Source organism: Bacillus sp. FSL K6-2431, from assembly GCF_038005165.1.
Taxonomy (GTDB): Bacteria; Bacillota; Bacilli; order Bacillales; family Bacillaceae; genus Bacillus; species Bacillus pumilus.
In genome coordinates this window covers 1206555-1667927 of record NZ_JBBOSQ010000001.1, presented here as the reverse complement: position 1 = coordinate 1667927, position 461373 = coordinate 1206555, and the positions used below count along the sequence as shown (strand labels likewise).

Here is a 461373-nt window from a genome sequence, read left to right as displayed (position 1 = left end):
ATTGCATCGGCGAACTATAAATACTTTGAAACCTATTTAGCCGTAGGGATTGTGTATTGGGTGATGACCATCATTTATAGCTTCCTTCAAGACCTATTTGAACGAAAAATTAGCAAACCTTACCGGAATTAAGGAGGTGTGGACATGATCAAGCTCACCAATTTGAAGAAATCATTCGGCGACCTTGTCGTCTTAGACGGAATCAATCTCGACGTGCAAAAAGGGCAGGTTGTGGCCATTATCGGACCTTCTGGCTCCGGTAAATCCACCTTGCTGCGCTGCTTAAATTTATTAGAAATACCAGATGAAGGCACGATTGAAATTGGCGATGCGAAGCTCGATGCGTCTAAATATACACGAAAAGAAGCCCATCACCTGCGTCAACAAACGGCCATGGTGTTTCAAAACTATAATCTATTTAAAAACAAGACAGCACTGCAAAACATCACAGAATCACTGCTTGTGACGAAAAAAATGACGAAGCAGCAGGCAAATGAGATTGGAATGAAGCTGCTGAAGCAGGTAGGGTTAGAGCAAAAGGCTGACAGCTATCCAGTCACGTTATCTGGCGGACAGCAGCAGCGAATTGGGATTGCCCGCGCATTAGCGGTTGATCCACATGCGATTCTGCTCGATGAACCAACGTCAGCACTTGATCCAGAGCTTGTCTCAGGTGTGCTTCAAGTCATTAAATCCATTGCGATTCAAGAAACAACGATGATCATCGTCACACATGAAATGGCGTTTGCAAGAGAAGTGGCAGACCATGTGATTTTCATGGCGGATGGTCATATTATTGAACAGGGCACACCAACTGAGCTATTTGATGAAACGAAGAATGAACGGACAAAACGATTTATCCAAAAAGAAGCAGCGGCTGAAGAAGCATAAGCTGCTTTTTACTCTTTAGAGGGGTGAGTATCAGTGAAATCAATAGGAAATGAAGCATTAAACAAACGTTTAATTAACATTCGCCGAGCGCTTCATGAGCATCCAGAGCTGGCATTTGAAGAACATGAAACGACTAAAAAACTGCGCAGCTGGTTAAAAGAAGAAGGGATCACCGTACTCGATTTTCCAGCTCTTCAAACAGGTGTTGTCTGTGAAATCAAAGGAGAACAAGAGGGACCAACAATTGCCCTGAGAGCCGATATTGATGCACTTCCGATTGAAGAAGCATCTGGCGAACCATTTTCTTCAAAGGTACCGGGCAAAATGCATGCATGCGGACATGATTTCCATACAGCTTCTATCTTTGGAGCGGCTCTTTTATTAAAAGAACGGAAACACGAGATAAAAGGAACGGTCCGCATTTTGTTCCAGCCGGCTGAGGAAGTCGCGCAAGGAGCGAAACATGTCATAGAGGCAGGCGTTTTAGATGGAGTGGATGCGATTTTTGGTATGCACAACAAACCTGACCTGCCAGTTGGCACTATAGGCATTAGAGAAAAAGCGTTGATGGCAAGTGTAGACCGGTTTGAAATAAATATTAAAGGAACGGGTGGTCATGCAGGTATTCCGAATCATACGGTGGACCCGATTGCCATCAGCGGGCAGATCACAAGTGCTCTTCAGCAAATCGTTAGCCGCCGCATCAGCTCATTGCATCATGCAGTTGTCAGTATCACACGCATTCAAGGTGGTACTTCATGGAATGTGATTCCTGATCGTGTTGAGATGGAAGGAACCGTTCGGACGTTTGAGCCTGAAGTAAGAGCGATGATTCCAGAGCTTATGAAACAAATCGTGAGTGGGATTGCCGAGGGATTTGGGGCGAAAGGTGAAGTGAAATGGCATCCGTATTTGCCTTCTGTGTTGAATGACGATCGTTTGACAAAGGTGGTCGAAGAAACGGCAAGTGCACTGGATCTCACAGTAGTTCAGGCAGAGCAGTCACCGGGCGGAGAAGATTTTGCCCTTTATCAAGAACACATTCCAGGCTTTTTCGTATGGATGGGGACAAGCGGTACCGAGGAATGGCATCACCCTGCCTTTACATTAAATGAAGGCGCACTTCCTGTTGCCGCTGCCTTCTTTGCTGAGCTTGCTGTTCGGGCATTGGAGTCACGATCATGGAACTAACAAAACAACTGGCAGAGGTTGTACTGTCTGCTCATCCACTTCAAGACCAGAGGGCGGTAGAAATGGCTCGAAATGGTCTGTTAGATGCTGCGGCAGCAGCGCTTGCTGCGAAAGAGGATGAAGGAATTCAAAAGCTCATGGCACTGGTGGAACAAGAAGGCGGAGCAGCTCAAATTCCTGTCATTGGACAAGGGAAGAAGGTCAGCCGTCAATCCGCAGCCATGCTGAACGGCTACCTGATCCACGCCCTTGATTATGATGATGTGCATTCAGATGTGAGAGGGCATCCCAGTGCGGTGATCATCCCAGCATTGCTATCACAGCTATCAGACGGCAAAGGGTTTGGCGATCGATTTTTAGCAGCCTACATCACCGGTGTTGAAGTGATGGCGAGGCTTGGCGAATCCATCGGCAAGGCGCATTATGAACGGGGCTGGCATAATACCGGAACCCTTGGAGCCATTGCGGCAGTATGTGCCATTGGGTATTTAAAACAAGTCTCGCAGGAAGAGCTGATGAAGGCAATCGGCTTTGCTGGAGCGCAATCGGCCGGAATGCGAAAGCAGTTCGGCTCTGATATGAAGCCATTACAAGCCGGCTTAGCGGCTAAAACAGCTGTCTGGTCTATGGATTTAGCTTGTTCAGGTTTCGGCGGGAATGAAACGGTTCTTGATGGCACGCTTGGTTTCTTTTCTCTCTATGGAGATCAGGAGCGTGCGGAAAGTCGTTTACTAGAGGGGTATGGTATAGCGTGGCGTATTGTCTCGCCGGGGCTGTGGTTCAAAGTATACCCGTTCTGTTCAGCTGCGCATCATGCAGCCGATGCGATCCAATCCTTAATGAAAGAGCATCCTTTCTTACCGGAGCAGGTGAAACAAGTAGAGGTCCTATTCCCGCCTGGCGGAGATGCAGCGCTTATTGAGCGGGCACCTTCGACTGGAGAAGAAGGACGATTCAGTGCCGAATACGTGATCGCACTTGCCGTGTTTGGACAGACGCTCACGCTGGATCACTTTACGAAAAAATCCATTCCATCACACATGCGCACATGGATGAAGCGGGTGAGCAGAGGATATGATCAAACGATAGAACCCCATCCAGACGCAGTCCCAAAAGGTCGCTTTACGATTGTGAAGCTTACCTTATCTGATGGCACCATCATTAGCGAACGAGTCGATATTCCGCGGGGCGCACCAGGCCATGCATTATCGAAAGAAGACATCATGCAAAAATTAAACAGTGTCACTGACGATTCACATGCACAGAAGATTGTACAAGTTATTGAAGACGGAAACGATTCTTCTTATTTGCAGCTGTTGGCATGATTGAAAAAGAAGAAAAAGGGCTAAAATAAACATCATTTTAGCCCTTTTTGTATATATCATTTCTTAATCCATTTTGGTAAACGTCAAGCCAATATGAGCAAGTGCCTGCGGCAAGTCTTTCCGAATGGTGATGTCTTTAAATGAAATATTCGATTGAATCGCACTTAAAGCAAGGTCTTGTTTAATCCCTGTTAAAACAGCCGAAATCCCTAAAAGTCTCAGCGTTTGTGCATAGCTGACCAGATATTGAATGCTCTGTTCATTCAGGCGTTTTGTTCCCGATACATCAATGACCAAATGAGAGAGCGACAGCCTATAGCTTTCCTGTAAAATGGTTTCTAATATATGCTGAGCACGTGTCTCCTCGATATCACCAAGTAGAGGAAGCACGGCGACACCGTCAACAACTGGGACGATCGGTACAGATAATTGCTGAATCTGCCGGTTGGCACGGTCTAGTTCGAGGACGTAGCTTAATAGAGAAGCCATCGTTTCAAACATATGCACATGCTCTTCTGTGAATTGCTGCGGTCTTAAATCAAGCCCGCAAATCGTTCCGTAGTTCGTACCATCTGTAAAATCAATCGGCACGCCGATGAATGATCCGCCTTGAAGACGTTTCGTAACTTCTAAGTATTTAGAACGATCATCCAATGATATATCAGGGATCACAAGCGTATCCTGATGATCAACCGCCAGCTTGCAAAATGTCTTCTCGTAAGGAATTTCTTCTCCTTCTTCAAGAAGCTGCTCGTCATGATTTAGCACCTTGACAATCTGATTGGTGGTTTGATCGTTTTTAGCAATAAACAGTGTATTCACATCAGTGAATTGACTCATCATATTTAGAATACTCGTAGAAGCATCATGAAAATTGCGAAACTGTTTTAATAGTTGTTGACGAGGCATTGTTTTAGGACTCCTTGTAGCTCCGATCATAGGCCGGAACAATAGTTGGTTTGTCTCTATCATACAAAATCAAACGAGAAATAGATACATTTTAATGCGCAAATCCATGTGAATCAGGTGAGAACAAAAAAGACTGCCGACCCTGAGATCTGACAGCCTGCTGATTAAAGAGAGACCGGGACGGTAGACATAGAGAAAAATTCCTCATACAACGCTTGAACGGCTTCTTTTTCTTGAGCCGCTTTGACGCCAAACATCATGCTGACCTCTGAAGATCCTTGATTGATCATTTCAATATTGACCTTCGCTTTTGACAGCGCCTTTGCTGCTCTTGCTGTGGTGCCAACATTGTGACGCATCGCTTCTCCTACAATCATAATGAGGGAGAGATTCGGCTCTAACACGACCTCATCTGCATCAAGCACGAGCTTTAAGCGATCGAGTAGCTCTTGTTCAATATGCTGCTCCTCCAGCTGATCCTGCCTTAAAATAATGTTCATATCATCAATGCCAGAAGGGACGTGCTCATACGTAAGCCCATATTCCTCTAATGTTTGCAGCACCTTACGCCCAAATCCGATTTCTCGGTTCATCAAATATTTGCTAATATAAATGCTGCAAAATCCGCTGTCTGAAGCGATTCCGACAACGGGTCCATTTGTATGATCCCGCTGGTTCACAATTTTTGTGCCTTTTGCCGAGGGATTATTGGTGTTTTTAATCTGCACAGGAATGCCTGCACGGAAGGCCGGAATGAGTGCTTCATCATGGAACACAGAAAAACCAGCATAGGACAGCTCGCGCATTTCCCGGTACGTTAGCTCTGTAATCTCCTTCGGCTCATGAACGATCGTTGGATTGACAGCGTAGACAGCATCCACATCTGTAAAGTTTTCATACACATCTGCCTTCAAACCGTTTGCCAAAATGGAACCGGTAATATCGGAGCCGCTGCGAGAAAAGGTGACAATGTCTCCCGATAGACTAAAGCCAAAAAAGCCAGGGAATATGATGATGCCAGAGCGCTCTCTTAATTTATACAAATGATCATATGACTCCGGTAAAACTTGCGCTTGACCAGGCTCATCGCTCACAAATAAACCAGCTTCCTTTGGGTTCACATAGTGAGCTTCGACACCTTGATAGCGGAAATAGGCGGCAATGAGTTTTGCGTTATTGTCTTCACCGCTTGCTTTGATGGCATCAAGATATCGCTCAGGATGAGACGTATCTGCCTGTAAGAGGGTATCTAGATCTTGCCGGATGGTGTCAATCACGTTATGACTTAACCCGAGTTCATCCGCAATCGAGGCATACCGCTTGATGACGGCTTCCTGTAAATCGTGTGCTTCGCCTAAACGTAAATATTGCTCACCACAGCTAATTAATAGATCGGTGACCTTCGTATCCGTTGAATGCCGTTTTCCTGGTGCGGAAACAACGACTGCTTTTCGAGCTGGATCTGCTGTTACAATGTCAAATACCTTTTGCAGCTGCTTGCCAGAGGCAAGTGAACTGCCACCAAATTTAACGACCTTCAATGCATACATCTCCTATAGTAAAAATTTTCTCACAAATTGAATAGTTCCTATTATCAACTCTTTTCTTCAAATTATCAAGGTTTTTCTTCACTAGAAATACAAATGTGTTTTCAGAGAGGACGGTATAGCGTGAGTATATGAAAAAAGAGCCGGCAATATGCCGAGCTCTTTTTCTTATGAAGAAGATGATGAGGAAGATAGCTCCTGCTTCATCACTTTATTATTGCGTTTTTCCTTTAAGAAAAAGGAGAGGACAAGCCCAATGACAGCAATCAGACCAGAAATGAAGAATGACGTATTCATTCCATGAACGGCTGATTTTAATGGGCTGGCTAATTCTGCATTTGCAGCAGAGCTGCTCATGATGGAGACAAGCACAGCCGTCCCAATGGAACCGCCCATTTGTCTCATCGTATTATTCATCGCTGTCCCATGCGGGATCAAATGAGGCGGTAAAGAGTTGATACCTGCTGTTGTCAGCGGCATCATGATCATCCCAACCCCGATTAAGCGAAGCGTGTAAGCGACCGTAATGAGGGCGATCGATGAATCAAGGGTGAGCAGCATAAATGGCAAGGTCGTCACGGTAAGTATCGTAAACCCGCCTAATGCCAGCCCTTTTCCGCCGACTTTATCAAAAATCCGTCCAATAATTGGTGAGAGGAGCCCCATAAAGAGAGCACCTGGCAATAAGATCAGTCCTGTATCAAGAGCAGACAACCCTCTGACATTCTGCGTATAGAGCGGCAGAATCGTCTCTGTCCCAATCAATAAAGCAAAGACAAGCATCCCAAGAAAGGTCGTCAAGCTAAAGATTGCAAACTTAAAGACACCAAATTCAAGCATCGGTCTTGTCAAATTCGACTGGCGCAGAATAAAGAAGAACAAGCTCACAGCGCCGACAATCAACGAAATGAGGACAGTGGCACTTGTCCAGCCGTATGTGCCAACACTAGAAAATCCGTAAAGCAGTCCGCCGAAACCGAAGGACGACAAGATGACAGATAAAACATCAATACGTGTCTCTCTTTGCTGCGTTACATTTTTCATTAAGAAGAAAGCAAGAATGAGATCAATGATACCGATTGGCAGAACAATATAGAACAAGAACTTCCAGCTGAAGGAATCAACAATCCAGCCGCCAAGTGTCGGTCCAAGAGCTGGTGCGAAAGATATGACAAGTCCGACCATGCCCATTGCCTGCCCGCGCTTTTCTTTCGGGAAAATGGTTAAAAAGATCGTTTGCATCAGCGGCATTAAAATCCCTGCGCCAGCTGCCTGCACAATACGCGCTGCAAGTAATACAGGGAAATTCGTAGCGAATGAAGCAAGAATGGTACCGGCTGTAAAGATGCTAAGCGCTGTTAAAACTAAAGAACGGCTTGAAAATTTCTCGATTAAGAAAGCCGTGATCGGGATGAGAATCCCGTTTGTCAGCATAAAGGCTGTGGTGAGCCACTGTCCTTTGCTGACATCAATATTGAATTCCTCCATGATATGTGGGATCGCTGGTATGAGCAGCGTTTGGTTTAAAATCGCCACGAATGCCCCAACGAGGAAAATCCCCACAATCACAGATCGATTATACGATGTTGTAGATTGGTTCATGTTATCCCTTCTTTATCTATAAGATGATGCTTTTCAGCTGTGACACGTTTTGTGATAAAATGCTATTTTTGCCTAAATAATCGAGTAGTGAGCTGATTAAAAAGGTTCTCGGTTGGTCCTTTGATAATTCTTCACTTAGCAGTTCAAACGCAGAGAGGAAATCGTCCTTTTCTTCCCCGTTTACCAGTGTGTGAAGCTCTTGTTTAATCTTCGTTAAGTACGAGATGACAAGCTTTTCTTCATCGTATTCGTCCTGTGTGGAAAGCAAATAAGAGTCCATCAGCTGATCTGTTAGCACAGGCTCAATAGAGCAAGGCTTTTTCGACACACGGTCCATCACGCCGATAATCATTTCGGCGGCATTTTCTAATTGGATGTTCTTGCGCTCAATAGCCAGCATTAAAATGAATTCTCTCATTAATCCGTTGAGGACAATGACAAGATCCCAGACGTAAGGCGCAACAGATTCCCCATATGTGCTTAAAATAATGTCTCTGTGCCGCTGCATGATAATGGAGCGTGTCTCACGTAAATGCTTAATCACAATGGGCGAATGCTGTGAAAAAGCTTCAAAGGACAGCATATTCAAAAATTTATGATTCTCTTTAAACTCTTCAAGCTCAAGCTTGATCTTCTTTGTGAATTTTTCCTTTTTGGACAGCGTCGTTTCTGAATGAATGATCTGAGAAATCTCTCTCATTTTGCACTGATTGTATTTAATCAGTTCTAATAGAAGAGCTTCCTTTGAATCAAACAGCTTATAAATAGACGCTTTTGATATTTTACAGGCATCGGCAATTGACTGCATGGAGACACTCATATAGCCTTTTTGAGAAAATAATTTCTTCGAAACCCGCAAAATCTCTTCTTGCTTTTCATTCATCTTCATAAGTCCTTTCCGAATCGGCAAAACCATATGGTCACAATGGAAACCGAGTGGTCACTTTTGCAATGATAACAAAACCAATGACCTATGACAAGAAAAGAAACTTAAAAAACACCTATCTTATGACAGGTATTTTATCCTTCTGCATGTGCGGCATATATGATGATCTGTCCGTTAAGTTCAGCGATCAAAAGGTCTTTTCGCTCCTTTACAGAGTAAATCGCTGTCCCTTTTTTCAGCTAGGAAGCTGTGCCGTGATTAAAATGTTCGGCAGCTGTTTTCTGAATCACACCTAATTGCTGATCTTTAGTGACGGTTAGTTGATGGGTCCAATCTACATTTGCTTCATAGACAGTTTTTTCCCATTGAAATAAATCTGCCTGTTCATCGAGAGCTAATAACTCTTCTGCACTAGGTGGTTTAGATTCGGAATGCTGGACGGATTGGCATCCATATAAGCACATGGCGAGTAACATTATACATAAGTCAGTCCATCTCTTTCGTGTCAAATGAGATCCTTCCCTTCACAAGAAAGCTTGTATATGGTCATAGTCGTTTGCGAAGGATGTATCGTTACTTTATGAGGCGAGTAAGAAAATTGTATGTTGGCACAAAATACGATACATTTATCGTATGAATAATCCAATCTATCCAACCCAAGAAGACATGAGACTGATTTCTGTGCTGCACGCTTTGGCTGATCCTGTCCGTTTAGAAATTGTCCGCTGTTTAGCGGAAACGGGGGAGAGGACATGCGGCACATATGAAATGAACATTGCCAAATCTACGCTTTCCCATCACTTCAAAGTGCTGAGGGAGGCAGGTATCGTGAAAGTGAGAATTGACGGAAAACACCGCTACTATTCTTTAAGAAAACAAGACATCGAGACCGCTTTTCCTGGGCTCATGTCATCCATTCTAGCCGTAGATAAAGAGCGGTGGTAAGCCAGCTGTCTAGTAAAGCAGCTGGCTGTTTTATTTCCCATAAATCGACTCATACAGTCGTTTTACCGCCGGCTCAATATCCTCTGGTCGCATATGAGAGAAGCCAAGAACGAGTGGAACAAAGCCTTCCTGATGCCCCGGTAATTGCTCATCAAGGGTAAAACGGTCCATCCCATACATTTTCAGCTTTCTTTCTTTCGCACGCTGTAAAATCTCATGCTGCGTGCGGTTTGAACGGAACTCTGCGATAAAATGAAGTCCAGCATTTTCCCCAATAATCCGCACGTTGTCAGCAAACACCGTGTCGAGCTCTTCAATGAGTTGCTTCCGCTTTTCCTCATATAAACCATTCATTTTTTTGATATGTCGCTGATACGCCCCATCCTTTATAAAATGAAGAAGGGTGTATTGTGTAAAAAGGTTGGCTGTTTGAATGAAGAAGTGCTGTTCTTCTTTATAACGTCTCAATAAATGCTGCGGGAGCACCATGTAACTTAGCCTTAAGCCTGGCAGCAATGATTTTGAAAAGGTCCCCATATAAATGACTTTGTCATATCGATCCAAACTTTGCAGCGCTGGAATGCTGTCAGTCCCATACTTGAATTCACTGTCATAATCATCCTCAATGATATAACGGTCATGCTCATCGGCTGCCCAGTTTAAGAGCTGAATCCGCCGGGAAATTGGCATAATCACCCCTGTTGGGAATTGATGTGAAGGGGTAATGATCAACACATTCGGCTCTTTCTTCTGAATGTCACTCATCCGCACTCCTTTTTGATCAATGCCAATCGTTTCAATTCGGTGATGATTGTTTTTTAGCATTTGATAGAGCCGGCGATAGCCAGGGTTTTCTAACCCGTATACTTGATCGGCTGGAAGAATGCTTGATAACGAATGGATAAGTGACTGCGTGCCTGCACTTAAAATGAGCTGTTCTGGATAGCATTTGACTCCTCTTGCCAGCCCGATTAACCGGGCAATCGTTTCCCGAAGCTCGTACACACCTTGTGGATGTGGAAGCTCGCCAAACGCTTCTTGGTGGAGGCTGATCGCCTTTTGTTCACTTTTCAACCAGCTTTTAAAGGGAAAATGAGTGGTATCGACTGAGATATGTGAAAAGGAATACCAATCGTCCCGTGCAATCGGCTCTTCCTTTAAATCTGCTGGGAGTGTAGAGGATTTCAGCTGACCTGATTCATGAAACGTTTCTAGTGATTCCACGAAAAAACCTTTGCGTTCAACCGAATATAAATATCCCTCGGCAAGCAGCTGCTGATATGCGCCATTCACTGAATTGACGCTGACATTTAAAGTATCGGCTAACTCTCGTTTGGAAGGTAATTGATCATGCGGCTGAAGATTTCGATTTAAAATTTCACCTTTAATTTTCGTGTAAATTTGATGATAAATAAATCCGTTTGCCCCTGTTTGGTCTAGTTGAATTGTCAGCATCTTGTCATTCCTTCCTCTCTGGTACCATGAAAAAAATGATATTGGTACTTTCTATCATACCAAAAAATATTCAGAATAATAAAAAAGACATAAAGGGGATGGATGACAATGAGTCAAACGACAACAAACCGTTTTTCAACAGAGGAATGGCAGGGGAAAAGAGATCAATATGTCGCAAGAGGCGTGAGTAATGGCAACCGTCATCTTGCAGCAAAAGGGAAGGGAGCCGAGCTGTTCGATATCGATGGGAAACGTTTTATCGATTTTGCCGGTGCTATCGGTACGTTAAATGTAGGGCATTCACATCCAAAGGTTGTGGAAGCCGTCAAAGCACAGGCAGACAGTCTGATTCACCCAGGATTCAACGTGATGATGTACGAATCGTATATTGAATTAGCTGAAAAGCTATGCCGCCTCACACCAGGAGATCATGACAAGAAAGCCATTTTTCTCAATTCAGGCGCAGAAGCCGTTGAAAATGCGGTGAAAATTGCACGTAAATATACGAAAAGACAGGCAGTAGTCTCGTTTACAAGAGGCTTCCATGGCAGAACGAATATGACGATGAGCATGACGAGTAAGGTCAAGCCATATAAATTTGGGTTCGGACCATTTGCGTCAGAGGTGTATCAAGCGCCATACCCGTATTACTATCAGAAGCCAGAAGGGTTAAGCGATGCAGCCTACGATGAGTACATCATTGATCAATTCAATCAATTCTTCGTCGCTGCCGTTGCACCAGAAACCGTTGCGTGTGTGGTCATGGAGCCAGTCCAAGGGGAGGGCGGATTCATTGTACCATCGAAGCGTTTTGTACAGCACGTTGCTTCATTCTGTCAGCAGCACGGGATTGTGTTTGTTGCAGATGAGATCCAAACAGGCTTTGCGAGAACAGGGAAATATTTTGCCATTGAGCACTTTGATGTGGTGCCTGACTTAATCACGGTGTCAAAATCTCTTGCAGCTGGCCTGCCGCTGAGCGGTGTCGTCGGCAGAAAGGAACTGCTTGATGCGGCAGATCCAGGGGAGCTAGGGGGAACATATGCAGGAAGTCCATTAGGCTGCGTGGCAGCACTAGCGGTTCTTGATATTATTGAAACAGAACAACTGAATCAACGATCTGAGCACATCGGACAAGTCATTGAGGAGAAAGCAAATGATTGGAGAACAACGTATCCATTCATTGGGGAAGTCCGCCGGTTAGGGGCAATGGCGGCCATTGAAATTGTGGAAGATCAAACAACGCGTACACCAGATAAGAAAACAGCCGCAGCGATTGCAGCCTATGCAAACAAGCACGGACTACTCTTATTAACGGCAGGGATTAATGGGAATATTATTCGCTTTTTAACACCACTTGTCATCACAGATGAGCTGCTTCATGAAGGACTAGGGATCATCGAGGACGCCTTCAAAGCACGCTAAACAACAAAGGGGGATGGTTGTATGCAAAAACAACAAATGGCAAAAACCATGTCGCAGTCTGACGTACTGTTTTTATCCATAGGTGCAATGCTTGGATGGGGCTGGGTTGTACTTTCGGGAGATTGGATTTTAACAGCTGGATTTTTAGGCAGTGTGATTGCCTTCGTTATAGGCGGTATTCTCGTCATCTTTATTGGACTGACGTATGCTGAGCTTTCGTCTGCGATTCCAGAGACAGGCGGAGGGCTCGTCTTTGTCCAGCGGGCATTTGGGATGAAATCAGCGTTCGTCTCAGCATGGGGCGTATTGTTTGGTTATGTGTCCGTCATTACGTTTGAGGCTGTTGCCTTGCCGACAGTTATTGATTATGTGATTCCAACACAGCATGTTGGCTTCCTATGGAATATAGGGGGATGGGACGTTTATTTCACATGGGTATTGATTGGTTCTGGCGGTGCACTGTTTTTAACAGCACTGAATTACATTGGGGCAAAGCCCGCAGCCATTTTTCAGTCTGTGTTCACAGTAGCGATTATTTTGACAGGCTTTCTCCTTTTAGGCGGCGCGACTTTTAATGGAGATTTTGCAAACCTTGAGCCAATGTTTCAAGGCGGGGTTGGCGGGCTTATGGCCGTGTTAGTCATGATTCCTTTTTTATTCGTTGGGTTTGATGTGATTCCGCAAGTAGCAGCAGAGATTAATGCGCCGAAGAAAATCATTGGGAGAATTTTAATTATCTCCATCGTGAGTGCGGTCGTATTTTACCTACTTATTGTCATTGGGGTAGCTGCGGGGCTATCAAAAGGACAGCTTGAAGCCTCTTCATTGGCGACAGCAGATGCCATGGTGCAGCTTCTCGGTCATCAAGCATTTGGGACAGTGCTTGTCATTGGCGGTGTAGCAGGGATTGTGACGAGCTGGAATGCTTTTATCATCGGTGCAAGTCGTATTCTATACGCGATGGCGGAAAGAGGCATGATTTCCAAGTGGTTTGCGTATATTCATCCAAAGTATAAAACGCCAACAAATGCTATTCTATTTCTTGGTGCTTTGGCTTTTTTCGCTCCATTATTAGGGCGCCCTGCTCTCGTATGGATTGTCAATGCAGGCGGTGTCGGGATCATCGTCGGGTACTTAATTGTGTCCATTGCCTTTATGAGACTTCGCAAAGTAGAACCAGAGCTTGAGCGTCCGTACCGCATTAAGTATTGGCGAACGACAGGCGTTTTAGCCATCGGGCTGAGTCTCCTGTTTCTTTCATTTTATTTTCCAGGGATGCCGGCCTCCTTATCATGGCCAACTGAATGGATATTGCTTTTAGGTTGGGCACTCATTGGGTATATACTATATGTAATGAATCCAAGAACGAAGGAGACGGTAGAGCATGACAAACGAACTCAAAGTGTATAATCCTGCAACAGGAGAAGAAATTGCTTCAGTTGCTCAGCATACAAAAGAACAGATCGAAGACGCCATTTCTCGCTCACATCAAGCATTCAAAGTATGGGCAAAAACGTCAGCACATGAACGTGCCAATATCATTCGCAAGTGGTTTGATCTCATGATTGAACATAAAGAAAGGCTCGCAAAAATCATCACGGAAGAAAACGGGAAGCCGTATCAAGAAGCATTAGGCGAAATCGTTTATGCTGCTGGATATATTGAATGGTACGCAGAGGAAGCCAAACGAATCTACGGCAGAACCATTCCGTCACATACGACGAACAAACGCCTTTTTGTCACAAAGCAGCCAGTTGGACCTGTTGCGGCCATTACACCGTGGAATTTCCCAGCAGCCATGATCACGAGAAAGGCAGCACCAGCACTTGCAGCGGGCTGTACCTTTATTGTGAAGCCTGCCGAAGATACGCCGCTGACGGCTATTGAACTTGTAAAATTAGGCCACGAAGCCGGAATTCCAGAGGATGCCCTGCAATGGGTGGTTGGAGATGGAAAAGAAGTCGGTGAAATATTCACAGATAGTCCATTGATTCGCAAAATCACGTTCACAGGCTCAACGCCAGTCGGAAAGCATTTGATCAAAAACAGTGCAAGTACAGTCAAGCACGTATCAATGGAGCTTGGCGGTCATGCCCCGCTCATCGTAGACAAAGATGCCAATCTCGAACTAGCTGTCAAACAAGCAGTGGCATCTAAATTCCGTAATGCAGGACAAACCTGTGTTTGTGCCAACCGCTTAATTGTGCATGAAGACATTCATGAAGCATTTGCTCAAGTCTTTAGCAAAGAGGTCGAAAAGCTGAAAGTGGGAAATGGCTTTGAAGAGGGCACATCCATCGGCCCAATTATCAACAAGCGTGGCTTTGATAAAATTGTCAGCCAAATTCAAGATGCAGTCGATAAAGGGGCGAAAATCCTTGTCGGCGGAGATACGCATTTCGATGATGACAAGTCGTATTATTTTGTCCAGCCAACGGTTCTCACACATGTGGACCCTTCCATGAACATCATGCATGAAGAAACCTTTGGACCAGTGGCACCGATTACGACGTTCAAAACGCTAGATGAAGCGATTGAATTAGCGAACGATACACCGTTTGGTCTTGCAGCTTATTTCTTTACAGAAAATTATCGAAACGGCCTCTACATCTCAGAGAATCTTGATTACGGGATTATTGGCTGGAATGATGGCGGCCCATCGGCTGTTCAAGCACCATTCGGAGGAATGAAAGAAAGCGGAATTGGCCGTGAAGGCGGCATCGAAGGGATCGAACCTTATTTAGAAACCAAATATGTATCCATTGGTTTAGACGAATAGACGTGAAAAAGACTGTCCGAATAAGGAATCTCGGCAGTCTTTTTTATGTTAAACAGCCGGCGGAAAAAGCTGCTCCACCGTTTCTTTTGTTTCTTTCAGAATGTCGTGGATGTAATCTGCTGGTGCCTGCTCCATGCTGCTGAACAAAAGTCGTTCAACAGGCTCAACACCAATAAAATTGAAGACTTCTGTATCTGATGTCATTCGGTGAGAAGCGGAAACGATCCGGTTAGAGTCAAGAAAGGTCCTTGGAGCATCGTGCGTGTTGATAATGACCCCTTTTTTGTGCCGAAGCAGGTTTTCAATAGCCCCATGCTCATTGATTTGATAAGCGAAGCCCTCAGAAAAAACGCGTTCTACATAGCCCTTTAGCATAGCGGGTAAGCCTGTCCACCAAATGGGGAAAATAAACGTTAGGACATCTGCTTGCTGAATTAGCTTCTGCTCTGTTTGAATGGCAATTGGGACATCTCCCCGTTTGATCGCAGCCTTTTCCAAGATGCTTAGTTCTGGTGAAAAACCAAGAGCATAAACATCACGAACAGTCACTTTATGACCATTGTTCAAAAGAGTGCTGACAACAAGATCTAATAAGGTTTGATTTAAGCTTTGCTGGGGATGAGCAAATATAATTAGATGGTTCATCTTATAGCCTCCTAGGTGGTCATGTGTCTCATTATGGCATGCGTCATCATCCTATTCAATCCTATATTGGTAATAATAGGTTGGGAAAATGGAGGTTGATCGTCCAAGCTTGCAGGCAAAGCCTTGCATCTCGTGTTCAGGCAAGGTGGAAAGAAACAAAGCGATCGTCTCCGTGAAAACGATCGCTTACGAATCAATTATTTCTTTCTAAAAGCAAGCACAAGCGCAATCAGTGCTACGACTAGAGCAGCAATGGACAACCCTAGCACAAGTGGTGAAGAAGAATTGGAGGCTGTTTCAGATGCCTTTTCTTCTTTTGGTTTTTCTTGACCATGTGAATCCGTTACCGTATTAGATGCGACAATGTTTGTGATCGAATGCGGCTTATCAGCATCTTGATCGCCAGTCCATTCAACGACCGTTCCATCCTTATAATATTGATACGCATCCCATGCAGCTTCCCCTGCTTTTTCAGGGTTTTTCGCTACAAAAACGAATTGCTGGAACTGTCCGGCAAGCACGCCTTTACCGGTTGCTTCCCAAGTCACTCTTGTCACCTTGCCATCTTTTTCTTCAGTTGACGTTTTCCATCCAGAGACTGGCTCATATTGTTGGAATTCGACGCCTTTAGGTATTGTCAAGACAACCTTAGTCGTTGGGCTGTCACTCTCAGAAGGAACTTTTAACGTATAGGTTTCCCACGCATTTGTCGCAGACGTATCAGGTTTGACTGTGACGTGAGCACTTACAGGAATCGCCAATAAAAATGAAGCGAGAAGCATTGGTAATAAAGCTTTAACGTATTTTTTCATATGGTATGAACTCCTTTTAGTTTCTTCTAATAAATGTGGTATCAATATTTTCAAAAGAACCAGTTAACGCATGGATGTCAATTTTCCAAGTACCTTTTTCATTTAACAAGAGGTTTTCAGCAGAGTAATGACCATTTTTTAATCGTTTCAGCTGAAATTCACTCGGTTTCTCTTCACCGAATAAGGTGACTTTATGGATCTTGGCTGACACAGATTGAATATCAGTAATCGTTTGTCCATCCTTCTTCGTAAATGCGACCTCGAATGTGTTTTTGCCCGGGGCATTAGGGGTAATGCTCATGGACACAATGTCACGATGCTCCACTTGGTTTGCGCCGAAGAACGGCTCAGGTGCAGGCGGAGGAGGGCTCGGGATATTGGTGAATACAGCTGTTAATAACAAGATAGCGATTCCGATGATCCACTCAGCTCGTAACGAAACGTTTTGTTTCTGTTTCTTTTCCCATCTTAGCATCAAGTAATGGACAAGCCCAAGAAGGCCCATCAAGATAAATAAGCCAAGCTTGATTAAAAAGGTTCGTCCGTATGCTGATTCGAAAAGAGCATCAAACGATTGCAAAATAAAGATCGCATTTACAAATCCTGAAAACACAATGAGTCCAACAGAGAGCAGTGCCCAAGGGTGAAACGCTGTTAACGTATTCCGTAAGAGCGGCTGATCTTCATTTGGCAGCTTCTTCAACAATAAAAGCACAATAGCTGTTAAACCACCGACCCAGATTGATGCAGAAACGAGATGGATGAAATCAAGTGACGTTGTCAGTATTTTATTATCCGTTGCTGCTGGATGTCCAATTTGTGCCTTCAGCCAGAGAAGTACTGCGAATAGGAGCAGTGGAAACAACCATACCCGAAAAGAAGTGAAATCCCCTTTTTTCATCGCAACTAGGCTCCAAATGGTTAGAAGCACAAATGACACCATGAGCATCATCCACAAACTACCGCCAGAAGTCGATGCAATGGTTTCTTGTAAAAGCGCTGGCTGAAATGCTCCCCAAAAAGACACGTCTGCTGCTGATTTTGTTTGAATCGGCAGCTGGAACACGAGTGCTCCGCCCATCATGACCAGTGACAATGTCAAAAGCCATTTCATTCTTTTCGCTAATACAGGTGAAATGGCTGCTTTAAACCAAAACAGTCCAAACAAAATGGTCCCGAGAAATAAGCTAAACGACGTATAAAGAAAGGCTTTGTCAATGGTTGAGGCAACATCGATGGATTCATTCGTTTGACCTTGATCTAATTGGTCAAAACCGCCATCCGCTTTGCCAATACTAAACGGGATCATGCCAGAGACAGAGTGCCCGTCTGCTGATACCGCATTCCATTGAATGGTGTAAATTCCCTTTGGTAAACCCTTTTTTAAAGCAGCTTCCATGATTTTTTGATCTTTGATGACCGTATCACCTTGATCCACACGATCCCCTTTTGCATTTAGCACCTTAATGGCATGAAATCCACTTTCAATTCCTTCACTAAATGTGATAGAGACCGAAGGAGGCTGCTTCTCCAGCTCTTCATTTGCTGCTGGATTCGAGCTGACGACGTATGCATGGGCAAATGCTTCCTTTGGAATGAAAAAAGCAAACGTAACGATAAGGAGCAGAAGCCACTTACTATGTTTCAACAAGTGTATAACCGCCTTTCTACCTATGAAAATGTCTCATGTATCAGAAAGAAAGCGGCAGTAAACTGTGAGTCACAGAAAAAACCGCTCCTCCTATTGTGCCGCTCACTCTAAAAGGTAAACGAAACAAACAGCAAGATGGTTCACTTTTTCTGTGTCATGTCTGCGCAGACATTTCTTGATTGAATAGGTTTGATCATGTATAAGCCTATTCGATTTAAGAAGAGGAAACAAGAAGTGACGATTTGAAAGTTGTGAAATTCCAATGAATTTTGCGTCAAAACCACGGCACATCAACTTTTTTACTCTATTTGTCCTATGCTCTGACAGAGAATTCACATCATATTTCAATTTTGTCACACACTAAGTGACAAAGTGACATTTAGTTTCAATTGAAGAGAAAGTGAAAGCGTTTTACGATAAGGTTAAGGGCTTCACTGACACTTGTTCTTATATCTTTTGACCTATAAAGCCCTAAATAAAGGGAAAGAAGAAAGGAGTTTTCATAGATGCAGGAAAAAAGCGGATTCCGCGTAAAAGTACAGCGCTTTGGAAGCTATTTAAGCGGCATGATTATGCCGAATATTGGAGCATTTATCGCTTGGGGACTCATTACGGCATTATTCATTCCGAGTGGCTATTGGCCAAATGAACAATTAGCTTCACTTGTTGGCCCAATGATCAACTACTTACTGCCGCTCTTAATTGGTTACACAGGCGGTAAACTCGTATACGACCATCGAGGCGGGGTACTCGGTGCAACTGCGACGATTGGGGTCATTGTCGGTTCGGACATTCCAATGTTTTTAGGTGCCATGATCATGGGACCACTTGGCGGTTACTTGATTAAGAAAATTGATCAGCTCTTCAAAGATCGAATCAAATCGGGCTTTGAAATGCTTGTGAATAACTTTACGGCAGGGATTTTAGGTGCCATTCTTGTCGCGATTGCCTTCTACGCCATCGGACCAGTGGTACTTGGTCTAAATAAAGCCCTTGCGGCAGGTGTAGATATCATTGTGAATGCACATTTGCTTCCGCTAGCAAGTATTTTCATTGAACCAGCGAAAGTCTTGTTCTTAAACAATGCGATTAATCAAGGGATCTTAGGTCCTTTAGGAGTAGAGCAAGCGGCGAAGACAGGGCAGTCCGTTCTGTTCTTGCTTGAAACAAACCCAGGGCCAGGTTTAGGTGTTCTACTTGCATACATGTTCTTCGGAAGAGGGAATGCAAAGCAGTCTGCACCGGGTGCGATTGTCATTCAATTTTTAGGAGGAATTCATGAGATTTACTTCCCGTACATCTTAATGAAACCAAAGCTCATTTTGGCGGTGATTGCAGGGGGAGCGAGCGGCGTTCTGACCTTTACCCTGTTAAATGCAGGCTTAAAGGCTGTGCCGTCACCAGGAAGTATTATCGCTCTCATGCTGATGTCACCAAAAGGCGGACATCTTGCTGTTCTAGCAGGTGTTGTCGTGGCTACCGTCGTCTCATTCCTTGTCGCTTCTGTGATTTTAAAAGCTTCAAAAGCAGTTGACGAAGACTTAACAGCAGCAACAGAAAAAATGCAGGACATGAAAGGGAAGAAAAGCGCAGCCGCCTCTGCTCTTACAGCACAAAAAGAAGACGCTGAAGCAAATGAGCAAGCAGCATCTCCAAGTGATGTCAATCCAGATGATGTGAACAAAATCATCTTTGCCTGTGATGCAGGAATGGGCTCAAGTGCGATGGGCGCATCCATCTTAAAGAATAAAGTCAAAAAGGCAGAGCTTGATATTGATGTGACAAACACATCCATCAGCAACATTCCAAATGATGCTGATGTGGTCTTCACTCATAAAGATTTAACAGACAGAGCCAAGGCAAAATTGCCAGGCGCTGTGCATATCTCAGTTGATAATTTCTTAAACAGCCCGAAATACGATGAGCTAATTGAGAAATTGAAAAAATAACATGGCGAAACGGGTTGAGTTCAATTTTTCTTCATTGAACTCCCCGTTTTGGTTGTTTTCCTGATTTTCCATTCTAAAAAAAGGTGTGATCATTCATGAAACAAGTACTATCAAAAGACAATATATTTCTTAACGAACAAGCAGGCTCGAAAGAAGAAGCCATTAAAAAAGCAGGCGAAGTCCTAGTGGCAAATGGCTATGTCACAAGTGATTATGTTGACAAAATGTTTGAAAGAGAAAATATCTCGTCTACATTTATGGGCAACGGGATTGCGATTCCTCATGGAACAGAGGATGCGAAAGCAGCTGTCCTTCATTCTGGGATTTCCATCATTCAAATTCCAGATGGCGTTGAATACGGCGAAGGAAATATCGCCAAAGTCGTCTTTGGCATCGCAGGTAAAAACAACGAACATCTCGATATTCTTTCTCAAATTGCGATTGTCTGTTCAGAAGAGGAAAATGTAGAACGCATCATCCATGCAAAGGATCAGGATGAATTGATCGCCATCTTTAACGAGGTGAACTAACATGAAGGCACTTCATTTTGGAGCAGGGAATATTGGCAGAGGGTTTATCGGTTCTTTGTTAAAAACATCAGGCTTTGAGCTTGTCTTCACTGATGTAAATGAAGCGGTCATCAACGAGCTGAATGCAAGAGGAGAATACACGGTTGAACTCGCAGCACCAGGTCAGAAGCAAGAAGTAGTCGGTCCAGTGACAGCGATCAATTCTGCACAAGACCCAGCGGCATTAACAGAGGCGGTGGCATCAGCCGATTTGATTACAACAGCTGTTGGACCAACCGTTTTGAAGATCATTGCTTCATCGATTGCTGAAGGATTGAAACAGAAAAAGCCTGACCATATCATCAACATCGTGGCATGTGAAAATATGATTGGAGGCAGCTCTCATTTAAAAGAAGCCGTTTTCTCTCATCTAACAGAAGAGGAACAAGAAGCGTTATCAAAAACAGTTGGTTTTCCAAACGCTGCTGTGGACCGCATTGTGCCGATTCAGCACCATGAGGACATTTTAAAAGTATCAGTCGAGCCATTTTTCGAATGGGTCATTGATGAGACTGGCTTTATTGGGGACGTTCCTCAAATTGACGGAGCGACCTTTGTACAAGATTTGACGCCGTATATTGAGCGCAAGCTCTTTACTGTCAATACAGGACATGCACTAGCGGCTTATGTCGGGTATCAGCAAGGCGTTCAAACGATTAAAGAAGCCGTCGATACACCAGAGATTCGCCAGGTGGTTGAAGGTGCACTGCACGAAACGGGCAGTTATTTAATCGACACATATGGCTTTGAAAAAGAAGAACATGATGTGTATATTCAAAAAATCATCAAACGATTCGAAAATGTTTTTATCTCCGACGAAGTCACTCGCGTCGCACGCTCTCCTCTTAGAAAGCTAGGAGCAGATGACCGTTTAATCGGTCCGGCGAAAAAGATCAAGCAGCCAGAGTACTTAATCAAAGGCATTGCTGCAGCTCTCGCTTATGACTTCGCCGAAGACGAAGAAGCGGTTCGTTTGCAGGTATTAAGAAAAGAAAAAGGCATTGAAGGTGTGCTGGAAGAAGTATGTGGCCTCACGCCAGCAGATGATCTCTATCAAGCCATTCTTAAAGAAACAGATCGATAATTAGAAAATCCCTTTCCAACGAGTGAAAGGGATTTTTTGATGACTTTTTAATACTTTACCCCGTTTGTCGATATATGAAGTAAGGGGGAATTTGTATATGAAAAGGAAAATGTTTGCGTCAAGGAGTGTCTTTTTTCAATTAATGTCTGCCATTATCGTCATCACGATCTTAACCGGCGGACTTGTTGGGACAACGGGGTATTTATTAGCGAAACATGTCTTAATTGATGCGGGGAAAGCAGATTTAAAGCACATCGTCAGCGGAGCAATGGCTACACTTGAACAGTTGAATGATCGTGTAGAGAAAAAAGAACTGACGCTCGATCAGGCACAGGAACAAGCCCGCATTTACTTGAGCGGGCCAAAAAATGACAACGGGAAAGGGTACCAATTTCAAAAGTCAGATTTTATCTATAAAAATAAAGGCTATCTTGTCGCATATGGAGCAGATTATTCCTCTCAAGTCCATCCTGTCAATGACATTGGCGTCATTCCAGATAACACGACCAATCGTGAAAAAATGGTCGCTGGAGCCAAATCAGAAGGCGAGGATGCACACTATGTGACCTATTTAGATAAGGACGATGCCACTGGGGAAGAAAAGCAAAAGCTTGCCTATATGAGCCAGTTCACGCCCTGGAATTGGAGTATCGGCATTGCCGTCTTTCAGGATGAATTTTATAAAGAATTAGAGCAGATGAAGCTCTATATCATGCTCATTACAGCAGGTGTCGCTCTTCTCAGTCTTGGCGTCTTTTATTTAGCTGCTCGAAGAAAGGTCAGACTGCTCAAACAAGTCACTGCTGCTTCAAAAGAAATTGCGGCGGGGAATCTTGAACGCACAAGTTTAAAAGAAACAACAGATGAAATTGGACAGCTGGCAAAAGGCTTTAATCATATGTCAGGAGAACTCCGGACACTTGTAAGCGGTCTACAGGAGACGAGCAGTCAACTCGTCGAATCAGCGACAGATTTATCAGCAATATCTGAAGAAACCTCAGCTAGCAGTGAAGAGATTGGCCGAGCGATTGGTGACATATCGACTGGAACACTTCATCAGGCATCGGACCTTGATGTAGCGAATCAACAAATGACCCAGTTCAATCAATCCATTGAGAACGTCAAAGAACAAAGTGACCAAATTAAACGAATCTCTGACCAATCGAATCAATCTTCGCAGCAGGGCCAGCAAATTGTTCAGCAATTAAAACAATCAAATGAACAATCCATTCAAGCGTCTCAAGGCATTAGAGCAGGCATTGAGCAATTAAGTACAAAAGTACAGGATATCTCTAAAATTACAGATACGATTGAAAGTATTTCAAATGAGACGAATTTACTTGCGCTGAATGCCAGCATAGAAGCAGCACGCGCAGGAGAGCACGGTAAGGGCTTCTCGGTTGTGGCGAGTGAAGTGCGGAATTTAGCAGAGCAGACAAAACAATCAGCAGTGCAAATTCAGCAAATGGTACAAGGCATTAAAGAAGAAACGACGGCAACAGCCGACATGATGTCAAACACAATGGATCGTTTCGCTGAGTTAGATGACGCGGTACATGCAACAGAACATGAATTCAATGCCATCTCTACGTCGATTTCACAAACCATCGTTGAAACAGACGCAATGGCAAAAGAGCTGAATGCATTACTAGAGCAAAACGACCTCATCACAAAAGCCATGCAAGGCGCAGCCCATATTTCTCAGGAAAATGCCGCTGCGATCGAAGAGATCACCGCATCCACAGACGAACAAGTGACAGCCATATCCAATGTGGCAAAAGCAGCAGAAAGGCTCAATGAACTAAGCATACGATTGAATCACGATATTGCGCGCTATCGTCTATAAACCATTTTGACTGAACGTCTCGTTTCAGGTACTATATAGATAATCAAAACCTTGCTCACGCAATCAAAAGGGAGTGTTCCGGTCATGAAAAAGAAAATATTGATGTTCTTACCTTGTGGCTATGGATACTCCACTGCTGTTTTCTTTTAGGATAGATAGAAATTGGTGAAGTCTGTCTACATGAAGAGAAATCTAGCAGAAAAATCAAAGTGAGTGAGGGAAATCATATGGAAAAAATCACAAGAAAAAACCCAGAAAGTATGCCGAAGCCCGTTGGCAGCTATAGTCATATCACAAGAGTACCAAAGGGCGCGGGATTATTTGTTACATCGGGTCAAGTCGGAACAGATATCGATGGACAGGTACCATCAAGTTTAAACGACCAGGTAACCAATACGTTTGAAAATATCAAAAAAATCCTTGAATCAGAAGGATTGAATGAAGAGCATGTCATCAAGGTCAATATATGGGCAACAGAAGAAATCGACTGGGATCATCTATATCCTCAGTGGGATACGATCTTCAAAACAGCTTACCCATCAATGACGGTTGCTTATGTATCAGCTTTAGGATGGCCGGAGCTGAAAATTGAAATTGAGCTATGGTGCGCCGATATATGATCAAAAAAAGAACAGTGCAAACTGTTCTTTTTTACTTGAACCGAAACCGCTTTGTCATCCATGCAGCGATCAACGTAAAGACGGTGTAGATGATGACCCAAATGAGAAAGGATTCATCCCCGCCAATGTATGTGTACATGAGAATGACGCTGGCTAACAGGACAATCAAAGTCGGCATCCAAACATTCTTCAAAAGCATTGTGCCAAAAATGCCAATCAGCACAGAAAGAATAGGGAAGCCAAATACAACGAATAAAATAAAAACAGCCATATGACGAACTCCTTTTAACAAGTGTTTACATTAAAAAATAAAAGATCGACACTGCCATGTGCGGAAGTGCAAAGATCATCATGAGAAAGGCCGTATCCAGACGCCACATGCGGTGTTCTTTCGTTTCAGAATGATAGGCGGCTCTTGTTTCATCTCCGCTTGTCCAAGCCCCCATTAGAAGCCCAGACATCATGATCCCGATAATAGAGATTCCACCACTGACCCATCCTATCCACTCATGGTGCTGCAAAATAATAGCGGCACTGCAAATCACAATCATTGAGCAAACACCGGCGATAAAGGCATGTTTTTTTCTCATACTGGTTCACTCCTTTAAACAGGATTAGGAGACGGCATCACATATTTCAATGAAATGACCATCAGGATCAGCGACATAAGCGACGGTTTGACCCCATGGTTTTTTTGCAGGTTCTTTGATGATCGAAACCCCTTTTTCCTTCATTGATGCAATGGTTTGTTCCACATCATCCACAACAAATCCAATCTCAAACGTTTGCGAGGATTGATTTGCTTCAGGGACAGGCAATCCAAGTGCATCTTTGACATCCTGACGCGAGTTAATCGATAATGTCACGTCCCCCGTGTCAAACTCAACATAGGATTCAACCTTAAGTTTCATAGGAAAGCCAAGTACATGTTGATAAAAATGAATACTCGCCTCAACATCGTTTACATATAGAATGGTATATTTCATTTTCATGTGAAAAACTCCTCTCTTCATATACGTGTCAAAACCGGAAAGGTTTCCCACTCAGTGTACCATATAGGATATAAAGCATGTTTCATTCCAAAAAAATCAATATATTTAGCTCGATAGTCTTGAAAAACAAAAAGTGGTGACATATGATAAAAATGTAAAAATAGAAAAAATAGGGGGATTCTACATGTTGAAAAAAATCATGGTGGCTGTCTTGTCCTTAGGTCTTTTACTAAGCGTTACACAAGTCGACACCCACACTGCAGATGCAAAAACAGTCAAGTCCTACAAAAACTGCAAAGCGCTGAACAAAGTCTATAAAGGCGGCGTAGCGAAAAGCAAAAACACGAAAAACAAAGGCGGCAAAACAAAGTACAAGCCGTATGTGTCAAAAGCACTTTACCAAAAAAATAAGCGACTTGACCGTGATAAAGACGGGATTGCATGTGAACGCTAAGCCAATGCGAAGAGACCTGTAACAAGGTCTTTTTTCTATGGGATCAAACTCGTCCCTTTGTGCCATCTCCCTCTTTATATTAAAATAAAGATAGTTACAAAAAATGATACAAAGTGGGGTACTCAATTTGTCCATTCAAGCTGATAAGAAAGACATCCGATTGATTGCCATTGATATGGATGGCACGCTGTTAAACAGTGAACACGTCATTCCAGAGGAAAATAAACAAGCCATTAAAGATGCTGAAGCAAAAGGGGTCCATGTGGTGATTAGCACAGGGCGGACGCTGATGACATGCCGAGAGCTGGTTGAGCCGCTCAAGCTGTCCTCTTACCTTGTGACAGCAAACGGAAGTGAAATCTGGGATTCAAACTTCCAGCTGATCGAACGAGATCTATTGCATCCTGATCATGTCCAAATGATGTGGGATCTAAAAAATAGGTACGAAACCGATTACTGGGCTTCCACTGTGGATAAGGTGTGGAGAGGTGAATTCCCAGAACGAATTCATGACCATGAATGGTTGAAATTTGGCTTTGATATTCATGATGATGACGTTCGAGAGGAAGTACTCAATACATTGAAAACAAACGAGCATCTAGAAATCACAAATTCAAGTCCAACCAATATCGAAGTCAACGCAGCTGGCATTAACAAAGCGGCAGCTCTTGCAAAGGTAGCAGAACGCATTGGCTGTACGATGGACAATGTCATGTCACTTGGCGACAGCCTAAATGATATGGCTATGATCCAAGAAGCCGGATTAGGCATTGCGATGGGAAATGCGCAAGAAGTGGTAAAAGAAGCCGCTGATTGGATTACAGCTCCTAACACAGAACACGGTGTAGCAAAAGCCATCCAGCATTGGGTGCTGTCTAAATAAAGAACATGATGAAAAAGCGAGAGGCGATATCCTCTCGCTTTTTTATGTCCTAGTTCTATTGTTATGTTTTCTGACAATGTCATGTGCAATCTATCCAAAATTGATATAATCAATACAAATTCGAATATTCGGACTTTATGTTCCGTTATTCGGAACAACAAGGAGGGATCCTATGTATCAAGTAGATATCAACTGTGATTTGGGAGAAAGCTTTGGTCAATATACTATCGGTTCGGATGAACAAATTTTAGAATATGTCACCTCAGCCAACATCGCTTGTGGTTTTCATGCAGGAGATCCAACAGTCATGAGAAAAACCGTCAGAATGGCACTGGATAAAGGGGTCCGAATTGGCGCGCATCCGGGTCTGCAAGATTTAGTCGGATTTGGCAGACGTCCAATGGCGATTTCAGCAGAGGAAGCCTATGATCTCGTCGTCTATCAAATTGGCGCTCTATCAGCCTTTCTCAAAGCAGAAGGCGGCACGATGCAGCATGTCAAGCCACACGGCGCCCTGTACAACATGGCGGCTAAAAATACTGAATTATCTGAATCGATTGCGAAGGCTGTGTATCATGTCGATCCAAGTCTTGTATTATACGGGCTTTCAGGCAGTGAACTTGCGATAGCAGGTGAGAGAATGGGTCTTCAAGTGGCGCATGAAGTATTTTCTGATCGGACCTATCAATCAGACGGGACGCTGACATCCCGCCGCGAACCACACGCACTCATTGAAGACGATGAACTGGCCGTTCAGCAGGTCGTTCGTATGGTGAGAGAAGGGAAGGTTCATACCGTTCAAGGGGAAGACATTTCGCTTAAAGCGGATACTGTCTGTATTCACGGAGACGGCATCCATGCGCTCCAATTTGCCAAAACTATTACATCAAAGCTAAAAGAAGCGAGCATTCATCTCAAAGCCTTTCAATAAAAATCGTCATCAAAGGGGGAAACAGCATGAAAAAAGAGGAAGTCAAGCACACGAAGGCACCAAAGGGGAACCGGTCTATGCTGATGGGCGCAGCCTTTTTAATGGCGACGTCCGCCATCGGACCGGGATTTTTAACACAAACGACTGTCTTTACACAGCAGCTGGCGGCTAGCTTTGGGTTTGTCATTCTCATCTCTATTTTGTTAGATATTTTTGCGCAAACGAATGTATGGCGCATCATCGCTGTGTCAGAAAAACGAGGGCAGGATATTGCAAATATGGTTCTGCCGGGTCTCGGCTATGTCCTGGCCGTTTTGATTGTCATTGGGGGACTTGCCTTTAACATCGGAAATATCGCTGGTGCTGGTCTCGGTTTTCAGGTCATTTTCGGAGTCGATCCGCGAATCGGTGCAGGGGTCAGTGCTGCTATTGCTATTCTGATCTTTGTGATCAAAGAGGCTGGAAAAGCGATGGACCGTTTCACACAGATAGCGGGTTTTGTCATGATTGGTCTGATGCTGTATGTGGCGATTTCAACAGCACCGCCAGTTGGAGAAGCGGCAGTGAGAACATTTGTCCCAGAGAAAATTGATATTTTATCCATTGTGACACTTGTAGGCGGAACAGTAGGCGGCTATATCGTCTTCGCTGGCGGACACCGCTTGCTGGATGCAGGTATTAAGGGGAAGGAAGCATTGCCCCAAGTGACGAAAAGCTCTATTTTCGGTGTCCTCATTACGTCCATCATGCGTGTAGCACTCTTTCTTGCTACATTAGGAGTTGTCGCAAAAGGCTTGCAGATTGATCCATCTAACCCGCCTGCCTCTGTATTTCAACTAGCTTCAGGAAATATCGGATATAAAATGTTTGGCATTATTATGTGGGCTGCGGCAATTACGTCCGTCATTGGAGCAGCATATACATCAGTTTCCTTCTTTAAAACCTTCTCGCCAAAAATTGAGCAAAATCAACGTGGCATTATCATCGGCTTTATTGCCCTCTCGACCATTTGTTTTATTACGATCGGAAGACCTGTGAACATATTGATATTAGTTGGGGCAATCAATGCATTAATCTTACCGCTCGCGCTTGGCACCTTGCTGGTAGCGGCTTATAAGAAAGACATTGTCGGGGATTATCGACATCCATTCTTTTTGACAGTATCAGGCGCATTTGTAGTTGTCATCATGGCAATGATGGGCGGATATACCATCATCAATGAAATTCCAAAACTATGGAGCTGAATCGAATGAATATCTATCAAACATATGAGCCTTCACAGATCAGAGAGTTGATTCGTAAAAAAGAAATCACAGGGCCAACGGCAGGCCTAGCAGAGGGATATGCTCAAGCCAACTTAATGATCGTCAAAAAGGAACTTGCCTTTGATTTTCTGTTGTTTTGTCAGCGCAATCCGGCTACATGCCCCTTGCTTGATGTGCTGGAGCCGGGTGATCCAGTGCCGAGACGGTCTGCACCTCAAGCGGATATTCGTACGGACTTTCCTAAATACCGTGTTTACCGAAAAGGGATTCTTCAAGAAGAGGTGTCAGATATCTCTGCTTATTGGGAGGACGATATGGTTGCCTTTCTCATCGGCTGCAGTTTTACGTTTGAGCATGCGCTCATGCTGAATGATATCCCTGTTCGCCATATTGAAAACGGCCATAACGTTCCGATGTATCAAACGAATATCGCTTGTGAAAGGGCGGGGGCATTTCATGGCCCGATGGTCGTCAGCATGAGACCCATTCCGGCGCATCAGATCACAAGAAGTGTACAAGTGACGTCTAGGTTCCCGTCAGTTCATGGTGGCCCCATTCATATAGGTGACCCAGCGATGATTGGAATTGACAATGTGGATCAGCCGGACTTTGGAGAACCATCTGTGATCAAAGAAGGAGAGGTCCCGGTGTTTTGGGCATGTGGGGTGACGCCGCAAGCCATTGTCATGCATACAAAACCAGACATTGCGATTACCCATGCACCTGGGCATATGTTCATCACAGATCAACGAGATCAACAGCTTGGTGTGCTTTAGAAAGAGAGGGGTCCTCAAGTGGCATTTTCAACAATAAAAAATTCTATCACCTTCCACCCGTTAGGAGATGCAGCGATTGTTATTCAAGCAGGAGCAGACATATGTGAAGAAATTCATGAGCGTGTTGTGCAGCTGTTTTCTTGTATTGAACAGCATCCATTTGCCGGATATGTGGAAGCTGTTCAAGCCTTTACAAACGTGACTGTTTTCTACGAGCCTTATACCGTTTATCAATCTGTCCATCTTCAACAACAAGATTTGTCCCCCTATGAATGGGTGAAAAGCTATATTGAAACACTCCTTGAAGAGAAATGGCAGGAGAGGGTTCAGGCTAAGCGCCGCACCATTGACATACCGGTCTGCTACGGGGGAGAGCTGGGCCCTGATTTAGAAGAAGTCGCCCGGATCAATCATTTAACACCAGAAGAAGTCGTGCGTATTCACACCGCAGGGACGTATCTTGTCTATATGATTGGATTTGCCCCAGGGTTTCCGTTTTTAGGCGGGCTGTCTGAAAAGATCGCAGCCCCGCGCAGGGAAACACCGAGAATGTCCATTCCAAAAGGATCTGTCGGCATTGCGGGAAAGCAGACCGGCGTTTACCCCATTTCCACACCTGGCGGCTGGCAGCTCATTGGACAAACACCGCTGCCACTCTTTCGACCAGACGAGAAAGTCCCAAGTCTATTGAGAGCAGGAGACGAGGTCAGATTTGTCCAAATGTCTGAAAAGGAATTTTTCAGCATGAAGGAGGCAGAACGTTGAGTATTCATGTCATCAAGCCAGGAATGTTCACAACCATTCAAGATAAAGGGCGGAAAGGCTATCAAAAGTATGGCGTCTTAACGAGCGGCGGCATGGATGCGCTCTCGCTTAGAATTGCCAACATTCTCACAGGCAACGAGGAAAACGAAGCCGTACTGGAAATCACATTAATGGGGCCGGGTCCTGTGTTGACATGTCACAAGGATGCGCTTATTGCAGTGACTGGCGCTGATGTGGAGATCGACATCGATGGAGAGCCAGCCCCTTTATGGAAGCCGCTTTTTATTCGAGCAAGAAGCACGATCACCTTTGGACCTTGTAAAAGAGGCTGCCGCGCTTACCTTGCTGTGGCAGGCGGATTCGATGTAGAGCCGGTGATGGAGAGCAAAAGCACCTATGTGAGAGCAGGAATCGGTGGACTGAACGGACGTCCGCTTGAAAAAGGAGACGTCCTGTCCATTGGAAAGCCTTCAATCGTAGCGGATCGATTGTCTGATAGACTCAAAAGCAATCTGAAGCAGTCGGCGTACAGCGCACCCGATTGGACTGTAAGTCATACACATTTTTTGCCGCTGCGGAAATCGCCCGTGATTCGGGTGCTGCCAGGGAGACACCTTTCTTTTTTTCAAGAAACATCTCAACACACCTTTTTTGAACAGCCTTACCAGGTCACGCCTCAATCAGATCGCATGGGCTGCCGCTTGAAGGGGGAGCCGGTTCATTTAAAAGAAAAGCTTGAATTGATTTCAGAGGCGGTTGCCTTTGGTTCTATTCAAATTCCTCCTGACGGTCAGCCGATTATTCTGCTGGCAGATCGGCAAACAACAGGCGGATACCCGCGTATTGGAGAAGTTGCGACGGTCGATCTGCCGCTCATAGCACAAGCGATGCCCGGGGCGAATTTGTATTTTAAGCGAATCGACCATCAGGACGCAGAGCAGGCGCTATTTAAGCAAGAAGCAGAACTGAAGGAGCTTGCTGCTAGAATCAAGCTGGAAGCATTCGTTTAGAAAAGGGGATGGCCATGCAAAATACAAATAAAACCGTCGTAAAATCAATGGAGATTTTGCGGTTGTTTATCGCTCGTGACCAATTAACGTTAAATGAAATGATCGAGCTTTCCAGCATGCCGAAAACGTCTGTGCACCGCATGGCGAGCTCTTTAACCGATATGGGGTTATTAGAAAAGCAAGATTCAGGTGCTTATCGGTTAGGACTGATGTTTCTAGAATACGGTCAGCTTGTGGCGGATCGCCTTGATATTCGGAGAATTGCGAGACCATTTATGGAAGGCTTGCGGGATGAAGTGGGAGAAGCTGTACAGCTCATCGTTCGTGAAGGAGACGAAGCCATTTACGTGGATAAAATTGAAGGGACGCAGCCTGTTCGTCTCTACACCGCCGTCGGCAGGCGCTCTCCTTTATATGCGGGTGCTTGTGCGAGAAGTATTCTCTCCTTTTTGCCAGAGAACGAGAGACTTGCCTATATCGATTCGATTGAGCTAGGGAAAATCGGAATCGGAACCATTACAGATAAAGAGGTTCTTCGAAACATACTGGAAGAATCAAATGAGCGGGGGTATACGTTAAGTTATTCGGAGCTTGAAAACTATACAGCTGCGGTTGGAGCACCTATATTCAATCACCTTGGGGAAGTCGCAGCAGGAATTAGCATTGCTGGGTTTGAAGCGGGTTATCAAAAGGAACGTCTTCCATACTTAATTGAACAAGTCAAAAAAGCCGCGAGCGGTATCTCCAGAGAATTAGGCTTTCATCTAGATAAATAAAAAGCCAATGACCGTTAAGATCATTGGCTTTTCGCGTTCAGTTTATTAGAAAGTTTTACCTAAAGCTTTTGCACGTTCGATTGCATCTGCTTTAATTTGCTCTGCTTTTGCAGGTTCAGCATTGTGACCTTCAACGATAAGACCTTCGAAAGAAGGAATTCCGAAGAAGCTCGCAATTGTACCAAGGTAACGGTGGCCTGCTTCAAGTTCAGCAGCAGGACCTTCAGTGTAGTATCCGCCACGTGCTTGGATGTGTAGAGCTTTTTTGTCTGTTAATAATCCAACAGGACCTTGCTCTGTGTATTTGAATGTTTTACCAGCTACAGCAACAGAGTCGATGTATGCTTTAAGAACTGGTGGGAATGAGAAGTTCCAAAGTGGTGAAACAAATACATATTTGTCAGCAGAAACGAATTGATCGCTTAATTCGTTTAGGCGTGCAACCTTCGCTTGCTCTTCAGCTGAAAGTGTATCGAAACCAGCACCTGATTGCAGCTTGCCCCAGCCAGCGAATACATCTGCATCAATGTGAGGGATGTTTTCTTTGTACAAATCGATATGTACAACCTCGTCACTTGGATTTGCTTCCTTATAAGATTCGATAAATGCTTTAGCAGTAGCCATACTGTAAGAAACTGTTTCATCATGCGGATGTGCAGTGATGTATAAAACTTTTGCCATGTTCATTCAATCCTTTCTGTTTCAGTGATTTTTTTAGCGTATCCCAAAGATACACTGAATATGTGGCATCTTTAATCATAGTGGAATGCTACGAAAAAGATGTAACAAGCACAGTTACATAAAAACTGATATTTTTATTGTAATCACAATGTAGTTTGAAGTCAAGGTATAAAGTCTCGAAATCAAGATAAAAAGTTTGTCAATTTTTCTGGAACGCATGCAGGTGCAAATTTCATGATCTCAACCTATTCTTATTGAACAAAAAATCAGTCGATCTCGCAAGTAAAGAGTTTGTAAAGACATCTCATGAAAAAAAGATGAATGTCTCTAAGTCATCTGCTACAAGCATCTGTTCTCCGATTTCGTATATATAAGAGAAGGCAGGAGAGAGTGAGGGATAAGAGTGGGACGATCCTATGTTGCGATTGGAGATTCCTTAACAGTTGGAGTGGGGGCACGTTTATTTGGTGGAGGCTTCGCAGAGCGGTATCAGTGGATGCTTGAAAAAAAGACACATACGCCAGTCGAGCTGTCTGTATTTGCAAAGTCAGGGTTAACAACAGATCAGATTTTACAGCTGTTCAAACGATCTGATGTGAGGCGTGCTATTGCAGCAGCTGACATCATCACCATCACAGGCTGTGGGAATGACCTTGTTCAAGCGATTCAGCAGTATGAAAAGGGTGAAGATGAAAAGAAATTGCTGCAAGCGACGCTGCATTGCCAAGCGAATTTCAGCAAAATGATTCAAGAAATCGCTCAGATCAAAAGAGGGCAGAAGCAGCCCTATTGCGTGTATCTCATGAATTTATATAATCCTTTTCCGCAAATACCTATAGCCGGGCGGTGGCTTCAGCAATACAATCATCAGCTTCGCTCGCTTGCTGCAAATCCGCATGTAGAGGTTGTGGATGTGTACCGGGCGTTTGAAGGACATGAAAATGAGTACTTATCGATTGATCAATTTCATCCGAACCATAAAGGATATGAAGCAATGGCAAAAGCATTGTTTCAACAATCCTGTAAACAGCTGTAATCCATTGGGATTGCAGTTTTTTTCATCCTTTTAAATGAAGGAGGGTTTCGATATGATAAAAGAAACGAAAGCGAAAGAGGTGTGCAGGCATGGAGGAAATCAGAGCATATTTTCAAGAAATGACAGGAACCGCTTATGAAGTTGGAAAACAGCAGGCTGTCTGGATGAAGAAAAAGCAATGGCTACAGACACAATACATTCGAACAGAACCGCTTGCAAAAGAGGCTGTGAAAGAAACGAAGCAGCTGATGCGCCCTTATCTTCCTCAGTTAGAAGAAGAGATTGCTGGATTTTGTGATGAACTGCAATTAGATGAGCGCTATTTGACCTTTTTCTATTCATCTCATCTACAGCCAGGCTGTTCCCACTGCGTGAGGCAGGGAAATATGGAGACAGGTCAACAAACGGTCATGCTGCGTAACTATGATTTCTCTCCGATATTTGATGATATGCGTCTTGTGACGACACATGTGAAGGGCTTGGCATATCATACAGGCTCGTCGCTGCTTTTGTTTGGCAGATCTGATGGGATGAATGAGCATGGTCTTTCTGTCACATTCTCTGCATGTGGTCCGCCGGTTGGAAATGAACCCGGTTTAAAGCCTCCAGCAGTTGCCGGCTTGCAAGTGTATCATGTGATTCGATCTGTTCTGGAAAACTGTAGAACGGTTGAGGAAGCCATTCGCTCTATTCAGGAAATGCCCGTTGCCTCAAATGTCCACCTCATGCTTGCCGATCGAAAAGAAGAAGCGGCTGTGATTGAAATCATTGATGGCCGTAAAATGGTGAGAAGACCGGAGGAAGGTTATATTGCAGCCACAAATCATCCGCTTGCTGATCAAACGGCAAAAGGAATGACGAAACATCATTCTGTTGTCAGATATGACATGTTAGTAGAGGCTTTAAAAGAACAACAAACAAGTGATTCTCTTGCTAAGCTGTTTCAGACAGAATATCCTAATGGTCTAGCTGTGCACAATTATGAGGAGCTGTTTGGAACAATGCGAACCGTCATCTTCCGCCCGGAAGAAGGAACGATGGATTATTGCTTTGGCTCTCCAATATACAATCCGACGTATTCTTTAATAGCTGGGGGTTCACTGCCTTTTCATGAACAAAAGGTTCAATTTCATCAAAAGGATTATGGACCGTCATTTTGGAGAAATGTATGATCAGACGTTGTATTTAATTTTGTCACAGCTGATGTGCCAAAGTCAGATCAACTTAAGATTGCATCTTCTGTTGAAAGCGTTTTATATTAGGGTACGACAATAGACCTATTTTTGCAGAAGGAGGCATTTCATGTACATAACGGCACGAGAACAGAAGATCATCAAATACATCATTCAGCAAAATCGTTATGTCACCATTCGTGAGATAGCCGATTCTGTTCAGGTGAGTACAAGAACGATTCATAGAGAACTAAAATCGATTAAACCCATATTAAAGAATTATGACCTTTCACTAGATAAACAGCCGGGGAAAGGCTTGAAGGCAGTCGGTGAACAGGAGGATAAACAGCGGCTTCTTGCTCATATGTCAAATGAGGATCAAATTGAATATAGCTCTGATGAACGGAAGCTCTTAATATTATGTGCGCTGCTTGAAGCAAAGGAACCGGTGAAATTATATACACTCGCTTCCGATTTGCAGGTCACAAATGCGACGATCAGCTATGACTTAGATGAACTGACGGAGTGGATCGCGCCATACGGTTTGCAGTTGATCCGAAAACGCGGGTATGGCATTGAATTAAAAGGACCGGAGGAAGCAAAACGAAAGATTGTCGGCAACCTCATTGTCGACCGGCTCGATATTCAATTATTTTTAGAAACGATTGAAATGAATATCAAGCAACGAACGAAAGCGACGGAAAAAGTGTTTGGCGTTGTCAGCAGAGGGCAGCTGCTCAAGGTAGAAAGACTTCTCTTTCATTTGAAAAATCGACTGTCACTCTCTTTATCTGATAGTGCCTATATTGCGCTTGTCGTTCACTTAACCTATGCCATTGAACGGATTCAGCTTGGCGAAACCATTCGAATGGAAGAGCAAGAGCTGCTTGAACTAAAGCGCACAAAAGAATTTGAATCATCTCTGCGAATCGCAAGAGCACTTGAACGCATGTTTAATGTCGAGATCCCTGAAGCAGAGGTCGGATATATGACGATCCATCTGCGCAGTGCAAACCGCAGCTTTGGGGCAGAATACCGTATTGATGAAATCGAGCTGGATATCGCGATTAGAACGAAGAAGCTCATTGATTTTATTTCAAATAAAACTGGCTATCATTTAAATGAGAATGATTCATTGTATGAGGGACTCGTGTCTCATCTTGAACCTGCCATGAACCGTTTAAAGGAAAAGATGAGAATCTACAATCCACTTACACAACAAATTAAAAAGGACTACTTTTTACTTTTCATGGCGATTGAAGAAGGAGTCGAACGTTTCTTTCCAGAGATCGAATTTCCAGAGGATGAAATCGCCTTTATTGTGCTTCACTTTGGCTCAGTGCTTGAGATCAAAAAAGAAGAAACGAACATTCATGCATTGGTCGTGTGCTCAAGCGGGATCGGTTCCTCTAAAATGCTCGCATCTCGGTTAAAAAAAGAATTGCCAGAGATCGCCGAATTCGATCTGTCTTCCTTGATGGAACTAAAAGAAATCGATGCATCAAGCTATGACATGATTGTCTCGACCGTCCCTATCCCATATGAGCATATCGATTACATCATGGTCAGTCCGCTCTTAAACGAGGATGATGCTATGCGTGTGAAGGCTCATATTAAACGAAAGATCCCTTATATGATTGAGAAAAAAAGGATGAAAGAAGCTGCCAAAGAAGCGGTACAAGAATCCGTTAATATGATGGCGGTTGCAGAGCGGGTGACGAATTACATGTCTGTGATTCGCAGCATCTTGTCCCATTTCACCATCGACAATAGAAAGGCGATGCCGCAGCATGAGGCAACAATCAGTCAGCTGCTTCGTCAGCTTGAAGAGGAAGGATTTATCACACATGCGGATGAGGTAGCAAGTGGTTTACTAGAACGTGAACAGCAAGGTGGTTTAGGGATTCCTGGTACAGAATTTGCTCTTTTTCATTTAAAGCATACGTTCATCAAGGAACCCATCTTTCATATTTATGATCTTGATCAGGCATACGAGGTCAAAAGCATGGACGGCGGGCAGCAGCAGATGTCACGAATGCTCATGATGCTGGCGCCGCAAGAGCTAGGCAAGGAAGGGTCAGAAATGTTTAGTCTGATCAGTTCATCCATCATTGAAAGTGAGGAAAGCATGACGCTTTATGGTCATGGGTTAAAGGAAGACATTGAACAGAAATTGCATCAGCTGTTCTATCAATTTGTCAAAGAGGCAAAGTGGTAAGAAAAAAGCCGAGAGCTTATTCGCTTCTCGGCTTTTTGGCTGTGACACAGACAGCAAGCGTTGGACGAATTTCCTCATACTCAACAGAAAAATGGTCAAACCCCGCAAACTGTAAATCATTCAATATGTTTTCACCCATCTCTTTTGTCCGGCTCGCATCAGCACCTTTTTCTCTTGGCTGCATCACAATGACGAGTTTTCCGCCGGGTTTCAACGTGTGATAAAGGTTGAGTAGGCCAGTCTTTGGATCATCCCAAATCGTAAAGTTGTTCACAGACAGTACTTTGTCATACTGCTCTCCCGGCAAACGTGTTTTCTCGATTTTTCCTACATACAGCCGGACTTGTTTGTCCATTGACCGTTTGTTTACGCGGGACTGTGCTTGCTCCTGCATGGTCGAGGAAGCATCTAGTCCATCTATATGGAGACCTTCATAATGCTTAAGCATATGCTTGATGCTGTAGCCGGGTCCATAGCCGATTTCCAAAATGTTTTCACCATCTGACAAATCTAAATGCTGGATCGCCCACTGATTCAGTGCTTTATTTTCATTTGCCATAATGAAACCTGCAATGCTTCCGAGCCAGCCTTTTGGTTTGCTAAAGGTTTTCGAAATGGTTGACAGCATGTGAGAACGCTCCTTTTTAATGATCTAGTAACCGATTTTATCCATCTTGAAACATGCCGTTTTTCAAAACGCATCTGTGCCGCACCGGGATGTTTGAGTGGAAAAGTGAGGTGGTAATGAAAGGATACATCAACAAATCAAGGAGGAGCTTACACATGGATTTACGTGAATATTTAACAAATGGCATTCCGCGCCAAACACAGGATCAGCAGCCAGGCAGTGAAAGGGAAATGAATCCTGCGCCGATCTTTGAGGATGAATCATATCAAGGGTCTGGCAAGCTCAAAGGGAAAGTCGCACTGATTACAGGCGGAGATAGTGGAATTGGACGTGCTGTATCTGTTGCCTATGCAAAAGAAGGGGCACACGTCGCCATTGTGTACTTAAATGAACATGAGGATGCAAAGGATACGCAAAAGCGCGTAGAACGGGAAGGCGTCAAATGTTTAACGATTGCAGGAGATGTCGGTGACGAAGCCTTTTGCGAGAAAGCGGTAGAAAAAACAGTTGAAGCCTTTGGGCAATTAGATATTTTAGTGAATAATGCGGCTGAACAGCATCCGAAAGAACGGATTCAGGATATATCTAGTGAACAGCTTCACCAAACCTTTAGAACCAACTTCTATTCCTATTTTTATTTTACGAAGAAAGCACTGGATTACTTAAAACCGGGAAGTACAATTATTAATACAACATCCATTAACCCATATCGAGGCAACAAAGTGCTGATTGATTATACGGCGACAAAAGGTGCCATCAATGGCTTTACGCGTTCTATGGCTCAGTCGCTTGTGAAGGATGGGATTCGGGTGAACGGTGTAGCGCCAGGTCCAATTTGGACGCCGCTCATTCCATCTACATTTGATGAGGATCGTGTGGAAAGCTTCGGGGCAGAAACCCCAATGGGAAGACCAGGACAGCCTGTAGAGCATGTCGGCTGCTATGTGCTGCTTGCTTCTGACGAATCGTCTTATATGACAGGACAAACACTTCACGTCAACGGCGGTTCCTTTATGAATACATGATCAATAGCGCACCGCCCACCTAATTGGGCGGTGTGTTTAGTATTTCTTGCGATTTTTCTGCACAGATGAGACAGACCATACGATAATGCCCACAACAACTGCCGCAATGACAAGTGAACTTAAATGGAACATCGTTTCATGATGCATGTTCAACTTCTCCCTTCAATGAGCCTGTTTTCTATAGCATCAGCCAGAAGATCTCTTTTTATGAAAAACACATTTCTTTGTTTAATGAATGGATTGTCGTGGAAACCTAAGAGTACGGATGAAATTTGAAGGAGTGAAACGATATGTCACAAGAAGAATTAAAACAAAAGGTACTCAATCTATTAGATGAACAAAAGGTCGGAACACTGGCGACCGTTGAACAGGATAAGCCGCATACCCGCTACATGACTTTTTTCCATGAGGGACTGACATTATATACACCAACGAGCAAAGAAACACATAAAGCAGACGAAATTGAAAAAAACCCGAATGTCCATATTCTCATTGGTTATTCAGGTGAAGGATTCGGTGACACGTATGCAGAAATCGCAGGTACCGCCACATTAACCGATGATCCAGAACTGATCGACCGCCTTTGGTCTGAGGAGATGGAGAAATGGTTTAAAGGAAAAGATGATCCGAACCTAGTGATTCTGAAGATTGATCCAACATCTATTCGTTACATGAATGAAGGAAACCGTACTCCAGCTGAATTATCACTTTAACACTTGCGTAAGATGGGGGGATGTGTTATAGTTTTATATTAAGTGTTGAAATAAGCAAATAAATAAAGAAAGTAAACTTTCTTTTTTCTATGACATAATGAGAAGCAATAGAGCTTCTACTAGATAAGAACGAGACGCTGTCAAAGCGAACAAACTTATTCTTTTCCTTCTGCACCCGCCCCCTATAAAAGCGGAAGAGTGGAAAAAAGACGTTTTGATTTACAATTCACACTGGCACGGCTTCGGAGCCGTAAGGACGAATGAGAGGTAGGGCTTTCGTTGTCTTGTTATCCAGAACTTCCATGGCGTTTACTTTCAAACGTAGGTTCACTCGGAACACATATGACACACTGATATGATCGAATCTTAATTCATACACTCCGTAACGGAGATCACACATTGATTATTTATTTGCATGAAAAAAGCAAGAAAAAGGCTGCCATCTATTTGGCAGCCTTTTTCATTGAGTTCATTTCATGATCACTCACTTCGCCCTTTCTTCTGATAACGCCAAATCTTCTGAATAAAAAAGAACATCACCGCAAACAAAATAGAAAAAATGAACATGTCCAAGAGTGTCACGCCTCTATTTGGGTGCACAATGCCAAACCAAACCAATTGCAGAACAAAAGAGATAGCAAAATAACTAATGGATTCTTTCATGATTTTCCCCCTTTCACTTATTTTTTTGACCTTTTAGCCATAACAGCCAAATGAAGAAAGAACCGATGACACATGATAGTAAAGTGATGGGCGGCAAGGTATGCCAGCTAGTCAGCCCCTTTACAAAACACATATAAAAAAAGAAAATGGAAATGGATACGAGCACCCATTGCTTGAACCAACGGGGAACACGCAGCCAAGCCGCTAGAATGATCGATGATAGCTTACTCATTGTGATAACATCCTTTTTTCGAATCTGATTGGATTTTATCGCAAACTACCAAGTTTGTAAAATATGGAACTTAAAGGCTGGAATGGTATTCTTCTAGCATGAAACATTCTCGTTGCACTGACGTATAAGATAAAGGAACCTCATGAAAGGAAGCGATCAAGTGAAAAGAATACCAGTGATTTTCCTCAGATATATTGTCTTCTTTATTCCAGCGATCATTCTTAGTGTCTTGGTGTGGAACCATTACCAAGATGATTTGTCAGCAGGGAAAGTGACGGAATATGACGTCAAACGAATATTTACATTTGATGAAGGAAAACGAGTGGTGAGTGCTGTATCAAAAGACCAGCAGCTCCATTTTGAAATGTATGATCCTCAATCAGGAAAAAGAATCAGTGAATGGACGACAGCAAGCGATTCGTTTAATGAAATGCTGCCATCCATTCAAGGTAACAATCTCTTACTTGCTTTAAAAAATAAAGACGGGCAGCTGTTGATCGAGAAACTAACGCCAAGCGGAGAAAAGAAAGAGCTCGTTAAGCAAAATCTACAGATACCCTCGTTTTTAAAAACGAATACATATCAATGGAATGGACGGCTTGTGTTTACAGGAGAAATGGAAGGCGCCGCTGCAGTCCTTGGTGAGCTAAAGGATGGTCAGTTTCATGTGCACAATCTAAGCGAGCTAAAGCTGCCAGCAAGGCCAGTCTCCATCGATGTCGTCATGAATTCCTTTAGAGGCCAGACGCCTATTCCTATATTTGAATTGACTTTGAAAAATGACCAGAAGGCATATGTCAGCGGAGTCTCAAACGATAAGAATCAGCTTGGGGTCTATGTCTCCAAAAACGCTGAACCGTTTAGCCTCATTGAAGATAAAGTGGAGCAGCAGCTGGAAAAAACGATCGGAACATCCCAAAACTTTGCAGTCGCTGTCGAATCTAACTATCCAAAAAGACCAAGGAAAGTGAATGCAGAGGGAAGGCTTGGGGAAGTCGTCCCAACACCAAAACCGATTTATCAAACCCTTATCTACCAGCTTAATGAGGAAGAAGTTCTTCTTGCAGGCTCTACAGCAAAGGACGAAGCAAAAGGCAAGCTGACTGGTTATATTTATAACCACCGCACGAATAAGACAACGTCCGTCAGCAAGCTTTTGCAGTCGTTTTCATATGAAACGTTACAAAGAGAAGGACTCTCTTTCAATAAAAATGTGAAAAGCGATTGGATCTATTATTCAATCGACAATCAATTAACGGGTGCATTTGAGACGAAGAGCAAAGAGCTAAAGGAATTTCCTTTGAAAAAAATGATCTCAATCGAAAACGCCAGTCCTGCTCACCAAACGTCTGTTGACACCTTTATGCAATATGTCATGAAAGGCGGACCGCTCATTCTTAACTGGGCGATATGGCTGTTTATTCCACTGCTGTTATTTGTGCTAGCCATCTTCCTGCCGCCGATTTTGAGACTGGTGAGAAAGAACAAGATGAAAGACAGTGTCACATTAGAAGCCAATATTGTATCTGTCAAAGAAACGGGTACCTACATCAACGAACAGCCGCTTGTCAAAATGCAGCTGCAATTTCAATATGATGGGGAAAATATCGAGAAGGCAGCTAAAACGGTTGTATCCTACACCCAAATACCGCAGCCGGGTCAGCGTATCGCCATTCTCTACAATCCGAAGAAGAAAAAGGCGATGCTCTTAAAAGAGGGGGACTTCTCACAGACGAGTGAGCCAAAGTTCATCAAAGGCGCTGTTTTAAGAAATATAGAATCATATGGAACCGTAGGACGAGGCACGGTCTTATCGCTTACATTTGAAGCAGATCAGAAAAGGTATACCATTCCGATGATTCAAGCCGCTGGTTTTGAATTTAGAACAGGAGAAAAAGCCGACCTCGTCGACATTAGCGGTCAGTTGAAAATGGCAGCCTATGGCCATGAAGTGCGGAATCGATCGGGGAAAGATGTGACATTAACAGGAACCATCCAGCGGGTGAAGCATTATCCAGTCACGATTCATGGTCAGAAGCCGATCATGCTAGATGTGACGGTTTCTAGCGGAGATCAGTCCATCACAAAAACGGTCAGTCAATTCATCCCTGATCATATGGAGGTCGCGCCAGGAACTCAAATCACGATGCAGACAAAACAAGAAGAGCTGGATAAAGAAATCAGTCTCATGCAAGAGAAACAAGGAAGTGCAAAAGTGACCCATGTCGCATTTGCTGGTGTCATCGGCAACCAGCCGCTAGCGATCATTCAGATTGAGCGAGATGGCATGATGTATGAAGTGAACCAGCCAATCGATCCAATCTCTAGCGTACTGCCGGGTGATGAATTATGGGTGGCATATCACGAAATGACGCGTCAAGCAGCCATAGTGAAATATGCATCGATTTAAAAAATACTTCAGCGTGTAGAAAAAGGGCTAAAACGAATTTCGTTTTAGCCCTTTTTGATTAAGCTTTTGTATCATACTGGCGGAGCACCTTATCATAGGCGAAGTTGCCGAAAGGAATGAACGCCGCAAAAAAACCAGCGATCGACCATTTCAAATGCCAGCGAACTTTAAAGGTCACATATGCCAAAATAAGCATATAGATGACAAACAATGCGCCATGAAGAGAGCCTACAATGGTGACTGCCATCGGAATATCCGCAAAATATTTCAGAGGCATGGCAATTAAAAGAAGGGTTAAAAGAGACATACCCTCAATAAAACCCGCCTTTCGAAGACGGCTAATACTTGTATGCATAGACAAATCCTCCTGTATAAAACCTAGTTTCTCATCTTCTAATATAAACGAAAGATTGTCTGGACATGCTAAAATCTACGAAAAATTCAAAATATGTTCATGTAATGCTTAAAAAATGGGAAAAAGGAAAAATCACTTAATCCGTGTTTGTTTCAGAGAGTACTTGCTTTAAGTGCATCACATCATGTAACAAATGATTCGTCATCGCTTGAACGGCTTCTGTGGAGCGGCGCTCTTTCATTTCAGAATAAATGGCAGCATGCTCTGTTTGAATCGTCTCAGCACGCGCCCCGCCGCTAAAATGAAAGACGCGGCAAAAATGAATGAGTGCATTCACATGATTCAATTGTTTACATAAGCGGTGATTGTGACTCGCTAGAATGATTTTTTGATGAAAGGCTTCATGTAACTGGACGATGTCTTTAGATGGCAGCTGCTGTTTGATTGCTTCGTCTGCCTGCGTGAGGACATGCCCAATTTCCTCCAGCTCTCTTTGCGCGGCTTCCTTGCATGCAAGCTCAACAGCAAGCGTTTCTAGGGCGATCCGAATTTGATAAAGCTCCTCGACATCTTTTTCCGTTAACGTATAGACAGAGTAGCCCGACCGATGATCAGCGATCAAGAGCTCATCTTTTTCTAAAAGTCTCATTGCCTCTCTCACTGGTGATCGGCTTACACCAAATTGTTTGGCAAGCTGTGTCTCATTGATGCGTTCCCCCGGCTGAAACTGTCCATCAAATATCATATGCTTCAGCTGTTCATAAAATTGCATATGGTATGGTGCTGGTCTTTCCATCTCGAATGAATTCATCCTGTCATTCCCTCATTTACACATCATCTTTTGTCTCATGTTATCCAAGTTTTTCCCTCTAGGCAAGCCTGCATCGGAAAAGTCAATATCGTACAATTCAAAAGAAAAAGGGTGTGCTACACTGATGATCAGTTCAGTGAAAGAGGGGATCGACATGAAAACACAAGAGGAACGAACGGTACATTTTGATCAGGACTTGCAAATAGAGGCGTATCGCTTTCATGGCATCATGCAAAAGTTCCCGAATCATTTTCATACATACTATGTGATTGGATTTATTGAGGATGGTCAAAGACGTTTGATCTGCCAAAATAAAGAATACATCATTGAAAAGGGAGACATTCTTCTTTTCAATCCATATGACAATCATGCATGCGAGCAGATTGATCAGAGTACACTAGATTATCGTTGTTTAAATATTGAAGCAGATGTGATAGAGAAGATGTTTCAGCACAAGCCGCATTTTAAAGCTCCTGTGTTTTCACAAAGTGAACTGACAAAGCCGTTATATGATCTTCATCAAATGATGACAGAAGAAGCCCCAGCTTTGAATAAACAGGAAACGTTCTATTTCTTTATGAAGCAGCTGATTGAAGCCTACGCTGATACATCAGAGGAAAAAGCGTCAGTAGTACATGCCGCCGAACAAAAAGTCCAAGACGTACAGCAATATATTGAAACACACCTTACGGAAAATATATCGTTAGACGACTTAGGAGAGCTTGTCTCCATGAATAAATACTCACTTCTGCGCGCTTTTACAAAGTACAGAGGGATCACGCCGTATCGTTATTTACAAACAGTGAGAGTGAATTATGCGAAGGAGCTTCTCGCCAAAGGAGTGAAGCCTGTAGATGCGGCAGTCTCCACCGGTTTTTCTGATCAAAGTCATTTGAGTCATTTCTTTTCAGAATTTATTGGGCTCACACCAGGGCAATATCAGCAAATTTTCACAAAGCAGGTAACAGCAGATGAAAAATAAACAGCTTCTTGGTCATCTAGCGGCCATGTTCACCATTTTTCTATGGGGATCAACCTTTATCTCAACCAAAATATTGTTAACGGCTTTTTCTCCAACAGAAATATTATTTTTTCGCTTTTTTATTGGATATCTCGCTCTGATGATGATCTATCCGGTCACTATGAAGGTGCAGCGTAAAAAGCATGAAGCGATGTTTGCGCTCGCAGGGTTATGTGGTGTGGTCTTATACTATTTTTTAGAAAATGTCGCACTCACCTATACGTTTGCTTCGAATGCAGGTGTCTTCAGCTCAGTTGTACCATTCTTCTCATTTTTATTGGCTTATTTTTTATTGAAAGATGAGCCTTTGCATCGCCGGTTTTTCATAGGCTTTTTCATCGCGATGACAGGAATTGTCCTGATTAGCTTTAATGGAATGACGACGTTCCAATTGAATCCAATCGGTGATGCGCTAGCATTAACGGCGACCATTGTCTGGGCCTTCTATTCTATTTTATCGAAAATCATCAATCAATATGGATACCATATCATTCAAGTGACGAGACGTGTCTTTTTTTACGGCTTACTCTGGATGCTTCCCCTGATCTGGCACTTTAAAATTCGTATAGACTGGGAGCGATTGACGAACCCGTCGTTTGCCTTTCACTTATTGTTTTTAGGCCTGTTCGCATCTGCTATTTGTTTTCTCACATGGAGTTTTTCAGTGAAAACGCTCGGTGTGGTGAAAGCGAGTGTGTATATTTATGGCGTTCCTATTATTACGATGGTCATTTCAATGATCGTTCTTCATGAGAGATTGACCCTCATGTCTGTACTTGGAACGGCACTGACCTTAGGCGGACTGCTGCTTTCAGATAAAAAAGGTACGAAGAGGAAGAAGGAGAAACCCTCGATGCTTTTGCAGGATAAACAGGCGCTTTGATCAAAAAGCGCCTTTATCCATTGAAAGAACATGCACTCTCTAGTAAACTCAAACTTAAACGGTCGACGGTCGACCGACAATAAAGGGGGAGAAATAAATGAAGCATGTTTCAATTGCGGCGATACCAGGTGACGGGGTTGGGAAGGAAGTTGTACCTGAAGCCATACGAGTATTGAAAGCGGTATCAGAAGTGCATGGCGGTCTGTCTTTTACCTTTCAGGATTTTCCGTGGAGCTGTGAATATTATTTAGAGCATGGCGAGATGATGCCAAAGGATGGATTACATCAATTGAAAGCCTTTGACAGCATTTTCTTAGGGGCTGTCGGAGATGCCAATTTAGTGCCGGATCACGTATCACTTTGGGGACTGCTTATTAAGATTAGGCGGGAATTTGAACAGGTGATAAACATCAGACCTGCAAAACAGCTTAGCGGCATTCGCTCACCGCTTGCTCAGCCAAAGGATTTCGATCTTCTAGTTGTCAGAGAAAACGGTGAAGGTGAATATAGTGAAATTGGAGGCCGTATGTATCAAGGGGAAGATCAGCTTGCTGTTCAAAATGCAGTGTTCTCAAGAAAAGGGACAGAGCGTGCGATGCGTTTTGCCTTTCAATTAGCAGAAAAAAGACGAAAGCATGTGACGAGTGCAACCAAATCGAATGGGATCGTTCATACCATGCCTTTTTGGGATGAAGTGTTTCAAGACGTAGCAAAGAATTATCCAGAGGTGACAGCAGACTCACAGCACATTGACGCGCTCTCAGCCTTCTTTGTAACAAGACCAGAAAAATTCGATGTGATTGTTGCCAGTAATTTGTTTGGTGATATTTTGACAGACCTTGGGGCAGCCATTATGGGAAGTATTGGCGTAGCGCCTGCCGCCAACATTAATGTAAATGGTAAATACCCATCCATGTTTGAGCCTGTACACGGATCAGCTCCAGACATTGCGGGAAAAGGAATCGCCAACCCAATCGGTCAAATCTGGACCGCTAAACTCATGCTGGATCATTTCGGAGAGGAAGAACTGGGCACACATCTGCTCGAAACCATCGAATCAGTCACAGCAGATGGCTTTTTAACGGCAGACATCGGTGGCGCCTATCAAACGCAAGAAGTCACAAACGAAATCATCACACGATTGAAGAAATAATCCGTCATTAGAACCGCATCTCCACGTCTGCTATAATAAAAGGATGGATAGAAGAAAGAGATGTGAAATCTAGTGTCAAAAACAGTTGTATTAGCAGAGAAACCTTCAGTCGGACGTGATCTTGCACGTGTACTGAAGTGTCATAAAAAAGGAAATGGCTTTTTAGAAGGAGATCAATACATTGTGACGTGGGCGCTTGGCCATTTGGTCACACTGGCTGATCCAGAAGGCTACGGAAAAGAATTTCAATCCTGGCGTTTAGAGGATTTACCAATCATTCCCGAACCGCTTAAGCTTGTGGTGATGAAAAAAACAGGCAAACAATTCCAAGCAGTGAAAGCGCAGCTTGCGAGGAAAGATGTCAAAGACATTGTCATCGCAACAGATGCTGGACGTGAAGGGGAGCTTGTCGCTCGATGGATTCTTGAAAAAGCGCATGTGAAAAAGCCTTTGAAACGATTATGGATCTCATCTGTAACGGACAAAGCCATTCAAGAAGGCTTCAAACGATTAAAAGACGGCAAAGAATACGATAACCTGTATCGCTCAGCCGTTGCACGTGCAGAGGCAGACTGGATTGTCGGCATCAACGCAACAAGAGCGCTGACAACGAAGTTCAATGCACAGCTTTCCTGCGGACGGGTGCAAACACCAACGATCGCCATGATCGCCAAACGAGAAGAAGACATTCAGCAATTTCAGCCGAAGCCGTTCTATGGATTGACTGCACAAGTAGATGGACTGACTTTGACATGGCAGGATGCCAAAACAAAGCAAAACCGGACATTCCAAGAGAGTGTGATCAAAGAACGCTTGACAGCCTGCGAAGGAAAACCAGCAGTGGTTGATGCGTTGAAAAAAACAGCGAAAAAAGCTTTCGCGCCGGGACTGTACGATCTGACTGAATTGCAGCGTGATGCACATAAACGCTATGGTTTTTCAGCCAAAGAAACATTATCTACGCTTCAGCGATTGTATGAGCAGCATAAGCTCGTAACATATCCACGTACAGATTCACGATTTATTTCAGCGGATATCGTTCCTACATTAAAAGATCGTTTAAAAGGAATGAACGTCAGACCGTACGCCCAGCATGTGAACCGGATTTTACAATCAGGTGTGAAAGCGCACAAAGGCTTCGTCAATGATGCCAAAGTGTCAGATCACCATGCGATTATTCCAACCGAGGAAGAGCTGTACCCAGGAGTATTAAGCGATAAAGAGCGTAAATTATATGACCTCATTGCCAAACGATTCCTTGCGGTACTCATGAATCCTTTCGAGTATGAGGAAACAACGGTCATCACCAAAATAGGCAGTGAAACGTTCACAGCAAAAGGGAAAACCGTGCAAGCAGCTGGCTGGAAAGCCGTGTACGATGACTCATATGAAGAAGAGGAATCAGCCGAGGCAGATCAACATTTGCCGCTGCTTTCAGAAGGACAGTCACTAGACGTTCGACAGCTGAAAGAGACAAGAGAAGAAACGAAGCCTCCTGCACGTTTTAATGAAGCGACCCTATTATCTGCTATGGAAAACCCAGCGGCATTTATGCAGAACGAGGAAAAGGACTTAGTGAAAACCCTTGGTGAAACAGGTGGTCTAGGGACAGTAGCAACAAGAGCGGATATTATTGAAAAGCTGTTCAATAGCTTCTTAATTGAGAAAAAGGGCAAAGACATTTTCATCACATCGAAAGGGAAGCAGCTGCTCTCGTTAGTGCCTGAGGACTTAAAGTCTCCTGCATTAACAGCGGAATGGGAACAAAAGCTTTCTAAAATTGCCAAAGGGCAATTGAAGGCTTCTCAATTCATGAGTGAAATGAAGTCATATGCCAAACAAGCCGTATCTGAAATCAAACAGACGAACCAGACCTTTAAGCATGACAATGTCACTGGCACCCATTGTCCAGACTGCGGTAAACTCATGCTGAAAGTGAATGGAAAACATGGCACGATGCTCGTTTGCCAGGACCGAGAATGCGGCCATCGTAAAAATGTGGCGAAGAAAACAAACGCACGCTGCCCGAACTGTCATAAAAAGCTCGAGCTGCGCGGAGAAGGCGATGGCAAAATCTTTGCTTGTGTATGCGGCCATAGAGAAAAGCTGTCTGTCTTCGAAAAACGCAAATCTCAATCCAATCAAAAGAAAGCCAGTAAGCACGATGTGTCTAAATATATGAAGAAACAAAAGAAAGTGGAAGAACCAATTAATAACGCACTAGCTGAACAATTAAAGAAGTTAAAATTAGATCAATAGTTCTATAAAAACCCGTGCGGAAACGCATGGGTTTTTCAGTATTATTAAGTATATCGGCATATTGTTTTTCTGAAAATGGGAATGAATATGCGGAAAGGCTCGTAATTTGGCATAAAATATTCATTTAAATTTAAACAAAAACGCTCTATAATAAATCGTTAGATGCTTAGAGAACGCGGAATTGAAAGGGGACACGAATGCATACACGCATATATCGTACAGCAATTGTTTTACTCATTGTCATTCTACTAGGCGGATGTACCTGGGAACAGCAGAAAGAATCAGCTGATCCAGTATCATCTCAGCCCGTTTTGCCTGGAGAATATTTTATCACTCACCACTTAATGACAGATCAAGGCTTAATTCGCACCTCTTTTGCAGAGCAGCACATCTACTTATCTGAATCACTTGGACTTTGGATGGATTATCTTGTTCGAAAAAAAGATCAAAATTCATTTGACCAACAATTTGATGTTCTGCAAGATCAATTTTTACTAGACCACCATCTTCTCAGCTGGCAAATTGAATCCGATCAAAAAAATAAGGCCAATGCTTTAGTCGATGATTTACGTGTAGTGACGGCACTTCAAAAGGCAAATCATTTGTGGAAGAAGTCAGCGTATCAAACGACAGCAAAAGAAATCGCTCAAGCGTTAAAAGAAAAAAACATGTTCAAAGGCATATTGTCCGATTATTATGATGCATCAACCAATCGAACTTCACATACAATCACACTCTCATATATAGACCCAAAAGCAATCAAAGAATTGGAATCCCTCCAAATATTCACGAAACAAATGACCAGTAACCAATTAGCCATTCTAAAACAAGCACCGAGAAAAAAAGGATTCTTTCCTAAATCCTATGACATAAAGAAAAAAACCTATTCATTCGATCAAGAAATCAATATGATCGATCAACTTTATACAGCTTTACATGCATATCATGCAAAGGTGAATACGTCCGAGATCATGAAATGGCTTAAAACGTCGTTTAAACAAGAAGGCAAACTGTACGGAAGATACAAACTGAACACATTGAAGCCATCTGTCACATATGAATCGCCTTCGGTATATGCACTCGTCATTTTGTATGCCCTTAAACAAAACGAGCTGAAATTCGCAAAGACTGTCTATCACCGCATGAAAGAATTACAAACTCAAGATCCTCTCAAGCCTTACTACGGAGGATACATGAACGAAAAAGAGACACACTCATTTGATAACTTATTGCCTTTAATTGCAGAAAGGGAGCTTCTAAATGAATCGGTTGTTCAGTAACACGTATCGCTTGTACTATTCTCTGCTCCTCACGTTTGCAGGCCTTATTTTGTTTATGGGCTACCTTAACGTACAAGATGCGGAGAGCTTTATGATCATCGCACTGACATTTGTCGTGTTAGGCTGTGGTATTTTATTTGGTATCCTACCAGCATTAATTTTCACCTTACTGTTTTTGTTCTTTATAGGAAGCGTCATGTTCTTTACAGAGCTTGGTCATGAAAATTCCCTTTTTTCAAATCAAACATTGCAAGATGTAGTAATTTGGGGCGTAGCACTTCTTTTTTTCGCTATTTCAGCGGGAAGCTTGCATGAACGGATCAATACGCTGCGTCACACCATTGAACAACAAAAGCAGGCCATCAAACAATTTGTGGCGATTGACTCGACAACAGGATTTGACAATGCTGAGCGGATGAAGCTCGAATTATCCGAGGAAATGAAACGGGCGGAACGGTACAAACAGCCATTTGTCTTTATCCTTCTTCATATGAATTACGCAGCGGAATTCAAATCGTTATATGGAGAAAAAGAAATGCAGCATCTATTTCAGCAATTAAGTCTCAAGATACGCGAAAGCGTAAGAGAAACCGATAAAAAATTTCGGTTATCTGAAGAACGAATGGGCTTGCTGCTAACCCATACACCAGAAGAAAATGTGTCAGTTGTCCTTGATAAGCTAAAGGATAAACTGCAAACGCATGTCCTATTAAACGGTCGTGAAGTGACCTTGACATTTCATGTCTGTCATTTAACAAGCAGCTCGGATTATCGTACGCCAGAGCAGTTTTTAGAAGAACTAGAAAAAGAGATGATGATGAATGAACTTTAATTCTTTGATGAAATGTTGTTTGATGATCACGCTTTTTTCGATTCTTTCGTTTAAACACATGGCTTCAGCCGATGCGCTCGTCACGCAGCCAAATACACTGATCGTTTATTCCACACCATCGGGGGAAGTGACTCCAGCCGTTCATATGCTGGAGCTACTCGCCGGTCATTTTTCAAAACAGACGACGATTGTATCTGATGAACATTTGGCTGAAAAGAGGATGAATGAATTTCAGCAAGTCATTTATCTTGGAGAAATAAAGAGAACCCTGTCAAAACAAACCATTCGTGCGATGAACGAATCACAGCAATTCATCGCCATTGGATACAATGCGGAACAGCTTCGCCCATTCTCCAAGCTTACTTTTCACAAACAAGATCATATCAGTCAATTGAAACATACACATGATCAGACATACCGTCAGCTAGAGAGAAGGATCAATGTGTTAACGGTTCGAGGGACAGACTTGGAAAATGAATTTCTAGTGAAGAAACGTCAATCTGATCTGCCATTTGTGACTCAGACAAAAGAAGGTGCGGCATATATCGGTATCTTAGATGTCATGCAACACAACAAGCTTCTTGCAGAAGTGCTAGAAAAATACATGCCATCTTCTGTGCAAATGAAGACAAAATACTTAATGCTCGGGAACATCAGTCCAGCAAGTGACGAGAAGAAGCTACTAGAACTTGGACAATACGTATCCGCACAGCATATTCCTTATCAAATTGCAGTGACCCCTGTTTGGATAGATCGAGCAACAGGTGATGAAGTCACACTGAGCGACCGCCCGAAGCTCGTGAATGTGTTAAAACAATTGCAAGAAAATGGAGCGAGTATCATTCTTCATGGCTTTAGCCGTACGTATCGAACGGAGGAATCTGGTCAGGGATTTGAGTTCTGGGATGCAAAATATGATCAGCCCATCACGACAAATGATCCAAAAAATGCAGAGAAGAAACGAAGTAAAAGCCAATTCCCAAATGAAAAAGACTTTCATACGTATACCAAATTGAATCAGCAGCAAGAAGTCGCCTATACAGAAGAAAAACTGACAAAGGGCATTGAGCTTCTTGCTAGGCAAGGCTTATATCCTCTTGCGTTCGAGGTGCCGCATGATGCGATATCACAAAAAGGTTATGAAGTAATTTCAAAGCATGTGTCCAGTCTATTTGGACAGGTGCAGCTGTCAGACCGCACTTGGAAAACAGCCGGTGCATCGCCGCTCGTGACGTCTCCTGCCATGTTACACGGCATGACCTTATATCCTCAGCAGCAAGTTGAGCAAGTGTCTGACAAAGAAGGTTCAAATGTTTTAACTGAACAGACGATTCAATCCGTGCAGCATCTGCAATCAGCCGCAATCGGGCTGTCCTATGACGTGGAGTTAGGGATAGCAGGGTTACAGGATTTGATCACACAGATGGAGGCAATCCCTTCTAGCGAATGGCTGGATGTAAAGAAAACAAAACAGACGGTCCAAACTGCACATGTAAAAATCCAAACATCTGGGAATGGACATATTCAAGTAGAGGAATCCAACATCGCCGAAACAAAAACAGTCAAACGAAGTGGCATGGAAAATATGCTGAGAATTCTCACGGTCGTGGTCATGCTGTTTATTGCGGCATTTGCTTTATACACATTGTATTTAAGACTGACAATGAAAAAACGAATTTTTAAGGAGAGAAAATTAGGTGGCTGATGTCTTATTTTATCTTTCATTAATGCTCATTTGGATCATGCTTCTATACCACATGTTTCTCATGCAGGGCGGCTTTCAGCATTACCTCACCTATGAAAAAGTGCTGCCTAAATGGACAAAACAAGGGAAAGAGCTGCCGACCGTCAGTATCCTGATTCCTGCTCATAATGAAGAGGTCGTCATTCGGCAGACATTAAAAGCGATGGTTCAGCTATCTTATCCTAAACACCTCCTTGAAATCATTGTGATTAATGACAATTCTTCTGATCGCACAGGAGAGATTGTGCAATCATTCAGTGAACAATATGATCATGTCCATATGATTGAAACGAAGCCGCCATTTGCAGGGAAGGGAAAATCCACTGCGCTGAATGAAGGCTTGAAGGCTTCAACAGGAGAAGTGATTTGCGTATACGATGCAGATAACATGCCTGAACCAAAGGCTGTCTATTATTTGGTTCTTGGATTATTAAATGACCCAAAAGCAGGCGCTGTTGTCGGGAAATTCAGGGTGATCAATGCAACCAAAAATTTGCTGACCAAATTTATTAATATTGAGACCATCTGTTTCCAATGGATGGCGCAGGGCGGGAGATGGAAATGGTTTGGTATTGCGACAATACCAGGTACCAACTTCGCCATCCGCCGGCACATTTTAGAAGAGCTCGGCGGCTGGGATGTCCAAGCTTTGGCCGAGGACACCGAATTAACGATCCGTGTGTATAACCTGGGATATGTGATTCGATTTTTTCCAGCTGCGATCACATGGGAACAAGAGCCTGAGACATGGAAGGTCTGGTGGCGGCAAAGAACGCGCTGGGCTAGAGGGAATCAATATGTTGTCCTTAAATTTTTAAGGCAGTTTATGAAGCTGAAACGAAAACGAATGGTTTTCGATTTGTTTTATTTCTTCTTTACGTATTTCTTATTTTTCTTCGGCGTTCTGCTCTCAAATGGCATCTTTATTGTAAACCTATTTGTTGATCTTCATTTATCTGTAGGGGCTGTCGCACTAATCCTTTGGGGATTAGCCTTCTTCCTCTTTCTAACAGAAGTGATGATTACATTAAGTATTGAGAAAACAGAGCTCACCAAACAAAATATTCTCATTGTGGTCCTCATGTACTTCACCTATTCTCAAGTATGGATTGCGCTTGTCGTGTACTCCTTATGTGTAGAGGTGAAGAGCCGATTATTGAAACAAGAAGTGAAATGGTACAAAACAGAGCGTTACGATCAACAACAAAAGAAAAGCGGGTGACAAATTGAAATCGGTCAAATGGATGTTTTTAATATTAGCGCTATCCCTTGCCATTCAGCCTTTTTTCATGGCAAGTCAAGCAATGGCGCAATCCAATCGAGTACAAGTGAAAGACGATTGGGTTCACTCATCAAAAGAAAATCAAACAGAAACGCAGCATCTATCAGAAGATGTGGTGACCTTGTATGGTCAAGAAGACCGCACTGAATTTTCCTATCAAATGGAGAAAGAAAAAGTAGAGTCTAGCACTCTTACATTAAATATAGAGGCTTCACCATTACTAATATCGCCATCATCTTTCACAGTGATGATCGATGGAGAGATTGAAAAAACGATCCCTGTATCAGGGAAAAACCCAAAAAAATCGATTCAAATCAAATTGAACAAAACGCAACTGAAAAAAGGATCTCATCAAATTCAGCTCGCATTTTATGGTGTGTTAAAAGAAGGTGTGTGTATCAACCAAGAGACGCCTGCCAATTGGCTGAAAGTATATCCTGAAAGTGAGCTGGCGTTCAAAGGAGTTCAAACGAAAGACGTGACGTTAGACAGCTTCCCTTCACCATTTATTCCATCAGGTGATCAGGAAGAACAAACAGATATTGTGATTCCAAATAAACCAGAAGCGGCTGAATTAGAAGCGGCTATGAAAGTATATCGTACGTTGAAAAACAAAGACCGCCTAGCAGACCTCAAACTCGTTCAAGAAAAGGACGTCGAGCAAATTGCGCACCCAACTATTGCTGTTGGAGCAAAAGGAAGTTGGAATGGACGAATGAAATCCCTCGAGCAAGCGGCTGGAATTAAAACAGAAGGCGATCAACTTACGTTAGCGGTGAGAACCCTGACAGCAAAGAAAAAAGAACAGCCCATTTTATTTGTCACTGCTAAGCAGCCAAAGACAATTGCTGAAAAAATCAATGTCTTGACTCAGCCAGAACTGACAGGTCAGCTCACTGGAACCGACTTGCTGCTGCAAAAGGTGACAGCTAGTGCTTCTAAGCCATCTCATCATATTTCCTTAATAGATTTTGGCGCAGATGATGTCAAAGTTGGAACCAAAAAGACAGCATCTGATCATTACTATTATCCGAAAGCATTAATGGCTCAACAAAAATCAGGTGCAAAACTAAATCTATCATTTAAAAAATCAGATCCAGCGAACAAAGCAGAGCGTCTAACAGTGATGATCAATAACGAACCGCACGACGTACCGTTAACAAAACTAGGAAACAAAGATGAGAATGGGTTCTACCATGTGTCGATTCCAGTAGATTCACAAGTACTTCAAGAGAACGAATATGTGGACTTACAGTTTGTCACAACAGGTTTTAAAAACATGGAATCCTGTAGACATACAGATGAAGAAGGCTGGATTTACATTGATAAGAACAGCTCTCTTCAAATACCAGAAGGAACAACTAGTGATACACCGGACTTAGCCGCATGGCCGCTTCCTTACACTTCAGAAACGGAGCAAGGAAACACATTGATCATTATGCCAGATCAAATCAATCAAGCCTCAATCAATCAAATGGCTATGCTGACCGAATCATTTAGTCAGCCGGAAGCTGCTCAATATCATTTAATTGAAGCATCGAATGTGACAAATGAACAATTGAAAAAGAACTCTCTCATTTTCATCGGAGGCATCCAAACATTCTCTCTTTTAAAAGAAAAAGCAGATGATCTCATCGTTCCAGCGAAAAAGGGTCAATATGATGTATCCTCATTTGGCATGATCAACGAAACAACAGCTCGTATTGTATGGACGCAGCCATCCGTATGGAATAAAGAACAAACCATGACCGTTTTTTCAGGAATGACGGCAGCTGACGCTGATATATCAAATGAAGTGATTCGATTCCTTCAAACAAATACTGAGACCGCAACAGTTGCAATAGAAAGCAAAAACAAAGATGTGTTCTCTAATCACCAAACAGTCAGCAATGCAAAAAATGATCTTAAAAAAGGTGAAAAGCAAGGCGTCGGTGATTCTTGGATTTACTTTGCATGTATCGCTGTACTGATCATTTTTGTCGTTGTGATGATTGTTTATTTCGTACGAAAAAACCGCAAAAAGACTGATTAATAAACGGTCAAAAGACCTCGAAAAAATCTCTTTACTTTGGTGTCAAACGGGAGTATGATCTCTTTTATAAAAGACCAATCGCTGAATCATTTCGATGAGCGGGGGAACCAATTTTGGTGGTATAAAACACCATGTGGGGTGAATCCTTTTAAGGTAGGGCAAAGTCTCATGCGCCCGAATCCGTCAGCTAACCTCGTAAGCGTTAAAGAGAGCAAAGACCAACCTGTGATCTAAACAATAGACACAGGGGCATTCTATTGCCTCTGTGTCTTTTTGGCGATCCATCTTTTGCAACTTAAATCGTTTGACACTAAAGGAGCGGGCATCACATGTACAGTTTGATGAAGCGTATTTTAATTGGTAAACCATTAAAATCACAGGCAGCAGGAGAACAAAAACTATCAAAAATCAAAGCGTTGGCATTATTGTCATCAGACGCATTATCATCAGTTGCATATGGTACAGAACAAATCTTAATTGTTCTTTCTGTCGTTAGTGCAGCAGCATTTTGGTATTCACTCCCGATTGCAGGTTGTGTATTAATTCTTTTAATGGCGTTAATTCTGTCTTACCGCCAGATCATTTATGCTTATCCAGAAGGCGGCGGGGCATATATCGTCTCTAGCAGAAACCTAGGTGAAAAACCGGGATTGATCGCTGGCGGATCATTGCTTGTAGACTATATTTTGACTGTAGCAGTGAGCATTTCAGCGGGGACCGATGCCGTCACATCGGCTTTTCCAACACTATATCCATATCATGTCTTGATCTCAATTGTATTGGTCATTGTGATTATGGTGCTCAACCTCCGTGGATTAACAGAATCGGCATCTATTCTGGCTTATCCTGTATACTTGTTTGTATTTTCACTCCTTATATTAATTGGAGTAGGCGGTTTTAAATTATTAACAGGCGGCGTACCGCCAGCACCTGAACATACAGCGGTAGGCACACACGTACAAGGCATTACATTATTTTTGTTATTAAAAGCTTTTTCATCTGGCTGTTCTGCTCTGACTGGAGTAGAAGCCATTTCAAATACGATTCCATCCTTTAAAAAACCAGCTGCACAAAACGCAGCGAGAACATTGTTGATGATGGGTGGATTGCTAGCTGTTTTATTTGTGGGAGTCACATTGCTTGCATTTGGTTTCGGCATCTCGCCAAAGCCAGAAGAAACGGTTGTATCACAAATTGCGTCAGACACTTTTGGACGTACGTTTTTCTATTACGTGATTCAGGCAGTCACAGCGCTAATTCTAATATTAGCGGCAAATACCGGCTTTTCAGCCTTTCCGTTATTGGCTGTCAATTTAGCAAAGGATAAATATATGCCGCGTATGTTTACTGTAAGAGGAGACCGGCTTGGTTACTCTAATGGCATTATCTTTCTAGGCGTAGCCTCTATGCTGCTCATCTGGTTGTTTGATGGGAAGACAGAACATCTCATCCCGCTATATGCTGTCGGTGTGTTTATTCCATTTACCCTGTCGCAGACCGGCATGTGTGTGAAGTGGATTCGTGAAAAACCGCAGGGCTGGAAAACGAAAATGCCAATCAATATTGTCGGAGCACTGATTTCTTTTACAGTTTTTATGATTCTCATTTTGACCAAGTTCCATCTCGTATGGCCAATATTTGTTTTCCTGCCTATTGTTTTATTTATCTTTCATTCCATTAAAAAGCATTATTTGTCTGTTGGAGAACAACTGCGTTTATTGAATGAAACAGAGCCAGTTGAGATTAAAGGAAATGTGGTCATCGTACCGATAGCAGGAGTCACACGTGTTGTTGAACAATCTGTTCAGTATGCAAAATCTTTATCAGAGCAAGTCATAGCGGTTCATGTATCCTTTGATAAAGAAAAGGATAAGAAAATTGAAGAAGATTGGGAAAAACTCAATAGCGGTGTACGGCTTGTGATGCTGCATTCGTCCTATCGAAGCCTCATTCACCCGCTAGATAAATTTCTTGAGACAGTTGAGACAAAAGCAAATGCCCATCAATATAAAGTGATGGTCCTCGTGCCACAATTTATACCGAAAAAAAGATGGCACACCATTTTGCATAATCAATCTGCCTTTTTATTAAGATTCCGCCTATTATGGAAGCGGGATATTGTGGTGGCAACCCTGCCCTATCATTTTAAAAAGTAGCAGAAGCAGGTTGAAACGTTTGATCAAAAGGATGCGGTGGTATGGAGTAAGAAAAAAGGAGTTTTCTCACATGCCGCAAAGAACCGCAGGAAAAGAAGTAACAGCGCTACTGGAAGAGTGGGGCGTGAAACATATTTATGGAATGCCCGGCGATAGTATAAACGAATTGATTGAAGAACTTAGGCATGAATCAAGCCAAATAAAATTTATCCAAACGAGACATGAAGAAGTGGCAGCACTATCAGCGGCGGCTGATGCCAAACTAACAGGTAAACTTGGTGTCTGCTTATCAATCGCTGGGCCGGGTGCTGTCCACTTATTAAATGGGCTGTATGATGCAAAAGCAGATGGTGCACCAGTTTTAGCAATTGCAGGGCAGGTTGCTTCGGCTGAAGTAGGCAGAGACGCATTCCAAGAAATCAAATTGGAGCGAATGTTTGACGATGTCGCTGTCTTTAATCAGCAGGTACAGACAGCAGAGGCGCTGCCTGACTTATTGAATCAAGCCATCAAAGCAGCTTATACCCATAAAGGTGTGGCAGTTCTCACCGTATCGGATGACTTATTTTCTCAAAAAATAAAGCGTAAACCCGTCTATACATCTCCTCTTTATGTTGAGGGAGAAGTACGGGCGAAGAAAGATCAATTGCTAAAGGCAGCTCAGCTGATTAACAATGCGAAGAAGCCAGTCATCTTAGCAGGTAAAGGATTAAGACATGCAAAAGAAGAGCTTCTTTCATTTGCAGAAAAGGCAGCTGCTCCTATCGTCATCACGCTCCCTGCAAAAGGTATTTTGCCAGACAGGCATCCATACTTTTTAGGTAACTTAGGTCAAATTGGAACGAAGCCGGCATATGAAGCGATGGAAGAATGTGATCTCTTAATTATGCTTGGCACCTCCTTTCCATATAGAGACTACTTACCAGAGGACACGCCAGCCATTCAACTAGATATTAAACCAGATCAAATCGGCAAAAGGTATCCGGTAGATGTGGGAATTGTGAGCGACAGCAAGAGTGGTTTGCATGAACTGACTTCCTACATTGAATATAAAGAGCAGCGTGGCTTTCTAGAAGCTTGTACAGAGCATATGATGAAGTGGCGAGAAGAAATGGATAAAGAAAAATCTGTTGCTACTTCACCGATTAAACCACAGCAAGTCATTGCTAGACTAGAAGAAGCAGTCGAGGACAATGCCATTCTTTCAGTTGATGTTGGTAATGTCACGGTATGGATGGCACGTCATTTTGAAATGAAACAGCAGGATTTCATTATCTCCAGCTGGCTTGCCACAATGGGCTGCGGTTTACCTGGTGCGATTTCAGCTAAATTGAATGAACCGAACCGACAAGCCATTGCCGTTTGTGGTGATGGAGGCTTCACAATGGTCATGCAAGACTTTGTGACAGCTGTAAAATATAAGCTGCCGATCGTTGTCGTAATCTTAAACAACAACAATTTAGGGATGATTGAATATGAACAACAGGTAAAAGGAAACATAAATTATGGTATAGAGCTGGAGGATATTGATTTTGCTAAGTTTGCAGAAGCGTGTGGCGGCAAAGGAATCTCCGTGTCATCACATGAAGAATTAGCTCCAGCCTTTGATACAGCTCTTCAATCCGATAAACCAGTCATTATTGATGTCGCTGTCGCCAATGAACCTCCGTTACCTGGGAAAATCACTTACACCCAAGCAGCAGGCTTCAGTAAATATTTATTGAAAAAATTCTTTGAAAAAGGTGAGCTGGATATACCTCCACTCAAGAAAAGCCTCAAACGCTTTTTCTAAACACAAAGTAGTCGGTCTTCTGAAAAGAGGGCTGACTTTTTTTGTGATGATTAGGAAAAACATTTCAATTGTCACTTGCCTTCATCTCCATTAAAATATTTGGAAATAATTTTTGTGACTTAAAGCCTATTTTTCCAATTCGCTGAGAAAGGTAAAATAGACTTTATGATCAATAATGGAGGGAGAGACTTCTTCTGGGCAAGATACTTGATGCAAAAGCACTAACAAGTGCCATGGATGCAAGGGCAAAACACTACCAGGAACTCCGTGAACAAATGGTAGATTTAAAAAAGGCACTTCAAGGCGTGGCAAACCTCGGTGATGATTTCACTGGAAAAGGTGCCGATAACATTAAAAGCTTTTATAAAGAACTGGCTGGAAATGTAGATATGTTTATCAGCTTCATTGATAAGCAAAAAGCCTTTCATGAAGGTGTTTCTGGGACACTTGATGATACGAGTTTTGGCGGCGAAACCTTCGTAGAAGAACACTTTTTAGACAACGCTGTACATATGGGCATCAAAAATGCCAAAAGCATTGTGAAGGATCAAAAAAAGGCGCTTAAAACGATTTTTCAAGACATCGACGACCTCATTTCTCTAGAAGTATTTGATAGTCAAACCTTTGATGAAAAAATTGCAGATGCGGAAGACGAGCGAAAAAAGACAGTGAAAGACCTAAGAGAACTTGATCAAAATGTAAAAGATGAATATGCTTTGTCAGAAACGGAGCAGCAAGCTACAATGGCATTGTATACGGAAATGATGAATGCCACAAATGACGGAAAAGCCATTTCGCCTATGAATTTTGACAAGAAAGCGTATCAAAATAGTGAAATCTACAAGGCAAAAAGCGATATTGAGAAGCAAACTTCTGAATATCTGAAAATCAAAAAAGAACAAGAAGAGGCCCGTGAGATTGCAAAAGAACAAGAAGCACTCGCCAACCGTCCTTGGTATGAAAAAGCACTTGATTATGGCGGAAATATCGTGAATGAACTGACTGGCGTGAACGATGCAAAACGCGCCGCAACAGGCGTTGACCCGATTACAGGCGAAGAACTTACCGCAGGACAGCGTGTCGCCGCAGGCGGCATGGCAGCAGCAGGTTATATCCCAATCGTCGGATGGGCAGGTCGTATTTTCAAAGGTGGAAAAGCCGTCTATAAAACAACTCAAGCCACATCAGCCGCAGTCAGAGCAGTCGACATTTACAAGACATCGCAAAAATCCTTTGACGCCTTAAAAACATCTCAAAAAGGCTTATATGGTCTTACCGCCACAAACGGCTTCAGCGAAGCGATTACAGGGCGTGATATGTTTGGGAATAAGATCTCAAAAGAACAGCAGGAAGCGAGTATGAATGCGGCTCTGGGAATGCTTTTGCCGTTTGGGGCGAAGGGGTTCAATGGGAAGATGGGGATTAAAGGTGGTACTGTTAAAAATGTGGATAATGGTACAGTGTGGAAGGATATAAAAGTTACTCAACCACTTTATGAAGGTACAAAAATCCCAAAATCTTTTGAATTAGCAACAGTTGATGGAAAGTTCTGGGTGCACCCTAATGGGACAAAACATATGGTTGAGTATATAACTAGAGATGCAACGACACATGGTATGCCGATAAATAGTCAAACTTTATTGTCGAGTTTCCAAAGCTCTGTTAACAATGCTGCCAAGCAAGGAATTAAATATGAAGAAATTATGAAGGTAGGTAATTGGGAATTAATATTTAGTAAACCTCGCGGAGACGGATTGCTACCAGTAATAAAGCATGCTGTGTATATGCCTTAAAAGGAGAAATGATGATGTTAAAAGTAATAGAATATAAAGACAGTCAACCTATCAACATTGAATATGATCTTTATACACCGATTAATATAGAATTTGGTAGTTGGAATATATCAAAAGAGCCAACGATATATTGGAGAACTGGAGATTTCAAGAAATCTTTAATTGAAATAGGTTTAGGGAAATATACGGGTAATATTCGTTCAATTACACTAACGTTAAGTGAAAATGTACACAAAATGGAAAGTTTGAAATTAGATATGGAAGATATAATTATGGTTAAAGGTGTACCGAGTTTTGAGATAGAAGAATCTAATGATAATACCTATATAGACGAAAAAGGTAAATTAGACGTGTATATAGGTAGGGATAAGGTATTCATTTCATTCTCAGAAAATGATGCAGTATCTATTTTACAAAGTGATACAGTAGGATTTACTTTGGATAAAGAAGAAGTAGTATGTGGTATTATCATAAGTGGTATGTTAGAACATGAAAAGAAAACATTAGAAGATGCATTGAATTAGAGTATTATGAAATACAAAAACCTTGATGACTAAATGTCTTAAAAGGTTTTTTGTGTTGATCGGAGTTTAGAAAATTATTTGATAGTGATGAATATGGTGAAGGAATTTTTCATTATCAAGAAAGTGCTAGAAGCCACCTCACGAGCAAGTGAAAACGGATTATATAATTTTTTACAGCTGTTTTTTGTTTTGTTCAAACATAGAAACGGAAAGGGTTTTTAAATATTGAATGATATATTGACAAAGAAGTTAGTTGTAGAAAGTGGTATTGAGTTTGAAAAGTCTCTAGAGTATGGGGGACCCTATGAACTAGCGATTGTAGAATATACTCAAGGAGGGAAAGAAAAACTATTTACGGGACTAGCCTATGATATGTACGAAAACGGACATGTTGAAAGTTATTTCTATGTAGAGAAAGGTATTAAACAGGGGAAGTACGTGGAGTTTTACCCAAATGGCAGTTTGAAAAAAATAGGGTATATGAGAAAGAACACTACAGAGGGATATCAAGTGGAGTTTTTTGAGAATGGAAATAAAAAGTATGAGTGTGAATGTATTGCTGGCCGAGAGATGACTTACATAAAATATGATAAAGATGGTCATGTGAAAGAGTATAAGGAAGAACCTAATGAATCAGATTTAATATATGCTGAAAAATTCAATGAATGATCAATGGTCAAATGAATTATCAGTTAAAAAAGCTTAAAATGAGAAGAAATCAAATAGAAGTCATTACAAATTGAAAAGGGGAATAACAACCATGCTATGGATCCTCACACAAAACCAACAAACGCTGATTCATGTCCAAGAAGTCTCAGTAAGCGGCAAAAAAATTGAAGGGATGATCTTGGGGAGTACTTCCTGGGCAAAGATGCTCGGCAAGTATGACTCAAATGATCGCGCAGCCGAGATCCTTCAAGACATGATGAAGACGATTGAAGAACATCCAAATGCCACAATGACATACCGAATGCCTCTTCAATAAAAAGAAACCACCTTTCCATCGTGAAAAGGTGGTTTTTGTTTAGGATGGTGTTTTTCCAAAGGCTAAGAATAAGGGAATGCCTGTGCCAACAAGGGTGGTGGCAAATAGGAACATACCGCAAATAAATAGAAAATGGCTTGCTGAAAAGACGAGTGCCAGAATGAGAAAAACGATGCTGAGTCCTATCATGCTATAGGATGGGACAAAGCGGCGTTTGTAGGTGGCTTTCTTTGTTAGAAAGGAGAAGAAAATACCAAATAACAAAGGGACAATCCATAAGTAAAATAAAATAATAAGAGACATACATCATACCTCGATTTTTCCTTCTATTTTATCAGATGCCGATCACAACGGATACTACAAAGCTTCACTTTGTAAAATAATTCATGCAATCGACACAATTAAGTGGGCTGATTCATCGAATGCGTTTTTTGTTTCATATATTCAGGCTGTAAAAGGGCGTACACACAATGATCGGTAAAGCGATTGCCCAGCCATTCACATTGTCTTAAAATTCCCTCAAGCGAAAAGGATAATCGCTCTGGGATGCGTCTGCTTTTCTGGTTATCGACAGCAGCCCTAATCTCAATACGATGCAGCCCGCACTCTTCAAATAAATAGCGAATGACTGCTTGGCATGCTTTTGTCATGATGCCTTTTCCTTGATGGCCTTCTCCGAGCCAATAGCCGACTGAAACGGTTCTATTGATCCAATGAATTTGATGGGTGCCAATGATGCCGACAAGTTCTCCATGTGACCAAATGCCCGCTTGAAAACCGTTGTTCTGCATCGCTTGCTGCATCGCACCTTGGATAAACGCCATACTGTCTTCCTCTGTCTGCGTTGAATCCACCCAAAGCATCCATTCACGTAAATGCTCTCTCGACCGCTGGATGAGCAAATACAGACTTCTTGCGTCTCTTGGCTCAAGCAGCCGCATGGATATCTCTTGATCCTGATAAACAAACATGTATCCACATCCTCTCAGGGGAATTCTACCATAACCAAATGGAAAGAAAAAGACAGCTCAACACGGTCTTTTACATAAACGTATCTACAATTAAGAAGAGATTAAGTGCTACAACAAGAGCTGCTATCACCCAAGATATTCCTGTCACCCAGCGAGCATTCGTCAATTCGCCCATAATTCGTTTTTTACTTGTAAATAAAATGAGCGGAATTAAAGCAAAGGCAATCCCAAACGATAAGACGACCTGACTCATCACAAGCGCGGAGGTCGGATTCACTCCAGATGCAATAATTGCAATAGGAGGAATGATGGTAATCAGCCGGCGAACATACAGCGGGATCCGGTATTGAATAAAGCCCTGCATAATGATGTCGCCTGACAATGTACCGACAGAAGAGCTGGATAGTCCGGCTACAAGCAGACCTACACCAAATAAGATGGCTGATACAGGCCCTGCGAGTGTACCAAAATGCTGAAACGCAACATCCAAATCTTCAACAAAAAGACCATTTTTATAAAATAAAGCGGCTGCCACAATCAACATGCTGGCATTGATGGCCCCGGCGACGATCATTGCAATGAGGATATCTAAAAACTCAAAGCGGAAAATCTGCTTTTTCTCCTTTTCCGTTCTGCCGACGACTCTTCTTTGGGTTAAAGCTGAATGTAAGTAGATTGCGTGAGGCATGACAGTGGCACCTAAAATTCCAGCTGCAAGCAGCACGCTGTCTGCGCCATCAAATTTTGGAATGAACAGTCCGCCAGCGACACTTGCGATATCTGGTTTGGCGACAAAGGTTTGTACAGCGAAAGCGATCACGACAACGAACAACATGCCTGTGATACCTGCTTCTAATGCTCGATATCCTCGTCTTTGCAGCTCCAATATCGCAAATGAACCGATAGCCGCGATAATGGATGCTTCAAGCAGCGGGATTCGAAAGAGCAAGTATAAACCAAGTGCCGCCCCGATAAACTCAGCTAAATCCGTGGCAATAATGACGAGCTCTCCCTGAATCCATAAACCGATCGAAACGGGCTTTGGAAACTCTTCACGTGCGATTTCAGGTAAGTTTTTGCCTGTCGCAATTCCAAGCTTTGCGGATAAAGACTGGATGAGCAAAGCCATGAGATTTGATATGAGAATGACCCATAAAAGGAGATATCCATATTTGGAGCCAGCCGCAATGTTGGTGGCGAAATTTCCTGGATCAATATAAGCAATGGCTGCGATAAAAGCAGGACCGAGAAAAGGAAGGAGTCTTCTAAATCCCTTGACTTTTCCTTCAAGTGCACGCTCAGCTGCCTCTGACATGTGTGCCTGTGCCTCGATGTATTTGTTTGTCATATGTCATCACCTAGATTCTACAAAGTTTTGCTTGGGCACAAAATGTTTCCTTGATGCAATTTTTAATCATCATATGCCCATCTTCATGAAAAGTCAACTATCTGAACTAATAGGTTTGTTTATCATATGTAAGTGAAAAAAATAGATACCTTGTCAATCCAACACATAAAAAACACCGCCTTTATAGACGGTGTCCCTACTGCTTCCTCAGTTATTTGTTTTTTTAAGATACCCTTGATCCCACACTACGGAAGATCAGGCTTAAGATGATGACAAAGATCGCTGCACCTAAGATTGCTGGAATGATCGCAAAGCCTGCCAAACTAGGACCCCACGTTCCAAGTAATCCATGACCAATCCAAGCACCTGCAAGTCCTGCAATCATTGAACCGATCCATCCTCCTGGTACACTACCTCCAGCGAGTGCACTGCCAATAAGGCCGATGACAATCGCCACAACTAATGAAATCAGAAATCCTAACATGTTGATCACTCCTCTTTTTGTTTGTGTATTAAGCAATAACCGTTTTGAAAAAGTTTCAAACCTTTCGAAACCGATTCAATGTTCTATACGTATGATGGAAAAGGATTGTGTATAATAACAAACAAATACTTCAGCAGCATCTAAGGAGGAAAAAGGCATGGAGGAAAGAGAGTGGCTAAAAGCACAATTAAAGCAGATTGAACAGTGGGAGAAAGATCAGCAAAAGGTATGGTTTTGGGAGAAACTCAGCCGCCTGCCATTTCAAATGCTGGACAAGCTGACGCCTGCCTTTATCCAGAAAAAAATCGGTGTGCTGCTAGATGAAATGGGGCATTACATTCAATCAGGCGGTGCCTATTTGACATCAGAAAAAGGCATCATCCATCAATTTCAAAAGAAATGTGCCGACGAATCGATTCAGCGTATAGAAGATATAGAAAAAGCTCCAATTGAAATCATGGATGCGATTAGTGAACATATGGGGAGAAATAGGACGAATCTCGCCACGGTACAAGGGGCGACAACGGGTGTCGGTGGTATGTTTACACTGGCTGCAGATATTCCTGCGGTACTTGGTCTCTCCCTTAAAACACTACAGGATATTGCCGTCACCTATGGCTATGATCCTAAAAACAAGGAAGAGCGGGTCTTCATCATAAAATGCTTACAGTTGACCTCTGCTGATGTGGTTGGGAAGAAATCGATATTAAAAGAACTCAGGAGCTATCATGCTTCCGAACGGAAACACGAAAACATGTTCTCACAAATCCAAGGATGGCGTGAGGTAGTCTATAATTACCGAGATTCATTTGGCTGGAAGAAACTGTTTCAGCTTGTTCCCGTAGCAGGGATTTTATTTGGCGCAGTTTCCAACCGCTCACAACTAAAAAGTATTGCCGAAACAGGCATGATGCAATACCGAAAGCGAAGAATTATCTCAAGATTAGAAGAGCTCACGCAGCAAGAACAGAGTGAATCTGGTGCATAAAAAATCCCTTTCTCAAAGGGATTTTTTATTTGGTCTTATCCTCTTCTTGAAAAGCATGGATCGGAGAATGTTCATAACGCGCACGCAGCTCACGAATCTGTTTGATTAGGGTAGAACCAATGGTTTTTTCGGCTTCCTCATACAGAGGATCGAGGGCTTTCATCCATTTTTGTCTTTCTGCTGGCGTCAATTCATGAATGGCAATCTGCGATTCCCGTTTAATGTCCTCCAGCTGATCTTTGTTCATCTGTTCTGCATGTTTTTCATTCCAAGCTGTTGTTTCTTCCATAGCTTCAAGTAAAATTCGTTTCGTTTCAGGTGTCTGGCGATCAAAGAAGGGTTGATCTGTTAAGACCACATAGCCTAAATACCCGTGATTACTGATCGTCATATAGTCTTGTATATGATAGAATTTTTTTGAATAAATATTTGAAATGGTATTTTCTTCACCATCTACTTTTTTTGTTTCTAATAGCTGAAACGTCGAATTAAACGATTCCTGATAGGGCTTTGCGCCAAGAAGTTTGAATTGTTTTTCAATCATGTCGCTTTGCATAATGCGGAGAGATTGGTTTTTTAAATCACTAGGCTGTTTGATTGGACCTTTATTAGAGGTGATTTGCTTAAAGCCATTTGTCCAATACGCCATTCCCTTTAGCCCGTCTTTTTGCAGGGTGCCAAACAATTTTTGTCCAATTGCACCGTGCAAGCCTTCCTGAACCGCATCATAATTAGAAAAAGCAAAGGGAAGGTCAAGTGCCAGCCACTCAGAGGATAGCATGCCGAGCTTCGAGGTAGATGGTGCGATAAATTGAACTTGATTCTCTTTGAGTGCATTAATTTCTTCTATATCAGAATAAAGACTTCCGTTGGAGAAAATTTGAATGGTGATCTTCCCATCGGATTTTTCGTGCACAAGCTCAGCAAATTTCTTTGCGGCAAGTCCTTTTGGTGTATTATCTGCCACGACATGGCTAAATTTGAACACAAGCTGATCCTTCAGCCCTGTTTGTTCATCGTCAAAGGTCGTCGCTGCCTTTGGCATCATATGATAAAAACCAAAGTATAAAGCGGTTACAAAACCGATCAAGAGCAATAGTGTATAGGCGAGTAAATTCTTCATGCGTCCGATCCCCCTTATGTCAAGCATACTTGACCGAGGAAGAATTCGTAAAGATACAGGTGAAAAAAATGATGAGAAATCGATTGAAATTACAACAATTATCTATTAGATGGAAGCTCACCATCCTCACATATTTCGTTGTCATTTTCGCCCTTTTAATCGGAGGAATTGTCCTTGTTGGGGGAATCCAGCAAACAGAGGAACGAGAGCTTCGAAAAAGGCTCATGAACACAGCGAGAACAGTTGCGGAGATGAATGAGGTAAAGCAGGCGTTAGCTGATCAAACAAAGAAACGTGACCGATTACAGCATGCCATCGAAGAGATTCGGATTATTCAAGACGCTGACTACATTGTCGTCATGGATATGGAGCATGTGAGATTAACGCATCCAGTGAAAGCAAGGATTGGCCAGCGTTCGGAGGGGACAGATGAAGAGCCTGCTTTTGCCGAGCATATTTATTTCTCAGAAGCAGAGGGAGAGCTTGGGACCGCCATCAGAGCGTTTTATCCAGTGAAGGATGATCAATTTAATCAAACAGGGGTCGTCCTTGTAGGGAGAACGCTGCCAAGTATGATCGATATATTAGGAGAAATGAAGCGGGATATCCTCATGATCCTTTTGCTGACGCTCAGCTTTGGGCTTGTAGGTTCATTTTTACTCGCTCGTCATATTAAACAGCAAATGTTTAAGCTGGAGCCGCATGAGATTGTCAGAATGCTAGAGGAGCGCACCGCAACCTTTCACTCTATTAATGAAGGGGTCATCGCCATTGATAATCAGCACATGATCACCATTTTTAATGAAAAGGCGAAGCAAATCTTTGGCGTGACAGGGGATGTCGTAGGCCGGAATATTTGGGATGTGCTGTCTGACACAAGACTTCCAGAGATCATTGATCGCGCAGAACCCGTCTACAATGAAGAAATTCATATGAGCGGAAAGCGGATTATGAGCAGCCGGATTCCGATTGTCATGAAAAAGAAAATTATTGGAGCGGTCGCCATTTTTCAGGACCGGACAGAAGCGGCAAAATTAGCAGAGGAGCTAACCGGGGTTAAGAACTTTGTAGACGGTCTGCGGGTGCAAAATCATGAGCATATGAATAAGCTTCATACGATTGCCGGGCTGATTCAGCTTGGTAAACCCGATCAGGCGCTCGATTTAGCCTTTCAAACGACGGAAGAACAGGAACATGTGCTGGACTTTCTTCACCGCGTCATACAGCATGATGCCGTTGCGGGATTATTGATGAGCAAAATCAGAAGGGGCAAGGAGCTAGGCATAAAGGTCGAAGTAGACGAACATAGCTGTCTGCGTGATTTCCCTGAGCGTCTAGATCAACATGATATGACGAAGCTGCTTGGCAACCTGATCGAGAACGCCTTTGCTTCGTATGATACTGTAGAAAGAGACACAAAATGCATTTCGATTAGTATTGATCAAACCGAGGATGTCCTCGCGATTTTAATTGAAGACAATGGCTCCGGGATTGAAGAGGAAATGATTCCTTATATTTTCGATAAAGGCTTCACACACGGCAAAGAAGGCGGAACAGGCTATGGCCTGTATATTGTAAAAACGATTATCGACAAAGGGATGGGAAATGTAGAAGTCACATCAAGCATCGGCATTGGTACCACCTTCTCAATCGAATTCCCAATGATCATAGAGGAGAGAGACAGATGACTCAGATTAAGGTGCTATTAATTGAAGATGATCCGATGGTGCAAGAAGTGAATAAAGAGTTCATTAAGAGTGTTCCTGGCTTTCAAGTGGCGGCAGTCGCAGGTAATGGGGAGCAGGGCATCCAGCTCATCAAAGAAATTCGTCCAGACCTTGTTGTCCTCGATGTATATATGCCAAAAAAAGATGGCGTAAAGACGCTTCAAGACATTAGAAAGCAAAAGATACAGGTGGACGTGATCGTTATTTCTGCGGCAAAGGACAAAGAGACGATTGGCACCATGCTTCAAAATGGTGCACGAGATTATATCATCAAGCCATTTAAGTTCGAACGTATGAAAGAATCACTTGAAAGCTATAAAGCGTTTAAATCTAAAATTCGCACAGCAGCAGAATTTTCTCAGGAGATGCTGGATGATATCATACGAAAGCCTGCTGTTAAGCAGGAAGATACTTGGCTCCCTAAGGGGCTGAATGTGCATACGATGAATGAAATTAAAGCCTATATGGGCATGCAGGAAGGTCCGCAGTCTGCAGAGGAAGTTGCCAATGCACTCGGCATTGCACGTGTCACGGCACGCCGGTATTTAGACTTCTTAGTGAAAGAAGGCGAGCTGAAATTAGATATGCAATATGGCGGGGTAGGCCGGCCTGTCAATAAATATATCGTACATTCTGACTAAGAGACCAAAAAGACCAAAATGTACGATATGTTCATAAGCTTCACAGCCTTTGATGAAATCGCTATCATTTAGCTACAGATAACAGTTAAGCGTTTACATCAAAGGGTGAGGGAGTTGATTTTTTATGAAGAGGCTTTTGAAGAACCTGACATTTCAGGTGATTGCAGCTGTCATTATCGGGATCATTGTCGGGATGGTTTGGCCAAACGTCGGAAAAGAAATGAAGCCGCTTGGTGACACCTTTATCAATGCCGTTAAAATGGTCATCGCACCAATTATTTTCTTAACCATTGTTCTTGGTATTGCCAAGATGGGGGATATGAAAAAGGTTGGAAAAGTTGGGGGAAAAGCATTTATTTATTTTGAAGTCGTCACGACGCTTGCTTTGGTCATCGGTCTTTTTGTCGTAAATATCATGAAGCCAGGTGCAGGTCTGGACTATAGCAAGCTTGAAAAAGGGGATGTTTCACAGTATACCCAAAACGGGGGACAGGGTATCGACTGGATGGAATTTGTCACACACATTGTGCCATCTAACATGGTAGATGCTTTTGCAAAGGGTGATATTTTACAGGTCTTATTCTTCTCTATTTTATTCGGTGTTGCGCTTGCTGCACTTGGCGAGAAGGGGAAAGGAATCATTGAGTGGCTTGATAAGCTGTCACTTGTTTTCTTTAAAATCATTGGATATATCATGCGTGCTGCGCCGCTTGGTGCATTTGGGGCAATGGCCTATACAATCGGTCACTTTGGTTTGGCATCGATTAAACCGCTCGCAAGTCTGATGCTCTCCGTTTATTTGACTATGTTCCTGTTCATCTTCGTTGTGCTGAATATCATTTGTAAAATGTATGGCTTCAGCCTGTTTGGTTACCTGCGATTTATCAAGGATGAAATTTTAATTGTTCTTGGCACAAGCTCATCAGAATCCGTACTGCCAAGAATGATGGATAAAATGGAACGCTACGGGTGCTCTAAGTCTGTTGTGGGTCTTGTCATCCCAACAGGGTATTCCTTTAACTTAGATGGAACCTCGATCTACTTATCGATGGCTGTGGTCTTCTTAGCGCAAGTGTTTGGTGTAGACTTGTCTATCGGCCAGCAGATCACCATTATCCTTGTTCTAATGCTCACATCAAAGGGAGCGGCTGGGGTGACAGGAAGCGGATTTATCGTGCTGGCTTCTACACTCGCTGCACTACAGGTCATTCCGCTAGAGGGGCTTGCACTTCTGCTTGGAGTAGATCGATTCATGAGCGAAGGAAGAGCCATCACAAACCTCATTGGAAATGGAATCGCGACAATTGTTGTGGCGAAAAGTGAAGGTGAATTTGACGAAGCGAAGAGCAAAACAGCCCTTCAAGAAATGCGCAATATGAAGCAAGCTGTATAGTATAAAAACAACCAAAAACCGAAACCTTATGTCTACATGGGGTTCGGTTTTTTCTTGTGTTGAAAAGAAAAAACATGAAAGCTTGATAAATTTAGGTCGAATCGTAAGACCTCAATGACCTTTTGTTATATAATTTACAGAAAGATCCGATATAATGTATATCAGATCCAATGAAAAATAGACTTTAGTCCTGGCAGGTGTATAACGAAATGGCAGCATTTTTAAAATTGTTCGAAAAACCCGGTGTTAAGCGGTTTTCTGTATTTGTAGTATTAGCCACAGCCTTATATTTATTAAGAGGAATGATGAATTTAATTCTCTTGACCTTCATATTCACCTTTTTGATGAATCGGTTAGAAGAGGTCATTAGAGGCTTTTTAAGTCGCTTCCTGAAAATAGGGCAGAAATCGGTTATTACCATTTTGTATATTCTTTTGGCTGGTGGATTGACGGTTGGCGGATTCGTGTTTGTGCCAATCATCGCCAAACAGGTGGAGCAGCTATTTCATTTAGGAAAGAAAATTGCAGATCATCCACAAGATTTACCCTTCATTGATGTCATCACGAACGTATTCGGAGATTTTAAAATATCAGCTTACTTTGAGAAAGGGTTTAATTTCCTCTATACATACTTAACTGATTTCAGTACGTTCAGTATCCAGGTCATTATGTCCTTAATATTAAGCATGTTCTTCCTGTTCGAAAAGGAACGCCTCATTCAATTCATGAACAAGTTCAAAACGAGTAAAATCTCTGTGTTCTATAACGAAATCGCCTTCTTTGGACGTAAATTTTCCAGAACGTTCGGAAAGGTACTCGAAGCACAGTTTATTATTGCAACTGTTAACTGTGTTTTAACAACCATTGCGCTAGGTATTATGGGATTCCCGCAATTATTTGGATTAGCGGTCATGGTCTTTTTGCTAGGCTTAATCCCTGTGGCAGGTGTGGTTATCTCACTTATTCCACTCAGCATCATTGCGTATACGCTTGGAGGCGGCATGTATGTCCTGTATATCGTGCTTGTGATCGTCATCATCCATGCCATTGAAGCCTATTTCCTAAACCCGAAGCTCATGTCAGCAAAAACAGAACTCCCTATCTTCTTCACATTTGTTGTGCTGATCTTCTCTGAACACTACATCGGCATTTGGGGACTGATTATTGGTATCCCGATCTTTGTGTTCATTTTAGATATTTTGGAGGTCACGAATAAGGAAGAAAGTAATTAAAAAGTTCATATGAACCTGTTTACAATTTTCCGAAAATAAGGTATAAATAGTATGAAAATATCATATTACCACACGCTTAATCCTTCTAAAGGAATGGGGGACCCATGTTTTTGGGGTGAATTTTTCTCTGTGAGAAAAAAGGACATCTCTTCGTCCTAACCCGTCAGCTAACCTCATCGGCGTGAAGAGAGTAAACAGTGGTACGTGTATGGAAACAAAGACCCACGAGAAAACTCTCTTGTGGGTCTTTGTTGATGAGGAAGGGGAGATTTTATTGAAGCTAGCGACGAAAATTATTATTGCCTTGTTTGTAGGTGCAATCACAGGACTATTGCTTAACATTTTTGCTCCAAATGTATTCAAAGTGTTAGACCCTTATCTATTTACGCCTCTAGGTCAAATCTTCTTAAACCTGATTAAAATGTTAGTGGTGCCGATCGTATTCTTTTCCATCACACTAGGTGTAGCAGGTCTAGGTGATCCGAAAAAGCTTGGCAGAATCGGCGTAAAAACCATTACTTATTTCCTGCTTACTACTACTTTTGCCATCATCATTGGCATTTCATTAGCCTTATTAATCAAGCCGGGAGCATTCGGTCATTTTGATACGAAAGCAGCTGATTATTCCGCAGAGGAAGCCCCATCAATGGCAGAAACACTACTCAACATCATCCCAACCAATCCAGTCCAATCTTTAGTTGAAGGAAACATGCTTCAAATCATCGTCTTTTGTGTATTTTTAGGTCTTGGCATTGCCATGCTTGGGAAGAAGACGGAAGGTTTGCTAAAGCTGTTTGAACAAGGAAATGAATTAATGATGTACCTTGTCGGCATAGTGATGAAGTTCGCACCGTACGGAACATTCGGTTTGATCGCAACTGCCATTGGCAGTCAGGGATTTGATGCGATGAAAGCGATGGGCCTTTATTTCTCGGTCGTGTTAGTTGCGCTCGTGCTGCATTTCTTCCTAACTTATGGGTCAACTGTCGCCATTTTAGCGAAGCGAAATCCGATGGCATTTTTCAAAGGATTTTCTCCAGCAATGGTTGTCGCATTTAGTACGTCAAGTAGTAACGCAGTCCTCCCAGTCTCGATGGAAACAGCCCAGAAACGTTTGAAGGTGCCGGAGCCGATTTCAAGCTTTGTACAGCCGCTTGGTGCAACCATTAATATGGATGGCACAGCGATTATGCAAGGGGTCGCGACTATTTTTATCGCGCAAGTGTATGGAGTTGAACTGACGCTTGTCCAAATGCTGACGGTTGTCTTAACGGCTGTCTTAGCAAGTATCGGTACAGCTGGTGTGCCAGGAGTTGGGCTCATTATGCTCGCTATGGTACTGAACTCTGTGAATCTGCCGGTTGAAGGCATTGCGCTCATCCTTGGCATAGACCGCTTATTAGATATGGCAAGAACCGTTGTCAATATTACAGGTGACGCCGCATGTGCGGTGATTGTGACAGAAACGGAGAAAAAACACGAGAAAGACGCAGCATCACCGAATCTATCCATGTAATGTAAAAGAAGGGCTGACTCGATCAGCCCTTTTTTTCATGGAGTCCCTTGTCTTGCGTGATATACTTTTAACAGAATGAGCGGTCTTATTTGCCGCTTTAGGTTTTACATCAGAAGGAGGAACCACGTTGGAATCTGCTGTTCTAAAAGTAGAGAAAGTCGATAAACGAATTGGCCGGAAAATGATCTTACAAGATATATCTATAGAAATAGGGAAAGGGGAAATCGTCGGCCTACTAGGACCAAATGGGTCTGGAAAAACAACCTTGATTCGTTTGATCGTTGGCTTGATGAAAAAAAACAATGGCCGAATCATGATCAATGGATATTCACAGGATGAGGATTTCCTACATGCGATGTCATCTGTTGGTGCAATCATAGAAAATCCCGAATTTTATTCTTATTTAACAGGCTTCGAAAACCTTGAACTGTATGCGGCGATGCACGATGGAGTGACAGAGGAACGAATACAGGAAGTGGTGAAAAGAGTTCGTCTGGAGCACGCCATTCATCAGAAGGTGAAGACATATTCACTGGGGATGAAACAAAGGCTTGGGATTGCACAAGCCATATTACATCAGCCGAACCTGCTCATTTTAGACGAACCGACAAATGGACTTGATCCTGCAGGTATGAAGGAATTCAGGGAGCACTTGCAAACGCTAGTAAGAGAAGAAGGAACGTCCGTCTTATTCGCCACACATTTATTGCATGAGGTTGAAGAGCTATGTGACCGCATGATCATCATTCAAAAAGGACAGATCAAAGCCAGTGCCATGCTTCGAGACATAGAGGGGAAAGAACAGATGCTCATGAATATTCAGCCAGTGGAAAAGGCGGCTGCGTGGCTTGATACACATGCCTATACATATGAACGAAACGGAGCGCATGTATTACTTCAATTGAACAAAGACCAAGTGCCTGAGCTGAACAAACAGCTTGTTCTGGCTGGATTTGCTGTACTTGAAATGACGCCTCAAAAGCCATCAATTGAAGAGGCATTTATGAAATGGACGGAAGGCGGGACGGCAGATGCTTCAACTCATCAAGAATGAGCATAAGAAAATTACGAGGAAAAAGATCACGTTCATTGCACTTGGATTGATTGTTGTGTTTCAATTAGCGATGGCTCTAGCGTTGAAACGAGTCATCTCCAGCTTTGGTGGACAAGACACTGTCGCCAACTATTTTGCTTATTCCACAAACGTCGTGTTTATTTTACAGGTGCTCGCGGTTGTCATTGGCGCGACCTTGATCTCAACAGAATTTCAAAAAAGAACGATCAAGTTTTTATTGATACGGCCCAAAACAAGGCTGCAAATTTTCCTGTCAAAATACATCACACTTGTGCTGACGGTCATCTATTTGTTTGTTTTTTATTATGTCATTGCTTTCCTATTTGGCTTTATTTTCTTTGGTACTGCATTTGACGAAAGTACGGGACGACTATTTCAGCATACATTTGCTGTGATCGGATCTCAGTGGGTGGAAGTGATCATGATGGCAAGCTTCGCTTTTATGTGTTCCAGCTTGTTTAGGAACAGCCTCGTTGCGCTTGTGACCTCGTTTTTTGTTTTATATGCGGCTAAATCACTTGTGCCTATTATGTCTCTTTTAGAAAATCAGTGGGGGAAAATCCTGCTTTTTGCTAATACAGACTTTACTCAGTACAGCTTTCAAGGACCGCCGCCGTTCCAAGGCATGAGCCCTTTGTTTTCTCTATTTATGGTAGGGGCGCATTTTGTTTTCTTTGTTGGCACGGCTTGGGTTCTTTTTTGGAAGCGTGATGTAAATGTGTAAAAATTGTGTCAAATAACAAGAAAAATTCGTGACATCTTTGTGAAAACGAGTCTGCATTTCACGATAACCGGCTGATTTTGTCTTATAATAAGAGGGAGTCTTGGAGGTGGCACTATCGTGAAAAATTTCATTACGGCTTTACCCATTTTGTTGCTGCTGTCGTTTTCGTTTGTGTCTTTTGCCTTCCAGTTTGATCATCTTATTTATTTCAGACTAGCGCTGGGGATCTTTTCGTTAGCGGGTCTTTTCTTTCTGTATACACTTAAAAGAAACATGAAATGGTTCATGGTTTATTTATATGCGAGCTGGATCATACTTGCAGCTGTCACAACATTTGAGGAGCCTGTCTTTTCTCAGTTCTTCTTCGGTGGTTTAACAATGACTATGGGTTATCTCACATATATGCTCATTTATTTAGGAATGAAGCAGGACCGTGTAGCGAAATCACATTAAAACAAAAGCCGATAAAATCACAGCATAGATTTTATCGGCTTTTTTTGTTGAAAAAGACAAAAGAGAGGAGCAGCCAGCTTTGACTGCTCCCCCTTATGTTTATGATTCACGTCCAGCAGCTGCAAGCTGCTTCTGATGCTTTTTGTCGATGGTTTCGTATATACTTTCCATCATTTTAGGATCGCGCATGATGGCTTTCTTGTTTTCTTCAATCAATTGCTGATACGTTTTGATTTTCTTCTTAGACATGTGACTCATCGCTCCTTTATAAGAATAGACGTCTATAGGATTCTACATAGATGAAATTGATAATCATTTTCAATTAGCACCTTTATTATACAAAGCACAATGCCGGAAGTAAAGATTATATTCAGAAAATTCACGTAATCGACAAATTCGAAGCCTAGTCGACGCTCATTCTTTCCCAGGAAATAATTTCTGTCATTTCTTGTCGTAAGAGAAGCATCTATATAAAACATTCTTTCGCTCATTGAAACGTTTTGACTGAACAATTCGTCTTATGAAGAGATTTGATGTAAGAGATGGAGAAAAAAAGACACCAGCAAGTGTTTGCTGATGTCCTTCGTTTCACGATTTAAGAAACGTGCCCTTGAAGAAACTCTGTCACTTCTTCAGGTGATTTTGCGTTTGCACTGTGTAAATGACCTGTTTTTTCGCCATTTTTGAAAATTAACAGGCTTGGAATACCCATGACCTGATACGTTTCTGCTAATTCAGGGAAATCATCTTTGTTTATTTCAAACCATTCATGGTTAGCATACGCCTCTAAGATGTCTGGAATGAACATGTCCATTCTTGTACAGTCAGGACACCATGTTGCAAAGAATTTAACGATGACTTCTTTGTCAGATTGAATGATTTCATTGAATTGTTCAGTACTTGTGATTTTTTTCAATTTGTCACAACTCCTTTTCAATGTCATTTTAATATAAAATAAAGGCGAATGACATACAAATGCTCGGGAGGCGCTTACAACTTTACAAATCATTTCAATTCCGTAACAACAAAAATTAATTAGAGCATTTTTGCTTGAAAGTGATAAGATAGTAAAGATGAATTTTAGTGGGGGGAGTATCCATTGAAAATAAGTTTAGGATTGATTTACGGCGGAAAGTCAGCCGAACATAATGTATCACTGCAAACAGCCCTTGCAGTTACAAAAGCACTTAACACTGAGAAGTTCGATATACATCCAATTTATATTACAGAAGAGGGCGAATGGCTAAGAGGAGAAAAACTCACTGAACCAGTATCAAACGTCAGAATGCTTCAATTTGAACAGAGCGCAAAGACGTTTTTACCAACTTCTTTAAATGAGAGCATGTTTCCACAGCCTGCATCCGCTGATGAGAAGATTGATGTTGTCTTCCCATTGTTGCACGGGCCAAATGGTGAAGATGGAACGATGCAAGGATTACTTGAACTGCTAAATATCCCGTATGTCGGCAACGGCGTTCTTGCTTCTGCCGCGGGTATGGATAAAGTCATGATGAAAGATGTTTTTGCTCAAGCAGGACTTGCACAAGCAAAGCACCTTTCCTTCAATAAAAAAGACTATGAGAAAGCCACAGCAGACAGCTTAGAACAGGTAGAACAAGTACTTGGCTATCCATGCTTTGTGAAACCTGCCAACATGGGATCAAGTGTTGGAATAAGCAAATGCCGCAGCAAAGAAGAGCTGCAAACCGCATTCGACTTGGCTTTCCAATATGATCGTCGTGTGGTCGTAGAAGAAGGCGTCGTAGGAAGAGAAATCGAGATAGGTGTATTAGGAAATGACGAGCCGAAGTGCTCTGTCGTTGGTGAAATTGCACCTAAAACAGATTTTTATGACTACAAAGCAAAATATGAAGATGGCGATACAGATTTGATCATTCCTGCGAGTGTGTCAGAAGATGAATACAAGACGATTCATGATATGGCGATTAAGGCATTTAAATCCCTAGATGGTTCTGGTCTTGTACGTGCAGACTTCTTCCTCACAGAAAAAGGCGAAGTGTTGATCAATGAAGTGAATACAATGCCTGGATTCACACCATTCAGTATGTTCCCGCTTCTTTGGAAGCACACTGGTGTAGAGTATCCAGAGCTAATTGAAAAGCTAGTGTCACTTGCAATTGAACGCCATCAAGAAAAACAAACCATTAAAACGACTTTTTAATGTGAGCAACAAGCAGACACTATCCTTAGGTAGTGTCTCTTTTCCTTCAAACGTGAAATGAGAAAGAGAGGCGAAAAAATCATGATCAAACGTACAGTGAATCAAATCGCCCAAATGGCTGGTGGGACACTATCTAATCAAGCTTTTGGCGAAGAGCAAATTTACGGAGTGACGACAGATACACGAAAAGTATCAAAAGGTGCATTGTTTATCCCCTTAATTGGAGAACATTTTAACGGTCACACATTTGCTTCTAAAGCAGTGGAGCTTGGAGCCGCAGCCGTTCTTTGGAATCAAAAAGAAGCCAATCCACCGTTCGGTGTACCTGTCATTCTTGTCGACGATACACTGGCAGCACTGCAGCAATTGGCAAAATCATATTTAAAAGAAGAAAACCCTCGTGTTGTCGGTATTACAGGAAGTAACGGGAAAACGACAACGAAAGATATGATTCATTCCGTCTTACAAACAACGTATCAAGTTCATAAAACAGACGGTAACTTTAATAATCATATCGGTCTTCCGCTCACTATTCTTGCGATGCCAGAAGGTACAGAGATAGCTGTCTTGGAGATGGGCATGAGTGCAAAAGGCGAGATCGAGTTCTTGTCAAACCTAGCTGAGCCTGATGCAGCAGTCATCACCAATATCGGAGAATCTCATATGCAAGATTTAGGATCAAGAGAAGCCATTGCTGATGCAAAATGTGAGATCACAAAAGGGCTAAAAAAGGATGGTACCTTTTATTATTTAGGAGATGAACCTTTGATCCGCGAGAGAGCGACTGCACTTTCGCAGCAAGTGAAAACCTTTGGAGAAGCAGAGGACTGTGATATCAAGGTAACGCATATCAACCAGCTTGCAGAAGGAACTGAATTTCAGGTCGAAGGGTATGCCCAGGGGTTTCTCATTCCTGTATTAGGGAAACATAATGTAAAGAATGCCCTTGCTGCCATTGCCATAGGCCAGCATTTCGGACTGAATGAAAGACAAATCGCCCAAGGACTCATGCAAACAAAGTTAACAGGAATGCGTCTTGAACTGTTTAAAACAGAAAAAGGAATCACTGTTATCAATGATGCGTATAATGCAAGTCCTACTTCCATGAAAGCTGCCATTGATCTTGTAGGAGATATGGACGGCTTTGCAAATAGGATTCTTGTCCTTGGAGACATGCTCGAAATGGGCAGCGAGGAAGAAACGTATCATTATGAACTAGGCCGCTACATCAAGCCTGAATTCATTGATCATGTGATGACGTATGGCCGCCTAGGTGCATTCATCGCTGAAGGAGCAAAGAAATCATTCGGTGACGCGCGCGTGTCCTCATTTATGGACAAAGAGGAACTGAAGAAAAAACTTGCTGATGTAGCAGGTCCTGACGATGTTGTTCTCATCAAAGCCTCACGCGGCATGAGATTAGAAGAAGTCATTACTGCGCTATAAAAAGTGAGCGGCAAAGAAGGTGACAGAATGATTGGCTGTCTATGTATACATGGATTCACAGGCGCTCCCTATGAAGTGGAACCGCTAGCGCAATATTTAAAGCAGAAGACAGATTGGAACGTTCAGTCTGTCACGCTTCCGGGGCATGGAGATGAACTTCAGCTAAAAGGTATTCTCTATCAAGAATGGATTGCGACAGCTGAATTAGAACTTCTTTCTCTTTACAGAACATGTGATACCATTTTTTTGATCGGGTTTTCCATGGGAGGAATGATTGCTTCTTATCTTGCAGCGAAGTATCCAGTTGCTCGTCTCGTCCTTTTAAGTGCTGCGGCGAAATATGTGAATCCAAAACAAATGATTCAAGACACAAGGCAGTTGGTGAAAGAATCATTGTCTGGGCTGATTGATACGAATCCTTTGTATGATAGATACCGTCATAAGCTAACGAGCACACCGCTGTCAGCCGCTGTTGAATTTATGAAACTGGTGAAGCAAACGAAGAGCTCCCTTGAGAAACTACACCTCCCTGTGTTAATTGTTCAAGGGGAAAGCGATGGGATTGTGCCAGCTTCAAGTGCACAATTTATTGATCATAAAATCCCGTCTCGTCAGAAAGAAGTGTTTTATTTACCTGACTGTAAACATCATGTTTGTCACGAGCCGTGTGCACAGCAATTGTTTGGAAAAGTAGAGCAATTTCTAAAAAAAACAATTTAATCTATAGAAAAGCGAAAATGTGGCTAAACTAATATAAATTGAATCCCACTTGTTAAAAATTGCATCATTTTTGTCGAATGAGTGACAAGCCTATGGTACAATAGGAAAGAAAAGGTGGCTGATTCGGTTGTTTCAATACGATGGAAAAACCTTTGTCCCGCAGTCTAATTCGAGTAACGGAGAAGTATCGGCAGGCACCATATTTCAATATCGTCAGGACGGGAATATATTAACGGGCACATATCAAGGCGGCAGTATTGTATCTGGTGTACTTGTAGGAACTGTAAATGAGGATGGAACACTTCATTTTAGATACCACCATGTCAGCAAAGACGGCAGCATGAGAAGCGGGTCTTGCAATTCTACACCTAAGCAGTTGGATAACGGAAAAATTCAACTGTTCGAAAAGTGGAAATGGATGGATGGCGATCAAAGTGATGGTGAATCTGTCATTGTGGAACAGTAGATATATCCATTTCTGTCTTGTTGAAAAACAAATAGTGTAATGGTAAGATATAAGGTAGGGTAATTCGGGCTTTGTATATAATGGACCTGTCCTTTCGGGTAAGGGCAGTTTTTAATGATCATTCACGAGATTACTGAAACAGCAATTAGAAGGAGTTTGAATAATTTGACTATAACGTTTCAAGATTTTCAATTAAGCGAAAGTCTCATGAAAGCTATTAACCGCATGGGATTTGAAGAAGCAACACCGATTCAAGCGGAAACAATTCCTCTCGGTCTTCAGAATAAAGATGTCATTGGACAAGCACAAACAGGAACAGGAAAAACTGCAGCGTTTGGTATTCCTCTTGTAGAAAAAATTGACCCAGCGTCTCCAAATATCCAAGCGATTATCATTGCGCCAACAAGAGAATTAGCGATTCAAGTATCTGAAGAGCTATACAAAATTGGCCAAGACAAGCGTGCGCGTGTACTTCCGATTTACGGTGGACAAGATATCGGTCGCCAAATCCGTTCGCTCAAGAAAAATCCTCATATCATCGTAGGGACTCCAGGACGTTTACTCGATCACATTAACCGTCGTACAATGCGTCTTCAAAATGTTGAAACTGTTGTGCTTGATGAAGCAGACGAAATGCTAAACATGGGTTTCATCGAAGACATTGAATCGATCCTTTCAAATGTACCAAGTGAACACCAAACACTTTTATTCTCTGCGACAATGCCTGCACCAATTAAGCGCATTGCAGAACGTTTCATGACAAACCCAGAACACGTAAAAGTAAAAGCGAAAGAAATGACTGTCTCTAACATCCAACAGTTCTACTTGGATATCCATGAGCGTAAGAAGTTTGATACATTGACTCGTCTTCTTGACATTCAATCACCTGAGCTTTCAATTGTCTTCGGCCGTACGAAACGCCGCGTTGACGAATTGACTGAAGCACTTAACCTTAGAGGTTATACAGCTGAAGGAATTCATGGTGACTTGACTCAAGCGAAACGTATGGTTGCTCTTCGTAAATTCAAAGAAGGTTCAATCGATGTGCTTGTAGCAACAGACGTTGCAGCACGTGGACTTGATATCTCAGGCGTAACACACGTGTATAACTTTGACGTACCACAAGATCCAGAAAGTTACGTACACCGTATTGGACGTACTGGACGTGCTGGACGTACAGGTATGGCGGTGACATTTATCACTCCGCGTGAAAAAGATATGCTTCGTGCGATCGAGCAAACAACTAAACGTAAAATGGATCGTATGAAAGAACCAACACTAGATGAGGCAATCGAGGGACAACAACAAGTAACCATTGATCGTCTGCGCACAATCATCAGTGAAAACAACTTAAACTTCTACATGACAGCTGCTGCTGAATTGCTAGAAGATCATGATTCTGTCACAGTGGTTGCGGCTGCCATCAAAATGATGACAAAAGAGCCAGATGCAACGCCTGTTCGTTTGACAGATGAAGCACCAATGGTTTCAAAACGCAATCGTAACAACCGCAGCTCTTCTAAACGTAGAGACGGTGGCGGCGGAGGCGGCTATCGCGGAAAAAGCCGTTCATCTTACGGTGATAAAAAGCGTTCTTCAAATGACCGCAATCGTTCTTCTAGCGATCGCCGTCAAAAGAAATCTTATAATAGCTAATTCAAAAGCGAATCCTTTGCAGGATTCGCTTTTTTTAACAGGTTTACTGAAACTTTTTAGGCTTTCTTTCGTAATATATTGATAGAAAAGTAAGAGAATGGGGGAAGAATGTGAGAAAACAGCCGCAACGTCAAATAAGTTTAAATGGTTTAAAGGTATGGCGTCTTCAAAATGGAATTATCTCATTGATTTTCTTACTCATCATCATTGGGGTATTTGTTGCTAGTTATTATCTACAGTGGCCATATTGGATTGGCGCCATCCTCGCCGGTTTATGGGTCTTGCAGGTTATTTTTGGCATTTGGCTTATACCGAAAATACGTCATCGCATCTGGCGCTACGAAGTATTCGAAAATGAAATTGAAATTCAGCATGGACTCATTCGCGTTACACGTGTGATTGTACCGATGGTGCGTGTCCAGCATGTCGATACATCACAAGGACCGCTCTTAAGGCGCTACCGTTTGGCATCTGTTCAAATATCGACTGCTGCCACAGTTCATGATATACCGGCGCTAGAATTAGAAGAAGCAGATGAGCTTCGTGATTACATATCTCGTTTAGCAAGGGTGACGGAAGATGATGTCTGAACCAAAACGTGTACATCCAATCTCGATGTTCATTGATTTTATATCAGATGCCGTATCCATGATTAAAAACTTCATTATCCCTTTTTTCGTGCTTATTTTTGTGAACTCGAATTCGAGCATTCGTTTTTATGCATTTATCTTTCTTGGTGTGCTTCTTTTATGGAAAGCTGTTTCAACCGTTTTAGCATGGAGGCGATTTACCTACCGGATGGAAGAGGATGAATTTCGCGTGGAATCGGGCGTCATCACAAAAAAGAAAAAATATATTTCGTTAGAGCGAATTCAAACGGTGAATACAAGTGAAGGTATCTTCCAACGGATTTTTGGTTTGGTGCGGGTCCAAATCGAAACAGCTGGCGGAACAGACGGTCCGGAAGTGAGTCTGACGGCGATTACAAAAGCAGAAGCGGAACAATTAAAGCAATCGATTTTCAACCGGAAGAAAAGCTTGCAGCAAGAAGAAGTGGATGAAAATGGGGATGTCCCGCATGATCCTCTGACAGCGCAGCAACCTGTAGAAAAAGAAATCAATGTTTCCTACCGAATGGGTATACCAGAGCTGCTTTTGGCTGCGACCACTTCCAGTGGGATCGGAGTCATTATTTCTGGGTGCCTCGCCATTTACACACAAATAGATGAAATTCTTCCTTTGGACGGTTTCCTCAAGCGGTTTTCTTTTTTAAGTCATGCGAGTGTTGAGATTTATGCGATTCTCATATTTATTGCCGTATTGATTGCTTGGATTCTTAGTGTTGGGGTAACAGCCCTTCAATATGCGAATTTTACCGCGAAACGAAAAGGGAAAGACATCATCATCACAAGAGGGCTCATTGAGAGGCATCAAATGACCATTCCGCTTGCGAGAATTCAAGCAGTGAAAATCAAAGAAAATATTCTTCGTGAACCCTTTGGCTTTGCGACGGTGATGCTTGTGAGTGCAGGAGGTTCTATTACAGAAAAAGAAACCTCTTCCGTCTTATTTCCACTGATTCGGAAGAAAAAAATCAACGAACTGCTCTCTCAATTCACAGATGATTATCATTTGGCGCCAGAAGCTGAACTGAAAAAGGTGCCAAAGCGTTCGCTCAAGCGCTACCTGATCTCTTTCGGCTTTGTGCCATTACTTGTCGGCGTAATCCTATCTGTCCGTTTTCCGCCATGGGGGTATTTGGCACTTATTCCGCTGCCTATTGCTTTGTTTTTTGGTTATTTAGCTTATAAACAATCAGGCTATAAGATCAAAGATCCATTGATTCAACTGACATCAAGAGGCATTGGCAAAACCACTGGCATTGTCTTGAGAAAACGAATGCAAAACTATACGATGACGCAATCTTTCTTCCAAAAGAAAGGCCGAGTGGCGAGTATTCACACCTTTGTGAAATCCTCTGCGCTGCTTGATTCCTTTGGTGTGCATCACCTTGAGGAAGAAGATGCAGCACGTGTAATGGATTGGTATTCGTATGAAAAAAATAAATCTTCTTAAACAAAAAATGTCGATCCGCTTCCTGTTCATAGGAGTGATCGACATTTTTTTATGAGGTTAGTAGCGTCTTTTTTTTGAATGGAAAAATAGCGTAAGAGGTGCTAGGAGCATGCCGCCGATTAATCCAAATAAGTGAGCCATGATATTGATGTTCGAGTTGACGAACGTCATGATGACAGAGACGGCAAGAATCGTTAAGATCACCTGAGAATTGCCGCGGTCCATCATATGCGGTTTAAATAGAACAAGGTATAAATAAACGCCAAACAAACCGAAGATCGCACCAGACGCGCCGACATGTACATACTCTAAAGGCTCCACCCAATAGGTTCCGAGATTGCCAATGAACCCTGCACCAAGATAGATAATGAGAAATCGAACCTTCCCAAGCAAATGCTCAAGCGCTGGAGCGAATAAGAACAAAGACATAGAATTGAACAAAATATGGGTCAGACTTCCGTGAAGGAAAATAGGTGTGATGAGCCGCCACCATTCTCCAGTAGCTACACCATAATTGAAACCGACGAGATGGTCGTGACCAAGCTGTATAAGAGGGATAGGAAGCGCAAATATAAGCCATAGACCAAATTGCAAAGCAAGGATCGTTGTGACGATTGGATACGATCTAATAAATTGTTGAAAGCTCTCCGTTCGAATAAACATAACAAACCCCTTTTGACTAGATAATGGTAAGTTTATAGTAACACGTTTATGAAGAGAACATCCAAATTAGTACGAGTCTCATAGGAGGTACCTCATGATCAAAGGAATAGGTATTGATATAGTAGAGATCAACCGGCTCGCGCGCGTGCTTAGTAGACAGCCTCGTTTACCAGAACGGATTTTAACGTTAAGTGAACAAGACATCTTTCACACACTCAGTGAAAAGAGGCAGCTGGAATTTTTGGCAGGACGTTTTGCAGCAAAGGAAGCTTTCGCTAAAGCATACGGAACGGGAATCGGCCGGCATTTAAGCTTTCATGATATGGAGATCCAGAAAGACGAACTTGGAAAACCTTTCATCAAAAGCGAAAAGACGAAGGGTGACCAGGTTCACGTGTCCATCACTCACACGAAAGAATATGCTGCTGCACAAGTTTTAATTGAAAGGTTGTCAAGCTAGTCTGCATATTGTTTGTCCCCCCTTCATATATTGGGTAGTGCGATAAGGAAGGGCGAGTTGCTAACAGGCTTTGATGGTTCGCGGTACGCAGTTAACTCTTGAGGCGTACTGTTAAAGTCAAACAAGCGGTTTCTTCCTTTTAACACAATTAACGAAGGGGTTGAAAAGGGTGAGAAAAAGCTTTGTTTTGCTTGTAACGGGAATCCTTTTTGTACTGATTCTCTCCGCATGCGGTCAAAAATCTCAGCAGGATATCGTTGGAGATTTAAACAAAAAGGCAGGGGAAATGACATCATACAAAGCCAAAGCAAAAATGACCATTGAGACAGGAAATGACCCGCAGGAGTATCAAGTAGAAATTTGGTACAAGAAGCCGGAACTTTACCGTGTCTATTTAGAAAATCCGAAAAAGGATCAGAGTCAAGTCATTTTAAGAAATGGCAATGGTGTGTTTGTGCTGACACCTTCATTGAACAAGAGCTTCCGTTTCCACAGTGATTGGCCAAATAATAGCAGTCAGGTCTACTTATTTGAGTCACTCGTGAAGGACATTAAAAATGACAGTGCCGCTCAGTTCAAAGCGAAAGATTCAAAGTATGTGTTTGAAACCAAAACCAATTATCAGCACAACCAAATGCTGCCTACCCAAGAGATTACCTTTCATAAAAAAACAATGGCGCCTGCCAGTGTGAAAGTACTGGATAGCGACAAAAAGCCAATGGTGAAAGTGGAATTCTCTCACTTTGAATTCAATAAATCCTTTGACAAAGATGCATTTGATGAGAAGAAAAACATGACACTCTCTCAAATGGATGTTGCCACAAGTGCAGACCCATCTGACAGCTTTGCGGTGAAAACGCCAGTTGACATGCCAGAGGGTGTGAAGAAGATGGAAGAGAAAGAAATGATGACAGATGCCGGTAAGCGTTATGTCATGACGTATGGCGGAAAGAAATCCTTCACACTCATTCAGGAAAAAGCGAGAGTCGCTGAAGCATCTACGCCTGTGACAATGAACGGTGAGCCAGTCGACCTTGGCATGACAGTTGGGGTTCTCACAGATCAATCCCTTTCATGGACATCTGACGGAGTGGACTACTTGATTTCTTCAAGTGATCTATCGAAGGAAGAGCTCTTGATGGTTGCAAAGAGTGTAGAAGGCCAGTCAGCTAAATAAATACCTCAGGCGAGAGCCTTAGAAATGAAACATCAGCCCTATGCATGGGCTGATTTTCTTTGATTTGTTTCACATTATTCTTGATTTTTAGTATCATATGAGGGGATTGAATCATTCAATAGGGAAGTGTGACGGATGGACACAAATGCCTTTTATAGAGACACATGGGCAGAAATTAATTTATCAGCAATCAAGCATAATGTTTCACATATGAAAGATCATATCGGTCAAAGTGTTCAACTGATGGCTGTGGTGAAAGCCAATGCATATGGACATGGAGATATAGAAGTGGCGAGAGCTGCTCTCAAAGCAGGAGCAGACGTATTAGCCGTCGCCTTTTTAGATGAGGCGGTTTCTTTAAGAAATAAAGGCATCAAAGCACCAATACTTGTACTCGGCGCAGTACCGCCGGAATATGTCAAAGTCGCCGTTCGTTACAATGTCATCATGACCGCTTACTCCATCGATTGGCTGAGAGACGTCACCAAAGTGGTGAAAGGGCAGATGGGACAACCGATACGTTTTCATTTGAAAATAGACAGCGGAATGAACCGATTAGGTGTGAAAACGATAGAGCAAGTGAACGAAGTGAAAAAGCTTGTCAGCGAGCACTCTTATTTACAGCTGGAAGGCGTATTTACTCACTTTGCGACAGCAGATGAAAAGGATGAAGCCTACTTTGATCGGCAGGTCGACACCTTTCAAACACTGCTTGAGCCGCTTCATACGGACAAGCTGCTCGTTCATTGCGCCAACAGTGCTGCAGGTTTAAGGTTTAAAGACGTTTTGTTTAATATGGTTCGCTTCGGCATCAGTATGTACGGGCTGTCACCGTCTGAAGAAATCAAAGATGAATTGCCTTTCAAGCTCGAAGAAGCCATGTCTCTTCATACAAAGCTTGCCCATGTAAAGCATATTCAAGAGGGTGAGAGTGTCAGTTATGGGGCGACGTATACAGCCAATCAAGATACGTGGATCGGCACGGTTCCAGTCGGCTATGCAGATGGGTGGATCAGGAAGCTGGCAGCAACGGAAGTGCTTGTTGGCGGAAAACGCCGGAAGATCGCAGGAAGGGTTTGTATGGATCAATTCATGATTGAACTGAAAGACAAGCTTCCAGTAGGCGAGCCGGTCGTTTTGATTGGTAAGCAAGGAGAAGACATGGTATCAGTCGATGAAATCGCCAAAAGGCTTGAAACCATTAACTATGAAGTCACTTGCTCGATTGGCCACCGCGTTCCAAGAGTATATTTAGAGGACGGCGAAAGAGTGCATGTGCGGAATCCGCTCCTTCAAGGCGGGCCAAGTTTTTTATAAACAACATTCAAAAGAACGATAGTCAAACTGACTTCGTTCTTTTTTATTCGACAAAAGTAGGGTAAACATTCTCCCTTTTTTAGAGATTTTGGAAATACCGTATGATTTTCGGAAAAAAGCGTATAATGGGAAAGAGGAACTCCATTATCATCTTGATTTACGGGTGGCGAGCCGCTTCATGTTCTAATAAGAATTCATGAAAAAACAGCTTTGCTTGTGCATTGAATAATGGTATGATTAGTCTTGGAATGGATCGATACGGTATCCGTAAGTTTTGTGGAGGTGTATGTTTTTTGTCTGAATCCAGCGCAACAAATGAAATGAAGATTCGACTGCCGGAGGCTTTAATGTCTGAGATCGAACGAGTAGCAGAGCAGGATAAGGTAACAAGAAATGAATTGATCTACCGAGCGACAAAAACGTATATTCGTGAACGTAATATTCGACAAAATCGTGAATCGATGAGACGCGGCTACATGGAGATGGCAAAAATTAATCTGAATATCTCTTCAGAGGCACAATACGCAGAGTTTGAGGCTGAGAATACAGTTGAGCGATTAGTCAGCGGGGGTTAAACATTTGATTGTTAAACGCGGTGATGTTTACTTTGCTGATTTATCTCCTGTTGTTGGCTCCGAGCAGGGCGGGGTTCGCCCGGTATTGGTGATTCAAAATGACATTGGAAATCGCTTTAGCCCGACTGCTATCGTTGCAGCCATAACAGCCCAAATACAAAAAGCGAAATTACCGACTCACGTCGAAATTAATGCAAAGCGCTACGGCTTTGAACGAGATTCTGTCATTCTTTTGGAACAGATTCGTACAATCGATAAACAAAGATTGACAGATAAAATCACACATCTTGATGATGAGATGATGGAGAAGGTTGATGAAGCCTTACAAGTTAGTTTGGCTCTTATTGATTTTTAATATGGTGAGATATGGTTGCTCTACTGGGAGCAACTTTTTTTGTGTTCAATTTTTATTAACGTTATAATGAAGACAGACTAAAGAAGAGTTTTAAATGTAAGTAGGGGGTAAAACATGTCGAATCATATCGTGTTAGCTTTTGCAAGAAAGCATCAAAAGGAATTAGAAAATGAGTGGACGGACATTTTAAAACGACTCGGAGAAAAAGAAACGGACATGATGCTGAACGACAAAATGTATGAAACCATCTGTTCGGAATATGTTCAACTAATCATTACATCTCTTTCAGAGGGGTATAGTGAGGATTTTGAAGAAAAAGTGCAAAATTTTGCTTTAAAAATTGTTCAAATGGGTATATCACTTAAGTTACTGGCAAACGGTCTAACGGAAATCCGTACACATTTATATGAAAAAATGAACGATGACAAAGATACAACACAAGAAAGTCATGACCTCATTTGGCAAATCGATCGATTCATCACACCCATCCATAACGAGATCTTAAACCAGTACTCCATCTCATGGGAAAAAACCGTCAGCCTTCAAAAAATGGCGCTACAGGAACTTTCTGCCCCGCTTATTCCTGTATTTGAGCACATCACCGTCATGCCACTTGTTGGAACAATTGATACAGATCGTGCGAAAAAAATTATGGAGAATCTGCTCAATGGTGTCGTCAAACATCGCTCACAGGTCGTCTTGATTGATATCACGGGGGTACCTGTCGTAGATACAATGGTGGCCCACCATATCATTCAAGCGTCAGAGGCTGTGAGATTAGTAGGAGCGAAGTGTTTACTTGTCGGTATTCGCCCAGAAATAGCCCAAACGATCGTTAACCTTGGAATTGATTTATCTCAGGTTACAACAAAGAATACCCTTCAAAAAGGAATTCAAACTGCTTTGGAAATGACAAATCGAAAAATTGTTTCATTGGAGGGATAACCAATTGAGAAATCACCCGAAGATTCCAATCTTAAAATTATATAATTGTCTTCTGATCTCAATACAGTGGGAGCTTGATGATCAAACAGCTCTTCACTTTCAAGAAGACTTACTGAATAAAATTCATGAAACAGGAGCAAACGGTGTTGTCATTGACTTAACATCCGTCGATATGATTGATTCATTTATCGCAAAGGTATTAGGCGATGTGATCACCATGTCCAAGCTCATGGGGGCAAAAGTTGTATTAACAGGAATACAGCCGGCAGTCGCTGTGACGCTTATTGAACTTGGTATATCGCTGGAAGAAATTCAAACAGCACTAGATCTTGAACAAGGGCTTGAGACACTGAAGCGGGAATTGGGGGAATAGATATGAAAGACCAATCCTGTGTGAAAATATTGACGGAATGGGATATAGTCGCAGCAAGACAATTGGGGCGCAATGTTGCAAAAGAACTTGGTTTTGGAACAGTTGACCAAGCAAGAATTACGACGGCCATTTCAGAATTAGCTCGAAACATCTATTTATACGCTGGTAAAGGTCAGATTTGTATAGAAGAAGTGATGGAGCGCGGAAAGCGTGGACTCAAGGTCATCGCAGCCGATGAGGGGCCTGGCATCATGGATATACGTAAAGTGATGGAAGACGGATTTTCTACATCAGGCGGACTCGGAGCAGGCTTGCCGGGCGTCAGAAGACTGATGGATGAATTTAAATTAGATTCTGCACCAGAACAAGGAACGGAGATACAAGCTGTTAAGTGGCTTCGCTAGGAGGGAAACCATGGATTTTAAGGAGGTAATGGAGCAGCGGTACCATCAGCTGCTCAGTCGTTATATCAGTGATTTAACTGAAACATCGCTTTATCAAGCTCAAAAATTTAGCCGTAAAACCATTGAGCATCAAATACCTCCTGAAGAAATAGTGAGTGTTCACCGAAAAGTGATTCAGGAGCTTTACCCTGATTTGCCGGAAGATGTTTTTCATTCACTAGACTTCTTAATTGAAGTCATGATTGGGTACGGACTTGCCTATCAGGAACATTTAACACTTAGAGGCATTCAGCAAGAAATTAAATCTGAAATTGAAATTGCTGCAAATGTTCAGCAAACCCTTCTGGAAACGAAAATTCCAGAAGGAGATACGTTCGATATTGGGGCGATCAGTGTACCGGCAAAACAGATGAGTGGAGATTATTACCATTTCGTCACTGATCACGATACGATTAATATTGCGATCGCAGATGTCATTGGAAAGGGAATCCCAGCTGCGCTTTGTATGTCGATGATTAAATATGCGATGGATTCCTTGCCTGAGTCAGGGAGCGGTCCAACTAAAGTGCTGAAAACCCTTAATCGTGTTGTCGAGCAAAACGTAGACCCAAGTATGTTTATCACCATGTTTTATGGCAGTTATAATAAAGAAACGCATGAATTTAAATATGCATCGGCTGGTCATGAGCCGGGCTTTTTCTATTGCAATAAAGAGAACAAATTTTACGATTTAGATGCAAAAGGGCTTGTACTTGGAATCGCACCAGATTTTGATTATAAGCAGTATGAGAAGCATTTGGACGTAGGAGATATGGTGATCTTATTCTCCGATGGTGTTACAGAATCTAAGTCGGAGGACGGCTTTTTAGAGCGGGAGGATATCAAAGCGCTTATAGCAGAGCACCTACCCTACTCAGCTCAGGAAATGGTCGATGCCATCTATGCCAGCTTACTCAAGCTACAAGATTTTCAGCTTCACGATGACTTCACTTTACTTGTGCTCAAAAGAAAGGTTTAGAAAGTGAAGATGCGGGTATATAAAATTCTAGGAAACAAGAATTTCGAGGTGAATGCATAATGAATATGACAGTGAAAGAGCATCAAATAGATCAAAAAACGAAAATTAGTGTCAGCGGAGAAATTGATGTGTACTCTGCTCCTCAGCTAAGAGAAACACTCATGCCTAAAGCCGAGGCGGGAGAGCATCTTGAGATCTGTTTGAAGGATGTTACGTATATGGATAGTACAGGATTAGGTGTATTTGTTGGGTTGTTTAAAGCGGCTCAAAAAGCAGGTGGAACACTAAAGCTTGAGAACTTGTCAGATCGGCTTGTAAGGTTGTTTGAAATTACTGGACTAAAGGACATCATTGACATTTCTGCAAAGACAGAGGGTGGGGTACAATGAACGAATCAGTAGATCTAATCGAGATGAAAATCCCAGCGAAACCAGAATACGTAGGCATCATCCGCCTGACTCTTTCAGGCGTAGCAAGTCGAATGGGTTATGCCTATGAAGAGATTGAGGACTTAAAAATTGCGGTCAGTGAGGCCTGTACAAATGCAGTTCAGCATGCCTACAAAGGTGAAAATGGCGAAGATGGAGAGGTAGCTGTTCGCTTTCTTGTCTACGAGGATCGTCTAGAAATCATTGTCGCGGACAAAGGCGGTAGCTTTGACTTTAAGCAAAAGCAGGAAGACCTAGGGCCGTATACATCTGCTCATACGGTGGATCAATTGGCAGAAGGAGGTCTTGGTTTATACTTAATGCAAACATTGATGGATGAAGTCGAGGTGCAAGCAAACTCCGGAGTTACCGTTGCGATGACAAAGTTTTTAAACAGGGAGCGAGTTGACCATGACACAACCATCCAAAACTATGAAACTAACTAAAGATGAAGTGGATCGCCTTATCCAAAGCTATCAATCCAACCAAGATGAGCAGGCGCAGCTCACGCTGGTCGAATGTTATACAAACTTGGTTGATATGCTGGCAAAAAAATATTCAAAAGGAAAAAGCTTTCATGAGGACCTCAGACAAGTTGGAATGATTGGTTTACTTGGCGCCATTAAGCGATACGATCCGCTAGTCGGTAAATCATTTGAAGCCTTTGCTATTCCAACCATCATCGGGGAAATCAAACGCTTTTTACGAGATAAAACATGGAGTGTCCATGTACCAAGGCGAATCAAAGAGCTTGGACCAAGAATCAAGATGGCTGTTGATCATCTAACAACAGAGACGCAAAAATCACCGCAAGTCCAAGAAATTGCAGAATACCTAGATGTGACAGAGGAAGAAGTACTGGAAACCATGGAGATGGGCAAAAGCTATCAAGCACTGTCTGTTGACCAAGGCGTAGAGGCTGATTCTGAAGGAAGCACAGTCACCATTTTAGACGTTGTTGGCTCACAGGAAGAGGGCTACGAACGTGTAAACCAAAAAATGATGCTTGAGAGTGTGCTTCATGTTCTGACAGATCGGGAAAAAGAGATTATCAATCTGACTTATTTGCAAAATAAGAGTCAAAAAGAAACAGGCGATTTACTAGGGATATCCCAAATGCATGTATCGAGACTGCAACGGAAGGCAGTTAAAAAACTACGAGATGCATTATCAGAAGATGCGTCTATGGAGCTAGGGTAATGAAGCAGATTGAACAGCATGAGCATGTGAATGCCATTATCTATCAATCGAATAAAGAAGGGAAATCATGCTGCGGGGACAGTTTTTTTATTAAAGCAGATGATGAAGAACTAATTTGTGCTGTGGCAGACGGATTAGGCAGCGGTCAGTTCGCCAATGAATCATCTTCTTTAGTCAGCGAAATTGTCGAAGAATATGGACATGAGGATATGACGACCCTCATCGACAGATGCAATCAGGCGATGAAAAATAAACGCGGAGCCACTGTAGCCATATTAAAGGTGAATTTTTCCCAGCAGCAGTTTACCTATTGTTCGGTTGGTAATATTCGGTTCATCTTGAATGCCCCTTCTGGCGACTATATTTATCCACTTCCGACATCAGGATACTTATCAGGGAAACCTAGAAAATATAAAACATACACCTATTCCTACGAAAAAGGATCGACATTCATTATGTATTCAGACGGACTGAATGTGCCAAACATGAGAATGTGTTTAAAGCATAGTCATTCAGTTGCAGACATTGCCAAACAGCTTGAAACATACACACAAGACAAGAAAGACGATCTCACCTATGTACTTGGTCAGCTCATGTAAAATAGCTGACCTTTTTTCTGTTTTGCCGATTTTTTTGATACACTAAAAGAGAAGACACAGTGAGGGGATGCAAAGTATGAAGACATCTGACTTTTTATTGAAACAAATTGCAACAGAATTAAAGCTTTCAACAAAACAAATTGAAAGTGTCATCAAGCTCTTAGAGGATGGTAACACCGTCCCGTTTATTGCCCGTTACCGGAAAGAGCAGACAGGCTCTCTGGATGAGGTGCAAATTCAAACCATTTCAGAGCGCTATACATATATCCAAAATGTCATGAACCGAAAAGAAGAAGTCATTCGCTTAATCGCAGAACAAGACAAACTGACGGATGAATTAAAACAAAAAATTGAACAAGCTCATAAACTGCAAGAGGTCGAAGATTTATACCGACCATTCAAACAAAAACGTAAAACAAAGGCGAATGTAGCCAAAGCAAAAGGGCTCGAGCCGCTGGCAGAATATATACTCACCCTGCCAAGCGATGAGATCGAGAAGAAGGCCGCTTCTTTTATCAACGAAGAAAAGGAAGTAACAAGTGTAGAAGAGGCACTTGAAGGCGCGCAGCACATCATTGCTGAACAGCTGGCAGATGATCCTGATATGCGGAAATGGATTCGCAGCGAAACGTACCAAAAGGGAAGTCTGGTCACATCAGGAAAAGACATCGAGAGCGATGAGAAAAATGTCTATGAAATGTATTACGATTATCAAGAGCCCATCAAAAAGATAGTGCCTCACCGCGTACTAGCGGTCAATCGTGGAGAGAAAGAAGGCATCTTAAAGGCAGCCATCGAGCCACCTGCTGAAAATATTCGTTTCTATCTCGACAAACAAGTCATAAAAGGCAAACAGACGACGGCGAGACCGTTTATCGAAGCGGCAATTGACGATGCGTATAAACGCCTCATTCAGCCTTCCATCGAACGAGAAATACGCAAAGAGCTGACAGAAAAAGCAGAGGAACAAGCGATTCATATTTTTGCTGAAAACTTAAGAAAACTACTGCTTCAGCCGCCGATGAAAGGGAGACGTGTACTTGGAGTGGACCCTGCATTTCGTACAGGCTGTAAATTAGCCGTCGTGGATGATACAGGAAAAGTCCATCATATAGGCGTCATTTACCCGCACCCGCCTGTACAGAAAAAAGCGGAAGCGAAACAAAAAGTGAAAGAGATCATTCAATCATCTAACATTGAAGTCATTGCGATTGGAAATGGAACAGCCTCAAGAGAGACCGAACAATTCATTGCAGACCTCATTCAAGAGCTGGATCAGCCAGTCTCCTATTTGATTGTGAATGAAGCAGGAGCAAGTGTATACTCTGCGTCTGCACTGGCGCGAGAAGAGTTTCCAGACCTGCAAGTCGAAGAACGAAGTGCTATATCCATTGCTCGAAGATTACAAGATCCTTTAGCAGAGCTCGTGAAAATTGATCCGAAGTCTGTCGGAGTGGGCCAATACCAGCATGACGTGAGCCAAAAGCAATTAAACAGCTCGTTAACCTTCGTGGTAGAGACGGTCGTCAACCAAGTCGGTGTGAACGTCAATACGGCCTCACAGGCGCTGCTGCAATATGTGTCAGGTCTTTCAAAAGCTGTCGCAGGGAATATCATCAAGCGCCGCGAAGAGATTGGAAGATTCACAAGCAGAAAAGAGCTAAAGGACATTCCAAGACTTGGGGCAAAGACTTATGAGCAGTGTATCGGCTTCCTGCGCATCGCAGACGGACAAGATCCACTTGACCGGACAGGCATTCACCCAGAGAGCTATAAAGAAACAAAACAGTTCTTACGCATGATCAAGATGACACCAAATGATCTTGGCACAGACCAGTTAAAGGAGAAAATCGCAGAGGTCAAGCTGGACGAAGCAGCAGAGCAGCTTGATATTGGTATCATTACACTACAAGATATCGTCGATCAGCTGACAAGACCTGAGCGTGATCCGCGCGATGAAGTACCAAAACCTCTTTTAAAAACAGATGTGTTGAAATTAGAGGACTTGAAGCAAGGAATGGAGCTGCAAGGTACAGTGAGAAACGTTGTAGACTTCGGCGCATTCGTTGATATTGGTGTAAAACAGGACGGGCTTGTCCATATTTCCAAGCTCAGCAACCGCTTTGTGAAGCATCCGCTTGACGTTGTATCAGTTGGTGACATTGTGACTGTATGGGTGGACTCCGTTGACCAGACAAAAGGCCGCGTTGCCCTCTCCATGCTGAAACCAGAGTAAACAAAAAACGAGGCGCACCTTAGGATGGGGTGTGCCTTGATGCGACTGAATGTTTTTTTCTGTAGAAGTACCAGCATTGATTCAACAACTTGATTTGGTAATGATTTTTTTCGAAAAAAGCCTTCTGCATCTGATTTTTCAGCCAGTTGGGCATCGCCCATTCCTCCTTTGATCGAAACAGTGGGTGTACCTTCAATGTATGCAAAGGGGAAATTGTCCCGTTCGATGTTTTTATAGAAAGGAACGATCTTGATTGAAGGAGAGAGAGTTACAGCAGTTAACAGAGCATATTTCTGAGCAGTTCTTTGGTAAGGCATTCCGCCATCAGGCTGTTTTTAATGACCGTCTCAAAACGACAGGCGGGCGGTATCTACTTGGAACACACAATATCGAACTGAACCGCCGATACCTAGAGGAACATGGACGAGAAGAATTAATCGGGATCATCAAGCATGAGCTGTGTCATTATCATCTGCATCTTGAGGGAAAAGGCTATCAGCATCGTGACCGTTCCTTTAAAGAGTTATTAAAACAAGTAGGAGCCCCGCGTTTTTGTACACCGCTAAAGACCGTACAAAATAAACGGTGTGTACAGAAACGGCAAGAATATGTCTGCACAGGATGCGGTCAGTATTTTATCAGGAAAAGGCGAGTTGATACCTCTCGTTATGTGTGCGGCGTCTGCAAAGGAAAATTAAAATGGCAGCGTACAATCAGTTCAGAGTGATAAGCATTCCTTTATGGGATGCTTTTTTTGTGAGATGAAGTAGACATATTGAGACAAATAGAGACGCAAGTCTCATTTTGTCTCTTTTTTGATCAGTGTGAATCGCTCAAAAACCTAAGCTTTCAAGCGCCATGATGTTGGCACGCTTTTTGCTTGTATAGAAGTGCAAGCAAAAAAGATAGGAGGTTTTATCATGGAAATGGCACTCACAAAAGAAAAAGCCGTTTGGATGTATCAAAAAATGCAGGAAATCCGCCAATTTGAAGATCAAGTACACACGCTTTTTACAAAGGGGATCTTGCCAGGTTTTGTCCATCTTTATGCTGGTGAAGAAGCTGTTGCTGTAGGAGTCTGCGCTCATCTGAATGAACAAGACAGTATTACAAGTACACACCGTGGCCACGGTCATTGTATCGCTAAGGGCTGTGATCTAAAAGGAATGATGGCAGAAATCTATGGAAAAGCCACAGGCCTTTGTAAAGGAAAAGGTGGATCTATGCACATTGCAGATTTTGATAAAGGAATGCTCGGTGCCAACGGAATTGTTGGAGGCGGCTTTCCACTTGCGTGCGGGGCGGCCCTCACAGCTAAATATAAAAAGACAGATAATGTAAGCGTTTGCTTTTTTGGGGATGGTGCTAACAATCAAGGAACTTTTCACGAAGGAATCAACCTCGCTGCCATCTGGAAACTGCCAGTCATTTTCATCGCAGAAAACAATGGTTACGGGGAAGCGACGCCATTTTCCTATGCTTCAAGCTGCAAATCGATTGTGGATCGAGCCGCCAGTTATGGTATTCCGGGTATTCAAGTAGATGGAAAAGATGTGACAGCCGTTTATCAAGCAGCAGAACAAGCGATAGAACGAGCAAAAAATGGAGAAGGTCCGACATTGATTGAATGCATGACATATCGGAATTATGGTCATTTTGAAGGAGACGCCCAGCGCTACAAAACCAATCAAGAAAAAAACGAACATCAAGAAGAGAAAGATGCCATCACTCTTTTTAAAAATGAATTATTAAAGCAGCAGCTGCTAACGGATCAAGAGATATCAAGTATTGAAGCGGCTGTAGCAGAAGCGATAGATGAGGCCGTGAGATTCAGTGAAGAAAGTGAATATCCAGATCATACTGAATTGCTGACTGATGTGTATGTTTCATATTAATAAACCTGAAAGGGGAGAGGGAAATGACAAGAGAAATCAGCATGTCTAGTGCTTTGAATGAAGCGATTAAACTGGCAATGAGAAGAGACGAAGATGTCATTTTAATGGGAGAAGATGTTGCGGGTGGCGCTCATGTAGATCACTTACAGGATGATGAAGCATGGGGTGGTGTTCTTGGTGTAACGAAAGGAATCGTTCAGGAGTTTGGACGTGAGCGTGTCCTTGACACGCCGATTAGTGAAGCTGGCTATGTAGGCGCGGCTATGGCAGCTGCTTCAACAGGGCTAAGACCAATTGCGGAGCTTATGTTTAATGATTTTATCGGTACTTGTCTGGACCAAGTCCTGAATCAAGGCGCAAAATTCCGATACATGTTTGGCGGAAAAGCAGAGGTGCCAATCACGATTCGAACGACACATGGGGCGGGTTTTAGAGCAGCTGCCCAGCATTCACAAAGTTTGTATGCACTATTTACAAGCATCCCTGGATTGAAAGTAGTTGTGCCTTCTTCACCATATGATGCCAAAGGGCTGCTGCTGGCAGCCATCGAGGATCAGGACCCTGTCATCTTTTTTGAAGACAAGACGCTTTACAATATCACAGGAGATGTGCCGGAGAGGTATTACACACTGCCGCTTGGTAAAGCAGATGTGAAGAGAGAAGGATCTGATGTAACCATCTTTGCAGTAGGCAAACAAGTGCATACAGCACTCGAAGCGGCAGAGCAATTATCTGCTCAAGGTATTGAAGCGGAAGTGATTGATCCAAGAAGCTTGTCGCCGCTAGATGAAGAGGCCATTCTGACTTCAGTAGAAAAAACAAATCGACTTGTCATTGTCGATGAAGCAAATCCAAGGTGCGGAATTGCCGCAGATATCTCTTCTTTGATTGCAGATAAAGGATTTGATTTACTTGACGCTCCAATCAAAAAAGTAACGGCTCCTCATACACCGGTACCATTTTCACCACCTCTTGAAGATATATATCTGCCAACACCTGATAAAGTTGTGAACACCGTATTAGAGATGATTGGCAAGAGCCATGACAAGATCTTGAACTAAAGAAAGGAGAGAGGGAGATGGCTGTCGAAGTTGTGATGCCTAAATTGGGCATGTCGATGAAAGAAGGAACGGTATCTGTCTGGAATAAGGAGGTCGGTGAGACCGTAAATAAAGGGGAAAGCATTGCAAGCATCAACTCCGAAAAAATTGAAATGGAGATCGAATCACCTGCTGAAGGAACCATATTGGATATAAAAGTGCCCGAGGGAGAAGGTGTACCGCCTGGCACGGTCATCTGCTATATCGGTGAAGGAAATGAACAAGTGGAGGAAAAGAAAGATAGAGACATCCAGTCAAAACCAAAGAAAGAGAGAAAGAAAATCTCTCCTGTTGCCCGTAAAATGGCGAATAGCGCCAACCTAGACATTGATACGCTCGTGGGGACAGGACCAGGTGGAAGAATTACGAAAGAGGATGTGCTTCATGCGCTTCCTGAACGGAAAGAGAAAAAACAAGAAGAGAAAAAACAAAACGAAACAGAGCATCAACCTATTAACATGATGCGGAAAACAATTGCCTCAAGAATGATGGAAAGCCTGCAAACAAGTGCACAATTAACCATTACGATGAAAGCGGACGTGACAAAACTTACAAACTTACAACAACAGCTGAATGAAACAGCCATAGCACGTTACGATACAAAGTTGACCATCACCGATTTTGTAGCCAAAGCAGCGATCCTTTCGTTGTTAGAACACCCTGCGATGAACAGTCAATATCATAACGGAGTTGTGGAAACCTTTGAGAATGTTCATCTTGGGATTGCTGCTGCGTTAGATAACGGATTGGCTGTACCGGTCATTCGGCATGCGGAGCGGTTAACGCTGATAGAGCTGGCGAAGAGCATTAAATTGTATGGTCAAAAAGCACGTGAAGGAAAGCTTCTTCATGATGAAATTCAAGGTTCAACCTTTACATTGACCAATCTTGGAGCGTATGGTGTAGAGCATTTCACGCCAATTTTGAATCCGCCGGAAGCGGGGATCCTTGGCGTCGGAACAATGTATGACACCCCTGTTTATCGAGAGGATGAATTGTGCAAAGGGACCATCCTGCCTCTCAGTCTTACGTTTGATCACCGCGTACTGGACGGAGCACCGGCATCCGCATTTTTATCAACGGTCAAAGCACATTTAGAAGAACCAATATCCATTCTTTTATAGGAAGAAGGTGAACGTACCATGACACTGGTCATTATAGGAGGCGGACCAGCAGGTTATGTGGCGGCCATAACAGCCGCCCGTTTTGGCAGGGAGGTTGTGTTAATTGATCAAGGTCAGCTGGGAGGTACTTGCCTCAATGAGGGCTGTATTCCAACCAAAGCACTTTTGCAAAGCGCCGATATGTATGAGCATGTGAAATCGGCTGGACATTTTGGAATTGAGCTTCCAGAACATGAGCCTACCATCCAATGGGATGCTGTCCAAAAACGGAAGCAGTCTGTCGTCAAGCAGCTCACTGATGGTGTTCGCTACTTGATGAATAAAAACAAAGTCACCGTGGTAAATGGGAAGGCTTCATTTCTATCAGCACATGAGCTATTGATAGAAAGTGAAGGAAAGTCTGAAATCATTCAAGCAAAACAAATCATTATTGCATCAGGGGCAGCGCCTGCTGCTTTACCGTTTGCACCTTTTGATGGCGAATGGATTATTCACAGCAAGGATGCCATGTCACTTTCTTCGATTCCAGATACGCTTTGTATCATTGGGGGCGGGGTGATCGGCTGTGAGTTTGCGAGCATCTTTAGCAGAATGGGATCAAAGGTTGTCATGGTTGAACGGGCAGTGCACATTTTACCTGAAGAAGATCGTGATATTGCACAATGTCTTCACGAGCAGCTCGAAGAAACGGGTGTAGATATTTTGACGTCCGCCGCAGTCAAGCAGCTTGATTCCTCTTCAAGTAAAGTAGTGGTGGAGAATAATCAAGGCGAGCAGTGTGAAATCCAGTCGGATCTTTGCTTAGTGGCCATTGGCAGAACTCCGCGGCTTGGAGAGTTGAATCTTGATCAGGTTGGTATTGCATTTGATAGAAACGGTATCTACGTCAATGAATATATGCAAACCAATCTCCCGCATATCTATGCGTGCGGTGATGTGACAGGTGGGGTCCAGCTTGCTCATACTGCCTTTCATGAAGGAACGGTTGCGGCATCCCATGCATCAGGTGAGCATGTAAAGGTCAATGAGCAAGTGATTCCGAGGTGCATATACACCTCTCCAGAAATCGCCAGTGTTGGTTTAAATGAAGAGAGTGCTAGAAAACAATATGAGGAGATTCGGATAGGGACATGTGCATTTTCTGCAAATGGAAAAGCATTAATCTTAAATCAACCAGCCGGTCACGTAAAGGTCATTGTAGAACCGCAATATCAAGAAATATTAGGTGTTTCAATTATTGGACCGCATGCAACAGAACTGATTGGACAAGCGGCGGTGATGATGCATACAGAGCTGACCGCTGATACATTAGAGCAGTTTATTGCGGCACATCCGACACTTTCAGAGGCGATACACGAAGCCTTTCTGCAAACCATTGGACGAGCGGTGCACTGCTGAAAAAGGCTTCTTTTCTATCCGATTGACTTCTAGGGTTAGCTAATGATAATTGAAAGCGCTTTTATAATTATCTATAATGAATAAAAAGCCCCTAGAGGAGAGGATGGAATGAATCCGACGCCTTGTTATTTAAATACGTGGAAACGTTTTGTTCGTGAAGGTTTGCTTGATCAGTCTCGTCTGAATAAGAGAGTGGTAGAATCATGGCACAGGTGTAAACAGGCAAATGTGAATCCGTATTTAGATAAAGGACAGTCGTTGTTAGAAAAGGAGCGTTTCAGTGCCCAAAAAAAGAAATATTCATTATTCCTAAATGCGGCTCTTCCTTACTTAAATAAAATCAGTCAGCAATTAAAAGAATCTGACATGCTGGCCTTACTCATCGATGCAGACGGTTATGTGCTAAGTCTGACAGGAAGCGAAAGAACGATGGTGGAAGCAAAAAGAATTAATTTTATGGAGGGTTCACGCTGGACTGAAACAGATGTAGGGACAAACGCGATCGGAACGGCACTCGTCATCGGAGAAGCGGTGACGATCAACGGAACTGAGCATTTTTCTATCGCCTCTCACCATTGGAGTTGTTCAGCCGCTCCTATTCGCGATGCAGGTGGTACAATCATAGGGGTGATTGACATCTCTTGTATGACGGATAACAAGCACCCTTTTATGCTTGGAATGGCTTCAACGGTTGCTTATGCCATCGAGAGAGAAATTCAAGTCCAGCAAAAAAGGAGAGAGTTGGAGCTCATCACTCATTGTCTCCAGCAGGTGGAAACAGACGAACCGTATGTGGTCTGTAATGAAAAAAAGCAAATTGTGTCTGCCAGCAGGTCGATTAGAGAACGATTTTCAGACTGGTATGGAATGGATGTCGAGCGGCTTAAGGGTCATCCATTTGTTATTCGGGGAAAGCAGATCATTCAATCAGAGCAAGACAGGAAGGTGCTAGGCATGTCCCTTTCCCTTGAAGAAGCAGCGAAAAGCAGCATCACCGTTTCTTTTGCTCAATTTCCCGGGGAATCAGGAACAAGTAAGGTATTTCAACAGACGCTTAACGAGATGAAGAGAGCAGCACAAACAGATGCTCATGTGTATATTTGGGGAGAAACAGGGACAGGGAAGGAACTCGCCGCTAGAGCCATTCATTCCGCCAGTGAAAGGCATAAAGGGCCGTTTATTGCTGTTAATTGCGGAGCCATTCCTGAAAGCCTGTTAGAAAGTGAGCTGTTTGGCTATGCTGAAGGGGCATTTACAGGGGCAAAACGTCATGGAGCTAAAGGCAAATTTGAACAAGCTCATAAAGGAACACTCTTTCTAGATGAAATAGGCGAAATCCCATATGCGATGCAAGTAGCGCTTCTTCGGGTGATAGAAGAAAGGGCAGTCGTACCGCTTGGCGGGACACACGAAATCCCTTTGGATATTCGAATCATTACAGCGACTCACAGTAATATGAACGAACTGCTGAAGGAAGGAAAAATACGAGAAGACTTGTATTACCGTCTTCATGTCTATCCGATCAACATTCCGCCGCTTAGAGAAAGAAAAGAAGACATTCATGATTTATATCGTTATTACCAAAAGAAGCACCACTGGAATGCAGCGTTTCCGGAATCATTTTTTCAGAAATTGCAGGAGTATCATTGGCCAGGAAACATACGAGAGCTTTTTAACCTATTTGAACATCTAAGGGTCCTCTTTCCGCAAGGCGGATGGATTTGTGAATCGCAATATGCATCAGTATTAGAGGCGATTGATCAGAAAAAGCAGAAGCTGCATCCAGCAGAGTGTACCGAGACTCCAAAAGAACTCACATTCAGGGAACGCATTCAAAAGCAAACAGTGATAGACGCACTGCATAAAACGAAAGGTCATGTGTCAGAAGCAGCGAGGCTAGCAGGAGTGCCAAGAAGTACTTTTTATAAGTGGATGCGAAAGTTTCATCTGTCTTAATCTCATGGAAGGCTGCATCAAAGCCCTTGGTCTACTTGAAGAGGTCGGGGGCTTTCTGCCAAGTTAAACAAATGGCATGGAAAAAGGCTTGACTGTTATATTAGTATATGTTAAATTATAAAAGCCGTCGCAAATTGAGCAGGAATGAAACGCTTAAAAATTCTTGACACATTTTTCTGGCATATATATAATGAAACATGTCTTATTATTCCGCAGTAGCTCAGTGGTAGAGCTATCGGCTGTTAACCGATCGGTCGTAGGTTCGAGTCCTACCTGCGGAGCCATAATGGAGAAGTACTCAAGTGGCTGAAGAGGCGCCCCTGCTAAGGGTGTAGGTCGCGCGAGCGGCGCGAGGGTTCAAATCCCTCCTTCTCCGCCATTATTTTATGGCCCGTTGGTCAAGTGGTTAAGACACCGCCCTTTCACGGCGGTAACACGGGTTCGAATCCCGTACGGGTCATGTTTTGTTTTTTTCATTCGTTGGGCTATAGCCAAGCGGTAAGGCAACGGACTTTGACTCCGTCATGCGTTGGTTCGAATCCAGCTAGCCCAGCCATTTTTTTATATGTTTTTCTGCATAGCAGATGAGCCATTAGCTCAGTTGGTAGAGCATCTGACTTTTAATCAGAGGGTCGAAGGTTCGAGTCCTTCATGGCTCACCATTGTCACGCGGGTGTGGCGGAATTGGCAGACGCGCTAGACTTAGGATCTAGTGTCTTTATGACGTGGGGGTTCAAGTCCCTTCACCCGCATTGTTTTTTCAAACAGTGCACTTATGAATATATGAGCACATCATACACGCGGTCGTGGCGGAATGGCAGACGCGCTAGGTTGAGGGCCTAGTGGGTGAATAACCCGTGGAGGTTCAAGTCCTCTCGGCCGCATCTAAGAAACCAAAGGTTGTAGACCTTTGGTTTTTTTGTTTTATTTTCAATGTTCTTATTTTGGAGAGAAAAATTTGTATAATATTATATTTCTCGAGTAAGAGCATTATATGAACTGTGTTAAAACATTAAATATACTTGATATGGAAAAACTCGTTGATGATTGCAGAGAAATTTTTAATACTCGATAAACAGGTTGTTATAATAGTAAGGTATGAATCTTATAAATCGGTCTAGTTTTGGAAAACCGAAATAATAACAAGTAAAAGTTTTATCGATATTTAGATAACTCACTAATCCTTTCAGGTGTCTAAATTCATTGAACTTAGAAGAGAAAATTTTAATAGAAGGTGTGTCAGTCACGATTTCATTTGGGTGATTCTTATGATGTAGTTCTGTTGTGAACTTTATAATATCGTGTCCGTTTGCACTTATAAATTGGGCTTGGCCATAATAGACACGTAGTTCATACTTAATTTCGTTAGGTGAATCGAGAGAATAAAATAGTTCGTTTAAAGTTACTTTCATATTTTTGCTGATTTCAAAAACTGGGTTCAGTTTATTGTCTGACACATTATTTTTTAATACAATTAGTTGAGCTAAAGATTTAACCTCTTTATTTGTTTGGTAAATCTCTATAGGTGTTGTTTTTGTCTCTTTTTTGGCTAAATAATCATCATTTGATTCAAAAAATGAAGGAGAATTCTGCTTGAAAACTAAAGAGAAATGAGACATATAACCACTCCTTTAACCATATTATGCCATAATTGTGATTGAGAAGAATTATACATTATTTTATAGGGGAGTGCATTTCTATTGAGCTGCCTATCGGAGTCCTCTGAAGAATTGGGGGTATGAGTTTTTAAAGGATAGTCAAAAGACTGTTCTTTTTTGTTTCTAAAAATCGATGTAGAAAATTTTAGAAGGAGTGAGTAGACCACTCCTTCTAAACAAAATTATCGAGGTTCAACTGTAATCTTAAAAATGACGTAATTATCGTTTATATCATAGGCATAAACCAACGCCGTGCCCAGTGATGAGTAAGAAGATACGACACCACTAGAACTAATGCTAATAAGGTGACTGCCAGAGATGATTTCCCATCTTGTATAGCCATACAGCAATCCAACGTTTGAGTTTCTTAGCATATGGAAATCGACCGTTCCAATTTCATTTGTAGGCTTTGCTATATTGTGAATTTTTGCAGGTTCTTGCGCAGAAGCTTGATTTGTTAAAGCTGGAAGAGCTAATGAAGAAATTGATAATACTGAAACAATTAATCCCTTGTAAAGTTTATTCATAATACTTCCCCCTCAGTTTGGTTTTATTACAAATTCATCATAACATGTAAAATATTTGAATTGTATGGATGTCGAGTATATTTCGAAATTTAACATTCTTCAAGGTCTGTATTTAAAAGAAGATAAGCATTTGTTAGACCGATGTTTTGGGTTCTTAAAAAGTAGGAAAATGTATAGTGATATTGAAGACTTTGCATTAGAAGCAGCTGAATACTTTAGAAGAGCTGGAAGATTTGAAATGGCTAGTGATTATTATCATATTGTCAACCTAGCTAGAACAGAAATTAAAAAAGGAGAAATCATATATGAAAATAAAAATGATTATCTTGGCATTGATGATAGTCGGGAGTGTAGCTATATCGGGTGAGCTAAACAAAAATGAAAAAGCTAATTCTGACAGCTCATTTAGAGAAGAAATGCAAATACTAGCTGAACGTGTAGGGAGTTAAGAAAACTCTGTGGGATATGGATAGTTATATGATGAAGGTTTTGGTGTGTGGTTCTAGTAAAAAACAATGTGAAAAAACACTTACAATTAAACAGAAATTGCTGTTCTGCAAGTATAAAGAGGAAAGGAAAAATTCCATTCCTCTTCTTTAAAATAAAAGTATGCTAATTTAAATTTTGATATTGGTGATAAATAGGGTATTTCATCAATTCTTTTCTTTCTTCTTCTCCAATATTGTTTAATTTTCTTCTAGCCTTCTCCTTAGATCCTAATAAGACTTCACAGGCAAACATCAAAGTTGTATCCTCAGCACTCTCGGCTCTTTCTCCTATATCTATGATGTCAGTTTGTTCTTCTGCTGAAAGTGAATCTCCTCTTAAAATTTTTATTAGATAAGTATTAATTTTGGGAATATGATTTTCTGGATAATGCAAGAGATGTCGATTATTTAGATCAAGAGCGAAATCTAAAAATTCTTCATTATGATATTTAATATAGTAATTTATATAAACTAATGAAATAACTATTGTTTGATGAGTCTTGAAGTCATGATAAGTATCAGAAAAAGACGATTTTACAACTTCAAAATTAAAGTTTGCATCTTTTTCTATATCCTCTACATCTAGTATTGAGAAAAAACTTACTTTCTGATAATAGTTCTCCCAATTTTCATGTAATGGAAACTTACCTTCTTTAGGTAGCTTTCCTTTCGGTATTAAGCCTCCTACTTTAGAGAGTATTTCATTATTATAAAAATTATAGAATTTATTTTCAGAAAACAATAATCTGACTCTTACGTAATCAGAAAGATCAATTGCATATACTCTCATGTCTAGCAATTTTTGTTCGTTTTTAATTTTTAACAAGTTATATTTTTTATTCTTAAATATATCAAGGATACCGTTAAATAGAGATGATAAATTTTCTTCTTTATTAAATACATAATTTTCGTTTAATCCTATTTGTTTGCAAACGGTTATTAACTCTTGATGATTTTTTATGTGTTCCTCAATATTCTTGAATTTTTTTGGATTGTCTAAACTCATTTCTAGATCGAACGAATGGAATGGAAGTTTTCCATGTAAAATAAAATAATTTATAATCTTTAAAGACTTCATATATGAACCAAGAGTTTGCAATCTTCCTAATTTAAAAGATCCGCCCTTTTTCCCTTTTTTTAAATTAATACTTAAAGTGTTTTCTACTAATATTTCATAAGAGCGTTCCGTTTCGACTATTTCATAGTAAATATTAATTTCTTCATTATTTAATGCAATATTTTCTCTGTATCCTCTTTTAATTTTGTCTAATTGGACCACGTTGATAGGAATCTCTAAATTGTCTGTTGTAAATCCATAAACATAGGCAGTGCTGTCAAATAAATCAGAAGAATCGCTGTTGATATCACTGATGTCTATTTTATAATTTGTGAAATTCCTATGCTCACTAAACTCAATGAAGTGGGTAGGTTGTTTCCTTACGAGTTTTATAAATAATTTGCATAAAGATTCTAAAGAACCCTTTTCTAATTTTTTAAACTCTACTGAAATGGAATTTTTTTTATTATTATCAAGTTTCAGTAAGAGGGCTTTTAGATCCAATGGAGCTAAAATCTTATAGTATGCCTGTCTTTTATTTGTTCTTTTATTTATTGTTACGACGAAGTATAAGACTCCTCCCCCAAACTTATAATAATTTTCTAAATCTGATTTCTCGACTTGATGTTTTATGTTACTTTTTTTATGGACTTTTTTATAAGTTGTCGTTCCTTTAATTTGAATTTTAACTTCGCCAACAGCATTTTCTTTGGTTAAATGATTACTGTTATAAACAAGTATTTCACCGTCATAAGAGATTCCTTTATCATTTAGAGCAATATTACCTACTAAATGGAAGGGTGGTTGAAGTATTAATTCATTAATTTCCAAACAAGCCAAATTTTCAATAATTAGTCTATCCATTGATTCTTCATCTCTATGAGGAATTTCTTCATCTATTATTTTTGAAACCATTTAAATATCTCCTTACCTTAGCGTAATTTCCAAGTACATCAACATTTACGTTTATGACCTTATTTATATAGGCGGGAGAATTTGAGCTTTCCCCTATAAATTTTTCTTCATAATACTTATAATAACAATTATTTCTTTCATTTGGGATTTTTATTTTATTGAAATCAAGGCAAATAAGCCATTGAAGAGAATGGATTAATATATTACAATAGATATTTATTTGTACTGAATATGTCCTTGTTTTGCCCAACTTTTTTTGGAATTAATGATATTGAACATAAAAAGCCTATTGTTGTAATTGTAGTGAAATCAACTTTTCGTAAGAGGAATAAAATTTTTTCTAGGTTGAGGGCCTAGTGGGTGAATAACCCGTGGAGGTTCAAGTCCTCTCGGCCGCATCTAAGAAACCAAAGGTTATAGACCTTTGGTTTTTAACTTCTAAATAAATCTGTCCACTCACCTTAAGTAAGTGGACTTTTTTGTTTGAGATCGATATTTTTATATAATGTCGTCCGATTTTTCAGCCATAGCCTTTTGTTTGTTAGGGAATAAGTGACCATATACGTTTATTTTTGTCCGAATAGATGCATGTCCTAGTCTTTCTTTGATTGTATGATATTCTTCTTCTTGATCAATTAATATTTCAAAACTTCGCTTTTAATGTTCCATTAATCATTACAAGTTTTTAGTGTGGTATTTTATTTTTCATCATGCTTACAAAAAGATTTATTATAGGAAAAAACACACACATGATATTTTCTAATAAGTTTTGTAAGTTGAAAAGCGTTAATATATTTTAGGGAAAATAACCTATTATACAAATTATTTACATGTTATAATATATTTTGATCAAAAACCAAATTTTAGGGAGGATATTATGAATAAACTTAACAAGGGATTAATTGTTTCAGTATTATCTATTTCTTCATTAGCTTTTCCAGCTTTAACAAACCAAGCATCTGCCCAAGAACCTGCGAATGTACAGCATAATGTACAACCTGCCAATAAAATCGATATGGATTACCACATGCGATTGAATCGAAGTATTACATTGCTAAGCGGCTTTACAAGATGGGAAATCATCCACGGCAGTAATATTATTAGCATTAGTTCTACTGGAGTTGTATCTTCTCATTCTTCAACTGGCGTAGCATTGGTTTATGCCTATGATAAAAACGATAAGCGTCTCATTTATAAGATTACAGTACACCGTTCATAATTTTTGTTTAGAAGGAGTGTTTATTCACTCCTTTTAAACTTTTCTTTAATTTCATCGATTTTTAGAATTTGATCTCAATCCATCTAAAGCCCCGCTTGATAACGCCTTTTACAAGAAACTAGCGTCCATTTTATCCTGAAATGATGGTTTGTTTTTTATCAAGTAAATTTATGATACGTTTTCCTCGTCCACCTCCAGTTTCTAAGGAATGATGAGCTTTGGCAACATCAGATAAAACATAAATGCTATCAACAACTGGTCTGACCTTGTTGGAATCTACATAAGATGCTAATTCTTTTAAAAGTTCATTTTTGGGGTTTGCGCTGAATGTGCGAACTCTACGAGAACCGAAAGTAGTTGAAGCTAATATATATATGAAAGACGAAAAACTAGGAAATCCAATAGTAACCATTCTTCCGTTCTTTGTAAGCAGGCGCCTATAATGTTTGAGGTCAGTTCCAACTGTGTCCATGACTACATCAAACTTTTTAAGATCAGTAGGATACGTCTTTTTATAATCAAGTACTTCGTCTGCACCTAGCTCTTGAAGAAAAGTGAGATGTTTTTCGTTTGCAAGAGCAGTTACATGAGCACCTAACATTTTTCCAATTTGAATCGCAATGCTTCCGACTCCTCCACTTGCACCACGTACAAGTAAATTTTCGCCTCTTCTAAGTTTAGCTTGATATTTTAAGGCAATAATTGCAGTAGCACCTACGCCAGGCAATGCCGCGGCTTGTATGAGATCAATCTTTGTAGGAGTTTTAGATATTTTCTCAGGTGATATAGCTACATATTCAGCGGCACTACCAATTTGGCTCCTGAGATTCATAGGAAGAACCCCCCACACTTTATCACCTAATTGATAACTTTTTACGTTCGATCCTACTTCAACAACCTCTCCAGAAAAATCTGCTCCTGTCCCTTTAGGGAATTGATTACCCGTTAATAGTTTTAACTTACCTGATCGAAACAGTGTATCCATAGAGTTTACACTCGACCCATGTACACGAATGAGTACTTCTCCAGATTCTATAACAGGTTTTGATATAGAATCTTCAAAAAGAACATTCGGTGATCCATATTTAGAATATTGTGCAGCACGCATCTTTTCATTTTTCATTTACTCACTCCATCTCCTTGAAAAAGTATTAACTTGAAGGGTTTTATAATCAATTTTGCTCTCTATTACATGGATGACACGGTTTACATATTTGATTATAATAAATGGAATTGATTTAACAAGTACGCAATATAAACTGCTTAAGGAAGGAAAAACTGACTAAGGGGTGGATAAAATATGACTGAAAGTGAGCTGAATAAAGCGATAGCTCCAGCGAGTTATGCATTAAATATATTAGCGGGAAAATGGAATTTGAAAATCTTAGCTGTACTATGTAGTTACAAGGAGATTCGATATAATGAGTTAAAGCGTAAAGTGTATGGAATTACAGGAACAATGCTCAATCAATCATTAAAGGACCTGATTGAAAATGGAATTGTTCAACGAGTTCAGTATAATGAAGTTCCATCAAGAGTAGAATATTCATTGACTGGGGCAGGACTAGAGCTGATCCCTATATTTGAACAACTTCTTTTATGGGGCGAAAACCAATTAAAAAAATCAAAGTCATAATAAAATCCATCTACGTGAGAAGTTCGTTAGGGAATCATAGCATAGCTTCCTAACAAAGATTTTATTCACTTTAAGCTATGATGAAGAAAAACAACAAAAAAGCTTGAGATTACTAGGAAAGCGCTAGAAAAGGGGATGCAAATACATGTCAATTTACCATAAAGTCATTGGAGAAGGATTTCCAATTGTAATATTACATGGTTGGACACTTGACCATCAAGTGATGTTACATGCATTGGAACCGGTATTTGAAAAACAAAGCGGTTGGAAAAGAATATACATAGACTTACCGGGGATGGGACGTTCCGAGCCGCATCCATCTATTCAGAACTCAGATGATATGTTAGAAGCGGTATTGCGTCTTTTGGACGAGATTATTCCTGATGAACAGTTTATTGTTTGTGGTTATTCGTATGGAGGGTACATAGCTAGAGGTATTGTTCATTCACGCCGGGAAACCGTTCGTGGATTACTGCTTGTGGCCCCAATGACTATACCTGTATTCGATAAAAGAGTCGTGCCAGAGAAGACCGTTCTAAAAAGTGACAGCAGCTTGATATCACAACTCTCTCCAGAGGAGACGGATGAATTTTCCTCCATGGCAGTTGTGCAAGGAAAACCGGAATGGGAGAGGTTTCGAGATGAAATTTACCTTCCTTCTAAACAAACAAATCATGAATTCATCAATAACATTCTTCAAAATGGATATGGCTATACCTTCGACATTTCATCTGAATTTCAGTATCCCACGCTCATTATCACAGGGCGTCAAGACAATGTAGTTGGATATCACGATGCGTGGCGGCTGATCGAAGACTATCCAAGGGCAACCTTTGCAGTGCTTGATATGGCTGGCCACAACTTGCAAATCGAACAACCCGATGTATTTAACTCATTAGTTCATAACTGGTTAATCAGACTTGAGTCAGAAAATGTAAAGAAATAGATTAGGTTTTGTGCAAAATATGTGCAAATCGGAGTCAGGGGTGAATAACCCCGTGGAGGTTCAAGTCCTCTCGGGCATCTCTAAAAAATACCAAGGGTCGTGTACCATTGGTATTTTTTTTGTGTGCTCTTTTATTAGAAAGAGATCACAAGATACATCGATTGTATGCTAGCTGTGAAATCTTAATTACTATCCTCTAAAGAATAGTTGTCAGTCATGATGTGATTGTTGTCCATAAAAGAACTGAATAAGCTCTTTTATTCAGCTTTTAGTTTCCTTTCATATTGTTAAATAAAGGTTATAATGAGATAATTTGATAAAAAGTAATTAAGTCGCTTAAGATCAACCAAAGGAGTTATAACATGATAAAAAGGTTTTCTCTAGTTTTACTTACTCTCATGATGTCTATAGTTGTTTTGCTAGTGGCTGCCAAAAATTCCCCTGGGGATCATGTCATTTCATTTGATCAGCCTCACATCTTAATAATATCAATTGGAATAATGGTATGTTTATTCATTCCTCCTTTAGTGATGTCCTTTTTCAGTCACTTGATTGTGAGAACTATATCTAGTGTATACCAATGTTTTATTGTTCTATCTTTTCTGGGGCTCATTCCAATAGGATTTCTTATTCCGGATTTTTTAACAATTGTTGTTTCTGTTGTAGGAACTTTAGCCAGCGTAGCTAGTCTTATAGTAACTTTAAGAATTGATAGGAATAAAGATGCTAACCTTAACTAAAATAAAAATCAATTTTCTAAGAGTACATTAATGTTTCGTTATTCCTTACTTTTAAATAAAGCTGAAAGATGTCTGAAAAATGGATTGACGTTATAAACTTGTTTATTCCTTTCGGATTGAACACCCTTTTTGCAAAAAAATAGTTTAAAGTCAGAGAAGAACAAAATTGAGTATGATCGTTGATTTTGCTCTTTTAAATCCTAAATTGCAATTATTTCCGAATCATGTTACAATAAGATTAATTATTTTTGTTCGGCGTAAAGGATAGCATGAAGAAAGACTTTTCGTCTTGAGGATACTTTGGGCAAGGATAGTATAATACATTGTGTGATAACGCACTAGGAGGCAACAAACATGGAACAAGGTACAGTAAAATGGTTTAACGCAGAAAAAGGTTTTGGATTTATCGAACGTGAAGAAGGCGACGATGTATTCGTACATTTCTCAGCTATCCAAGGTGACGGATTCAAATCTTTAGACGAAGGTCAAAAAGTAACATTTGACGTAGAGCAAGGTTCTCGTGGAGCTCAAGCTGCTAACGTTCAAAAAACTGCTTAATCTTCATTTTTTTAAAACAGGTTCTCTGTAGAGAGCCTGTTTTTTTGTGCTTTCATTTATTTCTTCAATAAAAAACCCTACTCAGCGTACAAGTAGGGAGATGTTACAAGGTAATCGTAAAAAAATTCATGCTTCAAAGGTTTATCAACAGTATAGCATATTGGATTTACAATATGCGGAATTTGCCTAAATAAATTCTTTTTTCTTTCATTAATTGAAGGGTGGATCAGAGAACCTGAATTCAAAAATGGTGAGGGATGCCCAAAAGACGGCAGAGTTCTTAACAGAAACTTTTGATTTGTTTTTCTGTAATCCCTTTGATGACCTCTAATTCACTTAGCAAAAATTCATGGGCATCATCTAGCATTTTCTTTTCACTTGCATTTAGTGCTTTCTCTTTTTTCATACGCATCAGGTCACGTACAACTTCAGCACCGTCTTGGATGCTACCCGTTTTTATTTTGTTTGTATTAATTGTATGCCGTTCTTTCCATGTCGGTATTTGATCTGATTCGCCATGCTGGAAAATGTCCATCACATTGTTTAATGCCAGTATATCTGTAACAGGTCTAATGCGTGAACCCGATATTTTCCGTGTTGGAATCATCACTTTCATATGACTGATTGACATATTAATCACATAATACTGTTGTTTTTCATCTGAAAATTCTTTTTCTTCTATGGCTTCAATTATACCTGCTCCGTGCATTGGATAAACAATGTTATCACCAATTTGAAACATATCATCCGCCTCCATATCATGTATCTACTTTAAGGGTACCACACTTAGAGATAAAATAATCAAATTTTTAATAATAACATGTTTATTTATTTTTTGTCAATAAATTTAGTTCTAAAAAAAAAGAGATGATTTCATGAAAATGTTGGATGATTTTTGAACATATCCTCTAAAATCTCACTACAAGAAAAACAGGATATCCACCATTAAAAAAGACCAGCTATTGAGCTGGTCTTTCCAGATAGAATCCGATCATAATGTCGAAATATCAATGACAAACCGATAACGCACATCACTTTTCAGCACACGTTCATACGCTTCATCAACTTGACTTGCGTTAATCACTTCAATTTGTGGTGCGATCTTGTGAGCAGCTGCGAAATCGAGCATTTCTTGTGTTTCTTGGATGCCGCCAACGAGTGAACCAGCAATGCTACGGCGGCCGGAAATTAATGAAAAGACATGGAATTGATCTGGATTAGGCGGTGCACCGACATTCACTAAGGTTCCATCCACGCGAAGTAAGGATAAATAGGCGTCTACATTGATATTGGCAGAGACTGTATTGAGAATGAGGTCATATTGACCGGCTAATGTTTTAAATGTATCAGGATCACTTGTGGCAAAATAGTCTTTTGCACCAAATGACAGTGCCTCTTCTTTTTTATTCATAGAGCGGCTCAATACCGTGACTTCAGCGCCAAGTGCACGTGCGAATTGAATGGCCACATGACCGAGTCCACCCATCCCGACGATGGCCACTTTTTTACCCGGGCCTGCCTTCCAGTGCTTTAACGGAGAATAAGTGGTAATGCCAGCGCAGAGAAGAGGACTTGCGGCATCAAGGGATAATTGATCTGGAATGCTGACGACAAAGCGCTCTGTCACGACAATCTTCTGACTATAGCCGCCATAAGTTGGTTCTCCGTCATAATCAATGCTACTATAGGTTTGGACGACTCCTTTCGTGCAATATTGCTCGTCTCCGTTTTGGCAATATTCACAGGTGCCGCAGGAATCAACAAAGCAGCCAACGCCTACACGGTCTCCAATCTGAAATTTCGTCACAGCATCACCGACAGCCGCAACAACTCCAGTAATCTCATGACCCGGAACCATTGGGAAAATACCGCCGCCCCATTCATCAAAGGCGCTGTGGATATCTGAATGACAGATCCCGCTAAATTGAATATCAATTAAAATATCATGTGGACGAAGCGCTCTTCGTTCAATGGTTGTCCGTTCAAAATTCGCTTTTGCATGTGAAACACTTAAAACGTTTGATTGGTGCGTCTGACACATTCTGGATCATCCTTTCAAAAGTAAGATTCTGTTCTACTTCTATACTGTACGTCTTAAAGTAAACTCTAAGTCAATAGAGAACCCTCTTCAGGCTTTTCAACATCCTTAAATAAAGAATTGAGCCAAAAGGATCTTGCGTTCTCTATCAAATTGGAGATGATAAAAATAAGGAATTTCATTTTTCATAAGGTGAGAGAAGAAGAGAAGGGTGAAAACAATGAAAATAGCACAAGCCGCCAAGCAGCTTGATTTATCTACTGCTACGCTCAGATACTACGAGAATATTGGGTTAATTCGACCGATCCGTCGTGATGAAAACGGTGTTCGTGATTATGCAGAAGAGGATATTCAGTGGATTGAATTTATCAAATGTATGAGAAAGGCGGGTCTCTCAATTGATGCACTTCGAGAATATACGGCTTTATTTATCGAGGGCGAGGATTATACCCTGTCCTCGCGGAAAAGTATTTTGGTCAATGAGAGAGAAAGACTTGTAGAAAAGCAAAAGGAAATCGAAGAGACGATTAAGCGGTTAGATTACAAGATAGAAAGTTATGAAGATATTATCCACAGTTATGAACAAAAGCTCGTTCATCAACTAAAAACCAATTCCATTTGAATGAAGAAAAACCTGTGACAAGTCACAGGTTTTGTAATGTGGTTATCTTTTTGTGTAACGCACCCAGTTATAATGCGCATGGAGTGGTGTAACACCGTTATAGGAGCCGAGCCATTCATCGACACCTGCACCATTCCACAGGTTCATCATAATTTTTCCTGGGGTTTGAGGGATTTGAGTAGTGGCAGTATGTTTTAATTGTCCGTCTACATACCATTTAATCGAGTTAGGCTGCCAGTCAAATGCATACGTGTGATAAGAGTTTGCTGCATCAAAACCAAGGTTGACGATCTTTTCATGATTCCCTACACCATTGGTATAGTAGTTAAACTGAACCTTTGTCGTATCTTTTCCTAGAAATTCGATGTCAATTTCATCCCAAGGCGTACCATCAGTCGGTCCTGTATAAGTAAAGAACGAAGACACGATCCCAACATTTTTGGCTGGTTTCATGCTGACTTCATAAAGCCCGTAGCCATATGTTTGAGTGGAACGATTTTCTCCGCAGTCAAACTTATTATAGGAAGGACTTGTAAGCGATAACCGCATTTCCCCTAACGACGTCATGGAGACATTGTTTGCACGCCACGTACAGTTAAACATGTTTCCATTCGAGTACCCATCTGCTTTTTGCCATAACCCCGTATTATAGTTGTTAAAAGGCTCATAAAACGACCCGCCTGTTTGGGCCGAGGCACCCGCAGTAAATGTGGACAAACTCAAGACGATTCCAGTGACAAGCAGCATCAACATTCGTTTCACACGGTAAGACATGTAGGCATTCCCCTCTCTTGTTTTGAAAGCGTTTTCTTAATTGATCATACATGATTCTCTCGAAATGGAAAATCGGTCTAATATATGATATTAAAGAGGATTTTTTGCTAGATTTTTCTCTTGTTTCATAGGAAGTTACGAAAAAGATGATCTTTTTCAGGCGATTTACTAAAGAATGATTGACAAAGCGGACAGTTGTCCGTAAGATAATACCGGTACAATTGTCCTAATGAAAATCAAAAAGTTTTGATTGAACACATAGAGAGAAGTGCACTATGGATGAAGGTAAAGAAGGTGAAGCATCATGGAAAAGGATATTGGGAAGGAAATTGAAGAAGTCGCTTTTACTTTGTTTCAGGAATTTGGCGTGGAAAATGTCAGCATGCATAAAATTGCCAAAACAGCTGGTGTTGGGCAGGGTACTCTTTATCGCCGTTATGCCAATAAAAGTGATTTATGCCTTTCGATCCTTGGAGAAAGATTTGAACAGCTGATCCCTGCTTTGCATCTTTACTTGAGCAAAATCAGTGACCAGCCGGTTCGTGAACGTTTGCGTTATGTGCTCGAAGAAATTCATCTCATTGTCGGTCATCATTTAGACTGGATTCGGATGCTTACGATATCTGGGAATTTAGAGCAGACAAGCAAAGTGTATGACTGTCATTACAGTCAATCGCTTAGGCAAATGATTCGTGATTTGCTAGAAGAAGCAGATGAAAAAGGGGAAGCGAACATACAGGATATTGAACTGACGACACTTTGTATGTCCTCTCCGATGACGCCTGAACTGATGTTTTATATTCATGAATCTGGTTATTCAATCGAAAAAATCGCTCAATTCGCTGCAGAAAAACAGATTTTATCTGTTTTCAATAGACATTGAAGTGGCTCATTTCTGACCGTCCTTACTTCCTATGATTGATTTAAATTGAAAAAGAAAAGGAGCCAATCTACTATGAACAAACAGCAAGCAGCAGCTTCTCATATTCGAACGCTGCCCATTATTATCTCATTTATCACAGCCGGTTTTATTGGCCTGTTCAGTGAAACGGCACTAAATATGGCGCTGAGAAGCTTAACGTTAGACTTTGGAATTGAAGCGACGACAGCTCAGTGGCTGACAACAGGATATTTATTAACACTTGGTATTCTCGTACCAATTTCAGGACTCATTCTTCAATGGTTTACAACAAGACAGCTTTTCATGACATCGCTCGTCTTTTCGATCATTGGAACTTTTATCGCAGCAGTTGCGCCAGTCTTTAGTATTTTAATGGTGGCACGTGTCGTACAGGCAGTCGGAACAGCATTGCTTCTTCCATTGATGTTCAATACGATTTTGGTAATCATCCCGCCTCATAAACGAGGTAGATCTATGGGGATTATAGGTCTTGTGATCATGTTTGCACCAGCTGTTGGTCCAACAGTCTCTGGCCTTATTTTGAAATCGCTGACTTGGCATTGGATTTTCTGGATTTCACTTCCGCTATTAATAGCTGCACTCGTCTTTGGTTTTATCTTCATGCAAAATATTACTGAGCCAACAAGACCAAAAATCGATATCTTATCGATTGTGCTTTCAACCATTGGTTTCGGAGGAATTGTGTATGGCTTTAGTAGCGCCGGTGAAGGCGGCGGCTGGAGCAGTATGCATGTGATCGTGGCAATTGTAGTAGGTGTCATTGGGATTCTTGTATTCTCTCTCAGACAGTTGAATATGAAGGAACCGATGCTGAACTTAAGCCCGTTTAAATATCCGATGTTTGTCATTGGGTTACTGCTGATCTTAGTGTGTATGATGGTGATGCTGTCTGCTATGATGATTTTGCCATTGTATTTGCAAACATCCTTGGCACTAACGACCTTTACAGCAGGTTTAATGCTATTGCCAGGTGGAATTATCAACGGTCTGCTATCTCCAATCATGGGTGGTTTATTTGATAAGTTTGGACCGAAATGGCTTGTGATTCCAGGGCTTGCGATCGTCGCAGCGACGATGTTAGGTTTCACCAATCTAAGTGTGAATACATCAATTGGATACATTGTGACTCTTCATATTACATTAATGGTCGGCATCGCGATGATCATGATGCCTGCACAAACAAATGGATTAAATCAGCTGCCGCCAGAGCTATATCCGCATGGTACAGCGATTATGAATACATTGCAGCAGGTGTCAGGAGCCATTGGTACTGCGGTCGGTATTTCAATCCTTTCATCAGGAACCCGCAGCTTTATGGAAAATGTGGCTGATCCTGCAAATCCGATGAACAAGCTGCTCGCCTTTACAAATGGCGTCCAGCATGCATTTATCTTTGCTGTGATCATGACAGTCATTGGTTTGATCATCGCTTTCTTCATTAAACGAGTGAAGGTAGAACAGCAAGTTTCATAAAACAGATGAAAAGCACTGAGGACTTAGCGCCGCAGTGCTTTTTTTATTTTCTCAATGCTTGTTTCAAAGAGGGCGAAAATGGGGAGATAGATAAAAAGTGAACCAATGTGAATGTGCTGCTGATTCAGTAGAAGGAAAAGAGGAAAAAGAAACGAATGAGTTAAGAAGAAATAAATAAGACAGGAGACTGAGATCATGAACTTAGAAGAACAAATCAAAATCGCTGAGTCATTACGTCAACCATCTGAAGGTTCATTACCGAGTCAATCGGAACTAAAACCAGTCCATCCACCTGAAGTGAACAAAATGGAATATGACATTCCAACAAGTGCTGGCGAAACAAAGGTATGGGTATTTAAGCCGGTCAACACATCAAAGCAGTCGCTTCCTGTTTTTGTGAATTTACATGGCGGAGGATTTATTTTAGGCAGTGCTGAAATGGATAACCACTGGTGTCCGGTCATTGCAGACCGAGCCCAATGTATCGTCGTCAATGTCGAGTATCAGCTTGCTCCAGAGCACCCTTTCCCAGCCGCTCTTCATGAATGCTACGATGTGCTGAAGTGGCTGTATGAACACCCTGAGGAGCTTCAAATAGATCCTAATAGAGTAGCCATTGGCGGACATAGCGCAGGAGGAAACTTGGCAACGGCTGCTTGTCTCTTAAATATTCAAAAAGGGAACCAACTCCCGATTGTCTATCAAGTGCTTGATTATCCGCCACTTGATTTAGCCACTGATCCAGCACAAAAGCCAGCGTTTGAAGAAGCGATCCCAGTTGAAATGGCGAGGCTCTTTAATGCCTTCTATCTGCAAGGCCAAGATCCGCGCAATCCGCTCGTTTCTCCAATCTTTGCCGATCGTTCATCCTTGGCACAAATGCCACCAGCTCTCGTTATCACAGCTGAAAGAGATTCGCTAGCTCAAGAAGCCGAACAATATGCTGAGAAGTTAAAAGAAGCAGGGATAGACGTCACGTACAGACAGTTTAAAGGAGTTCCCCACGCCTTCACACATGCCGGAGATTTAGAAATAGCTGAAGAGGCTTGGCATCTCATGAGTGATCAATTGAAGAAGGCGTTTGAATAAGAAAGAAGCATTGATAGAAAAGCACAGAACCCAGCGGGTCTGTGCTTTATTGTTGTGAAGTGAATGAAAAAGATCAGATATGTGCCTTCATTGTCGATATAATAGAAAGATAGAAGACGACTTAAAAAGGAGCGAATCTAATGGAAAAAGAGAATCTACAGGCATTTTGCCTTTCTTTAAAAGGAGTCACCCATGATTATCAGCCAGAATGGCAGGCAGATCGATATCATATTGGTGGAAAGATGTTTGCTATGATGGGCGGGGATGCGAATCGAAAGCCTGTGATCACTTTAAAATGTGACCCTCAACGTGCTGAAGAACTAAGAGAGATGCATGAGGGGATTATTCCTGGCTATTATATGAATAAGACTCATTGGAATTCCATCTACCTTGATGCAGACATTCCAGCTTCATTTGTAGAGGAGTTAATCGAACATTCCTACCAATTGGTTTTTCACAAATTAACAAAAAAATCTCAACATGACATCCTCCAACATGATGAATGAAGATAGACAAGCTAATCACCCCTGTGATTCTCTTCAAAATTGACTAGAGCGAAGTGCTGTCGTTATAATTTAACTAGTTAGAAGACGTTCATAGGGGGATATAAAATGAGCTATACAGTCATTACAGGAGCAAGTTCAGGTATTGGATATGAGGCGGCACTGGCCTTTGCAGCACGAGGCAAAAATCTTATTTTAGCTGCACGCCGGTTCGAGAAACTCCAAGAACTGAAGAAAGAGGTTCTTGATCAATATCCCGATATCGAAGTAAATATACAGTCTGTCGATTTAACCGACATGGAGCAAGTGTATTCATTTTATGAATCATTGGCTGAATATGAGCTCGACACCTTCATTAATAATGCAGGATTCGGCCATTTCGGCTCGATAGGAGAACAGGATGTAAGTAAAATTGGAGATATGCTTCATCTGAATATCGAAGCCTTAACGATTTTATCCACTTTATTTGTTCGTGATTATGAGCAAGTAGAAGGGGCTCAGCTGATCAACATTTCTTCAAGAGCGGGCTATACAGTCGTCGGCAATGCCGTCACCTATTCGGCCACAAAGTTTTACGTGAGTGCCTTTACAGAAGGACTGGCACTAGAGTTGAAAGAAAAGGGAGCTAAGTTACAGGCAAAAATATTAGCACCTTCTGCAACAGAATCGGAATTTGCAAAGCGTTCATTAGATGTAGATCAATTCGAATATGAAGGCAATATCAAGAAATATCATACATCAAAAGAAATGGCAGCTTGTCTGCTCGAGCTGTATGATCATGAGAAAACAGTCGGTATTGTTGACGGCAAGACATTTGATTTTGAATTGAAAGATCCGATTTTTTCACATGCTGGTCCAAGTATGAAATAGAAATGATACATCACTGAGGGAAGATGTCCTCGGTGATTTTTTTATGGCATGATTGACTGTGTGGTAACCACATGGTTTAGACTATGTACACAAGGAGGGAATCTAGTGACGTATGTAACAAGTGGAGAAGTATGTAAGCTATTAAACATCACAAAGTATACGCTTCGTCATTATATAGAACAGGATCTCGTCCGCCCTGCGAAGGTCGCTCAAAATGGATACCAATTATTTGATGAAAAAGAAATTTACACCCTTTATCAAATCCTCTTCTTAAAAAAGGCGGGGTTTTCTTTAAAAGATATCAGCGAGAGCTTTTCGAAAGAACCCGGTATGACTCTGTCCTATCGAGGTATGCTGGATCAGGTCGAGAAGCAATTACAGGAATTGAGCGAAGTGAAACAGCGTCTGGAGCATATGCTGTCGATTCAAAACAGCCTTCAGCTTAATCAAACAACGACTCAAGATCGGCCAATTCGTTATTTAAAACAGATCCCAGATCATCTTCTAAAGACTGAAACAGAGCTCGACTTTAAACAAATCGTTCACCAAAAAGAGCTGGATCTGTCTCTTTTTGAGGAGAGATATTATGTGATCAATCTGCAAGATGACTCAACCATTTCTTATTATGTATCAAATGAACAGGATTACGATGTGAGACTGGATGCTGGTTCTTACGCGGTCAAAAGTTTTTTAGCCGGGGATGAAAAGAAAGTCATTGAAGAAATTGAGGCTTTTCTACACGAAGCTCCGTTTGACCAGCCTTCTTATATGATCTTATATGAGAATGTACCGGTCTCTGTCACGTACCAAGATTCCATGGTGTACACAGTTGAACAGAGAGCGGGGAATAGAAATTGAAAAAAAGGATTTGGCTGATCATCGCTGCAGCGGCATTCATTTGTATCACAGCATTTGTATTTTATGAAAACAGCTTTGCTATGAATGAAAAGGAAGTCGTCATGGAGACTGCGGATGGGACATTATCAGGTATCGTCACAACACCTAAGAAGGAGTCAATAAAAGGAATTGTCCTTTTTGTACACGGAGATGGTCCACAAAATGCCACATATGACGGAGGATACAGACCTTTAATGGAACGCTTTGCAAAGCAAGGCTATGCGTCTATATCATGGGATAAGCCCGGGGTGGGTCAATCAGAAGGAAACTGGCTGCATCAATCCATGGATGATCGTGCAAAGGAAGTAGAGAATGTGATCAAATGGGCGAAGAAAGAGCCTAATCTTCAATCAAAACAAATCATCTTATGGGGAGCAAGCCAAGCGGGCTGGGTGATCCCAAAAGTAATGACAGATCGAACCGATATCACAGCCTCCATCCTTGTCGGGCCTGCTGTCAATTGGATGAGACAGGGAAGGTACAATACACTTCAAACATTAAAAGAAGCGGATGCATCTCAAGAACAAATTCAAAAAACACTCAAAAAAGAAGATGAGCAAAACAAATTATTAGAAGAAGGCGCGGCATTTCGCACATATCAAAAGAAAACGGACGATCAAGAGATGACAAAAGATCGATTTGAATTCATACAAAAGAACATGAAAGCCGATGCCACTTCAGATATCAAGCGCATCCAATCACCGATCTATTTGGTTTTGGCACAAAATGACCGAAACGTAGATTCCGCAGAAACAAAAAGGATCTACGAGAAAGAAGTAGCACCTCAATGGTTGCATATTCAAACAATAAGAGACGTAGAGCATTCAATGCTGAATCCGCTCATTCATCATTCCAATGCCCTGATCACATTAGCAGCGATCGCCGCACCGAAAGACTTCCTGCTTAGCCAAGCGTACTTGGATCATTGTGAGCATATACTCGAGCAGCTAAAAACACCTTCACATTAGGTGTTTTTTTCATGCGTTCTTTGATAAAGCAAAGAATCAAAGATCCAGTAGATGAGACTGCTCATGATAATGATAGGTATAGATACTGAACTCCCAATACCATCGATCACAAAAAGCATGACAACCATTGCGATCAGTAAATAAGCAGCAAGATAAAGTGGATGGAAAGCCTTTGGCTGCAAAGAAAACAACAACTGCAAAGGAACCGCAAAGACGAAATAACAAACAAAAAAGATGGGAACGTAAAATACCATGAACGCAGGCTCTCCCTGAATCGGTGGATAGAAGCATACGAACAGACTGAGTAAAATCGAACTAAGGAATAGTGTTATTAGGATTTTGTGAAATGATTGAAGCTTTTGCAATATGTATACTCCTTTTTTGTAAAATTTACTATATTTTATCATAAATTGATGATCTAGCATCGTTTACTGTTAATAATTGAACAACCTCAATATTACCTTTTTTTTAAAAAAATTTAGGTATTTAGATGTAAAGAAATGATTGTGATAATGACCTTTTTGCCTTTATTTGGTTCTGTATCTTTCGCCTCATGCTGATGAATGAAGGAATGTTATAAAGTAAACCCTATAGAAAGAGATCTAGCTTTGAATCCATCATATTTAAGAAAAGAGATGATCGAATGAACGTAACAAAATGGTTAGGTGCTGTCCTTCTTTCAGTTTTATTAATGTCGACAGCAGCTTGTGCCAATACAAGTACCCAAGAGAAAAATCAAAGCGAAAACGAAACCGCATCTAAGGAATCAAAGGACAAAACGACAGCCGTAGAAACAGGGAATAAGTCCTTGTCTAATATTAAGGTATTAGCGACAGGCGGGACGATTGCTGGCAGTTCAGACAGTGATACAGATACGACAGGATATAAATCTGGTTCACTTGGCATCGATAAAGTCATTGCTTCAGTTCCTCAGCTCAAGGATATTGCAAACGTAACAGGTGAGCAGGTGGCGAACGTAGGTAGTGAAAATGTGGATGATGCTCTTCTTTTAAAATTAGCTAAACGAGTGAATAAACTCTTAAACGATGATCAAGTCGATGGGATTGTCATCACACATGGAACAGATACACTAGAAGAGACCGCTTACTTTTTACATTTGGTTGTCAAAAGTGATAAACCAGTTGTAGTCGTTGGCTCAATGCGTCCAGCATCTGCTATCAGTGCGGATGGCCCGCTAAACTTGTATCATGCTGTCAAAATTGCCTCTACAAAAGAAGCAAAGGGCAAAGGGGTCATGGTCACATTAAATGACCGAATTGCATCAGCTCGTTTTATTACAAAGACAAACACGACGACAACCGATTCCTTCAAGTCTCTTGAGCAAGGCTATATTGGAGAAATTGCTGGTGAAGTGGTTTCCTTTTATAACGAACCAACAAGAAAACATACGTCTGAAAGTGAATTTGATGTATCAAAAATAAAAGAATTACCACAAGTCGATATTTTATACGGCTATCAAAATGATCAAAAATACATGTATGATGCAGCAGTAAAATCGGGGGCGAAAGGGATAGTCGTTGCCGCAGCAGGCAATGGAACGATGTCAACAGAAGCCATCAAAGGGGCAACAGATGCCGTAAAGAAAGATGTAGTCGTCGTGAGGTCAAGCCGTGCAGGAAATGGGATTGTGACCCATGAAAAAATGGATGATGAACATCACTTTGTCTCATCAGATTCATTGAATCCACAAAAAGCTCGCATTCTGCTTATGCTCGCTCTAACGAAGACAAAAGATCCAAGTAAAGTGCAGACATATTATGAAAAATATTAATGAAGAAAGGGACCCGAAGCTTCGGGTCTTTTTTATGCGTGCTCCTGATGATGCTCTTTTGCACGTGTTTTTAAAGAGAGTAAAATATCTCGCCAAATATCGTCTACATCTGTAAGAAAATGTCCCGCTTCATCGATATAATAGGTTTTGACGTTTGGAATGCTAGGCGCCATTTTTTCTATTTCGGCAAAAGGAGCCATCGCATCTTCTTTTCCATGCCATACATCAACAGGGATTTGTATATCCTTCATATCAAATGCCCACGGACGCGAGAGCAAATCTGGTTCATGAATACATTCATCCACCGATTGACGAGTGGCTTCGTGTAAATGTGTCATCATCATCTCTAATTGCTCTTCGGTTTGAAGAAATTGACGGTCCCATGGATGTAAATGCTTGTTCCCGTTTTTGGCCAGCTTCTTAAATTTCTCTGGTTTGTTCTCAATCATTTTTTTCTGAGAACGGTAGCTTGCTTTCAATAGCCAAGGGAACTTCTTACTGAGGAAAAAAGCCAATTTGTTTTCTTTGAGCATACTTTTAGGCGGTTTTCCGTCCTGAAATGGCGTTGTACTTGAAATCAGAGCGGCTGAAAGGACTCGGTTCGGCAATTGATAAGCACAGCCAGCAGCGAATGCGCCCCCTCCAGATACACCCATCACTGAAAAATGGTGAACGCCAAGATGATCTGCGACTTCCAACACATCTTTTGCCCAATCTAAAATCGTACGTTCAGGTTGAGGGGTAGATAAACCAAATCCTGGTCTGTCTAAACAGATGAGACGAACACCGAGCTCTTTAGAAATGGGGTCATCATCTAAAAACATCACTCTTGATCCAGGAGTTCCATGAAAAAAGAATACTGGAAACCCTTCAAGATCCCCGTATTCACACAAACCAATATGACGTCCATCTTGTAAATGAATACTATCCATACTTTCATCCCCTTAATAGTTTATCTAACTTAAATGTCGGAGAAAGAAACACCGGATTAAGGCGTTTCTTTCGCAATCTGATAGATTTTTTCGTATAGAGACAATAATGTTTTTAAATCTTCTTTTGGAAGCTTTGCATAGTATTTTTGAATGAGGTGCAATTGAATTTCTTCTGTATTCTTGTGAAAGTCATGACCCTTTTCAGCAAAATCAACAATGATTTCCCGCCGGTTATGTGGATTAATTTCTCGTTTGACATAGCCAAGTTGTTCAAGCTTTGATACAAGCTGGCTGGCGGCACTTGCCGAAATGGAAAAGTAATCAGCTAGTTCGTTGATTGTTCTTGTTTTTGTCCGTAATAATTCAAGTGTCAGCTCTTGTTTGGCTGATAAATCTGCATATTCATGTTTTAAAAATCGTTGATACTCTTCTACGTAGATGGAGCCTAGTGCATTCGAGTATTCAATGATTTTTTTACTGTAATGAATGATTTCTGCATCCAATGACATCACCTCTACTCCATTATAGGCAATGTTTATAGTTAAGTGAAGTTAAATATTAAGGGAATTTAAATGAGGAGATGGCATGAGTGATTGTTTCGACGACTTTTTCATTGTATTTTGAAAAAGATCCATTTATAATAAAAAAATAAACCAACTGGTCGGTTTTGAATTGTCCTGATGAAGAAAAGCAAGATAGAAGGGATTGTGAAAGATGACAAGTACACAAAGCGGGGCTGAAAAGAGCGAGAAGACGAAGCGAAAAATCGTCATCGCTTCACGTGATTTATTTGCAAAAAAGGGGTACTCAGAAACATCTGTGCGAGATATTCTAGAGGCGGCTGAGGTGAGTAAAGGCAACCTTTATCACCATTTTAAAGGAAAAGAGTTTTTGTTCCTTCATATCATGGAAGAGGATCACCTCTTGATGATGGAGACGTGGCATCAGGAAAAACAAACGATGCAACAGGCCATTGATCAGCTCGCAGGATTTGCAGAGCTGCTCAGTCAAATGGGCATTAACTACCCATTAATGAGAGCAAGTGAGGAATTTTGTGCAAGTGCCTTTACATCAGACGAGGTCATGGAACGGCTAAACAAGATTGACGCCGACTTTGATGATGTGATGAGAGACATCATACTTGAAGGTAACAAAGATGGCAGCTGGTCGATCCAGCATGTCGAGTCAACGGTGAAAATATTATTATCCGTTTTTTACGGATTAGACGTGTTGTATAAAAATGATCCAATCGAAGAGAAAAAAGAATTACAAAAACAAGCGATCTCATTGATTATTCACGGAATCAACCATCATGAGTAACAATTGAATCAATAAAGGGGAAACAAACATCATGCAAAAACCGATTCGTGAGCAAAAAGCTGTACTCGTTATTTTATTAAGTAACATATTTATTGCGTTTTTAGGCATTGGTCTTATTATTCCTGTCATGCCGCTATTCATGAATGTGATGCATCTAACAGGGAGTACGATGGGATACCTTGTGGCGGCGTTTGCTGTGGCTCAGCTCATTGCATCACCTATTGCAGGGAGATGGGTAGACCGCTATGGAAGAAAGATTATGATTGTGTCAGGACTATTTCTATTTGCGTTATCAGAACTCGTCTTCGGTCTTGGGACACACGTGTATGTGCTGTATTTTGCAAGGCTGCTAGGCGGTATTAGTGCGGCATTTATTATGCCAGCTGTGACTGCTTATGTCGCAGATATCACGACCGTTCAAGAAAGATCAAAGGCAATGGGATATGTATCAGCGGCCATTAGTACCGGCTTTATTATCGGACCTGGGATTGGCGGATTTATTGCAGAATACGGTGTACGCCTGCCATTCTTCTTTGCAGCAGGGATTGCCTTTATAGCCGTCATTTCGTCTATGCTTTTGCTGAAGGAGCCATTAACAAAAGAAGAGCGAGCGAAGCAGATGGATCAAGTGAAGGAATCGACCTTCTTTAAGGATTTGAAAAAATCGATCCATCCAAGCTATCTCATCGCTTTTATCATTGTGTTTGTCCTCGCGTTTGGACTGTCTGCGTATGAAACGGTCTTCAGCCTGTTTACAAATCATAAGTTTGGATTTGGTCCAAAAGATATTGCGGTGATTATTACGGTCAGCTCGATTGTGGCGGTTATCATCCAAGTGCTGGTGTTTGGGAAACTCGTTAATACCCTTGGGGAAAAAAGAGTCATTCAGCTCTGCTTGATTGTTGGAGCGGTGCTCGCTTTTGTTTCAACTGTCGTGTCAGGTTTTATGGTGGTGCTCATTGTCACATGTGTAATTTTCTTAGCATTTGATTTATTGCGTCCAGCATTAACGACCTTCTTATCAAAAATCGCTGGCAATCAGCAAGGATTTGTCGCAGGGATGAACTCTACCTACACAAGCCTAGGTACGATTTTCGGCCCAGCCCTTGGCGGGATTTTATTCGATCAAAATATACATTTCCCATTTCTATTCGCAGGTGTTGTCTTATTTCTCGGATTAGGCTTAACCCTTATTTGGAAGGGGAAGGCGACGGTTGTATCTAATTAAGGGCTCTAACTAGGGCTCTTTTTTTTGTTCCTGTGGATAGAGTATTGAAATAATCACAAAGTCCCTGTTGATGAGGTGTTATTCATGTTAACATGATACATATTTTTCCAAAATGCTAAAGGAGGATTTTTAATGCAAATTAAAGAGATTTTTTATATTCGGTGTATCTCGTGTTTGAGTGTTGTGCTCATTCATGCAATAGCCATTTTATCTAGCCCACAATCATCATCTATTCTTGTAGCACTACTCATGTTCAGTACACCGAGTTTTGTTTTCATTTCTGAGTTTTTATTGGCGCATTCTTATCCAAATGGTACACCTAAAGGATTTATGTGGAAGAGAGTGAAAGCCATCTTTTTCCCATTTGCATTTATTGGGATTGTCGATGGGTTTTTGTATTCTGCATCGTTAAATGGAGGGGCAGCTGACTTCTTTAAAAGAGCTTCAGCAAATGTCTTATTGGGAAATTATATTGGTTATTTTGTTCTGATTATTTTTCAATTTTACTTTTTGCATATGTTTTTTCACAAAATGGCTAAGCGTACCTCAGCCAAATGGGTATTGCCGATCTCCTTTATCATCACAGTTGGTTATTTAAGTGTCATGAACCTCGTCAAAATCCCACAACCTCAATTACCTAATCCAATGTTCGGCTTAGAATGGATTCCATTTCCAGGTTGGTTATTCTATTTTTGTTTAGCCTATTATTGTGGAGTGAATTATCAGCAGTTTATCACAAGAATTCATCATTTTAAGTATGCTGTGTATGGACTTGTTCTGATTTCAGCAGTGACCCTTCTAAGCAATACATATGTAGGCTTTTTCGAGCCTTCTTCTAAGAGGCCAGATGTTGTTCTTTATACAATCAGTATTGTCTTCTTATGCTTTCTCTTGTTTTCTAAAGTAAAAAGCGTTCCACCTTTCGTAGCTGTCATTAGTCAATATTCATTCACCATCTATTTGCTTCACGGGTATTTTCTGGGTATCTCTGTGTTACTATGGGGACAATTAAAAGATTATCCATTCTTTGTGGGGACATTCATAATATCAGCACTTGCAATTGCTGGACCTATCCTATTGTCTCGGTTAGCAAATCATTATAAATATGGCTATATGTTTGTCGGTAAAATCAACAGAACGAGACGAAAAACAGTCGCCTCATAAACGATTTAAAGGGGATCTTAAGAAGATGCCCTTTTTTTGTTGCCTAAAAGTACAGTGCTTTTTGCCCAAAAGTACAATTTTAATCGATCATCTCATTGCTTAGAATAAAAAGATGAAGTTCATGAAGTTGAAGAAAAAGGAGTAAGTGAATGGCAAAATTTTTATATCATTTAGGAAAAAGTGCTTTTTCTAAGCCGAAACGGATGATTATCGGTTGGTTACTTGTTTTAGTAGCTGTTGTGGCGGCAACAATAGGGACAGGTGTTTCATTTAATGGAGATATGTCGATTCCAGGAACAAAGTCAGAAAAGGCAATGGATCTCTTGGAGAAAAAGTTCCCAGCAGGTGATGATGGCGGGACCATTCGTCTGATCTTTAAAGCACCTAAGGGCGAAACATTAGAAACAAAAAAAGTAAAAAATAAATTGAACGAAACGATCAAAGAAGTCAAAAAGGATAAAGCAGTCAAGCAAGTGACGGATTTATATCAGACATTTGCTATTAGTAAAGATAAGAAAATAGGGTATGCGGATATTACATACCGGGTGAAGGCGGGTGAGGTAAAAGCATCCTCAAAAGAGAAAGTATTAGATAGTATTAAGATTTCAAGAAAGGCTGGCATCCAAACAGAATTAGGAGGCTCCGTCACATTCTCAGAAATTGAGGTAGGCGGGATTTCGGAAGTCATAGGTATTGTCATGGCCTTCTTTATTTTAGCCTTTACCTTCGCTTCATTATTGATTGCAGGACTACCGATCTTGACGGCTGTCATTGGTTTAATAATCGGCGTGATGGTCATATTAATTACCTCAAACTTTGTTGATATGTCTGCATTTAGTCTTACATTAGCTGTGATGATTGGACTTGCCGTAGGAATTGATTATGCATTATTTATCATTTCTCGATATCGACAGTTATTAGCAGAGGGTTACGAATTGAAAGAAGCAGCTGCTAGAGCTGTTGCTACAGCAGGCAGTGCTGTATTGTTTGCAGGTGTCACCGTCGTGATTGCACTATGCGGACTTGTATTAGTCGGTATACCATTTTTAGGCGTTATGGGTCTTGTAGCTGCATTCATGGTATTATCAGTTATGCTTGTGTCTCTGACAATTGTTCCTGCGATACTAGGGATTCTTGGTGATAAAGTAAGCCCTTCAAGAAAGAATAAATGGTTCTCTAAATTACAATCTCAACAAAAAGAAGAAACAACAGCTTGGGGAAGGTTTATCAAAAAGTATCCAGGTAAGATCATCCTAGGTGTCATTGTATTGACTGGTCTATTTAGTTGGCCAGCACTTCATATGGAGTTGGGTCTTCCTGATAACGGTATGAAGGGGAAGGAAACAACTGAACGCAAGGGCTATGACCTGTTAGCAGAAGGGTTTGGCAAAGGGTTTAATGGGCCACTGGTTGTTATCATTGATGCCTCCGATGCAAATAACGCAATGAAATCTATTGAGAAAACAACAAAAGTATTAGAGAAGATGGATGGCATCAAACAAGTGGCACCGGCTGTTCCTAATCCATCGGGTAAGTATGCCATGCTGACCATCTTACCGAAAAGCGGTCCAGAAGATAAGGCGACAAAGCAATTAGTCAAAGATATACGAAATGAATCTAGTCAGACTGCTGCAAAGTATGATACGAAATTACTTGTTACTGGTTCTACGGCAGTTAATATAGATATTTCAGATAGACTCAGTGAAGCGTTACCGAAATTTGCAGGGGTCATTATTGGATTTGCTTTGATTTTGATGATTCTTGTGTTTAGATCCTTCCTTGTTCCATTAAAAGCGGTTTTAGGATTCCTTATGACATTGACCGCTACACTAGGTTTTTCAGTCTTTGTTTTACAGGATGGACACCTTGCGCCATTGTTTGGAATACCAGCAAATGGCCCATTGTTAAACTTTATGCCTGTACTAGTGACAGGAATATTATTTGGTCTTGCAATGGATTATGAAGTCTTTTTAGTCAGTCGAATGAGAGAAGATTTCCTTCTATCAGGTGATGCGAAAAAGTCCGTTGTATCAGGTTTGAAGCACAGTGGAAGAGTAGTGACTGCCGCAGGCTTAATCATGATCCTCGTCTTTGCTAGTTTTATCTTTGCAGATGACTTGATCATTAAAACAATGGGATTAACGTTGGCATTCGGCGTTCTGTTTGATGCATTTGTCATAAGAATGACTTTTATCCCAGCTTGTATGATGCTGATCGGACGAGCTGCTTGGTACTTACCCAAATGGTTCGAAAGCTGGCTTCCACGTATAGACATTGAAGGTGAGTCTATTTCTCAGAAAGATGAGAAAGCAGAGAAAGAAGAGAAAGTGATTTAGTCACTGATAGTCTTACATGGTATGATTGATGATACCGCCATTACCTCGATAAAGGGTGGGCGGTATTTTTTGAGTGAATATGAGGCTCGGATGGTGATTATTTATGGCGAAACGACGGGTAGACCCTTTTAATGAAATGATCTATTCGCGGATTCCAACATTATTATGGGTCATTCTTGTTTATATTGCAGCAATGATATTTCAGTTTATAACCACCCCAATAGCAATTTCTGGCCTGTTTTTTTCTGCACTTATTGCCATACATCTGATTCTGCATTGGTGGGCATTTTACTGGTTTCAGCAGAATCCATGGGTATATTTTCTGATTCAAGGAATTGTGATTCTACTGTGTGTTTCAGTCATGCAGGCGGCTTCCCCTGTGATCTTAATTGGTCTGTTACCGGTACTAATTGCGCAAAGTATTGGGGTATATTATCATACATTGAAGGTGATTTTGACAGGGCTTAGTTTTTATGTCCTTTTTTTTCTTGCCCTTATTTTGGTCAATGATACAGATGATTTGACGGTATACATTCCTATTTTGTTTTTGATTCTGATTGTAGTCATCGCATACTCCATTTTATTTTTTAGACAAGTCAAAGCTAGAATTCGTACACAAACATTTTTAAAGGAACTTGAATTGGCACATCAACAAGTGGAAGAGCTGACACTTGCAAATGAGCGTCAAAGAATGGCGAGAGATTTACATGATACCCTTGCACAAGGACTGGCAGGTATTATTATGCAGCTAGAAGCGGCCCATGCACATTTAGAGAATCAGAATGTTGAGCGTGCTCAAAGCATTATTAAAGGTTCAATGAGCCATGCGCGGACGACATTAGGTGAGGCGAGATTGGTCATTGACGACCTTCGAACATATAGCCAGGATCAATATGACTTAGCTGATTCTGTGAAAGATGAAGTGAATCGGTTTATGACGGCGACGAATATTCCAGTTCATACAAAAGTGGCTGTCTCCTATCAAGTGTCACCTTTTCTCATCGAACATACCGTATACATTGTCAGTGAATGTTTGACGAATATTGCCAAGCATGCCAAAGCAAGTAAAGTCGAATTGATGATGGAGCAAAAAGGTGATCACATCTCCTTGCAAATCACAGACAATGGAGTGGGTTTTAATGAGAAAAAACAAGAATCCGCTTCCGGGCATTACGGTCTAATTGGTATGTCAGAACGTGCCCGACTGCTTGATGCACAGCTACACTTAAAAAGTGAAAAAAATGAAGGTACACAAGTGACGGTAACCATACCTTTGAAAAAGGAGTAAAAACAATGTCTTATCAAATTGTGATTGTCGATGATCATTTTGTTGTTAGGGAAGGATTAAAATTAATTCTTGAGACAGATCAACGATTTGATGTTGTTGGTGAAGCTGAGGATGGGGCAAAGGGGTTAGATGTCTTGAAAGAGAAGGCTCCAGACCTTGTATTACTTGACCTCAACATGCCTAACATGAGTGGGCTTGAGATGCTAAAAGAGATGCAGTCTCTTCAATTAAAAGTACCGGTCCTGATTCTCACTACCTATAACGAAGAGAAATTAATGATTGAAGGGCTGCAACTTGGAGCAAAGGGCTATCTTTTAAAGGATGCCAGCAGGGAAAATTTATTTTATACAATTGAAGCAGCTATCAGAGGAGATATTCTTCTTCAAGCAAACGTCGCTGCTAAGGTATTTGAATCAACAGAGCATCAAGTGACTCCGAACCATTTGAAAAAAGAAATAAACATGCTGACTGAAAAAGAGATGCTTGTCTTGCAAGCAGTGGCTAGAGGATTTCGAAGTAAGGAAATTGCATTTGATATGGGGATTTCTGAGAGAACTGTCAAAGCTCATTTAACAAATATTTATCAAAAGCTGGAGGTCACTTCAAGAGCGGAAGCAATTAAAGCAGCAGTAGAATTAGGGATGATTCATTTTTAGAGAGAGCGAATGATCATATGAGATGATGACAAGAAACATTGCTCTGTTAAGTTTCAGCGTCAAGTGATTTATTATCTCTTCCACTGCGGTTTCAGTATGTGTAGGAAAATGAACTCTGCCTACATAAGTAATGGTACGATCTTTGACCTGGCACTTGGCGGCATATTATCCGATCAAAATATTCATGTCCCATTTTTATTCGCAGGTAGGCTTACCCCTTATTTGGAAGGTGAAGGCGACAGAAGAGACAGCAGCAGAATAATGAATGAAGAAGTAAGAGACCTTTTAAACGAGGTCTCTTTTTTTAAGACTGCGGCTTCAGGTGTTTTAATGCCTGTGCCATGTGGATGGTTGATGACGTTTACTTATGTCACAACCTTTTCTTGTTTCTAAATAAAACCAAACCCTCATTCATAAACCTCCTTTCACAATGAGCATAGCAATAGAGGAAAGCAAATGAGAAAGAATTTTATTTGTTGCAAAGAGTCACTACATGCGCGCATTTTTTTATATATAATGGAAGGAAAGAACATGTTTGGAAAAGGGGAGCGCCATGCATCTTTTGGAAAAGCAAAGGACAGCATCGATAAAAGAAGGGATTCGCCAGATCGATCCGGCATATCCAGTGTTTGTAGATGCGGTCATGGATGGTTTCATACAAGGGAATCTTTATGTAGATGATGCAGTGCACCCTCGTATTTATTTTCTCGAAACAGCATGCGGCATTTATTATGTTGCAGGCAAGAGAGAAGAAGAGCTGTCACACTTCTCGGCGTTTATTGTGGATATTTACGAAAGGCAGAAAAGACAAAACGGCCGATTTACCATATTTTCAGCGAATCAATCGACAGATGTGATGATGAAAAATTGTCTTGGATCACATCTGAAAGAGATGGAAAGACATGCGTACGTTTTTTCGCAAGCACAATCTTATGTTTCTGCGTCTCATTCAGGCTACAGAGTAGAGCGGACAAAAGAACAGGTGATCAATGCAAGCAGGGCTTTCACGCCTAGCTATTACGAAGCCTATTGGGGGAGAGCGGCGCGCTTTCTATCAAAAGGAATCGGAGTTGCCATCTTAGATGGTGAGAACGTGGTGAGTGAATGTGTCTCCATTTTTTCAAGTGAAGATCGTGTAGAGATAGATATTTGGACAGAAGAAGCCTGCCGGGGGAAAGGTTTAGCGCAGCTGGCGGGTCAGCATATGATCAAGAGTTGTCTTGAAAATAAGAGGACACCGCATTGGGATTGCGATGTCCATCACCTAACTTCGATCAAACTGGCAGAAAAGCTAGGCTTTCAGCGGACAAAAACCTATCGATTGTTTTACAGCTCATGATGAGAAGGTTTTGAGATACCAAGCATCCATTGCAGAATGCTCAGAGCCTTCAATCGGCTCTGAAAGAAGAGAAAAGCCATATCGCTGATAAAGGCCGGTGGCTGCAGTTAATTCCTGGCGGGTTTCTAAATAACATGCTTCATAGTATGTAGAGGCATATTGCAGCGCTGTATCCATCAGTTTTTTGCCAGCACCTTTTCCTTGAGCATTTGGACTCAGATAAAGCTTTTGTAATTCACATATTCCGTTAGTAAATGGAGCAATGCCTACGCCGCCCAGAATATCGCCATTCTCTTCAGCAATCCAATAGGCTGCATGAGTCAATGATTGATAGTATTCGAACAGCTGGTCAAGGTGGGGATCAGTGTAGGCGGTTCCTTCAATCGCCAGATTCGCCGATTCTAGTGACTGGCGGATAATCGCTGCGATATACGGGTTGTCTTTTTGCTCAATGGGTCTCATGTTCATTGGAAGTACCTCCATCGTCATAAAATAAAAAAAGAGAAAGTGAGTTGAAACAACATGTTTTGGCTGCAAACCGCTATTTTTACAATCGTTGTATTGTGTCTCTCATGGTGGGCAGGGAAAAAAGGCAGAAACCGTCATGCGGGTCTGATCCTCCCTATATGCTTTATTCTATTTGGATTGGTTTTATTGATAGCGAGTTTCTTTATTGGCAGATGGGAAGGCATGGCGCTTAGTATATCAAGCGTCTCTATCGTTCTCTCTTCCATGATTTGTTTGATCATCGTCACAGCGATTCAATTTTTAAAAAAAGATGTCCCTTCTTAAGCAGGGGCATCTCCACTGTTCATCTGATTGTATTCTTCACGAAGGATGCCCATGATGATCACATCTGAGTAGGTACCATTGAAATAAAGCGCTTGGCGCCTTTTTCCTTCATATTGAAATCCGGCTTTCTCATAGCTTCTGAAGGCTCTCGGATTGTGGGAAAAGACTTCGAGCTCAAGGCGATTGAGTTCTAATGTCTCAAAGGCGAATGCTTGAACCATTCGGACAGCTTCGGTGCCATAGCCCTTTTGGAAATGTTCTGGTCCATGAAGCGCAATGCGGAAGCTTGCCGTATGATTGATTGGATCAATATCCACAATCGCCGCATCCCCAATCATTTCTTTCGTGTCTAACAGACAAATGGCGAAATCTCGTCTGCTGTCATCTTGTAAAAATCGGGTGTAGGCTGAACGAATTTCTTCTAGTGTGAACGTTTTTCGTGTGCCAGTCATGTAAAGTGTTTCTTCATGCTGGCATCCTCTTTGAATCCCCGGATAATCCTGTTCTTCAATCGGTCTCAAAAATAAGCGGGTCATGACGGATCACCCTCCTCTATATATCGAGATATTTCAATTAAATTCAGATCAGGATCACGGATATAAACAGATTCAACCGGACCTAATGTACCTGTGCGCCTGACAGGCCCCTCTTCAATAGGAACCACTTGCTTGCGAAGGTGCAGCAGCAAACTGTCCATATCTAAATCGGTGATAAAGCACAAATCACTAGAGCCTGGAAGTGGGTGAGCCGCTGCCGGCTCATATTCATGACCAGCTTCATGAAGATTGATCTTCTGTAAACCAAAACGAAGCGCTTTACGGCCTTCTCCAAAGGTTTCTTCCTTCATTCCTAATACGTTTGTATAAAAGCGAATGGTGTCCTCCATATGTTGTACAGTCAACACGATATGATCAAGTCGTCGTATCATCAGTTTCTCCTCCAAGTATGATCATTGATTGAACTGATTTTATTATATCATTACTTGAAGAGGATACCTTAGTGAATCACGGTGTTGAAGGCATGAAAACGGATGATGAAAAATCCATGTATACTTTGTCTTTCCTTTCTGATACAATTAAAATAGAATATATGTTCTCATTTAAGGTAAGGGAGTGATGGAATTGAGTCAGAAAAGGAAGCTGCTTTTTTATGGGGCAATGAGTATCGATGGCTATTTAGCGAGAGAGGATCACAGGCTCGATTGGTTAATAGGAACAGAGGGCGAAGAAGAAACGAGGTATGATGACTTTTATGCGTCAGTTGATACGCTGATCATGGGGCGAAATACATATGAGCAGGTTCTACAGCTGTCACCAGATGAGTTTCCTTATGAAGGAAAGACATGTTATATCATGTCACGTACTTTACAAGACAGTTTGAAAGGAACCCATATCATTCGTGAAGATATCTTATCTTTTATGAAAAAATTAAAACATGAAGAAGGTCAGCATATCTGGATTGTCGGCGGCGGGGAACTGCTTCAGTTTTTCATAAAAGCAGGATTGGTTGATGAGCTTTATCTTCAAATTGCTCCTGTCATGATTGGGAGAGGCATTCCCCTGTTTTCCCCAGCGGATATAGAATCCAGGTTTTCATTAAAAGAAGTCAAACAATACAAGCAGATAGCTGAATTGCATTTTGTCTTAAAAGAAGAAGATCACTGATTTGAGGTGGTCTTTTTTTTATGAAACAAACTCGTTGACAATCATATATCCTAGTGTTAGGATAAATTTATCCTAGTTTTAGGATTTCTTAAAAAGGGAGTAGTTGCCATGGTGCAGCATGAACATGAATTAGACTTAAGGCTATTCCGCGTGTGGATGAAAGCCTATCAAGCTCTTTTTACAAATATCCAAACAGACATTGAACGTTATGATATCGGATTTGAAAACTTTCAGATCCTTGAATTGCTCTATAGTAAGGGACCGCATCCCGTCCAAAAAATCAGCGACATCCTGTCAATCCCAAGTGGAAGTATGACATATGTCGTGAACAAACTAGAAAAACAAGAGCTCGTGAAAAGGCAATGTGCGCCCTCTGATAAACGTGTATTTCATGTATTACTGACGGAAAAAGGAAAGCAATTGTTTGACGACATTTTTCCTAAACACACAGATGTCATTTCACAAAACCTATCCTTTATTGAAAAAGAAGAAAAAGAACAGCTCATTGAATTATTAAAAAAAGTCGGTTTAGGTGCAAAACAACTTCACGAAAAGGGGAAACAAGATGACTCTCAGCTTTGATACATTGGTACGTGAAAGACGATCCGCATCAAATTTCTTGCCAAATATCTCGATTTCGAGAGAAGAGCTTAACAGCATTTTTGAAGAGGTCAAAATGGCACCATCTGCTTTTAACTTACAGCACACACAATATGTCGTCGTCCAAACAGAAGGTCTTAAAGAACAAGTAAGAGAAGCTGCATTTGGACAATATAAAGTGCATTCCGCCTCAGCAGCGATCATTGTACTGGGAGACCCAAAGGCTTATCAGCAAGCGGCGAACATTTATGAAGGTCTGAAAATGCTTGGCATTTTAAACACGCAGCAATACGAAGAAATGGTCAGAGAGACGATGAGCTTTTATGAACAGAGAGGAGCGGATTTTCAGAAAGAAGAGGCAATCCGCAATGCTTCATTATCTGCGATGCTGTTTATGCTCGCCGCCAAAAACAAGGGCTGGGACACGTGCCCAATGATCGGCTTTGACCCTGATGTCATGAAAAAGGTGCTCAACATCGAGTCGGATTTGGTTCCCGTGTTAATGATCACACTAGGAAAAGAAAAAGTAGAGAGCAGACAACCGAGAGGCTACCGAAAGCCAGTCTCTGAATTCGTAACATACTTATAAGATAGGGGGTTCCACTCATGGAACTAGGAATTAGTACATTTGTAGAAACAACACCTGATTTTCAAACAGGAAAAACAGTCAGTCACGCACAGCGTATTCGAGAAGTAGTCGAAGAAATTATTTTAGCAGATCAAGTCGGCCTTGATGTATTTGGCGTAGGTGAGCATCACCGTGAGGATTTCGCAGCATCGAATCCCGCTGTTGTCTTAGCGGCTGCGGCAACACAAACAAAGAATATCCGCCTGACAAGTGCAGTGACAGTCCTTTCATCAGCAGATCCTGTTCGTGTCTTTCAGGATTTTGCAACGCTAGATGGACTATCAAACGGGCGTGCAGAAATTATGGCAGGCCGTGGTTCATTTATTGAATCATTCCCGCTCTTTGGCTATGACCTTGATGACTATGAAGAATTATTTGAAGAAAAGCTTGATTTGTTGCTCAAATTACAGCAGTCTGAGCGTGTCACATGGAGCGGAAAGCATCGCCCAGCTATTCAAGATGTCGGCGTATATCCAAGACCTGTTCAAGATCCGCTTCCAATCTGGATCGGCAGTGGAGGAAACCGTGAATCTGTCGTACGTGCTGGATTATTGGGACTGCCTTTAGTACTTGCCATCATTGGCGGAAGTCCTAGACAGTTCGCACCGCTCGTTCAGCTGTACAAGCAAGCGGCAGTGCACGCTGGACATGACCCAGAGAAATTAACCGTGGCGTCACATTCGCATGGATTTGTTGCGGAAGAAACAGAACTGGCAGCAGACCAATTCTTCCCTTCCACACAGCATGTGATGAATACGTTAGCAAGAGAGCGAGGCTGGGGACCTTATACTCGTTCTACATTTGATGCAGCGAGAACGTTAGAAGGCGCGCTGTATGTAGGAGATTCAGATGCAGTGGCAGAGAAAGTGATTCACCTAAGAAAAAATGTAGGAATCACGCGTTTTATGCTTCATGTACCAGTTGGTTCAATGCCGCATGATCAAGTATTAAAAGCCATTGAGCTATTTGGAAAAGAAGTCGCTCCTAAAGTAAGAGAAGAGGTTGCCCGCTGGGAAGCAGAGCAAGCATAACGAAAAAGGTCGATCAAGTGAATAGGCTTGATCGACCTTTTTGATGCTTAAGGATCAATGACACAAGGTTTCACTGTAGGGCATGAAGCAGCAGAAGCAAGTGGTGTGGTCGTCAAGGTGAAGAGAAAAACAAGTTGAAAACAGATGAGCCATTTTTTCATGAAATCACCTCCGTTCACAATTGTTTGACGGAATGAGATGAGGATAAAAGCACAGAAGTATAAAACACTCTCTATCCAACATAAGACAATCATATCATAATTTTCAAAAAAATGAAAAAATATCTTATATAAGTACTGAATTATGGTATGGTTATTATGTTCTACAAAAAAAGGGAGGGATTTTTTTATGAAAAAGGTCATGTCTTCTGTTTTAGTTGGAGCAATTGTCTTAACGGGTGCTGGGGTCACAACTGCTCCAGTGGAAGCAAAGGAGCAAACAAACAGTGAAATAACGGCTCAGGCCAGTCGAACTGTTTCAGTAACAAGAACATATACGACATCAAACATCCCAGAAAGTATTGTATATGCAGAGGATGGCTGGGTCGGTATTTTAAAACAAACCTCTATTAAAGAATTGGGATTAGGAAAATATAGTGTCACATTTACTGGAACAGTGGTACGCGATCCAGGATTTAATTAAATAAAATGCAAAGCTGACAGGTGGACAAGCCCGTCAGCTTTTTTCATGAGGATAATAAAGAATCATTTGCAGCCGGACCATTTGTTCACCGGTTTGTTTATATGCATGCGTACGGTCCGCTTTAAAACGAATGGAGTCGCCGGCATTTAAGCTGTATTGCTCATTTCCAATGGATATATCAAGCGCTCCCTCAAAAACGGTAATCAATTCCTCTGTCCCGCCAATGTGTTCATTTGCATGCAGCGACCCGCCAGGATCAATTTCTACTCGGTACACTTCAAATTTCCCCCGGTTATCAAAAGGAAAAGTCGTATATACGCGATATCGCCCATCATCTTCCGTTAAAATCTGTGCATCTTCATTGCGTACTACTTTGATTTCAGGCTGTGGTGCGTGAATGAGCTCACTAAAAGATACCTTTAATCCGTTGGCGATTTTCCATAAAGTCGTGATGGTAGGGGTTGATTCTCCTCTTTCAATTTGTCCAATCATGGTTTTGCTGACACCTGTTAATTCTGCCATCTTTTCGAGGCTTAATTTCTTTTGGTCTCTAAGAAGCCTCACATTTTTAGAAATAATCGATTGTACATCTTCCATGAAAAAAACTCCTTTCTCTATTTACTTTATAAAGACCGAACGTTACAATAAAACGTAACATACGCAATAAAGTAATTAAAGTCTTAATAACGTACAAGGGAGGCGGCAACTATGATTCTTTCTATGTTGATCTATGCTTTTGTGAGCAGCTTTACCCCAGGGCCAAACAACATCATGGCCATGGTCTTTACGAATAAATATGGGATCAAGCAAACATTTCGATTTTGTTTAGGTGTGGGTATCGGATTTCTCGTTATTTTGTGTTTGAGTTGCTTCTTTAATATCATTCTTTATCAAGTGATGCCGAAAATAGGCTGGGTCATGGCGTTCATCGGAGCTGCATACATGATTTATTTAGCGGTCAAAATCATGAAAAGTAAAGGCGGGGATGACGAAACACTTGATCGTTACAATCATTTTGTCCCTGGTATGATGCTGCAATTTATCAACCCAAAAGCGATTTTGTATGGATTGACTGTGATTTCAACATTTGTTTTGCCATATGGACAATCGAATATGCAGTATGTCATATGGACGCTGATTCTCGCACTTATTGGATTTCTCGGTACATTTAGCTGGAGCCTATTTGGCTCTTTGTATAAGCGCTTTTTGACTGCTTATGAAAGACCGTTCCAGTATGTCATGGGGCTGCTTCTAATATACAGTGCGATTTCAATGGTATGGGGTTATGTGATGTAAGTAGTCAGAAGCTTGGCCGCTGCCTGCCCATCACAACAGTATTGTAATAAAGTCCATCTGCCAGACGTTTATCATTTTTTAATACCCCTTCAATCAGAAAGCCATGGTGCTCATATAACCGAATGGCTTTTTGGTTCGTTTCTAGCACTTGAAGTGACATCTTCTGGATGCCTTGCTGGTCAGCCCAGTCAATAGAAGCGGCTAAAAGCTCTTTGCCAATGTGATAGCCCCAAACATCCTTTTGAATGGCGACCCCAAAAGTCACTTTGTGAGCAGAGCGCTTGAGTGAATGTCCCTCACATCTGGAGAAACCAACAATTTCTCCTTCAATATCAGCGACCAAAAATAAATGCCTGCTTTTTTTGGTATCATCTTGAATCAACACCTCAAAATCTTTTTCATGAAGAAAGGCTTCGCCTGGTTCACGGTCTAAATATTCTGTTTCACCATCAATTTTCAGTCTGAGCGCTGATAACTGCTTGGCATCGCCAATTGCAGCAGACCGAATACGATAGGTCAAGTCACGAACGGTGAATATGTTTTCAGAGATAATCATAGAACACCAACCTTTCTTTCCATTATGTCTATCATACCTGAAACGTGTACATAGCAGGTGAAAGCTTTTAAGTCTGTCTTATAGATCATTATTTTTTAATCCAGCTGACCCTGGCTGGATTTTCATGATTTAGACTGAGAACTTAAATAGGCTTCTCTCACAACTGTTAAAAAGTGGTCAGCGACGGTTGATGTTTCATCTTGTCTCCATGAAACATATAAATTTACTTTTGGTGTAGTTTCTTGGATTTTTCTATAAACAACCCCTGAACGTTTTACGCTTTCTACTGAGGATGGAACCACAGAGATTCCCATTCCTGCAGCAACTAAATTCACAATCGTATGCATTTGAATAGCTTCCTGAACTACGTTTAAACTTATGCTATTTTCCCAAAAGTAGCTGATAATTAAATCATAAAAAGCTGCACCTAGATGACGTGGAAACATGATAAATGGTTCATTGGCTAATAAATGAATTGGAACTTTGGGAAATGAAGCTAAAGGATGATTTTCTGGCAAAACCAAGCTTAATGATTCCTCACAACAAATTTCTGAGGTAAGTATCTTATTATTTTGGTTAGAACGAATAAATCCTATTTGAATTTCTTTCTTATATAGTGCTTTTAACTGCTGTTCTGTAGCCATTTCACATAAGACAAGATGGATGTTAGGGAAACTTTCTCGAAACCTTTTAATAATATCAATCACAATATCAGTAGAATCAACGAAGCCGATCGTCAAATGACCTATTCTTCCGTCATCTGCAAGCTGTGTTGCTTTAATCGTTCTATCTACTTGAAGAAGCGTACGGCGGGCTTCTTCTAAAAATACTCTCCCCGAATCTGAAAGTTCAACCTGTCTTCTCGTTCTATGAAAAAGCGTAACACCTAACTCTTCTTCTAATTTGCGAATTTCTTGACTTAATGGAGGCTGTGCCATTTTAAGACGTTCAGCTGCCCGGCTAAAATTTAGTTCTTCAGCAACCATGATAAAATAACGTATTTGTCTCAGATCCATTTTTTATGCCCCCTATACATTTCAACATTGCTTATTGTGTTTTTTTAATGGAAATATTTTTAGTTATATAAAATATATATATTATACATATTAACGGCCTCTTTTTATAATGAAAGTATTCTTTCAAAAGGAGGGCATTATTATGGAGTATAGTAAACTTGGAAATAGTGGATTAACAATTAGTAAACTTGCATACGGAAACTGGATTAATCATGGTGGTAAGATAAATGAAGAAACTGCCCATGATTGTGTGAAAGCTGCTCTTGATGTTGGTATTACGACGTTTGATACTGCTGATGTTTATTCAGACACCAAGGCTGAAGAGATACTAGGCAGGTCTTTAAAAGGGATCCGGCGGGAGAGCATTGAACTATGTACAAAAGTATGTCATCCAACCGGTACTGGGAAAAACGATAGAGGATTATCACGCAAGCATATTTTGGAAAACTGTCATGCCTCTTTGCGACGTTTACAAACGGATTATATTGATATTTACTATGCACACAGGTTTGATCCAACTACACCTCTGGAAGAAACGATGTTAGCTTTCGCAGATTTAGTAAGACAGGGGAAAGTGAACTATATTGGTGTAAGTGAGTGGACAGCAGAACAAATTACTCGAGGGGCAGCGCTTGCACGAGAGCTAAAAGTCCCCCTAATTGCCAGCCAACCTCAATACTCCATGTTATGGAGAATCATTGAAAGTGATGTAATACCGACCTGTCAGCGCGAAGGACTTGGCCAGGTAGTATGGTCGCCTTTGGCCCAGGGAATCCTTACTGGAAAGTACCTCCCAGGAAAATCACTTCCGACTAATTCGCGTGCTAACTCACCTGCTGGAAAACCCTTTTTTAAAAACCTTGCTCAACGCTGGATGAATAATAATACCTTAGAGGCGATCCAAAAGCTTAAGCCCATCGCACAAGAGGTTGATCTTACTCTCGCTCAGCTTGCAATAGCATGGGTACTGCAAAATCAGAACGTTTCTGCAGCAATTATCGGTGCATCTAGTCCAGAACAGGTGAGGGAGAATGCTTTAGCATCTGAGGTGAAAATTGAAACTGAGATGATGAATCAGATTGACGAAATTCTAGGTGATCTTGTTGAGTACGATCAGAGTAAAACAGGTTATAGCTTTTAAGTCTATCTTATAGATCATTATTTTTAATCCAGCCGACCTTGGCTGGATTTTCTTGTTGCTGTAGTTTCTTGGATCGCACACTCAGATGTTTTGTATCTGTGAAAAAGGCTAAATGAATAGTATCAAACGTGGAGGTGGAACAAATGAGTGAAGAAAAAGGACATATGGATAAAGCGAAAGGAAAAACAAATCAAGCCAAAGGTCAATTGAAAGAGAAGCTTGGCGAAGCAACAGATCATCAAAACCTGAAAGCAGAAGGGAAAAAGGATCAAGCCAAAGGAAAGCTTCAAGATAAAAAAGGGGATTTGAAAAATCACCTGAACCAGTAAATCCGAAAACACGGCATTGCTTCATGTCTCCATCATGACATGTCTTTCATCAATAAAATGAATAGATGTGTGAAAAGAATTGATTATACGCGCTCGCTATCATCATGTAGACTTGAGACAGAAGACATGATCAAGGGAGATGGTTGAGATGAAGCAAGTGTGGGAGAAAGTTGACGAGTATATCACAGACAAGTTGATTCCTAAAGATGATGTTTTGGAGTCAAGCTCTTACTCATAATAAGCAAGCAGGCCTGCCAGAAATTGATGTGTCACCAGCTCAAGGGAAAATGCTTTATTTATTAGCAAAAACCAAGAATGCAAAGCGTATTTTAGAGATCGGGACACTTGGTGGATACAGTACCATTTGGTTGGCGCGTGCTCTTGAAGAGGATGGAGAACTCATCACATTAGAGGCTGTCAGCCACCATGTACAGATTGCGCAGCAAAACATTAGTAGAGCGGGCTTATCGGAACGGGTGAGCATTTTGCAAGGAAAGGCATTGGATACGCTATCTCAGTTAAAAGAGAGGGATGTACTTCCATTCGATTTGATTTTCATTGATGCAGATAAACCGAACAACCCGAAATATCTAAAGTGGGCGTTACACTTCTCAAAAAAGGGAACAGTCATTATTGCAGACAATGTCGTGAGAAATGGAGCAGTCCTTCATGACTCTGATGGGGATGAACGAGTGCAAGGAACTCGTGAATTTTTCAATTTACTCAAACAAGAGTCAAGAATAGAGGCTACAGCCATTCAAACTGTTGGTGAAAAGGGTTACGATGGATTTGTATACGGAATCGTAAAATGAAACAAAGCTTAACCGCATGCGGTTAAGCTTTTTCTTTTAAAAAAACCATCTGGCAGTCCCCATCAGCAGGACGCCTACAAGAACAGTAAGTGATAAGCTCTTTGTCCAAACAGCGATCACGACGGTCGGAACCAAGACAGCAAGGTACATCCAGTGAATGGTGACACCTGTTGTGGTATGAATGAACAAATGCTCTGCAATTAAAGCCGTAAAGATACAAATGGGAATAAACGATAACCACTTGAGCACCACTTCAGGCAGCTCGATACTTCGTACAAATATAAAGGGAACGACCCTTGGAATCACAGTGACAATCATACAGCCGAGAATGAGCCACATCATAAAACTGCTGATCATTTATCTGTCACCACCCCAATGGTTGCGACAATTATGGTGGCTAACAGAACAGCCACGTGTGATGGAACAAAATGAAGCAGGACAAACATCGCAACGACCATATACAAAACAAGTGACAGGCGATGGGTTAATTTACTTTTAGGCACAGTTTGCAAAGAAAGAACCAGCAGTGCAGCAAACATAGCGGAAAGAGCAAAATCAAGACCAAGTGCTTCAGGATTTGAGATCCAGTGTCCAAAAATGCCGCCAAGTATACAGGCAGCAATCCAGCACAAATAAGCCGTTATGTTCAGCCCGTGCATCCACCGGTTATTCAGCTTTCCATGCTGAGCTAATTTATTCATGGCTACGCCAAAGGATTCATCAGTCAGCAATAGACCGAATCCAATATTTTGTTTTAAAGAGTAGCGTGTAAAATGAGGAGCCAGCGTCAGGCTTAGTAATAAATGACGCAGATTCACAATAAATGTAGTGAGAATAATAGCGGAAAGGGGGCTTCCCGTGACAAGCAGTGCACAGATAATAAACTGTGAAGCACCTGCGTAAATAAAGATTGCTAGAAGCGCAATGTCCCATAGGCTTAACTGTGCGCTAATTCCAACAATTCCAAAGGCAAACCCGATACTCATATAACCAAGCAGGGTTGGCACACAATCTTTTATTCCCTCGAGAAATGGTTCATGTTCCGTGCTGGGAATATGTTTTCTAGCTTCAATATCCAACGACCTCTACTCCTTTTCTGCGTGACGACCTATAGTTTTACTTACTATATGAAAACGAATTTAGCATGTCAATATCCCCTTATCTTCTATTATATAAAGAAAAAAGGTGTAAAAAGGATTGAAGTCATCCAGAATATGTTATAAAGTATCAGAAAATAAAAAAATTGGAGTGACGACAATGCTGTGCAAACCTTTGTTTGAACATGATGTTCCAAATGCCCTCCGTCCATAACGGAGAGTGATCTCCGTTTGTGGATATGGTATTCAAAATATCCAATAACGGAGGGAAAATGATGAATGAAAAATATATAGGCGCCCTTTACCTAGCAATCGCAGCAAGTATTTGGGGCGGCATGTACGTTGTTGTCAAAGTAACAGTAGCGGTTGTCCCGCCACTTGAGCTCGTCTGGATGAGATATGCTGTAGCAGGAGTCGTGTTGGTGATCACCATTTGGCGCTTGGGCTATTCCTTTCGATTAGATAAAAAAGATATCCCGCTTATGGTGTTGATTGGGCTGATCGGAAATTTCTTTTCAATCGTGACCCAAGAAATTGGGACGATGTATACCTCTGCACAAATGGGGGCTGTTATTACATCTGCAACTCCTGCGTTTATGGTGCTGTTTGCTTTCTTTCTATTAAAAGAAGCCATGACTGTTCGAAAGTGCGCATCCATCCTGCTTGCTACAGCAGGTGTATGGCTCATGATTGGACCAGTTGCAGTACAGACAGATGAATTTGTCGGTGGTCTTTCATTGGTCTTCGCTGCTTTAACATGGGCGCTGATGTCTGTTTTGCTCAAACGTGTTCCAGGAAAGTATCCTCAGGTGGTGACAACCACATATGCGATCATCATTGCATTCATTGTTTTAACACCGCCTGTATTATTTCGTTTACCTCACCTAGATGTGGAACAGATGGCAAGGCCGGAGATTTGGGGCGGTATTCTTTATCTAGGCATCATCTCAACAGCTCTAGCATTCTTTTTATGGAATAGAGGGCTTCAATTAATGGATGCCTCAAGCGGCGGTTTGTTCTTTTTCTTTCAACCGATCGTAGGTGCCGTTCTTGGCTGGCTGCTTTTGGGAGAAGAAATGGGATTACGCTCATTCATTGGCATTCTATGTATCTTTGCAGGTGTCTATACTGTGCTGCGTCAAAAGGAATAAAAGAAGATGTCCCTTGTAATAGGGGCATCTTCTTTATAAATGAGAGATTGAGAGAGGATGGAGGGAAATAGGATGATACAATTTCCACAATTACAAAAAGGACAAACAATTGGCGTCACAGCACCTTCCTCAGGTGTACAGCCATCTTTGCATGACATGTTTCAGCTCTCATGCGAGCGAATGAAAAAAAGAGGCTATGATGTCATATGTGGAGATACGGTATGGCACCAGGAAAAGGCAAAATCAGCTCCTGCCGTAGAACGAGCAAAGGAGCTTCAGTACATGATGACCTGTGATGAGATTGATCACATCATCCCGCCATGGGGAGGGCAGCTTCTGATGGAGGTGTTAGAGCACCTTGATTTCTCATCGATGCAAAAAAAGTGGATTCTTGGTTACTCGGATACGAGTGCGCTTCTGCTGGCGTTAACTTTAAAAACAGGCATTGCCACTGCGCATGGACCGAACCTAGTAGATCTTCAGGGAGAAGAGCTTGATCAAACGACTGTCATGTGGGAAGAAGTACTTTCAACAAAAGGGGAAATGGACATCAGCCAATATTCTTCATCAATGTATCAAAAGGAATGGCAGTATGACAATCCGATTGAACATGTTTTTCATTTAACAGAACCGACCGCATGGCATACGGTTGATCGACAAGAAAAGATGGTAAAGGGGAGGCTAATGGGCGGCTGTATTGATGTCATACGCCACTTAGCTGGGACGCCTTTTGGAGATGTCAAAGCTTTTCAAAAAACATTCTTAAAAGATGAACCAATTCTCTGGTACTTTGAAAACTGTGAATTAAATGCTGTAAGCGTGAAGAGATCACTTGTTCAGTTGAAACTAGCAGGATGGTTTGACCATTGTTCAGGTATTATGTTTGGGCGAAGTGCAGTAGATGTGCCTGTGGAAGGGTATCAGTATCAGGATGTATATGAAGAATTACAAAAGGAATTACAAATCCCCATTTTTTACGATATAGATTGTGGGCATGTCCCGCCGCAAATGACGCTGATTAATGGCGCATATGCAGAAGTGCAGCTGCAACCTCAAGGCAAAGCAGTCCTAAAGCAAGCATTTTTATCATAAGAAAAGGAAAGGGGAAGCCCTTTCCTTTTGTTTTCTTTTCAGCGTGATAGAAAACCTTTGAAGTCTAGGAAGGACGAGTACCAGAGCGGAGCGAATTTGACATTCGTGAGCACCGGAGCGCAGGACTGACAACGAATGCGAGGGTTTGTCTACACGCTGAAGGAAAGGGGAAGCCCTTTCCTTCATATAACACTACATTCCTTTTGTTTCTTCACCTGCTTTTGGAACTTCCCAAGCAGACTCGCGGAATACTTTCTCCCATTTCGATACGACAATACATGCAACGGCATGACCTGGAACATTCACACCTGTTCGTGCCATATCCATAATTCGATCGACACCGGCGATAATGGCGACGCCTTCTGCTGGAAGACCTACTGCATGGGCGGTTGCCAAAAGGACGACGAGTGAACCGGATGGCACCGCTGCAATCCCTTTACTCGTTAACACAAGAACAAGCATCATCAAAAGCTGCTGAGACAAACTCATGTCGACACCAAACGCTTGTGCAAGAAACACACAGGAAACCGATAAATATAAACTGGACCCATCACAATTGAGAGAAAGACCAGATGGAATGACAAAGGAGACAATTCTTTTCGGACAGCCGTATTTCTCCATTCGTGACATAAGCTGAGGAAGGACGGTTTCTGTACTTGTAGTAGAGAAGGCAACCAAGAACAAATCCCAAATCATTTTTAAAACTTCGAAGTAGTTAAAACGGAAGATCAGTGCGACCAGAGGGAACAAAGCAAAGAGAATAATGAATAATCCTAAAAATACAGTCCCAACAAGCTTCATCATCGGGATTAATAACACAATGCCATATTGACCAACAGAAGCAGCCATTAATGCAAGCACTCCAATAGGTGCTGTCACCATGACCATCTGCGTTAGCTTAAACATAATTTGTGCCACTGATTCAAAGAAGTTGAGAACAGGAGCGGATGCCTTACCGATACCGCTTGCCGCTACACCAAATAATATGGCGAAGAAAATGACAGCTAGTAAATCATTTTGAGCCATGACATCGACGATATTCGTTGGAATGATATCGAGTACCATTTGTTTAAAGTCGACGACTTTCTGCGTATAGCCGTCTAATTCACCAATATCTTTCTTAGCTAATTTAGAGAAATCAAGGCCAACGCCAGGCTTTAGAACATTAGCCAGCAATAGACCAATTCCTAGAACGATGGTTGTGATGACCTCAAACCAAATGATCGTCTTTAATCCTAGGCTTCCCATTTTCTTCATACCACCACTGCCGGCTGCACCAATAACAATGGTAGAGAAAACGATAGGAACAACAATCATTTTAATCAACCTGATGAATCCATCTCCAATTGGCCTGAGAGCCATCCCGAAGTCAGGAAAGAAATGGCCGATAAGAGCTCCTATCACCAAAGCGATCATGATTTGAAAAGCGACGAACTTTTTCATCATCTCCTACCCCCTTTAAATGCTTGGAAAATTTTAAGAATTTTCCAATAAATAAAAATTCTATGTGACCATGTTTTGTCCTCCTTTGGATTTAGAAAGATTTTATTTGAGAATCATTGAAATTATGAAGAAAGGGAAGAAAATAGGGCTATTGCATTTCTATTTATCTAAGAAAAAACGACTTCTTAAAAAACATGAAACTTTTTTAGAAAAATGTATTGACCCTTTTATGTGATCCATGGTATATTTTTATTCGTCGCTGATGACGTATTTGAAACAAAGACATTCAAACACATGCGACAAACAAATCTCAAAAAGATATTGACTTGATAAAAACGATATGTTAAGATAATTAAGTCGCCTGATTAAGCGCCCGTAGCTCAATTGGATAGAGCGTTTGACTACGGATCAAAAGGTTAGGGGTTCGACTCCTCTCGGGCGCGCCAATACAAACCACGCGGGTGTAGTTTAGTGGTAAAACCTCAGCCTTCCAAGCTGATGTCGTGAGTTCGATTCTCATCACCCGCTCCATTTTTTGAAATATGATCTTTGAAAACTAAACAAGACAAAACGTACCTGTTAATTCGAGTTTTTATAAAAAATCCTATGTTATATCATAGGTAGTCAGTCAAACGCTGACGAGGCAGGAAATGATCACATGCTAAGTTCGCTACATCGTGTAGCAACGCATGTGTGATATGCATCCTGCATACCTCGGAGAGTTTGATCCTGGCTCAGGACGAACGCTGGCGGCGTGCCTAATACATGCAAGTCGAGCGGACAGAAGGGAGCTTGCTCCCGGATGTTAGCGGCGGACGGGTGAGTAACACGTGGGTAACCTGCCTGTAAGACTGGGATAACTCCGGGAAACCGGAGCTAATACCGGATAGTTCCTTGAACCGCATGGTTCAAGGATGAAAGACGGTTTCGGCTGTCACTTACAGATGGACCCGCGGCGCATTAGCTAGTTGGTGGGGTAATGGCTCACCAAGGCGACGATGCGTAGCCGACCTGAGAGGGTGATCGGCCACACTGGGACTGAGACACGGCCCAGACTCCTACGGGAGGCAGCAGTAGGGAATCTTCCGCAATGGACGAAAGTCTGACGGAGCAACGCCGCGTGAGTGATGAAGGTTTTCGGATCGTAAAGCTCTGTTGTTAGGGAAGAACAAGTGCGAGAGTAACTGCTCGCACCTTGACGGTACCTAACCAGAAAGCCACGGCTAACTACGTGCCAGCAGCCGCGGTAATACGTAGGTGGCAAGCGTTGTCCGGAATTATTGGGCGTAAAGGGCTCGCAGGCGGTTTCTTAAGTCTGATGTGAAAGCCCCCGGCTCAACCGGGGAGGGTCATTGGAAACTGGGAAACTTGAGTGCAGAAGAGGAGAGTGGAATTCCACGTGTAGCGGTGAAATGCGTAGAGATGTGGAGGAACACCAGTGGCGAAGGCGACTCTCTGGTCTGTAACTGACGCTGAGGAGCGAAAGCGTGGGGAGCGAACAGGATTAGATACCCTGGTAGTCCACGCCGTAAACGATGAGTGCTAAGTGTTAGGGGGTTTCCGCCCCTTAGTGCTGCAGCTAACGCATTAAGCACTCCGCCTGGGGAGTACGGTCGCAAGACTGAAACTCAAAGGAATTGACGGGGGCCCGCACAAGCGGTGGAGCATGTGGTTTAATTCGAAGCAACGCGAAGAACCTTACCAGGTCTTGACATCCTCTGACAACCCTAGAGATAGGGCTTTCCCTTCGGGGACAGAGTGACAGGTGGTGCATGGTTGTCGTCAGCTCGTGTCGTGAGATGTTGGGTTAAGTCCCGCAACGAGCGCAACCCTTGATCTTAGTTGCCAGCATTTAGTTGGGCACTCTAAGGTGACTGCCGGTGACAAACCGGAGGAAGGTGGGGATGACGTCAAATCATCATGCCCCTTATGACCTGGGCTACACACGTGCTACAATGGACAGAACAAAGGGCTGCGAGACCGCAAGGTTTAGCCAATCCCATAAATCTGTTCTCAGTTCGGATCGCAGTCTGCAACTCGACTGCGTGAAGCTGGAATCGCTAGTAATCGCGGATCAGCATGCCGCGGTGAATACGTTCCCGGGCCTTGTACACACCGCCCGTCACACCACGAGAGTTTGCAACACCCGAAGTCGGTGAGGTAACCTTTATGGAGCCAGCCGCCGAAGGTGGGGCAGATGATTGGGGTGAAGTCGTAACAAGGTAGCCGTATCGGAAGGTGCGGCTGGATCACCTCCTTTCTAAGGATATATGGAGCAGTGTGCGTTTTCGTCTTGTTTAGTTTTGAAGGATCATTCCTTCAAGACATGTCTCTAGCGAGACAGGATTGTTCTTTGAAAACTAGATAACAATAAGTAATACATTCACATTGAATGCAATGCAAAGTTCATCACACATAGTGATTCTTTCTAAAGTAAGAAATGGTTAAGTTAGAAAGGGCGCACGGTGGATGCCTTGGCACTAGGAGCCGATGAAGGACGGGACGAACACCGATATGCTTCGGGGAGCTGTAAGCAAGCTTTGATCCGGAGATTTCCGAATGGGGAAACCCACTGCTCGTAATGGAGTAGTATCCATACTTGAATACATAGAGTATGAGAAGGCATACCCGGGGAACTGAAACATCTAAGTACCCGGAGGAAGAGAAAGCAAATGCGATTCCCTGAGTAGCGGCGAGCGAAACGGGAACAGCCCAAACCAAGAGGCTTGCCTCTTGGGGTTGTAGGACACTCTATACGGAGTTACAAAGGAACGATATAAGCGAAGAGGTCTGGAAAGGCCCGCCAAAGAAGGTAACAGCCCTGTAACTGAAATGTTGTTCTCTCCAGAGTGGATCCTGAGTACGGCGGAACACGTGAAATTCCGTCGGAATCCGGGAGGACCATCTCCCAAGGCTAAATACTCCCTAGTGACCGATAGTGAACCAGTACCGTGAGGGAAAGGTGAAAAGCACCCCGGAAGGGGAGTGAAATAGATCCTGAAACCGTGTGCCTACAAGTAGTCAGAGCCCGTTAAAGGGTGATGGCGTGCCTTTTGTAGAATGAACCGGCGAGTTACGATCCCGTGCAAGGTTAAGCAGAAGATGCGGAGCCGCAGCGAAAGCGAGTCTGAATAGGGCGCATGAGTACGTGGTCGTAGACCCGAAACCAGGTGATCTACCCATGTCCAGGGTGAAGTTCAGGTAACACTGAATGGAGGCCCGAACCCACGCACGTTGAAAAGTGCGGGGATGAGGTGTGGGTAGGGGTGAAATGCCAATCGAACCTGGAGATAGCTGGTTCTCTCCGAAATAGCTTTAGGGCTAGCCTCAAGGTAAGAGTCTCGGAGGTAGAGCACTGATTGGACTAGGGGCCCCTACCGGGTTACCGAATTCAGTCAAACTCCGAATGCCGATGACTTATCCTTGGGAGTCAGACTGCGAGTGATAAGATCCGTAGTCGAAAGGGAAACAGCCCAGACCGCCAGCTAAGGTCCCAAAGTATACGTTAAGTGGAAAAGGATGTGGAGTTGCTTAGACAACCAGGATGTTGGCTTAGAAGCAGCCACCATTTAAAGAGTGCGTAATAGCTCACTGGTCGAGTGACTCTGCGCCGAAAATGTACCGGGGCTAAACGTATCACCGAAGCTGCGGACTGTTCTTACGAACAGTGGTAGGAGAGCGTTCTAAGTGCTGTGAAGTCAGACCGGAAGGACTGGTGGAGCGCTTAGAAGTGAGAATGCCGGTATGAGTAGCGAAAGACGGGTGAGAATCCCGTCCACCGAATGCCTAAGGTTTCCTGAGGAAGGCTCGTCCGCTCAGGGTTAGTCGGGACCTAAGCCGAGGCCGAAAGGCGTAGGCGATGGACAACAGGTTGATATTCCTGTACCACCTCCTCACCATTTGAGCAATGGGGGGACGCAGGAGGATAGGGTAAGCGCGGTATTGGATATCCGCGTCCAAGCAGTTAGGCTGGGAAATAGGCAAATCCGTTTCCCGTAAAGGCTGAGCTGTGATGGCGAGCGAAATTTAGTAGCGAAGTTCCTGATTCCACACTGCCAAGAAAAGCCTCTAGCGAGGTGAGAGGTGCCCGTACCGCAAACCGACACAGGTAGGCGAGGAGAGAATCCTAAGGTGATCGAGAGAACTCTCGTTAAGGAACTCGGCAAAATGACCCCGTAACTTCGGGAGAAGGGGTGCTTCTTAGGGTGTTAAAGCCCCGAGAAGCCGCAGTGAATAGGCCCAGGCGACTGTTTAGCAAAAACACAGGTCTCTGCGAAGCCGTAAGGCGAAGTATAGGGGCTGACGCCTGCCCGGTGCTGGAAGGTTAAGAGGAGCGCTTAGCGTAAGCGAAGGTGCGAATTGAAGCCCCAGTAAACGGCGGCCGTAACTATAACGGTCCTAAGGTAGCGAAATTCCTTGTCGGGTAAGTTCCGACCCGCACGAAAGGCGCAACGATCTGGGCACTGTCTCAACGAGAGACTCGGTGAAATTATAGTACCTGTGAAGATGCAGGTTACCCGCGACAGGACGGAAAGACCCCGTGGAGCTTTACTGCAGCCTGATATTGAATGTTGGTACAGCTTGTACAGGATAGGTAGGAGCCTTGGAAACCGGAGCGCTAGCTTCGGTGGAGGCATCGGTGGGATACTACCCTGGCTGTATTGACCTTCTAACCCGCTGCCCTTATCGGGCAGGGAGACAGTGTCAGGTGGGCAGTTTGACTGGGGCGGTCGCCTCCTAAAATGTAACGGAGGCGCCCAAAGGTTCCCTCAGAATGGTTGGAAATCATTCGCAGAGTGTAAAGGCACAAGGGAGCTTGACTGCGAGACCTACAAGTCGAGCAGGGACGAAAGTCGGGCTTAGTGATCCGGTGGTTCCGCATGGAAGGGCCATCGCTCAACGGATAAAAGCTACCCCGGGGATAACAGGCTTATCTCCCCCAAGAGTCCACATCGACGGGGAGGTTTGGCACCTCGATGTCGGCTCATCGCATCCTGGGGCTGTAGTCGGTCCCAAGGGTTGGGCTGTTCGCCCATTAAAGCGGTACGCGAGCTGGGTTCAGAACGTCGTGAGACAGTTCGGTCCCTATCCGTCGCGGGCGCAGGAAATTTGAGAGGAGCTGTCCTTAGTACGAGAGGACCGGGATGGACGCACCGCTGGTGTACCAGTTGTTCTGCCAAGGGCATCGCTGGGTAGCTATGTGCGGACGGGATAAGTGCTGAAAGCATCTAAGCATGAAGCCCCCCTCAAGATGAGATTTCCCATTCCGCAAGGAAGTAAGATCCCTGAAAGATGATCAGGTTGATAGGTCTGAGGTGGAAGCGTGGTGACACGTGGAGCTGACAGATACTAATAGATCGAGGACTTAACCTATATTCTAATGTGAAGCTTGAACATTGTTATCTAGTTTTGAGAGAACATTCTCTCCATCAGGTTTGGTGGCGATAGCGAAGAGGTCACACCCGTTCCCATACCGAACACGGAAGTTAAGCTCTTCAGCGCCGATGGTAGTTGGGGGTCTCCCCCTGTGAGAGTAGGACGCCGCCAAGCTTGTTATATTTATATCGTCGCGGGGTGGAGCAGTTCGGTAGCTCGTCGGGCTCATAACCCGAAGGTCGCAGGTTCAAATCCTGCCCCCGCAACCAAATTATTTTATATACCAATGGGTAGTGCTCAGTGAGTGCAACCAAAATGGTCCGGTAGTTCAGTTGGTTAGAATGCCTGCCTGTCACGCAGGAGGTCGCGGGTTCGAGTCCCGTCCGGACCGCCATTTTTATGACTTGTAAACGAAAACGTATAGTTTCGTTTTTTTTTATGTCTTTTTCTTTTCATACGTATCCAATATACATTGAATGGCTTTGTGTTTGGTTACACGTTATGTAAAAAGAAAAGATAGATCACTTGAACCCAGCCTGGTTTTTTCATACCAGGCTTTCTTTATATCATTTTTAATTGAAACTGAAACTCATATTGGCTTACACTAATACTAATTATGTCTGACATCGTGTCTATTCAATCAATTGATTGCATGAAGGGGCTGTCTTTTTATGGATGAATTTGATCTTATTCGCCGAATTACACCAAAAGAAACACATCAGCGTTCTTTGGTTATGGGTATCGGAGATGATGCAAGTGTTTATCAACCTCATTCACATTGTGAAGAGGTCGTTTGTGTTGATACAATGGTGGAGCATGTTCATTTTCGCTTTGATTTTTCCACACCGTTTGAGATTGGCTTTAAAGCACTAGCGGTCAATGTCAGTGATATCGCCGCAATGGGAGGAACCCCAAAGTATTATCTTGTATCAATTGCGATCCCGCCTCATGGTGATGAGACGATCGTTTCAGCTCTTTACGAGGGAATGAGAGCATTGGCTGATAATTATCATATGGATTTGATTGGTGGAGATACGGTTGCCACTCGCAGTGACTTTGTCATTACAGTGACGGTCATTGGCGAGGTACCAAATGGAAAAGCTTGTTATCGTCACAGTGCTCAGACAGGAGACGTCGTCTTTGTCACAGGTGAGCTTGGTTCATCAGCTGCTGGCTTATCACTTTTAATGAACGAAGTAGCCCCTCCCAAGGCAGTCGACACAGCCTTTTTTCTTGAGCGTCATAAAAAGCCTCAGCCCCACATTGCTGCTGGCCTCATTTGCTCAAGCTTCCCGCGGGTCACCTTGAATGATGTGAGTGATGGATTAGCGAGTGAGCTGAATGAGATAGCTGAAGCGAGTCGTGTGACGATAGAGATAGAAGCAAACAAGCTCCCTGTACATCCAAATTTACCAGTGCTGCGTAAAGACTGGCTGGAATGGGTGTTATTTGGCGGGGAAGACTTTGTATTAACTGGTACAATTTCAGAGGCTGATTGGGATAGCTTTGAAATGCAATGTAGAAAAAAAGACATTCAAGTCAAACGCATTGGACAAGTCAAAGGTGATCAAGCAGCAAGCGTTCTATTAAAAGACAATGAACAGCAAACAATGTTAATGAAAAAAGGATATAATCATTTTAAGAAATGAGGTGACATCCACTGTGAAATTAACGTGGACGACAAAAGGTGCGGATGAGACGAAACGAATTGCAGCTGCATTGGCCAAACTTGTGATGCCAGGCGATGTTTTGACATTAGAAGGAGATTTAGGCGCAGGCAAAACGACTTTTTCAAAAGGTTTTGCAGGAGGCTTAGGGATTACCCGTATCGTCAACAGCCCTACCTTTACGATTATTAAAGAATATACCGATGGCAGACTGCCACTTTATCATATGGATGTGTACCGCATGGAAGATGCGGAAGAAGATATCGGGCTCGAAGAATATTTTGAGGGCGAAGGTGTATGCTTGGTTGAGTGGGCACATCTCATTGGACCTCAATTGCCTTCCTCCTACTTGAAAATAGAAATGCTAAGAACAGAACGTGAAGAAGAACGTCATCTTACGTTTAGTGCAAAAGGGGAACGCTATGAGACCCTTTGTAAGGAGATGAAAGAATTTGACCATACTGGCAATTGATACGTCAAACCATACACTAGGAATTGCCCTTGTCAAAGATTCCACAGTGATTGGTGAGAGCATTACGTATTTAAAAAAGAACCATTCCGTCCGAGCGATGCCGACTGTTGAGGCATTGATGAAAGAATGTGGTGTAGCCCCGAGTGAACTAAGTAAAATTGTTGTAGCAAAAGGACCTGGTTCCTACACTGGCGTCCGAATTGGTGTGACCATTGCCAAAACACTCGCATGGACGCTGTCTATCCCGATATCGGCTGTTTCGAGTTTAGAAACACTTGCGGCAAATGGTCAATACTTTGATGGATGGATCTCGCCACTATTCGATGCGAGAAGAGGACAAGTATATACTGGGCTATATACGTTTAAAGAAGGAAAAATCAAAGAGATCAAACCAGACCAAAATATCTTGCTCACGGATTGGCTTCATGAGCTGAAGCAGACAGGAAAGCCTGTCCTATTCCTTGGACAGGATGTGCATCTTCATGAAGAAAGCATTGGCTCCATTTTAGGAGAAACGGCTGTGATAGCGGAGGGAGCTTTTCATAACCCAAGACCTTCAATGCTTGCGTTTTTAGGGGCAGATCGTCCTGCTGAAGATGTCCATCAGCTTGTTCCTAACTATATTCGTTTGGCAGAAGCGGAAGTGAAATGGCTTGAAGGACAAAAATAATCTCAACATAACCGAGATTCGAAAAATGACGGTAGCGGACATTCCAGAGGTATATACGATTGAAGTGCATTCGTTTACTGCGCCTTGGAAAAAAGAATCATTTGTCTATGAGATTCTCCATAACCAGTACAGCCATTATTTCCTCATTGAAGAAGATGAGCAGCCTGTTGGCTATTGCGGGGTCTGGATCGTCATGGACGATGCACAAATTACGAACATTGCGATTCTCCCTGAGCATAGAGGAAAGGGTTACGGGGAAGCGTTGCTGCGATATGTCATGGAATTTTGTAAAGAAAAAAAGACAGATCATCTTTCTTTAGAGGTGCGGGTGTCGAATACACCTGCACAATCCCTTTATGAAAAGCTTGGTTTCAGACCAGCTTCTATTCGAAAGAATTATTATACGGATAATGGGGAAGATGCATTGGTCATGTGGGTGAATATAAATGAGTGAACAAACAGATCGATTTATATTAGGTATAGAGACAAGCTGTGATGAAACAGCGGCATCTATTGTGAAAAATGGGAAAGAAATTGTAGCGAATGTTGTCGCATCGCAAATAGAAAGCCATAAACGATTTGGCGGAGTTGTCCCAGAAATTGCTTCAAGGCATCACGTGGAGCAAGTCACCATCGTGTTAGAAGAAGTGATGGCACAGGCCAATATGAGCTTTCAGGATTTAGATGCCATTGCTGTCACAGAAGGACCGGGCTTAGTTGGTGCTCTTCTGATCGGTGTCAATGCAGCCAAGGCACTGAGCTTTGCTCATCAAATTCCTCTTGTTGGTGTACATCATATTGCGGGGCATATTTATGCAAACCAACTTGTAGATGAATTGCAGTTTCCATGTTTGGCTCTTGTTGTCTCTGGTGGACATACTGAGCTTGTACTAATGAAAGAGCACGGGTCTTTTGAGGTTATCGGAGAAACATTAGATGATGCGGCTGGAGAAGCTTACGATAAAGTGGCCCGGACGATGGGTCTCCCGTATCCAGGCGGACCTCATATTGATCGGTTAGCACATGAAGGAGAGCCAACGATTAAGCTTCCACGTGCATGGCTTGAAGAAGGTTCTTATCACTTTAGCTTTAGTGGATTAAAATCAGCTGTTATTAACACACTACACAATGCATCTCAAAAAGGAGAAACAATTGCTCCAGAGAATTTGGCAGCAAGTTTTCAAGCAAGTGTCATTGAGGTGCTTGTTGGGAAAACATTAAAAGCGGCAGAGGCCTATGGCGTCAAGCAAGTTGTCCTAGCTGGTGGAGTCGCTGCCAATAAAGGACTGAGAGAAGCTTTAACGACAGCATTCACGAAGCTTCCTGACGTGAAGGTCATTATTCCACCATTATCTCTTTGTACAGACAATGCAGCCATGATCGCTGCTGCTGGAACCATTGCGTTTGAAAAAGGTATAAGAGGCGATATGGCGATGAATGGCCAGCCGGGCTTACCGCTTGTCTCATATGAATGAAAACTCCTGTGGATACACAGGTTTTTTTCATTTTTAATGAAAGCGATTTATTCACAAGTAAACGTGATATATCCACAATTGTTAGAAAATTTCGTTTTAAAATGAAGTGGATGTGCACAAATACGTTCTTTTATGTGGATATGTGATTAAATCTCTGTGGATAAAGTGGATAAGTCCGATTTTTAAAAGAATAATAAAGAAGTTATTGTGGATATTAATGTGGATAAGAAATTTTCACTAAAAGAAAAAAGAGCACCCATTAGGGCACTCTTTACGATTCGGATAGCTCTTCCCACTCTGCGAAAAGGGATTCCAGCTCTTGATGAAGTGTATCGTTTTCTGTTTGAATGTTTTGGACCTTCTCGTGATCTTGAAAAATAGCAGGATCACATAGAAGCTCTTCATTTTCACCAAGCTTCGCTTCAATGACAGCAATCCGTTCTTCAATTTCCTCGATTCTGCGCTGCTTTTGTCTCTCTTTCTTTTTCAGTTCTTTTTCTTCCGCATAAGAAAGCTTTGCCGTTTCAACTGGCTTGGCTGCTTGTTTTTTCAGCGCTTCATTTTCTTGAATCGCTTCAAGCTCTAATTGTTCATTTTTCTTTTCAAGGTAGTAGTCATAATCACCGAGATACTCTTTTGTTTCTGTAGGCGACAGTTCGAATACTTTCGTTGCCAGACGGTTGATAAAATAACGGTCATGAGACACAAATAAGATGGTTCCTGGGTAATCAATCAGTGCATTTTCTAAAATTTCCTTACTATCTAAGTCTAAATGGTTCGTAGGCTCATCAAGTATCAGGAAATTGGCTTTTTGGAGCATCAGCTTTGCCAGGGCAAGGCGCGCTTTTTCTCCACCGCTTAATGCATGAACGGGCTTTAAGACGTCGTCACCGGAAAAGAGGAAGTTCCCTAAACATGTTCGAATTTCTTTTTCATTCATATGAGGATAGTCATCCCAAAGCTCATTCAGCACTTTTTTGGAGGATGTCAGTTTGGCTTGTTCTTGGTCATAGTAGCCGATTGTGACATGAGATCCAAAGGTGATGTCGCCTTTTACAGGCTTTATTGTGTTCGTTAACGTTTTTAAAAGGGTTGATTTCCCGATCCCATTAGGACCAATGAGTGCCACGCTATCCTCTCGTTTGATCTGAAAAGAAAGAGAGGATAGGAGCGGTGTTTTTTCATCATAACGAATGTCGAGATCATGTACCTTCAGCACATCATTGCCGCTTTGTCTCGTAATATCAAAATGAAAGTTTGCAGATTTTTCATCACCTAATGGCTTATCTATACGATCCATCCGTTCCAGCTGCTTGCGTCTGCTCTGAGCGCGCTTTGTGGTTGAGGCTCTTGCTAGATTGCGATCTACGAAATCCTGAAGCTTTGAGATTTCTTCTTGCTGCTTTTCGAAAAGCTTCATATCGCGCTCTAGCTGCTCAGCTTTCAGATCAAGATACTTACTATAGTTGCCTGCAAACTTTTTCATGGCAGTTCTTGAGACTTCATAAACATGGTTCACCACTTTGTCTAAGAAGTAGCGGTCATGGGACACGATCAGAATGGCGCCTGTATAATTTTGCAAATACTGCTCCAGCCATGATAAGGTATCAATATCTAAATGGTTGGTCGGCTCGTCCAGAATTAAGAGTTCTGGTTTCATTAATAAGAGCTTTCCAAGCGCTAGACGGGTTTTCTGGCCGCCGCTTAAGGATTGAACGGTTGTCCCATCTTCAAAGTGACTAAAGCCGAGCCCATGAAGAATGGAGCGGACGTCTGCTTCGTATTGATAGCCGCCTTGGTCTTTAAATTCCTGCTGTAGCCTGTCATAGGTTTTCATGAGGGAATCTAGCTCAGAACCTGTAGAGGAAGCCATTTTCTCCTCGATGGTTCTCATCTCTTGTTCCATCTTTTTCAAATGATCAAAAACCGATAATAATTCGTCTTTTAACGTACGTGTAGACGTCACATCGGTATGCTGTGCTAAATAGCCGATCGATAGGTCTTTCGGTTTGATGATCTCACCTTGCTCGTAAGACAATTGACCGGCAATGATTTTCAAAAGGGTGGATTTGCCTGCGCCGTTACGACCTACAATGGCAATCCGATCCCTTGCTTTGACTTCCAATTTTATATTCGTTAAAACGGTATCAGCACCAAACGATTTGGACAGCTGATTCACTTGTAGAATCATCATGTAACTTCACCTCTGCTATAATATGTTAAGTGTAGCTTATCAGCAGTAAACCAGCAAATGTTACATACAATCGCCATATTCAAATGAAAGACAGATAGGAAAAAATAGTGTATCATTTGAGTGAGGGAGCGTTGAAAAGATGAGTCAATTTAGCCACTTTAACGAACAGGGAAGAGCAAAGATGGTCGACATTAGTGACAAATCGTCTACCGTGAGAACCGCCGTTGCTGCTTCTAGCGTTCGTATGATAAAAGAAGTGTTTCATAAAATAGAGCAGCGTGAAATTGGAAAAGGCGATGTGCTGTCTGTTGCACAAGTTGCTGGCATCATGGCAGCAAAGCAAACATCTACCATCATTCCAATGTGTCATCCGCTTGCACTAAAAGGTGTGGATATCTCCTTTGATTGGGAGGAAGACGGAAATGCGCACATTCTGAACATACAAGTACAGGTGAAAACAAAAGGAAGTACGGGTGTGGAGATGGAAGCGCTCACTTCTGCTTCAGTATGTGCACTGACTGTTTACGACATGTGCAAAGCGATTGATAAAGGCATGATCATCGGTCCTACCTATTTAATTGAAAAGACAGGCGGGAAAAACGGTGATTTTCACAGAGCATCTGATATTTAAGTTGGAGGACCTTATATGAATATAGATCAGTCAAAAATTCCACAAGCGACAGCCAAACGTTTGCCGCTATATTACCGTTTTTTAAAAAATCTGCATGCATCAGGAAAACAAAGGGTGTCATCAGCAGAGCTTAGTGATGCAGTCAAAGTGGATTCTGCTACCATTCGCCGAGATTTTTCGTACTTTGGTGCACTTGGGAAGAAAGGGTATGGCTATAATGTCGATTACCTATTGACCTTCTTTAGAAAGACACTTGACCAAGATGAAATGACCAATGTCATGCTCATCGGTGTCGGTAATTTAGGGACTGCATTTTTACACTATAATTTCATCAAAAACAATAATACAAAAATTTCAATGGCTTTTGATGTCAATGAGAGTAAAATAGGAAGTGAGATAGGCGGCGTGCCTGTCTATGATTTGGATAAGCTTGAAGAGCATGTTCAAGAGGTAGGAGATATTCCTGTTGCCATTTTGACAGTACCTGCCGTAGCAGCTCAACCCATTACAGATCGTTTGATTGCCCTTGGCATCAAAGGAATCCTTAATTTTACGCCGGCTCGATTGAATGTGCCGGAACACATTCGAATTCATCATATAGATTTGGCGGTTGAACTTCAGTCACTTGTGTATTTCTTAAAGCATTACTCTGTTACACAGGAGGATTGACGAAAAGGGGTAAAGGGGGTGGAGCAAATGGGTCCGATCGGTCCTGGAAGTTTGGTTCTGATTGCGATTGTTGCGCTCATTATTTTTGGGCCGAAAAAGCTTCCTGAATTAGGAAGAGCAGCAGGAGATACATTACGTGAATTCAAAAATGCCACAAAAGGTTTAGCTGATGATCAGGAAGAAAAAAAGAAAAAAGAAGATCAGTAGAATAGGATGAGCTTCATGAATGTCAAAGATATGCCGCTTATGGAGCATATTGTGGAACTGCGAAAACGTTTAGTGATCATTGCGATGTTTTTTGTCGCCTTTATGGTGGCTGGTTTTTTTCTTGCTAAGCCGGTCATTGTGTATTTACAAAATACCGATGAAGCGGCCACACTGACACTGAATGCATTTAAGCTCACAGATCCGCTGTACGTGTTTATGCAGTTCGCATTTGTCATTGCTTTGGTTTTGACGTGTCCCGTGATTTTATATCAGCTTTGGGCGTTTGTGAGCCCCGGCTTATATGAAAAAGAAAGAAAGGTGACACTTGCTTATATTCCGATTGCACTGCTTTTATTTTTGAGCGGTGTGGCTTTCTCTTATTTTATTTTGTTTCCGTTTGTCGTTGATTTTATGATGCGAATGTCGAATGATTTAAATGTAGAGCAAGTCATTGGGATTCATGAGTATTTTACATTTCTGATGCAGTTAACACTTCCATTTGGCTTTTTGTTTCAGATGCCCGTTGTGTTGATGTTTCTCACAAGACTTGGCATCATCACACCGATGTTTTTATCAAAAATACGGAAGTATGCCTATTTTGTCCTCCTTGTCATTGCCGCACTCATTACACCACCAGAGCTTGTTTCTCACCTCATGGTTACCTTGCCGATGCTCGTTTTATACGAAGTGAGTATCGTCATTTCGAGAGTGACCTATCGCAAAATGCAGCAAACAGAGGAGAAAGAAAGTTATGATGTCACATAAAAAAGCATCGTGATCCAAATAAGGGTCACGATGCTTTTTCTATTATGAAAGGAATTGATTGATCGCTTGAAATAGATGCTGATAATAGGAAGGCTCATGCGGGACAAAATCTTGTATACAGACTACTCTGCTTTTCTCACGTCGTTCTCCGAATTCATCAACTTCAAAGCCATCAAGCTGCATGTTTTCAAATTTTCTTGTGAAAAGCTGCTGTGCATCCATTAGCTTTGCTCTGTAAAGTCCAGCGACTTCTTCCTTTTGTAATTGAATGTTCATCTGCTCTTCTTGATGGACGTAAAGATAGACATGGCAACATTCACGATCAGTAAAACCGGGTAGATGGATTTCCTCCTGTATAACACCTGCAAAGGCTAGATCTTCAAAAGGGACAGTAAGACCAAGCTCTTCTTCTACCTCTCTCACACCGTCAGAAGGCTGTTCATTTGCAAGAAGATGACCTGCTGCGGTGATATCAAAAAGAGAAGGGAAATCCTTTTTTGCGGGACTTCTTAGCTGAAAATAGAGATAGATGGTGTCATGTTCCTTTTTGAGAAGCCAAAAATGAAAGGTTTCATGCCAAAGGCCTTGGGCATGGATATCTGATCGGGCAGCGACTCCAATCGTTTCATGCTGCTCATTTAAGATGTTCAGTTTTTCTTGTTCCATGAAAACTTGTCCTCCATAAAAAAACCATTTTCCAAGTGCGGAAAATGGTTTTTGATTTATTTTTGCTGCTGTTTTTTGAGTTTGACAGAGAAGGCAAACATTTTAAGCGCGATATTAATATTATAGGCCGCAAACACCATCAGCAAAATGCTGTAAAATGACCACATGTCACCTGGATTTTGAATGGCCATATAGGTGAAAGCCACACCTACGGCAAAATAAATGATGCCCCATACAACAGGGTTTCTCATGAGAAAAAGCCTCCAATAATCATTTGCATTGTTTGAGATTGTTCTTCAATCATTTTTCTTACTGGCTCAATCTGCACAAGAATAACGAGTGAGTTCATCAGCATATGAGCACCGATTGGAACAATGATTCGTTTTGTTTTCGCATATAAAAAGGCAAAGGTAAAGCCCATTGCGGTATAAAGAAAGAAGTGGTCAAAATCAGAATGTGCAGCAGCGAAAAATACTGAACTAACAAGTGCCGCAATAAAAAAATTCGACCTTTCATAAATTACACCAAAAACGATTTTTCGGAAAATAATCTCCTCAAGTATCGGTCCAATTAGTGCAATAATAACAACCAGAAAAGGAAAAGCATCCATAATAGATAAGATATTTTGCGTGTTTTCTGACTCACGTCCAATGCCGAATGCATATTGTTCAATCATTCCTGCAATCGATTGAGTTAGAAGTGATAGAAAGAAACCACCAATGATCCAAGCGATTGCCGCGCCGACTGAAGCCGGTGCCTCATTTCGAAGTGAAGCTTTTGGCACAGTCCGAAGAATGAGCAGAATAATGATTAATCCGACACAGAAGCTGATAATTGTCCATGTACCTGACAATTTAGAGAGCTCTGCTTGTGTCATCGGTGTCTGAATGTAACCTAACCACTTCATGATGAATACATACGGAAACGCAGAAAACTGCACCAATATATACGTTAAGATGATGTACCAATATTGTTTTTTCAAGTAACGAAAACCCCTTTACTAAAAGAACTAGATTTATTGTAACACAAGTCTTCTTTTTCGATGAAAAGGAAAGAATCTGAGTTGAAAAAAGATCATGAAAGCGTAAAAATTTTTAAAGGTTTTTACTTGAAATTGCAGAAGACATTCTTTATTATAATAAATGTGTTAGCACTCACTGGTGATGAGTGCTAAAAAAAGACTACATATAAAAATTGAGGAGGTTGTTTCTTATGTTAAAGCCATTAGGCGATCGCGTAATCATTGAACTCGTTGAATCTGAGGAAAAAACCGCTAGCGGTATTGTGTTACCGGATTCTGCAAAAGAAAAACCGCAAGAAGGTAAAATTGTTGCAGCAGGTTCAGGTCGTGTACTTGAAAGTGGTGAGCGCGTTGCGTTAGAAGTAAACACAGGCGACCGCATTATCTTCTCAAAATATGCAGGCACTGAAGTGAAATATGAAGGCAAAGAATATTTAATTCTTCGTGAGAGCGACATTTTAGCTGTTATTGGTTAATCACATAAAAAACATTGAGATACATTTTTAAAAAGACTGAGGAGGTTTCGTTATTATGGCAAAAGATATTAAGTTCAGTGAAGAAGCACGTCGCGCGATGCTACGTGGTGTAGATGCACTTGCAGATGCTGTAAAAGTAACTTTAGGACCTAAAGGACGTAACGTGGTTCTTGAGAAAAAATTCGGTTCTCCACTTATCACAAATGATGGTGTAACGATCGCAAAAGAAATCGAATTAGAAGATGCATTTGAAAACATGGGTGCAAAACTTGTGGCTGAAGTTGCAAGCAAAACAAACGACGTAGCTGGTGACGGTACAACGACTGCAACAGTTCTAGCTCAAGCGATGATCCGTGAAGGTCTTAAAAACGTAACAGCTGGTGCAAACCCTGTTGGCGTTCGTAAAGGGATCGAAGAAGCAGTGAAAGTAGCACTTGAAGGCTTGCACGAGATTTCTAAACCAATCGAAGGCAAAGAATCAATTGCTCAAGTTGCGTCTATTTCTGCAGCAGATGAAGAAGTGGGAAGCCTAATCGCTGAAGCAATGGAGCGTGTAGGTAACGACGGCGTGATCACAATCGAAGAATCTAAAGGGTTCACAACTGAGCTTGAAGTGGTTGAAGGAATGCAGTTTGACCGCGGATATGCATCACCATACATGGTGACAGATTCTGATAAGATGGAAGCAGTTCTTGAAAATCCTTACATCTTAATCACTGATAAAAAAATCACAAACATTCAAGAAATCCTTCCTGTACTTGAGCAAGTTGTACAACAAGGAAAACCATTGTTGCTCATTGCTGAAGATGTAGAAGGCGAAGCACTTGCAACACTTGTTGTGAACAAACTTCGTGGTACATTCAACGCAGTAGCAGTAAAAGCACCTGGATTCGGTGATCGTCGTAAAGCAATGCTTGAAGACATCTCTGTTCTAACTGGCGGAGAGTTAATCACAGAAGATCTAGGACTTGACCTAAAATCAACTGAAATCGGTCAGCTTGGCCGCGCTTCTAAAGTCGTTGTGACAAAAGAAAACACAACCATCGTAGAAGGCTCAGGAGATTCTGCTCAAATCGCAGCACGCGTCAACCAAATCCGTGCGCAAGTTGAAGAAACAACTTCTGAATTCGATAAAGAAAAATTACAAGAACGTCTTGCAAAACTAGCTGGTGGCGTCGCTGTCATCAAAGTTGGTGCTGCAACTGAAACAGAACTAAAAGAGCGTAAACTACGTATCGAAGATGCCTTGAACTCAACTCGTGCAGCAGTTGAAGAAGGTATCGTATCCGGTGGTGGTACAGCACTTGTGAATGTATACAAAAAAGTCGCTTCAATCGAAGCAGATGGTGACGTTCAAACAGGTGTAAACATCGTTCTACGTTCTCTTGAAGAGCCAATCCGCCAAATCGCTCACAACGCAGGTCTTGAAGGATCAGTCATCGTTGAGCGCTTGAAAAACGAAGAAATTGGCGTAGGCTTCAACGCAGCAACAAACGAATGGGTAAACATGATCGAAAAAGGAATCGTTGACCCAACAAAAGTAACTCGCTCTGCACTTCAAAACGCAGCTTCTGTTGCAGCAATGCTTCTAACAACTGAAGCAGTCGTTGCTGACAAACCAGAAGAAGGCGGCTCAGGCGGCGGAATGCCAGATATGGGCGGCATGGGTGGAATGGGCGGAATGATGTAATTACGGATTTAAACCCTTATTAATCAAGGGTTTAACCGTAAGTCGCACTCATTTTGGTGCCATTTTGATACCACATAGAAAAATTAGAGGCTTTTCATTAGTTCTCCGAACTTTTGAGAAGCTTCTTTTTTCTGTCTTTTGTAATGTAGATGAGTTTTTTGATTTGAAAATTCATACATTGCATTGGTTAGCTCGCACCATGGCCGCCCAGAAGGAGACTTTTTTGATGTTGAAAGCTGTATAATTGAATATAGAGAAGTAAAAGTGATCATATTAAATCACCTTTAGGAAATTCCCCGCTTCATTTTACAGAAGGTCATAAAAATACATATAACTAGGCAATGCATTGGTAGAATGATATAATACGCGCTCCAATCCCTTAATATATAGGGATTTTATGTAAGAATAGAGCGGGTTGTTAACATGAAGTTTTTAACGAAGGCTTCTCTTAAGTTGAACAAACTTGTGGGAAGCCTCTTTTTTCATTTATTATTTAACATTGTAATAAGTCGTTCGTTCGATTACTTGATGTTGTGCTTCTTTGTAGCGGTTTTATACATCGTTTTTAGGGCAGAAAAATATTAAAAAAGAAGTCGCTCTTCCACAATATGAGCGGCTCCTTATTGTTTATATGTGATTTATAAATCTTTGTATAATTCACACATTCTATTTGTTTAATAATCTTTTTAGCATACTTTTGGGTTTTACAGGATTTGAACTTTCAAGGATAAGGGTAGATAACTTCCCAAGCATTTCAGTTAATTCACTTTCGAATTCTAAGGTGTTATCATCAGTATTTGTATGAGCGTGAACCAACTCGTGTACAAGTGTACCTGCGAATGATTGTATATTTTTCAGTTGGCTACGTTTAATGATAATTCGTTTAGTGGACGGCTCCCATAACCCAAGTGCATCATTACCCGTATAATTGTCTGGCCGCATTGAATTGGAAATCACTATATCATTGACGAGATTACTCTTTTTTGGGAACCAACTTACAATGATATCTTTGTAATTGAAAATTTCTTTTTCTTTAGCCGTTAATTGGTTGACTTTTACGATATCAAATTCGAATTGTTCGTTCCATTCTAACGCATAAGTTTCCAAATTTCTGAAGTTATTACCATTCAGATCTTTACTAGTTTCAAGTTTATTCGCTAGTGAATCAGGAACAGTAATGATACGTATCCCTTCCTCCTTTGCGTAATTTAAGTATTTACCGCCATCCATTAAATCATAAGCACTTAAAAACATCACTTTTTTGTCCTTGCTACTTAATATTTTACAGGCGTGTAGTTGAACATCAACCCATTGTAATTCATCGTGATAATCTCCTGTTTGAATCCTTTGTAAATCATCCACCAGCTTTCTAGCAAATGTTGGGCTCTTACATTCTAAGAGAATAGACTTCACCCTGTCTGTGTAAGCACTTCTTCCTACATTTGTTCGCTCCCGATTTAAAGATTGACGAAGTTTCTTAGTGGTGGAAGTGATATTGTAAGAAAAGAGTAAATTGTCTTCCTCAGCTACACAAATTCCGTTAACGTAAATTCTTGAACGTTTTTTTTTGTTTTCAATGAGTTCCCCATACTTCGTTTTTTCAATTGTCTTTTCTCCGGAATAAAGTAAGAAGAAATCCTTGGCTTTTTCGATATCATCATCTTTGAGACCAGTAAACGTAAAGTCTGTGCCTACCAAATTAGGATTAGTCGGACTATGGACGATGGCGTGCAAGGTTACCAGATCGTCAAAGTCTCCCTTAGATAACTTCTTTATTGTAATATCACTATATTTTGATTGGATGAGGATTTCTACGTTCCTTCGATCGAATGTCGCCAATGCATCTTTTAAACCTACCCCGAATTTACCAATGACTTTATCTGGGTTCTCTGTCTTTTCTATATTCTCGTTTTGCGTTAGATGTTCATACTTTAGACCTCTCCCAAAATCTTTGATATGCCATTTATTATCTTCATCTTTAAAAATAAGGGGCTCTTTCGTGTTCGTTAAATTTGATTCATCCAGTGCATTTGCTATGATTTCTCTTAAGGCGTGAGGAATAGTCCAGTGCTCTAATACTTTTTCGATGTTCAAATCGAACTTTTTCATTATTAATGCTTCTCCTTTTTAATTGGTATTTTTTATAAGATGATTATACCTCATACTTTTGAAACTAGACTATAAATTGATGTTTATTTGTGGTTTTGTACCTCAAAATAGAACCTGTTAGTATATTCAAGATTGTCTCTTCTTTAATCTAAAATTATCCTCTGTATAAAAATATTTCTAAAATAGAAAAATATAAGTTGTGAAATATGATGTTATTTGTCATTGTGATCATATATAAAAAAAATTGAAGTGGTTGATATGACCGACTTCAGAGAGTTTTTATGGGAGACGCTGTCTGAGGAACTATTAAGAGAAGCAAAATGAAAAGCACTGTAGGCTTTAGATTGTGCTCGCATCATTGAAAAGCTGATGCAGAGGGGGAAGTGGAAATGGCTGAAACAATGAAAGAGAGAGTAAAGGACGTATAAGAAAACCAATCTTATAATCAAGAGTGCTTTTTTGTTTTCAGAGAGATATGAGATACCTTGGTTTATAATGTCACATTTTCTTTAAAATTACATAAAAAAATCCACTATTTCCATAAAAAATCAGATCAATTCCTTATAATAAAAGTATCTGAGAATGGGGAGTGAGTCGAGATGGACCAAAACTTGCTGCAAATGAATCAAGTGAGATCAGAGGATGAATTAGCGGTTGTGAATATATCTTCTACAGAAATTGGGGCGCTGTCAAAGGAAGCGGCTGAGCGAATTTTACAAACGAACGATACGGATAATATTCATCAACTGATGTATGTTCCGATTGAAAAGAAAGCAGATTTGCATTGGTTGATTCAACGTGTTGGACAGGCGTTAGAAGATGAGGATGACGATAACGTTGCACTTGAATTGGCTGATTTGCTCTATTTCTTTGTCATTCCATTTTATAAGGAGTATATTTTGAGGGAACATCATTTGTATGAGTGTATAGATGATCTGTTGGTACGATTAGCATCGTGGGCTCACTCAGATATTCACACACTGGTCGATGCGATGAGAGACGATTTGTCTGTATAAACTTGAAAAAAGCTTGTAGAGCGATCCTCTACAAGCCTTTCTAAATTACTGGGCTCTTTCCCAAGTAATCTTTGTTTCATTTGTTTTTTTCGTTCCCTTTGCCAGCACCTTACCGTTTTCTTGTTTCACGGTGATGTTTAGGTCGTAGAAGGAATAGAGAGCACCAAGGCTGTCATTTTCCGGTTTGTGCAGGTTGTTTTCTTTTTCAGTTGAAGCTCCAATGGCCAGTGTCTTGGCAAAGTTTAAACCGATGACTTCAGCGTAATCACTATTGGTATCAGAGGAAGCCGTCACGTTTAATGAAATGACTTTTTTCTTTTGATCAACGGTAATCGCTGTGTCTTGTATGAGTTTAGACTGTTCCATGACTTCTTTCGTTTCTTTTTGAATGCGTTCATTGATCGTTGGAAGTGCCTTCGTTTCTGCTTTTTGTTCGTTTGTTGTATTTGAGCAAGCTGCTAGCATGAAGAGACTTGCAACTAGGCTCATGAAAACAAGTAGACTTTTTTTCACGTTCGTTCTCCTTTTTTCTTCGAAGTATGTATGTTTATGTTACCACGAATCCTTGTTTTGATTAAAAGAGAAGTGTTGATAAGCTGTGAACAATAAAAAGCACCCAAAAAGGGCGCTTTTTTCTTATTGTGCGGAAAGGCTTGTACTTAATGGAACAGAAGAAATGACGGTGAATTTAGGAGCCGCAGCACCTGATTCTAAATTTTTACGTAAAAGCGATGATTTGATGGACCCATCCCATTTTTTATAGACGCTTCCTGATGTATCTGCACGAAGCTGTACGTTCGAGAAGCTTGCTTGTGTGTAGCTGTTTGCCCCATTATCCTGAACGCCGTGTACCATTTTGACGACATCGAGGTTTTTCAGACGGCTAGGTTTGTAAACAGGCTGTTTATAGCGCAATGTCCCATTGACGTATAGTGACACTGTGCCATCACCATTGTTGATGAGCTTTAAGTTGACACGTGCACCATCCTTAATGCTCTTATCATATTCGCTGTTCCAATATTGGCTGCCACCTTGTGAGCCGCTGCCTAGAAAGACTTTATAGCCAGAAGACGTTTTTGAAATACCGCTCTCTATAACGGCAGAGCCGAGACCGAGGTACCAGTCCGCATAGCCATTTTTAATCGTCGCTGTTTTCGGAAGCACAATATCAGCCGAGATGCCTGACCATTTGGCTTCATCCGTTTGTGTCACAATCGCACCGTGACGAGGACTAGCTGCTGAGGCAGGAAGACTTGAAAGCATCAAAACCAACGCTAAACTCACACTCAAAACGATGAACCACTTTTTCATAAAAATTCCTCCTTATATTTGATTCATTTTTATTATATAAAATGAAAGAGAGGAGTTGCTTACATTGTTCTGGCTGATTTTGGTATTTTTTATGAACAAAATCGGTCATAAAGTGGTCAATTTGTATTCGAATTGTAATGTGACTGTAAAATAACTGGGGGCATCTTCATGTATAATAAGTGCAGAAACCAAATACGGAGGATTTTTTAATGAATAAAAAGCTTATCGCGACAATCGTAACAGTAGCTAGTTTATTTTTGGCGTTTAGTTTCTCACATGGAGCAAGTGCAAAAAAAGTAAGCGGCAATATTACTTGGTATAATGGTGTCGGTAAAAAAGGCGCAGATGGAAAAAAACTCGGTCATTGGGATGCAGCAACTAAAATGGGATTTGACGTACCAAAAAAAGGTACAAAACTAAGAGTGACAACAAAAGCGAAACCACATAAAGTGATTACAGTATATAAATATGATGTAGGTAGAATGCCAAACGCTGTATTAGACGTCAGCCCAAAAGCATTCAAAGCACTAGGGTATAAAACAAGTAAAGGTGTCGTAAAAGGACATTACACTTATTAATACATAGGCATGCAAAGAAGCGGGAAAAGTTCATTTTCTGGCTTCTTTTCTTGTAGAGAGGGTCTGAAAGGCAATGAAAAAATCAACATGGTGGATCATCACGGTCATCGGAGTCGCAGTGATTGCGGCCATCATTTTCTTCATGATGAAGCCGGGTCAAGAGCCGAAGCATGCGGTAAAAGTGAAAACAAATCAGGATGCAAAAGACGAATTACTCGTTTCATTTACAGATCAACAGTTAAACAATACGTATTACTTGCATGAACGGGCACTTCATACGGAGAAACTGACAGCCTATCCTTCGATTGCTTATGATTCTACGAAACAGCTTTTATATTACACGTATACGGATGAAGACACGCAAAAAGTGAGTATTCGAGAACTGAATGTAAAAACGGATGAAGAAAAAACGCTATTTACGAGTGAAGATTCCATCGACAGTATGAGGCTGTCTGGAGACGGGAAACAGTTATATCTTAGGTATAATAAGGATTCTGGGGAACAATTTTATGTCGCTATGTTTGATGTAAACACACACAAAGTGAAGGTATTATATCCAGAAAAAAGCAAGGATGACACAGTAAGTTCTTTTGCATATGATCCGGCGTCAAACCTTCTGGCAATCCAGCATTATTCCTTAAAAGAAGATTACAAGAAAACCGATGAAGCGAATGAAAAGGGAAGAGACCCTGAACCAACGACCATGAAGATCACCCTTCAAACAGGCGTGAAGGGGAAGCGAATTGCACGTATCTCGCAAACGATCAATGATATTTCATTTTCACCAGATCATAAGACATTGATTTATACAGAAGTGAAGGTGCGAAACGAAAAAGAAGTAGCCTCTATTAAAATGCTTGATGTAGAAACAGGAAAACAGGCGACACTCGTTAAGAACAGTGAGGATGTGCATATTTTAAGTGCCGCACAGCCGCAATTTTCTACGGATGGGTCTTCTCTTTATTTCTTAGGTGTTGCTAAAAACGCAAAGGAATTAAAGGATGACACCGGTCGAAAAGCAAAGGTAAGAACGATATTTGAATACAATATCAAGAAGAAAACAGTGGAAGCCGTTTGGGAGAAGGATGGCGGGATTGTTAACAATTTCACTGTCAATCGATAAAAGGTACGTTCAGTTATTTTTATATAACTGGACGTTTTTTTATTTTGCCATTTGACATGTTGCAGAAATTAAGGAATTTATGTAAGGAAAATCAGTTTTTAAGGTGGGAAACGTGTGGTATTTTCATATTTTGATTAAGTGACAGAGGAAAGGAAAGAGAGTAATATGAGTGGACATAAAAAAACGAGAGGACAGATGCTTCTCGTTTTCTCTGATTTATTTGGTGTTATTGTCTAATAAGTTTTGAAAGATAAACAGGGCATTAATGGAGTGAGGGAATCCAGCAACTTTTGTACAGTGCTTAATAATCTCCATAATCTCTATGACAGAAAGTCCGATATGTAATGCTTGTTCAAAATGAGTCTTTAATTCTTCATCACAATCGCCTTTTGTAATGAGGGCAGATAATGTACTGATGGCCTTTTGTTTTTCATCTAAAATGAAGTGGTTGAATTCTTTTTGTTCACCGAGTTCAATTGTTAGCTGTTCAATATTTGACCGAATGCTCTCGTTTTTCTGAATTGAAAGCTTCTCTATGTTACCTGCCGTTGTTTCTAGTGTGATCTGGCAAGTCTCTTTTTCTTCATTCAAATTGAACTCCTCCGTTTTTTATCGCAATTTTCCATTTGTTCGTTCAGTGTGGCAAATGTGCCTTTTGATAGATGCAATGGGTATATAGTAGTATTATCGGTTTGCTGCGTCAATTTTTTAAGTGTTGAATGTACAAATAAATGCCATTTCAAGTCATGCATTGTTTTATTTTAGAATGATTCAATGAAAAGAAAGGAAAGGGCTAATATATCGCTATCTGTTAGCCCTTCGCAATGATGTAGTCAATATATGTGTTTACGCATGTGACGGGAGATCGGTTTCATGTTAATTAATAATATCCATCGGCCGCATCATATCATAATCCTCGTGCTCTAATATATGACAATGCCACACATACCTGCCGCTGTATGGAACAAAGCGAGCGATGATCCGAATGACTTCACCGGCATGCGCTTGAATGGTGTCCTTGTAGCCTTGTTCATGTAAGGGAGGTGCTTCGTTTGGTCCTGTATACACAATGTCCCCTGTCGATTGATAGACCTCAGTATCAAATGGTCTTCTGTCTATCACTCTGAATTGAACAAGGTGTAAATGAATAGGATGTGTGACTCTTGTTGGATTGACGATAGACCAAACCTCCACACTGCCAAGACGAGGATTTTCCGTGACAGGGTCATTCCAAAATTGGTTATCTAGCAATAAAATGGGGCGGCCGTATTTATCCTGTGTGCCGCTAAGTGTGAGCGTACGCTCTTTATCAGCTCGACTAGGACGAAGCGGTGGAAGCGGTTTGAAAATAGGCCGTAATGTTTTAGGTGCTCTCCCTTTTAGCGGACGTGTGACTTTAAATTGCATGATGTTCGCATCTGTTTCAGGATTCACTTCCTGTCCGCAGCCGGCTTTATTTTTAAGGATGATCGTTTTGTTTTCATAAGCTGAAAAATCGATGATAACATCAAATCGCTCAGCAGGAGCAATGCTAAGGGATTGATGGTGAACAGGTCTTGGTAAAAAGCCGCCATCAGATCCAATTTGCAAAATCGTCGCATCGTTGTCTAGATGCAGCTCGTAAGTTCTTGTATTGGACGCATTTAAAATACGAAAACGGTATTTTCGCGGCTCTACTTCTAAATACGGCCATACTTTTCCATTGACCAAAATGGTTTCTCCGCAAAAGAAGGGCACGATAGACGGATCTGGTATGTCACTGTCTTCTGGCGTGTTGTTTGGTCTGCTTGGATAAAACAGCGCGCCATCCTCCTGAAACGTACGGTCCATGATCATTAGCGGAATATCATACTCACCCTTCGGTAATTCTAGCGATTTTTCAAACGCATCTGAAATCAAATAAAATCCAGCTAATCCGGCGTACACATTTAATCGTGTCAATGCCATCGCATGATCGTGATACCACAATGTGCAGGCTTGCTGATGATTTGGGTATTCGTACACCTCTCGTTCAAAGAAGGGGCCGGTTGCTTCAAAGTCTCGTGAAAACCAAGCCTCTGGATAGCCGTCACTGCTTGCTGGTGTGACGCCGCCATGTAAATGAACGACGGTTTTGACTTCTGGTTCATCATGATGGCCTTCGTGAATGGTGTGATCGACCGGTAGAAAATGCTTAAGTGGCAATTTGTTCATCCATTTCACTTTGACTTTTTCATTTCGATTCGCATGAATGGTTGGACCAGGCAAACTGCCATTATAGGTCCATAGCTTGGTTGGGGGCAGGTCTCTATGAACTTTTAGAAATACCTCCTCCATAGCGATTTCATAATACGTTTGTCTTGGGTTCTTTTTGACGGGCTTCGCAACTTCTGGAATTGGCAGCTCGTCAACAAATTTTTCTAGGTTCATGTTATCTAATCCTCACTTAAAATCCAATTTGATACAGTATAAGTGCGGACATCAAAATAGGTGAATAAAATAAAAAACCCGCTTTTCAGCGGGAGCATTACGGGTGTTTATTTTCAAGCGCTGCATTTGCAGGCACTTTTTTATTCGGTTTAAAGATGAAATAAGCGGCAAGCACACCGAAGGTAATGATACTCGTCAAAATGAGCTGCGGTCTCATTGATTCGATAAACAGCATTGATGCCAAGATGGCGCAAATGACCAAAATGGTAAAGTACGTGAGGTATGGGAACAGCCACATTTTGATTTTGAGCTGTTCTGGATTTTCTTTTTCGATTTTACGGCGCATTCTTAATTGTGAAACAGCAATGACCAAATAGACAAGAAGGGCAATGGCGCCGGATGCGTTGACTAAGAACAAAAAGATGGTTTCAGGATAAAAGTAGTTCATCATCACGGCAATGTAGGAAAAGAAGGTGCCTGCGACTGTAGCCGCTACGGGAACACCACGTTTGCTGATTTTCATAAAGCGTTTCGGTGCTTCGCCTCTTTCTGCCAATGAATAAAGCATTCTGGACGTTGTGTACAACCCAGAGTTTAAGCAAGATAGAACAGCTGTTAAAACAATGACGTTCATCACTTGAGCAGCCGATGGGACACCGATGTATTCTAATACCGCAACGAACGGGCTTGTTAAAATACTCGCTGAATTCCATGGAAGCAAGGTCACAACGACAGCGATGGAACCGACGTAGAACACGATGATACGCCATACAACAGAGCGGGTAGCTGTTGTCACAGACTTGACGGGGTCTGCTGATTCTCCGGCCGCTATTGCCACAATCTCGGTTCCCATGAAGGAAAAGATGACGACGACAATTCCGAGTAAAACAGAGCTGAATCCATTTGGAAGGAAACCGCCGTTCCCCGTTAAATTGGCAAGACCTACAGTATGATGACCACCAAAACCAAAGATAAATGCAAAACCGATGAGTAGAAAGAGAATAATGCTGACGACTTTTATTAATGAGAACCAATATTCAAATTCGCCAAAAGATTTAACAGAAAAGATATTTGTTAATGTTAAGAGGATAGTGAGGATAAGACTTGTGAGCCAAACAGGTGCATCTCCATACCAATACTGAATAATGGCAGCACCGGCAATGGCTTCGATCGCGATGACAATCACCCAGAAGAACCAATAAAGCCAGCCAATTGTAAAACCGGCCCATGGACCGATGGCATCGCTCGCATATTGTGAGAAGGATCCGCTTGTCGGATAGGCGCATGCCATTTCTCCAAGCATTCTCATAATAAAGATCACGAGAAGTCCTGCAAAAGAATAGGAAAGAATGGACCCAGGCCCTGCAGAATGAATGACAGCGCCGCTACCAACAAATAGCCCTGCGCCAATAACCCCAGCAATGGAGATCATTGAAATATGTCTTGTTTTCAGATTTTTTTGAAGACCGTTTGTCATGTTGGACATGTCTTTACCTCCAAACATTTCTCCTTATAGAGAATTTGTTTTTAGAATATTTTAAATTTTATCATACTGAATTGTCATTCAGCATTGGACAGGTTATCAAACTGACATTTCAAACCTCTTAACATGATGTTAAAAAGTATAAAGGATTTGAGAGATTATGTTCCCTCTTTTTCCTCTGTTCATTCTTAAAAATAGCATAAGATCGGATGGGGAGAAGTTGTGTCTCAAAATAAAATTATTCTGATAATTTCTCAGAAAGAGTGCTATTGCCAATATGATCATCACAGAGTGAATTGGAGAAAGGTTGATGGGAGTAGGTCTTGAGGTCAATTGACCTTATAAAAATAAGTTTACTTAGGTCAACACATTTCTATGTATCCTATTTTGCTGACACAAGCGAATCATGTTGCTGTAGACCCACACGGGCTTTGCTTTGTAAGATAAATAATAGAAAAGTGATGTGTGAGGAGGCGCGGTTCGACATGGAGCGCTATAACGAATTAAGACAAGGTGAAACAGGTGCTTGGGTCAGCATCATTGCCTATGTGATCTTATCTGCGGTGAAACTTCTGATTGGGTATACGTTTCATTCAGAGGCTCTTTCTGCAGATGGATTGAATAATACGACGGATATTATTGCATCCCTTGCAGTGTTGATTGGATTGCGTATTTCTCAAAAGCCGCCTGATGAAGATCATCCATACGGTCATTTTAGAGCAGAGAATATTGCGTCTCTTGTGGCGTCCTTTATTATGATGCTTGTTGGACTTCAGGTTCTGCTGAGTGCAGGCCAGTCGCTCTTCTCATCTAAGCATCAAACGCCTGATATGATCGCAGCTTGGACGGCAGCAGGAAGTGCTGTGGTGATGTATGGTGTGTATATTTACAACCGCAATCTGTCCAAACGGATCAATAGCCAAGCTCTTCATGCAGCAGCAGCTGATAATAAATCAGATGCGTATGTGAGTATCGGAACATTTGTAGGGATTATCGCCTCTCAATTTCAACTGGCATGGATTGATACGCTTGCAGCGTTTGTGATTGGCCTCATTATTTGTAAAACGGCGTGGGAGATTTTCAGAGATGCCTCTCATTCGTTAACGGACGGTTTTCATATAAAAGATATGTCCAAATATAAAGAGACCATTGAAGCAACACCTGGGGTGGGCGATTTGAAAGATATTAAGGCACGGTATCTCGGAAGTACGGTCCATGTGGATGTAGTAGTGGAGGTCGAGCCGCACTTGAACATTGCAGAAAGCCATGATATTGCAGATGAGATCGAACGTAGAATGAAGAAGGAACATGATATTTTACACTCTCATGTTCATATGGAGCCAGCAGGTGAGCCAAAAGAAGAGAAGAAGTCTTATCCATCGTGAGAAGGCTTCTTTTTTTCTACGTGTTGATGTTTTATGCTATTGCACGTTGTATGGTAAAGTTAGACTATATGAAATTTAACGGAAACGTGATAGGAGGATCAGGATGGCATTTGATGAACCGATGCATTCAGATTTACAAAAAATCGTAGATAACATCAATAAAGTCATGGTTGGGAAGAAAGACATTGCGATATTAAGCCTTGTTGCGATTTTGGCGAAGGGGCATGTGCTGCTAGAGGATGTGCCTGGTGTTGGGAAGACGATGATGGTTCGTGCTTTGGCAAAATCCATTGGCTGTGAGTTTAAGCGAATCCAATTTACTCCTGACCTTTTGCCTTCAGATGTAACAGGCGTGTCGATTTATAATAAAAAGACAAATGAATTTGAATTTAGACAAGGACCGATTATGGGGCAGATTATTTTGGCTGATGAGATCAACCGGACCTCTCCCAAAACACAGTCGGCATTGCTCGAAGCGATGGAGGAAGGCAGTGTTACAGTGGACGGAGAAACAATGCTGCTTGCTGATCCTTTTTTCGTCATGGCTACGCAGAATCCAGTGGAATATGAAGGGACCTATCCACTTCCAGAAGCGCAAATGGACCGTTTTTTATTCAAGCTGCAAATGGGGTATCCGACCATGCTGGAAGAGCTGGAGGTACTCAACTTGCAGGAAAAGCAGTCCCCGATTGATACGCTCCAAGCAGTGATGACAAAGGATCATATCCATGCGCTGCAGCAAGCGGTTCAGACCATTCATGTGGATGCATCCATTAAAGAATATATTGTGGAAATTGCACAAGCGACTCGTCAGCATCCATCTGTTTATCTAGGTGTGAGTCCAAGGGGATCGATCGCCCTCATGAAAGCGGCTCAGGCGTATGCACTATTGAACAGGCGAGATTATGTGATTCCTGATGATGTACAGTATTTGGCGTCTTATACATTGCCGCATCGAATGATTTTGACATCAGAAGCGACGTATGAAGGGAAGAAGGCGGAGACACTGCTGCGACAAATGCTTGAGCAAATTGGCGTGCCAGTTCAAAAGTCGATGACTCAATGAAATTAGGTCATCGTTTCGCTTTTTCATTATGGTTACGGGTGATGATGCTCATCATCCTCACTGCGGCAGTCTTTTGTTATGCCATGTTTCAGGGAGGGTTTGTGAGCTGGTTCCTTTTTTATGCATTTTTACCATATACTTTGTATGCTTTGCTGTTTGCGCTCGTTCCGCTGAGAGTGACAGCGAAAAGGACTTTACAACAAACCCGCTTGAAGGCGGGAGACGTGCTGCCTGTTGACCTTGAAATTAAGCGGACAAATCTATTTCCATACGTTTACGTCTTGATTGAGGATGATCCGCCGGACACCTTTCGTTTACAGGAACAAATTGAAATGAAGCAAATGCTGTTTCCTTGGTTTCGGAAAACGTGGCGTTTTTCCTATCAATTGAATGATGTCATGCGCGGAGAACATCATTTGTCAGCAGTTCGAATCAAAACGGGTGATATGTTTGGTTTTGTGGAGAAAGAAGTCATCATTCCGTTAGAAAAAAAGCTGCTTGTTTATCCGAAAATGCTCGATCTTCAGGTGGAGTCTGCTGAGTCATTGAATGAAAATGGAGGCAAAGCGGTTCACTCGTGGTTAAATGAACCGACCCATGTGACAACAGGCGTAAGGGAATATCAGCAAGGCGACCGTTTTGCTTGGGTGGACTGGAAGACGACGGCTAGAAGGGGTCAGCTGATGACGAAGGAATTTGAACAGAATCAAACAAAGGATCTTGTCGTGTTTGCTGATTTTACCGATGAAGCAGTTTTTGAGACCGTCGTGTCTATTGTAGCATCTGTCCTACAATCGGCAGTGAAAAAAGGGGTGCCGTTAGGTCTTGTACCTCTAGGAGATCAGCATGCCTTTCGAGTGGATCAAGGAGAACTTCATTTAGAGGACATGCTTTATTATTTAACAAGAGTGCAGCATCACCCTTCTCGCGTACAAGAGTATAAGGCGTTAGCAGCGAGTGAGTATCAGCATTCTGGAAAATATGTCATCACGGGTCAGCTGCAGGAGGAGCTTGCTGCGAGTCTCTTTGGAAATCGAAACAGAAAGAACATCACTGTTCTTTTAGTGAAGAGAGCCGTGGATCGATTCACGACAAAAGAAAAACAGCTTGTAGACCGGCTTAGGGCATCTGGAATACGCACGACCGTTTTATTTGAAGACCGGCTGTACGAAAGAACTGTGAGGTGACAAACATTTATGCTGCATACGCATCAGCGGCAAAGCCGTTTTGAGTTGTTCATCTATTATGCTGTAGCATTTCTGCTGCTTTGGGAGTGGCTTCGACCGCTTCAAGATTTTACAGAGACGAGTCATACGTCTTATTTCATCATTTTTATAGGGCTTACATGTTTGTTTACATTCTTTCGTTTGAAATGGTATGTGACGTTTCCTATTTGTACTGGCTTGATTTTGCTCGCTTTATATTTGATCTTTTATCAAGCAGAGCCAAGCTATCCGGCTGCATTATTAGGTGATATTAAAGATAATATCACCTTGATGAGCACAGGCATGTGGAGTGACATGTACCCCTCCTTCCGCACATTATTGTTTTATATTTTGTTATGGCTGCTTGTCTACTTGCTTCATTATTGGGTGGTCTATCAGCAGCGTATCTTTTTCTTTTTACTCATGACGATTGTGTATGTCACGATTCTGGATACGTTTACGCCATATGATGCAACCTTTGCGATCGTTCGTATTATGGTGTTTGGTTTTTGTTTGCTTGGGTTGCTGTATTTCGATCGACTGCGTTCGGCTGAAGGCATTCGGGTGTCGCAGAAGGCGCGCCTAAAGTGGTTTTTGCCCATGCTGGCGCTCGTTCTTCTGTCAGCGACACTCGGCGCTTCTTTACCAAAGTCTGATCCAAAATGGCCTGATCCTGTCCCATTTTTTAAGGCGGTGACGAATCAAGATGGCTCTGCCGGACAGAATAAGGTGGGATATAGTACAGATGATTCTTCGCTTGGCGGACCGTTTAGTGAGGACCGCACGCCGGTCTTTAAATGGATCGGTAAGGAGCCGTCTTACTTTCGTGTTGAAACAAAAAGTATCTATACCGGAAAGGGCTGGGAGGATGCCTCAAATGATACGAAGCCTACGCGGCTAAAAGAGAACAGTGTGCGGAATCGTTGGTTTACCGAGCGTGTAAAAACAGAGGTGCACGAAACGAGAGTCGATATGGAATCGAATTATCGTTTTAATCATGCCGTCTATCCGATTGGGACGATCATGCTGATGCCAATGGATAACATTCCACTGCAAATGATGGGTAAAACGGAGAAAATCGTCCCATCCATTCAAAATCCGCCGAAAAATTTAGGGAACTACCAAGTCACCTTTTTGTCTCCTACATTTATCCTTGAGGATTTGCAGAGAATCAAAGTACCGACAAAGAAGCAGGTCAATCAGCAGGTTGGCCGTGAATACTTGCAGCTTCCTTCCTCATTGCCAGAGCGAGTGAAAACATTGGCAAACAGCTTAACGGAAACGAAGGATAATATGTACGATAAGGCCAAAGCGATTGAGGACTACTTAGGGTCAGCGAAATTTTCATATGAAACGCAAAATGTCGCTGTGCCTAGTCGTAATGAAGATTATGTGGATCAATTTTTATTTGATACGATGATCGGCTACTGTGATAATTTTTCATCCTCTATGATTGTGATGCTCCGTTCGATCGGGATTCCGGCGAGATGGGTGAAAGGGTACACGTCAGGTCAATTATATGAAACACAGATGGATGGAAACAATGTGTATGAAGTAACCAATAACAATGCGCATTCATGGGTAGAGGTGTATTTTCCAAACAGAGGCTGGGTGACCTTCGAACCGACAAAAGGATTTACGAACCCAGAGACATTTACGAATGAAGCTGTTTCTAGCGATCAGACAGATGATAATCAAAAGGAAGAAGATCAGCCTAGCTCTAATACAAACGAAGATCAGCAGGCAGAACAGCCACAGCAGCAGGAGACAGCGCAGCCGGCTGAACCAAAGAAACAAACAGCGCAAGCGAAGCCTAATATGGTACATGTTGGTTCAATCCTTGGTTTTGCGGCAGGAGCTATGATCCTTCTAGGATTGATAAGCTGGATGCTTTATCGATTCAGAGCAAGATGGCTGCCATTCTTTATTGTGAGCAAGGTGAAACGTCTGCCAGAGGAGGAAGCATTCTTCTATGCGTATGCTGCTCTATTAAAACAGCTGAAACGCAGGGGAATTGAGAAAAAACCTGGCATGACGCTGAGAGAATTCGCTTCTTTGATCGATGACAAGGATGGAGATCATCGCATGTCAGAGCTGACGCAGCTCTATGAGCGGGCGCTCTATCGACGAGAAGATGCATCGGCGCTTTGGCGGCAGTCGGCGAAGTTATGGGAAAATTTAATAAACAGGAGATAGTCTTGACCGCGTACCTTCCTGTTGTTAGAATAGGTGAATATTAAAACCTTCTAAAATACATGAAATTGAAGCGTTCGGATGTGAGTCTGGGCGCTTCAAAAGCGTGATTCACACTGAGAGCAGGTTTTCTCCTCTCATTTTTTCTGTGCGTTTATAAAAACTATATTGGACATAGAGGTGACACCATGACAAATTTAGTAAATGAAATGATTTTGGTTCTAGATTTCGGCAGTCAGTACAATCAGCTGATCACACGCCGTATTCGTGAATTTGGTGTGTACAGTGAGCTTCATCCGCACACTTTAACTGCTGAAGAAATTAAAGAAATGGCGCCTAAAGGAATCATCCTTTCTGGCGGTCCAAACAGTGTTTATGATGAAGGATCTTTCCGCTGTGATGAAAAGATTTTTGATCTAGATATTCCGGTTCTGGGCATTTGCTACGGCATGCAGCTTATGACTCATTATTTAGGCGGGAAAGTAGAAGCGGCAAGCCAGCGTGAATACGGAAAAGCAGATATCCACATTAATGGAACGCCTGCTTTATTCAAAGACCTTCCGACTGATCAAGTCGTATGGATGAGCCATGGTGACCTTGTTGTTGAAGTACCAGAAGGCTTTACAGTTGATGCAACAAGTGCACATTGTCCAAACTCAGCGATGAGCTTAGCTGAGAAGAATTTCTATGGCGTTCAGTTCCACCCAGAGGTTCGTCACTCTGAGTACGGAAATGACCTATTGAAAAACTTTGTCTTCGGCGTGTGTGACTGCGATGGCAAATGGTCAATGGAGAACTTCATTGAAATCGAAATGCAGAAAATCCGTGAAACAGTAGGAGACAAACAAGTACTGTGCGCACTAAGCGGCGGTGTGGATTCATCTGTTGTGGCGGTATTGATACACAAAGCAATCGGTGATCAGCTGACATGTATTTTCGTTGACCACGGTCTTCTTCGCAAAGGCGAAGCAGAAGGGGTTATGAAGACATTTAGCGAAGGTTTCAACATGAACGTGATTAAAGTAGATGCGAAAGATCGTTTCTTAAACAAGCTAAAAGGTGTGTCTGATCCTGAGCAAAAACGTAAAATCATCGGTAACGAATTCATATATGTATTCGATGATGAATCGGACAAGCTAAAAGGAATCGACTACTTAGCACAAGGAACACTTTACACAGATATCATTGAGAGCGGAACAGCAACGGCACAAACAATCAAATCTCACCACAACGTAGGTGGTCTTCCAGAAGACATGCAGTTCGAATTGATTGAGCCTTTGAATACGCTATTCAAGGATGAAGTCCGTGCCCTAGGTTCAGAGCTGGGTATTCCTGACGACATCGTCTGGAGACAGCCTTTCCCAGGTCCAGGACTAGGTATCCGTGTACTAGGTGAAATTTCTGAAGAAAAACTAGAAATCGTCCGCGAATCGGATGCGATTCTACGCGAAGAAATTGCCAACTTCGGCCTTGAGCGCGACATCTGGCAATACTTCACGGTTCTCCCAGACATCCGCAGTGTAGGTGTTATGGGTGACGCAAGAACATACGACTACACAATCGGCATCCGTGCTGTTACTTCGATTGATGGGATGACGAGTGACTGGGCAAGAATCCCTTGGGATGTCCTTGAAAAGATCTCTACTCGTATCGTGAATGAAGTGAAGCATGTGAACCGCGTGGTGTATGATATTACGAGTAAGCCGCCTGCTACGATTGAATGGGAATAGTTATAAAAGAGCTAGAAACCTTTGTGTATCAAGGGTTTCTAGCTCTTTTTTATTTTTAATTGCACTTTTTCCTTCCTTTTTAATGTGTTAATGAATCATTCCATCCCTTACACACATCAATCCATTGTGAATAACCGGAGTATTTTTCTAATTGTTTTATTGTTAGTTCAATCGCACTGTTACTGCTCCCGCAGGCTGGATAAACTGTCTCAAAACGTTTTAGTGAAATATCTAAATAAACAGAAACGCCATTCTTTATAGCAAAAGGACATACTCCGCCAATTTCATGACCGACCAAGTCAACGACCTCATGAGGAGGCAGCATTTTAGCTTTTGTTTTAAAATATTCCTTGAATTTTTTGTTATCAACTTTTGCATCGCCAGAGGTCACAACTAAAATAGCTTGTCCATTTACTAGAAAGGAGAGTGTTTTTGCGATTCTTTCAGGTTCGCAGCCCAATGCAGAAGCAGCCAAGTCTACGGTTGCACTAGATACTGAAAATTCCTGAATCCGATGATCCATATCATATTGTTTAAAATAATCTTTTACTTTCTTGATCGACATGATGATTTCTCCTTTTTATGAGTATTGATTTGAAGTTTGCTCGACTTTATTATTTAAACGATATTGATGTGGTGTTAGGTGAAACTTTCTCTTAAATAAACGAATGAAATGCTCTACATTTTGATAACCAACAGCTGTCGCAATATCATCTATTTTCAAATCACTACCAGTGAGCATTTTGCAGGCTTTTTCCAATCTTATTTCTTGTCGAATCTCACTAAATGATTTGCCAAGCTTACGAGCTATATATTTTGACAGATAAGATTGTGAAAGGTTAAATTCCTCTGCCATCTCCTGGATTGTGATATGCTCACAACATTGCTGAATATATTGGAGCATTTGAATAATACGTATATCACTATATTGTTTGACTTGATTTACGTTCATATGACTTGGTTTGAATCTTAATAAGAGGCATAATAATATCTCAAACAAATTATTCATAATCAATTGGTAACTAGGAAACCGATTGTAATTTTCTGTAAATAGTTGAAGAGAGCAGTCTAGCAAATTTTTATCCAAGCGACTATGGAAAATAAGAATATTTTTATTTTCTTTTATATACAATGCATTCAAAAAGAACTCTGAAATGACATGATTGCCTTTTAACATTTTAAAAAACACTTTTTGAAAAGTACTTTTACGGATCATGATTTGGATTGCGATTGTATTCTCCATGACAATTGGCTTGTGTATTGTATCTGGTGGAATAAAGGCAATATCTCCTGATTTTAAAGTCATTTTTTTATCTTCCACTTCTACATACATCTCATTTTCCAGAACATAGATCATCTCAAAGAAATCATGGATAGCCGACAATTGAGGCATAAAACGGCTATACTTTCTCACTTCGATATCTTTCTCCTGACCTAACCACATGGTATCCTCTTTTTCAAATTCGTTCTGCCCTTTAAGCAAAAATTCTTCTATATATATTTGCTTATGCATGAAATTGTTTTGATCATAATCCTTCAAAAATAATTGCAATGATTGATTGTCATGCCTTTTCTGTTGGTATTGTTGATAAAAGATTTCTTGCTCGTTATATTCTCTTAAATATTGCATCGCTTCATGTTTTTCAAGTTTATCTTTTTCCATCTATATCCAAACCTCTAGTCTATTTACTGCAACCACCAGGGCTTTCACTGTTGCTTCAATAATATCTTTATCAATTCCAGCACCCCAATGCATTTTTCCTTGATATGAAATACCAATCTGTGCACAGGCTTTTGCTAGGGAATCCTTGCCTAAAGAATTCTGTTCATAGACTTCCAAGACATACTCGAGATGAAAATATGCTTTTAACGCATTACTGATTGCATCTAAACTTCCATTACCAGTTCCTTGTATTTCAATTTGTTGATGATCTCTCAGCAAAGTTAAGGTGACTTCCTGTTTCTCTCCTTTATGAAATTGATAATCAAGCACCTGGAAATGAGGGTGAAAATCAACATACTGCTTTTCAAAAACATGATATATTTCTTCGACAGACAATTCCCTATTTGTCTGATCAGATACTTTCTTCGCTTCATATCCCATGGCTTCATTCATTTGATAAGGAAGTTGAATGCCATAATTTGTTTCTAGTATATAGCCTATGCCGCCTTTTCCAGACTGGCTATTGATTCGAATCACATCCGTTTGATAATTCCTCCCCAAGTCAACTGGATCTACTGGGATATACGGAACGTCCCATTTATCAACATGATTTTCCTTTCTATATTTCATACCTTTAGATATAGCATCTTGATGTGATCCAGAGAATGCGGTGAAAACCATCTCACCAGAATATGGCTGTCTCTCATGAACAGTAATGTTGGTTAGTTTTTCATATTTTTTACGAATCGCTTCTAGGTTATTGAAATTCAATTTTGGATTATAACCTTGTGAATACATATTCATCGCCAAGGTAATCAAGTCTACGTTCCCTGTACGTTCACCGATACCAAATAATGTACCTTCGACTCTTTCTGCGCCAGCTAGCACGCCAAATTCTGCATCACTCACCCCAGAGCCACGGTCATTATGAGGATGAACAGATAATGTCACACTGTCTCGGTAAGACAGATTTTTGTGTATATACTCAATCTGACTTGCAAAGATATGAGGCATTGAATATTCAACTGTTGTCGGAATATTGATGATCGCTTTATGATTTGGTGTCGGTTTCCAAATATCTAAAACACTCTTACAAATATCTAAAGCATAATCCACTTCTGTTCCTGGAAAGCTTTCAGGACTATATTGAAAATATATATCGCTTTCTGTTTTTTCGGCCAGCTCTTTTACTAAAATAGCTCCATCAATTGCAATTTGTTTAATTTCATCTTTTGTTTTCTTAAATACTTGTCTGCGCTGCGCTTCTGAAGTCGAATTATATAAATGAACAATCGCTTTCGGTACCCCCTTAATTGCTTCGAAGGTTCGGCGGATAATATGCTCTCTCGCTTGCGTGATCACCATAATCGTTACATCGTCTGGAATCATATGATGATCAATCAGTGTCCGTAATAGCCTAAACTCCGTATCGGAAGCAGCTGGAAATGCGATTTCAATTTCTTTAAAACCTATCTCTACTAGTAACTGAAACATTTCCAATTTTTCTTCTAAGTTCATAGGAATAGGTAATGCTTGATTTCCATCCCGTAAGTCCACACTGCACCATATAGGAGCACTTTCTAATGTTTCTTTCTTCACCCAATCATAAGTAAGGTTCGGTGGCAAAAAGTATTTCTTTTCGTATTTTTTGTGGTTAAACATAATCGATTCCTCCTCGTAAACTGAATATAAAAAAAGCCTATCATCTCCAAGATTTAACTTGGAGACGAAAGACTTCTTCTTACGCGGTACCACCCCTGTTTCATGATAACCATACATTATCATGCCCTTATTCGGATACAGATTGTTATATCTTATATCCTTCCCATATAACGGTGGGGTGCCGTCCTTAACTACATCGATCCTTTTCATTTCACTAAGGCTACTCTAAGGTGAGTTCCCTGCCTTTTTGTTATTGCTTCTCATCAACCAGCAACTTTCTGAAAACATTTCGGCAAGTACTATTCCTTATCATCGCATTCTAATTTTTCTGATTTTTTCTATTATACCAAGATTACAAAAAAGAGATAGTGGTAGGGATATCTTTTTCAATTGATTTTTTTTGTCCTATGGGTGTCTTATCTTCATTTACTTCTGTTTTAATGTGGTATCCTCTTCACCAAATAAAAATCCAAGGCCACAAATAAAGGTAAGTGAATTCACAGCGAACAATAAAATGGCACCAATTTTTTTCATGGCAATCAATCTCCTCTTCACTTCAGTCTGCTAGCCTTCAAAATTTAAATTCACTGGTTCATCCTCTAAATGATCCACAGTATTTTGTTCTGTCACTGGCACACTTTCATCTACAATTTTAAAACTAAGTTTGTCCATCCAAATTTGACCTGGACCTTGTAGTAATATGCCAAACGCAATGACTTCACTTTTTACTGGAACATCTAGTACGACACTAAAATGATTCCATCCATTTGTTCCTGTAATAGGACGGTTCATCATATTGTCAAACGCAAGAATTTCACCTGAAGAATGGTCTATCCTCATCCATAAACCAGCGGAGCCTTTCACATCTTCGCTTTTAACAAAAGCAGAAAATTGAAGCCGTTCTCCTCGATAACGATCAGACTTAATTTGCTGCATCAATGTTGCGAAACCTCCAGCTTTTTCATTTTTTGATTTTAAATAAGCGGAGTTAGTCCCACTGTGTACAATTCTGTTATCCAAACCTGTTTCATAGTCAGATGGGGTATCCCCCGTCATAATCCAGCCAGTAGGTGTGTTCTGATGATCAGCCATATTTGTTTCCTCCTCATTAATCACATTTCTTAATAATTTCCGATAACGTGCGGGTGACATGTCATATATTTTCTTAAAGGCTCTAGTGAAGGATTCCTGTGAACTAAATCGATACTGCAATGCGATGTCAATCGCTCGTTGGTCCGTATGAATTAAATCCTTCGCCGCTTGGGTCATTCGACGTTCCCGTATATAATCAACCACTGACTTCTTAATCACTTTTTTGAACATACGGTGAAAGTGAAACCTAGAATAACCAGCGTGTTTCGCTAGAGTTTGAAGCGGTAAATCGTCTTTCAAATGTTGTTCAATATAATTTAATGTTTCTTGAATTGTTTTCTCATGTTCTTGATAGGACAACAGAGCACCTCCTTGCTTTACGAGTTTAGTATAGCGGAAATACTCTTTAGGAAACTTGACTTTTTGTGCTATGTTGCAATTTTAGAACGAACCTTCTAGCCACAAGTGACATCCGTGCGTTACAGTTATTGATGGTATGACGAATGACTGAGCAAGAATCCCTTGGGACGTGTTTGAAAAGATCTCAACACGTATCGTGAATGAAGTGAAGAATGTTAATCGTGTTGTGTTTGATATTAGGATTAGGCCGCCTGCTTCGATTGAATAGAAATAAGATGGTATCTTAAAATGATATTTAATGGGGATTTGTGAGAGTTTAAAGGTGATTTTCACAATTTCAAACTTGTTATCTGTGAATTTAGCCATGAATTTTAATATTATATGAAGAGGACCTGTGTAAACTTAGTGTTATTTTATCAATAAATATTTTCTGCAAATTAAATTCATTTTTTGTGAATTGTTGTATAATTGTGGTAATGAATAGTTGAGCAGGAGGGTAATATGGTTGACGAACGGATAAATAATAACAATGATGAAATAGTAAAAACACTTAGAAAAATGGCAATTACAAAGCAGTTGAATTTTTTGATTGGTTCGGGTAATTCCTTACCTGCTATACCTTTAATGGGAATGATTGATGAGAAAGATTATGAAAAAAGAAATGAAAAATTAAAACAAAAAGTTAAAGCAGTAAGTAAAGATTTATTAAATAATATTGAAGGATGTAGAGAAATATCTATCACATTGAATAATTATATAAATTTCCTTTCAACCATAATAGATATACTTAACTTGTCAAATTCAAGACAAACTTCTCGTACAGCAAACCTCTTTACGACAAACTATGATTTATTCATTGAGAAAGCTTTTGACAAAGTACTACAAAATTATAGATTTGTGGTTAATGATGGTGCTAGTGGTTATTTTGAAAGAGAACTTGATGGTTCTAACTATAATCGAACTGTATCTTATAAGGGATTGAATGATAACTATACAAATGAAATACCTTCATTGACACTAATAAAACCTCATGGTTCTATGAATTGGGAAATAAATAATGGCACAGTGTTTATTAGAAATAGTGTTGTTGATGATCCACTTCTTGTAAAACCCACAGGATATGAAGAACAAGAGACTTTTTACAATAATCATTTCCATGAGATGCTTAGAGTTTTTCAGTTAGAGTTAGACAAGCCACAAGCAGTTTTATTTGTAATTGGATTTTCTTTTCAAGATAAGCATATTGCAAAAATGGTTAAAAGAGCAATTCAAAATCCAGAATTAATGGTATATGTTTTTGGATTTACTGACAAAGATAGAGTGTTTTTTTTACAGAATTTAGGATTCGAGAGAGAGCGAAGTAATTTTACTATTTTAACTCCTGAAAATTTTTCTGATGAATATAAAACAGTAAACATGAATAATGGTGAAGAGGTCTGGCACAGTTTAAACCTATCAAATTTAACTTGTCTATTATCTGGTACAAGTTTGGAGGCCATAAAAGATGGAAAGTCCTAAGAAAAAACTAGGAGTAATTACTTCTGTTGATAGTGATATCTCACAAGTTGGAATGTACAGCATGTCAAATGACGCAGAATTCATCTGGTATGGTGAAATATTGGCAGGGCCAAAAATTGGAGCTTATCTTACTATTAATCAAAATGAGATTAAAATAATAGTAACTGTTTCAAATGAGAAAGTAATTGATCAACAAAACTCTATAAAAAGTACTGAATTTGATAACAGATATTCTAAAAATTCAATAAATAGAATTATTTCTGTGAAGACTAGAGGAGTCATTGAAGAAGGGAAATTTCAAGTAACAAGTCAATATGTACCCATGATTGGTAATGAGGTTTCTCTTACTAGTATAGAAGAGTTAAAAATTATTTATGGAATTGAAACTAATGAATCAACAATTAAAATTGGAAAATCAATTTTAGAAAATCAACCAATCCAATTATCAATTAATAAGTTCTTTGCTTCTCACATAGGTATATTTGGTAACACAGGAAGTGGGAAGTCTAATACTTTACATAAATTATATTTGGAGCTATTTAGATCGAATTTTTATAAACAAATAATAAATAAATCCCAATTTTTCTTAATTGATTTTAACGGAGAATATTCATCCCCAGAAATTGATGAAGTTACTCAAAAAGGGGTTTTTGGTGTTCCTAACGAAGATAAAGAAATATTTGAAATTAATACTCAGAATCTAAATGAAGGAAAAAAATTGCCAGTTAAAAAGAAGTACCTTTTTGATGCAGACATTCTATCAATACTTTTTGATGCAAGACCTGCAACACAAGTCCCTTTTCTAAGAAGTTCGATAACGAGTTTTAATGAAATATCTCAAGAGATAAATTTTTGTTTTGGTGTATATGTAACAGGAACTCTCAAGAAAATTTTAACATCTGGAAAGTCTGCTAATCAAGATAGTTTACAAGACTGGATAGATACAGCAAAAAAATACTTGCAAGATTCGTCTCTTTTTTCGGAATTAGACCAAATTGTGCAATATAATAATGGGGATTATAAGATTCCTTCATTAGATATTTGGTTCAATAGTGGCTCAGACGAAGGTATTGCTCCATCTTCTCTACATTATTCAAAAATCCAAGCAATATCTGAGAGTCTTACTAGATATTTCAAGTATATGGAAATAACACCATTAAACCAATTGAAAATATTTTTAGATTTTCAGAGAGTCCACCGAACTGCTTGGGGAAAAATAAATCGTGAACATTTAAATCCGCTATTTAGCCGAATTAACTCTTCTTTTCAGAGTCTTGAGAAAGTCATAGAAGTAAAAGATATGGCTATCGAAGATTATAAAATGATAAATATTATTTCACTTGTTCATGCAAATCAAGAAATCACTCGCTTAATCCCTATGTTATTATCTAAAATGATATATGATGAGCAAAAAAGATTAGTTTCTGGAAACAGTGTTAATCAAACTAAACACTTAATTATTGATGAAGCTCATAATATTTTAAATTCTGAGTATAAGAATAATGGAGATGACTGGCAAGATTATAGATTAACTATTTTTGAAGAAATTATTAAAGAAGGACGAAAGTTTGGTTTTTTCTTAACTTTATCAAGTCAGAGGCCTGCAGATATTTCCCCCACGATTCTTTCACAAACGCATAACTACTTGATTCATCGTTTAGTGAATGAGAAAGATTTAAGAATGCTTGAGAACACTATGCCTACACTTGATAAAAGTTCGTATCAGATGATTCCAAGTTTAGGACAAGGTGAAGCGATTATAACGGGTAATGCTATGAAAGTTCCTGTATTTGTGAAAATTGATAAAGAAAAATCGCTCCGCCCAGCTAGTGATGACATCAAGCTTACTAATTTGTGGAGTGAAACTTAAAATACTTTAGAGTTGTTACAAAAAATAAAAGAACATAATTCAAATTTATATCCAGAGTAATCATCTTTATCTTTGAACGAAAAAACTCAATTTATGTATTATGTGACAAAACAAAATATAAAATTATGGTGCTTTGGCAAAGTTAATTCCTTCAATATAAGGAGTTGACTTTTCAGATATTAAAAACTCTTGGTTTTCAGTCAAGTTACTCTTTTTCAAAATAAGCATCCCACTTAAAATGCCCAACTTTATCAAATTCCCTTAGATAATTTCTTACATATACCAGATGGCTCTTGTTCAATAAATTGCAAAATTATGTCTTGGAACAGAAAATTTCAAATATGTTGAAATACATTCAGATAAGGAAAAAGGTGTTTGTTTACACAACAGAAACAAACAGGCATGCAAATGAAACCTTTCAAGGTATTCAGGCGTAGAAACATAGAACGTAGTTATTCTAATAAAAGAGAGGTGTCGAATGTTTGGAATTAAATAACCTAAAATTACTTTATAAGGATATGAGAAGAAAAAATATTGATCGATCCAAATTTGAATTCTCAATTAAGGGAGTACTATTTAAATGTCTTTTTCTTATTGATAAGGCCCCATTTAAATTAATATTAGCAGCTAGAGGAAAGAATTTTTATTTGGAATTTGAAATTAAAAAAGATTTTAAAGTCAACTCTTACATAGAAAAAGATAAGTATTATCGATTATGTGAGATATTAGGTATAAAGAGAGATGATAAAAACAAATTTAGCACTAATGCTTTTCTAAGTTATGTCAATGACAGAGTTCCTCATAATATATCAGAAAATGATCGTCTTGTTCCTGCTGATATTGCTCCCTATCGAAAAATTGTTGAAGAAGAAAATAAAATTTATTTTATAAATGGATACCTCACGATGGTATCAAATCTAATGCCACACCTGAAAATTTAGAGAAAACAAGATTGTTAATTGGAGAAGAAGCATATCGTACATGTAAAGAAAGAAACATAAGTAGTGGATGGACAGACAATCCTAATTACGCAGATAAATCGACGAGAGACTTCCCCAAAAATTTTAAGACTAAATCTTAATTAAAAAAGGCGGTGATACTACGCCTTTTTTAATTCGTTCAACCTAAAACAAAATGAAATTTCAGGTGTGAACATCTAGTTTAAGTTAAACTTGATTTCAAAGCAGGAGAATGCGACATATAAGGCGTTTTACAATTCATTTCTGTGACTAGTTTCTAGTAACACTTACATCTGGTGATATTGAGCTATTCTAAACCTTGCTTATTAATCAAAGACTGATCTACTCTATTGGGGTGATGGAGTAAAATTAATCTCCTGTTCACTTCATTTATCGGTGTCGAAAATACATTTATAGACGATGTTTCACTTTTTTCCTTCTTAAATATCTCCACAACACGAGCGCAAGAACCAGCAAGATGACACATTGAATCGATAGTAAAAACATTTGCAATTCAACAGACGTTTGCCCACTTGTCATTTGATCCACGATATTATGCACCGCGTGCCATATGATCACCCATTGCAGGCTGTTAGTGAGTGCCACGATTTCGGCTGCAACGATTCCAAATAAAAAGGCGAATAGGATTTGTGCGACTGTTAAGGTGAGGCTTTTTCCGCTTAATAGATTAGCAGAATGACCTAGGCCGAATAATATGGCGGAGCCCCAAATGGCGGTACTCAGATTGATCTGTTTTAAATATTGAAACAGGATGCCTCGAAAGATTCCTTCTTCAAACAGACCGACACACACCATGAAGAAACAAAGTGCTATAAAGGAAGAAAGGGTTAGATCCTTATTTAATCCAGCAATAAATGGAATGGCCTCGATGATAAGGATGGGAAATATCCACATACCAAGAGACCCTTTTCGAAACCCTATTTCTTTCAAGTGAAAACGACTTTTTTGAATAATGAATAGAAGTAAAAGACACCCAGCCAGCATCGCACAGCCATTGATGAGATAGATGTTCGTTGGATCGGTTATTTCTTTGATGGATATATAGACACCTGCACTTGTTGGGATGATTAAAGAAAACAACAGTAGAAGTACTGATTTTCGAATGATTGTGATTGGTTTCATGTTTTGATTCCTCCTCTAACGTCAGAATAGTGGAATCAAGCAGAAGTCACAATTAAATCTTCCTAACATGTCAATATTTAGCCCTAAGATGCACTTTAAGATGTTGTTCGTTTCTTTCGCTGCTTTAAAAGTTCGTTGATTTCCTCAGCAGTTGCTTGATCTTTTTTATACAATAGATACTTGATCAAAAAGAATAAAGCCATGACCACAAGGAAATTCACGATGAACGAAAGAAGACTGATTTCACCGCTGACGATGATGATGGTTGTCATAATCATACACATCACAAGGACGATATATAAGATTTGTTGAAAAAGAATCCGTTTGTGGCTGTACGTTTGTTTTGGATATAGCAAGAAGGTCAGGGCGCTTGAAAAAAAGGAACTGAACATGATTGCTTGTAAAATATAGATGGGCATTGTTCCAAACGTGAAACAGTAAATCAATACGAGTGCAGTAAAGATCAGACAAAATGTGATCAAAAGATTTGTGATATAACGTTTCATCCTGTTCACTTCCTCCGTAACCCAAGCTTCTCTTTTAATGCTTGAATATAAAAACGTGAAATCATCACTTTTTCCTCATTTGTAAGCTTTGCTTCAAAACGACCGCTTGTTTTAGGAGAAATAGCGGTAATAGAATCTATATTCAGAATCATCGATTTTGAAATCCTGACATAATCGTGCGCTTCAAGCAGTTCTTCAAGTTCAAATAACTTTTCCTTTAAGAGAAACACCCCGTCTGATGTATACAAAAACGACTTTTTATCAACGCTTTCTATATATAAAATTTCGTGATAATAGACCTTTTTCATTCTTTCTTTCGTGGGTTCTTGTGCTAAGAGATAAGGGGCTGATTGCTCCACTTGCTGGACAAGCTTTTCAATCGTGGAATTGAGCTCATAAATGTGAAAAGAAACATATTCTGATTGCGGCTTTTGAATGAAATGAATATCTGTTTTCATTGTTTTTATTTGTAATCCCTCTTCAAAATCGCATACATATACACATCATCAAACCCATTCTGACCAAGATCATACTCTCTCAATAAACCTTCTCGTACAAAGTCAATCTTCTCCAATAATTGAACAGAGGACGTGTTTGCTGGATCAATAATTGCTTCAATTCGATTCAGATTCATCTCCTGAAATCCATACCGTAACACCGCAGTAATCGCTTCCTTCATGATGCCTTTTCTCCAATGATCGTGATGTAATTCATAGCCAATTTCGGTGCGGCAGTGCTGTTTTTCTAGATTGAGAAAGCCGCAGCTGCCGATAATGGCTGGATTGTCTTTTAGAGAAATGCCCCAGCGGATGCCTGTTTGTTCTTTAAAGATTTTGTCATACCACTGGATTTCTCCTTTTGTGTCTTCGATGGTTTCATGTGCATCAATGCCCATGTAGCGGCACACGGTTTCATTAGATAAATAGATGTGCATATCCTTAGCGTCTTCGGTCGTTGCTTGTTTTAAGATTAGTCTTTCGGTATGAATAGTTGGAAATGTTTGTGGAAATATCAATTTATCTCTAGTCATATGTATCTCCTATTGTTTATTTTATTTAAATTATACCTGTACTGTTCGAATTTGTGGAACCCTTTGGTATAATATGAAATTACCATTGTGGTAATCATTTACATGTGAATTATACTAAAGAGAAAGAGGATAAGAGAAATGGGCATTTTTCTAATCATGATTTGTATCGTGATGATCACCGTAGCTTTAGTGATTTATTTATTTAAAAAGGGAGTCATTCGTTCTAAGGCGTTAGTAATTGTAGGTTCTGTTTTAGGAGGAACGGCAGTATTTGTTTGGGTGACAATGTTTTTTAATTTTCACTCTATATCTTTAACAGATGAATCGCTAGGTCATGTTAAGATCGGTCAAAAATTTGAAGGAGATCATACTCTTGTAGAGAATCCTCAATATTCTAATTCTAAACAGATGGTCTACATGGAAAAAGAAAACCAAGATTTTGTAGTATCAGTTGATCAACATCATCGAGTAACATCTATTTACAATCAATCAAAACAAAAAAATCTTCAAACATCTAAGGGAGTTAAAATTGGAGAAGATTATTCATCTGTGATACAAACATATGGAGATCAATTCAAGAAGCTCTGGTTTGTCGAAGGGTATAGCAAAGGAATACAATACCAAGATCAATCAAACGGTATCATTTTGGAGTTCTTTTTCAATGACAATACACTAGCACTCATTGAACTTCGTAGTAAGCGGAAATAAAAAAGTAGAAAGTAAAAACAAGCATTTCAATTGAAATGCTTGTTTTTATGTTGTTTTTCCATAACAAGCCTTACAATAAAAAACCCCTTCATTCCTCAGCCAAGCCTTCACCTCTGTCATTCCTTTTCTCTTTGGATAGACAAGCTTAACGTACACTTCTTCGTTTCCTTCTATCTTTTTCCGACAGCTAGCACACGTGGGTTCTTCGAATCGAAACAATCGACATACTCCTTTTTGTAGATATTTCTTCCATTATATCAAATATCCAACTTGTTCTTTCGACTCTATTCTTCACTTTCTCAATTTTTATCCGACATATGCTAAGTAAAAGAAATTTCCGTTTGTTGAAACCGTTTGAGAGAAAGCGTGCTCTAACAGGTGTAGGAGGTGTGAGTGAGATGAAGCAAGTGCGTCTAATTAAAAAAGCACAAAAAGGGAATGTCCCGGCATTTGAGAAATTAATGCTGATGTATCAGGAGCGTTTATATAAAACGGCTTTTCTCTACACAAGAAATAAAGAGGATTCGTTAGATGCTGTTCAAGAGACGGTATTAAAAGCGTTTAAGCATTTATCTGGCTTGAAAGAACCAACATATTTTTCTAGCTGGCTGACTCGGATTTTGATTCATACGATTTTTGCGATGAAGAAAAGGCAGCAAGATGTTGTGCCGTTTGAACAGCAGCACGAAAGCGTTGAGCGGAATGATTTTTTGGAAGACAAGCTAGATTTAAAACATGCTCTTGATGTGTTAGATGAGCAATACCAGATTGTGATTCAGCTATTTTATTTTCAAGATTATTCGATTTCAATGATCTCTCAGCAGATGGATATGCCTGAAGGAACGGTTAAAACTCATTTGTATCGCGCAAGAAAGTTATTAAAGCAAACATTGGAAAAGGAGGAGAGTGTCGATGGAACGAAAAGAAATGAAAAAGCTTTATGATGAGATTGAAGTACCAAAGGTTGAAGTAACCTCTGCAATTCGCCAAGCAATAGGAGATGTGAAAGCGGAAAAGAAAAGACGTTGGTTCACATGGAATTGGAGAACGCCAATATATTCTGTCATCATACTAATCGTTCTTTATTTGTCATCAGGCTTCCTTTTTCCTTCTCTTAATACAGCGATGGCACGTGTCCCGATTATTGGGCAGTTTTATATGATGTTTCACGATAAAGTAGGAATGTCTCTTTTTCAGAGTGAGATGGTGAAGCATGTCAATGAGGGAGCTGAATCAAGAGGGGTTAATGTGGAAGTGAACAGTGTGTATTATGATGCAGGGCGGCTTGTTTATACATTTACTGTGAATCGTTTGAATACAAAGAAAGATGTTGTCCCTTTCATAGTCGACTTAGATCCAGTAAATCAAGCTTCCCAATCGAGTTCCTACAATCATGAATTGAAAAAATTAAAAGATGGCCGTTATGTTGGGCAAGTGACAGTCTATACAAATGGTCAAACGATCAAACAAGGTCAACAAGTGCCACTTGTCATTTCGAAAATTGGGGATATTGTAGGGAATTGGCGCTTCAAAGTACCAGTGGTCAAGCAAAAAACCACTTTATTAGCGGGACAAAAAGACGTGTCTATTTTTAATGGGCGTTATCACTTAAGAAATGTACAGGTAGAAAATGGAGTGAAAAGCTCTGTTATTCAATATACCATTGATTACAATGGTTTTGCTAAAGACGATATAGTTAGTATAGAAAGAATGAAGGATAATCTAGGGAATGATTATCAGTTCGAAATTGGAACAGTCTTAGGAGAAAAACAACTGACTCCTGACAAAACTAGAAAAAATCATTTGACCATTTTAGATCAGCCGATTGATCCAGAGGCAACTGAATTAACATTTTACACAGGTGTGACAGACGAACAAGAAGAAAGCAAAATCATTCCTCTCCAGACAAAGCTGCCTGTTCAGTTCAAAACAAAGCATCATGGAATTGGAATCAAAATCAATAAAATAGAGCAAAAGGGGCATTCTGTAACAGTTGATTATCAATTTACTGGAGTAGACCAGAAAGAATTAGATGAAGATATTATGGAGAATGTAGGTGAATGGATAGGGTTAGGTGACGTTAAAAAGCTAAAATCATGGTCAGATTCTGAAGCAAATGATGAAAACGGATATTACTTAGAGAGGAACGATGCAAAGGTGACCAATGTAAAGACAGCCTCTTTGCAATCCACTTTTGAATTTGATAAGAAGTTAGACACATTAGCATTTAAAGATTATGGACTTGATCTTAATATGTCAGATCTGAACCGATTGGCACCACAGAGAGATATACTTGTAACCATTCCAGTCAAAAAAGAAACATCAAAAGCTAGTCGATAAATAAGAGAGCGAACATGATTACACATGTTCGCTTTTTGTCTGCTTTTGGACCAGCCGATTACGATGGAACGAGTACCGAATCAACATGAATGCGACAAAACTGGCTAAACCGCCAATCCAGCTTAAGTTCGTGACATTTGTATATTGTATAATCACACCGCCAATTGACGATCCGAGCATCATGCCGATATTCATTATCGCTGTATTAAAACTCAGCACGGTTTCTGATGCTTGGGGTTTTAGAGAGATGAGGTAAAACTGCTTCGCCGGAGTTGTCGTCCATGTAGCGATGCCCCATATGGCAAGCGTAATCAAGATACTTATTGTAGAGAATTGCGTAAAGAATAAAGCAAAGAGAGCGAGCATCTGGATCATGATGCTGATCGAGATGGTTCGGTTTGGTCCCCATTGATCAACGGCGAAGCCGCCAAATCGTGAGCCTATAAAAGCAGCGATTCCTAAAATGAGCAAGGCGATACTTGTCATTTCAAGAGAGAAGCCAGCAGTCTGTCGTAATAAAGGCGAGATATAAGCGAATACCATTGTGTAGCCTAAGATCCAAAAGACGGTCGTGGCTAATCCGCTGATCACTCTGCTATCTTGAAGGAGATGTAATTGTTGCTTCAATGGCAGATGTGAATGTCCCTCCATGCGTGGCAGTAATTGATAAAGCAGTAGTAAAAGACAAGCAGTACCTAGTGCAATGATGAGAAAAATATAGTGCCAATCCACATGACCTGATAGAAATGTGCCAATAGGGACACCAAGTACGAGTGAAACGGTAAAACCAGTAATGACCGTTGCCATCGCACTTCCCTTTTTTTCTGGAGGGGCGATCTGCGCTGCATAATTCGTGGCGACGACAATATATAAGCCGCCACTCATGGCCATGATGACTCGGGATAGCAGGAGCAGCACAAAGTGATGGCTAAAAAAGGCGACCACATTGCCTAAAATAAACACTAAAATAGCCGATAACAGAACCTTTTTTCGGTTTAATTTCGATGTTGCCATGACTAAAAAGAGAGCACCTACTGCATAAAAGAGAGAGTAAACGGTGATAAGCTGTCCGGCAGCAGGAATGGAGATATGTAAATCAGCAGAAATCATATCTAGAATGCCTGACACGACGAATTCTGACGTGCCTGTGACGAATGAACCGACAGCTAAAAGAATAATCAATAGCTGATGTGATATGTTTTTCATTTTTGAACCCTTCCTTCAATTTGATACGTTGTATTTAGTTTAAATTCCGTGCTAACATAAGTAAAATTGATGTTTTTCATGAAGGAGATGAGTGAATACTCATGAGCTTTGTTCGCTTTGACATTATCGCAAAAGTGGTCGAACTTGGCAGTTTTACCGCAGCAGCTGAAGCGTTAAATATGACACAGTCCGCAGTGAGTCATGCAGTGGCAAGTTTAGAAACGGAGTGGGGTGTGTCCTTATTCATTCGTGATCGTAAAAAGGGCATCATGCTGACAGATATCGGTCAAACGCTTCTCCCGCATATTAGAGAAGTGTTAAATAGAGTGGGGAAGATCCAGCAGGAAATTGCGCTCACAAAAAATATAGAAACGGGCTTGATTCGTATCGGCACATTTGCCAGTGCATCTGCTTGTTTATTGCCTAAGCTGCTTGTGAGCTATCAGAAAAAGCATCCGAAAATCGAATTTAAATTTTATGAGGGAACGTATGAAGAAATATTGGAGTGGCTGGACTCTGGCATCATTGATGTTGGTTTTGTTGTGAAAGGCCATGCAGATGAAGCTTTTGACTTGCTGCCGCTGATCAAAGATGAGATGGTGGTCGCCTATCATCCAAATCATCGTTTTCACCAGCAGTCCATTGTAGACATCACAGATTTGGCGGATGAACCATTTATTATGCCGACTGGCATGTATCAATCACATGTAGAGGATATTTTTTCTGACGCTCAATTGAAGCCAGCTACTTTATTTGAAGTACACGATTGTACGACCATTGCTCGTATGGTTGGGGAAGGACTTGGTGTCACGATAGGTCCTGAGCTGTTTTTAAAAACGCAGCAGCTTGTGCAAATTCGACAGTTGAATATCTCTCATCATCGTGAGGTTGCGCTCGCCTGTCCGTCTCTCTCCCAAGCTTCTCCGGCAGTGAAAGAGTTTTTCCATGTAGCCGAAGCGGTTTTTGCAAAAGAGAAGGATTTGGAGAAGGGTGTATAAAGAACTAGATGCGATTTTCCAAATTCGTGTAATAAGACGAATGAAGCGGACATTTCTTTGAAAAATGTTCGCTTTTCGTATTGTGTTTTAAAAATGAAGTTGGTATTTGGTACAATAGACAAAGGAATCAAAAAGATGAAGGAAATATTGTTCAACGAACTGTTTCCAGCAGCCTAATGATTGAAAGAATTCAAGTCGTAACATCCCAATAAACTTTGAGAAAATAAATAACGGCCCGAATTCAACTAATGTGGTAATACGATGAAATTCCCAATATTAGCTAATTTTTCAAAATGGTTGATGTGAATATCAGAGGTTAGTATTTTAGAATCATTGAAAGTCGTAATTAACGAATTCCTTGTACAACCAGGTATTAATTTTTTTCAAAGTGATTGTGATGTAGCATTAGCTAGAAGTTTTAAATGTTTAAAAGATTATACCAATAACCGTTACTGCTCAACTAAAAATAAAAGTACAGCCGGCAAATGTTCTCCTAACATTGCTAAGCATTCAAGGCTCTATCATAAACATACAGGATGGTTCTCACCTAGTAAGTAAAGAAGGGGGGGTATTAGAATTTTGGGAGTTACGCTAATTATGGGTGTATTATTAATATTATCAATGTTTTTTTTAATTTTTTTGCTTTTAAAAAAGATTATAGATTTGAAATTAATCATTATAATAGGTATTCCTTTTTTAATAATAATAATTGTTTTTTCTATATTAATTTTTGTGAATTTCCATTCAGTTTCACTTGAAAATGAATCTTTAGGCAGTTTTAAAATTGGTGAAGAGATAGATAACAATGAACTCGAAAAAAATGATCAGTTTTCGTTTGAAAATGAAGTGGTATATTCCAAAAAAGGAAATGAAGATTTTTTAGTAACATCTAATAATAAGCAACAAATTATCTCTATTATTAATGAATCACAAGATGGAAATATTAAGACATCAAAAGGTATTAAGGTTAACGATACGTTTCAAGATGTAGTAAAGGCGTATGGGAAAGAATACAAAAACCTTTGGTTTGTAGAAGGGTATGAAACAGGTATTCAGTATCAAGATAAAGATGAACAGCTTCGCCTAGAATTTTTCTTTAATGAAGATAAATTGTACCGTATTGAATTAATTAAAAAGTGATGCGCTAAATTTTTGAAATAGTATAGCTTGATTTTTTTCCTGTTAGAAAGTTTATATTTTCTTGCTTTCTCTATGTTTCTTAGCAATTTCGAATATTTAGATAAGAAGTAACAAGAACTAGATGTGATTTTCCAAATTCGTGTAATAAGACGAATGAAGCGGACATTTCTTTGAAAAATGTTCGCTTTTCGTATTGTGTTTTAAAAATGAAGTTGGTACAATAGACACAGAAATCAAATAGATAGAAGTCGTATAATAGCGGGGATATGGCCCGCAAGTTTCTACCAAGCTACCGTAAATAGCTTGACTACGTCAATTCACACTCGTTTGATATAAATCATGCATTGTTCTTGTTTTATGTCACCGTCTGAATTCACATATGTAGTCAAGCGTCCCAAAATTGTTGGGGCGTTTTTTATTTGACTTGTGAATGGGGCAGACTAAAGCAAAAGGACATGAAGGGAGTCAGTTGGCTTGAAACAGTTTTTTCAGTTTGATGAGTTAGGAACGAATTACCGCAGAGAAATCATCGGTGGTTTAACCACATTTTTGTCGATGGCTTACATTTTGTTTGTCAATCCGATCACACTTGCTTTAGTGTCGGTACCGGATTTTCCAGATAAATTACGAATTGATCAGGGCGCTGTCTTTACTGCGACGGCGTTAGCCTCTGCCGCAGGGTGTATTCTGATGGGGCTGATTGCTAGGTATCCGATTGCGATTGCTCCAGGTATGGGCTTGAATGCCTTTTTCGCCTTCTCGGTTGTTCTTGGCATGGGCATCACATGGGAAGCAGCACTTTCTGGTGTATTTGTTTCAGGATTGATTTTCGTTGCCCTTTCTTTAACAGGTTTCCGTGAAAAAATCATCAATGCCATTCCGGCTGAGCTAAAGCTTGCGGTTGGTGCAGGTATTGGTCTATTCATTACATTTGTCGGTCTGCAAGGATCTGGCATTATCGCTAATAATGATAATACGCTCGTTTCGATTGGAAACATTCATAGTGGTCCTGTCTTATTAACGGTGTTTGGTATCGTGGTGACTGTCATTTTAATGGTTCTTCGAGTGAATGCAGGTGTCTTCATTGGGATGCTTGTGACAGCTATTGCTGGAATGATTGTTGGTCTTGTCCCAGTACCGACGCAAATTGTGGGAAGTATTCCAAGCTTATCTCCAACCTTTGGACAAGCCTTGATTCACTTGCCAGACATTTTCTCGATTCAAATGCTTGTCGTGATTTTAACGTTCTTATTCGTTGGGTTCTTTGATACAGCAGGAACGCTTGTGGCTGTTGCAACCCAAGCTGGTTTAATGAAAAATAATGAGCTGCCGCGTGCAGGAAGAGCACTTCTAGCGGATTCATCTTCAATCGTTGTAGGTTCTATTCTTGGAACATCGACGACAACATCTTATGTTGAATCTAGCTCAGGTGTTGCTGCTGGTGCACGTTCTGGATTTGCAGCTGTCGTGACAGGTATTTTCTTCTTGCTTGCGATGTTCTTCTCGCCGCTTTTATCCATCGTTACTTCGAATGTGACAGCACCTGCTTTAATCATTGTTGGTGCACTGATGGTCGCTCCGCTTGCGAAGATTGCATGGGATCGTTTTGAAATTGCCGTACCAGCGTTCTTAACGATGATTATGATGCCACTCACATACAGTATTGCAACAGGGATTGCGGTTGGCTTTATTTTCTACCCGATTACGATGATCTTTAAAGGGAAAGCCAAAGAAGTACATCCGATTATGTACGGATTGTTTGTGATCTTTATTCTCTACTTTGCTTTCTTAAATCATTAATAGTTCGCCTGAAGCAGCAGCTCATGGAAGCTGCTGTTTTTTTGTTTTGCCCTAATTTTCTTGCCATTTTAAAACCTCTGCTGCCCTTTAGCCGTCTATTCGTATGAACGTCAAGGAATCTTGACTGAACAGAGAGACTCCGCTACTTTAAGAGGAGTCATCCTTACAGGTCATTCGTATGAGCCTGTAAGGATTGTGCTGGATAGGAGTTGATATGAGATGTTAGAAAAAGATGAAGAGCAAAGTACATCAGACGTAAAAAATGAAGAGCCATCAATAGATCAAGAAACGAGGCAATCCCGCCTTAGCAGAAGCGCTGCAAAACGTGGGAGAACGTCGAAAGTAAAAGCAGCAGCGGATGATGAGCGTTCTGCCATTCAGCGTATGCTGCAAGGTGTAGGAGGCGCGTTTAAGCGCTATGGCTCATATGGACTTGCGATGTTAAAATCACCGAGCCGGGCCATCAATCAAGCGGAAACATTACGGATGAAGTACGCCTGGATCTCGATTGTGTTATTCAGCGTGTTTTTTGCTTTAGGCAACTATGTTCAATTAAAGGCGTCAAAGACTCGTTTATTAGGCTTTGGCATTCATTACTCTTTTGGTGACGCCTTTTTGAGGGTAGCGGTCTTTACACTCATTCTGCTCACATTGATGATGCTGACCGTCTGGTTACTCGGTAAGTACATGCTAAAAGGAAACATATCACTGAAAGAAGTGATCATGAAGTTTGGTGCCGCACTTGTACCGGTTTTGGTTTTATCCATCCTTTGGCTTGTATTTGCCATGCTGAATATTCCATATGTGACGGTCATTTTATCTGTGATGATGTTTTTTGGTCTCCAGTTGATTGCGGTCGTACTGTTTCGCTCGATTCAATTGGAGCATGAAGCGGTGAGCGGTGATTTGATGTATGCTGGCTGGATCTTTTTATTGGTGGAGCTTGTCATCATTGCACTGCTCTGGGGCATTGTCGGAGAGTATTTGATTCCTTCACTTGTGCCTGTTCGATTTGGATAATACACACAATGAAAACCTCCTTTTTTGAAAAAGGAGGTTTTCATGTTGAGACGAGGAAAAAACGGGTAAACTCTTGGTAACAAAGACCACCGTTCTTGTCGAAAGATATATGTGTTTTTCTCGCGCAAATTTGATTGTATCAAGGTATGTTCTCTAGTAGAATATGGGGTGCTTTATTTGATTTTTTAGTGCAGGGGGTTCGAATCGTGCTTCAACAACTTTTATCCAATGCGTTCACCATGGTTTTGATCATTTTAGTGATTAATATTGTCTATGTTTCATTTTCCACCATGCGTTTGATTTTAACAATGAAAGGCAGACGGTACGCAGCAGCTTTTGCTGGTACGATTGAAATGCTGATTTATGTGATTGGATTAAGTATCGTACTTGATAACTTAGATCAAATCCAAAATGTCATTGCGTATGCGTTAGGTTATGGGATGGGGATCATTGTCGGGATGAAAATTGAAGAGAAGCTGGCACTTGGCTACACAACTGTTAACGTGATCACAAAAGAATTAGATGTCGATCTCCCAAGGCAATTGAGAGAAAAAGGATATGGTGTCACCAGCTGGGTAGCAGGCGGTCTTGAAGGAGACCGGACAGCATTGCAAATTTTAACACCGAGAAAATATGAACTGCAATTATATGAAACGATTAAAACGCTGGATTCAAAGGCATTTATCATTTCATATGAGCCCAAATCGATTCACGGCGGCTTCTGGGTGAAGGCTGTGAAGAAAAGGAGAATTAAAGAATGACCGCAAAACCAAAGAAGAAGAAATTCTATGTGGAAGACGACATGACGATCGATCAAGTGTTGTCCCAGATGGCAGCGGAAGGCTACGCGCCTGTCCGACGAATGGAGGAGCCCATTTTTCAGGAAAAGAAGGAAAATGGGTCGATTCAGATCATTCCGATTGGGAAAAAAATCGTATTTGAAGGAAAAACAGTCTAAATCCGAACATTAAAACGACGACTTCATAGATTGTTCGATAAATCCGTTGACATCATGAACATCCGTTGTTAAGATAAACATGAATTCAAAACACGAACCTCATATAATCTTGGGAATATGGCCCATAAGTTTCTACCCAGTTACCGTAAATGACTGGACTATGCAGGATAGTGAACAAAACTGACATGGCGTTTCAAAAGCGAACAGCGCTTACCATGGCCCGGTTTGTGTTGCTTCCTAACAATGCAATGCAAATCGGGCCTTTTTGTTCGGCGTTTGACAAGCTGCTTAGGTTTGGGAAGCGTGTCAAACGATACAAAATCGAATATCAGCTTAAAGGTGGGGACAAAATGAAGCCGCTTGTAGGTGTCATCATGGGAAGTACATCTGATTGGGAAACAATGAAGAATGCGTGCGATATCTTAGAGGAATTAGACATTCCGTATGAAAAACAGGTAGTATCCGCACACCGGACACCTGACTTGATGTTTGAATATGCGACAGAAGCAAGAGGTAAAGGACTAAAAGTCATCATTGCCGGTGCTGGAGGCGCAGCACATTTACCGGGGATGGTCGCAGCGAAAACGACACTGCCGGTCATTGGTGTGCCCGTACAATCAAAAGCACTAAATGGACTGGATTCCTTATTATCCATCGTTCAAATGCCAGGCGGTGTACCAGTTGCGACAGTGGCGATTGGCAAAGCTGGTGCAACAAATGCAGGGCTTCTAGCTGCACAAATGATTTCAGCATTTGATGAAACAATCGCTGCTCGCCTTGAGGAAAGAAGAGAGCAAACAAAACAGACTGTACTAGAAAGCAGTGATCAGCTTGGCTAAGCAGACCATTTTTCCAAACGCAACCATCGGTATTATCGGCGGAGGACAGCTTGGCAGATATATGGCCGTCAGCGCAAAGCAAATGGGGTACCGGGCAGCTGTCTTAGACCCAGTCGCACAATCTCCTTGTGGACAGGTTGCTGATATAGAAATCACAGCTGCTTATAGTGACCTCGATGGGATTCGACAGCTGGCAGAAATCAGCGATGTCGTGACATATGAATTTGAAAATATTGATTATGATGCACTTAATCAATTGAAGGAAGAAGCCAATTTACCGCAAGGAAGTGAACTTCTTCTTTTAACTCAAAATCGTGAAACGGAGAAAAAAGGGATTGTAGATGCAGGCTGTGAAGTCGCACCTTACCGCATCATTCATGATGAAAAAGAGCTGGAAGACGCAGTAACCGTACTTGGTTTGCCAGCCGTGCTGAAAACATGCAGAGGCGGCTACGACGGAAAAGGGCAGTATGTGATCAAGGAAAAGGGACAGCTTCACGAAGCAGCTGAATTGCTCACACATGGAGCATGTATTTTAGAAAGATGGGTCCCATTTCAAATGGAGCTCTCGGTGATCGTCACTCGTTCTATTCACGGGGAGATTGCGGTATTTCCAGTCGCTGAGAACATTCATAAGCACAACATTTTGTTCCAAAGCATTGTGCCTGCAAGGGTAGAGGAAAGCATTCAGGAGAAGGCAAAAGTGCTGGCAACGACACTGGCTGAAAAGCTAGCGCTAGTTGGTACACTTGCTGTAGAACTGTTCCTGACAAACGAAGGAGAGCTACTCGTCAATGAACTGGCGCCTCGCCCGCATAATTCTGGTCATTATACGCTCGATTTATGTGAGACGAGTCAGTTTGAACAGCATATTCGCGCGATATGCGGTTTGCCGCTTGGCGGTACAGCCCTTTTATCAGAGGGCATGATGGTGAACTTATTAGGCGATGAAGTAGACATCCCAAAAGAGCATCCTGAGCTTCTCAAAGAAGCGAAGCTTTATCTATATGGAAAGCATGAAGTAAAAACCGGCCGCAAAATGGGTCATATGACTTTTATGAAACAGCTTGATGATGAATGGATGACAAACATCACAAAGATATGGACTGAAAGAGATGGAGGAAACGGGAAATGATCGAACGTTACGCACGACCAGAAATGTCAGCAATCTGGACAGAGGAAAACAAATTTAATGCATGGCTTGAAGTAGAAATTCTCGCTTGTGAAGCTTGGGCAGAGCTCGGCGTTATTCCAAAAGAAGACGTTGTGACTATGCGCAAGAATGCAAGCTTTGATATTGATCGTATTCTAGAGATTGAACAAGACACGCGCCATGACGTGGTTGCCTTTACGCGTGCTGTATCTGAATCTCTAGGAGAAGAAAGAAAGTGGGTTCATTACGGGTTAACCTCTACAGACGTAGTGGATACGGCGCTTTCATATCTATTAAAGCAGGCGAACGATATCTTGCTCAAGGACATTGAGAGATTTGTTGACATCCTAAAAGAAAAAGCAAAAGAGCACAAATATACCGTCATGATGGGCCGTACACACGGTGTACACGCTGAACCGACAACATTTGGCCTGAAGCTTGGTCTTTGGTACGAAGAAATGAAGCGTAACCTAGAACGTTTTAAACAAGCAAAAGCTGGCATCGAATACGGTAAAATTTCTGGAGCTGTTGGCACATATGCGAACATCGACCCGTTTGTTGAGCAATATGTATGTGAGAAGCTTGGCATCAAAGCTGCACCAATCTCAACCCAAACCTTGCAGCGTGATCGTCATGCAGATTACATGGCAACTCTTGCACTCGTCGCAACAAGCATTGAGAAATTTGCTGTTGAAATTCGTGGACTTCAAAAGAGTGAAACACGTGAAGTAGAAGAGTTCTTTGCAAAAGGACAAAAAGGATCATCAGCAATGCCGCATAAACGCAACCCAATCGGCTCTGAAAATATGACGGGAATTGCCCGCGTCATCCGTGGATATATGCTGACAGCTTATGAGAATGTACCACTTTGGCATGAGCGTGATATTTCTCATTCGTCTGCTGAGCGCATCATTTTACCAGACGCAACGATTGCACTGAACTATATGCTAAACCGTTTCTCAAACATTGTGAAAAACTTGACGGTCTTCCCTGAGAACATGAAACGCAACATGGACCGCACACTTGGCTTGATTTACTCACAGCGCGTTCTTCTTGCATTAATCGATACAGGCATGGCACGTGAAGAGGCATATGATACGGTTCAGCCGAAGGCAATGGAAGCGTGGGAAAAGCAAGTCCATTTCCGTTCATTAGTAGAAGCGGAAGAAAAAATCACATCACGCTTAACACCTGAACAAATCGCTGACTGCTTCGATTACAACTATCACTTGAAAAATGTCGATATGATTTTCGAACGTCTAGGTCTTGCGTAAGAAAAGGGCCACCTGCTTGTCAGGTGCCCAATCCTGAAAATTGCCAACATTCAAATTAGGAGGCCAACCTGAATGACTGTGAAACAAGAACTTCTCTACGAAGGCAAAGCGAAAAAAATCTATCAGACCGATGACGAGCAAATTTTATATGTCGAATATAAAGACTCAGCAACAGCATTTAACGGCGAAAAGAAAGCTGAAATCGAAGGCAAGGGCAGACTGAATAACGAAATTTCAAGCTTAATCTTTCAAATGCTACATGAGAAAGGGATCAACAATCACTTTGTGAAACGACTTTCTGAAACAAAGCAGCTCATTCAAAAGGTGCAGATTGTGCCGCTTGAAGTCGTTGTACGAAATGTGGTGGCAGGCAGTATGTCAAAGCGCCTTGGCATTCCAGAGGGAACAAAACTGGATACACCATTGATCGAGTTTTACTACAAAGATGATGCACTCGGCGATCCGCTCATTACAGAAGATCATATTCGCATTTTAGATGCAGCGACACCAGAGCAGGTCGAGGAAATGAAGCAGATCACAAGACAAGTAAATGAAGAGTTAAAGCAAATCTTCTCAGAATGCCATGTGAATTTAATTGATTTCAAGCTTGAATTCGGAATAGATCACGAGAATCGTATTTTGCTAGCTGATGAGATTTCACCTGATACGTGCAGGCTTTGGGACAAAGATACAAACGAAAAGCTTGATAAAGACGTGTTCAGACGAAACCTGGGCGGCTTAACAAATGCATACGAAGAAATTTTCAAAAGACTTGGAGGCCATAAACATGTATAAAGTGAAAATTTTTGTCAGCTTAAAAGAGAGCGTTCTTGATCCACAAGGAAGTGCCGTGCAGCACGCCTTGCACAGCATGTCTTATCAGGAAGTAAAGGATGTCCGTATCGGGAAATACATGGAGCTTGTCATTGAAAAATCAGATCGTGATTTAGATACAGTCGTCAAAGAAATGTGTGAAAAATTACTGGCCAACACGGTGATTGAAGATTACCGCTATGAGGTGGAGGAGGTTGTCGCACAGTGAAGTTTGCAGTGATCGTCTTGCCTGGCTCTAACTGTGATATCGATATGTACCATGCGATTCAAGATGAGTTAGGTGAACAAGTTGAATATGTATGGCACGACGAAACGAGTCTAGACCGATTTGACGGTGTACTCGTACCAGGCGGTTTCTCTTATGGGGATTACTTAAGATGCGGTGCGATTGCTCGCTTTTCAAACATCATGCCGGCGGTGAAAAAAGCAGCTGCGGAAGGAAAACCTGTTCTTGGTGTTTGTAATGGGTTCCAAATCCTTCAGGAGCTTGGCATTCTTCCAGGTGCGATGAGACGAAATAAAGACTTAAAATTTATCTGTCGTCCAGTTGAACTCATTGTAGAGAACAACGAAACGCAATTTACAAGCGGCTATCAAAAAGGCGAATCCATTTCGGTTCCTGTAGCGCACGGTGAAGGCAACTTCTACTGTGATGAAGACACTTTAGCGAAGCTGATTGAAAATAACCAAATCGCTTTCACTTACGGAGACGATATTAACGGCAGTGTCAATCGAATTGCAGGTATAACGAATGAAGAGGGCAATGTACTCGGCATGATGCCGCACCCTGAGCGCGCGGTGGATACATTACTAGGCAGCGCAGACGGACTTAAATTGTTTCAATCTATCGTGAAAAATTGGAGGGACACTCATGTCACTACTGCTTGAACCAAGTCACAAGCAAATTAAAGAAGAGAAATTGTATCAGCAAATGGGATTGAGTGATGAAGAATTCGCTTTAATCGAATCCATTATTGGCAGGCTGCCAAACTACACAGAAATAGGCATTTTTTCTGTCATGTGGTCAGAGCATTGCAGTTATAAAAACTCAAAGCCTGTCTTAAGCAAATTCCCGACAAAAGGAGAGCATGTTCTTCAAGGTCCTGGGGAAGGCGCTGGAATCGTTGATATTGGAGACAACCAAGCGGTTGTATTTAAAATCGAATCACATAACCATCCATCTGCGATTGAACCGTATCAAGGAGCAGCTACTGGTGTCGGCGGAATTATCCGTGATGTATTCTCCATGGGTGCGCGTCCAATTGCTGTACTAAACTCTCTTCGTTTTGGTGAACTGACTTCACCGCGCGTGAAGTACTTGTTTGAAGAAGTAGTGGCAGGGATCGCAGGCTATGGAAACTGTATCGGAATTCCTACAGTCGGCGGAGAAGTTCATTTTGATCAAAGCTATGAAGGCAATCCGCTCGTGAATGCGATGTGTGTTGGATTAATCAACCATGAAGACATCAAAAAAGGGCAGGCAAAAGGTGTCGGCAACACGGTAATGTATGTTGGTGCTAAAACGGGACGTGACGGTATTCACGGTGCAACATTTGCGTCTGAAGAATTTTCTGATGAATCAGAAGAAAAACGTTCAGCGGTTCAAGTCGGTGATCCATTCATGGAAAAACTGCTGCTTGAAGCATGCCTTGAAGTCATCAAAAACGATGCACTCGTCGGGATTCAAGATATGGGAGCGGCTGGCTTAACAAGCTCAAGTGCGGAAATGGCAAGTAAAGCAGGTTCTGGTATTGAGATGAATTTAGACCTCATTCCGCAGCGTGAAACAGGCATGTCCGCATACGAGATGATGCTGTCTGAATCGCAAGAGAGAATGCTTCTGGTCATTGAAAAAGGCCGTGAGCAAGAAATCATTGATATTTTCGAAAAATACGATCTTGAAGCAGTATCAGTTGGTCATGTGACAGACGATAAAATGCTTCGTTTACTCCATCAAGGTGAAGTGGTATGTGAGCTTCCTGTTGACGCTCTTGCAGAAGAAGCACCGGTTTATCACAAGCCGTCAAGTGAGCCTGCATACTATCGTGAGTTTTTAGAAACGAAAGTGGAAGCTCCAGCGATCACAGATGCAGCAGAGACATTAAAGCAGCTCCTTCAGCAGCCAACGATTGCAAGTAAAGAATGGGTCTATGATCAGTATGACTACATGGTTCGGACAAATACCGTCGTTGCACCTGGCTCTGATGCAGGTGTACTAAGAATCCGCGGAACGAAAAAAGCCCTAGCGATGACAACAGATTGTAACGCACGCTATCTCTACCTTGATCCAGAGGTCGGCGGGAAAATCGCCGTCGCAGAAGCAGCACGTAACATTGTCTGCTCAGGCGCTCGTCCACTTGCAGTGACAGATAACCTGAACTTCGGTAACCCGGAGAAACCAGAAATTTTCTGGCAAATTGAAAAATCTGCTGACGGGATTAGCGAAGCATGCCGCACGCTAAGCACACCAGTTATCGGTGGGAACGTCTCTTTATATAACGAATCAAATGGAACAGCGATTTACCCAACACCAGTCATTGGGATGGTTGGTTTGGTCGAAGATACTGCTCATATTACGACTCAATCGTTCCAGCAGGCTGGCGATGTCATTTTCGTCATTGGTGAGACGAAGGAAGAATTTGCAGGCAGTGAGCTTCAAAAGATGACAGAAGGTCGTATTTACGGAAAAGCACCGGAAATTGATTTGAACGTAGAGCTTTCGCGTCAAGAAGCTCTGCTAGCCGCGATTCAAAACGGTCTCGTTCAATCAGCACATGATGTGTCTGAAGGCGGACTTGGTGTAGCACTTGCTGAAAGTACATTTGGAACTGACGGGCTTGGTGCAGATATCCAAATCGATTTAAACAGCGAAGCTTCATTATTCAGTGAAACACAGTCACGTTTTGTCGTCACAGTCAAACTGGAGCACCGCGAAGCGTTTGCTGCGGCTGTCAAAGATGCGAAAGAAGTCGGAACGGTTACAAATGATGGTGTGTTTACTGTCAAAAATCAAGAAGGACAACAATGGATTCATGCAGCGGTCAACGAGCTTGAACGTGCATGGAAAGGAGCGATCCCATGCTTGCTGAAATCAGAGGCTTAAATGAAGAGTGTGGTGTCTTTGGGGTTTGGGGACACGAAGAAGCCCCGCAAATCACATATTACGGATTGCATAGCCTTCAGCACCGAGGACAAGAAGGTGCGGGAATCATTGCAACAGATGGTGAGAACCTCACATCACACAAAGGCCTTGGACTGATTACGGAAGTCTTTCAAAACGGTGAGCTAAAGGATTTGAAAGGAAAAGGTGCAATCGGACACGTTCGATATGCGACAGCAGGCGGAGGCGGCTTTGAAAATGTGCAGCCCCTCTTCTTCCGTTCGCAAAACAATGGCAGTCTTGCCCTTGCTCATAATGGAAACTTAGTGAATGCAACGCAGTTAAAGCAGCAGCTAGAGAACCAAGGGAGCATTTTCCAGACCTCTTCTGATACCGAAGTGCTGGCACATTTAATTAAGCGCAGCGGGCATATGGAATTGAAGGAACAGATCAAAAATGCGCTGTCCATGCTTAAGGGAGCCTATGCTTTCTTAATCATGACGGAAACAGAAATGATCGTGGCGCTTGATCCAAACGGCTTACGCCCGCTTTCACTTGGTATGCTTGGGGATGCTTATGTTGTCGCTTCTGAAACATGTGCATTTGATGTCGTCGGTGCCACGTATTTACGTGATGTGGAGCCTGGCGAAATGCTGATCATTAATGATGAAGGCTTAAAATCTGAGCGCTTCTCGATGAATATTAACCGCAGCATGTGCAGCATGGAATACATTTATTTCTCAAGACCTGACAGCAATATCAACGGCATCAATGTGCATAGTGCGAGAAAGAGTCTTGGCAAAAAGCTTGCTGAGGAAGCGCATGTCGAAGCAGATGTTGTGACAGGTGTACCAGATTCCAGTATTTCTGCAGCGATTGGATATGCCGAAGCAACAGGTATTCCGTATGAGCTCGGTTTGATTAAAAACCGTTATGTTGGCCGGACGTTTATCCAGCCGTCTCAAGCATTGCGTGAGCAGGGCGTACGGATGAAGCTGTCTGCTGTGCGCGGTGTAGTCGAAGGAAAGCGTGTTGTGATGGTGGATGATTCCATCGTACGCGGGACAACGAGCCGCAGAATTGTCACGATGCTAAGAGAAGCGGGTGCGACGGAAGTCCATGTACGCATTAGTTCACCGCCAATCGCACACCCATGTTTTTATGGAATTGATACATCCACACACGAAGAGCTGATTGCTTCTTCTCATTCAGTGGAAGAAATTAGACAGGAAATCGGTGCGGACACCATTGCATTTTTATCTGTAGACGGTTTAATGGACGGGATTGGCAGGAAGTATGATGATCCGCAGCGCGGTCAGTGTTTAGCATGCTTTACTGGGAAATACCCGACTGAAATATATGAAGATACGGTTCTTCCGCATGTGAAGGAAACGGTCTTGACGAAATAATCGAATAAAGGAGCAGCAGTCAAGATGAGTTGATATGCTGCTCTTTCATTCTGCCGAAAATACATGGAAAGCAGCAGCTAAAAGGAGTGAATGGGATGTCAGAAGCATATAAAAACGCCGGTGTCGACATCGAAGCAGGGTACGAAGCCGTCAAACGAATGAAAACACACGTAGAACGTACAAAACGAGCAGGTGTCATGGGCGCTCTAGGTGGATTTGGCGGTATGTTTGATCTATCTGAGCTGCCATACAAAAAGCCCGTTCTTGTTTCAGGAACAGATGGTGTCGGAACGAAATTAAAGCTTGCCTTTTTAATGGATAAACACGATACGATCGGCGTCGATGCCGTGGCCATGTGTGTCAACGATGTGCTTGCACAAGGGGCAGAACCGCTCTTTTTCTTAGATTACTTAGCCGTTGGAAAAGCAGATCCGGTAAAAATTGAATCCATTGTCAAAGGTGTGGCTGACGGATGTGAGCAGTCTGGTTCAGCACTTGTCGGCGGTGAGACAGCCGAAATGCCAGGTCTTTACACAGAAGAAGAATATGATATTGCTGGTTTTTCAGTAGGTGTAGTTGAAAAGGATGAAATCGTAACGGGAGAGGGCATCAAGGAAGGGCATTTGCTTATTGGACTCAGCTCAAGCGGAATTCATAGCAATGGATACTCTCTCGTTCGTAAAGTCTTGCTGGAAGACGCTGGTCTTGACCTGCATCAAACGTATGAACCTTTTACAAGACCGCTCGGAGAAGAGCTTCTTGAACCGACAAAAATTTATGTGAAGCCCGTACTCAAACAAGTGAAAGCCGGCAAGGTTGACGGCATGGCACATGTGACAGGCGGCGGTTTTATTGAGAATTTACCACGTATGCTGCCTGAAGGTCTTGGTGTTGAGGTAGATAACGGCTCATGGCCAGTTCCCCCTATTTTCTCCTTTATTCAAGAAAAGGGTCAGTTGAAGGCAGAAGAGATGTTCAACGTGTTTAATATGGGCATTGGCTTTGTCCTAGCTGTCAAAGAGGACGATCTTGTGGATGTGATTAGCGAGCTTGAACAGGATGGAGAGAAAGCATTTCTCATCGGACGTGTTCAAAAAGGAGAAGGTGTCACATTCGGCGGTGGAAGCCTCTCATGAAGAAGTTTGCGATCTTCGCCTCTGGAAGCGGGACGAACTTTCAAGCCATTATAGATACGTTAAAAGAAGAAAAGTGGCAGGCAGAGGCCGCCATTGTGATTTGTGATAAACCGGGTGCAAAGGTGCTGGAGCGTGCTGAGAAAGAGGGCATTCCCTCCTTTGCTTTTACCCCGAAGGCTTTTCCGAATAAAGCCGCTTTTGAACAAACAATCATCGAACAATTGAGGCTTCATGAAGTAGAATGGGTTTTCCTTGCGGGGTATATGAGACTAATCGGCCCGACATTACTTGAAGCATACAAAGGGAAAATCGTGAATATCCACCCATCCTTGCTGCCAGCTTTCCCTGGTCTTGATGCCATCGGACAGGCGCATCAAGCAGGCGTCAAAGTGGCAGGCATCACCGTCCATTTTGTTGATGAAGGGATGGATACAGGTCCGATTATTGACCAAGCCGCGATCTATATTGAACAAGGCGAAGAGCTTGAATCAATTGAAAAAAGAATGCATGAACTAGAACACACACTATATCCAAAAGTGATCAAATCACTTTTAGAATTATCTTAATGAGGTGACGAAGGCATGACGATCAAACGCGCATTAATCAGTGTTTCTGATAAAACGAATCTTGTACCTTTTGTGAAAGAATTAACAGAACTTGGTGTTGAAGTCATTTCAACTGGAGGTACTCATAAGCTTCTTCAAGAAAATGGCATTGATGTCATTGGGATTTCTGAAGTCACTGGATTCCCTGAAATCATGGACGGACGACTCAAAACGCTTCACCCGAACATTCATGGTGGATTATTGGCAGTGAGAGAAAACGATGAGCATATGGCACAGATTGAAAAGCATGGCATTCAGCCGATTGATCTTGTTGTCGTGAATCTCTATCCTTTCAAAGAGACGATCTCAAAAGACGATGTAACGTATGAAGAAGCAATTGAAAACATTGATATTGGCGGACCGGGAATGCTTCGTGCGGCATCGAAAAACCACCAAGACGTCACAGTGATTGTCGATCCTCGTGATTATGATACAGTCGTTCAGCAAATCAAAGAAGGCGGCGTGTCACTTGAGAAAAAACGTGAGCTTGCGGCGAAGGTATTCCGTCATACAGCTGCTTACGATGCCCTCATTGCAGATTATTTAACGAACTTTGTTGGCGAAACAGAGCCAGAGCAGTTCACCGTCACGTTTGAGAAAAAACAATCCCTTCGTTATGGAGAAAATCCGCACCAAGCGGCGACTTTCTATGAAAATGCACTTCCAAGCAAAGGCTCTTTGGCAACAGCTACACAGTTACATGGAAAAGAGCTTTCCTACAACAATATTAAAGATGCAGATGCAGCTCTTCAAATCGTACGTGAATTTACGGAGCCAGCGGCTGTAGCTGTAAAACATATGAACCCATGCGGCGTTGGTACAGGAGAAACGATTGCAGAAGCGTTTGACCGTGCATTCAAAGCAGATGAAACCTCTATTTTTGGCGGCATTGTGGCGCTTAACCGTGAAGTTGACAAGCAAACGGCTGAGGTGCTCCATACGATTTTCTTAGAAATCGTCATCGCTCCATCGTTTAGCCAAGAAGCGCTTGACGTGTTAACAGCGAAAAAGAACCTTCGTCTATTAACATTAGATGTAGAAGCAGATCTTGAGAAAAAAGAAAAGCAGCTGACAAGTGTTCATGGCGGACTGCTCGTGCAGGATATTGATACGTATGGCTTAGAGGAAGCAACGATCTCTATTCCAACGAAAAGAGAACCTACAGAAGACGAATGGAAAGACTTAAAGCTTGCTTGGAAAGTCGTCAAGCATGTGAAATCAAATGCGATTGTCCTTGCAAAAGATCAAATGACAGCAGGGATCGGCGCTGGTCAGATGAACCGCGTGGGCTCAGCAAATATTGCGATTGAGCAAGCAGGTGAAAAAGCGAAAGGAAGCGCACTAGGCTCTGATGCATTCTTCCCGATGGGCGATACAGTGGAAGCTGCTGCAAAGGCAGGCGTCACAGCAATCATCCAGCCAGGTGGTTCCATTCGTGATGAAGAATCAATCCAAAAAGCAGATGAATACGGCATCGCCATGGTCTTCACTGGCGTTAGACATTTCAAACATTAAGGGGATGACAGTGTGAACGTATTAATTATCGGCAGAGGCGGAAGAGAGCATACCATCGCATGGAAAGTGAACCAAAGTGAACTTGTCAGCCAAGTATTTGTCGCACCTGGCAATGATGGAATGGCAGACGCTGCGAAGCTTGTACCGATCGACGAAGGTGATCATGAGGCATTAATTCGTTTTGCAAAAGACAATGAAATCGGCTTAACGATTGTCGGTCCAGAGGTTCCTTTAATTGCAGGTGTCGTCGATGCATTTGAAGAGGCAGGTCTAAAGGTATTTGGACCAAATGCAAAAGCCGCAGTCATTGAAGGCTCAAAGGAATTTGCAAAAGACTTAATGAAAAATTATGAGATCCCGACCGCCGCTTATGCCACTTTTACATCGTTTGAAGAAGCGAAGGCATATGTGGAAGAAAAGGGTGCGCCGATTGTCATTAAAGCAGATGGTCTCGCAGCAGGAAAAGGCGTGACAGTTGCGATGACACTTGAAGAGGCGATCAACTGTCTGCACGATTTTTTAGAGGATGAAAAGTTTGGCGATGCAAGTGCATCGGTCGTCATCGAGGAATTTTTAACAGGTGAGGAATTTTCATTGATGGCCTTTGTCAATGGAGAAAAGGTGTACCCAATGGTGATCGCGCAAGATCACAAACGGGCATTTGAAGATGACAAAGGACCGAATACCGGCGGAATGGGCGCTTATTCACCAGTTCCACAAATTTCAGATGAAGTCGTCCAAAAAGCGGTGGAAGATGTCGTCAAACCGGCGGCTCGTGCCATGGTGCAGGAGGAGCGTCCGTTTACAGGCATTTTATATGCAGGCTTAATGCTAACACCAGAAGGCTCAAAGGTCATTGAGTTCAATGCACGCTTCGGCGACCCTGAAACGCAGGTGGTTCTTCCTCGTCTTGAATCAGATCTAGTTCAAGTCTTCCTCGACATTCTAGATGGAAAAGATGTGGACTTGCAGTGGAAAGACACTGCCGCTGTCAGTGTCGTTCTTGCTTCAGAAGGATACCCGGAGGACTATGCAAAAGGCACACCGATCGGTACTTTGCAAACAACGGTCTCTGATGTCGTGACCTTCCACGCAGGAACAAAAAAAGAAAACGACCAATTCGTCACAAATGGCGGCCGTGTAGCAAATGTGACGGCATTTGACGACACATTTGAAGCGGCAAGATCAAGAGTGTATGAAGCGGTTGAAGAAATCATTCAGCCAGGTCTATTTTATCGCCGTGACATCGGTGCCCGTGCGCTTAAGGCTGCGGGGAAAACCGTTTAATCAAAACACCTTTCTATCTGATGAGATGGAAAGGTGTTTTTTGTTCATGAGAAGGGATGCCGATTGAAAATGAAGAAGTAGTATGGGATCACGAATAGATATCGGGAGGAAACATGGAAATCAAAGCATTTATTATCTTTGCAATCGTCATACTTATTTTATTTCTCATAACTATAAATAACATCATGTTGATTGCCATTAAGCACAATAAAATGAAAAAGGCTTCAGCCATTAGTTATATGATACTTTCAATTTTTTCTGGCATCGCTATTTCGTCATTTCTAATTTGGACATTCTTTATTAAATAATTCATTAGAGAGGAATGAGTGTATGGTGCAATTGAAGAAACTTGCAAATGAGCGTTTTTCTGCCTTGATCTGTATTGATTCATTTAATGAACGAATCCGTTTAGATGATTATAGCGGCAGGGTGCGGGATGTCATTCCATCCGTTCTTCAGGAAGCGGCGGACTGTAAGGCTTCTAAGGTCATTGTGAAAGTAAGACGTGAGCATGTGCCGCTTTTTTTAGAAAAAGGCTTTCGGCTTGAAGGGGTGTTTTCTCATTATTTTCTTGGAAGTGACGCTTACGGTATGTCGCTTTTTCTCACTGAGGATCGAATGAACAGTTCGTATTGGCTGGAGGAGGATGAGATCGTCGCATCCATTCAAGCAAAAGAAATCAAAAAAGACCAAGGCACATGGCAGAATGAGTATGTGATAAGGAAAGCCGATCCGAAAGATATTCCTAGACTGGCAAAGCTCTATGATACCGTCTTTGAAACGTACCCTACGCCAATGAACGAGTCAGATTATATTCAAAAGGTAATGGAGGAAGGGACAATTTTTTATGTTGTTGAACATGACGGACACATTGTGAGTGCAGCATCCGCTGAAATCAATGCGCCGTATGGTCATGCAGAATTAACAGATTGTGCGACCCTTCCTTCCTATAGAAAACTAGGATTCATGCATCATTTAATTCTAGCCCTTGAAAAGGAACTCCAGTCGATGCATATCTATGTCTTTTATTCTCTTGCCCGTGCACTGTCCTATGGAATGAATCAAGTGTTTTATCAGCTTGGTTATACATATACCGGGCGCTTTCAAAACAACTGCTATATTTTTGACAAAATTGAAGATATGAATCTATGGGTCAAAACACCAAATGAATCATGAAATGGTTCTCATCTGATCAAGCAGACCAGATAGGCGGTATGCCATGATACTGAGCTGCAGCTTCATCCGATCATCAGTGGATTTGAGGCTGCAGCCTGTTCTCGTTTCAATTTGTTTCAGCCGGTAGCTTAACGTATGTCTGTGAATAAATAATTCTCCCGCAGATTTTTGAATATTTTCATTGTGCGCCAAATACACTTCGAGTGTATGGATCAGGTCAGCCCCTTGTTTTTTCGTATAAAGCAAAGGACTTAACAGCTCCACGTAAAAATCATGCAAATTCATACCGGCTTCATTCATTTCAAGAAGCATCCCATATAAGCCGAGCTTTTGATAATGAATGATGCTTTCGTCTGTTTTTAAAAGCGGAAGAAGCCTTGCTGCATACTGCGCTTCCTTCGCGCTTTTAGAAAAGAGACTGATCTGGTCATAGGCTCTCCCAATACCAATGACAATCGGGTGGACGGGGAAAAAATAAGACCAAGTGCTCCGGCATTCCTCTGCTGCGCGATACCACTCCGCTTCTTGAAACGCTTTTTTTCCTGCTGGTGTTAGGACAAAAATGGAATCGAGCCTTGTCTTTAGTAAAAATGGAATATGTCTGCGTTCAAAGATCGAGGTGAGTAATTGCGATAGACGCTGCATCATTTGGTGATCGAGCTGTGTGTGCTGATGCTGAAATTGAAAGTAGATCACTACCTGCTCCTCGCTCATATCATATTGCAGCTTTGTTGCTTGTTCGACCACGTAGCTTTCTTCTGTATATTGCTGCTGCAAAATATCATCTAACAAATGTCCCTGCATTTGGTTTTCTGTATCTTGAATGGCTTTTTGCTTCAGCCATTCAATCGCATACACGGCCCCGGCATGCTCGATCGCAATCGCGTCGAGATGATGCCACGTATCCTTTTTCTTTAAAGACACAATAAATCCAAAAATATCACCCATCGCAATCACCGGACATGCGGCGAGGACAAATGCTCCGCACGTGTCATAAACGAGCCGCCCTTTCTCCTCTGCCTGCTTGAGAAGGGGCATGGTTTCAATTGGTTCATGATCTGTCAGAAAGCCAAAAGCAGGAGAGTACGTCACTTCATCTTTTATGAGATGAGCCGCTGTTTGATGTAAAAAGACATCAAGAACGACAATGTTCGCTACAGTGAGATGTGCCAGTTCCTCTGTAATTTGCGTCACATTTTTATTCCTTACATTTAATTGGGTCAGTCTTTGATGAATCGCGGATGAATATTTAAGCTGATGAAGCTGGCTGCTCACGATTTGTTCTAAGACGGCTTTTGTAATGTCCGAGAAATTGATGTGCGGGGGAATCTCGATGAGCGGAATGCCGCTATTTTTCGCCGCTTGAATGAGTGATGCTGGAATGTCGCTTAAGTATACACCTTTATAAATAGCGATGGCTGATAGCCTTTTAGATTGAATCAATTCTTCAAGCCGGTCGCGTCTTTCTTGATTGTCTGCGAGTCCAAATCCGGTTGTGACGAGCAATTCTCCTTCGGAAAGCCTCGACGTGTCTTCGATGATTTCCACGATGGTCACCCATTGAATGAGTCGGTCCAGTCCATTTTCTCCAGCGAGCAGCTTTGTTCCCTTCATGATATCGAGCGAAAGTGCATCTTTGACGAGAATCGCCATAGACTCATGACCTCCTTTTGAACACTCTTATACACGATGTATAAAAAATGCGTCTGAAATTCGGGCATGTGGCGAATGGAGGATGACTGCCCTCTTGATTAAGCTAATCTTATAACAAGTATACAAAATTTTCTTGCGATTCATGAAAAAGAAAGAGGCAGCTGCTGACGAGAGAGGGAGGAATGGCAAAGTGGAGACCCGGGATTACTTAATCAAACCGATGTTGAATCAGCATTATCCTGTGGCTGTGAAAGGAGAGGGAATTTATTTATATGATCGGGACGGAAAAAAATATATAGACGGCTCATCGGGGGCTGTCACGGCAAGTATTGGACATGGCATACGTGAAATCGTTGATGCCATGACCGAGCAAGCGGAAAAAGTGAGCTTTACGTACAGATCACAATTCACAAATGAACCAGCAGAAGAACTTGCTTATGAATTGAGTACGCTTTGTCCAGGTAACCTGAACTGGTCTTTTTTTGTCGGAAGCGGATCAGAGGCAACGGAAACGGCTATGAAAATTGCAATTCAGCATTGGCAGGAGCAAGGAAAGGCTGAGAAGAATCACATTATCTCACGATGGATGAGTTATCACGGCATCACCCTCGGTGCACTGTCGATGTCCGGACATATTGCAAGGAGAGAGCGCTTTGAACCATTGCTCGAAAAGAACCCAGTGCTGTCTCCGCCATATAGCTATCGTTCATGGCTGCCGAAGGAAGAGGGCAAGCAAGTCGAATGGTATGTCCAGGAATTTAAAACCGTCATTCAGCGTATAGGAAAAGAGAGGATTGCCGCTTTTATTGCAGAGCCGATTGTTGGAGCATCGGGAGCGGCGCTTGTACCGCCAGATGGATATTTTGATGCAATGAAGCGTGTCTGTGAGGAAAACGATATTTTAATGATTGCAGACGAAGTCATGACAGGCTTTGGACGAACTGGGAAAATGTTTGCGATGGAGCATTGGGGCGTTGTACCAGATATTATGGTTCTCGGCAAAGGGATGAGTGCTGGCTATTCACCGATTGCGGCAGCCGTCTCAGCGGATCATGTCATCGCACCAATTCTGAGCGGTTCCGGCTCTGTGATGGCAGGTCACACCTATAGCGGCAACCCGCTTTCAGCAGCCGTCTCACTGGCTGTCATTCGATATATGAAAAAACATCAGCTTCCTGAACGAGCGGATCTGTCTGGCCGCTATTTAATGAATGCTTTAAAGGATGTGCAAACAAACCATTTCATCATAGGAGATGTGAGAGGAAAGGGACTGCTCATCGGCATTGAGTTTGTCGCAGACCGTTTATCGAAAACACCATTTCCTGCCCATGCTCAAATGACGCATTTAGTCGTTGAGACAGCGAAGCAAAATGGCTTGCTCGTTTACCCAGCAAGCGCTGGAGAGGATGGAGTGGGAGGTGCAGCGGTCATGATCGCTCCGCCGCTTTCTATCACGCAGCAGGAGATGGATGAACTCATTCAATTATTTGAGCAGACAATCACGCAGGTCGAACAAGAAGTCATCAACCGAGGGTTTTTCCCATCTGCGATGTAGGGAGGAAAGATGATGAACAAAACAGTGAATGTAGATGAAGTGATCACGCATTTTAGGGACGGCATGACCATCATGTTTGGCGGATTTGGCGGCGTAGGGTCCCCGCCATCATTGATCGATGCCATCCTAGAAGCCAATATCAAAGATCTGACATTGATCGGAAACGATGCAGGCTTCCCGCAAATAGGTGTTGGCCGGCTGATCACAGAAGGAAGAGTCAAGAAGATCATTGCTTCTCATATTGGCTCAAATCCAATAGCCGGACAGAAAATGCAATCAGGTACACTAGATGTTCATTTTTACCCGCAGGGCATTCTAGCAGAAAAAATACGAGCAGGCGGGATGGGCTTGGCAGGCATTGTAACAGATGTCGGCATGGATAGCCTCAATCTTGATGAGAAGCAGCTCGTGCCACTAAACGGAAAGACATATATCCTTGAACCTGCGCTGACAGCGGATATTGCCATTGTGAATGCATTCAAAGCAGATGAAGCAGGAAATCTGATATTTGATAAAAGTGCACGGAATACAAACCCGATTGTGGCGATGGCAGGAGACTGGACCATTGCGGAAGTGGAAGAGATTGTGCCTGTAGGTAGTCTTCATCCAGAAGAAATCGTGACACCAGGCGTATTTGTGAACCAGATCGTGCAATCAAAAGGAGTGAACTGGACATGGGCATGGGAGACAACGATATAAGACACCGCATAGCCAAACGGGCGGCGCAGGAAATTGAAGATGGCATGATCGTCAATCTTGGGATCGGCATCCCAACCCTTGCGGCTGATTACATTCCAGCGCATTACAACGTATGGCTTCATGCAGAAAACGGCATTATGGGGGCAGGCGCCTCACCAGCACAAGGAGAAGAAGATTCGAACTTGTGCAATGCCGGTGGTTTTCCTATTACGTTAACAAAAGGCGGCTCATACATGGACAGCACGACTGCTTTTGGCATCATTCGAAAAGGCATGCTGGATATGACCATTTTAGGTGCACTTGAAGTAAGCAGTCAGGGTGATCTTGCGAATTGGATTGTGCCAGGCAAACGAGTACCCGGGATGGGCGGAGCGATTGAGCTTGCGCAAAAGGCGAAAAAGGTTGTGGTGGTGATGAGCCACCTCGATAAACACGGTGAATCAAAGGTGAAATCTGCCTGCACACTGCCCTTAACTGCTAAGTCTTGTGTGGATCTGATTATAACGGATATGGCAGTCATTGAGGTCAAATCGCAGCTGCTCATTTTACGTGAAGTCATGCCGCCGTATCAGCCGGAAGATGTCATAAGGGCGACAGAGGCACCTTTAATTTTAGCGCCTGATGTCAAATCTGTTGTGTAGAAAGGATGAATGACTTGCAGCCAATCACACGTATCAGAAGCTGGATGAGAGAGCACCAAGATGAAGCGATTGCGCTTCTTCAGCAAATGGTGCAATGTGAGAGCACCCAAGGGAATGAACAAGGTGTGCAGCAAATCGTAGCAAATAAGCTGTCTGCCATTGGTTTTGATGTAGATGTATGGGACATTGGCGGAGAAGACTTGCTAGAACACCCGTATTTCTATTCCCCGAGACGTTCCTTTAAAGGAAGTCCCAATGTCGCCGGACGATTGAAGGGAAAAGGGGGCGGCAAATCCATTTTATTAAATGGGCACGTCGATGTTGTGCCAGCAGGAGATACGAAACAATGGACATATCCGCCCTACAGCGGGCATATCATAAACGGGAGACTTTATGGACGCGGGGCAACAGATATGAAAGGCGGAAACGTTTCTTTACTCTTTGCACTAGAGGCACTGCATGCACTACAGATTCCGCTGAAAGGAGATGTCGTGTTTCATAGTGTCGTCGAAGAAGAGAGCGGCGGTGCAGGCACCCTTGCAGCCATACTGAGAGGGTATACAGCAGATGCGGCCATCATTCCAGAACCAAGTCATATGAAAATCTTTCCGATTCAGCAGGGATCTAAGTGGTTCAGACTGCATATTAAAGGAAGGGCGGCTCATGGCGGAACAAGATATCACGGCGTTTCCGCTATTGAAAAAAGTATGATCGTTCTTTCACATATAGCAGCACTTGAAGAAGAACGAAATCAGCGCATCACCGAGCCGTTATTTCAGCATATCCCGATTCCAATCCCCATCAACATAGGGAAAATTCAAGGCGGTGATTGGCCGTCCTCTGTAGCAGATCTGGTCACAATGGAGGGAAGACTTGGTGTGATGCCAGGTGAGACGGTTGAGCAGGCAGAGAAGGAACTAGAAAATTGGATGATGGGACTTGGGGAAAAGGATGAATGGTTCAAAGAGCATCCTGTTGAGGTCGAATGGTTTGGGGCAAGATGGCTTCCAGGCTCAATTGATACGGATCATCTACTTTTAGGTCTATTGAAGGAACAATATGAAGCGGTCAAGAAGGAGCCGCCAAAGATCGAAGCCGCTCCTTGGGGAACAGACGGCGGATTACTGTCACAGGCGGCAGGTATCCCGATCATCGTCTTCGGACCTGGAACAACGGAGCTTGCCCATTTCCCGAATGAATCCATCGACATTGAGCATGTGATTGAAGCCGCGGAAATTATCGCAGGTACGATGGTGGAATGGTGTGAAGCAGCGGAGTGATATGAAAACGATCACAAAAAAAGAAGGCTGTCTCACTCAGCCTTCTCTTTATGTGTGTCTTGCTGCTCACACATATACGTCACTGGACAAAAACGAAGAATGCCAGATGCCAGTTTCATTCCGCCGAACATGATGCTGAAAAGAAGCATTTTACTCCATGGTTTTCTAGCATATAAAGAACCAGCTACAGTACATATTGTCATTCCACAGGCAATTCGAATGAGCGCTTCCATTAAGCCGAGATTAGGTTTCATTGAAGGTAAATCTCCTTTTTTAAATATTTTAAGTGTGATTTCAAGAAATTGTAACGTTTCATTAATGCGTAACGTGGTTCGTTATGTTACGATAGGGCTAATACAAATGAAGGAGAGTATGTGAATGTCCGAACGTACTTTTAATTGGAGAAACAATGACATCCGCACACAAATCGATGTAGTCGACTCAAAAATAGTTCCAACACTCCTTTTAACGAATGGACTCGTGCTAAACCCGTTTTTAAAACAATGGGTGAAAGCAAATATTTGGATACATGATGATCGAATTGTTTATGTCGGAGCAGAGCTTCCTCAAAATAAATCAGCTAAACGTGTGATTGATTGTGAAGGGAAATACATTGTGCCTGGGTATATAGAGCCTCACGCGCACCCGTTCCATATTTATAATCCCCAATCACTTGCAGAATATGTGTCTCAATTTGGCACAACAACGATGGTCAGTGATAACTTATTTCTTCTTTTGCAGAGCAATGAAAAGAAAGCGCTTTCCACTCTGTGTGAATTAAAACAGCAGCCATTTCAGTATTTCTGGTGGTCTAGATATGATCTTCAAACTGAAGTCAGATATGAAGATGAAATGCTTCCTATCAACTACCGGAAGGAATGGATTGATCATCCTGATGTCCTTCAAGGCGGCGAATTAACAAGCTGGCCAAGATTGATGGACGGTGATGATCTCATTTTATATTGCATGCAAGAAACGAAGAAGCAGCGGAAACGAATTGAAGGGCATTTCCCCGGAGCATCTGAGAAAACGCTAACAAAAATGAAGCTGTTTGGCGCGGACAGCGATCATGAAGCGATGAATGCAGACGATGTGCTAAAGCGCTTGTCCCTTGGCTACCATGTCTCACTTCGTCATTCTTCCATCCGCCCAGATTTAGTGAACATATTAAGAGAGCTGCACGAGCGTGATTTTAGACACTATGATCACTTCTTCTATACAACAGATGGGGCAGCGCCTCATTTTTATGAGGAGGGTATGATTAATCGTTTGATTTCAATTGCCCTTGAAGAAGGCGTGCCTATCATCGATGCATACAATATGGCGACCTTTAACATTGCGAAATACTATCAAATTGATGACCTATTAGGTGTTGTCGGTCCAGGACGTCTGGCTTCATTGAATGTGTTAGATGATCCAATGAATCCAAATCCGGAAACGGTGATATCTAAAGGGGTTATCCTCAAATTAGATGGAGAGAACCAGCATCAATTTCAAGAAACTAAATGGGAAAATGGCGGGCTTGTTCCATTAGATTTAGGCTATGATCTGACGACGAGTGATTTGCAATTTTCCATGCCGCTAGGTGTCAAAATGAGAAATGCTGTCATCATGGAGCCTTATACAGTGGAGATTGATAACTCTGTGAACCAGCTGTCATGTGATCATGATCAAAGTTTCTTTAGCCTGATTGACCGAAAAGGCGAGTGGCGTGTGAATACGATGCTCAAAGGCTTTGCAAACAAAGTGCAAGGGTTTGTCAGCTCATTTTCGCTCACGGGTGACATTTTAGTGATCGGGAAAAATAAAGAAGATATGATGCTGGCACATAAGCGAATGAAAGAAATCGGCGGGGGGATCGTCCTCACAGAGAACGGGAAAATTTTGCACGAAATCCCGCTGCAATTATCAGGCTGTGCCTCTGCTGAACCGTTTGAGACAGTTCTTCAGCAAATACAAACCTTGCGTGAGCTGCTCATTGAGCGAGGCTATCCATTTGATTGCCCAATTGATACACTTGTCTTTTTCCAAAGTACCCATTTGCCGTATATTCGAGTGACACCAAGAGGAATATTTGATGTCATGAAAAAAACTGTACTCTTTCCGTCTATAATGCGTTAAAATATAACAGAGTGGAGCTGTATCATCTTTGCCACATTTCTGACAACTGTTATAGGGCAGACGTGAGCAATGGATCTCTTCACTGCCATGTAAGTGAAAATACTTATGTGGAGTTGTTGAAGCAGAGGGCTTTGACATGACGAGTGAAATGGCCTGATTGAAAAATGAATCTGTCGGTTACGCTGGCCGACCAACATATTTTGAATAATTGAGCGAGGCGGGGCGCATGTTTGTGGTCTCGCCGAGCTTTCCGCACAACCTGTATTTTTAGGGCAGACCTAATCAAGCAGAAGTGATCTTGATATCGGAAGCAAACAAGTTTGTCAGATTGTCGAACAAGGAAAATGACAGAACTTGTCGATTTTGTATACGATAAAGAAGCTTCGGCTTACGAAAGAACTGACGGCATTTCCAGCGTATAACCAAACCTGTCATGATTCGTTCAAAGCTCATTGCTGAGGTTGAAAAAAATAGTCAGGAAAGATACCGCTTTCTCCGCAGAATGTCGTGCGAAGCGGTGCCAATAGTAAAGGAGAAGATGTATAAAGATGCAAATTGATAAATTAAGGGGCAAAAGCTTAGATCAGTTATTCAACTCCATCTTATCCCTTAAAGACCTGGAAGAATGCTATCGATTCTTTGATGATTTGTGTACCATCAATGAAATCCAATCTTTATCACAGCGTCTTGAAGTAGCACGTATGCTTCGCGAGGGGAACACGTATCATAAAATTGAGACGGAAACAGGTGCGAGCACTGCAACCATCTCACGTGTCAAACGCTGCTTGAACTACGGAAATGATGCCTACACAATGGCACTTGACCGCGTAGCAGAACAGCAGGCAAATGACGAAACAAAATAAAGCAGCTTTCACTGTAAACAATCCTTTTCAACAAGAATGGTGTTGTTTACAGTTTTTTTATGAAGAGCGCTGAAAAGACAAGCAAGGACTGGCTTGAAAGAAGCAACAAACGTGTCATTTAACCGAATAACTTTATCAGAAGGTTGTGGAGAAGAAAAAATGAGATTCAATGCTTTGATTCCAGAGTTATCTGTAACAGATATCGAAAAGTCTAAATGGTTCTATATAGAATTGCTTGGTTTTAAATTGGAATATGAGCGTGAAGACGATAAATTTATATTTGTTTCGTTGGAAGAGGAAACACAAATGATGTTAGAAGAAATCAATGGCCATTGGGACACTGGGGAGTTAAAACACCCATTTGGACGGGGAATCAATTTTCAAATAGACATTAAAGACGTACAGCCTGTCATTGACCGTTTAAGAAAGCAAAACATTACACTATTCAGAGAGCCAACTGTTAGCAAATATAAAAGTAATGATACTACGTTTATACAAAAGGAATTTCTTGTTCAAGATCCTGATGGATATTTACTTAGGTTCTCGCAAGAAATGGCAGGTTAACATGAAAGTCTCTTCCAGAATAGGCCGCGATTGTTGAATAAGTAAAATTAAGAGTGGCTGCGGCTACTCTTTTTTATTTTGAGATACATGAGTACAGATACAAAAAATTGACTATTGCCGAAAAGGACAACGGTTATTTTTAAATTTGTGTTACTGCCATTCCCTTTGAATGTTTCTCGCTTCGGAAAGAGGCAGCCAACTCTGATCATCATCATGTCTATTGAAAAAGTCTTTAACATAGGAATCTCCTTTAAACACAATGATTTGTGATCCCCATCATTCAGTGGCATCTACTACAACCACGACACGATATACTTCTCCATCAATTGGCTTCAAATCAATGAGATGTTCAGCTCTATTTATCAGTGTCTGGATGGACAATCGCTTGATTTTTTGAGGTGTTTTGTTTGTACAAATAAAATCATAAGCAACTGGTAGAGGAAGATGCCAATACCCTTGTTCAATATCTGCCGGGAACTCTCGTGTACTTTCCTCAATTCTTGTCACCATCTCATTCGTCTTCCGTTTCATCCCGCGAACCTTTTTCTCACGCATCCTCCATCTCTCCACTTCCTGGTCATTTGCCCTAAGTTCTTTATACGCGATTGAGCCAAAATGTCAATTGAAAAAAAGGTGCAAAAACGCACCTTTCTCAAACTAGACGGATGGCTGTGTCCCTGTAAAAATAGGCACTTCACTTGTCTGACCATTTTCTTGTCTATAGACAATATGTTTCTCATTAAAATGAATGGGAGATTCAATACCAGCGGCTGCGGATAAGTTAAACAAGCCTTCTCTTAGAGAAAGGATATAATTGCAGACTCGGTATTTCTTTTCTTCAATTGATAAACCCTTTTGCAGTTTTGGATCAGTTGTGGCGACCCCGACTGGGCATTTATTCGTGTGGCACACTTGGGCGCGAATGCATCCGACTGAAAACATGAGTCCCCGTGCGATATTGACAAAGTCAGCACCCATGGAAAGGGCAATTGCAATTTTATCTGGTGAGAGAAGTTTGCCAGAAGCAAAGAGTTTGACCTGATCTCTGACACCGTATTCCTTCAATATTTGATGAACCATTGGGAGTGCCGTGAAAATCGGCAGCCCTGCGGAATCTGCCAATTCATGAAAAGATGCGCCAGTGCCGCCTTCTCCGCCATCCACTGTAATGAAATCAGGGTGCTTTCCGCTTTTTTTCATGTACGTTGCAAGCTCTTCAATGTTTTCTTTATGTCCGACCACAAGCTTGATGCCGACAGGCTTTCCGCCTATACTTCGCAGCTGTTCAATGAAATCAAACATATCCGGAATGGAGTGGAACATCTCAAATCGGTTTGGGCTGTCAATGGATTGATGGGGCGGCAATTTACGGATGTTCGCAATTTCTTCGGTGACCTTTTCGCCGTCAATATGACCGCCGCGTGTTTTAGCTCCTTGTGCTAGCTTCAGCTCAAAGGCTTTGACTTCCTCATGCTCGCTTTTTTTCTTAAATTCTTCAAAGGAAAAAGCGCCATCTTCTGTTCTCACGCCGAATAGACCGGGCCCAATCTGGCATATGATATCGGCTCCGCCTTTGAGATGATAGGGAGAAAGCCCGCCTTCACCTGTGTTCATCCACGTACCGCCAGCCATTTTTAATCCCGAGGATAGTGCTGTAATGGCCCTGTCGCCTAAAGAGCCGTAGCTCATGGCAGACTGCCCAATCAGGCCTTTTACACGGAATGGCTTTTGACATGTGTGCTCGCCTATCACTTGTATATCGTCTTGATGGAGATAGTAAGGTTTTGCTTCGACCTCTTTGGTATGTTCACTTCTTCGTAGTAAATTGTCTTGATCAATCTGATACACTTTTGTTTGGATTTTTTCAGATTGATCGATGCGTAACTCATCTCGCTGCTTTGGAAATAGAACATTGCGAATGTAGTAACCAGGCTTGTCAAAATCACGTTTTGATCCAAAGCCCATCGTCCGGCTTTTGTACTTCCCAGACATGACAGCTTGCTCGTATTCTCTTCTTGAGAAAGGAAGCTCCTCGCGATCATTCAGAAACAGATATTGACGAAGCTCAGGTCCTATTTTTTCAAAAATAAACCGCAGCTTTCCAATGACCGGATAATTTCGCAGGACAGAATGCTCTTCCTGTTTTTCATCTCTCATCCAAATCCAGATGAATAAAATGATTGGTATGATGAAACAAATCACTAATAGTGCGCCAACAATGACAATGAAAGTTGTTGTCACGAAGATCCCCTCTTTTCTCTATCATTGTTGTTGTTATTCCACTTTTCATTGAAAGAGAAACCACTTCAACATATTGTGACGTTTAGAAATGAAAAGCCGGGGTAACTTACAAATAAGATCATAAGGGGAGGGAACATACATGAATAAGCGTCCGAATGCGTATGTACTTGCAGGATTAGGGGTTGGTGGTGCAGTGTTATTAGCAGTGAAAAATAAACAGCATCTCAAAAAATGGGCAAGCATGTTCCGCTCAGATGAAAAGATTCCTGAAAAAGCCGGACACCCTGATCCATTAGATATTCAAGACAACAAGATGGTCGATGAAGGGGCCATGACATCCGTCCATTATTTCAATGAAGTGAGACAATAGCTTGGAAAAACCGTTTTGACCATTCAAAACGGTTTTTTCTTGTCTTTCTTTTGACGTTATATCGATGAGGATCGACAATCGTAAAACCGATTAGCCCTTTGTGATCAGGCGTCGAGAAATGAAATTCAATGCCTGATAAATGATAGGTTGAGAGAACGTCCTGATCTGTAAAACGTAAAGAAAGCTCGTCCTCATACACGGGTGCATGCTTTAAAACTTCGGCTTCTTCTGCAAATAACTCCAGACCAGCTACTCGTCCCTCTTTGTCGATATCTGCGTTCATACATTCATTCACATTTAATTCAATGGTTTCTTTGATTGTCCCGATTCCCACAGGCAGGAGATAGATGTATCCGATGTTGATCGTTTGATCATATGTGATGGTTCTTTTCATGTGGGTCACCTACTTTATGTATGGTTTTTTGATCAATAGTAAAATGTGCCTTTATTGTATAATAACATGTGGTGATACAAAGCTCTTCTATCAGTGAACGGTCAAAGATCATCCCTCTCAGCTCCTAGATGTTTTCAGCATTCTAACCGAAAGTCACGCACCCCATTTTCAAAAGAATGAAACTTTTAGCTGAAGGAGGTTACCCATTTTTTGCGGTCACTGATTTTGTTATAATATTTAAATGGAATGAAACGAATGGAGGAACGTTTTTCATGTATGATGTTACCGAGTGGAAGCATGTCTTTAAACTCGATCCAAATAAAGAAATATCCGATGAACAGCTAGAGGCAATTTGCGAATCTGGTACGGATGCTATATTGATTGGCGGCAGTGACAATGTGACAGAGGACAACGTGCTTCAATTGATGTCAAAGGTCCGCCGGTTTCTTGTGCCATGTGTACTCGAAATCTCAACACATGAAATGATTGTGCCGGGCTTCGATCTGTATTTCATCCCGACTGTCTTAAACAGTTCTCATCCTGATTGGATTGTTGGGCTTCACAAGGATGCGATGAAGGAATTCGGTGATTTGATGTCGATGGAAGAGATCGTGCCTGAAGGCTATGTTATTTTAAATGAAGAGTGTAAAGCGGCCAAGCTCACAGAGGCAAATACAGCACTGGACATCGATGACGTAAGAGCATATGCAAGAGTGGCAGAGCATTTGATGAAGCTGCCCATTTTTTATCTAGAATACAGCGGAACGCTTGGAGATATAGAGCTTGTGAAAGAAACGAAAGCAGTGCTTTCTGATACGGTTCTTTTTTATGGCGGGGGCATTGAAAACGCAAAGCAGGCGGAAGATTTTGCGCAGCATGCGGACGTGGTTGTTGTAGGAAACGTCATTTATGACAATTTCAAAGAAGCATTAAAGACAGTGAGCGCAGTCAAAAAGTCATCATAGTCAAACAAGACGAAAAGGGTTAAAATAGAACATAAGTTCGAATTGGCGGTGAATGAAATGAATGAAATATCGAATCATCTATTAGAAGGGCTAAATGACGCGCAAAAAGAAGCGGTCAAAGCAACAGACGGTCCGCTACTCTTGATGGCAGGAGCAGGAAGCGGGAAAACGCGGGTGCTCACACACCGAATTGCCTACTTAATGGCAGAAAAGCATGTGGCTCCGTGGAACATTTTAGCGATTACGTTTACAAATAAAGCAGCACGTGAAATGCGTGAGCGTGTCCAAGCCATTTTAGGACCTGGTGCGGATGACATTTGGATCTCTACGTTCCACAGCATGTGTGTGCGTATTTTACGACGCGATATTGACCGTATTGGTGTAAATCGCAACTTCTCTATATTAGACACATCTGATCAGCTTTCAGTCATTAAAAACATTTTAAAAGAACGAAATATCGATCCTAAAAAGTTCGATCCTCGCAGCATTTTAGGATCAATCAGCAGTGCAAAAAATGAACTCATTGACGCAGAGGAATACGCCAAAACAGCCAGTGATTTCTATGATCAAGTGGTTAGCGACGTCTACACAGATTACCAAAAGCGATTACTTAAGAACCAATCACTCGATTTTGATGATCTTATTATGATGACGATTCGTCTGTTTGAGCGCATCCCTGAAGTATTAGAACACTATCAGCGAAAATTTCAATACATTCATGTCGATGAGTATCAAGATACGAACAGAGCGCAGTACATGCTTGTGAAACTGCTTGCTCAGCGTTTTCAAAATATATGTGTGGTCGGTGACTCGGATCAGTCCATCTACCGCTGGCGCGGAGCGGATATTACAAACATTCTCTCCTTTGAAAAAGATTATCCATCCAGTGAAGTGATTCTGCTTGAGCAAAATTACAGATCGACGAAACGTATACTGAATGCCGCAAACACGGTGATTCAAAACAATTCAAACCGTAAGCCGAAAAACCTTTGGACAGAAAATGATGAAGGGGCGAAGATTGCCTATTACCGTGCAGATAATGAATTCGGCGAGGGTCAATTTGTTGCTGGAAAGATTCATCAGCTTCATCAGAGCGGTAAGCGTAAATTATCCGATTTTGCGATTCTTTATCGGACCAATGCCCAGTCTCGTGTCATAGAGGAAACATTATTGAAGTCAAACATTCAATACAACATTGTCGGCGGCACAAAGTTCTATGACAGAAAAGAGATCAAGGACATTTTGGCGTACTTACGCCTAGTAGCTAACCCAGATGACGACATTAGCTTTGCACGAATTGTGAACGTACCAAAGCGCGGAATCGGTGCGACATCTGTTGATAAAATCGCAGCATACGCGGAGATGAATGACCTGTCTATGTTTGAAGCGCTTGGTCAGGTAGATTTCATTGGACTCAGTGCAAGGGCAGCCAATGCACTTGATGAATTCAAACAGCTCATTGATCAAATGACAAATATGCAGGATTATTTATCTGTCACAGAACTAACAGAAGAAATTTTAGAGAAAACAGGCTATCGTGAAGCACTAAAGGTTGAAAAAACGATTGAGGCACAGAGCCGTCTAGAAAATATTGACGAGTTTCTCTCTGTGACTAAGAACTTTGAAGAACAAAATGAAGACAAGTCCCTTGTGACCTTCCTGACAGATCTCGCTCTTGTCGCAGACATTGATAAGCTGGATGAGAATGAGGAAGAAGATCAAGATGCGGTCATTTTAATGACGCTTCACGCCGCAAAAGGTCTAGAATTCCCGGTTGTCTTCTTAATGGGCATGGAGGAAGGTGTCTTCCCGCACAGCCGCTCATTAATGGAAGATGCAGAGATGGAAGAAGAGCGCCGCCTTGCTTATGTAGGCATCACACGGGCGGAAGAAGAGCTTTATTTATCAAGTGCCAAGATGAGAACACTCTTCGGCCGGACAAACATGAACCTTGAATCAAGATTCATTCGAGAAATACCAGCCGATTTATTGGACAACCTAAATGAGAAAAAAGAAACGAAAACACCATTTGGCCAAACTAGAGAAAGACCACAAAGACGGGGACCTGTCTCACGTCCGCAAACTCAAACCATTCAAAACACAGGCGGCGGAAGTATTGGCTGGGCTGTGGGCGATAAAGCGGCTCATAAAAAATGGGGCGTTGGAACGGTTGTGAGCGTAAAAGGCAGTGGAGACAGCACGGAGCTTGATATTGCTTTCCCAAGCCCTACAGGCATTAAGCGTCTTCTCGCAGCATTTGCGCCAATTGAGAAGCAATAAACCGATAGGACATATAAAACGGATGAATTGAAAGGAAGAAGCAGATGGATAAAGAAGCAGCGAAACGCCGGATCGAGGAACTGCACCAGATTTTGAACCAATACAACTACGAATATCATACACTGGATCGTCCAAGTGTTCCTGATGCTGAATATGATGCGCGGATGCGTGAGCTGATCTCTTTAGAGGAAGAGCACCCTGATTTAAAAGCAGCGGATTCTCCCTCACAAAGAGTCGGAGGCGCTGTGTTAGACGCCTTCCAAAAAGTGCGCCACGGCACACCGATGCTCAGCCTCGGGAATGCGTTTAATGAACATGACCTTCTTGATTTTGACCGCAGGGTTCGTCAAGCAGTCGGTGACGATATTGCATACAATGTCGAGCTGAAAATTGACGGACTCGCTGTTTCTCTCCGTTATGAAAATGGCCTGTTTGTCCGAGGTGCCACACGTGGAGATGGGACAACGGGTGAGGATATTACAGAAAACCTCAAAACCATTCGATCCATCCCGCTCAAAATCAAACGTCCTTTGTCAATTGAAGTGAGAGGCGAGGCATTTATGCCAAAACCTTCTTTTGAAGCATTAAACGAAAAAAGATTACAAAACGAAGAAGAGCCGTTTGCGAACCCGCGTAATGCGGCGGCAGGCTCGCTTCGTCAGCTTGATACGAAAATTGCGGCGAAACGAAACCTTGATATCTTCGTCTACAGTATAGCGGAGCTTGATGAAATTGGTGTTGAATCGCAAAGCGAAGGACTTGATCTTCTCGACGAACTTGGCTTTAAAACAAACAAAGAAAGACGGATGTGCCAAACGATTGAGGAAGTGATCGAGCTCATTGAAACACTAAAAACGAAGCGTGCCGACTTTTCATATGAAATCGATGGAATTGTGATCAAAGTCGATTCGTTAGCTCAGCAAGAAGAGCTCGGCTTTACAGCAAAAAGTCCCCGCTGGGCTGTTGCGTACAAGTTTCCAGCTGAAGAGGTGGTGACAAAGCTGCTTGATATTGAACTAAGTGTCGGGCGTACAGGTGTCATCACACCAACGGCGATCCTTGAGCCTGTCAAAGTAGCAGGAACGACAGTGCAGCGAGCTTCCCTTCATAATGAAGATTTGATCAAAGAAAAGGATATTCGCCTTTTTGATCAAGTGATTGTGAAAAAAGCGGGCGATATTATTCCGGAAGTCGCAGGTGTACTGATCGATCAGCGTACAGGAGAAGAAAAGCCGTTTCACATGCCGACTGAATGCCCAGAGTGTCATAGTGAGCTGGTGAGAATTGAAGGCGAAGTGGCTTTGCGTTGCATCAATCCAGAATGCCCTGCCCAAATACGTGAGGGACTCATTCACTTTGTTTCCCGCAATGCAATGAACATTGATGGGCTTGGCGAGCGGGTCATTACACAGTTTTTCCAAGAACAGCTTGTCTCTCGTGTGTCTGATCTTTACCGATTAACGAAAGAAGAGCTCATTCAGCTTGAGCGAATGGGCGAAAAATCTGTCGACAATTTACTGCGTTCGATTGAGCAATCGAAAGAAAACTCTCTAGAGCGTTTACTATTTGGACTCGGTATACGATTTATTGGCTCTAAAGCGGCGAAGACCTTGGCGATGCATTTCGGTGATATCGATCAATTAAAGCAAGCGACGAAAGAACAATTACTCGAAGTCGATGAAATCGGTGAAAAAATGGCTGATGCTGTCGTCACGTACTTTGAGAAAGAAGAAATACTCAATCTGCTAAATGAACTAAAAGAGCTTGGGGTTAATATGACCTACACAGGACCAAAACCGGTGAAGGTTGAAGAAAGTGATTCCTATTTTGCAGGCAAAACCATTGTGCTGACAGGGAAATTAGAAGAAATGGCTCGAAACGATGCAAAAGCAGCGATCGAAGCACTAGGCGGTAAACTGGCAGGTAGTGTGAGTAAGAAAACAGATTTAGTCATAGCCGGAGAAGCAGCGGGAAGTAAGCTGACAAAGGCAGAAGAACTCAATATAGAAATTTGGGACGAAGCTAAAATGCTCGAGGAGCTAAAGAAATAAGAGGAGTGTTTTCTATTGAAAAAGTTGTTATTGCTGCTGACAATGCTCACACTGATATTGTCAGCGTGTGCACCTTTTGGGGGAAAGGAAGAGGAAGAGGTCACACAAAAAACGGATGAAACGAAGGAAACAGCCATCATCCCGATGTACAATATCTCTGACTCCTATTACAAAATGGTGCTGCCGTTTAAACAAGGGGCTGCGAGAGGATTAACAGCAGAGCGTCTCAACACACGCTTGGACATCGATGAATTTGAAACAGGACTCATGCGCCTTGCAACAGAGTCATTTAATACAAACGACTACCTTTTCCAAGAAGGACAGCATTTTGATGAGGACACCGTTCTAGGCTGGCTGGCGCGCAAAAAAACAGGCAGTGATCTGAAAAAGGCAGAAAAAGAAGATAAAGACTTTAAGAATCTAGGCTTAAACCCTGCTCTTCCGAACTCAGGTTCAACAAAGTCTAAAAATGAAAGTAGTCCAATTTACTTAGCTTCGATGCTAGAGCATAATTACTTAATTCGAAAAGATAAAAACAGCTTACAGCTTGGCGGAGTTGTCATTGGGCTTGCGCTGAACTCTGTTTATTATTACCGTGAAAATATCGGTGACCCGCAGCAAGAAGTGACGATCGATTCTTCGAAAAATTCAAAGAAACTTTTGGCAGAAGGCGAAAAAATTGCTGAACAAGTGATCAAACGAATTCGTCAAATGGATGGGCTGCAAAAAGTGCCTGTCATGATTGCCCTTTATAAGCAAGCACCAAAATCATCTATCGTTCCAGGAAACTTTATCGCCAAAACGGATGTGAAAGCGGGCTCAGCTGATATCGGCAATTGGGATACGATCAAAGAGGAGAATGTCTTCTTCCCTTCAGATAATGCGAAAGGCAACTACAAAGATGATTCCGAGCGATTTGACCGCTTCAAAACAAAAGTCGAAGACTACTTTCCGAATTATACTGGTGTCGTAGGAAAAGGGTTTTACAAAGACGGCAACCTGCAAAAAATGAAAGTCGAAATTCCAATGCAGTTCTACGGAAAAACGGAAGTCGTAGCCTTCACGCAATATTTAACAGGTGAAGTCATGGATTACTATAAGAGTACGAATATCGAAATTAACATCACATCTTCAGATCAACAAGAAGCCTTGATCACGAAAAATGCTGAAGACAAAGAACCAACCGTCCATATATATGACTAAATAAAAACCGCCTTTTGGCGGTTTTTTAAATTAGTCATAATGTATCAAATTATGAAAATATTGTTATAAAAAGTAGAAGTGTAGAAAATAATGTATTATTATGGGTGATAATGAAGAGAAAATGGAGATCACTATGAAAAATAAATCATTTTACTTTTTATTAGGGGGACAATCCCTAGCTAATTTTGGGGATTCGCTATATGTCCTCGTATTGACCATCCTGACATATCAATTAACAAATTCTACACTGATCGCTTCAATGGTGGCTGTCTCACAGTTTGTTGGACAAGCACTTGGAGCGGTACTCATTCCTTTCTTTATGTATCAATTTAAGCTAAAAAGACTCATTATCTATTTACAAATGTGTCAAATTGCTTTCTTCGGTTGCTTAATTTTCATTTATATTCTACAACTATCAACTTTTACTATTCCTCTCTTTTTTATCATTGTATTTTTCCTTTCTTTGATAGATGGAGGAACCATTCCAGTTCGAAATTCGATGATCCCACGTCTAGTAGAAAAGAACTTTTTACTAAAAGCAAATAGCTATATCTTAACTTCTGATCAAATGGTCCTTTTACTAGGCTGGCTTTTAGGAGGGCTGTTTATTGGCATTCTTGGACCACAGTTTCTCCTATTGACGACACTTGTTTTATACAGTTTGTCACTCATATCTATGCTCTTTATCATTGATACTGGGGCTGCAGCTAAACAAGAGCAACAGTCTGAATCATTTGCTACAAGGGTCTTTTCAGGGTGGAAGCTCATGTATGAAAAACCAACTATTCGAACATTAACGATTTTAGAAATGCTATCCATGAGCGGTAGAAGTATTTGGACTGGTGCCATTATCCTTGTGTATGTCACAGAAGTTTTACATCAGCCTGAAACATGGTGGGGCTTTATTAACGCAAGCTATTTTGGCGGAACCATTCTAGGCGGCCTGCTTGTGTTGCGGTTCGCAAAGCATGTGGAACAGCGTTTGTTTGATCACATTTTTTACAGTTCGGTGATCGTAGCTGTGCTAACCCTTTGCTTAGGATTGAATCATTCTGCATGGATGAGTTTGGTGTTTGTCTTTTTATTAGGACCAGCCTTTCAGCTTCGCAGTATTTCCATTCGAACCTATGTACAAGATACACTGAGTGAAATTGAATTGCCCAAAATACTATCAGCTCAACATACACTATCAACTTTTATATACGGAATGTCCATCCTCGTTATGAGCACCATGACCGATCTCTTTGGGGCAAGAGTCGTCTTTTTTATAAACGTTGCCCTGTTTACTGTGTCGGCTTTCCTAGCGTCTAGATTAAAAAATGAACAAATTTAGACATTTTATCTCAATTATTTACAAAAATACCATTATGTGATTTAATATGTTGGTAGAAATGTTAACTATATGAAAAGTAGAGGTGGCGTAATTGACTAATAGTTTAGTATATTGGCCATTAACACATCCGCAGCGGCGCGTGATGAACATGGAAACATTTTATCCAGGAACACCGATCAATCATATTGGCGGTATCATTTTCGTCAATGGGCCATTGCATCTCGATAAACTGAAGCAGGCCATTGCATCTTGTATCATGATGACAGAATCTCTTCGTCTCAAGCTAGTAGAGAAAGATGGTGAAACGCTTCAATACGTTGATCCAAACGCCGATAGCCCTATTCCTACCTATGAGTTTTCCACACATGAAGACATGCTAGAATGGGCCGAAAAAGCCTTCAAAACACCATTTCAATTAACAGAAACCTCTCTCGCCGAATTTGCGGTACTAAAAATCAGTGAACAACAATCCGGTTATTTCATCAAATGCCATCATACAGTAGCAGATGGATGGTCGATGAAAGTAATCATCGATAAAATTAGCCAGCTTTACACTGCTCTTACCCACAGCTCCTCTATCGAACAAGAAGCAGACAATCACTCTGTATTTATTGATAAAGAATCAAAATATATGAACTCCCCAAGATTTAAAAAAGATCAGCAATTTTGGAAAGAAGCATTATCTGATGTGTCTGATAGTTATTTGGTACAGGGAACTGACCAAATCAAAGGCCATCGGCAAAGCCATTATCTTGATCGACAACTCTCAGAACGAATCTATGAATTTATAGATGTCCATCATTGTTCAATCAACTCTTTATTTACTTTAGGACTCTTCGTCTACTTGCATAAAAGATACCAGCAAAAAGATTTTATTATTGGGACGCCAGTTCTCAATCGTTCCGGACAAAAGGAAAAAGCCACGTCCGGTATGACCGTAAGTACAATGCCATATCGAATGAAGATCGATCCTCATCTCTCTTTGTTAGAAAGCTTAACAGACGTTCAAAAAAGCTATAAGGCTTACTTCCTGCATCAGCGTTATCCCTATGATGCACTTGTCAAAGATTTAGAGCTTGCAAAAGCAGGGTATGATCAGCTTTTTCAAATCTATATCAACTCCTACAGCACAAATATGGTGCAGGAGATGGAAGGATACAAGGTTGAATACATAGAGCTTTACAATGGCTTCCAGCCATATGGCTTACAAGTTGCTGTGAAAGAATGGGATGAAAAAGGGCAAATCGAGCTTCAATATGATTACAAGATCTCAGATTACAGCAATGAAGATATCGACTTTCTACACGAAAGAATGATTCTCTTTGTCGAAACGATACTCGCTCAGCCAAAGCAGCTGTTAAAAGACGTACTTCTCATGACAGAAGTCGAGACACATCGAGAGCTATATCACTGGAACGACACAGGCATGCTGTTTCCACAGAAACAAAAAATCCATGAATTGATCACAGACATGTCAACGTCTTCTCCTGATCGAATTGCACTTCAGGACGGATCTCATAGCATGACATACGGTGAACTTGAGAGAAAAACCAATCAAATGGCGCATTTTCTACAAACACATGGCTTACAAAGACATGACTTTGTTGCCGTATGTATGAATCATTCACCAGAACTTATTGTGCTGCTGCTGGGGATTTTAAAGGCTGGAGGCGCATATGTGCCGATTGATCCTGAGTATCCAGAGGAACGTATTCAGTTTATTTTGGATGACAGCCAGGCAAAGCTGTTTTTCACAGATGACGCATCTGCATACCATTTTAATGGCGATACGTACAATATCTACAACGTGTGGGATCAGTTGGCTCAGTATAATGCGGAACATCCATTCATTGGAGATGCTGAAGATGTCGCATATATGATTTATACGTCTGGCTCTACAGGACAGCCAAAGGGAGTCATGATTGAGCACCGAAGCTTAGTGAACTATATCATGTCTGCCAAAACACACTATACTGATTCATCAGATGATCATTTTGCCTTGTATTCATCCATTGCGTTTGATTTAACCGTGACATCCATTTATACGCCATTGGTCATTGGCAGTACCGTGATGATCTATCGTCAAGAGGATCAGCCAGGCTTTTTATTAGAACATATTTTGTTTGATCAAAAAGCGAAAGTCATCAAGCTGACACCAGCTCATATGGCACTGCTAACAGATGCTGCACTTTCTCAATCAGTTGTGAAACGGATGATTGTGGGCGGAGAACAATTATCGACCGCTTTGGCTAAAAGAATCACAGAGGCAAGTGATGGAAGGATATCTATCTTTAATGAATATGGACCAACTGAAGCAACCGTTGGCTGTATGATTCATCAATTCCATCAAGATGATGAAGGGGAAGGGGCATCTGTGTCAATTGGTGTGCCAATGCCCAATACAGAGATTTACCTTTTAGATGAGCATCAGCAAGCCGTGCTGCCTGGGACAGTAGGAGAAATCTATATTTCAGGTGCAGGTGTTGGCAGAGGGTATTGGCAAAGACCTGATTTGCAGGAATCACGCTTTCTGCCCAATCCATTTGTAAATGGTCGCCGCATGTATCGAACAGGTGATATCGCCAAACGAGCAAATGATGGAAAGATTGATTACATTGGCAGAATTGATCATCAAATCAAGCTGCGAGGCTACCGGATTGAGCTCGGTGAAATTGAACTTGCACTGATGGCACTTGAAGAAGTAGATAAAGCAGCGGTTATTGATCTAACCGATGAATCTGGAGAAAAACAGCTGGCTGCCTATATTGAATTGAAAGAAAAACAGATGACGTCCTTTTTACTTAGAAAGAAATTATCAGATCAGCTTCCAGCTTACATGGTACCTGCCTATTTTGTTGTACTAGACGAGCTCCCGCTCACTCAAAACGGAAAAATCAATCGAACGGCACTGCCTGATCCATTGCTGTCTCAAGAAACAGCTGTTGAGTGGTCCAAGGAAACAGCGGACATTGAAGAGATCATCGTAGATACAGCAAAAGGCATCTTAGGGCATGAAACAATCGAACCGGCTGATCATTTTTATCAGCTTGGCGGAGATTCCATTAAGGCGATTCAATTTATTGCGAAATTAAAAGACAAAGGACTCTATTTAAAAACCAAGGATCTTTTTACTTACCCCATTTTTAGAGAAATGGCACAAGTCGTTCAGCAGGAACCTGTCATACATATCTCACAAGAGCAAGCTGTGGGTGATGTGAAATCGATTCCAATTATCGAATGGTTCTGGTCCCAGCGGTTAAAAGATGAACATTTCTGGCATCAATCCATCATTGTTCATTCAAAGAAAAAGATGGATGAAACCATCGTGCAGGATGTTCTCAAAGAGCTCGTCATTCACCATGATGGACTAAGGTTAAAAGTACATGAGGCAACAAACACACTCTATTATGATGAAGACATTCAAGATATTCCGCTGATGATACACGATTTCACGGCATTGTCAGAAGAGAATGTGGAAGAAGCATTACAAGAAGTAGGATATCAGATCAAGCAAAGGACTCATCTTTATCAAGGACCATTGATTCAGGCTGCGCTTTGTCAAACTGATTCTCAATCACATCTCATCTTTGCCGCCCATCATCTATTAGCTGATGGTATGTCTTGGCAAATTCTTGTGGAGGACTTGATTCAATTATTGCATGCAGAGAAGGTTACAGCAGAAGTACTTCCGTCTAAAACCCATTCCTATCAAACATTTGCCGAGCGGGTGAATCAGTATGCAGTATCAGAGGGTGTAAAAGAGTCGGTCAGTTATTGGCAAAAAGCGGTGCAAAATATACAGCCTCTGTATCCAGTTTCCTCAAATGAGGGATATGTCAGAGACGAAATCAAATTAACCAACGCATTATCAGTGGAACTCACGAATCAATTGCTCAATCAAGCGAATCAAGCGTATCAAACGCAGCCGCATGAACTGTTAATTTCAGCCTTGACGCAAGCCTGTTATCAGCAAACGAATCAAGAGCGGATTTCTTTGGAATTAGAAGGTCATGGCAGGGATGCAGTAGAGGATGAGATTGATGTATCTAGAACGTTCGGCTGGTTCACCACCATGTATCCTGTGAATGTTCATGTGTCTGAATCTCTCTCGGATCACATACGAACTGTCAAAGAAACGATACGTGAAGTGCCAAATAAAGGTGCAGACTATGGGCTGTTGTCACTCATCAATAAGCAGCTTTCTCCTCATTCAGCGCCGCAATTACGCTTTAACTATCTAGGTGAAATTGATCAAGTGCTGAAACAATCATCTGATTATGAGATGTCTTACTTTACATCGGGGATGGATTCGTCATTGGATAATCCATTAACAACCGTCATCGATATGGTCGCTACCATCAAGGGCGGTCAGCTGATTTTTCATCTTTCTTTCAGCGAAAAACAGCTGTGTGAAACAGACATGATGCAGCTATTGCAAGCGGTAGAGCAGCAAATTGAGCGTCTTGTACAGCATTGCTTAGAGAAAGAAGGAATCGAATTTACACCGTCTGATTTTGAAACAGTGGATATGTCTCTTGAAGAAATGGATTCATTATTTACATGAGGAAAAATCAGCATGTTATCTACATTTCATTTTTATTAGCGGTCTTATGGATAAGCAGCTTTGCCGGTTGGACACATGCAAAAGCAGTGATTTCATCTAAAGCCGTTGATCAAGTGATAGAGGAACAGATGGAGCTTGGACGCATTCCAGGCATGTCCGTTGTGGTTGTGAAAAAGGACGAAGTGGTGTACCAAAAAGGCTTTGGTTATGCGGATCGAAAGAAAAAGAAGCAAGTGACAGCCAGCACTTTCTTTGAAATTGGATCTACATCAAAGGCGTTTACCGCTCTTGCGATTGTGGAGTTAGAGAAGCAAGGGAAACTTCATTTAAAAGATCCGGTGAGTAGCTATATTCCAGGTTTTTTTCCAACATACAATGGAAAGCCTCAGCGTTTAACGGTGGAGCAATTAATGCATCACACAAGCGGCATTCCCTTTCAATCCATTGCGCTTATCCAGCCAGATACTACAAAGGATGCGTTGAAAAAAACAGTAGATCAGCTGAAATCAATCGAGCTTAATCGTAAGCCAGGCAGTTCCTTTGAATATGCGACCATCAACTATGATGTCCTTGGTCTCATCATTGAAAATGTAACAGGAACATCGTATGAGGCTTATATGAAAGGACTGTTTAAAAGGCATCATCTTGACCAAACGGAGGCTGGGCTAAAACGGATGAAATCCGGCGCTGTCTCAGAAGGGTTTAAATTGCAATTCCTTGCTCCGCATGCTTATAAAGCACCAGAATATCGAGGCAACACTCCGGCAGGCTATATTGTGATGAATAGTCAGGATGTGGGGACTTGGCTGCAATATCAATTGACCGATTCAACTTGGTCTCGCTTTGTAAAAAATCCTGATCACTTAACTGTGAATGTCCCAGAAGAAGGGAAGCATGTCTATTACAATGCCGGCTGGTATATAGAAAAGGCACATGAGCAGGTAGACTCGCTTTTTCATGCGGGCTCTAACCCTAACTATTCATCATTTTTTCTGATCCAGCCAAAAGAAGAGGTTGCGATCGGAGTGTTAGCAAATATGAATAGCAGCTACACAGAGCAAACAGCACGTCTTATTGCCAAAACGATCACGGGTACAAATGAGGAAGTAGAGTCATCAATGGACCCTTTTCAGCTCATTGATCAGTTGAGTCTTGGTGCCACATGTCTTTTTATTTTGCTGCAAATAGTGTCTATCGTTCGTTTTATCAAGTGGAAAAAGCGTGTAAGAAACGGCGCTATAGTTCGCAGGGACATGTCACTTCGCTTCTGGCTGAAAAGTAGCGGCTGGGTGCTGCTGCTAATTGGGATATTGCTCCTGCCAATCATTGTTGCGCAGCTAGCCTTTAATGGGCTGCCTTGGAAAATGACTTTTGTATGGGGACCTTCCTCTCTCATTGAATTAGCGATTTCTTATTATTTGTTTTTCATTTGGTTTTGTACGATTGGTTTCATCAAAGGATTTATGGTGACATCTCCTGCTGGAAAGGGAGGAAAAAAAGATGACCGTCAAACAGATTTCGGGCATTCATCCTTATAATGATTTGTTTTATCGCAGCTGTTTTTTCAATTGCTTTTTTCCAATTGTGAAGCTGCATGATCAAGAAGTTTCTCCATACTTATTAAATGATCAATTTGCCTACGGGCTTACAGAGAACGGCTTGCTACAGATTGACTGGATGTCGGCACACGATCCAGAAAAGATTATGAATTTACAAGGCATTCAAGTAGAAAAAATGACGTATTGTCCCAACCTCATTGAAAAGGTCAAGCAAGATGTGACGTGTGACCGCCCGGTAATTGTATGGGTAGACCCTTACGTTCAGCGAGGCAGAAAAGAGTATTTGACAACCCATAGCCGTCATTCCATTTTAATTACTGGATTCGATGAAAATCAGCAAATCTTTCACGTATTAGAGAATCGGCATTTAGATAATTTGTCTTATGAGCATCAAGTGCTGTCATTTAAAGATGTACAGAAAGGATATGACACCTTTCATGATCATTTTCAGCCGAATGATCAATTTCATTCCTATGCGGCCTTCTTCTTTGATCCGGACAAGCTCTCGACTGAGTTATTTGATCAAAAAACGACTTATTTCCTGAGAAATATGCATGGTCAGATAGACGTAATAGAAAAAGGAATCGCAGCTCTTGAAACATTTTATGAGCAGCTTCCGCAATGGGATGATATCGAGAAGCTCGTGACGTCGTTCAATCAGATCATCAATACGAAGAAAGTAGAGCTGTATCGGCTGAATCTCATCAAAGGCGATCTACCTGAGCTGGTGGGAGGGATGGAACGTATTTTAGCAGAATGGGAGAAAGCAAGGCATCAGGCAGCAAAACTCCTTTTTTCAGGTGAGATGTCTAGTAGGTACCAAGCCAATATCAAAGCTTCTTTAGAACAGATCATCCAGGATGAAAAACACTGGCTGGAAGCGTTGGCAATCAAATGCAAAAGGGAGTGTGGCGTGTCGTGAAGTTATTTTGCTTACCGTATGCAGGTGGAGCCAGTACCGTATTCAGTACGTGGAAATCTTATATAGACCGGTCGATAGAAATTCATGCCCTTGAACTCCCTGGGCACGGGACAAGAATGACAGAGCCTGTACTAACCGATTTACAGCAGGTCGCAGATGATCTTTATGTACAGGCGTCCTCCTCCTTAAAAGAAGGAGAGCCCTATGCCATTTTCGGTCATAGTATGGGAGCCGTCCTTGCATATGAATTACAAAAAAGAATGAAAACAAGGTTAAACAGAGAGCCTGTTCATGTCTTTTATTCTGGGCGCTTCCCGCCACATATTCCAGAAAAGAAAGTCTATCATCAGCTGTCAGATTCCAAATTAAAAGAAGCGATCATTGCGATGGGAGGCGTTCCTGAGGAACTTGCTGATAACCATGCAGTGCTTGATTTCTTTCTGCCGATTTTAAGAGCAGACTTTCAGCTTTTGGAGACCTATTTGTGTGATGAAGTCGTTCCAGCTGCTTGTCCAATTTCTATTTTTTATGGTACACGTGATTTGCCTTCTGTGCTGTTCGATTTAGACGATTGGGATCAATATACAAGCGAAGATTGTGCGTTTTTCGAATTCGATGGAGATCACTTTTTTATTCATTCATTCACAAATGAAGTCGTTGAAAAAATCAATGTCATTTTAAAGCGAATTGGAGTGTTGGAGAAATGAACACGAAGCACGTAGGCGTGATTGGAGCAGGTGTCATGGGGGCTGATATGGCATTAGACCTTTCAGCAAATGGCTATCAAGTCACATTAGTTGATGTCACAGAAGAAAAGTTAAACGAAGCGCTGGAAAAAATTAAGAAGACCTATCAATTGGTTCAATTTGTGAGAAAGAAGAAAATCTCATTGTCTTTAGAAGATGTATTGTCTCAAATCCAGCTGTCAACTTCACTTGAAGGATTACATGACGCGCATATCGTCATTGAAAATGTGACGGAAGATTGGGAGATTAAAAAACCTATTTATGAAGAGCTACGAGATATTTGTGCGAAAGAAACCATCTATTTTGTAAACACAAGCTGTATCTCCATCACAAAGGTAGGTTCCCTTATGCATCACCCTGAGAATGTCATTGGGGCGCACTTTATGAACCCTGTTCCTCTTAAAGCGCTAGTTGAAGTCATTAGAGGTAAAGCAACTTCTGATGACACAGTGGAAACGGCAAAAGATTTCTTGAAATCGTTTGATAAAACACCAGTTGTGGTGCATGATTTTCCGGGATTTGTTTCCAATCGTGTGCTGATGCTGACAATCAACGAAGCGATTTGGGCGGTGCAAGATCAAGTCGCTACGCCAGCGGATGTCGATAAAATTTTCCGCGGAGGTTTCGGTCATAAAATGGGACCACTTGCGACAGGAGACTTAATTGGGCTTGATACGATTTTGAATTCATTGCTTGTTTTATACGAGAGCTACAAAGATCCGAAGTTCCGTCCATGTCCTCTGCTTGTCAAAATGGTTGATGCAGGCGAGTACGGCAAAAAATCAGGCAAGGGCTTTTTCCAATATGACATGTGAGAGGAGAATAACCAATGGCTAAGCAAATTAAGTGTGTTGTCTGGGATTTAGATCATACATTATGGGATGGAATTTTACTTGAGTCAGATGAAGTGACGTTAAAACCATCGATGAAGGAAGTACTAACAGAGTTAGATGAGCGCGGCATCCTTCTTTCTATAGCAAGCCGGAACGATGAAGCAGCCGTGAAGGAAAAGCTTTCTGCCTTCGGAATCGAACATTTCTTTCTCTATCCAGAGATTCATTGGAATGCCAAATCTAGTTCATTAGAGAGAATCAGCGAGCGCCTAAATATTCATAAAGATACCATTCTCTTTATTGATGATCAGCCATTTGAACGAGAAGAAGTGAAGGCTGTTCATCCAGAGATTACGTGCTGGGATGCAGTGGATTATCTGTCATTACTCACTGATGATCGGCTGCGTCCAGTCTTTATCACAGAAGATGCTAGACGACGCAGAAGAATGTACTTAGAAGCGGACAAAAGGCAGCGGGAAGAAGAGAAATATGAAGGGCCGCCTGAGAAATTCTTGGCGTCTTTACATATGAAATTCGTGATATCAGAAGCAGGAGAACAAGACCTCCAGCGCGCTGAAGAATTGACCGTCCGTACCAATCAATTAAATGCGAGCGGGAAAACCTACGATTATGAAGAGCTTGATTTCTTCCGTCAATCAGATTCTCACTTGCTGCTTGTCTGTGAACTTGAAGATAAATTCGGTTCCTATGGAAAAATTGGACTCTCATTAATAGAAGAAACAGGTGACACATGGCATGTCAAACTGCTGCTTATGTCTTGCCGCGTCATGTCTCGTGGTGTTGGGACCATCTTACTCACAACGATTTTGCAAGAAGCGAAAAAGCGAGGAAAGCGGCTTGTCGCTGACTTTAAACAAACCGACCGAAACCGCATGATGTACATCACATATAAGTTTGCGAATTTCAAAGAAATTGAGAAAGGGGAGGACGGCTATATCTTGTTTGAAAATGATTTAAGCATGATTCAGCCTTTCCCAGAATACGTAGATGTCAATATTGAATTAAATCAGAAAGACCCAGCCAAACAATAAAAAAGCGAAAAGCGAGGAGATTAAATCATGAACCTACACGAACAAGTAAGAGCCTATATCGAGCAAAACCTAGTGGTATTTGATGAGGAAATTGAGCTTGGAAATGATGATCATATTTTTGAACAAGGCTTTGTGAATTCTCTATTTGCGATGAAACTAGTGAACTATATCGAGCAAGACTTTCAATTCCAATTAGATAACGAAGACCTCGACATTGCTCATTTTAGTACGGTCAATCGCATTGTCGCCTTAATTGAGAGAAAACAACAGGGGGCGGCTCTTCATGAAAACAGCTGAACAAACGATCAATGCCGTTGAAGAAATTCGCCAGTATTGCGATGAACATATCCGTCCGTTTGCCAATGAATTCGATGAGACGGAACATTTGCCAGAGTCACTGATTCGAGATATGGCAAAAAGAGGCTACTTGGCAGCAGGTATCCCGTCTTCCTATCAAGGGCTAGGGCTTGATCCAATCGCATATGGACAGTTCACAGAACAAGTGGGAAAAGCTTGCTGTAATGTACGCACATTATTGACAGTGAATTCACTTGTAGGAGAAGCCATTCTTCGTTATGGAACAGAAGAGCAAAAACAAGGCTGGCTCGTTGAATTAGCCAAGGGAGAAAAAATCGGAGCCTTTGCTTTGTCAGAGCCGAATATTGGTTCAGATGCCAATCATGTTGAAACAAGCTATCAAAAGGAAGGGCAATCCTATGTATTAAATGGGAAGAAAAAGTGGATTTCCTTTGGAGCGATTGCCGATTTCTTTATTGTGATTGCAAGAGACGGTGAACAAGTCACGGCATTCCTTGTCGATCGAAATCAGCCGGGTGTAGAGATTGAGAGGATTACAGGAATGATGGCCAACCGAGCGTCATATTTAGCGGAAATCACCCTCGATCATGTTCAGGTTCATGAAGACTGTGTCTTAGGACCAGTTGGAGGCGGATTTAACCATGTGGTGTCACTCGCATTAGACCATGGAAGATACAGTGTCGCTTGGGCAGGGCTTGCCATCGCACAAGAAGCCGTTGATTCTCTTGTCACGTATTCGCGTAAAAGAACACAGTTTAATGAAAAATTGTACAAGCATCAAATGATCAAAGGCATGATCGGAGATGCGGTGACCCAGCTCCATGCAGCGAGAGCCTTATGCCTAAAGGCTGGGGAAATGAGAGAAGCGAATCATCCTGATGCGATCACTGAAACATCCATCGCAAAATATTTCACCTCTAAAATTGCCGTTGACATTACAAATACAAATGTCCAAATTCATGGCGGAAGTGGATTTAGCCGGGAAAACTCAGCTTCAAGACTATATCGTGAAGCAAAGGTGCTTGAAATTATTGAAGGAACTTCGCAAATTCAGCAGCAGGTTATTGCTAACTATGGTTTACGCCATTATTTTGTGAAACATTCTTAGAGAGAAAGGAGATGATCCCATGGCTTTACAGCCGCAGAAGCTGGATAAACAGAACATTGAAAATATGTTAGGTGTCACTACGATCCAAGAAGGACTGCTGTTTCATCATTTAATGGAACCGAACGGAACAGCTTATTTTGAACAACTGCTGATCGAAATAGACGGACCAATAGATCGAGACATTTTTGAACAATCATGGACGAATGTCACCAAACAGCATGAAATGCTTAGAACATTGTTCAGATGGCAGGAACTGGCAAAGCCAGTACAAATTGTGCTGAAGGAGCATCAGCCAGACATTCGATATCGTGATTTCACGCAAGCGAAGGAGCCTCTTCATGTGCTGAAAGAAGAGGTGACGGCACAGAACCGAGAAGAACGCTTTGATCTGCAGGAAGTCCCATTCCGCCTGACGTTATGTGAAGTGAATGATGAAGTCAGCTGGGTTCTCATTAGCTTCCATCACATTTTATTGGACGGATGGAGCCTTGGGATTGTATTAAGCGATTGGATGAGTGCATATGAGCGCTTATCGAATGGGGACAAACCTCTTCTGGAACAAAGACCGTCCTACCAATCCTTTGTCAAATGGCAGCAGAAAAACCTTCAACAGACAGAAGCACAAGCCGCCTATTGGAAAAATGTTTTCAACGGATGGAGTTATGCAGAACTGCTTCCGAAGTCAAGCGGCGCATATGAACCTTCAGAAGTGTTTCATCAATATGAACATCAAGTGGATACTTCCATTGCGGAGAGCTTGAGCAAATTCACAAATCAATATGACGTGACGCTGGCATCTGTGATGTATACGCTGTGGGGAGTTTTACTATCTAAGTATGCGAACCAAGATGATATTGTCTTTGGGACAACAGTATCAGGGAGAAATGCGGATGTCCCTCATATTGAAAAGATGACTGGGCTGTTCATTAACACTTTACCGCTGCGAGTCTCATTCGAACAGGAGCGGCCAATTCTTGAACAGATGCAGGAGGTGAGCCGTGAGATCGCTGTAAGAAATGAATATGAACATACCCCACTATCTGACTTAAAAAAATATGCAGGAATGACTGCAGAGCAATCATTATTCGATTCAATCGTCGTCATTGAAAACTATCCACTAGATCAAATGCTCACGAAAAACGATCAGCCAATTCGTATTCGTGGATTTGAGATGACTGAGCAGACAGAATTCGATCTCACGCTTAGTGTTCAGGCGTTTGATGATCAGCTGCACTTTTCATTGGTGTATAACCCTGTCAGCTTTTCAGCTGAGCAAATCGAAAATTGGTGTCAGCATTTTCTTCATCTCCTGTCTGATGCCTGTGCACATCCGCACAAATCTGCTGCTCAGCTCCAGTTGCTATCAGAAGAAGAGAAAGAAAAGCAGTTAGCGGTCTTCCAGCAATACGGCGGAGCAACACCTAGCCATGAGCCAACGGTGATTGATCTATTTGAAGCACAAGTGGAGCGAACGCCAGCGGCAGTCGCAGTTGAGTTTGGCGATACGACGGTTACATATGAACAACTCAATAAGAGAGTGAACCAGCTCGCACATTATTTACAAAACAAAGGGGTCAAACAGGAGCAGCGTGTCGGCATTTTAGCAGAGCATTCCATTGAAATGGTGATAGCATGCTTATCGATCTTAAAAGCTGGCGGTGCTTACGTGCCGATTGATCCTGAATATCCGCAGGAACGAATAGAATATCTATTAGAAGACAGCGGAGTAGAATGGCTCTTAACTCATCCAATGAAAGGGCTCACCTATGCCTATCATGGAGAAAAAATTGATATCACGCAGCCGGATCTATACACCGGACCATCAGACAACTTGGCACAAGCCATCACCTCAGACCAAACAGCCTACTGCATTTATACATCAGGAACGACCGGAAGACCAAAAGGAGTACTCATTCATCATCTTGGCTTAGCCAACTATATTGATTGGGCGAAGCAAGTATATGTTCGAGGAGAAACAAGGCATTTTGCTTTGTATACCTCACTGTCCTTTGACTTGACGGTTACTTCTATTTTCACGCCGCTCATTTCAGGAAATACCATCATGATTTATCACCATGAAAACCGGCAGCTACTTGTCGAAGACATCATAAACGACAACCGTGTACATGTGATGAAACTGACACCATCTCATTTACAGTTTATTAAGCATTTGTCTTTCCCAGACAGCCAAATGAAATGTTTCATTTTAGGCGGAGAGCAGCTGGAAACATCTTTAGCGAAATCAATTCAGCAGTCCTTTCCGCAGCCAATTGAAATTGTGAATGAATATGGACCAACTGAAACGGTCGTTGGCTGCATGATTCATCGATATGATCAGGATCTTGATCAAGACGTGTATGTACCGATTGGAAAGCCAGCACAGCATACAGATATTCTTCTGTTTGACAGACATATGAATCTCATGCCGGAAGGAGCCGTCGGTGAATTATATATTGGCGGAAAAGGTGTCGCAAAAGGCTATTTGAATCGCCCAGAACTAACCGAAGAAAGATTTGTCGATCACCCTTTCCAGCCAGGAGAAAAAATTTATAAAACAGGTGATGCAGCGCGCATTCTCCCTAATGGTCTCATTCAATTTTTAGGTCGAAATGATGATCAAGTGAAGCTGAGAGGCTACCGGATTGAAACTGGTGAGATTGAATTTTGGTTGAATGAACAGCCAGGAATAAAAGCAGCAGCTGTTGTTGTAAAGCCAGATGTTTCTGGTACACCATGTTTGGCCGCATATGTTGTCACGACAGCCATACTTGATCAAGCGGCAATAAAACAAGCGTTGGCTGATCAACTGCCGGATTATATGATCCCAACTCACTTTGTTCAATTAGACGATATGCCGCTGACTGCCAATGGCAAACTAGATAAACGAGCTTTACCTGCTTTAAAACAGGCGCAGCAAACGAAAAAACAGGCGGGCTCTGACTATCTTTCTGATACGGAGAAAGTCATTCAAGACATTTGGAAAAAGGTGCTCGGCTTAGATGAGGTAAGTGTTCATGACAAATTCTTTGACATTGGCGGGCATTCACTCAATTTGATCCACGTCAATCAACAGCTCGCTAAGCAATTGAATCAAAGCATTCCAATGGTCGAAATGTTCCGCCGCCCAACGATTAGAGAGCTTGCCGCATATTTAAGCGGCGATTCAGAGCAGACAGCGGCGGACACGCAGCCTGTAAAACAAAAGATAAGAAAAGCCAATGAGCCGATTGCCATTATTGGAATGGCTGGTAAATTCCCAGGTGCGAAAAATGTTGAGGCATTCTGGCGAAATTTGAAGAATGGAGAAGAATCAATTTCCTTCTTTTCCGATGAAGAACTGCTTGAAGCTGGTATTGACCGCCAAACCTTCGAGCGATCCGATTATGTGAGGGCAAAGGGTGTCATTGATGGACCTGATTTATTTGATGCATCCTTCTTCGGCTATTCGCCAGGTCAGGCAGAAATGATGGATCCTCAAATACGTCTCCTGCATGAATACGCCTATAAGGCGCTGGAAGATGCGGGGTATGTACAAGAAGATTATACGGGGAAGGTCGGGTTGTTTACTGGGTCCACTTCGAACTTCCAATGGATTCAGCGTTTTGCCGCTTCCCTTGATAGCAGCATGTCAGAGCTGTTTGAAGTGGGTTCACTCAATGATACGTATACCGTCAGTACAAGAATTGCCCATAAATTGAATTTGAAAGGACCGGCGCTTACGCTGCAAACCGCTTGTTCAACTTCCTTGGTCGCCTTGCATTTGGCCTGTCAATCCATTGCAAATGGTGATTCAGATGTAGCTCTTGCGGGAGGTGTGTCGATCCTGCACCCAGTGAAATCAGGCTACGTTTATCAGCAGAACATGGTGAAATCAAGTGATGGCCACTGCCGCGCTTTTGATGATCAAGCAGATGGAACTGTTGGCGGAGATGGTGTTGGTCTTGTTGCTTTAAAAGCACTTAGTGAAGCCATAGAAGATGGTGACCATATTTATGCGGTTATTAAGGGCTCTGCCATCAACAATGATGGTGATCAAAAGGTTGGTTTCAATGCTCCGAGCGTCGAAGGACAGACACGTGTCATTCAGGATGCCCTGCATCAAGCAGATGTTTCACCAGAGACGATTGAATATGTGGAAACACATGGAACTGGCACATCACTTGGTGATCCGATTGAAATAGAGGCGCTCACAAAGGCTTTCGACACAGAGAAAAAACAATTTTGCCGCATTGGGTCTGTGAAAACAAATATTGGACATTTAGATGCAGCGGCAGGAGCAGCTGGCTTGATCAAAGCTGTGCTTTCGCTTCAGCATCACACATTTGTACCTAGTCTTCACTTCAAAAAAGCCAATGAAAACATTGCATTTGAGCACAGTCCTTTCTTTGTAAACACTGAGCTGACCGACTGGAAGCAGCCAGCTTCCCATTTGCGGCGGGCGGGGGTGAGCTCATTTGGAATGGGTGGAACGAATGCACATGTCATCTTAGAAGAAGCACCACAAAGAGATCGTCAGCAAATGCCTCGTTCTGCTGAGCTGCTTGTTCTTTCAGCCAAGAGCAAAACGAGCTTGGAACGAATGAAAGACAAACTCGCAAGCCAAATAGAAAACACACCTTCTATCAATTTGGCAGACGCAGCTTATACGCTGCAAACAGGAAGACAATCCTTTGGTTTTCGTCAGGCATTTGTTGCGGCAAACAGAGAAGATGCTCTAAGAGTATTAACAGAAAAGCAAGGCAAGGGCATTGGGAAGCTCATGCATTCGCATGTGGAAAAGCAAAAGATTATTTTTATGTTTTCTGGACAAGGCAATCAATATCTCAATATGGGATTAGATTTGTACCGGGAAGAGCCTTACTTTAAGAAGCAAATGGATGCTTGTTTTCAAGCATATGAAGAAGCAACGGGACGAAGTCTTGCCCGTATTCTGTACCCATTAGCAGCTGAAACAGAAAAGGCACGTGAACAATTGGCAAGTACTCAATATGCACAGCCAGCCATTTTTGCCATTGAATATGCCTTATCCATGCTTTTCATTGAATGGGGCGTTCGTCCTGATGCAATGATCGGCTATAGCTTTGGCGAATTAACGGCAGCCGCCATATCAGGGCTATTCAGCTTAAAGGACGCAATGTCCATGGTCGCCTATCGTGCGAATGCGATGCAGTCGTCACCAGCTGGCGTCATGATGAGTGTTCCATTACCTGAGGCAGAGCTAAAACCGATGCTTCCAAACGATATTTCTCTCGCGGTTGTCAATGATTCATCATGTATCGTGTCAGGTCTAGAAGAGGCGATAAGTGAATTTGAACAAGAGCTAAAAAGCAACAGATTGATGTGTATGCGATTAGGTGGAACCATTGCCGCCCACTCACATGTCATGAAGGAGGCAGCGGAGCAATTCGGAGAAAAATTAACGCATATTAACGCCAAGTCGCTTCGTATTCCATTCATTTCGAATCTGTCAGGAGATTGGATGACAGATACGAGTGCGAAGGATATGTCTTATTGGAAAAGGCATATGACCGATACAGTTCGCTTTGCTGAAGGCATCACAAATATTTTACAAGAGGACAATATTCAATTAATTGAGATTGGTCCAGGACAAGATTTAAGCGTGATGGTCAACCGGTCGCTGAACGGCCTGAACCAGCATGTATGTCATGTGTTAAGACATGCAAAACAAGATGTGACGGATACTGAATTTTTACTTGGTCAAATCGGACGTTTATGGACAAACGGATTATCCATTGATTGGGACAGGTTCCATCTAAACCGTCAGCCGCGGAAAATGCCGCTGCCAACGTATGCATTTGATCAAACTTCCTATTGGTATGATGCAGCAGATCGTGTGAAACAAGAAAAACCAAAGCAGTCTGGACGAAAGCAGCAAATGGATGAATGGTTCTATACCCCTCATTGGGAAGCGGATCTTTTACCTTGCGTGCCATCAGAAGATACGTCTGGCGGAGCCTTGCTTTTGTTTGCAGATCCATCTGCTTTTGGAGAGAAGATTGCGGCTGAGCTCCTGACGAAACGGAACGAGTCCGTAGTGGTTCGTAAAGGAAATGAATTTACGAAGCATGACAAAAAAAGCTATACCATTCGGTCACATGAGCCATCTGATTATGAAAGGCTCATGTCAAATCTGGCAGATGATGAAATCAACGTGTCGAAAGTTTGTCATCTATGGGGGCTTTCAGAACGACAGCTATCTCACACGGAAGAAGAATGGGTGAAGCAAACGCAGCAAGATGCTTATTACTCCTTGCTTTATATCGGCCAGGCACTGAAAAAATATGTGTTGGACCAAAAGGTATCGATTACAGTTCTTTCCTCATTGACGTATGCCGTTGGCGGTGAGCCTGTACTTTATCCTGAAAAAGCGATCCATCTAGGGCCTGCGATGGTGATTTCACAGGAAACACCGAACTTACGTTACCGCATTCTTGATATTGATCGCCCAGTGGAAAATGGGGTTCAAGAAAAGAGATTGCTAAAGCAAATAAGCGATGAGCTAGATCGAGCGTATGGACAGCTTCTCACGGTCTATCGACGAAATAAGCGATATGTGAAAAAGTATGCGAATAGTTCAGTTCCTGAAACAGGACAGGCTCATTTGGCTAAAAAAGATGGTGTATACATTTTAATTGGCGGACTTGGGTTTATTGGATTGAATATCGCCCAGACTTTGGCCAAGCAAACGAAGGGAACATTGATCTTAACGAGCAGATCTGGACTCCCTGATAGAAGCAAGTGGCAAGAATGGCTGTCTGCGCATGATGAACAGGATCCAACAAAGAAAAAAATCCAAAGGGTAATGGCGCTGGAAGAGACAGGTGCAGATGTTCTCATTCAGAAAGTAGACGTTCGTCACAAGGAAGATATCCAGCAATTGTTCAACACAGTGGATGCATCATATGGGCAGATCGATGGCGTGATCTATGCAGCTGGAGTGACAGGCGACCAATCTTTCCAGGTGATGGAGCAAACAGATGTCACTTTTTCGGAGCCGCATTTTGAAGCGAAGATGAATGGTGTGCTTCATCTTGATGCTGCCTTAAGTGATCGATCCCTTGATTTCTGTTTTGTCCTGTCATCTTTGTCACCGATCTTGGGCGGACTCGGTTTTACAGCCTATACAGCTGTGAATCATTTCATCGATGCGTACGTGTATGAACGCAATCTACGTTCAGAAACACAGTGGTCTGTCATTAGCTTTGACGGCTGGGAATTTGAGCAGGGGAAGCAGCTTGATCTTCCAATCGGAGATGATGTCACCGAAACGTTAATTACAGAAAAAGAAGGAAGAATGATCTTTGAACGATTGCTTTCGCTGGATCAAGTGGAACAAATGGTTATTTCGACAACATCTTTACATGATCGTATTCACCGATATGTAGACCGTTTATCCCTTGAGGAAGAGAGCGGCGGAGAGCATGAACAAGATGGCAACCTGTATTCTCGACCAGCGCTTTCCACGAATTATGCGGCACCAGAAACGGAGCTGGAGAAGGCATTAAGTCAACATTGGCAAGCATTCTTTAAGATTGATGAAATTGGCATAGATGATCATTTCTTTGAAATGGGTGGAGATTCTCTAAAGGCGATTACCTTCATTGGCATCATTCATCGTGCATTTAGTGTAGAGCTGACGCTGCCACAATTTTTCCAAATCCCTACGATACGATTAATGGCAGCATATATCGATCAAGCAGATACTGCTGCTTATCATGCGATTGAAAAAGCCGAAGTGAAGGAGCATTATCCTCTGTCGTCTGCGCAAAAACGGTTGTATCTCATGCAGCAAATGGATGTAAACAGCACAGGATACAATGAGTTTAAAGCGGGACGAATCAAAGGGAAACTCGATATTAGCAGGTTGGAACGGGCATTTCAGCAGCTCATTAAGAGACACGAAAGTTTGCGGACAGCGTTTGTACTAGAGAATGGCGTCCCTTATCAAAAGATTGAAGAAGAGGTACCTTTTGCAGTCACATTGTTTGACCTCACTAACGGATCAACACAAGGATCTGAGGAAGAGCAAAAACAAGTGATTGAACAATTTTTGACTGCCTTTACGTTAAGTGAAGCTCCATTGATGAGAGTCGGTGTGATGAAGCTGGCAGATGAGGAATTCGTACTCATGCTGGACATGCACCACATTATCTCAGACGGTCTTTCTCAAGATATTTTGGTCAATGACTTTATGCAGTTATATGACGGTAGGACGCTTGAGCCTCTCGCTCTGCAATATAAAGATTTTTCAGAATGGCAAAATGACCTGCTTGCATCAGAAGCACTGAAAGAATCGAGTGATTACTGGAAAAACCGGTTAGAAAGTGCCCCGCTACTTGATCTGCCAACAGATTTCGATCGGCCAGAAGTGAGACAATTCCGCGGCGGACATTATACGTTCCGTATAGAAGAAGCGGAGCTGAACGCGTTTAAGCAGGTGATTTTACAGGAAGACGCCACACTGTTTATGGGCTTGTTAAGTGTATATCAGATTTTACTTCATAAATTAAGCGGACAATCAGATATCACGGTCGGGGTTCCGGTAGCAGGGAGAAAACAAGAGGAGCTGCAGCAAGTGATCGGTATTTTTGTCAATATGCTGCCACTTCGTTTGTATCCTAAAGCAGAGCTGACGTACCAGCAATTCCTGCAGGATGTGAAAGCACATGTCATCGATGATTTCGGACATCAAGACTATCAATATGAACAAATGGTTCAAGACCTCCAGTTAAGCCGGAGTGTCAGCCGGAATCTATTGTTTGATGCTGTGTTCGCCTTGCAAAATATGAATCAGCCAGAACTGAAGGTAGGCGGTTTAACCTTTAGTGATTATCCGTATGAGACAGGAACGTCACGCTTTGATTTACTCTGGATTGCGTATGAGCAGGAAGACGGTCTTTCTTCAACGATTGAATATAATACTGAGCTTTTCACAGAGGAAACCATCGAGCAGATTGCGGGCTTGCTGAAAGACATCATGAGGGCTGTTTCAGTAGATGCTGTAAGAATAGAGGAGATCGAACTGACTTCTTCATTCAAGCAATTAGATGACGTATCTCTTTTCGAATTAGATGACTTGAAAATATAAGTAAAGAGGTGAATGGAAGAGTGATTGAACATGATGATTTTCAACTGAAAGCAGCGGCGAAGGAAAGGGTGTTAGAAAGAGCCTACTGGACATCGATCTTATCAGGTGTCCAGCTTGATGGCCGCATTCCTCATACGGTTTCACATGCCAAGCCTGCTGCAATGAACCGATCGCTTCATTCGTCCTTCCCTGTGGCTATGAATCATTCGTTAAAGCAATTATGTGGAGATTCTGATTTGCGCCTGTTTATCGTGCTAACCACAGCAGCTTTTGGCTTGCTTCAACGTTATAGCGGAAAAACTGAGTTGATGGTGACTGTTCCTACAATGGAACAGTCTGCTAATCAATCCGCCATCAATCATATGCTGCCGCTGAAGGCAGAGATTGAGCCTCATATGAGCTTTAGTGCAGGGCTAGAGGCAGTGAAACAATCGTTTCAGGAGGCAGTGCGTCATCAAAACTATCCTGTTCATATTTTAATGGATGAGCTTTGGCATTCAGCAGGAGAAGACAAGAAGCGTGTCAATCTGGCATGTGCATTTGAGACATTGCATGGGCAAGTTGACAGAGAGCAGCTGCATGCGGATGTGCTTATTGTTTGGAAGAAAGAACAAGATCACCTTCATGCTGAAGTTCACTGGGATGCTTCCATTTATGATGACAACATGATGGAGCAGTTCTCCAATCATTTCATGGGATTCACAGAGCAATGTCTCGAAACGTCTGAGCAAACGATGAGCACACACTCATTTTTATCTGATATAGAGAAAAATCAGCTGTTTGATTCGTTTCAAGGGGAGTCGCTCGCTTATCCAGTGGATCGTGATATTGTGTCGTTATTTCAACAACAAGTCCAATTGCATCCAGCGCGAACGGCTGTTGTGTTTGGCACCACCTCCTATACATATGAAGAGGTTGATCATTTATCAGATCGCATTGCGCTTAGACTATCTCAAAGTCAGATAACACGTGAGGCTCCTGTTGGACTCAGAATGTATCGATCTGCTGAACTTGTCATTGCCATTCTTGGCATCTTAAAGGCTGGCTATGCTTATTTACCGATTGATGTTCATCTGCCGATTGAAAGAATTCGGTATATGCTCAAAAACAGCGGCGCTACAGCTATTGTCTCGGATGCAGAAGGACACGAAGGATTGGATGTCGAGGTCCATGTGATTCAAGACATGCTTCAAGAACCATCAATAAAAGAGAATATGACTTGGTCTATCTCGCCTTCGGATATGGCGTATGTCCTGTATACATCAGGTACGACAGGGCATCCGAAAGGTGTCGTTATCGAACATCGTCATGTCATTAATTTGGTATATGGAATGAAAACGCGCTTTTTTGATCTGCTCCCTAATCCTTTGCAAGTAGGGATGCTGGCTTCACACATTTTTGATGCGTCTGTTCAAACATTGTTCCCGGCATTGCTCCTCGGGCATACGCTGCATATTGCCAAAGATGAAGTCCGTATGGATGGGCATGCGTTATGGTCGTTTTACCAAGAACATCACATTCAGCTGTCTGATGTGACCCCCTCTCACTTGAAGCTGATGAACAAGGCAGCAGCGCAATCGAAACAAGACCTGCCAGCATTGAAGATGATGCTGGTGGGCGGAGAGGTGTTCACAAAAGAGCTGATGGATCAATTTTTACAGCATATATCAGGTGAAAAACCAATCATGATAAATGCGTATGGGCCGACTGAATGTACGGTTCAGTCATCATCCTTTTTGATTCCCCAAGACTGGGCTGAGCAAGTCATTCCTATTGGGCAGCCGATGCCGAATGAGCATATTTTCATATGTGACGCGCAAGGAGAGCCAGTTCCGATTGGCGTCTTTGGAGAGTTATATATAGCAGGCGATGGTGTAGGTCGTGGGTACATCAATCACCCTGATCTGAGCAAGGAGAAATTTATCAAAAAACCAGAGCTGAGCAGCGGGATGTTATACGGTACGGGAGATCTTGCAAGATGGCGGTTTGATGGTTTATTAGAATTTGCCAAGAGAAACGACGGTCAAGTGAAAATTAGGGGATATCGAATTGAGCTAGAGGAAATCCGTAGAGCGATTCTTGATGACCCGCATATGCAAGGACTGATTCAAGATGTCATTGTCATTCCTAAGGAAACGCAGGATCAGGACCAATACATTTGCGCATACATGATGGCAAAACAAGTGATAGATCAGCGTGCGCTTCGTCAGTCTTTAAGTGAAAGATTACCAGGTTATATGGTGCCGAGACATGTCATCCAAATAGAGCAATTTCCTTTGAATCTATCAGGGAAATTGGATATCCAAGCACTACCGAATCCAGAAGATCAGCTGTCAAACAATCAAGAGCCTGTGACCATTCAAGCACATAATGAAACAGAGCAGAAGCTTGTTCGCATTTTCGCCTCTATTTTACAAGTCCCTGCTTCGCAGATTCGTATAGATGAACCGTTTTTTGACTTAGGCGGGAACTCTTTTAATATCGTTGAGTTGTCCAATAAAGTGAAAGAGGAATTTCAGCAGGAGCTGACAGTGATGGAGCTGTTCCAATATACAACTGTTTCGCAAATAGCTACGCAATTAAAAAACAAAGCATCAGGGCAAGAGAAACAGATCGAAGATGATGGAGAAAATGAAGCGGATGACTTAGAAAGTGCCGCTCAACTGTTAGGCGGGATGATAGATGAGTAAGTTCACAGGATTAGAGGTTGCAGTGATTGGGATGGCCTGCCGTTTTCCCGGAGCAAAGAATATTCATCACTTTTGGGACAACCTTGCAAATGGAAGAGAGTCCATTACGTTCTTTTCGAAGGAAGAGCTGCTTGAGGCAGGGGTTGAGAAAGAAGCATTGGATCATGAGCAATATGTACGTGCCAAAGGAGCAGTTGATCAGCATGATCATTTTGATGCAGATTTCTTTGGTTATTCACAGCGTGAAGCAGAAGTAATGGACCCGCAAATCCGCATGTTTCATGAGGTGGCGTGGGAATCACTTGAAGATGCAGGCTATAACCCTGAAACCTATCAGGAACCGATTGGTTTATTTGGAGCCGCTTCTGCTAATTTATATTGGCAAGCTGCATCCATGCTGATGAGAACGAATCACTCATCCGAACAATTTGCGGCTGTTCAGTTAACAGATAAAGATTTCATGAACACAAAGGTATCTTATAAATTGAATTTGAAGGGGCCGAGCGTAGCTGTTGATACAGCTTGTTCTTCCTCTTTGACTGCCATTCATATGGCGGCGCGTGCCCTGATTACTGGAGAATGTAAAATGGCACTCGCCGGCGGCGTCACCATTACGACCCCTCACAAAAAAGGATACATGTATCAAGAAGGCATGATCATGTCGCCAGATGGGCACTGCCGGGCTTTTGATGAACAGGCAGAAGGCACCGTTGGCGGTGAGGGCTGCGGTGTTGTTGTGCTCAAATCATTAAAGCAGGCACTAAAGGATAAGGACCATATCTATGGCGTGATTAAAGGGTCAGCCTATAACAATGACGGCGGGCGGAAGGTTGGCTACACAGCACCAAGCATAGAAGGACAAAGCGAAGTGATTAAAAAGGCACTCAACATCAGTCGTGTAGAAGCTGAGAGTATTTCTTATATTGAAGCACACGGCACCGGTACAACTCTTGGAGATCCGGTTGAAATTGAGTCACTAAAGAAAGCCTTTCAAACGGATAAAAAGCAGTTTTGTGCGATTGGGTCTGTGAAAACCAATATTGGTCATCTTGACTCAGCCGCAGGGGTTGCAGGTTTTATCAAGACAACGCTTAGTCTGTACCATCAGATGCTGCCGCCTAGCCTTCATTATAAAAAACCGAATCCGAAAATTGATTTTGAATCAAGTCCATTTTATGTCAATACAACCCCCGTACCATGGATGAAAACAGAGCAGCCGCTGCGTGCTGGAGTTAGTTCGTTTGGAGTCGGTGGAACGAATGTACACCTGATCATGGAAGAGGCACCCGCCGCCGACAAACCGTCAGTAGAAAGAGATCATGAACTAATGGTGATTTCTGCAAGATCGAAACAGGCGGTTCAAAAATCGGCTGAACAAATGACATCTTATTTAAAAGAACAAAAGCGTGTCACACTATCCGAGGCTGCCTTTACACTGCAAGAGGGACGAAAGCATTTTCCTTATCGACAAGCTTTTCTTGCAGGGCCTGACCGCACATTCCAGTCAGCTGGACAGCCGCAAAAGGCCTTTCAACAGCCGGCAGTTGTCTGGATGTTTTCTGGACAAGGTGCTCAGTATGTGAATATGGGCAAGGATTTATATGAGAAAGATCCTGAATTTAAACAAACGCTTCAGAAATGTTTTGCCATCATTTTATCTTTATCAGGTGTTGAGATCGAGAACGTGTTATATCCAACAACCGAAGAAGAGTTCATAAAAGCAGAACAACTCATACAGCAAACATCATATACACAAATCATCTTGTTTAGTTTTGAGTATGCGCTCGCATCGAAGCTGATGGGACTAGGCATACGTCCGCATTATTTCATTGGTCATAGTATTGGAGAAATAACAGCTGCCTGCGTGGCCGGTATCATACACCTTGAAGATGCAATCCGGATCGTTTTAAAAAGAGGCAGTTTGATGCAAAAAATGCCTCGGGGTGAAATGGCCGGAGTGTCACTCTCTGCCGAAGAGATTGAACATGATCTTCCTGAGGGTGTCGAGCTTTCTGCGGTGAATAGCTCACAATTATCTGTTGTTTCCGGTCCTCCAGAACGGTTACAGATCTATCTCGAACAAGCTGAAAAAAGAGGAGCTTCTGTCCAAACATTGAAAACCTCTCACGCCTTTCATACGAGTATGATGGCTGAAGCGTCCGTACAGTTTAAGAACGCTCTCTCAGAGATCACCTATCAGCAGGGCGAGGTTCCGATCCTTTCGAATGTGACAGGAAGCTGGTTAACAAATGAGCAAGCCTCATCGCCTGATTACTGGGCATCTCATATCAGGCAGCCTGTTTTATTTAGTCAAGGGTTAGAGACGTTACTTGGACTTGGTGAAGTGGTTTTCATTGAAGTGGGACCAGGTCATACGTTGACTCAATTTGTGAGACGACATGATGACTATGATGTGAACAAAGCAGCGGCTGTTTCATTGGTGAGACATCCAAAAGAACAAGCTGCTGATGATGAATATATGAAAAAGGCTATAGGGAAGCTGTGGAGTTTTGGAGTGGAACCGAACTGGAGCGCTGTCAGAAAAGAAAAGACCCCATATCGAGTGTCACTGCCAACATATCCATTTGAGCATCAAATATTCCCCTCTCCGCAGTTTAAAGCGGATCAGCTGATGAGCAATTTAGCACCATCAGAAATGGGGGAGACACTCTCCGCTGATTTTCAAGACTGGTTTTACATTCCGGTATGGGAGCGCTCTGCACCTGTACTAAAAGAGCAGCATCATCAAGGGAAGCGTATCTTGGTTTTTGAGAAAAATGGTCATATTGCCGCTTATTTGAAAGAGCGGCATGCAGAGGTTGTCAGCGTCTGTCAAAGTGATCATACGATCAAAGAAAATGACCAGGTGATGAAGGCTGACGTTCATATGCTGTCGCACTTAGAGTGGGTGATGGCTGAACTGCAGCAATCTGGATTTATACCGGAAGGGATCATCTGGATGCATGATGAACTAACAGAAGATACAGGTGATCAGCCGAACTACTTATCTGTACTTGATCTCGTCAGGCTGATCAGTCAGCATCATAACACAACCATCCGTCTTCATCTTGTGACAAATCAAGCGCATGATGTCATCGGGATGGAGAAGGTCAATCCTCTTCAAGCAACATGCACTGGACTAGCTCTGACCATTCCTCAAGAATATCAGCACATTGCGTGTCAGCACGTTGATTTATGTCAGGAAACAAAGGCGGACTGGCCGCTATTTCTTTCATATGAGGTTGCAATGCACGATCAAGAGGCAGTCGTGGCGTATCGGGGGAACAGTAGGTGGGTTCGAAAAGCTTCAAGTACACCTTTAAGCAAAGAGGAATCGTCCACACAGCTTATCAGGACTCATGGTGTTTACCTCCTGACCGGCGGTATGGGAGGCATTGGTTTCACACTAGCTCAACATTTAGCAGAAACGTATCAAGCAAAACTTGTGTTCCTCAGCCGATCACAAATACGTGAACGCTCTGCATGGCATGAGCTGCGTGATGCGGATGGGAAAGAAGCTGAAACCGTGAAAAAGCTGATGACTCTTGAAGAGTTAGGAGCTGATGTACTAACTGTACACGGTGATGTGTCAGATAAAGACGCCGTGCAGAAAGCGATCCAGCTGGCTCATACATCATTTGGTGATTTACATGGTGTCATCCATGCGGCAGGAGAGGCAGATGGGAAGATCATCCAAGCAAGAACAGCAGACGATGAAATTCGCATGTGTCTGCCAAAAATCAACGGGACCTATGTGCTGGATGAAGCACTCCAGGATGAAACGCTCGACTTCTTTTTACTTTGTTCATCCCTAGTGTCCTTTCTTGGAGCGGCTGGACAAGTGGCTTATGCCGCTTCCAATGCTTTTATGGACAGCTTTGCTCATGAGAAGAGGCAGGAAGGAAAGCCAGTGATTTCTTTAAACTGGGATCGATGGGAAAAAGTCGGTATGGCACACAACTCAGCATTAGCGGCCAAAGTCAATGACATGATGACGCTCGAGGAGCAGGCGGGAATTTCACCAGATGAAGGAATCAAGGCCTTTCAGGAAGTGCTGCGTTTAGATTATCCGCAAATTCTTGTTTCTGTTCGAGACATGGGTGAGAGAATGAAACACCGATTAACACCTATGCAGCAGGAAGAAGAGTCGACTCAACAAATATCGCAGGTCATAGATGATCGTCTAGAAGCATCATTGTGTGATGTACTCAGCTCCTTTTTTCCTCATGAACCGGATGTGAATGAGAACTTCTTTGAAATGGGTGCGACATCCCTTGATTTACTGCAGATGAGCGGTCATATTAAATCAATTTATGGTATAGAGGTTCCAGTGGTCATGATGTATAGTCATCCAACGATTGCGTCATTGGCTGCAGAACTGAAGAAGATACATGGAGTGAAGGAAGAAAAGCAAGCTGTCACTGAGTCATCTAATCTCCGCAAACAGGCGATGGCAGATGGGAAGAACCGCCGTAAACAGAGATTAAAACGAAAATAGATGGGAGAAATGCAGCGTATGTCTGATCAAGAGCAATGGAGCGAATCTGGACTTGAAATTGCAGTTGTAGGATTAGCAGGTACGTTTCCCGAGGCACCGAATGTGCAAGCGTTTTGGGAAAATGTATCGCAAGGGAAAGAATCCGTTACGTTTTTCACTGATGAAGAATTAAAGGCAGCGGGTGTAGATGAAACGCTGCTAAAACGTTCTGATTATGTCAAGGCAAAGCCATATTTAAAACATGCATCATCATTTGATGCAGACTTTTTTGGCTACTCTCCGCGAGAGGCATCTATTATGGACCCGCAAATTCGATTGATGCATGAATGCACATGGCATGCGCTAGAGGATGCAGGCTATGAGCCCGAGCAATACGAAGGATTAATTGGACTTTATGCCGGCGCATCTAGCAATCTATCGTGGATGGGGCAGCATATGTCGTCACTTGCAAAGAACGAAGATGTGTTTCAAATCATGCATCTCAATGACCCATCCTTTGCTTCTCGGATTGCCTATAAATTAAATCTAAAAGGTCCAAGCGTATCGGTGCAAACGGCTTGCTCCACATCGCTTGTTGCTATCCACATGGCCTGCCAAGGATTAATCGGCGGTGAATGTGACCTTGCGTTAGCAGGAGGTGTCACACTCCATCAGCCGCAAATCACAGGCTATCAATACCAAGAAGGAATGATTTATTCTCCTGATGGTCATTGCCGTCCGTTTGATGAAAAAGCAAAAGGAACCATTTTTGGTGAAGGTGCAGGCGTTGTTGCGCTAAAACGATTAAAAGATGCGATAGAAGATGGAGATTTTATTTATGCTGTCGTAAAAGGATCTGCAACGAACAATGATGGGAGCAATAAAGTCGGTTATACAGCCCCAAGTGTGAGTGGACAGGCAAGTGTTATTGAATCTGCGTTAGAAATGGCTGAGACAGAACCAGAGACGATTTCTTATATCGAAGCGCATGGAACGGGGACGCCTGTTGGAGATCCGATTGAGATTGAGGCGCTTACCTGTGCTTTTCAAACAGATCAACAAGGCTATTGCCGAATTGGATCAGTCAAAGCCAATATTGGGCATTTAGATGCCGCAAGCGGCGTAGCTGGTTTTATCAAAACAGTCATGATGCTACATCATCGTCAATTTGCCCCGATGCCGCACTTTGAGAAACCGAATCACCGCATTTCTTTTGATCAAACCCCATTTTATGTTGGGACAGACAAAGAGGAGTGGAAGACATCTCAATTGCCAAGGAGAGCGGGTGTCAGTGCCTTTGGTATAGGGGGAGCAAATGCTCATGTCATCTTAGAAGAGGCAAAGCCGAGAAAAGCAAACAGCAACGCCTCGTCCAAAGAATTAATCGTGCTGTCAGCTAGATCAACGCATGATCTGAAGAACGTGACAAAAAACTTAAAGGAATATGTCTCCTCACATCCTGATCTCTCACTTGGTGAAGCAGCTTATACCTTACAAAGTGGAAGAAAGGCTTTCAAATATCGAAAGGCGTTTGTCTGTTCCACGCGGGAAGAGTTACTAGCGGAGCTGCAATTGCTGAATGAAGAGACAGCAGGCAGAGAAAGTCATCTTTATAAACGGATCAGCATGAAGCTAACGGGTTATCATGAGTCAGGTTTACGTGATTACATCAAGCTGTATGAGAAAGATCCTTCTTTCAAAATAGAAGTGGATCGAATCATAAGCCTCGTCCAATCCGCAGTACCTATCAAAAAAGACGAGCTGTTCCATCCTAAACAAAGCAGTCAATCAGAAGTGGTGATGCTGATCATGACATCGGCTTTTGCCAACATGGTAAGATCACTCGGAATTGAACTAGATGGATGGGTTGGAGAAGGTAGCGGCGTCTGGACAGCTTTATATGCAGCAGGCGGCCTTGAGCTAAACGATGCGGCATCTATTGTGTACCATCTTCATGATATCGAGACGGTTAATCAAAGGCTGGCTTCCCTGCCTCAGAGGACACTCCAAGAGCCTGTTTACTTGCAGCAAACTGGGGAGGAACTAACCACTTTCGATCCATCGTCTGTAAAGGGTCTTCTTACTATGGATCAGCCTGTAAAATCACCAATAGTTGAGCAAGAATCACCAGCTTTGATCATTGACCTTTCAACGAAACAAGGGATTGTAGTTGAAAAGGGAGCAGAAAAAACAACCGAACCACTTGATGGAGACATGCTTCAAATCGCAGGTGTTCTTTGGGAAATGGGGGTCGGCTTAGCTTTCCCAATAACAGATGAGAAGAACAGACAGCGTATTCCGCTACCTGGGTACCCATTTCATAAAACTGATTTCTCTGCACAAACAAATACGATGGCAGCCATTGAACCACAAAAGCCGCAGAATGAACAGCGTGTCTTTGCTTCACTCGCTTCTTTACAAAAAGACATTCACGACATTGTGCAAACTCATTTTGGGTTTGATCAAATAGATGATGAATCGCCATTTTTCGAATTTGGTGCGACATCCCTTGATATTTCTCAGCTTGCAGCGAAAATATCTGAGCATGTGGACAAGCAAATTGACACTGTGCAATTGTATCGGTTTGCGACAGTGGCAAGTCTTGCTGAATATTTGTTTGAAGAACAGTCAGAACAGATTCAAACGCCTGCTTCTCGCCCAGTAAAAAACACGTCCCATGAGCAAACGGATATTGCGATTGTCGGAATGGCTGGAAGATTCCCGGGAGCTTCATCGCTAGAAGACTTTTGGCAGCGTCTTGTGAATGGCGAGGAAATGATTCACTTTTTCACAGAAGAAGAGCTCAAGAAAGCAGGGCTGGATGCGTCCGTCTACCAGCATCCGAATTTCATTGGAGCAAAAGGTCGTTTACAAGAAATCGAAGGCTTTGATGCAGACTTCTTCAACTATTCTGCTAGAGAGGCAGAGCTAATGGATCCGCAGTTCAGGCTCTTGCATGAATGTGCTTGGGAAGCGCTGGAGGATGCTGGCTGTGACCCTGATCGAATGGCAGGGAAAATTGGCGTTTATACAGGAACGAGTCCAAACCATGAGTGGCTGACGCGCTTTGCCCATCAAATGGAAGCAACTGAGCAATTCAGCGCCATGCTGTTAAATGATCGTGAGTTCTTTAGTACACAGCTTTCTTATAAATTGAATTTACACGGGCCTAGTGTGACCATGCAAACAGCTTGTTCGACCTCACTTGTCAATATTGGCATGGCCTGTCAAGCATTATTGAATCAAGAATGTGATGCAGCACTGGCAGGCGGTGTGACGGTTAGTTCTCCAGAAAATATCGGCTACATCTATCAAGATGGGATGATTCAATCAAAGGATGGACATTGCCGACCGTTTGACCAAGAGGCGAGCGGAACCATTTTCGGAGATGGAGCGGGGATTGTTCTGCTAAAACGTTATGAAGATGCGATGAGAGACGGCAACCCGATTCATGCGGTCATCAAAGGGGTTGGTGTGAACAATGATGGCAGTCGAAAAGCTGGTTTTACCGCTCCGAGTGTGGAAGGACAGGCAGAGGTTTTAAAAGAAACGTATGAAAAATCAGGTATCGACCCCGCGTCCATTGGTTATGTAGAAGCTCATGGTACGGGGACAAACATGGGAGATCCAATTGAGGTATCCGCTCTTAGTCAAGTGTTCAAAGGGACAGATCCGCTGACGATTCCGATCGGTTCTGTGAAAAGTAATGTCGGACACTTAAATAGTGCGGCAGGGATTGCAGGTCTGTTTAAAGCCATTTTGGCTCTCCAGCATAAAACGATTCCGCCAACCATTCATTATGAATCACCCAATCAGGAGATTCCTTTCAAAGATACACCGTTTTATGTGAATCAAAAGGCGTTGTATTGGAAGGAAGCAGATGGTCCGAGAAGAGCGGGAGTTAGCTCTTTCGGTATCGGCGGAACGAATGCCCATATGATCATAGAAGAGGGCATACAGGCGAAGCAGAAGCCAGCTTCTAACCAAAAGCAGCTGCTCGTCTTATCTGCAAAAACAGATACTGCTTTGGCGGAAATGACAGAGCGATTAAAGCAGTATGTGATCCAGCATCCTCAAGTCCCGCTTGAAGATATTGCTTATACATTACGGTATGGTAGAAAGCAATTTCCATACCGAAAAGCGATCGTACTCGCGTCTGCTGATGAATGGATGCAGCAGAAACAGCTTGAAACGAGTGTGTTCCGAAGCAAAAAATGGCGTAAAGCGACCTTTATGTTTTCGGGTCAAGGCGCTCAGTATGCTGGTATGATGCGCGGATTATATGATGCAGAGCCAGTGTTCAAATGGGAAGTAGATAGATGCTTTAAATATGTAATGGAAACGGAGCAAGTGGATTTAAAGAGCATTGTTTTTTCCGAGAATGAAACGAACGAAGACATCACAAAAACGTCAAATGCCCAGCCGCTTCTATTTATATTTGAGTATGCATTAGCCAAATTGCTTCAGCATAGCGGTGTTGAGCCAGAATCAATGATTGGACACAGTATCGGCGAGTACGTTGCCGCTTGTTTGTCAGGGGTCTTTTCTCTCGAGTCTGCATTAACACTCGTGATGGCAAGAGGAAGATTGATGCAAGACATGGAAAAAGGCACGATGCTTAGTGTGCAATTACCCGAGGCGGAGCTTGTTTCAATGATCGATGAATCGCTTTCTGTTGCTGCTGTCAATGCAAAAGACCTTTGTGTCGTTTCTGGAAGAGAAGAGCATATCGCTGCATTTGAAATGAAACTGCAAGACAAAGGAATTGTCACAAGACAGCTCCATACTTCTCATGCCTTTCATTCCTACATGATGGAGCCGATGCTTGAGGCGTTTCAACAATTCGTAGAGAAAGTAGAATTGCACGAGCCGGCAATTCCGTTTATATCGAATGTGACAGGCACCTGGGCGACAAGCGAAGAGGTGATGACAGCATCTTATTGGACGAACCACCTGCGTGGAACCGTTCGTTTTCATGAAGGTCTATCTCAGCTGTTAACCGATGAAGTACGAGCACTCATTGAAGTTGGACCTGGAAACAGCTTGACGGCATTAGCGAAACGTCATGAAAACAAAGAGTCTCATCATGATGTCCTGAATATGGTGAGGCATACGAGAGAACAAGCGGATGACCATGCATATTTCTTAAAGAGAATAGGAGAGCTATGGGCAGGGGGCTACGAGGTCAAAGCGCAGCAACATCCAACTCAAGAGGAACGTCAGCTCGTATCGCTACCGACCTATCCATTTGAGCGGAAACGATATTGGATTGAAGCAGGAAAGCCCGCGTCTCCGCAGCTATCCGCGCCTAAGGAAACGAAGAAAAAAGAGATGGAAGAATGGTTCTACCTGCCTTCATGGGAGCAGCAGCCGCTAAAACCAGTTTTCAAAAAAGAAACAGAAGAACAAACGTGGCTCATTTTCAAGGAACAGGATGCTTTTCATGAACTGTTTACCCATTCATTTACGCAACAAGGTATCAAGGTCATTTCTGTCACAAAGGGTGAAGCTTATCAAGAGCAAGATCAGTCGTTTACGATCAATCCGGCAGAAGGCCAGCACTACCGAAACATGCTATATTCATTGTCTAATAGAGGCATCAATATTCAGCGGATTCTTCATTTATGGGAAGCTGCGAAAGAAGATGACAACTCGAATCGTCAAGCCGCTTTTCAGGCGCACATTGAAAAAGGCTATTACAGTTTAATTTTCTTATCTCAAGCGATTGCTGCCCAAAAAAATATTCTAGAATGCCGTCTGTTTACGATCACTAGCGGAATCCAGCCAGTTACAGGCAATGAGACGATATGTGCAGAGAAAAGTGCAATGCTTGGACCATGTAAAGTCATTTCACAGGAATACCATCATATTAAGTGCTGGAATATCGATGTGGAAGACGTGCCAGAAGTCATGTCTTGGAAGGAACAAGTCCTTGTCGATCTTATTGTGCAGGAAATCATGCAGCCTGGAAAGGACCAGCTTGTGGCGTATCGTCATCGAAAGCGCTGGGTGCAAAGCTACAAGCATTTGCCGCTGCAAAAAGAAGATGGACTTCCGAAGATGATCAGGCCAAATGGTGTGTATCTGATCACAGGAGGTTTAGGCGGTATCGGATTTGTTCTATCAAAGATGCTGGCGAAGGAAGGAAATGTACATCTTTATTTAACTGGCAGAACGGCATTGCCGCCAAGAAATGAATGGGCGTCATATGTTCAACAAGCAAATGCCGATGAAGCGCAGCGCACGAGAATTGAGAAGGTGCTTGAGCTCGAACGATTAGGTGCAACAGTAGAAGCGGTGCAGGCGAATGCAGGAGATCTGGATCAGATGAAACATGTATTTGATGCCATTCGCAAAAAGCATGGCGGCGTTCATGGTGTATTCCATGCAGCAGGATTACCAGGAAGTACATCCTTCCGTGCAATCAAAGATATCCCTTCTACACTGGCGCAGGGAGAGGATCAATTCCAATCAAAGGTGAAAGGGCTCGATGTGCTAGAGCAGCTGCTGGAACAAGAACAAGCAGACTTTTGTCTTCTCTTTTCTTCCATTAGTGCATTGCTTGGGGGCTTAGGATTCTCTGCTTACTCAGCGGCTAACTTATATATGGATGCATTTGCAGCTAGACTTAATCAACATAGTCAAACCCCGTGGATGTGTGTGAACTGGGATGCGTGGAATTTCTGGGGTGAGCTAGAATCCACAATTGGTGAATCGATCAATGAGCTTGCGATTTTACCAGAAGAGGGTGCTGAGCTGTTCCAGTATGTTCTGTCTAGCCGGCAGAATCGACACATGCTCGTGTCTACAGGAAATCTTGATGAACGGATAGATCAATGGCTGTCACTAGAGCCTAAGGGCGCAGCGGATGAGGATTCGTATGAAGTGTCTAAGCACGAAAGACCAGAGCTGGGCAATCCATATGTGGCGCCTCGAAATGAAACTGAAAAAGCGATCTGCCAAGTATGGCAGGATTTTATGGGCATGGAACAAGTGGGCATTCACGACAATTTCTTCGATCTCGGCGCAAGCTCACTGGATATTGTCCAAGTCACCAATCGGTTAAATCAAGCACTTCAAACAAATGAAGCGGTTGTGACCTTGTTTACGTACCCTTCTGTTGCAGAGCTTGCGAAATATATCCAGCCTTCTGAGGACTCGAAGGAAGAAGTGATGGAAGAAGAACTAGCCGTCGTCACTTCAGGTGATCGAAGAGCTCGTTTTAAACAGCAACGGAATAAAAGATTGAGAGGCGGAATCGAGAATGAATGATACAACGAATCACTATCATGGCGCAGAAATTGCTGTTATCGGTCTTGCAGGTCGTTTTCCAGGGGCCAAAAATGTAGATGAGTACTGGGAGAATCTGAAAAAGGGAAAAGAAACAATCTCCTTTTTTACAGAAGAAGAATTACGGCGTGAAGGTACAGATGAAGCTTTATTAAAAAATCCCCGTTTTGTTAAAGCAAAAGGGATGCTAGATGATGTTGATTTATTTGATGCAGATTTCTTTGACTATACACCAAAGGAAGCGGCCATGATGGACCCGCAGTTTAGACTGTTTCATGAATGTGTATGGACGGCGCTTGAAGACGCTGGATACGATCCGTTTGAATATAAAGGGCAAATCGGTCTTTATACAGGTGCAGGGATCAATACAGAATGGGTCATGAGAGCACTTCAAGGGGCGGCTCAAGGTGAGGATTCGAAAACACTGGAAGCTGCCGTTCTGAATATGCGTGATTATTTAGCGACGATGATTTCATATAAATTAAATCTGAAGGGACCGAGTATGGTGGTGCAAACCGCCTGCTCGACCTCGATGGTGTCGATTCATTTAGCCGTTCAGGCTTTATTAAGCGGCGACTGTCATATAGCTGTTGCAGGTGGCGTGTCCATTCGTCTGCCGCAAAAATCGGGCTATCTGTATCAAGAAGGCATGATCCATTCATCTGACGGGCATTGCCGCGTCTTTGATAACAAAGCCGATGGAACCGTTTTTGGTGATGGTGCAGGAGCCGTTATTTTAAAAAATTTAGAGGATGCCATTGAAGACGGCGATCACATTTATGCTGTCATCAAAGGGTCATCTATTAATAATGATGGAAATAGAAAAGTAGGATATACAGCGCCGAGTACGAAAGGTCAAGTTTCAGCGATTAAGACAGCACTTCGAATGGCTGAGGTGGAACCTGAAACCATTTCGTACATTGAAGCACATGGAACGGGGACAACCCTCGGAGATCCGATCGAAATTGAAGCGCTCAAGCAAGCATTTGATACAGATAAAAAAGGCTTTTGCCGCATTGGCTCTGTCAAATCAAATGTTGGTCATCTGAATGATGCATCAGGTGTCGCGGGCTTTATTAAAACCGTTTTAAGCTTAAAGCATCAAGTGATTCCGCCGACCATTCATTTTGAAACGCCAAATGAAAAAATTGAATTTACCAATTCGCCTTTCGTTGTAAACACAGACTTGACGCCATGGAGCACGCAGGAATCTCCTCGCCGAGCAGGTGTAAGCTCATTTGGGATAGGTGGAACAAATGCTCATGTCATTTTAGAAGAAGCACCTGCTACACGTGTTGCCGCTGATAGCCCTGAGGATAGTGAACTTCTTTTATTATCTGCCAAAACACCAGCAGCTCTTGAAAAAATGACGGATCGCCTTGCGGACTACTTACTTCAGCATCAGCAGCATGTTCGTCTAAGTGACGTTGCCTATACGCTGCAAACAGGGCGCCATCATTTCCCGCATAAACGTGTCATTCTTGGAAGTAACACGGCGGATATGTTACAGGCGCTGAATCAAAGGTCAAAAGAGGTGGTCAAGACGGCCAGCTCCCAAACATCGAGCCGTCCAGTCGTCTTTCTTTTCCCAGGCCAAGGATCTCAGTATGTAGACATGGGGCGTCAGCTTTATGACAAATATCCAGTCTTTAAAGAAGCGCTGGATCAATGCTTGAATCAATTCAAACAGCATGTCTCAGTTGACCCATTTAGTATTTTATTCTCAACAGAAGCAAGTGATGATCGTCAGCTGATCAATCAAACAGAATATACGCAGCCGCTTCTGTTTAGTGTGGAATATGCTTTGGCTAAATTGCTGATTCATTTTGGCGTCAAACCGCAGGCACTGATCGGTCACAGTATTGGAGAATATACGGCTGCTGCGGTATCTGGTTTACTATCTGTTGAAGATGCTGTAGATCTTGTGGCTTATCGCGGACAGCTCATTAGCCAGCTTCCAAAAGGCTCTATGCTGAGTGTTCCTTTGAGTGAACAGAACGTGCTGCCATATTTAACAGATGATCTTTCACTTGCAGCAGTAAATGGTCCTGAATTGTGCGTAGTGTCAGGTGAGACCGTAGCCATTGATGCACTTGCTGAGAAGCTGGAGGCTGCTGGACATGGGTGCAGGAAGCTTCACACCTCTCATGCCTTCCATTCTAAAATGATGGATGACATCCTGCCATCATTTAAAGAAAAGGTCGCCGAGTATCAATTGAATGCGCCGTCTATCCCGTATATTTCTAACGTCACAGGTACGTGGATTGACCATGAAGCAGTGCAAGACCCGGCATATTGGGCTAATCATTTGCGGCAAGCGGTTCGTTTCCGTGATGGAGCAGAGACGTTATTAACGGAGCTTGATCCTATTTTCGTTGAAGTCGGGCCGGGGAATACGTTAAGTGCCTTTATTCGCCAAGCTTCAAAGGAACATCATCAGCAGCCGATTCCATTGATGCGTCATCCAAAAGAAGAGGCAGCCGACGACCGCTACCTGCTGGGAAGATTGGGTGACATCTGGCTTCAAGGGGTGCCGGTTGACTGGACAAAATTGCGAAATCAGACATTAAATCAAAAAGTATCCTTGCCGACCTATCCGTTTGAACGACAACGATATTGGATTGAAAAGGTAGATACATCTGCATTATCTTCATCCTCAGGTGTGCAAATGGTGGTGCCAAAGGATAACAAAGGGCAGGAAATAGAAGAAAACAATCAAGTCCATGCCGCCGCATCGAATGACATTGAGGCAACGTTACAGCGGATGTGGAAAGACATTTTAGGAATTGAAAAGGTGGAAAGAGACGACCATTTCTTTGAGCTTGGCGGACATTCGTTAAATGCCACCGGTCTGATTTCTCAAATTCACAAAGAGTTTGGTGTAGAGCTAACGCTCACAGACATGTTTAACAATCCGACAATTGAAAAGCTCCAAGCATTCATCGAAAAGGCAGAGAAGCATCAATATTTCAAGATTGAACCAGTCGAAAAGAAAGACACATATCCATTATCTGCTGCTCAAAGACGGACATTCCTCATTCATCAGCGTATTGGTCAAGTGACCTCTTACAACATGCCGATGGCACTGAGATGTAAAGGGGAAATTGTCGTCGAGCGCTTTGAGCAGACCTTCAAGCAATTAATTGATCGTCATGAAACCTTGCGAACGACCTTTGAATTAAAAGATGGTGAACCAGTTCAGCGTGTCCATGATGACTTCCAATTTGCTGTTGAATTGACAGAGGCTGATGAAGAAGGATTAGAAGCACAAATCGATGAATTCATTCGTCCATTTGATTTAAAGGCTGCACCATTGATCCGTGTTCGTTTTGTGAAAATCGCAGCTCACGATCACCTCTTATTAGTCGATATGCATAATATTGTGGCGGATGGAGCGAGCATGAACATCTTTATTAAAGAATTTACTGAGCTCTATCGAGGGGAAACCTTGCCGGAACTCACTGTTCAATATAAAGATTATGCAGAATGGCAAGACAAATATTTCCGTAGCGAAATGTTTCAAAAGCAGCAGGATTATTGGAAGCAGCAAATTGGCTCAAATGTGCCAACTTTGACAATGCCATATGATTTTGAACGGAAGGAACAATCCTTCTTAGGAAGAGCGATCAAATTCAATATTGAACCGCACATCGTTGAGAAAATTGAACAGCTTGCTGAACAGTATCAGCTGACAAATAACGTTATCTTGTTCCAGCTCTATGGGCTACTGCTCTCACGTTATGCAGATCAAGAGGAGCTGATTGTCGGTTCACTTGTGGCTGGACGGCGTCATGCAGATATCGAGCATACAATTGGCATGTTTACAAACTTCCTGCCAATTAAACTAGACATGGTACAAGAATCAACCTTTACAGAGCAACTGGCGCAGACAAAGCAAGTATTGCTGGATGCGTATGACCATCAAGAGTACCCATTTGACCAAATGGTTGAGCATCTGAATCCAAAAACAAGACCGCATCGCAATCCATTCTTTGATACAATGCTCATCTACCATAATGAGTACGATCCGAATATTAAAATCGAAGCCGATGGACTAACCTTCGAAACACATGAGTTTGCAAAGGGAATATCCAAACTCGATATGAAAATGGATGTTGTCAGAGAAGTAACAGGTGAGTTAAAGTGCGTCCTTCAATACAATCTTGCGCTGTTTAAACATGAGACAATGCAAGCGTTCGTCAAGCACTTCGAGCACTTGGTCGAACAGGCTGTTCAAACACCTGATCAACTGCTCAAGGATTTCGATGTGCTTACAGAGGAAGAAGAACAGGCAGCAAAGGAGAAAAGGGAGCGTGCAGAGGAAAAAGCACCGCTCGTACTAACAGTCAGCTCGACATTTACAGCAGATCCAATCGCACCTTACATTCAGTACTGGACCAAGCAGTTTGATGTGCAGCTTGATGTTCAATTTGCACCGTATGGGCAGGTATATCAGGAATTACTAAATGAGCGCAGCCTTATCTCACAGAAGAAAAACGGTGCGAACCTTCTGCTCATTCGATTAGAGGATATCACGGGTCCAGCTCATCTTTCACTGGAAGAAAAGAAAAAACTGGCTGCAGAGCATGCTGAAGAACTTGCAAACGTTCTGAAATCAAAAACGAAACATAACTTATATTTTGTTGGGATTCTGCCGATAAGTGCTGCTCTTAAAGACACGCTGCAAGATGTGGAACGAGAGTGGATTGCTCAATTATCTGAGATAGACGGTGTTCAATTAATCGACTGCAGTCAGCTTGCGAAGCAATATCAGATAGATGACATCTTTGATGTAAAAGGAGAGCAAGCCGCACATCTCCCATTCACAGAAGTCTTTTGTGGAGCCATCGGTACAAAAGTCGCACGCGAGTTCATTGCATGGCAAGGTGCACCATTTAAGGTAGCGGCCATTGATTGTGATCACACGCTTTGGAGAGGTGTCGTTTCAGAAGACGGTATAGAAGGCATCGATATTACGCCAGAACATCAAATGCTTCAGCGCTTTTTAAAACAAAAGCAAAAAGAAGGTCTCTTGCTTGTCTTAAGCAGCAGGAATAATGAAGAAGATGTGTGGCGCGTGTTTGAAAACCACCCAGATATGATCTTGCAAAAAGACGATATTGTCGACTGGCGGATCAATTGGGAAAGTAAACCGGCACATCTCAAAGAGATGGCAGATTCACTGAATCTTTCATTATCTCAGTTTATTTTCTTAGACGATGATCCTGCTCAGTGCTTGCGTATGAATGAAGAGCTGCCTGAAGTGATGACACTGCTACTACCTGCCAATGAAAAAGCGATCCCATTATTCGCTCAGCATGCTTGGGCATTTGACCGCTATGATGTCACAGAAGAAGATAGAGGGCGAACAACGAGCTACAAGGCTGAAAAAGCTCGTCAAAAAGAGAAAGCAGAATCGCCGTCAATGGAGCAATTTTTACAAGATTTGAATTTGAACATGAGTGTAACAGAGTGGGGAGAAAAGCACCTTGCCCGCGTGGCGCAAATGAGCAGTCGCATTAACCAATTCCGCTTAAATGATCAGCGCTTTGATGAACAGCAGCTGAGAGAGCGGATGGAAAATGAGCATGTTCAGGGCTGGATTATCGAGGCAGCGGATCGCTTCAGTCATGAAGGAATTGTAGGGGCGATCTTGGCTCATCATGCAGGCGAAACCTTGATCATTGATGCATGGATGCTAAGCTGCCGTGCTCTAGGGAAAGGGATTGAGCAAAAATGTCTGACATGGCTCGCTGAATATAGCCGTCAGCACCAGCTTTCTTCTATTGAATTCACATTTGCATGGAGTGGACGTAATGAGCTATTCAAGTCATTTATGAAAGAGCACCAGATGCAGGAGATGGGGGAGCAGCAAACATACCGGATACAAGTGGAAGAAATCGGTTCACTGAGCGATCACATTCAGATCGTCGACCACCTGTCACCTCGTCAGCACCCGGCTGAAGAAATAGAGGGTCAAAAGGTGGAGACAGCAAGTCATTCAGCTTCTGAAGGTTACACATGGGAAACGATTCAAACAGATCAAACGCTGCACAGCGGTTATGTAAAAGCCCTTAAGGTACATGATCAAGAAGGTCTTCGTTCATTATTAAAGACGGAACTAACGCAGGATCATGGACTTTACGCACACCCAACCAATGAACGCGAGGCATTGCTTCTTGAGATTTGGTGTGACATTCTTCATGTGGAAAAAGTAGGAATTGACAACGACTTTTTCGATTTAGGAGGAAATTCTTTACTTGCTGTCAAAATGGAAGTAGAGATTGAAAAGAAGGGTTGGTATGTTGATGATTTGAATTTTGCTGAAAAACACACCATTCGAGAATTAGCAAAATATATGAAGAGGGAGAATCAGCATGCATAAAGATGTAAAAGCCATATATGAAGAATCAAAAATTTTAGATGAGGCCACTCATTTATACGGAGTCCAGCGAAGTGACATCCACTTTATCGCAGATGCAGAAAACTATGTGTATGAACTTAAAAAAGACGGAGAGTCTTTCATTTTAAAAATTACCCATACCATCCGCAGATCACCTGATTATATTTTAGGTGAAATGGAATGGCTCCATCACTTAGCGAAGGGCGGACTTTCGGTTGCAAAACCAATTGCTTCATTAAATGGCCGTGATATCGAGCAAGTAGACGATGGGCAAGGCGGTTCATTTTTACTGCGGGTCTATGAAAAAGCACCAGGCCATAAAGTCGAAGAGGCAGACTGGAACGATGAATTATTTTATGCCCTTGGACAGTACACAGGCCGCATGCATAAACTGACAAAAAGCTATCAGCTGTCAGATCCGCGATATAAAAGACAAGAGTGGGATGAAGAGGAGCAGCTTAAATTGCGTAAGTATGTCCCAGCCGATCAGACGCTTGTATTCGAACAAGCGGATCGGTTGATGGAAAAGCTGGCAAAGCTTCCGAAAAATCAGGATACGTACGGATTGGTTCATGCGGATCTTCATCACGGAAACTTCCACTGGGATCAAGGCAAAATTACGACCTTTGATTTCGATGATATCGGGTACAACTGGTTTATGAATGACATTAGCATTTTGCTATACAATGTGTTGTGGTACCCAGTCATTCCATACGAAGACAAAGCAGCTTTTGCAGGAAACTTTATGAAGCAGTTCCTTAAAGGCTATCGTGAAGAGAATGAGCTTGGGGATGAGTGGCTTGCCTACATTCCTGACTTCCTTCGCTTACGTCACGTGCTAATCTATGGCTTGCTGCATCAAGCATTTGATTTGGCTACCATCGGAGAAGAAGAGAAGGCCATGCTCGCTAGCTTCCGCTCCGACATTGAGCAAGCAGCACCGATTACGACGTTTGACTTTACAAAGCTAAGTCAATCTTAAAATCAAAATCCCCGCCTATGTGATGAGGCGGGGATTGTTTTTTTATGGGCGATAGGTGGACGGTGATTCAATGATATGAAACAGGTTCTTTCCTTGCTTTGTATTATCGATCCAGCCTTGAAATGCTGCTTTACCAGGTCCATATGCATAGACAGGGACATCCTCACCTGTATGAGCAAAGGTTGTCCAGCCTGAGAAAGAACGCTGATCAAAGATGTGTTGAATGCTGAGTTGAATTGTACTGGCCTTCCCTGATTGTGCCGCTTTCTCCACCTGTGAGATTTCCTCATTTGTGAGCGAGAAATCAATATGGGTGTGAAGGACATCACGTACCGATTGTCCGCCTGCGATTTTCTTTGCCATATACACAGGTGTTTTCTTAGCAGCTAAAATAGGTGCTGGGTCCCATTTATAGCCAGTTTCACTTGTCATGCCGTCTGCACCAAACGAAAAGCCGCCAGTCGCATGATCTGCTGTGATGACAACGAGTGTTTCTTGATCCTTTTTAGCGAATTGAAGAGCCGCTTGGACTGCTTTCTCAAAATCCTCCATCTCACTCATTGCGCCGACCACATCATTTTCATGTCCAGCAGAATCAATGGTACTACCTTCAAGCAGCATGAAAAACCCATGCGAATTGTCTTGATTTAATTGGGCTAATGCTGACTGCGTCATGGCTTTTAAAGTAGGCACATGCTTTGGACGATCGATGGCTCGATCCAGTTCGTCCTCCTGGAATAAGCCGAGCATTTTCGAAGATGATTGGGAGGTTAAATCATCTTTTGACCTTAGTATGGAATAACCGCTCTTCTCAAATTCTTTCACAAGATCACGGTCTTTTCGGTCAAAATATTGCATGCCGCCACCTAGAAGGATATCAACTTTGTGCTCTCCGCCTATTTTCTCATCATAAAAGTGGTCTGCAATTTGTTCTTTGTTTTTTCGGGAGACGTTATGTGTGCCAAAAGCGGCAGGTGTAGCATCGGTGATGTCAGATGAGACAACAAAGGCTGTTTTCATTTGTGCTTCCTTTGCTGCTTCAACGACACTTCTAAGAGGTTCTTTTTCTTGGTTGACGGCGATGGCATCATTGTATGTCTTTTTTCCAGTCGCCATGGCCGTGGCTGCGGCAGCTGAGTCGGTAATATTATCTCGAGGATCATCTGGGTGTGTGGTCTGCATCCCGACTAAATACGGGTCCCAGACGGTTTGTGCTTTTGGAGAACCAAGCTTTTCCTGCTTGAATGTGCGGTAGGCTTTGATCACGGGCATCCCCATTCCATCGCCAACGATAAAAATAACATTTTTTGGTGTTTTCGTTTGTTTCTTGTCTGCTGCATTTGTTGAGACGGGAGTGACATAATGTGAGGTCAATAAAGCAGCGAATACGAGTACCGCTAGAATCCCACTCATAAGAAAAATACGTTTTTTACGATCCATAGAGCCCATGAAAAATCCCCTTTTATCATTTATTTCATAATTTGTATTTTATTTGAATGAGGGCAATGGTTCAACCCCTTTTCCCATAAAAAAAGGGATGAGACTTTTGCCTCATCACCTTTTATACCGTATCACACTTGACGCCAACGACGCCTTCTAGATCTTTAATATCAAAATACACATCGGTTGTATAGCGATCTTTATGCACGCGTACACGTACTTCCATAATCGGATAGTTCTTTTCTGTTAAATCATCAATACGAACAGAATGAATGCGAATGTTGAGGGCTTTCATTTCTTTTAAAATATCCGTCATACGGTTTCGATCAGAAAGAGACATTCTGATGCGGATTTCTTTTTCCTGTAAGCGAATCGGTCCGATCCGCTGGAAGAGCCATGGTAGAAATTCGACACTAACCAGAATAAAGAAAAGACTGAGGAAGGCTTCTTTATAAAATCCTGCACCTGTTGCAACCCCAAGTCCTGCTGCTCCCCAGATCATCGCAGAAGTCGTAAGACCTGAGATGACATCATTGCTTTTTCGCAGAATCACACCTGCTCCAATAAAACCAACACCAGATATAATTTGCGCCGGTAACCTGAGTGGGTCCATTTGAAGCCTAGAGACTCTAGGGAAATTGTAGGCTGCATCAATGCTGATGATGGTTAACACGCAGGAGCTGACAGCAATGACAATACACGTTTTTAAGCCGAGCGGCTTTTTCTTCAGCTCGCGTTCAAGCCCAATAATCAAACCGATTAAGGTGGCCACGGCTAATTTTAAGACTGTATCCCATTCAATTGTCCAAAACATGCGTATCGCTCCTTCACTTCATGTACGTTTCACATCATGTATATGATCTTCTCACAGCCCATATGGCTGCACAACTCTTATTTTATTCAGAATCGGAAGAAAGAAAAGCTTTTTATTTAATTTAAAAAGAGAGTCATCCGCATAAGGCAGACGACCCTTCATGTTCTTTATTTTGTTTCTTCTTCAAGATGATTTTCCATTTTGTTAAATAGCTGTTTTGATGCTTTTGACGGCTTACTTGTCAATAAGCTCACAATAATGGCAGCTAATCCACTTAACGCAAAGCCAGGAATCATTTCATAAATACCTGTTGCATGGTTAAGGCCTGTCGTGATCCATGTGAGAACGACTATCGCCCCAACAATCATCCCAACAAGGGCACCATGATGATTCATTCGCTTCCAGTATAGGCAAAGTAAGATGACTGGACCGAATGAAGAACCAAATCCAGCCCACGCATAACCGACAAGGTCAAGAATGGTATCACTTGGATTAAGTGAAAGGCAAAGGGCAATTACAGCGACAACGAGTACAGACATACGGCCAATCATCACGAGCTCTTTATCAGATGCTTTTTTTCTAAAGAACGTTCTGTATAAATCCTCTGTCATCGCACTTGCCGTGACAAGCAGCTGAGACGAAATTGAACTCATAATCGCCGCTAAAATAGCAGAAAGTAAAAATCCAGTGATATATGGATGGAACAGCACCTTAGAAAAGACGATAAAGATCGTTTCAGGGTCAGCAAGGTTCATACCCGTTTCATGAACATAGGCAACACCGACTAAACCGACAGATAGTGAACCAATTACTGAAATAATCATCCAGCTCATTCCGATGCGGCGTGCTGGTTTTAAGTCTTTGACGGACGTAATCGCCATAAAGCGCACGATAATATGCGGTTGTCCAAAGTAACCTAGTCCCCAAGCGAGGAAGGATATAATGCCAATGACGCTCGTTCCTCTAAAAATATCAAGCAATTTAGGATCAATCTGTTGAATATCTTGGAATGTAGCAACAGGTCCGCCTAATTGTGTAAAGGCAACGATCGGCACGAGCACTAATGCTAAAAACATGATAGCCCCTTGGACAAAGTCAGTTAAGCTCACTGCCAGGAATCCACCAAACAATGTATACAAAATAACAATACTTGACGTCAAAATCAGTCCAAACATGTAGTGTGCACCAAATGCTGACTCAAATAAACGTCCGCCTGATACCATCCCAGACGATGTATACAGCGTAAAGAAAATTAAAATGATGACAGCTGATACAGCTTTTAATAAAGAAGATGATCCTTTGAATCGTTTATCAAAGAAATCAGGAATCGTAATGGCATCATCAGCAATTTCTGTATAAGAACGTAAACGGGGTGCAAGAATGAGATAGTTTAAGTAAGCACCGACGATGAGACCAATCGCAAGCCAGGTAGTCGATAAACCTGTTTTATACATTTCACCTGGTACACCCATCAGCATCCAGCCGCTCATATCCGCAGCACCTGCTGAAAGAGCTGTAACGAATGGGCCAAGTCCGCGTCCACCAAGCATATAATCATTTAAATCATGTGTTTTCCTAAATGCATACCAACCGATGGCAAGCATCCCGATAAAATAAATAGATAAGGAAATTGTAACTTCAATACTCATTTTGTGTTCTCACCTTTTTCGTATAAATTTGACATCACCTCAATCAAAATATCCAGAAGTGTCAGGGCTAGTTTTTTGATTGAATGCCCTTCTCACTGCTATGGTTACTTAACCTAACAGAGTATTCCCAAGTGATCAACCTTCTTAAACCTCCTCATTTTGAAGAAAAAATGGACAGATCGGTGATACGAATCAGTTTGTATACGCTTACAAAAGTAAATAAAAGTAAAAATTTTCTGAAAATAAAAGGTGGTCTGCATGACTATTTTCTTTATCTGTTGGATCACTATGATGCTTCGAGAGAAAAGGGCTCTTGCTGCGCCTGTGTAAAGTTGCTTTAGAACAGTAAAATTTGATATGATAAAGTGTATATGACTTATGATCATGACCACGAACACGTATCATTTTTGGAGGTGAACCTGCATGTCTAGAATTTCAATAGAAGAAGTAAAGCACGTGGCGCATTTGGCACGGCTTGCAATTACAGAAGAAGAAGCTGAAATGTTTACTGAACAGCTTGATAGCATCATTTCATTTGCAGAGCAGTTAAACGAGGTAGATACGGAAAACGTTGAACCAACAACACACGTATTAAAAATGAAAAACGTCATGAGAGAAGATGTTCCGAATAAAGGTCTTTCCATTGAGGCAGTCATCAAAAACGCGCCTGATCATAAAGACGGCTATATTCGTGTGCCATCAATTTTGGACTAAAGGAGGCCTGAGGCATGTCACTGTTTGATCACAAAATTTCTGAATTAAAAGAGCTTTTACATAAAAAGGAACTGTCTGTTTCTGATTTAGTGGACGAGTCTTATAAACGAATCAATGAAGTAGACGGGAAAGTACAAGCATTCCTTGCACTGGACGAAGAGAAAGCTCGTGCGTATGCAAAGGAATTGGACGAGGCAGTTGGTGAAAAGGACGAGCTTGGTTTATTGTTCGGTATGCCAATCGGTGTGAAAGATAACATCGTCACAAAGGATTTACGTACAACAGCATCTAGTAAAATCCTGCAAAACTTTGATCCTATTTATGATGCAACGGTTGTCAATCGTCTAAGAGATGCGGAAGCAGTCACAATCGGTAAATTAAATATGGACGAATTTGCAATGGGATCTTCTACAGAGAACTCAGGCTACAAAGCAACGAAAAACCCTTGGAATTTAAACACTGTTCCAGGTGGATCAAGTGGTGGCTCAGCAGCTTCTGTTGCAGCAGGTGAAGTACCATTCTCACTTGGATCAGATACAGGTGGTTCAATTCGCCAGCCGGCATCCTTCTGCGGCGTTGTGGGCCTGAAGCCGACGTATGGCCGTGTATCTAGATATGGCTTAATCGCATTTGCTTCTTCATTAGATCAAATCGGGCCGATTACGCGTAATGTTGAGGACAATGCCTACGTTCTTCAAGCGATTGCTGGAGTCGATCAAATGGACGCAACGAGTGCAAATGTCGACGTCCCAGATTTTCTTTCTTCATTAACTGGCGACATCAAAGGCATGAAAATTGCAGTGCCAAAAGAATACCTTGGAGAAGGTGTTGGCGAGGAAGCAAAAGAGTCTGTTCTTCAAGCATTAAAAGTATTAGAAGGGCTTGGTGCAACATGGGAAGAAGTGTCTCTTCCGCATTCTAAATATGCGCTTGCGACTTACTACTTACTGTCTTCTTCAGAGGCATCTGCAAACCTTGCGCGTTTTGACGGCATCCGTTATGGCTACCGTACAGATAATGCCGACAACCTGATTGACTTATATAAAAATACTCGTTCTGAAGGCTTTGGAAACGAAGTGAAACGCCGCATCATGCTTGGCACATTCGCTCTTAGCTCAGGATATTATGATGCATACTATAAAAAGGCGCAAAAAGTCCGTACATTGATCAAAAAAGACTTCGAAGATGTTTTTGAAAAGTATGATGTCATTGTAGGGCCAACAACACCAACTCCTGCATTTAAGATTGGTGAAAAGACAAGCGATCCACTGACGATGTACGCGAACGATATTTTAACGATCCCTGTGAACCTTGCAGGCGTTCCAGGAATCAGTGTGCCTTGTGGATTTGCAAACGGTCTTCCGTTAGGACTGCAAATCATTGGTAAGCACTTTGATGAAGGAACGGTTTACCGCGTGGCTCACGCTTTCGAGCAAGCAACAGATCATCATAAAGCAAAACCTGAACTGTAAGGGGTGAATCAGAATGAACTTTGAAACGGTAATTGGACTTGAAGTCCACGTTGAGCTAAAAACACAATCAAAAATTTTCTCCAGCTCGCCGACACCTTTTGGTGCAGCTGCCAACACGCAAACAAGTGTCATCGACCTTGGATATCCTGGCGTACTGCCTGTATTGAACAAAGAAGCAGTGAACTTTGCAATGAAAGCAGCAATGGCGCTAAACTGTGAGATCGCAACAGATACAAAGTTTGACCGTAAAAACTACTTCTATCCTGATAACCCAAAGGCGTATCAAATTTCTCAATTTGATAAACCGATCGGTGAAAACGGCTGGATTGAAATTGAAGTAGAAGGAAAAACGAAACGAATCGGTATTACGCGTCTCCATTTGGAAGAGGATGCAGGTAAACTGACACACACAGGCGACGGATATTCACTTGTTGACTTCAACCGTCAAGGCACACCGCTTGTTGAAATCGTATCTGAGCCAGACATTCGCACACCAGAAGAAGCGTATGCGTACTTAGAAAAACTAAAATCTATTATTCAATATACAGGCGTATCTGACTGTAAGATGGAAGAAGGCTCACTTCGCTGTGATGCCAATATTTCACTTCGTCCGATTGGCCGTGAAGAGTTTGGAACGAAAACAGAGCTCAAGAACTTGAACTCATTTGCTTTCGTACAAAAAGGTCTTGAATTCGAAGAGAAACGCCAAGAGCAAGTATTGCTTTCTGGCGGCTTGATCGAACAAGAAACTCGCCGCTATGACGAAGCGTCTAAAAAGACGATCCTCATGCGTGTCAAAGAGGGCTCAGATGATTACCGCTACTTCCCAGAACCAGATTTGGTGGAGCTGTACATTGATGACGAGTGGAAAGAACGCGTAAGAGCATCGATTCCAGAGCTTCCAGACGAGCGCCGCAAACGCTACATCGATGAGCTTGGCCTTCCTGCATATGATGCGATGGTGCTGACGCTGACAAAAGAAATGTCTGATTTCTTTGAAGCAACCATTTCAGAAGGTGCAGAAGCGAAGCAAGCTTCAAACTGGCTGATGGGTGAAGTATCTGCCTACTTAAATTCAGCTCAAAAAGAGCTGGAAGATACAAAGCTAACGCCGCAAGGCCTGGCTGGCATGATCAATCTCATCGAAAAAGGAACGATTTCTTCTAAGATTGCCAAAAAGGTATTCAAAGAGCTGATTGAAAATGGGGGAGACGCAGAAACAATCGTCAAAGAAAAAGGACTTGTCCAAATTTCTGACGAAGGTGCCCTGCTCAAACTTGTCACAGAAGCACTTGATAACAACCCGCAATCCATCGAAGACTTTAAAAACGGAAAAGACCGCGCGATTGGTTTCTTAGTCGGACAAATCATGAAAGCATCGAAGGGACAAGCAAACCCGCCGATGGTCAACAAGATTCTCCTAGAAGAAATCAAAAAACGCTAATGAACAATAGCAAAAACCGCCTCATGAGAAGAGGCGGTTTTTTTTGCTTGAACTGACAGGGTCTTATAATAGATTCAGACCACCGCCGTATATCAATTCGGAGATTCTTTTCTTATAATGAAGTATAAGCGAAAGTGCACATTCGAAGGGGGATAAAGGTGAACGAACCGGAAAAACAGCACGTAAAGTTATGAAAGAAACAGCTTCAATTGTTCGACTACTCTTATGACAGCAGGGTCCTCACACTTTTCTAAATTCGTCAGCATCCCTTGAATGACTGGCTTACGAGGCTCAGCTTTCGCCAGTTCTTCTTCAATGACTTCAATGGATACAAGGGTATCATCAGAAAGCAAATGCTCAAGCTTTAACAAACGAAGCTCCCCTTCTAGGGATGCAGCGCTCGGCGCTTCATCGTCCCAAATGGTTGGCTTTAAGATCGGTTTCGTCTGAGAACGAAGCATACCTTGAACCAAATCATCTAATCGTTCGAGTATAAAGGAAGAGAGCTCATCAAATGATAATTGCATCTGATCTTGTAAAAGCAGCACCTGCACATACGATTGGATGATTCCTTGAATCATGACTGACAGGTCAGTTATAAATGGTTCGATCTCCTGTCCATAAGTGGTCAAGATGGAAATTTGAATTTCATCATTCATTTGCTTTTTCACAGTTTTTGAATACTTTTTAATTTGCTGGTTTTCTGGAATAATGTTCTCGCTGAGGATCAAAATGATAAAATCCTTGTTCTCAGCAAAATGCTGAAACTGTTCAGCGATTTGCTTCTGGAAGATCTCTCTCGGTGCGAGATGCTGATTCTCTTTTCGAATCGTTTCAATAGTTTGCATAGAAGTGTCGATATAATATTCGAACGCTCGGTTGAAAAGCTGTTCTTTTGATTTGAAATGCAAATAAAACGCGCCTTTCGATATTCCGCACTCATCTGCTATTTCCTGAATGGTCGTAGAAGAAAAACCCTTTTTCGCAAACAACTGGATGCTTGCTTTAATGATTTTTTCTTTTTTTTCGTTCATGAAATAAGGCCCCTTCAGCTTTAGAATGTTACGTCAAACGCAAGAGAAATGGTTGACGGCATTGTATATCACCGTTTATTATGATATAGAATGACCAGTCAGTCAATACATAAAGGAAAATGGAGGACATAATGAATTCGATCATCAATTTTGTATTAAAGAATAAGTTCGCTGTATGGCTCATGACAATTATCGTAACAGTTGCTGGTCTATATGCTGGATTGAATATGAAACAAGAATCAATCCCGAATATCAACACTCCAGTCATTACGGTTTCTACAACGTATCCTGGCGCAACGCCGGACGAAGTATCAGATAAGGTGACCGATCCAATTGAGAAGTCTATTCAAAACCTAAACGGAGTCAATGTAGTCACATCCAATTCTTTTGAAAATGCTTCATCGATTCAAGTCGAGTACGATTACAACAAAGACATGGATGAAGCAAAAAAGGAAATTGAAGATGCGGTTAACAATATCAATTTTCCAGAAAATGCAGAAAAACCAAAAATCGCACGCTTTAGTATCAATGCGGTTCCAATATTAGCACTCAGTGTATCTGGTGATAAAGAATCATTAGAAAACCTGACGAAAAAAGTGGAAGGTGACCTTGTCCCTTCACTTGAAGGATTAGACGGTGTATCTTCCGTCGAAGCTTCTGGACAGCAAATCAAAGAAGTAGAATTTTCGTTTAAACAAAAAAAATTGAAAGAATACGGTTTAGATGAAGAAACCGTCCAAAACATGATCAAAGGCTCTGATGTGAATGTGCCATTAGGTTTATACACATTCGGCAACAAGCAAAAATCAGTTGTAGTGGATGGCAATATTTTAAGCGTCAAAGATTTGAAAAACATGCGAATTCCTGTCACACCAAGTGCAAGCAGTGGAGCTGGAGCACCATCTAGCGGCGCTGAAAACCCAGGTGCGCAAGGTGCGGAGCAGCAGGCTGGAAATGCAAGTCAGCAGCAAGCAGCAGCCCAGCAGCAACCTAGTGGAAGTGCAGCGAGCGGTCAATCTGTAGAGCTGCCGACAATTAAGCTTTCTGAGATTGCGGATATTAAAGTCGTCAAGAATGCAGAATCGATCTCTAGAACAAATGGAAAAGACAGTATCGGTCTGCAAATTGTCAAAGGCTCTGATGCCAACACAGTAAGTGTAGCAGAAGCAGTCACAAAAGAACTTGAGAAGTTTAAGAAAGATAACAAAGGAATCAAAGTAAGTACCACATATGATCAAGCAGAACCGATTAAAGAGTCCGTTAGCACAATGCTGAATAAGGCTATCATCGGAGCGATTTTTGCGATCATTATCATTATGTTGTTCCTTCGAGATATCAAATCAACCTTAATTTCGGTCATCTCCATTCCGTTATCTCTGTTGATTGCTGTTTTAATATTAAATCAGCTGGATATCACACTAAATATCATGACACTTGGTGCCATGACCGTCGCCATTGGGCGTGTTGTTGATGACTCCATTGTTGTCATAGAAAACATATATCGACGAATGGCATTAAAGGATGAGCCATTAAAAGGAAAAGAACTCGTTAAAGAAGCCACAAAAGAAATGTTTATTCCAATCATGTCTTCGACGATCGTCACAATTGCGGTCTTCTTACCGCTAGCACTTGTGGGTGGAATGATTGGTGAACTATTCATCCCATTTGCATTAACGATTGTGTTTGCTTTAATGGCTTCACTCCTTGTCGCCATTACGATTGTTCCAATGATGGCACACAGTCTATTTAAAAAGAACCTGTACGGCACAGCGAAAAAGGTAAAAGAACATAAACCAAGCAAGCTTGCTGGCGGTTATAGACGTGTACTCAATTGGACATTGAACCACAAATGGATCACATCAGGAATTGCCATTCTTATGCTTGTCGGAAGCTTATTCTTAGCACCACTTGTCGGTGTCAGCTTCTTACCACAGGAAGCAGAGAAGACGGCGATGGTGACTTATACACCTGAACCTGGACAAACGAGAGAACAAGCTATCGATGAAACGAAAAAAGCAGAAGAATATTTGATCAAACGTGACCATGTCAATACTGTTCAATATTCACTAGGCTCTTCAAATGCCCTGACAGCAAGTGTAGGCGGCAATTCTAACGGTGCGTTATTCTTCGTACAATATGATGAAGACACGCCAAACTTTGATAAAGAAAAAGATAAAGTGGTCAAAGCCCTGCAAGACAAAACGTCTAAAGGGGAATGGAAATCACAAGACTTCTCATCTGCTGGCGCAAGCAATACAGTAACGTACTATGTCTACGGTGACAAAGTAAGCGATATTGAAGGCACAGTAAAAGATGTCGAGAACATCTTAAAAGATGAGAAAAACCTGAAAAATGTCAGCACAAGCTTATCTGAGAAATACGACGAATATACGTTTAATGCAGATCAAGAAAAACTGGCGAAACTGGGTCTAACTGCTTCACAAATCGCTCAAGCGATTGCTCCTCAAAATAGTGAAACAACACTGACGAAAGTAACTGAGGACGGCAAAGAACTTGATGTGAATCTTCAAACGGAAAAAGATGAATATAAGAGCAAAAAAGATTTAGAAAATAAAAAGATCACAACACCAACAGGGCAAGAAGTCCGAATTGGTGATGTCGTAAAAGTAAGAAATGGTACGACAGCGAATACGGTGACAAAACGTGATGGAAAAATCTACGCAGAAGTGTCTGGAGACATGACAACAGATGATGTCTCAAGTGTGACACAGGATGTTCAGAAAAAAGTCGACAAGCTTGATCTGAAATCTGGCGTAACGATTGACACAGGCGGCGTAAGTGCGGATATTGAGGAATCCTTTACACAGCTTGGGCTCGCAATGCTCGCAGCGATTGCCATTGTGTATCTCGTTCTCGTCATCACATTTGGCGGAGGTCTTGCACCATTTGCAATTCTCTTCTCGCTTCCATTTACAATTATTGGCGCGCTCGTTGGATTGTTTTTAGCAAAAGAAACCATCAGCTTAAACGCCATGATTGGATTGCTCATGCTGATCGGAATTGTTGTGACAAACGCGATCGTCTTAATTGACCGAGTCATTCATAAAGAGAAAGAAGGACTCTCAACAAGAGAGGCATTACTGGAAGCTGGTACAATAAGAGTACGTCCAATCTTAATGACGGCACTTGCGACAATTGGGGCACTTCTTCCATTAGCATTAGGATTTGAAGGCGGAAGCCAAATTGTTTCAAAAGGACTTGGCGTCACAGTCATTGGTGGTCTCGCAAGTTCAACATTGTTAACACTGGTTATCGTACCAATCGTATACGAAGTGTTAAGCAAATTTAAACGCAAAAAGAAATACGTAGAAGAAGATTGAGATGGGGCCCCGCTTTGATGGCGGGGCTTTTTTATGTTGAAATCTGACAAACAGCTCTTTTCATAAGCTCTTCAAATGCTTGGAAAAATGCGTCACGATCGACATGATCAATCACTTGAATTGATTTTCCATCTGTATGCTCTTCGGTACGTCCTTGCTTTGGCGTTTCGGTGTAAACGATCGCATTCATTTCCTTTGAACGAGTAAATGATGAGGAAGCAAGAGTGATCGTTGTCAGCACGTCCCATAAGTAGTAAGTCGAGTTGGTTTCGTGATGAATGAGAGGCGGGCAAAAGGCGTAACACTGCCCAATAAAATCAATCCCGATATGAGAACGAAGGGAAGCCCACCGCTGACGAATATCAGGTGTAAGCGGAACTTGATTTGTGCTCTCAAGTGCGACCATTTTAATAGGAAAGCGTTCCTTGAAGACAGTGCTGACAGCATAAGGGTCCCAAAATGCATTCCATTCTGCTGTCCCATCATGCTCGGGTTCCTCAACATTGCCTTTTTCAAGAAATGTACCGCCCATCCATACCAATTTTTCAATTTTATTAGAGATTGAAGGATCTTCTTCTAAGGCGCGTGCAAGGTCTGTGAGCGGACCTGTAAAGAGCAGCGTGACAGGTTCTGCAGACTTTTTAACAGTTTCGATTAAATGAAGATGTGCTGGAAGCTTGGACACTTTTGTATCAACAGTGCCTTTCTCGTTTAAGATAGGTAAGGCGTCTACATAAAAAGCATGCATGCGCCACTCTTTTGGAAAGGGATTGACGCCTCTAGAATTTGAAGCAGCGACTTCAATTTCATATGGGCTAAATCGATCAATGATTTTTTGAGACGCACTGAGAGCAGGCTCTAAATAACAATCAGCAGGAATCACAGACGTCCCAATCACTTTCAGATGTTCCATTTGAAGGAGAAGAAATAACGAGACGAGATCATCAACACCGCCATCATGATTAAAATAGACAGGCTTTTTCATCGCAAACCATCCTTTACAGCGTTTTCTTTTATCTTATCAGAATGCTTTCTTTCTGAGGGAAATGTGGCAGGAGATTTGTCATATTAGGGTGTTGTTCTGTTGCCATTTTCAAATCTCATAGTATAATTAAAGGTTGTTAGTGGTGAAAATAGATTGCATAATGAATATAGGATGATGATGAATGAAACGTGCTCGAATTATATACAATCCGACATCTGGGCGTGAACTCTTCAAGAAGAATTTGCCGCAGGTTTTGCAAAAATTTGAACAAGCCGGCTATGAAACATCTTGTCATGCAACGACATGTGCAGGAGATGCGACACAAGCAGCTGAGAATGCCGCACAGAGAGACTTTGATTTAATTGTAGCAGCAGGTGGAGACGGCACGATCAATGAAGTCGTCAATGGACTAGCACCGCTTGAAAAAAGACCAAAACTAGGAATTATTCCGGTTGGAACAACAAATGACTTCGCAAGAGCACTTGGAATTCCACGAGAAGGTGTTTTAAAAGCAACAGATGCCATTATAGATGGTATAGCGAAGCCGCTTGATATCGGTAAAGTCAATGGCCATTATTTTATTAATATTGCAGGCGGCGGCCGGTTAACAGAGCTCACCTATGAAGTGCCTAGTAAGCTGAAGACAATGCTTGGACAGCTTGCTTATTATTTAAAAGGCATGGAGATGCTTCCTTCGATCCGCCCGACAGAAGTCGAAATTGAATATGACGGCAAATTGTTTCATGGAGAAATCATGCTGTTTCTTGTTTCACTCACAAACTCAGTAGGCGGCTTTGAAAAGCTAGCGCCAGATTCTGTTTTAGATGATGGAATGTTTGACCTGATTATTTTAAAGAAGGTCAATTTAGCAGAAGCCATTCGAGTAGTCAGCCTTGCACTGCGAGGCGAGCATATTCATGATAACAATGTCATCTACACAAAAGCAAATCGCGTGAAGGTAGATGTAAAAGATAAAATGCAATTAAATTTAGATGGCGAATTCGGCGGCATGCTGCCAGGTGAATTTGAAAACCTGTATCGTCATATTGAATTTATAGTGCCAAAAGCAACAGCTGAAAAAATAGGGTAGAGATTGAACTTGGTTCCTTATGGCACCAAGTTTTTCTTTGCAAATGAGGTGATAAAATTGGTGAAAATGAAACCGCCTGTTGAAAAGAATGAATACTACAATGTAACCTTCGAAGACTTAACGCATGAAGGTGCAGGTGTAGCAAAAATTGAAGGATTCCCTGTCTTTGTACCGAATGTCCTTCCTGACGAACAAGGGAAAATCAAAGTCACACGTGTCAAAAAAGGATTTGCTTTTGGGCGACTCATGGAGCTGACAAAGGAAAGTCAGCATAGGCAAGATGCGCCATGTCCTATCTATAAGCAGTGCGGCGGCTGTCAAATTCAGCATATGAGCTATGAAGGCCAGCTGCTATTTAAACAGAAACAAGTAAAGGACGTTTTAGAGCGGATCGGCAAGCTTGATATGAGCCGTGTAAAAGTTCATCCTGTACTCGGCATGGAAGACCCTTGGAATTACAGAAACAAAGCACAAGTTCCAATTGGCGAACGCGAAGGCGGACTAGTTGCAGGATTTTATCAGCAGCGTACCCATGAAATCATCGATATGGAAAAATGTTTGATCCAGCAGTCAGAAAATGACGAAGTGGTACAGGCAGTAAAAGACATATGTAATGCGTTTGGCATCAAAGCATATAACGAAGAGCGGCACAAAGGCTGGCTGCGTCATGTGATGGTTCGCTACGGCATTGCAACAGGTGAAATGATGGTTGTGTTTTTGACTAGAACGGCTGACTTTCCGCAAAAGCAGCAGGTGATTGAGCAGATTATAGCACGCTTCCCACACGTTCGGTCAATTGTGCAAAACGTGAATTCAAAGAAAACAAATGTCATTTTCGGAGACGAAACGACCGTTTTATGGGGTGAAGAATACATTTATGACACGATTGGCGACATCAAATTTGCCATTTCAGCCCGCTCATTTTATCAAGTGAACCCCGCCCAAACAAAGGTGCTTTACGACAAAGCGCTTGAATATGCAGAGCTGCAAGGCGAAGAAACCGTCATCGATGCCTACTGCGGAATCGGTACGATATCCTTATTTCTCGCACAAAAAGCAGGCAGAGTATATGGCGTAGAAATTGTGCCAGAAGCAATTGAAGACGCAAAACGCAACGCTGCCTTAAACGGGATCAACAACGTCGAATTCGCAGTCGGCGAAGCAGAAACCATCATCCCAAACTGGTACAAAGAAGGTATCAAGGCAGACACACTAGTTGTCGATCCGCCAAGAAAAGGCTGCGACGAAGCACTGCTTGACACCATTTTAAAGATGAAACCAAAACGAGTTGTGTATGTGTCTTGTAATCCCGGGACGCTTGCTCGTGATTTGCGCATTCTTGAAGATGGTGGGTATGTGACAGAGGAAGTGCAGCCTGTGGATATGTTTCCGCATACGAGTCATGTGGAGTGCGTGGCAAGTCTTGTAATCAATCATTAATTGAGATATCCCGATTTCGTGAAAAATATCGATATCGGGATATTCTTATTTTTGCTTCCCCTCCGTTAGAATGAAAAATTCGCTTGAAATGCTATTAAAATAAAACTCTATAGACATATGAATATAGATAGAAAAAGCTATGAAATGAATAAAACCCCTTCTCCATTATTGGATAGGGGGTTCTTCTTCTATATTTTGATTCTTTTGATCAAGCGCAGAGGATATGATATCAAGTCCGATGTATAAAAAGCTAACAAAGAAAGATAAAATCAATACCCCATTCCCCCATATAGAAACTTCAATTATCTTCAAATTTAGTACATATTTAATCGTGAAGTAAATAAGAGCCCACGAAACAAAAAATTCTAAAATATAAGTTATCCATTTTGGGACCTTCAACAAAAAAATGATTCCTTTCCCTATAAATAAAACTATAAATGACCAAAAAATTACGATGATGCTGACTAACAAAGAAAAGGTCACTAAAGAGAAAAATGAATCATAAGTGATGTATTCGCCGAAAAGAAAATTCACTCCCAATGATACTAGGTAAAGCATGAAAGTTGGAAGGGCAATAACTAAACTTAGGGAAAAAAATATAAGCAAAATAAGAAGAACGGCAGCAATAGCGCCAGGGGCTTCATCTACAACGTTTTTCTTTCTTAAAAAAGTATAGAGTATGATAGACACTAAAAGGAGTATTAAAAAAGTCAATGAAATCACGTAAGAAAAAGACATGAAGACCCTCCATAAAAAAGTGCTATTAGAAAACTAATAGCACTTATTGATTATTTAAAGAAGATTAATAATGAATTTTGCCAAAGTTTTAGCAATATCTCTAGGCGCACCCATTTTAATAAAAGCTTTTATGAATTGTTTTTCCGTTTTCTGATCCAAGCAGCAGCTTTTAAGAAAATCACTTTTATCTATGCGATACACAAAAATTGTAACAAAAACCATACTAAGAATGAATTGTATCTTAGTACTGTATTTTATCAGTTTAACAATTTTTTCTGTGTTATTCGCTGCCGGTTGGTCACTTGATAAAATTATTACTTCTAACACTTATCATGTAACAGAAAAGGCAATTACAATTTAAAAAGTCCCTGCATAGGGCTTTTTTATTTGAATATCTTTTCATTAGTTTGCCGGATGCTGTACCTGCTGCCCGTCGCATGACACGTTTCCCAGAAGTAGCTTTTGAACGGCGTTTACGACTCCTCAAATTTTTGATATTTTATAAAGTGCTGATAGTATTTTGTTCATTTTATACTCCTTTTGCGTTGAATCCTTACAAAAGTATATAATGATAAAAATTGCTGAAAGACTTTATAGAAGGACATGCCCTTTAGGCGCTATGTCATGAGAGGAATTGGATGAAAGATGAGTAAAAATTTCTGGCGTGATTTACCGAGGCCGTTTTTTATATTAGCACCAATGGAAGAAGTGACAGATGTTGTGTTTCGTCATGTTGTGAGTGAGGCGGCGAGACCGGATGTGTTTTTTACAGAGTTTACGAACAGTGAGAGTTATTGCCATCCTGATGGCATTCAAAGTGTGAAGGGGCGTTTAACGTTTACAGAGGATGAGCAGCCGATTGTTGCTCATATTTGGGGAGACAAGCCTGAGAACTTTAGACAGATGAGCATTGGAATGGCGGAGTTGGGATTTCAGGGGCTTGATATTAATATGGGCTGTCCTGTCCCGAATGTCACGCAAAACGGGAAGGGCAGTGGATTGATTCTTCGCCCAGATGTTGCGGCAGAGCTGATTCAAGCGGCTAAAGCTGGGGGATTACCAGTCAGCGTCAAAACAAGACTTGGTTTTACAGAGGTCGATGAGTGGCGCGATTGGCTCAGACACATTTTGGAGCAAGACATTGTGAACTTATCGATCCACCTTCGCACAAGAAAGGAAATGAGCCAGGTGGATGCGCATTGGGAGCTTATTCCTGAGATTATAAAACTTCGTGATGAAGTAGCACCTGATACGCTTTTGACGATCAATGGTGATATTCCTGATCGTCAAACGGGCTTGAAGCTCGCTGAGCAGTATGGAGTGGACGGTGTGATGATTGGGCGCGGGATTTTCCATAACCCATTTGCTTTTGAAAAAGAGCCGAAGGAGCATACGAGTGATGAGCTGCTAGGTCTTTTAAGATTGCATCTTGATCTTCATGATCAATATTCCTCATTAGGCTTGCGTCCATTCAAGGCACTGCACCGTTTCTTTAAGATTTATGTAAAAGGGTTCAGAGGAGCGAGTTTCCTAAGAAATCAATTAATGAACACATCATCAACAGATGAAGTGCGTGCAATGCTAGATGAATTTGAAGCGAGAAATCAAGAACAATCATGATGAGAAAGAGGAGGGGAAGCCCTTCTCTTTTTTCTATGAATAGGTCTATTAAACTAGTGGCTCTAAATGGTAAAATGAGATAGAAATAACAATTGGAGGTATTTTATTTGAAACCATTTTGGGATACAGACATAGAAAGTGAAGAGACATTTAAGAAAATCAATGAGAAAGGCATTGCAAAAGCGGAAAAGAAGCTAGGCGTCACCTTGCCTGATACATATAAAAAACTGATTCTTGAACAAAATGGCGGGTATACCCTGCATAACGCTTTTCCAACGGACCAGCCGAATGGATGGGCAGAGGATCATGTGTCATTTGATCATTTAAGAGGAATTGCTAAAAATGAAGGCATTATGGATAGTGATTATTTAATAGAAGAATGGGAATTGCCTGAGGGACTTGTGCTCATTTGTGGGGATGGTCATACTTGGATTGCATTGGATTACAGAGAAACAAAGGAGCATCCGCCGATTCATTACTTTGATCTAGAATATGAGACGGATTTCAAATTAGCGGATTCGTTTGATGAATTGCTTGCGGGGCATTATACCGTAGAGGATAGTGAAGAAGATGGGATGTCAGATGAAGAGTGGCAGGCTGAATATGAAAAGCAGAATAAACCATTATCAAAAGAAGAAGTGAAAGATATCTTTTTAACCAAAGACCCTGAGCAGCTTTCAAAAATCGCGAATTTCCAAGTAGAACAAATTGATGATATCAAGTGGATTTTTTCTGAAGTAGAAACATATATGGACACCCTTCAGAACGAAGAAATGTTAACGACTGCTGGCTGGGCAATCAATACGATCTTTATAATGAATGATGAAATGATTAAGCAGCATGCTGATGTTGTCGAGCATGCACGTCGTTTTGCGAAACAATTGAGTCAATCAGAAATAGATGAGATGCATAACATTGCCATTAATATATCAATCGCATTTGAATTTGATTTAGAGGAATAAGTATTTATCATTTTTAAAATAGACCCCCTCACCAAAAAGGGGGTCACCATTTCCTTACTCCGCACTTTCCTCAACCTCACGGCTATCCTCTGTTTCACCTATATAAATAGGGCCGTTTGCGTGGTCGAGTCGGATTGGCCATTCGTATGGAACTTGCAGGCGTCTAGCAATGGCTCTCCAGAATTTTGTTGAATCCAATTCGAATTCTTGGAAGTCTTTTAATAAGTCTTTGTAAGACGAGCCATCAAATTGAATGAACATATCTTGAAGGCGCATGAACGCGACATGTCTCACTTCTAATGCTGCCGCAGCTTCCATTTCTTCTTCTGTTGCTTCTCCAATGATTGTTCCTGCGGGCGGAAGCATGTCGTATACGTTAAATTCCTCTTCTTCTTCGTGTGCTGCATTGTGCTGTTGATCTGACATTTTCTTCACTCCTTCTACTATTCATCATTGCTACACTTCTATTATCGGAAGAAAATGCGAAATGTGGAATGAATTCAGGAAGGAGATGCACGACACTTGCTTTTTCTTCTTGAATCTTTTATGATCAATTACAGATATAAAAGGTCTGTAATAGATAGAAAGGGATGTTCCTATGAAATATTCTAAAGCGACCAACTATGCGCTGCATACGATGGTGTTTTTAACTCTTGCACCAAAGGGGAAAGCAATAGGCGTTGAGCCTCTCGCCAAGATGCAAGACCTTTCACCCACTTATTTATCCAAAATCTTAACAAAGCTTGTGAAGGCAGGATTGATTGAATCAACACCTGGCGCAAAAGGTGGTTACACCATTCTGAAAAAGAAGGAGGACATTTCGTTTTTAGATGTGATTCAGTCGGTAGAAGGACAAACCAATTTATTTCGTTGTTCCTTAGAACATGATTCTTTCATGCCTCATGATGGCTGTTTGATTGAACAGGTCATGCAGGATGTTGAAACGAAAATGCAGGAAACGCTAAGTCAAAAGCGGTTAGTTGATATTGCAAGTCAAATAGAGCAGACAGAAAAAAATCCATTTTTCAACATGTGATTTTTTTGAACCTATTATAGATATTAAGAGTCTTTAAAAGTCTTGAATAAAAAGGAGAGATTGACATGTTATTAGATTGTGCCATTATTGGAGGCGGGCCAGCCGGATTAAGTGCAGCACTTGTTGTGGGGCGAGGCAGAAAACAGGTCATTGTATTCGATGACAAGATGCCAAGAAATCGAGTGACCCAGGAATCACATGGGTTTATTACAAACGATGGGATGACACCGTTTGAGATCAGACAAGCGGGTGAAGCAGATCTTCAAAACTACTCCAATATCCAAATCAAACGAACTAGAATTGTTGAGATACAAAACAATGAGGTCAACTTTGCGTTACTGACACAAGAGGGAGAAAGATTCGAAGCGAAGAAAATCATATTGGCAACAGGACTAAAGGATATACTGCCAGAGATGAAGGGGATGCATGAAGTGTATGGAAAGACGTTGTTTAGCTGTCCTTTCTGCGATGGCTGGGAGCTAAAGGACAAGCCGCTTGCTCTCATTGCTGAGAATTCACGTGCCTTTCATATGGCTAAACTTCTTTCCAATTGGACAAAGGATTTGATCGTGTTTACGAATGGGCAGCAAGTGTTTGCTGAAGAGGAGAAGGCACTGCTATCAGCACATTCTATTCAAGTCATTGATGTACCAATTATGTCCATTCATCATGAGAATGGACAAATGCACTCTCTTCACCTTGCGAATGGGGAAACGGTGAATAGAGAAGGCGGATTTGTCGCAAGTGAATTCAAGCAGTCAGCTCCATTTGCTGAAAAACTAGGCTGTCAAATGACGAAAAATGGTGGTATTGAAACAGATATTCTTGGACGTACAACCGTCAGCGGTGTCTTTGCATGCGGTGACAATTTAGGTGGGCCTGCTCAACTTGTTCTTGCAGCAGCTGCTGGTAGCCAAGCAGGAATGGGCGTCATCCATGAACTTGTGCAAGAAGAATTTCAACAAAAAACATCTCTATGAAAGGAGATGTTCAGCGATGAGCGGTTTTCCGTTTTGCTAAAACGTGAGCTGCCCATTCAAAAAGTGCGTAGATGACAAAGAAGATCAAGATCCAGCTGCTGACATCGACCCATACATTGGTGATATGAATGATGTTCGCCTGATCAAGTCCAGCCTGTATCCACATGGTGATCAATGCTGTGAGGAACACCTGTAAAAACCATTTTTTCAATTGGTCACACCTCCATCTCTTTCTATCATATAAGAAATGACAGTTTATTTCCAATTGTATTTCCATCAGCTTCAACGGTAAAATAAGAAATAAAATCAATGGAAGGATATGACATGAGCGATCAAACCGATAGTTTTTTAAAAAGTCATTTTCCTGATCTTGTCCTCACGCCGCCTCTTTTTTATGGGTGGCCTTTTGGGCTTCGCTTTGAAGTGGCAGATTGGTCATTAGGAGAAGAATCAGTTGTATTAGAAAAAGCAGGGGATCGTGCTTTGAAAATTGTCAGATATGCTTTTGATCTACAGCACTGGCTATTAGACTATGACCGCTCTCAGATGGATCAGTTGTTTACAGAGAAATAAGAAAACCGCACTTGTCAACAAGTGCGGTTCTGTTTTATGCTTCTACTTTATTGAAGAACTGTGGTAAATATTCTTTGTGTGCTTCTAGCATTTCATCTAGGATGCTTTTTGCAATGGCATCTGATGGGACAAGCGGGTTGATCGTCATTGCGACAAGTGCTGTGTTGTAATCGCCTGTCACGGCTGCTTCAGCGGCAACACGTTCAAAGGATTTAATTTGAGAAATAAGTCCTTTGACTGCGACTGGCATTTCGCCAACAGCGATTGGTTTAGGGCCGTCTTTTGTGATGACACAGTTCAGTTCAACAGCAGAATCATTTGGAATGTCACTGATGGCACCATTGTTGATCGTGTTCACAGGCTGAATGTCATGCTTGTCGTTATAAATGGATGCAATCAAGTTACAAGCCGCATCACTGTAGTAGGCACCGCCTCGTTTTTCAAGCTGTGGTGGCTTGATATCAAGATCAGGGTCTTTGTACAGCTCGAACAGGTCATTTTCTAGTGCACGAACGACTTCTGCACGAGTGCCCTCATTCTCTGCTGCTTTCTTTTCTTCAGCCAGCATATCACTTGTTTTGTAGTAGTAGCGGTGATATGGACATGGAATCACGCCAAGCCCTTTTAAGAAATCAGCATCCCACGGAATGGCATGAATGTTGTTCATCGACATCGTGGAGTTTGGATCTGCCATGTCTTCGATGACTTGATCCATGATACTTTTGCCATCTAAGAATACATTGAGTCCAAAGACCATATGGTTCAATCCAGCAAAGCTGACCTCGACTCTGCTTGCGTCGACATCAAGCCCTTTGGCAATTCCCATGCGAATGCCGATTGGCACGTTGCATAGTCCAACGACTTTGCGATGGTTTGAATAGCGAAGTACGGCTTCTGTAACCATACCCGCTGGATTTGTGAAGTTCACAAGCCATGCGTTTGGGCACAGTTCTTCAATATCTTTCACAATATCAAGAATGACTGGAATGGTGCGAAGCCCTTTGAATAGACCTCCTGGACCATTCGTTTCTTGACCAATGACATCATATTTTAAAGGAATGCGTTCATCCTTCATACGTGCTTCAAGAAGTCCGACACGGAATTGTGTTGTGACGAAATCAGCGTCCGCAAGCGCTTTCCGGCGATCTAATGTTAAATGAACCTCGATTGGAAGTCCTGCCTTTTTCACCATTCGTTTTGCAAGATCTCCGACGATTTCAAGCTTTTCTTTTCCCGCTTCAATATCGACAAGCCAAAGCTCGCTAATCGGGAATTCATCGTACCGTTTAATAAATCCTTCTACAAGCTCTGGTGTATAGCTTGATCCTCCGCCAATTGTGACAACCTTTAATCCTTTTGCCATGTTCTGCACCTCCGAATAATGTAACGCGCAATGTTATAATAGAGAAAAGCCAATTCTTTTGTTTGTACATCTATAGCTTATCGTGAGAGCAGCTCGTGCGTAAATGACTTCAGCGTCTTTAGGCAAGGGTGCCCTATTTAGAGATTTGTTACATAAAAGAAACACATTGTGACATGCTGTTGGAGAAAGGGGAAGTCAGATGTTTTCAAGTGAGGTTATTTCCAGCTTTAATGAACTAGAAAGCGCTTTATACCGATACATCATGGAAAACAGTGAAAAGGTCGTGTATATGAGAATTCGGGACTTAGCAGATGCTGCCCATATATCCACCTCGTCTGTCCTTCGCTTTTGCCGAAAAGTAAATTGTGAAGGCTTTTCAGAGTTTAAAGTGAAGCTTAAAATGTATTTAGAAGCAGAGCAGACACCTACTTTAAAAAGCACCCAGCACTTTCTGTATGAATTTATTGAACGAACACTAAAAGGGGACTTTGAGGGGAAAATTAAAGAGGCAGCAAGACTCATTGCCGATGCAAAAAATGTGCTGTTTATTGGCACTGGCAGCTCTGGTATTTTGGCGCAGTATGGGGCAAGGTACTTTTCAAGTCTTGAGAAATTTTCATTTTACATCAATGATCCGTTTTTCCCGATGAATATGCAGTATTTAGACAATAGTGTCACCATTGTGCTGTCTGTATCAGGGGAGAACAGTATTACGATTGATCATATTTCGAAGTTAAAAAGAGAAGGAAGCAAAATCATTAGCATTACCAACAATCAGCACTGCACGATTTCGCGCATTTCAGATTTAAATATTGCCTATTACGTGACAGACGAACGGGTTCACCGAGCCAATATCACGACACAGACGCCAGTCGTGTATATTTTAGAAGCGATGGCGCGTGATATGTTCGCAATGTTAAAGGAAAAGTAAAAGAGCCGCTGCATGAATCAGCCGCTCTCTTTTTTCTGCTTTATAAAAGCGAGGATGGCAATACCGGAACAGACAAGCACAAATAGACCGCCTAGCAAATACACAAATCTCGTTCCGAATGTATCCGCAATCAATCCAACAAAGAAAATAGATAAACTGACAGATATAGAAGAGAGGACGTATTGAGCCGAATACACTTTTGATAAATCATGGACTGGTGTTTCCGTTTGAAGAATGGTTTGCTGTGAAACATCCCGAATTTGATAGGCAGGCCCCATCAAAATACAAAGCAGCAACGCAAGCCACGGGAGGCTGTTCAGCGCAAATAGAATGGTCAGCACTGCATAAATAAAAGAGCCTGCTGCCATAAAGAGGAGAAGCTTTTTTTGAATAAATCGGCTCAACCATGTAGCCAAGATCCCGCCTATAATGGCACCTATATAATAAGCAGCATTGATAAATCCCCACCATTCTCCACCTTCCTTTAAAACAAGTGTGACAAAGGCAAGCGTAACCGGTCCGACCCACAAAGCACCTGCAATATTTTCAGAAACATCCATGAAGGTCAGGGTGCGAACCGTTTTGTTTGTCCAAATGATCATCCAGCCATCCTTGAACCTGTTCTTCGTATTTGCTTTTTGAACCGTGTCTTCTTGCTTGAGTAGAGAAAAAACAGGGATGATAAATAGATAAGACAACGCAATCATGAAACAAGAGGCCCACATTAAATAAAATGGCCCAATCAATAGGACAAGCATTCCAGTGAACGAATAGCCGGCAATTTGAACAGATTGATGAAAAATGGAGGCTGTACTGTTCGCTTTCACAAGCTGATTTGCTGGCACCAGCATCGGCATGATGGACTGTAATAAAGGACTAATGAACCCGCCAGTGATGGAAATTAAAATGAACGCACTAAATAGCCAGATCAGGTGCTGCTGAAAGAAATGAAATTGTGTCGTGAACACGACGAGCATCCCAATCCGTAAAAGAGGGACCCATTTCAATAGACGATCGGCGTGAAAGTGAGCGGTCAAAACAGGAGAGATGAGCCCAGCCAATAGCTGACATAGCGTTCTTATGAGCGGAAATACAGCAGCATAGGCAACAGATTGTGTATCTTGATAAATAACTAACGTAATCGTCATCAAAAATAGAATATCACTTAGCATGAGAAGGCTTTTACTGCCTGTATAACACCAAAACTTGTTTCCCATATCCAATCGACTCCTTCTTTTCCAAAAACAAGTTCAGTATACCATGGTGATGAAGTACCTAGAGGATTTTCATTCAAAAATACATCTTAAGTATGAGAGGATTGTGATAAGCTAAATGAAACACATCGTAAGGAAAGGGGTTCAATCAATGAAAACATTACCAGCACATGACTTTTTGGACAAACACGGTATCCCATATGAAATCAAAACATTTTCTTCCGAAACAGAGAAGGGAGCCGCAAATGTAGCAGCAGCCCTTGGTTTTCGTGAGAGACAAATGATTAAGACATTGATTTTTGAAACAGGGGAAGGTGAGCAGCTGCTTGTGATGGTTGGCGCTGACCAGCATATTAAGTCAGGGAAACTAAAGAAAGCGGCTGGCTCTCGTAATATTAAAATGGCATCACCAGAGAAGGTTCTAGAAGTGACAGGCTACCGAATTGGCTCAATACCGCCGTTTTGCTGGCAGCCAGAAGGCTTCCGCACCATCATCGAAGCTTCGCTATTAGAGGAGGAAATATTAGGCGTTGGAGCAGGTGAATGGGGAAATGAAATACTGATCACACCAGAACAATTAGTGAAAGCCTCAAAGGCTGTACCGTATGACATCGTGCAGCCAGCAGAATAGAAAAAAGTGCCTGTTTCTCATGCAGGCACCTTTTTAATTTGCAGTAGGCTCCTTAAATGGACCGATATCTTTCATTTGCAGGAAGGCATCCACGGTTCTATTCTCTTCAAGATCATTCGCCCGTTTGCAGATCACAACAGGTCTGACGATTTCTATGCCTTCGATATATACACGCCCAATCTCTTTCCGCTTGAGACTGCCTTGAACCGCATCACGGGGAACAAGTGTGATCCCATAGCCAGCTTTAATCATTTGAATCGCTTCATGAACACCGCTGAATTGTAAATCAACAGTCGGTTTTTTAATTCCTTTCGAGGTGAACAGGGAAAAGAGCTTATCTCTAGTGGAGCTGCCTTCTTCACGCATTAAAAAGGGCTCCTGACTCAGGCGCTCTAGCGGAACGGTTTTTCCGTTCAACAGATGGTCTGCTGGCACAATAAAATCATAGCTTAAATTCGTCAAATGAGAGGTAACGATCTCCTCATGATGCAAATCTTCAATTACAGCGATGGCGACATCTGATTCATATTGAAGCAGGCTCTCTATCACTTGAGCGGAATTTCCGCTTTTTAATTCGATTTCTGACTGTGGTGATGACGTTTTAAAAGCAGCCAGCCAATCAGGCAGTAAAAAGTTGAGTGGTACATAGGTAGAACCGATGCGGAGGCGCCCCTTCTTCCCGTTTTGTAATAGCGTGATCTGATATTCTACTTCCTTTTCAGCCTCAAACACTTGCCGGGCATAAGGATACAGCATCTTTCCCATTTCTGTGAGCGCAATGCCCCGACCGTTTCGTTTAAAAAGGCGAAACCCGATCTCTCGTTCAATGCTTCTAAGCTGAGCCGTCACAGCTGGCTGTGTCAAAGATAGTGCGTCGGCAGTTTGTGTGACGCTTTTTGTCTCTGCGACCTTTGCAAAAATCCGAAGGGCATGTAAATTCAACTTCGCACCACCTATCAATTATTTTGATAAAACAATCAAAAACATTCATTAGATTTATTATAAGGCATCCCTTATCGTAAAGGTAGCGAAGGGGGAAGAAAAAATGGATCGTCGTCAAAAGCAAGTTGTGTCAATATCGCTCATCACAGCATTTGCACTTATTGGGGATTCAATGCTCTATATTGTTCTCCCGGTCTATTGGAAAGAGATTGGTTTATCATCCATTTGGGAGGTCGGGTTACTGCTGTCCATCAACCGATTCATTCGTATCCCGCTAGCACCTGTCGTATGGTGGCTCTATCGCTATATCCCAATGAAGACGGGTGTATTGATCGCGATTTTGATCGCGTCAGTGACCACGATATTATATGGGATGAGCGGCTTTTGGCTGCTGCTTATCTGCCGCTGCGCATGGGGTCTCGCTTGGACATTACTCCGAATGAGCGGGATGAGGGTTTTGGCTGAAATGGACGAAGGCTCACAAGGACATTTGACGGGGCTTTATAATGGGCTTTACCGGCTTGGCAGTTTATTTGGCATGTTATTTGGCGGAATCTTTGCTAGCTTGATCGGCTTCCAGTCCATGACGCTAGTCTTTGGTTTACTTACATTGATGGGATGCATTTTTTATGTATCGTTGGATGAAATTGAAAAGAGAGAAGGCACGCAGGTGTATCATGGCATCAAACAAAAGTGGTTTACACGAGATGTTGTAAAAGTACTGATAACAGGCATGCTGATCGCACTGATCATTCAAGGTTTATTCGCATCCACGCTGAGTCATGTCATTGAAGCAAAGATTGACCAGGATCACTTGACTCTGTTTGGCTTTGTCATCGGAGCTTCGGCTTTAAGCGGTGTGATTCAAGCAATTAGGTGGGGATGGGAACCATTTGTGGCACCGAGAACGGGCAAATGGTTTGATCGGCTTGTGATGAAGGAACGAATGCTATGCTGGATGTTTCTTTCATTTGGAGGGCTCAGTTTTCTTGGGGTCATGCTGAAGGTAAGCGGCTGGTTCCTATTGATGCTGCTTTTGATTCAGCTGCTGGCAACGATTGTCACAACGTTCACCGATACACTTGCCTTTCAAAAAGCCTCTGCTCAAACAGATAAGAACCGCTTTCTCGCCAGCTATTCTTTTGTTCAAGATATGGGGGCTGCTTTAGGGCCTTTGTGCGGGTATACGTTGATTCAGTTTTTCGGAACAAACAGCGTCTTTTGGTTGATGCTCATCATAAGCTTAATGCTTGTCAGCATGTGGGTAAGAGGCGGGCAACATGTTTCTTCTAGTGCAGTGTAAAAAATAAAGCGTTATATAAAAAAACTGCCTCATGCAGCTGATCGCAGGAGGCAGTCATATTCTCTTATTCTAAGTCTGAATCGTAGGCTTTTTGCGTGAGCTGGCTGACAACCTCTTTTAATCCATTTGGTTTATGGAATTCAACAGGTGTGCTTCCTTTTTCGAAGACAATTTGGTCTGCTTCGACGAGCACGACATATCGATTGTTGACCTTCGCAATATGGATCGAGTGGCCAAAGTCGGCTAAAAGTCCTTTGATTTCTGTTTCACCTAGACGCATTTTCATTGTGATGTCAGGGGTTTGTTCCACAATGTGAGAAGCTGCTAGTGTGACCTGTTCTGTATCGAGTGTTTCTCTAATTTCTCGTTTTTCACTCGCTTCCCATATTTCAAGATCCTCTTCGAACTGCTTTAATTCTTCACTTTCATCCTGTAATGTTTCAAATACTTGTTCCTGCACCATGTTCATGACCTGTGATTTCATGATTTCAGGCATAGATTCTCCGTATTCGACGAATTTCAGAAAGTCCTCAAAATAACGAGCATGTGAGGATTGGTGAATTTTCACTTCAGCTTCCTCTGTCATGCCCTCTTCTGGCATAAAAGGGTATTGAATTGATTTCATGTTTTTTGTTGTAATAGCCATTTCTACTTTTTTGATCAAGGTAGATGTATCAGCGATAGAAGCGACTTTCTGTTCAAAATCGCATTTCATAATAAAGACAAAGGAGTCATCGAAGTACTTTTTAGGAACGGCAGACGCAACTAAAAAAACGCCGCCTCTGACAGCACTTGTATCTAAATACGTGCGAACAAACTGTTCACTGCATTCATTAAATACTTCTTTTGTATCGGCAAATCTCGTCTGATGAAATAAATTGTAGTTTGGATTTGAATCGAGTTCATGACCGGGTTCGACAATGAACCGGCCAATTTTGGTTGGTACTTGTTCAGATTTAGGGTGTCTGTCCACTTTTCGTTTGACGATTTTTTTTAGCTCACCATCTAAAAAGTCCTTCAGCTCACTTTGTTCAAATTCCTCTTGATCTAATGTTTGATAATGCTTGAACCGTTTATTTGCTTGTTCATCTTTGCCTTCGATTTCTACGACAAAGAATGATAGAAAACGTATCGTAAAATCCATTGATTGGTCACCACTTTTTCTTCTTCGGATATGTTGAGTATAGAAAAAGGAGTGAAAATCGTCAACGAATGGAGAAATATCGTGTCATTATTTCCCGAGAAATGTTTAATGAAAAACACTTGATAATAATTATCATTCTTGATAGAATGATAAAAGAAAAGAAGGAACCTGCCAGTTCCTTCATCTCAGAAAAATCACTTATTTTGTTTCAAATGTTTCGCAATCAGTTTCAGTATTGCGAGTCACATCAGTCATTGTGTTTTTACCAATTTTAATGGTAGAAGCCGTACAGCTGTTATCAGCCCAAAAACGGCAAGAGTTCACTTCACAAAGTACGTTTTGTGCCATGGGAATTCACCTCCGTGATTCATATTGAGAATGAAGCAAGCTGCCACTTGAATTCATTCCATCTAGTAGTCTCTTGATAAAAAGAGGCTGTTTGTGCTGTTGATGCACATGTTTATCATACCATCTACCCTGATAATATACAATTTAAACTTTGAAAGAGCGAGAATACAAATCTCGCTCTTTTTTTATTTGTAAAAATAGTTAAATGCTAGGTGGCACCCTCTCTCATTTCGACATATGAATAGAGTAGATTCAAAACCTGATGTCGGACAAAGTATGAGGGTACATGTACTGATTTTCCGCATAAAGATAAGGTTTTCAATCAAAAATTTTTCATAGAGAGATGAGGGGAGAAGATGAAAGCAGTCATTCTCTGCGGAGGAAAGGGAACGAGAATGAGTGAGGTCACACAAGCGCTTCCTAAACCACTTGCTATGATCGGAGATCGGCCTATTCTATGGCATATTATGAAAATCTATCAGTATTACGGAGTAGATGAGTTTATCTTATTGCTTGGATATAAAGGAGAGAAGATCAAAGAGTATTTCCTGAACTACGACTGGCGGCATCACAGCATGAAGCTAGATATGGCGACAGGGGAAATGAAGCTTTTAGGAAAGTCAGAGAACTGGAAAATCACCTTTTTAGATACAGGCGAGAATACGATGACAGGCGGACGGTTAAAGCAGGCACAGGACTACATTGGGGATGAGACATTCATGATGACGTATGGTGATGGACTTGCCAATGTCAATATGTTTCATCTGCTGAAGCGTCATCAGGATCTTGGGGCAGCTGCGACTGTCACAGGAATTGAAAAGAAGTCACAGTACGGGACGTTGAAGGTATATAACGGGATGGCACAATCCTTCTCTGAGAAGACAGACAGTATCGGGATGATCAATGGAGGATTTTTTGTGTTGTCTCCAAAGGTATTTGACTATTTGACAGACGATGATCAATGCGTGTTTGAAGCGGAGCCTCTTCAAAATCTGGCGAATGATGGAGAGCTTGCGGTTTATGAGCACCACGGATTTTGGACAGCGATCGATACGTATAAGAACCTGAAGGAAATCAATGGCATGTGGACAAATGGAAAACAACCATGGAAGGTTTGGTGACGGCATGAGCGGATTTTGGAATGGGAAAAACGTATTTGTGACTGGATGTACAGGACTATTGGGAAGCTATCTCGTCAAGGAATTGATTGATCAAGGGGCAAACGTGACGGGACTTGTGCGTGATCAGGTGCCAAGGTCGAATTTATATCAAGGCAGTCAATTTGAAAAGATGAATGTGGTGCAAGGTGCATTGGAGGATATGCAAACGATTGAACGTGCGTTAGGAGAATACGAAATTGATACTGTCTTCCATCTGGCGGCGCAGGCCATTGTTGGGGTCGCAAATAGACACCCTGTTTCTACATTTGAAGCCAATATTTTAGGGACATGGAATGTACTCGAGGCGTGCAGAAGACAGCCGCTGATCAAACGAGTCATCGTGGCATCAAGTGACAAAGCATACGGCGATCAGGAACAGCTTCCATACGATGAAGACATGCCGCTAAATGGGAAACATCCGTATGATGTATCAAAGAGCTGTGCAGATTTAATTTCTCATACGTATTACAACACATATGGTCTTCCAGTTTGTATTACGCGCTGCGGCAATTTATACGGGGGCGGGGATTTAAATTTCAACAGAATCATTCCGCAAACCATCCAGCTTGTGCTAGAAGGAGAAGCGCCGGAAATTAGAAGTGATGGGACATTTATTCGTGATTATTTCTACATTGAAGATGCGGTTAAGGCTTATTTGCTGCTAGCTGAGAAGATGGAGGAAAAAGGGCTCGCTGGAGAAGCCTTTAACTTTAGTAATGAAATTCAGCTGACGGTTCTTGAACTCGTGGATAAGATTTTAAAGGCAATGGGCAGTGAACTGAAGCCTCGTATTTTAAACCAAGGAACGCATGAGATAAAGCATCAATATTTGTCGGCAGAAAAGGCGAGAAAGCTGCTTGATTGGAAGCCAGACTACTCGATTGATGAAGGTTTAGAGAAAACGATTGAATGGTACCGCGAATTCTTTCAAAAATAGAGGTGTAAGTAGATGAACAGCATATATTGTACGGTTCTATCAAGTGGAAGACTTTATCAAGCCATTGCGTTTTTCTTGTCATTGAAGCAAGTAGAAGATGATGCTGTCATCAAGACGTTATGTATGGATGATGCTGCATTTGATCTGCTTCATCAAATGAATTTTCCTCATGTTGATCTTGTTCATGTACGGGAGCTCGAAACGCCGGAGCTGCTGGAGAAAAAAGAGGAACGGGATGCCTCGGAATATTGCTGGACATTAAAACCGATGTGGATTGAGTGGTTATTTGAACAGGAGCAGGCAGAAGGAGTAACCTATCTTGATGCGGATTTATTTTTTTATGAGAGCCCGCAAGTGATTTTTCAACATCAGCCGGATGCCTCTGTTTTACTTTCGAGAGGGGATATTGTGATTCCGAGCTTCGATCCTGAGGAAGTGAAAATGCTTCAGAAGCTTTTAGGTCGCTATAACTCTGGCTTCCTGCATTTTAAAGGAGATAAAGCCGGACGAAAATGCCTCAGCTGGTGGAAGGAAGAATGCTTGAAGGAATGCAAAAATGCACCGGGAGAAGGCAAGTTTGGCGATCAAGGATATCTGGATCATATGCCGAAGCTGTTTGAAAAAGTGGAAGATATTCAAACAAAAGGCGTGAATATTGGTCATTGGAATTATGGACAGCATTCCTATCGGGAAGAAAATGGACGGATTTTGCTGGAGGATGGGCATCCGCTCATTTGCTATCATTTCAGCGGCTTTCGCATCGTGAGCAAGGATGAGATGCAGCAAATTCATGAAAAGGGGAGAGATGATCTGCCGTTTTTCCAAGAAGCCTATCGAAACGTGCTGCGCCATGTGATTGAATCTGTTGAGCAGATCGATCCGCTGTTTAACGGCTATGCCAAATTGGAGGAGGATGACGCATGAATGAGAAGCCAAAGGTAAGCGTCATTATTCCGAGCTATAATGCCAAGGAGCGTTTAGAAGGGAGTCTTTTTTCTTTAACGCTTCAGAATACGGATATTCCGTTTGAGGTCATTGTCACTGATAATGGGTCAACGGACGGCACGATGGAAATGCTTGAGAACATTGAGGTGAATTTCCCGTTTAAAAAGGTGCGTATTCCTGTCAATCAAGGGATAGCCAAGGGGCGCAATCATGCCATTCGCGAGGCGGAGGGAGACCTGCTGATATTCCATGACAGCGATATGCTGGCAGAGCCGCAATTTATTCAAAAGCATGCGGAGGCACATGCTGATCATGAGGACCTTGTCATTTGTGGTGTATGCTGGAAGCGGATTTATCGTTATTTTTACGAAGCATTTGATCAGGATCATATCAATCGGTTGAAAAAGCAAGGCCTGTATAAGCGGAAAATGAATGATAAAACGCCTCTTTTATCAATGAAGGAAGTTGAAAATGGTGCATTTCTAGAGAAAAGCTTCGATTTGCAGTCTGAGTTTATTGATATCCTCAAAGACATTTTGCGCACGTACAACTATGATTTAGGCTCTTATGAGCTGCCGTGGCGATTTTTTATTACGAATAACTCCTCTGTCAAACGCAAGCATGTCATCGCGCTCGGGATGTTTGATGAACAGATCGTTCGGTATGGGTTTGAGGATTATGATTTAGGAATTCGTCTGCATCAGCTTGGTCTCTCCTTTGAATTGCGAGAGGATATCATGAGCGTGCATCAGGAGCATCCAAGTAATTTAACGTCATTTGATGACATCAAATATAACATTTTGTATATGTGCGAGAAGTACAACAATATTGATGCCATTGATGTCCATTTGGCTTTCTCTGGTCCATTTTCTCATACCGTCACAAATGACATTGTGAAAGAGGTTCGGCAGCTGCGTGAAAATCCGGTATTCGATGGTCTGCTCTCTTATTTTTTAGAGCTGCTTCATTTGATCACGGAGCGGAACGTAGGCGTCAAACGGGATAAAAAAGATCAGCTGACCGCTAGACATGTCCCTTTGAAAAAACTGTCCGAGGCAGCGCAGCTTGCGCGGCAGGAATATGGCTGCACAGTGCTTGTAGAAGCCATTCAAGGGCTGACAAAAGAGCTATTACGCGTTGATTTGTTTCAAGTGGATGTGTTGTAGATGGCATCTTATCATTTTACAACCATTGTGTCGAATACCCATGTTTTTAAGCTTTTGGCGCTGATTCATTCGCTTGAACAAACCGCTCATTCATTCAAGCTGTCTGTTCTATGTGCAGACCCTTTGGCTTACAAGGTGTTAAGTGAATTTCCTCATCCGCACGTTCAATATGAACAGCTTGAAGATATTGAAGATGAGACGCTGCGAAAGGCAAAGGATGATCGGACGTTCCATGAGTATTGCTGGACGTTAAAGCCCGTTTTTTTGCTCAAAATCCTTGAGTCCTCAGAAGCGGATTATCTCGCCCATTTGGATACGGATTTGTATTTTTATCATGATCCAGAGGCGATATTTGCAGAGAATCCACTCGCTCATTTATTTTTGACGGATCATATGAATTCCAAGCGGTTCTATCACTTTTATGAGTTATCTGGCCGCTTCAATACTGGATTTGTCGGCTGCCGCAACACAGACGTTGCCAAACGGGCGGTCACACAATGGAAGGAAAACTGTCTTGCACACTGTACAGTCGAAATGGATACAAAAAATAAGACGTATGGAGATCAGCGGTATGTTGAAAGATGGATCGATGATTTTGAAGGGGTCCATGTGGTGACATCTAAAGGAGCCAATGCCGCGATTTGGAATATTGAAAACTACAAGCTTTCAGTTGTGAAAGGGGAAATGTATCTCGACGAATGTCCACTCTTGTTCTATCATTTTTCTGCCTTTACGATCATTGATGGGAATACCTTTAATCTGAATTGGTATTACTATATGACAGAACAAAAGCTTGTGGATCATCTATATATTCCATATGCCGATTTGGTTCATCAAAAAATCAAACAGGTGCAAAAGGTCTTTCCAGAATTCCAGCAAGGGTTTATTGCAAAGAAGCATGTACCTGATACGCATTTTTATGAGATGTGAAAAAACCGCTCAATCACTGAGCGGTTTTCTCCTTTTTATGATTCATTCCATTTGGAGATGGTTTGATCGCTAGGTAGTAAGAAGGCAAGGATGCCTAATATCGGTAAAAAGGCGACTCCGATCATAGTAGGCGTTAAACCGAAGGCATCAATGAATGAGCCTAGAGCGACCGATCCGATTGCACCCATACCAAACGCAAGTCCAACCGTTAAACCAGACATTGTGCCAATTTTCCCGGGAAATAGTTCTTGAGCATAAACGACTGTGACAGAGAAGCTTGACGTCAGAATGACTCCAATCAGTCCAAGTACAACATAGGCAAAAACAGGTCCGGCAAATGGCAGCAGCAAGGCAAGTGGAAAGGATGCCAATAAGGAAATTAAAATCACCGTTTTCTTGCCGAAGCGGTCTGCAAGCGGCCCGCCTAAAAATGTCCCAATTGCACCTAGAATGAGAAATAAGAAAATATAAGTCTGTGATTCTTTAATCGTCAATCCATATTGTTCAATCGCATAAAACGCATAGAAATTTGATATCGCATTTCCATACCAAGAGCGGGCAAAGATGAGAAAGACGATAATGCCAAGTGCTGTGAGTGCTGACTTACGGTGAAGTTCAGATCTTGCAGCTTTTGCTGGAGCTTTTTTCGCTTGAGCTCGAATGGTTTGAAGTCTTCCTGCGTACCATCTTGAAATATAAAGAAGGAAACCGACAGCCATCATTCCAACAATCGTAAACCAAGCCACGCCTGGCTGACCGAGAGGGACGAGCATTAAAGCAGCGATCAGCGGAGCAAAGGCTTGACCTGTATTTCCGCCTACTTGATAGATGGATTGTGCAAGTCCTCGTCTTGGACCAGCTGCCATGTTGGCAACGCGGGAGCCCTCTGGATGAAAAATGGCAGAGCCGAGTCCAATAAAGACAACGCAAAGCAAGATGGTGGCAAAGGAAGGCGCAAACGCAAGCCCGAATATACCGACAGCACTAGAAAATAAAGCAACCGGGAGTGCATAAGGCATCGGCCTTTTATCTGTGTACCACCCAATAGCGGGCTGCATCACGGAGGAGACCATATTTAATGTAAAGGCAATCAGCCCTAATTGTGTAAAGGTCAGCCCCATTGAGCGTTCTAAAATAGGGAACATGGCAGGAATAACGGCTTGCAAAGTGTCATTGAGCATATGGCAAATGCCAATAATCAATAAAATGGGATAAACCGTTGATCCAGTGACAGAATTTTGAGGTTTATCCTTTGTACGAGCAGCAATAGCCAATGAGACTTCCTCCTTTCATTCAACTGTTTTCTATTTTGCATTCTTCTCATTTTATTCATAAGGTGAACTATAAAACAATAGCAAATTGTCATGATTTAGAAAAAAGAGACACAAGCGCTTGTGTCTCTAAATGGTTACTTATAAAAAGTTGCGATGACAGGCTTCATTTTTTGAATAACGAGTCCACTACCACCGCGATTTTTTACACCTTCAATCATGCCGACGAGGACGTAATCTTCTTTTTTAGGATTAAAAGCAAGTAAAAATCCATTTTCAGAACCGTCTGTCGCTCCTTGTTTGCTTTTCAGCTCTGCCGTTCCTGTTTTAGCGGCAATGTCAGCCCCTTCAATTTGTAAGGAGTGAGCTGTACCGTTTGGACTCGTCACGACCTGAGTGAGCGCGTCTTTCACTGTATTTGCCGAGTCTTCTTTGATGATTTGTTTTGGTGATGCTGTTTTCTCATCTTGAACGACTCGAGGATAGACGAGCTTGCCTCCTGTTGCAAATGGAGAATAGGCATGTACTTGTTCAATCGGTGACATGAGTAATTCGCCTTGACCATATGCTGAGTCAGCAAGTAAGATGTCCGATTGAATGCCGTCGTTTGATACTTGTGCTGGTTTCATTGTAAATGGCATGTGCAAATCTTCACCAAACCCAAATGCTTTCACTTTTTTCTCATAGGTGTCTTTGCCAATTTCCAGTGCTTCCTGTCCGAAGTAAATATTATCTGAGTACACGAGGGCATCAACCATATTTACGTTTTCTTTATCGTGAACCCGTGTAATTCGATAATTGCCCCAAGATTGATCCTTTTGCCATTTCAGTCCATGGATGGTGCGTACTTTATTAGGCTTTGTGACACCTGTTTCCAGCCCGATGGCTGCTGTAATGGTTTTGAATGTAGACCCTGGTGCATACCGGCTCGCATACCGGGCTTGGAATGGGAGATCTGGGTTTTCACTGTATGCCTGATATTGCTTAGGTGTGATCCCATTTGTCATAAGATTGACATCATAGGAAGGGGCGCTGACAAGCGCTAATAGATCCCCCGATGATGGATTCATGATCGTGACGGCCCCTTTTTCACCTTTCAGCTGTTCATAGGCTTTTTTCTGTAAAGAGGCATCAATGGTCAGCTTCACTGTTTTTCCATCTTGTCGATCTGACTTTTGCAATGTTTCTTCAATGCCTGTTTCATCATGGACGATCAAAATGCTTCCGCCATCTTGTCCGCGCAAGTTTTTGTCAAATGTGAATTCAAGACCGGTTTTGCCAATGATTTGATCAGCTTTTAATGCCGGATTTCTTTTGATATCATCTGCATTTGCTTTCCCGACATAGCCGGTGAGATGGGCGGCGGCTTCGTTATAAGGATAGTAACGCATTTCCTTCGATTGATAGGTGACGCCTTTTATATCCTTTGGAATCGGCTTCTGTTCTAACATTGATTTGAGCGGGACAAACGTGTCGTCTGTGACCCATGCTTGTTTCAGCTGATTGTCGATTAGTTCTTCATCTAAATCAAACGCCTTGCTGATTTTTTTGATATTGCGTTCTTTTTCTTCCCCTGTGCCAAGCTTTCCTGGGATGATGCCAAGTGCGCTTCCACCAGTTGTTTCTGCTAGGGTACGCCCTTTTCGATCGACGATGTTTCCACGGACAGCAGGGTCTGATTTGACCTTGATGGTATCTCCCTTCTCCATTTGCGGGAAGATGAGATTTGGCTTCCAGTCGACTTTCCATTTGTCATCTTCTTCTGAGAGAACGCCCTTGTAAGAAAGCTTTTGCAGCTTGCCCAATGACGTTTTCATTGTCACATCATAGGAAAATTGATACCCATTTCCTTTGTCCTGTTTTTCGACGTTGAGCTTTGATATGTTCAAATCATAAGCACCAATTCCGTTAAAGATATTGTCGTATTTTTCGGCTAGTTGTTTTTTTGAGAAGTCATTGGCTTTCAAAGACGCACTTGTTACCTCATCAGCCAGCCTTGTAAAGTCTTTCTTCTCCATTTGTTTCGTAAAGGATTGAGCCGCTTTTAAAGCTTCTTTTTCTTTTGAGAAAAGAGAATCTTTTAAGAAAAAGAAAGCAGCAGCAACTACGATGATACTAAGAATGGGGATCATGACTTTTTTCTGTTTCCAAAATGATTTTCGTTGATCCGTATACAATGAAAACACCTCAATTTTTGATTAGATCCTCTATATTTTACAGTGATTGGTCGTGATTTGTATAGTTTCTCCTATGAAAATAGACCAAGGCACGATGTCATGGTTTTGGGAAAGGGACGAAAATGATAGCTTGTTTCTATGAAAGATATCTTCATTTTTTCTTATGATTTAAAGGATTTCTTAAGAGATCATCGAATGTGAAAAAATAGAAAAATATACTAACGCTTTCAATAGGGGGGAATTGTTATCGTTTATAAAAAGGTGAATGTGATTGGACTTGTTCTTGGACCGGCACTCTTCTTGCTCATTCTTTTTCTCATACCTGAAAATGAATTGACCTATGCTGCGAGGGTAGTCTTGGGCATTACCGCTTGGACGGCTACATGGTGGGTGACAGAAGCACTGCCCATACCTGCAACATCTTTATTGCCCATCATCCTACTGCCGACACTTGGCGGGCTTTCTATGGAACAGACATCAAGAGCTTATGGAGATCCGATCGTTTTTATGTACATGGGAGGATTTATGATTGCAATTGCCATTGAAAAATGGAATCTGCATAGAAGAATGGCCTTACACATTTTAAAGGTGATTGGCACACGAAGCGACCGCATTGTATTAGGTGTCATGATTGCGACTGCTTTTTTATCTATGTGGATTTCAAATGCAGCGACAGCCCTGATGATGCTTCCGGTGGCACTGGCTGTGATTAAAGAGGTCAAGGCTAATGACATCTTAGCTGGTCCATCTCTTGAGCGATTCAGTAAAAGTATTTTATTGTCGGTTGCGTATTCAGCGTCAATTGGTGGTTTGGCAACACTTGTTGGGTCTGTGCCAAATGCTGTGTTTGCTGCAATGTCAAAAAAGCTATTAGATCGGGAAATTATGTTTTTTGAGTGGTTTTTGTTTGGTTTTCCGGTTGCGATGATTCTGCTCATTCTCTTATTTCTGTATTTGACCAAGGTACAGTTCAAAGTAGAGCACACAGGTGAAATGAGTGTAACGTTCATTCGAAAAGGATTAGAGAATTTAGGGAAAATGAAACAAGAGGAGAAATGGGTGTTTGGTGTTTTTCTTATGACGGCGTTTTTGTGGATTTTTAAGCTCTTTTTGTTTGGAGGGATCTCCGTATCTGATACATCTATCGCCATTTTCGGTGCTATGCTGTTATTTCTCATTCCAGCAACAAACGGAGAGAGAATATTAGAATGGCAGGATATGAAACAGCTACCATGGGGGCTGTTGCTTTTGTTTGGAGGTGGGCTTTCACTCGCTACGGGCTTTGCAGAAACCAATCTAACAGGATGGATCGGGGAAAATCTACAGCATTTAAATGGGCTTTCGTATATCATGCTATTGATCATTTTAACGGGAGCGATTTTGTTTATGACTGAAATTATGTCAAATACAGCTGTTGCCAATATGATTATTCCGATTACGGTAGGGCTTGGGCTTGCGATTGGCATCGAGCCCTATGGGTTAATGGCTGCGGCTGCTTTGGCTTCCTCATGTGCGTTTATGCTGCCGATTTCCACACCGCCAAATGCTGCTGTCTTTAGTGCGGACGTGCTGAAAATATCTGATATGGTCAGGGCAGGCTTTTGGTTAAATATCATGAGTATTGTGGTGATTGTCCTTGCGGTGTATTTCTGGCTCCCGATTGTGCTTAAAAGCTGAGCGGGTTAAGAAGATGGCTTTGATCGAATCGAGACTGTCGGTGTTTTTGTTTCTTTTGGCTTCGGTGATGGTGCTGATTTTTTGATGTGAGTGTCCTTTGGCGTGTAATAGGTTGCCCCAATATTGAGCCTGCCTTGAAGCTGATCAATGGAAAGCTCCCCAAACTCTAAATGGTAATCAATTTTGTCCACATGCAGGGATTCGATATGAATGTGTGTATCCTCTGAGACAGGAGAAGCTGGTGCGGACATTTTTTGCTCGAGAGCGGTGAGCCTTTTCTCCAGCTCGGTGACAGAGGGGGATGGACTGGATTCAGTTTTTTTAAAGAGTGATAGAATGAAATGTTTCAAGTAGACCACAACCTTTTCTTCTGCCTTGATCTAGTCTATGGAAAAGCTGTGAGATATATACTTATAGAGATGACAAGAAAGGGGAGACGCACGTGCTGCCTACTCAGATTCACATTGCTCATATGAAAACGAATTCGATTGGCACAGGATCATCTATGACGTTTGGCTCGACGTTTGTTCGCAATCATTGCAGTACGATCAAAAGGAACAATGGCTTTGGGGAACAGAATGCTGATGGCGTGATCACGATCCTTCCGATTGAATCGATTGATGATCGTGATCAAATCGACGCCGTGAGTATCAATATTCGTCATCTATGATAATAGCAGTCGCTTTTCCTTCATCCTTTTGCAGCCTGATATAAAGTACACCGTCTTTAAAGGCCGCATTCATTTGTCCAAGAATCATTTCTGGAAGTCGGATTTTCTTTTCAAACGGACCATACTTCCCCTGCTTTTGGCGAAAATCCTGCTCATTAAAAAAGGAAAGACGCTGTCCTTTCACAACCAAATATTCACCATATGATAACACTTGTACATCTTCCTTTCGGTAGCCAGGTAAATAAATTAAGTACTGAATTTCTGTCGCGGTTTCCACTATGTCGATTGGTGGAAACGACGCGTCTGGGCCGCGCTGATCCTGCTGTGTGAATGTAAAGGGAGACGGACCGTTTGCCATAAAGGGAGATCTTTGCTCATCATCGAAGATCATTTTCCAAAAATCATCCCCATGCATTTGCTGGGCAATATCCATCCACTGCTTCATTTTTTCGAAGTCCATGTGAAGACCTCCTGTTAACATACTTGATGGGTGCTTGCATATACCTATAAAAAGGAGGTTTATCTGTGGTTCAACCAACTCCGTATATCAATATTAATATTTTCATGTTAAAAATTAATTCCTTTGAAAATGCATCGGCGGTGAATGTCGGACAAAATTTGTTAGCAGAGTGGCAAAACTCAGATAAAAAAAATCAGGGGTACGGACAAAATTTTGGAGATGCGAGCGGTTTTGTCGGAACAAAAAGCCATGTAGATGATCGAGATCAAGTGGACTCACCTGCCTCTTTTTCACCAGCAGCTAAACCCATTCAAAGGAAGTGACGTGTGATGTTATTCTCACCCTCAGTCGTCAATGTCGGTGCTTTTAAAATCAATGCAATGGATCGGGGTGCATCACTGACGCTAGGTCCTTATCAGCAGATCGATTATTTTCTCTCAATGAAATTGAACCAAGGATTTGGAGAGGACAATGGAGATTGTTCACCGCTTGTCATACCGATTTCAAGCGTGTTAGATCCAGATATGGTGGACTCAAATTCAGTCAAAAACAGCGTGGTTTAAGCAAAAAAAAGAGACCGGGAATCCCGTGTCTCTTTTCTAATTTGTTTCATTCAGATGGCTTTTTCGTCTTGCATAGGTGAAATAGACAACGACACCAATGGCCACCCAGATCAGGAAGGCTCTCCATGTCTCCCATTTCAGTGTAGCAGCCAATATCATACAAATGACCGCACTAATAATGGGAAGGTAAGGTACAAAAGGTACTTTAAAAGCTGTCTTCATATTCGGATGTTTTTTCCGTAGTACGATCACAGCGATAGAGATCACCGTAAAGGCTGCAAGTGTACCGATGCTGACTAAATTCGCTAGCGTAGATAAGTTAACGAATCCAACGATACATGCCGCAACAGCACCTGTGAGCCAAGTGTTGGCAACCGGTGTTTTCGATTTTGGATGAACGTTTGAAAAGATTTTCGGCATGAGTCCATCTCGGCTCATGGCAAAGGTTAAGCGAACTTGAGCATAAACAAGTGCAATTAACACTGTCGTAATCCCGATAATAGCACCTGCGGATATAATGCCCGCTACACTATTCAGGCCAACAACTTGAAGAGCAAATGCGACAGGGTCACTGACATTCAGCTTCGTATAGTGAACCATGCCTGTTAAGACGAATGAAACACCAATGTATAAAATCGTACAAACACCGAGCGCACCGATGATTCCGATTGGCATCGCCTTTTGAGGATTTTTGACTTCTTCAGACGCATTAGCGATTGCATCAAATCCAAGGTAAGCAAAAAAGACAGTCGCCGCTCCAGCAATCACGCCGTGAAAGCCCATCGGCATAAAAGGTGTCCAGTTTTCAGGTTTGACGTAAGCAAAGCCAGAAATGATAAAGAGAAGGACGATGGCAATTTTAATCAGCACAATGATGTTATTCAGCTTCGTGCTTTCTTTGACGCCTCTTGAGACGATAAAGGTGATGAGCAAAATAATGAGTGCGCCTGGAAGGTTAAAGACGGCTCCATCAGCGGCTCCAGGTGCAGCTGATAATGCCTTCGGTATGTGCAGACCGAATCCACTGAGCAGTGATTGAAAATAGGACGACCATCCGCTTGCTACAGCAGAGAGCGCAATGACATATTCAAGCATGAGATCCCAGCCCATTAAGAAGGCGAGAAATTCCCCAAGTGTTGCGTAGGAATACGTATAGACGCTTCCTGACACAGGAATGGACGAGGAGAATTCAGCGTAGCAAAAAGCAGCAAGGGCGCATGCGATCGCAGCTAAAATAAAAGATATAATAATCGCAGGTCCCGCATCTTTCGCAGCAGCAACCCCCGTAATCACAAAGATACCAGTCCCGACCACGCAGCCAATGCCAAGCAAGATTAAATCAAACGTATTTAACGATCGGCTGAGCCGCTTCGTTTGACTTTCAAGCATGAGCTGGTCGAGAGACTTTTTTCGAAATAAAGAACTCATGTTGACCTCCTAATGGATAAATCTTTTCGTAAGACGAGTGTTAGTATATGCTTAAATGATAATTTAGTCAATTGGTTGGAGAACGCTTTAAATCACTAAAGTATTAAACGCCACAATCGAATTTGTGCTTAAAAAGAGACATCCGCCAAGAGATGGAAGGCGGATGTGGCGATAGATAGTCTATGTCTATTTAGTAAATATTTTTTCATTATACAGCACACTTGGATGAGTGGGGTTATGGGCGGCGGAGGCAAGGTGATGTGTTTTGGCTTTCTCCAAATTGCCGAGCTGATAATAACAATAGCAAAGCTGAAGGTGAGGATACCACGTTTTATACTGTGTGAGTGTGAAGGCTGCTTCGTTTTCAGGAGCCTTCAGCGCCTGCTCATACCAAAAGATCGCTGCCTGATGTTTATTTTGAATTTTTAGATGATCCCCGATCCGGCAGCAAAATTCTGGCCGAGGCTGATCATATAAGAAAGAACGTAATAATGAGGATAAAGCCGCTTCCTCGAAACCTACCGCATAATAGCAGTCGGCTAAATATTGGCATGCGCGAATTTCATCCTCAATCCAGCACTGTTTTGTCGCTAAAAATTCATGATAAAAACGAATCGCTCTGACATGCTGCTTGTTATCTCTTAATTCATTGGCAAAGTAAAAGAGATCACGGGGTGTCATGTTCTCTCCCTTTGCCAGCATATCTTCATAAATTCGCAAGTTGCGCCCAGGCTCACCAGCGGTTGTTTTCTTACGCTTTTGGTGTGTGACGGCGATATCGGCTGGAAAGATGTTGCCATACACTTGAAGATACTCATGAACGGCTCCGTACCATTGAAAGTTTAAGGCACGCTTCACTAGGCGATTTCTTCTATATTTAAAATTCACCCGACCGTCTTCATCAAATCCCACATGATAAAACATCGAGACGGCATCTACCGAAGGATCGAGTGTCTCTTTGAGCTGAAGAAATTTTTGACGGTCTTCTTCTAGCAGAACATCGTCTGCATCAAGCCATAAAATATACTCTTTCGTTGCACGTGAGAAAGCGAAATTGCGGGCTTTGGCAAAATGCTGAACCCATTCGAAATCAAGTACCTGTGCTGAAAAGGAGTGAGCAATCTCCTTCGTACGATCTGTTGAACCTGTATCAACGATGATCATCTCATCGACAATGTCTTGAACAGAGGAGAGGCAGTCCGCTAACACCTCCTCTTCATTTTTCACGATCATACATAAGCTAATGGTTACCATCTTTAGATCACCTCTTCATAGTGTATCGAGCAGCAAAAGGAAACATTCTTTTCAGCAGCAGGTTTTTTAAAACTAGTTTTCTGCTACTGGCTGATTTAGAATAAAGGAAGAATCTATGTAAGGGCTGATAAAAATGAGTTTATTGAATGTTGAAGGATTATATAAAACCTATGGCGAGAAAACGCTGTTTGATCATATTTCTTTTCATATAGAACCAAAGGAACGCATCGGATTGATTGGACCAAACGGAACAGGAAAGTCAACGCTCCTAAAGGTCATTGCAGGACTTGAATCGTTTGAGGAGGGTGACATCACGAAGGCAGGGACACTTGATATCGAATTTCTTGAGCAGGACCCTGAAATGAACGGGGATGAAACGATTCTCGATTACATTTTTTCTGGAACAGCACCCATGATTCAAACGATGAAGGCATATGAACAGGCACTCGCTGATTTAGAGCATGATCCGCAAAATGAAGCAAAACAAGAGGCGCTCATGCGCATGCAAAATCGAATGGATCAGGAAGACGCATGGGATGCGAACCTGTCAGCCAAAACGATTTTGACAAAGCTTGGCGTCAAAGATGTGAGCCGTTCTGTTCATGCCTTATCAGGCGGACAGAAAAAGCGTGTCGCGATTGCTAAAAATTTAATTCAGCCTGCGGGATTGCTGATTTTAGATGAGCCAACCAACCATCTCGATAATGCAACGATTGAATGGCTCGAAGGATATTTGAGTCAATACAGCGGTGCTGTCATTCTGGTGACGCATGATCGTTATTTCCTCAACCGGGTGGCCAATCGAATTTATGAATTGAATCAAGGACAGCTTTATACGTATAAAGGAAATTATGAAGTCTTTTTAGAAAAAAGAGCGGAACGAGAAGCCGAAGCTCAGGTAAAAGAAACGAAGCGTCAAAACTTACTCAGACGCGAGCTTGCATGGCTGAGAAGAGGGGCAAAAGCAAGAACGACGAAGCAGAAAGCACGCATCGGCAGAGCCGAAGAGCTGATGGATCAAAAAGGGCCTGATGCGAAGGGAGAGCTGGATTTCGCCATCGGTTCCCATCGCCTAGGAAAACAAGTCATAGAGGCAGAAGACTTGTCGATTTCCTTTGCTGGCCAGAACCTTGTGGAGCGGTTTACAGACTTAGTCGTGCCGGGCGACCGGATTGGATTTATCGGACCGAATGGAGTCGGAAAAACGACGCTTCTCAACTGTCTAGCGGGTAAAATTGAACCGACTTCAGGACAATTGACGATTGGACAAACCGTTCGTATTGGCTATTACACGCAGGATCACAAGGAAATGGATGAAGAGCTGACGATCATTGAATACATCAAGGAAACAGCTGAAATCGTTAAGACATCTGATGGCGCCATAGTGACAGCAGAGCAAATGCTGGAACGGTTCCTATTCCCAAGATCCATGCAGCGGACGTTTATTCGCAAGCTGTCAGGGGGAGAACGCCGCAGACTGTATTTACTGAAAGTCTTAATGGAAGAACCGAATGTTCTCTTTTTAGATGAGCCGACGAACGATCTTGATACGGAGACCCTCAGCATTTTAGAGGATTATTTAGAACAGTTTCCTGGCGTTGTCATGACCGTATCGCATGATCGTTATTTCTTAGACCGAGTGGTTCATCGTCTGCTTGTCTTTGAAGGAAATGGCCGCATTTCACACTACCAAGGTGCTTACAGCGATTACATGGAGCAAGAAAAAGAGGCGAAGCGGACAGAGACAAAGCCTGCTGAGAAACAAGTAGAAGCGGCGCCTAAAAAGAGAAAAAAACTTTCTTATAAAGATCAGCTTGAATGGGACGGAATTGAAGACCGGATTCAGGCATTAGAGGAAAAACATCAGCAGCTTGAAGCCAGCATTGCAGAAGCAGGCAGTGATTTTGGGAAAATTCAAGAACTGATGGACGAACAAAAAGCCGTTGCTGAAGAACTAGAACAAGCAATGGACCGCTGGACAGAACTGTCGATCATGATTGAGGAATTAGAGGGTTAATCCTAATATGAAACCTGTAGAACATTCTACAGGTTTTTTGCTTTACATCAAAATACGAGAGAATCAAGAACTCAAACATTTACGTTTACGTTAAGGTTATAAAGGTGTATAATAAATCATGAATTGATGAGCAGGAGGCACTGGCAATGGAATGGATGAAAATTGATCAAGTGGCGAAAAGAAGCGGGCTGACGAAACGGACGATTCGTTTCTATGAAGAGATTGGTTTATTATCAGCACCAAAGCGGACAGAGGGCGGTGTCAGACTGTACTCAGAGGACGACATGGAAGAACTAGAAAAAGTGATGCAGGCAAAAGAGGTACTCGGCTTTTCTTTACAAGAGCTTCAATCGTTTATGGAAATAGGAAAACAGCTAGAGCTAAATAAAGAAGGCTATTTGCTGTCGCTTGATCCGAAGGAACGATTAGAGAAGCTGTTAGATATGGATGCGCAGCTGACTGTGCAGCATCAATTGATTACAAAAAAGCTTGAAACGATTCAATCCTTTAAAAAGGATCTTGAAACGATGAAAGATAAAGCGGCTCATGCAATTGAGCAATTACAAAAATAAACACCTCTGTGTGTTTATTTTATTTTGTCAACATTTGAAGGAAAGGTTCTGATGGAATGAAGGAAGAAGAAGTGTTAAAACAGCGTACAAGTCTGCTTAGACAGCCGAAGGCCGTCTGGGCTGTTGCCTTTGCATGTGTGATTTCATTTATGGGGATAGGACTTGTGGACCCGATTTTGCCGGCCATTGCATCACAATTAGATGCATCTCCAAGTCAGGTCTCTCTTTTATTTACGAGCTACTTACTTGTGACCGGCTTTGTGATGTTTTTTACCGGCTTTCTCTCTAGCCGGATTGGTGCGAAATGGACGTTATTAATCGGACTTATTTTTATTATTGTCTTTTCTGCTTTAGGCGGTACCTCTTCAACGATTAACGAATTAATCGGCTTTAGAGGCGGATGGGGCATCGGGAATGCCTTATTCATTTCAACGGCTCTCTCTGTCATTGTTGGCGTGTCTGTTGGAGGAAGTGCGAAGGCCATTATTTTATACGAGGCTGCACTAGGTCTTGGGATTTCGGTTGGACCGCTGCTTGGCGGAGAGCTTGGGACGATCTCTTGGCGCGGACCATTCTTTGGCGTTGCGGTATTAATGCTTGTTGCTCTTTTAGCCATTACGTTTATGCTTCCACCGATGCAAAAACCTCAGAAAAAGGTGAAATTATTCGAGGCTGTCGGGGCGTTAAAATATAAAGGGCTTTTAACGATGGCATCTGCCGCTTTCTTATACAATTTTGGTTTCTTTGTGCTTTTAGCATATTCGCCATTTGTGCTTCATCTGGATGAGCATGGTCTTGGTTATGTCTTTTTTGGATGGGGACTATTTTTAGCTGTGACATCCGTCTTCTCAGCGCCGGTCATTCATCGCAAGCTTGGGACATTGACTTCTCTTGTGGTTCTGTTTGCTTCGTTTGCTGTGATTTTATTCGGTATTGGGATCTGGACTTCACATGTAGTCGTCGTCATCTGCGGAATTGTCATTGCTGGGGGTATTCTTGGCATGATCAATACTGTGCTCACGACCGCTGTGATGGGATCAGCACCGGTTGAGCGTTCCATTGCTTCATCCTCTTACAGTGCTGTACGGTTTATTGGGGGCGCGATTGCTCCTTGGATTGCCGGCGTACTTGCTGAATCTTATACAGCAAGCACCCCTTACTATGTTGGGGCGGCTGTCGTTCTGTTAGGCATGATCATCCTGCTGATTGGTCGTAAGCATCTCATCAATATTCAAGCAGGTCATTAAATAGAAAAAGCCATATATCTGCATCACATATATGGCTCAGCGTGTAGACAAACCCTTGCATTCTTTGTCAGGACTGCGTTCCGGTGCTCACGAATGTTCAATTCGCTCCACTCCGGTACTCGTCCTTCCTAGACTTCAAAGGTTTTCTATCATGCTGAAAAGAAGACAAAGGGCTAAAATAAAGATCATTTTAGCCCTTTGTCAACAATCTGAAGCCTATAATACTTTGGTCGTCCAAGATTCGCAATTCCAAGTTTCAGTGGCTACATCTTGATAAAATTCAGGTTCGTGAGAGATCAATAAGACGCTCCCTTTGTATTCTTTTAATGCACGTTTTAGTTCTTCTTTCGCATCCACATCCAAGTGATTGGTTGGCTCATCGAGAACAAGTAAGTTGGTTTCTTCGTTGATCAGCTTGCAAAGGCGGACTTTTGCTTTTTCTCCTCCGCTTAATACAGACACGCGGCTTTCAATATGTTTTGTCGTTAATCCGCATTTTGCAAGAGCGGCTCTCACTTCATATTGCGTGTAAGAAGGGAAGGTGCCCCATACCTCTTCAATACAGGTGTTGCTGTTTTGCTCTTTTACTTCTTGCTCAAAGTAGCCAATATGAAGGAATTCTCCGCGTTCCACCTCACCCGAAATTGGCGAGATTTCTCCAAGGAGACTTCGCAGCAATGTCGTTTTTCCGATCCCGTTAGCGCCGTATAACGCAATTTTTTGCCCGCGTTCCATTTTCAGATTTAATGGACGAGAGAGCGGTTCATCATAACCAATGACCAAATCTTTAGTTTCAAAAATCAATTTCCCAGAAGTCCGTGCCGTCTTAAAGTGGAATTCAGGCTTTGGCTTTTCTGCTGCGAGTTCAATCATATCCATTTTATCCAGTTTCTTCTGACGGGACATGGCCATATTTCTTGTGCTGACACGTGCTTTGTTTCTTGCAACAAAGTCCTTTAATTCAGCGACTTCCTGCTGCTGCCTTTTATAAGCTGCTTCAAGCTGCTGCTTTTTGACTTCATACACTTGTTTAAATTGATCATAATCACCAACATAGCGCGTGAGCTCTTGATTTTCAACATGATAGATCAAGTTAATGACGCTGTTTAAAAACGGAATATCATGTGAAATGAGGATAAACGCATTTTCATATTCCTGTAAATAGCGCTTCAGCCACTCAATATGCTGCTCATCTAAATAGTTGGTCGGCTCATCGAGAAGGAGAATTTCTGGCTTCTCTAACAGCAATTTCGCAAGCAATACTTTTGTACGCTGCCCGCCGCTCAGCTCCGTCACATCACGGTCTAGCCCGAGATCCGTTAACCCAAGACCTCTGGCTATTTCTTCAACCTTGGAATCAATGATATAGAAATCATTGTTTGTGAGCGCATCTTGAATAACGCCCACTTCCTCTAACAGCTTTTCCAGCTCATCAGGATCGGCTTCACCCATTTTGCCGTAAATGTCATTCATCGCTGCTTCCATGGAAAATAAATAGCGGAATGCATCCTGAAGGACTTCGCGGATCGTTCTTCCCTTTTCTAGCACAGTGTGCTGATCAAGGTAGCCAACACGGACATTTTTTGCCCATTCGACTTTTCCTGCATCTGGCTCCAGCTTACCAGTAATAATATTCATAAACGTTGACTTTCCTTCACCGTTGGCGCCAATTAAGCCGACATGCTCGCCTTTTAATAAACGGAAGGAGACTTCGTGAAAAATGGCTCTGTCGCCAAAGCCATGGCTTAAATCTTTAACAGATAATATCATTTTTTACACCTCAAATAGATTCAAAACGGCTAGTGCCTCTCATGATTATATCGAACTGTCCGGCTCGATAAAAGCATCAAAAGAAAAATTGCGTTTCAAAGCTGATTTTGAGATACTAAAGGATAGATTGAATGAGGATAAAGGAGATCGACATGATAGAAAATTGGGCATTTTTGAAAGAAGCAAAGCCATTTATACAAGAGAACTTCCAAGCGGCTGGCTTTGAAAAACCAACAGCTATACAAGAAAAAACAGCAGAATGGATTACGGAGAAGCGTGATGTGATTGCAGAATCGCCTACGGGAACGGGGAAGACACTGGCGTATGTGTTGCCGCTTTTAAATAAAATCGATGTGAATATCAAGCACCCGCAAGTCTTAATCTTGGCACCTTCAAGAGAGCTTGTGATGCAAATTTTTGATGTCGTGCAAGAGTTCAAACAAGGATCAGACATCAAAGCGATCTCCTTGATTGGTGGAGCGAACATTAAAAAGCAGCAGGAAAAACTAAAGAAACACCCGAACATCGTTGTCGCAACACCTGGCCGTGTACAAGAATTAATCAAAATCAAGAAACTGAAAATGCACGAAGTCAAAACGATCGTGCTAGATGAAGCAGATCAGCTTCTTGTGCCAGAGCATATGAAAACGATCCAAGCGATCATTAAATCCACATTAAAAGAAAGACAAATTCTTTGTTTCTCTGCGACCTTAAAAGACGAAACGGTCCAACTGATTAAAGAAATGACGTCTGAACCAGAAGTATTGAAAATTGCTAGAAGTGAGGAAGAAGCGCAGAAAGTAGGACACTATTATCTGTTATGTGACCAGCGTGACAAAGTGAAACTACTGCAAAAGCTATCACGGCTTGAGGACATGCAGGCGCTCGTTTTTGTGCGTGATATTACGAATTTAAGCATTTATGCAGAGAAATTAGCATATCACCATGTCGACCTCGGTGTCCTTCATAGTGAAGCGAAAAAAGCAGAGCGAGCTATCATCTTAAAGGAATTTGAACAGCGTGAATTCCCGCTTCTTCTTGCAACAGATATCGCAGCAAGAGGGATCGATATTGACGATCTGCCTTACGTGATCCATGCCGACCTGCCAAACGAAGAAGGCTATATCCACCGTTCAGGCAGAACCGGTCGCGCAGGAAAAGAAGGGGCTGTCATCAGCCTAGTCACACCTCCAGAGCATACAACGCTCAAAAAAATGGCGAAAAAGCTGAATCTTTCGCTTCAGGAAATTGTTTATAAGCAAGGCCAGCTGCATCTTGCGCCAAAGCAAGCATAGAAAAAGGACCCTTCCACATGGAGGGTCCTTTCTTTTTATGAAATTTTGACAAGCTGTTTTCCGACATTTTCCCCTTTGAATAGTCCGAGGAATGCATCAGGAATGTTGTCAAAGCCTTCAATGATTGTTTCTTTGTAAGTCAGTTTGTCTTCTTTTACCCATTGTGCGAGATCTCTTGCTGCTTCTTCAAAACGATCTGAATAGTTGGCAACAATGAAGCCTTGCATCAATGCGCTTGTTTTGATGAGTTTTGTTTGCACACGCGGTCCGATGTCCTCGCTTGCGCTAATGTTATAAGACGAAATCGCGCCGCACACTGGAATACGTGCGAAGCGGTTCAAATAATTCATCACAGCATCAGATATTTCGCCGCCTACATTGTCAAAATACACATCGACGCCGTTAGGGCATGCCTTTGCAATAGCATCATCTAAGTCATTTGTTGTTTTATAATTAATCGTTTCATCAAAACCCAGTTCTTTTAAATAAGCCAGCTTATCATCAGATCCCGCAATCCCAACGACGTGAGCGCCTTTGATCTTAGCAATTTGCCCAACAACGGAACCAACAGCACCTGCGGCCCCAGAAATGACAACGGTCTCGCCTTCTTTTGGCTGACCAATCGCAAGAAGACCGAAATAAGCGGTTTGTCCCGGCATGCCTAAAATGCCTAAATAATAGGACAATGGCGCAATGGATGGATCAATTTTAGTCAGAGATTCAGCTTTGGCTGTAGAATATTCTTGCCAGCCAAGGAATCCAAGAACAAAATCACCTTTTTCAAATTGAGACGATTTAGACTCGACAACTTCTCCGACAACACCGCCCTGAATCACTTCATTTAGCTTGAATGGAGGTGTATAGGATTTTGTATCCTGCATTCGTCCTCTCATATAAGGATCTACAGAAACATATTTCGTTTGAATCAAGACTTCACCATCTTGCGGCACAGGTATATCGACTGTTTCAAAATGAAAAACATCTTTTGTAGGTAATCCTTGTGGACGTTTGGCTAATTGAATTTGCTTTTGTTGACTCATGTCAAATCCTCCCTTTCACTTGCAACCTAGATTTACATTAACATGATGCTTCTTTTCATTCAAAACATACGGTCTATTTCAAACACATACAAAAAAGCAGCCGCCATCTCAGAGATGAGGACTACTTTTTTGGAAGTCAACAGAGAGGAGCGGTGGCAGACAGCCAAACAGCTGATACACGTCCGCATCACGTTCTTTTAATAAATATTCGTTCGCATTTTGCATGGAGGCTTTCATCATATCGCGCGTCACAAAAGGAAAAAGGATATTCAAGTATGAGGACAACAGGTCTTGTGGATCTTGTTCAATTGACTCGATATCTCCAATATTAATAATGATGGAAAAGAGATAATCAATGGAGATGCGAAAGTGCTGTTCGGCAAACAATGTAAGCGGCTTTGCTTTTGCTTCTTCAGGATTCCACTTTTGAAAAAGCTGTTTCACCAAATCACTGACAACCCAAGCATTAAACTGCTGCTCCGCTGAAAAGTAATACATCAGCTCTACCTCATTTCTAGCCTCCAGTACAAGAATTGTACACCAAAATAGCAGGGATGAACATAAATATTTCTGAAAATTTAGTCATTTTGCAGGGTTTTTGTCAAAAATAAGTCAATAGGCATGGCTAGTACACAATGTAAAATGGATGTGCTCAAGGAAGGTTTAATGATAAAAGTGACGGGTAAAAGATTCGTAAGACGCTAAAGGAGGAATATAAAATGAAACCTGTTGTAAGAGAGTATTCAAATGATGAAACACTTCAAAGAGATGTAGAGCAATTAAAATCACTCGGTGTTGCAAGAGAGGACATTTATGTTCTGTCCCATGACGATGATCGTACAGAGCGTATTGCTGGAAACGCAGATGCCAATACGATAGGTCCAAGAGAAGTTGGACTGAAACATGCTGTTGGGAACATCTTTAGTAAAAAGGGCGATGAGCTCCGAAATAAAATCCATGAAATTGGTTTCTCTAAAGAAGAAGCTGAAACATTTGAAGAACATTTAGACGAAGGGAAAGTCCTTCTCTTTGTGACAGACCATGAAAAAGTGAAAACTTGGGCATAATCGCCAACTGAAAAAAGTCTCTTACTTTCGTAAGGGGCTTTTTTTCATGCCTTCATCTCTGAAGGAGAGGATGCATCTTTTTTCCTATATTAAGAAAAAACAGCAGATTGGAATAAACAGTAAATCATCTAATTGAAAATGCAGATATACCAAAGAAAATGATAGGAAATGAGAAAGGAATAGTCAAAATATCACAAAAATCTATTCGGGAAATAATTATTGTATCTTTCAATTTTGTTTCAAAATGTAATGGGAATCTTGTGTAATTTAGTAGATAAATTTCTTAGTTCTATTGGTTTATGTTGTGTTTTTATGTAGAAATAAGTGTTTTGAGGTCAAAAAACCACGAAAAATACCTGTATTTTCAATTAGAAAATTCATTTTAATGTTTAGGAAATAATTTGTTGACAAAATAATCTAAAAACAATATATTTGGCTTATTCCAGTTGTTATGGAAGTAGTTGTTAAATTTCTGATGGGTTTATTCTAGGCACACTCTAGTGATAGGTGGTGGCATAAAACCAAGGTAAAAGCACTCGGGAAATTTCTACTAAAACACAAGAAAATGGTTTTTTACATGAAGAAGAAATGATAGTCGATTTAAACAGTAGATGATCTTTCTAATATGATCACTTTGCAAGAGATAATTAAAAGACGTCGTATTCCTGCACAATAGAGAAAGCGTTTTCAAGAAAGACAGTGAGTTGATCGAACGGTGAAGGAGGTGAACTCATATGAAAAAAAGAGAGAACAAGCTGAGGCGCTGCAGCTGTCAAATGGCTGCATATGAGGATGCATGCTGAAAAAGAAGAGTGAACATGTGGGATGCTTCTCTCCTTTTTCAGAAAATAGATTTCCTAAAAAATCCATCTTTCATTTTAACATAAGGTGTTTGGCTTGAAAATGACCTTTGCCCGGAAAGTCGATTTTAAATAGAAGGAGGTCCTGTGATGAAAAAGGCTTTATACCATGAAGACAGTGGGTTGTATCTAGAAAAAATGCGAATGGCATTTCAAGAACATTATGAGAAAAGAACAGATATGTGGTCTACTGATCCATCTTTAACAGATGCAGCCGTGGTGTCACTAAAGGCATGGCGTTCAAGGGAAAAGAATGCACTTGCTTCTGTGCTGGATATCGGGTGCGGGAACGGCCGGGCACTTGAACATTTAAGCGGGCTTTCCGCATATGTCGGCATCGACCTGTATGAGCATGAGGAGTGGGTAGGATTACAGAAAAGAGAAACGGTTCCTGTCCATTTTGTTCATCAAGATTTTATGTCCTGGTCGATGGGCCAGGGTCGAGGGATGCAGTTTGATTTAATTTTAGATCATGGCTGCTTTCATCACCAGCACCCTGATGATCATGAGCGTTATTTAAAACAGGTTTCCTCTTTGCTTCATGAAGGCGGCGTCTTCTCACTTGTTGTATGGGGAGAAGAGTGGAGAACAGGATTAATCGGAGAGGATGGCCGTTTCCACTTTTCGTTTTCAGACTCTCAGCTTGGAGAAAGAATTTGTTCATCAGGTCTGGAGCTTGTATCGATTACACCATTAAAAGCAAAAGCCGGCATTAGCCAGCATCATGTCATTGCCGTCAAAATCTAGTACAAAGGTGATCACTCAAACGTAGCAGAGGTGTTCATTCTAAGAAACAGCCTGTGCGCAACATGTAAGGGAAAGGCGTTATGAACCAAGAATTCTGCTCCTTTGTACTGGAAAAGACCTAGATTGACATATCGCTAGAATAGGTGGAATCAAGGTTTGAACGATGAGAGGAAACGCACATCCATGTTCTTTTAAGCTATTAGTGCAGGCACATATTCATCACCATCACTGCGCTACGTGAGTCGATTTGGGTGCAGCGATGAATAGGGGGGAGACAAATGAACAAGTTTGTAGATGAATTGCAATCAATGATTCATCATTTTACCTTTCAAGAAAAAAACTATTTGCTCGTGGGGCCAGTGAACCTGCCAATCTCCATTCAACATGAAGAAGTGCCATTTAAATGGTATGCCTTCGCACCTGTTGAAGGGGAGACAAAACCAACGATCGAATCTATTGTCCAAATGAGTACCGCGCAGCAAACCTTTTCCTCTTGTCTCTTATTTGGCGACTTTGAAAATGAAATGCCGCCGCTTGTGCGCATTCATAGTGTCTGCCAAACAGGGGATGTGTTTGGGTCACTGAAATGTGACTGCGGTCCACAGCTTGCGTTATCGCTGAAGAAAATCACCGATTACGGAAAAGGCATGCTCGTCTATATGGCCAATCAAGAAGGGCGGTCAATTGGGCTGATGGCGAAAGCATTGACGTATAAATTACAGGAAATGCAGCTGGATACTTTTGAAGCCAACCGCCTGATTGGCTGCGGCGATGATGACCGGATTTACGAGGAGGCAGCGGCTGTTCTGCACTATTTAAACAAAGGGAAACCAATGCATCTCCTAACGAACAATCCAGATAAAGTCGATTCCATTGCTGCCTACGGTCTTCCTGTTTTGCGGTTTGATCATACGGTCGAAGCCTCTCTCTATAATGAAGCCTATTTAAAAGCAAAAGCAGCCTCAGGGCATATGGTCGATGAGAAAAAATTAATTAATCAGTAGATGAGTTTACTTTAAAGAAGGCGGGAGAAAAGCGTGAAACCTGAAATCAATTGGATTCAAATCCCAAGCGGCTATGCAACAATCGGAAGTAATGAAGAAGATATGAAAAAGGCATCAGAATTCTGGAAGGACAAGCTTCTCAATCCAACTTACGGCCGTGAGAAAAAATTTCAAAAATGGCTGTATAAAGAATTTCCATCCTATCAGTCGTATATCAATGAATTTTTCATTTCAGATACGGTCGTCACCAATGAATGGTATCAAAGCTATTGTGATGAAACAGGCCAGTCGTACCCAGAGAGCTTAACGAATCAAGAGCTTGGCGGCGGGAAAGATCATCCGGCGTGGGGCATGGAGATCGAGGAAGCCTTCTCATTCTGTCAGTGGCTGAGCGGAAAACTCGGGATAGACGTGTCGATTCCTACTGAAGAAGAATGGGAATATGCTGCCCGGGGTAACACGAGAAATCAATACCCCTGGGGAGATGAGTTTGACCCTTCTTCCTGTAATACGTACGAATCAAATATCGAAAAAACGACGCCTGTCCGCCATTACGAAAAGGGCAGATCCTTATTCGGTCTTTATGATATGGGGGGCAACGTCGAGGAATGGGTCAACACCAAATATCATGTGTACGAAGGCGGCATTGAGGTCGTAGATGATTTAACGGAAACGCTTGGCAGTGATTACTACATTTTAAAAGGCGGCTCCTTTGCAAGAGGCGGAGATTTATGCAGAGTCGCCAGAAGACACGGAAAGCACCCAGACCCTGTTTTTCGATTTACTGGCTTTCGTGTAATGACTCGTCAAAAACAACATATAAAGGTGGGAGTGTAAAACTATGCATAGAGGACCAATTACATCTGTTTTATCAACTCAGCAGGACCAAATTGTTTACACTGGCGGCTATGACCGCTGTATTTATCAGTGGAACCGGGCGACAGGAGAAGGAACGTTTATTGGAAGTCACGAGCATATCATTAACTCTTTATCTCTTTCTGAAAACGGAAAGTATTTAGCGAGTGCATCGTCAGACTATACCATTCAATTGTTTGATACAAGTACTCATACTCAAATTCGCACCCTATTTGGTCATGCGGATGATGTAGAAGCCGTTGCTTTTGCGAAGCAGGATACGTTGCTTGTATCGGTATCTAGAGATAGAAGATGCTTAGTCTGGGATATCGAAACAGGAGCCATCCTAAGAGAATTTCATGGACATAGCAAGGATGTATTAGCTGTATGGATACATGGCGATAAAGCTTATACAACAGGTGATGATGGCTATGTTCTTGTGTGGCTGTATGATACAGGAGAAATTGTAGGGGAGATCGGTCCGTTTGATTATGAGCTGGACACAATCAGCGGCAGCAATCAAAAAGAAGTGTTCGCACTTGGCAGAGACGATGGCACCGTTATTATTTATGATGCGGTGACTTTACAGGAGAAAAAAATCATCAAAGCTCATTTACAGGGCGTCAAGCGTGTGAACTTTTCTCCAAGCGGCAATTACTTGCTGACAGCAGGCTATGACCATTTAATTAAGCTGTGGAATTACGAAACAGGGGATTTGGTTGATACTCTTCTCCCTCATAAATATCAGTGGGAGCGCTCGCTTGTCTGGACGGAGGATGAGAAATCCATCCTAGGAGCCAGCTTTGGAAAAACGTATTGTGAATGGTCTATTGAAAAGGGGAAAGTGGTATCAGATGAGATCGAAATGGCGACACCATCTATTAATGATATTGCACTGACTGATGCGGGAGATATCATCACAGCATCAGATGACGGAAAATTCAGAAAGAATGGGATTGAAATCGCTAAATCGACAGGCGTTTTAACAAATGGAGTGGCTGTCGCACGAGATGGAAGCTATTATGCTTGGGGAGATCATGCAAGTCAGGTGCATATTGTTCATGAATCATTACAGCAAATGGTTTCGTTTGATCTCAATACAGGGCCGGTCAACAGTGTGTATTTCCACGAGGAGGATCGGCAATTCTATATTGGAACTTACGGCGGCTATGTACATGTCATTTCGACGGAGCATTTAAAGGAAGTTGGCCGTTCCAAAGCACACGATTGTGCTGTGAAAGCACTAAAAGTAGAAGGAGATCATATCATCACAGCTGCGGTAGAAGGAACCATCTGTCTTTTAGATAAGAAGAGCTTGTCTTTAAAAGCGAAATATATCGGGGCGACTGAGCTATTAAATGACGTATTCATTGATAGCAAAAGAGATCGTATTGCCATTGTCAGCCGTGACAAGAATGTGAGATTGTTTGATTTGCATACAGGAAGAATTTTAGACCAGCATAATGAACACCAGTATTCGATTAAATCGGTCTCTGTCACAGACTCTGGCTATATTGTGAGCGGAGATTATTGGGGCTATATCGTTGTGTGGAATCCAGAGCTCGGGGTCAATACTGGCCCAATTAGAATTGCAAAGAATGGAATTAGTGCCATCAGACAATTAGGCAATGATGTATACGCAAGCTCGTATGATGGTGGGATTTATCATATTCGAGAAGATGGCACGTATACCGAAGTACTGCGCTTATTTGAACAATTTCCAAAAGAAGTAATCTCTCATTAAGAAAAAGAATGTAAGCGGGGGATTCTCATGATAAGTGTTTGCAAGGAACATATGAAAAAAGGTCTGACTGTACTCAATTGTCCGCATGTGCTCCTCATTAATAAATATGAATGTCGCAAATGCTGTTTTTGTAAACAACGAGCATCATATAAACTTTTTTATTCCTTGCCTTACTATGATCGTTCTGAAAAGAAACGGATGGAAAAAATATGAGAATAGAACTCCTTCATTTCCTGAAGGAGTTCTTTCCCTTGAAAGAGAAGAAAGGAGACTCACATGAAAGACGATGTGTTTTATATGAAACTGGCGATTGCCAACGCAAAGGCAATGAAAGGGCAAACCTCCCCAAACCCGCTTGTCGGTGCAGTCATTGTGCAGCAAGGTGAAATTGTTGGAATGGGTGCTCACATGAAGGCGGGCGAACCTCATGCTGAAATTCATGCACTGCACATGGCAGGAGAAAAGGCAGAAGGAGCTCATCTGTATGTAACGCTCGAACCTTGTTCGCATCATGGGAAAACGGGTCCTTGCACAGAAGCGATTATCAAAAGTGGTGTGAAACGAGTAGTCATTGCGACGCAAGATCCGAATCCGCTTGTAGCAGGGAAAGGGATTACCGTGTTGAAACAAGCAGGGATCGAAGTAGATGAAGGAATATGTAAACAGGAGGCGGATCGCTTAAATGTGCCTTTTTTCCATTTCATTCAATCAGACCTTCCCTACGTCATCTTAAAATCAGCCATTTCATTAGATGGGAAAATTGCCACAGCTCAACTTGAAAGCAAATGGATCACAGGAACAGAAGCGAGGCAAGAAGTGCAGCAATTGCGCCAAGAAGCAGATGCTGTGATAACAGGTGTCGAAACGATTATTCAAGATGATGCAGGTCTTATTGTGAAAGATTCAATCATGACCCAGCCCATTCGTGTCATTTTAGATTCCACATTAAGAATTCCGCTTCATGCCAAATGCTTAACAGATCACATGGCGAAAACCATTATTTGTACATCACAAAACTACGATCAAAAAAAGTATCATCAGCTGATACAAAAAGGACATCAAGTATTTGTCACAAGCGGAGAACATCGGACAGATCTTCAGGATGTGTTACACATGTTGAAGAAGCGCTCTGTGATGTCAGTGCTTGTTGAGGCAGGAGGCAGTGTGAGTGCGTCATTTTTAGAAGCATCATTTGTGAACGAAGCCGTTATCTATATGGCGCCTTTATTGATCGGAGGGAAAGACGCACCTACTTTCTTTGAAGGAGAGGGTGTGAAAAAACTAAAAGAGGCGATCCGTCCAGCGGATATTGAATATAGTATGGTAGGAAAAGATTTAAAAATGACGATGAGATTTCAATGAAACAAAGACCTTGTGTATGGAGCGCAAGGTCTTCTCAACTTTTCTAAATAAAAATAAAAATGTACATACACCTTTCACCATGAGGTTGAATACGATGGATGGGGGTGATTCTATGAAAAGATGTAGACAATGCGGCAAAACCTATCCCTCTCATTCTAAATCCCATTACCAAAAAGGAAGCTGGTATGATGCGTATAAAGATGATGGATGGGAATGTGATAGATGTAAGAAAGGGCAAACAAGAAGACCAGTGAAAAACCCTTGTTGCGGAAAAGATCCTTGTGTTTGTGTCATTCAAGGTCCTCCAGGCGGGAGAGGAAGGAGAGGCCCAGCAGGTCCAACAGGTCCAACAGGTCCAACGGGACCAGGAGTAGGAGCCACAGGCGCCACGGGAGCCACAGGAGCAGCAGGAGCCACAGGAGCAACAGGCGCCACGGGAGCAGCAGGAGCCACAGGCGCCACGGGAGCCACAGGAGCAGCAGGAGCCACAGGCGCCACGGGAGCCACAGGAGATCCAGGAGATCCAGGAGCCACAGGCGCCACGGGAGCCACGGGAGCAGCAGGCGCCACAGGCGCCACGGGAGCCACAGGAGCCACAGGCGCCACAGGAGCAGCAGGCGCCACAGGAGCCACGGGAGCCACAGGAGATCCAGGAGCAACAGGCGCCACAGGAGCAACCGGAGCAGCAGGCGCCACAGGAGCCACGGGAGCCACAGGAGATCCAGGAGCCACAGGCGCCACGGGAGCCACGGGAGCCACGGGAGCCACAGGAGCGACCGGAGATACAGGAGCCACGGGAGCCACAGGTGCAACCGGAGCGACCGGAGCCACAGGAGTCACCGGAGCAACTGGAGATACAGGCGCAACCGGAGCGACCGGAGCCACAGGAGTCACCGGAGCAACTGGAGATACAGGCGCAACCGGAGCGACAGGGGCAACAGGAGTCACCGGAGCAACTGGAGATACAGGTGCAACCGGAGCGACAGGGGCAACAGGAGTCACCGGAGCAACTGGAGATACAGGTGCAACCGGAGCGACAGGGGCAACAGGAGCTGCAGGAGCGACCGGAGATACAGGAGCCACGGGAGCCACAGGTGCAACCGGAGCGACAGGGGCAACAGGAGTCACCGGAGCAACTGGAGATACAGGTGCAACCGGAGCGACAGGGGCAACAGGAGTCACCGGAGCAACTGGAGATACAGGTGCAACCGGAGCGACAGGGGCAACAGGAGTCACCGGAGCAACTGGAGATACAGGTGCAACCGGAGCGACAGGGGCAACAGGAGTCACCGGAGCAACTGGAGATACAGGTGCAACCGGAGCGACCGGAGATACAGGAGCCACGGGAGCGACAGGGGCAACAGGAGCCACCGGAGATACAGGTCCAACCGGCGTAGGATTAGCTGGCATTGTAGCATTTGACCCAGCATTAGCACCTACTTATCCAGTAGGTCAAGTGGTGACATTTGAAGGCGGAACGTATATCGTCAATACAGCGCCGCCAACAGGTACGCCAGATACGTCGCCAGATTATACGCTATTAGCGGCCGCGGGTGCCACGGGAGCCACCGGGGATACAGGAGCCACCGGTCCAACGGGAGCCACCGGAGATACCGGAGCAACAGGAGCCACGGGTGTCACAGGAGCCACTGGTCCGACGGGAGCCGCCGGAGATACCGGAGCCACGGGAGCCACCGGTCCAACGGGAGCCACCGGAGATACCGGAGCAACAGGAGCCACGGGAGCCACCGGTCCGACGGGAGCCACCGGAGATACCGGAGCAACAGGAGCCACGGGAGCCACCGGTCCGACGGGAGCCACCGGAGATACCGGAGCCACGGGAGCCACCGGTCCAACGGGAGCCACCGGAGATACAGGTGCAACAGGAGCCACGGGTGTCACCGGAGCCACCGGTCCAACGGGAGCCACCGGAGATACCGGAGCAACAGGAGCCACTGGTCCGACGGGAGCCACCGGTCCAACGGGAGCCACCGGAGATACCGGAGCAACAGGAGCCACTGGTCCGACGGGAGCCACCGGAGATACCGGAGCCACCGGAGCCACGGGTGTCACCGGAGCCACCGGAGATACCGGAGCAACAGGAGCCACGGGTGTCACAGGAGCCACGGGTGTCACCGGAGCCACGGGTGTCACAGGGGCCACCGGTCCAACGGGAGCCACCGGAGATACCGGAGCCACCGGAGCCACGGGTGTCACCGGAGCCACCGGTCCAACGGGAGCCACCGGAGATACCGGAGCCACGGGTGTCACCGGAGCCACTGGTCCAACAGGAGCCACCGGAGATACCGGAGCCACCGGAGCCACGGGTGTCACAGGGGCCACCGGTCCAACGGGAGCCACCGGAGATACCGGAGCCACCGGAGCCACGGGTGTCACCGGAGCCACCGGTCCAACGGGAGCCACCGGAGATACCGGAGCCACCGGAGCCACGGGTGTCACCGGAGCCACCGGTCCAACGGGAGCCACCGGAGATACCGGAGCCACCGGAGCCACGGGTGTCACCGGAGCCACTGGTCCAACAGGAGCCACCGGAGATACCGGAGCCACCGGAGCCACGGGTGTCACCGGAGCCACTGGTCCAACAGGAGCCACCGGAGATACCGGAGCCACCGGAGCCACGGGTGTCACAGGGGCCACCGGTCCAACGGGAGCCACCGGAGATACCGGAGCCACCGGAGCCACGGGTGTCACCGGAGCCACCGGTCCAACGGGAGCCACCGGAGATACCGGAGCCACCGGAGCCACGGGTGTCACCGGAGCCACCGGTCCAACAGGAGCCACAGGTGACACTGGTCCAACAGGAGCGACGGGTGCAACCGGTGCACTAGCGACCGCGTCTGCCAGTGTAGTTACGGGAGCTGATACTGTTGCTGACGGTGCAAATTTTGCATTTACTGGAACCACCTTTTTGAACAATGTGACTTTTACAGCTCCAGACACATTCACGGTTCAGGTGGCGGGTAATTATTATGTCAATGCACTAGTTTCTCCGACTGTTGGTCAGGCTGGCCCAACAAGTATAGCCATACAGCTTAATGGTGTAGGTGGTACTGGTACTGGTGATAACAACGGAACAACAGCTGGTCAAGAAGTTAATGCTATTGGTTTTACTGGGCAAATCCCTGCGGGTACAACGATTTCGTTAAGAAACCTTAGCGGTCAGTCCATTGATTATTCACTGGCAAGGCTTATACTATTCCGAATCGATTAATTTTCTAATCCAAACCTTGTTCTGCCAGTGCGAGATGAATTTTGATCTCGCACTGGATTTTTTTGTAATACTAAAGCTTTTTTAAGAAAAAGAATGTGCTAAACAGTTTCAAGCATCGTTTTCGTTTTTTGTATAGATTTAAATAAATGGTGAATTCATAAAGAAGTGTAGCTTTCAACAGATAACAAAGTTGGAAAATGTGGTAGACACAGAAGGACAAACTACTACAATATGACTAATTCGAGTTACAAGTTTCAAAAATACATAAATAGCCCATAAAGAAGTGCCCCCGAAATTTAACCACGGGTTCGTATTAGACAGCTTTCTAGGCATGAGTTAGGTACAGAAATTCAGACTTTAAAGATACCAAAGAAATTTTCGATCACTGCGTTATCGTAACAGTTGCCTTTTCGGGACATACTCTGTGTAATCCCCAGTTTTTTTAGGGCATGTCTATAATGCTTCATTTGATAATGCCCGCCTTGGTCGGAATGCATAATGGTCTTCTCCTCATCTTTCAAACGGTCGAATGCCTGATGAAGCATCGTCGAGACAAGGGAATAAACGGGTATTGAATCAATTGTATAGGTGATGATCTCACCATTAAATAGATCTAATATGGGCGAAAGGTAGAGCTTCTGCCCGAATAATTTGAACTCTGTCATATTCGCTTTTCAGTTTGAAAGTGACTAGCTAAAATGTTAGGTGCAATTTTATCGAAGGTTCCAGGCGGTATCCATAACGGCCTTGATGCTCCTTATAAACGGTTTGAATCATCTTTTCAGCTTGGCACATCTCGATCAGGACGATTCGAATGCTTCACCCAGTAATAGTAGGTACTGTGCGGAATACCTGCGAGTTGAAGTAATGTTTTCACCGGATACTTATGCCATATATGATAGACTACTTGCACTTTGTCTCGTTTGGTGATTGTTCCTTGTTTTGAACTAAGGCATTCAACTTTTTTAAATACTCATTCACCATGTGCAAATGTTCTACCTCTGCCTGTAAGCTTCCATTGATCCTTTAGTTGGTGCTTGCTTTCCTATTTTCTTTTTCATAGAGGACGCCCCTTTTTCTTTGGTTTGAGGGCGTCTGTTCCTTGTGTTTCCGTTACGTGTTGCCAATTCCAAAGCGTTGAAGAAGAAGGCAAATCAAATATTTTAGCTGTTTTCAATAGTGAAGTATCCTTTTGTGCACTCCAATATGATGTGTGATCCCAAACAAACTCTCTCAACCACTTAAGTAGCGTTTTACCGCTTTGATTTTGTCTCCCCTTGTGAATTTAGCTGAAAGAAAAGCGCCTCCAAATTTTTAGACTTCCCTTAAAGTGCACTCCTTAGAATAATGTTGAAAAATCCCTTGGTTATTTGGATGAGAACTAAGGGGATGTACTATCATGGAAAATATAGGGTGGGCATAAGCTTGAGTGGTATTCTGAAAAATAAAGGAATTAAGTGCACTTTGTGATATGCAATAAGTTTTTGAAATTTTGTAGCTTACTTAAATTGTACAAACACCATTTTCTAGATACTTGAATACGATGGATGGGGGTGATTCTATGAAAAGATGTAGACAATGCGGAAAAACCTATCCCTCTCATTCTAAAGGCCATTACCAAAAAGGAAGCTGGTATGATGCGTATAAGGATGATGGATGGGAATGTGATAGCTGTAAGAAAGGAAAGTCAGGAAAACCAGTGAAAAATCCTTGCTGCGGAAAAGATCCTTGTGTTTGTGTCATTCAAGGTCCGCCAGGCGGGAGAGGAAGGAGAGGCCCAGCAGGTCCGGCGGGTGCAGTTGGTCCAGCGGGTCCAGCAGGTCCAGCAGGCCCAGCAGGCCCGACTGGAGCCACGGGTGTAGGCTTAACGGGTATCGTGGCATTTGATCCAGCGGTAGCCCCAACCTATCCAGTAGGTCAAGTGGTGACATTCGAAGGTGGGACGTATATCGTGAATACAGCACCACCAACAGGTACGCCAGGTACGTCGCCAGATTATACCTTGTTAGCAGCAGCTGGTGAAACTGGTGCAACCGGTGCTACAGGAGCCACAGGAACAGGAGCGACTGGCGCCACAGGAGATACGGGAGCGACCGGAGTAACAGGAGCCACGGGAGCGACCGGAGCAACCGGTGCTACAGGAACAGGAGCAACCGGCGCCACAGGAGATACGGGAGCAACCGGAGTAACAGGAGCCACGGGAGCGACCGGAGCAACCGGTGCTACAGGAACAGGAGCAACCGGCGCCACAGGAGATACGGGAGCAACCGGAGTAACAGGAGCCACGGGAGCGACCGGAGCAACCGGTGCTACAGGAACAGGAGCAACCGGCGCCACAGGAGATACGGGAGCAACCGGAGTAACAGGAGCCACAGGAGATACGGGAGCAACTGGTGCTACAGGAACAGGAGTGACCGGCGCCACAGGAGATACGGGAGCAACCGGAGTAACAGGAGCCACGGGAGCGACCGGAGCAACCGGTGCTACAGGAACAGGAGCAACCGGCGCCACAGGAGATACGGGAGCAACCGGAGTAACAGGAGCCACGGGAGCGACCGGAGCAACCGGTGCTACAGGAACAGGAGCGACCGGCGCCACAGGAGATACGGGAGCAACCGGAGTAACAGGAGCCACAGGAGATACGGGAGCAACTGGTGCTACAGGAACAGGAGTGACCGGCGCCACAGGAGATACGGGAGCAACCGGAGTAACAGGAGCCACGGGAGCGACCGGAGCAACCGGTGCTACAGGAACAGGAGCAACCGGCGCCACAGGAGATACGGGAGCAACCGGAGTAACAGGAGCCACGGGAGCGACCGGAGCAACCGGTGCTACAGGAACAGGAGCGACCGGCGCCACAGGAGATACGGGAGCAACCGGAGTAACGGGAGCTACAGGATTGACCGGGGCCACAGGTGTAACAGGAGATACCGGAGCGACCGGAGTAACGGGAGCTACAGGATTGACCGGGGCCACAGGTGTAACAGGAGATACCGGAGCGACCGGAGTAACGGGAGCTACAGGATTGACCGGGGCCACGGGTGTAACAGGAGATACCGGAGCGACCGGAGTAACGGGAGCTACAGGATTGACCGGCGCCACGGGTGTAACAGGAGATACCGGAGCGACCGGAGTAACGGGAGCTACAGGATTGACCGGCGCCACGGGTGTAACAGGAGATACCGGAGCAACCGGAGTAACAGGTGCAACCGGAGTAACGGGAGCTACAGGATTGACCGGGGCCACAGGTGTAACAGGAGATACCGGAGCGACCGGAGTAACGGGAGCTACAGGATTGACCGGGGCCACAGGTGTAACAGGAGATACCGGAGCGACCGGAGTAACGGGAGCTACAGGATTGACCGGGGCCACAGGTGTAACAGGAGATACCGGAGCGACCGGAGTAACGGGAGCTACAGGATTGACCGGGGCCACAGGTGTAACAGGAGATACCGGAGCGACCGGAGTAACAGGTGCAACAGGTGTCACTGGAGCCACAGGATTGACCGGGGCCACGGGTGTAACAGGAGATACCGGAGCAACCGGAGTAACAGGTGCAACAGGTGTCACTGGAGCCACAGGATTGACCGGGGCCACAGGTGTAACAGGAGATACCGGAGCGACCGGAGTAACGGGAGCTACAGGATTGACTGGGGCCACAGGTGTAACAGGAGATACCGGAGCGACCGGAGTAACGGGAGCTACAGGATTGACTGGGGCCACAGGTGTAACAGGAGATACCGGAGCAACCGGAGTAACGGGAGCCACAGGATTGACCGGGGCCACAGGTGTAACAGGAGATACCGGAGCAACCGGAGTAACAGGAGCCACGGGAGCCACAGGTGCCACAGGTGCCACAGGTGCTACTGGATCGAGTGCAATTATTCCGTTTGCATCAGGTTTACCTGTCGCTTTAACAACGATTGCAGGCGGTCTAGTCGGGACATCTAGTTTGGTCGGCTTTGGTAGCTCTGCAACTGGTGTCAGTATCTTAGGCGGTGTCATTGACTTAACAGGTGCAGCAGGTACGCTTTTAAATATGGCATTCTCTGTACCAAGGGACGGTACCATTACTTCATTTGCCGGATACTTTAGTACTACGGCAGCATTGACGTTAGTCGGCACGAGTATTACAGTGACAGCTAGCTTATTCGCTTCACCGACACCAGATAACAGTTTCACGCAAGTAGCGAGTGTCACATTGGCTCCAGCGTTAACCGGTATTTTAACGATAGGTGCTATTTCAAACGGCATTGCTACTGGTTTGAACGTACCAGTCACAGCGCAAACAAGATTGCTTGTTGTCTTCTCGGCAACAGCTACTGGTCTTTCCTTAGTGAATACCGTAGCAGGCTATGCGAGTGCAGGCTTATCCATCACGTAATTGAAACAGGGATGACTCAATTTGAGTCGTCCCTTTTTTGTTTGAATGAATTTTCTCTTAACTTCGCAAGAAAAAATGATATGATTTTCTTAGAGTTTATTCGATGAATTTAATTGAATTAGGGGTTGTGGCGGTGAGGATGGGCAAAAGGAAAGTCACTTTACAAACGAAAATTTTGGGATTAATTATCGGGCTTTTGCTTGTTGTCATTGCGTTATTGACCATTTGTTTTGGTTTTTTGCAGACCTCAGAAAGGCAGCGGCAAGCAGAACAGCTGGCGGTGCAAACCGCTAGAACAATCTCATATATGCCGCCCATTAAAACATCGGTGGCCACATCTGCATCGAAAAATGAAGAACAGGTAGTACTTGAGCAAATGAAGGATCAAGTTAGAGCACATGCCATCTTCATCACCAATCAAAAAGGGAAGGTCCTTTTTCATACGAACCATGAGAATGTAGGAAAAACCATCAGTGTATTTAGAGGAAGAAGTACCCTGCTTTTTGGGGGAACCTCCATATCATCGGGTGATTCTAATGGTGAAACCGTTGTCAGAGGCAGTGCCCCGATTATGAAAGAAACAGGCAAGCATGAAGAAATTATTGGCACAGTCACCGTCGAATTTTTAAAAAAGGAAATCGATCAAGCGACCGCCCATCAACTATTCAAGCTTAGCTATATTGCTCTTCTTGTCCTCCTGCCTGGTATATTCGGAGCGATCTTTTTAACAAGAAGTATTCGTAAAGATACATTGGGTCTTGAACCGCATGAAATTGCTTCATTATTTCGAGAAAGAGAAGCGATGCTGCTTGCGATAAAAGAAGGGATTATTGCATTTGACTGCAAAGGCGCGATTACGATGATGAATACATCTGCTGAACACATGCTGCGCGTTTCATCCGAGCTGCGGCTTCATATTGATCAAGTCTTGCCAAAAGCCAATCTCCTTGTCTATTTAAAGGAAGAGACAATTGAACCGAACATCGAAACCGTCGTCAATGATAAAACCTATGTCTTAAATGTGAAAAAAGTGGTGCAGGACAACCGTGTCTTTGGAGGGATTGTGAGCTTCAGGGAGAAAACAGAGCTGACGAAGCTGCTGGATACATTAACAGAGGTCAGCCAATATTCAGAAGACCTGAGAGCGCAAACACACGAATTCTCAAATAAGCTGTACGCCATTTTAGGTTTGCTTGAGCTGAAGCAAGTGGATGAAGCCATTGACTTAATAAAGGAAGAATATACGCTGCAAAACCGTCAGCATGATTTACTGATGAAGCAAATTCGTTCTCCTAAAATACAAGCCATCCTACTTGGCAAGCTAGGGAAAGCCTCTGAGAAAAAGGTACATTTCCACATCGATGAAAATAGTTCATTGGAGCCGCTCCCAGCACATTTAAGTCTATCTCACTTTATTACCATCATCGGCAATCTCGTAGACAATGCGTTTGAGGCCGTATTGAATAAGGAGAAAAGAGAAGTAAGCTTGTTCATCACAGATATTGGATTTGATATTATCATAGAGGTGTCTGATTCAGGGGATGGTGTCAATGAAGGAGCCATTTCACAACTTTTCACAAGAGGACATTCATCAAAGGGAGAAGGACGAGGCTATGGACTCGCCAATGTCAAAGAAGTATTGGACGAACTTGGGGGCTGGATTGAAATAACGAACCAAAAAGAAGGCGGTGCCATCTTCACTGCATACATACCGAAAGGCACAAAGGGGGAATAAATGGTGATGAAGGTACTCATTGCGGAGGATGATTTTCGAATCGCAGCCATTCATGCATCTTATATACAACAAATAGAAGGATTTCAAGTCGCCGGAAAGGCAAAGAGTGCAAAGGATATGTGGGAGGCGCTTCAAAAGGAACAAGTCGACCTCATCTTGCTTGATGTGTATATGCCCGATGAGCTCGGCACAAACCTGTTGCCGCTTTTAAGAGAACGCTATCCAGAAATAGATGTGATTATTATCACAGCGGCTACGGAAACGACACTTTTAAGAGATGCCCTTCAATACGGAGTGGTTCATTATTTAATCAAACCAGTGACCGCACAAAAGTTTGCGCAAGTTTTAACCGAATATAAAGAGAAGAAAGACATCATCAATTCCAAGGATGAAGTCAATCAAACGATGATTGATTTGCTTTTTGGACAGATGCAGGAAGAGCCAAAGGAACAGGATGACAGAGACCTGCCTACAGGCATCAATTCGCTGACTTTGGACAAGGTGAAAACATTGATGGCATCAGAGAATAATGGAATTACAGCAGAAGAATTAGGAGAAAAGATGGGGGCATCACGTACAACAGCGAGACGGTATGTTGAGTATCTCGTGACAACAGGAGAATGCCGGGCAGAGCTTGCGTACGGAATTATTGGCAGACCAGAGCGAAAATATTATCCTGCCAAAAAGCAAGCGGAGTCTTAAAAGATGAAAAAAGCAATATGCCTTGTCGTGATCATAATATGTCTTTGTATGCCGCTCACCTTTAATGAAAAAAAGGGAGGTGACTCTTTCCTGCAGCACAGCCCATTATATATCGTGGTGTCTGGTGTCCCTGACGGCGGCTTTGACCAAACAGCTCAAGTGATGAAATCAGTGCTCGAGAAGGAAAAGCTGGTGAAGCGGCCGGTGAATATCCTTTATCAAAGAGGCGGAACGGTGGATAAAGGATGGACATATATGCTGGAGCGAGATACCAACTATATTAGTTTAAATTCAAGCTTATTGTTAAGCCGTAATTTGCTTGGCAGCAGTAACATGACAATGAACGATGTCACGCCACTTGCGATTCTTGCGGAAGAGTGGCAGGTCGTCGCAGTCCCAGTAGATTCTCCCTTTTCAAATGGGAAGGAGCTATTAAACACACTAAAGAAGAAACCGGATTCCTTAAAAATTGGATTTGCCCCAGACTTTGGAAATGATGATCAAATCTCATTCGCACGAGCGGCAGAAATGGCAGGAATTGATCCATACCGCATTCAATTTTTAAAATTTGACAGTGCAGATGATTTATTTCAGGCGCTCATTGACCATGAGGTGGATGCAGCAACAACAACGATTACAGAGGTTCGTCATGATTATGAAAAGAAGAGGCTAAAACTCATAGCGACCACAACCAATCAGCGTTTAGAGGGATTTGAAGATGTGCCTACTTGGAAAGAGCAAGGAATCCCGCTCATCTTTTCTCATTGGCGTGGTGTCATGGGACTCAAACAAATGAATCAGCACGAGATTCGTGAATGGGATCAGCTTCTTCAAAAAATGACACAGACTAAGTCCTGGAAAAAACAATTAAAGCAAAAAGGCTGGACAAGTCGTTATATGAACAGCAAAGAGGCAAAGATCTTTATGGAAGAGCAATTAAGGCGATATGAGCAGTTTATTCAAGGAGAACAAGCGGTCGAGTGAGACCGCTTTTTTTCATGGAATCCATCAAAACCAAGGTTTGAACAAAATGAACAAAAAGCATTTATCGACCGAAAAAGAATTAAAATTCATAATATTTACTTCAATTCAGGCGTCAGATATCATGACAGAAAGGGTTGGAAATGGGATACCAACATTTAATGAAAGCGTATACAACATAAGGGGTGAACAAAGTGTTAGCAATCTTAGGATTTCTTATGATGGTTGTATTTATGGTTTTGATTATGACGAAACGTATGTCTGTTTTAACGGCATTGGTGTTAACACCAATTGCATTTGCTCTTATTGCAGGTTTTCATTTTACTGAAATTTCAGACATGATTGTCAAAGGTGTGCAGCAAGTCGCACCGACGGCGGTCATGATCATGTTTGCGATTTTGTACTTTGGCATTATGATTGATGCGGGTTTATTTGATCCGATGGTGGCGAAAATTTTAAAAATCGTCAAAGGCGATCCATTAAAAATTGTCGTCGGAACAGCTGTCCTGACTATGCTTGTTGCACTTGATGGTGACGGAACCACAACGTACATGATTACAACAACAGCGATGCTTCCGTTATTTACGCTGCTTGGCATCCGACCGATTATTTTAGCGGGAATTGCCGGAGTTGGCATGGGGATTATGAATACAATTCCATGGGGAGGAGCCACACCTAGAGCGGCGAGTGCACTTGGCGTTGATCCATCACTTTTATTTGGTCCGATGATTCCAGTCATTGGTGCAGGGGTTTTGAGCATGATTGTGGTGGCATATTTTCTTGGGAAGTCTGAAAGAAAACGTCTTGGTGTCATTGAGCTCGAACAGCCGATTCATGCAAATGAAATGGCAGCGGCACTACAGGACGACATCAAGCGGCCGAAACTTTGGTGGTTTAACCTGTCGCTTACGTTGTTATTGGTGCTCCTTCTTGTCTCTGGAAAAGTCAGCTTAACGGTTCTATTTGTTCTTGCTTTCTGTGTGGCAATTATCGTGAACTATCCGAACCTTGAACAGCAGCGTGAGCGGATTGCGGCTCATTCAACCAACGTTTTAGCGATTGCTTCCATGATATTTGCGGCAGGGGTTTTTACAGGCATCTTAACAGGCACAAAAATGGTCGATGAAATGGCGATTTCGATTGTATCTGCCATTCCAGAGCAGCTTGGCGGCTTCATTCCAGTCATTGTGGCGTTAACGAGCGGAATCTTTACGTTCTTTATGCCGAATGATGCATACTTTTATGGGGTCCTGCCGATCCTATCAGAAACAGCGGCAGCATACGGTGTTGATAAAATTGAAATCGCGAGAGCCTCTATTATTGGCCAGCCGATTCATATGTTAAGCCCACTTGTTCCATCCACTCATTTACTTGTTGGACTTGTTGGAGTATCACTGGATCAGCATCAGAAGTTTGGCATGAAATGGGCTGTGCTTGCAGTTGTCGCCATGACGGTCATGTCGGTACTCATTGGGGCCATCTCCATTTGGTAAATAAAAGAGTGTCTGCTACGTGAGCAGGCACTTTTTTTAGGTCATATTGCCGAGCAGGCACAATTCATTTGCCCTATACAAAAACACTCTTGTTCCTCCAAAAGATATATTTTTGAAAAATACTGACACTTTTACTGTTTTTTTCTTTATAATGCAAATCAACGAAGGGAGAGGATAGCATGTCCAACCGAAAAGGCACGATTCTTTTTGCTGCTGTATGTCTCATAGCAGGAAGTTTGTCGATGGTGAGCCCAGCTTCAGCTCATGCAGATACCCCTTATTATGGAAAGAGTTATGAACAGCCAGCCTCAGTGAAGAAGCTATACCCTGAGCCTGACGAGACGTTCGATACCCCCGCATTTCAGAAAAAAGGAGAAGCCTTCACCACACAAGAAGAGCTTCAACAATTCTTACGTGATATTGTCCGCAAAAGTCCTTACGCTACGCAGAAGCAGATTGGAACATCCATTGAAGGACGGTCCATTCCAGCCCTCTACTTTACAAAGGATCGTCATATTTCTCCACTTTCAAAAAAGCCAACGATCTGGCTTCAAGCACAAATACACGGAAATGAACCAGCCTCCGGTGAATCGGCTCTCGTCATCGCAAAACGATTAGCTGGTGAAGAAGGAGAGCGTATACTCAATCATGTCAATATCATCATTGTCCCGAGAATCAATCCTGATGGTGCTTATGCGTTTGACCGCAGGCTTGCAAACGGAATGGATGGAAACCGTGATCATATGACATTAGAATCTCCAGAGCTCACAGCCCTGCATCAAGAATTTAATCGGTATACACCAGAAGTAGTCATTGATGCCCATGAATACGATGTGGGTCAAAAGCAGTTTGAAGATATCGGCTCAGCGGGAGCCCTCAAATATCACGATTTACTGATCTTATCAGGGAAGAACTTGAATATTCCAGAAAGCATCCGGCTCACGTCAAATGAATTATACGTGAGCGGCGTCCGTGAAACGCTGACAAATCAAGGATTTTCAAATGATTTATATTATACAAGCACAAGAGGAAAGGATGGAAAGATTGATCTCTATGAAGGTGGAACGGATGCACGAATTGGTCGAAATGCTCTGGCACTCTCCCCAGCACTATCCTTTCTTGTAGAAAGCAGAGGGATTGGCATTGGAAGAGAGGACTTTACCCGCCGCGTCGCAGCACAAGTCACCACACATGAAAAAATCATTGAAACAACGGTGAAACATGCAAAGCAGGTGAAGCAGCAAATGGTGACGGAGCGTTTGAAGCTGGTGAAAAAAGGTCTCCAATCGAATGATGACGATCAAGTGGTCATTCAAGATGATTTCAAAGCGCCGGTGGATGATTCGCTTGAAATGGTAGATATTGAAAAAGGACAGACCATCAATGTCCCTGTACGCTTTCACAGTGCGAGCGATGCTACTCCTGTCATGTCGAGAGAGCGACCGACAGCTTATCTTGTTTTACCTGGACATGAAGGGGTAGAACGGAAGCTTCAAACCTTAGGGTTAAAAAGTGTCACATTGCCTGCCAGTGTAAAAGTACCGGTACAAGCCTATCAAGTAACAAAACGAGATGAAAAGAGTAAAACAGATATTCAGCTTGAAACAGAACTCGTCCAAAAGAAACGTCAGCTGCCAAAAGGGACAAAGGTATATTTCACGGCGCAGCCGCAAACGAATTTGTTGTCACTTGCCCTTGAGCCAGAATCAAAAGACAGCTACATGTCCTCTGGATTTATTGCTTCGAAAGTAGGCGATGAACTGCCAGTATACCGGTTCTTGCTATCTAAAAGGACGTTGGGCATTAAATAAAAAAGGGCTAAAATCAACATCATTTTAGCCCTTTGTCTACAATCTAGAAGCGGCACAGTGCGTGCTGCTTTTTTATTTTCGTCCTGCTCTTATTTCATCAGTCAAGCCTTCATATGGTGCTTCGGCGATAATGGTTTCGTCATTTACACCTGCATGATGGATATACGTAATGTCCGCAAATTCTGGAACAACATATTTCGGATATGTTTCGTACTTTTCACGAGATTCTTTCATGAGATCGATGTAGTCATTTTGATAGCAAACTGTGATGTCTGGACGTTCATGCACCCATTTTGGGAAGAAGATGACGCCATGCATGCGTTTTTCTTCAGGCATAAAGTTCAGAGAGACGTCTGTCCCAGTTGGCTCTGTCCAAGAAACTTTGTAAACGCCTTTTGTTAGCTTCACAATATTCACTTCTTGATCACGGACCCAGCGGCCTCCAACCATTCCGCTATGAATGCGGTAATCAATGGTGTGATCGTTTTTAATGTAAATCTCATATTCCCAGCCATTTTCATACGTATAAATCATATGAAGTCCAACGAATTGTTCCATGTTGATTCCTTCTTTCATTAGAATGATGTTGTTTCAAACATGTCGTGATTTACATGTTTATTTTAAAGCCTGTGGTATACTATTGTCAAAGAATAAACGTTGGAGGCACATCATGAGAGTTTTGAAATATGCCATTCTTGGTTTACTAGATCAGTGTGAGCTGACTGGATACGATATCACCAAACATTTTAAGGATTCCCTTGGACAGTTTTGGAGCGCGAAGCATAGCCAAATTTACCCTGAGCTGAAACGGCTCACAGAAGAAGGGTTTATTGAATTTGATGTTCGTATACAAGGAAAGAAGCTGGAGAAGAAGGTTTATCAAATCACAGAGGCGGGGCAAGCAGCATTGCATCAGTGGTTAAGGACAAAAGACCCGATCCCAGAAACAACAAAGGATGAATTCATGCTCAAAACATTTTTCATCTCCTCCATGGACAAAAAAGAAGCGGCTGATCTGTTTACACATCAACTGCTAGAGCGCACGAAGAAAGTCGACATGCTAAAGCATAAGCTGCATGCGTTAATAGAGGAAGATCCTGGGGCTGAATCGCTTCATTCAGCGCAATTTGGGCATTACTTAGTGCTGACAAGGGCAATTGAAAGAGAAAAAGGCTATGTCCGCTGGCTTGAGCAAACCCTTAAACGGATTGATTCATCCTCGCTCTAAGGACAATGGTCGGATGATATGATAAAAAATGGTTTGAAACTAGTGAATTTATAAATAGAAACCGCTACAATGGATATATTCGTATTAAAGTGAGGCGAGTATGTTTGAGTAATCAAGAAGCGTTGTGGAATGAAGCAGAAGCTTTTATTTCTGTATGCTATGAAGAATTGGGCAAGTCAAATGAAGAGAAAGCAGCACGTCTGCATGAAATAAAACAAGAAATTAACTCTAAAGGGATGTATACTCACACACAAGAGGAATTGGCGCATGGGGCGAAAATGGCGTGGCGCAACAGCAACCGCTGCATTGGCCGTTTATTTTGGTCAACCCTGCATGTTCACGACTGCCGTCATGTGAAGACAGAAGAAGAGGTGAAAGAGGCACTCTTTCATCATATTGAGTATGCGACCAATGATGGGAAAATCAAACCATCCATTACGATCTTTCCTCCAGAAAATCATGCACAAAAGGAAGTCGTCATTTATAATCATCAGCTCGTTCGTTATGCAGGCTATGAGACGGAGTACGGCATCATCGGCGACGAGGCTTCTCTTGAATTAACAAAGTTGTGTGAAGCCCATGGCTGGAAAGGGGAAGGCACGCATTTTGATATCCTGCCTCTCATGTTTCAGCTAAAGGATCAATCGCCAGTTTTGTATGAGCTTCCGAAAGAAATCGTCCAAGAAGTCGAGATTACCCATCCTGAATATGAAGGATTTCGTGATTTAGGACTGAAATGGTACGCCGTTCCGATTATTGCTGATATGAAATTGGAGATTGGTGGTATTCATTACAATGCAGCGCCGTTCAATGGCTGGTATATGGGCACAGAAATTGGCGCACGTAATCTAGCCGATGAAAATCGCTACAATATGCTGAAAAAAGTCGCTTCGATTTTAGGACTGGACACGACAAAGAATGCGTCGCTTTGGAAGGACAAAGCCATTGTCGAGTTGAATGTGGCGGTTCTCCATTCTTACAGAGAAGCAGGGGTGACCATTGTTGATCACCATACAGCAGCACATCAATTCAAACAGTTCGAAAAGCAGGAAGAAAAGGCTGACCGTAAGCTGACTGGGGACTGGACTTGGCTGATTCCACCGGTATCACCAGCTGCTACCCACATCTTCCACAAGCATTACGACAATACCATTGTGAAGCCGAATTATTTTTATCAGGAAAAGCCCTATCATGGAACAGAAAAAGCCTAGCGAAAGCTAGGTTTTTTTATGAAAACTTCATCCCTTGATGCGAAAATCCTGATAATGAGCGAACTCAGTGAGCGGCTCCATCTGCATATCTGTGACCTTTGAAAAAGGGCTTCCTTTCCGGACAGTCTTTAAGAAATCAAGCACTTCCTGCTGCTCACCCTCTACCTTTAACTCGACATGTCCTTCATCTGTGTTGCGTACCCAGCCTTTCATCCCGCGATTGACGGCTTCTCCTTGTACAAAATAGCGAAAACCGACTCCCTGCACCCGTCCTGTGACAATGGCATGATAATGAATCAATGTCATCTCTCCTTTTTTCTCATCGTACCATAGCATGTAACTGACCTTCACGCATCGACTATGATTTCATTGTCTAACGATGTAAAATAATAGCCATGAGACAATCAAAGGAGATGGTCATCGTGGGACAGAAGAGATACGACATAGTAGGAATTCAAGTAGGACAACCCATCACGACCTATGCAAACGGAAAAGAAATCAAAACAGCCATCAACAAAAAGCGAATTCATGAGCCTGTCTATTTGAGTAAGGTCAATTTTGAGGGAGATGGTCAAGGTGATTTGGTTCATCATGGAGGATATGATAAAGCCGTCTGCGTCTTTCCATACGATCATTATGCTTATTTTGAGCAGTTTTTAGGGGTTCCGTTACAGGAAGCTGCCTTCGGTGAGAATGTGACCGTGCACCAACTAGTTGAAACAGAAGTGCGGATTGGCGATGTATTTCAGCTTGGAGAAGCACTTGTTGAAGTGAGCCAGCCAAGACAGCCGTGTGTGAAACTATCTTTTAAGCATGGCAACATGAAGCTTGTAAAGGAAGTACAGCAAACGGGGTATACCGGCTTTTATTTACGGGTGCTGAAAGAAGGCTTAGTGCCTGCTGATGCTTCTCTTGTATTAGTAGAAAAAGCACCTCATCACATTACAGTCCATGAAGTGAACGAGGTCAAATATCGTCAAACAAGTCCAGAGAGGCTAAAAGCCGTTCTTGAAGTAGATGCCTTAGCAGATGTCGTCAGGAAGTCTTTAGAAAAACGAATTCAGCCCATTTAAAAAAAGCCGTACATCAGCATAAGATGTACGGCTTTGAAGCGCTTATGAGCTAGGTTTCTTTTGCTCAAGAAGATTTGCAAGGAAATATGTTTTTAAGCTTTGAAGCTTTCTTCCTTCATGCTTGGTCACACCAAGCTTCTTTAATTCTTCGACATACCAGCCTTTGCTACCATAATGCATGATAGAAAACTCCTTTCAATTGAAACTGCCTGCATTGTAACATCTCAAAAAAGGACGTGAAAAGTGTGCAGGTATGAATAAATGAAAACTGATTCTATCTTCCTATGATCCATGTATATGCTGGAAATGATCATTTATGAATTTGGCGGGTTGAGGGTAACGATGATCATGCCCACTGTCATAATCATGATGACAATACCAAGATAAGTCATCATGGATTGTTTTTTCTTAATACCTACAACCGTTAAGATAATACTTTCAATCAAAAAGATAACGCCGATGATGATGAACCACATATCAAATAAGACCCCTTTCGCATATCTTTGCCTATTTTACCACAGGCATTTTTGTTTAGTCGTGACAGATTCGTGAAAGGGAAACGAAAAGGATCCCCTCCAATGAAAAAGGGGATCAGCTGGCTTATAGCTTCGTTAATATAATCGGTTCGTCTTTTGTGATGACAATGGTATGTTCAATCTGTGCGACTAGGCTTTTATCTGGTGTTTTAAAGGTCCAGCCGTCATCAGCCTGATAAATCGATTCAGCATTTGTTGAAATAAAAGGTTCGAAGGCGATCACGGTGCCATTCTTAAACAAAGCATTATCGAATGGATCATAATAGTTCAAAATATGGTTAGGTGCTTCATGCAGATTTTTCCCAATACCATGTCCTGTCAGATTTTTAATGACAGTAAATCCTTGTTCTTTTGCTGTATTGTAGACCGCACGGCCAATTTGGTTTTGTCTTTTACCGGCTTTTGCATGCTTTAATCCTTCAAGGAATGCATCCTCTGCACACTGGCATAATGCTTCAAGACGAGCATCACCTGTACCTAATACGAATGAAATACCGGTATCGGAATAATAGCCGTCCAGCTCTGCTGAGATATCAATATTGATGAGGTCGCCCTCTTGTAAAATGGTTTTTTCACTTGGAATACCGTGAGCAACTTCATCGTTCACGCTGATACAAGTCGTCCCAGGGAAGTCATATTCCTTTTCGGGTGCTGAATTCGCCCCATGTTCTTCTAATATTTTTTTCCCAATCAAATCTAGTTCTTTTGTAGACATGCCTGGTTTCGCTTGGCTTTTCATTTCTTCTCTTGCCAAAGCGACAATTCGGCCGACTTTTTTTAAGGCTTCTAACTCATGATCATGTTTGACAATCACTGTTCATTCCCGCTTTCTATAACTTCATTCTATTCAATAGCTTACCACATTTTACGCAAAAAGAGTAAAGAGCGGAATTCAAATGAATGTGGACAAATTGGTATAGATAACTAGATGTGTATATGATATATTTTTTATGAGCATCATGGACGTTTAGTCATGATGATGACAAAGGGGGAGAAGACAAATGGTGTTTCAGTTTTTTCAAAAGCTAGGCAAATCTTTTATGCTTCCAATCGCTGTACTTCCAGCAGCAGGGATTATTTTGGCTATTGGGCGGGAGGATGTATTCGATATCCCGTTTATTCATGCGGCTGGAAATGCCATTTTTGCAAACCTGGCTTTAATTTTTGCAATGGGGATAGCGATCGGCATTGCAAAGGATGGTAACGGGGCAGCGGCATTATCAGGTGCAATCTCTTATTTTATTTTATCAGCTGGTACAACGTCGATTAATTCAACGAACAATATGGGGGTATTGGGCGGTATTTTATGCGGGCTATTGGCAGGTTATGTGTACAATCGCTTCAAGGATACGAAGCTACCAGAATACTTAGGTTTCTTTAGCGGAAGACGGCTTGTGCCAATTATGACCGCACTTTTCACCATTTTATTAGCAGCCGTTTTCGGATTTGTATGGCCTCCGATTCAAAGCGGGATCAATGGATTAGGGGAATGGATTTTAAGTCTTGGTGCAACGGGTGCAGGGCTGTTTGGTTTCTTTAACCGCTTGCTCATTCCATTAGGGCTTCATCATGTGCTAAATAACTTATTTTGGTTTCAATTCGGGGAATTCAGCGGGGCAACAGGAGATCTAGCGCGATTCTTTAAAGGAGATCCGAGCGCGGGTGTCTTTATGACTGGTTTCTTCCCAGTGATGATGTTCGGTCTGCCAGCGGCATGTCTAGCCATGATTGTGACCGCAAAGCCTGAAAAGCGAAAAGCAACGGCTGGCCTGATGATTGGGATGGCGCTTACGTCATTTATTACAGGGATCACTGAACCAATTGAATTTTCATTTATGTTTTTATCTCCACTCTTATATGGTGTCCATGCTGTACTAACGGGTCTTTCGCTCTTTATTGTGAACATTCTCGGGATTCATAGCGGCTTCGCTTTTTCAGCAGGAGCAATTGATTACGTTTTAAGCTTTGGCATTGCACAAAAACCACTCATGCTGCTTGGGGTTGGGGTGCTTTATGGCATTGTGTACTTTGTCGTTTTCTATTTCCTCATTAAACTGTTAAAGCTCAAAACACCGGGTAGAGAAGATGAGGACATTGAAGATATTGCAGCCGATGATACGAAGACGGCAGGTGCGAGTATACTTTTAGAGGGACTTGGCGGCAAAGACAATATCACCGCCATTGATCATTGTGCCACCCGCCTGCGTTTAACAGTAGAAGATACACATTTATTAAATGAAGGCACATTGAAAAAAGCAGGTGCCAAAGGGGTACTGACTTCAGGGAAAACCTCCGTACAAATCATCATTGGAACGAATGTAGAATTTGTCGCAGATGATCTTCGCAAGGAAGTCGATCGAGATTAAAAAAAGCGTTCAGCCAGGTCAAATCGGCTGAACGTTTTTTTGTTTGCGCTGTTCAATGACGAGCACAATACTGATCACAACAAGTAAAAACCAAGAACTGATTTTCCCAAGATGGACGAGAGACCAAGCGTGCTGTTGATTTGGATATTGCCATGCCCCTAAAAAGGTGGTGACATTTTCGGCAATCCAAATAAAGAAACCAATCAGCAAGAAAGAGACGACAAGCGGCATTCGGAAGGTAGAAGAGCCAACCTGAAACGAGACGGACGTTTTTCGAAATACGACAACAAGCAGTAATGTCAGCCACCACCTGAGATCATAGAGCCAGTGATGCGTAAAAAAATTGAGATAAATACACAAGCTAATCCCAATTGAAAGAAACGGATGGGGCCATGAACTGACCTGCACGTGAAGCCGGGACAGTGCCTGATAAATATAGCTTGCTACACTCGCATACATAAACCCGCTATAGAGCGGAACCCCAAATACCTTCATATAAGCCTCTTCAGGATAGGACCAAGAACCCATATGAACTTTATACAATTCTAAGCCAATACCTATTATGTGAAATAGACAGATCACCTTCAATTCATTCAATGTCTCCAGCCGAAGCGTCAGCATGAGTATCTGGGCAAGAAGGCAAAGCAGTAGAATGAAATCATACCGGTGTAGAAAAGGAATCGTCACTATCTTTGATAGGGCAAGCGCTGCAAAGATCATGACGGGGAATAGACACGACATCGCCTGTAAGTAAGCAAACTGGAATAATGTTTTCATACAAAATGAAACCTCTTTTCATTGTCTGAAATGACTAAGACGGATTTAGCAAGGGAAAAGTTACCTCAACTAGATATTCATGAACAATTTGTGAATACGTATGTGAAAAAGATCACAAATTAGTTTTAACATAGTATAATAAGATCATAAAGAAAATGTGAAGAAATTCACATAAATTAAAGGGAGGCATCATCATGTTTACAAAATTCTTACAAACGAATGTATGGGCAGCGGTTATCCTTTTGGCAGCAAGACTTTATATCGGTTGGACTTGGCTCACATCTGGTATAGGAAAACTAACAGGCGGATTCGATGCATCAGGATATTTACAATTTGCGATAGCTGAACCTGTTGTCAAAGATGGAAACCTTGTGTATCCGTTCTATGTATGGTTTTTAGAAAATGTCGCTTTGCCGAATGCTGGACTATTCAGTGCCATGGTCATGTGGGGAGAAATTTTAGTAGGTCTAGGATTAATTGTTGGATTATTCACAACAACCGCAGCGTTTTTCGGAAGCATGATGAATGTCTCTTTCTTACTAGCTGGTACCGTCTCTGTCAACCCGCTTCTTCTGCTCATTGCCATCGTCATCATGGCTGCGAAAGGAAATGCAGGCAAATTTGGACTTGATTATGTCGCAGGTCCCGTCTTGAAACGAACTATGAAAAGAAAGCCGCATTTAGAAGTGGCTTCATAATAAAGAAAAAGCATCCTCAGCTTCTGCTCAGGATGCTTTTTTTATTTAGGAATCAGCTTTCACCAGATTAATATGCAGGACGGTGAGCTTCTGCTGATTTATATCTGGGTCATGGCCGGCGATAAATTCCAGCTCATAATCTCCAGTACGATACACGTATTTTTTCTCTTTTGTCTGTGGAATGGTGCTGACCGAATTGGCTTGTCCAAGTTGTTTCTTTAATAGGGAAGGAGTCATTCCGCCGATATTCGTTTCTTTTTCTACATTTGTACCGAAATAACGGATTTCGTCAATTTTGCCTTTTGCATCATAATGAAAAGCAAATCCCGGATTCCCCATTTCAGCATGATACAAATCAAAGCTGCTTTGACCTGTTTCTGGATATGGATTTCCTAGTTTATGATGGACATCCATCTTTGTTTGAACTCCAATTTTAAGACCTTTTGCATAATACGGCATTTGTCCTTTATGTGCCAGCTCATAAATGTTGTTTAGTGCGGTTTTCGGACCTTGAGGAACGGATTGTTCGACTGCTGTTTTGGTCATGGCGTGTGCTGAGACTGCAGGACTGAATCCAATGAGGCAGGACGTAGCGAGTGAAGCAGTCATGACAAAAGCGGTTGTTTTTTTCATCATAAATCCCTCCTTCTTCTTTCTATACCCGGTGCAATAGGGGTCAAACGTAAAAAGAACCAGCTGATCATGGATCGGCTGGTTCTTAAAATGAGAAAGTTATTTTGATGAAGTGCCGGATTTATCTTTGGCGGAAGAGGAATCTTCTTCATCCTGTACTTTCTTTGTATAGTCATATTGATTGCGGTCAATCGGTGTAAAGCCTTTAGGCTTGTAGAAACGGAGTAAATCTTCGGTGACGATCTTATCAGATGTCTCAAGCATCTTTTTCACCGTTTCATTTTCTTGTGATGCCTTATCAGTCGGCTCGATTTTCTCGCCTGTTTTGTTGCTGTAATAGTTATTGCCTACTTTTGTGTAATCCTTAGAGACGAAGTCACCATTTCTAAATGGCACTAGCTCCTTGAAATTTTTTGATAAGATATCAGAACCAGACATTAAATAGTTCTTCGTATCATCACCAAGCAGGTGCAGAAGGGTTGGTGCGACATCGACTTCACCAGAGTATTTATGAATCTGTCCGCCTTTTACGCCTGGTACATGAATAAAGAGCGGTACGCGCATGAGTTGCGCATTTTCATAATCTCCGATTTTTTGTCCTGTCACTTTTTCCATCGCTTCATTGTGGTTTTCAGAAATGCCGTAATGGTCTCCGTACATAATGACGACTGTATTGTCATAGAGTCCAGACTTTTTCAGGTCGTTGAAGAACTGTTCAATCGCTTCATCTAAATAATGAGCCGATTGGAAATAGTTATTGACGACAGAGTCTCCGAAGTCACCAGGTTCAAAATCGGTATCCCCTTCATCCATTCCAAATGGGAAATGGTTCGATAACGTAATAAATTTCGAATAAAACGGCTGCTTCAAGTTTTCAAGCATTGGCATAGATTCTTTGAAGAATGGTTTGTCTTTCAGCCCATAGTTCTTCGTATCTTGCTCGTTCATATCGTAATACTCAGAATCGTAAAATCTGTCATATCCAAACGACTTAAACATTTCATTACGGTTCCAGAAGGTTTTTGTATTGCCGTGGAATTCTGCTGACGTGTATTGATCCTTCTTCAAAATGCCAGGAAGTGCTTGATACGTGTTTTGCGCTTTGTTAATAAAAACAGAGCCTTGGGATAATGGGAAGAGCCCAGTATCCATCATAAATTCAGCATCAGACGTCTTTCCTTGTCCTGTTTGATGGAAGAAGTTATCAAAGTAAAACGTTTTGTTGTTGTGTGCCAATGAATTAAGGAATGGCGTTACTTCTTTTCCGTTTACTTTGTAATCAATGACAAAGTTTTGCAGAGATTCAAGAGAAATCGTAATCACGTTCATGCCTTTCGCTTTCCCGTAATAAGCCGGGTTAGGATCAGCGCTGTTCGCTTTTAAATAGTTCTCTACATCTGTCACGTCATTTGAATTTGCCAGAGCGCGCTGGCTGTTTGATTTCACATTTTGAATGGCATCAAACACAGTAAAGTTATAAGCACCTAAATATTTCACTAAATAATTGCGGTCAAATGATCTTGATAAAAGCTCTGGACGATCAATCTCTGCAGCGACTAAATTCATCACAAAGATGACAACAGAGGACACAAGGACGAGTCTAAACGATTTTGACTTTTGAACAGGTACAGTAGCTGTACTTGTTTGCTGCTTCTTTTTCATGCGGACTGCGAGTACGATCAAAATGATGGTATCCATAAAGTAAAACATATCAGTCCAACGCATGAGTGAAAATGCACTATCACCTAATTGTCCGCCATTCGTTCCTGCCTGCATCACGGTAGGCAGCGTGATAAAGTCATTGAAGAATCGATAGTACACGATGTTTGCGTATAGTAAAAAAGACATGAAAAAATGAATCACAATGATAGCGGCAGGCTGCCATTTTTTCTTGAACAATAAAGCAAAGCCAAGAAAGAACAAGCTGGAGCTAATAGGATTCACGAAAAGCAAAATATGCTGAAGCACATTTGATATACCAAGTTTAAATTCAATTAAATACGCTGAATACGTTTTGAGCCACAGTAAAATGACTGCAATAACAAAGAAGCCGAGGCCTCGTTTTTGAATAAATGTTTTCATAAAAACACTCCTTTTCTCCGATACACGGAAGAGGCGGAACGAAAGAAAACGAACCATTAGAATATACCATGAAATGATCAAATAGAAAAGTGATAACCGGCGAAGAGTGTCTAGCAGCTCGTCCGCGCAATAAAAGGGTGGAAAACGAAAATATTCGCTCTTCGAAAAACTTTTTATGAAATTCATCCTATTATTAACAGAAAATTCAGCCGTTTTCCAGTTGCTATATCAATAAAACAGGTAAAAAGGCACGAGTCTAAAGAATTAATTTGGTTTCTACAATGATGATTTAGAGTGTATTTCCAGTGTTTCTTAATGTTTATGCAGGTTAAGTAAAAAAAATGAGAAGAAGAATGGAGAAAGGACATGGATGAAATTTCCTGATATAAGATATATCGATATATTTTTTTGTTTCATCAACATAATGGTTTTAATGTGTTTTGTAAGGGTTTTATTTATTTTGATGAATGAACAAATTATCTAAATATACTTAAGTGAACATTTCGAGACTATAAACTTTTGAAATGGGGTCGATATAGACTTTGACAGGAAATCTTCCATTGAAAGGATTGATAGTATATGACTGTACGAGCAAACAACCTCGTTCAGAACTGGTTTCCGAGTGAGGACGGAAATGCAGCAGAGCGTAAAGAACTCATCAAATTGATGGAGCAGATTGTTTCAGGGGTCGATCACCTGAAAGATCCGAACCGTGCACACCTAAAGGGTGAAAAGAATCGCGAGGAGGATTTTTACCAAAAGCTCACTGAAACAAGTCAAATTCCGTTGAACGGCCAACAAGCGGAACTTGTGAATGAAGAATTACTGAAGCTTTTACATAACCATCCTTACCACACAAAGTATTTCTTCACGAACATTTTGCCGATGGCAAGTACACCAGGAATTCTAGGCATGCTGACGGCGATGCTGGTAAATGGAAACAACCTATGGGATGTTTACGGACCAGCAGGAGCGGAAGCTGAGGTCAGAGTGGTCTCAATGATGTCTAAGCTCATCGGATATGATCCAAGTGTGAGCGGGGGATATACAACATGGGGAGGTCAAGGAGCCATTTTCTCAGGACTGCGTTTAGCGATTGCAAAAGCTGCGCCGGAGTCACTGCGAAAAGGTGTTCCACAAAACCTTTATGCGTTTTGTTCTGATGCGGCACATTACAGCTTATTTAAGTCAATGGAAGCAACAGGACTTGGCACAGACAACTTGATCAGAATTAAAACGAATAAAGATCATTCGATGGATATGGAAGATTTGCGTTGTCAAATGGAACGTGTTGCACAAAATGGCGGAATTCCCGTTTATATTGTCGCAACAACCGGAACAACAGATGCCATTGCAATTGATGATGTAAAAGGGGTACGTGAAACAGCGGAAGCCATTGCTGAGGAGTATGGTCTAAAGGTGCCGCATATTCATGCGGATTCAGCGCTCGGCGGATTCTTTGCTTTCTTTAATGAGTATGATCTAGCTGAAAACCCGCTGCAATTCTCAGACGGTGTTCTTCGTATGCTAAAAGAAATCAAAGCGAAATTCCAGCATCTTTCTCTTGCTGACACGATGTGCTTTGACTTTCAAAAGCTCGGCCAAACACCTTACACATCTAGTTTATTCTTAGTGAAAAACGCGGCAGACCTAAAGCGTTTAGATCTGGAAGAACAAGAGACACCATACGTTGGTCATAGAGGCTACGGCGAATACCATACAGGTTATACGCTGGAATGCTCAAGAATGGGAAGCTCGATCAGTATGCTGAGTGTGCTGTTAACGTTTGGAGTTGAAGGCTACCAACGCTTGCTCGGTCAATTCTTAGAGGTGAACCTTGCCTTCAGAGAAGCACTCAGTCAAGAAATTCCGCAAGCAGAAGTCGTAAATGATGACAATGTCGGAATGGCTACATTATTTAGAATTTACCTAGACGGCTCACCGCGCTTTCAAGAAGAAATTTCAGGCGAAGCGACGGCAATGGAAATTGAGCGGAACAATGAATTGAACAAAATGCTGTTTGAAAAGCTTGGAGAAAAAAGAGACGAAATGTTCTTTGGTGATACAACGAAGTTTTTACTTGTAAATGCAAAAGAAGGACAAGAATTCTATCTAAGCGTTAGTAAGTTTTTTGTCATCTCACCTTATACGTTACCAGAGCATATCCCACATATCGTATCTTATTTAAAAGATGTGATCGCATCTGTTTGTGGACAATTTGAACATGTACATGCTTAAATCAAATCTGAGAGTGGAGATGTAGGAAAAAATGGCGAAACAAAGGAAATTTGGAGGATACACCATATCCTCTAAAATCATGTCAGTCGTTGTCGTAACATTACTCGCAACCGTTGCACTATTCGTTCTAACATTTTATCTAGTCAGCCAGGATTTATCATCCCAGTTATTAAAGCAATTTGATTATCGATTAACAACAGATGTTGATACAGCGAAGAAAGAGATCGATAATCTGGATGGGAACGTCCTTGGTATTAGCGGGAAAGATGACCCCCTTTATGTGGAGGTCAAAAAGAAATTCACAGAGCTTCAAGAAGATCATACGCTTGAGAACTTATACGTGCTATCTAATAAAGGCGGCAAAGAAAGAATTATTATATTAACCGGTGAAGAAAATGACTTTGATCAAGATTATGCTTTTTCAGATGAGATGAAACAAGCGCTCTCTGAAGATAAAATGGTCAAAAGTGATATTTATAAAGATTCATTTGGTACACATAAATCAGTCTTTTTGCCAATCAAGGATTCAGGCGGTGAGCTGACAGGGATTTTAGGCATTGATTTAGATGCGTCTGTCGTGCCTCAAACAACGCAGAAGTTGATGATCTATATCACAGTGGCATCTGCTATTGTGCTCATCGGTGGATTACTCTTCTCATTCTTTATGGGAAGAAGAATTGCGAAACCAGCACGTTCCTTGATGGAATCAGCAAACCGAATTGCTGACGGTGATTTAACTGGTATGGTAGAGGTTGAAAGTAAAGACGAGATCGGCCAGCTTGCCGCATCCTTCCAAAAGATGCAGGGGCGGATCAAAGAGCTCATTTCGAAAATCTCACACTCATCTAGTGAAGTGTCGAAAATGTCTTCACAGCTTCGTACAGTGACGACCGAATCAAGTCAAAGTGCGCAGCAAGTATCAGAAGCTATGACGAATATGAGTGAAGGAATCAATGATTCTGTCGCAAATATTACGGATTGTACGACATCCGTTGCAGAGATCGATACTCAAATCGAAGGCGTCACAAAAGAAGTCGATGAAATGAAATCTGTTTCATCTGACGTACAAGAGCAGTCAGAATCTGGTCAAACATTAGTGAACCATGTGCTTGATCATCTGAATATGCTTCATGACAAGATGACCAACTCAAAGCATGCAGCAGAAGAATTACAATCTCATTCAACGGAGATTGAAAGTGTCATCTCAATTATTACAGACATTTCGGCCCAAACGAATCTGCTTGCACTGAATGCTTCAATTGAAGCGGCACGTGTTGGAGAAGAAGGAAAAGGCTTTGCTGTTGTGGCAGATGAGGTGCGCAAGTTAGCTGAGCAATCAGCGGATGCGGCTAAAACTGTTTCAGACCTCGTCATCGGCACACAGGAAAACAGTCAGCGCGTTCTTGAAAGCGTAGAGGAAAGCAGTAAAGCAGTGGAAGAGGGACGCGTACAAATGGAAGGCACGTCACAAAATTTCGCTTTGATTTACGACGGTGTGTCTCAATTTGCAACAAGAACGAACAATTTGCTTGCTTCTATTAAGCAAGTAGAACGAGCATATCAAACGATTTCTACATCGATTGAGCAAATTTCTGTTGTATCGGAAGAACATGCAGCCAGCTCTCAAGAAGTAGCGGCAGCAACAGAACAGCAAAGTGCTGGCATGCAGCAAATTTCAAGTGCGATTGAACAGCTCTCTGATATGTCAGAGGACTTAGCACATATGGTTTCTACTTTTAAAATCGACAATAAATAACGAGAAAGGGCTAAAATGATCTTGATTTTAGCCCTTTGTCTTATGTTCAGCGTAGCTGATGCTGACTCTTGTGAGAGAGTCAGCTTTTTTGCTATGCTTAATCAAATCGTTTCAGACGAAAGGAGAACGCCATGGATTTTGCGCAGAGATTATCAGAAGAACGGATCAAAAAAGCGATGGATAACGGGGCTTTTGAAGGATTATCTGGCTTTGGCAAACCTCTACCTAAAGATGACGCTGCTCATGTGCCTGAAGAACTAAGAATGGGCTACCGGATGTTGAAAAATGCTGGCTTTGCTGGGGAAGAAACAGCACTGAAAAAAGAACTCATGACCGTCAAAGACCTACTTCACTCCAGTATAGACGGAGAGGAAAGAAAAAAGCTTTCTCTCATATGTGAAGAAAAACAAAAACGACTGGATGAACTCACATCTAAGCGCCAAACTTTTGCTCGTCCAGCCTCCTCCTTTTATAAAAACAGGGTCTACGAAAAATTAGTGGAGCATAAAAAAAGATGATGACACGCAGCCTCTCCTGAGCACATTGAGGGGGCTTTTTTTATGAAAGCGCTACATTTTGTTATTGACTACATGTATATACAAATATAAAATAAGAATCAAACATGTATATACAAGTTTTTTGGTTCTTTTTTCTTATAAAAAACGATCTCGGAGGGGATAGCATGGCTGATTATCAGGCAGCAGCAGATCAGATTGTGAAAGCCATCGGCGGCAAAGAAAATATTGATCAAGCGACACATTGTGTGACAAGGCTGCGCTTTGTGCTGAAGGATGAAGGAAAGGTTGATGAGAAAGCACTTGAACAAATAGAAGAAGTGAAGGGATCTTTCTCAGCGAACGGTCAATACCAAGTGGTGATCGGCCAAGGGGTCGTCAATCGGGTATATGCCGAAATGGTGAAACAGACAGGGATTGGCGAAGCCTCAAAAGAGGACGTGAAGCGTGCCTCTGATCAAAAATTAAATCCATTGCAGCGTGCTGTGAAAACGCTTGCGGATATCTTTATTCCGATTCTTCCTGCCATCGTCACAGCCGGTTTATTAATGGGGATTAATAATATTTTAACAGCTCCTGATATTTTCTTTGATCAAAAATCGATAGTCGATGTGTATCCGGCATGGGCTGATTTAGCGAATATGATCAACTTGATTGCAGGCACTGCCTTCACATTCCTGCCCGCATTAATCGGCTGGTCAGCCGTGAAGCGGTTTGGGGGAAATCCGCTTTTAGGGATGGTCCTTGGACTCATGCTCGTACACCCGGACTTATTAAATGCGTGGGGCTATGGAGCGGCTGAAAAGTCCGGTGAGATTCCAGTCTGGAATTTGTTTGGACTTGAAGTGCAAAAGGTAGGGTATCAAGGACAGGTTCTTCCGATACTCGTCGCCTCGTATTTACTAGCGAAGCTCGAATTGTTTATCACAAAACGGACACCTGAAAGCATTCAGCTATTAGTGGTTGCACCGATTACGTTATTAGTTATTGGCTTTTTATCCTTTATCGTCATTGGACCTATTACATTTGCAATCGGCAACGTGTTAACATCTGGACTTGTCGCTGTATTCCAGCAGTTCGCAGCACTTGGTGGTCTATTATACGGCGGTTTGTATGCGGCGTTAGTCATTACTGGAATGCATCATACGTTCCTCGCTGTTGATATTCAATTGATTAATTCAAAACTGCACGGCACGTTTCTATGGCCGATGCTCGCACTGTCTAATATTGCACAAGGATCAGCCGCACTTGCGATGATGTTTGTTTTGAAAGATGAAAAGCAAAAGGGTCTCTCGCTCACATCAAGTATTTCTGCTTACTTAGGAATTACCGAACCAGCGATGTTTGGCGTCAACTTGCGCTACCGATTCCCATTTATTTTCGCACTCATTAGCTCTGGTTTAGCTGGTATGTTTATCGCCTCTCAAGGGGTGCTGGCAAGCTCAGTTGGTGTTGGGGGCATTCCGGGAATCTTCTCTATTATCCCGAAATATTGGGGCGCATTTGCGATAGGGATGGTCATTGTCCTCATCGTCCCATTCATCGGAACCCTTTTGTATGCAAAGCTGAAAAAGAAGAAAGATGTTTCACAAGAACTTAACTAGTGGTGGTGGATGAAATTGAAACAACAAACGAACGAACCGTGGTGGAAAAAAGCGGTGGTCTATCAAATTTATCCGAAGAGCTTTTTAGATACAACGGGCTCAGGTACAGGCGATATCAATGGTGTGACAAAAAAGCTCGATTATATCAAAGAGCTTGGGGCGGATTGTATTTGGCTCACGCCAATGTATGAGTCCCCGCAGCATGACAACGGCTATGATATTAGTGATTATACAAAAATCCATGACATGTACGGTACAATGGCAGATTTTGAACACATGCTGAAAGAAGCCCATGATCGAGGCATACGAGTCATCATGGATTTAGCCGTCAATCATACATCCATTTTCCATAAGTGGTTTCAAGCATCACGCGAGTCAAAGGATAATCCTTATCGAGATTATTATATTTGGAAGGAGCCCAAGGCGGACGGATCACCGCCGAATGATTGGCAGTCAAAATTCGGCGGTCCAGCCTGGGAGCTAGATGAAGAAACGGGAGAATATTATCTTCATTTATATGATGTCACCCAAGCGGATCTCAATTGGGAAAAGGATGAGGTGCGCAGGCAAGTATATGACATCATGCATTTTTGGTTTGAAAAAGGAATTGATGGATTCAGGCTGGATGTCATCAACAACATCTCAAAGGATCAACGCTTCTTAGATGACGCCGGACAATCTGTACAAGGAGACGGCCGGATGTATTATACGGATGGCCCAAGAATTCATGAATTTCTGCACGAAATGAACCAAGAGGTTTTTTCGAAATATGACAGCATGACCGTCGGAGAAATGTCTTCAACGAATATTGCAGACTGCATTCGGTATACAAGATCGGATCGGCAGGAGCTGGATATGACGTTTAATTTTCATCATTTAAAGGTCGATTATCCAAACGGAGAAAAATGGGCCCTCGCACCATTTGATTTTCAGGAATTGAAGTCGATTCTGTCTGAGTGGCAGACGAAAATGCATGAGGGCGGCGGCTGGAATGCGCTCTTCTGGTGCAATCATGATCAGCCGCGTATCGTCTCAAGATACGGTGATGATGAAACATACCATCAGCAATCAGCGAAGATGCTAGCGACCACTATTCATCTCATGCAAGGGACTCCATATATTTATCAAGGGGAAGAGATTGGCATGAAGAATCCTCAGTTTGAGGACATCTCATCTTACCGCGATATCGAATCACTCAATATGTATGAAGTTATGCTTGAAAAAGGGAAATCAAAGGAAGAAGCGCTCGCCATTTTACAGGTCAAGTCAAGAGATAATGCGAGAACACCGATGCAATGGACCTCAGAAAAGAATGCAGGTTTCTCAAAAGGGACACCTTGGATTGAGCCAGCCAATAACAACATTTCGGTCGAAGCTTCGTTAAAGGACCAATCGTCTATTTTCTATCATTATCAAGCCCTTTGCAGGCTGCGTAAAGAACTTGACGTGATCACATATGGAAGCTTCACCTTACTCTTAGCAGAAGATCCAAAGATTTTTGCTTATGTGAGAGAAAGCGGTGAGGAGAAGCTTCTTGTGATCAATCACTTTTATGCAGGAGAGACGGACTTTACGCTTCCTGATGAGCTTATGCAGGCTGTAGATGAGATGGAGGGGCAAGTGCTGTTATCCAATTATGAGGATGCACCGGCAGATATGAAGGGATTTACGTTGCGTCCATACGAGTCAATCGTTTATCATTTAACCAAACGCTAGAAAATGGGGCGGAGGGAAAATGAAAGAGAATAAGTTTCGAGTGATTTATGATCAGCTCGCAAAACGAATTGAACAAGGTGAATGGCAGGATAAAGGCATTCTGCCATCAGAGCATGAGCTGTCCTTGATGTATGACACATCCCGTGAGACGGTAAGAAAGGCATTAAATATCCTTGTGCAAAATGGCTATATCCAAAAAATCCGCGGCAAAGGCTCTGTCTTGCTGAATCGAGAGAAAATGCAATTCCCAGTCTCGGGTCTTGTCAGCTTTAAAGAACTTTCCCAAACGCTTGGCCGAAAGACCGTTACGACGGTTCACGAATTTGGTTTAATCAAACCGGATCAGTATATTCAGTCTCAGCTGAAAATTAATGGGCAGGAGGATGTCTGGGAAGTCATTCGATCTCGTAATATTAGCGGAGAAGAAGTGATTTTAGACAAGGATTACTTTTTGCAAAAGCATGTGTCGGTCTTGTCGAAGGACATATGCGAAGGATCCATCTACGAGTATATTGAAGGAGAGCTCGGTGTATCAATCAGCTATGCCCAAAAGGAATTTGTGGTAGAGCCATGTACAGAAGAGGACGCCAAGTATCTTGATTTGAACGGGTTTGATCATGTCGTCGTCGTGAAGAATTACGTGTTCTTAGAGGATACAAGTTTATTTCAATACACAGAAAGCCGTCACCGATTAGACCGCTTCAGATTCGTCGATTTTGCAAGAAGAGAAAAAGTGGACAGAGCATAGGCTCTGTCCTTTTCAGGTTTTGGGAGAAGTAGACGACGAATAGATCACCATTTTCAGGAGGAAAGATGATGAGATTAAATAGACCACTAAAATTAAGGGACTTAGAAATATTCAGCGTGATGAAAGATCATCAGATTTTATGTTATGTCATCATTGAAGATACGCGAAAACCGTTTACGGCAGAAGACAGAAAGCTAGAGCCATTATGTTATATGGATGAAGAAGATATACAAGCGATTTTGAATGTTTTCCATATTTCCATTATCAATGATGAAAAATTAAGTGAAGAGGATTTAACGATGGTAAAAGGTTTTTTTGCTGATTTAGTAAATAATACGAACTTAACGAATTTTATTACGAAAGATTATGTTTTAAAGGATTTATATGATGTCGATGCTGAAAATGACATGATGTTCTTTAATAGGATGCTTCGGCATATAGGGTCAGATGATGTGAAAGAATTTGACGACCGCAATTGGATCTATTTATCTCAAGATTGATATCTTATTCCAAGAAAAGAGGAAAAGGACAGAGCATGGGCTCTGTCCTTTTCCTTTAGGATGATACATTTTTTCTTGTACGCTTGCGCTGGTAGTAATATAGGATACCGCCAGCAGCGAGCATGAGCACGCCAATCAGTACAGCTGTATACATCATCGTGGCTGTATTCGGCAATGTGCCGCCAGGAAGGCCTGTTCCATCTTGGTTTGGATCTGTACCCGTGCCTCCGCCTGGTGCTGTTGTTCCGCCGTCTCCGCCAGTTTGATCTGGCGTTGTTCCAGCTGCCCCGCTTTGGTTAAGGACCGTGTATTCGCTGAAGTGCTCAGTTTGACCTGATACGACTCCGTTTTCAAATGATCCATTACTAGTTTTGGTGTAACGATTTTTCTTGCGATCCACATAATATACACTAGGTTTTTTCGCCTTTTGAGGCTCGTCTAGTGTAAAGGATAGTGTGACAGGGTCTTTAAAGGTCGAAACCTTTTTCCTGTCTTGTTTGATTTGGAAATCATACGTATCCGTTAATGCGTTTTTCACTTTATCTGTCTTTGTCATCCATATATCTGCGCTTGTCTCGGATAAATTTGAGAGCGGTAATGCGAGTCCCACTTTGTCATGATAGATGGTGACGTTTGGATCTTGCTCTCTTTTTTTCAGCTCGGCTACTTGCGCTTTTGATAGAGACAATTGAACGTTTTTCACTTTGCTTGCTTTGTCTAAATAGAGCAATGCTTTGTTTGTATGCTGTACATACGTTTGGAATTTATTGTCATCTTGAATGTCATAAGCGCCTTTTCCTTTCGCACGAGGAAGGAACACTTCTTTCACCCTGTGATCGATAACAGGCGAAATTTGACCGTCTGCCTTTTCAATTTGCTCTTTGAAAATTTCATAGTCGACATACCCTAAGTCTTCACCGTGAGAGGCTTCTGTAAAGACGCTGTAGCCGTCGCCACCTGTGCCAACAAATGCGTTTGTGGCTACGCGGTATGTTTTCTCATCATCAATGTCTGTCAGTTGACCTTTTTGATCTTTCAGTTTCACATCAATCAGTCTGCTTCCAGCTGGTTTACTGAGCGTAAACGTATATTCAATGCCGGCTACATGAGGGAATGCACCTCCGCCTTCCTCAATGCCTGACAGCCCCTGTTCAAGTGCTTTTTTAATTTGACTGCCTTTTAAATCTGCGACATAAAGCGTATTTCCGAAAGGCATCACCGTTAAAATATCACCTAACGTGATATCACCTTTTTCGATGCTTCCACGAATACCGCCGCCGTTTGTGATGGCAAGGTCAGCTCCAGCAGATTCTTGCGCTTTCTGCAGCATGCCGTCAGCAATAAAGTTCCCAAGATTCGTTTCCTTCGCACGGACATGCTCACGTTGACCGTCTAAAAGGACATCTGTATGGCCGACTTTTTCTGTTTTTAAATCTTTAATATCTGCTTTGTATCCATCAAGGATCGCTTTTGCCTCTGCATCTTCTTTGACAGAGTCATTGATGGGAATCAGGTCAAAAGAAGATTCTTTTGGCTGGATGACACCTTTTTTGTCAAAGGCTACGTCTACTTTTCCTAAAAATTGTCCGTAATCTTTCACTTGAGCGACAATCGTAGGTTCTTTTTTATTGATGACCTTTAATTTTTCTACAAGTGTGTGCGTATGACCGCCAATGATTAAATCAATCCCATCGACTTTTTGAGCGAGCTCAAGATCACGGTTGTAGCCAATGTGTGTTAACGCAATGATTTTATTGATTTTTTCTTCTGTTTGAATGGTGTTGACTGTTTCTTTTGCTTTCTTGTACGCATCTTTAAATTGAATGTTAGGACCGCTGCTGGAGGTAATGGCTGTGTCTTCAGTCGTTAAACCGAATACGGCCACCTTTTCACCGTTTACATCGAGCAGGATGTAAGGGTAAATCCCGGCTTCTTTTTTCTCACCAGCTTTAAATGAGGCTGGTTTTTTCACTAAGTCACTCAATTGTTTTTCCTTCGAGACATCCACGTTGGATGACACGACCGGGAATCGAGGCTTTTCAAATTGATGACGGTTTTTCGGATCGACATCTGATGCATCACCTGTCAGGAATTGACGGAGTACAGAAGGACCTTTGTCAAATTCATGATTACCAAACGTCATGGCATCGTATTTCATTAAGTTCATCAATTTCAGATCGGCAAGTCCTTGCCACTTTGTGAAGTACAGGTCACCAGAGAAGACATCTCCAGCGTCTAATAAAATATTGTTCTTATTTTCAGCACGGACTTCTTTGATCTTTGTTGCGCGTCTTGCCGCATCATCAAGGTGTGCGTGTGTATCGTTCGTATGCATCACTGTTAAATTCCAGTTGTCTGATGTAGGCGGTTCTGTTGTGCCATCGTCTTTAAAGGCTAGCTTGTACACACCAAGACCATCTGTGCTTGCGTTACGAATAAAGTCTACGCTGCTTGATTCTTTAGCAAACGGTTTGGCTAAAAGAGAAGATTCAAAAGTGACTGTTGCGCCTTTGATCGGTGCGATAGACCAGTTTTGATCTGCACTTGGGTTGATCGTTTTTTGTTCGATAATATAATCCATCAGTACTTGGCGGTTCTCATCTGCTGAGGCAAGCACTACTTTATCTTGCGTCAAATGAGGGAAGCCTCCGCCGCCAGAAGCACGATAGTTATTTGTTACGACTAAAAATTCTTGATTATCAGAGACGGTTTTCCCGTTGTAAGACAGGTTTTTGATGCGGTTGGCATTGGCGTTGAGAAGTGTGCCTGTTGTGCTGTATTTAGCAGGCTGCGTCACATCGACTTGGTATGTCACGCCATCAATTACATCAAAGTTATACGAGCGGTATTCCTCGTTTAAAATCGGCTGTTCTTTTGCATCGTTCGGTTTGATCTGATTAAACTGACCAGCAGACATTTCTAACCAGTCTTTCACTTCACTGCCTTTCAGTTTCACAATCTGCACAGTGTTATCGTAAAGGTAGAGATCGCCGATATTCTTAATCGCTAAATCTCCTTTTGCGATATTTGTATAATAGTTTACACCGTTTCGGCCGCCTGCTTTAAACGGAGCACCTGCAGATAAAATCGGTAAATTTTTATACGATGTGTCCTTCATTTTTTCTTGTGCATACCATTTTTGGGCATCTGTCACAATTTGAATCGAAGGGTCATCCATCACTTGAGCGAAAAAGCTATTAATGTCTGCTTCTGTTTTGCCAACAGGCTTTCGCACGTAATCAAGTGTGTTTTGATGCGTTGTTTGAATGGCGTCTTTTACGGTACTGTTTTGAGATGATACTCCGGCAACAGATTCGATCTTGCCTGTTCCGTCTGTGACCTTCCAGTTGCTGCCGTCAGGCTCTAGTGTTAAATCAATGACCCCGAGGTAGCTGCCCCAGTTTTTTGACATGACGACTGGGATGCCATTGATGGTTCCTTTTGAGACATTGAATTTGTCGACGCCGTTATATTCAGCGCTTGGGAATGTGCCATGCTGGTGGCCTGATACAATGGCATCGATGCCTTTTGTTTTCGTGGCAAGGTCAAAGATCATATTTTCTGATCCTTTAGGTGAAGCGGTTTTTTCAATTCCTGTATGAGCAAGAGCGACAATGACATCTGCGCCTTTCTCTTTCATTTCAGGAATGGTTTCATTGGCAGATTCGACGATGTCCTGCACTTGGACTTGTCCATCTAAATGCTTCTTATCCCACGTCATAATTTGTGGTGGAACGAATCCTATGTAACCAACTTTCACAGTTTGTGAGGCTCCGTTTGCATCTTTAAAGGTTTTATCTTGGATCACATAAGGTGTAAAACGGTGTTCTCCATTTAGCTTTTTGACGTTCGCATTGACAATCGGGAAGTTGGCGCCCGCAATGGTACCGTCAAGGAAGGATAATCCGTAGTTAAATTCATGATTGCCAAGTGTTCCTGCATCGTATTTTAGCTTGTTGAGTGTATGAATAATAGGGTGAACCTTTGTTTGATTGATGATGCTGTCTTTCTCATGTTTGTAAACGTATTCTCCAAGAGGGGTTCCTTGAATCAAGTCTCCGTTATCCACAAGGAGTGTATTCGGGTTTTGTGATCGGTGCTTGTCGATCAGCTCGGCTGTTTTTGCCAAACCAAATTCATTTGTTTCTTTGTCGCTGTAATAATCATAATTCATCATGTTCGCATGAACATCGGTTGTGGCTAAGATGCTGACCTTTACGGCTTTGCCGTTTTCTGTTTCTGCATGAGTAGGTACTGCTGGGAGAATGAGACTAATCATCATAATGGAAGTGAGCAGAATAGACAGGTTTTTCCTTCGTTTAGACCTATGTGCTTGCTTCTTCACCTGATCTCCGCCTTTCTAATTTTTTTGACCACAATACCTATTGTAGAAATGTTTCGTTAACTTTTGTAGTTATTTTTTGCAGATTATTGTAAAGATAACATAAATCATACGAATTACCTTGTTGAGGTAATGTGAATGAGTCTAAATGCTTATTTTTATCATAAGGGGTTTTCTGATAGGGATAGGATGTTTGATTTCAACATGCCCGGGTATAGTGTGTAGTGTAAACGATAATCAAGCAGGAGGGTTTCTACATGGGTAAGAAAATTGCAGTTGTATTAACAGATTACTTTGAGGATGTTGAATTCACCGAGCCTGCAAAAGCCTTTAAAGATGCAGGTCATGAGTTGACAGTCATTGAAAATGAAAAAGGAAAAACAGTGAAAGGGAAGCAAGGAGAGGCAGAAGTAAGAGTGGATGCGTCTATTGACAACGTGAAGCCTGAAGACTTCGATGCACTTCTCATTCCTGGCGGTTTCTCACCAGATATTCTGCGTGCAGATGATCGTTACGTCCAATTCACTAAAGCATTTATGGATGAGAAAAAACCAGTATTTGCAATCTGTCACGGACCGCAATTGCTCATTACAGCGAAGACGCTGGAAGGAAGAGGGGCGACTGGGTATACATCCATCAAAGTCGATATGGAAAACGCAGGCGCTAAATTTAAAGACGAAGAAGTCGTCGTTTGTCAGGATCAGCTTGTGACAAGCCGTACACCTGATGACATTCCAGCCTTTAACCGTGAATCATTAAAACTGCTTGAGAAATAAACCGCAGTTGTAAAAGGATAAAAAAGCCAGCACCTTGCGGGGTGCTGGCTTTTTGTGTGCATGATGTAAGAAAACTGCGTGTAGACCATAAAAACAGTTTCCTTTTTCACCATTATTTTCTTAAGTTTTTTAGCTCGCTTGCGATGGCTTGCATTTCACTTGGGCTGAATGAAGATTTTTTCATCACCATTTGGTGAAGAAATTCAATATCTTCGTACTTGTCTGGACTGAAGTCCTCTGCTTTGATGACTCCAATGTTCAGCATATTTAACTTTTGCGAAATGTCTTCAATCAGCTGATTGACTTCAGCCGCTTTTTGCTCTGACAAGGGCGGCACGTCCTTTCCTGCATATGTGTCGAATAATATGTCTATTTTAACAGAAATGCAAAAGAATAAAAGGGCTATTAAGATGACACCGAGATGTTTTTCTCCTTTTTCTCCTGCTTAATCTTATCAATGATTCGTTTGGATTCAAATACGACAACCCCTGATAAACCGATGAGCCCGATTAAGTTTGGAATCGCCATCAGTCCATTTAGCATATCTGCCACACCCCAGACGAAGTCATTTTTAAACACCGCACCAAAAAAGACAGCCATCACAAACACGATACGATAATACATGACGTACGAATCCTTCGCTAAATATGTAAAGCATTTTTCGCCATAATAGGACCAGCCAATGATGGTGGAATAGGCAAACAAGAGCAGCCCGATTGCCACAATGGTTGAGCCAGCTGGACCGAGGAAGTGAGCAAAGGATAACGAGGTCAGCGCATCACTTTTCACTGTTAAATACATATCTGCCATGACAATGGTAATGCCAGTGATAGAACAGACAATGATTGTATCAATAAACACTTGCGTCATAGAGACGAGAGCTTGGCGGGCAGGCATATCCGTTTTCGCAGCCGCAGCAGCAATTGGTGCTGACCCAAGACCTGCTTCATTGGAAAATACTCCTCGTGCCACACCCCAGCGAATGACAGTCCCAATTGCACCACCTGCCACGGCTTGACCGGTAAAGGCATCTGAGAAAATAAGCCCGACTGCGCCTGGAACAAGATCAGCATTCATAACAAGAATGATCAGACCGCAAATGACGTAAAATAAAGCCATGACCGGTACAAAAATAGATGTGACCCGTCCAATGCTTTTAATTCCGCCTAAAATCACAAGTGCTGTAAAAGCTGTAATAATGATACCTGTTACCCATGTTGGAATTTGAAAAGTAGAATTCATAACGCCTGAGATGGAATTAGACTGTACCAGGTTGCCGATCCCAAAGGCAGCACTGGCACCGAAAACAGCAAATAGCACCCCTAGCCATTTCTGCTTTAACCCGTGCTCTAAATAATACATAGGTCCGCCAGACATTTCGCCTTTTTCGTTTTTGACCCTGTATTTCACAGCAAGAACAGCTTCGGCAAATTTGGTGGCCATCCCGAAAAATGCAGCAAACCACATCCAGAATACTGCACCAGGACCACCCGCTATAACAGCCGAGGCCACACCTACGATATTTCCTGTACCGACAGTTGCAGCGAGAGCCGTCATTAATGCTTGGAAATGGGAAATATCTCCTTCTGACATTTTGTCTTGTTTTGAAAAAGCGAGCTTTAAAGAATAAGGAAGTAATCTAATTTGAATGAAGAGAACGCGAAAGGTGAGGTATATTCCAGTACCAACAATTAAAATCAACAGGGGAGGCCCCCACAAAAAATTGTTCATCGTTGTGACAAACTGCTCAATTATTCCCATCTAATATCCCCCTTTGTTTGTGTAATTCTCCTAAAGTTTCTCCTGTTTTTGTGTATTTTGTCAATGGCGATGAGAGCTTTTCTTGCAAAGTTTCCAAAAGAAAAGGGAGTTGATATGATAGAGAAAAGGTTTTCGAAAAGAACTCTTAGGGAAAAGATAGGAGGAGAATGAAGGATGATTCATGTGTTATTCGTGTGTCTTGGCAATATTTGTAGGTCACCAATGGCAGAGGCCATATTTAGAAAAAAAGTAGAAGATGAGGGGCTTAGTGAGCACTTTGTGATTGATTCAGCAGGTATTGGCGGCTGGCATCAAGGCAGTCCCCCGCATGAAGGAACGCGAAAGCTGCTTGATGAAAAAGGTATCAGCTATGAAGGAATGTCCGCAAGACAAATCATGGATGAGGACATCACAACATATGACTATATCATTGCGATGGATGCTGAAAATGTAGGGGCGCTTCGCAGTATAGCTGGCTATGGGAAACATCACTTTATTGGCCGTCTTCTTGATTTTGTAGAAGACGACGATCGAGATGATGTGCCAGATCCTTATTACACTGGGAACTTTGAGGAAGTCCATGAATTAATTGAAACAGGAATTGACCGTTTTTTGACGTATGTAAAGAAAGAGAACCACCTTTAACTGAAAGGAGATCAGACGAGATGGAAGAAAAAAATCAAATCGTGCTCCGAGGAGCTCTCTTAGGTGCAGCTTGCGGCGCATTGCTGACTTTATTTCATCGGCCAACAAGAATTGCACTCAAAGAAAAATGGAATGACTGCCAGCAAAAGCTTGATGAGTACCGTGAGGAGCCAGGCAGAATATCGGCTTGCATGAAAGAAAAGATGGAAGAAACGAAGCAGCTGATGCGAACAGTCTCAGATGATTTGTCATTTTTAAATGAACAGGTCAATCAGTTAAAGGAAACAACCCCAAGGGTATTAGAAATTATTGAAGAAACAAAGGATCACTTTCAATCGAAACAGACAGATTGATCATTGGAGATGAGGCGTATGGGTTTTATTAAAGCGTTAATTGAACGCTTTTTGCTGCATGAAGGACCGGCAAAATCTGCTGAGCTTGCCTATTTCTTTTTGCTTTCATTATTTCCGTTTCTCATCTTCGTACTGACACTCGTTGGGTATTTGCCGCTGACGTCAAAGGATGTCCTAAGCGTCATTTCTGGCTATGCGCCAGAAGGAGCGCTTTCGATGATTGAATCCATCGCCGAACAGACGCTGAATAATCGTAATGGCGGGTTATTATCGTTCGGGATTATTGCCGCCCTTTGGTCAGCATCTAACGGCATTAATGCCGTCGTCAGAGCATTTAACCATGCTTACGAAGTTGAGGAGAATCGTTCCTTCATTCTCGTACGTTTAACATCGATCATCTTAACGATCGCGATGGTTTTGACCATTATATTTGCCCTGATGCTACCTGTCTTTGGCAAAGAACTCGGTTTATTTGTCGCTAAATTAGTTGGGCAGTCAGACGCCTTTCTCACCGTATGGACTGCAATGAGATGGATCATTAGCCCGCTGATTTTATTGATTGTTTTTACATCCTTATACTATTTTGCTCCAAACATTAGGCTGAAATTAAAATTTGTTCTGCCAGGTGCCGTTTTTGCATCGATTGGATGGATTTTGGTCAGCATGCTATTTTCATTTTACGTAGGCGAGTTTGCTAACTACAGTGCGATGTACGGAAGCATTGGGGGAATCATTATTTTAATGATCTGGTTTTATTTAACCGGCATCATGATTATCCTTGGCGGCGAGCTCAATGCGCTTTTACATAAGCGTAAAATCGTACCAGGCAAACTATAAAGAAATTCGGGCATCCTAAAGAAGAACGATCAAGTTCAAACTGAATGGATGGGGGAAACCACATATGTCCAAACAATCGAAAAAAGGCGGAAGCAATACGAAACAAAACAAAGGCCATCAGCCTAAGCACAAAACAAGCGGCAGTGCGAACGGGCAAAATGGATATCACTAAATGAAAAAAACTCCTCTGCATGGATGCAGGGGAGTTTCTATTTCACAATCGTATATATCGTTTAAGGATAAAAGCGGCATCAGGCTTTGACTCATAGTGAGGATCTAGCTCGAATCCGGCATTCATTGCTACACGTTCACTTCGAACATGACCTACGGGACAAAAAATTTCAAATCCATCGACTTTTGAAAAAAAAGTTTCTGTCATATATTTCACGATCGTTGTCACAATGCCCCGACCTTGCGCGTCTTGACGAATCCAATAACCGATATTGCCTATTTTCTGATTAAACGTCAGGCGGAACAGCCCGATCAATTGGTCGTTCAGTTTAATGCCAGCTTCCAATCCTTTTTGTTCATTGTAGATGGTTTGAGTCGATTGAATAAACGTTTTGACATCCTCTATGCTTTTGCAGTGATGAACCCATGGTAGCCATTCCCCTAAATGAGCCTGATTCTCTTGAATAAGCTCCAATAATGTGTCCGCATCATCTAATTGTAGAGATGCCAAAGTCAATTCATTTGTGACGTCGTATGAAAACAAAGATCGACCCTCCATTTTAATGACTTTCCACCACTGCCGCCGTTCGCCCAAATCGAACGCAGAAAAACACGAATAATATCACGATGCTAACAAGGTAAAGTAAATTCATTCCTTCAAACGTTTGCACAAAGATTCCACCGAGAACAGGCCCGAGAATACTTCCCGCACTAAATGCCATTCCGCACATCAAATTTCCAGCAGGAAGCAGATGCTTTGGCAATAAGTCGGTCATATAACTGATGCCAAGTGAGAAGGTAGAGCCTACAGCCATTCCGGCAATAAAGAAACAAATCGCCACAGCCAAAACCGATTGAATGAAAATCCCTGCTAGTAGAAAAAAGAAAGACCCGACGAGAGTCACACATAAAATGATGCGGCGCCTGCCAAACCGGTCGCTGAGCATCCCGAGAGGTAGCTGAAAGACAATACTTCCAATGGCAAACGCAGGTAAAATAAACGCCACTGCATCTACGGTCACCCCGCTTCTGAGTGCATACACAGGGAAGTTGCTATTGAGTGTCGTTTCTAAAAAGCCATAGCAAAAAGGCATCATAAAGGCGACCCAACCAAATTGAAAAGCTTTCTTAAAGCGCTTCAAACTGTTTGTCTGCTCTGACGTCTGCACTTCGCCCGTATCTGGATATGTATTTTTCAAAACAAACACAAGCAGCCAAATACATAAACTAACAGCACCGGAAACAATGAAAGGTAAAGATGGATTGATTTCAATGAGTGGTGTTAAAAAAGGTCCAGCGGCAAAACCAAGTCCAAAGGATAACCCATACAATGAAATATTTCGCCCACGATTTCTCGATGACGACGCATAGGTCACCCACGTCTGTGTAGAGAAATGCAGCATATGATCACCAATCCCGATCATAAGCCGCAGGAAGAACCAGACAACATAAGATTCAAAAAACACAAAGCTGAACAAGCTTAAAAAGACAGCGGCGCCTCCAATGACAATTAACGGCTTAAACCCAAATCGGCGAAGCGGCGCTTCCATAAAGGGAGATGCTAGCAGCACGCCGAGATATAAGCCTGTGGCATGCAGTCCGTTTAACGTAGGAGAAGTCCCGGCATGTTCAAAAATAATCGAAATGACTGGCAATAACGCTCCCTGCGAAAAACCAGATACAGATACAAGTAAAATTAAAATCATAAAGTGAATTCTCGACATAAGATGCTCCTTACAAGTTCATGTTTTCATCGTACAATGGAACCATAGGGGTTTCAATAGAAAGGTGGGAAAGGAATGAAACTGATATACGAATCAGGCGGGTGGATCGCGGGAATAGATGAAAGGCAGCTGTATATATCAGCAAATGAAGAAACGGGGTACAGGCCATCTCAATTATTCACCTCAGCTATTGCCGGCTGTTTTGGAGAAATGCTCATTCATGTATGCCGGAAAAAGCGAATATCCTGGGAAGGGCTGACGATTACACCTGAAACGACAAGAGCAGGAGCTGTAAACAAAATCTCCCGTATTCATTTACATATTTTATTTGAAGGCGTCCGTACATCTGATGAACAAATAGAGAAAAGCATTACACTGGCATTGAAGCATTGCTCTATGGTGCAGTCTGTGAAAGGTAGTATTGAAATCACCTTCTCACACGAGAAAACCTAAATGTATATGAAGCCGGCACTCACGAAAGAATAACAGTCAGACATATGTAAAGGAGAATGGCTGTATGAATCGTTTGTTTCTTGTGATTGTCGCAATTGGTGTGCCGCTATCGGTGATTGGCAGTTTTCTTCATTTTCCGCAGGCCATCATGTTTGCTGTGTATTGTATCGCGATTATTGGTCTTGCTAGTTTTATGGGAAGAGCCACAGAAAGTCTTGCCATCATAGCAGGTCCCAGAATTGGCGGGCTTTTAAACGCCACATTTGGAAATGCGGTGGAGTTAATTATTTCGTTTTTTGCATTAAAGCAAGGACTGACAGCCATCGTCCTTGCGTCGTTAACTGGCTCAGTGATCGGAAACTTACTGCTTGTGGCGGGACTGTCTTTTTTCGTTGGCGGATTAAAATATAAGCGCCAAGTGTTCAATGTCCACGATGCAAGGCACAACTCGGGCTTGCTCATGTTTGCCATTATTGTGGCGTTTGTCATTCCAGAAGTGTTTTCGGTGGAAATGGCTGAGGAGAAGCAATTTGTTTTAAGCATTGGCATTAGCATTGTGATGATTTTGCTTTATGTTGCAGCGCTCTATTTCAAACTGGTGAGCCACCGAGGTGTCTATGTTGCCAAGCAGGAGAGCTTGGACGGAGAGGCGGAGACGGAAGAAGAAATACCTGAATGGTCTGGTAAGTTTGCCACTTTGATTTTGCTGCTTGCAACGATGGCCGTTGCGTACATTTCAGAGCGCCTCGTCCATACATTTGATACGGTGGGGGAACAATTTGGCTGGAGTGAGCTGTTTATCGGAGTCATTATTGTGGCCATCGTCGGCAATGCGGCAGAACATGCCTCTGCTGTCATCATGGCGTATAAAAACAAAATGGATGTCGCAGTGGAAATTGCTTTTGGTTCCACACTTCAGGTTGCGATGATGGTCGCACCAATCCTTGTCATCAGCTCGCTTTTTTTCAATACGCAGATGCCGCTCATTTTCTCCTTACCAGAGCTCATTGCGATGGCATCCGCCGTGTTACTCACAGTCATTTTATCTAATGACGGAGATACCAATTGGTTTGAAGGCGCCACATTACTTGCTGCCTATTTCATTATGGCGATTGGATTTTTCCTTTTATAATCTTTTGTGGATAAGGGACGCCTTTGCGGAAAATACTATGGAAAAATGAATGAGAAAGAGTGATGATATGAAAAAGATGCCCCGCATCATGTTTGTTGTTCTCTTATCCTTAAGTTTTCTATACAGCTTTCCAGCGGAGGCGGCAAAGCCATTTAAGGTGCCATCGTCTGTCGCCAGTATTTCTAAGGAGAATACGTATCCGAATGCGTCACAGGATCAGCCATTGCTCCAGCCGAGCGAGCTGACAGCCGAATTGTTTAAAACAACGAATGTGCCGATTGAGAATACCCATTTGATCAAAATGCTGAATGAATCCAGCATTTCAGGGACGCCATTAGCTGTTGGTTACCGCGCGACCATTTTCCTTGGAAGATGGGCACTGAGCTATGATTCAAACGAAACGGTCGCCAACTGGGAATACAAAAAAGTGAATACGAATCATATTGATAACAGAGGCGGCAACAAAACAGCCATTGGCAAATATGTTCAAAAGCAGCAAGTAAAAGTGAGCGGCGGGCTCACAGCAAAGGTACCAAACCCGGAAGATGTGAAAACATTGATGATGCAAAAAGCCATTCAAAAGACAAAGCTACCCCTCGCATTTGACACAGTCATTGGCGCAGGAACAAAACGAGATCAGTCATACCACGTCTCTCCGAAAAAAGCAGCATCGCTTCATGCCTATGCACCAGCGATTAATGAAAAAGGAAAGGTCACATACGGAGAAGTGTACCTTGTGCTTAAAGGAAATAAACGCAAACTCGTCGTGAAAAACGTGACCTCACAAGGAATCGGCGCTTGGATTCCTGTTCAGGATCACCTGACGTTTGGGTTTCAAGGGATGAATTAACATAGTAAAACCCCCCTCTTTCACTATAGAAGAGGGGGGTTAATTTGTCGTAAAGTGATTAATGTCAGGCGTGATATAAAACTCTATGATGGCCGAGAAAAATAATAGTATAGTTACTAGCACAAGCCCTGTACAAGTAATTTTACATATATTTTTAAAATTTATTTTCTTCTTTTTATCAAACAATAAAAGGATGGCCTCTTTCAGAAGGATAAAACCAATACCACCAGAAATCATAATAGCCATCAATTCGCTTATACCATGAGGTAAGATGAGAAGTAATGATTGTAAAGGATGCATTAAATACGGAATCGAAATTTTAAAAGCTCCACCAATCATTAATCCATTGATAAACAATATGTATACACTAGATAAACCAAAAGTAACCATTCCAACGATCATCATGATACATATAGATAAATTTTGAAAGAAATAATCAAAAAAATGACGTTGATCATTTATTCTAACAATATCCTCTGAATAATCTCCGTTTGTCATATAAAATCCCATGACCATTCCAATTGTTATGAAGAAAATAGAAGGTAAAATAAGCACTTTTAAAGCATGGTAAAAATCTTTTAAGTAACTCTTAATTGCTTTACTCATCAGTAAACAGCTCTTTTAAATTTTCTGTCGTCACGTTTGTTAATTGCTGATTCCGAAGAAGATATGTAGAGTGACTGAGATCTTCAACAAAATCTAAAGTATGTGATGAAAAAAGCACACTTCCAAATTGAAGAAATTCTTTTAGCTTCTGAACTAATTTAATACAACTAGATGGATCTAGCCCATTAAAGGGTTCATCTAAAATAAGTAATCGAGGTTTTAATAAAAGAGCAAGTGAAATAGCTAATTTCATTTTCATTCCTTTAGAATAGTCTCTAATTAATTTGTTGGACAGGTAGTCAAGTTCAAAGAATGAAAGCATAGTATTGATTTCTGTTGAGTCTAATTTTTTGTTGTAGAGTCTAGAAACAAAATTGATATACTCGGATGCAGTTAAGTATTCATATACAAGAGAATCATCAGGTACAAAGAAAAGGTGACTTGAATAATGACGATCCTTAGGTTGCTTATCTAAAAAGCGGATAACGCCATCATCAGTTAATCGTATGCCACAAATGATCTCAAATAGAGTCGTTTTTCCTGCGCCGTTTTTTCCTATAATACCAACAGAATCATGTGGCTTAACATGAAGAGACAAATCATGGAGAATAGATTTGTTGTTAATTTGGACATGAATATTTTCTAACTTTAACATTTTACTTCCCCTTTTTACTTACTTAAATTAAGAAATTGTATCTTAAGACTAGAGATTTTCAAAATAATAAAAATAAATATCAAATAAATCAATGTAGAGATAATAAAAGCAAGGTAATGCTGTTTATCAAATATGATGATCATCAGTCCTTCCAGCAAAAAACAAAATAGAATTAGCAAATTCGCAGTCATTTTTGCTTTGCTTGAAGGAAGATTACTTACAAAATTTCTTTTAAATTCTGGATAACTAATGCTTGATAAGAAATAAATACAATTGAATAAGATCATTTGTGTTATTGCCATAACACAAATGAAAATAAAGAAAGGGAAAGACATTTGAAATATGATTGCAGCTATTGTAAAAAGGATAATGAACAGCGTGATATTAATTGAACTAGAGAGAATAATGTGACTTCGTACGATGAATTTGGGATGAATCCCAGTCAATTTCAGAAGTTGAAAACGTGCACCATGAAAATCGATGCTTGCGAGAAAGCAATATGTATCTGATAACATTTTAACAATGGCAGCTGACAGAATGATAAAAACTAAACTCTCATTAGCATTCATAAATGTTGGTATTCTATAATAAAGCAAATATAAAATAAGTATGATAGAAAATAGCGAGCTAAATAAAGGCAAGTATGTCATAATAATTTCTTGTTTTCTTTGTCTTTTGATGTAAGCAATCATTAACTGGATGAGAGACAGCTCCTTTCTTTCATGAAAGGAAAGGTGAGAAATCATTGTTTTAACCTTTCTTTTTTTTGAATTTTCACCAATGAAATGTGCTCTTACCCCATTAGAAAAAGAAGTTCGAATCAATAACATAACGATGATTAATAATGAAATTTGTAAAAAAATGATGAATTTATCTTGGAAAATTGTTGGTAAAACCGCAAAAGGCATTTGGGATATCCAGTTGAAAAACCAATTAAGCATTGAATGAGATTGGAAATCTATTTTGTTGGATAAAAAAATAACAGCTAATATAGACAAAACAAAAATTCTCAGAATTGAAAAAAACAATTGGTATGCTGTCGCAATATAACGGTACCCAATGACAGATAAGTAGAAAACCGCAAATTTCATTATATAAAGAAAGCATACAGAGTTAAGTGTAAATACAATGCCTAAAAAAACCGAACCTATTTGTGAATAATGATATAAAAAAAGTGTTGGAATAAGAATTGAAGAGATTAAAACCTCTTTCAAAAATGTGGTTTCAAAATATTTTGCTAGTAACAACTCGTGAAAAGAAAGTGGTGATACAATTAATAATTTCAGGTCATTTTTTGTAGATGTTTTATAAACAGTATTTGTAATGGATTGCTGAATTCCTGTTAATAAAAAAGTAATGATGAAAAAAGTTGATATGTAAAAGATCTCGTTATGTGAAAATAAATGATTGGTATATAATTGAGTCATTATAGTGGTAAAAACTGCGCTGAATAAAAGAATGACGGATAGAGCGACATAAACAAATAAGTCATTCTTTATTTTTAATTTTGGAAGTCGATAGTAAAAAAAAGATTTTTGTCTAAAATAAATATATGTTAGTACATTTCTCATTAGAAAAATGATTCTCCTTTATCTAAAAATATGAGTTATATCACTTCCGAAAAATATAATACATACCTCAATGATTACGAAAATTATCGCAATAGCAATTAATTTTTTTATTTTCATGTTGATTAGTACATGAAAGCCACATATTAACAACATATATCTCCAGATATTAAAGGGATTTATCATAAAGATGGCAAGGGCTGTTAGAAAATGATCGTACTGAGATATATTGGTGTTATCTAAAAATGGAAAGAATAAAAGGCTGATGGCAAAAAAGATTTTTGGCATTTGACTAAATCCATAAATTGAAATGGTCGTTTTGAAACTGATTTCTCTATCTAACATAAAAGTATTTAATAACAAATAGATGGTAAAAGAAGTAATGAAAAAAGTCATTAATGAAAAAAAACTCATACCTAAAGCTATTAAATATAACCACTTGCTTTCCACATGTTCAAAGCGTTCAAAAATGACTTGAATATAAAGTATGGGTATTAAAGCAGAAAATAATAATGGAAGAGCTATGTTAGGTTTTTTATTAAGAGAGTACATCAATTCTAATGGCTGATAAAAAATCTTGAAAAATCTCATAACGTAAGAACAACCTTTCATTAAAAGAGGAGAGAATCCTCTCCTCTTTGTTAAATCTAGTATACTACCAGTTTATTGCCTGTTTTGTTCCCCACTTTGCGACAGCACCTCTAATAAGTGGGTAAGCAATTGCTCCCCAGCCATACGTAGCACCAGCAAGTCCTATTATCGTTAGAATTCCTAAACCATTATTTACAGCATTAACTATTTCCGTTGCTGTTCCAATAGTTAAAAAAAATTTCGTGGCTACTTCAAATATCAACGTCTACACCCCCTTTCATGACTTTTTGTCCTTTTTGTTTCTTACCTCACTTCTATAAAAGTCAATAACATTAAATAATAACCAAGCAAGGAAAAGGAAATAGATAATTTTTGTAAAGTGAGAGAAGTTGTTAAAGATAAACCCCATAGTAATAAATGGTATGATCATAAATCCAAAATACTGTTTCCACCATATTTTAAAAATAATAACACCACCTAACTTTTATATATAAAATTATGTATTATTTCTCGTAATCACTATAATACAACTAGACAAAGGAGTAGTAAACCTTTTTTGTTAAATTTTACACAAAAATAGAATATTTAACTTTAATCTATTAAGATACGTTTTTCCTAATTTGAATATAAAGTTTTGCTTTCAAAAGATATGATGAGTTTTAAATAAAAAAGCCATAACATAAGTTTATTTAAATAAACTTATGTTATGGCAAAATTTCCTTTTACTCCCCTAAATCCACATTATGATAAACCTGCTGCACGTCTTCAAGCTCTTCTAATACATCGATTAGTTTCTCGAATTGTTCTTTAGATTCATCATCTAATGTCACTTCATTTTGAGGAAGCATTGTGATTTCAGCGACAGTGAATTCTTCTACGCCGGCTTGTTTGAATGCTTCTTGTACTTGATGGAATTGATCTGGTTCAGCGTACACAATCACTGTTTCATCTTCTTCCATGATGTCACGTACATCAACGTCTGCTTCCATTAAAAGCTCAAGTGTTTCTTCTTCACTTTTTCCTTCGACACCGATGACAGCTGTTTGGTCAAACATGTAGGCAACAGAGCCGCTTACGCCCATGTTTCCACCATTTTTCCCGAAAGCCGCACGAACATCTGATGCTGTACGGTTCACGTTATTGGTGAGGGCATCGACGATCACCATTGATCCGTTTGGACCAAATCCTTCGTAGCGCAGCTCATCGAAATTCTCTTCCGCACCGCCTTTGGCTTTTTCAATGGCACGGTCCACGATGTGTTTTGGGACACTATATGTTTTTGCACGTTCTAGGACAAAACGAAGTGCTTGGTTTGATTCTGGGTTTGGCTCACCTTGTTTGGCAGCCACATAGATTTCACGCCCGAATTTTGCGTAAATACGACTTGTACTGGCATCCTTTGATGCTTTCTTTTCTTTAATGTTGTTCCACTTACGACCCATCTTATTCACTCTCTTTCACTTAGAAAATACACAGTATGAGGGTCCCCATGCTGCATGAAATCATTCTGCTTTCTATTATACATGAATTAGTCAAGAGGATAGAAGTTAGAGGGGCTGAATTAAAGCGAATTCTTAACGGATATGTCCAAGCTGTTCAAGCGTTTCATGTATTTGGAGAGCCCGAGTCAGCTCGGCGCACCTAATAAATAAAGAAATAAGAGCCGATGATATAAAAAATAACCCCATCACAAATGAGGTTATTTTGCAGGCTGGGGATAAACGAGATCTTCAAGCAATTTGACATCATGCTGATGAAGTTGTTTGATCATTTCTTTTCGGACAGCGAGGGCAGCATCGAAATATTTTTCATCTTCGACCATTCCTTTCACTGTGATCTCAATCCCGCGGTTCAGCTTGTTCAGACCCATAATGCCATGGACTTGAAACGGTTCAATGGCATGCTGGAATTCATCTTTTTTAAGAAAATCATGATGCATTTGATTTAAATTGTCACAGGCCGTTTCTAGTGCTTGAAAGGCTGTATCTGGGTTTTGATTCGCACTAATTAATACAGACTCCGTAATCCGCATGTAGTGCATGTTATAGTTTTGAATTTGCCGGATGTCCCCGTTAGAAATGGTTAACAGCTTGCCGCTCCATTCTCTAATTTGCAGAGAGCGGAGACCAATTTCTTCAATCGTTCCATTAAAGAGGTTATTCACTGTCACATAATCCCCTTTATGAATCTGACGTTCATAGATCAGGAAGATGCCTGCTAAAATATCACGAATTAGCGTCTGGGCGCCAAAACCTATGACGATCCCGGCAACACCGGCACCTGCAAGAATTTTTCCGAAATCATGAAAGAAGAGAGAAATGACATAGAATACAAAGCAAATTGAAGCTGTGTACTTCGTCACAGATTTGACCAAGCTCTCGATCGTTTTCTTCTTCTTATCTTCAATAAACTCCGTTCGTTTAAAGAAAATCTGAAGGGCTTTGTTGATGATAAAGACGGCAAGCCAAAGAACAAGTCCAACAATTAGAATTTCAATGTATTTGTTCTTGACCACTGTCAGAAATGTATCGTCCATCTATCGGTTACCCCCTGGCTGTACGAGAAGTAAAATCAACATCTTGATAATAGCTGTTTTTCACAAGAACATTCGGACCGAGGCATTGTACGCTTGGACAATGACAATTCAGCTCTTTTGCTAATTTTGTGTCCATCCAGCGAGTATAAGCTGATTGCAATGTATCGGTCGCAATATTTCCAAGCGGCGGTGTATCGCCAAAGTCTGTCACAATAATATTCCCATCAAAAATATTCACATTCAACCGTGAGCGTCCGTCAGGGTCATTTCGTACCGTGACATGCTTCTCCTGGCGCAATCGTTTGAGGAGGCGCTGGTCTTCTTCATCTGTACTGCAAGAATAAAATGGCAGGGTGCCAAACAGCATCCATGTGTCTTGATCACGAATATCAAGCAGCTGATGAATCGCATCACGCATTTGCGGAAGCGTCAATGATTCAAGGGCGCTGGCAAAATCACTTGGGTACATCGGGTGAACTTCGTGGCGCTGGCATTTCATTTCCTCCACAATTTGCCGGTGGATGTGTTCAATATATGGAAGTGTGCGTTTATTAAGCATGGTTTCAGCAGATACGGTAACACCTGCTTTGACAAGTGCCCGGCTATTTTCAATCATGCGGTTAAATAATTTCTCGCGCTGCTCAAAGGTTGGTTTTCTGTCCATCATCGCAAAACCGACCGTTGCAAACTCTTCGACAGTTCCCCAGTTATGTGAGATGTGAAGAACATCTAAGTATGGAATAATTTCTTCATATCGCGCCAAATCAAGTGTTAAGTTTGAATTGATCTGTGTACGGACGCCGCGTTCATGGGCATACTTTAATAAAGGGACGACATATTCCCGCACAGATTTGAGAGAAAGCATCGGCTCTCCGCCTGTAATACTGATGGACCGCAGAAGCGGAACTTCATCTAAACGGCGAAGCAGTAAATCAAGCGGCAGTGCATTCGGGTCTTTTGGCTGCAAAGTATAGCCGACCGCGCAGTGCTCACATCTCATGTTACACAACGTCGTAGTTGTAAATTCAATATTTGTCAGCTTCATCTCTCCGTAATCCTGCACATCAAGATAGGCTTCCCAAGGGTCATATGCAGGTGTAATCGGACGAAGTGCTGTTTTTTGGTTCATGGTATCTATCTCCTTTTCATTCGGGCAAACGTGGACCCGCCAACAGTTAATTTTAAGCCCCATCACCGTTATACGCAAGTGGGGTTTCATTGATTTACAAGGGAAAAAAAGATAAGCTAGAAACAAATGCTAAAGGGAGTGTATCTATGGGCAAGGCAGCAGACAGCAAAGAGCAGCAGGTTGATTATTTAAAGAACCGATTAGATATGTTTATGAATGTGATTGATTCATTAGATCCAGAATCAACAGATGTTGAGGATATAGACAGACTGATCCAGATGATTGACGACCTAGAAGCAAAATATGAACGGTTTAAAACCGATTGGAAGGAAGAATAGCTCGCACAGTGCGGGCTTTTTTCTTTAAATTGGCAGGTGAATCAGTGTATGAGTCTCGGTCTTATTCTGCACAATAGAAGAAAAACCGGGAAGTGACGTAAATGAAAAAATACATGCTCATCTGTTTATGTGCGCTTTTTGTATCCATGCCTCTCTCAGAAGCGGAAGCCGTGTCTAATCAGCCCGTCCATTGGGGATTTGCGAAAAGCAAAGAACACAAGCCAGCGGATGCGGGTAAAGAACTGAACGCCCTTTTAAAAAAGTATGATGCCTTCTATTTAGGGAGCACGAAAAAGAAAGAAATTTATTTTACCTTCGACAATGGCTATGAAAATGGGTACACGCCGAAGATCTTAGATGTGCTGAAAAAACATCAAGTGCCAGCCACCTTTTTTGTGACAGGTCACTTTGTCAAGGACCAGCCTGAGCTCGTTAAACGTATGGCGGAGGAAGGTCATATCATTGGCAACCACTCCTATCACCATCCAGATTTAACAACAAAGAGTACGAAAGAAATCAAAGAAGAGCTGGGGCGCGTCAATGAAGCCGTGTACAAAATCACTGGGAAACAAGACAACCTCTATCTTCGTCCGCCGCGCGGTGTATTCAGTGAAAGAGTGCTGAAGGAAACAAAAGAGCTCGGTTACCAAACCGTTTTCTGGTCAGTGGCGTTTGTGGACTGGCATATTCATCATCAAAAAGGAAAACAGTATGCTTACGATCAAATGATGAAGCAGGCGCACCCAGGTGCCATTTACTTACTTCATACCGTCTCAAGAGACAATGCCGAGGCATTGGATGATGCCATCACGTCACTGAAAAAACAAGGTTATTCCTTTAAAAGCCTAGACGATCTCATGCTTGAAAAAGTATGGCATCTACCTCAGCTATAGAAAAAAAGCTTGCAGAAGACCTGCGAGCTTTTTCTTTATCCTTCTCTTATTTTACGCTGAAACAAAATCGGATGATGACGAGTGAAAGAGTCAATCAAGCCCTCACCGAAAATCGTGATACTTTGCTCCCAAGGATGTCCTAGCAAGCCCCAATGCATCTCTTTTGATAAAAAAAAGAAATAATAATCCCCGTTCGGTAGCACAGGCACTGCCCAATCTCCGAATTCATCTTTTTCAAATGAGCCGTATGGTGTGATCCAGTAGCATTCGTGCTGCCAATCAAGTGCCAGCATATACTCGTCTGTTCTGATAAGCTCCTGAAAAACAAGTCATGCTTTCTCTTCAAGGTCTTCATCTGCATGAAGAAGGGAAGAGTCCTCAAAACAAGCAGAAATATCATATGTAATGAAAGGAGAAGGTACGCGAAATGAGGGAAAACGAGAGAGGCTCGGATTAAATTTGAAATCTCGATAGAGCGTCTCCCATACGAGCTTTAGTTCTTGATGAGACAAAGGAATCCAGTTTTTCATCTAACCGCCTCCTCAGTCATTCACTCTACACATTATTTGAATATGCGGAACCATCCTTTATGCTTAAACCACAAAAGCATACCCGAGACGAGCAGACCCATGAAAATCAGTACGCCAAAATAGCCATACTTCCAGTGTAATTCAGGCATGTTATCAAAGTTCATTCCGTACACTCCAACAATAAAGGTCAATGGAATAAAGATGGTCGATACAATGGTCAGCGTCATCATGATTGCATTCATTCGGTTAGAATTCAGCGTCTGATAGCTGTCTCGTAAATCGGCTGTCATATCACGGTTTGATTCGACAATCTCTGTTAATTTCAGAAGGTGGTCATAGATATCATTGAAATAGGCTTGTCTATTTTTATCGTTTTTCATCATATTAATGTTCACGATACGATATAAAAGGTCTCTCATCGGAATAATTGTTCTTCTTAGCTTTAACAAGTCTGACCGAATTCCGAATACTTCGTTCATTAAAGTACCATACGTTTTATGACCTTCTTCATCTTCGATCTCATTTAACCTGTCTTCAATTTGATAAATAATCGGGAAATAATCATCAACCAGATCATCAATCAGCATGTAGGCAAGATGCTCAGGTCCACTATTTCGCGCGTGTTCAGATGCTTTTAGCTTTCGCATCACACGATCAATGTATGGTGCTTCCTTTAAATGAAAGGTGACAATAAAACTTTCCCCAACAAACAGGTCCACTTCCTCTGAACGAAGTGTTTTTTGATTGAGAGCATGAAGAACGAAAAATAAATACTCTTCATAAAAATCAAGCTTAGGCCGCTGTAAATAATGGAAGCAATCTTCAATTGAAAGCGGATGAAACTGAAAGAATTCCTTCAGCAGCGCTGCTTCCTTTTCCGTTGGCGCATGAAAGTCAATCCAATACCAGGCGATATCGGGGCTTGAAAGCTGGTGCAATGTTGCATGTTCAATCAAGTCTCCGTTCTTTGTCACTGCAAGTTTTTTCAGCATATACACCCCTCCAGACTTGCATTATATCATGAAGCAACGCCAGTGAACTTATACATTCTCTCCATAAAAAAGCCGATCTCATCACTGAGATCGGTCCATTGTGCGTGTATGATTGATGGATAAAACCGAGAATTAAGGACGATGGAACGTAACAAATTTATCTTGACGGTCAAACCAGCCTCTGAACGCCCAGTTATCCCAGCCGCCATCGCCGTTGTTTTTAAAGGTACCACTTTCAAATACCCAAATACCGTAAACAACGTTACCAAGATTAGCAGTTGCAAAAGTTTTCACGCCGTTAAAGCGGTCTTCATAATTTTGGCTTAGGTTAAAGACCATGACATTATATCTGCCACCAGCAGCATAGAATGTGCTTTCCATCACGCCTTTAACGAACCCAGGACGGTTTGCATTTGCGTTTACTGCGTTAACAATCGCATTGGCAATCCCAAGAACATCGAAGTTGACGTTAACATTAGGACTAGCTGTCGTTCCAGCTTTTCCTTCAGCAGCTTTGTTTAATACAGTTTGCTGTAGTGTAGTAGAGACGGGTGCTGACGTTTTTTTCTCAGCAGCGTCAGCAAATACTGGCAGAGTCGAAGAAACAGCAGTGGCAAGGGCAATAGAAAGAATGGTTTTTTTCATTGGTCGGATCTCCTTTGTTTTAAAATGTTTGGGTCTTCCTTTTCGTAAAAAGTGAAACTAGGTGAAGCCGGTTATCAATGAGGTAAAATATGTTCCTGCAAGATAAAACAAATGATTGCCTAATCAGCTTATTCCTTTGTCACCTCCTTGATATGTCATAATTATACAAATTTTTTCAGGATAGAAGATATCACCCAGAGGTTCTATTTCTAATTTAAGGAAAATGATCCTAAAATATTGGAGGATCATGTCGAATATTAGCTGAATTCGACCAAAAACTTTCATCAGACCAAAAGGAGAATGACCACAAATAAGGAAGATATAACTGATAAATTCTTGTACTCTTTATATTCAAAAGTATTTAATATAGAGAATCATTCAAGCAAAATGAAACAATCGCATCTGCGCGTGTTTGCAGAAAGGAAGAGGGAAAACATGTGGGAAAAACAGCTGGTGGTTGAACCGCCATATCACTTCGATCAAGTGCTGAGACGCTTATCAAATGATCCATTAAAAGCAGTCGATTTGAATAAAAGAGAAATCAAAGTACCAATCAGATTAGAACAAACACCATACGTTGTCGTCGTTCAAGCCACCGGAACAAAAGAAGCACCCATGTTTCGGGTGAAAGGAAATGGTCCTGAGGAACCTCTCATATGTGAGATGAAGCGGATATTTGGCATGGAGCATCAATTAGACGCTGTGCATGAGCATTTTTCTCAAACAAATCTAGCCCCCGTTTTTGAGCGTCATAAGGGAACACCGCTCATGCTGGATTTTCACTTATATCATTGCTTGATGAAATGCATCATTCATCAGCAGCTCAATCTGGCGTTTGCCTATGAACTCACAAAACGGTTTGTTCATACGTATGGCGAGCAAATAGAGGGGGTTTGGTTTGATCCTTTACCAGAAACCATCGCCTCACTTGAAACGGAGGAATTGAGAAAGCTCCAATTTAGTCAGCGGAAAGCGGAATATGTCATCGATGTCTCGAAGCGAATTGTGAGCGGCTCTCTTTGCTTAGAAGAATTACATGATTTAACTGATCTGGAGGTGGAAGAACGTCTGCTTCCGATTAGAGGGATTGGACCTTGGACAGTTCAAAATGTGCTCATGAATGGACTTGGAAGACCAAATCTCTTTCCGATGGCAGATATCGGGATTCAAAACGCCATCAAGCGGCATTTTGACCTGCCTGAAAAGCCGACAAAAGAAGAGATGGCAGTGTTAAGCAAGGATTGGACTCCTTATTTAAGCTACGCTTCTTTATATTTATGGAGAAGCATTGAGACAGATAAATGAAAGGGATTTTCTCTCTTTGTCCAAGTCATGGTATACTAATGAGATGGAATAAAATGAAGACAACCTATCAAGGGTTCAGATAGAACGGAGAGAATGAAGTGAAGGAAAAACAGCAAGGTGCCCTTTTGCAAAAGGGACAGCAGTTTCCGCTTACCATTAAACGCCTTGGCATTAATGGAGAAGGGGTCGGTTATTTTAAAAAGCAAGTAGTCTTTGTCCCGGGTGCTCTTCCAGGCGAAGAAGTGGTTGTGGAAGCAACGAATGTCCAAGCAAAATATGCAGAAGGTACGGTTAGGAAAGTTAGAAAGCGCTCCGAGCATCGAGTGAAACCGCCATGCCCAGTATACGAAGAGTGCGGCGGCTGTCAGCTTCAGCATTTGGCGTATGAGCAGCAGCTAAAGGAAAAACGAGATATTGTCATTCAATCAATGGAACGTCATACAAAACTATCAGTTGAAGAGCTAGATATCAGGCCAACGATCGGTATGGAAGATCCGTGGCACTACCGAAATAAAAGTCAGTTCCAAGTAGGGCGTTCTCATAGCGGTGACATCATTGCTGGGCTTTACGGACTGAACTCTCATAAGCTTGTACCGATTAAGGAATGCATCGTGCAGCATCCAAAAACGAACAAAACAACGGGCGTTGTCCGCAAAATTTTAGAGAAATTCGGTGTATCGGTCTACAATGAACGGACGAGAAAAGGCGACGTACGATCAATTGTCGTGCGTGTCGGCTTTGAAACAGGGGAAGTGCAGGTCGTTCTTGTCACATCAAAGCCGGAATTTCCAAAGAAAAAAGAAATCGCCGAAGCCATTCAAAAACGTCTGCCAGAAGTGACGTCCATTATGCACAATGTCAACGGTGAAAAAACGTCGGTCATCTTTGGTCATAAGACATCTCATCTAGCTGGCAACATGGTCATTCAAGAATTTTTAGGAGACGTCTCCTTTGAACTGAGTGCACGTGCTTTCTTCCAATTGAATCCGAAGCAAACGCTAAAGCTTTACGACGAAGCGAAAAAAGCGGCAAAACTAACTGGCAAAGAAAAAGTTGTCGATGCGTATTGCGGCGTTGGAACGATTGGGATGTGGCTTTCAGATGGCGCCAAAGAAGTACGAGGAATGGATGTCATCAAAGAATCGATTGATGATGCCAAGAAAAATGCCAAAAAACACGGCATGAAAAACGCGACCTATGTGACAGGAACAGCTGAACATTGGCTGCCAAAATGGGTCAAAGAAGGCTTCCGTCCTGACGTCATCGTCGTGGACCCGCCAAGAACAGGCTGCGAGCGCACTTTCTTAGACACCGTCAAACAAGTCAAGCCAAAACGCCTTGTCTACGTCTCTTGCAACCCATCAACACTAGCAAAAGACCTTGAATACATGTCAAAAGACTACAAAATCGAATACATGCAGCCAGTCGATATGTTCCCGCATACATCTCATGTGGAGACTGTTGTATCGCTTGTGAAAAAATAGACTTTAAATCAAGGCTTGAAAATCAATATTAGATTTTCGAGCTTTTTTTGTTTAGCGGGCATTTCTTTCATCAGACTTTTTCTAAATGAACATAAATACTTGCAATGTGTAAATTAGTACTATATAGTTCTAATTATGAAAAAAGTAAAATTAATGAATCAAAAACGTGTGCTTGAAGTAGCTGCAACTTTATTTTTAGAAAAAGGATTTGCTTATACAAGCATGGATGAATTAGTACGTGTAAGCAAAGTGTCAAAGTCTAATGTGTATTATCACTTTTCTAATAAGGAGGATTTATTAGAAGGGGTCGTTGATTATTGGATTGACATGTATCAATCTGCAATTGATGACGTACTATCTCAGAACCAATTTTTAGTTGAAGAACGTATCCAACTGTTTTTGAAGCAATTATCACAAGGAGTTCAATCGAGAGATTATAAAGGAAGCTGTCCATTTATTACTCTTTATATTCAAAGTCCTACACAGGCCACACAAATAAAAGAAAAAATAGGTCTGTTTTTTACAGGATTACAAAAGAAGGTTTCTCTATTACTGAAACAAGGAGTAGAGAATGGAGAATTCAGAAAGACGATTCATATTGATGAGGTTGCATCACTATTTATTACCAATCTTGAAGGCGCGTTATTTATTTCAGAAACATTGAAGGATGCAACTGTCATTACAAAAACAGCCGATCATATTTTTAACTTGCTTCGATAAAGAAGCTTTTTTTTCACACTAAATTAGTACTGATTAGTACTAAAAGGGAGATGTTTATATGAGAACAGTATTATTAATTGGTGGAACGGGCTTTATTGGAAAGGAGTTAGTGAAAGAATTAGACAAAGAGGATGTGAACATTCTTCTTTTAGTGAGGTCGAAAAGTAAAGCAACACGCATTTTTCAAGAAAGAGGTATTTTAAAAGAGGCAGTGATGCACTTTGTTGAAGGTGATTTGACGAAAGTCGATTTGGGTCTAAGTGCTGAAGATAAGGAGAAGGTGTTGAAAACGGATGTGATCATTCACGCAGGAGGACCCATGGATATTCAAGCGACAAGTAAAAAGGCAGCTTCCGTCTTTTTAAATGGCGCCAAACATATGAGTGACTTAGCTAAAAGTATTCATCAATTGAAGGGCTTGCAGCAATTTATTCATGTTGTCGGTTATATGAGTCCCTTTGATGATCAAAATAGCAAGATTGAAATTGATGTGTTTAAAGAAGGAAACCATTATTTGAAAATAAAAAATCCATATGAGAGAACAAAATTTTTAGCAGATCTTTATATTCGTCAACAGGCATCAGCAGTAGGTTATCCGCTTTCTGTCATTAATCCGCCGACTGTCGTCGGTAGTAGTCAAACGGGGAGTACAGAGCAAATAGCAGGAGTAGGTTTGCTTGTGAAGAGTATGCGAAGAGGGCTCATGCCGGTGATTCCTGGAGGTAAGGATTATAGGTTGCCACTTATTTCAAACGATGAGTTTGCAAGGTTTATTGTGCAGGTTTTCAGATTGGAGCAGCCAGCTATTCAAACATATACGCTTGTTGAAGACTGGCAGCACGATCAGAACATTGGTGAATTATTGAGTGTGATGTCAGAAAGTATGAATATGAGGGCACCAAAAATCTCTGTCCCAATGCCACTAATGAAGGCTGTTATGAATAGTGGCGTAAGTAAAATTACTAAAATTCCTTCTGATGGACTGAATTTTATGACAAAACGAACATTCTCAAATGTTTCAGCGAAAAAAATAATGGGAGAAGATTGGTTTCAGAAGACGAGTGTCATGAAATTTTTCCCTGCTGTAGTAGCTGATCTGGATTATCGAATGATGAATCAAAACGGTAAGGATGATCATTTATTTAAACGAACACTATGTGATAACACGACCCTTTACCAATTAAAAGGAGAGGGTAAACCGTTTATTTTATTACATGGTTTATTGAGTGATGGAGAGGATTTATTCCCCTTAGCACAAGAGCTACATGAAAAAACGGGTCAACCTGTATGGATCTTGGATCTTCCAGGTTTGGGACGTTCTCCTTTTAAACGAGAGAAACATCTTCTAGATATCTATTTGAATGTCGTGAAAAAGGTATTGGAGAAAGCGACGAATGGTGCACATCTAATCGGCCATTCATTCGGTGCGTATATTCTCTTGGAAGCATTGGTACAAGAGTACATCGATAAGAAGTATTCAATCACTTTACTTCAGCCGCCTGTTGATAAGAAAAATGCTGCATCGCGACATGTTCCTCAATTGATGAACAAATGGACATTGAAATGGGCAACGACTAATATGATAGGGCGTTATGTATTAAGGAATGGTTTGTTTGAAAATACGGAGAGCATCCCTGAACATTATATTGAAAAAGTCAGAAATAGTTTTACGTCTCCTAGAATATTAAATACGACGGTTCAGCTTAACCATTTACTACAGATAACCAATCAAGATGATTTCAATGAGGTCACAAAGGATCGTCTTCATATTATTTGGGGGGATTATGACAAAGGCTATTCTGCCCCGTCACATCTTGGCAAGGTTGATTTTGTTCCATATGGTCATCATTTCCCACTTAGCCATCCGAGTAAAACGGCAACATTGGTCATAAGGCAGATGAGGGTATGGGATAAATAAAAGGTTTGAGGTAGACCAGCCTGGCTAAAAAATTTTAATAGTAGGATACTTGATGAAATCGTGAGAAACAAAGTAAAACGTATGAATGAAATAGAGGAGGATGAGAATGAGCCAATTCGATATTCTAACAAAATACATACCGCTGCTTCAGGAAGATCCTATTGGAGAATGGGTGATCGATCAAGAAAATGATGGTACAGCTGAACATCCGATTCAGATGCCCTTTGTGAATTATTCTGAAACGGTCCGTCACTTGATTGAAGATATTTATACCTTTGCAGAACAACACGAAGAGATGGGGCTTATCCGCTACAGAGAGATCCTTAGAGAAAATGGGATTGAATCGGGAATGAATGATATGGAGAATGTGGACATTTCAAATTTAAATGCGCAGTGTGTGCTTGCTCTTATGATGGAGGTTGTGAGAGCCGAACGATTTAGCGAGGGTGCCATACTCAATTTCTTTAAAAGCGGAGCTATTGTAAAGTGCCTAGAAAGATTGGATTGTTTAGAGTGATCAAATGAAAAGTAAAACAGATGCAGCCAACACTTTTCCTCCTATGAAAATAGAAGAAATCGATAACATTTTATTAAATGATCTTGATGCAGTAAAAATGGAAAAAGAAGATGAGCGTATAAAATTCATTTTACAAGATCCCTATTGTCCTGATAAAAGTGATATTCACAGTGTGTATGTCATCTATAAAAAGTCTATACTCAATTTACTTGAAGGTAGGATACGTTCTATTCATAGTCATGAATTCATGAATGCTAAGAAAAAGGATCGAACGATTTCTAAAGAAGATATTGAATATGTACTAGAGATGGCTACAGTTGTGGTTCTTGCAAGTGAAAATAATGGAATATTAACAAATTATTTTTATAGCGGAGTCGGTGAAAGGTTAGATCGTATTTTTAATCTATGCTTAGGTTATTCTTCAGATTTACAGAAAAAAGAGAACAAAGTAAGTTTGCAACGGTTTATGAATGATATAAAGATTGTTGAAGAGATGGGCTTGTTAGAAAAATTTTAGAATAATGAGCAAAACCTAGATGTTAGAGACATCTAGGTTTTTTCGCGCTTTTGAAAAATTTATTCAACTTCATGTTGACCTTCCCCTTAACTGAAAGGTTTATACTTTGATCAGATCAACAAAACGGAGGAGATGCAGGATGTTCAAGATCGGCGATTTTTCTATGTTAAGTAAAGTCCCTGTCAAAACGTTAAGATATTATGACCAAATTGATTTATTAAAGCCTAAGCAGATCGATCAAGATTCGGGATACCGATATTACTCAGCTGAACAGTTGCTTGAGGTCAATCGAATTTTTCTCTATAAGGAATTAGGCTTTACGTTAAAACAAATGGGGCAGCTTCTTCGTGAAGATATTTCAGTAGAGCAAATTCAGGGCATGTTTCTGCTAAAAGAGGGTGAGATTCAGCAATTGATCGAGAGAGAACAACAGAAATTAGCGCGTATTAAGGAGCGGATGCACCTCATTAAACGAGAGGGATGTGTTGAAAAAGAACAGGAGGTTATCATCAAATCTGTTGAAAGCAAACGTATCATGTCTTTTCAATCCAACGGAACTGTTGACGAAATTCCTTCATTCTTTCAAACGTTTCATCATTTATTGCTTAAAAATCAGCAAGAATCAATCTCGGGACCACAAGTGGTGCTATGGAGGGAATCGCTCGAAAAAGAAAGTGAGTTCGAATTTGAGGTGGGGTATTCCGTCAAAGCGTTAAGGGGCTCTCTTCCTCAGGGAATCATGATACGTACGTTACCCGCTGAAGAAACAATGGCAACGCTGTTATTTCATTCACATTCTCCATCCGCACAAACTGCTTGTATTGACCTGGCGACATGGATTGAAAATAACGGATACTGTGTGAAAGAAGACCAGCCGGGCCGAGAGATTTATTACCCGTTGTCAGAAAAGGAAGAAGGCAGACTCATTGAAATTCAAATTCCTATTAAAAATTAAACATCGAGGTCTCAAATCGTAAACATTGCCCAAAGGAGAAACGTCACGATGAAAAATAAAGCCGTCGTCTATTTACTTGCTCTAGCAGCCTTTCTAATCGGAACGATCGAATATATCATTACAGGCATTATCCAGATGGTCGCAGATGATTTACATGTCACGACGTCTGCTGCTGGATTATTGGTCACGTCTTTAGCGCTCTCAGCAGCAATCGGTGCACCGATTGTTATCGCACTCACGATCAATATAGACCGCAGAAAAATATTATCATGGATGCTGATCATTTTTATTTTAAGTAATGTCATCACAAGTGTCAGCCATTCGTTTGAAATGGTGATGATGACAAGGATTTTACAAGGAATCAGTGGGGGAACGGCGATTGTGGTGGCAATGGCTGTTGCGACTCGTCTTGTAGAACGAGAAAAAAGAGGCACAGCCATTGGCATCATTTTAATGGGACTCAGTAGCTCCTTGGTTTTAGGCGTTCCAATCGGGACATTTCTAAGCAGTATGATCGGATGGAAAGCATTATTCGCAGCCATTGGCTTGATCACGCTCATTCCGCTGATTGTTGTGTATAGGCGCATCCCTTCTATGAAAGAACAAGAACCGGTGACGCTTCGTATGCAGTTATCAATTTTAAAAGATAAGCGAATATTACTTGCGGTGGCAGTGACGCTATTTTATGTAGGGGGATATTCCACTTTATTTACCTATTTAACGCCCTTCCTGCAAGCATCAGCAAACCTTAGTATCACAGAAATTAGTGGCATTTTGTTACTGGCGGGAATATGCAGCTTTTTGGGCTCCAGCCTTGGAGGGATTGCAGCAGATAAAAAGGGCCCAATATTCACGATTTTCTCTGGAATCATTCTGCAAATCATCATGCTCATGCTTCTAGCATTTGTGACAGGGAATCTCGTGGTTATGGTGGCTGTCATCATGATATGGATGATCGCTACATGGAGCACATCGCCAGCTCAGCAGCTATATCTTGTCACACTTGTACCAAAATCTCCTGATATCGCCTTAAGTGTCAATACATCATTTATTCAATTCGGATTTGCCTTAGGCTCTGGTGTAGGAGGGATTGTGTTAAGCGAAACATCTATATTAAACCTAAGCTGGATCAGTGCTGGCACGGTTTTTCTCGCTTTACTCATGACCATTCTAATGGTGGCGTTTGACCGATTTTCTCAGCATAAGAGCTTGAAGGTGATCGAGCAAGGAAGCTAACTTACATTCAATATTGAAGGGACTACTTATTTCGGGTAGTTCCTTTTTGATTTGAAGAATGCACCAGTGTAGTTGTTTATTTGCTACAATAGGAGTCAATATCCAAAGATTAAAGGCATCAACAAATTTCTTTTAAAAACGATGAATATCAAACAAAAGAACCACTAGACGAGGAGAGAAAATAGAATGCAAATAAGTGAGGATATCATCAATCGAAAAGGCGCTCGAAAGAGGACTGATATCCCTCGTGACGTCTTGACCCTTTTGAATCAGGGAGAGATCGAAAGTGTGAATTTAACTGAATGGCTGGCTGTCAATCATATGACGTTAATACAGCATGTTTTGCCGTCCGTTGGTTTAGACCATCATTTAGACGATGTATTATCTGAGATCACTAAACAAAAAGCTGAATCAGGAATGAAAGCAATCCGTCTCATCGGTCAATTGTTAGATGAAGTGCTATACGAAGAGAATGAAGAAAAACACGCGGAAGTATTGCAGGCATTTGCTCACCACGTATCTGATAGCGTTCGCTGCTGGGCTGCTTATATGAACAAACAGCGTTTATCAACACTGGAAGAGAAACTTGCGTACATTCAGCCATTTGCAGCTGATCATCATTTTGGTGTTCGAGAAATTGCGTGGATGTCAGTAAGAGAAAGTCTAAGTCTTCAGATTGATCAAAGTATAGAGTATTTAACAGAATGGGCAAAAAGCGAGGATGAAAATCTTCGCCGGTTCTCTGTAGAGGCGATCCGTCCGAGAGGTGTATGGACAAAGCATATTGAGTTATTAAAACAGGAGCCAGAGAGGGCACTGCCTATTCTAAATTTACTCAAATCTGATCCATCAACATATGTTCAAGATTCTGTAGGAAACTGGCTCAATGACGCTAGTAAAACACAACCAAATTGGGTAACGAATCTGTGCGAACAGTGGTCAAAGGATTCTGATACAAAAGCAACTAGCAGAATTGTTAAGAAAGCCAAGAGAACGATTGTGAAGGGGAATTTGTAAATAAGAATATGAACTGAAATTCCTTTTTTGAGGGGATTTCTATCAATAAATCATTCAAAAAAAGTCTCAAAGCTAGCTCCATTTTTTGTGCGCAGATGGCCCCATTTCGTGGGGCTTTTCTTTTTTTATAAAAAATCTAGTCTCCTCGATTCTGCATCCATATTATCTATCTTAACGTCTCATTGTCATACTTTAGAATGAAATTGACTCAATAGAATTGACGAGGGAACCAGGAATAGGTGAAGATGAAATAAACTGTAATATAAAGGGAGACGACTGATGATACATATCGTATTTGGGGCAGCAACTGCCGGTAGTTTAAAACAAGCATTACGCGAAATGAAGCAAGACCAAGTAAATGAGATCATCGCTTTTGATGACATTTATTCGATTGGACCCCTTCTCTATTTGCATGAACATGAAGGTCAGGAGAAGCGTATAGAGTGGCTACGTAACGTGATATCAAATGAATTTGGCCATTTTGACGACATGGTCACCGGTCATCACAGAATGCTTCAGCAAATAAAAGATATAAAAGACGGTACGCGTATTCTCATCTGGACAGGCAGTAATGCACATGAGCAAATTGGCTTGCGATATGCCATCTATTTATTAAAAGAGAAAAACATTGAATTGTCTCTCATCAATACAACGACCGCATTTGATCAACTGTTCAATACAAATACAAGAAGAATGGATATTCGGCATGCCGGGGAAATCACATCTGAAAAATTGAAGGTTTTGTACGGGAGTAAAGAGCATATTCATTCAGTGACAAAAGAAGAAAGAGAGAGATTACAAAATGAATGGCTTTCATTTGCTAAAGAAAATCATACGCTGCGGATATGGCAAAAAGGGCAAACGATCAGCGTACCAGAGGATGAATTTGATGCTTATTTAGTGAAAATGGCTAAGCGGCTTCATCAGTCCCATCCAGAAGAGGAGTACATCGTAACGCCACGCTTAATAGGAGAAGTGATCGGTCATTTAGAACAGTATATCGGTGATGATTTTATTGAGTATCGTCTAAAGACATTAATTGATCAAGGGATCTTTGACATGATAGGAAGGCGCACCTCCATGCGTTATTACTCAATTAAACTGACAGACTTCGGTCAGCGCTTCAAAAAATGGGTGTGCTGCCGTGAATTTGAGGATCACCCTTTTCTAAAAATAGAAGGAACTTATGGTGGTGAACCTTTTCATTGTGGGCATTGTCAATGTCATTTAGAAAGAGACGATGTACCAATAAGCGATACCCTTTTCTCGAAGATTTGGAATTGGGCTATACAGTATGGCCGCTGGTTTGACGAAGAGACAGATGATTTGCTGCCAAATGGTGCAGACATGGAAAAGAAATTCAATCAAGAAGGAGAGCGTATCACTGAAGAAGTGGAACGAGCCTTATCCCCTGCATTTCAAATTGAATACAGCCCGAGTGAATATACGCAATATTTCATTTAAAGAATGAGCTTTCGGTAGCACTGCAAAAAAATAAAGCTTTACATGATCCATCACCTTCATGTAAGATATGGAGAAATTAAAAGCGAAGAAAAGGACATGAGCCATTTTTACTGGTTACCAGAGAGGGAAGTCACGCTGAAATCTTCCTAGCGCAGAAAATTGTCTTACCACCTTTGAGCTGTATTGGGGAAATCATAGTATCCAATATCGTCTACGCCACGTTACGGCACCAGAGCCATAAAGCGAATACGCGTTATGGGAATTTGGGTGGAACCACGGATCACACATTCGTCCCTTTATGAGGGATGGGTGTGTTTTTTTGTTCACTCATATATGATTGCTTTGAAAAGGACATGAGCAACTTTTATCGGTTACCAGAGAGGGAAGTTACGCTGAAATCTTCCTAACGCAGAAAAGTTGTCTTACCACCTTTGAGCTGTATTGGGGAAAATCGCAGTATCCAATACCGACTATGCCACGTTACGGCACCAGAGCCATAAAGCGAATATGCATTATGGGAATTTGGGTGGAACCACGAATCACACATTCGTCCCTTTACGCGGGATGGGTGTGTTTTTTTATTTCAAAAAAAGTGAAAGGTGTGTCAGTGATGGGAGAAAAAATGGTGAAGATTCAATTTCCAGATGGAAAGATAAAGGAGTTTTCTGCAGGTACAACTGTCGCAGATGTTGCCTCCTATATTAGCCCGAGCTTAAGGAAGAAAGCAGTGGCAGGAAAGGTCAATGATCAAATGGTTGATCTAAGTCATCAGCTAGACAGCGATGCTCGGCTGTCTATTGTCACACTCGATTCAAAAGAAGGGCTTGAAGTACTGCGCCATACATCGGCACACGTATTAGCCCAAGCTGTGAAAAGGTTATTCGACAATGTCACACTTGGAATCGGACCTGTTATCGAAAATGGATTTTACTATGATATGAAGCTGAATCAAACATTAAGTGTAGAGGATTTGGCTGCAATTGAAAAAGAGATGGAAAAGATCATAAACGAGAATCATCTCATCCAAAGAAAGGAGGTCACTTACAAAGAAGCTGAATCGTTGTTTGCACATGATCCATATAAGCTGGATATTTTAAAACGACTCCCATCTGAAGAAGCCATCACAGTGTATCAGCAGGGTGAATTTATCGACTTATGCCGCGGGCCTCATTTACCTTCTACTGGGTTCGTAAAGTCATTTAAGCTAACACGTGTTGCAGGGGCTTATTGGCGGGGGGATAGTCATCAAGATGTATTGCAGCGAGTGTATGGTGTAGCGTTTCAACATCCAAAACATCTAGCTGAGTATCTTCATTTCATGGAAGAAGCAAGCAAACGTGATCACCGGAAATTAGGGAAACAATTATCTCTGTTCACGTTTTCGGAAGAAGCGCCAGGTATGCCGTTTTATTTACCAAAAGGTCAGATTGTGAGAAATGAATTAATGGCCTTTTCAAGAGAAGTGCGAAACAAAGCGCAATATGAAGAAGTGAGCACACCGTTTATGATGAACCAAGAGCTATGGGAAAAGTCAGGTCACTGGGATCATTATCATGAAAATATGTATTTCTCAGAAGTAGATCATACAAGCTTTGCTTTAAAACCGATGAATTGTCCAGGACATATGCTCATGTTTAAAAATAACTTATATTCATACAGAGACCTTCCGATCAGAATGGCTGAGTTCGGTCAGGTGCATCGTCATGAATTTAGCGGAGCATTAAATGGATTGTTCAGGGTCAGAACTTTTTGCCAAGATGATGCCCATATTTTTTTGAGAGAAGATCAAATTGAAGCTGAAATCAAACGGATTTTCCAATTAGTTGATCATGTGTATCGGACATTTGGGTTTGAGTACTCTGTGGAACTATCCACTCGTCCAGAAAAAGCGTTAGGGGATGATGCCATTTGGGATATCTCTGAATCAGCGCTAAAGAATGTGCTTGATCGGCTAAAGGTCGATTACCAGCTAAATGAAGGAGATGGGGCATTTTATGGACCGAAGATCGATTTTCATATAAAAGATGCCTTGCAGCGGAGCCATCAGTGCGCCACAATTCAGCTAGATTTTCAAATGCCTGAGAAATTTGATTTAACATACATCAATGAAAAGAATGAAAAAGTACGACCAGTTGTCATTCACAGTGCCATTTTTGGTTCTCTAGATCGTTTCTTTGGGACTCTCATCGAGCATTTTGCAGGTGCCTTCCCGTTATGGCTGGCACCAGTGCAAGTACAAATCATTCCTGTCTCAAAGATTCACCTTGATCATTGCCTTGAGGTGCAGCATCAATTAAGAAAGATCGGAATCAGAGTTACAATCGATGAACGGGATGAAAAACTCGGCTATAAAATGAGAGAAGCACAAATGCAAAAAATCCCTTATATCGCTGTCATTGGTGATACAGAAATGCAAGAAAAAACCCTGAATATCAGACAGCATCGAGAAAAGACATCTAGACAGCTCTCTATTGATGACTTTAAATATCTGGCAGTTCAACAAATAAAAAACAGAACGGTTGCCCAAATATGATGTGATGATTTCTTGAAGAAGAATAAGACGTTCGAATGATGGGCGTCTTTTCATTTGCGAAAAAAGCCGAATTGACAGTAGAAAGGGGAAATATTGAAACATTTTTTCAGTGAAATCGTAATAAAGATAGAGCGTTCAACAGAAACATTTGAAACGGGGAGGAGTTTATGACATGGAACAAGCTGCACTGAAAAAGATGAGGACAAAACAAATAGCTGTCTCTAATTTATTTGTCGGACTTATGATTATCGTATTTTTTATGTTGATTCAAATTGTTAAAATCCAATTTACACATTTCCTTTTTTGTTTAGGAATTTTAATGCTTCTTCAAGGCATTTTAGGCTTTATTAGAAAAGGGACAACAAAATCTTTCATTCCAATTTTCGAGCAGATAGCTATTTATGAAAAAGAGAAATTAGGGAAAGAGTGGGAAAAAGAAAAACGGTTAGATAATGTTTGGAAAGTCATATTGAGTGGCATTATGTTTATTCAATCATTCACTTTTCAAAATGTGGATAATACATTCAGTGACGTCGATCCTGCATTGATCATTTTCTTGTTTTTGATGGTTCTAGCCATTTTAAATATAAGCATGCTTTTTCGTTTTAGAAAAATTGACCGATCGACTGTAGGTGAATTAACAGGCTACACAAAAGAGTCAAACATAATGGCAATAGCTTTAGGATTTTTTATGGCAATCATCATCTTCATCTTTATCGTCATTTTTGTTCTTCCATAAAACATAACCATTTTGAGGTGAAACCATTGAATGCAAACATTCAACAACTAATCGATCAGACAAAGGCGAAATTTGGCTTAGATCTTTATGATCTAAAAAGACACAGCTTTCATCGTTACGTCAACATGTTCAATGAAACGATTTATACATTGAATATGGAATGGTTCCCCTCTCATGAAGCTGAACCTGAGGACGACGATATCAACCCAGACGGCACAGCTGTCATTGAAGTGAATTTGAATACAGGACAGATTGAATCGGTTATTTTTGTCATGGACAAAACCTATGCGCAGCAGGGTGTCACGTTTAAGAGACCTTATCCAGCTCATGTCATTCAATGGATCGAACAAGAAACAGGGTTGATCTATGATGAGCATTTTCATATGCATCAGAAGGAGAAAGGGGAACTTTCTTTCGAAGAAGCAATAGATGGTGTGAAAGTGACGCCATCAGGCAGAATCGAAGTGAAATGGAATGAACATGGACAGCTCATGTACTTTACACACCACGGCCCATTTTTAGCCAAAACATTACTGAAAGCTGAGGAATATGCACTTTCTCTTGATAAGCTGGAGAACTTAGCCGAGCAGCAAGTACAGCTGTTTCAATGGCCTTCCTTCGAGCACAACCGAATCCGATCTATTTATGCATTAGAAGAAATTTATGTGAAAAACGATGGAACAGGAACGCTTCCGTTTGAAATTGGGCGTGAAGAAACGCACTTTATACACATGAATGAGGTCATTGAGTGGAATGAACCGATAAACAATGCCTTTGAAAAAAAGGAAATGAACATTCATGAGAACATTTCAGCTGAACAAGCTTTCTCATTGGAACCGTCACCAGATACTTTCCCGATATCAAAAGAAGAGCAAGCTGAGTGTATCAAAGCAGTCCGAACCTTCTTGGCGCAAAAATATCCAAAGGATACAGGGAAGTGGGTTCTGAAAACACTCCATCGTGAGCATGGATACATCGATGCGATATTAAAAACGAACGGGCAAGAAGGCAGTGTGTTTATCGACAAGATCAAGGTCTTCATTGACGCCAGCTCGTTTGAAGCCGTAAATTACATAGATAAAAAAGAAATGTTTCAAGTGTGCGGGATACTCAGCCCCTCTCAAGCGGCAAGTGATATTTCTGTATCTCAGAAAGAAGCCTTTGAAAAATTGAGAGAACGTCTTGAACTTACACCTATTTACGTCTATGACGAAGCGCAAAAACAATATGTTCTATGCGGAAAGCTCGATTGCCATGTTGGTGTTGATGCAGAGAGCGGCGAAGTGTTTTCTTTGAAAGAACAGTGAGAAGCTGTTCTTTTTTGTCTCATTGCACCAATTTTTTGAAGAAATTTGGAATTTTGTAGCAGGAAGTTGTCGTTTCATCACGAAAGAAACAGATAAGAATATGATCATAGGTCCATCGGTTGGAATATTAGTAGACATCATACATATGAAATACTCATGACAGTAAAGTTGATCTACAATGCTTTTTGAAAAAAATGAAATCGTGTCTCTAGTAGTATACGACATTTGGTGGGCTGACATCATAGGATGACTTTGAACATGTTTGATTTAGGTAAGCTTGAAGCCATGATAGAAGAAAGTGAGGATGTCTACCTTGAGTACATTGGAAGTGTTTCGTCAGTTTTTGGTTGACCATTATCCTGCGTTACAAGATGAACTTTGGCTAAAAGATGTTGATACCCTTCGAATCTCTCCTATTCTTCATCCTTTTCTGAAAAGCAAGCTGCCAGAGGGGATCGAAAAATTCACTTGTGTCCTATTCACGCAGCAGACAGATCAAACCGCTGCACCGCTCAAAGTATACCTTCTATTAGATGAATATGAGCAATCACTTTATGCCATTGATTTGATGAATGAACAAATAGTGCTTCATTAATACAGAAGCAAAAAGCTGCTTGAGAGCCCCTCAGCAGCTTTTTTTGATGAACATTAGCCTGTCATATCAACCAATCTTGAGTGCAAGTTGTCCAATTCTTTCTTTGTTGGAAAAGAGCTAATCAGCAGCGTAGACCGCCCGAATTGAATCGGAAGCTCAGTATCAGTCACAATCATATCAATCCCAAGCTGATCCATCGTGACATCATTTAATGTATTCTCTGGACTTGTGAAAATGTGAATGAGAGGAGGCACGCTTAATTTAATTAAATCAGCAATAAACAAGCTATGATAATAGCCTAATGTTGAAATAACAAAAATGTTCAGCGCGTTTCTCCGTTCCATCTCCAAATGAACAAGTCCTCTCCAGGAAGACGTAATCATACGAATCAATTCACGTTCATTTTTCACAAAAGAACCGAGGATATCGTCTGTTTTTAGCTCTTGGATGATATGAGTAATCCTCGAATAGAAGTAAGGAAACTGTTTTTTCACCTCTGATAAATAGCTCGATTTCTTTTTGAAAAGGAACCCATCTCTCACGGTAATTTCATTGGAATACACATAATATTGGAGAAGAATGAGTGTCATCACCTTTCGATTCGCTATTTCTTGATGAAAAATCGACTCCAATTGGTTGATAAATGAATGAATGGCATCATAAAGTCGTGGGGTATGTGACTGAAAGAACGTCAATTTTTCTTCGACAGTTTCAATTGATTTAAAGTGTCCAATAGCTGGTTCAATCAATAGCAAAAAGACAAATTCATGATGATCCAGCGTCACATCAAATACGTCTTTGGTCATTCGGCAAATATGCTCTTCCCATGTTTGGATTTGATCATAGATCCCTTTGGCTACAGAACTTTGTTTTTCCTCTTTCATTGAGTACGTATATTTACGGCTTATTGTGAAATTTTTCCTCATTCGGTGAATGGAAACGGCAAACCATAGGCAGTATTTATCTATCGCCACATCTGGTACATTGACTTCTAGCACCTGAAATAGCTCCTGTAATAAATCAACTGCATCTTGCTTTTGAATATCATCGAATGGCCAAAGCCGGCTTCCATACACTTCAAACAAAAATTCAACAAAGAATTGACGAATCTCCTTCTCATTTCCATGGAACTGCATACTATCTGGGCGCAATTCAATGTCGTAAGAGATAAGAATGGAATTGATTTTATGAATGGTGTTGTACAATGTGGATCTACTGATATTAAGCGTGTCCATCCATTCATAGAAGGACCTGTTTTGTTCGAAAAAAATGCCATCAATCAATCGAATTTCAATCGTATCTTTTAAAATTTCCTTGATATAGTAGTCCACTCGTATCGTCTGTGTATAACAAATGGAGATGCCTTGTCTTGGCTTTATGTGGATTAACGGCTCACCGTTCTCTGTTTTGAACGATTTCATTTGTTCTAAATCGCTTTGGATGGCACGAACCGAACCGATATGTTCATTCGATATCTCTTGAAGGCTCCACCACTTATTTTTAGATACAAGCAGTTTTAAAATGTTTATCCATCTCTTTGATTTATTATCAATGAGCTCCATCAAACAACTAACTCCTTCCCTTGGCTTGCCTCTATATTATGAAGTTCACTTAAAGAACATTTGATTCTCAAAATAGGCATGAAATGATTGTAATGTTTAGGCTAAATCGTTTTGTCTTCACTTTTCATGATAAAAGAGAAAAAAATTAGACGAAAACAAATGTTATGCCCTGATTCTCCATATTTTTCATTTATAAAGTGGTAAGTAAGCCATGAATCCTATAAAAATGGATCATTTTAGATATTTCGTTTATTTTTTTGCTGTTGAAACGGTAAATGTAAGAATAAAACGCAGCAACTTTTTGATTACCATATGAAAGGGAGTAGAAAGGAATGCGATTTATATAATGCTGAACTGTCTCACCTTACATACGATATGATACATGCTTGTTTCATATGAACGAACCATATGTGAGTACATGCTTATATATGCATGTACACATCATTTATTGTTCATTCCAGTATAAATAGAAAAATTCACATTTATTCTTTTCACGATCCTCTCACTATTCCCCATTTCTATAGACCCCTACCCAGTTATTATATCCACTACTCATGATTCCCTTTCAAGCTCATGATTGATCAACTCATTTTATTCATAGGGTCTTAAGGGGCAAATTTTTAGAAAATATTTGATCAGAAGCGGAGTGATTGATCTGACAGTATACAAATGATTTTTTTATCATGGTTGAAAATTAATTTTAGAAAAGGGTGGATGTATTGAAAAGAATATTGTCATTGGCTCTCATCGCGGTGTTAGTCATACAGTCTAGTATATTAGGAATCTTGCCTTTAGCAGGGGCACAAGCAAAAGAAAGCCAAGAAAACATTTATGGAGATATTGAGTTTGCTGATAGCGAAGGAAACAAGTTATCAAACATGGAAGATCAGCAAGTCAGAAAGGCAATTGTCCATTGGTCGATAAAAGGAATCGATCTAAAAAAACAATATCCGTATGTTCTCACTCTTCCTTCAGCCATACAGGTAGAGAAGGAACAGAAGGAACCCATTACTGTGGGTGACATACTTGTTGGTGAGTATACCGTTTCAAAACAAAATGAAGTGACGGTCATATTTAAAGAAGATGTTGAGCTTGATCCAAATTTAGAAGGATCAATAAACATAGATGTTACCAGTATAGCTGAGCCAAAAGAGAAAACAAAGCAAAACGAGCGTGAAGAAAGCCTTCCAAAAGATGACTCAACCTCATCTGAAAAAAACGATAAGAATCAAGAAGCCGCTCAAACGAAACAAAGCGATGAAGATGAATTACTAAAAAACAAAGTGAGCGTATCTAAGCGTGTAGGGCTGCAAAGTGTTTCAAAACAAATGCTGATACAAGAAAATCTCCTCACTGATGCGAAATTAATATTTGAAGATCAGGAAGGAAATTCAGTTGATAAGCCTGACATCAACTCGCTTATTTCCATTAACTATGAGTGGGCGATCCCAAATGGTCATAGCTATAATGGCGGGGATACATTCCATTTCAAGGTTCCAGAGGAATTAGTGATTTATGAAAAAATCGATCGTCTCGAGATGAAATTTAATCAGGTAACCATTGGTTATTTTTCTGTAGATGAGAGCGGAAATGCCTCCATCGAATTCACTGATTTTATCAAACAATATTCAAATATCCATGGAACACTCCAAGTATGGACGCAATTAGATCAAAAAACAGTCATTACTGAAGAAAAAGAAGTGGTCATAACCCCGATTGAAGGCAAAGATACGATATCGATCCCGATTCAATACATTCCAAATGGTCCAAACGTCTCTAAAAAGGGAGAACCAAATCGATCTTACAATGCTGAAACCATTCAATGGACAGTCGATTTTAATATGGACTTAGACGATGTGAAACAAGCGAGACTTTTAGATCCGATTCAAGAAGGTCAAGCGTTAAAGAAAGATTCAATCAAGCTTTATCGTGTTGATACAAAGCTAAATGGTGAAACATCGCTTGGTCAGCTGCTTGACGAAAACCACTACACAATTGGCCAAACAGCAGATGGTCAAGATTTCACGATTGAATTTAAAGATGACGTGCATCTAGCTTACCGTTTAATGTATGAAACGGACATTACGAATCAAGATCAGTCTGCGTTTCGTAATAAAGCGTCCCTTGTCTCTGCTGATAAAGTGATTAGTTCAGCAGAAGGAACAGTGAATGTGACAAGAGGCAGTCCTTTAAATAAAAAAGCCGCCCACTACGATCCAGTCACACAAACAATTACGTGGGAAATTCGTTACAACTATAACGAAAAAAAGATTGCTGAAAAGGATGCTTTGTTAGAAGACTTCTTTAATGGCACACAGGCGCTGATTTCTGATTCATTTCAAGTCAAGGAAGTGACAATTGATCAGAATGGCAAAGAATCAGGAACAAAAGCATTTGAACATTATGTGGTTCAACCTCAAAAAAAGGATGAACAAAACGGGTTTACCTTGCAATTCAATCAAGATATTCAATCGGCTTATCTCATCACATATCAAACAAAAGCAACCGAGCGGATTTTCGAAGCTGAAGAGATTATCAATACTGTAACAGCTGGCAAAGAGAGCAAACAAGGGAAGCAAAGAATTGACCAACAAATCCTAACGAAAAATCATGGAACACCGAATTACAAGAACAAGACCATTCCATGGCGTATCACCTTCAACAAAGATCAACAAACCATGAACAACGTGATATTAAAAGATACGTTTACAAACGAAGGATTGACGCTGCAAAAAGATAGTTTAAAAGTGACAACAGGTAATACAGTGCTTGAAGAAGGCACAGATTATCAAATAGTTGAACATGCAAATGGATTTGATATTCAATTTACGAAAGAAATCAAGACAGAACATACCGTCACATATACAACGTCTTTTGATTATGAAAAAAGAGCAGATAAAGATCAAAAGAACCTGCGTAATCATGTAAAGCTTGAATGGATAAATGAAGATGGCAAGGATTTGACGAAGGAAAATCAGTCTGTCTTCACGCCTGACACATACACGCAGTCAAATGGTTTTAAGAACGGAACATATGATGCAAAGAAAAAAGAGATCACATGGAATATCGGTGTGAACTATAACTTGAAACATTTAGAAGAGGCGAAAATCGAGGATTTCATTCAAGGAAATCAGCGTTTGCTTAAAGATTCAATCATCGTCTACTCGCTTGATTTACAAGGCGGGGAAAATGGGGCGGAAGAAAAAGAGGTATTAGCGAAAGAACATTATGACATCAAATTCCTTGAAAATGAAAAAGGAGAATCAGGCTTCGAAGTCATTTTCAAACATGCCATTGATTCCCCATACAAAATCACGTATCAAACAAGTGTTGAAGGAATGGATTTAGTACAGAAAACCTATGAAAATAAAGCGACCCTTTATGATGGAAAGACGAAAGAATCAGACGTAAATGCTGTGGTGTCCATTCCAAATGGAGGGAAATACACAAGCAAATCAGGAAATCAGCAAGGGAAAGTCATTGATTGGAAACTCAATATCAACTTTGGCCAATCAACAGTCCAAGATGCGACGATTATAGACCATCCGAGCAGTAACCAAGCGATAATAGAAAACTCATTTCATCTCTATTCGACGACAATAGATGAAAAGGGGCAAGTGACCAAAAAGGAAGAGCTGGAAAAAGGGAAGGACTATGAACTAGACCTTGAATTCGATCCAGATTCTTTTCAAATCAAATTTAAAGAAGAAATCACGAGACCATATATTTTAGAATACCAATCTCTCATTTTAGATAAGGTGGGAAGTACACTTCAAAACGAAGTAACGTTTAGAGGTGAAAATGTAAAAGAAATCAAAAAGGAATCCGAAGCCTCAATTGTGGTCAAACGCACCGCTGGTATGGGAGATGGCACAGGAGCGATTGGCGCTTTAACCATTAAAAAGGTAGACGCGAGTAGTGGAAAAGCGCTAAAAGGAGCAAGCTTTTCTCTGACAGATGCTGCGAGCGGTATCGTCATTGGAACAAAGACAACAGATGAAGAAGGAGCTCTTCGATTTGATCGTCTTCTGTATGGTGACTATATCGTGACAGAAGAGAAAGCACCTGATGGTTATATTAAGACGAAGGAACCAATCAATGTAACGATTGATCAGCCCTACGAATCAGGAGATCAAGCGAAAACAGGAAATAGCATGACGGTGCAGAACCAAGAAATCCGCCAGCATGTCAAGTTAACGAAAAAAGACAAAGAGACGGGTGCGGCATTAGAGAATGCTGAATTTGAACTGAAAAATGAATCTGGAGATACCGTCCAAACCCATTTGAAAACGGACGAAAAAGGAGAAATTCTTTTCAAACATCTTGAGCCAGGTTCCTATTATTTTGTTGAGACAAACGCACCGAAAGGCTATCAATTAAATCAGCAAAAATGGCCGTTCACAATCAAAGAAAATCAAACAGAAACAACGATTGTCACTGCAGTAAATGACATCATCAAAGGCTCTGCTGAATTGAGCAAAATAGGTGAAAGCGGAGAGAGACTAGAAGGTGCACAGTTCAAGCTCTTAGATCAAGACGGGCATGAGCTAAATGGTTCGCTTGTCACAGGAGAAAATGGCAAGATCACGTTAAACGAACTAAGACCGGGTACGTATCAGCTCATTGAAACAAAAGCACCCGATGGTTATGTATTAGATGAAACACCAATCAAATTTGAAGTACCACTCGATCCAACAGAACCAGTCATCATTTCACAAAAGAACCTATACGAAACAAGTGCATTAGAAGTGGTGAAAGAAGGGGAAGATGGCAAGCAGCTTCAAGGTGTTCGATTTGAAATCACGGATCAAAATGACGAAGTTGTGCGTAAAGATTTGACAACAGATAAAGATGGGAAGCTTTTGGTCGATAACCTCAAACCGGGCAAATATCAGCTTGTAGAGACAGAGAGTATTGATGGTTATCAAAAGAAAAATAAACCTTATCCGTTTACCATCGAAATCGCACAAAAAACACCGGCAGAGATCAAAGTGATCAATGATCTCAAAACTGGAGCTGTCCAGCTCACGAAGCTTGGTGAAAAGAATGAAGTGCTTGAAGGAGCAGAATTCAAGCTTGTAGATGCAAATGGAAAAGAGATGAAAACAGGTCTCGTCACTGATCAGAACGGGGAAATTATCGTCAACGATCTTAAACCTGGAACCTATCAGTTTGTTGAAACGAAGGCTCCATTCGGTCATGAGCTTGACGAAACACCTGTCACTTTTGCTATTCCATTTAACCCTGAGAAGCTGGTCAGTGTGACAAAAGAAAATAGCCGTACAACAGGCGGAGTGCTGTTACACAAAAAAGGCGAAGATGGGAAATCATTAGAAGGGGTTGTCTTTGATCTATCTGATGCCAAAGGAAAGATAGTGGCAGGAGGAGAAGGGATTACAACCAATCAGGATGGAGAAATCACCTTCACAGGTCTAAAACCTGGAACCTATCAATTTGTTGAAAGAAAGAGTCTTGAAGGCTATGAATTGAGTGCGAAACCACTTGTCTTTCAAGTTGAATTAGGTCAAAAAGAATGGATTCAAGTGGAGGCCATCAATCAGCTCAAGAAAGGTTCTGTAGAACTAACAAAAATAGGGGAAGAAAAAGAAAGATTGAAGGGCGCAGAATTTACACTTTTCAATGACGATGGTAAAGAATTGATGTCAGGTTTAACAACCAACGAGAAAGGCATCATCACTGTCAACGATTTGAAACCAGGCGCTTACCAATTGGTTGAAACGAAGGCTCCTTTTGGACATAAACTTGATGCAGAACCAGTAGACTTTAAGATTGATTTCAATCCAAATCAACTGGTGAAAGTGACAAAAGAAAATATTCGGACGACAAGTGCTGTGAAGCTTCAGAAAAAAGGGGAGGATGGTCAGTTGCTCGCTGGCGTGACCTTTGACCTGATTGATGCGCACGATCAGCGTGTGAAGAAAGACTTAAAGACAGACAAAAACGGTCAACTGACAGTCGATCAACTGAAGCCAGGAACCTATCAATTTGTCGAAACAGCAAGCATTGCCGGCTATGAATTGGATCAGACACCTGTCTCATTTACGATCCGTTTAGGTCAAGACAAACCAGCCAAAGTAGAAATGATCAACAAACTGACGCCGGGAGCAGTGGAACTGACCAAAGTGGATGATGAGGGACATACGCTCGAAAATGCAGAGTTTGCTCTTTTGAGTAAAGAAGGGAAAACGTTGAAGAAATCACTTGTAACCGATCAAAAAGGAAAGCTTCGCATCAACGATCTAAAACCGGGAGAATATCAATTCGTTGAAACGAAAGCACCTCATGGCTATCAATTGGACCATAAGCCGATCCTGTTTACAATTGAAAAAAATCAGCAGAAGCCACTTCAATTAACAGCGAAGAATCACTTGATCTTAGGAAGTCTGCGTATCATAAAGGTAGACCAGCAGACAGATAGAGCTTTAAAAGGTGCAGCCTTTGACATTCGTACAAAAGCCGGGAAAACCATAAAATCTGTGACAACAGGAAAAGACGGAGAAGCCATTGTCAAAGGGCTTAAACCTGGTGAATATACACTCACAGAGACGAAAGCTCCAAATGGTTATGTAGCTTTAAAGAAACCACTCATCTTTACAATTCAAATGGGCGAAGTGGAGATCAAGACATTGATTGTGAAAAATGCTCCAGTGAAGAATGAAGAGGACCACACGAATCCTCCAGCCTCACCTAAAGGGGATCAACATCCACCTCATGACTCAAACGGTGAGCTGCCAAAGACTGGAGAAGAATGGCTGCGTTATATGATGTATGCAGGGATTTTACTAGTAGTTTCTGGAACTGTTCTTCTTGTTATTAGAAGAAGAGCCATTCAGTAAAAGGAAGGAACGAGTATATTGATGAAAAAAAGAACCTTATTAGGCAGCTTTTTGGTGGTCGCGGGGCTAATGCTCATCTCCGTTCCTTTTATATATGAGTGGCGAACTTCTCAAGAGACAGCAGCAATGGAACAGGCATTAAAGATGATTGAAGAAAATGACAGTGATGCCCTTTCTTCTATTCCACATCTAACTGTGTCAGAAGAAGACCTTCGAGATGTGATGGAGCTAGAGATCCCGTCAATTGATTTAAACGAAAAAGTGCTTCCTGTTACTTCAAAAGAAAATTTAGGTATTGCACTGACTCAGATCAAATCTCATCAAATGCCAGGTGAAGGAAATTTCACGATTGCAGGCCATAGAGGGTATAAAGGCGACCGGCTTTTCAGGCAGCTGCCAGAGGTGCCGAAGGGAGAAAAAGTCGTCTTACATCATCAAGCTGAAACATATGAATATAAAATTGTCAGCTCAGCTACGATTGAACCGACGGATGTTGATGTACTAAAGGATCGCGGGAAAAATGAACTGACATTGATCACTTGTACTCTTGATGGTCAGAAACGATTTGTCTTAAAAGGAATACGAATCAATGCTTCAAAGGGTGAGCAACCGTCGGATGTATAACACCAATATAATAGATGATGGATACAATGGAAAAGCAACGCTCACGACCGACATGTTACACCAATTGTTATCAGAGCATTATCCAACATTAAAAAACGAACGTTGGGATGTTGATGTAGATACAATTCGGACTTCGCCTATTCTTCATCCTATATTAAAAAGAAAGCTTCCAATTGGTATCGAAAAATTCACCTGTGTGTTGTTTACGCAGCAAACAGCAGCTTTTGGAGAGCCTTTGATAGTGTACTTTTTATTAGATGAGAAAGGCGAATCGATTTACGCAATGGATCTCTTGCTTGAGCAGCATGATCCACATTAAACGAGAACTAAAAAAGGAAGGGGCTTTGACTCCCTTCCTTTTTTGTCATTCAATTACGCAAATAACTTCAGCCCAACGACGCCAATCACAATCAGCAGCAAGCTGAGTATACGAATCATGTTTTTCGGTTCTTTAAATAGAATCATATTAAACAAGACAGAGCCCGCCGTTCCAAGTCCAATCCAGACCGTATAGGCAACGGATACTTGAACGGAAGAGAACGAGGCATATAAAAACAAAAAGGATAGGGCAAATCCGCCGACAAATAAAATACCTGTCGTGATTTGCTTTTTCTTACTAAACATATTGAGGCCAATGGTTCCGCCGATTTCGCAGGCAGAGGCTAATAGTACAAAAAACCAGCCCATTTATACCGCTTCTCCTTTCTGCTCATGTGCATCTCCATCAGACACTTTCAGTCCAATAATGCCGAGAATTAAAATGCCCATAAATAAGAGCTTTTCTAATGAAAACGAACCGCCGAACAGCGCGTAATCCATCAAAGACGTACCAATCGTTCCAACTCCGGCAAACACGGCGTACACGGTCCCTGTCGGCAGCTTCTCGCAGGCTTTCATTAAAAAATAAAAATCAACCGGGATCAGGCAGATAATGATCGCCCACTCCCACACCGCATCAGCTCTATTTAAACCAAACACCCAAAGTAATTCGAATAAACAAGTGAGTGCGACATACATCCAGCTTTTTTTCATCGTATTTCCTCCTAAAACTCAAAACTGACGATTCGTCATTTTAAAACCAAAAAAGAACATACAGCAAGTGCTGTACTCAGATTGTTGACAAAGGGCTAAAATGAACTTTATTTTAGCCCTTTGTCTTCTTTTCAGCGTGATAGAAAACCTTTGCAGTCTAGGAAGGACGAGTACTGGCGCGGAGCGAATTTGACATTCGTGAGCACCAGCACGCAGGACTGACACCGAATGCGCGGGTTTGTCTACACGCCGTACAGCAAGTGCTGTACTAAGTTAAGGTGTCTCTATGCCAAGTGCGTAAAGAAGAAATTGCTTCACCTCTCGCTTTTGAATCAGAACCTCTTCTGTATCTGTTTCTGTAAATAAGTACATTTGCTCAGCAGACGATTCAAGTAAACCGATAATGAATTTGGCTGCATATTGACAGTTCAAATTCGCACGGACCCTTTTGTCCTGCTTTGCTTTTTCTAAAAAAGCAGCGACCCATTTGTAAATCGGCTCATAAATATCTTCCCATTCCTTTAAATGCTCCGTGGCAGCTAAACCTGAGTAGGTTAGAGCAAGGACGTCACGGTATTGTCTTGTAAAAGAGAAGATGAATTCAACAAGCGCATCTGCTTGATCGAGGACATCCGCATGCTGAGTCAGTTCCTTTTCAATAGCGGGAACCATCTGCGAGATCAGATGTTCTGCGATAGCAGGCATGACAGACAGCTTTGAAGGAAAATATAAATAGTACGTTCCTTGCGCCACTCCTGCTGCTTTCACAATATCCGAAATGGTCGTTTTTTCGATTCCTTTTTCTTTAAACGCATCAATGGCAGCAAGCATAATCTTTTCTCGTTTCGACACATCATCACCGACCTTAAATGACTGAATGTCAGTCAGTTTAGCGGAAAACTGACGATTTGTCAATATGGGTGTCTCGTCATTGAATAGGAGAATAAGTGATGAATAGATGAGGGCAGGCCTGAATAAGCTGTAAATATGGTCAAGCATCATGTGAGAAAGGGGCAGCTCTCCGTATGACATTCAGTGCGATGTTTTCCATTACTTATTTTCTCTTGCTCGTCCCGCTCTATTTACATATGAGATACAGACAGGCGAAAAAGCAAAAACGATTTATCTATTTACGAACAGAAATTGTTCTTGCCTGTCTGTTTATGTATACGAATGTTTTATTGTATTTGACGGTCTTTCCAAATCGTTTTTCCGCACCAAGGGATCAGGTGAGTGTCAACCTCATGCCTTTGCAGTCCATTTATCAAAATCTCCATGCCTATCATCACGGCTATCCCAATCTTGTTTTTTTAAATTTGGCAGGGAACATTTTGTTATTTGTGCCACTTGGTTTTTTTCTCTATCAGGCATTCCGAACCTTGCGCTGGCAAAAGGCGATTCTTGCTGGCTTTTTCTTGTCAACAATGATTGAAGTGCTTCAATGGGTATTCTCGCAATCTGGTATGATTACAAGAAGCAGCGATATTGATGATATTCTATTAAATACACTCGGCACAGCGCTAGGTTGTATGTTGTATCGAATGTATCGACGAAGGAAGGAGAAAATCAAGTGAAGCGAGTATGTATCATTCCATGTGGGGCGAAGAAAATTTGGGACGTCCATCCAGAGGCAGGGAGCCAGCCAGCGAACCTCGTTTATTTAAGTCCGCTGCATCAGCGTACGAAGAGCTATGCCCAAACGTTCTTTTCAGACTGGCTGATCATATCAGCGAAGCATGGATTCCTAATAGCAGATGATATCATTCATGAAAATTATGATGTGGCTTTTGGTACACCGCATGCTGATCAGATAACACGTGAAGCACTAAGGCAGCAATTTCATGAAAAACATCTCACTGCATATGATGAACTAGTGATACTAGGTGGAAAGAAATATCGAAAGGTGATCGATCCTTTATTACTTCCTCATCAGACAGCGATTTATCCGCTAGCTCCATATAAAGGAATTGGCTACATGCTTCAGGCGTTAAAGCAAGCCGTTGAGACAAAAGTAGAACTTCCGCCGCATATTTAACGCATTCACATCTACCGGTAAGCAGGGGTTTGATCATTAAAAAGAGAATGAATGAAGTAGCGATGCTGATTGTTTCATATCTTTTCAGCAGCCACTAGGATGTCCGCATCGCTTATAAGAGTGGCTATATGAACAAGGGGGCGTATGAACATGACAACCATCTATTTAGCTGGTGATTCAACCGTTGCATCTTACCTGGATCGTCCTGTTCAAGGAGGATGGGGAGAGTTTTTACATCGCTATACAGCGCAAGGCGTGAGCGTCGACAACCGCGCAATCGGTGGAAGAAGCTCAAAAACATTCATTGAAGAAGGACGGCTTGATAAAATATTGGCTGACATTCAGCCTGGGGACTGGCTGCTTACACAAATGGGGCACAATGATGCTTCAACGGAGAAGCCCGAACGGCATACAGATCCTTTCACGACGTATAAAAGCTATTTGTCTCAATATATTCACGGAGCAAGAGCGAAAGGCGCTACACCGCTTTTATTAACGCCAGTCGGCCGCTTTCATGAAAAAGACGGAGAATATATCAATGATTTCCCTGATTACTGTGCCGCTATGAAAGAACTAGCTGATGAAGAAGAAGTCCTTCTTGTTGATTTAAATACGGCAAGCCTTCAATTTTATCAAATTTCCGGCATAGAGAAAACGACTTCTTACTTTATGCTGTCAACAGGCGTAGAGGATCGCACGCACTTTACAAAAGAAGGAGCAGATGCGATTGCAAGACTTGTTTCGCTTGAATTAAAAGACCTTGGATTAACGATTGTGTGATGGATGACAGGACGAGAAAGCGCTCGTCCTGTTCTTTTTTTGCAGAAAGCTATTGATTCCCTTCACCAGAGTAGACTACAATAGGTACATATGATAATGAGAATCAATATCACTTGTAAATAGATCAATCGATGAAAAACTGGAGGGACTCAAATGACAGAGCAGCTTGAATTGTTTGACGTCACCATTATTGGCGGCGGTCCAGCAGGAATGTACACCGCCTTTTATAGTGGGATGCGGGATTTAAAGACAAAGGTACTGGAGTATAACGAAAGCCTTGGTGGGAAAATCCTACTGTATCCAGAGAAAGTCATTTGGGATGTAGGTGGATTAGTGCCAACAAGAGGAGAGCAATTAATTAAACAGCTTGAACAGCAAGCCAAAACATTTGAACCTGTCATTGCATTAAATCAAAAAATAACAGACTTTCATCGCTTAGAAGATGGAAATATATTGATTACGTCCGAAAATGGTGATCGCCATTTAACCAAAACCTTGATTTTGGCAATGGGGCACGGTATTCCAGTTCAAAGAAAGCTGGAGGTTGAAAATGCAGATCGCTATGAAGTAACAAACCTTTATTATACGGTTCAGGAGCTCAAAACCTTCGCGGGAAAAAAAGTCGTCATCTCTGGGGGCGGCGATTCTGCGGTGGATTGGGCAAATGCCCTTGTGCCAATTGCGAAAAGTGTCACTGTTATACACCGCAGAGATATGTTTGGTGGACATGAAAAAAACGTGGCGAATATGAAAGCATCAAGTGCACGTATTTTAACCCCACATGAATTAACTGACCTACATGGTAACGGAAAAGAAATCGAAGCTGTCACTGTTCAGCATTTAGAAACAGGTGAAAAAGAACGTATTGAAACAGACGCAGTCATTGTCAACCACGGCATGAAAGGCGATTTAAGTGTTCTTGCAGAATGGGGATTAAAGCAAGGTGAATGGGGACTCATTGAAGTGAATGAGCAGATGGAGACCAATTTACCAGGTGTGTATGCAGTAGGTGATTTATGTACACATAAAAGCAAGGTCCGCTTGATTGCAGGAACGTTTGTAGATGGTGTGAACGCACTAAATAGTGCGAAATTATATATCGAACCAGATGCGGAGAAAGTGGCGTATGTATCTTCTCATAATGAACGTTTTAAGGAAAAAAACAAAGAATTGCTAGCAGCCGGTGCGAATCGCTAAAAAAAACAAAACAAGAAGGGTGGTGCCGCAACGGCATCACCTCAGATTGTTGACAAAGGGCTAAAATGATTTTTATTTTAGCCCTTTGTCTTCTTTTCAGCGTGAATTGAAAACCCTTGAAGTCTAGGAAGATCGAGCACTGGAGCGGAGCGAATTCAACATTCGTGAGCACCAGCGCGCAGATCTGACAACGAATGCGAGGGTTTGTCTACACGCTGGGGTGGTGCCGCAACGGCATCACCTTTTTTATCGCTGAAAGGAGGTATCTGAAGATGAACGCACAAATGGAAACGATGCTACATATGAAAAAGAAAGTTCAGATGTGTCTGAAAGCAAAACAAACGAACAGATGGCAGACAAAATCTCCAAGCGTTTTAACAGCTGATGGTACCGTTGTCATTCAGCTAGAAGGAATGGAGTACGAGCTTGACGGTGGGGATAGCCTGTTTATACGATCTCACATCCCCGTTGTCATCCGTTCTTTATCTAATCAGCAAGTCACAATTTTTGCTGTTTCATTTGAACATTACATGCTCACAAATGATGCTGATGATGAATTAATTTATAAAATCAATTATGATACCCTGCCTGATAACGGGCAAGTGGTGATGGGCTCACCGGTATTATTTCATCATATTAAACGTTTAAGTGACCCCTCTTATTCAGAAAGTAGCCAAGTGAAGCTACTAAAGCTAGTACTGCAAATATTCCAGCAACAAAATGAAAAAACAACTGATGCTGATCATTATTCAATTCAAATGATTCTTCAATACATTGCAGAGCATTACCAACAAGAACTGACCCGTAAGGACTTAGCACATAAAATGGGCTTTAATGAAAGCTATTTCTCTACTTTTTTTAAGAAAAGCGTTGGAATGAGTGTCACAGATTATATTGCACAAATTCGAATAGATGAAGCAAAAAAGCTATTGTTCAAAACCGATGAACAGGTTCAGGCGATTGCACAAAGAGTAGGCTATACTGATAGCCTCTATTTCAGCAGAAAATTTCGTCAAAAAACGGGCAGATCGCCTAGTCAGTATCGACTGAGCCGCCAACCAAAACGAATTGCCGCTTTTCAGTTTGTAGGCTCTTTGCTTGCGCTTGGAGTGAAACCAATTTGCATGGAAGAAGATATTGCTCTTTATTCAGATGTGCTTCAAGGTCAACTCAGTGATGTTATCGTCATTCATGAGCATACACCTGACGACGTTTTGAAGGACATGAACTTAGACCTCATTTTAATGCCTGATTATTTCTATACAAACATAGAATGGATGAAACGCATGGAGAAAATCGCTCCTGTGCTTGTTTTTCCATATAGTCGTCTGAGTCCTGTAGAGGAGGTACTTTGTTTAGGTAGCCTCATCGGAAGGAGCGAAGAAGCAAAGCAATGGGTGGAGCGTTATGAGAAGCAAGCACAGAAGGAAAGAGCTCGCTTGACGCCATTTTTGAAAAAAAAGGAAACGGTTGCTTTATATGAAGTAAGGGGACATGACAAGGTGTATATGTGGTCTTTTCATGCGAGAGGAGCAATCAACCTATATAAAACGTTGGGGTTGAAGCCCCCTGAAGCCATTCAAGAGGAGGTGCTGAAACCGGATAAACATGTTGTGATTCCGCTTGAGCGTTTAGCAGATTATGCAGCAGATCATATGTTTTTTATTGTGGCTGTTCGGAATGGATGGTACAGACATATGGACAAACGTATGAAGGAAAGTGATGTCCTGCGTAATTTACCCGCAGTGCAAAATAATACATTCTACCTGTTAAAACTAGAAGAATTTAGATTTGGTGAAGGGGAACGGGCGATAGAAATCATGAAACGATTCTCTCAATTTTTAATAAAAGAATAAGAGTATCTAACAATTGTCCATAAACAAGTTATGACGATTATCCATAGACCGATAGACAAGCGGTTGATAGAATACGAGAGACAAATAAATGATAATGATTCTCAGTGATTCATCATGATATGGAGGAGAAAAGAAGTTATGAAAAAACAAGGCATATTTCTTAGTTTAATAGCTTTAGTGTTGTTATTCGCACTAGCAGCCTGCGGTCAAAAGGAAGAAAGTAAAAAAGCCGAAGAAAAAACAAAAACGGTTGACACAGTGAAAGGCAAGGTCGAGATTCCAGCAAATCCAAAGCGTATTCTCGTAGATGGCTATTTGGGTAGTGCTGTTGCACTAGGGGTAAAACCGGTTGGTGCCACAACACAAGATTTAAAAAACATACATCTCAAAGGCAAAGTGGATGGTGTGGCAGACATTAGTGATGAACGCTCCGCCGAAAAGGTGGCAAGCTTAAAACCAGACCTCATCATTTCAGCTGTAGACGATGAAAAGGTACTTGACGTCTACAGAAAGATTGCCCCAACGATTGTTTATCCGTTCGGTGTATTTAAAAATTCACAAGAAGAGATCACTACATTAGCCAGCATCTTGAATAAAGAAGAAGAAGGAAAAGCGTTTTTGAAAAAATTTGATCAACGTATAGAAGCTGCTAGAAAGAAAGTGAAAACAGTCATCAAAGAAGGCGAAACAGTGTCAATCTTGGGTGCATTTAAAAATGATGTCTATGTGTATGGGAATGGTATCTATCGAGGTGGACAAGCACTTTATGAACAATTGCAGCTTCAGCCGCCAAAAGATGTTGCAGACACTGTTTTAAATGGAAAGTCAGGATTTGAACATATTTCATATGAAGTGCTACCAAAATATGCAGGTGATTATATATTTGTTGATGAAGCCAACGGAGGTACGTTCGATAAGAACAATTCAATATGGAAAAGCTTAAAAGCGGTGAAAAAGAATCAAGTACATGACTTGGATATTACGTATTTCTGGCCATTTGATCCAATAGCTATCGCCAATCAAGCAGAAAAATACGTTGAGATATTGACAGAATTATCTCAGAAGTAAGGGGGCTGCTTTTTGTTAAAACGATTTTTCTCCTATTACAAGCCATATATGGGGCTGTTTATATTAGATTTTTCCTGTGCCGTCATAGCGGCACTACTTGAATTATCATTTCCACTCGCGATCAGTATGGTTGTAGATGACCTTCTCCCAAACAGAAACTGGGAAATGATTCTCATCTGGAGTGGAATTTTACTGGCAGTCTATGTTGTCAGCTCAGCAATGAATTATGTGGTGACTTATTTCGGACATAAGCTAGGTATCAATATTGAAACAGATATGAGAAGTCAGCTATTCACCCACGTACAAAAAATGTCTTTTCGATTCTTTGATCAAAAGAAAACAGGAAAGCTTGTTTCACGCATGACAAACGATTTAATGGATATTGGTGAAATCGCTCACCACGGTCCTGAAGATTTATTTATTGCAATGATGACTCTTACAGGTGCATTTGCCTTGATGCTATCAATTAATTGGCAGCTTGCCGTCCTCACGTTTCTCATTGTCCCATTCTTAATAGGGCTATCGGTTTATTTTACGAAGAAAATGTCGATTGCCTTTGATCACATGTTTTCAAGTATTGGTCAATTCCATGCAAGGGTTGAGAATAATGTGAGCGGAATTCGAGTAGTGAAGGCATTTGGGAATGAAACGCACGAGGTGGATCGCTTTATTGAACACAATGAACAGTTTAAACAAACGAAATTAACCACATACAAAATGATGGCATTACACGCTTCAATTAGTCACCTGCTTATGAAGGGCGTCACCATCTTTGGACTTGTATGCGGGACATGGTTTGTGATGCAAAAGAATATGACCTATGGCGAATTCATTTCATTCGTCCTGCTGTCTGGAATCTTTTTAGGACCTATTCAACAAATTAATTCAGTCATTGAGACGTATCCAAAGGGAGTCGCAAGCTTTAAGCGATTTGTTAAGCTCTTAGATCAAGCCCCAGACGAAAAGGACGTCCCTGATGCGATTCATGTCGATGGGCTAAAAGGTGAAATTACATTTCATGATGTCAGCTTTGGTTATGAGAAGGACAGTTTGATCCTTGAGCATATTAATCTGGAGATCAAACAAGGGGAAACGGTTGCCATAGTAGGTCCTTCCGGTGCTGGTAAATCCACGCTATGCAGTTTATTACCAAGGTTTTATGAATGGCAATCTGGAACCATTACGATAGACGGCATTGATAGTAGACAGATGAAGCTGTCTTCACTGCGCCAACAAATTGGAATAGTCCAACAAGACGTCTATTTATTTAATGGGAGCATTCGAGAGAACATTCTTTATGGAAAACTTGATGCAACTGAGGATGAAATATGGCAGGCAGTGTCAAAAGCAGAGCTAAAAGAACTCGTCGAATCCCTGCCCGAAGGTCTTGAGACAATGATTGGTGAAAGAGGCGTCAAGCTGTCAGGTGGACAAAAGCAGCGTGTATCAATCGCACGTATTTTCCTGAAAAATCCACCTATTTTAATACTGGATGAAGCGACCTCATCACTAGATACTGAAACAGAGGCTTCGATCCAACGATCACTAGAAGAGCTTTCAGAAGGTAGAACGACGCTAGTCATTGCGCATCGCCTTGCAACTATTCAACATGCAGATCGAATTGTTGTTGTGACAAAAGGTGGCATTGCAGAGCAAGGAAATCACAAAACATTACTAACGCAAAATGGCTTATATAAGCGCCTTTATGAAACACAATTCGGGGCATAAAAAGTCCATTAGAAGAAATGTGAAAGCCGGCAAAAGAGCGCCGGCTTTTTTCTCATGACATGTATTGCAATCTTTTTCCCTAGTTTCTAGGGGCAAAGAGCATCATACTCACACCTATTAAACAAATAAGAGCGCCTACCCAATCGTACAAATCAGGCGTTTTTCGATCGACCCACCAGCCCCAAAACACAGCAAGAACCACAAACACACCGCCATAGGCCGCATAAACCCGTCCGAAAGTCGGGAACTGCTGGAAGGTAGGGATGACCCCATAAGCGACGAGGATAAGGCTGCCGGCGATTCCATAGCTGACAGGTCTGGCTTCGCGCAGCCAAAGCCACACAAGATAGCCGCCGCCAATTTCTGCTATTCCTGCTAATAAAAAAAGAACGATCGTCAACATCATGTAAGGACACTCCAATTCATTTCGTTACCTTCTATTATGACATGTTGACATTGTGAGGGACATGAGAGTTTGCTAAAATCAACGGAACAGAGAATGGAAACACATGGATTCTTGACTTTTCAGATAGAAGTGATCCAAATGGCCTTGCTTTTCGTACAGTAAGTACATTCTCATGAGGAGCACACTTCCTTTTTCGGCGCTCTTTTTTTCTCCTTTAAAAAAGAGTAAAGTACAAAGTAGGCTTATTTCAGCAAATCGAGTGATAAGCAATACGTGAAGGATTTCATGATGAATGCAGCATGCTCTTTCTCATGAAAAAGGAAGGAGATGACCATGGATACACTGAAAGATTCTGAGCTGTATCACAAGATCAAATTTGATCGTCACAAGCCTTCGCTTGAAGTGCTGTATGATCGCTATGAACGTGTGTTATATTCGTTTATTTATAAAATGACTGGAAGTCGTGAGCTTGCGGAGGAAGTGCTGCAAGAAGTCTTTATCAAGCTCTGGCGCGGTATAGGAGAATACCATACGGATAAAGGCAAATTCTCCTCGTGGTTATTCATGATGTCACGCAACACAGCCATCGATCTCCTAAGAAAGCACCGGAACGAAACGGCACTAGAAGATGAGCATATTGAATATTTAGCCGATCATCAAGAAGATGTATCAAAGGAAGTTGAATGGAACGAGGAAAAACAAATCATACGTGAAGCAGTATCTACATTGTCAAAAGAACAGCAAACCATCATAGAAGATGTCTATTTTAAAGGAATGACACAAAAAAGCATTGCTGAAAAACTAGGCATCCCCATTGGAACGGTGAAGGGAAGAGTTCGATTGTCATTGAAGCACTTACGGACGAGACTGTCTCGCGGAGGAAAGGAGGAAGAGGCATGACTCAGTGTAAACATCAAGTGATTGATTATTTCAACGGGCATGTACAAGGAGAAGAAAAAGCACAATTTGAAGAGCACCTCAAGAACTGCTCAGCTTGCAAAGAAGAGCTTGAAGAATTGACATCGCTCATGTCTGATATTCCATTTCTAGCAGATGACCAAACACCTCCGGCAGGGATGAAAGACCGTATTTTATCCCAGGTGTTTGAAGAAGAGACGATCGAAGAAAAGAATAGCCATAGAAAAGACCTCAAGGCAGCACATGAACCAAACGAGATGAAACCACTGCAAAAGAAACGTAACCAATGGCTATTGCCACTTGTTGCCGCACTGCTTCTTATTTCAGCAGCTGGAAACGTGTATTTCTTATCGAATGGAAAAGAACAGGCGGAAGAACCTGTCAGGGTTGTGGCGACAAAATCACTGGCATCAGCCGCATCACCAAAAACAACGGGTGCTTTTTCAGTGATTGAGCATAACGGCAAAAAAGAGCTGGTGGTGAGTGCAGACGGATTAAAGGATCAGCTTGATTCATCTGCTGTTTATCAAGTGTGGCTCATTAAAGGAGATCAACCGGTACCAGCTGGTGCCTTTAAAACAGATAACAAAGGAGAAGGAACCGTCACCTATGCATTATCAGAAAAAGAAGCGAGCGAATCATGGGATACCGTGGCAGTCACCCTTGAACCAAAAAAGGATAACAAACTGCCGCAAGGACCTGTCGTACTAAGCGCTGCATTTTAAATGTGATTCAGGAAGGATGCCTTTGGGCATCCTTTTTTGATAGGCAAAGGGAACTTTTTGGCAGATAAGACGTAGTACATATGGAGGTGAAACAGATGAAACCATACATAGAAAAAGAACTATTTCTCTTATCAGTGAGACACGCATGTATTGCATGCTATTTTTTAGTGTTTCCGTTCGTTGCTCAAGTCCTTTATACCCCATCACCTTTATTGATCGCCCTCATCGCTCTTTTTATGACTCATAACTTAGTAGAATGTACCATATGGTTTTATAAATTGAGAAAGATCAGGAAGCACCAGTCTGGTGATCTATCGAAACGAGGACATGTCTTGACCCAGATCATGCAAAGGCTGGAACAAATGATGATGATCGGTTTTGTTATTTTCTTTATCACTAAATGGATGCAAGGGGCAGCTGATAGCCTAACTCTGTCACTAGCTATTTTTCTATTAATGATCTTTTTCCTTCAGCACATCCAGTTTTATTACGTTCAGCTATTTTTTAAATCCAAAAGCTGGTTCTCCTATGTTCCTTCATGGCAAAGAGCTCGTCCTTCTTATATAGCGAGGGAGCGAAAGGCTTTGAAAGGGTCCTAAATGTGCAATCACTCGTTTGATCTATCCATAAACATCAGAAAATTATGATAAAATGTGGAAAAGAAGCATGGTGAAAGGGAGTGCGAGCGAGTGAAAGCTGTTGGACTATTGGAGTACTTACCGATTGAGCATGAGCAAAGCTTGATGGATCAGGAAGTAGAAAAGCCTAAAGCAACGGGCAGGGATATACTGGTGAAGGTAGAGGCTGTGTCAGTGAATCCAGTTGATACGAAGGTGAGATCACCGAAGGATCAGAAGGAAGAAAAACTGAAAATTCTTGGCTATGATGCAAGCGGTACGGTTGTTGAAGTTGGCGAAGCGTGTACATTATTTCAGCCTGGTGATCAAGTGTACTATGCGGGAGATATCACGCGTCAAGGCTCAAATAGTGAGTATCAGCTTGTGGATGAACGGATTGTGGCAAAAAAGCCTGCCAATCTCTCCTTTGCAGAAGCAGCCGCGATGCCTCTGACGACAATTACGGCATATGAAGCGTTATTTGACCGGATGCATATGAAGCGAAATGCAGAAGGGGCAACACTGCTCATCATCGGCGGTGCAGGCGGAGTAGGTTCTATCGCCATCCAACTAGCCAAATTAGCAAATGCCACTGTAATCGCCACCGCATCAAGACCTGAAACAAAAGAGTGGTGTCTGTCATTAGGTGCTGATCATATCATTGATCATCATGAGCCGCTTCTCGCGCAGCTCCACGAAAAAGGAATAGGCGAAGTGGATTTTATTTTATGCCTAAATGATACAGACGGACACTTCAAAGGCATGGCAGAAGCCATCAAACCGCAAGGCACGATCTGTACCATTGTCGAGAATCAGCACAACCTAGACATTCAATTACTCAAAAATAAAAGTGCTGCATTTGTATGGGAGTTCATGTTCACACGCCCTATGTACAAAACAGCGGACATGATCAAACAGCATGAGCTTTTAACAGAGGTGGCTGAGTTATTTGAACACGGGACATTAACGCATACGTTAACAAAGGTTCTCAGTCCGATCAATGCCGCTCATTTGAAGCAGGCACACCAAACCCTTGAACAAGGAAAGATGATTGGCAAATTTGTACTAGAAGGATTTGAGAAAGGGGAGAGGGTATGACGTCATTACAATATCCGATTGGGTTATATGAACCGGTTGAAAATAAAACAAAGGAACAGCTAGAGTCATGGATTGATCAGTTGGGTGCGATTCCACAAGAATATGAAACGGTCACCAATCAATTGACAGATGCTCAGCTGGATACACCCTATCGGCCTGGAGGATGGACCGTCCGTCAGCTCATTCATCACGTAGCAGACAGCCATCTGAATGCATACTTACGATTCAAGCTTGCGCTCACAGAAGAAATACCGCACATCCGTCCATATGATCAGGCGGGATTCGCCGAGCTTCCAGATAGCAAAGCGCCCATCAGCCTATCACTGCCCTTAATCAGCAGTCTGCATCGCAGATGGGTTACATTACTTCGAGGGATGTCAGAGGAAGACTTCACTGCATCCTATTATCACCCAGCCGATCAACAAACGGTGTCCTTATATGATGCAACAGGTATGTACGTCTGGCACTCAAAGCATCATCTTGCCCATATCACGGAATTAATCAAAAGAAATCAATGGAATTAAAGGAGTCATGACATGTCTGGTAGAAGAATTGTCGGCGCCATGTTTATTTGTATGGCGGCATTGTTTTATATAGTAAAATATGTGCTTTTTGAGATACGCTATAGTAATAGCTTAGGCTCAGAAAGAACGATTGAGGAACTTGAACAGATACTGCCTGGCGGTACGTGGATCAGTATCTTTTTTCTTATCATCGGTTTAGGTTATCTTTTATGGGACGACAGGGAAGTCATTCGTAAAAATCTCTTCACCCCAGATCGACAAGTAGAAGAACTAAAAAAGACGGATCTCAAGTGACCGTCTTTTTTCCTTTTCATGTTTAGCCGCGTTCAGGACGCAGTGCTTTTTCTAAAATAGCCAGCCCTTCGTTGACTTTTTCTTTTTCCTCGTCATTGAGCCGTTGCAGGGAGTTTTTGATTTTTTCGTGTCCTTTTTGATAAATGCTTCTAAAAATATTTTTCGCTTCCTCTGTTAGTTCGACGACAATGATTCTACGGTCACGCTCAGAGTGTTTTCGTTCAACAAAATGAGACTGTTCTAACCGGTCAAGCAGGCCTGTCATATTGGACAAAGAAGCGCCCATTTTTTCAGCGATTTCGGATACCTTGAGAGAGCCATGGTTATTGAGTAGCATGAGTACCTTCATTTGAGGCATACTCATATCAAGCTTCATCCATTCTGACACATCTCCAAGACCTGCAGCTGTGAGTACTTTCATATAGAGCACCCATGTCTTTTTTTCCTCTGGAGATAGAATCTCTTCTTTTAATACGGTGGTGTCATGAATATTATATTCCACGCTCGTTCACTTCCTTTAAGCGGCTCTTTTCTCTATATTACTGATTTTTACTTCTAATTGAAAGGTTCGACAAGCTTTTGAATGTTAAACTGCATGAATCAAGTGGTATTTGTTGTATAATAATGGTCAGTCGAAATAAATGAAGCAACTTAGAAAGTTGGGAAAATCATGTGGAACAAAAAAACGGGTATGACGATCTTAAAAATGCTTTTTCCGATCGTGATTATCCTTGTCTTAATTTTCGTCGCCAAAAAGGAACTGAGCGGCCTTTCCATTAAAAAAACGTTTTATATCATTGACAGCTTGAATCGGATGGACTTGTTTATTCTTGTTTTTCTTGGACTTGTCGCAGTGTTATCGATGTCCTTATATGATTTTATTTTACGAAAAAGCCTGAATATGCCCATCAGCGGCTGGAAAACGATTCGCATTTCTTGGATTGCGAACTCCTTTAACAGTGTCCTTGGGTTCGGCGGTCTATCAGGAGCAGGGCTTAGAACACTTCTATATAAGGAGTACATAACCGATACGAAAAAACTGCTCAAAGGCATTGCCCTTTTGACTTCCTCGGTTCTTTTGGGCTTATCTATTTTCAGTGATCTGATCTTGGTGAGGGTGCTTCCTGTTGAAAGTATTATTAGCCAAGAGCCGTGGCTATGGGCCTTTGTGATCATCTTTGCTTGTATTGTGCCCATTTACATCATTATGGCGTCCGTACGAAAAAGCTCGATTGAGAGCGGTGAAAGCGGACTGAAGCATCCGATTTACGCTTATATCGGAGCATCGTTTTTAGAATGGCTGGCAGCTGGTCTCGTCATGTACATGGCTGTCGTCTCTATGGGGATGAATGTCGATGTCCGGATTGTATTAGGCGTATTTGCGATTGCGTCAATCGGCGGTTTAATCAGTATGGTTCCGGGCGGATTTGGTTCATTTGACCTCATCTTTTTACTGAGCATGCAGTACATTGGGTTTGATAAAGAGATGGTGCTGACGGCGCTCGTTTTGTACCGCTTCGTGTACTCGATCTTCCCGTTTATCCTTGGGCTTTGTCTAGCTGCTTACGATTTAACGGGAACGACGCTAAGACGTCTTGAAGGCAATCCGAGAATGGCACCTGCCATAGAAACAACGAACGTCTTAATTGTGTTGCACCGTGCTTTATTAATCCGTTTATTGTACGGATCTTTATCGATTTTAACCTTTGGAAGCGGCTTGCTCATTATGGCGTCTGTTGTGCTTCCTGTCGATCGATTAGGCGTGATTACAAGCATTCCACGCTTTCTATTATCAGGATTTAATGGTCTTTCTTTAATGTTCGGCATCATCCTGATGATTTTGTCCATTGAAGTGTATAAACGAACAAAAAGATCGTACGTGCTGACGATGATCGCCCTAGCAGGCGGCTTTGTGTTTACTTTGTTAAAAGGATTTAACCTGAGTCTCATCTTTATACTGCCAGTCATCATGGCTGTATTTTTCTCTCTTCGAAATCAATTTGTGAAGCAGCAGGCCCCTTATTCCTTGTATCAGTTTGTGGCGGCTGCCGCTGGATATTTACTCGTGCTGTTTAACTATAATGTCATCGGCAACTTTATTTGGACAAAAATTGGACATTTCTTGAGTAGGGATTACCTCGTGCATAATGAACGGCATATCACAATGACAAGCATGATTGCTCTCATCGGTGTACCGCTTTTTTTCTTCATTAGCAGATTGATTTTTAATAAAAGAGCATTTCCGATTGGAGAAAAAGCAGATGAGGAAAAATTAAAAACGTTTTTAGAAGAAAAGGGCGGAAATGCCCTCAGTCATCTTGGCTTTTTAGGCGACAAAAAACTATTTTTCTCAAGTGATGGAGAGGCGATGCTTCAATTTGGGCGCATTGGCCGCTGCGTCATTGTGCTTGGAGATCCATCCGGACGTAAAGCATCCTATCCACTTGTACTTGAAGAGTTTCTACAGCAGACAGAAAAAGCAGGCTATCGCGTTGCTTTTTATCAAGTAGAACGGGAAGGGATGGCGCTCTACCATGACTTAGGCTTTCACTTCTTTAAGCTTGGAGAAGAAGCCATGGTCGATTTAGAAACGTTCTCTCTTTCCGGTAAGAAAAAATCAAATTTACGGGCTGTGGCCAATAAGTTTGAACGAGAAGGCTATACGTTTGAAATGCTGGAACCGCCTTTTTCAGATGAGCTCATCTCAACCTTAAAACAGATTTCTGACAGCTGGCTCGGAAAGAAAAATGAAAAAGGGTTTTCGCTCGGCTATTTTCAAGAAGATTATCTTCAAAAAGCACCGATTGCGATTCTGAAGGATGAACAAGGGGAAATCATTTCTTTTGTATCACTAATGCCGATGTATCAAGAAGGGGAGATTTCCATCGACCTAATGCGTCATATGCATGATGCACCGAACGGGATGATGGATGCGCTGTTTATCCACCTTTTTCAATGGGCGAAAGAAAAAGGCTACAAATCCTTTAACATGGGAATGGCGCCTTTATCGAATGTAGGAACATTTCATCAGTCCTTCCTCACGGAGCGTTTGGCGAGTGTTATTTTCAACAACGTCAGATTTATGTACAGCTTCAGCGGATTACGGTCGTTTAAACAGAAATATAAACCTGAATGGCGCGGAAAATACTTAGCGTATAAAAAGAATACATCATTACCTGTCACAATGGTGCTTGTCACCAAGCTGATAGGGATGGACCCAAATCGCAACCGGCGTCCATAGATCAAAAGCCTTTACCTTTCACTAGGTGAAGGTTTTTTTAGACAAAAGAATAGCAAAAGTGGTAAAGTTGAAGAGTAAGGGGGATGTAAATATGACATTAAATGAATGGTTTAAAAAGGGATTAACTGAACGTACATATGTACACAACATGGAGAAAAACCGAGAAAATCTACTCACGGTGTACAATCAGTACGCAATTCATCAAAAAGAAAAAGAGCTGCTTCAAAAGCTGCAAAAGAAAAAGCTCAGAGCGCTTGTCATCACAGCGGATTGGTGCGGAGATGCGATGGTCAATGTACCAATTTTCATGCGTATTGCAAGTGAAGCACTCATTGATGCGCGCTATTTCATTCGGGACGAGCATCTAGACCTGATGGATCAGTATTTAACGAACGAGACCGCAAGATCGATTCCGATTATCGTGATCATTGATCAGGACGGGAATGAAGTAGGTAAATGGGGACCACGCTCAACAGAAGCACAGCGATTTGTTGATGAGAAAAAACCCGACAAGGATGCACCTGATTTTGAGGAAGCTTTTCAAGTATTTGCGAAAGAAGCCGCACATCACTATACGACAGATCGTTACTTATGGAAAGATATTGAGAAAGAAATAGTAGAAGTTTTGGAAAAAATATAAACCAAAAGACTACTTCGCCGCAACGGGAAGTAGTCTTTTTTTATCTTGTTTTTGCGTCTCACCTACAAAACACCGCATAAAGATGTAGAAAAACCGCAGAATTCTACAAAAAACCGCAGAAAGCCGCAACGCATCACGATTTTCCCAACCATTTTTAGTTGAAAAACCTCATATGTGCCATGAAAACCTTAATTTTGCCCTTATCTAAAGGCTCATATAACGCACGTTGGTTTGCTTTTTCCCAATACAAGAGGCCCAGCAACTATAGTAATCTAGTTGTAATCTCCTTTGAACGAACTAAAAAACAAATGACGGAAAAGGGCTGGCGATCAATCTATGAAAAAAATCATTTATCTCGATCAAGAAAGAAAGAAGCTCGCTGAATCGAAAAAAAGAGAACAGCGTTCCATCAAATCACTTAGGCTGCTTGTGTTTTATGACGGGCAAAGTCCTTCATGTGCAAAAGCGATGGACTTGTTGAAAGCTCTCGATTGGAAGAACCGTATTCATTTTGAATCCTTTAGACACTCGCAGCTGCTCAAACTGAACAAAATAAGTGAAGAAAAGGCAGAAAAGCGAATCGTGTCAATTTCCTTAGCCAAAAACCAAAAAAACTCAGGGATCTATACATGGCTGAAAATTGCTTGCAATATCCCTGCATTATGGGGAACGATCCCATTCATCGTGCTCAGCATTTGGTTAGGCTTTGGTCAACATGCGTACGATTACTTTGCGAGAAAACGGTATGTTCATTCAGTCAAACAAGTCACCCGTCCTGATACAGATCAACAGAAGACCATTTAATGAATAGGAAAAGCATGACCTTCGATCGGCAGAAGGTCATGCTTTTTTGTAATAGGGGACATATGATGCAAGGTGATGAAGCAGCGTTCTCGTGTAGGACATATAGGTACGTTCGTCAAGCTCAGAACCCGCATAGGAAAGCAAGGTTCTAAGAGCAAACAAGTACTCACTGTGCAGCTCATTTTGTTTAAAGTAAGGAAGAGCTGCTTCGATCAGATAGGTTTTCAAATCAAGAGGGTTTTCCTCAATCATCAATTTATAGATTTTGATCATATATAAACAGTTTGGCTGAATGCGAGGCTGTTTTAACAGCTCATGTATGTAGGGAAGGGCCTTTTTGCGGTCGTATTCAGCATATAAGGTCGCGATTTCATACAGAGTTTCACAATAACGGTCTTCTATCTGTTCTTGATTAAAGTAATTGAGTGAATCTAGTAAATAAGGCACAGCTGAAGAAAAATCGCCTTCCCGTTTTAAGAGCACCCCGTAATAAAAATAAGCGGTCATTTTAATATAGGCATCAGGATAAAGGGACGTGTGCAAAATCACTTCTTTTAAATATTTCTTCGCCGTTTGAAAGGCTTTTAGTTCCAGTGAGATCACGCCATGAATGAGTGTACAGTGAATGATCCGCTTGAAATTGTTCTTTTGTCTATATAAATCCATGGCTTGATGGGTTGCTTCAAGCGCATCGCCAAGAAGTCCCATGTTTCCAAGTGCTTTTGCATAGTGATAATACAGGTCACTTTGTTCAACAGACGCGTAAGAAAAGCAGCTCTCAAGTTTCTTTATCCCTTCTTCAAACTGACCATTTGTAATGAGATGAATGCCATCTAGATATTCAAATATTTCTTTTTCCGTTTCAATAAAGGTTTTTTCAAACTTTTTAAGCACGCGGTGTGTTTTTAAGGCAAGTGGCTGCTTGTCCGATAATAAATAAAATTGAAATAGGGACAAATGATACTGAATGCCTAAATCTAGCGAAAAGAACTGTTCCTCGTGCTGAATGATCATTTCTGCATTTTGTTCAGCTTGATCAAGTGCATAGAAATACATATTCATTTGAAACTCATCCAAGAGTGACAGCAGGTGACGTGCCTTTTGTGACAGAGTTTCTTGACTGATGCCTAGTCGTTCAAGCAATAAATTGATCGTATCTTGATTGGCCTCCTTTGAGCCATTTTCGATTTTACTTAAATGAGAGACAGAACAAATTCCTTCTGCCAATTCAGATTGGGTCATATTTTGTTTATACCGGTAGAGCTTAATGATTTGCCCGATATTGATTTTCATTCCATCCAGAAGCCTCCCTTCCAATCATGGTTTGAAAGCCTTTTGACAAAATAACCGCATTAGACAAAATGGGAATAACTAAACCTATTTCATCATCTTGGGTTTTTTATCAAAATTTGTTTAAAACGTAATATGATTGTAACATTACTTGAAAAACTCAAACAACTTTTTAGCAGAAGGGATGGGAAACATCATTTGCAACTGCTCGCAATGATGTTTATAATGTGAATGAGAATCAATTTCAATTAAGATTGATTGAAAGGATGACACATATGCCAGAAATCAAACAACAAACAGAAGCGTTAACGGTACGAGACGCTGTCAGATATAGACGATCTATTCGAAAATTTAAAGAAACGCCGGTGACCATTGAGCAGCTTCAGCCGTTATTAGAGGATGCGGTCTATGCACCGAATCATAAAATTACGGAGCCTTGGCGCTTTCTATATGCGGTGACAGATGAAGCGAAAGCGACATTTATTGATCGCTTCATTGCGTTCTTCAAGCGCAACAATCCAGATGCAAAGGAAGAAAAGATCAATCAATATAGAGATTACTTTTCAAAAGTCCCAGCCCTTTTACTTGTAGTGTTAAAGGAAGACGAGAACCCAGTGGTAAGAAATGATGATTTTGCCGCTGTGAGCGCGCTCATTCAAAACTTCCAGCTGCTTGCTTGGGATCAAGGAATCGGTATGGTCTGGAAGAGCGGCCGCATCTTATACGACAAAGGCTTTCAACAGGACATGGGTCTAAAGGAAAACGAGCGGTTTGCTGCCATCCTTCATATTGGTTATCCAGAAGAGGTGCCTGAGGAAAAATCACGTCAGAAAGCATCAAATCTTCTTACTGAAATTCAATAAAAGAAGAAAAGCAGACCGCAAAAGGGTCTGCTTTTTTTACTTATTGTTTTTTGGCGCGCTGATCGGCTGCTTTCATACGTGCCATTGCTTTTACGTCATTCGGATCTGCAAGTTCTTTGGAAAATTCAACATATTCGCCATCCGACTCTTGTGCTGCAAGCTCGTGGTTGGCTTTTTGGTGTTGGTCTTTTTTCAAAGCCTTTCCCTCCTTTACAAGATCACTTTAGTTATGTGCTTGTTGGAGTGGAATATCCATCTTATTTGTTTCTTTTTTCTGCTGCTCTTTCCGCTTTTTTGAATTCCTGCTGATACAGGACTTCCTGGGTTTTCTTCAGCTTTGAAGTTGGCTGGTGTTCTTTTTTCTTCATCAAAATCGCCCCCTCATCTCATTTCTAATAGGATGGGTGTTTTTGACAAAAATTATTCCTTTGAATGCAAAATCGCTTCTTTTAATTCAGGATGCAAAAAGTCATAAGAAGAAAGCAATGCCTTCTTCGGCAGCGCACGCTGACCTTCTAAAACAAGTAATGACATTTCGCCAAGTGCCGTTCGAATGACAAAGGGTGGGACCTTCAGCCAGTGAGGGCGGTGAAGGGCAGACGCTATCGTTTGTCCAAGCTGCTTCATTTGAACAGGATTCGGTGATGTGACATTGAGTGGACCTGAGATGTCGTCATTGTGTATTGCATAAGCAATGAGATGTGCTACGTCTTCGACATGAACCCATGAAACCCATTGCGAGCCGGAGCCAATCGTTCCGCCGGCAAATAGTTTATATGGCAAGGTCATCAGTGGTAGGGTACCTTTTTCCCCTAATACGACGCCAAAGCGTGTGTAGACCGTACGAATGCCGAGTGCTTCAATTTTTTGCCCCTCAGCTTCCCAACCCCTTGATGTATGACTTAAGAAATCAGTATCCGCAGGAGGTGATTCCTCTGTAAAATCTCCTGTTTGAGACGTGCCATAAATTCCGACAGCACTTGCTTGAATGAGCACAGATGGTTTCGATTCCTGCGCTTCTATAATGCGTCTCACTTCTTGTGTGGATTGAATACGGCTAGAGAGGATGCCTTCTTTTGCCTTGTCTGTCCAGCGGGTGAAAATGGATTTTCCAGCAAGGTTAATCCAGACATCAATCGCAGGCAATTCATGCTCAGGCGCAGCACCTTCTGTCAGCCACTGCACATAGTGTAAATGATTTTGTTCGGATTCCTTTGGATTTCTTGTTAAAATATATAGATGATGTCCTTCAGCAGCGAGCACTTTCGTGACGTGCTGGCCGATAAAACCGGTTCCTCCGGTGATGGCGATATTCAATTGACATCTCTCCTCTCATATACATACCTATATCTTTCACGATTTTAAATCAGAAGAAACATCCTGACTGTTTTAAAAAAGGAGTGATCACAGGATGCCCTATATTACAAAAATCTCCGCTCAGAAAAACAATACAGAGCGGGTGAACATTTTTCTAGATGAAAAATACGCCTTTAGCGTGGATCTAGATGTGCTCGTCCAGCACGATTTGAAAAAAGGGAAAGAGCTGGACGAAGCCGATATCATCGACATTCAATTCGGTGATGCTGTGAAAAAAGGATTTCAGCAGGCCGTCGATTATTTATCCTACCGAATGAGATCGGTGAAAGAAGTAACCGATTATTTGACGAAAAAAGAAATCCCGGCACCTGCTATTAGTGAAATTATACACAAATTAAAGCAATACAAGTATGTAAATGATCTTGAATTTGCGGAAGCCTATGTCAGCACCCACCGTAAAACGAACAGCAAAGGGCCGTCCGTCCTGAAAAAAGAGCTAAAGCTCAAAGGGATAGATGATGACAACATTGAACAAGCACTATCGCAATATCCTGATGACTTACAGCTGGAGGAAGCTGTGAAGCAGGTTCAGAAGCTTGTGAGAAAAGAAAAAAATCGTTCCGCAAAAGAGATCGAGCAGCGCATCAAGCTGCAGCTGCAACGAAAAGGATTTTCGTTTGGGATCATTGATAAAGCCCTTCAAGAAGCCTATGATGGACAAGAAGAGGAAAAGGAAGAAGAAGCCCTCCTCTATATGCTGGAGAAGGCAAAACGCAAGGTAGGATATGACGGATCATTTGAAAAGAAGATGAAAGTGAAGCAATTTTTATTCAGAAAAGGCTTTGATCTCGACACAATTGATCACGTTTTAGACAAAGGGGAATGACAGATGGACAAACGTTATAGTGAGATGACGGAATACGAATTGAAGCAGGAGATAGCCTCTCTTTCTGAAAAAGCACGTAAGGCTGAGCAGCTTGGCATTGTGAATGAATATGCCGTCTTAGAACGGAAAATCGATATGGCAAAAGCCTACTTATTAGATCCAGCCTTGATTCAAACGAAAACGACTTATCAAATCAAAGATACAGACGAAGAGTTTTATGTGGAATATTTAAATGGTGTATTTGCGTGGGGACACAGAGTATCAGCCCCAAATAAGGAAGATGCACTGCCAATTTCAATGCTTACGAAAAAGGACTGATCCGAGAGATCAGTCCTTTTCTTTACTTCGAACGTTGTTTACGGACGTTGTTCTGAAGTACGATGTCGTGCTGCGTTTGCTGCGTTTCTCCGTTGACCTGAGAGGCAGAATGCTTTGCATTCGCCCATGGTTGAGGGTAAGCGGTTGTCCTTAATTGAACAAAGTCTTCCATATACGATTTCCCATTTGAACTCATATCTCAAGCACTCCCTTTGGAAAAATTAGCGTTTCCCTGATGCCCTCATTCGTTCCTGTGGACGTGTATTCGTCTCACCATTCGGCCTTTTAGACGCATAAGCATCTGTGGCGCCTGGCTCGCCTTCAAATTTGTGATTCACTTGATTTGGAAAGCCTTTTGCTTTATTACGCATATCGATTCCCTCCAAACAATACAAATCATTTGCGTCTTTTGAAGACGTAAGGGTAGTATATGAAAAAAGAGGTTTTTTTAAAAAGGCACTTTCTGCTAGATGAAGGAGGAACCGACATGGAACAATACTTTGAGCGATTAACAGAACAACTGATGGAAAAAAACAATATGCTGACATATGATGAAGCACGTACATGGGTAGAGCTGCTATGGAGTGATTTTGAAACGACCTATGCAAAGGCTGGCCACAAGTATAAAGGACAGGAAACAACTGAACGGATTGTCCAAGAGTGGATTGAGAGCTACGGTGCGCAGCTGCATTTATTCCAAAATAAACAATCGAAGGCAAACGAGCATCTACAAGAGCAGAATAAAGGGCTGCTTCATTAAAAGAAGTGCCCCTCATCTTTTTCAAGAAATAGGAAAATATATAAATGAGTAAACAATTTTATGATACAATACCCAGTCTGTGATCGAAATTACAGGCTTTTTACAATGGTTAAACTTAAAATTACATTAAATTCATCTTACTGAAAATCACTGGAAATAAAACTTTGATATAATGGAACGATTAAAGAGACATGTAATTTATGGATAATAAAAAAGGGTTTCGTTTCCTGACAAAAAAGGAATAATGAACATATCAGACTATGTGAAAAAAGTGAAGAGAAGGTGCGATATGGAACGAGAATTGCTCTCTGTTATAATTCCTTCTTACAATGAAGGTGAAAACATCAGACGAATCTTTGAGGCACTCGAGGAAGAGTTTCGCGATTTTCATTATGACTTTGAAATCATTTTTGTGAATGATGGAAGCAAAGACAACACACTTCAATACATGAGAGAGCTCTCTCGCAAAAGTGCAAAGGTCAAATACATTTCCTTCTCACGTAACTTTGGGAAGGAAGCCGCTATTCTGGCAGGACTTGAATATGCGAAGGGAGTAGCTGCGATCATCATGGACGCCGACTTGCAGCACCCAACGTATTTGATTCAGGACTTCGTCAGAGGATATGAAGAAGGCTACCATCAAGTCATTGCCAAACGGAATCGTAAAGGAGACAGCAAGCTTCGCTCTTACTTATCATCCATGTACTATAAAGTGATGAACAAGGTAGTCGAAGTGGACTTGCGTGATGGCGTCGGAGATTTCCGTTTAATTTCGCGCCAAGCAATCGATGCATTACTTCAGTTGAAAGAAGGAAATCGTTTTTCAAAAGGGCTTTTTTGCTGGATTGGGTTTGAAGAAAAGGTCATCTATTATGAAAATGTAGAAAGACAGCATGGTGATACAAAATGGTCACTAAAGAAGTTGTTTAACTATGGCATAGATGGCGTCATTTCCTTTAACAACCGCCCGCTGCGTATTTGTTTTTATACTGGCATACTGATCTTATTCCTTTCTTTGATTTACATCGTTGCCACCTTTATTCAAATCGTCAGAACGGGCGTGATGGTACCTGGTTATTTCACTTTAATATCGGCTGTGCTTTTCCTCGGAGGTGTCCAGCTTTTGAGTCTAGGTGTGATTGGAGAATATATTGGCCGCATTTATTATGAAACGAAAAAGAGGCCACATTATTTGATCCAAGAATCAAATGTCATGCAACAAGAGACAAGCTCAAAGGAACAAGACCGAGTGTTAACACAGTTATTTAAATAACGTGGAGTCAAATAACCGGCAAGCACGAATCGCTTGCTGGGTTGTTTTGTTTCAAAGAACAATGGATCTTTTGTGGAAAGGATTTAGATGATGAAACGTAGATGGATAATCATTGGAATGTGCCTCATTCTCGCATTATTAGGCCACTCCTTTTTCTTATATGAATATACGCAAGGCCGGTACATGACAGGAGATGGGGATGGCATCTCGCAAATGCTCCCATTTAAAAAGCTGCTGTATGACGAATATGTCAAAGGGAATTTCTTTTATTCCTATCAATTCGGTCTAGGCGGCGGTACATACACGCAATTAGGGTATTATTTCACAACGTCGACGGTCTTTATGGTGACAGTCGCTGTCGTCTGGCTGATGAATGCGCTCCATCTCATACAGTCAACGGACATTCATTTCTGGGCAAATGCCGTGATTTGGCTGAGTGTAATCAAGCTGACGCTTATTCTTTTCATCGCTTACCGTGTGCTTCTTTCAATGGTTCAAAATAGATTGGGTGCACTGACAGGTGCCGCAATTTATGGATTATCTATTGTATATTTCCGGCATCAAACGTTTTGGGAATTTTTCACCGACAGCATGATGTGGCTTCCGCTGCTTGTACTTGGGGTTGAGCGGATATTCAAAACGGGTAAGCCCGCTTGGTTTATTGCGAGTTGCAGTTTGATGCTGATCAACAACTTTTACTTTGCTTACATTCACTTTATCTTTTTAGCGATCTATCTTGTCTTCAGATATATGATCAAGCTGCGAAGTGAGGAGCGCGGGTGGAAGGTGTTTTGGACGCTTGCGATCTCTACACTGTTATCCTTTGGGATCAGTGCCGCCTTTTTTATCCCGTCTGTTTATGGCTTTCTTAACAATATAAGACCGCCGTATGAACATGCCATTCCTTGGTTCGAGCTGCATGATCATCTGCTGTTTACGAGCAGGGTGTATTTATTACCCGTAATTTTTCTGATTTGTCTGTTTCTCATTCCGCTTTACCGGAACAGATGGTTTTTCATGTTCACATCCATCAGTATGCTGCTCATTGTTTTTCACTACAGTCCAAAGATGGCGAGCGTGTTTAATGGTTTTTCAGCACCGCAATACAGATTTGAGTACATTCTTGCCTTTACAGTTGGAGCAACCGTTGCCATTACGATCAAGCATTTCTCACAAATCGAGTGGAAGTGGAAAAAGCGTGCGGTCTTAGGCGCTTGGATCGTGTTCCTTCTTGCTGTCGTCCTTTCAGAACGAGCAAAGGGAAACATGGATGTCGTTGTGTTTACGGGTATAGGACTGGTTGTGATCAGCTTGTTCTTCCTATGGATGCATGCCGAAAAACGTCAGCACCTTCGTCTCTTTTCAGCTGTGCTTATTGCCATCAGCTTACTGACAGCAGGCGTGTATCAGCAGGGATACTTATCTGAAAGAAGCAATATTAAGAGCGTATCAGATACGTATCTGAATAGTGAGGCATATGCTGGACATGAACAAATGAAGCTCATTCAGCAGATTCAAAGCCGCTCAAAAGATCCGCTTGCCCGGATTGATTGGATGAATGGCGTGCGCAACAATACCCCATTATTTGAAGGCTTCCAAGGCATGAGTGTGTATTCAAGTATATTGAATCAGCATTTGCTCAATTTCTATTGGAATGACCTGCAAATCGATATGGGACGGGAAAGTGTCAGCCGGTATGCAACAATGGGAGACAGGGCGAATTTATACAGCTTGACCTACGGGAAGTATTATATGAGAGACAAAAGGGTGTCTTTCTCACCGCCGGTTTATTTTAAGCCAATATTGGAAAGCGAACATTATGAAGTGTATGAAAATACACGCCCGCTCCCATTTGCAAGAACAACGAGTACCGTCTATTCAGAAAAGTCACTAGAGCATGCGTCAGCACTTGATAAAGAACATGCGATGTTGCAAGGTGTGATCTTAAACAAAAAAGGAAATGCTGAAATCGACCAATCGCCTGATCGAATAAAGGATACAAACATTCATACTGAACAAGCGGTATACGAAAATGGCGTGCTTGATGTATACGGGAAAACGGGCGGGCTGAATATCACCCTTCCAGATGATATCGCTCGTGCCGGGGATGTGTATGTGAGCTTTTATGTGAAGCGGACCGACCGTAACGAAGGGTTTCAGTTATCCATTGACGACTATGTTACATCTCGAAAAAGCAATACATCCATCTACAAAACAGGTGTCAATGAAGTGACGATTCGGGTCCCTGCGGAAAAGATCCTCTCCATTCGAGTACCAAAAGGGACATACGAGCTCAATCAACTGAAGCTGTATCAAGAGCCTTACCGCGTCCTAGAGAAAGCATATAAAAAAGAAAAACAAGATGATGGCAACCAGCAAGTAAAGCTAAAAAATAACCGCTTTACGATTTCGTATGATAACAAGCGCGGTGATGACTACATGATTCTGCCTGTTCCATATGAAAAAGGCTGGGAGCTCACGGTGAACGGACAGCAGACTGATATTGAACAAGCCAATTACGCCTTTATCGGTTTTCCAATAGAAAAAGGCGAAAACGATATTGTGCTAACCTACTATCCGCCTTATATCAGAATTCTTGCGTTGATTTCACTCGTCAGTTTGATTGGGGCGATCCTATATGCACGGAGACAACACAAGAAACACCACTTTCCATCATAAGTGGTGTTTTTTTGTCTTTCATCTCATACGTAAGTTTCTTCATCCCATTCAATCGTATATTCGTTCATTTTTTTATCAATATCGTTTTGAATACTTATGTGCTGAAGTAGCGCGTTCAATTCTTCTGTCCTCTTTCTTCGATCCTTTTCATAATAATAGAACGCATCTCGATCATCATGATCCCTTAGCATTTTTGCTAAGACCATGGCATCTTCTAGACTATACGATGCTCCTTGACCAACAAAAGGATTTGCTGTATGTACAGCATCACCTATAAGAACAACTCGTCCTTTTGACCACACAGGAAGATCCTTTATTTCATAGATACTTCTTGGAAAGAACATGTCTGTATGATCGATGATGTCAGATAGGTGTTTAGGAATGTTCCAATGTTCCATTTGTTTATATAATAACTGTCGAATGGTTTCTTTATTGGCTTTCTCAAAATGTTTTGTAGGTAACTTCTCAGGACACTGAGAGAAAGCTTGCCATAAAATATTCATTTTATTTGTTGGATGCGCTTTTCCAAAAATGAATTGAAAGTTTCCGTCATTGTAAAAATAACTTGTTGCCTCATCCAATACAAAATCCTTCACAAACGATACTCCTTGCAGTCCCCAAAAACCGCTATAATCTAATTTAGCATTAAACGCAATAGCCTCTCTTGTTTTCGAAAAAGTTCCATCTGCTCCTATTACAATATCACCTGTTATCACAGTTTCATCTTCAAAAAGAACCTGAACGGAATGAGGCTGCTGTTTGATCGAGGTTAACTTTTTGTTGTATTTCACTTCTATTCCTTGACGGTGAACTTCTTTTAAAAGTGATTTGATGATTTGGTCTCTCATGACGTTCAGTAAAGGGGCATCATAATATTTTTCACTATAATTGTGAAAGATCGCTTCTACTTCATTTTCACTGTTTATTTGCTGGATCTTCTTTATCACTGTTGCATTTGCTATCACTTCATTTTTACACCCGATTTCATCCAAAATCTTTACCCCATTCGGAGACAGTAAAAAACCTGCTCCTGTTTCTAATTCTTCATCTGACCTGCTTTCATAAATCGTACTTTCCATCCCAGCCTTTTTTAAAAATAAAGAAGTAGCCAATCCTGCTACACCACTGCCGATAATGATCACATGTTGAGATTTCATTATTTCCCCTCCTCTTTTATAAACAGACCGGTCGGTTTATTTTAGTGCAAAAAAATAAGCTTTTTCATATAGGACAGCGTATCACAATTCCCCCTTTTCATTTGGTAATTAAAGTATATGATAATATGTTATAAATGATTTCGCAAGAATGAAACTAACCAATTTCTAATCAACTTCTTTTAAAAACATGAAGGGGATAACAAAACATGAGCAAAGACACCGTGATAAAACACTATGAACACACCCTTGAATGGGTACAATCGCTAACGGAATTAACAGACAAAGAATGGCGCCGCGCCATTGCTGATGGGAAGTGGAGTATTGCTGAGATCATCGCACATTTTGTTCCGTGGGATGAATTTATTTTACATGATCGCCTAAAGGAATTTTGGAACGATCGGGCGTTATGTAAGGCACCTGATGTGCATGAAATGAATATACAGTCAGCCGAAAGAGCAAGAAAAGAAGAGAGAAGCGAGACGATCGGGCGATTTATTGCTGTCAGAACAGAATTGCTTCAAGAAATGAAGAAAATCGAAGCATCTCGCTGGACTACACCCTTTCTGATCGGTCAAACCGAGCTGACGTTATCAAGTTATTTTCAAGGTTTAATTAAGCATGATCTTCATCATATGGAGCAGGTCAAACAAGCGCTCTCTACAGAAAGACGATAGCGCCTCACGAAGCTTCCTTATCAAATGGAAACGTCGCATAATCAAACAAAAAATGAAACAACCAAAGACTCATGGCAAAGAGAACTTCCTCAGAAGTAGACAGTAAAATGCCGTCAACCAATTCGTCTGATAAATAGACAGCACCCCAAATAAACAAAAGGTGAAATAAGATGGCATAGAAAACGATGGATCGTTTTTTGGACCGGCATTTGCGAACAAACCGCATGAGCACGTGTTCCAGATGTTCAAAAGAGATCCCGAGTACAACATAGATGCCCATAAACAGTAGCAGCGATAAAATCGATTGATAAAAAGCACCCGTTAAATGAAAGAACAGTACACAAAACAACAAAAATATGTAACAGATAGCCGACGTCGCCATCAGCCATTTCAGCCCTTGCCATAAAGCGTGAACAGATTGCTGCATGGGTAAACAACACTCCTTTACATGAAGATACCTGCAAAAAGGACAGCCTTTTTGCAGGAAGGTGGAACTAATCCTCTTTTTTAGGGGCAGCGATGACAGGGTGTTTTTCTGTATCAAGCAGTTTTAAGAAATCTTCGCCTTGATCTAAATGATCAAGAACAAGCTGTTTCGGTGTGACTGCAAGCCACTGATTGAGTGAGATATCTGCATAATGGTCGCTCTTGAAGATTTCTAAGAAATAAAGTGGTTCGTCACCTGTATTTTCTACATAATGCCCCATCGCAAATGGCACATAGCCAACGTCTCCGGCCTGATAGTTGAAGGTTCTCGCATGTCCATCAGAGGCAAATACTGTCATTCGTGCCTTTCCAGAAATGAAATATTGCCATTCATCCGTATTTGGATGCCAGTGCAGCTCACGAATGGCACCTGGATCAACTTTCACAAGAGCGGATGCAATCGTTTTAGACGCTTTGAAATTGGTAGAGTCCGCAATCCACACTTGTCCACCGCTTGACGTAATTGGCTCTTGTTTTAACAGCTCATATTTAAAGGAATTCGGAACTTCTCCTTGCTCTGTTTGCACCTTGTCACATTCAAGGGAACCAGGAATTCCTTTTTGGAAAATATACTTCTCTTTCTCTGGCAGCTTCTCAAATTGCTCCTTTGTCATTCCAAAGTTTTGGAGCACAACTTCTTCTGGCGTATGGGCAAGCCAATCAGTCACTTGGAACGTACTATTTTCAGAGAAAGAACCATCATCAAACACAAGCAAGAATTCAGCTCCCGGTTCAAGTGCTTGAATAGAATGCGGCAAGCCTGAAGGGAAGTACCACAAATCCCCCTCGGTCACATCCTCTGTAAAATTGCGCCCCTCTGCATCAACCGATGTAATCCGGGCTTCCCCATAAATCATGTACGCCCATTCCGCTTCCTTATGCCAGTGCAGCTCGCGAATCGCACCAGGTTTTAGCCGCATGTTCACAGAGGCAAGACTTTTAGAAATGGGCAGTTCACGTACTGTGACTTCTCTGGCGTAACCGCCTTTTTCTAAACGGTTGTGCGTATCAGAAAAAGAATATTTCAAGTTGGGAACCGTTCCATGATCGGTTTCTGGTGGCGTGAGCATATCTGGGTTTTGTCTGTCTCGCTCGAGATTACGTGGAATTTTGACCGTTGCTCCTTTTTCTCCTCGAATCGGCTGTGGTACACCATTTTGCTTTTCACTCATGATAAAATCCCCTTTCAACATCGTATTGTGTGAGGTGACAAAAGGCCTTTCATTTCGCCCTCGTTTTCATAAGGTGAAACGAATCAAGCAGATGTCAATCTGATTCATCATTTTTTTGAACAGCGACCAATCGTTGGATGAGCTTGCTTAATTCATCAAACTTTCGTTCAAAACGTGTCAGCAAGTAAACTGTCAAAATGGCAGGAAAGCCAGCCTGACCGAGCTGCTTCAGCCATTCCTCCGAAAAAAAGGTCTCCATTTGTCTCACCTCCCAGCGGATGCTCGTCTTCTTTATAAGTGGTATGAAAGAAGAAATAGGAAATCAAAGGGGGAGAAAATGAACCATTAGACCCGTTTTACAAAGTTTACTTTTTTTAACTTTTGTCCACTTAATGCAAGTAGAGAGAACAAAGGGGAGGATGCACATGGATTATCGGCTGTTATTGAAAGCAAAATGGAATGAAATCGTTGATCACCCGCTCATTCAGCAATTTTTAAGTAACCCTAAAAACCAGCAGTTGCTTAAGCAAGTCATGGAAGAGCCAAACGAAGAAAATGCGAAAAAACTAGATTCCGAGTTCAAGCAGTTTTATCAAAAAATCCGCATCATCAAGTATATTTCCACAATGATCCGCATCTTTTCAGTCGACTTTGACAAACGAGTGAAAAAAAAGCAGCAGCGTTTTCCGCTCATACTCGATCATCCT

At 41.9% G+C, this 461373-nt stretch carries 416 protein-coding genes, 11 tRNA genes, 3 rRNA genes, 9 pseudogenes, 4 riboswitches and 3 other annotated features (2 of these 446 running past the window's edge); of the genes and pseudogenes, 304 read left to right on the top strand and 135 right to left on the bottom strand.

Features of this window, described 5'->3' with window-relative positions:
* The 4 genes in view from MHH40_RS08370 to MHH40_RS08355 are tightly spaced (at most 33 nt apart) and all read left to right on the top strand, a layout consistent with a single transcriptional unit that may run on beyond the window.
* On the top strand, positions 1 to 132 hold the 3' end of the coding sequence (locus MHH40_RS08370; protein ID WP_003214174.1) for an amino acid ABC transporter permease. It extends 543 nt beyond the left edge of the window; only the last 132 of its 675 coding nucleotides appear in the window; its start codon lies off the left edge, out of view; its stop codon occupies positions 130 to 132.
* Between the two features lie 12 nt (positions 133 to 144).
* Complete coding sequence (locus MHH40_RS08365) at positions 145 to 891, top strand: amino acid ABC transporter ATP-binding protein (RefSeq protein ID WP_012008912.1); 747 nt, start codon at positions 145 to 147, stop codon at positions 889 to 891.
* Between the two features lie 33 nt (positions 892 to 924).
* Positions 925 to 2082 (top strand): amidohydrolase, encoded by a 1158-nt coding sequence (locus MHH40_RS08360; RefSeq protein WP_050945494.1) that lies wholly within the window; start codon positions 925 to 927, stop codon positions 2080 to 2082.
* Complete coding sequence (locus MHH40_RS08355) at positions 2073 to 3407, top strand: MmgE/PrpD family protein (RefSeq protein WP_340900923.1); 1335 nt, start codon at positions 2073 to 2075, stop codon at positions 3405 to 3407. Before MHH40_RS08360 ends, MHH40_RS08355 begins: the two co-directional genes overlap by 10 nt.
* A 63-nt stretch (positions 3408 to 3470) precedes the next feature.
* Here the strand turns inward: MHH40_RS08355 and MHH40_RS08350 are convergent, their stop codons facing one another.
* From MHH40_RS08350 to MHH40_RS08330, 5 genes are all read right to left on the bottom strand, one after another.
* Entirely contained in the window at positions 3471 to 4316 is an 846-nt protein-coding gene (locus MHH40_RS08350) for a GAF domain-containing protein (RefSeq protein WP_003213998.1), read from the bottom strand.
* Between the two features lie 164 nt (positions 4317 to 4480).
* Positions 4481 to 5857 carry an aspartate kinase gene (locus tag MHH40_RS08345; RefSeq protein WP_335356167.1) on the bottom strand — a complete coding sequence of 459 codons (1377 nt, stop codon included), beginning with the start codon at positions 5855 to 5857 and terminating at the stop codon, positions 4481 to 4483.
* A gap of 174 nt (positions 5858 to 6031) precedes the next feature.
* The gene (locus MHH40_RS08340; protein ID WP_050945497.1) at positions 6032 to 7465 is read right to left on the bottom strand and encodes an MDR family MFS transporter; all 1434 of its coding nucleotides are present in this window, start codon (positions 7463 to 7465) and stop codon (positions 6032 to 6034) included.
* A gap of 16 nt (positions 7466 to 7481) precedes the next feature.
* Positions 7482 to 8348, bottom strand: coding sequence for a TetR/AcrR family transcriptional regulator (locus MHH40_RS08335; protein ID WP_226804653.1), 867 nt, complete (start codon positions 8346 to 8348; stop codon positions 7482 to 7484).
* A 242-nt stretch (positions 8349 to 8590) separates the two neighbouring features.
* A complete protein-coding gene (locus MHH40_RS08330; RefSeq protein WP_340900922.1) occupies positions 8591 to 8860 on the bottom strand; it encodes a hypothetical protein in 270 nt (89 codons plus the stop codon).
* Between the two features lie 124 nt (positions 8861 to 8984).
* On the opposite strand from MHH40_RS08330, the gene MHH40_RS08325 reads away from it, so the two are divergent.
* On the top strand, positions 8985 to 9296 hold the full coding sequence (locus MHH40_RS08325; protein ID WP_050945500.1) for an ArsR/SmtB family transcription factor: 312 nt from the start codon (positions 8985 to 8987) through the stop codon (positions 9294 to 9296).
* Between the two features lie 30 nt (positions 9297 to 9326).
* On the opposite strand, the gene gabR is transcribed toward MHH40_RS08325, so the two are convergent.
* Positions 9327 to 10751, bottom strand: a complete 1425-nt coding sequence (gene gabR / locus MHH40_RS08320; RefSeq protein WP_340900920.1) for a MocR-like transcriptional regulator GabR — start codon at positions 10749 to 10751, stop codon at positions 9327 to 9329.
* A gap of 108 nt (positions 10752 to 10859) precedes the next feature.
* Here gabR and gabT point away from each other — a divergent pair, with 108 nt between their 5' ends.
* The 3 genes from gabT to MHH40_RS08305 are packed head-to-tail and all read left to right on the top strand — an operon-like array spanning position 10860 to position 14955.
* On the top strand, positions 10860 to 12176 hold the full coding sequence (gene gabT / locus MHH40_RS08315) for a 4-aminobutyrate--2-oxoglutarate transaminase (RefSeq protein WP_340900919.1): 1317 nt from the start codon (positions 10860 to 10862) through the stop codon (positions 12174 to 12176).
* A gap of 21 nt (positions 12177 to 12197) precedes the next feature.
* Positions 12198 to 13586: an APC family permease gene (locus tag MHH40_RS08310; protein WP_340900918.1), complete on the top strand. Its 1389-nt coding sequence runs from the start codon at positions 12198 to 12200 to the stop codon at positions 13584 to 13586.
* Positions 13561 to 14955 (top strand): NAD-dependent succinate-semialdehyde dehydrogenase, encoded by a 1395-nt coding sequence (locus MHH40_RS08305; protein WP_253621852.1) that lies wholly within the window; start codon positions 13561 to 13563, stop codon positions 14953 to 14955. Before MHH40_RS08310 ends, MHH40_RS08305 begins: the two co-directional genes overlap by 26 nt.
* 48 nt (positions 14956 to 15003) lie before the next feature.
* Here the strand turns inward: MHH40_RS08305 and MHH40_RS08300 are convergent, their stop codons facing one another.
* The 3 genes from MHH40_RS08300 to MHH40_RS08290 all read right to left on the bottom strand — a co-directional run bounded on the left by MHH40_RS08300 (position 15004) and on the right by MHH40_RS08290 (position 18063).
* On the bottom strand, positions 15004 to 15600 hold the full coding sequence (locus MHH40_RS08300) for an NAD(P)H-dependent oxidoreductase (protein ID WP_137055609.1): 597 nt from the start codon (positions 15598 to 15600) through the stop codon (positions 15004 to 15006).
* 197 nt (positions 15601 to 15797) lie between these two features.
* Positions 15798 to 16412: a YcnI family copper-binding membrane protein gene (locus tag MHH40_RS08295; RefSeq protein WP_003214390.1), complete on the bottom strand. Its 615-nt coding sequence runs from the start codon at positions 16410 to 16412 to the stop codon at positions 15798 to 15800.
* A gap of 16 nt (positions 16413 to 16428) precedes the next feature.
* A complete protein-coding gene (locus MHH40_RS08290) occupies positions 16429 to 18063 on the bottom strand; it encodes a copper resistance CopC/CopD family protein (protein WP_212046377.1) in 1635 nt (544 codons plus the stop codon).
* 506 nt (positions 18064 to 18569) lie between these two features.
* Here MHH40_RS08290 and MHH40_RS08285 point away from each other — a divergent pair.
* The 5 genes from MHH40_RS08285 to MHH40_RS08265 all read left to right on the top strand — a co-directional run bounded on the left by MHH40_RS08285 (position 18570) and on the right by MHH40_RS08265 (position 24131).
* A complete protein-coding gene (locus tag MHH40_RS08285) occupies positions 18570 to 20012 on the top strand; it encodes a PTS mannitol transporter subunit IICB (RefSeq protein ID WP_212046378.1) in 1443 nt (480 codons plus the stop codon).
* Positions 20013 to 20107: 95 nt separating this feature from the next.
* A complete protein-coding gene (locus MHH40_RS08280; protein ID WP_012008933.1) occupies positions 20108 to 20542 on the top strand; it encodes a PTS sugar transporter subunit IIA in 435 nt (144 codons plus the stop codon).
* A gap of 1 nt (position 20543) precedes the next feature.
* The gene (locus MHH40_RS08275; RefSeq protein ID WP_340900917.1) at positions 20544 to 21665 is read left to right on the top strand and encodes a mannitol-1-phosphate 5-dehydrogenase; all 1122 of its coding nucleotides are present in this window, start codon (positions 20544 to 20546) and stop codon (positions 21663 to 21665) included.
* Positions 21666 to 21762: 97 nt separating this feature from the next.
* Positions 21763 to 23511 (top strand): methyl-accepting chemotaxis protein, encoded by a 1749-nt coding sequence (locus MHH40_RS08270; RefSeq protein ID WP_251191116.1) that lies wholly within the window; start codon positions 21763 to 21765, stop codon positions 23509 to 23511.
* A 227-nt stretch (positions 23512 to 23738) separates the two neighbouring features.
* Positions 23739 to 24131, top strand: a complete 393-nt coding sequence (locus MHH40_RS08265; RefSeq protein ID WP_034664057.1) for a RidA family protein — start codon at positions 23739 to 23741, stop codon at positions 24129 to 24131.
* Positions 24132 to 24162: 31 nt separating this feature from the next.
* On the opposite strand, the gene MHH40_RS08260 is transcribed toward MHH40_RS08265, so the two are convergent.
* Genes MHH40_RS08260 through MHH40_RS08250 form a run of 3 tightly spaced genes read right to left on the bottom strand, consistent with a single transcriptional unit; the run spans position 24163 to position 25123 of the window.
* The gene (locus MHH40_RS08260; RefSeq protein ID WP_003214096.1) at positions 24163 to 24402 is read right to left on the bottom strand and encodes a DUF2651 family protein; all 240 of its coding nucleotides are present in this window, start codon (positions 24400 to 24402) and stop codon (positions 24163 to 24165) included.
* A gap of 25 nt (positions 24403 to 24427) precedes the next feature.
* On the bottom strand, positions 24428 to 24721 hold the full coding sequence (locus tag MHH40_RS08255) for a DUF5316 domain-containing protein (RefSeq protein WP_137055614.1): 294 nt from the start codon (positions 24719 to 24721) through the stop codon (positions 24428 to 24430).
* A gap of 24 nt (positions 24722 to 24745) precedes the next feature.
* A complete protein-coding gene (locus MHH40_RS08250) occupies positions 24746 to 25123 on the bottom strand; it encodes a VOC family protein (RefSeq protein ID WP_268459643.1) in 378 nt (125 codons plus the stop codon).
* A gap of 184 nt (positions 25124 to 25307) precedes the next feature.
* On the opposite strand from MHH40_RS08250, the gene MHH40_RS08245 reads away from it, so the two are divergent.
* From MHH40_RS08245 to MHH40_RS08210, 8 genes are all read left to right on the top strand, one after another.
* Positions 25308 to 25577, top strand: a complete 270-nt coding sequence (locus MHH40_RS08245) for an excalibur calcium-binding domain-containing protein (protein ID WP_003214076.1) — start codon at positions 25308 to 25310, stop codon at positions 25575 to 25577.
* A 103-nt stretch (positions 25578 to 25680) separates the two neighbouring features.
* Positions 25681 to 26460 (top strand): Cof-type HAD-IIB family hydrolase, encoded by a 780-nt coding sequence (locus MHH40_RS08240; protein ID WP_372585407.1) that lies wholly within the window; start codon positions 25681 to 25683, stop codon positions 26458 to 26460.
* A gap of 172 nt (positions 26461 to 26632) precedes the next feature.
* Positions 26633 to 27391, top strand: a complete 759-nt coding sequence (locus tag MHH40_RS08235; RefSeq protein WP_003214363.1) for a LamB/YcsF family protein — start codon at positions 26633 to 26635, stop codon at positions 27389 to 27391.
* A 26-nt stretch (positions 27392 to 27417) separates the two neighbouring features.
* A complete protein-coding gene (locus MHH40_RS08230) occupies positions 27418 to 28635 on the top strand; it encodes an NRAMP family divalent metal transporter (protein WP_050945512.1) in 1218 nt (405 codons plus the stop codon).
* Positions 28636 to 28640: 5 nt separating this feature from the next.
* Positions 28641 to 29432, top strand: coding sequence for a putative hydro-lyase (locus MHH40_RS08225; RefSeq protein WP_268459646.1), 792 nt, complete (start codon positions 28641 to 28643; stop codon positions 29430 to 29432).
* Positions 29433 to 29450: 18 nt separating this feature from the next.
* Positions 29451 to 30197, top strand: coding sequence for a 5-oxoprolinase subunit PxpB (gene pxpB, locus MHH40_RS08220; RefSeq protein WP_268459648.1), 747 nt, complete (start codon positions 29451 to 29453; stop codon positions 30195 to 30197).
* A complete protein-coding gene (locus MHH40_RS08215) occupies positions 30194 to 31207 on the top strand; it encodes a 5-oxoprolinase subunit C family protein (RefSeq protein WP_268459650.1) in 1014 nt (337 codons plus the stop codon). Before pxpB ends, MHH40_RS08215 begins: the two co-directional genes overlap by 4 nt.
* 14 nt (positions 31208 to 31221) lie before the next feature.
* A complete protein-coding gene (locus MHH40_RS08210) occupies positions 31222 to 31983 on the top strand; it encodes an IclR family transcriptional regulator (RefSeq protein ID WP_050945516.1) in 762 nt (253 codons plus the stop codon).
* 45 nt (positions 31984 to 32028) lie between these two features.
* Here the strand turns inward: MHH40_RS08210 and MHH40_RS08205 are convergent, their stop codons facing one another.
* Positions 32029 to 32664, bottom strand: a complete 636-nt coding sequence (locus MHH40_RS08205; RefSeq protein WP_003214444.1) for an FMN-dependent NADH-azoreductase — start codon at positions 32662 to 32664, stop codon at positions 32029 to 32031.
* 403 nt (positions 32665 to 33067) lie between these two features.
* Here MHH40_RS08205 and MHH40_RS08200 point away from each other — a divergent pair, with 403 nt between their 5' ends.
* From MHH40_RS08200 to MHH40_RS08190, 3 genes are all read left to right on the top strand, one after another.
* Positions 33068 to 33700 carry a GDSL-type esterase/lipase family protein gene (locus MHH40_RS08200; RefSeq protein ID WP_003214300.1) on the top strand — a complete coding sequence of 211 codons (633 nt, stop codon included), beginning with the start codon at positions 33068 to 33070 and terminating at the stop codon, positions 33698 to 33700.
* 89 nt (positions 33701 to 33789) lie between these two features.
* A complete protein-coding gene (locus MHH40_RS08195) occupies positions 33790 to 34872 on the top strand; it encodes a C45 family peptidase (RefSeq protein ID WP_340900915.1) in 1083 nt (360 codons plus the stop codon).
* Positions 34873 to 35002: 130 nt separating this feature from the next.
* Positions 35003 to 37090 carry a BglG family transcription antiterminator gene (locus MHH40_RS08190; RefSeq protein WP_340900914.1) on the top strand — a complete coding sequence of 696 codons (2088 nt, stop codon included), beginning with the start codon at positions 35003 to 35005 and terminating at the stop codon, positions 37088 to 37090.
* A 16-nt stretch (positions 37091 to 37106) separates the two neighbouring features.
* Here the strand turns inward: MHH40_RS08190 and MHH40_RS08185 are convergent, their stop codons facing one another.
* Positions 37107 to 37718 carry a class I SAM-dependent methyltransferase gene (locus MHH40_RS08185; RefSeq protein WP_340900913.1) on the bottom strand — a complete coding sequence of 204 codons (612 nt, stop codon included), beginning with the start codon at positions 37716 to 37718 and terminating at the stop codon, positions 37107 to 37109.
* Between the two features lie 155 nt (positions 37719 to 37873).
* On the opposite strand from MHH40_RS08185, the gene MHH40_RS08180 reads away from it, so the two are divergent.
* Entirely contained in the window at positions 37874 to 38743 is an 870-nt protein-coding gene (locus MHH40_RS08180; protein ID WP_340900912.1) for an SDR family oxidoreductase, read from the top strand.
* Between the two features lie 290 nt (positions 38744 to 39033).
* Positions 39034 to 39456 (top strand): pyridoxamine 5'-phosphate oxidase family protein, encoded by a 423-nt coding sequence (locus MHH40_RS08175; protein WP_003213986.1) that lies wholly within the window; start codon positions 39034 to 39036, stop codon positions 39454 to 39456.
* A gap of 480 nt (positions 39457 to 39936) precedes the next feature.
* Here the strand turns inward: MHH40_RS08175 and MHH40_RS08170 are convergent, their stop codons facing one another.
* Positions 39937 to 40119, bottom strand: a complete 183-nt coding sequence (locus MHH40_RS08170; RefSeq protein WP_003214089.1) for a hypothetical protein — start codon at positions 40117 to 40119, stop codon at positions 39937 to 39939.
* Positions 40120 to 40132: 13 nt separating this feature from the next.
* A complete protein-coding gene (locus tag MHH40_RS08165) occupies positions 40133 to 40351 on the bottom strand; it encodes a hypothetical protein (protein WP_251191103.1) in 219 nt (72 codons plus the stop codon).
* Positions 40352 to 40511: 160 nt separating this feature from the next.
* Between MHH40_RS08165 and MHH40_RS08160 the strand changes: the two genes are divergently transcribed.
* Positions 40512 to 42761: a hypothetical protein gene (locus MHH40_RS08160; protein ID WP_340900911.1), complete on the top strand. Its 2250-nt coding sequence runs from the start codon at positions 40512 to 40514 to the stop codon at positions 42759 to 42761.
* Between the two features lie 58 nt (positions 42762 to 42819).
* Here MHH40_RS08160 and MHH40_RS08155 read toward each other — a convergent pair whose 3' ends face one another.
* A complete protein-coding gene (locus MHH40_RS08155; RefSeq protein WP_003214125.1) occupies positions 42820 to 43116 on the bottom strand; it encodes a DUF3817 domain-containing protein in 297 nt (98 codons plus the stop codon).
* 136 nt (positions 43117 to 43252) lie between these two features.
* Positions 43253 to 43927: a GntR family transcriptional regulator gene (locus MHH40_RS08150; RefSeq protein ID WP_340900909.1), complete on the bottom strand. Its 675-nt coding sequence runs from the start codon at positions 43925 to 43927 to the stop codon at positions 43253 to 43255.
* Between the two features lie 154 nt (positions 43928 to 44081).
* Here MHH40_RS08150 and MHH40_RS08145 point away from each other — a divergent pair, with 154 nt between their 5' ends.
* From MHH40_RS08145 to MHH40_RS08075, 15 genes are all read left to right on the top strand, one after another.
* Positions 44082 to 44909 carry an AraC family transcriptional regulator gene (locus MHH40_RS08145; RefSeq protein ID WP_340900907.1) on the top strand — a complete coding sequence of 276 codons (828 nt, stop codon included), beginning with the start codon at positions 44082 to 44084 and terminating at the stop codon, positions 44907 to 44909.
* Positions 44899 to 45831, top strand: a complete 933-nt coding sequence (locus tag MHH40_RS08140) for a DMT family transporter (RefSeq protein ID WP_340900906.1) — start codon at positions 44899 to 44901, stop codon at positions 45829 to 45831. The genes MHH40_RS08145 and MHH40_RS08140 overlap by 11 nt, the downstream gene beginning before the upstream one ends.
* A 97-nt stretch (positions 45832 to 45928) precedes the next feature.
* Positions 45929 to 46984, top strand: a complete 1056-nt coding sequence (locus tag MHH40_RS08135; protein ID WP_340900904.1) for a tartrate dehydrogenase — start codon at positions 45929 to 45931, stop codon at positions 46982 to 46984.
* Between the two features lie 72 nt (positions 46985 to 47056).
* Positions 47057 to 49243, top strand: coding sequence for a DNA topoisomerase III (locus MHH40_RS08130; RefSeq protein WP_340900903.1), 2187 nt, complete (start codon positions 47057 to 47059; stop codon positions 49241 to 49243).
* 197 nt (positions 49244 to 49440) lie between these two features.
* Positions 49441 to 50523 carry a glycosyl hydrolase family 8 gene (locus MHH40_RS08125; protein WP_340900901.1) on the top strand — a complete coding sequence of 361 codons (1083 nt, stop codon included), beginning with the start codon at positions 49441 to 49443 and terminating at the stop codon, positions 50521 to 50523.
* Positions 50504 to 51355: a GGDEF domain-containing protein gene (locus MHH40_RS08120; RefSeq protein WP_034620220.1), complete on the top strand. Its 852-nt coding sequence runs from the start codon at positions 50504 to 50506 to the stop codon at positions 51353 to 51355. Before MHH40_RS08125 ends, MHH40_RS08120 begins: the two co-directional genes overlap by 20 nt.
* Positions 51345 to 53060 carry a DUF2334 domain-containing protein gene (locus MHH40_RS08115; protein ID WP_340900899.1) on the top strand — a complete coding sequence of 572 codons (1716 nt, stop codon included), beginning with the start codon at positions 51345 to 51347 and terminating at the stop codon, positions 53058 to 53060. The genes MHH40_RS08120 and MHH40_RS08115 overlap by 11 nt, the downstream gene beginning before the upstream one ends.
* A gap of 22 nt (positions 53061 to 53082) precedes the next feature.
* A complete protein-coding gene (locus MHH40_RS08110) occupies positions 53083 to 54321 on the top strand; it encodes a glycosyltransferase family 2 protein (protein WP_278254669.1) in 1239 nt (412 codons plus the stop codon).
* Positions 54322 to 54325: 4 nt separating this feature from the next.
* Positions 54326 to 56413 (top strand): cellulose biosynthesis cyclic di-GMP-binding regulatory protein BcsB, encoded by a 2088-nt coding sequence (locus tag MHH40_RS08105; protein ID WP_340900898.1) that lies wholly within the window; start codon positions 54326 to 54328, stop codon positions 56411 to 56413.
* A 69-nt stretch (positions 56414 to 56482) separates the two neighbouring features.
* Positions 56483 to 56630: riboswitch (cyclic di-AMP (ydaO/yuaA leader) on the top strand.
* 112 nt (positions 56631 to 56742) lie between these two features.
* The gene (locus tag MHH40_RS08100; protein ID WP_212046400.1) at positions 56743 to 58569 is read left to right on the top strand and encodes an APC family permease; all 1827 of its coding nucleotides are present in this window, start codon (positions 56743 to 56745) and stop codon (positions 58567 to 58569) included.
* Positions 58570 to 58639: 70 nt separating this feature from the next.
* Positions 58640 to 60361 (top strand): pyruvate oxidase, encoded by a 1722-nt coding sequence (locus MHH40_RS08095; RefSeq protein ID WP_340900897.1) that lies wholly within the window; start codon positions 58640 to 58642, stop codon positions 60359 to 60361.
* A gap of 233 nt (positions 60362 to 60594) precedes the next feature.
* Complete coding sequence (locus tag MHH40_RS08090) at positions 60595 to 62154, top strand: ribonuclease YeeF family protein (protein WP_445661690.1); 1560 nt, start codon at positions 60595 to 60597, stop codon at positions 62152 to 62154.
* A 14-nt stretch (positions 62155 to 62168) separates the two neighbouring features.
* Entirely contained in the window at positions 62169 to 62678 is a 510-nt protein-coding gene (locus MHH40_RS08085) for a hypothetical protein (RefSeq protein ID WP_340900895.1), read from the top strand.
* 222 nt (positions 62679 to 62900) lie between these two features.
* The gene (locus MHH40_RS08080; protein WP_050945534.1) at positions 62901 to 63347 is read left to right on the top strand and encodes a toxin-antitoxin system YwqK family antitoxin; all 447 of its coding nucleotides are present in this window, start codon (positions 62901 to 62903) and stop codon (positions 63345 to 63347) included.
* A gap of 91 nt (positions 63348 to 63438) precedes the next feature.
* The gene (locus MHH40_RS08075; RefSeq protein WP_003214145.1) at positions 63439 to 63663 is read left to right on the top strand and encodes a hypothetical protein; all 225 of its coding nucleotides are present in this window, start codon (positions 63439 to 63441) and stop codon (positions 63661 to 63663) included.
* A gap of 39 nt (positions 63664 to 63702) precedes the next feature.
* Here MHH40_RS08075 and MHH40_RS08070 read toward each other — a convergent pair whose 3' ends face one another.
* From MHH40_RS08070 to MHH40_RS08055, 4 genes are all read right to left on the bottom strand, one after another.
* A complete protein-coding gene (locus tag MHH40_RS08070) occupies positions 63703 to 63966 on the bottom strand; it encodes a hypothetical protein (protein WP_003214365.1) in 264 nt (87 codons plus the stop codon).
* Positions 63967 to 64064: 98 nt separating this feature from the next.
* Positions 64065 to 64634, bottom strand: a complete 570-nt coding sequence (locus tag MHH40_RS08065) for a GNAT family N-acetyltransferase (RefSeq protein WP_310026086.1) — start codon at positions 64632 to 64634, stop codon at positions 64065 to 64067.
* Between the two features lie 70 nt (positions 64635 to 64704).
* Positions 64705 to 65982: an Nramp family divalent metal transporter gene (locus MHH40_RS08060; RefSeq protein ID WP_003214137.1), complete on the bottom strand. Its 1278-nt coding sequence runs from the start codon at positions 65980 to 65982 to the stop codon at positions 64705 to 64707.
* Positions 65983 to 66205: 223 nt separating this feature from the next.
* Positions 66206 to 66466, bottom strand: coding sequence for a GlsB/YeaQ/YmgE family stress response membrane protein (locus MHH40_RS08055; RefSeq protein ID WP_003214275.1), 261 nt, complete (start codon positions 66464 to 66466; stop codon positions 66206 to 66208).
* A gap of 157 nt (positions 66467 to 66623) precedes the next feature.
* Here MHH40_RS08055 and MHH40_RS08050 point away from each other — a divergent pair, with 157 nt between their 5' ends.
* Positions 66624 to 67454: an EcsC family protein gene (locus tag MHH40_RS08050; protein WP_310026088.1), complete on the top strand. Its 831-nt coding sequence runs from the start codon at positions 66624 to 66626 to the stop codon at positions 67452 to 67454.
* A 25-nt stretch (positions 67455 to 67479) separates the two neighbouring features.
* Here the strand turns inward: MHH40_RS08050 and MHH40_RS08045 are convergent, their stop codons facing one another.
* On the bottom strand, positions 67480 to 68577 hold the full coding sequence (locus MHH40_RS08045; RefSeq protein WP_310026091.1) for a DctP family TRAP transporter solute-binding subunit: 1098 nt from the start codon (positions 68575 to 68577) through the stop codon (positions 67480 to 67482).
* A gap of 68 nt (positions 68578 to 68645) precedes the next feature.
* On the opposite strand from MHH40_RS08045, the gene MHH40_RS08040 reads away from it, so the two are divergent.
* The 8 genes from MHH40_RS08040 to MHH40_RS08005 all read left to right on the top strand — a co-directional run bounded on the left by MHH40_RS08040 (position 68646) and on the right by MHH40_RS08005 (position 77338).
* Positions 68646 to 70265 (top strand): ATP-binding protein, encoded by a 1620-nt coding sequence (locus MHH40_RS08040; protein WP_374726565.1) that lies wholly within the window; start codon positions 68646 to 68648, stop codon positions 70263 to 70265.
* Positions 70262 to 70945 carry a response regulator gene (locus MHH40_RS08035; RefSeq protein ID WP_226804675.1) on the top strand — a complete coding sequence of 228 codons (684 nt, stop codon included), beginning with the start codon at positions 70262 to 70264 and terminating at the stop codon, positions 70943 to 70945. The genes MHH40_RS08040 and MHH40_RS08035 overlap by 4 nt, the downstream gene beginning before the upstream one ends.
* Before the next feature lie 124 nt (positions 70946 to 71069).
* The gene (gene dctP / locus MHH40_RS08030) at positions 71070 to 72338 is read left to right on the top strand and encodes a C4-dicarboxylate transporter DctP (protein ID WP_050945540.1); all 1269 of its coding nucleotides are present in this window, start codon (positions 71070 to 71072) and stop codon (positions 72336 to 72338) included.
* Between the two features lie 209 nt (positions 72339 to 72547).
* Positions 72548 to 73570 carry an AI-2E family transporter gene (locus tag MHH40_RS08025; protein ID WP_050945541.1) on the top strand — a complete coding sequence of 341 codons (1023 nt, stop codon included), beginning with the start codon at positions 72548 to 72550 and terminating at the stop codon, positions 73568 to 73570.
* A 63-nt stretch (positions 73571 to 73633) separates the two neighbouring features.
* A riboswitch (cyclic di-AMP (ydaO/yuaA leader) is annotated at positions 73634 to 73766 on the top strand.
* A gap of 78 nt (positions 73767 to 73844) precedes the next feature.
* The gene (locus MHH40_RS08020; RefSeq protein WP_050945666.1) at positions 73845 to 75086 is read left to right on the top strand and encodes a dicarboxylate/amino acid:cation symporter; all 1242 of its coding nucleotides are present in this window, start codon (positions 73845 to 73847) and stop codon (positions 75084 to 75086) included.
* A 127-nt stretch (positions 75087 to 75213) separates the two neighbouring features.
* Positions 75214 to 76140, top strand: coding sequence for an ABC transporter ATP-binding protein (locus tag MHH40_RS08015; RefSeq protein WP_050945542.1), 927 nt, complete (start codon positions 75214 to 75216; stop codon positions 76138 to 76140).
* Entirely contained in the window at positions 76118 to 76885 is a 768-nt protein-coding gene (locus tag MHH40_RS08010) for an ABC transporter permease (protein WP_050945543.1), read from the top strand. The genes MHH40_RS08015 and MHH40_RS08010 overlap by 23 nt, the downstream gene beginning before the upstream one ends.
* Before the next feature lie 117 nt (positions 76886 to 77002).
* Positions 77003 to 77338 (top strand): hypothetical protein, encoded by a 336-nt coding sequence (locus tag MHH40_RS08005; RefSeq protein WP_003214381.1) that lies wholly within the window; start codon positions 77003 to 77005, stop codon positions 77336 to 77338.
* A gap of 99 nt (positions 77339 to 77437) precedes the next feature.
* Here MHH40_RS08005 and fbpB read toward each other — a convergent pair whose 3' ends face one another.
* Positions 77438 to 77587, bottom strand: a complete 150-nt coding sequence (gene fbpB, locus MHH40_RS08000) for a Fur-regulated basic protein FbpB (RefSeq protein WP_003214266.1) — start codon at positions 77585 to 77587, stop codon at positions 77438 to 77440.
* Positions 77588 to 77933: 346 nt separating this feature from the next.
* Positions 77934 to 78254 (bottom strand): thioredoxin family protein, encoded by a 321-nt coding sequence (locus MHH40_RS07995; RefSeq protein ID WP_050945544.1) that lies wholly within the window; start codon positions 78252 to 78254, stop codon positions 77934 to 77936.
* A 183-nt stretch (positions 78255 to 78437) separates the two neighbouring features.
* Between MHH40_RS07995 and MHH40_RS07990 the strand changes: the two genes are divergently transcribed.
* The 7 genes from MHH40_RS07990 to MHH40_RS07960 all read left to right on the top strand — a co-directional run bounded on the left by MHH40_RS07990 (position 78438) and on the right by MHH40_RS07960 (position 85884).
* Positions 78438 to 79520 (top strand): D-alanine--D-alanine ligase, encoded by a 1083-nt coding sequence (locus MHH40_RS07990; RefSeq protein WP_044140559.1) that lies wholly within the window; start codon positions 78438 to 78440, stop codon positions 79518 to 79520.
* An 81-nt stretch (positions 79521 to 79601) separates the two neighbouring features.
* Positions 79602 to 80966 (top strand): UDP-N-acetylmuramoyl-tripeptide--D-alanyl-D-alanine ligase, encoded by a 1365-nt coding sequence (locus tag MHH40_RS07985; protein ID WP_050945545.1) that lies wholly within the window; start codon positions 79602 to 79604, stop codon positions 80964 to 80966.
* A 27-nt stretch (positions 80967 to 80993) separates the two neighbouring features.
* A complete protein-coding gene (locus MHH40_RS07980) occupies positions 80994 to 81686 on the top strand; it encodes an alpha/beta hydrolase (RefSeq protein ID WP_050945546.1) in 693 nt (230 codons plus the stop codon).
* Between the two features lie 127 nt (positions 81687 to 81813).
* Positions 81814 to 82152: a hypothetical protein gene (locus tag MHH40_RS07975; RefSeq protein WP_003213982.1), complete on the top strand. Its 339-nt coding sequence runs from the start codon at positions 81814 to 81816 to the stop codon at positions 82150 to 82152.
* A 165-nt stretch (positions 82153 to 82317) separates the two neighbouring features.
* The gene (gene cshA, locus MHH40_RS07970; protein ID WP_003214093.1) at positions 82318 to 83808 is read left to right on the top strand and encodes a degradosome RNA helicase CshA; all 1491 of its coding nucleotides are present in this window, start codon (positions 82318 to 82320) and stop codon (positions 83806 to 83808) included.
* A gap of 110 nt (positions 83809 to 83918) precedes the next feature.
* Positions 83919 to 84398 carry a PH domain-containing protein gene (locus MHH40_RS07965; RefSeq protein ID WP_003214135.1) on the top strand — a complete coding sequence of 160 codons (480 nt, stop codon included), beginning with the start codon at positions 83919 to 83921 and terminating at the stop codon, positions 84396 to 84398.
* On the top strand, positions 84388 to 85884 hold the full coding sequence (locus tag MHH40_RS07960) for a PH domain-containing protein (protein ID WP_050945547.1): 1497 nt from the start codon (positions 84388 to 84390) through the stop codon (positions 85882 to 85884). Before MHH40_RS07965 ends, MHH40_RS07960 begins: the two co-directional genes overlap by 11 nt.
* 57 nt (positions 85885 to 85941) lie before the next feature.
* On the opposite strand, the gene MHH40_RS07955 is transcribed toward MHH40_RS07960, so the two are convergent.
* Positions 85942 to 86547, bottom strand: a complete 606-nt coding sequence (locus MHH40_RS07955) for a rhomboid family intramembrane serine protease (protein WP_340900893.1) — start codon at positions 86545 to 86547, stop codon at positions 85942 to 85944.
* A gap of 94 nt (positions 86548 to 86641) precedes the next feature.
* Between MHH40_RS07955 and acpS the strand changes: the two genes are divergently transcribed.
* The 14 genes from acpS to MHH40_RS07885 all read left to right on the top strand — a co-directional run bounded on the left by acpS (position 86642) and on the right by MHH40_RS07885 (position 97634).
* On the top strand, positions 86642 to 87007 hold the full coding sequence (acpS, locus tag MHH40_RS07950) for a holo-ACP synthase (protein WP_050945549.1): 366 nt from the start codon (positions 86642 to 86644) through the stop codon (positions 87005 to 87007).
* A gap of 160 nt (positions 87008 to 87167) precedes the next feature.
* Entirely contained in the window at positions 87168 to 88184 is a 1017-nt protein-coding gene (locus MHH40_RS07945; RefSeq protein ID WP_106030172.1) for a LolA family protein, read from the top strand.
* 135 nt (positions 88185 to 88319) lie between these two features.
* On the top strand, positions 88320 to 89501 hold the full coding sequence (gene alr, locus MHH40_RS07940) for an alanine racemase (protein WP_340900892.1): 1182 nt from the start codon (positions 88320 to 88322) through the stop codon (positions 89499 to 89501).
* Between the two features lie 293 nt (positions 89502 to 89794).
* On the top strand, positions 89795 to 90076 hold the full coding sequence (locus MHH40_RS07935; protein WP_003214273.1) for a hypothetical protein: 282 nt from the start codon (positions 89795 to 89797) through the stop codon (positions 90074 to 90076).
* 4 nt (positions 90077 to 90080) lie between these two features.
* Positions 90081 to 90431 carry a type II toxin-antitoxin system endoribonuclease NdoA gene (gene ndoA / locus MHH40_RS07930; RefSeq protein WP_003214169.1) on the top strand — a complete coding sequence of 117 codons (351 nt, stop codon included), beginning with the start codon at positions 90081 to 90083 and terminating at the stop codon, positions 90429 to 90431.
* 114 nt (positions 90432 to 90545) lie between these two features.
* Entirely contained in the window at positions 90546 to 91376 is an 831-nt protein-coding gene (locus MHH40_RS07925) for an RsbT co-antagonist protein RsbRA (protein ID WP_003214372.1), read from the top strand.
* Positions 91377 to 91380: 4 nt separating this feature from the next.
* Entirely contained in the window at positions 91381 to 91749 is a 369-nt protein-coding gene (gene rsbS / locus MHH40_RS07920; protein ID WP_003214235.1) for an RsbT antagonist protein RsbS, read from the top strand.
* A 2-nt stretch (positions 91750 to 91751) separates the two neighbouring features.
* Positions 91752 to 92153 carry an anti-sigma regulatory factor gene (locus tag MHH40_RS07915; protein ID WP_003214085.1) on the top strand — a complete coding sequence of 134 codons (402 nt, stop codon included), beginning with the start codon at positions 91752 to 91754 and terminating at the stop codon, positions 92151 to 92153.
* Positions 92154 to 92163: 10 nt separating this feature from the next.
* A complete protein-coding gene (locus MHH40_RS07910; protein WP_003213895.1) occupies positions 92164 to 93171 on the top strand; it encodes a PP2C family protein-serine/threonine phosphatase in 1008 nt (335 codons plus the stop codon).
* A 59-nt stretch (positions 93172 to 93230) separates the two neighbouring features.
* Complete coding sequence (locus MHH40_RS07905; protein WP_003213847.1) at positions 93231 to 93560, top strand: anti-sigma factor antagonist; 330 nt, start codon at positions 93231 to 93233, stop codon at positions 93558 to 93560.
* The gene (gene rsbW, locus MHH40_RS07900) at positions 93557 to 94045 is read left to right on the top strand and encodes an anti-sigma B factor RsbW (RefSeq protein WP_003214356.1); all 489 of its coding nucleotides are present in this window, start codon (positions 93557 to 93559) and stop codon (positions 94043 to 94045) included. The genes MHH40_RS07905 and rsbW overlap by 4 nt, the downstream gene beginning before the upstream one ends.
* Complete coding sequence (gene sigB, locus MHH40_RS07895) at positions 94011 to 94799, top strand: RNA polymerase sigma factor SigB (protein WP_003214304.1); 789 nt, start codon at positions 94011 to 94013, stop codon at positions 94797 to 94799. Before rsbW ends, sigB begins: the two co-directional genes overlap by 35 nt.
* Positions 94799 to 95398, top strand: coding sequence for a PP2C family serine/threonine-protein phosphatase (locus tag MHH40_RS07890; RefSeq protein WP_034663944.1), 600 nt, complete (start codon positions 94799 to 94801; stop codon positions 95396 to 95398). Before sigB ends, MHH40_RS07890 begins: the two co-directional genes overlap by 1 nt.
* Before the next feature lie 76 nt (positions 95399 to 95474).
* Positions 95475 to 97634 (top strand): Tex family protein, encoded by a 2160-nt coding sequence (locus MHH40_RS07885; RefSeq protein ID WP_340900891.1) that lies wholly within the window; start codon positions 95475 to 95477, stop codon positions 97632 to 97634.
* A gap of 19 nt (positions 97635 to 97653) precedes the next feature.
* Here the strand turns inward: MHH40_RS07885 and cmpA are convergent, their stop codons facing one another.
* Entirely contained in the window at positions 97654 to 97788 is a 135-nt protein-coding gene (cmpA, locus tag MHH40_RS07880) for a cortex morphogenetic protein CmpA (protein ID WP_012009003.1), read from the bottom strand.
* 99 nt (positions 97789 to 97887) lie between these two features.
* Between cmpA and MHH40_RS07875 the strand changes: the two genes are divergently transcribed.
* The 13 genes from MHH40_RS07875 (at position 97888) to MHH40_RS07815 (ending at position 105991) form a co-directional block, all read left to right on the top strand.
* A complete protein-coding gene (locus MHH40_RS07875; RefSeq protein ID WP_340900890.1) occupies positions 97888 to 98361 on the top strand; it encodes a SprT family protein in 474 nt (157 codons plus the stop codon).
* A 193-nt stretch (positions 98362 to 98554) separates the two neighbouring features.
* Positions 98555 to 99529: a thiamine pyrophosphate-dependent dehydrogenase E1 component subunit alpha gene (locus MHH40_RS07870; protein ID WP_113386732.1), complete on the top strand. Its 975-nt coding sequence runs from the start codon at positions 98555 to 98557 to the stop codon at positions 99527 to 99529.
* Positions 99530 to 99552: 23 nt separating this feature from the next.
* Entirely contained in the window at positions 99553 to 100590 is a 1038-nt protein-coding gene (locus MHH40_RS07865; RefSeq protein WP_106036124.1) for an alpha-ketoacid dehydrogenase subunit beta, read from the top strand.
* Positions 100591 to 100607: 17 nt separating this feature from the next.
* Positions 100608 to 101753, top strand: coding sequence for a dihydrolipoamide acetyltransferase family protein (locus MHH40_RS07860; RefSeq protein ID WP_340900889.1), 1146 nt, complete (start codon positions 100608 to 100610; stop codon positions 101751 to 101753).
* 18 nt (positions 101754 to 101771) lie between these two features.
* Positions 101772 to 103151 carry a dihydrolipoyl dehydrogenase gene (lpdA, locus tag MHH40_RS07855; protein WP_340900888.1) on the top strand — a complete coding sequence of 460 codons (1380 nt, stop codon included), beginning with the start codon at positions 101772 to 101774 and terminating at the stop codon, positions 103149 to 103151.
* A 108-nt stretch (positions 103152 to 103259) separates the two neighbouring features.
* Positions 103260 to 105107: a sigma-54-dependent Fis family transcriptional regulator gene (locus MHH40_RS07850; protein ID WP_340900887.1), complete on the top strand. Its 1848-nt coding sequence runs from the start codon at positions 103260 to 103262 to the stop codon at positions 105105 to 105107.
* Positions 105108 to 105316: 209 nt separating this feature from the next.
* A tRNA-Asn gene (locus MHH40_RS07845) sits at positions 105317 to 105391 on the top strand.
* Between the two features lie 4 nt (positions 105392 to 105395).
* Positions 105396 to 105486, top strand: a tRNA-Ser gene (locus MHH40_RS07840).
* Positions 105487 to 105495: 9 nt separating this feature from the next.
* A tRNA-Glu gene (locus MHH40_RS07835) sits at positions 105496 to 105567 on the top strand.
* Between the two features lie 21 nt (positions 105568 to 105588).
* Positions 105589 to 105663, top strand: a tRNA-Gln gene (locus tag MHH40_RS07830).
* 30 nt (positions 105664 to 105693) lie between these two features.
* Positions 105694 to 105769: transfer RNA gene (locus tag MHH40_RS07825), tRNA-Lys, on the top strand.
* Between the two features lie 7 nt (positions 105770 to 105776).
* A tRNA-Leu gene (locus MHH40_RS07820) sits at positions 105777 to 105859 on the top strand.
* 48 nt (positions 105860 to 105907) lie between these two features.
* Positions 105908 to 105991, top strand: a tRNA-Leu gene (locus MHH40_RS07815).
* 177 nt (positions 105992 to 106168) lie between these two features.
* Here the strand turns inward: MHH40_RS07815 and MHH40_RS07810 are convergent.
* Together MHH40_RS07810 and MHH40_RS07805 are read right to left on the bottom strand one after the other, a co-directional pair.
* A complete protein-coding gene (locus MHH40_RS07810) occupies positions 106169 to 106726 on the bottom strand; it encodes a hypothetical protein (protein ID WP_050945580.1) in 558 nt (185 codons plus the stop codon).
* Between the two features lie 221 nt (positions 106727 to 106947).
* The gene (locus tag MHH40_RS07805; protein WP_034620217.1) at positions 106948 to 107292 is read right to left on the bottom strand and encodes a hypothetical protein; all 345 of its coding nucleotides are present in this window, start codon (positions 107290 to 107292) and stop codon (positions 106948 to 106950) included.
* A 169-nt stretch (positions 107293 to 107461) separates the two neighbouring features.
* On the opposite strand from MHH40_RS07805, the gene MHH40_RS07800 reads away from it, so the two are divergent.
* Positions 107462 to 107659, top strand: a complete 198-nt coding sequence (locus MHH40_RS07800) for a hypothetical protein (protein WP_199852795.1) — start codon at positions 107462 to 107464, stop codon at positions 107657 to 107659.
* A 245-nt stretch (positions 107660 to 107904) separates the two neighbouring features.
* Here MHH40_RS07800 and MHH40_RS07795 read toward each other — a convergent pair whose 3' ends face one another.
* Positions 107905 to 109752, bottom strand: coding sequence for a DUF4365 domain-containing protein (locus MHH40_RS07795; RefSeq protein ID WP_340900886.1), 1848 nt, complete (start codon positions 109750 to 109752; stop codon positions 107905 to 107907).
* Positions 109753 to 110250: 498 nt separating this feature from the next.
* Positions 110251 to 110394 (bottom strand): annotated as a pseudogene (locus MHH40_RS07790) (tyrosine-type recombinase/integrase); the annotation flags it as partial.
* Positions 110395 to 110629: 235 nt separating this feature from the next.
* Between MHH40_RS07790 and MHH40_RS07785 the strand changes: the two are divergent.
* Positions 110630 to 110971 carry a hypothetical protein gene (locus MHH40_RS07785; protein WP_050945593.1) on the top strand — a complete coding sequence of 114 codons (342 nt, stop codon included), beginning with the start codon at positions 110630 to 110632 and terminating at the stop codon, positions 110969 to 110971.
* Between the two features lie 130 nt (positions 110972 to 111101).
* Here the strand turns inward: MHH40_RS07785 and MHH40_RS07780 are convergent, their stop codons facing one another.
* Positions 111102 to 112094: an NAD(P)-dependent alcohol dehydrogenase gene (locus tag MHH40_RS07780; protein WP_050945598.1), complete on the bottom strand. Its 993-nt coding sequence runs from the start codon at positions 112092 to 112094 to the stop codon at positions 111102 to 111104.
* A gap of 177 nt (positions 112095 to 112271) precedes the next feature.
* Here MHH40_RS07780 and MHH40_RS07775 point away from each other — a divergent pair, with 177 nt between their 5' ends.
* The 4 genes from MHH40_RS07775 (at position 112272) to MHH40_RS07760 (ending at position 114851) form a co-directional block, all read left to right on the top strand.
* The gene (locus MHH40_RS07775; RefSeq protein WP_034620215.1) at positions 112272 to 112607 is read left to right on the top strand and encodes a winged helix-turn-helix transcriptional regulator; all 336 of its coding nucleotides are present in this window, start codon (positions 112272 to 112274) and stop codon (positions 112605 to 112607) included.
* A 145-nt stretch (positions 112608 to 112752) separates the two neighbouring features.
* Entirely contained in the window at positions 112753 to 113553 is an 801-nt protein-coding gene (locus MHH40_RS07770; protein ID WP_050945601.1) for an alpha/beta fold hydrolase, read from the top strand.
* A 362-nt stretch (positions 113554 to 113915) separates the two neighbouring features.
* Positions 113916 to 114293 carry a hypothetical protein gene (locus MHH40_RS07765; protein ID WP_050945610.1) on the top strand — a complete coding sequence of 126 codons (378 nt, stop codon included), beginning with the start codon at positions 113916 to 113918 and terminating at the stop codon, positions 114291 to 114293.
* A 354-nt stretch (positions 114294 to 114647) separates the two neighbouring features.
* A complete protein-coding gene (locus MHH40_RS07760; RefSeq protein ID WP_003214229.1) occupies positions 114648 to 114851 on the top strand; it encodes a cold-shock protein in 204 nt (67 codons plus the stop codon).
* A gap of 280 nt (positions 114852 to 115131) precedes the next feature.
* Here the strand turns inward: MHH40_RS07760 and MHH40_RS07755 are convergent, their stop codons facing one another.
* Both MHH40_RS07755 and MHH40_RS07750 read right to left on the bottom strand, forming a co-directional pair.
* Positions 115132 to 115593 carry a CarD family transcriptional regulator gene (locus tag MHH40_RS07755; RefSeq protein ID WP_003214090.1) on the bottom strand — a complete coding sequence of 154 codons (462 nt, stop codon included), beginning with the start codon at positions 115591 to 115593 and terminating at the stop codon, positions 115132 to 115134.
* Positions 115594 to 115842: 249 nt separating this feature from the next.
* Positions 115843 to 116892: an NAD(P)-dependent alcohol dehydrogenase gene (locus MHH40_RS07750; protein WP_050945614.1), complete on the bottom strand. Its 1050-nt coding sequence runs from the start codon at positions 116890 to 116892 to the stop codon at positions 115843 to 115845.
* A gap of 217 nt (positions 116893 to 117109) precedes the next feature.
* Between MHH40_RS07750 and MHH40_RS07745 the strand changes: the two genes are divergently transcribed.
* Complete coding sequence (locus MHH40_RS07745; RefSeq protein WP_050945617.1) at positions 117110 to 117511, top strand: MerR family transcriptional regulator; 402 nt, start codon at positions 117110 to 117112, stop codon at positions 117509 to 117511.
* Between the two features lie 42 nt (positions 117512 to 117553).
* Here MHH40_RS07745 and bglS read toward each other — a convergent pair whose 3' ends face one another.
* Positions 117554 to 118285, bottom strand: coding sequence for a beta-glucanase (bglS, locus tag MHH40_RS07740; RefSeq protein WP_003214284.1), 732 nt, complete (start codon positions 118283 to 118285; stop codon positions 117554 to 117556).
* Positions 118286 to 118589: 304 nt separating this feature from the next.
* On the opposite strand from bglS, the gene MHH40_RS07735 reads away from it, so the two are divergent.
* The 7 genes from MHH40_RS07735 to MHH40_RS07705 all read left to right on the top strand — a co-directional run bounded on the left by MHH40_RS07735 (position 118590) and on the right by MHH40_RS07705 (position 125007).
* Positions 118590 to 119168, top strand: coding sequence for a TetR/AcrR family transcriptional regulator (locus MHH40_RS07735; protein WP_050945624.1), 579 nt, complete (start codon positions 118590 to 118592; stop codon positions 119166 to 119168).
* A 72-nt stretch (positions 119169 to 119240) separates the two neighbouring features.
* A complete protein-coding gene (locus MHH40_RS07730) occupies positions 119241 to 120680 on the top strand; it encodes a DHA2 family efflux MFS transporter permease subunit (RefSeq protein WP_050945631.1) in 1440 nt (479 codons plus the stop codon).
* A gap of 195 nt (positions 120681 to 120875) precedes the next feature.
* Entirely contained in the window at positions 120876 to 121769 is an 894-nt protein-coding gene (locus MHH40_RS07725) for an alpha/beta hydrolase (protein WP_284907724.1), read from the top strand.
* Between the two features lie 140 nt (positions 121770 to 121909).
* A complete protein-coding gene (locus MHH40_RS07720; protein ID WP_003213869.1) occupies positions 121910 to 122275 on the top strand; it encodes an MmcQ/YjbR family DNA-binding protein in 366 nt (121 codons plus the stop codon).
* 105 nt (positions 122276 to 122380) lie between these two features.
* The gene (locus MHH40_RS07715; protein WP_309217925.1) at positions 122381 to 123142 is read left to right on the top strand and encodes an SDR family NAD(P)-dependent oxidoreductase; all 762 of its coding nucleotides are present in this window, start codon (positions 122381 to 122383) and stop codon (positions 123140 to 123142) included.
* Between the two features lie 105 nt (positions 123143 to 123247).
* Positions 123248 to 124000, top strand: a complete 753-nt coding sequence (locus MHH40_RS07710) for a helix-turn-helix domain-containing protein (protein ID WP_170966038.1) — start codon at positions 123248 to 123250, stop codon at positions 123998 to 124000.
* A complete protein-coding gene (locus MHH40_RS07705) occupies positions 123997 to 125007 on the top strand; it encodes an alpha/beta hydrolase family protein (RefSeq protein ID WP_340900885.1) in 1011 nt (336 codons plus the stop codon). The genes MHH40_RS07710 and MHH40_RS07705 overlap by 4 nt, the downstream gene beginning before the upstream one ends.
* Here MHH40_RS07705 and MHH40_RS18880 read toward each other — a convergent pair.
* A complete protein-coding gene (locus MHH40_RS18880; protein WP_374726261.1) occupies positions 125004 to 125261 on the bottom strand; it encodes a UPF0715 family protein in 258 nt (85 codons plus the stop codon). The two genes, MHH40_RS07705 and MHH40_RS18880, sit on opposite strands and share 4 nt — an antisense overlap.
* 389 nt (positions 125262 to 125650) lie before the next feature.
* Here MHH40_RS18880 and MHH40_RS07695 point away from each other — a divergent pair, with 389 nt between their 5' ends.
* Complete coding sequence (locus MHH40_RS07695) at positions 125651 to 126799, top strand: type II asparaginase (protein WP_268459887.1); 1149 nt, start codon at positions 125651 to 125653, stop codon at positions 126797 to 126799.
* A gap of 32 nt (positions 126800 to 126831) precedes the next feature.
* Here MHH40_RS07695 and MHH40_RS07690 read toward each other — a convergent pair whose 3' ends face one another.
* Both MHH40_RS07690 and MHH40_RS07685 read right to left on the bottom strand, forming a co-directional pair.
* A complete protein-coding gene (locus tag MHH40_RS07690) occupies positions 126832 to 127731 on the bottom strand; it encodes an alpha/beta fold hydrolase (protein ID WP_340900884.1) in 900 nt (299 codons plus the stop codon).
* Positions 127732 to 127787: 56 nt separating this feature from the next.
* Positions 127788 to 128240, bottom strand: a complete 453-nt coding sequence (locus MHH40_RS07685) for a MarR family winged helix-turn-helix transcriptional regulator (RefSeq protein ID WP_050945644.1) — start codon at positions 128238 to 128240, stop codon at positions 127788 to 127790.
* Positions 128241 to 128445: 205 nt separating this feature from the next.
* On the opposite strand from MHH40_RS07685, the gene MHH40_RS07680 reads away from it, so the two are divergent.
* From MHH40_RS07680 to MHH40_RS07650, 8 genes and pseudogenes are all read left to right on the top strand, one after another.
* Positions 128446 to 129051: a TetR/AcrR family transcriptional regulator gene (locus tag MHH40_RS07680; RefSeq protein WP_340900883.1), complete on the top strand. Its 606-nt coding sequence runs from the start codon at positions 128446 to 128448 to the stop codon at positions 129049 to 129051.
* Positions 129052 to 129082: 31 nt separating this feature from the next.
* Positions 129083 to 130279 (top strand): MFS transporter, encoded by a 1197-nt coding sequence (locus tag MHH40_RS07675; protein ID WP_137055580.1) that lies wholly within the window; start codon positions 129083 to 129085, stop codon positions 130277 to 130279.
* 132 nt (positions 130280 to 130411) lie between these two features.
* Positions 130412 to 131443: an acyltransferase family protein gene (locus MHH40_RS07670; protein WP_340900882.1), complete on the top strand. Its 1032-nt coding sequence runs from the start codon at positions 130412 to 130414 to the stop codon at positions 131441 to 131443.
* A 149-nt stretch (positions 131444 to 131592) separates the two neighbouring features.
* Complete coding sequence (locus MHH40_RS07665; RefSeq protein WP_340900881.1) at positions 131593 to 133779, top strand: MMPL family transporter; 2187 nt, start codon at positions 131593 to 131595, stop codon at positions 133777 to 133779.
* Positions 133780 to 133882: 103 nt separating this feature from the next.
* Positions 133883 to 135067: a sensor histidine kinase gene (locus tag MHH40_RS07660; protein WP_340900880.1), complete on the top strand. Its 1185-nt coding sequence runs from the start codon at positions 133883 to 133885 to the stop codon at positions 135065 to 135067.
* A gap of 5 nt (positions 135068 to 135072) precedes the next feature.
* Positions 135073 to 135723 carry a response regulator transcription factor gene (locus MHH40_RS07655; RefSeq protein ID WP_212046662.1) on the top strand — a complete coding sequence of 217 codons (651 nt, stop codon included), beginning with the start codon at positions 135073 to 135075 and terminating at the stop codon, positions 135721 to 135723.
* A gap of 108 nt (positions 135724 to 135831) precedes the next feature.
* Positions 135832 to 135985, top strand: a pseudogene (locus tag MHH40_RS18875) (MFS transporter); the annotation flags it as partial.
* A gap of 291 nt (positions 135986 to 136276) precedes the next feature.
* Positions 136277 to 137062: a GNAT family N-acetyltransferase gene (locus tag MHH40_RS07650; RefSeq protein ID WP_339206717.1), complete on the top strand. Its 786-nt coding sequence runs from the start codon at positions 136277 to 136279 to the stop codon at positions 137060 to 137062.
* Here the strand turns inward: MHH40_RS07650 and MHH40_RS07645 are convergent.
* Positions 137057 to 137530 (bottom strand): GNAT family N-acetyltransferase, encoded by a 474-nt coding sequence (locus MHH40_RS07645; protein ID WP_137055586.1) that lies wholly within the window; start codon positions 137528 to 137530, stop codon positions 137057 to 137059. The two genes, MHH40_RS07650 and MHH40_RS07645, sit on opposite strands and share 6 nt — an antisense overlap.
* 54 nt (positions 137531 to 137584) lie before the next feature.
* On the opposite strand from MHH40_RS07645, the gene MHH40_RS07640 reads away from it, so the two are divergent.
* A complete protein-coding gene (locus MHH40_RS07640; protein WP_050945652.1) occupies positions 137585 to 137854 on the top strand; it encodes a YesK-like family protein in 270 nt (89 codons plus the stop codon).
* On the opposite strand, the gene MHH40_RS07635 is transcribed toward MHH40_RS07640, so the two are convergent.
* Entirely contained in the window at positions 137851 to 138390 is a 540-nt protein-coding gene (locus MHH40_RS07635; protein ID WP_106030203.1) for a GNAT family N-acetyltransferase, read from the bottom strand. The genes MHH40_RS07640 and MHH40_RS07635 overlap by 4 nt on opposite strands.
* A complete protein-coding gene (locus tag MHH40_RS07630; protein WP_003214262.1) occupies positions 138387 to 138782 on the bottom strand; it encodes a VOC family protein in 396 nt (131 codons plus the stop codon). Before MHH40_RS07630 ends, MHH40_RS07635 begins: the two co-directional genes overlap by 4 nt.
* 193 nt (positions 138783 to 138975) lie before the next feature.
* On the opposite strand from MHH40_RS07630, the gene MHH40_RS07625 reads away from it, so the two are divergent.
* The 5 genes from MHH40_RS07625 (at position 138976) to MHH40_RS07605 (ending at position 142419) form a co-directional block, all read left to right on the top strand.
* On the top strand, positions 138976 to 139518 hold the full coding sequence (locus MHH40_RS07625; protein ID WP_003214351.1) for a dihydrofolate reductase family protein: 543 nt from the start codon (positions 138976 to 138978) through the stop codon (positions 139516 to 139518).
* Positions 139519 to 139626: 108 nt separating this feature from the next.
* Positions 139627 to 140100 carry a MarR family winged helix-turn-helix transcriptional regulator gene (locus MHH40_RS07620; RefSeq protein ID WP_003213943.1) on the top strand — a complete coding sequence of 158 codons (474 nt, stop codon included), beginning with the start codon at positions 139627 to 139629 and terminating at the stop codon, positions 140098 to 140100.
* Positions 140084 to 140707, top strand: a complete 624-nt coding sequence (locus MHH40_RS07615) for a nitroreductase family protein (protein WP_050945654.1) — start codon at positions 140084 to 140086, stop codon at positions 140705 to 140707. Before MHH40_RS07620 ends, MHH40_RS07615 begins: the two co-directional genes overlap by 17 nt.
* A gap of 17 nt (positions 140708 to 140724) precedes the next feature.
* Positions 140725 to 141777 carry an LLM class flavin-dependent oxidoreductase gene (locus tag MHH40_RS07610; protein WP_050945655.1) on the top strand — a complete coding sequence of 351 codons (1053 nt, stop codon included), beginning with the start codon at positions 140725 to 140727 and terminating at the stop codon, positions 141775 to 141777.
* A gap of 348 nt (positions 141778 to 142125) precedes the next feature.
* On the top strand, positions 142126 to 142419 hold the full coding sequence (locus tag MHH40_RS07605; protein WP_003214005.1) for a hypothetical protein: 294 nt from the start codon (positions 142126 to 142128) through the stop codon (positions 142417 to 142419).
* Between the two features lie 33 nt (positions 142420 to 142452).
* On the opposite strand, the gene MHH40_RS07600 is transcribed toward MHH40_RS07605, so the two are convergent.
* Positions 142453 to 143016, bottom strand: a complete 564-nt coding sequence (locus MHH40_RS07600; protein WP_340900878.1) for a helix-turn-helix domain-containing protein — start codon at positions 143014 to 143016, stop codon at positions 142453 to 142455.
* Between the two features lie 111 nt (positions 143017 to 143127).
* On the opposite strand from MHH40_RS07600, the gene MHH40_RS07595 reads away from it, so the two are divergent.
* Positions 143128 to 143715, top strand: coding sequence for a LysE family transporter (locus tag MHH40_RS07595; protein ID WP_106051461.1), 588 nt, complete (start codon positions 143128 to 143130; stop codon positions 143713 to 143715).
* Positions 143716 to 143719: 4 nt separating this feature from the next.
* Here MHH40_RS07595 and MHH40_RS07590 read toward each other — a convergent pair whose 3' ends face one another.
* Together MHH40_RS07590 and MHH40_RS07585 are read right to left on the bottom strand one after the other, a co-directional pair.
* Positions 143720 to 144271, bottom strand: a complete 552-nt coding sequence (locus MHH40_RS07590) for a GNAT family N-acetyltransferase (RefSeq protein ID WP_212046656.1) — start codon at positions 144269 to 144271, stop codon at positions 143720 to 143722.
* 122 nt (positions 144272 to 144393) lie between these two features.
* Complete coding sequence (locus tag MHH40_RS07585; protein WP_034620209.1) at positions 144394 to 145287, bottom strand: LysR substrate-binding domain-containing protein; 894 nt, start codon at positions 145285 to 145287, stop codon at positions 144394 to 144396.
* Between the two features lie 142 nt (positions 145288 to 145429).
* Between MHH40_RS07585 and MHH40_RS07580 the strand changes: the two genes are divergently transcribed.
* The 3 genes and pseudogenes from MHH40_RS07580 (at position 145430) to MHH40_RS07570 (ending at position 147569) form a co-directional block, all read left to right on the top strand.
* Complete coding sequence (locus MHH40_RS07580; protein WP_340900877.1) at positions 145430 to 146428, top strand: aldo/keto reductase family protein; 999 nt, start codon at positions 145430 to 145432, stop codon at positions 146426 to 146428.
* 143 nt (positions 146429 to 146571) lie between these two features.
* Entirely contained in the window at positions 146572 to 146757 is a 186-nt protein-coding gene (locus tag MHH40_RS07575; RefSeq protein ID WP_003213978.1) for a CsbD family protein, read from the top strand.
* 148 nt (positions 146758 to 146905) lie between these two features.
* Positions 146906 to 147569, top strand: a pseudogene (locus MHH40_RS07570) (O-methyltransferase).
* A gap of 36 nt (positions 147570 to 147605) precedes the next feature.
* On the opposite strand, the gene MHH40_RS07565 reads toward MHH40_RS07570, so the two are convergent.
* Both MHH40_RS07565 and MHH40_RS07560 read right to left on the bottom strand, forming a co-directional pair.
* Complete coding sequence (locus tag MHH40_RS07565; protein ID WP_106030211.1) at positions 147606 to 147926, bottom strand: AzlD domain-containing protein; 321 nt, start codon at positions 147924 to 147926, stop codon at positions 147606 to 147608.
* Positions 147923 to 148648 carry an AzlC family ABC transporter permease gene (locus MHH40_RS07560; RefSeq protein WP_003214127.1) on the bottom strand — a complete coding sequence of 242 codons (726 nt, stop codon included), beginning with the start codon at positions 148646 to 148648 and terminating at the stop codon, positions 147923 to 147925. Before MHH40_RS07560 ends, MHH40_RS07565 begins: the two co-directional genes overlap by 4 nt.
* A gap of 293 nt (positions 148649 to 148941) precedes the next feature.
* Between MHH40_RS07560 and MHH40_RS07555 the strand changes: the two genes are divergently transcribed.
* Positions 148942 to 149817, top strand: a complete 876-nt coding sequence (locus MHH40_RS07555) for a DMT family transporter (RefSeq protein WP_340900876.1) — start codon at positions 148942 to 148944, stop codon at positions 149815 to 149817.
* A 72-nt stretch (positions 149818 to 149889) separates the two neighbouring features.
* Positions 149890 to 150909 carry a S66 family peptidase gene (locus MHH40_RS07550; protein WP_212046654.1) on the top strand — a complete coding sequence of 340 codons (1020 nt, stop codon included), beginning with the start codon at positions 149890 to 149892 and terminating at the stop codon, positions 150907 to 150909.
* A gap of 192 nt (positions 150910 to 151101) precedes the next feature.
* On the opposite strand, the gene gltP is transcribed toward MHH40_RS07550, so the two are convergent.
* A complete protein-coding gene (gene gltP / locus MHH40_RS07545) occupies positions 151102 to 152352 on the bottom strand; it encodes a glutamate-aspartate/proton symporter GltP (protein ID WP_034620243.1) in 1251 nt (416 codons plus the stop codon).
* A gap of 369 nt (positions 152353 to 152721) precedes the next feature.
* Between gltP and MHH40_RS07540 the strand changes: the two genes are divergently transcribed.
* The 12 genes from MHH40_RS07540 (at position 152722) to tsaD (ending at position 162012) form a co-directional block, all read left to right on the top strand.
* Positions 152722 to 152798: transfer RNA gene (locus tag MHH40_RS07540), tRNA-Arg, on the top strand.
* Between the two features lie 11 nt (positions 152799 to 152809).
* Positions 152810 to 152883 (top strand) — tRNA-Gly (locus MHH40_RS07535).
* 180 nt (positions 152884 to 153063) lie between these two features.
* A 16S ribosomal RNA gene (locus tag MHH40_RS07530) occupies positions 153064 to 154612 on the top strand.
* 182 nt (positions 154613 to 154794) lie between these two features.
* Positions 154795 to 157725, top strand: a 23S ribosomal RNA gene (locus MHH40_RS07525).
* A gap of 61 nt (positions 157726 to 157786) precedes the next feature.
* A 5S ribosomal RNA gene (gene rrf, locus MHH40_RS07520) occupies positions 157787 to 157902 on the top strand.
* The 16S, 23S and 5S rRNA genes sit together here with 4 tRNA genes alongside, the layout of an rRNA operon.
* A gap of 18 nt (positions 157903 to 157920) precedes the next feature.
* Positions 157921 to 157997: transfer RNA gene (locus MHH40_RS07515), tRNA-Met, on the top strand.
* 48 nt (positions 157998 to 158045) lie between these two features.
* Positions 158046 to 158122: transfer RNA gene (locus MHH40_RS07510), tRNA-Asp, on the top strand.
* Positions 158123 to 158399: 277 nt separating this feature from the next.
* The gene (thiL, locus tag MHH40_RS07505) at positions 158400 to 159377 is read left to right on the top strand and encodes a thiamine-phosphate kinase (RefSeq protein WP_310026565.1); all 978 of its coding nucleotides are present in this window, start codon (positions 158400 to 158402) and stop codon (positions 159375 to 159377) included.
* Between the two features lie 13 nt (positions 159378 to 159390).
* Positions 159391 to 159867 (top strand): tRNA (adenosine(37)-N6)-threonylcarbamoyltransferase complex ATPase subunit type 1 TsaE, encoded by a 477-nt coding sequence (gene tsaE / locus MHH40_RS07500; protein WP_003214433.1) that lies wholly within the window; start codon positions 159391 to 159393, stop codon positions 159865 to 159867.
* Positions 159848 to 160537 carry a tRNA (adenosine(37)-N6)-threonylcarbamoyltransferase complex dimerization subunit type 1 TsaB gene (tsaB, locus tag MHH40_RS07495; protein WP_050945669.1) on the top strand — a complete coding sequence of 230 codons (690 nt, stop codon included), beginning with the start codon at positions 159848 to 159850 and terminating at the stop codon, positions 160535 to 160537. Before tsaE ends, tsaB begins: the two co-directional genes overlap by 20 nt.
* A gap of 25 nt (positions 160538 to 160562) precedes the next feature.
* Positions 160563 to 160991, top strand: coding sequence for a ribosomal protein S18-alanine N-acetyltransferase (gene rimI, locus MHH40_RS07490; RefSeq protein ID WP_003214231.1), 429 nt, complete (start codon positions 160563 to 160565; stop codon positions 160989 to 160991).
* Entirely contained in the window at positions 160984 to 162012 is a 1029-nt protein-coding gene (gene tsaD / locus MHH40_RS07485) for a tRNA (adenosine(37)-N6)-threonylcarbamoyltransferase complex transferase subunit TsaD (RefSeq protein ID WP_106036096.1), read from the top strand. Before rimI ends, tsaD begins: the two co-directional genes overlap by 8 nt.
* 271 nt (positions 162013 to 162283) lie before the next feature.
* Here the strand turns inward: tsaD and MHH40_RS07480 are convergent, their stop codons facing one another.
* Positions 162284 to 164206, bottom strand: coding sequence for an ABC-F family ATP-binding cassette domain-containing protein (locus MHH40_RS07480; RefSeq protein WP_226804706.1), 1923 nt, complete (start codon positions 164204 to 164206; stop codon positions 162284 to 162286).
* Between the two features lie 139 nt (positions 164207 to 164345).
* Here MHH40_RS07480 and moaC point away from each other — a divergent pair, with 139 nt between their 5' ends.
* From moaC to tatC, 4 genes are read left to right on the top strand one after another with little or no spacing between them, the layout of a single operon-like run.
* Complete coding sequence (gene moaC, locus MHH40_RS07475) at positions 164346 to 164837, top strand: cyclic pyranopterin monophosphate synthase MoaC (RefSeq protein WP_003214058.1); 492 nt, start codon at positions 164346 to 164348, stop codon at positions 164835 to 164837.
* Between the two features lie 15 nt (positions 164838 to 164852).
* On the top strand, positions 164853 to 165506 hold the full coding sequence (locus MHH40_RS07470) for a redox-sensing transcriptional repressor Rex (protein WP_003214118.1): 654 nt from the start codon (positions 164853 to 164855) through the stop codon (positions 165504 to 165506).
* A gap of 27 nt (positions 165507 to 165533) precedes the next feature.
* A complete protein-coding gene (locus MHH40_RS07465; RefSeq protein ID WP_003214302.1) occupies positions 165534 to 165713 on the top strand; it encodes a twin-arginine translocase TatA/TatE family subunit in 180 nt (59 codons plus the stop codon).
* A 15-nt stretch (positions 165714 to 165728) separates the two neighbouring features.
* Positions 165729 to 166478: a twin-arginine translocase subunit TatC gene (tatC, locus tag MHH40_RS07460; protein WP_003214196.1), complete on the top strand. Its 750-nt coding sequence runs from the start codon at positions 165729 to 165731 to the stop codon at positions 166476 to 166478.
* A 42-nt stretch (positions 166479 to 166520) separates the two neighbouring features.
* Here the strand turns inward: tatC and MHH40_RS07455 are convergent, their stop codons facing one another.
* Genes MHH40_RS07455 through MHH40_RS07445 form a run of 3 tightly spaced genes read right to left on the bottom strand, consistent with a single transcriptional unit; the run spans position 166521 to position 168126 of the window.
* Positions 166521 to 167144, bottom strand: a complete 624-nt coding sequence (locus MHH40_RS07455) for an NUDIX hydrolase (protein ID WP_226804707.1) — start codon at positions 167142 to 167144, stop codon at positions 166521 to 166523.
* Positions 167145 to 167200: 56 nt separating this feature from the next.
* Positions 167201 to 167395, bottom strand: coding sequence for a YdiK family protein (locus MHH40_RS07450; RefSeq protein ID WP_003213897.1), 195 nt, complete (start codon positions 167393 to 167395; stop codon positions 167201 to 167203).
* A complete protein-coding gene (locus MHH40_RS07445) occupies positions 167392 to 168126 on the bottom strand; it encodes a CPBP family intramembrane glutamic endopeptidase (protein WP_268458106.1) in 735 nt (244 codons plus the stop codon). The genes MHH40_RS07450 and MHH40_RS07445 overlap by 4 nt, the downstream gene beginning before the upstream one ends.
* Before the next feature lie 230 nt (positions 168127 to 168356).
* Here MHH40_RS07445 and groES point away from each other — a divergent pair, with 230 nt between their 5' ends.
* Together groES and groL are read left to right on the top strand one after the other, a co-directional pair.
* Positions 168357 to 168641 (top strand): co-chaperone GroES, encoded by a 285-nt coding sequence (gene groES / locus MHH40_RS07440; protein ID WP_003214120.1) that lies wholly within the window; start codon positions 168357 to 168359, stop codon positions 168639 to 168641.
* 55 nt (positions 168642 to 168696) lie between these two features.
* The gene (gene groL, locus MHH40_RS07435) at positions 168697 to 170331 is read left to right on the top strand and encodes a chaperonin GroEL (RefSeq protein ID WP_012009082.1); all 1635 of its coding nucleotides are present in this window, start codon (positions 168697 to 168699) and stop codon (positions 170329 to 170331) included.
* Between the two features lie 666 nt (positions 170332 to 170997).
* On the opposite strand, the gene MHH40_RS07430 is transcribed toward groL, so the two are convergent.
* Positions 170998 to 172440 carry an ATP-binding protein gene (locus tag MHH40_RS07430; RefSeq protein WP_137055472.1) on the bottom strand — a complete coding sequence of 481 codons (1443 nt, stop codon included), beginning with the start codon at positions 172438 to 172440 and terminating at the stop codon, positions 170998 to 171000.
* A gap of 599 nt (positions 172441 to 173039) precedes the next feature.
* On the opposite strand from MHH40_RS07430, the gene MHH40_RS07425 reads away from it, so the two are divergent.
* A complete protein-coding gene (locus MHH40_RS07425) occupies positions 173040 to 173456 on the top strand; it encodes a hypothetical protein (RefSeq protein WP_268458113.1) in 417 nt (138 codons plus the stop codon).
* Positions 173457 to 173501: 45 nt separating this feature from the next.
* Here the strand turns inward: MHH40_RS07425 and MHH40_RS07420 are convergent, their stop codons facing one another.
* Both MHH40_RS07420 and MHH40_RS07415 read right to left on the bottom strand, forming a co-directional pair.
* Positions 173502 to 173969 (bottom strand): hypothetical protein, encoded by a 468-nt coding sequence (locus tag MHH40_RS07420; RefSeq protein ID WP_340900871.1) that lies wholly within the window; start codon positions 173967 to 173969, stop codon positions 173502 to 173504.
* A gap of 123 nt (positions 173970 to 174092) precedes the next feature.
* Entirely contained in the window at positions 174093 to 174767 is a 675-nt protein-coding gene (locus MHH40_RS07415; RefSeq protein ID WP_044141452.1) for a hypothetical protein, read from the bottom strand.
* Between the two features lie 209 nt (positions 174768 to 174976).
* Here MHH40_RS07415 and MHH40_RS07410 point away from each other — a divergent pair, with 209 nt between their 5' ends.
* Together MHH40_RS07410 and MHH40_RS07405 are read left to right on the top strand one after the other, a co-directional pair.
* Complete coding sequence (locus MHH40_RS07410; protein WP_003213878.1) at positions 174977 to 175345, top strand: RlpA-like double-psi beta-barrel domain-containing protein; 369 nt, start codon at positions 174977 to 174979, stop codon at positions 175343 to 175345.
* Positions 175346 to 175418: 73 nt separating this feature from the next.
* Entirely contained in the window at positions 175419 to 176468 is a 1050-nt protein-coding gene (locus MHH40_RS07405; RefSeq protein ID WP_340900869.1) for a hypothetical protein, read from the top strand.
* Positions 176469 to 176684: 216 nt separating this feature from the next.
* Here MHH40_RS07405 and MHH40_RS07400 read toward each other — a convergent pair whose 3' ends face one another.
* From MHH40_RS07400 to gabP, 3 genes are all read right to left on the bottom strand, one after another.
* A complete protein-coding gene (locus MHH40_RS07400; protein ID WP_050945679.1) occupies positions 176685 to 177059 on the bottom strand; it encodes a carboxymuconolactone decarboxylase family protein in 375 nt (124 codons plus the stop codon).
* A 285-nt stretch (positions 177060 to 177344) separates the two neighbouring features.
* On the bottom strand, positions 177345 to 178877 hold the full coding sequence (locus MHH40_RS07395) for a multicopper oxidase family protein (protein ID WP_340900867.1): 1533 nt from the start codon (positions 178875 to 178877) through the stop codon (positions 177345 to 177347).
* A gap of 97 nt (positions 178878 to 178974) precedes the next feature.
* Positions 178975 to 180363, bottom strand: a complete 1389-nt coding sequence (gene gabP / locus MHH40_RS07390) for a GABA permease (protein ID WP_340900865.1) — start codon at positions 180361 to 180363, stop codon at positions 178975 to 178977.
* Positions 180364 to 180845: 482 nt separating this feature from the next.
* Between gabP and MHH40_RS07385 the strand changes: the two genes are divergently transcribed.
* The 5 genes from MHH40_RS07385 to guaA all read left to right on the top strand — a co-directional run bounded on the left by MHH40_RS07385 (position 180846) and on the right by guaA (position 187939).
* Positions 180846 to 181745, top strand: coding sequence for a cation diffusion facilitator family transporter (locus MHH40_RS07385; RefSeq protein WP_003214299.1), 900 nt, complete (start codon positions 180846 to 180848; stop codon positions 181743 to 181745).
* A gap of 103 nt (positions 181746 to 181848) precedes the next feature.
* Positions 181849 to 182811, top strand: a complete 963-nt coding sequence (locus MHH40_RS07380) for an AAA family ATPase (RefSeq protein WP_003214081.1) — start codon at positions 181849 to 181851, stop codon at positions 182809 to 182811.
* Between the two features lie 101 nt (positions 182812 to 182912).
* Positions 182913 to 183998 (top strand): DUF58 domain-containing protein, encoded by a 1086-nt coding sequence (locus tag MHH40_RS07375; protein ID WP_284907745.1) that lies wholly within the window; start codon positions 182913 to 182915, stop codon positions 183996 to 183998.
* A gap of 9 nt (positions 183999 to 184007) precedes the next feature.
* Positions 184008 to 186212 (top strand): transglutaminase TgpA family protein, encoded by a 2205-nt coding sequence (locus MHH40_RS07370; RefSeq protein ID WP_340900863.1) that lies wholly within the window; start codon positions 184008 to 184010, stop codon positions 186210 to 186212.
* 185 nt (positions 186213 to 186397) lie between these two features.
* Positions 186398 to 187939 (top strand): glutamine-hydrolyzing GMP synthase, encoded by a 1542-nt coding sequence (gene guaA, locus MHH40_RS07365; RefSeq protein ID WP_012009093.1) that lies wholly within the window; start codon positions 186398 to 186400, stop codon positions 187937 to 187939.
* Positions 187940 to 188018: 79 nt separating this feature from the next.
* Here the strand turns inward: guaA and MHH40_RS07360 are convergent, their stop codons facing one another.
* From MHH40_RS07360 to MHH40_RS07345, 4 genes are all read right to left on the bottom strand, one after another.
* Positions 188019 to 188504 carry a YbaK/EbsC family protein gene (locus MHH40_RS07360; RefSeq protein WP_335365505.1) on the bottom strand — a complete coding sequence of 162 codons (486 nt, stop codon included), beginning with the start codon at positions 188502 to 188504 and terminating at the stop codon, positions 188019 to 188021.
* Positions 188505 to 188519: 15 nt separating this feature from the next.
* Positions 188520 to 189602, bottom strand: a complete 1083-nt coding sequence (locus tag MHH40_RS07355) for an AraC family transcriptional regulator (RefSeq protein WP_340900859.1) — start codon at positions 189600 to 189602, stop codon at positions 188520 to 188522.
* Positions 189603 to 191264, bottom strand: coding sequence for a 2-isopropylmalate synthase (locus MHH40_RS07350; protein WP_340900857.1), 1662 nt, complete (start codon positions 191262 to 191264; stop codon positions 189603 to 189605).
* 57 nt (positions 191265 to 191321) lie between these two features.
* Positions 191322 to 191586, bottom strand: a binding site (T-box leader).
* Between the two features lie 242 nt (positions 191587 to 191828).
* Entirely contained in the window at positions 191829 to 192716 is an 888-nt protein-coding gene (locus MHH40_RS07345; RefSeq protein WP_340900855.1) for an AraC family transcriptional regulator, read from the bottom strand.
* A gap of 118 nt (positions 192717 to 192834) precedes the next feature.
* Here MHH40_RS07345 and MHH40_RS07340 point away from each other — a divergent pair.
* From MHH40_RS07340 to MHH40_RS18870, 5 genes and pseudogenes are all read left to right on the top strand, one after another.
* Positions 192835 to 192984: pseudogene (locus tag MHH40_RS07340) on the top strand (GMP synthase (glutamine-hydrolyzing)); the annotation flags it as partial.
* Between the two features lie 233 nt (positions 192985 to 193217).
* Positions 193218 to 194234 (top strand): SIR2 family protein, encoded by a 1017-nt coding sequence (locus MHH40_RS07335; RefSeq protein WP_340900853.1) that lies wholly within the window; start codon positions 193218 to 193220, stop codon positions 194232 to 194234.
* On the top strand, positions 194221 to 196104 hold the full coding sequence (locus MHH40_RS07330; RefSeq protein WP_340900850.1) for an ATP-binding protein: 1884 nt from the start codon (positions 194221 to 194223) through the stop codon (positions 196102 to 196104). Before MHH40_RS07335 ends, MHH40_RS07330 begins: the two co-directional genes overlap by 14 nt.
* A gap of 482 nt (positions 196105 to 196586) precedes the next feature.
* Positions 196587 to 197045: a DUF6037 family protein gene (locus MHH40_RS07325; RefSeq protein ID WP_340900848.1), complete on the top strand. Its 459-nt coding sequence runs from the start codon at positions 196587 to 196589 to the stop codon at positions 197043 to 197045.
* Between the two features lie 11 nt (positions 197046 to 197056).
* A complete protein-coding gene (locus MHH40_RS18870) occupies positions 197057 to 197185 on the top strand; it encodes a hypothetical protein (RefSeq protein WP_429747889.1) in 129 nt (42 codons plus the stop codon).
* A 289-nt stretch (positions 197186 to 197474) separates the two neighbouring features.
* On the opposite strand, the gene MHH40_RS07320 is transcribed toward MHH40_RS18870, so the two are convergent.
* From MHH40_RS07320 to MHH40_RS07305, 4 genes are all read right to left on the bottom strand, one after another.
* Positions 197475 to 198206 (bottom strand): CPBP family intramembrane glutamic endopeptidase, encoded by a 732-nt coding sequence (locus MHH40_RS07320; RefSeq protein WP_340900846.1) that lies wholly within the window; start codon positions 198204 to 198206, stop codon positions 197475 to 197477.
* A 95-nt stretch (positions 198207 to 198301) separates the two neighbouring features.
* The gene (locus MHH40_RS07315) at positions 198302 to 198712 is read right to left on the bottom strand and encodes a hypothetical protein (RefSeq protein WP_050945696.1); all 411 of its coding nucleotides are present in this window, start codon (positions 198710 to 198712) and stop codon (positions 198302 to 198304) included.
* Positions 198713 to 198717: 5 nt separating this feature from the next.
* The gene (locus MHH40_RS07310) at positions 198718 to 199170 is read right to left on the bottom strand and encodes a LytTR family DNA-binding domain-containing protein (protein ID WP_050945697.1); all 453 of its coding nucleotides are present in this window, start codon (positions 199168 to 199170) and stop codon (positions 198718 to 198720) included.
* A 5-nt stretch (positions 199171 to 199175) separates the two neighbouring features.
* Positions 199176 to 199742, bottom strand: coding sequence for a GNAT family N-acetyltransferase (locus MHH40_RS07305; RefSeq protein ID WP_050945698.1), 567 nt, complete (start codon positions 199740 to 199742; stop codon positions 199176 to 199178).
* Positions 199743 to 199880: 138 nt separating this feature from the next.
* On the opposite strand from MHH40_RS07305, the gene MHH40_RS07300 reads away from it, so the two are divergent.
* Positions 199881 to 200450, top strand: a complete 570-nt coding sequence (locus tag MHH40_RS07300; protein ID WP_050945699.1) for a hypothetical protein — start codon at positions 199881 to 199883, stop codon at positions 200448 to 200450.
* A 45-nt stretch (positions 200451 to 200495) separates the two neighbouring features.
* Here the strand turns inward: MHH40_RS07300 and MHH40_RS07295 are convergent, their stop codons facing one another.
* Positions 200496 to 200669, bottom strand: coding sequence for a hypothetical protein (locus MHH40_RS07295; RefSeq protein WP_050945700.1), 174 nt, complete (start codon positions 200667 to 200669; stop codon positions 200496 to 200498).
* A 179-nt stretch (positions 200670 to 200848) separates the two neighbouring features.
* Between MHH40_RS07295 and MHH40_RS07290 the strand changes: the two genes are divergently transcribed.
* Entirely contained in the window at positions 200849 to 201394 is a 546-nt protein-coding gene (locus MHH40_RS07290; RefSeq protein ID WP_309217265.1) for a sigma-70 family RNA polymerase sigma factor, read from the top strand.
* Entirely contained in the window at positions 201363 to 202790 is a 1428-nt protein-coding gene (locus MHH40_RS07285; protein ID WP_050945702.1) for a DUF4179 domain-containing protein, read from the top strand. Before MHH40_RS07290 ends, MHH40_RS07285 begins: the two co-directional genes overlap by 32 nt.
* Before the next feature lie 18 nt (positions 202791 to 202808).
* Here the strand turns inward: MHH40_RS07285 and MHH40_RS07280 are convergent, their stop codons facing one another.
* Complete coding sequence (locus MHH40_RS07280; protein ID WP_050945703.1) at positions 202809 to 203996, bottom strand: MFS transporter; 1188 nt, start codon at positions 203994 to 203996, stop codon at positions 202809 to 202811.
* Between the two features lie 101 nt (positions 203997 to 204097).
* On the opposite strand from MHH40_RS07280, the gene MHH40_RS07275 reads away from it, so the two are divergent.
* From MHH40_RS07275 to ablB, 19 genes are all read left to right on the top strand, one after another.
* On the top strand, positions 204098 to 204994 hold the full coding sequence (locus MHH40_RS07275; RefSeq protein ID WP_340900837.1) for a LysR family transcriptional regulator: 897 nt from the start codon (positions 204098 to 204100) through the stop codon (positions 204992 to 204994).
* A gap of 597 nt (positions 204995 to 205591) precedes the next feature.
* Positions 205592 to 206134: a hypothetical protein gene (locus MHH40_RS07270; protein ID WP_050945705.1), complete on the top strand. Its 543-nt coding sequence runs from the start codon at positions 205592 to 205594 to the stop codon at positions 206132 to 206134.
* Positions 206135 to 206362: 228 nt separating this feature from the next.
* A riboswitch (purine riboswitch) is annotated at positions 206363 to 206464 on the top strand.
* 144 nt (positions 206465 to 206608) lie between these two features.
* Positions 206609 to 207934, top strand: coding sequence for an NCS2 family permease (locus MHH40_RS07265; RefSeq protein ID WP_050945706.1), 1326 nt, complete (start codon positions 206609 to 206611; stop codon positions 207932 to 207934).
* Positions 207935 to 208153: 219 nt separating this feature from the next.
* A complete protein-coding gene (locus MHH40_RS07260; protein WP_050945707.1) occupies positions 208154 to 208954 on the top strand; it encodes a hypothetical protein in 801 nt (266 codons plus the stop codon).
* 206 nt (positions 208955 to 209160) lie between these two features.
* A complete protein-coding gene (locus MHH40_RS07255) occupies positions 209161 to 209715 on the top strand; it encodes a DUF2179 domain-containing protein (protein WP_024424505.1) in 555 nt (184 codons plus the stop codon).
* Positions 209712 to 209912, top strand: a complete 201-nt coding sequence (locus MHH40_RS07250) for an NETI motif-containing protein (RefSeq protein WP_050945708.1) — start codon at positions 209712 to 209714, stop codon at positions 209910 to 209912. Before MHH40_RS07255 ends, MHH40_RS07250 begins: the two co-directional genes overlap by 4 nt.
* A 79-nt stretch (positions 209913 to 209991) precedes the next feature.
* Positions 209992 to 210093, top strand: a riboswitch (purine riboswitch).
* 169 nt (positions 210094 to 210262) lie between these two features.
* A complete protein-coding gene (purE, locus tag MHH40_RS07245; protein ID WP_050945777.1) occupies positions 210263 to 210751 on the top strand; it encodes a 5-(carboxyamino)imidazole ribonucleotide mutase in 489 nt (162 codons plus the stop codon).
* Positions 210744 to 211886, top strand: coding sequence for a 5-(carboxyamino)imidazole ribonucleotide synthase (gene purK, locus MHH40_RS07240; RefSeq protein ID WP_050945709.1), 1143 nt, complete (start codon positions 210744 to 210746; stop codon positions 211884 to 211886). The genes purE and purK overlap by 8 nt, the downstream gene beginning before the upstream one ends.
* Complete coding sequence (gene purB, locus MHH40_RS07235; protein WP_003213884.1) at positions 211883 to 213178, top strand: adenylosuccinate lyase; 1296 nt, start codon at positions 211883 to 211885, stop codon at positions 213176 to 213178. Before purK ends, purB begins: the two co-directional genes overlap by 4 nt.
* 72 nt (positions 213179 to 213250) lie before the next feature.
* Positions 213251 to 213973, top strand: coding sequence for a phosphoribosylaminoimidazolesuccinocarboxamide synthase (purC, locus tag MHH40_RS07230; protein WP_050945710.1), 723 nt, complete (start codon positions 213251 to 213253; stop codon positions 213971 to 213973).
* Positions 213966 to 214220 (top strand): phosphoribosylformylglycinamidine synthase subunit PurS, encoded by a 255-nt coding sequence (purS, locus tag MHH40_RS07225; protein ID WP_003214349.1) that lies wholly within the window; start codon positions 213966 to 213968, stop codon positions 214218 to 214220. Before purC ends, purS begins: the two co-directional genes overlap by 8 nt.
* Positions 214217 to 214900, top strand: a complete 684-nt coding sequence (gene purQ, locus MHH40_RS07220; protein WP_044141518.1) for a phosphoribosylformylglycinamidine synthase subunit PurQ — start codon at positions 214217 to 214219, stop codon at positions 214898 to 214900. Before purS ends, purQ begins: the two co-directional genes overlap by 4 nt.
* The gene (purL, locus tag MHH40_RS07215; RefSeq protein WP_050945711.1) at positions 214884 to 217115 is read left to right on the top strand and encodes a phosphoribosylformylglycinamidine synthase subunit PurL; all 2232 of its coding nucleotides are present in this window, start codon (positions 214884 to 214886) and stop codon (positions 217113 to 217115) included. Before purQ ends, purL begins: the two co-directional genes overlap by 17 nt.
* On the top strand, positions 217091 to 218521 hold the full coding sequence (purF, locus tag MHH40_RS07210) for an amidophosphoribosyltransferase (RefSeq protein ID WP_003213939.1): 1431 nt from the start codon (positions 217091 to 217093) through the stop codon (positions 218519 to 218521). The genes purL and purF overlap by 25 nt, the downstream gene beginning before the upstream one ends.
* Positions 218522 to 218616: 95 nt before the next feature.
* Positions 218617 to 219657, top strand: a complete 1041-nt coding sequence (purM, locus tag MHH40_RS07205; RefSeq protein WP_050945712.1) for a phosphoribosylformylglycinamidine cyclo-ligase — start codon at positions 218617 to 218619, stop codon at positions 219655 to 219657.
* Complete coding sequence (purN, locus tag MHH40_RS07200) at positions 219654 to 220223, top strand: phosphoribosylglycinamide formyltransferase (RefSeq protein ID WP_050945713.1); 570 nt, start codon at positions 219654 to 219656, stop codon at positions 220221 to 220223. The genes purM and purN overlap by 4 nt, the downstream gene beginning before the upstream one ends.
* Before the next feature lie 15 nt (positions 220224 to 220238).
* Positions 220239 to 221777: a bifunctional phosphoribosylaminoimidazolecarboxamide formyltransferase/IMP cyclohydrolase gene (gene purH, locus MHH40_RS07195; protein WP_003214148.1), complete on the top strand. Its 1539-nt coding sequence runs from the start codon at positions 220239 to 220241 to the stop codon at positions 221775 to 221777.
* A gap of 12 nt (positions 221778 to 221789) precedes the next feature.
* Complete coding sequence (gene purD, locus MHH40_RS07190; protein ID WP_251191439.1) at positions 221790 to 223064, top strand: phosphoribosylamine--glycine ligase; 1275 nt, start codon at positions 221790 to 221792, stop codon at positions 223062 to 223064.
* Positions 223065 to 223394: 330 nt separating this feature from the next.
* Positions 223395 to 224240, top strand: a complete 846-nt coding sequence (gene ablB, locus MHH40_RS07185; protein WP_268458150.1) for a putative beta-lysine N-acetyltransferase — start codon at positions 223395 to 223397, stop codon at positions 224238 to 224240.
* Here ablB and MHH40_RS07180 read toward each other — a convergent pair.
* Entirely contained in the window at positions 224235 to 225893 is a 1659-nt protein-coding gene (locus tag MHH40_RS07180) for a PucR family transcriptional regulator (protein ID WP_340900828.1), read from the bottom strand. The two genes, ablB and MHH40_RS07180, sit on opposite strands and share 6 nt — an antisense overlap.
* 190 nt (positions 225894 to 226083) lie before the next feature.
* On the opposite strand from MHH40_RS07180, the gene MHH40_RS07175 reads away from it, so the two are divergent.
* The 4 genes from MHH40_RS07175 to MHH40_RS07160 are packed head-to-tail and all read left to right on the top strand — an operon-like array spanning position 226084 to position 230068.
* On the top strand, positions 226084 to 227448 hold the full coding sequence (locus MHH40_RS07175) for an aspartate aminotransferase family protein (RefSeq protein ID WP_212046328.1): 1365 nt from the start codon (positions 226084 to 226086) through the stop codon (positions 227446 to 227448).
* Between the two features lie 12 nt (positions 227449 to 227460).
* Positions 227461 to 228147 (top strand): CoA transferase subunit A, encoded by a 687-nt coding sequence (locus tag MHH40_RS07170; protein ID WP_050945719.1) that lies wholly within the window; start codon positions 227461 to 227463, stop codon positions 228145 to 228147.
* Positions 228123 to 228788 carry a 3-oxoacid CoA-transferase subunit B gene (locus MHH40_RS07165; protein ID WP_050945720.1) on the top strand — a complete coding sequence of 222 codons (666 nt, stop codon included), beginning with the start codon at positions 228123 to 228125 and terminating at the stop codon, positions 228786 to 228788. Before MHH40_RS07170 ends, MHH40_RS07165 begins: the two co-directional genes overlap by 25 nt.
* 14 nt (positions 228789 to 228802) lie before the next feature.
* Positions 228803 to 230068, top strand: a complete 1266-nt coding sequence (locus MHH40_RS07160; RefSeq protein ID WP_113386802.1) for a peptidase — start codon at positions 228803 to 228805, stop codon at positions 230066 to 230068.
* Positions 230069 to 230100: 32 nt separating this feature from the next.
* Here MHH40_RS07160 and MHH40_RS07155 read toward each other — a convergent pair whose 3' ends face one another.
* Positions 230101 to 230322, bottom strand: a complete 222-nt coding sequence (locus tag MHH40_RS07155) for a YgaP family membrane protein (protein WP_034320223.1) — start codon at positions 230320 to 230322, stop codon at positions 230101 to 230103.
* A 124-nt stretch (positions 230323 to 230446) separates the two neighbouring features.
* On the opposite strand from MHH40_RS07155, the gene MHH40_RS07150 reads away from it, so the two are divergent.
* The 3 genes from MHH40_RS07150 to MHH40_RS07140 all read left to right on the top strand — a co-directional run bounded on the left by MHH40_RS07150 (position 230447) and on the right by MHH40_RS07140 (position 233616).
* The gene (locus MHH40_RS07150; protein WP_003214450.1) at positions 230447 to 232189 is read left to right on the top strand and encodes an adenine deaminase C-terminal domain-containing protein; all 1743 of its coding nucleotides are present in this window, start codon (positions 230447 to 230449) and stop codon (positions 232187 to 232189) included.
* Positions 232190 to 232737: 548 nt separating this feature from the next.
* Positions 232738 to 233052, top strand: a complete 315-nt coding sequence (locus tag MHH40_RS07145; protein ID WP_003214053.1) for a YerC/YecD family TrpR-related protein — start codon at positions 232738 to 232740, stop codon at positions 233050 to 233052.
* A 93-nt stretch (positions 233053 to 233145) separates the two neighbouring features.
* On the top strand, positions 233146 to 233616 hold the full coding sequence (locus tag MHH40_RS07140; RefSeq protein ID WP_445661689.1) for a bleomycin resistance protein: 471 nt from the start codon (positions 233146 to 233148) through the stop codon (positions 233614 to 233616).
* A 150-nt stretch (positions 233617 to 233766) separates the two neighbouring features.
* Here MHH40_RS07140 and MHH40_RS07135 read toward each other — a convergent pair.
* Together MHH40_RS07135 and MHH40_RS07130 are read right to left on the bottom strand one after the other, a co-directional pair.
* A pseudogene (locus tag MHH40_RS07135) lies at positions 233767 to 234126 on the bottom strand (DUF3916 domain-containing protein).
* A 147-nt stretch (positions 234127 to 234273) separates the two neighbouring features.
* Complete coding sequence (locus MHH40_RS07130; RefSeq protein WP_137055439.1) at positions 234274 to 235857, bottom strand: FMN-binding glutamate synthase family protein; 1584 nt, start codon at positions 235855 to 235857, stop codon at positions 234274 to 234276.
* 139 nt (positions 235858 to 235996) lie between these two features.
* Here MHH40_RS07130 and MHH40_RS07125 point away from each other — a divergent pair, with 139 nt between their 5' ends.
* Positions 235997 to 236227, top strand: a complete 231-nt coding sequence (locus MHH40_RS07125; RefSeq protein ID WP_003214314.1) for a hypothetical protein — start codon at positions 235997 to 235999, stop codon at positions 236225 to 236227.
* On the opposite strand, the gene MHH40_RS07120 is transcribed toward MHH40_RS07125, so the two are convergent.
* Positions 236208 to 236621 carry a DUF2283 domain-containing protein gene (locus tag MHH40_RS07120; protein ID WP_335356186.1) on the bottom strand — a complete coding sequence of 138 codons (414 nt, stop codon included), beginning with the start codon at positions 236619 to 236621 and terminating at the stop codon, positions 236208 to 236210. The genes MHH40_RS07125 and MHH40_RS07120 overlap by 20 nt on opposite strands.
* 272 nt (positions 236622 to 236893) lie before the next feature.
* Here MHH40_RS07120 and MHH40_RS07115 point away from each other — a divergent pair, with 272 nt between their 5' ends.
* The 21 genes and pseudogenes from MHH40_RS07115 (at position 236894) to MHH40_RS07025 (ending at position 286506) form a co-directional block, all read left to right on the top strand.
* Entirely contained in the window at positions 236894 to 237586 is a 693-nt protein-coding gene (locus MHH40_RS07115; protein WP_041816135.1) for a heptaprenylglyceryl phosphate synthase, read from the top strand.
* 57 nt (positions 237587 to 237643) lie between these two features.
* Positions 237644 to 239866 carry a DNA helicase PcrA gene (gene pcrA, locus MHH40_RS07110; protein ID WP_050945726.1) on the top strand — a complete coding sequence of 741 codons (2223 nt, stop codon included), beginning with the start codon at positions 237644 to 237646 and terminating at the stop codon, positions 239864 to 239866.
* 44 nt (positions 239867 to 239910) lie between these two features.
* Positions 239911 to 241917 carry an NAD-dependent DNA ligase LigA gene (ligA, locus tag MHH40_RS07105; RefSeq protein WP_340900823.1) on the top strand — a complete coding sequence of 669 codons (2007 nt, stop codon included), beginning with the start codon at positions 239911 to 239913 and terminating at the stop codon, positions 241915 to 241917.
* A 15-nt stretch (positions 241918 to 241932) separates the two neighbouring features.
* Entirely contained in the window at positions 241933 to 243120 is a 1188-nt protein-coding gene (locus MHH40_RS07100; RefSeq protein ID WP_003214281.1) for a CamS family sex pheromone protein, read from the top strand.
* A 133-nt stretch (positions 243121 to 243253) separates the two neighbouring features.
* Positions 243254 to 244453, top strand: coding sequence for an MFS transporter (locus MHH40_RS07095; protein ID WP_340900820.1), 1200 nt, complete (start codon positions 243254 to 243256; stop codon positions 244451 to 244453).
* Between the two features lie 91 nt (positions 244454 to 244544).
* A pseudogene (locus MHH40_RS18865) lies at positions 244545 to 245834 on the top strand (condensation domain-containing protein); the annotation flags it as partial.
* Positions 245829 to 247112, top strand: a pseudogene (locus MHH40_RS18860) (non-ribosomal peptide synthetase); the annotation flags it as partial. The pseudogenes MHH40_RS18865 and MHH40_RS18860, both read left to right, overlap by 6 nt.
* The gene (locus MHH40_RS18855) at positions 247089 to 249017 is read left to right on the top strand and encodes a condensation domain-containing protein (protein WP_445661692.1); all 1929 of its coding nucleotides are present in this window, start codon (positions 247089 to 247091) and stop codon (positions 249015 to 249017) included. The pseudogene MHH40_RS18860 and the gene MHH40_RS18855, both read left to right, overlap by 24 nt.
* The gene (locus MHH40_RS07085) at positions 249014 to 250555 is read left to right on the top strand and encodes a serine hydrolase domain-containing protein (protein WP_268458165.1); all 1542 of its coding nucleotides are present in this window, start codon (positions 249014 to 249016) and stop codon (positions 250553 to 250555) included. Before MHH40_RS18855 ends, MHH40_RS07085 begins: the two co-directional genes overlap by 4 nt.
* Positions 250518 to 251498, top strand: a complete 981-nt coding sequence (locus MHH40_RS07080; protein ID WP_268458166.1) for a C39 family peptidase — start codon at positions 250518 to 250520, stop codon at positions 251496 to 251498. Before MHH40_RS07085 ends, MHH40_RS07080 begins: the two co-directional genes overlap by 38 nt.
* The gene (locus tag MHH40_RS07075) at positions 251495 to 252205 is read left to right on the top strand and encodes a thioesterase II family protein (protein WP_050945731.1); all 711 of its coding nucleotides are present in this window, start codon (positions 251495 to 251497) and stop codon (positions 252203 to 252205) included. The genes MHH40_RS07080 and MHH40_RS07075 overlap by 4 nt, the downstream gene beginning before the upstream one ends.
* Positions 252202 to 253059 (top strand): 3-hydroxyacyl-CoA dehydrogenase family protein, encoded by an 858-nt coding sequence (locus MHH40_RS07070; RefSeq protein WP_003214220.1) that lies wholly within the window; start codon positions 252202 to 252204, stop codon positions 253057 to 253059. Before MHH40_RS07075 ends, MHH40_RS07070 begins: the two co-directional genes overlap by 4 nt.
* Positions 253060 to 253073: 14 nt before the next feature.
* A complete protein-coding gene (locus MHH40_RS07065) occupies positions 253074 to 254129 on the top strand; it encodes an HAD-IIIC family phosphatase (RefSeq protein ID WP_340900810.1) in 1056 nt (351 codons plus the stop codon).
* A gap of 27 nt (positions 254130 to 254156) precedes the next feature.
* Positions 254157 to 254426, top strand: a complete 270-nt coding sequence (locus MHH40_RS07060; protein ID WP_050945733.1) for an acyl carrier protein — start codon at positions 254157 to 254159, stop codon at positions 254424 to 254426.
* Positions 254413 to 255555, top strand: coding sequence for an acyl-CoA dehydrogenase family protein (locus tag MHH40_RS07055; protein WP_310026702.1), 1143 nt, complete (start codon positions 254413 to 254415; stop codon positions 255553 to 255555). The genes MHH40_RS07060 and MHH40_RS07055 overlap by 14 nt, the downstream gene beginning before the upstream one ends.
* 19 nt (positions 255556 to 255574) lie before the next feature.
* A complete protein-coding gene (locus MHH40_RS07050) occupies positions 255575 to 264664 on the top strand; it encodes a non-ribosomal peptide synthetase/type I polyketide synthase (RefSeq protein WP_340900808.1) in 9090 nt (3029 codons plus the stop codon).
* Between the two features lie 20 nt (positions 264665 to 264684).
* Positions 264685 to 267354 (top strand): non-ribosomal peptide synthetase, encoded by a 2670-nt coding sequence (locus tag MHH40_RS07045; RefSeq protein ID WP_340900806.1) that lies wholly within the window; start codon positions 264685 to 264687, stop codon positions 267352 to 267354.
* Positions 267347 to 271852: a type I polyketide synthase gene (locus tag MHH40_RS07040; protein WP_340900805.1), complete on the top strand. Its 4506-nt coding sequence runs from the start codon at positions 267347 to 267349 to the stop codon at positions 271850 to 271852. The genes MHH40_RS07045 and MHH40_RS07040 overlap by 8 nt, the downstream gene beginning before the upstream one ends.
* An 18-nt stretch (positions 271853 to 271870) precedes the next feature.
* Positions 271871 to 279103, top strand: coding sequence for a type I polyketide synthase (locus tag MHH40_RS07035; RefSeq protein ID WP_199852800.1), 7233 nt, complete (start codon positions 271871 to 271873; stop codon positions 279101 to 279103).
* Positions 279096 to 285506, top strand: coding sequence for an HAD-IIIC family phosphatase (locus MHH40_RS07030; RefSeq protein ID WP_340900802.1), 6411 nt, complete (start codon positions 279096 to 279098; stop codon positions 285504 to 285506). The genes MHH40_RS07035 and MHH40_RS07030 overlap by 8 nt, the downstream gene beginning before the upstream one ends.
* Positions 285499 to 286506: a phosphotransferase enzyme family protein gene (locus MHH40_RS07025; protein WP_003214453.1), complete on the top strand. Its 1008-nt coding sequence runs from the start codon at positions 285499 to 285501 to the stop codon at positions 286504 to 286506. The genes MHH40_RS07030 and MHH40_RS07025 overlap by 8 nt, the downstream gene beginning before the upstream one ends.
* A 42-nt stretch (positions 286507 to 286548) precedes the next feature.
* On the opposite strand, the gene MHH40_RS07020 is transcribed toward MHH40_RS07025, so the two are convergent.
* The 3 genes from MHH40_RS07020 to putP all read right to left on the bottom strand — a co-directional run bounded on the left by MHH40_RS07020 (position 286549) and on the right by putP (position 290409).
* Positions 286549 to 287955 carry an alkaline phosphatase gene (locus tag MHH40_RS07020; protein WP_080984808.1) on the bottom strand — a complete coding sequence of 469 codons (1407 nt, stop codon included), beginning with the start codon at positions 287953 to 287955 and terminating at the stop codon, positions 286549 to 286551.
* 112 nt (positions 287956 to 288067) lie between these two features.
* The gene (locus MHH40_RS07015; RefSeq protein ID WP_050945740.1) at positions 288068 to 288760 is read right to left on the bottom strand and encodes an MgtC/SapB family protein; all 693 of its coding nucleotides are present in this window, start codon (positions 288758 to 288760) and stop codon (positions 288068 to 288070) included.
* Between the two features lie 167 nt (positions 288761 to 288927).
* Entirely contained in the window at positions 288928 to 290409 is a 1482-nt protein-coding gene (gene putP / locus MHH40_RS07010; protein ID WP_050945741.1) for a sodium/proline symporter PutP, read from the bottom strand.
* Positions 290410 to 290832: 423 nt separating this feature from the next.
* Between putP and gatC the strand changes: the two genes are divergently transcribed.
* From gatC to gatB, 3 genes are read left to right on the top strand one after another with little or no spacing between them, the layout of a single operon-like run.
* Entirely contained in the window at positions 290833 to 291123 is a 291-nt protein-coding gene (gatC, locus tag MHH40_RS07005; RefSeq protein WP_003213898.1) for an Asp-tRNA(Asn)/Glu-tRNA(Gln) amidotransferase subunit GatC, read from the top strand.
* Positions 291124 to 291137: 14 nt separating this feature from the next.
* Positions 291138 to 292595 (top strand): Asp-tRNA(Asn)/Glu-tRNA(Gln) amidotransferase subunit GatA, encoded by a 1458-nt coding sequence (gatA, locus tag MHH40_RS07000; RefSeq protein WP_050945742.1) that lies wholly within the window; start codon positions 291138 to 291140, stop codon positions 292593 to 292595.
* Positions 292596 to 292608: 13 nt separating this feature from the next.
* A complete protein-coding gene (gatB, locus tag MHH40_RS06995) occupies positions 292609 to 294039 on the top strand; it encodes an Asp-tRNA(Asn)/Glu-tRNA(Gln) amidotransferase subunit GatB (protein WP_003214292.1) in 1431 nt (476 codons plus the stop codon).
* A 188-nt stretch (positions 294040 to 294227) separates the two neighbouring features.
* On the opposite strand, the gene MHH40_RS06990 is transcribed toward gatB, so the two are convergent.
* On the bottom strand, positions 294228 to 295073 hold the full coding sequence (locus MHH40_RS06990) for a TetR/AcrR family transcriptional regulator (protein WP_050945743.1): 846 nt from the start codon (positions 295071 to 295073) through the stop codon (positions 294228 to 294230).
* Positions 295074 to 295204: 131 nt separating this feature from the next.
* Here MHH40_RS06990 and MHH40_RS06985 point away from each other — a divergent pair, with 131 nt between their 5' ends.
* Positions 295205 to 298414 carry an efflux RND transporter permease subunit gene (locus MHH40_RS06985; RefSeq protein ID WP_003213881.1) on the top strand — a complete coding sequence of 1070 codons (3210 nt, stop codon included), beginning with the start codon at positions 295205 to 295207 and terminating at the stop codon, positions 298412 to 298414.
* Positions 298415 to 298445: 31 nt separating this feature from the next.
* Here MHH40_RS06985 and MHH40_RS06980 read toward each other — a convergent pair whose 3' ends face one another.
* The gene (locus MHH40_RS06980; protein WP_050945744.1) at positions 298446 to 299399 is read right to left on the bottom strand and encodes a nucleoside hydrolase; all 954 of its coding nucleotides are present in this window, start codon (positions 299397 to 299399) and stop codon (positions 298446 to 298448) included.
* Between the two features lie 181 nt (positions 299400 to 299580).
* Between MHH40_RS06980 and MHH40_RS06975 the strand changes: the two genes are divergently transcribed.
* Together MHH40_RS06975 and rlmD (MHH40_RS06970) are read left to right on the top strand one after the other, a co-directional pair.
* On the top strand, positions 299581 to 300489 hold the full coding sequence (locus tag MHH40_RS06975) for a diacylglycerol kinase (protein ID WP_050945745.1): 909 nt from the start codon (positions 299581 to 299583) through the stop codon (positions 300487 to 300489).
* 60 nt (positions 300490 to 300549) lie between these two features.
* Positions 300550 to 301929, top strand: a complete 1380-nt coding sequence (rlmD, locus tag MHH40_RS06970) for a 23S rRNA (uracil(1939)-C(5))-methyltransferase RlmD (protein ID WP_050945780.1) — start codon at positions 300550 to 300552, stop codon at positions 301927 to 301929.
* Between the two features lie 165 nt (positions 301930 to 302094).
* On the opposite strand, the gene MHH40_RS06965 is transcribed toward rlmD (MHH40_RS06970), so the two are convergent.
* The gene (locus MHH40_RS06965) at positions 302095 to 302667 is read right to left on the bottom strand and encodes a hypothetical protein (protein ID WP_050945746.1); all 573 of its coding nucleotides are present in this window, start codon (positions 302665 to 302667) and stop codon (positions 302095 to 302097) included.
* A gap of 645 nt (positions 302668 to 303312) precedes the next feature.
* On the opposite strand from MHH40_RS06965, the gene MHH40_RS06960 reads away from it, so the two are divergent.
* Together MHH40_RS06960 and MHH40_RS06955 are read left to right on the top strand one after the other, a co-directional pair.
* A complete protein-coding gene (locus MHH40_RS06960) occupies positions 303313 to 304287 on the top strand; it encodes a tRNA dihydrouridine synthase (RefSeq protein WP_050945748.1) in 975 nt (324 codons plus the stop codon).
* A gap of 107 nt (positions 304288 to 304394) precedes the next feature.
* Positions 304395 to 305249, top strand: coding sequence for an SMI1/KNR4 family protein (locus tag MHH40_RS06955; protein WP_340900800.1), 855 nt, complete (start codon positions 304395 to 304397; stop codon positions 305247 to 305249).
* 54 nt (positions 305250 to 305303) lie between these two features.
* Here MHH40_RS06955 and MHH40_RS06950 read toward each other — a convergent pair whose 3' ends face one another.
* Complete coding sequence (locus tag MHH40_RS06950) at positions 305304 to 305675, bottom strand: hypothetical protein (protein ID WP_003214092.1); 372 nt, start codon at positions 305673 to 305675, stop codon at positions 305304 to 305306.
* 172 nt (positions 305676 to 305847) lie between these two features.
* Here MHH40_RS06950 and MHH40_RS06945 point away from each other — a divergent pair, with 172 nt between their 5' ends.
* Both MHH40_RS06945 and MHH40_RS06940 read left to right on the top strand, forming a co-directional pair.
* On the top strand, positions 305848 to 306285 hold the full coding sequence (locus tag MHH40_RS06945) for an Rrf2 family transcriptional regulator (protein WP_050945750.1): 438 nt from the start codon (positions 305848 to 305850) through the stop codon (positions 306283 to 306285).
* Between the two features lie 65 nt (positions 306286 to 306350).
* Positions 306351 to 307265 carry an NAD(P)/FAD-dependent oxidoreductase gene (locus tag MHH40_RS06940; RefSeq protein ID WP_050945751.1) on the top strand — a complete coding sequence of 305 codons (915 nt, stop codon included), beginning with the start codon at positions 306351 to 306353 and terminating at the stop codon, positions 307263 to 307265.
* A 10-nt stretch (positions 307266 to 307275) separates the two neighbouring features.
* Here the strand turns inward: MHH40_RS06940 and MHH40_RS06935 are convergent, their stop codons facing one another.
* On the bottom strand, positions 307276 to 307476 hold the full coding sequence (locus MHH40_RS06935) for a hypothetical protein (protein ID WP_050945752.1): 201 nt from the start codon (positions 307474 to 307476) through the stop codon (positions 307276 to 307278).
* 113 nt (positions 307477 to 307589) lie between these two features.
* On the opposite strand from MHH40_RS06935, the gene MHH40_RS06930 reads away from it, so the two are divergent.
* Positions 307590 to 307838, top strand: coding sequence for a DUF3885 domain-containing protein (locus MHH40_RS06930; RefSeq protein WP_233421748.1), 249 nt, complete (start codon positions 307590 to 307592; stop codon positions 307836 to 307838).
* 34 nt (positions 307839 to 307872) lie between these two features.
* On the opposite strand, the gene MHH40_RS06925 is transcribed toward MHH40_RS06930, so the two are convergent.
* On the bottom strand, positions 307873 to 309201 hold the full coding sequence (locus tag MHH40_RS06925) for a 6-phospho-beta-glucosidase (protein WP_050945753.1): 1329 nt from the start codon (positions 309199 to 309201) through the stop codon (positions 307873 to 307875).
* A 199-nt stretch (positions 309202 to 309400) separates the two neighbouring features.
* Here MHH40_RS06925 and MHH40_RS06920 point away from each other — a divergent pair, with 199 nt between their 5' ends.
* The gene (locus MHH40_RS06920) at positions 309401 to 310132 is read left to right on the top strand and encodes a MurR/RpiR family transcriptional regulator (protein WP_003213997.1); all 732 of its coding nucleotides are present in this window, start codon (positions 309401 to 309403) and stop codon (positions 310130 to 310132) included.
* A gap of 17 nt (positions 310133 to 310149) precedes the next feature.
* Here the strand turns inward: MHH40_RS06920 and MHH40_RS06915 are convergent, their stop codons facing one another.
* Positions 310150 to 311349 (bottom strand): MFS transporter, encoded by a 1200-nt coding sequence (locus tag MHH40_RS06915; RefSeq protein WP_050945754.1) that lies wholly within the window; start codon positions 311347 to 311349, stop codon positions 310150 to 310152.
* Between the two features lie 148 nt (positions 311350 to 311497).
* Between MHH40_RS06915 and MHH40_RS06910 the strand changes: the two genes are divergently transcribed.
* A complete protein-coding gene (locus MHH40_RS06910; protein WP_050945755.1) occupies positions 311498 to 311977 on the top strand; it encodes an aminoacyl-tRNA deacylase in 480 nt (159 codons plus the stop codon).
* 33 nt (positions 311978 to 312010) lie between these two features.
* On the opposite strand, the gene MHH40_RS06905 is transcribed toward MHH40_RS06910, so the two are convergent.
* The gene (locus MHH40_RS06905; RefSeq protein WP_050945756.1) at positions 312011 to 312919 is read right to left on the bottom strand and encodes a LysR family transcriptional regulator; all 909 of its coding nucleotides are present in this window, start codon (positions 312917 to 312919) and stop codon (positions 312011 to 312013) included.
* Between the two features lie 103 nt (positions 312920 to 313022).
* On the opposite strand from MHH40_RS06905, the gene MHH40_RS06900 reads away from it, so the two are divergent.
* Positions 313023 to 314222 (top strand): MFS transporter, encoded by a 1200-nt coding sequence (locus MHH40_RS06900; RefSeq protein ID WP_050945757.1) that lies wholly within the window; start codon positions 313023 to 313025, stop codon positions 314220 to 314222.
* A gap of 64 nt (positions 314223 to 314286) precedes the next feature.
* Here MHH40_RS06900 and MHH40_RS06895 read toward each other — a convergent pair whose 3' ends face one another.
* Both MHH40_RS06895 and MHH40_RS06890 read right to left on the bottom strand, forming a co-directional pair.
* A complete protein-coding gene (locus tag MHH40_RS06895) occupies positions 314287 to 315366 on the bottom strand; it encodes a DUF3900 domain-containing protein (RefSeq protein WP_012009211.1) in 1080 nt (359 codons plus the stop codon).
* A 198-nt stretch (positions 315367 to 315564) separates the two neighbouring features.
* Positions 315565 to 315714, bottom strand: a complete 150-nt coding sequence (locus MHH40_RS06890; protein ID WP_080984809.1) for a DUF1540 domain-containing protein — start codon at positions 315712 to 315714, stop codon at positions 315565 to 315567.
* 356 nt (positions 315715 to 316070) lie between these two features.
* On the opposite strand from MHH40_RS06890, the gene rfbF reads away from it, so the two are divergent.
* From rfbF to MHH40_RS06865, 5 genes are read left to right on the top strand one after another with little or no spacing between them, the layout of a single operon-like run.
* Positions 316071 to 316835: a glucose-1-phosphate cytidylyltransferase gene (gene rfbF / locus MHH40_RS06885; RefSeq protein WP_050945759.1), complete on the top strand. Its 765-nt coding sequence runs from the start codon at positions 316071 to 316073 to the stop codon at positions 316833 to 316835.
* A 4-nt stretch (positions 316836 to 316839) separates the two neighbouring features.
* Positions 316840 to 317811, top strand: a complete 972-nt coding sequence (locus tag MHH40_RS06880) for a GDP-mannose 4,6-dehydratase (protein ID WP_041816148.1) — start codon at positions 316840 to 316842, stop codon at positions 317809 to 317811.
* Positions 317812 to 317823: 12 nt separating this feature from the next.
* Positions 317824 to 318735, top strand: coding sequence for a putative nucleotide-diphospho-sugar transferase (locus tag MHH40_RS06875; RefSeq protein ID WP_050945760.1), 912 nt, complete (start codon positions 317824 to 317826; stop codon positions 318733 to 318735).
* Positions 318732 to 319922, top strand: a complete 1191-nt coding sequence (locus MHH40_RS06870) for a glycosyltransferase family 2 protein (RefSeq protein ID WP_050945761.1) — start codon at positions 318732 to 318734, stop codon at positions 319920 to 319922. Before MHH40_RS06875 ends, MHH40_RS06870 begins: the two co-directional genes overlap by 4 nt.
* Entirely contained in the window at positions 319923 to 320852 is a 930-nt protein-coding gene (locus tag MHH40_RS06865) for a putative nucleotide-diphospho-sugar transferase (protein WP_050945762.1), read from the top strand. It abuts the gene before it with no gap.
* 35 nt (positions 320853 to 320887) lie between these two features.
* On the opposite strand, the gene MHH40_RS06860 is transcribed toward MHH40_RS06865, so the two are convergent.
* Together MHH40_RS06860 and pbp4 are read right to left on the bottom strand one after the other, a co-directional pair.
* Entirely contained in the window at positions 320888 to 322126 is a 1239-nt protein-coding gene (locus MHH40_RS06860) for an MFS transporter (RefSeq protein WP_050945763.1), read from the bottom strand.
* Between the two features lie 134 nt (positions 322127 to 322260).
* Positions 322261 to 324300, bottom strand: coding sequence for a penicillin-binding protein PBP4(5) (gene pbp4, locus MHH40_RS06855; protein ID WP_050945764.1), 2040 nt, complete (start codon positions 324298 to 324300; stop codon positions 322261 to 322263).
* A 261-nt stretch (positions 324301 to 324561) separates the two neighbouring features.
* On the opposite strand from pbp4, the gene MHH40_RS06850 reads away from it, so the two are divergent.
* Positions 324562 to 325977: an SLC13 family permease gene (locus MHH40_RS06850; RefSeq protein WP_050945765.1), complete on the top strand. Its 1416-nt coding sequence runs from the start codon at positions 324562 to 324564 to the stop codon at positions 325975 to 325977.
* Between the two features lie 5 nt (positions 325978 to 325982).
* On the opposite strand, the gene MHH40_RS06845 is transcribed toward MHH40_RS06850, so the two are convergent.
* Positions 325983 to 326336, bottom strand: a complete 354-nt coding sequence (locus MHH40_RS06845) for a hypothetical protein (protein ID WP_080984810.1) — start codon at positions 326334 to 326336, stop codon at positions 325983 to 325985.
* 83 nt (positions 326337 to 326419) lie between these two features.
* Between MHH40_RS06845 and MHH40_RS06840 the strand changes: the two genes are divergently transcribed.
* Complete coding sequence (locus MHH40_RS06840) at positions 326420 to 326647, top strand: hypothetical protein (protein WP_050945766.1); 228 nt, start codon at positions 326420 to 326422, stop codon at positions 326645 to 326647.
* On the opposite strand, the gene MHH40_RS06835 is transcribed toward MHH40_RS06840, so the two are convergent.
* Positions 326628 to 327107 carry an Hsp20/alpha crystallin family protein gene (locus MHH40_RS06835; protein WP_050945767.1) on the bottom strand — a complete coding sequence of 160 codons (480 nt, stop codon included), beginning with the start codon at positions 327105 to 327107 and terminating at the stop codon, positions 326628 to 326630. The genes MHH40_RS06840 and MHH40_RS06835 overlap by 20 nt on opposite strands.
* Before the next feature lie 65 nt (positions 327108 to 327172).
* On the opposite strand from MHH40_RS06835, the gene MHH40_RS06830 reads away from it, so the two are divergent.
* Both MHH40_RS06830 and MHH40_RS06825 read left to right on the top strand, forming a co-directional pair.
* Positions 327173 to 327430 carry a hypothetical protein gene (locus tag MHH40_RS06830; RefSeq protein ID WP_003213975.1) on the top strand — a complete coding sequence of 86 codons (258 nt, stop codon included), beginning with the start codon at positions 327173 to 327175 and terminating at the stop codon, positions 327428 to 327430.
* 6 nt (positions 327431 to 327436) lie between these two features.
* Positions 327437 to 327670, top strand: coding sequence for a hypothetical protein (locus MHH40_RS06825; protein ID WP_024424583.1), 234 nt, complete (start codon positions 327437 to 327439; stop codon positions 327668 to 327670).
* Positions 327671 to 327706: 36 nt separating this feature from the next.
* Here MHH40_RS06825 and MHH40_RS06820 read toward each other — a convergent pair whose 3' ends face one another.
* On the bottom strand, positions 327707 to 329098 hold the full coding sequence (locus MHH40_RS06820) for an amino acid permease (RefSeq protein WP_050945768.1): 1392 nt from the start codon (positions 329096 to 329098) through the stop codon (positions 327707 to 327709).
* A 186-nt stretch (positions 329099 to 329284) separates the two neighbouring features.
* Positions 329285 to 330352, bottom strand: coding sequence for a tetratricopeptide repeat-containing glycosyltransferase family 2 protein (locus MHH40_RS06815; RefSeq protein WP_003214241.1), 1068 nt, complete (start codon positions 330350 to 330352; stop codon positions 329285 to 329287).
* A gap of 133 nt (positions 330353 to 330485) precedes the next feature.
* On the opposite strand from MHH40_RS06815, the gene MHH40_RS06810 reads away from it, so the two are divergent.
* From MHH40_RS06810 to MHH40_RS06800, 3 genes are all read left to right on the top strand, one after another.
* Complete coding sequence (locus MHH40_RS06810; RefSeq protein ID WP_050945769.1) at positions 330486 to 332369, top strand: ABC-F family ATP-binding cassette domain-containing protein; 1884 nt, start codon at positions 330486 to 330488, stop codon at positions 332367 to 332369.
* A gap of 146 nt (positions 332370 to 332515) precedes the next feature.
* Complete coding sequence (locus tag MHH40_RS06805) at positions 332516 to 332941, top strand: MerR family transcriptional regulator (protein WP_003213966.1); 426 nt, start codon at positions 332516 to 332518, stop codon at positions 332939 to 332941.
* Positions 332942 to 332997: 56 nt separating this feature from the next.
* Complete coding sequence (locus tag MHH40_RS06800; protein WP_003214465.1) at positions 332998 to 334188, top strand: MFS transporter; 1191 nt, start codon at positions 332998 to 333000, stop codon at positions 334186 to 334188.
* Between the two features lie 216 nt (positions 334189 to 334404).
* Here the strand turns inward: MHH40_RS06800 and MHH40_RS06795 are convergent, their stop codons facing one another.
* Positions 334405 to 335958, bottom strand: coding sequence for an ABC-F family ATP-binding cassette domain-containing protein (locus MHH40_RS06795; RefSeq protein WP_050945770.1), 1554 nt, complete (start codon positions 335956 to 335958; stop codon positions 334405 to 334407).
* Positions 335959 to 336110: 152 nt separating this feature from the next.
* On the opposite strand from MHH40_RS06795, the gene MHH40_RS06790 reads away from it, so the two are divergent.
* Complete coding sequence (locus MHH40_RS06790) at positions 336111 to 337253, top strand: DEAD/DEAH box helicase (RefSeq protein WP_050945771.1); 1143 nt, start codon at positions 336111 to 336113, stop codon at positions 337251 to 337253.
* A gap of 35 nt (positions 337254 to 337288) precedes the next feature.
* On the opposite strand, the gene MHH40_RS06785 is transcribed toward MHH40_RS06790, so the two are convergent.
* Both MHH40_RS06785 and MHH40_RS06780 read right to left on the bottom strand, forming a co-directional pair.
* Complete coding sequence (locus MHH40_RS06785) at positions 337289 to 338293, bottom strand: NADP-dependent oxidoreductase (RefSeq protein WP_050945772.1); 1005 nt, start codon at positions 338291 to 338293, stop codon at positions 337289 to 337291.
* A gap of 108 nt (positions 338294 to 338401) precedes the next feature.
* Entirely contained in the window at positions 338402 to 338791 is a 390-nt protein-coding gene (locus MHH40_RS06780) for a YfmB family protein (protein WP_003214189.1), read from the bottom strand.
* Positions 338792 to 339012: 221 nt separating this feature from the next.
* On the opposite strand from MHH40_RS06780, the gene MHH40_RS06775 reads away from it, so the two are divergent.
* The 7 genes from MHH40_RS06775 (at position 339013) to MHH40_RS06745 (ending at position 349164) form a co-directional block, all read left to right on the top strand.
* Positions 339013 to 339360, top strand: coding sequence for a general stress protein (locus tag MHH40_RS06775; RefSeq protein ID WP_003214326.1), 348 nt, complete (start codon positions 339013 to 339015; stop codon positions 339358 to 339360).
* 950 nt (positions 339361 to 340310) lie between these two features.
* A complete protein-coding gene (locus tag MHH40_RS06770) occupies positions 340311 to 340967 on the top strand; it encodes a class I SAM-dependent methyltransferase (RefSeq protein WP_003214095.1) in 657 nt (218 codons plus the stop codon).
* A gap of 278 nt (positions 340968 to 341245) precedes the next feature.
* A complete protein-coding gene (locus tag MHH40_RS06765) occupies positions 341246 to 341971 on the top strand; it encodes a GTP cyclohydrolase II (RefSeq protein ID WP_050945773.1) in 726 nt (241 codons plus the stop codon).
* 33 nt (positions 341972 to 342004) lie between these two features.
* Positions 342005 to 342808 (top strand): formylglycine-generating enzyme family protein, encoded by an 804-nt coding sequence (locus MHH40_RS06760; RefSeq protein WP_050945774.1) that lies wholly within the window; start codon positions 342005 to 342007, stop codon positions 342806 to 342808.
* 4 nt (positions 342809 to 342812) lie between these two features.
* Positions 342813 to 344570, top strand: a complete 1758-nt coding sequence (locus MHH40_RS06755; RefSeq protein ID WP_050945775.1) for a WD40 repeat domain-containing protein — start codon at positions 342813 to 342815, stop codon at positions 344568 to 344570.
* Between the two features lie 276 nt (positions 344571 to 344846).
* On the top strand, positions 344847 to 345932 hold the full coding sequence (gene ribD, locus MHH40_RS06750; RefSeq protein ID WP_050945776.1) for a bifunctional diaminohydroxyphosphoribosylaminopyrimidine deaminase/5-amino-6-(5-phosphoribosylamino)uracil reductase RibD: 1086 nt from the start codon (positions 344847 to 344849) through the stop codon (positions 345930 to 345932).
* Positions 345933 to 346044: 112 nt separating this feature from the next.
* On the top strand, positions 346045 to 349164 hold the full coding sequence (locus MHH40_RS06745) for a hypothetical protein (protein WP_340900799.1): 3120 nt from the start codon (positions 346045 to 346047) through the stop codon (positions 349162 to 349164).
* A gap of 337 nt (positions 349165 to 349501) precedes the next feature.
* Here MHH40_RS06745 and MHH40_RS18850 read toward each other — a convergent pair.
* Positions 349502 to 350362, bottom strand: a pseudogene (locus tag MHH40_RS18850) (DDE-type integrase/transposase/recombinase); the annotation flags it as partial.
* Between the two features lie 363 nt (positions 350363 to 350725).
* Here MHH40_RS18850 and MHH40_RS06735 point away from each other — a divergent pair.
* From MHH40_RS06735 to MHH40_RS06710, 6 genes are all read left to right on the top strand, one after another.
* Positions 350726 to 353548, top strand: coding sequence for an exosporium glycoprotein BclB-related protein (locus tag MHH40_RS06735; protein WP_340900798.1), 2823 nt, complete (start codon positions 350726 to 350728; stop codon positions 353546 to 353548).
* A 139-nt stretch (positions 353549 to 353687) separates the two neighbouring features.
* Positions 353688 to 355283: a sensor histidine kinase gene (locus tag MHH40_RS06730; protein ID WP_050944815.1), complete on the top strand. Its 1596-nt coding sequence runs from the start codon at positions 353688 to 353690 to the stop codon at positions 355281 to 355283.
* Positions 355284 to 355286: 3 nt separating this feature from the next.
* A complete protein-coding gene (locus MHH40_RS06725) occupies positions 355287 to 355985 on the top strand; it encodes a response regulator (protein WP_050944814.1) in 699 nt (232 codons plus the stop codon).
* A 3-nt stretch (positions 355986 to 355988) separates the two neighbouring features.
* Positions 355989 to 356969 (top strand): tripartite tricarboxylate transporter substrate-binding protein, encoded by a 981-nt coding sequence (locus tag MHH40_RS06720; RefSeq protein WP_050944810.1) that lies wholly within the window; start codon positions 355989 to 355991, stop codon positions 356967 to 356969.
* A 191-nt stretch (positions 356970 to 357160) separates the two neighbouring features.
* The gene (locus MHH40_RS06715) at positions 357161 to 358459 is read left to right on the top strand and encodes a citrate:proton symporter (RefSeq protein WP_050944809.1); all 1299 of its coding nucleotides are present in this window, start codon (positions 357161 to 357163) and stop codon (positions 358457 to 358459) included.
* A 179-nt stretch (positions 358460 to 358638) separates the two neighbouring features.
* Positions 358639 to 360270 (top strand): M14 family metallopeptidase, encoded by a 1632-nt coding sequence (locus tag MHH40_RS06710; protein WP_050944808.1) that lies wholly within the window; start codon positions 358639 to 358641, stop codon positions 360268 to 360270.
* Positions 360271 to 360342: 72 nt separating this feature from the next.
* Here MHH40_RS06710 and MHH40_RS06705 read toward each other — a convergent pair whose 3' ends face one another.
* Positions 360343 to 360828, bottom strand: coding sequence for a phenolic acid decarboxylase (locus tag MHH40_RS06705; protein ID WP_050944807.1), 486 nt, complete (start codon positions 360826 to 360828; stop codon positions 360343 to 360345).
* Positions 360829 to 360940: 112 nt separating this feature from the next.
* Between MHH40_RS06705 and MHH40_RS06700 the strand changes: the two genes are divergently transcribed.
* Together MHH40_RS06700 and MHH40_RS06695 are read left to right on the top strand one after the other, a co-directional pair.
* A complete protein-coding gene (locus MHH40_RS06700) occupies positions 360941 to 361498 on the top strand; it encodes a PadR family transcriptional regulator (protein WP_050944806.1) in 558 nt (185 codons plus the stop codon).
* Between the two features lie 104 nt (positions 361499 to 361602).
* Positions 361603 to 362709, top strand: coding sequence for a nitric oxide synthase oxygenase (locus MHH40_RS06695; protein WP_050944805.1), 1107 nt, complete (start codon positions 361603 to 361605; stop codon positions 362707 to 362709).
* Positions 362710 to 362736: 27 nt separating this feature from the next.
* Here the strand turns inward: MHH40_RS06695 and MHH40_RS06690 are convergent, their stop codons facing one another.
* Complete coding sequence (locus MHH40_RS06690) at positions 362737 to 363009, bottom strand: acylphosphatase (RefSeq protein ID WP_050944813.1); 273 nt, start codon at positions 363007 to 363009, stop codon at positions 362737 to 362739.
* A 122-nt stretch (positions 363010 to 363131) separates the two neighbouring features.
* Between MHH40_RS06690 and MHH40_RS06685 the strand changes: the two genes are divergently transcribed.
* Complete coding sequence (locus tag MHH40_RS06685; protein WP_003214182.1) at positions 363132 to 363782, top strand: MOSC domain-containing protein; 651 nt, start codon at positions 363132 to 363134, stop codon at positions 363780 to 363782.
* Between the two features lie 42 nt (positions 363783 to 363824).
* On the opposite strand, the gene MHH40_RS06680 is transcribed toward MHH40_RS06685, so the two are convergent.
* The 3 genes from MHH40_RS06680 to map all read right to left on the bottom strand — a co-directional run bounded on the left by MHH40_RS06680 (position 363825) and on the right by map (position 365132).
* Complete coding sequence (locus MHH40_RS06680) at positions 363825 to 363962, bottom strand: YflJ family protein (RefSeq protein WP_003214303.1); 138 nt, start codon at positions 363960 to 363962, stop codon at positions 363825 to 363827.
* A gap of 134 nt (positions 363963 to 364096) precedes the next feature.
* Positions 364097 to 364258 (bottom strand): hypothetical protein, encoded by a 162-nt coding sequence (locus MHH40_RS06675; RefSeq protein ID WP_003214360.1) that lies wholly within the window; start codon positions 364256 to 364258, stop codon positions 364097 to 364099.
* A gap of 124 nt (positions 364259 to 364382) precedes the next feature.
* Positions 364383 to 365132 (bottom strand): type I methionyl aminopeptidase, encoded by a 750-nt coding sequence (gene map, locus MHH40_RS06670; RefSeq protein WP_003213886.1) that lies wholly within the window; start codon positions 365130 to 365132, stop codon positions 364383 to 364385.
* Between the two features lie 187 nt (positions 365133 to 365319).
* Here map and nagE point away from each other — a divergent pair, with 187 nt between their 5' ends.
* Positions 365320 to 366684, top strand: coding sequence for an N-acetylglucosamine-specific PTS transporter subunit IIBC (nagE, locus tag MHH40_RS06665; protein ID WP_050944804.1), 1365 nt, complete (start codon positions 365320 to 365322; stop codon positions 366682 to 366684).
* An 18-nt stretch (positions 366685 to 366702) separates the two neighbouring features.
* Here nagE and MHH40_RS06660 read toward each other — a convergent pair whose 3' ends face one another.
* The gene (locus MHH40_RS06660) at positions 366703 to 367461 is read right to left on the bottom strand and encodes a DUF817 domain-containing protein (RefSeq protein WP_050944803.1); all 759 of its coding nucleotides are present in this window, start codon (positions 367459 to 367461) and stop codon (positions 366703 to 366705) included.
* Positions 367462 to 367655: 194 nt separating this feature from the next.
* Between MHH40_RS06660 and MHH40_RS06655 the strand changes: the two genes are divergently transcribed.
* Entirely contained in the window at positions 367656 to 368159 is a 504-nt protein-coding gene (locus tag MHH40_RS06655) for a DoxX family protein (protein WP_003214123.1), read from the top strand.
* Between the two features lie 45 nt (positions 368160 to 368204).
* On the opposite strand, the gene MHH40_RS06650 is transcribed toward MHH40_RS06655, so the two are convergent.
* Together MHH40_RS06650 and MHH40_RS06645 are read right to left on the bottom strand one after the other, a co-directional pair.
* Positions 368205 to 368792, bottom strand: coding sequence for a YjgB family protein (locus tag MHH40_RS06650; RefSeq protein ID WP_050944802.1), 588 nt, complete (start codon positions 368790 to 368792; stop codon positions 368205 to 368207).
* 99 nt (positions 368793 to 368891) lie between these two features.
* On the bottom strand, positions 368892 to 370874 hold the full coding sequence (locus MHH40_RS06645; RefSeq protein ID WP_050944801.1) for an LTA synthase family protein: 1983 nt from the start codon (positions 370872 to 370874) through the stop codon (positions 368892 to 368894).
* A 579-nt stretch (positions 370875 to 371453) separates the two neighbouring features.
* Here MHH40_RS06645 and MHH40_RS06640 point away from each other — a divergent pair.
* From MHH40_RS06640 to MHH40_RS06610, 7 genes are all read left to right on the top strand, one after another.
* The gene (locus MHH40_RS06640) at positions 371454 to 373112 is read left to right on the top strand and encodes a pyridoxal phosphate-dependent decarboxylase family protein (protein WP_050944800.1); all 1659 of its coding nucleotides are present in this window, start codon (positions 371454 to 371456) and stop codon (positions 373110 to 373112) included.
* 31 nt (positions 373113 to 373143) lie between these two features.
* Complete coding sequence (locus MHH40_RS06635) at positions 373144 to 374868, top strand: methyl-accepting chemotaxis protein (RefSeq protein WP_050944799.1); 1725 nt, start codon at positions 373144 to 373146, stop codon at positions 374866 to 374868.
* 131 nt (positions 374869 to 374999) lie between these two features.
* Entirely contained in the window at positions 375000 to 375386 is a 387-nt protein-coding gene (locus tag MHH40_RS06630) for a DnaJ family domain-containing protein (protein ID WP_050944798.1), read from the top strand.
* 164 nt (positions 375387 to 375550) lie between these two features.
* Complete coding sequence (gene treP / locus MHH40_RS06625; RefSeq protein WP_050944797.1) at positions 375551 to 376987, top strand: PTS system trehalose-specific EIIBC component; 1437 nt, start codon at positions 375551 to 375553, stop codon at positions 376985 to 376987.
* A gap of 15 nt (positions 376988 to 377002) precedes the next feature.
* Positions 377003 to 378703 (top strand): alpha,alpha-phosphotrehalase, encoded by a 1701-nt coding sequence (gene treC, locus MHH40_RS06620; protein WP_080984776.1) that lies wholly within the window; start codon positions 377003 to 377005, stop codon positions 378701 to 378703.
* A gap of 19 nt (positions 378704 to 378722) precedes the next feature.
* Entirely contained in the window at positions 378723 to 379451 is a 729-nt protein-coding gene (gene treR / locus MHH40_RS06615; RefSeq protein WP_044139741.1) for a trehalose operon repressor, read from the top strand.
* Positions 379452 to 379516: 65 nt separating this feature from the next.
* Positions 379517 to 379951 (top strand): hypothetical protein, encoded by a 435-nt coding sequence (locus MHH40_RS06610; RefSeq protein WP_050944795.1) that lies wholly within the window; start codon positions 379517 to 379519, stop codon positions 379949 to 379951.
* A 55-nt stretch (positions 379952 to 380006) separates the two neighbouring features.
* Here the strand turns inward: MHH40_RS06610 and MHH40_RS06605 are convergent, their stop codons facing one another.
* Positions 380007 to 384296, bottom strand: coding sequence for a multifunctional 2',3'-cyclic-nucleotide 2'-phosphodiesterase/3'-nucleotidase/5'-nucleotidase (locus tag MHH40_RS06605; RefSeq protein ID WP_340900788.1), 4290 nt, complete (start codon positions 384294 to 384296; stop codon positions 380007 to 380009).
* A 254-nt stretch (positions 384297 to 384550) separates the two neighbouring features.
* Between MHH40_RS06605 and MHH40_RS06600 the strand changes: the two genes are divergently transcribed.
* On the top strand, positions 384551 to 385069 hold the full coding sequence (locus tag MHH40_RS06600) for a type 1 glutamine amidotransferase domain-containing protein (RefSeq protein ID WP_050944793.1): 519 nt from the start codon (positions 384551 to 384553) through the stop codon (positions 385067 to 385069).
* A 112-nt stretch (positions 385070 to 385181) separates the two neighbouring features.
* On the opposite strand, the gene MHH40_RS06595 is transcribed toward MHH40_RS06600, so the two are convergent.
* Positions 385182 to 385397: a DUF1128 domain-containing protein gene (locus tag MHH40_RS06595; RefSeq protein WP_003214000.1), complete on the bottom strand. Its 216-nt coding sequence runs from the start codon at positions 385395 to 385397 to the stop codon at positions 385182 to 385184.
* 77 nt (positions 385398 to 385474) lie between these two features.
* Entirely contained in the window at positions 385475 to 386830 is a 1356-nt protein-coding gene (locus tag MHH40_RS06590) for an alanine/glycine:cation symporter family protein (protein WP_050944792.1), read from the bottom strand.
* A gap of 174 nt (positions 386831 to 387004) precedes the next feature.
* Here MHH40_RS06590 and MHH40_RS06585 point away from each other — a divergent pair, with 174 nt between their 5' ends.
* The 3 genes from MHH40_RS06585 to MHH40_RS06575 are packed head-to-tail and all read left to right on the top strand — an operon-like array spanning position 387005 to position 388665.
* Positions 387005 to 387475 carry a low molecular weight protein-tyrosine-phosphatase gene (locus MHH40_RS06585; RefSeq protein WP_050944791.1) on the top strand — a complete coding sequence of 157 codons (471 nt, stop codon included), beginning with the start codon at positions 387005 to 387007 and terminating at the stop codon, positions 387473 to 387475.
* Between the two features lie 20 nt (positions 387476 to 387495).
* The gene (locus MHH40_RS06580) at positions 387496 to 387828 is read left to right on the top strand and encodes a YtxH domain-containing protein (RefSeq protein ID WP_003218013.1); all 333 of its coding nucleotides are present in this window, start codon (positions 387496 to 387498) and stop codon (positions 387826 to 387828) included.
* Between the two features lie 18 nt (positions 387829 to 387846).
* The gene (locus MHH40_RS06575) at positions 387847 to 388665 is read left to right on the top strand and encodes a YihY/virulence factor BrkB family protein (protein ID WP_050944790.1); all 819 of its coding nucleotides are present in this window, start codon (positions 387847 to 387849) and stop codon (positions 388663 to 388665) included.
* A 214-nt stretch (positions 388666 to 388879) separates the two neighbouring features.
* Here MHH40_RS06575 and MHH40_RS06570 read toward each other — a convergent pair whose 3' ends face one another.
* Positions 388880 to 389380 (bottom strand): GNAT family N-acetyltransferase, encoded by a 501-nt coding sequence (locus tag MHH40_RS06570; RefSeq protein WP_050944789.1) that lies wholly within the window; start codon positions 389378 to 389380, stop codon positions 388880 to 388882.
* 16 nt (positions 389381 to 389396) lie between these two features.
* Positions 389397 to 390560: an MFS transporter gene (locus tag MHH40_RS06565; protein WP_003218010.1), complete on the bottom strand. Its 1164-nt coding sequence runs from the start codon at positions 390558 to 390560 to the stop codon at positions 389397 to 389399.
* 75 nt (positions 390561 to 390635) lie between these two features.
* Here MHH40_RS06565 and MHH40_RS06560 point away from each other — a divergent pair, with 75 nt between their 5' ends.
* From MHH40_RS06560 to MHH40_RS06550, 3 genes are all read left to right on the top strand, one after another.
* Positions 390636 to 391013 (top strand): OsmC family protein, encoded by a 378-nt coding sequence (locus MHH40_RS06560; RefSeq protein ID WP_050944788.1) that lies wholly within the window; start codon positions 390636 to 390638, stop codon positions 391011 to 391013.
* Between the two features lie 64 nt (positions 391014 to 391077).
* On the top strand, positions 391078 to 392145 hold the full coding sequence (cax, locus tag MHH40_RS06555) for a calcium/proton exchanger (protein WP_050944787.1): 1068 nt from the start codon (positions 391078 to 391080) through the stop codon (positions 392143 to 392145).
* Positions 392146 to 392212: 67 nt separating this feature from the next.
* Positions 392213 to 392995 (top strand): YfkD famly protein, encoded by a 783-nt coding sequence (locus MHH40_RS06550; protein ID WP_050944786.1) that lies wholly within the window; start codon positions 392213 to 392215, stop codon positions 392993 to 392995.
* Between the two features lie 39 nt (positions 392996 to 393034).
* On the opposite strand, the gene MHH40_RS06545 is transcribed toward MHH40_RS06550, so the two are convergent.
* From MHH40_RS06545 to yfkAB, 8 genes are all read right to left on the bottom strand, one after another.
* Positions 393035 to 393601 carry a stage II sporulation protein M gene (locus tag MHH40_RS06545; RefSeq protein ID WP_050944785.1) on the bottom strand — a complete coding sequence of 189 codons (567 nt, stop codon included), beginning with the start codon at positions 393599 to 393601 and terminating at the stop codon, positions 393035 to 393037.
* Positions 393594 to 394256 carry an ATP-binding cassette domain-containing protein gene (locus MHH40_RS06540; RefSeq protein WP_003218054.1) on the bottom strand — a complete coding sequence of 221 codons (663 nt, stop codon included), beginning with the start codon at positions 394254 to 394256 and terminating at the stop codon, positions 393594 to 393596. The genes MHH40_RS06545 and MHH40_RS06540 overlap by 8 nt, the downstream gene beginning before the upstream one ends.
* Positions 394257 to 394270: 14 nt before the next feature.
* On the bottom strand, positions 394271 to 395827 hold the full coding sequence (locus tag MHH40_RS06535) for a hypothetical protein (RefSeq protein ID WP_050944784.1): 1557 nt from the start codon (positions 395825 to 395827) through the stop codon (positions 394271 to 394273).
* Positions 395828 to 395845: 18 nt separating this feature from the next.
* On the bottom strand, positions 395846 to 396415 hold the full coding sequence (locus MHH40_RS06530) for a YIP1 family protein (protein ID WP_159037609.1): 570 nt from the start codon (positions 396413 to 396415) through the stop codon (positions 395846 to 395848).
* A 64-nt stretch (positions 396416 to 396479) separates the two neighbouring features.
* Positions 396480 to 396677 (bottom strand): hypothetical protein, encoded by a 198-nt coding sequence (locus MHH40_RS06525; protein WP_024425263.1) that lies wholly within the window; start codon positions 396675 to 396677, stop codon positions 396480 to 396482.
* Positions 396678 to 397137: 460 nt separating this feature from the next.
* Positions 397138 to 397857 (bottom strand): YebC/PmpR family DNA-binding transcriptional regulator, encoded by a 720-nt coding sequence (locus MHH40_RS06520; protein WP_012009270.1) that lies wholly within the window; start codon positions 397855 to 397857, stop codon positions 397138 to 397140.
* A 257-nt stretch (positions 397858 to 398114) separates the two neighbouring features.
* Positions 398115 to 398951, bottom strand: coding sequence for a mechanosensitive ion channel family protein (locus tag MHH40_RS06515; RefSeq protein WP_003218032.1), 837 nt, complete (start codon positions 398949 to 398951; stop codon positions 398115 to 398117).
* 7 nt (positions 398952 to 398958) lie between these two features.
* Positions 398959 to 400080: a radical SAM/CxCxxxxC motif protein YfkAB gene (yfkAB, locus tag MHH40_RS06510; RefSeq protein WP_050944782.1), complete on the bottom strand. Its 1122-nt coding sequence runs from the start codon at positions 400078 to 400080 to the stop codon at positions 398959 to 398961.
* 146 nt (positions 400081 to 400226) lie between these two features.
* Here yfkAB and MHH40_RS06505 point away from each other — a divergent pair, with 146 nt between their 5' ends.
* On the top strand, positions 400227 to 400418 hold the full coding sequence (locus MHH40_RS06505) for an SE1561 family protein (protein ID WP_003218031.1): 192 nt from the start codon (positions 400227 to 400229) through the stop codon (positions 400416 to 400418).
* 101 nt (positions 400419 to 400519) lie between these two features.
* Positions 400520 to 401311, top strand: a complete 792-nt coding sequence (gene pdaA, locus MHH40_RS06500; RefSeq protein WP_003218060.1) for a delta-lactam-biosynthetic de-N-acetylase — start codon at positions 400520 to 400522, stop codon at positions 401309 to 401311.
* A 35-nt stretch (positions 401312 to 401346) separates the two neighbouring features.
* Here the strand turns inward: pdaA and MHH40_RS06495 are convergent.
* The 3 genes and pseudogenes from MHH40_RS06495 to MHH40_RS06485 all read right to left on the bottom strand — a co-directional run bounded on the left by MHH40_RS06495 (position 401347) and on the right by MHH40_RS06485 (position 403478).
* Positions 401347 to 401841 (bottom strand): annotated as a pseudogene (locus tag MHH40_RS06495) (DUF2716 domain-containing protein).
* 32 nt (positions 401842 to 401873) lie between these two features.
* Positions 401874 to 402833 carry a magnesium/cobalt transporter CorA gene (corA, locus tag MHH40_RS06490; protein WP_003218035.1) on the bottom strand — a complete coding sequence of 320 codons (960 nt, stop codon included), beginning with the start codon at positions 402831 to 402833 and terminating at the stop codon, positions 401874 to 401876.
* A 132-nt stretch (positions 402834 to 402965) separates the two neighbouring features.
* Positions 402966 to 403478 (bottom strand): hypothetical protein, encoded by a 513-nt coding sequence (locus MHH40_RS06485; protein WP_050944781.1) that lies wholly within the window; start codon positions 403476 to 403478, stop codon positions 402966 to 402968.
* Between the two features lie 435 nt (positions 403479 to 403913).
* Between MHH40_RS06485 and MHH40_RS06480 the strand changes: the two genes are divergently transcribed.
* The 14 genes from MHH40_RS06480 to MHH40_RS06415 all read left to right on the top strand — a co-directional run bounded on the left by MHH40_RS06480 (position 403914) and on the right by MHH40_RS06415 (position 419785).
* Entirely contained in the window at positions 403914 to 404783 is an 870-nt protein-coding gene (locus tag MHH40_RS06480) for a DNA-3-methyladenine glycosylase family protein (protein WP_050944780.1), read from the top strand.
* Between the two features lie 98 nt (positions 404784 to 404881).
* Positions 404882 to 406267, top strand: coding sequence for a 23S rRNA (uracil(1939)-C(5))-methyltransferase RlmD (rlmD, locus tag MHH40_RS06475; protein WP_050944779.1), 1386 nt, complete (start codon positions 404882 to 404884; stop codon positions 406265 to 406267).
* 153 nt (positions 406268 to 406420) lie between these two features.
* Positions 406421 to 406987, top strand: coding sequence for a TetR/AcrR family transcriptional regulator (locus MHH40_RS06470; RefSeq protein ID WP_050944778.1), 567 nt, complete (start codon positions 406421 to 406423; stop codon positions 406985 to 406987).
* Positions 406988 to 407045: 58 nt separating this feature from the next.
* Positions 407046 to 408905 carry an alpha/beta fold hydrolase gene (locus MHH40_RS06465; protein ID WP_050944777.1) on the top strand — a complete coding sequence of 620 codons (1860 nt, stop codon included), beginning with the start codon at positions 407046 to 407048 and terminating at the stop codon, positions 408903 to 408905.
* A gap of 106 nt (positions 408906 to 409011) precedes the next feature.
* A complete protein-coding gene (locus MHH40_RS06460) occupies positions 409012 to 409422 on the top strand; it encodes a DUF6508 domain-containing protein (RefSeq protein ID WP_050944776.1) in 411 nt (136 codons plus the stop codon).
* Between the two features lie 4 nt (positions 409423 to 409426).
* Positions 409427 to 409939 carry a hypothetical protein gene (locus MHH40_RS06455; protein WP_050944775.1) on the top strand — a complete coding sequence of 171 codons (513 nt, stop codon included), beginning with the start codon at positions 409427 to 409429 and terminating at the stop codon, positions 409937 to 409939.
* Between the two features lie 139 nt (positions 409940 to 410078).
* Positions 410079 to 410894 carry a MerR family transcriptional regulator gene (locus tag MHH40_RS06450; RefSeq protein WP_050944774.1) on the top strand — a complete coding sequence of 272 codons (816 nt, stop codon included), beginning with the start codon at positions 410079 to 410081 and terminating at the stop codon, positions 410892 to 410894.
* Between the two features lie 48 nt (positions 410895 to 410942).
* Positions 410943 to 412130, top strand: a complete 1188-nt coding sequence (locus MHH40_RS06445) for an MFS transporter (protein WP_050944773.1) — start codon at positions 410943 to 410945, stop codon at positions 412128 to 412130.
* Positions 412131 to 412316: 186 nt separating this feature from the next.
* Positions 412317 to 413147 (top strand): DNA alkylation repair protein, encoded by an 831-nt coding sequence (locus tag MHH40_RS06440; protein ID WP_050944772.1) that lies wholly within the window; start codon positions 412317 to 412319, stop codon positions 413145 to 413147.
* A 279-nt stretch (positions 413148 to 413426) separates the two neighbouring features.
* Positions 413427 to 414611, top strand: coding sequence for a DUF1835 domain-containing protein (locus tag MHH40_RS06435; protein WP_050944771.1), 1185 nt, complete (start codon positions 413427 to 413429; stop codon positions 414609 to 414611).
* Between the two features lie 76 nt (positions 414612 to 414687).
* Positions 414688 to 414910: a binding site (T-box leader), on the top strand.
* Positions 414911 to 414944: 34 nt separating this feature from the next.
* Positions 414945 to 415169: a binding site (T-box leader), on the top strand.
* Positions 415170 to 415221: 52 nt separating this feature from the next.
* The gene (gene thrS / locus MHH40_RS06430; protein ID WP_050944770.1) at positions 415222 to 417144 is read left to right on the top strand and encodes a threonine--tRNA ligase; all 1923 of its coding nucleotides are present in this window, start codon (positions 415222 to 415224) and stop codon (positions 417142 to 417144) included.
* Between the two features lie 172 nt (positions 417145 to 417316).
* Positions 417317 to 417883 carry a hypothetical protein gene (locus tag MHH40_RS06425; protein ID WP_050944769.1) on the top strand — a complete coding sequence of 189 codons (567 nt, stop codon included), beginning with the start codon at positions 417317 to 417319 and terminating at the stop codon, positions 417881 to 417883.
* A gap of 26 nt (positions 417884 to 417909) precedes the next feature.
* Entirely contained in the window at positions 417910 to 419190 is a 1281-nt protein-coding gene (locus MHH40_RS06420) for a hypothetical protein (RefSeq protein ID WP_050944768.1), read from the top strand.
* Between the two features lie 313 nt (positions 419191 to 419503).
* Entirely contained in the window at positions 419504 to 419785 is a 282-nt protein-coding gene (locus MHH40_RS06415; RefSeq protein ID WP_003217864.1) for a hypothetical protein, read from the top strand.
* 53 nt (positions 419786 to 419838) lie between these two features.
* On the opposite strand, the gene MHH40_RS06410 is transcribed toward MHH40_RS06415, so the two are convergent.
* Positions 419839 to 421347, bottom strand: coding sequence for a helix-turn-helix domain-containing protein (locus MHH40_RS06410; RefSeq protein WP_050944767.1), 1509 nt, complete (start codon positions 421345 to 421347; stop codon positions 419839 to 419841).
* 719 nt (positions 421348 to 422066) lie between these two features.
* Here MHH40_RS06410 and MHH40_RS06405 point away from each other — a divergent pair.
* The 3 genes from MHH40_RS06405 to MHH40_RS06395 are packed head-to-tail and all read left to right on the top strand — an operon-like array spanning position 422067 to position 429147.
* Positions 422067 to 428204 (top strand): SpaA isopeptide-forming pilin-related protein, encoded by a 6138-nt coding sequence (locus MHH40_RS06405; RefSeq protein ID WP_340900785.1) that lies wholly within the window; start codon positions 422067 to 422069, stop codon positions 428202 to 428204.
* Between the two features lie 21 nt (positions 428205 to 428225).
* Positions 428226 to 428828 carry a class D sortase gene (locus tag MHH40_RS06400; protein ID WP_106030229.1) on the top strand — a complete coding sequence of 201 codons (603 nt, stop codon included), beginning with the start codon at positions 428226 to 428228 and terminating at the stop codon, positions 428826 to 428828.
* A complete protein-coding gene (locus MHH40_RS06395) occupies positions 428821 to 429147 on the top strand; it encodes a hypothetical protein (protein WP_268493976.1) in 327 nt (108 codons plus the stop codon). The genes MHH40_RS06400 and MHH40_RS06395 overlap by 8 nt, the downstream gene beginning before the upstream one ends.
* 53 nt (positions 429148 to 429200) lie before the next feature.
* Here MHH40_RS06395 and MHH40_RS06390 read toward each other — a convergent pair whose 3' ends face one another.
* The 3 genes from MHH40_RS06390 to MHH40_RS06380 form a co-directional block, all read right to left on the bottom strand.
* A complete protein-coding gene (locus tag MHH40_RS06390) occupies positions 429201 to 429515 on the bottom strand; it encodes a DMT family transporter (protein WP_003217878.1) in 315 nt (104 codons plus the stop codon).
* Positions 429516 to 429860: a DMT family transporter gene (locus MHH40_RS06385; RefSeq protein ID WP_003217798.1), complete on the bottom strand. Its 345-nt coding sequence runs from the start codon at positions 429858 to 429860 to the stop codon at positions 429516 to 429518.
* Between the two features lie 273 nt (positions 429861 to 430133).
* Positions 430134 to 430712 (bottom strand): TetR family transcriptional regulator, encoded by a 579-nt coding sequence (locus MHH40_RS06380; protein WP_034620888.1) that lies wholly within the window; start codon positions 430710 to 430712, stop codon positions 430134 to 430136.
* Between the two features lie 173 nt (positions 430713 to 430885).
* On the opposite strand from MHH40_RS06380, the gene MHH40_RS06375 reads away from it, so the two are divergent.
* From MHH40_RS06375 to MHH40_RS06345, 7 genes are all read left to right on the top strand, one after another.
* Entirely contained in the window at positions 430886 to 431434 is a 549-nt protein-coding gene (locus MHH40_RS06375) for a VanZ family protein (RefSeq protein WP_050944764.1), read from the top strand.
* Positions 431431 to 431895, top strand: a complete 465-nt coding sequence (locus tag MHH40_RS06370) for a DUF6884 domain-containing protein (RefSeq protein WP_050944763.1) — start codon at positions 431431 to 431433, stop codon at positions 431893 to 431895. Before MHH40_RS06375 ends, MHH40_RS06370 begins: the two co-directional genes overlap by 4 nt.
* 150 nt (positions 431896 to 432045) lie before the next feature.
* Positions 432046 to 432675, top strand: coding sequence for a rhamnogalacturonan acetylesterase (locus MHH40_RS06365; protein ID WP_050944762.1), 630 nt, complete (start codon positions 432046 to 432048; stop codon positions 432673 to 432675).
* Positions 432676 to 432828: 153 nt separating this feature from the next.
* On the top strand, positions 432829 to 433872 hold the full coding sequence (locus tag MHH40_RS06360; RefSeq protein WP_050944761.1) for an NAD(P)/FAD-dependent oxidoreductase: 1044 nt from the start codon (positions 432829 to 432831) through the stop codon (positions 433870 to 433872).
* A 272-nt stretch (positions 433873 to 434144) separates the two neighbouring features.
* Positions 434145 to 435728 (top strand): helix-turn-helix domain-containing protein, encoded by a 1584-nt coding sequence (locus tag MHH40_RS06355; protein WP_050944760.1) that lies wholly within the window; start codon positions 434145 to 434147, stop codon positions 435726 to 435728.
* Positions 435729 to 435866: 138 nt separating this feature from the next.
* Positions 435867 to 436796, top strand: coding sequence for an ABC transporter substrate-binding protein (locus tag MHH40_RS06350; RefSeq protein ID WP_050944759.1), 930 nt, complete (start codon positions 435867 to 435869; stop codon positions 436794 to 436796).
* Between the two features lie 12 nt (positions 436797 to 436808).
* The gene (locus tag MHH40_RS06345) at positions 436809 to 438524 is read left to right on the top strand and encodes an ABC transporter ATP-binding protein (protein ID WP_050944758.1); all 1716 of its coding nucleotides are present in this window, start codon (positions 436809 to 436811) and stop codon (positions 438522 to 438524) included.
* Between the two features lie 79 nt (positions 438525 to 438603).
* Here MHH40_RS06345 and MHH40_RS06340 read toward each other — a convergent pair whose 3' ends face one another.
* A complete protein-coding gene (locus MHH40_RS06340) occupies positions 438604 to 438930 on the bottom strand; it encodes a YnfA family protein (protein WP_050944757.1) in 327 nt (108 codons plus the stop codon).
* 333 nt (positions 438931 to 439263) lie between these two features.
* On the opposite strand from MHH40_RS06340, the gene MHH40_RS06335 reads away from it, so the two are divergent.
* From MHH40_RS06335 to MHH40_RS06310, 6 genes are all read left to right on the top strand, one after another.
* Positions 439264 to 439830 carry an RNA polymerase sigma factor gene (locus tag MHH40_RS06335; protein ID WP_050944756.1) on the top strand — a complete coding sequence of 189 codons (567 nt, stop codon included), beginning with the start codon at positions 439264 to 439266 and terminating at the stop codon, positions 439828 to 439830.
* On the top strand, positions 439827 to 440573 hold the full coding sequence (locus MHH40_RS06330; RefSeq protein ID WP_050944755.1) for an anti-sigma factor: 747 nt from the start codon (positions 439827 to 439829) through the stop codon (positions 440571 to 440573). Before MHH40_RS06335 ends, MHH40_RS06330 begins: the two co-directional genes overlap by 4 nt.
* Before the next feature lie 95 nt (positions 440574 to 440668).
* Positions 440669 to 441172, top strand: a complete 504-nt coding sequence (locus MHH40_RS06325; RefSeq protein ID WP_050944754.1) for a hypothetical protein — start codon at positions 440669 to 440671, stop codon at positions 441170 to 441172.
* Positions 441173 to 441262: 90 nt separating this feature from the next.
* Positions 441263 to 442288, top strand: coding sequence for a zinc-binding alcohol dehydrogenase family protein (locus MHH40_RS06320; RefSeq protein WP_050944753.1), 1026 nt, complete (start codon positions 441263 to 441265; stop codon positions 442286 to 442288).
* The gene (locus tag MHH40_RS06315) at positions 442285 to 442812 is read left to right on the top strand and encodes a YfiT family bacillithiol transferase (RefSeq protein ID WP_003217850.1); all 528 of its coding nucleotides are present in this window, start codon (positions 442285 to 442287) and stop codon (positions 442810 to 442812) included. The genes MHH40_RS06320 and MHH40_RS06315 overlap by 4 nt, the downstream gene beginning before the upstream one ends.
* Positions 442813 to 442824: 12 nt before the next feature.
* On the top strand, positions 442825 to 443106 hold the full coding sequence (locus MHH40_RS06310) for a hypothetical protein (protein ID WP_050944752.1): 282 nt from the start codon (positions 442825 to 442827) through the stop codon (positions 443104 to 443106).
* A 22-nt stretch (positions 443107 to 443128) separates the two neighbouring features.
* Here the strand turns inward: MHH40_RS06310 and MHH40_RS06305 are convergent, their stop codons facing one another.
* Positions 443129 to 443608: a MarR family transcriptional regulator gene (locus MHH40_RS06305; RefSeq protein ID WP_003217817.1), complete on the bottom strand. Its 480-nt coding sequence runs from the start codon at positions 443606 to 443608 to the stop codon at positions 443129 to 443131.
* 168 nt (positions 443609 to 443776) lie between these two features.
* Here MHH40_RS06305 and mprF point away from each other — a divergent pair, with 168 nt between their 5' ends.
* From mprF to MHH40_RS06290, 3 genes are all read left to right on the top strand, one after another.
* Positions 443777 to 446347: a bifunctional lysylphosphatidylglycerol flippase/synthetase MprF gene (gene mprF, locus MHH40_RS06300; protein WP_050944751.1), complete on the top strand. Its 2571-nt coding sequence runs from the start codon at positions 443777 to 443779 to the stop codon at positions 446345 to 446347.
* Between the two features lie 91 nt (positions 446348 to 446438).
* The gene (locus MHH40_RS06295; RefSeq protein ID WP_050944750.1) at positions 446439 to 446987 is read left to right on the top strand and encodes a thioredoxin family protein; all 549 of its coding nucleotides are present in this window, start codon (positions 446439 to 446441) and stop codon (positions 446985 to 446987) included.
* Between the two features lie 336 nt (positions 446988 to 447323).
* Positions 447324 to 447791, top strand: coding sequence for a thiol-disulfide oxidoreductase DCC family protein (locus MHH40_RS06290; protein WP_050944749.1), 468 nt, complete (start codon positions 447324 to 447326; stop codon positions 447789 to 447791).
* Positions 447792 to 447827: 36 nt separating this feature from the next.
* On the opposite strand, the gene MHH40_RS06285 is transcribed toward MHH40_RS06290, so the two are convergent.
* Entirely contained in the window at positions 447828 to 449084 is a 1257-nt protein-coding gene (locus MHH40_RS06285) for a transcriptional regulator (protein WP_253622812.1), read from the bottom strand.
* Positions 449085 to 449356: 272 nt separating this feature from the next.
* On the opposite strand from MHH40_RS06285, the gene MHH40_RS06280 reads away from it, so the two are divergent.
* Entirely contained in the window at positions 449357 to 449944 is a 588-nt protein-coding gene (locus MHH40_RS06280) for a nitroreductase family protein (RefSeq protein WP_340900778.1), read from the top strand.
* A 40-nt stretch (positions 449945 to 449984) separates the two neighbouring features.
* On the opposite strand, the gene MHH40_RS06275 is transcribed toward MHH40_RS06280, so the two are convergent.
* From MHH40_RS06275 to MHH40_RS06265, 3 genes are all read right to left on the bottom strand, one after another.
* A complete protein-coding gene (locus MHH40_RS06275) occupies positions 449985 to 450140 on the bottom strand; it encodes a YfhD family protein (protein WP_003217852.1) in 156 nt (51 codons plus the stop codon).
* A 61-nt stretch (positions 450141 to 450201) separates the two neighbouring features.
* Positions 450202 to 450312, bottom strand: coding sequence for a YfhE family protein (locus MHH40_RS06270; RefSeq protein ID WP_017358836.1), 111 nt, complete (start codon positions 450310 to 450312; stop codon positions 450202 to 450204).
* Between the two features lie 52 nt (positions 450313 to 450364).
* The gene (locus tag MHH40_RS06265) at positions 450365 to 451261 is read right to left on the bottom strand and encodes a TIGR01777 family oxidoreductase (protein WP_268459459.1); all 897 of its coding nucleotides are present in this window, start codon (positions 451259 to 451261) and stop codon (positions 450365 to 450367) included.
* A gap of 94 nt (positions 451262 to 451355) precedes the next feature.
* Here MHH40_RS06265 and recX point away from each other — a divergent pair, with 94 nt between their 5' ends.
* Both recX and MHH40_RS06255 read left to right on the top strand, forming a co-directional pair.
* Positions 451356 to 452147 (top strand): recombination regulator RecX, encoded by a 792-nt coding sequence (gene recX / locus MHH40_RS06260; protein WP_050944745.1) that lies wholly within the window; start codon positions 451356 to 451358, stop codon positions 452145 to 452147.
* Between the two features lie 3 nt (positions 452148 to 452150).
* Positions 452151 to 452465: a YfhH family protein gene (locus tag MHH40_RS06255; protein ID WP_106033150.1), complete on the top strand. Its 315-nt coding sequence runs from the start codon at positions 452151 to 452153 to the stop codon at positions 452463 to 452465.
* A gap of 22 nt (positions 452466 to 452487) precedes the next feature.
* Here MHH40_RS06255 and MHH40_RS06250 read toward each other — a convergent pair whose 3' ends face one another.
* Complete coding sequence (locus MHH40_RS06250) at positions 452488 to 452661, bottom strand: YpzG family protein (protein WP_003217811.1); 174 nt, start codon at positions 452659 to 452661, stop codon at positions 452488 to 452490.
* Between the two features lie 25 nt (positions 452662 to 452686).
* Positions 452687 to 452836, bottom strand: coding sequence for a small, acid-soluble spore protein K (locus MHH40_RS06245; RefSeq protein WP_003217849.1), 150 nt, complete (start codon positions 452834 to 452836; stop codon positions 452687 to 452689).
* Positions 452837 to 452952: 116 nt separating this feature from the next.
* On the opposite strand from MHH40_RS06245, the gene MHH40_RS06240 reads away from it, so the two are divergent.
* From MHH40_RS06240 to MHH40_RS06230, 3 genes are all read left to right on the top strand, one after another.
* Entirely contained in the window at positions 452953 to 453225 is a 273-nt protein-coding gene (locus MHH40_RS06240) for a YfhJ family protein (RefSeq protein ID WP_003217809.1), read from the top strand.
* Positions 453226 to 453514: 289 nt separating this feature from the next.
* Positions 453515 to 454498, top strand: coding sequence for a glycosyltransferase family 2 protein (locus tag MHH40_RS06235; protein ID WP_003217835.1), 984 nt, complete (start codon positions 453515 to 453517; stop codon positions 454496 to 454498).
* An 87-nt stretch (positions 454499 to 454585) separates the two neighbouring features.
* A complete protein-coding gene (locus MHH40_RS06230) occupies positions 454586 to 457177 on the top strand; it encodes a YfhO family protein (RefSeq protein WP_340900775.1) in 2592 nt (863 codons plus the stop codon).
* 23 nt (positions 457178 to 457200) lie between these two features.
* Here MHH40_RS06230 and MHH40_RS06225 read toward each other — a convergent pair whose 3' ends face one another.
* Positions 457201 to 458334, bottom strand: a complete 1134-nt coding sequence (locus tag MHH40_RS06225) for an FAD-dependent oxidoreductase (protein ID WP_340900774.1) — start codon at positions 458332 to 458334, stop codon at positions 457201 to 457203.
* Between the two features lie 206 nt (positions 458335 to 458540).
* Between MHH40_RS06225 and MHH40_RS06220 the strand changes: the two genes are divergently transcribed.
* Complete coding sequence (locus MHH40_RS06220) at positions 458541 to 459008, top strand: DinB family protein (RefSeq protein WP_050944741.1); 468 nt, start codon at positions 458541 to 458543, stop codon at positions 459006 to 459008.
* Positions 459009 to 459012: 4 nt separating this feature from the next.
* On the opposite strand, the gene MHH40_RS06215 is transcribed toward MHH40_RS06220, so the two are convergent.
* The 3 genes from MHH40_RS06215 to MHH40_RS06205 form a co-directional block, all read right to left on the bottom strand.
* Positions 459013 to 459435 carry a regulatory YrvL family protein gene (locus MHH40_RS06215; RefSeq protein ID WP_050944740.1) on the bottom strand — a complete coding sequence of 141 codons (423 nt, stop codon included), beginning with the start codon at positions 459433 to 459435 and terminating at the stop codon, positions 459013 to 459015.
* Between the two features lie 67 nt (positions 459436 to 459502).
* Complete coding sequence (locus tag MHH40_RS06210; protein ID WP_050944739.1) at positions 459503 to 460666, bottom strand: oxalate decarboxylase family bicupin; 1164 nt, start codon at positions 460664 to 460666, stop codon at positions 459503 to 459505.
* A gap of 94 nt (positions 460667 to 460760) precedes the next feature.
* A complete protein-coding gene (locus MHH40_RS06205) occupies positions 460761 to 460925 on the bottom strand; it encodes a YvrJ family protein (protein ID WP_003217819.1) in 165 nt (54 codons plus the stop codon).
* A gap of 166 nt (positions 460926 to 461091) precedes the next feature.
* Here MHH40_RS06205 and MHH40_RS06200 point away from each other — a divergent pair, with 166 nt between their 5' ends.
* Positions 461092 to 461373, top strand: the 5' portion of a protein-coding gene (locus tag MHH40_RS06200; RefSeq protein WP_050944738.1) for a sigma-70 family RNA polymerase sigma factor. It continues 321 nt past the right edge of the window; the window shows 282 of its 603 coding nt (coding positions 1–282); it begins with the start codon at positions 461092 to 461094; its stop codon lies beyond the right edge, outside the window.

What these genes read in the sequence shown, in the direction of transcription:
- MHH40_RS08365 (WP_012008912.1), top strand. Translation starts at nt 145, where the DNA reads ATGATCAAGCTCACCAATTTGAAGAAATCATTCGGCGACCTTGTCGTC.
- MHH40_RS08355 (WP_340900923.1), top strand. Translation starts at nt 2,073, where the DNA reads ATGGAACTAACAAAACAACTGGCAGAGGTTGTACTGTCTGCTCATCCA.
- MHH40_RS08350 (WP_003213998.1), bottom strand. Translation starts at nt 4,316, where the DNA reads ATGCCTCGTCAACAACTATTAAAACAGTTTCGCAATTTTCATGATGCT.
- MHH40_RS08340 (WP_050945497.1), bottom strand. Translation starts at nt 7,465, where the DNA reads ATGAACCAATCTACAACATCGTATAATCGATCTGTGATTGTGGGGATT.
- MHH40_RS08335 (WP_226804653.1), bottom strand. Translation starts at nt 8,348, where the DNA reads ATGAATGAAAAGCAAGAAGAGATTTTGCGGGTTTCGAAGAAATTATTT.
- MHH40_RS08325 (WP_050945500.1), top strand. Translation starts at nt 8,985, where the DNA reads ATGAATAATCCAATCTATCCAACCCAAGAAGACATGAGACTGATTTCT.
- gabR (WP_340900920.1), bottom strand. Translation starts at nt 10,751, where the DNA reads ATGCTGACAATTCAACTAGACCAAACAGGGGCAAACGGATTTATTTAT.
- gabT (WP_340900919.1), top strand. Translation starts at nt 10,860, where the DNA reads ATGAGTCAAACGACAACAAACCGTTTTTCAACAGAGGAATGGCAGGGG.
- MHH40_RS08310 (WP_340900918.1), top strand. Translation starts at nt 12,198, where the DNA reads ATGCAAAAACAACAAATGGCAAAAACCATGTCGCAGTCTGACGTACTG.
- MHH40_RS08305 (WP_253621852.1), top strand. Translation starts at nt 13,561, where the DNA reads ATGACAAACGAACTCAAAGTGTATAATCCTGCAACAGGAGAAGAAATT.
- MHH40_RS08300 (WP_137055609.1), bottom strand. Translation starts at nt 15,600, where the DNA reads ATGAACCATCTAATTATATTTGCTCATCCCCAGCAAAGCTTAAATCAA.
- MHH40_RS08295 (WP_003214390.1), bottom strand. Translation starts at nt 16,412, where the DNA reads ATGAAAAAATACGTTAAAGCTTTATTACCAATGCTTCTCGCTTCATTT.
- MHH40_RS08285 (WP_212046378.1), top strand. Translation starts at nt 18,570, where the DNA reads ATGCAGGAAAAAAGCGGATTCCGCGTAAAAGTACAGCGCTTTGGAAGC.
- MHH40_RS08280 (WP_012008933.1), top strand. Translation starts at nt 20,108, where the DNA reads ATGAAACAAGTACTATCAAAAGACAATATATTTCTTAACGAACAAGCA.
- MHH40_RS08275 (WP_340900917.1), top strand. Translation starts at nt 20,544, where the DNA reads ATGAAGGCACTTCATTTTGGAGCAGGGAATATTGGCAGAGGGTTTATC.
- MHH40_RS08270 (WP_251191116.1), top strand. Translation starts at nt 21,763, where the DNA reads ATGAAAAGGAAAATGTTTGCGTCAAGGAGTGTCTTTTTTCAATTAATG.
- MHH40_RS08265 (WP_034664057.1), top strand. Translation starts at nt 23,739, where the DNA reads ATGGAAAAAATCACAAGAAAAAACCCAGAAAGTATGCCGAAGCCCGTT.
- MHH40_RS08260 (WP_003214096.1), bottom strand. Translation starts at nt 24,402, where the DNA reads ATGGCTGTTTTTATTTTATTCGTTGTATTTGGCTTCCCTATTCTTTCT.
- MHH40_RS08255 (WP_137055614.1), bottom strand. Translation starts at nt 24,721, where the DNA reads ATGAGAAAAAAACATGCCTTTATCGCCGGTGTTTGCTCAATGATTGTG.
- MHH40_RS08250 (WP_268459643.1), bottom strand. Translation starts at nt 25,123, where the DNA reads ATGAAAATGAAATATACCATTCTATATGTAAACGATGTTGAGGCGAGT.
- MHH40_RS08245 (WP_003214076.1), top strand. Translation starts at nt 25,308, where the DNA reads ATGTTGAAAAAAATCATGGTGGCTGTCTTGTCCTTAGGTCTTTTACTA.
- MHH40_RS08240 (WP_372585407.1), top strand. Translation starts at nt 25,681, where the DNA reads ATGATACAAAGTGGGGTACTCAATTTGTCCATTCAAGCTGATAAGAAA.
- MHH40_RS08235 (WP_003214363.1), top strand. Translation starts at nt 26,633, where the DNA reads ATGTATCAAGTAGATATCAACTGTGATTTGGGAGAAAGCTTTGGTCAA.
- MHH40_RS08230 (WP_050945512.1), top strand. Translation starts at nt 27,418, where the DNA reads ATGAAAAAAGAGGAAGTCAAGCACACGAAGGCACCAAAGGGGAACCGG.
- MHH40_RS08225 (WP_268459646.1), top strand. Translation starts at nt 28,641, where the DNA reads ATGAATATCTATCAAACATATGAGCCTTCACAGATCAGAGAGTTGATT.
- MHH40_RS08210 (WP_050945516.1), top strand. Translation starts at nt 31,222, where the DNA reads ATGCAAAATACAAATAAAACCGTCGTAAAATCAATGGAGATTTTGCGG.
- MHH40_RS08205 (WP_003214444.1), bottom strand. Translation starts at nt 32,664, where the DNA reads ATGGCAAAAGTTTTATACATCACTGCACATCCGCATGATGAAACAGTT.
- MHH40_RS08195 (WP_340900915.1), top strand. Translation starts at nt 33,790, where the DNA reads ATGGAGGAAATCAGAGCATATTTTCAAGAAATGACAGGAACCGCTTAT.
- MHH40_RS08190 (WP_340900914.1), top strand. Translation starts at nt 35,003, where the DNA reads ATGTACATAACGGCACGAGAACAGAAGATCATCAAATACATCATTCAG.
- MHH40_RS08185 (WP_340900913.1), bottom strand. Translation starts at nt 37,718, where the DNA reads ATGCTGTCAACCATTTCGAAAACCTTTAGCAAACCAAAAGGCTGGCTC.
- MHH40_RS08180 (WP_340900912.1), top strand. Translation starts at nt 37,874, where the DNA reads ATGGATTTACGTGAATATTTAACAAATGGCATTCCGCGCCAAACACAG.
- MHH40_RS08175 (WP_003213986.1), top strand. Translation starts at nt 39,034, where the DNA reads ATGTCACAAGAAGAATTAAAACAAAAGGTACTCAATCTATTAGATGAA.
- MHH40_RS08170 (WP_003214089.1), bottom strand. Translation starts at nt 40,119, where the DNA reads ATGAAAGAATCCATTAGTTATTTTGCTATCTCTTTTGTTCTGCAATTG.
- MHH40_RS08165 (WP_251191103.1), bottom strand. Translation starts at nt 40,351, where the DNA reads ATGAGTAAGCTATCATCGATCATTCTAGCGGCTTGGCTGCGTGTTCCC.
- MHH40_RS08155 (WP_003214125.1), bottom strand. Translation starts at nt 43,116, where the DNA reads ATGCATACAAGTATTAGCCGTCTTCGAAAGGCGGGTTTTATTGAGGGT.
- MHH40_RS08150 (WP_340900909.1), bottom strand. Translation starts at nt 43,927, where the DNA reads ATGAATTCATTCGAGATGGAAAGACCAGCACCATACCATATGCAATTT.
- MHH40_RS08145 (WP_340900907.1), top strand. Translation starts at nt 44,082, where the DNA reads ATGAAAACACAAGAGGAACGAACGGTACATTTTGATCAGGACTTGCAA.
- MHH40_RS08140 (WP_340900906.1), top strand. Translation starts at nt 44,899, where the DNA reads ATGAAAAATAAACAGCTTCTTGGTCATCTAGCGGCCATGTTCACCATT.
- MHH40_RS08135 (WP_340900904.1), top strand. Translation starts at nt 45,929, where the DNA reads ATGAAGCATGTTTCAATTGCGGCGATACCAGGTGACGGGGTTGGGAAG.
- MHH40_RS08125 (WP_340900901.1), top strand. Translation starts at nt 49,441, where the DNA reads ATGCATACACGCATATATCGTACAGCAATTGTTTTACTCATTGTCATT.
- MHH40_RS08120 (WP_034620220.1), top strand. Translation starts at nt 50,504, where the DNA reads ATGAATCGGTTGTTCAGTAACACGTATCGCTTGTACTATTCTCTGCTC.
- MHH40_RS08115 (WP_340900899.1), top strand. Translation starts at nt 51,345, where the DNA reads ATGAACTTTAATTCTTTGATGAAATGTTGTTTGATGATCACGCTTTTT.
- MHH40_RS08110 (WP_278254669.1), top strand. Translation starts at nt 53,083, where the DNA reads ATGCTCATTTGGATCATGCTTCTATACCACATGTTTCTCATGCAGGGC.
- MHH40_RS08100 (WP_212046400.1), top strand. Translation starts at nt 56,743, where the DNA reads ATGTACAGTTTGATGAAGCGTATTTTAATTGGTAAACCATTAAAATCA.
- MHH40_RS08095 (WP_340900897.1), top strand. Translation starts at nt 58,640, where the DNA reads ATGCCGCAAAGAACCGCAGGAAAAGAAGTAACAGCGCTACTGGAAGAG.
- MHH40_RS08090 (WP_445661690.1), top strand. Translation starts at nt 60,595, where the DNA reads ATGGATGCAAGGGCAAAACACTACCAGGAACTCCGTGAACAAATGGTA.
- MHH40_RS08085 (WP_340900895.1), top strand. Translation starts at nt 62,169, where the DNA reads ATGTTAAAAGTAATAGAATATAAAGACAGTCAACCTATCAACATTGAA.
- MHH40_RS08075 (WP_003214145.1), top strand. Translation starts at nt 63,439, where the DNA reads ATGCTATGGATCCTCACACAAAACCAACAAACGCTGATTCATGTCCAA.
- MHH40_RS08070 (WP_003214365.1), bottom strand. Translation starts at nt 63,966, where the DNA reads ATGTCTCTTATTATTTTATTTTACTTATGGATTGTCCCTTTGTTATTT.
- MHH40_RS08065 (WP_310026086.1), bottom strand. Translation starts at nt 64,634, where the DNA reads ATGTTTGTTTATCAGGATCAAGAGATATCCATGCGGCTGCTTGAGCCA.
- MHH40_RS08060 (WP_003214137.1), bottom strand. Translation starts at nt 65,982, where the DNA reads ATGACAAACAAATACATCGAGGCACAGGCACACATGTCAGAGGCAGCT.
- MHH40_RS08055 (WP_003214275.1), bottom strand. Translation starts at nt 66,466, where the DNA reads ATGTTAGGATTTCTGATTTCATTAGTTGTGGCGATTGTCATCGGCCTT.
- MHH40_RS08050 (WP_310026088.1), top strand. Translation starts at nt 66,624, where the DNA reads ATGGAGGAAAGAGAGTGGCTAAAAGCACAATTAAAGCAGATTGAACAG.
- MHH40_RS08045 (WP_310026091.1), bottom strand. Translation starts at nt 68,577, where the DNA reads ATGAAGAATTTACTCGCCTATACACTATTGCTCTTGATCGGTTTTGTA.
- MHH40_RS08040 (WP_374726565.1), top strand. Translation starts at nt 68,646, where the DNA reads ATGATGAGAAATCGATTGAAATTACAACAATTATCTATTAGATGGAAG.
- MHH40_RS08035 (WP_226804675.1), top strand. Translation starts at nt 70,262, where the DNA reads ATGACTCAGATTAAGGTGCTATTAATTGAAGATGATCCGATGGTGCAA.
- dctP (WP_050945540.1), top strand. Translation starts at nt 71,070, where the DNA reads ATGAAGAGGCTTTTGAAGAACCTGACATTTCAGGTGATTGCAGCTGTC.
- MHH40_RS08025 (WP_050945541.1), top strand. Translation starts at nt 72,548, where the DNA reads ATGGCAGCATTTTTAAAATTGTTCGAAAAACCCGGTGTTAAGCGGTTT.
- MHH40_RS08010 (WP_050945543.1), top strand. Translation starts at nt 76,118, where the DNA reads ATGCTTCAACTCATCAAGAATGAGCATAAGAAAATTACGAGGAAAAAG.
- fbpB (WP_003214266.1), bottom strand. Translation starts at nt 77,587, where the DNA reads ATGTCTAAGAAGAAAATCAAAACGTATCAGCAATTGATTGAAGAAAAC.
- MHH40_RS07985 (WP_050945545.1), top strand. Translation starts at nt 79,602, where the DNA reads ATGATCAAACGTACAGTGAATCAAATCGCCCAAATGGCTGGTGGGACA.
- MHH40_RS07980 (WP_050945546.1), top strand. Translation starts at nt 80,994, where the DNA reads ATGATTGGCTGTCTATGTATACATGGATTCACAGGCGCTCCCTATGAA.
- MHH40_RS07960 (WP_050945547.1), top strand. Translation starts at nt 84,388, where the DNA reads ATGATGTCTGAACCAAAACGTGTACATCCAATCTCGATGTTCATTGAT.
- MHH40_RS07955 (WP_340900893.1), bottom strand. Translation starts at nt 86,547, where the DNA reads ATGTTTATTCGAACGGAGAGCTTTCAACAATTTATTAGATCGTATCCA.
- acpS (WP_050945549.1), top strand. Translation starts at nt 86,642, where the DNA reads ATGATCAAAGGAATAGGTATTGATATAGTAGAGATCAACCGGCTCGCG.
- alr (WP_340900892.1), top strand. Translation starts at nt 88,320, where the DNA reads ATGGACACAAATGCCTTTTATAGAGACACATGGGCAGAAATTAATTTA.
- MHH40_RS07925 (WP_003214372.1), top strand. Translation starts at nt 90,546, where the DNA reads ATGTCGAATCATATCGTGTTAGCTTTTGCAAGAAAGCATCAAAAGGAA.
- MHH40_RS07915 (WP_003214085.1), top strand. Translation starts at nt 91,752, where the DNA reads ATGAAAGACCAATCCTGTGTGAAAATATTGACGGAATGGGATATAGTC.
- MHH40_RS07910 (WP_003213895.1), top strand. Translation starts at nt 92,164, where the DNA reads ATGGATTTTAAGGAGGTAATGGAGCAGCGGTACCATCAGCTGCTCAGT.
- MHH40_RS07905 (WP_003213847.1), top strand. Translation starts at nt 93,231, where the DNA reads ATGAATATGACAGTGAAAGAGCATCAAATAGATCAAAAAACGAAAATT.
- rsbW (WP_003214356.1), top strand. Translation starts at nt 93,557, where the DNA reads ATGAACGAATCAGTAGATCTAATCGAGATGAAAATCCCAGCGAAACCA.
- sigB (WP_003214304.1), top strand. Translation starts at nt 94,011, where the DNA reads ATGACACAACCATCCAAAACTATGAAACTAACTAAAGATGAAGTGGAT.
- MHH40_RS07890 (WP_034663944.1), top strand. Translation starts at nt 94,799, where the DNA reads ATGAAGCAGATTGAACAGCATGAGCATGTGAATGCCATTATCTATCAA.
- MHH40_RS07885 (WP_340900891.1), top strand. Translation starts at nt 95,475, where the DNA reads ATGAAGACATCTGACTTTTTATTGAAACAAATTGCAACAGAATTAAAG.
- cmpA (WP_012009003.1), bottom strand. Translation starts at nt 97,788, where the DNA reads ATGCCCAACTGGCTGAAAAATCAGATGCAGAAGGCTTTTTTCGAAAAA.
- MHH40_RS07870 (WP_113386732.1), top strand. Translation starts at nt 98,555, where the DNA reads ATGGAAATGGCACTCACAAAAGAAAAAGCCGTTTGGATGTATCAAAAA.
- MHH40_RS07865 (WP_106036124.1), top strand. Translation starts at nt 99,553, where the DNA reads ATGACAAGAGAAATCAGCATGTCTAGTGCTTTGAATGAAGCGATTAAA.
- MHH40_RS07860 (WP_340900889.1), top strand. Translation starts at nt 100,608, where the DNA reads ATGGCTGTCGAAGTTGTGATGCCTAAATTGGGCATGTCGATGAAAGAA.
- lpdA (WP_340900888.1), top strand. Translation starts at nt 101,772, where the DNA reads ATGACACTGGTCATTATAGGAGGCGGACCAGCAGGTTATGTGGCGGCC.
- MHH40_RS07850 (WP_340900887.1), top strand. Translation starts at nt 103,260, where the DNA reads ATGAATCCGACGCCTTGTTATTTAAATACGTGGAAACGTTTTGTTCGT.
- MHH40_RS07810 (WP_050945580.1), bottom strand. Translation starts at nt 106,726, where the DNA reads ATGTCTCATTTCTCTTTAGTTTTCAAGCAGAATTCTCCTTCATTTTTT.
- MHH40_RS07805 (WP_034620217.1), bottom strand. Translation starts at nt 107,292, where the DNA reads ATGAATAAACTTTACAAGGGATTAATTGTTTCAGTATTATCAATTTCT.
- MHH40_RS07800 (WP_199852795.1), top strand. Translation starts at nt 107,462, where the DNA reads ATGTATAGTGATATTGAAGACTTTGCATTAGAAGCAGCTGAATACTTT.
- MHH40_RS07795 (WP_340900886.1), bottom strand. Translation starts at nt 109,752, where the DNA reads ATGGTTTCAAAAATAATAGATGAAGAAATTCCTCATAGAGATGAAGAA.
- MHH40_RS07785 (WP_050945593.1), top strand. Translation starts at nt 110,630, where the DNA reads ATGAATAAACTTAACAAGGGATTAATTGTTTCAGTATTATCTATTTCT.
- MHH40_RS07780 (WP_050945598.1), bottom strand. Translation starts at nt 112,094, where the DNA reads ATGAAAAATGAAAAGATGCGTGCTGCACAATATTCTAAATATGGATCA.
- MHH40_RS07775 (WP_034620215.1), top strand. Translation starts at nt 112,272, where the DNA reads ATGACTGAAAGTGAGCTGAATAAAGCGATAGCTCCAGCGAGTTATGCA.
- MHH40_RS07770 (WP_050945601.1), top strand. Translation starts at nt 112,753, where the DNA reads ATGTCAATTTACCATAAAGTCATTGGAGAAGGATTTCCAATTGTAATA.
- MHH40_RS07765 (WP_050945610.1), top strand. Translation starts at nt 113,916, where the DNA reads ATGATAAAAAGGTTTTCTCTAGTTTTACTTACTCTCATGATGTCTATA.
- MHH40_RS07760 (WP_003214229.1), top strand. Translation starts at nt 114,648, where the DNA reads ATGGAACAAGGTACAGTAAAATGGTTTAACGCAGAAAAAGGTTTTGGA.
- MHH40_RS07755 (WP_003214090.1), bottom strand. Translation starts at nt 115,593, where the DNA reads ATGTTTCAAATTGGTGATAACATTGTTTATCCAATGCACGGAGCAGGT.
- MHH40_RS07750 (WP_050945614.1), bottom strand. Translation starts at nt 116,892, where the DNA reads ATGTGTCAGACGCACCAATCAAACGTTTTAAGTGTTTCACATGCAAAA.
- MHH40_RS07745 (WP_050945617.1), top strand. Translation starts at nt 117,110, where the DNA reads ATGAAAATAGCACAAGCCGCCAAGCAGCTTGATTTATCTACTGCTACG.
- bglS (WP_003214284.1), bottom strand. Translation starts at nt 118,285, where the DNA reads ATGTCTTACCGTGTGAAACGAATGTTGATGCTGCTTGTCACTGGAATC.
- MHH40_RS07735 (WP_050945624.1), top strand. Translation starts at nt 118,590, where the DNA reads ATGGAAAAGGATATTGGGAAGGAAATTGAAGAAGTCGCTTTTACTTTG.
- MHH40_RS07730 (WP_050945631.1), top strand. Translation starts at nt 119,241, where the DNA reads ATGAACAAACAGCAAGCAGCAGCTTCTCATATTCGAACGCTGCCCATT.
- MHH40_RS07725 (WP_284907724.1), top strand. Translation starts at nt 120,876, where the DNA reads ATGAACTTAGAAGAACAAATCAAAATCGCTGAGTCATTACGTCAACCA.
- MHH40_RS07720 (WP_003213869.1), top strand. Translation starts at nt 121,910, where the DNA reads ATGGAAAAAGAGAATCTACAGGCATTTTGCCTTTCTTTAAAAGGAGTC.
- MHH40_RS07715 (WP_309217925.1), top strand. Translation starts at nt 122,381, where the DNA reads ATGAGCTATACAGTCATTACAGGAGCAAGTTCAGGTATTGGATATGAG.
- MHH40_RS18880 (WP_374726261.1), bottom strand. Translation starts at nt 125,261, where the DNA reads ATGGTATTTTACGTTCCCATCTTTTTTGTTTGTTATTTCGTCTTTGCG.
- MHH40_RS07695 (WP_268459887.1), top strand. Translation starts at nt 125,651, where the DNA reads ATGAACGTAACAAAATGGTTAGGTGCTGTCCTTCTTTCAGTTTTATTA.
- MHH40_RS07690 (WP_340900884.1), bottom strand. Translation starts at nt 127,731, where the DNA reads ATGGATAGTATTCATTTACAAGATGGACGTCATATTGGTTTGTGTGAA.
- MHH40_RS07685 (WP_050945644.1), bottom strand. Translation starts at nt 128,240, where the DNA reads ATGTCATTGGATGCAGAAATCATTCATTACAGTAAAAAAATCATTGAA.
- MHH40_RS07680 (WP_340900883.1), top strand. Translation starts at nt 128,446, where the DNA reads ATGACAAGTACACAAAGCGGGGCTGAAAAGAGCGAGAAGACGAAGCGA.
- MHH40_RS07675 (WP_137055580.1), top strand. Translation starts at nt 129,083, where the DNA reads ATGCAAAAACCGATTCGTGAGCAAAAAGCTGTACTCGTTATTTTATTA.
- MHH40_RS07670 (WP_340900882.1), top strand. Translation starts at nt 130,412, where the DNA reads ATGCAAATTAAAGAGATTTTTTATATTCGGTGTATCTCGTGTTTGAGT.
- MHH40_RS07665 (WP_340900881.1), top strand. Translation starts at nt 131,593, where the DNA reads ATGGCAAAATTTTTATATCATTTAGGAAAAAGTGCTTTTTCTAAGCCG.
- MHH40_RS07660 (WP_340900880.1), top strand. Translation starts at nt 133,883, where the DNA reads ATGGCGAAACGACGGGTAGACCCTTTTAATGAAATGATCTATTCGCGG.
- MHH40_RS07655 (WP_212046662.1), top strand. Translation starts at nt 135,073, where the DNA reads ATGTCTTATCAAATTGTGATTGTCGATGATCATTTTGTTGTTAGGGAA.
- MHH40_RS07650 (WP_339206717.1), top strand. Translation starts at nt 136,277, where the DNA reads ATGCATCTTTTGGAAAAGCAAAGGACAGCATCGATAAAAGAAGGGATT.
- MHH40_RS07645 (WP_137055586.1), bottom strand. Translation starts at nt 137,530, where the DNA reads ATGAACATGAGACCCATTGAGCAAAAAGACAACCCGTATATCGCAGCG.
- MHH40_RS07640 (WP_050945652.1), top strand. Translation starts at nt 137,585, where the DNA reads ATGTTTTGGCTGCAAACCGCTATTTTTACAATCGTTGTATTGTGTCTC.
- MHH40_RS07635 (WP_106030203.1), bottom strand. Translation starts at nt 138,390, where the DNA reads ATGACCCGCTTATTTTTGAGACCGATTGAAGAACAGGATTATCCGGGG.
- MHH40_RS07630 (WP_003214262.1), bottom strand. Translation starts at nt 138,782, where the DNA reads ATGATACGACGACTTGATCATATCGTGTTGACTGTACAACATATGGAG.
- MHH40_RS07620 (WP_003213943.1), top strand. Translation starts at nt 139,627, where the DNA reads ATGGTGCAGCATGAACATGAATTAGACTTAAGGCTATTCCGCGTGTGG.
- MHH40_RS07615 (WP_050945654.1), top strand. Translation starts at nt 140,084, where the DNA reads ATGACTCTCAGCTTTGATACATTGGTACGTGAAAGACGATCCGCATCA.
- MHH40_RS07610 (WP_050945655.1), top strand. Translation starts at nt 140,725, where the DNA reads ATGGAACTAGGAATTAGTACATTTGTAGAAACAACACCTGATTTTCAA.
- MHH40_RS07605 (WP_003214005.1), top strand. Translation starts at nt 142,126, where the DNA reads ATGAAAAAGGTCATGTCTTCTGTTTTAGTTGGAGCAATTGTCTTAACG.
- MHH40_RS07600 (WP_340900878.1), bottom strand. Translation starts at nt 143,016, where the DNA reads ATGGAAGATGTACAATCGATTATTTCTAAAAATGTGAGGCTTCTTAGA.
- MHH40_RS07595 (WP_106051461.1), top strand. Translation starts at nt 143,128, where the DNA reads ATGATTCTTTCTATGTTGATCTATGCTTTTGTGAGCAGCTTTACCCCA.
- MHH40_RS07590 (WP_212046656.1), bottom strand. Translation starts at nt 144,271, where the DNA reads ATGATTATCTCTGAAAACATATTCACCGTTCGTGACTTGACCTATCGT.
- MHH40_RS07585 (WP_034620209.1), bottom strand. Translation starts at nt 145,287, where the DNA reads ATGGATCTGAGACAAATACGTTATTTTATCATGGTTGCTGAAGAACTA.
- MHH40_RS07580 (WP_340900877.1), top strand. Translation starts at nt 145,430, where the DNA reads ATGGAGTATAGTAAACTTGGAAATAGTGGATTAACAATTAGTAAACTT.
- MHH40_RS07575 (WP_003213978.1), top strand. Translation starts at nt 146,572, where the DNA reads ATGAGTGAAGAAAAAGGACATATGGATAAAGCGAAAGGAAAAACAAAT.
- MHH40_RS07565 (WP_106030211.1), bottom strand. Translation starts at nt 147,926, where the DNA reads ATGATCAGCAGTTTTATGATGTGGCTCATTCTCGGCTGTATGATTGTC.
- MHH40_RS07555 (WP_340900876.1), top strand. Translation starts at nt 148,942, where the DNA reads ATGAATGAAAAATATATAGGCGCCCTTTACCTAGCAATCGCAGCAAGT.
- MHH40_RS07550 (WP_212046654.1), top strand. Translation starts at nt 149,890, where the DNA reads ATGATACAATTTCCACAATTACAAAAAGGACAAACAATTGGCGTCACA.
- gltP (WP_034620243.1), bottom strand. Translation starts at nt 152,352, where the DNA reads ATGAAAAAGTTCGTCGCTTTTCAAATCATGATCGCTTTGGTGATAGGA.
- thiL (WP_310026565.1), top strand. Translation starts at nt 158,400, where the DNA reads ATGGATGAATTTGATCTTATTCGCCGAATTACACCAAAAGAAACACAT.
- rimI (WP_003214231.1), top strand. Translation starts at nt 160,563, where the DNA reads ATGACGGTAGCGGACATTCCAGAGGTATATACGATTGAAGTGCATTCG.
- tsaD (WP_106036096.1), top strand. Translation starts at nt 160,984, where the DNA reads ATGAGTGAACAAACAGATCGATTTATATTAGGTATAGAGACAAGCTGT.
- MHH40_RS07480 (WP_226804706.1), bottom strand. Translation starts at nt 164,206, where the DNA reads ATGATGATTCTACAAGTGAATCAGCTGTCCAAATCGTTTGGTGCTGAT.
- moaC (WP_003214058.1), top strand. Translation starts at nt 164,346, where the DNA reads ATGAGTCAATTTAGCCACTTTAACGAACAGGGAAGAGCAAAGATGGTC.
- MHH40_RS07470 (WP_003214118.1), top strand. Translation starts at nt 164,853, where the DNA reads ATGAATATAGATCAGTCAAAAATTCCACAAGCGACAGCCAAACGTTTG.
- MHH40_RS07465 (WP_003214302.1), top strand. Translation starts at nt 165,534, where the DNA reads ATGGGTCCGATCGGTCCTGGAAGTTTGGTTCTGATTGCGATTGTTGCG.
- tatC (WP_003214196.1), top strand. Translation starts at nt 165,729, where the DNA reads ATGAATGTCAAAGATATGCCGCTTATGGAGCATATTGTGGAACTGCGA.
- MHH40_RS07455 (WP_226804707.1), bottom strand. Translation starts at nt 167,144, where the DNA reads ATGGAACAAGAAAAACTGAACATCTTAAATGAGCAGCATGAAACGATT.
- MHH40_RS07450 (WP_003213897.1), bottom strand. Translation starts at nt 167,395, where the DNA reads ATGAGAAACCCTGTTGTATGGGGCATCATTTATTTTGCCGTAGGTGTG.
- groES (WP_003214120.1), top strand. Translation starts at nt 168,357, where the DNA reads ATGTTAAAGCCATTAGGCGATCGCGTAATCATTGAACTCGTTGAATCT.
- groL (WP_012009082.1), top strand. Translation starts at nt 168,697, where the DNA reads ATGGCAAAAGATATTAAGTTCAGTGAAGAAGCACGTCGCGCGATGCTA.
- MHH40_RS07430 (WP_137055472.1), bottom strand. Translation starts at nt 172,440, where the DNA reads ATGAAAAAGTTCGATTTGAACATCGAAAAAGTATTAGAGCACTGGACT.
- MHH40_RS07425 (WP_268458113.1), top strand. Translation starts at nt 173,040, where the DNA reads ATGGACCAAAACTTGCTGCAAATGAATCAAGTGAGATCAGAGGATGAA.
- MHH40_RS07415 (WP_044141452.1), bottom strand. Translation starts at nt 174,767, where the DNA reads ATGAAAAAGTGGTTCATCGTTTTGAGTGTGAGTTTAGCGTTGGTTTTG.
- MHH40_RS07410 (WP_003213878.1), top strand. Translation starts at nt 174,977, where the DNA reads ATGAATAAAAAGCTTATCGCGACAATCGTAACAGTAGCTAGTTTATTT.
- MHH40_RS07405 (WP_340900869.1), top strand. Translation starts at nt 175,419, where the DNA reads ATGAAAAAATCAACATGGTGGATCATCACGGTCATCGGAGTCGCAGTG.
- MHH40_RS07395 (WP_340900867.1), bottom strand. Translation starts at nt 178,877, where the DNA reads ATGAACCTAGAAAAATTTGTTGACGAGCTGCCAATTCCAGAAGTTGCG.
- gabP (WP_340900865.1), bottom strand. Translation starts at nt 180,363, where the DNA reads ATGTCCAACATGACAAACGGTCTTCAAAAAAATCTGAAAACAAGACAT.
- MHH40_RS07385 (WP_003214299.1), top strand. Translation starts at nt 180,846, where the DNA reads ATGGAGCGCTATAACGAATTAAGACAAGGTGAAACAGGTGCTTGGGTC.
- MHH40_RS07380 (WP_003214081.1), top strand. Translation starts at nt 181,849, where the DNA reads ATGGCATTTGATGAACCGATGCATTCAGATTTACAAAAAATCGTAGAT.
- MHH40_RS07370 (WP_340900863.1), top strand. Translation starts at nt 184,008, where the DNA reads ATGCTGCATACGCATCAGCGGCAAAGCCGTTTTGAGTTGTTCATCTAT.
- guaA (WP_012009093.1), top strand. Translation starts at nt 186,398, where the DNA reads ATGACAAATTTAGTAAATGAAATGATTTTGGTTCTAGATTTCGGCAGT.
- MHH40_RS07360 (WP_335365505.1), bottom strand. Translation starts at nt 188,504, where the DNA reads ATGTCGATCAAGAAAGTAAAAGATTATTTTAAACAATATGATATGGAT.
- MHH40_RS07355 (WP_340900859.1), bottom strand. Translation starts at nt 189,602, where the DNA reads ATGGAAAAAGATAAACTTGAAAAACATGAAGCGATGCAATATTTAAGA.
- MHH40_RS07350 (WP_340900857.1), bottom strand. Translation starts at nt 191,264, where the DNA reads ATGTTTAACCACAAAAAATACGAAAAGAAATACTTTTTGCCACCGAAC.
- MHH40_RS07335 (WP_340900853.1), top strand. Translation starts at nt 193,218, where the DNA reads ATGGTTGACGAACGGATAAATAATAACAATGATGAAATAGTAAAAACA.
- MHH40_RS07330 (WP_340900850.1), top strand. Translation starts at nt 194,221, where the DNA reads ATGGAAAGTCCTAAGAAAAAACTAGGAGTAATTACTTCTGTTGATAGT.
- MHH40_RS07320 (WP_340900846.1), bottom strand. Translation starts at nt 198,206, where the DNA reads ATGAAACCAATCACAATCATTCGAAAATCAGTACTTCTACTGTTGTTT.
- MHH40_RS07315 (WP_050945696.1), bottom strand. Translation starts at nt 198,712, where the DNA reads ATGAAACGTTATATCACAAATCTTTTGATCACATTTTGTCTGATCTTT.
- MHH40_RS07310 (WP_050945697.1), bottom strand. Translation starts at nt 199,170, where the DNA reads ATGAAAACAGATATTCATTTCATTCAAAAGCCGCAATCAGAATATGTT.
- MHH40_RS07305 (WP_050945698.1), bottom strand. Translation starts at nt 199,742, where the DNA reads ATGACTAGAGATAAATTGATATTTCCACAAACATTTCCAACTATTCAT.
- MHH40_RS07300 (WP_050945699.1), top strand. Translation starts at nt 199,881, where the DNA reads ATGGGCATTTTTCTAATCATGATTTGTATCGTGATGATCACCGTAGCT.
- MHH40_RS07290 (WP_309217265.1), top strand. Translation starts at nt 200,849, where the DNA reads ATGAAGCAAGTGCGTCTAATTAAAAAAGCACAAAAAGGGAATGTCCCG.
- MHH40_RS07285 (WP_050945702.1), top strand. Translation starts at nt 201,363, where the DNA reads ATGGAACGAAAAGAAATGAAAAAGCTTTATGATGAGATTGAAGTACCA.
- MHH40_RS07280 (WP_050945703.1), bottom strand. Translation starts at nt 203,996, where the DNA reads ATGAAAAACATATCACATCAGCTATTGATTATTCTTTTAGCTGTCGGT.
- MHH40_RS07275 (WP_340900837.1), top strand. Translation starts at nt 204,098, where the DNA reads ATGAGCTTTGTTCGCTTTGACATTATCGCAAAAGTGGTCGAACTTGGC.
- MHH40_RS07270 (WP_050945705.1), top strand. Translation starts at nt 205,592, where the DNA reads ATGGGTGTATTATTAATATTATCAATGTTTTTTTTAATTTTTTTGCTT.
- MHH40_RS07260 (WP_050945707.1), top strand. Translation starts at nt 208,154, where the DNA reads ATGTTAGAAAAAGATGAAGAGCAAAGTACATCAGACGTAAAAAATGAA.
- MHH40_RS07250 (WP_050945708.1), top strand. Translation starts at nt 209,712, where the DNA reads ATGACCGCAAAACCAAAGAAGAAGAAATTCTATGTGGAAGACGACATG.
- purE (WP_050945777.1), top strand. Translation starts at nt 210,263, where the DNA reads ATGAAGCCGCTTGTAGGTGTCATCATGGGAAGTACATCTGATTGGGAA.
- purB (WP_003213884.1), top strand. Translation starts at nt 211,883, where the DNA reads ATGATCGAACGTTACGCACGACCAGAAATGTCAGCAATCTGGACAGAG.
- purC (WP_050945710.1), top strand. Translation starts at nt 213,251, where the DNA reads ATGACTGTGAAACAAGAACTTCTCTACGAAGGCAAAGCGAAAAAAATC.
- purS (WP_003214349.1), top strand. Translation starts at nt 213,966, where the DNA reads ATGTATAAAGTGAAAATTTTTGTCAGCTTAAAAGAGAGCGTTCTTGAT.
- purL (WP_050945711.1), top strand. Translation starts at nt 214,884, where the DNA reads ATGTCACTACTGCTTGAACCAAGTCACAAGCAAATTAAAGAAGAGAAA.
- purF (WP_003213939.1), top strand. Translation starts at nt 217,091, where the DNA reads ATGCTTGCTGAAATCAGAGGCTTAAATGAAGAGTGTGGTGTCTTTGGG.
- purM (WP_050945712.1), top strand. Translation starts at nt 218,617, where the DNA reads ATGTCAGAAGCATATAAAAACGCCGGTGTCGACATCGAAGCAGGGTAC.
- purN (WP_050945713.1), top strand. Translation starts at nt 219,654, where the DNA reads ATGAAGAAGTTTGCGATCTTCGCCTCTGGAAGCGGGACGAACTTTCAA.
- purH (WP_003214148.1), top strand. Translation starts at nt 220,239, where the DNA reads ATGACGATCAAACGCGCATTAATCAGTGTTTCTGATAAAACGAATCTT.
- ablB (WP_268458150.1), top strand. Translation starts at nt 223,395, where the DNA reads ATGGTGCAATTGAAGAAACTTGCAAATGAGCGTTTTTCTGCCTTGATC.
- MHH40_RS07180 (WP_340900828.1), bottom strand. Translation starts at nt 225,893, where the DNA reads ATGGCGATTCTCGTCAAAGATGCACTTTCGCTCGATATCATGAAGGGA.
- MHH40_RS07170 (WP_050945719.1), top strand. Translation starts at nt 227,461, where the DNA reads ATGAACAAAACAGTGAATGTAGATGAAGTGATCACGCATTTTAGGGAC.
- MHH40_RS07165 (WP_050945720.1), top strand. Translation starts at nt 228,123, where the DNA reads ATGGGCATGGGAGACAACGATATAAGACACCGCATAGCCAAACGGGCG.
- MHH40_RS07155 (WP_034320223.1), bottom strand. Translation starts at nt 230,322, where the DNA reads ATGAAACCTAATCTCGGCTTAATGGAAGCGCTCATTCGAATTGCCTGT.
- MHH40_RS07150 (WP_003214450.1), top strand. Translation starts at nt 230,447, where the DNA reads ATGTCCGAACGTACTTTTAATTGGAGAAACAATGACATCCGCACACAA.
- MHH40_RS07145 (WP_003214053.1), top strand. Translation starts at nt 232,738, where the DNA reads ATGCAAATTGATAAATTAAGGGGCAAAAGCTTAGATCAGTTATTCAAC.
- MHH40_RS07125 (WP_003214314.1), top strand. Translation starts at nt 235,997, where the DNA reads ATGAATAAGCGTCCGAATGCGTATGTACTTGCAGGATTAGGGGTTGGT.
- MHH40_RS07120 (WP_335356186.1), bottom strand. Translation starts at nt 236,621, where the DNA reads ATGAAAAGAACCATCACATATGATCAAACGATCAACATCGGATACATC.
- MHH40_RS07115 (WP_041816135.1), top strand. Translation starts at nt 236,894, where the DNA reads ATGTATGATGTTACCGAGTGGAAGCATGTCTTTAAACTCGATCCAAAT.
- pcrA (WP_050945726.1), top strand. Translation starts at nt 237,644, where the DNA reads ATGAATGAAATATCGAATCATCTATTAGAAGGGCTAAATGACGCGCAA.
- ligA (WP_340900823.1), top strand. Translation starts at nt 239,911, where the DNA reads ATGGATAAAGAAGCAGCGAAACGCCGGATCGAGGAACTGCACCAGATT.
- MHH40_RS07095 (WP_340900820.1), top strand. Translation starts at nt 243,254, where the DNA reads ATGAAAAATAAATCATTTTACTTTTTATTAGGGGGACAATCCCTAGCT.
- MHH40_RS07085 (WP_268458165.1), top strand. Translation starts at nt 249,014, where the DNA reads ATGAGGAAAAATCAGCATGTTATCTACATTTCATTTTTATTAGCGGTC.
- MHH40_RS07080 (WP_268458166.1), top strand. Translation starts at nt 250,518, where the DNA reads ATGACCGTCAAACAGATTTCGGGCATTCATCCTTATAATGATTTGTTT.
- MHH40_RS07070 (WP_003214220.1), top strand. Translation starts at nt 252,202, where the DNA reads ATGAACACGAAGCACGTAGGCGTGATTGGAGCAGGTGTCATGGGGGCT.
- MHH40_RS07065 (WP_340900810.1), top strand. Translation starts at nt 253,074, where the DNA reads ATGGCTAAGCAAATTAAGTGTGTTGTCTGGGATTTAGATCATACATTA.
- MHH40_RS07060 (WP_050945733.1), top strand. Translation starts at nt 254,157, where the DNA reads ATGAACCTACACGAACAAGTAAGAGCCTATATCGAGCAAAACCTAGTG.
- MHH40_RS07055 (WP_310026702.1), top strand. Translation starts at nt 254,413, where the DNA reads ATGAAAACAGCTGAACAAACGATCAATGCCGTTGAAGAAATTCGCCAG.
- MHH40_RS07050 (WP_340900808.1), top strand. Translation starts at nt 255,575, where the DNA reads ATGGCTTTACAGCCGCAGAAGCTGGATAAACAGAACATTGAAAATATG.
- MHH40_RS07040 (WP_340900805.1), top strand. Translation starts at nt 267,347, where the DNA reads ATGAGTAAGTTCACAGGATTAGAGGTTGCAGTGATTGGGATGGCCTGC.
- MHH40_RS07035 (WP_199852800.1), top strand. Translation starts at nt 271,871, where the DNA reads ATGTCTGATCAAGAGCAATGGAGCGAATCTGGACTTGAAATTGCAGTT.
- MHH40_RS07030 (WP_340900802.1), top strand. Translation starts at nt 279,096, where the DNA reads ATGAATGATACAACGAATCACTATCATGGCGCAGAAATTGCTGTTATC.
- MHH40_RS07025 (WP_003214453.1), top strand. Translation starts at nt 285,499, where the DNA reads ATGCATAAAGATGTAAAAGCCATATATGAAGAATCAAAAATTTTAGAT.
- MHH40_RS07020 (WP_080984808.1), bottom strand. Translation starts at nt 287,955, where the DNA reads ATGGGCTCTATGGATCGTAAAAAACGTATTTTTCTTATGAGTGGGATT.
- MHH40_RS07015 (WP_050945740.1), bottom strand. Translation starts at nt 288,760, where the DNA reads ATGTTTTGGACAATTGAATGGGATACAGTCTTAAAATTAGCCGTGGCC.
- putP (WP_050945741.1), bottom strand. Translation starts at nt 290,409, where the DNA reads ATGAGTATTGAAGTTACAATTTCCTTATCTATTTATTTTATCGGGATG.
- gatC (WP_003213898.1), top strand. Translation starts at nt 290,833, where the DNA reads ATGTCTAGAATTTCAATAGAAGAAGTAAAGCACGTGGCGCATTTGGCA.
- gatA (WP_050945742.1), top strand. Translation starts at nt 291,138, where the DNA reads ATGTCACTGTTTGATCACAAAATTTCTGAATTAAAAGAGCTTTTACAT.
- gatB (WP_003214292.1), top strand. Translation starts at nt 292,609, where the DNA reads ATGAACTTTGAAACGGTAATTGGACTTGAAGTCCACGTTGAGCTAAAA.
- MHH40_RS06990 (WP_050945743.1), bottom strand. Translation starts at nt 295,073, where the DNA reads ATGAACGAAAAAAAAGAAAAAATCATTAAAGCAAGCATCCAGTTGTTT.
- MHH40_RS06985 (WP_003213881.1), top strand. Translation starts at nt 295,205, where the DNA reads ATGAATTCGATCATCAATTTTGTATTAAAGAATAAGTTCGCTGTATGG.
- MHH40_RS06980 (WP_050945744.1), bottom strand. Translation starts at nt 299,399, where the DNA reads ATGAAAAAGCCTGTCTATTTTAATCATGATGGCGGTGTTGATGATCTC.
- MHH40_RS06975 (WP_050945745.1), top strand. Translation starts at nt 299,581, where the DNA reads ATGAAACGTGCTCGAATTATATACAATCCGACATCTGGGCGTGAACTC.
- MHH40_RS06965 (WP_050945746.1), bottom strand. Translation starts at nt 302,667, where the DNA reads ATGTCTTTTTCTTACGTGATTTCATTGACTTTTTTAATACTCCTTTTA.
- MHH40_RS06960 (WP_050945748.1), top strand. Translation starts at nt 303,313, where the DNA reads ATGAGTAAAAATTTCTGGCGTGATTTACCGAGGCCGTTTTTTATATTA.
- MHH40_RS06950 (WP_003214092.1), bottom strand. Translation starts at nt 305,675, where the DNA reads ATGTCAGATCAACAGCACAATGCAGCACACGAAGAAGAAGAGGAATTT.
- MHH40_RS06945 (WP_050945750.1), top strand. Translation starts at nt 305,848, where the DNA reads ATGAAATATTCTAAAGCGACCAACTATGCGCTGCATACGATGGTGTTT.
- MHH40_RS06940 (WP_050945751.1), top strand. Translation starts at nt 306,351, where the DNA reads ATGTTATTAGATTGTGCCATTATTGGAGGCGGGCCAGCCGGATTAAGT.
- MHH40_RS06930 (WP_233421748.1), top strand. Translation starts at nt 307,590, where the DNA reads ATGAGCGATCAAACCGATAGTTTTTTAAAAAGTCATTTTCCTGATCTT.
- MHH40_RS06925 (WP_050945753.1), bottom strand. Translation starts at nt 309,201, where the DNA reads ATGGCAAAAGGATTAAAGGTTGTCACAATTGGCGGAGGATCAAGCTAT.
- MHH40_RS06920 (WP_003213997.1), top strand. Translation starts at nt 309,401, where the DNA reads ATGTTTTCAAGTGAGGTTATTTCCAGCTTTAATGAACTAGAAAGCGCT.
- MHH40_RS06915 (WP_050945754.1), bottom strand. Translation starts at nt 311,349, where the DNA reads ATGGGAAACAAGTTTTGGTGTTATACAGGCAGTAAAAGCCTTCTCATG.
- MHH40_RS06910 (WP_050945755.1), top strand. Translation starts at nt 311,498, where the DNA reads ATGAAAACATTACCAGCACATGACTTTTTGGACAAACACGGTATCCCA.
- MHH40_RS06900 (WP_050945757.1), top strand. Translation starts at nt 313,023, where the DNA reads ATGGATCGTCGTCAAAAGCAAGTTGTGTCAATATCGCTCATCACAGCA.
- MHH40_RS06895 (WP_012009211.1), bottom strand. Translation starts at nt 315,366, where the DNA reads ATGGATTTTACGATACGTTTTCTATCATTCTTTGTCGTAGAAATCGAA.
- MHH40_RS06890 (WP_080984809.1), bottom strand. Translation starts at nt 315,714, where the DNA reads ATGGCACAAAACGTACTTTGTGAAGTGAACTCTTGCCGTTTTTGGGCT.
- rfbF (WP_050945759.1), top strand. Translation starts at nt 316,071, where the DNA reads ATGAAAGCAGTCATTCTCTGCGGAGGAAAGGGAACGAGAATGAGTGAG.
- MHH40_RS06880 (WP_041816148.1), top strand. Translation starts at nt 316,840, where the DNA reads ATGAGCGGATTTTGGAATGGGAAAAACGTATTTGTGACTGGATGTACA.
- MHH40_RS06875 (WP_050945760.1), top strand. Translation starts at nt 317,824, where the DNA reads ATGAACAGCATATATTGTACGGTTCTATCAAGTGGAAGACTTTATCAA.
- MHH40_RS06870 (WP_050945761.1), top strand. Translation starts at nt 318,732, where the DNA reads ATGAATGAGAAGCCAAAGGTAAGCGTCATTATTCCGAGCTATAATGCC.
- MHH40_RS06865 (WP_050945762.1), top strand. Translation starts at nt 319,923, where the DNA reads ATGGCATCTTATCATTTTACAACCATTGTGTCGAATACCCATGTTTTT.
- MHH40_RS06835 (WP_050945767.1), bottom strand. Translation starts at nt 327,107, where the DNA reads ATGGACTTCGAAAAAATGAAGCAGTGGATGGATATTGCCCAGCAAATG.
- MHH40_RS06825 (WP_024424583.1), top strand. Translation starts at nt 327,437, where the DNA reads ATGTTATTCTCACCCTCAGTCGTCAATGTCGGTGCTTTTAAAATCAAT.
- MHH40_RS06820 (WP_050945768.1), bottom strand. Translation starts at nt 329,098, where the DNA reads ATGAGTTCTTTATTTCGAAAAAAGTCTCTCGACCAGCTCATGCTTGAA.
- MHH40_RS06815 (WP_003214241.1), bottom strand. Translation starts at nt 330,352, where the DNA reads ATGGTAACCATTAGCTTATGTATGATCGTGAAAAATGAAGAGGAGGTG.
- MHH40_RS06810 (WP_050945769.1), top strand. Translation starts at nt 330,486, where the DNA reads ATGAGTTTATTGAATGTTGAAGGATTATATAAAACCTATGGCGAGAAA.
- MHH40_RS06805 (WP_003213966.1), top strand. Translation starts at nt 332,516, where the DNA reads ATGGAATGGATGAAAATTGATCAAGTGGCGAAAAGAAGCGGGCTGACG.
- MHH40_RS06800 (WP_003214465.1), top strand. Translation starts at nt 332,998, where the DNA reads ATGAAGGAAGAAGAAGTGTTAAAACAGCGTACAAGTCTGCTTAGACAG.
- MHH40_RS06795 (WP_050945770.1), bottom strand. Translation starts at nt 335,958, where the DNA reads ATGATATTATCTGTTAAAGATTTAAGCCATGGCTTTGGCGACAGAGCC.
- MHH40_RS06790 (WP_050945771.1), top strand. Translation starts at nt 336,111, where the DNA reads ATGATAGAAAATTGGGCATTTTTGAAAGAAGCAAAGCCATTTATACAA.
- MHH40_RS06785 (WP_050945772.1), bottom strand. Translation starts at nt 338,293, where the DNA reads ATGAGTCAACAAAAGCAAATTCAATTAGCCAAACGTCCACAAGGATTA.
- MHH40_RS06780 (WP_003214189.1), bottom strand. Translation starts at nt 338,791, where the DNA reads ATGTATTACTTTTCAGCGGAGCAGCAGTTTAATGCTTGGGTTGTCAGT.
- MHH40_RS06775 (WP_003214326.1), top strand. Translation starts at nt 339,013, where the DNA reads ATGAAACCTGTTGTAAGAGAGTATTCAAATGATGAAACACTTCAAAGA.
- MHH40_RS06770 (WP_003214095.1), top strand. Translation starts at nt 340,311, where the DNA reads ATGAAAAAGGCTTTATACCATGAAGACAGTGGGTTGTATCTAGAAAAA.
- MHH40_RS06765 (WP_050945773.1), top strand. Translation starts at nt 341,246, where the DNA reads ATGAACAAGTTTGTAGATGAATTGCAATCAATGATTCATCATTTTACC.
- MHH40_RS06755 (WP_050945775.1), top strand. Translation starts at nt 342,813, where the DNA reads ATGCATAGAGGACCAATTACATCTGTTTTATCAACTCAGCAGGACCAA.
- ribD (WP_050945776.1), top strand. Translation starts at nt 344,847, where the DNA reads ATGAAAGACGATGTGTTTTATATGAAACTGGCGATTGCCAACGCAAAG.
- MHH40_RS06745 (WP_340900799.1), top strand. Translation starts at nt 346,045, where the DNA reads ATGAAAAGATGTAGACAATGCGGCAAAACCTATCCCTCTCATTCTAAA.
- MHH40_RS06735 (WP_340900798.1), top strand. Translation starts at nt 350,726, where the DNA reads ATGAAAAGATGTAGACAATGCGGAAAAACCTATCCCTCTCATTCTAAA.
- MHH40_RS06730 (WP_050944815.1), top strand. Translation starts at nt 353,688, where the DNA reads ATGGGCAAAAGGAAAGTCACTTTACAAACGAAAATTTTGGGATTAATT.
- MHH40_RS06720 (WP_050944810.1), top strand. Translation starts at nt 355,989, where the DNA reads ATGAAAAAAGCAATATGCCTTGTCGTGATCATAATATGTCTTTGTATG.
- MHH40_RS06710 (WP_050944808.1), top strand. Translation starts at nt 358,639, where the DNA reads ATGTCCAACCGAAAAGGCACGATTCTTTTTGCTGCTGTATGTCTCATA.
- MHH40_RS06705 (WP_050944807.1), bottom strand. Translation starts at nt 360,828, where the DNA reads ATGGAACAATTCGTTGGACTTCATATGATTTATACGTATGAAAATGGC.
- MHH40_RS06700 (WP_050944806.1), top strand. Translation starts at nt 360,941, where the DNA reads ATGAGAGTTTTGAAATATGCCATTCTTGGTTTACTAGATCAGTGTGAG.
- MHH40_RS06680 (WP_003214303.1), bottom strand. Translation starts at nt 363,962, where the DNA reads ATGCATTATGGTAGCAAAGGCTGGTATGTCGAAGAATTAAAGAAGCTT.
- MHH40_RS06675 (WP_003214360.1), bottom strand. Translation starts at nt 364,258, where the DNA reads ATGTGGTTCATCATCATCGGCGTTATCTTTTTGATTGAAAGTATTATC.
- nagE (WP_050944804.1), top strand. Translation starts at nt 365,320, where the DNA reads ATGGTGTTTCAGTTTTTTCAAAAGCTAGGCAAATCTTTTATGCTTCCA.
- MHH40_RS06660 (WP_050944803.1), bottom strand. Translation starts at nt 367,461, where the DNA reads ATGAAAACATTATTCCAGTTTGCTTACTTACAGGCGATGTCGTGTCTA.
- MHH40_RS06655 (WP_003214123.1), top strand. Translation starts at nt 367,656, where the DNA reads ATGTTTACAAAATTCTTACAAACGAATGTATGGGCAGCGGTTATCCTT.
- MHH40_RS06650 (WP_050944802.1), bottom strand. Translation starts at nt 368,792, where the DNA reads ATGAAAAAAACAACCGCTTTTGTCATGACTGCTTCACTCGCTACGTCC.
- MHH40_RS06645 (WP_050944801.1), bottom strand. Translation starts at nt 370,874, where the DNA reads ATGAAAACATTTATTCAAAAACGAGGCCTCGGCTTCTTTGTTATTGCA.
- MHH40_RS06640 (WP_050944800.1), top strand. Translation starts at nt 371,454, where the DNA reads ATGACTGTACGAGCAAACAACCTCGTTCAGAACTGGTTTCCGAGTGAG.
- MHH40_RS06635 (WP_050944799.1), top strand. Translation starts at nt 373,144, where the DNA reads ATGGCGAAACAAAGGAAATTTGGAGGATACACCATATCCTCTAAAATC.
- MHH40_RS06630 (WP_050944798.1), top strand. Translation starts at nt 375,000, where the DNA reads ATGGATTTTGCGCAGAGATTATCAGAAGAACGGATCAAAAAAGCGATG.
- treP (WP_050944797.1), top strand. Translation starts at nt 375,551, where the DNA reads ATGGCTGATTATCAGGCAGCAGCAGATCAGATTGTGAAAGCCATCGGC.
- treR (WP_044139741.1), top strand. Translation starts at nt 378,723, where the DNA reads ATGAAAGAGAATAAGTTTCGAGTGATTTATGATCAGCTCGCAAAACGA.
- MHH40_RS06610 (WP_050944795.1), top strand. Translation starts at nt 379,517, where the DNA reads ATGATGAGATTAAATAGACCACTAAAATTAAGGGACTTAGAAATATTC.
- MHH40_RS06600 (WP_050944793.1), top strand. Translation starts at nt 384,551, where the DNA reads ATGGGTAAGAAAATTGCAGTTGTATTAACAGATTACTTTGAGGATGTT.
- MHH40_RS06590 (WP_050944792.1), bottom strand. Translation starts at nt 386,830, where the DNA reads ATGGGAATAATTGAGCAGTTTGTCACAACGATGAACAATTTTTTGTGG.
- MHH40_RS06585 (WP_050944791.1), top strand. Translation starts at nt 387,005, where the DNA reads ATGATTCATGTGTTATTCGTGTGTCTTGGCAATATTTGTAGGTCACCA.
- MHH40_RS06580 (WP_003218013.1), top strand. Translation starts at nt 387,496, where the DNA reads ATGGAAGAAAAAAATCAAATCGTGCTCCGAGGAGCTCTCTTAGGTGCA.
- MHH40_RS06575 (WP_050944790.1), top strand. Translation starts at nt 387,847, where the DNA reads ATGGGTTTTATTAAAGCGTTAATTGAACGCTTTTTGCTGCATGAAGGA.
- MHH40_RS06565 (WP_003218010.1), bottom strand. Translation starts at nt 390,560, where the DNA reads ATGTCGAGAATTCACTTTATGATTTTAATTTTACTTGTATCTGTATCT.
- MHH40_RS06560 (WP_050944788.1), top strand. Translation starts at nt 390,636, where the DNA reads ATGAAACTGATATACGAATCAGGCGGGTGGATCGCGGGAATAGATGAA.
- cax (WP_050944787.1), top strand. Translation starts at nt 391,078, where the DNA reads ATGAATCGTTTGTTTCTTGTGATTGTCGCAATTGGTGTGCCGCTATCG.
- MHH40_RS06550 (WP_050944786.1), top strand. Translation starts at nt 392,213, where the DNA reads ATGAAAAAGATGCCCCGCATCATGTTTGTTGTTCTCTTATCCTTAAGT.
- MHH40_RS06545 (WP_050944785.1), bottom strand. Translation starts at nt 393,601, where the DNA reads ATGAGTAAAGCAATTAAGAGTTACTTAAAAGATTTTTACCATGCTTTA.
- MHH40_RS06540 (WP_003218054.1), bottom strand. Translation starts at nt 394,256, where the DNA reads ATGTTAAAGTTAGAAAATATTCATGTCCAAATTAACAACAAATCTATT.
- MHH40_RS06535 (WP_050944784.1), bottom strand. Translation starts at nt 395,827, where the DNA reads ATGAGAAATGTACTAACATATATTTATTTTAGACAAAAATCTTTTTTT.
- MHH40_RS06530 (WP_159037609.1), bottom strand. Translation starts at nt 396,415, where the DNA reads ATGAGATTTTTCAAGATTTTTTATCAGCCATTAGAATTGATGTACTCT.
- MHH40_RS06520 (WP_012009270.1), bottom strand. Translation starts at nt 397,857, where the DNA reads ATGGGTCGTAAGTGGAACAACATTAAAGAAAAGAAAGCATCAAAGGAT.
- MHH40_RS06515 (WP_003218032.1), bottom strand. Translation starts at nt 398,951, where the DNA reads ATGGACGATACATTTCTGACAGTGGTCAAGAACAAATACATTGAAATT.
- yfkAB (WP_050944782.1), bottom strand. Translation starts at nt 400,080, where the DNA reads ATGAACCAAAAAACAGCACTTCGTCCGATTACACCTGCATATGACCCT.
- MHH40_RS06505 (WP_003218031.1), top strand. Translation starts at nt 400,227, where the DNA reads ATGGGCAAGGCAGCAGACAGCAAAGAGCAGCAGGTTGATTATTTAAAG.
- pdaA (WP_003218060.1), top strand. Translation starts at nt 400,520, where the DNA reads ATGAAAAAATACATGCTCATCTGTTTATGTGCGCTTTTTGTATCCATG.
- corA (WP_003218035.1), bottom strand. Translation starts at nt 402,833, where the DNA reads ATGCTGAAAAAACTTGCAGTGACAAAGAACGGAGACTTGATTGAACAT.
- MHH40_RS06485 (WP_050944781.1), bottom strand. Translation starts at nt 403,478, where the DNA reads ATGAAAAAAACCATTCTTTCTATTGCCCTTGCCACTGCTGTTTCTTCG.
- MHH40_RS06480 (WP_050944780.1), top strand. Translation starts at nt 403,914, where the DNA reads ATGTGGGAAAAACAGCTGGTGGTTGAACCGCCATATCACTTCGATCAA.
- MHH40_RS06470 (WP_050944778.1), top strand. Translation starts at nt 406,421, where the DNA reads ATGAATCAAAAACGTGTGCTTGAAGTAGCTGCAACTTTATTTTTAGAA.
- MHH40_RS06465 (WP_050944777.1), top strand. Translation starts at nt 407,046, where the DNA reads ATGAGAACAGTATTATTAATTGGTGGAACGGGCTTTATTGGAAAGGAG.
- MHH40_RS06460 (WP_050944776.1), top strand. Translation starts at nt 409,012, where the DNA reads ATGAGCCAATTCGATATTCTAACAAAATACATACCGCTGCTTCAGGAA.
- MHH40_RS06455 (WP_050944775.1), top strand. Translation starts at nt 409,427, where the DNA reads ATGAAAAGTAAAACAGATGCAGCCAACACTTTTCCTCCTATGAAAATA.
- MHH40_RS06450 (WP_050944774.1), top strand. Translation starts at nt 410,079, where the DNA reads ATGTTCAAGATCGGCGATTTTTCTATGTTAAGTAAAGTCCCTGTCAAA.
- MHH40_RS06445 (WP_050944773.1), top strand. Translation starts at nt 410,943, where the DNA reads ATGAAAAATAAAGCCGTCGTCTATTTACTTGCTCTAGCAGCCTTTCTA.
- MHH40_RS06440 (WP_050944772.1), top strand. Translation starts at nt 412,317, where the DNA reads ATGCAAATAAGTGAGGATATCATCAATCGAAAAGGCGCTCGAAAGAGG.
- MHH40_RS06435 (WP_050944771.1), top strand. Translation starts at nt 413,427, where the DNA reads ATGATACATATCGTATTTGGGGCAGCAACTGCCGGTAGTTTAAAACAA.
- thrS (WP_050944770.1), top strand. Translation starts at nt 415,222, where the DNA reads ATGGGAGAAAAAATGGTGAAGATTCAATTTCCAGATGGAAAGATAAAG.
- MHH40_RS06425 (WP_050944769.1), top strand. Translation starts at nt 417,317, where the DNA reads ATGGAACAAGCTGCACTGAAAAAGATGAGGACAAAACAAATAGCTGTC.
- MHH40_RS06410 (WP_050944767.1), bottom strand. Translation starts at nt 421,347, where the DNA reads ATGGAGCTCATTGATAATAAATCAAAGAGATGGATAAACATTTTAAAA.
- MHH40_RS06400 (WP_106030229.1), top strand. Translation starts at nt 428,226, where the DNA reads ATGAAAAAAAGAACCTTATTAGGCAGCTTTTTGGTGGTCGCGGGGCTA.
- MHH40_RS06395 (WP_268493976.1), top strand. Translation starts at nt 428,821, where the DNA reads ATGTATAACACCAATATAATAGATGATGGATACAATGGAAAAGCAACG.
- MHH40_RS06390 (WP_003217878.1), bottom strand. Translation starts at nt 429,515, where the DNA reads ATGGGCTGGTTTTTTGTACTATTAGCCTCTGCCTGCGAAATCGGCGGA.
- MHH40_RS06385 (WP_003217798.1), bottom strand. Translation starts at nt 429,860, where the DNA reads ATGAAAAAAAGCTGGATGTATGTCGCACTCACTTGTTTATTCGAATTA.
- MHH40_RS06375 (WP_050944764.1), top strand. Translation starts at nt 430,886, where the DNA reads ATGACATTCAGTGCGATGTTTTCCATTACTTATTTTCTCTTGCTCGTC.
- MHH40_RS06365 (WP_050944762.1), top strand. Translation starts at nt 432,046, where the DNA reads ATGACAACCATCTATTTAGCTGGTGATTCAACCGTTGCATCTTACCTG.
- MHH40_RS06360 (WP_050944761.1), top strand. Translation starts at nt 432,829, where the DNA reads ATGACAGAGCAGCTTGAATTGTTTGACGTCACCATTATTGGCGGCGGT.
- MHH40_RS06355 (WP_050944760.1), top strand. Translation starts at nt 434,145, where the DNA reads ATGAACGCACAAATGGAAACGATGCTACATATGAAAAAGAAAGTTCAG.
- MHH40_RS06350 (WP_050944759.1), top strand. Translation starts at nt 435,867, where the DNA reads ATGAAAAAACAAGGCATATTTCTTAGTTTAATAGCTTTAGTGTTGTTA.
- MHH40_RS06340 (WP_050944757.1), bottom strand. Translation starts at nt 438,930, where the DNA reads ATGATGTTGACGATCGTTCTTTTTTTATTAGCAGGAATAGCAGAAATT.
- MHH40_RS06335 (WP_050944756.1), top strand. Translation starts at nt 439,264, where the DNA reads ATGGATACACTGAAAGATTCTGAGCTGTATCACAAGATCAAATTTGAT.
- MHH40_RS06330 (WP_050944755.1), top strand. Translation starts at nt 439,827, where the DNA reads ATGACTCAGTGTAAACATCAAGTGATTGATTATTTCAACGGGCATGTA.
- MHH40_RS06325 (WP_050944754.1), top strand. Translation starts at nt 440,669, where the DNA reads ATGAAACCATACATAGAAAAAGAACTATTTCTCTTATCAGTGAGACAC.
- MHH40_RS06315 (WP_003217850.1), top strand. Translation starts at nt 442,285, where the DNA reads ATGACGTCATTACAATATCCGATTGGGTTATATGAACCGGTTGAAAAT.
- MHH40_RS06310 (WP_050944752.1), top strand. Translation starts at nt 442,825, where the DNA reads ATGTCTGGTAGAAGAATTGTCGGCGCCATGTTTATTTGTATGGCGGCA.
- mprF (WP_050944751.1), top strand. Translation starts at nt 443,777, where the DNA reads ATGTGGAACAAAAAAACGGGTATGACGATCTTAAAAATGCTTTTTCCG.
- MHH40_RS06295 (WP_050944750.1), top strand. Translation starts at nt 446,439, where the DNA reads ATGACATTAAATGAATGGTTTAAAAAGGGATTAACTGAACGTACATAT.
- MHH40_RS06290 (WP_050944749.1), top strand. Translation starts at nt 447,324, where the DNA reads ATGAAAAAAATCATTTATCTCGATCAAGAAAGAAAGAAGCTCGCTGAA.
- MHH40_RS06285 (WP_253622812.1), bottom strand. Translation starts at nt 449,084, where the DNA reads ATGAAAATCAATATCGGGCAAATCATTAAGCTCTACCGGTATAAACAA.
- MHH40_RS06280 (WP_340900778.1), top strand. Translation starts at nt 449,357, where the DNA reads ATGCCAGAAATCAAACAACAAACAGAAGCGTTAACGGTACGAGACGCT.
- MHH40_RS06270 (WP_017358836.1), bottom strand. Translation starts at nt 450,312, where the DNA reads ATGAAGAAAAAAGAACACCAGCCAACTTCAAAGCTGAAGAAAACCCAG.
- recX (WP_050944745.1), top strand. Translation starts at nt 451,356, where the DNA reads ATGCCCTATATTACAAAAATCTCCGCTCAGAAAAACAATACAGAGCGG.
- MHH40_RS06255 (WP_106033150.1), top strand. Translation starts at nt 452,151, where the DNA reads ATGGACAAACGTTATAGTGAGATGACGGAATACGAATTGAAGCAGGAG.
- MHH40_RS06250 (WP_003217811.1), bottom strand. Translation starts at nt 452,661, where the DNA reads ATGAGTTCAAATGGGAAATCGTATATGGAAGACTTTGTTCAATTAAGG.
- MHH40_RS06245 (WP_003217849.1), bottom strand. Translation starts at nt 452,836, where the DNA reads ATGCGTAATAAAGCAAAAGGCTTTCCAAATCAAGTGAATCACAAATTT.
- MHH40_RS06240 (WP_003217809.1), top strand. Translation starts at nt 452,953, where the DNA reads ATGGAACAATACTTTGAGCGATTAACAGAACAACTGATGGAAAAAAAC.
- MHH40_RS06235 (WP_003217835.1), top strand. Translation starts at nt 453,515, where the DNA reads ATGGAACGAGAATTGCTCTCTGTTATAATTCCTTCTTACAATGAAGGT.
- MHH40_RS06230 (WP_340900775.1), top strand. Translation starts at nt 454,586, where the DNA reads ATGATGAAACGTAGATGGATAATCATTGGAATGTGCCTCATTCTCGCA.
- MHH40_RS06225 (WP_340900774.1), bottom strand. Translation starts at nt 458,334, where the DNA reads ATGAAATCTCAACATGTGATCATTATCGGCAGTGGTGTAGCAGGATTG.
- MHH40_RS06220 (WP_050944741.1), top strand. Translation starts at nt 458,541, where the DNA reads ATGAGCAAAGACACCGTGATAAAACACTATGAACACACCCTTGAATGG.
- MHH40_RS06215 (WP_050944740.1), bottom strand. Translation starts at nt 459,435, where the DNA reads ATGCAGCAATCTGTTCACGCTTTATGGCAAGGGCTGAAATGGCTGATG.
- MHH40_RS06210 (WP_050944739.1), bottom strand. Translation starts at nt 460,666, where the DNA reads ATGAGTGAAAAGCAAAATGGTGTACCACAGCCGATTCGAGGAGAAAAA.
- MHH40_RS06205 (WP_003217819.1), bottom strand. Translation starts at nt 460,925, where the DNA reads ATGGAGACCTTTTTTTCGGAGGAATGGCTGAAGCAGCTCGGTCAGGCT.